The sequence below is a fragment of the Paraclostridium dentum genome, from assembly GCF_048568265.1.
GTDB classification, from domain to species: Bacteria; Bacillota; Clostridia; order Peptostreptococcales; family Peptostreptococcaceae; genus Paraclostridium; species Paraclostridium dentum.
Window position 1 is genome coordinate 346027 of record NZ_CP183813.1, and the last position, 461373, is coordinate 807399.

General features: G+C 29.0%; 396 protein-coding genes, 6 tRNA genes, 6 rRNA genes, 1 other RNA gene, 2 pseudogenes, 2 riboswitches and 2 other annotated features (2 of these 415 cut by a window edge). Of the genes and pseudogenes, 357 read left to right on the forward strand and 54 right to left on the reverse strand.

Annotated elements, in window-relative coordinates:
* The 4 genes from ACN6I1_RS01525 to ACN6I1_RS01540 form a co-directional block, all read left to right on the forward strand.
* A protein-coding gene (locus ACN6I1_RS01525) for a MalY/PatB family protein (protein ID WP_419742493.1) crosses the window boundary here: on the forward strand, positions 1 to 778 show its 3' portion. The gene continues 395 nt to the left of window position 1, outside the view; 778 of the gene's 1173 nt are visible here — the last part of the coding sequence; its start codon lies off the left edge, out of view; the stop codon is at positions 776 to 778.
* 104 nt (positions 779 to 882) lie between these two features.
* Positions 883 to 2319 (forward strand): Na+/H+ antiporter NhaC, encoded by a 1437-nt coding sequence (gene nhaC / locus ACN6I1_RS01530; RefSeq protein WP_021430281.1) that lies wholly within the window; start codon positions 883 to 885, stop codon positions 2317 to 2319.
* Between the two features lie 191 nt (positions 2320 to 2510).
* Entirely contained in the window at positions 2511 to 3011 is a 501-nt protein-coding gene (locus ACN6I1_RS01535) for a hypothetical protein (RefSeq protein WP_419742494.1), read from the forward strand.
* Between the two features lie 47 nt (positions 3012 to 3058).
* Positions 3059 to 3997 (forward strand): DUF11 domain-containing protein, encoded by a 939-nt coding sequence (locus ACN6I1_RS01540; protein WP_419742495.1) that lies wholly within the window; start codon positions 3059 to 3061, stop codon positions 3995 to 3997.
* Between the two features lie 41 nt (positions 3998 to 4038).
* Here ACN6I1_RS01540 and ACN6I1_RS01545 read toward each other — a convergent pair whose 3' ends face one another.
* Entirely contained in the window at positions 4039 to 7473 is a 3435-nt protein-coding gene (locus ACN6I1_RS01545; RefSeq protein ID WP_419742496.1) for an isopeptide-forming domain-containing fimbrial protein, read from the reverse strand.
* Positions 7474 to 7664: 191 nt separating this feature from the next.
* Between ACN6I1_RS01545 and ACN6I1_RS01550 the strand changes: the two genes are divergently transcribed.
* Positions 7665 to 15746 (forward strand): hypothetical protein, encoded by an 8082-nt coding sequence (locus tag ACN6I1_RS01550; protein ID WP_419742497.1) that lies wholly within the window; start codon positions 7665 to 7667, stop codon positions 15744 to 15746.
* Between the two features lie 123 nt (positions 15747 to 15869).
* Complete coding sequence (locus ACN6I1_RS01555) at positions 15870 to 16181, forward strand: TIGR04076 family protein (protein WP_419742498.1); 312 nt, start codon at positions 15870 to 15872, stop codon at positions 16179 to 16181.
* A gap of 34 nt (positions 16182 to 16215) precedes the next feature.
* Here the strand turns inward: ACN6I1_RS01555 and ACN6I1_RS01560 are convergent, their stop codons facing one another.
* Positions 16216 to 17682, reverse strand: coding sequence for an amino acid permease (locus ACN6I1_RS01560; protein WP_419742499.1), 1467 nt, complete (start codon positions 17680 to 17682; stop codon positions 16216 to 16218).
* Between the two features lie 151 nt (positions 17683 to 17833).
* A riboswitch (Lysine riboswitch) is annotated at positions 17834 to 18003 on the reverse strand.
* A 217-nt stretch (positions 18004 to 18220) separates the two neighbouring features.
* Entirely contained in the window at positions 18221 to 18709 is a 489-nt protein-coding gene (locus ACN6I1_RS01565; protein ID WP_419742500.1) for a spore coat protein, read from the reverse strand.
* 102 nt (positions 18710 to 18811) lie between these two features.
* Between ACN6I1_RS01565 and ACN6I1_RS01570 the strand changes: the two genes are divergently transcribed.
* From ACN6I1_RS01570 to dhaK, 3 genes are all read left to right on the forward strand, one after another.
* Positions 18812 to 19846, forward strand: coding sequence for a PocR ligand-binding domain-containing protein (locus ACN6I1_RS01570; protein ID WP_220797190.1), 1035 nt, complete (start codon positions 18812 to 18814; stop codon positions 19844 to 19846).
* A gap of 193 nt (positions 19847 to 20039) precedes the next feature.
* Positions 20040 to 21167 (forward strand): glycerol dehydrogenase, encoded by a 1128-nt coding sequence (locus tag ACN6I1_RS01575; RefSeq protein WP_021431213.1) that lies wholly within the window; start codon positions 20040 to 20042, stop codon positions 21165 to 21167.
* Between the two features lie 12 nt (positions 21168 to 21179).
* Positions 21180 to 22946 carry a dihydroxyacetone kinase subunit DhaK gene (gene dhaK / locus ACN6I1_RS01580; RefSeq protein ID WP_419742501.1) on the forward strand — a complete coding sequence of 589 codons (1767 nt, stop codon included), beginning with the start codon at positions 21180 to 21182 and terminating at the stop codon, positions 22944 to 22946.
* 93 nt (positions 22947 to 23039) lie between these two features.
* On the opposite strand, the gene adhE is transcribed toward dhaK, so the two are convergent.
* The gene (gene adhE / locus ACN6I1_RS01585; protein ID WP_419742502.1) at positions 23040 to 25712 is read right to left on the reverse strand and encodes a bifunctional acetaldehyde-CoA/alcohol dehydrogenase; all 2673 of its coding nucleotides are present in this window, start codon (positions 25710 to 25712) and stop codon (positions 23040 to 23042) included.
* A 381-nt stretch (positions 25713 to 26093) separates the two neighbouring features.
* On the opposite strand from adhE, the gene ACN6I1_RS01590 reads away from it, so the two are divergent.
* The 7 genes from ACN6I1_RS01590 to ACN6I1_RS01620 all read left to right on the forward strand — a co-directional run bounded on the left by ACN6I1_RS01590 (position 26094) and on the right by ACN6I1_RS01620 (position 35767).
* Positions 26094 to 26774 (forward strand): NAD(P)/FAD-dependent oxidoreductase, encoded by a 681-nt coding sequence (locus ACN6I1_RS01590; RefSeq protein WP_419742503.1) that lies wholly within the window; start codon positions 26094 to 26096, stop codon positions 26772 to 26774.
* 229 nt (positions 26775 to 27003) lie between these two features.
* Entirely contained in the window at positions 27004 to 28434 is a 1431-nt protein-coding gene (gene gadC / locus ACN6I1_RS01595) for a glutamate:gamma-aminobutyrate antiporter (protein WP_419742504.1), read from the forward strand.
* Between the two features lie 40 nt (positions 28435 to 28474).
* Positions 28475 to 29878 carry a glutamate decarboxylase gene (locus tag ACN6I1_RS01600; protein ID WP_419742505.1) on the forward strand — a complete coding sequence of 468 codons (1404 nt, stop codon included), beginning with the start codon at positions 28475 to 28477 and terminating at the stop codon, positions 29876 to 29878.
* Positions 29879 to 29970: 92 nt separating this feature from the next.
* Positions 29971 to 31032, forward strand: coding sequence for a DUF2776 family protein (locus ACN6I1_RS01605; RefSeq protein WP_419742506.1), 1062 nt, complete (start codon positions 29971 to 29973; stop codon positions 31030 to 31032).
* A 212-nt stretch (positions 31033 to 31244) separates the two neighbouring features.
* A complete protein-coding gene (locus ACN6I1_RS01610) occupies positions 31245 to 32648 on the forward strand; it encodes a glutamate decarboxylase (protein ID WP_419742507.1) in 1404 nt (467 codons plus the stop codon).
* Positions 32649 to 32900: 252 nt separating this feature from the next.
* Entirely contained in the window at positions 32901 to 34316 is a 1416-nt protein-coding gene (gene gadC, locus ACN6I1_RS01615; protein WP_220797184.1) for a glutamate:gamma-aminobutyrate antiporter, read from the forward strand.
* Between the two features lie 59 nt (positions 34317 to 34375).
* Positions 34376 to 35767, forward strand: a complete 1392-nt coding sequence (locus ACN6I1_RS01620) for a glutamate decarboxylase (protein WP_085283840.1) — start codon at positions 34376 to 34378, stop codon at positions 35765 to 35767.
* A 67-nt stretch (positions 35768 to 35834) separates the two neighbouring features.
* On the opposite strand, the gene ACN6I1_RS01625 is transcribed toward ACN6I1_RS01620, so the two are convergent.
* Positions 35835 to 36728 (reverse strand): C39 family peptidase, encoded by an 894-nt coding sequence (locus ACN6I1_RS01625; RefSeq protein ID WP_419742508.1) that lies wholly within the window; start codon positions 36726 to 36728, stop codon positions 35835 to 35837.
* Between the two features lie 205 nt (positions 36729 to 36933).
* Here ACN6I1_RS01625 and ACN6I1_RS01630 point away from each other — a divergent pair, with 205 nt between their 5' ends.
* From ACN6I1_RS01630 to ACN6I1_RS01685, 12 genes are all read left to right on the forward strand, one after another.
* Positions 36934 to 37827: a DUF2156 domain-containing protein gene (locus ACN6I1_RS01630; RefSeq protein WP_419743287.1), complete on the forward strand. Its 894-nt coding sequence runs from the start codon at positions 36934 to 36936 to the stop codon at positions 37825 to 37827.
* Between the two features lie 187 nt (positions 37828 to 38014).
* Entirely contained in the window at positions 38015 to 38779 is a 765-nt protein-coding gene (locus ACN6I1_RS01635; protein ID WP_419742509.1) for a GDSL-type esterase/lipase family protein, read from the forward strand.
* A gap of 15 nt (positions 38780 to 38794) precedes the next feature.
* A complete protein-coding gene (locus ACN6I1_RS01640) occupies positions 38795 to 39265 on the forward strand; it encodes a DUF4358 domain-containing protein (RefSeq protein WP_021430443.1) in 471 nt (156 codons plus the stop codon).
* A gap of 17 nt (positions 39266 to 39282) precedes the next feature.
* Entirely contained in the window at positions 39283 to 40689 is a 1407-nt protein-coding gene (locus ACN6I1_RS01645) for an MBOAT family O-acyltransferase (RefSeq protein WP_419742510.1), read from the forward strand.
* 15 nt (positions 40690 to 40704) lie between these two features.
* Entirely contained in the window at positions 40705 to 41868 is a 1164-nt protein-coding gene (locus ACN6I1_RS01650) for a DHHW family protein (protein ID WP_419742511.1), read from the forward strand.
* Positions 41869 to 42268: 400 nt separating this feature from the next.
* A complete protein-coding gene (nrdD, locus tag ACN6I1_RS01655) occupies positions 42269 to 44398 on the forward strand; it encodes an anaerobic ribonucleoside-triphosphate reductase (RefSeq protein ID WP_419742512.1) in 2130 nt (709 codons plus the stop codon).
* 16 nt (positions 44399 to 44414) lie between these two features.
* Positions 44415 to 44918: an anaerobic ribonucleoside-triphosphate reductase activating protein gene (gene nrdG, locus ACN6I1_RS01660; RefSeq protein WP_021430431.1), complete on the forward strand. Its 504-nt coding sequence runs from the start codon at positions 44415 to 44417 to the stop codon at positions 44916 to 44918.
* A 394-nt stretch (positions 44919 to 45312) separates the two neighbouring features.
* Positions 45313 to 45912, forward strand: a complete 600-nt coding sequence (gene rpsD, locus ACN6I1_RS01665) for a 30S ribosomal protein S4 (RefSeq protein WP_025161520.1) — start codon at positions 45313 to 45315, stop codon at positions 45910 to 45912.
* 205 nt (positions 45913 to 46117) lie between these two features.
* Positions 46118 to 46432: a thioredoxin gene (trxA, locus tag ACN6I1_RS01670; protein ID WP_419742513.1), complete on the forward strand. Its 315-nt coding sequence runs from the start codon at positions 46118 to 46120 to the stop codon at positions 46430 to 46432.
* A gap of 24 nt (positions 46433 to 46456) precedes the next feature.
* Positions 46457 to 47335: an NAD(P)/FAD-dependent oxidoreductase gene (locus ACN6I1_RS01675; RefSeq protein WP_419742514.1), complete on the forward strand. Its 879-nt coding sequence runs from the start codon at positions 46457 to 46459 to the stop codon at positions 47333 to 47335.
* A 202-nt stretch (positions 47336 to 47537) separates the two neighbouring features.
* On the forward strand, positions 47538 to 47870 hold the full coding sequence (locus ACN6I1_RS01680) for a winged helix-turn-helix transcriptional regulator (RefSeq protein WP_035118054.1): 333 nt from the start codon (positions 47538 to 47540) through the stop codon (positions 47868 to 47870).
* Positions 47871 to 48002: 132 nt separating this feature from the next.
* A complete protein-coding gene (locus tag ACN6I1_RS01685; protein WP_021433955.1) occupies positions 48003 to 49373 on the forward strand; it encodes a cation:dicarboxylate symporter family transporter in 1371 nt (456 codons plus the stop codon).
* Between the two features lie 28 nt (positions 49374 to 49401).
* On the opposite strand, the gene ACN6I1_RS01690 is transcribed toward ACN6I1_RS01685, so the two are convergent.
* The gene (locus ACN6I1_RS01690; protein WP_021433954.1) at positions 49402 to 50175 is read right to left on the reverse strand and encodes a CPBP family intramembrane glutamic endopeptidase; all 774 of its coding nucleotides are present in this window, start codon (positions 50173 to 50175) and stop codon (positions 49402 to 49404) included.
* Between the two features lie 99 nt (positions 50176 to 50274).
* On the reverse strand, positions 50275 to 51318 hold the full coding sequence (locus ACN6I1_RS01695) for a YdcF family protein (protein ID WP_419742515.1): 1044 nt from the start codon (positions 51316 to 51318) through the stop codon (positions 50275 to 50277).
* Positions 51319 to 51508: 190 nt separating this feature from the next.
* Here ACN6I1_RS01695 and ACN6I1_RS01700 point away from each other — a divergent pair, with 190 nt between their 5' ends.
* The 4 genes from ACN6I1_RS01700 to rrf (ACN6I1_RS01715) all read left to right on the forward strand — a co-directional run bounded on the left by ACN6I1_RS01700 (position 51509) and on the right by rrf (ACN6I1_RS01715) (position 56902).
* Positions 51509 to 51808 carry a PTS, IIB gene (locus ACN6I1_RS01700; RefSeq protein WP_021433952.1) on the forward strand — a complete coding sequence of 100 codons (300 nt, stop codon included), beginning with the start codon at positions 51509 to 51511 and terminating at the stop codon, positions 51806 to 51808.
* Positions 51809 to 52079: 271 nt separating this feature from the next.
* A 16S ribosomal RNA gene (locus ACN6I1_RS01705) occupies positions 52080 to 53581 on the forward strand.
* A gap of 163 nt (positions 53582 to 53744) precedes the next feature.
* Positions 53745 to 56659: ribosomal RNA gene (locus ACN6I1_RS01710) — 23S ribosomal RNA — on the forward strand.
* Positions 56660 to 56785: 126 nt separating this feature from the next.
* Positions 56786 to 56902 (forward strand): 5S ribosomal RNA (gene rrf, locus ACN6I1_RS01715).
* Together the 16S, 23S and 5S rRNA genes form the textbook arrangement of a ribosomal RNA operon.
* Before the next feature lie 268 nt (positions 56903 to 57170).
* Here the strand turns inward: rrf (ACN6I1_RS01715) and ACN6I1_RS01720 are convergent.
* Both ACN6I1_RS01720 and ACN6I1_RS01725 read right to left on the reverse strand, forming a co-directional pair.
* Positions 57171 to 58274, reverse strand: coding sequence for a DEAD/DEAH box helicase (locus tag ACN6I1_RS01720; protein ID WP_419742516.1), 1104 nt, complete (start codon positions 58272 to 58274; stop codon positions 57171 to 57173).
* A 273-nt stretch (positions 58275 to 58547) separates the two neighbouring features.
* Positions 58548 to 59252 carry a MurR/RpiR family transcriptional regulator gene (locus tag ACN6I1_RS01725; protein WP_419742517.1) on the reverse strand — a complete coding sequence of 235 codons (705 nt, stop codon included), beginning with the start codon at positions 59250 to 59252 and terminating at the stop codon, positions 58548 to 58550.
* Positions 59253 to 59325: 73 nt separating this feature from the next.
* Here ACN6I1_RS01725 and ACN6I1_RS01730 point away from each other — a divergent pair, with 73 nt between their 5' ends.
* Entirely contained in the window at positions 59326 to 59940 is a 615-nt protein-coding gene (locus ACN6I1_RS01730; RefSeq protein ID WP_419742518.1) for a hypothetical protein, read from the forward strand.
* A gap of 33 nt (positions 59941 to 59973) precedes the next feature.
* Positions 59974 to 61317: a PTS sugar transporter subunit IIC gene (locus tag ACN6I1_RS01735; RefSeq protein WP_419742519.1), complete on the forward strand. Its 1344-nt coding sequence runs from the start codon at positions 59974 to 59976 to the stop codon at positions 61315 to 61317.
* Between the two features lie 37 nt (positions 61318 to 61354).
* On the opposite strand, the gene ytaF is transcribed toward ACN6I1_RS01735, so the two are convergent.
* Together ytaF and ACN6I1_RS01745 are read right to left on the reverse strand one after the other, a co-directional pair.
* Positions 61355 to 61978, reverse strand: a complete 624-nt coding sequence (gene ytaF / locus ACN6I1_RS01740) for a sporulation membrane protein YtaF (protein WP_419742520.1) — start codon at positions 61976 to 61978, stop codon at positions 61355 to 61357.
* A 101-nt stretch (positions 61979 to 62079) separates the two neighbouring features.
* Positions 62080 to 62400, reverse strand: coding sequence for a DUF1540 domain-containing protein (locus ACN6I1_RS01745; protein ID WP_419742521.1), 321 nt, complete (start codon positions 62398 to 62400; stop codon positions 62080 to 62082).
* Between the two features lie 407 nt (positions 62401 to 62807).
* Here ACN6I1_RS01745 and ACN6I1_RS01750 point away from each other — a divergent pair, with 407 nt between their 5' ends.
* The 17 genes and pseudogenes from ACN6I1_RS01750 (at position 62808) to ACN6I1_RS01830 (ending at position 82139) form a co-directional block, all read left to right on the forward strand.
* A complete protein-coding gene (locus ACN6I1_RS01750; protein WP_419742522.1) occupies positions 62808 to 64316 on the forward strand; it encodes a DUF1846 domain-containing protein in 1509 nt (502 codons plus the stop codon).
* 73 nt (positions 64317 to 64389) lie between these two features.
* Entirely contained in the window at positions 64390 to 65475 is a 1086-nt protein-coding gene (gene dinB, locus ACN6I1_RS01755; RefSeq protein ID WP_419742523.1) for a DNA polymerase IV, read from the forward strand.
* A 139-nt stretch (positions 65476 to 65614) separates the two neighbouring features.
* Entirely contained in the window at positions 65615 to 67012 is a 1398-nt protein-coding gene (locus ACN6I1_RS01760; RefSeq protein WP_419742524.1) for an MATE family efflux transporter, read from the forward strand.
* A gap of 119 nt (positions 67013 to 67131) precedes the next feature.
* Positions 67132 to 67845, forward strand: coding sequence for a phosphatase (locus ACN6I1_RS01765; RefSeq protein ID WP_419742525.1), 714 nt, complete (start codon positions 67132 to 67134; stop codon positions 67843 to 67845).
* A 101-nt stretch (positions 67846 to 67946) separates the two neighbouring features.
* On the forward strand, positions 67947 to 69176 hold the full coding sequence (locus ACN6I1_RS01770; RefSeq protein WP_419742526.1) for a 30S ribosomal protein S1: 1230 nt from the start codon (positions 67947 to 67949) through the stop codon (positions 69174 to 69176).
* A 140-nt stretch (positions 69177 to 69316) separates the two neighbouring features.
* Positions 69317 to 69428, forward strand: a riboswitch (TPP riboswitch).
* A 194-nt stretch (positions 69429 to 69622) separates the two neighbouring features.
* Positions 69623 to 69817: a sulfur carrier protein ThiS gene (thiS, locus tag ACN6I1_RS01775; protein WP_419742527.1), complete on the forward strand. Its 195-nt coding sequence runs from the start codon at positions 69623 to 69625 to the stop codon at positions 69815 to 69817.
* A 1-nt stretch (position 69818) separates the two neighbouring features.
* A complete protein-coding gene (thiF, locus tag ACN6I1_RS01780) occupies positions 69819 to 70622 on the forward strand; it encodes a sulfur carrier protein ThiS adenylyltransferase ThiF (protein WP_419742528.1) in 804 nt (267 codons plus the stop codon).
* 12 nt (positions 70623 to 70634) lie between these two features.
* Entirely contained in the window at positions 70635 to 71411 is a 777-nt protein-coding gene (locus ACN6I1_RS01785; protein ID WP_419742529.1) for a thiazole synthase, read from the forward strand.
* Positions 71412 to 71413: 2 nt separating this feature from the next.
* A complete protein-coding gene (gene thiH / locus ACN6I1_RS01790; RefSeq protein ID WP_419742530.1) occupies positions 71414 to 72529 on the forward strand; it encodes a 2-iminoacetate synthase ThiH in 1116 nt (371 codons plus the stop codon).
* Complete coding sequence (locus tag ACN6I1_RS01795; protein WP_419742531.1) at positions 72517 to 73104, forward strand: thiamine phosphate synthase; 588 nt, start codon at positions 72517 to 72519, stop codon at positions 73102 to 73104. Before thiH ends, ACN6I1_RS01795 begins: the two co-directional genes overlap by 13 nt.
* A 165-nt stretch (positions 73105 to 73269) precedes the next feature.
* Complete coding sequence (locus ACN6I1_RS01800; RefSeq protein WP_419742532.1) at positions 73270 to 74583, forward strand: aminotransferase class V-fold PLP-dependent enzyme; 1314 nt, start codon at positions 73270 to 73272, stop codon at positions 74581 to 74583.
* A gap of 53 nt (positions 74584 to 74636) precedes the next feature.
* Positions 74637 to 75089 (forward strand): DUF2383 domain-containing protein, encoded by a 453-nt coding sequence (locus ACN6I1_RS01805; protein ID WP_419742533.1) that lies wholly within the window; start codon positions 74637 to 74639, stop codon positions 75087 to 75089.
* 131 nt (positions 75090 to 75220) lie between these two features.
* A pseudogene (locus ACN6I1_RS01810) lies at positions 75221 to 76621 on the forward strand (MATE family efflux transporter); the annotation flags it as partial.
* A 212-nt stretch (positions 76622 to 76833) separates the two neighbouring features.
* Positions 76834 to 78828, forward strand: coding sequence for a YgiQ family radical SAM protein (locus ACN6I1_RS01815; RefSeq protein ID WP_419742534.1), 1995 nt, complete (start codon positions 76834 to 76836; stop codon positions 78826 to 78828).
* 210 nt (positions 78829 to 79038) lie between these two features.
* Positions 79039 to 79593 (forward strand): ECF-type riboflavin transporter substrate-binding protein, encoded by a 555-nt coding sequence (locus ACN6I1_RS01820; RefSeq protein WP_021428534.1) that lies wholly within the window; start codon positions 79039 to 79041, stop codon positions 79591 to 79593.
* Between the two features lie 12 nt (positions 79594 to 79605).
* Positions 79606 to 81312 carry an ABC transporter ATP-binding protein gene (locus ACN6I1_RS01825; protein ID WP_419742535.1) on the forward strand — a complete coding sequence of 569 codons (1707 nt, stop codon included), beginning with the start codon at positions 79606 to 79608 and terminating at the stop codon, positions 81310 to 81312.
* Positions 81309 to 82139 carry an energy-coupling factor transporter transmembrane component T family protein gene (locus ACN6I1_RS01830; protein WP_419742536.1) on the forward strand — a complete coding sequence of 277 codons (831 nt, stop codon included), beginning with the start codon at positions 81309 to 81311 and terminating at the stop codon, positions 82137 to 82139. Before ACN6I1_RS01825 ends, ACN6I1_RS01830 begins: the two co-directional genes overlap by 4 nt.
* A gap of 97 nt (positions 82140 to 82236) precedes the next feature.
* Here ACN6I1_RS01830 and ACN6I1_RS01835 read toward each other — a convergent pair whose 3' ends face one another.
* The gene (locus ACN6I1_RS01835) at positions 82237 to 83415 is read right to left on the reverse strand and encodes an iron-containing alcohol dehydrogenase (protein ID WP_419742537.1); all 1179 of its coding nucleotides are present in this window, start codon (positions 83413 to 83415) and stop codon (positions 82237 to 82239) included.
* Positions 83416 to 83593: 178 nt separating this feature from the next.
* On the opposite strand from ACN6I1_RS01835, the gene ACN6I1_RS01840 reads away from it, so the two are divergent.
* The 3 genes from ACN6I1_RS01840 to ACN6I1_RS01850 are packed head-to-tail and all read left to right on the forward strand — an operon-like array spanning position 83594 to position 85144.
* Positions 83594 to 83965, forward strand: coding sequence for a MerR family transcriptional regulator (locus tag ACN6I1_RS01840; RefSeq protein WP_021428540.1), 372 nt, complete (start codon positions 83594 to 83596; stop codon positions 83963 to 83965).
* Between the two features lie 55 nt (positions 83966 to 84020).
* Positions 84021 to 84500, forward strand: coding sequence for a Cys-tRNA(Pro) deacylase (gene ybaK / locus ACN6I1_RS01845; RefSeq protein WP_021428545.1), 480 nt, complete (start codon positions 84021 to 84023; stop codon positions 84498 to 84500).
* A gap of 29 nt (positions 84501 to 84529) precedes the next feature.
* On the forward strand, positions 84530 to 85144 hold the full coding sequence (locus ACN6I1_RS01850; RefSeq protein ID WP_419742538.1) for a DNA-3-methyladenine glycosylase: 615 nt from the start codon (positions 84530 to 84532) through the stop codon (positions 85142 to 85144).
* Between the two features lie 57 nt (positions 85145 to 85201).
* Here ACN6I1_RS01850 and ACN6I1_RS01855 read toward each other — a convergent pair whose 3' ends face one another.
* A complete protein-coding gene (locus ACN6I1_RS01855; protein ID WP_021428563.1) occupies positions 85202 to 86122 on the reverse strand; it encodes an AEC family transporter in 921 nt (306 codons plus the stop codon).
* 351 nt (positions 86123 to 86473) lie between these two features.
* Between ACN6I1_RS01855 and ACN6I1_RS01860 the strand changes: the two genes are divergently transcribed.
* From ACN6I1_RS01860 to ACN6I1_RS01890, 7 genes are all read left to right on the forward strand, one after another.
* Positions 86474 to 87313 carry a fumarate hydratase gene (locus tag ACN6I1_RS01860; protein WP_419742539.1) on the forward strand — a complete coding sequence of 280 codons (840 nt, stop codon included), beginning with the start codon at positions 86474 to 86476 and terminating at the stop codon, positions 87311 to 87313.
* 12 nt (positions 87314 to 87325) lie between these two features.
* Positions 87326 to 87856, forward strand: coding sequence for a Fe-S-containing hydro-lyase (locus ACN6I1_RS01865; RefSeq protein WP_419742540.1), 531 nt, complete (start codon positions 87326 to 87328; stop codon positions 87854 to 87856).
* Between the two features lie 31 nt (positions 87857 to 87887).
* On the forward strand, positions 87888 to 89066 hold the full coding sequence (locus ACN6I1_RS01870) for an NAD(P)-dependent malic enzyme (protein WP_419742541.1): 1179 nt from the start codon (positions 87888 to 87890) through the stop codon (positions 89064 to 89066).
* A 181-nt stretch (positions 89067 to 89247) separates the two neighbouring features.
* The gene (locus tag ACN6I1_RS01875; RefSeq protein WP_419742542.1) at positions 89248 to 89952 is read left to right on the forward strand and encodes a GntR family transcriptional regulator; all 705 of its coding nucleotides are present in this window, start codon (positions 89248 to 89250) and stop codon (positions 89950 to 89952) included.
* A gap of 263 nt (positions 89953 to 90215) precedes the next feature.
* Positions 90216 to 91571 (forward strand): PTS sugar transporter subunit IIC, encoded by a 1356-nt coding sequence (locus ACN6I1_RS01880; protein ID WP_419742543.1) that lies wholly within the window; start codon positions 90216 to 90218, stop codon positions 91569 to 91571.
* 23 nt (positions 91572 to 91594) lie between these two features.
* Entirely contained in the window at positions 91595 to 92905 is a 1311-nt protein-coding gene (locus tag ACN6I1_RS01885; protein WP_419742544.1) for a 6-phospho-beta-glucosidase, read from the forward strand.
* Between the two features lie 128 nt (positions 92906 to 93033).
* Positions 93034 to 93411 (forward strand): hypothetical protein, encoded by a 378-nt coding sequence (locus ACN6I1_RS01890; protein ID WP_220797262.1) that lies wholly within the window; start codon positions 93034 to 93036, stop codon positions 93409 to 93411.
* Positions 93412 to 93443: 32 nt separating this feature from the next.
* On the opposite strand, the gene ACN6I1_RS01895 is transcribed toward ACN6I1_RS01890, so the two are convergent.
* Entirely contained in the window at positions 93444 to 94286 is an 843-nt protein-coding gene (locus ACN6I1_RS01895; protein ID WP_021428557.1) for a S1 RNA-binding domain-containing protein, read from the reverse strand.
* A 200-nt stretch (positions 94287 to 94486) separates the two neighbouring features.
* Between ACN6I1_RS01895 and ACN6I1_RS01900 the strand changes: the two genes are divergently transcribed.
* The 20 genes from ACN6I1_RS01900 (at position 94487) to addA (ending at position 121480) form a co-directional block, all read left to right on the forward strand.
* The gene (locus ACN6I1_RS01900; protein WP_419742545.1) at positions 94487 to 95221 is read left to right on the forward strand and encodes a GntR family transcriptional regulator; all 735 of its coding nucleotides are present in this window, start codon (positions 94487 to 94489) and stop codon (positions 95219 to 95221) included.
* Between the two features lie 11 nt (positions 95222 to 95232).
* On the forward strand, positions 95233 to 96366 hold the full coding sequence (gene nagA / locus ACN6I1_RS01905; RefSeq protein WP_419742546.1) for an N-acetylglucosamine-6-phosphate deacetylase: 1134 nt from the start codon (positions 95233 to 95235) through the stop codon (positions 96364 to 96366).
* 19 nt (positions 96367 to 96385) lie between these two features.
* A complete protein-coding gene (gene nagB / locus ACN6I1_RS01910; RefSeq protein ID WP_419742547.1) occupies positions 96386 to 97135 on the forward strand; it encodes a glucosamine-6-phosphate deaminase in 750 nt (249 codons plus the stop codon).
* Positions 97136 to 97442: 307 nt separating this feature from the next.
* Positions 97443 to 97982: a helix-turn-helix domain-containing protein gene (locus tag ACN6I1_RS01915; RefSeq protein WP_021428548.1), complete on the forward strand. Its 540-nt coding sequence runs from the start codon at positions 97443 to 97445 to the stop codon at positions 97980 to 97982.
* A gap of 18 nt (positions 97983 to 98000) precedes the next feature.
* On the forward strand, positions 98001 to 99044 hold the full coding sequence (potA, locus tag ACN6I1_RS01920; protein WP_035118743.1) for a spermidine/putrescine ABC transporter ATP-binding protein: 1044 nt from the start codon (positions 98001 to 98003) through the stop codon (positions 99042 to 99044).
* Between the two features lie 3 nt (positions 99045 to 99047).
* Entirely contained in the window at positions 99048 to 99887 is an 840-nt protein-coding gene (locus tag ACN6I1_RS01925; protein ID WP_021431830.1) for an ABC transporter permease, read from the forward strand.
* Between the two features lie 98 nt (positions 99888 to 99985).
* Positions 99986 to 100660 (forward strand): ABC transporter permease, encoded by a 675-nt coding sequence (locus tag ACN6I1_RS01930; protein ID WP_334292041.1) that lies wholly within the window; start codon positions 99986 to 99988, stop codon positions 100658 to 100660.
* A gap of 2 nt (positions 100661 to 100662) precedes the next feature.
* On the forward strand, positions 100663 to 101709 hold the full coding sequence (locus ACN6I1_RS01935; protein WP_021428549.1) for an ABC transporter substrate-binding protein: 1047 nt from the start codon (positions 100663 to 100665) through the stop codon (positions 101707 to 101709).
* Between the two features lie 101 nt (positions 101710 to 101810).
* Positions 101811 to 102464 (forward strand): glycoside hydrolase family 73 protein, encoded by a 654-nt coding sequence (locus ACN6I1_RS01940; protein ID WP_419742548.1) that lies wholly within the window; start codon positions 101811 to 101813, stop codon positions 102462 to 102464.
* Between the two features lie 199 nt (positions 102465 to 102663).
* Positions 102664 to 104165, forward strand: a 16S ribosomal RNA gene (locus tag ACN6I1_RS01945).
* 58 nt (positions 104166 to 104223) lie between these two features.
* Positions 104224 to 104299 (forward strand) — tRNA-Ala (locus ACN6I1_RS01950).
* 114 nt (positions 104300 to 104413) lie between these two features.
* Positions 104414 to 107328, forward strand: a 23S ribosomal RNA gene (locus tag ACN6I1_RS01955).
* Between the two features lie 126 nt (positions 107329 to 107454).
* Positions 107455 to 107571 (forward strand): 5S ribosomal RNA (gene rrf / locus ACN6I1_RS01960).
* A gap of 375 nt (positions 107572 to 107946) precedes the next feature.
* Positions 107947 to 109059, forward strand: a complete 1113-nt coding sequence (gene wecB / locus ACN6I1_RS01965; RefSeq protein ID WP_419742549.1) for a non-hydrolyzing UDP-N-acetylglucosamine 2-epimerase — start codon at positions 107947 to 107949, stop codon at positions 109057 to 109059.
* Between the two features lie 74 nt (positions 109060 to 109133).
* A complete protein-coding gene (locus ACN6I1_RS01970) occupies positions 109134 to 109316 on the forward strand; it encodes a hypothetical protein (RefSeq protein ID WP_419742550.1) in 183 nt (60 codons plus the stop codon).
* Between the two features lie 120 nt (positions 109317 to 109436).
* Entirely contained in the window at positions 109437 to 111341 is a 1905-nt protein-coding gene (locus ACN6I1_RS01975) for a hypothetical protein (RefSeq protein ID WP_419742551.1), read from the forward strand.
* Entirely contained in the window at positions 111325 to 113535 is a 2211-nt protein-coding gene (locus ACN6I1_RS01980; RefSeq protein ID WP_419742552.1) for an ATP-dependent helicase, read from the forward strand. The genes ACN6I1_RS01975 and ACN6I1_RS01980 overlap by 17 nt, the downstream gene beginning before the upstream one ends.
* Positions 113528 to 114289 carry a PD-(D/E)XK nuclease family protein gene (locus tag ACN6I1_RS01985; protein WP_419742553.1) on the forward strand — a complete coding sequence of 254 codons (762 nt, stop codon included), beginning with the start codon at positions 113528 to 113530 and terminating at the stop codon, positions 114287 to 114289. Before ACN6I1_RS01980 ends, ACN6I1_RS01985 begins: the two co-directional genes overlap by 8 nt.
* Positions 114279 to 117725 carry a helicase-exonuclease AddAB subunit AddB gene (gene addB / locus ACN6I1_RS01990; protein WP_419742554.1) on the forward strand — a complete coding sequence of 1149 codons (3447 nt, stop codon included), beginning with the start codon at positions 114279 to 114281 and terminating at the stop codon, positions 117723 to 117725. Before ACN6I1_RS01985 ends, addB begins: the two co-directional genes overlap by 11 nt.
* The gene (addA, locus tag ACN6I1_RS01995; RefSeq protein WP_419742555.1) at positions 117725 to 121480 is read left to right on the forward strand and encodes a helicase-exonuclease AddAB subunit AddA; all 3756 of its coding nucleotides are present in this window, start codon (positions 117725 to 117727) and stop codon (positions 121478 to 121480) included. The genes addB and addA overlap by 1 nt, the downstream gene beginning before the upstream one ends.
* Before the next feature lie 344 nt (positions 121481 to 121824).
* On the opposite strand, the gene ACN6I1_RS02000 is transcribed toward addA, so the two are convergent.
* Positions 121825 to 122499, reverse strand: a complete 675-nt coding sequence (locus ACN6I1_RS02000) for an NAD(P)/FAD-dependent oxidoreductase (RefSeq protein WP_021428652.1) — start codon at positions 122497 to 122499, stop codon at positions 121825 to 121827.
* A 273-nt stretch (positions 122500 to 122772) separates the two neighbouring features.
* On the opposite strand from ACN6I1_RS02000, the gene ACN6I1_RS02005 reads away from it, so the two are divergent.
* Together ACN6I1_RS02005 and pepT are read left to right on the forward strand one after the other, a co-directional pair.
* Positions 122773 to 123990: an HlyC/CorC family transporter gene (locus tag ACN6I1_RS02005; RefSeq protein WP_195417396.1), complete on the forward strand. Its 1218-nt coding sequence runs from the start codon at positions 122773 to 122775 to the stop codon at positions 123988 to 123990.
* A gap of 178 nt (positions 123991 to 124168) precedes the next feature.
* Positions 124169 to 125395: a peptidase T gene (gene pepT / locus ACN6I1_RS02010; RefSeq protein WP_278548113.1), complete on the forward strand. Its 1227-nt coding sequence runs from the start codon at positions 124169 to 124171 to the stop codon at positions 125393 to 125395.
* Positions 125396 to 125443: 48 nt separating this feature from the next.
* Here pepT and yfcE read toward each other — a convergent pair whose 3' ends face one another.
* Both yfcE and ACN6I1_RS02020 read right to left on the reverse strand, forming a co-directional pair.
* Positions 125444 to 126001 carry a phosphodiesterase gene (gene yfcE, locus ACN6I1_RS02015; protein ID WP_419742556.1) on the reverse strand — a complete coding sequence of 186 codons (558 nt, stop codon included), beginning with the start codon at positions 125999 to 126001 and terminating at the stop codon, positions 125444 to 125446.
* Positions 126002 to 126020: 19 nt separating this feature from the next.
* Positions 126021 to 126821, reverse strand: coding sequence for an NAD(+)/NADH kinase (locus ACN6I1_RS02020; protein ID WP_021428657.1), 801 nt, complete (start codon positions 126819 to 126821; stop codon positions 126021 to 126023).
* 151 nt (positions 126822 to 126972) lie between these two features.
* On the opposite strand from ACN6I1_RS02020, the gene ACN6I1_RS02025 reads away from it, so the two are divergent.
* Together ACN6I1_RS02025 and ACN6I1_RS02030 are read left to right on the forward strand one after the other, a co-directional pair.
* Positions 126973 to 127875, forward strand: coding sequence for an RluA family pseudouridine synthase (locus tag ACN6I1_RS02025; protein ID WP_419742557.1), 903 nt, complete (start codon positions 126973 to 126975; stop codon positions 127873 to 127875).
* 10 nt (positions 127876 to 127885) lie between these two features.
* Positions 127886 to 128890, forward strand: coding sequence for a nucleoid-associated protein (locus tag ACN6I1_RS02030; RefSeq protein WP_419742558.1), 1005 nt, complete (start codon positions 127886 to 127888; stop codon positions 128888 to 128890).
* A gap of 33 nt (positions 128891 to 128923) precedes the next feature.
* On the opposite strand, the gene acpP is transcribed toward ACN6I1_RS02030, so the two are convergent.
* A complete protein-coding gene (gene acpP / locus ACN6I1_RS02035; protein WP_419742559.1) occupies positions 128924 to 129151 on the reverse strand; it encodes an acyl carrier protein in 228 nt (75 codons plus the stop codon).
* Between the two features lie 146 nt (positions 129152 to 129297).
* On the opposite strand from acpP, the gene ACN6I1_RS02040 reads away from it, so the two are divergent.
* From ACN6I1_RS02040 to ACN6I1_RS02095, 12 genes are all read left to right on the forward strand, one after another.
* Complete coding sequence (locus tag ACN6I1_RS02040; RefSeq protein WP_220797177.1) at positions 129298 to 129729, forward strand: hypothetical protein; 432 nt, start codon at positions 129298 to 129300, stop codon at positions 129727 to 129729.
* 46 nt (positions 129730 to 129775) lie between these two features.
* A complete protein-coding gene (locus ACN6I1_RS02045; protein WP_021428628.1) occupies positions 129776 to 129982 on the forward strand; it encodes a hypothetical protein in 207 nt (68 codons plus the stop codon).
* A gap of 205 nt (positions 129983 to 130187) precedes the next feature.
* Complete coding sequence (locus tag ACN6I1_RS02050) at positions 130188 to 130397, forward strand: hypothetical protein (RefSeq protein ID WP_419742560.1); 210 nt, start codon at positions 130188 to 130190, stop codon at positions 130395 to 130397.
* Positions 130398 to 130562: 165 nt separating this feature from the next.
* Positions 130563 to 130736: a hypothetical protein gene (locus tag ACN6I1_RS02055; protein ID WP_021428642.1), complete on the forward strand. Its 174-nt coding sequence runs from the start codon at positions 130563 to 130565 to the stop codon at positions 130734 to 130736.
* A 53-nt stretch (positions 130737 to 130789) separates the two neighbouring features.
* Complete coding sequence (locus ACN6I1_RS02060; protein WP_021428601.1) at positions 130790 to 130960, forward strand: hypothetical protein; 171 nt, start codon at positions 130790 to 130792, stop codon at positions 130958 to 130960.
* Positions 130961 to 131110: 150 nt separating this feature from the next.
* Positions 131111 to 131314, forward strand: coding sequence for a hypothetical protein (locus ACN6I1_RS02065; protein WP_021428594.1), 204 nt, complete (start codon positions 131111 to 131113; stop codon positions 131312 to 131314).
* Between the two features lie 169 nt (positions 131315 to 131483).
* Complete coding sequence (locus ACN6I1_RS02070; protein ID WP_046822572.1) at positions 131484 to 132497, forward strand: LacI family DNA-binding transcriptional regulator; 1014 nt, start codon at positions 131484 to 131486, stop codon at positions 132495 to 132497.
* Between the two features lie 208 nt (positions 132498 to 132705).
* The gene (gene hutH, locus ACN6I1_RS02075) at positions 132706 to 134271 is read left to right on the forward strand and encodes a histidine ammonia-lyase (RefSeq protein WP_419742561.1); all 1566 of its coding nucleotides are present in this window, start codon (positions 132706 to 132708) and stop codon (positions 134269 to 134271) included.
* 23 nt (positions 134272 to 134294) lie between these two features.
* Positions 134295 to 136340, forward strand: coding sequence for a urocanate hydratase (locus tag ACN6I1_RS02080; RefSeq protein ID WP_278548102.1), 2046 nt, complete (start codon positions 134295 to 134297; stop codon positions 136338 to 136340).
* A 103-nt stretch (positions 136341 to 136443) separates the two neighbouring features.
* The gene (ftcD, locus tag ACN6I1_RS02085) at positions 136444 to 137337 is read left to right on the forward strand and encodes a glutamate formimidoyltransferase (protein ID WP_419742562.1); all 894 of its coding nucleotides are present in this window, start codon (positions 136444 to 136446) and stop codon (positions 137335 to 137337) included.
* Between the two features lie 5 nt (positions 137338 to 137342).
* On the forward strand, positions 137343 to 138629 hold the full coding sequence (hutI, locus tag ACN6I1_RS02090) for an imidazolonepropionase (RefSeq protein WP_419742563.1): 1287 nt from the start codon (positions 137343 to 137345) through the stop codon (positions 138627 to 138629).
* Between the two features lie 34 nt (positions 138630 to 138663).
* A complete protein-coding gene (locus tag ACN6I1_RS02095) occupies positions 138664 to 139317 on the forward strand; it encodes a cyclodeaminase/cyclohydrolase family protein (protein WP_419742564.1) in 654 nt (217 codons plus the stop codon).
* Between the two features lie 179 nt (positions 139318 to 139496).
* Here ACN6I1_RS02095 and ACN6I1_RS02100 read toward each other — a convergent pair whose 3' ends face one another.
* Positions 139497 to 139964: a hypothetical protein gene (locus tag ACN6I1_RS02100; RefSeq protein WP_419742565.1), complete on the reverse strand. Its 468-nt coding sequence runs from the start codon at positions 139962 to 139964 to the stop codon at positions 139497 to 139499.
* Between the two features lie 204 nt (positions 139965 to 140168).
* Here ACN6I1_RS02100 and ACN6I1_RS02105 point away from each other — a divergent pair, with 204 nt between their 5' ends.
* On the forward strand, positions 140169 to 141062 hold the full coding sequence (locus tag ACN6I1_RS02105; protein ID WP_419742566.1) for a hypothetical protein: 894 nt from the start codon (positions 140169 to 140171) through the stop codon (positions 141060 to 141062).
* 84 nt (positions 141063 to 141146) lie between these two features.
* A non-coding RNA gene (ssrS, locus tag ACN6I1_RS02110) (6S RNA) lies at positions 141147 to 141333 on the forward strand.
* 38 nt (positions 141334 to 141371) lie between these two features.
* Here the strand turns inward: ssrS and ACN6I1_RS02115 are convergent.
* Positions 141372 to 142388: a hypothetical protein gene (locus ACN6I1_RS02115; protein WP_419742567.1), complete on the reverse strand. Its 1017-nt coding sequence runs from the start codon at positions 142386 to 142388 to the stop codon at positions 141372 to 141374.
* 182 nt (positions 142389 to 142570) lie between these two features.
* Between ACN6I1_RS02115 and ACN6I1_RS02120 the strand changes: the two genes are divergently transcribed.
* A complete protein-coding gene (locus ACN6I1_RS02120) occupies positions 142571 to 143734 on the forward strand; it encodes a hypothetical protein (RefSeq protein ID WP_195945546.1) in 1164 nt (387 codons plus the stop codon).
* A gap of 675 nt (positions 143735 to 144409) precedes the next feature.
* On the opposite strand, the gene ACN6I1_RS02125 is transcribed toward ACN6I1_RS02120, so the two are convergent.
* Positions 144410 to 145741 carry an oligosaccharide flippase family protein gene (locus ACN6I1_RS02125; protein ID WP_419742568.1) on the reverse strand — a complete coding sequence of 444 codons (1332 nt, stop codon included), beginning with the start codon at positions 145739 to 145741 and terminating at the stop codon, positions 144410 to 144412.
* 105 nt (positions 145742 to 145846) lie between these two features.
* Positions 145847 to 146659, reverse strand: coding sequence for a histidinol-phosphatase HisJ family protein (locus ACN6I1_RS02130; protein ID WP_419742569.1), 813 nt, complete (start codon positions 146657 to 146659; stop codon positions 145847 to 145849).
* Between the two features lie 116 nt (positions 146660 to 146775).
* Here ACN6I1_RS02130 and ACN6I1_RS02135 point away from each other — a divergent pair, with 116 nt between their 5' ends.
* From ACN6I1_RS02135 to ACN6I1_RS02145, 3 genes are all read left to right on the forward strand, one after another.
* Positions 146776 to 148200: a PLP-dependent aminotransferase family protein gene (locus ACN6I1_RS02135; RefSeq protein ID WP_053831356.1), complete on the forward strand. Its 1425-nt coding sequence runs from the start codon at positions 146776 to 146778 to the stop codon at positions 148198 to 148200.
* A gap of 11 nt (positions 148201 to 148211) precedes the next feature.
* Entirely contained in the window at positions 148212 to 148430 is a 219-nt protein-coding gene (locus ACN6I1_RS02140) for a DUF896 domain-containing protein (protein ID WP_021428585.1), read from the forward strand.
* Between the two features lie 78 nt (positions 148431 to 148508).
* Positions 148509 to 149903, forward strand: coding sequence for an aminopeptidase (locus ACN6I1_RS02145; RefSeq protein WP_021428658.1), 1395 nt, complete (start codon positions 148509 to 148511; stop codon positions 149901 to 149903).
* Between the two features lie 22 nt (positions 149904 to 149925).
* Here ACN6I1_RS02145 and ACN6I1_RS02150 read toward each other — a convergent pair whose 3' ends face one another.
* A complete protein-coding gene (locus ACN6I1_RS02150) occupies positions 149926 to 150846 on the reverse strand; it encodes a selenium metabolism-associated LysR family transcriptional regulator (protein ID WP_419742570.1) in 921 nt (306 codons plus the stop codon).
* Positions 150847 to 151035: 189 nt separating this feature from the next.
* Here ACN6I1_RS02150 and ACN6I1_RS02155 point away from each other — a divergent pair, with 189 nt between their 5' ends.
* Positions 151036 to 151758 (forward strand): hypothetical protein, encoded by a 723-nt coding sequence (locus tag ACN6I1_RS02155; RefSeq protein ID WP_419742571.1) that lies wholly within the window; start codon positions 151036 to 151038, stop codon positions 151756 to 151758.
* Positions 151759 to 151896: 138 nt separating this feature from the next.
* Positions 151897 to 155427 carry a pyruvate:ferredoxin (flavodoxin) oxidoreductase gene (gene nifJ / locus ACN6I1_RS02160; protein WP_419742572.1) on the forward strand — a complete coding sequence of 1177 codons (3531 nt, stop codon included), beginning with the start codon at positions 151897 to 151899 and terminating at the stop codon, positions 155425 to 155427.
* A gap of 199 nt (positions 155428 to 155626) precedes the next feature.
* Here the strand turns inward: nifJ and ACN6I1_RS02165 are convergent.
* A tRNA-Leu gene (locus ACN6I1_RS02165) sits at positions 155627 to 155713 on the reverse strand.
* A 138-nt stretch (positions 155714 to 155851) separates the two neighbouring features.
* Here ACN6I1_RS02165 and polA point away from each other — a divergent pair.
* From polA to ACN6I1_RS02190, 5 genes are read left to right on the forward strand one after another with little or no spacing between them, the layout of a single operon-like run.
* A complete protein-coding gene (polA, locus tag ACN6I1_RS02170) occupies positions 155852 to 158476 on the forward strand; it encodes a DNA polymerase I (RefSeq protein WP_419742573.1) in 2625 nt (874 codons plus the stop codon).
* An 8-nt stretch (positions 158477 to 158484) separates the two neighbouring features.
* A complete protein-coding gene (gene coaE, locus ACN6I1_RS02175) occupies positions 158485 to 159087 on the forward strand; it encodes a dephospho-CoA kinase (RefSeq protein ID WP_419742574.1) in 603 nt (200 codons plus the stop codon).
* Complete coding sequence (locus tag ACN6I1_RS02180) at positions 159080 to 159649, forward strand: lytic transglycosylase domain-containing protein (protein ID WP_220797163.1); 570 nt, start codon at positions 159080 to 159082, stop codon at positions 159647 to 159649. Before coaE ends, ACN6I1_RS02180 begins: the two co-directional genes overlap by 8 nt.
* A complete protein-coding gene (locus ACN6I1_RS02185; RefSeq protein WP_419742575.1) occupies positions 159636 to 161360 on the forward strand; it encodes an ABC transporter substrate-binding protein in 1725 nt (574 codons plus the stop codon). Before ACN6I1_RS02180 ends, ACN6I1_RS02185 begins: the two co-directional genes overlap by 14 nt.
* 52 nt (positions 161361 to 161412) lie before the next feature.
* The gene (locus ACN6I1_RS02190) at positions 161413 to 161625 is read left to right on the forward strand and encodes a heavy-metal-associated domain-containing protein (protein ID WP_220797161.1); all 213 of its coding nucleotides are present in this window, start codon (positions 161413 to 161415) and stop codon (positions 161623 to 161625) included.
* Positions 161626 to 161680: 55 nt separating this feature from the next.
* Here the strand turns inward: ACN6I1_RS02190 and rocF are convergent, their stop codons facing one another.
* On the reverse strand, positions 161681 to 162583 hold the full coding sequence (gene rocF / locus ACN6I1_RS02195; RefSeq protein WP_419742576.1) for an arginase: 903 nt from the start codon (positions 162581 to 162583) through the stop codon (positions 161681 to 161683).
* Positions 162584 to 162947: 364 nt separating this feature from the next.
* Here rocF and ACN6I1_RS02200 point away from each other — a divergent pair, with 364 nt between their 5' ends.
* The 20 genes from ACN6I1_RS02200 to mgsA all read left to right on the forward strand — a co-directional run bounded on the left by ACN6I1_RS02200 (position 162948) and on the right by mgsA (position 181105).
* Positions 162948 to 163556, forward strand: coding sequence for a hypothetical protein (locus ACN6I1_RS02200; protein ID WP_419742577.1), 609 nt, complete (start codon positions 162948 to 162950; stop codon positions 163554 to 163556).
* A 69-nt stretch (positions 163557 to 163625) separates the two neighbouring features.
* Complete coding sequence (locus ACN6I1_RS02205) at positions 163626 to 164378, forward strand: endonuclease/exonuclease/phosphatase family protein (RefSeq protein ID WP_419742578.1); 753 nt, start codon at positions 163626 to 163628, stop codon at positions 164376 to 164378.
* 62 nt (positions 164379 to 164440) lie between these two features.
* Complete coding sequence (locus ACN6I1_RS02210; RefSeq protein WP_419742579.1) at positions 164441 to 165385, forward strand: SPOR domain-containing protein; 945 nt, start codon at positions 164441 to 164443, stop codon at positions 165383 to 165385.
* Positions 165386 to 165550: 165 nt separating this feature from the next.
* Positions 165551 to 166885 (forward strand): electron transport complex subunit RsxC, encoded by a 1335-nt coding sequence (gene rsxC / locus ACN6I1_RS02215; RefSeq protein WP_195945533.1) that lies wholly within the window; start codon positions 165551 to 165553, stop codon positions 166883 to 166885.
* A gap of 18 nt (positions 166886 to 166903) precedes the next feature.
* Positions 166904 to 167884 carry an RnfABCDGE type electron transport complex subunit D gene (locus ACN6I1_RS02220; RefSeq protein WP_220797156.1) on the forward strand — a complete coding sequence of 327 codons (981 nt, stop codon included), beginning with the start codon at positions 166904 to 166906 and terminating at the stop codon, positions 167882 to 167884.
* A complete protein-coding gene (locus ACN6I1_RS02225; RefSeq protein WP_290061763.1) occupies positions 167884 to 168459 on the forward strand; it encodes an RnfABCDGE type electron transport complex subunit G in 576 nt (191 codons plus the stop codon). Before ACN6I1_RS02220 ends, ACN6I1_RS02225 begins: the two co-directional genes overlap by 1 nt.
* 3 nt (positions 168460 to 168462) lie before the next feature.
* Complete coding sequence (rsxE, locus tag ACN6I1_RS02230) at positions 168463 to 169059, forward strand: electron transport complex subunit RsxE (protein ID WP_053831344.1); 597 nt, start codon at positions 168463 to 168465, stop codon at positions 169057 to 169059.
* Between the two features lie 11 nt (positions 169060 to 169070).
* Positions 169071 to 169646 (forward strand): electron transport complex subunit RsxA, encoded by a 576-nt coding sequence (gene rsxA, locus ACN6I1_RS02235; RefSeq protein ID WP_021428592.1) that lies wholly within the window; start codon positions 169071 to 169073, stop codon positions 169644 to 169646.
* A gap of 16 nt (positions 169647 to 169662) precedes the next feature.
* The gene (locus tag ACN6I1_RS02240) at positions 169663 to 170634 is read left to right on the forward strand and encodes an RnfABCDGE type electron transport complex subunit B (protein WP_419742580.1); all 972 of its coding nucleotides are present in this window, start codon (positions 169663 to 169665) and stop codon (positions 170632 to 170634) included.
* Between the two features lie 157 nt (positions 170635 to 170791).
* Positions 170792 to 171370, forward strand: coding sequence for a Maf family protein (locus ACN6I1_RS02245; protein WP_419742581.1), 579 nt, complete (start codon positions 170792 to 170794; stop codon positions 171368 to 171370).
* A 56-nt stretch (positions 171371 to 171426) separates the two neighbouring features.
* Positions 171427 to 172086, forward strand: coding sequence for a RadC family protein (gene radC / locus ACN6I1_RS02250; RefSeq protein ID WP_025161248.1), 660 nt, complete (start codon positions 171427 to 171429; stop codon positions 172084 to 172086).
* Between the two features lie 28 nt (positions 172087 to 172114).
* Positions 172115 to 173188 (forward strand): rod shape-determining protein, encoded by a 1074-nt coding sequence (locus tag ACN6I1_RS02255; protein ID WP_025161249.1) that lies wholly within the window; start codon positions 172115 to 172117, stop codon positions 173186 to 173188.
* Between the two features lie 18 nt (positions 173189 to 173206).
* Positions 173207 to 174091, forward strand: a complete 885-nt coding sequence (gene mreC / locus ACN6I1_RS02260; RefSeq protein ID WP_419742582.1) for a rod shape-determining protein MreC — start codon at positions 173207 to 173209, stop codon at positions 174089 to 174091.
* 15 nt (positions 174092 to 174106) lie between these two features.
* On the forward strand, positions 174107 to 174595 hold the full coding sequence (gene mreD, locus ACN6I1_RS02265) for a rod shape-determining protein MreD (protein ID WP_419742583.1): 489 nt from the start codon (positions 174107 to 174109) through the stop codon (positions 174593 to 174595).
* Positions 174596 to 174605: 10 nt separating this feature from the next.
* Positions 174606 to 177602: a penicillin-binding transpeptidase domain-containing protein gene (locus ACN6I1_RS02270; RefSeq protein ID WP_419742584.1), complete on the forward strand. Its 2997-nt coding sequence runs from the start codon at positions 174606 to 174608 to the stop codon at positions 177600 to 177602.
* Positions 177603 to 177661: 59 nt separating this feature from the next.
* Positions 177662 to 178339, forward strand: a complete 678-nt coding sequence (gene minC / locus ACN6I1_RS02275) for a septum site-determining protein MinC (protein ID WP_021432045.1) — start codon at positions 177662 to 177664, stop codon at positions 178337 to 178339.
* Between the two features lie 23 nt (positions 178340 to 178362).
* A complete protein-coding gene (gene minD / locus ACN6I1_RS02280; RefSeq protein ID WP_021432046.1) occupies positions 178363 to 179160 on the forward strand; it encodes a septum site-determining protein MinD in 798 nt (265 codons plus the stop codon).
* A gap of 17 nt (positions 179161 to 179177) precedes the next feature.
* Positions 179178 to 179462 (forward strand): cell division topological specificity factor MinE, encoded by a 285-nt coding sequence (gene minE, locus ACN6I1_RS02285; RefSeq protein WP_021428631.1) that lies wholly within the window; start codon positions 179178 to 179180, stop codon positions 179460 to 179462.
* Between the two features lie 93 nt (positions 179463 to 179555).
* Entirely contained in the window at positions 179556 to 180674 is a 1119-nt protein-coding gene (gene rodA, locus ACN6I1_RS02290; protein WP_419742585.1) for a rod shape-determining protein RodA, read from the forward strand.
* Positions 180675 to 180691: 17 nt separating this feature from the next.
* Positions 180692 to 181105: a methylglyoxal synthase gene (gene mgsA / locus ACN6I1_RS02295; RefSeq protein ID WP_025161253.1), complete on the forward strand. Its 414-nt coding sequence runs from the start codon at positions 180692 to 180694 to the stop codon at positions 181103 to 181105.
* Between the two features lie 52 nt (positions 181106 to 181157).
* Here the strand turns inward: mgsA and ACN6I1_RS02300 are convergent, their stop codons facing one another.
* The gene (locus tag ACN6I1_RS02300) at positions 181158 to 182351 is read right to left on the reverse strand and encodes an FprA family A-type flavoprotein (protein ID WP_025162087.1); all 1194 of its coding nucleotides are present in this window, start codon (positions 182349 to 182351) and stop codon (positions 181158 to 181160) included.
* Between the two features lie 272 nt (positions 182352 to 182623).
* On the opposite strand from ACN6I1_RS02300, the gene ACN6I1_RS02305 reads away from it, so the two are divergent.
* The 18 genes from ACN6I1_RS02305 to ACN6I1_RS02390 all read left to right on the forward strand — a co-directional run bounded on the left by ACN6I1_RS02305 (position 182624) and on the right by ACN6I1_RS02390 (position 202380).
* Positions 182624 to 184471: a TIGR03960 family B12-binding radical SAM protein gene (locus ACN6I1_RS02305; protein WP_021428656.1), complete on the forward strand. Its 1848-nt coding sequence runs from the start codon at positions 182624 to 182626 to the stop codon at positions 184469 to 184471.
* Between the two features lie 2 nt (positions 184472 to 184473).
* Positions 184474 to 185172, forward strand: coding sequence for a TIGR03936 family radical SAM-associated protein (locus ACN6I1_RS02310; protein ID WP_419742586.1), 699 nt, complete (start codon positions 184474 to 184476; stop codon positions 185170 to 185172).
* Positions 185173 to 185460: 288 nt separating this feature from the next.
* Positions 185461 to 186858: an Rne/Rng family ribonuclease gene (locus tag ACN6I1_RS02315; RefSeq protein ID WP_419742587.1), complete on the forward strand. Its 1398-nt coding sequence runs from the start codon at positions 185461 to 185463 to the stop codon at positions 186856 to 186858.
* A gap of 116 nt (positions 186859 to 186974) precedes the next feature.
* Positions 186975 to 187286: a 50S ribosomal protein L21 gene (gene rplU, locus ACN6I1_RS02320; RefSeq protein WP_021428602.1), complete on the forward strand. Its 312-nt coding sequence runs from the start codon at positions 186975 to 186977 to the stop codon at positions 187284 to 187286.
* Between the two features lie 11 nt (positions 187287 to 187297).
* Positions 187298 to 187615, forward strand: coding sequence for a ribosomal-processing cysteine protease Prp (locus ACN6I1_RS02325; protein ID WP_025162085.1), 318 nt, complete (start codon positions 187298 to 187300; stop codon positions 187613 to 187615).
* A 14-nt stretch (positions 187616 to 187629) separates the two neighbouring features.
* The gene (rpmA, locus tag ACN6I1_RS02330) at positions 187630 to 187914 is read left to right on the forward strand and encodes a 50S ribosomal protein L27 (RefSeq protein ID WP_021428632.1); all 285 of its coding nucleotides are present in this window, start codon (positions 187630 to 187632) and stop codon (positions 187912 to 187914) included.
* 129 nt (positions 187915 to 188043) lie between these two features.
* Positions 188044 to 189321 carry a GTPase ObgE gene (gene obgE / locus ACN6I1_RS02335; protein WP_419742588.1) on the forward strand — a complete coding sequence of 426 codons (1278 nt, stop codon included), beginning with the start codon at positions 188044 to 188046 and terminating at the stop codon, positions 189319 to 189321.
* Positions 189322 to 189351: 30 nt separating this feature from the next.
* Positions 189352 to 189720 carry a YhbY family RNA-binding protein gene (locus tag ACN6I1_RS02340; RefSeq protein WP_021428595.1) on the forward strand — a complete coding sequence of 123 codons (369 nt, stop codon included), beginning with the start codon at positions 189352 to 189354 and terminating at the stop codon, positions 189718 to 189720.
* 187 nt (positions 189721 to 189907) lie between these two features.
* A complete protein-coding gene (locus tag ACN6I1_RS02345) occupies positions 189908 to 191242 on the forward strand; it encodes a CoA-disulfide reductase (RefSeq protein WP_021432055.1) in 1335 nt (444 codons plus the stop codon).
* A gap of 216 nt (positions 191243 to 191458) precedes the next feature.
* Positions 191459 to 192724, forward strand: coding sequence for a cation:proton antiporter (locus ACN6I1_RS02350; RefSeq protein WP_419742589.1), 1266 nt, complete (start codon positions 191459 to 191461; stop codon positions 192722 to 192724).
* A gap of 320 nt (positions 192725 to 193044) precedes the next feature.
* Positions 193045 to 193422 carry a helix-turn-helix domain-containing protein gene (locus tag ACN6I1_RS02355; protein WP_419742590.1) on the forward strand — a complete coding sequence of 126 codons (378 nt, stop codon included), beginning with the start codon at positions 193045 to 193047 and terminating at the stop codon, positions 193420 to 193422.
* A gap of 3 nt (positions 193423 to 193425) precedes the next feature.
* Complete coding sequence (locus ACN6I1_RS02360; protein ID WP_419743288.1) at positions 193426 to 194178, forward strand: RNA-guided endonuclease InsQ/TnpB family protein; 753 nt, start codon at positions 193426 to 193428, stop codon at positions 194176 to 194178.
* A 148-nt stretch (positions 194179 to 194326) separates the two neighbouring features.
* Positions 194327 to 195088: a MerR family transcriptional regulator gene (locus tag ACN6I1_RS02365; RefSeq protein ID WP_419742591.1), complete on the forward strand. Its 762-nt coding sequence runs from the start codon at positions 194327 to 194329 to the stop codon at positions 195086 to 195088.
* A gap of 132 nt (positions 195089 to 195220) precedes the next feature.
* Positions 195221 to 195913 (forward strand): response regulator transcription factor, encoded by a 693-nt coding sequence (locus ACN6I1_RS02370; RefSeq protein WP_419742592.1) that lies wholly within the window; start codon positions 195221 to 195223, stop codon positions 195911 to 195913.
* Complete coding sequence (locus ACN6I1_RS02375; protein WP_419742593.1) at positions 195910 to 197151, forward strand: sensor histidine kinase; 1242 nt, start codon at positions 195910 to 195912, stop codon at positions 197149 to 197151. The genes ACN6I1_RS02370 and ACN6I1_RS02375 overlap by 4 nt, the downstream gene beginning before the upstream one ends.
* An 80-nt stretch (positions 197152 to 197231) precedes the next feature.
* Complete coding sequence (locus ACN6I1_RS02380; RefSeq protein ID WP_170074917.1) at positions 197232 to 197915, forward strand: ABC transporter ATP-binding protein; 684 nt, start codon at positions 197232 to 197234, stop codon at positions 197913 to 197915.
* Complete coding sequence (locus tag ACN6I1_RS02385; protein WP_419742594.1) at positions 197908 to 200292, forward strand: ABC transporter permease; 2385 nt, start codon at positions 197908 to 197910, stop codon at positions 200290 to 200292. Before ACN6I1_RS02380 ends, ACN6I1_RS02385 begins: the two co-directional genes overlap by 8 nt.
* A gap of 144 nt (positions 200293 to 200436) precedes the next feature.
* Positions 200437 to 202380, forward strand: coding sequence for a KUP/HAK/KT family potassium transporter (locus ACN6I1_RS02390; RefSeq protein ID WP_419742595.1), 1944 nt, complete (start codon positions 200437 to 200439; stop codon positions 202378 to 202380).
* Positions 202381 to 202447: 67 nt separating this feature from the next.
* Here the strand turns inward: ACN6I1_RS02390 and recX are convergent, their stop codons facing one another.
* Positions 202448 to 203089: a recombination regulator RecX gene (gene recX, locus ACN6I1_RS02395; RefSeq protein WP_419742596.1), complete on the reverse strand. Its 642-nt coding sequence runs from the start codon at positions 203087 to 203089 to the stop codon at positions 202448 to 202450.
* A 137-nt stretch (positions 203090 to 203226) separates the two neighbouring features.
* Between recX and nadD the strand changes: the two genes are divergently transcribed.
* From nadD to sdaAA, 8 genes are all read left to right on the forward strand, one after another.
* Positions 203227 to 203916 (forward strand): nicotinate-nucleotide adenylyltransferase, encoded by a 690-nt coding sequence (gene nadD / locus ACN6I1_RS02400; protein ID WP_419742597.1) that lies wholly within the window; start codon positions 203227 to 203229, stop codon positions 203914 to 203916.
* Between the two features lie 2 nt (positions 203917 to 203918).
* Positions 203919 to 204482, forward strand: a complete 564-nt coding sequence (yqeK, locus tag ACN6I1_RS02405; protein WP_419742598.1) for a bis(5'-nucleosyl)-tetraphosphatase (symmetrical) YqeK — start codon at positions 203919 to 203921, stop codon at positions 204480 to 204482.
* A gap of 182 nt (positions 204483 to 204664) precedes the next feature.
* On the forward strand, positions 204665 to 205018 hold the full coding sequence (gene rsfS, locus ACN6I1_RS02410; protein ID WP_021432065.1) for a ribosome silencing factor: 354 nt from the start codon (positions 204665 to 204667) through the stop codon (positions 205016 to 205018).
* A 30-nt stretch (positions 205019 to 205048) separates the two neighbouring features.
* Positions 205049 to 205245 (forward strand) — a binding site (T-box leader).
* 168 nt (positions 205246 to 205413) lie between these two features.
* On the forward strand, positions 205414 to 207834 hold the full coding sequence (leuS, locus tag ACN6I1_RS02415; protein ID WP_419742599.1) for a leucine--tRNA ligase: 2421 nt from the start codon (positions 205414 to 205416) through the stop codon (positions 207832 to 207834).
* 325 nt (positions 207835 to 208159) lie between these two features.
* On the forward strand, positions 208160 to 209371 hold the full coding sequence (gene ilvA / locus ACN6I1_RS02420) for a threonine ammonia-lyase (RefSeq protein WP_419742600.1): 1212 nt from the start codon (positions 208160 to 208162) through the stop codon (positions 209369 to 209371).
* A gap of 160 nt (positions 209372 to 209531) precedes the next feature.
* Positions 209532 to 209915: a RidA family protein gene (locus ACN6I1_RS02425; RefSeq protein ID WP_025162072.1), complete on the forward strand. Its 384-nt coding sequence runs from the start codon at positions 209532 to 209534 to the stop codon at positions 209913 to 209915.
* Positions 209916 to 210036: 121 nt separating this feature from the next.
* Entirely contained in the window at positions 210037 to 210711 is a 675-nt protein-coding gene (sdaAB, locus tag ACN6I1_RS02430; RefSeq protein WP_021429814.1) for an L-serine ammonia-lyase, iron-sulfur-dependent subunit beta, read from the forward strand.
* A gap of 23 nt (positions 210712 to 210734) precedes the next feature.
* Entirely contained in the window at positions 210735 to 211613 is an 879-nt protein-coding gene (sdaAA, locus tag ACN6I1_RS02435; protein WP_021432068.1) for an L-serine ammonia-lyase, iron-sulfur-dependent, subunit alpha, read from the forward strand.
* A gap of 27 nt (positions 211614 to 211640) precedes the next feature.
* Here sdaAA and ACN6I1_RS02440 read toward each other — a convergent pair whose 3' ends face one another.
* Positions 211641 to 212984, reverse strand: a complete 1344-nt coding sequence (locus ACN6I1_RS02440) for a D-alanyl-D-alanine carboxypeptidase family protein (RefSeq protein ID WP_220796755.1) — start codon at positions 212982 to 212984, stop codon at positions 211641 to 211643.
* 77 nt (positions 212985 to 213061) lie between these two features.
* Between ACN6I1_RS02440 and ACN6I1_RS02445 the strand changes: the two genes are divergently transcribed.
* From ACN6I1_RS02445 to selB, 4 genes are read left to right on the forward strand one after another with little or no spacing between them, the layout of a single operon-like run.
* A complete protein-coding gene (locus ACN6I1_RS02445) occupies positions 213062 to 213763 on the forward strand; it encodes a helix-hairpin-helix domain-containing protein (RefSeq protein WP_220796756.1) in 702 nt (233 codons plus the stop codon).
* A gap of 55 nt (positions 213764 to 213818) precedes the next feature.
* Positions 213819 to 214865, forward strand: a complete 1047-nt coding sequence (selD, locus tag ACN6I1_RS02450; RefSeq protein WP_148551250.1) for a selenide, water dikinase SelD — start codon at positions 213819 to 213821, stop codon at positions 214863 to 214865.
* A gap of 24 nt (positions 214866 to 214889) precedes the next feature.
* On the forward strand, positions 214890 to 216299 hold the full coding sequence (gene selA, locus ACN6I1_RS02455; protein WP_419742601.1) for an L-seryl-tRNA(Sec) selenium transferase: 1410 nt from the start codon (positions 214890 to 214892) through the stop codon (positions 216297 to 216299).
* 2 nt (positions 216300 to 216301) lie between these two features.
* Entirely contained in the window at positions 216302 to 218185 is a 1884-nt protein-coding gene (gene selB, locus ACN6I1_RS02460; protein ID WP_419742602.1) for a selenocysteine-specific translation elongation factor, read from the forward strand.
* A gap of 126 nt (positions 218186 to 218311) precedes the next feature.
* Here selB and ACN6I1_RS02465 read toward each other — a convergent pair whose 3' ends face one another.
* Positions 218312 to 219358, reverse strand: coding sequence for an FAD:protein FMN transferase (locus ACN6I1_RS02465; protein WP_419742603.1), 1047 nt, complete (start codon positions 219356 to 219358; stop codon positions 218312 to 218314).
* Between the two features lie 61 nt (positions 219359 to 219419).
* On the opposite strand from ACN6I1_RS02465, the gene ACN6I1_RS02470 reads away from it, so the two are divergent.
* The 3 genes from ACN6I1_RS02470 to ACN6I1_RS02480 all read left to right on the forward strand — a co-directional run bounded on the left by ACN6I1_RS02470 (position 219420) and on the right by ACN6I1_RS02480 (position 220767).
* Positions 219420 to 219785, forward strand: a complete 366-nt coding sequence (locus ACN6I1_RS02470) for a NusG domain II-containing protein (RefSeq protein ID WP_021432075.1) — start codon at positions 219420 to 219422, stop codon at positions 219783 to 219785.
* Positions 219786 to 219799: 14 nt separating this feature from the next.
* Positions 219800 to 220474 carry a uracil-DNA glycosylase gene (locus tag ACN6I1_RS02475; protein ID WP_419742604.1) on the forward strand — a complete coding sequence of 225 codons (675 nt, stop codon included), beginning with the start codon at positions 219800 to 219802 and terminating at the stop codon, positions 220472 to 220474.
* A gap of 196 nt (positions 220475 to 220670) precedes the next feature.
* Positions 220671 to 220767, forward strand: a tRNA-Sec gene (locus tag ACN6I1_RS02480).
* 51 nt (positions 220768 to 220818) lie between these two features.
* Here the strand turns inward: ACN6I1_RS02480 and ACN6I1_RS02485 are convergent.
* Positions 220819 to 221538: a hypothetical protein gene (locus ACN6I1_RS02485; RefSeq protein ID WP_419742605.1), complete on the reverse strand. Its 720-nt coding sequence runs from the start codon at positions 221536 to 221538 to the stop codon at positions 220819 to 220821.
* 80 nt (positions 221539 to 221618) lie between these two features.
* Between ACN6I1_RS02485 and ACN6I1_RS02490 the strand changes: the two genes are divergently transcribed.
* The gene (locus tag ACN6I1_RS02490; protein ID WP_035114563.1) at positions 221619 to 222323 is read left to right on the forward strand and encodes a tRNA threonylcarbamoyladenosine dehydratase; all 705 of its coding nucleotides are present in this window, start codon (positions 221619 to 221621) and stop codon (positions 222321 to 222323) included.
* Positions 222324 to 222468: 145 nt separating this feature from the next.
* Here ACN6I1_RS02490 and ACN6I1_RS02495 read toward each other — a convergent pair whose 3' ends face one another.
* A complete protein-coding gene (locus ACN6I1_RS02495) occupies positions 222469 to 223293 on the reverse strand; it encodes a ComEC/Rec2 family competence protein (RefSeq protein WP_195945503.1) in 825 nt (274 codons plus the stop codon).
* A 162-nt stretch (positions 223294 to 223455) separates the two neighbouring features.
* Between ACN6I1_RS02495 and ACN6I1_RS02500 the strand changes: the two genes are divergently transcribed.
* The 4 genes from ACN6I1_RS02500 to holA all read left to right on the forward strand — a co-directional run bounded on the left by ACN6I1_RS02500 (position 223456) and on the right by holA (position 227886).
* Positions 223456 to 224361, forward strand: a complete 906-nt coding sequence (locus ACN6I1_RS02500; RefSeq protein ID WP_220796760.1) for a DUF2156 domain-containing protein — start codon at positions 223456 to 223458, stop codon at positions 224359 to 224361.
* A 1-nt stretch (position 224362) separates the two neighbouring features.
* Positions 224363 to 225529 carry a GNAT family N-acetyltransferase gene (locus tag ACN6I1_RS02505; protein WP_419742606.1) on the forward strand — a complete coding sequence of 389 codons (1167 nt, stop codon included), beginning with the start codon at positions 224363 to 224365 and terminating at the stop codon, positions 225527 to 225529.
* 85 nt (positions 225530 to 225614) lie between these two features.
* Positions 225615 to 226901 (forward strand): ComEC/Rec2 family competence protein, encoded by a 1287-nt coding sequence (locus ACN6I1_RS02510; RefSeq protein WP_419742607.1) that lies wholly within the window; start codon positions 225615 to 225617, stop codon positions 226899 to 226901.
* Positions 226855 to 227886, forward strand: coding sequence for a DNA polymerase III subunit delta (gene holA / locus ACN6I1_RS02515; protein WP_419742608.1), 1032 nt, complete (start codon positions 226855 to 226857; stop codon positions 227884 to 227886). The genes ACN6I1_RS02510 and holA overlap by 47 nt, the downstream gene beginning before the upstream one ends.
* 230 nt (positions 227887 to 228116) lie before the next feature.
* On the opposite strand, the gene rpsT is transcribed toward holA, so the two are convergent.
* A complete protein-coding gene (gene rpsT / locus ACN6I1_RS02520; RefSeq protein ID WP_021432084.1) occupies positions 228117 to 228383 on the reverse strand; it encodes a 30S ribosomal protein S20 in 267 nt (88 codons plus the stop codon).
* A gap of 275 nt (positions 228384 to 228658) precedes the next feature.
* Between rpsT and gpr the strand changes: the two genes are divergently transcribed.
* The 20 genes and pseudogenes from gpr to ACN6I1_RS02620 all read left to right on the forward strand — a co-directional run bounded on the left by gpr (position 228659) and on the right by ACN6I1_RS02620 (position 248522).
* On the forward strand, positions 228659 to 229615 hold the full coding sequence (gpr, locus tag ACN6I1_RS02525) for a GPR endopeptidase (RefSeq protein ID WP_053831317.1): 957 nt from the start codon (positions 228659 to 228661) through the stop codon (positions 229613 to 229615).
* Between the two features lie 12 nt (positions 229616 to 229627).
* Positions 229628 to 230599 (forward strand): stage II sporulation protein P, encoded by a 972-nt coding sequence (spoIIP, locus tag ACN6I1_RS02530; RefSeq protein ID WP_419742609.1) that lies wholly within the window; start codon positions 229628 to 229630, stop codon positions 230597 to 230599.
* 9 nt (positions 230600 to 230608) lie between these two features.
* Positions 230609 to 230866, forward strand: coding sequence for a hypothetical protein (locus tag ACN6I1_RS02535; protein WP_419742610.1), 258 nt, complete (start codon positions 230609 to 230611; stop codon positions 230864 to 230866).
* A 133-nt stretch (positions 230867 to 230999) separates the two neighbouring features.
* Positions 231000 to 232805 (forward strand): translation elongation factor 4, encoded by a 1806-nt coding sequence (gene lepA, locus ACN6I1_RS02540; protein ID WP_114542742.1) that lies wholly within the window; start codon positions 231000 to 231002, stop codon positions 232803 to 232805.
* Positions 232806 to 233064: 259 nt separating this feature from the next.
* Complete coding sequence (locus ACN6I1_RS02545; protein ID WP_021432087.1) at positions 233065 to 234396, forward strand: APC family permease; 1332 nt, start codon at positions 233065 to 233067, stop codon at positions 234394 to 234396.
* 194 nt (positions 234397 to 234590) lie between these two features.
* Positions 234591 to 235721, forward strand: a complete 1131-nt coding sequence (hemW, locus tag ACN6I1_RS02550; protein ID WP_419742611.1) for a radical SAM family heme chaperone HemW — start codon at positions 234591 to 234593, stop codon at positions 235719 to 235721.
* Between the two features lie 103 nt (positions 235722 to 235824).
* On the forward strand, positions 235825 to 236844 hold the full coding sequence (gene hrcA, locus ACN6I1_RS02555; protein WP_419742612.1) for a heat-inducible transcriptional repressor HrcA: 1020 nt from the start codon (positions 235825 to 235827) through the stop codon (positions 236842 to 236844).
* A gap of 15 nt (positions 236845 to 236859) precedes the next feature.
* Complete coding sequence (grpE, locus tag ACN6I1_RS02560; protein WP_021432089.1) at positions 236860 to 237414, forward strand: nucleotide exchange factor GrpE; 555 nt, start codon at positions 236860 to 236862, stop codon at positions 237412 to 237414.
* 67 nt (positions 237415 to 237481) lie between these two features.
* A complete protein-coding gene (gene dnaK / locus ACN6I1_RS02565) occupies positions 237482 to 239320 on the forward strand; it encodes a molecular chaperone DnaK (RefSeq protein WP_085282640.1) in 1839 nt (612 codons plus the stop codon).
* Between the two features lie 104 nt (positions 239321 to 239424).
* Positions 239425 to 240576 carry a molecular chaperone DnaJ gene (gene dnaJ, locus ACN6I1_RS02570; RefSeq protein ID WP_021432091.1) on the forward strand — a complete coding sequence of 384 codons (1152 nt, stop codon included), beginning with the start codon at positions 239425 to 239427 and terminating at the stop codon, positions 240574 to 240576.
* Positions 240577 to 240732: 156 nt separating this feature from the next.
* Positions 240733 to 241923 (forward strand): dicarboxylate/amino acid:cation symporter, encoded by a 1191-nt coding sequence (locus ACN6I1_RS02575; protein ID WP_419742613.1) that lies wholly within the window; start codon positions 240733 to 240735, stop codon positions 241921 to 241923.
* 201 nt (positions 241924 to 242124) lie between these two features.
* Positions 242125 to 243393: pseudogene (locus ACN6I1_RS02580) on the forward strand (dicarboxylate/amino acid:cation symporter).
* 146 nt (positions 243394 to 243539) lie between these two features.
* Positions 243540 to 244013 (forward strand): hypothetical protein, encoded by a 474-nt coding sequence (locus ACN6I1_RS02585; protein ID WP_046822118.1) that lies wholly within the window; start codon positions 243540 to 243542, stop codon positions 244011 to 244013.
* Positions 244014 to 244140: 127 nt separating this feature from the next.
* On the forward strand, positions 244141 to 244848 hold the full coding sequence (locus tag ACN6I1_RS02590) for a YjjG family noncanonical pyrimidine nucleotidase (RefSeq protein ID WP_419742614.1): 708 nt from the start codon (positions 244141 to 244143) through the stop codon (positions 244846 to 244848).
* A 56-nt stretch (positions 244849 to 244904) separates the two neighbouring features.
* Entirely contained in the window at positions 244905 to 245144 is a 240-nt protein-coding gene (locus ACN6I1_RS02595; RefSeq protein ID WP_419742615.1) for a DUF1653 domain-containing protein, read from the forward strand.
* Positions 245145 to 245159: 15 nt separating this feature from the next.
* Entirely contained in the window at positions 245160 to 245381 is a 222-nt protein-coding gene (locus ACN6I1_RS02600; RefSeq protein ID WP_419742616.1) for a YdbC family protein, read from the forward strand.
* A gap of 314 nt (positions 245382 to 245695) precedes the next feature.
* A complete protein-coding gene (locus ACN6I1_RS02605; protein WP_419742617.1) occupies positions 245696 to 246709 on the forward strand; it encodes a TDT family transporter in 1014 nt (337 codons plus the stop codon).
* Between the two features lie 166 nt (positions 246710 to 246875).
* A complete protein-coding gene (locus ACN6I1_RS02610) occupies positions 246876 to 247325 on the forward strand; it encodes a LytTR family DNA-binding domain-containing protein (protein ID WP_419742618.1) in 450 nt (149 codons plus the stop codon).
* Between the two features lies 1 nt (position 247326).
* The gene (locus ACN6I1_RS02615) at positions 247327 to 247752 is read left to right on the forward strand and encodes a DUF3021 domain-containing protein (RefSeq protein ID WP_419742619.1); all 426 of its coding nucleotides are present in this window, start codon (positions 247327 to 247329) and stop codon (positions 247750 to 247752) included.
* Positions 247753 to 247835: 83 nt separating this feature from the next.
* Positions 247836 to 248522 carry an MgtC/SapB family protein gene (locus ACN6I1_RS02620; protein WP_419742620.1) on the forward strand — a complete coding sequence of 229 codons (687 nt, stop codon included), beginning with the start codon at positions 247836 to 247838 and terminating at the stop codon, positions 248520 to 248522.
* A gap of 32 nt (positions 248523 to 248554) precedes the next feature.
* On the opposite strand, the gene ACN6I1_RS02625 is transcribed toward ACN6I1_RS02620, so the two are convergent.
* Complete coding sequence (locus tag ACN6I1_RS02625) at positions 248555 to 249187, reverse strand: GNAT family N-acetyltransferase (RefSeq protein ID WP_419742621.1); 633 nt, start codon at positions 249185 to 249187, stop codon at positions 248555 to 248557.
* Positions 249188 to 249318: 131 nt separating this feature from the next.
* Here ACN6I1_RS02625 and ACN6I1_RS02630 point away from each other — a divergent pair, with 131 nt between their 5' ends.
* Positions 249319 to 250113, forward strand: coding sequence for a MerR family transcriptional regulator (locus tag ACN6I1_RS02630; RefSeq protein WP_419742622.1), 795 nt, complete (start codon positions 249319 to 249321; stop codon positions 250111 to 250113).
* Between the two features lie 32 nt (positions 250114 to 250145).
* Here ACN6I1_RS02630 and ACN6I1_RS02635 read toward each other — a convergent pair whose 3' ends face one another.
* Positions 250146 to 250694 (reverse strand): hypothetical protein, encoded by a 549-nt coding sequence (locus ACN6I1_RS02635; protein WP_021429806.1) that lies wholly within the window; start codon positions 250692 to 250694, stop codon positions 250146 to 250148.
* Between the two features lie 302 nt (positions 250695 to 250996).
* On the opposite strand from ACN6I1_RS02635, the gene ACN6I1_RS02640 reads away from it, so the two are divergent.
* The 46 genes from ACN6I1_RS02640 (at position 250997) to ACN6I1_RS02865 (ending at position 306029) form a co-directional block, all read left to right on the forward strand.
* On the forward strand, positions 250997 to 254128 hold the full coding sequence (locus ACN6I1_RS02640; RefSeq protein ID WP_419742623.1) for an alpha-mannosidase: 3132 nt from the start codon (positions 250997 to 250999) through the stop codon (positions 254126 to 254128).
* 171 nt (positions 254129 to 254299) lie between these two features.
* Positions 254300 to 257005 carry an alpha-mannosidase gene (locus ACN6I1_RS02645; RefSeq protein ID WP_419742624.1) on the forward strand — a complete coding sequence of 902 codons (2706 nt, stop codon included), beginning with the start codon at positions 254300 to 254302 and terminating at the stop codon, positions 257003 to 257005.
* A 72-nt stretch (positions 257006 to 257077) separates the two neighbouring features.
* On the forward strand, positions 257078 to 257683 hold the full coding sequence (locus ACN6I1_RS02650; RefSeq protein WP_021429792.1) for a YesL family protein: 606 nt from the start codon (positions 257078 to 257080) through the stop codon (positions 257681 to 257683).
* A 24-nt stretch (positions 257684 to 257707) separates the two neighbouring features.
* A complete protein-coding gene (locus ACN6I1_RS02655) occupies positions 257708 to 259411 on the forward strand; it encodes a sensor histidine kinase (RefSeq protein ID WP_419742625.1) in 1704 nt (567 codons plus the stop codon).
* Positions 259404 to 260885: a response regulator transcription factor gene (locus ACN6I1_RS02660; RefSeq protein WP_419742626.1), complete on the forward strand. Its 1482-nt coding sequence runs from the start codon at positions 259404 to 259406 to the stop codon at positions 260883 to 260885. The genes ACN6I1_RS02655 and ACN6I1_RS02660 overlap by 8 nt, the downstream gene beginning before the upstream one ends.
* A gap of 169 nt (positions 260886 to 261054) precedes the next feature.
* On the forward strand, positions 261055 to 261984 hold the full coding sequence (locus ACN6I1_RS02665; RefSeq protein WP_021432109.1) for an ABC transporter permease: 930 nt from the start codon (positions 261055 to 261057) through the stop codon (positions 261982 to 261984).
* Between the two features lie 22 nt (positions 261985 to 262006).
* Positions 262007 to 262957 carry a carbohydrate ABC transporter permease gene (locus ACN6I1_RS02670; RefSeq protein ID WP_419742627.1) on the forward strand — a complete coding sequence of 317 codons (951 nt, stop codon included), beginning with the start codon at positions 262007 to 262009 and terminating at the stop codon, positions 262955 to 262957.
* 32 nt (positions 262958 to 262989) lie between these two features.
* Entirely contained in the window at positions 262990 to 264450 is a 1461-nt protein-coding gene (locus ACN6I1_RS02675) for an ABC transporter substrate-binding protein (protein ID WP_053831296.1), read from the forward strand.
* Positions 264451 to 264522: 72 nt separating this feature from the next.
* Positions 264523 to 265797 (forward strand): glycoside hydrolase family 125 protein, encoded by a 1275-nt coding sequence (locus tag ACN6I1_RS02680; protein WP_419742628.1) that lies wholly within the window; start codon positions 264523 to 264525, stop codon positions 265795 to 265797.
* Between the two features lie 18 nt (positions 265798 to 265815).
* Positions 265816 to 267189, forward strand: coding sequence for a glycoside hydrolase family 1 protein (locus ACN6I1_RS02685; protein WP_419742629.1), 1374 nt, complete (start codon positions 265816 to 265818; stop codon positions 267187 to 267189).
* Between the two features lie 150 nt (positions 267190 to 267339).
* Positions 267340 to 268221 (forward strand): ROK family protein, encoded by an 882-nt coding sequence (locus tag ACN6I1_RS02690; RefSeq protein ID WP_419742630.1) that lies wholly within the window; start codon positions 267340 to 267342, stop codon positions 268219 to 268221.
* A gap of 30 nt (positions 268222 to 268251) precedes the next feature.
* Positions 268252 to 271254, forward strand: a complete 3003-nt coding sequence (locus ACN6I1_RS02695) for an endo-beta-N-acetylglucosaminidase (protein WP_419742631.1) — start codon at positions 268252 to 268254, stop codon at positions 271252 to 271254.
* A 57-nt stretch (positions 271255 to 271311) separates the two neighbouring features.
* On the forward strand, positions 271312 to 273681 hold the full coding sequence (locus ACN6I1_RS02700; protein WP_419742632.1) for a glycoside hydrolase family 31 protein: 2370 nt from the start codon (positions 271312 to 271314) through the stop codon (positions 273679 to 273681).
* 97 nt (positions 273682 to 273778) lie between these two features.
* On the forward strand, positions 273779 to 274297 hold the full coding sequence (locus ACN6I1_RS02705; protein WP_419742633.1) for a GNAT family N-acetyltransferase: 519 nt from the start codon (positions 273779 to 273781) through the stop codon (positions 274295 to 274297).
* Between the two features lie 23 nt (positions 274298 to 274320).
* Positions 274321 to 275292, forward strand: a complete 972-nt coding sequence (locus ACN6I1_RS02710; protein WP_419742634.1) for a DUF4003 family protein — start codon at positions 274321 to 274323, stop codon at positions 275290 to 275292.
* 192 nt (positions 275293 to 275484) lie between these two features.
* A complete protein-coding gene (gene prmA / locus ACN6I1_RS02715; protein WP_419742635.1) occupies positions 275485 to 276426 on the forward strand; it encodes a 50S ribosomal protein L11 methyltransferase in 942 nt (313 codons plus the stop codon).
* 9 nt (positions 276427 to 276435) lie between these two features.
* On the forward strand, positions 276436 to 277188 hold the full coding sequence (locus ACN6I1_RS02720) for a 16S rRNA (uracil(1498)-N(3))-methyltransferase (protein ID WP_025161641.1): 753 nt from the start codon (positions 276436 to 276438) through the stop codon (positions 277186 to 277188).
* A gap of 1 nt (position 277189) precedes the next feature.
* The gene (mtaB, locus tag ACN6I1_RS02725) at positions 277190 to 278491 is read left to right on the forward strand and encodes a tRNA (N(6)-L-threonylcarbamoyladenosine(37)-C(2))-methylthiotransferase MtaB (RefSeq protein ID WP_195336151.1); all 1302 of its coding nucleotides are present in this window, start codon (positions 277190 to 277192) and stop codon (positions 278489 to 278491) included.
* Between the two features lie 41 nt (positions 278492 to 278532).
* Positions 278533 to 278880: a histidine triad nucleotide-binding protein gene (locus ACN6I1_RS02730; RefSeq protein ID WP_021429942.1), complete on the forward strand. Its 348-nt coding sequence runs from the start codon at positions 278533 to 278535 to the stop codon at positions 278878 to 278880.
* A gap of 161 nt (positions 278881 to 279041) precedes the next feature.
* A complete protein-coding gene (rpsU, locus tag ACN6I1_RS02735) occupies positions 279042 to 279221 on the forward strand; it encodes a 30S ribosomal protein S21 (RefSeq protein ID WP_021125460.1) in 180 nt (59 codons plus the stop codon).
* A 26-nt stretch (positions 279222 to 279247) separates the two neighbouring features.
* Complete coding sequence (locus tag ACN6I1_RS02740; protein WP_021429856.1) at positions 279248 to 279691, forward strand: GatB/YqeY domain-containing protein; 444 nt, start codon at positions 279248 to 279250, stop codon at positions 279689 to 279691.
* A 129-nt stretch (positions 279692 to 279820) separates the two neighbouring features.
* Positions 279821 to 280327, forward strand: coding sequence for a TspO/MBR family protein (locus ACN6I1_RS02745; RefSeq protein ID WP_419742636.1), 507 nt, complete (start codon positions 279821 to 279823; stop codon positions 280325 to 280327).
* Positions 280328 to 280473: 146 nt separating this feature from the next.
* A complete protein-coding gene (locus ACN6I1_RS02750) occupies positions 280474 to 280710 on the forward strand; it encodes a YabP/YqfC family sporulation protein (RefSeq protein WP_419742637.1) in 237 nt (78 codons plus the stop codon).
* Between the two features lie 13 nt (positions 280711 to 280723).
* Positions 280724 to 282028, forward strand: a complete 1305-nt coding sequence (locus tag ACN6I1_RS02755) for a sporulation protein YqfD (protein WP_419742638.1) — start codon at positions 280724 to 280726, stop codon at positions 282026 to 282028.
* 12 nt (positions 282029 to 282040) lie between these two features.
* Positions 282041 to 283042 (forward strand): PhoH family protein, encoded by a 1002-nt coding sequence (locus ACN6I1_RS02760; RefSeq protein WP_021429958.1) that lies wholly within the window; start codon positions 282041 to 282043, stop codon positions 283040 to 283042.
* Positions 283043 to 283045: 3 nt separating this feature from the next.
* Entirely contained in the window at positions 283046 to 283504 is a 459-nt protein-coding gene (gene ybeY, locus ACN6I1_RS02765; RefSeq protein WP_021429834.1) for an rRNA maturation RNase YbeY, read from the forward strand.
* A 4-nt stretch (positions 283505 to 283508) separates the two neighbouring features.
* The gene (locus ACN6I1_RS02770) at positions 283509 to 284222 is read left to right on the forward strand and encodes a diacylglycerol kinase (protein ID WP_021429952.1); all 714 of its coding nucleotides are present in this window, start codon (positions 283509 to 283511) and stop codon (positions 284220 to 284222) included.
* Positions 284223 to 284357: 135 nt separating this feature from the next.
* Positions 284358 to 284759: a cytidine deaminase gene (gene cdd, locus ACN6I1_RS02775; RefSeq protein WP_021429957.1), complete on the forward strand. Its 402-nt coding sequence runs from the start codon at positions 284358 to 284360 to the stop codon at positions 284757 to 284759.
* Between the two features lie 39 nt (positions 284760 to 284798).
* On the forward strand, positions 284799 to 285689 hold the full coding sequence (era, locus tag ACN6I1_RS02780; RefSeq protein ID WP_419742639.1) for a GTPase Era: 891 nt from the start codon (positions 284799 to 284801) through the stop codon (positions 285687 to 285689).
* Positions 285690 to 285703: 14 nt separating this feature from the next.
* Positions 285704 to 287083, forward strand: coding sequence for a magnesium transporter (gene mgtE / locus ACN6I1_RS02785; protein ID WP_419742640.1), 1380 nt, complete (start codon positions 285704 to 285706; stop codon positions 287081 to 287083).
* 70 nt (positions 287084 to 287153) lie between these two features.
* Positions 287154 to 287327: a YqzL family protein gene (locus ACN6I1_RS02790; RefSeq protein WP_021429941.1), complete on the forward strand. Its 174-nt coding sequence runs from the start codon at positions 287154 to 287156 to the stop codon at positions 287325 to 287327.
* A complete protein-coding gene (gene recO, locus ACN6I1_RS02795; protein ID WP_419742641.1) occupies positions 287278 to 288051 on the forward strand; it encodes a DNA repair protein RecO in 774 nt (257 codons plus the stop codon). Before ACN6I1_RS02790 ends, recO begins: the two co-directional genes overlap by 50 nt.
* Positions 288044 to 288619, forward strand: coding sequence for a DUF4342 domain-containing protein (locus tag ACN6I1_RS02800; protein ID WP_419742642.1), 576 nt, complete (start codon positions 288044 to 288046; stop codon positions 288617 to 288619). Before recO ends, ACN6I1_RS02800 begins: the two co-directional genes overlap by 8 nt.
* Before the next feature lie 136 nt (positions 288620 to 288755).
* A complete protein-coding gene (gene glyQ, locus ACN6I1_RS02805; protein ID WP_021429889.1) occupies positions 288756 to 289634 on the forward strand; it encodes a glycine--tRNA ligase subunit alpha in 879 nt (292 codons plus the stop codon).
* Positions 289634 to 291700, forward strand: coding sequence for a glycine--tRNA ligase subunit beta (gene glyS / locus ACN6I1_RS02810; protein WP_419742643.1), 2067 nt, complete (start codon positions 289634 to 289636; stop codon positions 291698 to 291700). Before glyQ ends, glyS begins: the two co-directional genes overlap by 1 nt.
* Positions 291701 to 291940: 240 nt before the next feature.
* On the forward strand, positions 291941 to 292582 hold the full coding sequence (locus tag ACN6I1_RS02815; RefSeq protein WP_038285033.1) for a helix-turn-helix transcriptional regulator: 642 nt from the start codon (positions 291941 to 291943) through the stop codon (positions 292580 to 292582).
* 11 nt (positions 292583 to 292593) lie between these two features.
* Positions 292594 to 293430 (forward strand): pyruvate, water dikinase regulatory protein, encoded by an 837-nt coding sequence (locus ACN6I1_RS02820; RefSeq protein WP_419742644.1) that lies wholly within the window; start codon positions 292594 to 292596, stop codon positions 293428 to 293430.
* A 229-nt stretch (positions 293431 to 293659) separates the two neighbouring features.
* A complete protein-coding gene (gene ppdK, locus ACN6I1_RS02825; protein ID WP_220796792.1) occupies positions 293660 to 296281 on the forward strand; it encodes a pyruvate, phosphate dikinase in 2622 nt (873 codons plus the stop codon).
* A 261-nt stretch (positions 296282 to 296542) separates the two neighbouring features.
* Entirely contained in the window at positions 296543 to 297367 is an 825-nt protein-coding gene (locus tag ACN6I1_RS02830; protein ID WP_021429835.1) for a phosphate ABC transporter substrate-binding protein, read from the forward strand.
* A gap of 118 nt (positions 297368 to 297485) precedes the next feature.
* On the forward strand, positions 297486 to 297734 hold the full coding sequence (locus ACN6I1_RS02835) for a zinc ribbon domain-containing protein (RefSeq protein WP_021429910.1): 249 nt from the start codon (positions 297486 to 297488) through the stop codon (positions 297732 to 297734).
* Between the two features lie 67 nt (positions 297735 to 297801).
* Entirely contained in the window at positions 297802 to 298716 is a 915-nt protein-coding gene (locus ACN6I1_RS02840; protein WP_419742645.1) for a LysR family transcriptional regulator, read from the forward strand.
* A gap of 108 nt (positions 298717 to 298824) precedes the next feature.
* A complete protein-coding gene (locus ACN6I1_RS02845; protein ID WP_419742646.1) occupies positions 298825 to 300210 on the forward strand; it encodes an MATE family efflux transporter in 1386 nt (461 codons plus the stop codon).
* Between the two features lie 343 nt (positions 300211 to 300553).
* Complete coding sequence (locus tag ACN6I1_RS02850; RefSeq protein ID WP_419742647.1) at positions 300554 to 301264, forward strand: LytR/AlgR family response regulator transcription factor; 711 nt, start codon at positions 300554 to 300556, stop codon at positions 301262 to 301264.
* A complete protein-coding gene (locus tag ACN6I1_RS02855) occupies positions 301258 to 302673 on the forward strand; it encodes a GHKL domain-containing protein (protein WP_419742648.1) in 1416 nt (471 codons plus the stop codon). Before ACN6I1_RS02850 ends, ACN6I1_RS02855 begins: the two co-directional genes overlap by 7 nt.
* 159 nt (positions 302674 to 302832) lie before the next feature.
* A complete protein-coding gene (locus tag ACN6I1_RS02860) occupies positions 302833 to 303495 on the forward strand; it encodes an ABC transporter ATP-binding protein (protein WP_419742649.1) in 663 nt (220 codons plus the stop codon).
* Between the two features lie 8 nt (positions 303496 to 303503).
* Positions 303504 to 306029 carry an ABC transporter permease gene (locus ACN6I1_RS02865; RefSeq protein ID WP_419742650.1) on the forward strand — a complete coding sequence of 842 codons (2526 nt, stop codon included), beginning with the start codon at positions 303504 to 303506 and terminating at the stop codon, positions 306027 to 306029.
* Between the two features lie 37 nt (positions 306030 to 306066).
* Here the strand turns inward: ACN6I1_RS02865 and ACN6I1_RS02870 are convergent, their stop codons facing one another.
* Both ACN6I1_RS02870 and ACN6I1_RS02875 read right to left on the reverse strand, forming a co-directional pair.
* The gene (locus ACN6I1_RS02870; protein WP_419742651.1) at positions 306067 to 307677 is read right to left on the reverse strand and encodes a sensor histidine kinase; all 1611 of its coding nucleotides are present in this window, start codon (positions 307675 to 307677) and stop codon (positions 306067 to 306069) included.
* Positions 307646 to 308365, reverse strand: coding sequence for a response regulator transcription factor (locus tag ACN6I1_RS02875; protein WP_419742652.1), 720 nt, complete (start codon positions 308363 to 308365; stop codon positions 307646 to 307648). Before ACN6I1_RS02875 ends, ACN6I1_RS02870 begins: the two co-directional genes overlap by 32 nt.
* Before the next feature lie 215 nt (positions 308366 to 308580).
* On the opposite strand from ACN6I1_RS02875, the gene ACN6I1_RS02880 reads away from it, so the two are divergent.
* Both ACN6I1_RS02880 and ACN6I1_RS02885 read left to right on the forward strand, forming a co-directional pair.
* Positions 308581 to 311169, forward strand: a complete 2589-nt coding sequence (locus ACN6I1_RS02880) for an ABC transporter permease (RefSeq protein ID WP_419742653.1) — start codon at positions 308581 to 308583, stop codon at positions 311167 to 311169.
* 20 nt (positions 311170 to 311189) lie between these two features.
* Entirely contained in the window at positions 311190 to 311855 is a 666-nt protein-coding gene (locus ACN6I1_RS02885) for an ABC transporter ATP-binding protein (protein WP_419742654.1), read from the forward strand.
* A gap of 190 nt (positions 311856 to 312045) precedes the next feature.
* Here the strand turns inward: ACN6I1_RS02885 and ACN6I1_RS02890 are convergent, their stop codons facing one another.
* Entirely contained in the window at positions 312046 to 313233 is a 1188-nt protein-coding gene (locus ACN6I1_RS02890) for an SAM-dependent methyltransferase (protein WP_021429880.1), read from the reverse strand.
* Positions 313234 to 313375: 142 nt separating this feature from the next.
* Here ACN6I1_RS02890 and ACN6I1_RS02895 point away from each other — a divergent pair, with 142 nt between their 5' ends.
* The 4 genes from ACN6I1_RS02895 (at position 313376) to ACN6I1_RS02910 (ending at position 316997) form a co-directional block, all read left to right on the forward strand.
* The gene (locus ACN6I1_RS02895; protein ID WP_419742655.1) at positions 313376 to 314764 is read left to right on the forward strand and encodes an MATE family efflux transporter; all 1389 of its coding nucleotides are present in this window, start codon (positions 313376 to 313378) and stop codon (positions 314762 to 314764) included.
* A 2-nt stretch (positions 314765 to 314766) separates the two neighbouring features.
* A complete protein-coding gene (locus ACN6I1_RS02900) occupies positions 314767 to 315405 on the forward strand; it encodes a pentapeptide repeat-containing protein (protein ID WP_419742656.1) in 639 nt (212 codons plus the stop codon).
* 100 nt (positions 315406 to 315505) lie between these two features.
* Positions 315506 to 316195 carry a bacteriorhodopsin gene (locus tag ACN6I1_RS02905; RefSeq protein ID WP_419742657.1) on the forward strand — a complete coding sequence of 230 codons (690 nt, stop codon included), beginning with the start codon at positions 315506 to 315508 and terminating at the stop codon, positions 316193 to 316195.
* A 352-nt stretch (positions 316196 to 316547) separates the two neighbouring features.
* On the forward strand, positions 316548 to 316997 hold the full coding sequence (locus ACN6I1_RS02910; protein WP_025161625.1) for a YaiI/YqxD family protein: 450 nt from the start codon (positions 316548 to 316550) through the stop codon (positions 316995 to 316997).
* A gap of 131 nt (positions 316998 to 317128) precedes the next feature.
* Here the strand turns inward: ACN6I1_RS02910 and ACN6I1_RS02915 are convergent, their stop codons facing one another.
* Entirely contained in the window at positions 317129 to 319297 is a 2169-nt protein-coding gene (locus tag ACN6I1_RS02915; protein ID WP_419742658.1) for a DNA topoisomerase, read from the reverse strand.
* Between the two features lie 257 nt (positions 319298 to 319554).
* Here ACN6I1_RS02915 and ACN6I1_RS02920 point away from each other — a divergent pair, with 257 nt between their 5' ends.
* Positions 319555 to 320904 (forward strand): SH3 domain-containing protein, encoded by a 1350-nt coding sequence (locus ACN6I1_RS02920; RefSeq protein WP_419742659.1) that lies wholly within the window; start codon positions 319555 to 319557, stop codon positions 320902 to 320904.
* 115 nt (positions 320905 to 321019) lie between these two features.
* Positions 321020 to 321427, forward strand: coding sequence for a hypothetical protein (locus ACN6I1_RS02925; RefSeq protein WP_021432152.1), 408 nt, complete (start codon positions 321020 to 321022; stop codon positions 321425 to 321427).
* 48 nt (positions 321428 to 321475) lie between these two features.
* Here ACN6I1_RS02925 and ACN6I1_RS02930 read toward each other — a convergent pair whose 3' ends face one another.
* Genes ACN6I1_RS02930 through ACN6I1_RS02940 form a run of 3 tightly spaced genes read right to left on the reverse strand, consistent with a single transcriptional unit; the run spans position 321476 to position 322532 of the window.
* Complete coding sequence (locus ACN6I1_RS02930; RefSeq protein ID WP_148551190.1) at positions 321476 to 322048, reverse strand: manganese catalase family protein; 573 nt, start codon at positions 322046 to 322048, stop codon at positions 321476 to 321478.
* 17 nt (positions 322049 to 322065) lie between these two features.
* On the reverse strand, positions 322066 to 322329 hold the full coding sequence (locus tag ACN6I1_RS02935; protein WP_021429956.1) for a spore coat protein CotJB: 264 nt from the start codon (positions 322327 to 322329) through the stop codon (positions 322066 to 322068).
* The gene (locus ACN6I1_RS02940; protein WP_021429821.1) at positions 322329 to 322532 is read right to left on the reverse strand and encodes a spore coat associated protein CotJA; all 204 of its coding nucleotides are present in this window, start codon (positions 322530 to 322532) and stop codon (positions 322329 to 322331) included. The genes ACN6I1_RS02935 and ACN6I1_RS02940 overlap by 1 nt, the downstream gene beginning before the upstream one ends.
* Before the next feature lie 274 nt (positions 322533 to 322806).
* Between ACN6I1_RS02940 and ACN6I1_RS02945 the strand changes: the two genes are divergently transcribed.
* The 9 genes from ACN6I1_RS02945 (at position 322807) to ACN6I1_RS02985 (ending at position 331882) form a co-directional block, all read left to right on the forward strand.
* Positions 322807 to 323667: a tRNA 2-thiocytidine biosynthesis TtcA family protein gene (locus tag ACN6I1_RS02945; protein ID WP_419742660.1), complete on the forward strand. Its 861-nt coding sequence runs from the start codon at positions 322807 to 322809 to the stop codon at positions 323665 to 323667.
* Positions 323668 to 323794: 127 nt separating this feature from the next.
* Positions 323795 to 324811: an exonuclease domain-containing protein gene (locus tag ACN6I1_RS02950; RefSeq protein WP_419742661.1), complete on the forward strand. Its 1017-nt coding sequence runs from the start codon at positions 323795 to 323797 to the stop codon at positions 324809 to 324811.
* A gap of 152 nt (positions 324812 to 324963) precedes the next feature.
* The gene (locus tag ACN6I1_RS02955) at positions 324964 to 325977 is read left to right on the forward strand and encodes a PTS sugar transporter subunit IIC (RefSeq protein WP_021429898.1); all 1014 of its coding nucleotides are present in this window, start codon (positions 324964 to 324966) and stop codon (positions 325975 to 325977) included.
* A 330-nt stretch (positions 325978 to 326307) separates the two neighbouring features.
* The gene (locus tag ACN6I1_RS02960) at positions 326308 to 327471 is read left to right on the forward strand and encodes a hypothetical protein (protein WP_419742662.1); all 1164 of its coding nucleotides are present in this window, start codon (positions 326308 to 326310) and stop codon (positions 327469 to 327471) included.
* 85 nt (positions 327472 to 327556) lie between these two features.
* The gene (locus ACN6I1_RS02965; RefSeq protein WP_114542745.1) at positions 327557 to 327982 is read left to right on the forward strand and encodes an NfeD family protein; all 426 of its coding nucleotides are present in this window, start codon (positions 327557 to 327559) and stop codon (positions 327980 to 327982) included.
* 13 nt (positions 327983 to 327995) lie between these two features.
* Positions 327996 to 328934: an SPFH domain-containing protein gene (locus ACN6I1_RS02970; RefSeq protein WP_278547978.1), complete on the forward strand. Its 939-nt coding sequence runs from the start codon at positions 327996 to 327998 to the stop codon at positions 328932 to 328934.
* Between the two features lie 124 nt (positions 328935 to 329058).
* Positions 329059 to 329964 carry a S8 family peptidase gene (locus tag ACN6I1_RS02975; RefSeq protein WP_278547976.1) on the forward strand — a complete coding sequence of 302 codons (906 nt, stop codon included), beginning with the start codon at positions 329059 to 329061 and terminating at the stop codon, positions 329962 to 329964.
* Between the two features lie 168 nt (positions 329965 to 330132).
* A complete protein-coding gene (locus ACN6I1_RS02980; RefSeq protein WP_021429918.1) occupies positions 330133 to 330636 on the forward strand; it encodes a PolC-type DNA polymerase III in 504 nt (167 codons plus the stop codon).
* A gap of 184 nt (positions 330637 to 330820) precedes the next feature.
* Positions 330821 to 331882 carry a serine/threonine-protein kinase gene (locus tag ACN6I1_RS02985; RefSeq protein WP_419742663.1) on the forward strand — a complete coding sequence of 354 codons (1062 nt, stop codon included), beginning with the start codon at positions 330821 to 330823 and terminating at the stop codon, positions 331880 to 331882.
* A 246-nt stretch (positions 331883 to 332128) separates the two neighbouring features.
* On the opposite strand, the gene ACN6I1_RS02990 is transcribed toward ACN6I1_RS02985, so the two are convergent.
* Entirely contained in the window at positions 332129 to 332299 is a 171-nt protein-coding gene (locus tag ACN6I1_RS02990; protein WP_021429849.1) for a 4Fe-4S binding protein, read from the reverse strand.
* Between the two features lie 195 nt (positions 332300 to 332494).
* Between ACN6I1_RS02990 and ACN6I1_RS02995 the strand changes: the two genes are divergently transcribed.
* A complete protein-coding gene (locus tag ACN6I1_RS02995; protein ID WP_419742664.1) occupies positions 332495 to 333400 on the forward strand; it encodes a transglycosylase domain-containing protein in 906 nt (301 codons plus the stop codon).
* Between the two features lie 12 nt (positions 333401 to 333412).
* A complete protein-coding gene (locus tag ACN6I1_RS03000) occupies positions 333413 to 333832 on the forward strand; it encodes a DUF3785 family protein (RefSeq protein ID WP_021429894.1) in 420 nt (139 codons plus the stop codon).
* Positions 333833 to 333862: 30 nt separating this feature from the next.
* Here the strand turns inward: ACN6I1_RS03000 and ACN6I1_RS03005 are convergent, their stop codons facing one another.
* Positions 333863 to 334501: an SIMPL domain-containing protein gene (locus ACN6I1_RS03005; RefSeq protein WP_419742665.1), complete on the reverse strand. Its 639-nt coding sequence runs from the start codon at positions 334499 to 334501 to the stop codon at positions 333863 to 333865.
* A gap of 207 nt (positions 334502 to 334708) precedes the next feature.
* On the opposite strand from ACN6I1_RS03005, the gene ACN6I1_RS03010 reads away from it, so the two are divergent.
* Positions 334709 to 335986 (forward strand): replication-associated recombination protein A, encoded by a 1278-nt coding sequence (locus ACN6I1_RS03010; RefSeq protein WP_419742666.1) that lies wholly within the window; start codon positions 334709 to 334711, stop codon positions 335984 to 335986.
* 42 nt (positions 335987 to 336028) lie between these two features.
* Here the strand turns inward: ACN6I1_RS03010 and ACN6I1_RS03015 are convergent, their stop codons facing one another.
* Positions 336029 to 336586 carry a hypothetical protein gene (locus ACN6I1_RS03015; RefSeq protein ID WP_419742667.1) on the reverse strand — a complete coding sequence of 186 codons (558 nt, stop codon included), beginning with the start codon at positions 336584 to 336586 and terminating at the stop codon, positions 336029 to 336031.
* 213 nt (positions 336587 to 336799) lie between these two features.
* Here ACN6I1_RS03015 and ACN6I1_RS03020 point away from each other — a divergent pair, with 213 nt between their 5' ends.
* From ACN6I1_RS03020 to ACN6I1_RS03050, 7 genes are all read left to right on the forward strand, one after another.
* Entirely contained in the window at positions 336800 to 337570 is a 771-nt protein-coding gene (locus ACN6I1_RS03020) for a GNAT family N-acetyltransferase (RefSeq protein WP_419742668.1), read from the forward strand.
* Between the two features lie 165 nt (positions 337571 to 337735).
* Positions 337736 to 338191, forward strand: coding sequence for an RrF2 family transcriptional regulator (locus tag ACN6I1_RS03025; RefSeq protein WP_419742669.1), 456 nt, complete (start codon positions 337736 to 337738; stop codon positions 338189 to 338191).
* A gap of 18 nt (positions 338192 to 338209) precedes the next feature.
* Positions 338210 to 339397 (forward strand): cysteine desulfurase NifS, encoded by a 1188-nt coding sequence (gene nifS / locus ACN6I1_RS03030; RefSeq protein WP_419742670.1) that lies wholly within the window; start codon positions 338210 to 338212, stop codon positions 339395 to 339397.
* 1 nt (position 339398) lies between these two features.
* Complete coding sequence (gene nifU, locus ACN6I1_RS03035; protein ID WP_021429900.1) at positions 339399 to 339854, forward strand: Fe-S cluster assembly scaffold protein NifU; 456 nt, start codon at positions 339399 to 339401, stop codon at positions 339852 to 339854.
* A 388-nt stretch (positions 339855 to 340242) separates the two neighbouring features.
* A complete protein-coding gene (locus ACN6I1_RS03040) occupies positions 340243 to 340938 on the forward strand; it encodes a response regulator transcription factor (RefSeq protein ID WP_021429919.1) in 696 nt (231 codons plus the stop codon).
* Entirely contained in the window at positions 340913 to 341137 is a 225-nt protein-coding gene (locus ACN6I1_RS03045) for a hypothetical protein (protein ID WP_021429896.1), read from the forward strand. The genes ACN6I1_RS03040 and ACN6I1_RS03045 overlap by 26 nt, the downstream gene beginning before the upstream one ends.
* A 24-nt stretch (positions 341138 to 341161) precedes the next feature.
* On the forward strand, positions 341162 to 343159 hold the full coding sequence (locus ACN6I1_RS03050; RefSeq protein WP_419742671.1) for a HAMP domain-containing sensor histidine kinase: 1998 nt from the start codon (positions 341162 to 341164) through the stop codon (positions 343157 to 343159).
* 178 nt (positions 343160 to 343337) lie between these two features.
* Here ACN6I1_RS03050 and ACN6I1_RS03055 read toward each other — a convergent pair whose 3' ends face one another.
* The gene (locus ACN6I1_RS03055) at positions 343338 to 346769 is read right to left on the reverse strand and encodes a pyruvate carboxylase (RefSeq protein WP_419742672.1); all 3432 of its coding nucleotides are present in this window, start codon (positions 346767 to 346769) and stop codon (positions 343338 to 343340) included.
* A 518-nt stretch (positions 346770 to 347287) separates the two neighbouring features.
* Here ACN6I1_RS03055 and ACN6I1_RS03060 point away from each other — a divergent pair.
* A complete protein-coding gene (locus tag ACN6I1_RS03060) occupies positions 347288 to 348958 on the forward strand; it encodes an MFS transporter (RefSeq protein ID WP_419742673.1) in 1671 nt (556 codons plus the stop codon).
* A 192-nt stretch (positions 348959 to 349150) separates the two neighbouring features.
* On the forward strand, positions 349151 to 350071 hold the full coding sequence (locus ACN6I1_RS03065; RefSeq protein WP_419742674.1) for a DUF2232 domain-containing protein: 921 nt from the start codon (positions 349151 to 349153) through the stop codon (positions 350069 to 350071).
* 60 nt (positions 350072 to 350131) lie between these two features.
* Here ACN6I1_RS03065 and ACN6I1_RS03070 read toward each other — a convergent pair whose 3' ends face one another.
* The gene (locus ACN6I1_RS03070) at positions 350132 to 350548 is read right to left on the reverse strand and encodes a DUF3783 domain-containing protein (RefSeq protein WP_419742675.1); all 417 of its coding nucleotides are present in this window, start codon (positions 350546 to 350548) and stop codon (positions 350132 to 350134) included.
* Positions 350549 to 350764: 216 nt separating this feature from the next.
* Between ACN6I1_RS03070 and ACN6I1_RS03075 the strand changes: the two genes are divergently transcribed.
* From ACN6I1_RS03075 to ACN6I1_RS03120, 10 genes are all read left to right on the forward strand, one after another.
* Positions 350765 to 351184, forward strand: a complete 420-nt coding sequence (locus ACN6I1_RS03075; protein WP_419742676.1) for a hypothetical protein — start codon at positions 350765 to 350767, stop codon at positions 351182 to 351184.
* Between the two features lie 57 nt (positions 351185 to 351241).
* A complete protein-coding gene (gene mnmA / locus ACN6I1_RS03080; protein WP_021429864.1) occupies positions 351242 to 352327 on the forward strand; it encodes a tRNA 2-thiouridine(34) synthase MnmA in 1086 nt (361 codons plus the stop codon).
* A gap of 69 nt (positions 352328 to 352396) precedes the next feature.
* Positions 352397 to 352618: a binding site (T-box leader), on the forward strand.
* Positions 352619 to 352848: 230 nt separating this feature from the next.
* Positions 352849 to 355494 (forward strand): alanine--tRNA ligase, encoded by a 2646-nt coding sequence (gene alaS / locus ACN6I1_RS03085; RefSeq protein WP_419742677.1) that lies wholly within the window; start codon positions 352849 to 352851, stop codon positions 355492 to 355494.
* A gap of 38 nt (positions 355495 to 355532) precedes the next feature.
* Positions 355533 to 355793, forward strand: coding sequence for an IreB family regulatory phosphoprotein (locus ACN6I1_RS03090; protein WP_021429857.1), 261 nt, complete (start codon positions 355533 to 355535; stop codon positions 355791 to 355793).
* A gap of 9 nt (positions 355794 to 355802) precedes the next feature.
* The gene (locus ACN6I1_RS03095) at positions 355803 to 357971 is read left to right on the forward strand and encodes a hypothetical protein (RefSeq protein WP_419742678.1); all 2169 of its coding nucleotides are present in this window, start codon (positions 355803 to 355805) and stop codon (positions 357969 to 357971) included.
* Positions 357972 to 358113: 142 nt separating this feature from the next.
* Positions 358114 to 358542, forward strand: coding sequence for a Holliday junction resolvase RuvX (gene ruvX / locus ACN6I1_RS03100; RefSeq protein WP_085282558.1), 429 nt, complete (start codon positions 358114 to 358116; stop codon positions 358540 to 358542).
* A gap of 68 nt (positions 358543 to 358610) precedes the next feature.
* Positions 358611 to 358880: a DUF1292 domain-containing protein gene (locus ACN6I1_RS03105; protein ID WP_419742679.1), complete on the forward strand. Its 270-nt coding sequence runs from the start codon at positions 358611 to 358613 to the stop codon at positions 358878 to 358880.
* Between the two features lie 97 nt (positions 358881 to 358977).
* On the forward strand, positions 358978 to 359739 hold the full coding sequence (locus ACN6I1_RS03110; RefSeq protein WP_419742680.1) for a YdcF family protein: 762 nt from the start codon (positions 358978 to 358980) through the stop codon (positions 359737 to 359739).
* A gap of 85 nt (positions 359740 to 359824) precedes the next feature.
* Complete coding sequence (locus tag ACN6I1_RS03115) at positions 359825 to 360796, forward strand: LCP family protein (RefSeq protein ID WP_419742681.1); 972 nt, start codon at positions 359825 to 359827, stop codon at positions 360794 to 360796.
* 174 nt (positions 360797 to 360970) lie between these two features.
* Positions 360971 to 361405, forward strand: a complete 435-nt coding sequence (locus tag ACN6I1_RS03120) for a Fur family transcriptional regulator (RefSeq protein ID WP_025161654.1) — start codon at positions 360971 to 360973, stop codon at positions 361403 to 361405.
* Between the two features lie 21 nt (positions 361406 to 361426).
* On the opposite strand, the gene ACN6I1_RS03125 is transcribed toward ACN6I1_RS03120, so the two are convergent.
* Positions 361427 to 362164, reverse strand: coding sequence for a metal-dependent hydrolase (locus ACN6I1_RS03125; protein ID WP_035114365.1), 738 nt, complete (start codon positions 362162 to 362164; stop codon positions 361427 to 361429).
* A 225-nt stretch (positions 362165 to 362389) separates the two neighbouring features.
* On the opposite strand from ACN6I1_RS03125, the gene ACN6I1_RS03130 reads away from it, so the two are divergent.
* The 13 genes from ACN6I1_RS03130 (at position 362390) to ACN6I1_RS03190 (ending at position 373984) form a co-directional block, all read left to right on the forward strand.
* Complete coding sequence (locus ACN6I1_RS03130) at positions 362390 to 364066, forward strand: ribonuclease J (RefSeq protein WP_093430348.1); 1677 nt, start codon at positions 362390 to 362392, stop codon at positions 364064 to 364066.
* A gap of 56 nt (positions 364067 to 364122) precedes the next feature.
* On the forward strand, positions 364123 to 364458 hold the full coding sequence (locus ACN6I1_RS03135) for a YlbF family regulator (protein ID WP_419742682.1): 336 nt from the start codon (positions 364123 to 364125) through the stop codon (positions 364456 to 364458).
* A 114-nt stretch (positions 364459 to 364572) separates the two neighbouring features.
* On the forward strand, positions 364573 to 365682 hold the full coding sequence (locus ACN6I1_RS03140) for an ABC transporter ATP-binding protein (RefSeq protein ID WP_419742683.1): 1110 nt from the start codon (positions 364573 to 364575) through the stop codon (positions 365680 to 365682).
* Between the two features lie 98 nt (positions 365683 to 365780).
* Positions 365781 to 366551 carry a helix-turn-helix domain-containing protein gene (locus ACN6I1_RS03145; protein ID WP_419742684.1) on the forward strand — a complete coding sequence of 257 codons (771 nt, stop codon included), beginning with the start codon at positions 365781 to 365783 and terminating at the stop codon, positions 366549 to 366551.
* A 93-nt stretch (positions 366552 to 366644) separates the two neighbouring features.
* Positions 366645 to 367805 carry a D-alanyl-D-alanine carboxypeptidase family protein gene (locus ACN6I1_RS03150; protein WP_021429817.1) on the forward strand — a complete coding sequence of 387 codons (1161 nt, stop codon included), beginning with the start codon at positions 366645 to 366647 and terminating at the stop codon, positions 367803 to 367805.
* A 101-nt stretch (positions 367806 to 367906) separates the two neighbouring features.
* Positions 367907 to 368500 carry a site-2 protease family protein gene (locus ACN6I1_RS03155; RefSeq protein WP_021429892.1) on the forward strand — a complete coding sequence of 198 codons (594 nt, stop codon included), beginning with the start codon at positions 367907 to 367909 and terminating at the stop codon, positions 368498 to 368500.
* Positions 368501 to 368533: 33 nt separating this feature from the next.
* Positions 368534 to 369259 carry a segregation and condensation protein A gene (locus tag ACN6I1_RS03160; RefSeq protein WP_021429960.1) on the forward strand — a complete coding sequence of 242 codons (726 nt, stop codon included), beginning with the start codon at positions 368534 to 368536 and terminating at the stop codon, positions 369257 to 369259.
* A gap of 1 nt (position 369260) precedes the next feature.
* Entirely contained in the window at positions 369261 to 369788 is a 528-nt protein-coding gene (gene scpB, locus ACN6I1_RS03165; RefSeq protein WP_021429922.1) for an SMC-Scp complex subunit ScpB, read from the forward strand.
* Between the two features lie 87 nt (positions 369789 to 369875).
* Positions 369876 to 370535 carry a hypothetical protein gene (locus tag ACN6I1_RS03170; RefSeq protein WP_419742685.1) on the forward strand — a complete coding sequence of 220 codons (660 nt, stop codon included), beginning with the start codon at positions 369876 to 369878 and terminating at the stop codon, positions 370533 to 370535.
* A complete protein-coding gene (locus ACN6I1_RS03175) occupies positions 370489 to 370920 on the forward strand; it encodes a GerW family sporulation protein (RefSeq protein ID WP_419742686.1) in 432 nt (143 codons plus the stop codon). Before ACN6I1_RS03170 ends, ACN6I1_RS03175 begins: the two co-directional genes overlap by 47 nt.
* 235 nt (positions 370921 to 371155) lie before the next feature.
* Entirely contained in the window at positions 371156 to 371596 is a 441-nt protein-coding gene (locus ACN6I1_RS03180) for a MarR family winged helix-turn-helix transcriptional regulator (RefSeq protein WP_150886283.1), read from the forward strand.
* A 78-nt stretch (positions 371597 to 371674) separates the two neighbouring features.
* Complete coding sequence (locus tag ACN6I1_RS03185; protein ID WP_419742687.1) at positions 371675 to 373108, forward strand: leucyl aminopeptidase; 1434 nt, start codon at positions 371675 to 371677, stop codon at positions 373106 to 373108.
* 237 nt (positions 373109 to 373345) lie between these two features.
* Positions 373346 to 373984 carry a hypothetical protein gene (locus ACN6I1_RS03190; RefSeq protein ID WP_419742688.1) on the forward strand — a complete coding sequence of 213 codons (639 nt, stop codon included), beginning with the start codon at positions 373346 to 373348 and terminating at the stop codon, positions 373982 to 373984.
* Positions 373985 to 373989: 5 nt separating this feature from the next.
* Here ACN6I1_RS03190 and ACN6I1_RS03195 read toward each other — a convergent pair whose 3' ends face one another.
* Positions 373990 to 374661 carry a hypothetical protein gene (locus ACN6I1_RS03195; protein WP_419742689.1) on the reverse strand — a complete coding sequence of 224 codons (672 nt, stop codon included), beginning with the start codon at positions 374659 to 374661 and terminating at the stop codon, positions 373990 to 373992.
* A 206-nt stretch (positions 374662 to 374867) separates the two neighbouring features.
* Here ACN6I1_RS03195 and ACN6I1_RS03200 point away from each other — a divergent pair, with 206 nt between their 5' ends.
* The 5 genes from ACN6I1_RS03200 to ACN6I1_RS03220 all read left to right on the forward strand — a co-directional run bounded on the left by ACN6I1_RS03200 (position 374868) and on the right by ACN6I1_RS03220 (position 386010).
* Positions 374868 to 375824 (forward strand): 2Fe-2S iron-sulfur cluster-binding protein, encoded by a 957-nt coding sequence (locus tag ACN6I1_RS03200; RefSeq protein ID WP_419742690.1) that lies wholly within the window; start codon positions 374868 to 374870, stop codon positions 375822 to 375824.
* 30 nt (positions 375825 to 375854) lie between these two features.
* A complete protein-coding gene (locus ACN6I1_RS03205) occupies positions 375855 to 377138 on the forward strand; it encodes an FAD-dependent oxidoreductase (protein ID WP_419742691.1) in 1284 nt (427 codons plus the stop codon).
* Positions 377139 to 378287: 1149 nt separating this feature from the next.
* Positions 378288 to 379061: a DnaD domain protein gene (locus ACN6I1_RS03210; protein WP_419742692.1), complete on the forward strand. Its 774-nt coding sequence runs from the start codon at positions 378288 to 378290 to the stop codon at positions 379059 to 379061.
* 640 nt (positions 379062 to 379701) lie between these two features.
* Complete coding sequence (locus ACN6I1_RS03215; RefSeq protein WP_419742693.1) at positions 379702 to 385713, forward strand: hypothetical protein; 6012 nt, start codon at positions 379702 to 379704, stop codon at positions 385711 to 385713.
* Positions 385714 to 385779: 66 nt separating this feature from the next.
* The gene (locus ACN6I1_RS03220) at positions 385780 to 386010 is read left to right on the forward strand and encodes a hypothetical protein (protein ID WP_419742694.1); all 231 of its coding nucleotides are present in this window, start codon (positions 385780 to 385782) and stop codon (positions 386008 to 386010) included.
* Positions 386011 to 386514: 504 nt separating this feature from the next.
* Here the strand turns inward: ACN6I1_RS03220 and ACN6I1_RS03225 are convergent.
* Positions 386515 to 386760: a hypothetical protein gene (locus ACN6I1_RS03225; protein WP_263331894.1), complete on the reverse strand. Its 246-nt coding sequence runs from the start codon at positions 386758 to 386760 to the stop codon at positions 386515 to 386517.
* Positions 386761 to 387230: 470 nt separating this feature from the next.
* Between ACN6I1_RS03225 and ACN6I1_RS03230 the strand changes: the two genes are divergently transcribed.
* The 12 genes from ACN6I1_RS03230 (at position 387231) to dltC (ending at position 401270) form a co-directional block, all read left to right on the forward strand.
* Positions 387231 to 387764: a hypothetical protein gene (locus ACN6I1_RS03230; protein WP_419742695.1), complete on the forward strand. Its 534-nt coding sequence runs from the start codon at positions 387231 to 387233 to the stop codon at positions 387762 to 387764.
* Between the two features lie 707 nt (positions 387765 to 388471).
* A complete protein-coding gene (locus ACN6I1_RS03235) occupies positions 388472 to 389758 on the forward strand; it encodes a transcriptional regulator (protein ID WP_419742696.1) in 1287 nt (428 codons plus the stop codon).
* 200 nt (positions 389759 to 389958) lie between these two features.
* A complete protein-coding gene (locus ACN6I1_RS03240; RefSeq protein WP_394866451.1) occupies positions 389959 to 390711 on the forward strand; it encodes a DUF5058 family protein in 753 nt (250 codons plus the stop codon).
* A gap of 14 nt (positions 390712 to 390725) precedes the next feature.
* Complete coding sequence (locus ACN6I1_RS03245) at positions 390726 to 391439, forward strand: hypothetical protein (protein WP_419742697.1); 714 nt, start codon at positions 390726 to 390728, stop codon at positions 391437 to 391439.
* Between the two features lie 158 nt (positions 391440 to 391597).
* Positions 391598 to 392704 (forward strand): M20/M25/M40 family metallo-hydrolase, encoded by a 1107-nt coding sequence (locus ACN6I1_RS03250; RefSeq protein ID WP_419742698.1) that lies wholly within the window; start codon positions 391598 to 391600, stop codon positions 392702 to 392704.
* Positions 392705 to 392718: 14 nt separating this feature from the next.
* A complete protein-coding gene (locus ACN6I1_RS03255) occupies positions 392719 to 394053 on the forward strand; it encodes an amidohydrolase (RefSeq protein WP_419742699.1) in 1335 nt (444 codons plus the stop codon).
* A 740-nt stretch (positions 394054 to 394793) separates the two neighbouring features.
* Positions 394794 to 395771, forward strand: a complete 978-nt coding sequence (locus tag ACN6I1_RS03260) for a DMT family transporter (protein ID WP_419742700.1) — start codon at positions 394794 to 394796, stop codon at positions 395769 to 395771.
* 298 nt (positions 395772 to 396069) lie between these two features.
* The gene (locus tag ACN6I1_RS03265) at positions 396070 to 396651 is read left to right on the forward strand and encodes an HD domain-containing protein (protein WP_419742701.1); all 582 of its coding nucleotides are present in this window, start codon (positions 396070 to 396072) and stop codon (positions 396649 to 396651) included.
* Positions 396652 to 397047: 396 nt separating this feature from the next.
* Positions 397048 to 398238: a D-alanyl-lipoteichoic acid biosynthesis protein DltD gene (gene dltD / locus ACN6I1_RS03270; protein WP_419742702.1), complete on the forward strand. Its 1191-nt coding sequence runs from the start codon at positions 397048 to 397050 to the stop codon at positions 398236 to 398238.
* A 121-nt stretch (positions 398239 to 398359) separates the two neighbouring features.
* Positions 398360 to 399874: a D-alanine--poly(phosphoribitol) ligase gene (locus ACN6I1_RS03275; protein WP_419742703.1), complete on the forward strand. Its 1515-nt coding sequence runs from the start codon at positions 398360 to 398362 to the stop codon at positions 399872 to 399874.
* Positions 399874 to 401022 carry a D-alanyl-lipoteichoic acid biosynthesis protein DltB gene (dltB, locus tag ACN6I1_RS03280; RefSeq protein WP_278657294.1) on the forward strand — a complete coding sequence of 383 codons (1149 nt, stop codon included), beginning with the start codon at positions 399874 to 399876 and terminating at the stop codon, positions 401020 to 401022. Before ACN6I1_RS03275 ends, dltB begins: the two co-directional genes overlap by 1 nt.
* A 17-nt stretch (positions 401023 to 401039) precedes the next feature.
* A complete protein-coding gene (gene dltC, locus ACN6I1_RS03285) occupies positions 401040 to 401270 on the forward strand; it encodes a D-alanine--poly(phosphoribitol) ligase subunit 2 (protein ID WP_021428708.1) in 231 nt (76 codons plus the stop codon).
* Between the two features lie 55 nt (positions 401271 to 401325).
* Here dltC and ACN6I1_RS03290 read toward each other — a convergent pair whose 3' ends face one another.
* Complete coding sequence (locus tag ACN6I1_RS03290) at positions 401326 to 401628, reverse strand: hypothetical protein (protein ID WP_021428865.1); 303 nt, start codon at positions 401626 to 401628, stop codon at positions 401326 to 401328.
* A gap of 177 nt (positions 401629 to 401805) precedes the next feature.
* Between ACN6I1_RS03290 and murJ the strand changes: the two genes are divergently transcribed.
* The 4 genes from murJ (at position 401806) to ACN6I1_RS03310 (ending at position 404973) form a co-directional block, all read left to right on the forward strand.
* Entirely contained in the window at positions 401806 to 403353 is a 1548-nt protein-coding gene (gene murJ / locus ACN6I1_RS03295; protein WP_021432216.1) for a murein biosynthesis integral membrane protein MurJ, read from the forward strand.
* 171 nt (positions 403354 to 403524) lie between these two features.
* Positions 403525 to 404136, forward strand: a complete 612-nt coding sequence (locus ACN6I1_RS03300; protein WP_082367482.1) for a DUF3786 domain-containing protein — start codon at positions 403525 to 403527, stop codon at positions 404134 to 404136.
* A 75-nt stretch (positions 404137 to 404211) separates the two neighbouring features.
* Entirely contained in the window at positions 404212 to 404334 is a 123-nt protein-coding gene (locus tag ACN6I1_RS03305) for a hypothetical protein (RefSeq protein ID WP_264318572.1), read from the forward strand.
* Positions 404335 to 404415: 81 nt separating this feature from the next.
* Entirely contained in the window at positions 404416 to 404973 is a 558-nt protein-coding gene (locus ACN6I1_RS03310; RefSeq protein WP_419742704.1) for an NUDIX hydrolase, read from the forward strand.
* Positions 404974 to 405042: 69 nt separating this feature from the next.
* On the opposite strand, the gene ACN6I1_RS03315 is transcribed toward ACN6I1_RS03310, so the two are convergent.
* Entirely contained in the window at positions 405043 to 405780 is a 738-nt protein-coding gene (locus ACN6I1_RS03315) for a hypothetical protein (RefSeq protein ID WP_419742705.1), read from the reverse strand.
* 214 nt (positions 405781 to 405994) lie between these two features.
* Between ACN6I1_RS03315 and ACN6I1_RS03320 the strand changes: the two genes are divergently transcribed.
* Complete coding sequence (locus ACN6I1_RS03320) at positions 405995 to 406933, forward strand: dipeptidase (protein WP_419742706.1); 939 nt, start codon at positions 405995 to 405997, stop codon at positions 406931 to 406933.
* A 46-nt stretch (positions 406934 to 406979) separates the two neighbouring features.
* Here ACN6I1_RS03320 and ACN6I1_RS03325 read toward each other — a convergent pair whose 3' ends face one another.
* Entirely contained in the window at positions 406980 to 407324 is a 345-nt protein-coding gene (locus ACN6I1_RS03325; RefSeq protein WP_021432222.1) for a hypothetical protein, read from the reverse strand.
* A gap of 235 nt (positions 407325 to 407559) precedes the next feature.
* Here ACN6I1_RS03325 and ACN6I1_RS03330 point away from each other — a divergent pair, with 235 nt between their 5' ends.
* From ACN6I1_RS03330 to ACN6I1_RS03395, 14 genes are all read left to right on the forward strand, one after another.
* Positions 407560 to 409218, forward strand: a complete 1659-nt coding sequence (locus ACN6I1_RS03330; protein ID WP_029878132.1) for a sensor histidine kinase — start codon at positions 407560 to 407562, stop codon at positions 409216 to 409218.
* 12 nt (positions 409219 to 409230) lie between these two features.
* Positions 409231 to 409971 (forward strand): LytR/AlgR family response regulator transcription factor, encoded by a 741-nt coding sequence (locus ACN6I1_RS03335; protein ID WP_419742707.1) that lies wholly within the window; start codon positions 409231 to 409233, stop codon positions 409969 to 409971.
* Between the two features lie 152 nt (positions 409972 to 410123).
* Positions 410124 to 411464 (forward strand): PTS sugar transporter subunit IIC, encoded by a 1341-nt coding sequence (locus ACN6I1_RS03340; protein WP_021428731.1) that lies wholly within the window; start codon positions 410124 to 410126, stop codon positions 411462 to 411464.
* A gap of 1 nt (position 411465) precedes the next feature.
* Positions 411466 to 412218: a MurR/RpiR family transcriptional regulator gene (locus tag ACN6I1_RS03345; protein ID WP_021432225.1), complete on the forward strand. Its 753-nt coding sequence runs from the start codon at positions 411466 to 411468 to the stop codon at positions 412216 to 412218.
* Between the two features lie 2 nt (positions 412219 to 412220).
* The gene (locus tag ACN6I1_RS03350) at positions 412221 to 413411 is read left to right on the forward strand and encodes a MalY/PatB family protein (RefSeq protein WP_419742708.1); all 1191 of its coding nucleotides are present in this window, start codon (positions 412221 to 412223) and stop codon (positions 413409 to 413411) included.
* Between the two features lie 172 nt (positions 413412 to 413583).
* Positions 413584 to 414540: an ABC transporter permease gene (locus tag ACN6I1_RS03355; protein WP_025162825.1), complete on the forward strand. Its 957-nt coding sequence runs from the start codon at positions 413584 to 413586 to the stop codon at positions 414538 to 414540.
* Complete coding sequence (locus ACN6I1_RS03360) at positions 414527 to 415522, forward strand: iron chelate uptake ABC transporter family permease subunit (RefSeq protein WP_419742709.1); 996 nt, start codon at positions 414527 to 414529, stop codon at positions 415520 to 415522. Before ACN6I1_RS03355 ends, ACN6I1_RS03360 begins: the two co-directional genes overlap by 14 nt.
* Positions 415519 to 416274 (forward strand): ABC transporter ATP-binding protein, encoded by a 756-nt coding sequence (locus ACN6I1_RS03365; protein ID WP_053831199.1) that lies wholly within the window; start codon positions 415519 to 415521, stop codon positions 416272 to 416274. The genes ACN6I1_RS03360 and ACN6I1_RS03365 overlap by 4 nt, the downstream gene beginning before the upstream one ends.
* Before the next feature lie 56 nt (positions 416275 to 416330).
* Positions 416331 to 417293, forward strand: coding sequence for a siderophore ABC transporter substrate-binding protein (locus tag ACN6I1_RS03370; RefSeq protein ID WP_419742710.1), 963 nt, complete (start codon positions 416331 to 416333; stop codon positions 417291 to 417293).
* A 123-nt stretch (positions 417294 to 417416) separates the two neighbouring features.
* A complete protein-coding gene (locus ACN6I1_RS03375) occupies positions 417417 to 419117 on the forward strand; it encodes an ABC transporter ATP-binding protein (protein WP_021428775.1) in 1701 nt (566 codons plus the stop codon).
* Positions 419118 to 419258: 141 nt separating this feature from the next.
* A complete protein-coding gene (locus ACN6I1_RS03380) occupies positions 419259 to 419843 on the forward strand; it encodes a GNAT family N-acetyltransferase (RefSeq protein WP_419742711.1) in 585 nt (194 codons plus the stop codon).
* Positions 419844 to 420147: 304 nt separating this feature from the next.
* The gene (locus tag ACN6I1_RS03385) at positions 420148 to 421146 is read left to right on the forward strand and encodes a peptidylprolyl isomerase (RefSeq protein WP_419742712.1); all 999 of its coding nucleotides are present in this window, start codon (positions 420148 to 420150) and stop codon (positions 421144 to 421146) included.
* Between the two features lie 87 nt (positions 421147 to 421233).
* The gene (locus tag ACN6I1_RS03390) at positions 421234 to 421581 is read left to right on the forward strand and encodes a cupin domain-containing protein (protein ID WP_021428853.1); all 348 of its coding nucleotides are present in this window, start codon (positions 421234 to 421236) and stop codon (positions 421579 to 421581) included.
* Positions 421582 to 421933: 352 nt separating this feature from the next.
* Positions 421934 to 424639: an SH3 domain-containing protein gene (locus ACN6I1_RS03395; RefSeq protein WP_419742713.1), complete on the forward strand. Its 2706-nt coding sequence runs from the start codon at positions 421934 to 421936 to the stop codon at positions 424637 to 424639.
* 27 nt (positions 424640 to 424666) lie between these two features.
* Here ACN6I1_RS03395 and ACN6I1_RS03400 read toward each other — a convergent pair whose 3' ends face one another.
* Entirely contained in the window at positions 424667 to 425335 is a 669-nt protein-coding gene (locus tag ACN6I1_RS03400; RefSeq protein ID WP_148551109.1) for a hypothetical protein, read from the reverse strand.
* A 134-nt stretch (positions 425336 to 425469) separates the two neighbouring features.
* On the opposite strand from ACN6I1_RS03400, the gene ACN6I1_RS03405 reads away from it, so the two are divergent.
* The 33 genes from ACN6I1_RS03405 (at position 425470) to ACN6I1_RS03565 (ending at position 459943) form a co-directional block, all read left to right on the forward strand.
* On the forward strand, positions 425470 to 429777 hold the full coding sequence (locus tag ACN6I1_RS03405; RefSeq protein WP_419742714.1) for a PolC-type DNA polymerase III: 4308 nt from the start codon (positions 425470 to 425472) through the stop codon (positions 429775 to 429777).
* Positions 429778 to 429882: 105 nt separating this feature from the next.
* Complete coding sequence (locus ACN6I1_RS03410) at positions 429883 to 430542, forward strand: CPBP family intramembrane glutamic endopeptidase (protein WP_419742715.1); 660 nt, start codon at positions 429883 to 429885, stop codon at positions 430540 to 430542.
* A 93-nt stretch (positions 430543 to 430635) separates the two neighbouring features.
* A tRNA-Cys gene (locus tag ACN6I1_RS03415) sits at positions 430636 to 430709 on the forward strand.
* 9 nt (positions 430710 to 430718) lie between these two features.
* Positions 430719 to 430794: transfer RNA gene (locus ACN6I1_RS03420), tRNA-Asn, on the forward strand.
* A gap of 5 nt (positions 430795 to 430799) precedes the next feature.
* Positions 430800 to 430874, forward strand: a tRNA-Thr gene (locus ACN6I1_RS03425).
* Between the two features lie 111 nt (positions 430875 to 430985).
* Positions 430986 to 431930, forward strand: coding sequence for an alpha/beta hydrolase (locus ACN6I1_RS03430; RefSeq protein ID WP_419742716.1), 945 nt, complete (start codon positions 430986 to 430988; stop codon positions 431928 to 431930).
* A 191-nt stretch (positions 431931 to 432121) separates the two neighbouring features.
* Positions 432122 to 432583: a ribosome maturation factor RimP gene (gene rimP, locus ACN6I1_RS03435; RefSeq protein ID WP_021428857.1), complete on the forward strand. Its 462-nt coding sequence runs from the start codon at positions 432122 to 432124 to the stop codon at positions 432581 to 432583.
* Positions 432584 to 432619: 36 nt separating this feature from the next.
* Positions 432620 to 433693, forward strand: coding sequence for a transcription termination factor NusA (gene nusA, locus ACN6I1_RS03440; RefSeq protein WP_195945364.1), 1074 nt, complete (start codon positions 432620 to 432622; stop codon positions 433691 to 433693).
* An 18-nt stretch (positions 433694 to 433711) separates the two neighbouring features.
* Positions 433712 to 433984, forward strand: coding sequence for an RNase P modulator RnpM (rnpM, locus tag ACN6I1_RS03445; RefSeq protein WP_021428756.1), 273 nt, complete (start codon positions 433712 to 433714; stop codon positions 433982 to 433984).
* The gene (locus ACN6I1_RS03450; RefSeq protein WP_025162355.1) at positions 433977 to 434297 is read left to right on the forward strand and encodes a L7Ae/L30e/S12e/Gadd45 family ribosomal protein; all 321 of its coding nucleotides are present in this window, start codon (positions 433977 to 433979) and stop codon (positions 434295 to 434297) included. Before rnpM ends, ACN6I1_RS03450 begins: the two co-directional genes overlap by 8 nt.
* 14 nt (positions 434298 to 434311) lie before the next feature.
* Positions 434312 to 436249 (forward strand): translation initiation factor IF-2, encoded by a 1938-nt coding sequence (infB, locus tag ACN6I1_RS03455; RefSeq protein WP_419742717.1) that lies wholly within the window; start codon positions 434312 to 434314, stop codon positions 436247 to 436249.
* 21 nt (positions 436250 to 436270) lie between these two features.
* The gene (gene rbfA, locus ACN6I1_RS03460) at positions 436271 to 436660 is read left to right on the forward strand and encodes a 30S ribosome-binding factor RbfA (protein ID WP_419742718.1); all 390 of its coding nucleotides are present in this window, start codon (positions 436271 to 436273) and stop codon (positions 436658 to 436660) included.
* Between the two features lie 3 nt (positions 436661 to 436663).
* Positions 436664 to 437644: a DHH family phosphoesterase gene (locus ACN6I1_RS03465; RefSeq protein WP_419742719.1), complete on the forward strand. Its 981-nt coding sequence runs from the start codon at positions 436664 to 436666 to the stop codon at positions 437642 to 437644.
* An 11-nt stretch (positions 437645 to 437655) separates the two neighbouring features.
* The gene (truB, locus tag ACN6I1_RS03470; RefSeq protein ID WP_419742720.1) at positions 437656 to 438561 is read left to right on the forward strand and encodes a tRNA pseudouridine(55) synthase TruB; all 906 of its coding nucleotides are present in this window, start codon (positions 437656 to 437658) and stop codon (positions 438559 to 438561) included.
* A 24-nt stretch (positions 438562 to 438585) separates the two neighbouring features.
* Entirely contained in the window at positions 438586 to 439509 is a 924-nt protein-coding gene (locus ACN6I1_RS03475; RefSeq protein ID WP_419742721.1) for a bifunctional riboflavin kinase/FAD synthetase, read from the forward strand.
* A 107-nt stretch (positions 439510 to 439616) separates the two neighbouring features.
* Positions 439617 to 439871: a 30S ribosomal protein S15 gene (gene rpsO / locus ACN6I1_RS03480; RefSeq protein ID WP_021432243.1), complete on the forward strand. Its 255-nt coding sequence runs from the start codon at positions 439617 to 439619 to the stop codon at positions 439869 to 439871.
* Between the two features lie 176 nt (positions 439872 to 440047).
* Positions 440048 to 440881 carry a DegV family protein gene (locus ACN6I1_RS03485; RefSeq protein WP_035114141.1) on the forward strand — a complete coding sequence of 278 codons (834 nt, stop codon included), beginning with the start codon at positions 440048 to 440050 and terminating at the stop codon, positions 440879 to 440881.
* Positions 440882 to 441071: 190 nt separating this feature from the next.
* Entirely contained in the window at positions 441072 to 443201 is a 2130-nt protein-coding gene (locus ACN6I1_RS03490; protein WP_419742722.1) for a polyribonucleotide nucleotidyltransferase, read from the forward strand.
* Between the two features lie 327 nt (positions 443202 to 443528).
* Entirely contained in the window at positions 443529 to 444272 is a 744-nt protein-coding gene (locus ACN6I1_RS03495; RefSeq protein WP_419742723.1) for a polysaccharide deacetylase family protein, read from the forward strand.
* A gap of 119 nt (positions 444273 to 444391) precedes the next feature.
* Entirely contained in the window at positions 444392 to 445636 is a 1245-nt protein-coding gene (locus ACN6I1_RS03500) for a M16 family metallopeptidase (RefSeq protein WP_419742724.1), read from the forward strand.
* A 66-nt stretch (positions 445637 to 445702) separates the two neighbouring features.
* Positions 445703 to 445948: a YlmC/YmxH family sporulation protein gene (locus ACN6I1_RS03505; RefSeq protein WP_021428747.1), complete on the forward strand. Its 246-nt coding sequence runs from the start codon at positions 445703 to 445705 to the stop codon at positions 445946 to 445948.
* A 9-nt stretch (positions 445949 to 445957) separates the two neighbouring features.
* Positions 445958 to 447169 carry an aspartate kinase gene (gene dapG, locus ACN6I1_RS03510; protein WP_419742725.1) on the forward strand — a complete coding sequence of 404 codons (1212 nt, stop codon included), beginning with the start codon at positions 445958 to 445960 and terminating at the stop codon, positions 447167 to 447169.
* Between the two features lie 60 nt (positions 447170 to 447229).
* Positions 447230 to 447382, forward strand: coding sequence for a hypothetical protein (locus ACN6I1_RS03515; RefSeq protein ID WP_021428798.1), 153 nt, complete (start codon positions 447230 to 447232; stop codon positions 447380 to 447382).
* A 30-nt stretch (positions 447383 to 447412) separates the two neighbouring features.
* Complete coding sequence (locus ACN6I1_RS03520) at positions 447413 to 448168, forward strand: ClpP family protease (protein ID WP_419742726.1); 756 nt, start codon at positions 447413 to 447415, stop codon at positions 448166 to 448168.
* A 136-nt stretch (positions 448169 to 448304) separates the two neighbouring features.
* Positions 448305 to 450668: a DNA translocase FtsK gene (locus ACN6I1_RS03525; RefSeq protein WP_419742727.1), complete on the forward strand. Its 2364-nt coding sequence runs from the start codon at positions 448305 to 448307 to the stop codon at positions 450666 to 450668.
* Between the two features lie 2 nt (positions 450669 to 450670).
* Entirely contained in the window at positions 450671 to 451720 is a 1050-nt protein-coding gene (gene mnmH / locus ACN6I1_RS03530) for a tRNA 2-selenouridine(34) synthase MnmH (protein WP_419742728.1), read from the forward strand.
* Positions 451721 to 453055, forward strand: a complete 1335-nt coding sequence (gene rimO, locus ACN6I1_RS03535) for a 30S ribosomal protein S12 methylthiotransferase RimO (protein ID WP_419742729.1) — start codon at positions 451721 to 451723, stop codon at positions 453053 to 453055.
* Positions 453042 to 453584: a CDP-diacylglycerol--glycerol-3-phosphate 3-phosphatidyltransferase gene (gene pgsA, locus ACN6I1_RS03540; protein ID WP_021428714.1), complete on the forward strand. Its 543-nt coding sequence runs from the start codon at positions 453042 to 453044 to the stop codon at positions 453582 to 453584. Before rimO ends, pgsA begins: the two co-directional genes overlap by 14 nt.
* Positions 453585 to 453855: 271 nt before the next feature.
* Positions 453856 to 454908 (forward strand): recombinase RecA, encoded by a 1053-nt coding sequence (gene recA, locus ACN6I1_RS03545; RefSeq protein ID WP_419742730.1) that lies wholly within the window; start codon positions 453856 to 453858, stop codon positions 454906 to 454908.
* Between the two features lie 153 nt (positions 454909 to 455061).
* Entirely contained in the window at positions 455062 to 456585 is a 1524-nt protein-coding gene (rny, locus tag ACN6I1_RS03550) for a ribonuclease Y (RefSeq protein ID WP_207737825.1), read from the forward strand.
* A gap of 135 nt (positions 456586 to 456720) precedes the next feature.
* Positions 456721 to 457644: a DUF523 and DUF1722 domain-containing protein gene (locus tag ACN6I1_RS03555; RefSeq protein WP_419742731.1), complete on the forward strand. Its 924-nt coding sequence runs from the start codon at positions 456721 to 456723 to the stop codon at positions 457642 to 457644.
* A 64-nt stretch (positions 457645 to 457708) separates the two neighbouring features.
* Positions 457709 to 457987 (forward strand): hypothetical protein, encoded by a 279-nt coding sequence (locus ACN6I1_RS03560; RefSeq protein WP_021432255.1) that lies wholly within the window; start codon positions 457709 to 457711, stop codon positions 457985 to 457987.
* A 174-nt stretch (positions 457988 to 458161) separates the two neighbouring features.
* Positions 458162 to 459943, forward strand: a complete 1782-nt coding sequence (locus ACN6I1_RS03565; RefSeq protein ID WP_419742732.1) for a UvrD-helicase domain-containing protein — start codon at positions 458162 to 458164, stop codon at positions 459941 to 459943.
* 25 nt (positions 459944 to 459968) lie between these two features.
* Here ACN6I1_RS03565 and ACN6I1_RS03570 read toward each other — a convergent pair whose 3' ends face one another.
* Positions 459969 to 460781, reverse strand: a complete 813-nt coding sequence (locus tag ACN6I1_RS03570) for an undecaprenyl-diphosphate phosphatase (RefSeq protein ID WP_419742733.1) — start codon at positions 460779 to 460781, stop codon at positions 459969 to 459971.
* Between the two features lie 139 nt (positions 460782 to 460920).
* Between ACN6I1_RS03570 and ACN6I1_RS03575 the strand changes: the two genes are divergently transcribed.
* Positions 460921 to 461373: the 5' portion of a tyrosine-type recombinase/integrase gene (locus ACN6I1_RS03575; protein ID WP_021428859.1), read on the forward strand. Its footprint extends 456 nt past the window's final position; 453 of the gene's 909 nt are visible here — the first part of the coding sequence; the start codon lies at positions 460921 to 460923; its stop codon lies beyond the right edge, outside the window.

Here is a 461373-nt window from a genome sequence, read left to right on the forward strand (position 1 = left end):
AAGAGAATTAGTTATAAGCCCTTTAAAGAAATTAGAAGATGAAAATTATGTTATGGACTATGAAGATATCGAAGCTAAGATAAAAGATGTAAAAATATTTATACTTTGTAATCCTCATAACCCAGTGGGTAGAGTTTGGACAAAAGAAGAACTAAAGCAATTAGGGGATATATGTATTAAACACAATGTAAAAGTTATATCAGATGAGATACATAGTGATATAATTTTCAAAGGTCATAAACATATACCTTTTGCATCAATATGTAAGGAATTTGAACAAAACAGTATTACTTGTATGGCTCCTACAAAAACGTTCAATATAGCAGGACTTCAAATGTCTCAAGTTATACTTCCTAATGAAGATGATTACAAAGCACTAGACTCAGCTTTTGCAAGAATAGATATTAGAAGAAACAATGCATTTAGTTTAGTTGCAACAGAAGCCGCATATAACCATGGAGAAGAATGGTTAACAGATTTTATAGATTACTTAGAAGCTAATATGGATTTTGCTGTTAATTATATTGAGAAAAACATGCCTAAGTTAAAGGTGAGAAAACCACAAGGAACTTACTTATTATGGGTAGATTTTAGCGAACTTGGATTAAGTGATGATGAAGTTGCTAAATTTTTAGTAGAAAATGCTAAAGTTGCATTAAACAATGGACCTTCATTTGGTATAGGTGGACAAGGGTATCAAAGAATAAATTTAGCTTGCCCTAGGTCTATGGTTGAAGAAGCTTTAACAAGAATAAAAAATGCTATAGATTCATTATAAAAAACTTAGACCTCAAAATTATATAAGACTTATTTTGAGGTCTAAATTTTAAAATTCATGAAAACGATACCAAAAAACTAATTAAAGAGAAAGGAAGTTTCCCCATGTGTAAAAATGTTGAAAAAAAGAAACCTACATTTAGATTTGCAGTTTTAGTTATGCTTGCGATTATATCTTTGACTACAGTTGGAATGGTTGTATTTAAGGCATCTATAACAACTATGTTTTTATTATCATGGCTAATCGTTGTTCCAGCAGCTATGAAATTAGGTTATACGAATAGTGAAATTGAAGAATTTGGATTTTCTGTGGGAAAAGATGCATTTCAGTCTAACTTAATTATATTATCGGTTGGAGTATTAATTGCTACATGGATAGCAGCAGGAACAATCCCGACGATTGTATATAGTGGGCTTACGATAATAACACCTAAATATTTTTTACTAACAGCATTAATAGTATGTTCTCTTACATCTATAGCAACAGGTACATCATGGGGAACTTTAGGAACTTCAGGTATTGCTCTAATGAGCATAGGTACAAGTATGGGAGTTCCAGCTGGACTTACAGCAGGGGCTATTATATCAGGTGCATTCTTTGGAGATAAAATATCTCCATTATCAGATTCTACAAATTTAGCTGCAGCTGTCTGTAAGACGGATGTAATAACTCACATAAAACATATGATGTACACTACTGTACCATCATATATAATATGTATAATTTTGTACACTGTAATTGGATTTAAATATGCAAACAATACAATCGATTATAATCAAATCAACGAAGTTATAAATGTTTTAAAAGCTAATTTTAATATAGGGTTTATTGCTTTACTACCAATAATCTTTTTACTTATATTGCTTTTATTACAAAAACCACCAATAGTATCAATATTAGCTTCTGCTATTCTTGGTGGAGTTATAGCAGTTTTCCAAGAAGGAGAAAAAATAGGAGATTTACTAAACTATATGCTAAATGGATACTCTGTAGATACAGGACTTGAATATGCAGACAAACTACTAAATCGTGGTGGAATGATGAGTATGGCAGAAACTGTATTACTAGTATTTATAGTTTTTGTTATAGCAGGGATACTTCAAAAAACTGGATTCTTAGAAGTTTTACTACAACCTATGATTGAAAAAATTGGGAACTCTAGAACTAAGTTAGTAGGAGCAACATTTATAACTAGTTATTTTGCAAATGCATTTAGTTCTTCGATGATGTTCACATCTGTATTTGTAGGAACTGTTATGTCACCTTTGTATAAAGAATTTAAGTTAAAACCAGAAAATTTATCTAGAATAATAGAAGATACGGCAACTCTTGGCGGACCATTAATTCCATGGAATTCAAATGCAATATTTTGTAGTCAAACATTAGGGGTAAGCCCATTTGATTTTATACCTTATTGTTTTTTAAGTTGGATAACTCCAATCATTTCATTTACTTATGGAGTAACCGGATTTTCTATGAAAAAGTATACAGATGAAGAACTTAATGAAATTAGAGAACTTGAAGTTGCGGATAACATATAGAAATTTATAATTATCTAAATTTAAATAAAAAAAGAAGAGAAGAATATTCTCTTCTTTTTTTATTTTCAAGAGAAGTTAAATTTTATATTTTAATATGATAGTTATTTAAAGCAACAAGTTTACATATTATTTAATATATTGGATAAAAAGGATATTAAAAAATTTAATATAAATATTATGGAGAATATTATATGGAAGTAAATTTTAAAAAAATGAATTGTAAATTATCTTGTTTTGAAGAAATGCCGCCTTTAGAGTATTTTAAGCAATTAAACGTATATCAAAATTTACATTTAAGTAGTAAAAACTTAGATATTTCAAATATAGAAAACACAAATCCAAAAATAGAAATATACTCAACTAAAATAATTGATACTAAAATAACTGAAAGTATAAAAGGTACATCTCTAGAGGGTCAACATTTAAGTGGTAAAAATCTTATCGTAGTAGGTAATATAAATATGAGTTTGATATTAGAATGCAGTACTAAAGGTAAAAAAAATAAAAGTGCTAAAAAGAGAGAAATTATTAACTTTAATATGCCTTTTAGTACAGTTATTGTAATACCAGAAGATATATGTACAACAAACACAATAAATTTAAGGTATTTGATTGAAGATATAACAGTTGCTAAAATTAGTTTAAATCAAGTTTTAGTAAGTGTTACTATGTTAATACAATATATAGATTGATACAAATTTATTAAAATGTAACTATACAAAGTAGAAAAGGTGATTCAATGAGGGTTGTCAATGAATGTAGAGTTGATTTTAAATATAGATTAACTCAAGATAGTCCATTAGTGACGAGAACAAATTTTAGCAATGTAGTATCAACGGAAATAATAAAAGATATGTTGAACGTAGAAAAGTTTGTAGATAAAAAATGCACATATGCATTTGATATATTAACTTATAGTATAGTTATAACTAATACAAGTAATTTTACAATTACGAATGTATTTTTTAAAGATAAAATACCAAAAGGAACTGTTTTTATAGAAAACTCAGTAAAAGTGGACGACATCAAAAAAAGGTGTTTAAGACCTGATAATGGTTTTTATATAAATAAAATTAATTATAGAAGTAGTGTAATCATAAGATTTAAGGTTATAGTTTTACCTCAATGTTTTACACAATCAATAATTAACTTTTCAACTATCCAGCAAAATCATATATTAAATATAGAGGAAGCACCTGTTAAATTAAATATTGATAGTAACATTGTAAGTAGTGAATTTAAGTCAAAAGTATTTAAACAAATAAACATATGTGAGATCATAAGGTTAAAAAAAAATATTACTAAAATCTTAAAATATGAGGTTAATGTAAAAGTATTAGGTTCAAAAATAGTAGATAGTCCAATCAATAGAACAAATCAAAAAAATAGATCTAACATGTGCAACTTAGTTGTTATTGGAGCTATAGAGTATAAAATACATTTTTTATCTGGAAACAAAGAAAACAATAATGTTAATATAATTAGATATCAATTTGGATTTTCATCGTACTTAATGACACCTATAGGAATTGCATACATAAGAAATAAAAATATAAAAGTTAATGTGAATTATGCTTCAGCAAATTTAATAAATAAAAACTTAATAGTTACTAGCACAAACTTATATATGTATTTTGAAAATAATTTAAACAAAAATAAAAAGTTAAATCCCTTATAAAAGATTAAAAAGTAGTCTTAATATAAGGGATTTTCTTTACTTTAAAAACTTGGATCTATATTTAATACAGTTTGTTCAGGGTAAGGATTAGTAACTGATTTAGCGGTTACTATAAAATCATATCTAGTTCCAAGTGGATTATTTAAAGGAATTAAAGCATTTATTTGAATAACCTTACTTGTATTAGGGGCTAAATTTGACATTATAGGCAATGTTTGTTGGTATAGTGTATTTTTTGGAACATCAGCTATTTTAACATTATCTATATACAGTGTGTATGGTATTCCTACTTTCTGTATTATCAATGTGAAATCATCATAACCGCCACCTGTGTTTTTGAAGTAGTCTAATATAACAGCAGTATTACCAGGCTGTGTAACTACAAATGAAGTAGAATCATTTATCTTGGTTAATGGATCTGGAGTAAGTGATACACCCGGAGCTAAAGTACAAGTTATTATATTACTTTTTTCACCACTGTAAACTTTTGAAGGTGATATATCATTATAGTAAGATACAGCTGTTGCTTGAGTAGCTATAGAAGTACCAGCTCTAAGTGTTGATTGAGGAACTACCGTAAAGTATACATATCCAGTTGTAGAAGCATCTAATTGAGGGATAGATATAATAATTTTCTTTGAAGTTGAGTTGTAAGTAGCTGTACAAAATACTGCTGTATTTACTTCATAGAATAAAAAGTTTCCACTTATAGGTATATCTATAGTTCCATTTACAAGTTTAATAGAACTATTATTTTGGAATGTTAATTTAAACTGCATTACTGAGTTTATATTTATATTTGCATTTTGATTATATACTGTAGAATTTGATTTATCTGTTGCAGTTAAATTTAAAACTAAATTAGGATGATTTATAGTTACAGTTAAACTTTTACTAACACTAGAAAAACTTCCTCCTTGAATTTGTTGATATAAACATTGAACAGTATTAGATTGAGTTGATGTTGTCGCATTTAAACTTTTATTTGCATTGGTAATTTTACACACCATAGTATAATTGATTGTTTGCGAAGAGTTTCTAGCATCCACAGTGCCCTCGCTAGGGAAGGTTACTATATTAGAGGAAACTGTTGGAGTAATAGGAATATTGTTTCTTGTAGTAGGTCCTACATAAGATTGACCGCCACTTGGTAGAGTATCTTTTAGATAGAGACCATAAGCAATAGTTCCTTGAGGAACAGTTACTCCTATTAAATAAGTTATATTAGATCCAACTTTAAATAAATCTGATATATTAGTTTTTGAAAGTGATATAGATAATGAAGATAAAGTTATAGATGCAGTTTTTGTAAGGTTAGAGTACTGATAATTTGAAGAACCTTCCTCATAAACTTGCGAGTAAGGATTTGTATTAGTAGCTGTAGTTGTTATGTTAACTCCAGGAGCTAATATAGAGCTTATTGTAACCTTATAAGTTAAGGTTAAGGATTGACCAGGAGCTAACTTACTTATACTTACAACTATATTATTATTTTGTATATTTATAGAAGAATAACTTCCTGAACCACTAACTTTTAAGCTACTTGAGTCAAGTGTAAACCATGATGATAAAGTATCACTAAGTGTAAAGTTAAATGCATCTGTTTCAGTTCCTAAATTATTAGTATTAGATATAGTAACTGAGTAGGTATAAACTTCATTTGATTTGATAGCATTTTTATTAGGGCCATTTATAGATTTAGTTAGTTGTAAATTTGGAGTACCTATATTAAAGTTTACTTGAGCTCTGTTACTATAAGCATATCCATATGTGTTTATTCCTTTTAACTTCATTAGGTTTGCATTTTGTGTAGATGAACCTAGTTGAGCTATTGGAACTTTAAAGTTAATTGTAGCGGATGACAACCCTGGAATGTCACCATAATAAAAGTCTACGCCATGAGGACTTATAAGTTTAGGAGAACTAATTGGATTATATCCTGTGTATACATAATTTAAGTTATTTATAGGGTCTGCTGAAAGAGGGAAAAAATCATCAATATAAACTTCTTTTTGAATAGCTTTTAAGTTAGAAGCATTGTATGATAATAAATATTCAGCTAAATCCCCTGGAGCTAGAGTATTTATATTTTTAGGAGTTCCATTTTTATAGTAGCCTTTTACAAATTGCTTTGTTATAGAGCCTACACTGATACTAGAAGATACACTAGAACTATCGGTTACTGTAGATAATGGACCAATAAGTATACCTGATATATTGGTAGTAGCTAAAAATGGATCAGATGCAACTACTGGAAGATTTAAAGATTGACTATCTTTTTTATATCTATAGTAACTATCAACTTTTGCAGATATAGTTACAGTTTTAGTTGAATTTTGAGTAGCTAAGCTAAAGTTATAAGTTAAATTAAATCCTTTAAGTATTGGATCATCAACAACAGATGTAGGCGTTGAGGAACTAGAAATATAATATATTCCATCTGGTAAAAAATAATTAACAACTATATTTTGAATATTATAATACTGACCAACTTTATATACATAAGTATATGTTACAGTACTTTGAACATCTACTAAACTTTTACTTGTAGACGTAGTAATAATTAAATCCATAGCAGAAAATCTAGTATTACTATCTGAGCTTGAAACAACAAGTGGATCAGCTGAGTTCATATTTATAAGCATATTTAATTGGGTTCCATGAATTATAAAATTGCCTTGATTATTATTATATTGATTCCAAACAGCATAATTAAAATTTAAAGTTGTGGTACCACTTACGGATAAATTAATATTTCCATAATAAATTTGAGTATAAATTTTACCATTTATACTTATTACGCTTATAGTAGGATTTATAAATTTAGAAGAATCTGTGCCTGATACACTAATATTTCCAATATATCTAATTCCATCTTCTAATAAAATAGATATATTTACTAGTGATGTAGAAGTAGAATTATTATAAAACTTACAAGTTGCAGTATTAACTTGAGTATAATCATTTAAATAAGCTGAAGTACCTGCTCCTTTTAATACTTTACCTGCAGTAGAAATAGTGCTATAAAATCTCACTGTTTTAAACGTCATATCTATCTGTTGCGTTATAACTTCATTCCCTATATCATAAATTCCTCTTGGCATAGTATCAACTTGGCAAGAAACAGTGATTCCTGAAAATGTGTAGTCAAAAGGGATTGTTGTTCCATTTTTAAACTTAGTATTACATTTTACAGTGATAGAAAAAGTATAATCAACTTCAAGAGGTGCTAAATCCTTTAAATTAATCCAAGAGTAAGTAATACTATTATCTGCATTAGTAACACTAGATGTTTGGGTTATAGTTGAGCTAGAAAGCACCATACCATCAGGTAGTTTTAAAAATAAACCTAAATTATATAACCTTTGAGATGGGCTTAAATTTTTAATTTTTATATTAAATGTAGATGTATTGCCGACCAAGATAGGTATATTTTGGGTTTTATCAATAGTCATACTCAGTATATTTGAAGACATGAAATCACTCCTTTTAATAAAATATATTCAATCTAAATACTTTGTGATACGACAAATTATTTAAAAAAGAAAATTAAAGTTAAATATAGATAAAATATGCAACTAAAAAGGGCAATATCAATAGTATATATGAGGGTTATTTTAAAGTTATTAAACCTTACAAGTATAAAAGAAAATTAGGAGGAGATATTGTGTCGTTAACACCTAGATTTACAGCTATAGATAAAGCTGTATTAGTGGCCACAGGAAATAGCTTTGTAGTATGCGGTAGTACTACAGCTACAGGAGTAAATACATCTGATATGATAAAACCAGACGGAGGTACAACAAGAGATTGGGCAGAAGCTGGAAGTACAGCAAGTTTAAATATATTATCAAATAGTACAATATTATATGCAGAACTTTTATGGTATTCTACTGTAAAGAGTAATGTACAAGGTGCACAAGATCTTAGAAGTATACAAGACAATTCAATAACTTTTACAACATCAAAAGGAAGCTATCAAATTTCACCTCAATATACGGATACAAATACAGGTACATCAGGAACTGTAGACAGATATAGAGCGGCAGATGTAACATCATATATACAAAATTCTTTATCAGGAAATTATACCGTATCAAACGTACCAATAAGTGTTCCAGACACTGGTTTAAGTAACAGTAGAGGTGGATGGACACTTTCAGTAGTTTATAGAAATGACAGTTTACCACCTCAAAAGGTAATATACTTATCAGGAATATCAGTAGCAAAACCGGGATCTCCTTTACAAACGACTATTTCAGGATTTACAACAAGTTCAGATATTTCAAAACTTAAAGGAAGTGCATTCATATCATGTGCAAATGGGGAGCCTATAAATGGTAATGACTTTACTTACGCAGGCCCTTCTTTTGCAGAGCTTAGCAATATAGGTAATTCAGTAAACAGTCCTAATCCAAATCCTGGAACAACACCAAACAATCCTGGAAACAACTTTTTCTCAGGATTAATAAATGTAGTTGATTCATTAAATATAAATAATGGATTATTAAATATAAATGGAACTAATGGAAATAACAATCATGATGGATTTGTTCCTACTCAAAAACTAGGAGCTAGAAATAAATGGGATATAACTAATGTAGATATAACTAAAACTTTAATACCAAATCAAACATTATTAGCAGGTCAAGTAAACTCAGCAGAGACTGGAGATGGGGTACAGCTTTTAGCGGTTGGAACACAATTAAATGTTAATGCTCCTAATATGATAGCAAAATTAGATGCATATGATATAGATGGCGATGGAGAGTATAATATACAAGTTGGAGAGCCATTAGTATATGCATTAAGCATAAAAAACGACGGGGCAGTGGATGCTAACAATGTTATTATATCTGCTAATTTAGACTCAAGTACATCATTTATTCCTGGATCTGTAACTATAAATGAAGTTTCATATCCAACAGCAAATATATCAGCTGGAATAAATTTAGGAACTATACCAGCAAAGGGTGTTAAAAATGTATTATTTACAGTTAGAGTAGACTCAGTGCCAAATGGAGGTTTACTTCATCAAAATGTAAATTATAATTATCAATTTATATCAGGTGTGGATAATATAACAAATTATGCAACTACAAACACTATAGAAGTAATTGTTCAAGATGGATTATTGTCAATTTTAAAATCTTCATCAAAATCAACAGCAGTTGTTGGAGATAATATAACTTATACAGTTGATATAAAAAATATTGGAACAGAAATAGCTCAAAATTTATTTTTCCAAGATAAAATAGACTTAAATTGTTCATTTATAGATGGAAGTGTAATTATTGATGGAACAGAATATACAGAATATAACCCGATAGATGGAATAGTACTGCCAAATTTACCTGTAGGATCATCTACCAAAATAATTTTTCAATGTAGAGTAAACTCACTACCAGCTTCTACTAAAGTATATAATAATTCATGTATTTCATTTGGATATATATTTAATCAGTATGGATATTTAAGAGAAAAAACTATATTTAGCAATACTATATCTACAACGATTCAGTATGTGGAAGTAATAGGAGAAAGATGCAATAATAATAATTATCCAAAAGTAGGAGATACGGTAACTTATACATTGAGCTTAACTAATACAGGTAATATAAATGCAAATAATGTTCAAGTATTAGAGCCAACTATACCAGGAGCAACTTTTGTAAATGGAAGTGTCAAGATAAATGGAGAAATAGAGTCAACTCTGAATCCATTTAATGGATTTGATTTGCCTGATCCAATTCAACCTAAAGAAACAACTGATGTAGAATATAAAGTTTTAATAAATGAAATTAATCCAGCTAACTTAATAGAAAATATAGCACAAGTTCCATTTAAGTATCAAATATCTACTGAGACCGGTGTTATACAATCAGAGAAAGACTCTAATAAAGTAGATACAATTGCAAATTATACATGTATGAATATAGTAGAGAGTGTTGATAAAGATTATGCAACTGTAAATGATATTTTATACTACAAAGTTGTGATAACTAATAATGGCAACATAAGCTCTACAAATACAGTATTTTTATCTAATATACAATCAGAAACTTCATTTATTACAGGTTCAGTTACTATAAATGGAATAGCATATCCTTCATACAATCCAAATCAAGGATTTACATTAGGGGCTATTTGTGCGGGAGAAACTGTAGAAGTTTTATATCAAGTTAGAGTAAATTCAGTTCCTAATCCAAATATAGTTTATAATCAATCAGATTTAGTATATAGCTACAAACCTGATCCTAATGGAAATATTTTAACAAATACAATTTATAGCAACATTGTTCAAACAATAATAAATAAAGCATCATATACAGTAACAAAATCTGTGGATAAAGCATATGCACAACCTGGAGATTATGTAGTTTACACAACTGTAATTCAAAATACAGGAAATGTAGATTTAACAAATATTAAATTTGTAGATTATTTAGGAGTATATTTATCTTTCTATGAAGGAAGTTTATATGTAAATGGAATAAATTATCCAAATTATAATCCAAACACACAAATCCCAATAGATAATTTACACCCTGGAGACACTGCAACAATAGTATTTGGAGCTACTATACTTGGAAATACTCCTGTTGGATATATACCAAATACTTCAGAAGTTACACTTAGCTATAAAGAGACTCCATATAGTCCTACGGTAAGCAAAACGGTATATTCAAATACTGTGAAAACTTATGATCCATATGCTCAAATAGACATTGTAAAAATTGTAGATAAATCATATGCAGGAGTAGGTGAAAATTTAACTTATTCATTTACACTTGAGAATAATGGAAGTGCAAGTGCGAATAATGTAATTTTCTCAGATATACTTCAATCTCAAACATCTTTTGTTTCAGAATCAGTTTATGTAAATGGAGTAAACAAACCAAATTATAACCCTGAGTCTGGATTTAACTTAGGTACTATTAATATAGGTCAGGTTGTAAATATTGAGTTTAAAGTTAAGGTAGATAGTTTACCAAATCCTAATATTATTAAAAATAGCGCAACAGCATCGTATAGTTACTATGTAGACCCGAATCAACAACCAATATCCAAAACGTCAACAAGTAACACAGTAACTACTATAATAAATTCATATTCAGCAACTTTAACTAAATTAGTAAATAAATCATATGCAGTTGTAGGAGACGTACTTGATTATGAAGTTGTAGCAAGTAATACAGGAACAATACCACTAACAAATGTAACTTTAAAAGATTTAATCCCAAGTGGAGCAACGTTTGTAGATGGAACTGTATTTGTAGATGGAATTAATAAACCAAGTGCAAATCCTAATAATGGATTTACAATAAGTGATGTTTTACCTGGAGGAAATGTTGTCGTAATGTTTAAAGCAACGGTAACTAGCGTTCCTAATCCTCCTCAAATTAATAATAGTGCAAGTATTAATTTTAAATATCAATTAAGTCCAACAAGTCCATATATTGATGGAACTTTAACTAGTAATACGACAACTACAAATATAAGAAATATAAATGTAACTAACACAAAGAGTGTAGATAAAACTTATTCAACAGTAGGAGATAAATTAACTTATACTTCTGTAATAACTAATAATAGTAATATAAATATAACAGATACTATGTTTACAGATTTAGTACCAAATAATACAACATTTGTAAGTGGTTCTGTAAAAATTGGATCTACAGCATATCCAGATTATGATCCTAATGTAGGATTTACATTAGATAGTATAACACCAGGATCATCAGTTACTGTTAAATTTGATGTTACTGTTGAATCTGTTCCGAACAATGGATATGTAACTAACACATCAAACATTAACTATTCATATAATATAGACCCAAATGGAAGCAGTATAGTAAGTAACACAACTAGTAATTCTGTAACAACTTATATAAGATTGGGAAATCTAACAGTTACAAAGGCAGCAGATAGAACTGTGGTTAGATTAAACAATATAATAACTTATAGCTTTGTTATATATAATACAGGAAATACTATATTAAAGAACTTAATGTTTACAGATATGATTCAAGAAGAGTCTGTATTTAATAGTGGATCAGTATATGTAAATGGAGTAAATAAACCAAACTATAATCCAGAAACTGGATTTAGTTTAGATGATATAGATATAGGTCATCAAACTACTGTTAGCTTCAGTGTTACAACAGAGCAATTACCACTAGATAATAAATTACTGAATAAAGCTAGTGTTCAATATTCTTACTATGTAGATCCTAATGGAAGTCTTACTACTAAGTCAAAAGACTCAAACACAACTACTGTTTATGTGTATGACACTATAGTATCTGCAAATAAATCAGTTGATAAGAGTATTGCAAAATTAGGAGATACTTTAAACTTTAGTATAGATATAACTAATGATGGAAATGTTCCTGCTGAATTCATTGAATTCATAGATAACTTAGATACACATTTAAAATTTGTAAAAGACTCAGTATATATAAATGGGCAACAAAAAATTGGATATGACCCAAATAATGGGTTCTCATTAGATGATATAGAACCGGATACAACAACTACAGTAACTTTCAAAGCTACAATAGATAGTAGACCTTTAGATAATACTATTTATAACTTTGCTACTATAAATTACAAATATACAGTAGGAACTGAGTTAGTAAATGCAACCATAAATACAAATACAACAATGACATTTGTTGCAGTTGGAGAATTAACACTTACAAAATCAGTAAATACAAATTATGCTACAGTTGGAGATAATATAAGCTATTCAGTAATTATAAAAAATACTGGATCAGTTAACGCAACTAATTTAACATTTACAGATTTAATGCCAAATGCAACTTCCTTTAATAATGGAACAGTGGTAGTAGATGGAACACCTGAACCAACTTTCAATCCTGTTGATGGATTTGTATTAAGTGATTTAACACCAAATCAATATCATGTAGTATCATTTAGTATTCATGTAGATTCATTACCTCAAAGCGGAAAAGTAGAAAATACTGCAGATGTAGAATTCACTTATAAATTAACACCAACTGATAATCCAGTTACAATAACATCTACTTCTAATAAAGTTACTACTTTTATCAATTTAGGGTTATTAAACCTTACAAAATCAGTAGATAAGATGTATGCAACTATAAATGATATATTAACGTATACAATAAATATAGTAAATCAAGGAAATGCAACTTGTTCAAATGTTATATTTAAAGATTTAGTTCAAATAGATGCAAGCTTTGTAAGTGAATCTGTTTATGTAAATGGAGAAAATAAACCAGATTATGATCCTAATGTAGGATTTAGTTTAACCGATATAATCGGATATGGAAATGCAACAGTTAGTTTCAAGGTTAAAGTAAATAGTATACCTTCTGGAGACTATACTTTATACAATACTGCTACAACAAATTATAGTTATAAGATAGACCCAGATAAGACTCCAGTATCAAAACAATCAACAAGTAACACTGTAAGTACTATTATAAATGTAGGTTCATTAAATGCAACAAAATCAGTTAGTAAATCATACGCAACAATTGGAGATGTATTAACATATACAGTTAATATATTGAACAATGGAAATGTAATTGCTAATAATGTGAACTTTAGAGATGTTATACCAACAGGATTAACTTTTGTTACAGATTCTGTAACTATAAATGGAGTATCAAAACCTGGATTTAATCCATATTCAAGCTTTACTTTAGGAGATATAATATCAGGAGATACAGTGGTAGTTAAATTTGATGCAACTGTAAGCGCATTGCCTACACCTTCATTAATTAGTAATATAGCTAGCTTAACATTTGCATATAAAATAGATCCTAATGGAAGTGATTTATATGGGCAAACAAATTCTAACAAGGCAGATACTCAAATAAACTTAGGTTCACTGAATTTGACTAAGACTGTAAATAAAAACTATGCAACAACAGGAGATACAATAATATATACAGTAGTTGTAACTAATAATGGAAATGTAAATGTAACTGATGTAATTTTCACAGATAATTTACAATCAGATGTAACATTTAATACAGGATCAGTTAAAATAGATGGAGATATTTATGAAGATTATGATCCTAATCAAGGATTTAGTTTAGGAACTATAGAACCGTTGGCTAGTATAACTGTTTCATTTACTGCTACTGTAATACAACAACCGACACATGACTCAGTACTAAACTATGCAGTAGGAACATTTAATTATAAGGTTAACCCTAGTGGTCAAAATTATAGTAAATCATCAATTTCAAACACAGTGTATACCATTATAATTTATCCTAAGTTAAGTATGGCTAAGTCTGTAAATAAACTATATGCGACTTTACAGGATACATTAAATTATAATGTATTAGTTAAAAATGATGGAAATACAACTATATCTAACTTAGCATTTGCAGATACATTATCAAATGGAGCTATATTTAAGGCAGGAACAGTAACAGTAGATGGTATTAGTTACCCTGATTATGATCCAATAGCAGGATTTAACTTACCAAATAATCTTATAGCAGGAAACACATCTTTAGTGCAATTTAATGCAACTGTAAACTCTGTACCAACACCACCTCAAGTAACAAACTATGCTGCTTCAAATGGTGTTTATAAAGTAGACCCACAAGGAGGAAACTACCCTATATCAGCAACATCTAATACAGTAACAACTAATATTAATGTAGGTAGTTTATCTAATACAAAATCAGTAGATAAGTTATATGCAAAAGTAAATGATACTATAACGTATACTTCAACTATTATTAATACAGGAAATGTAAATGCAACTAGCCTAAGATTTGCCGATTTATTACAATCAGAATTAAGTTATGTATTAGGAACTGTAAGAATAAACAATGTATTATATCCAGCATTAGATCCAACTTTAGGATTTGATTTATCAGATTTAGCTCCTAATCAAACAGTAACAGTTACTTTTGATACTAAGATAAATTCTTTACCAGTGCCAGATTATGTAACAAATACTTCTCAAATACAATTTAGTTATAAGATAGATCCTAGCGGTACAGTAGCGACTAAAACTCAAACAAGTAATTTAGTAACAACTAATGTAGTTTTAGGAAAACTTAATGTAGTTAAAACTGTAGATAAAGCAATAGCTACAATAGGAGATATATTAAACTATACTATAACTCTTACAAATGTAGGAAATGTTATAGATAATGAAGTTTTATTCCAAGATACTCCATCTACAGGTGCTCAGTTTAAAACAGGTTCTGTAATTGTAAATGGAGAAAGTAAACCAGGGTATGACCCTACAGTTGGATTTAGTATAGGGGATATAGGAATAGGAAATGTTGTAATAGTTCAATTTAGTGCAACTGTGACTTCAGTTCCTGCTTCTAATAAGGTAACTAACCAGGCTGTTATACCATTTAAATATTTAGTAGATCCAAAACAGCCTCCATATAGTGATACAGCTTACTCAAATACAGTAACTACTAATATCGCTTATGGTAATTTAAATGTAACTAAGTCTGTAAATAAAAAATATGCGACTATAGGTGAAAAATTAACTTATACAATTACAATTGAAAATGTAGGAAATATAAATGCTACAGATGTAGTATTTGTAGACTATACTCCTCATAATTCTATATTTGTATTAGGAACTGTAACTGTAAATGGTGTTCCTCATCCAGATTACAACCCATCAGCAGGATTTAATTTAAATACTATGGTTCCTGGTCAAATTATAACTGTTGTATATCAAGTTCAAGTAATAGATTTATGTTAATATAAATTATTTTAATCTCGAAGTTATTAATAACTTCGAGATTTTCTTTTTATTTGTGTTTATATGAAATAAGTTTTAGTTTAGAATATAGTTATTACATAAATTTTTTATGGAGGGGAAAAAATGGAATCACAAAAGTATTCAGATATTAAAATAACTATATTAAAAAAATTAAAGGTGAATGATATTTTCGTAGAATATGCAAAAGAAAACATGCCATTAGTTTGCGCTAAGGGTGAAGTAGGAGATGAATTTATATCAAAAGATTGCGAAATGCCAGAACGTTTTTGTAAAGGTGCATGGGCAGGTTTAAAAAGCAAAGTTGAATTTTTAGCATCAGGGAATAATAGCCCTTATGTAAAACAAGAGGGAGTTGCAATACATTCTTGTAATGATGGGTTACACCCTGTTATATATAAATTAGAAAGAATATAGAAAAAAGGCTGATCTTAAAATCAGCCTTTTTTATTTAATTTAATTCACTTATTTGACTATCTATTGAACTACTATTTATATTTTCATCAAAAGTTAAATCAACTTTATCCAAAGATACAACTTTAGTTTTATGTTTAATTTTATATCCAACATATAAAGCTATGAATAAAGGTATACCTATATAAGAAGCTATTAAACTATGCCAGTCAACTCCATTTGGAGTTATACAAGAGTATCCTTGGCCTAATATTATTATCAAACACATTATAAGTGCTAATATAGGTCCGAATGGATACCATTTAGCTTTAAACTTTAATTCTTTTAAACTATGACCTTGATGGATATATGCTTTTCTAAATCTATAGTGACAAACTGCTATACCAACCCATGCTATAAATCCAGCAAGTCCAGATGCAGCAACTAACCAAACATAAACTGTACTTTCTGCAAATATACCTGTTAAGAAACATGCAGAAGCTACTAATGTAGTTAATATTAATGCATTTACAGGAACACCTCTTTTATTAGTTCTTGCAAAAACTTTAGGGGCAAGTCCTTCTTTAGCCATTGAGTGAAGCATTCTAGTTGATGCATACATACCTGAATTACCTGCAGATAAAACAGATGTAAGTATTACTGCATTCATAAGTGAAGCAGCACCAGCTATTCCTGCTTTTTCAAAAACCATAGTAAATGGACTTTCAGAAACCCCAGCTTGAGTAAAAGGTATAATAGCACCTAAAACAATTATAGTTCCTAGATAAAATATTAATATTCTCCAAAAAATTGATTTTATAGCTTTTGGTATAGTTTTTTCAGGTTGCTCACTTTCTCCGGCTGCAACTCCTATAAGTTCTGTACCTTGGAATGAAAAACCTGCAACTAAAAATATAGCAAATACAGATTTTATACCACCATGGAATGGTCCATCTGCTATAAAGTAATTATGAAACCCTATTTCATCAGAACCCATTACACCAAGTATCATTAACACACCTATTATTAAAAATATTATTACAGTTACAACTTTAATTCCTGCAAACCAATACTCAGATTCGCCATATGCCTTTGCTGATAAAAAGTTTAAACCTACAATTATAGCTAAGAAAAATATACTCCAATAAAATCCAGGTACATTAGGGAACCAATATTTCATAATCAATGATCCTGCAACCATTTCAGCAGCTATAGTTATTGCCCAGTTATACCAATAGTTCCACCCAAGTGCAAAACCAAGTGCTGGATCAATAAACTTTGTAGCATAAGAACTAAAAGAACCAGATATAGGCATATATGTTGCCATCTCACCTAAACTAGTTATTAAGAAATAAACCATTACTCCTATTAACCCATATGCTAATAAAGCACCACCAGGACCTGCTTGGTGAAGAGTATCACCCATTGCAAGGAATATACCTGTACCGATTGATCCTCCTAGAGCAATCATATTTAGATGTCTAGCTTTTAACCCTCTTTTTAAATCTTGATTTTCATTACTCATTTTACTTATCCTCCTTATGGTAGTTAGTTTTCCATAAGTAAGTAACTAAGATAATAAATCTTTATGAAAATAAAAAAAGCCATGAGACTATGCTCATGACTTTATACGAAAAAATTCATACTAACTAAGTATGATGATACCGTACGCTTTCATTGAAAATAGCACTCCACAAAATGTGACAGTCTTATATATATTTTATATAAGCCCAGTAAATAGTATTAAAGCTATTAACTATTCACTTCGGCGAAATTTCCTTTCATATTACTTCATCGAGCTTATCTCCATAATACTACTAATAAATTTCGCGCCTCTATCTCAGTTATCTACTTGTTGTATACAATTATAAAACAAATTTAAAATAAGTCAATAAAAAAAATTATATTGGTAAAGTTAACTATTTTCAGATGATTTATAAAAATGAGAAAAATTAAGTTAAATTGGTAAAGAAAATCATTGATATACCGATAATATATAAATATTTAACACTATAAAAATAGTTAAGGATGTGATCCATTAATTGATATCACATCCTATTTTTCTAGTTATACATATTATGTTGACTCATGTAATTGTAAATTTTTTCTCCGTGTTCTTGTTCTTCTTTTTGAATATGATTTAACACTTGGCGTATGTTTTTATCTGCAAACTCAAAGATAGCTGTATTATATGTAGATGATACATATTTTTCAGTACTAAGTGAGTCTTGGCATAACATTTTATCTTGTTCATTATAAGCATTCATTTGTGATGATTGTAAATTCATATTAGGCATAGTATTTGAATTTTGCATATTTGAGTTTTGATTTCCTTGGCTTTGACCTTGATTAATATTTGGAACAGTACCACTTAAAATTTGATTTATTGAAGTTAAGTGTTGTTGTTCGTGTTGAGAAAGTTCATTAAATAAACTTTTTAGCTGTGGGTCTGAAGCTTTTTTAGCATATTCTTGATATTTTTGAACACATAATTGCTCATGGCTTTTTTCGTCTTCTAATAACATTTTTTCTTTAGCAGTTAAATTTAACATAAAATCCACCTCCACTAAATAGTCTGCATAATAAACAATATATTATTCATATATGATAAAATTAGTACATGATATAAAATTGCCTTTAAAGGAGTATGAAAAGTGAGAAATGAAAATTTAAGTCTAAATAAGATAATAGATTTCAAGAAATGGGATAATTTACAAGATTATCTTTCGCTAGTTACGAAAATGGCAATAGTTATAGTGGACTATAAAGGAAATCCGATAACTAAACACAGTAGGTGCCACAAATTTTGTGAGTTAGTAAGAGGTAATTCTAAGTTATCAAAGTACTGTGAAAAATGTGATTCAAGAGGTGGGTTAGAAGCTGTAAGAATGAATAAACCATATATATATTTATGTCACTATAATATAGTTGATGTTGCTATACCTATTATAGTAGATGAAAAATATATAGGTGCAATAATGGCAGGGCAAGTTAGAATAGATGATTATGAATCAACAGATATGTTAGAACAAATATTAAAAGTTCCAGATAAAGTACTAGAACAAAATGACATCTCAAATCAACTTAATCAATATTATAATGAACTACCTGTTTTATCATATAAAGAAGTAGAAGATACATCTAATATGTTATTTTTACTATCTAATTATATAGTAGAAGAGGCATTAAATAAAAATTTGATTTTAGAGATGTATGAAAAAACTATGAAAAATGGAATAGAGATAGATAGCAAAACTTTTAATGGATATAGTATCAAAAATATAGAAAGTGTTAAAAAAGAAATTTCTAATGCTATTGTGAATAGATATATAACTTATGATCATAAAGAAGACAGCGAAGAAATTAATGTAAGCAAAACTTTAAAGCCAGCAATACAATATATATATAACAATAAAAGTGAAAATATATCAATGGAAAGTATGGCTAAGTTATGCCATGTTAGTTCAAGTTATTTTAGCAGACTATTTTCAAAAGAAATAGGTGAAAATTTTTCAACATATATATCAAAGCTTAAGATTAAATGGGCAAAAGCTCTTTTAGAAGAAACTGATATGACAATAAATGAAATCAGTGACGAACTTGGATTTAGCGAGTCTGGATACTTTATAAAGATATTTAAAAAATATGAAGGGGTAACCCCAAATTTATACAAGAAACATCTTAGGTAATAGATAAATTGAATTTGTTAAAAAAATTTCGAAAAGTACATAAATTCCAATTATATAATTTTAGTTCAAAAAATTACGGTTTTAAATCGTAATTTATTAACATCTACGTCCAATGTATTTTTAGGAAAACGGTATTATAATTAAGTTAACTTAAAAAAATAATATCACTACAAAATACAAAGGAGAGATTAATATGAGAAAAGCATTTATATGTCCTACAAAATATGTACAAGGTCAAGATGAGTTATTAAATTTAGGGTACTTCATAAAAGTATTTGGGGATTCAGCTTTATTAATCGCACATAAAGATGATATAGAACGTGTTAAAGATAAATTAGATTCAACTGCTAAAAAATTTGGGGTAACTTTTGTTGAAAGTAACTTCAAAGGAGAATGTTCAAGAGAAGAAGTAGCAAGATTACAAGAGTTAGCTAAAGAGAATAAATGTGCATGTACAATTGGTCTAGGTGGAGGTAAAGCAATAGATACTGCTAAGTGTGTAGCTCAAGGAGATAACTTAATAATAGTTCCAACTATAGCTGCAACAGATGCACCTACAAGTCATTCAGCAGTATTATATACACCAGATGGAGCATTTGATGATTATGCATATTTCAAGCAAAGTCCAAGTGTAGTTTTAGTTGATACTACAGTTATAGCTAAAGCACCAACTAGATTCTTAGTTTCAGGAATGGGAGATGCTTTATCAACTTACTTTGAAGCAAGAGCAACAGCTAGTTCATATTCAAATGTAAATGCAGGATTACCTTGTGGTTACAGAGAAGGGTTATGCGGAGAAGCTAAGGGAACTAATACAGCATTAGCTTTAGCAAAATTATGTTATGAAACTCTAATAAATGATGGAGTTAAAGCAAAAGTATCGTCAGATTGTAACTTAGTTACTCCAGCTTTAGAAAACATAATTGAGACAAATATTCTTTTATCTGGACTTGGATTTGAAAGTGGAGGATTAGCAGCAGCTCATGCTATACATGATGGACTTACTATATTAGAAGGAACACATAAATACTTCCATGGTGAAAAAGTTGCATTTGGAACAATAGCACAATTAGTTTTAGAAAATGCACCTAAAGAAGAAATCGAGGAAGTATTAGAGTTTTGCTTACAAGTAGGGCTTCCTGTTTGTCTAGAGGATATAGGGGTAGAAACTATTACTGAAGAAGAATTAAAAGAAGTGGCAGAGAAAGCATGTATTAAAGAAGAATCTATATATTCTATGCCATTCCCTATAAATGTTGATGAAGTTGCAGCTGCAATAATAACAGCTGATAGTATAGGGAAAAACTATAAAAACAGATAGAGGTGTGACATTATGAAAAAAATAATAAATAAACCAGAAACTGTAGTTATGGAAATGTGTAATGGAATAGCTATGGCACATCCAGAACTTGAGTTTTTAAAAAAATATAAAGTAATTAAGAAAAAAAATATAAATAGAAATAAAGTTAGTTTAATAAGTGGTGGTGGAAGTGGTCATGAACCAGCGCATGCAGGATTTGTAGGAAAAGGTATGTTAGATGCAGCTGTTTGTGGAGATATGTTTGCATCACCTTCTCAAATACAAATATATAATGCAATAAAAGAGACTTCAAGTAATAAAGGAACATTACTAATAATCAAAAACTATAGTGGAGATATTATGAACTTTAGAAATGCAGCACATCTTGCTATAGAAGATGGTTTAATTGTTGACTATATAAAAGTAGATGACGATATTGCTGTTGAAGATAGTTTATATACAGTAGGTAGACGTGGAGTTGCAGGAACAGTTTTAGTTCATAAAATAGCTGGAGCCGCAGCTGAACTTGGTATGAGTTTACATGAAGTAAAGGAAGTTGCACAAAAAGCTGCTAATAATGTTAGAAGTTTAGGGTTTGCACTTACATCATGTACTGTACCAGCAAAAGGAACACCTACATTCCAATTAGAAGAAGATGAAATAGAATTTGGAGTTGGAATACATGGAGAGCCAGGCGTAAGAAGAGAAAAAACATCTTCTGCAGATGAGCTGGCTAAAAAAATGGTTAATGATATATTAGCAGATATGAAAATAGAAGATTCAAATGAAGAAGAAATTGCATTGATGATTAATGGTTTTGGAGGAACTCCACTTCAAGAACTATATTTACTTAATAATTCTGTTATACGTGAATTAGCCAAGAGAAATATCAAAATATGTACAGCTTTTGTTGGAAACTATATGACTAGTATAGATATGGCAGGAGCATCTGTATCTATAATGAAATTAGATAATGAGCTAAAACATTTATTATCTCAAGTAAGTGAAGCACCTGGATTTAAGGTTTCAGGAGCTTTCGTACCAGTAGAATATACAGATATATATGAAGATGAAAATAATACAGATGATTCAAATGTATGTTTTGAAGTGCAAACTAATAAAGATTTTTCAAATATAGAAGATTATAGATTCACTTTAGAAAATATGATCTATGTAGTTGATAAAATGAGTGAAATAATAATAAAAAATGAAGTGCCATTCTGTGAATTAGATTCTTATGCTGGAGATGGAGATTTTGGAATGAGTGTTGCAAAAGGATTTAAGCAATTAAAAAGAGAATGGGCAAATATACTTTCAATAGAAGACCTAACTATTGGTAAATTTTTAAATGAATGTTCTATGGTAATAATGGAATACTGTGGAGGAGCATCAGGACCTATATGGGGAAGTGCTTTTAGAGCAGCAGGAAGATATGTAGGCGATAAAGATGAACTTACTATTTTAAACTTTGCTAATATGATGGATGCAGCAGTTAATGGTGTACAAGCTACAGGTGAAAGATCATTTGGTAGAGGAGCTGGAGTAGGAGATAAAACTTTAATAGATGCATTAGTACCATGTGCAAACTCATGGGAATTAAGCGTAAAAGAAAATGATACATTTAAAGAAGCTTTTGAAAAAGCAGCAAGAAAAGCTGTAGAAGGAGCAGAGGCAACTAAAGAAATAGTAGCTCGTATGGGTAGAGCAGGAACTGTTGGAGAAAGAAGTTTAGGATATCCAGATGCAGGAGCTCATGCACTTGGAGTAATCTTTACTGAAATATCTAATGATTTAAAATAGTCATCCCATGAATTTCATTTTATATAGATTAAGAACCTCAACTTATTAAAGTTGAGGTTCTTTTTTATAATTAATAAATATCTATTTTAAAAATTAATCTAAAGCACAATTTAACTTACCTTCTAGAACTTCTTTTGCTGCATTTTCATTTCCGTAATAAACATTTAAATACATTTGTTTAATTTCTCTCATTAATGGATATCTAGGATTAGCTCCAGTACATTGGTCATCGAATGCTTGCTCAACCATTTCATCTAAGCTTTCTAAGAATGTAGCTTCATCTACACCCCAATCTTTTATAGTTTTAGGTATTCCAACAGTAGATTTTAATTCATCTATTTTATTTAATAGTTTATTAAATTTATCTTCATTTGAATTTCCATTAATACCTATGAATGAAGCTATTTCAGCATATCTTTCTAAACATTGAGGATATTTATATTGAGGGAATATACCCATTTTTATAGGAGCAGAAGATACATTGAATTTTAAAACTTCATTTATTAAAAGTGCATTAGCAACACCATGAGGTATATGGTGGAATGAACCTAATTTATGAGCCATAGAGTGACAAACTCCTAAAAATGCATTAGCAAATGCCATACCTGCCATTGTAGAAGCGTTAGCCATTTTTTCTCTAGCTTCAGGATCAGTTGTTCCGTTTTCATAAGCTCTTGGAAGATATTCAAATATAGATTTAACAGCTTGAAGAGCTAAACCATTTGTATATTCAGTTGCCATCATAGATGCATAAGCTTCTAAAGCATGAGTTAAAGCATCTATACCAGAAGCTGCAGTTAATCCTTTAGGCATACTCATCATTAAGTCAGAATCTATTATAGCCATATTTGGCATTAATTGATAATCAGCTAAAGGGTATTTAATTCCTGTATCTTGGTCTGTTATAACTGCAAAAGGTGTAACCTCAGAACCAGTACCAGCAGAAGTTGGGATAGCTACAAAGTAAGCCTTTTCTCCCATTGTAGGGAATTCATAAACTCTTTTTCTTATATCCATAAATCTCATAGCTAAGTCGCCAAAGTCTATTTCTGGATGTTCGTACATTGTCCACATGATTTTACCTGCATCCATTGCACTACCACCACCTATGGAAATTATTACATCTGGTTTGAAGTCAGCCATAGCTTTAGCACCAGCTTTAGCAGTTTCTAATGTTGGGTCTGGCGCAACATCATAGAATGTATGGTGTTTAATATTCATTTCATCTAATAAATTAGTTATAGGTTTTGTATATCCATTTTGATAAAGGAAACCATCTGTAACTATAAAGGCTCTTTCTTTTTTTAGAACATGATTAAGCTCCTGAAGAGCAACTCCTAAACAACCTTTTTTGAAATAAACTTTTTCTGGGGCTCTAAACCAAAGCATATTTTCTCTCCTTTCAGCTACAGTTTTTATATTTATTAAATGTTTAACACCTACATTTTCAGATACAGAGTTTCCTCCCCAAGACCCACATCCAAGTGTTAAAGATGGAGCTAATTTGAAGTTATACAAATCTCCTATACCACCTTGAGAAGCAGGAGTATTAACTAAAACTCTACAAGTTTTCATAGAATTTCTAAATTTTTCAAGTTTATCAGATTGAGTTATTGTATTTAAATATATAGAAGATGTATGACCTAAACCACCATCGTATATAAGTTGATCTGCTTTAGATATTGCATCATCAAAGTTTTTAGCTTTATACATTGCAAGTACTGGAGATAATTTTTCGTGAGCAAAAGGTTCAGATATGTCTACTGACTCAACTTCACCAAGTAATATTTTAGATTCTTTAGGTATTGAAAGTCCAGCTAGTTCAGCTATTTTATATGCAGGTTGACCAACTATATCTGCATTTAGACCTCCGTTTTTATTTAATAAAATGCCTTTTACTTTTTCTATTTCAGATTTATTTAATAGGTAAGCACCACGTTTTATAAATTCAGATTTTACATTTTCATAAATACTTTTTAAGACAATAACTGATTGTTCAGACGCACATATCATACCATTATCAAATGTTTTTGAAAGTAGTATTGAATTTACAGCAGTTTCTATATCCGCACTATCATCTATTATTGCAGGGGTATTACCAGCTCCAACACCTATTGCTGGTTTACCAGAAGAGTATGCAGATTTTACCATACCAGGGCCACCAGTCGCTAATATAATATCAGCACTTTCCATTATAGTTGTTGTCATTTCAAGAGATGGTTCATCTATCCAACCAATAATTCCTTCTGGAGCACCTGCTTTTACAGCAGCTTCAAGAACTACTCTTGCGGCTTGAATAGTTGATTTTTTTGCTCTAGGATGAGGTGATATTATAATACCATTTCTAGTTTTTAGGGCAAGTAAAGTTTTAAATATTGCAGTTGAAGTTGGATTTGTAGTAGGAATTACAGCAGCAATAACACCTATAGGTTCGGCTATCTTAGTTATACCAAAAGCTGAATCTTCTTCTAAAACCCCGCAAGTTTTTACATTTTTATAAGTGTTGTATATATATTCTGAAGCAAAGTGATTTTTTATAACTTTGTCTTCTACTATACCCATATTAGTTTCTTCATGTGCAATTTTTGCTAAAGGAAGTCTTTGTTGATTTGCAGCCATTGCTGCAGCTAAAAAGATTTTATCAACTTGTTCTTGCGTATAAGTTGAAAATATTTTTTGAGCTTTTTTGATTTGATCTAGTTTGATGGCCAAAGATTCAGGTCCATCAACTATTGATTGATTAGTTTTTAACAATTCTTGTTTCATTTATGTTCCCCCTTGGTTTAATTAAGTTGTAACATTTAAAAATGTATGCAACTTTTTATTGTTTAGTGATAAAATTCATTGAAGATTTTTATACAACTATAATTATTTTTATCGGGTGATATGACTTAATGTAATTCTTGACTGAGATAAATGTACTAGCTTGTTAAAAAATTAATTTGTTCTTCAAAAACATTTTAGCAAAAAAGCAACCAGAAGGAAAGGAAAAATTTGTTAAAAATAAAACTAAATTAAAAAATAAAACTGCAAACGTTATCTAATTTTTTATATTAAGTTATAACGTATGTTACAGAATTAAATTAAATAAGTGGTTATAATAGGTATATGAATAAATTAAATTAATATTTTAAGGAGAGAGATTTTATGAGCAATTACGGAAACTTACAAAAAATTAAAGATGGAAAGCGAACTTATGCAATAACTCCACATATACCAGGAGGATTTGTTTTGCCTGAGACACTTATAAAAATAGCTGAAGTTGCAAAAAAATATAATGGTGTTCTTAAGTTAACATCTGGGCAAAGAATTTTAATAACAAATTTAAAGCAAGAAGATTTAGTAAGTATATGGAAAGATTTAGATATGGAACCAGCAGTTAAAAATCAAAACTCAGTTAAAAATGTAGAGATATGTCCAGCAAACTTTTGTAAACGTTCAAAATATCCTACTATAGGAATAGGAATGAAAATAAGTAAAAACTTTCATGGGATGATACTTCCAAATAGAACTAAAATTGGTGTTGCAGGATGTAGGAATGCTTGCACTAGTGTGTATTCTAAAGATATAGGTGTATTAGTAGATATAGATGGAAAGTTTTTTGTAACAGCTGGTGGTAGTGCAGGATTTTATCCAAGAAGTGCAGATATAATAACTAAGGGATTAAGTGAAGAAGAAGCTTACAACTTAGTAAAAACAATACTTGAATATTATAATGAGAATGGTCAAATGGGAGAAAAATTAGGTGATTTTATGGACAGAATAAGTATTGAAAGGTTTAGAAAAGATGTATTACAAAGTTTAAATTTAAAAGAGATTTTAGAGTAGCAAGTTAAACTGCTACTCTTTTTTATATGACCTATGAAACTTCAAAATATCATTATTATCTGTTAAAAATGAATTTTTAGAGTTTTACAACATTTACCAAAAATGTTTTGGTATGAAAATACCGGGTATCTAATTAATACAAACACGGGTGATACCAAAGGGTCTAGGGATAGTAATCCGGTATTATTAGGTGAACTTATAAAAAATTAAATATCAGGAGATGATTAAGATGAAAGAGGCACAAGCTGCCAAAAAAAATTCACTTAGCTTATTTGCATTCTTTGCAATGACCGCATCAATGGTTATGACAGTTTACGAATATCCTACATTTGCTACATCAGGATTCAATTTAGTATTCTTCTTATTACTAGGAGGTATATTATGGTTCTTACCAGTAGCACTATGTGCAGCAGAAATGGCTACTGTTGAAGGATGGCAAGAAGGAGGAATTTTTGCTTGGGTTGGAAATACTTTAGGTGAAAAATTCGGATTTGCAGCAATATTTTTCCAATGGTTCCAAATAACAGTTGGATTTGTAACAATGATTTATTTTATATTAGGTTGTGTTTCATACATATTCAATTGGAATGCATTAAATAATGTTCCGGTTATTAAGTTTATTGGAGTATTAGTGATATTTTGGGTGTTAACATTTTCGCAATTAGGCGGTACAAAAAACACAGCTAAAATAGCAAAAGCTGGATTTATATTTGGGATATTAATACCAGCAATAATCTTATTTGGATTATCAATAGCATACATAGTACAAGGAAATCCTATAGATGTAAAAATAGGAGCTAAATATTTTGTACCAGATTTTTCAAAAGTAGATACATTAGTTATTTTCGTATCATTTATATTAGCGTATATGGGTGTTGAAGCATCAGCATCACACGTAAACGAGCTAGATAATGCTAAAAAGAACTATCCATTAGCTATGATCATATTAGTTATATTAGCTATAGTACTTAATACAATTGGTGGATTAACAGTTGCAGCAGTAGTTCCACAAAGCCAATTAAGTTTAAGTGCAGGGGTTGTTGAAACATTTAAAGCTTTAATATTACACTTTGCTCCTCATAGTACATGGCTTGTAAAATTAATAGCTATATTATTAGCACTAGGAGTTATGGGTGAAGTTAGTGCATGGGTTGTTGGACCATCAAGGGGTATGTATGCAGCAGCTCAAAAAGGTATATTACCAAAATCACTAACTAAAACTAATGAACATGATGTTCCTGTAAACTTAGTTTTCGTACAAGGGATAATAGTTACAATATGGGCAGCAGTTCTTACTTTCGGTGGTGGAGGAAATAACGTATCTTTCCTTACAGCTATATCATTAACAGTTGTTATATACTTAGTTGGATACTTATTATTCTTCATAGCTTACTTTAAATTAGTACTTAAAAAAGATAATTTAAAACGTTCTTATCATGTACCTGGTGGTAAAACATTTAAATTAATAGTTGCAGCATGTGGATTTGCAACATCAATATTTGCATTAGTAATTTCATTTGTTCCATCAAATCAATTAAATGCAAAAAGTGCACATGAATACTTAACTATATTAATAGTAAGTTTTGTAATTACAGTTTTAATACCATTTGTAATATATGCAATTACATCTAAAAAAAGAGAAGTTAAAACAACAAAATAATAAACAAAATTGATAAAAAACATATTGGGAGGTTTTTGAAATGTTATACGGTAAAAAAAATCAATTAGGAGATAGTTACGATACTCCAATATTTGGAACAACAGAATCTGGCTCTAGCGTGCCAAAAGATGTTCTAGGGAAAGATTCTATTGCACCAAATGTAGCATATAGATTAATAAAAGATGAGTTAATGAATGAAGGGAATGCAAGACTTAACTTAGCAACATTCTGCCAAACATATATGGAAGATGAAGCAACACAGCTTATGGCAGAAACATTAGAAAAAAATGCAATAGATAAATCTGAATATCCACAAACAACAGAGATGGAAAACAGATGTGTAAATATGATAGCAAACTTATGGAATGCACCAAAAGAATTAAATTATATAGGAACATCAACAGTAGGATCATCAGAAGCATGTATGCTTGGTGGTATGGCAATGAAATTCAGATGGAGAAATAGAGCGGAGAAATTAGGAATAGATACAACAAAGAGAAAACCAAACTTAGTAGTATCATCAGGATTCCAAGTTTGTTGGGAAAAATTCTGTGTATACTGGGATATAGAAATGCGTTTAGTACCAATGGATGAAGAACATATGAGTTTAAATGTAGATAAAGTTTTAGATTATGTAGATGACTACACAATAGGTGTTGTAGCATTACAAGGTATAACATATACAGGAAAATTTGATGATATAAAAGCATTAGATGCATTACTTGAAGAATACAATAAAACAGCAAAAATAAGTGTACCAATACATGTAGATGCTGCATCAGGTGGATTATTTACACCATTTATAGACCCAGATATGGAATGGGATTTTAGATTGAAAAATGTAGTATCAATAAGTACATCAGGACATAAATACGGATTAGTATACCCAGGTATAGGATGGGTAATATGGAAAGATGAAGAGTACTTACCAAAAGAATTAATATTTGAAGTAAGTTACTTAGGAGGATCAATGCCAACAATGGCAATAAACTTCTCAAGATCAGCAAGTCAAGTAATAGGACAATATTATAATTTCTTAAGACTTGGATTTGAAGGATATAGACAAATACATCAACGTACAAAAGATGTAGCTATGTACTTATCTGATGAAATAGAAAAAACAGGATTATTCAAAATTTATAATAATGGAGAAAATTTACCAATAGTATGTTATAGATTAGTTGACAATGCTAATGTAGAGTGGACATTATATGACCTAGCAGATAGATTAGCGATGAAAGGATGGCAAATACCAGCATATCCATTACCAATCAACTTAGATAAAACAATAATACAACGTATAGTATGTAGAGCAGATTTAAGTCATGATATGGCTGAATTATTTATAAGAGATTTAAAAACAGCAATAAAAGATTTAAATGATGCAAATGTATTAGTACATGGTAAAAAAGAAGAAAACAAAGTATACGGATTCACTCATTAATATAAAAGGAAATGTTTTATTCAGCAACTAGTGTTAAATTAATTACACTAGTTGCTTTTTCTTTAAATTTATAAATTTAGGAGGTAATTAAAGTGAATTATTATATTAGCATTCTTTTTCGTGCAATACCATTAGTAATGGGAGGGATGTGTTTAGGGTATGGAATTTATGTTAAGGATTTAGGACAAGCAATAGGATTAGACTTTTTAGTAGCAGGACATGTTTTAATATATTTGACTGCTGTATGTATAGCTTTATTCACTACAGCTGCAACAATAATTTTACAGATTATAAATAAATATAATGAATTTTATAAATGGGAATTGCCTATAATAGGATATTTATCAGCAATATTTACATTAGTTTCAGGTATTATTTTATGTAGAGTAGGAACATATATACCTCCGTATTTTGTATCTGGAAATATAGTTATTGGATTAGGATTAATAACTTGTTGCGTTGCAACAGTTGCTACAGCCTCAACTAAATTCATGATGATTCCACAAAATGGAGCTAATTTAAAAGAAGGAGAAAATCCAGAAGGAGCATTTAAAGAATCTACTGTAAAAATACTTATAGGAATACCAACTATATGTATAGCGCTTGCCTTTTTTAGAGGAGCATATTTATTATTCAACTCAGTTTCAAGTGATTATTTAGTGGCGGGTCATGTTTTGATAGGAATTGGATTTGTTTGTGCTAGCTTAATTTTATTAGTAATTAGTATAGTTAGACAGATACAAAACACTTTTACAGACAAAGAACGTTATAGATGGGCGATACTTGTAGCTATATTTGGAACTATAGATATATTATGGGGAATTGCAATATTGTCTACATCTAAAGATCCGATTATGATAGCTCCAGGTTATGTTCTAATTGGATTAGGTATAGTATGCTACAGTATTTTGAGTAAAGTATTATTGATAGGAATGGTTTGGAGGAAATCAAACCCATTATCCAAAAGAGTTCCGTTAATCCCAGTATTTACAGCGCTTATATGCTTATTTATGGGAGCATTTTTATTTGAATCTGAAATATTTAACATAGCTTATTTTATTCCTGCTCGTGTAATGATTGGGCTTGGAGCAATCTGTTTCACTTTATTTTCAATAGTATCAATATTAGAAAGTGGAACATCTTCGTCAAAATAGAAAGAAAAATTGCAAAAAATGTTTAGGCATTTTTAAATGTGGTATATATATAATATAATAAAAAACTAAGTAATTTAAAGCAAAATAAAGCATTTTAAAGAATAATGTTTTAAATTAATTATATATACATTAAATTTAAATAGAACGGTTTTTTATTAACTAAAATACATACAATTTATATGACTTAGTGCATATATAAGGAGGTTTTTAAAATGTTATATGGTAGAAAAAATCAATTAGGGGATAGTTATGATACTCCAATATTTGGGACAACAGAATCTGGCTCTATCGTGCCAAAAGATGTTTTAGGGAAAGATTCTATTGCTCCAAATATAGCTTACAGATTAATAAAAGATGAGCTAATGAATGAAGGTAACGCAAGACTTAATTTAGCAACATTCTGCCAAACATATATGGAAGATGAAGCAACAAAACTTATGGCAGAAACATTAGAGAAAAATGCTATAGATAAATCTGAATATCCACAAACAACAGAGATGGAAAACAGATGTGTAAATATGATAGCAAACTTATGGAATGCTCCAAAAGAATTAAATTATATAGGAACATCAACAGTAGGATCATCAGAAGCTTGCATGCTTGGTGGTATGGCAATGAAATTCAGATGGAGAAATAGAGCGGAGAAATTAGGAATAGATACAACAAAGAGAAAACCAAACTTAGTAGTATCATCAGGATTCCAAGTTTGTTGGGAAAAATTCTGTGTATACTGGGATATAGAAATGCGTTTAGTACCAATGGATGAAGAACATATGAGTTTAAATGTAGATAAAGTTTTAGATTATGTAGATGACTACACAATAGGTGTTGTAGCACTTCAAGGTATAACATATACAGGAAAATTTGATGATATAAAAGCATTAGATACATTACTTGAAGAGTACAACAAAACCGCAAAAATAAGTGTACCAATACATGTTGATGCTGCATCAGGTGGATTATTTACGCCATTTATAGATCCAGATATGGAATGGGACTTTAGATTAAAAAATGTAGTATCAATAAGTACATCAGGACATAAATACGGGTTAGTATACCCAGGTATAGGATGGGTAATATGGAAAGATGAAGAGTACTTACCAAAAGAATTAATATTTGAAGTAAGTTACTTAGGAGGATCAATGCCAACAATGGCAATAAACTTCTCAAGATCAGCAAGTCAAGTAATAGGACAATATTACAATTTCTTAAGACTTGGATTTGAAGGATATAGACAAATACATCAACGTACAAAAGATGTAGCTATGTACTTATCTGATGAAATAGAGAAAACAGGATTATTCAAAATTTACAATAATGGGGAAAATTTACCGATTGTATGTTATAGATTAAATGATAACGCTAATGTAGAATGGACATTATATGATTTAGCAGATAGATTAGCAATGAAAGGATGGCAAATACCAGCATATCCATTACCAATCAACTTAGACAAAACAATAATACAACGTATAGTATGTAGAGCAGACTTAAGTCATGATATGGCTGAATTATTTATAAGAGATTTAAAAACAGCAATAAAAGATTTAAATGATGCAAATGTATTAGTACACGGTAAAGAACCAGAAAACAAAATTTACGGATTTACTCACTAATACAAAAAATATAGTATAGATTGAAAAAAGTCTTAGTATTATTTAAAAAATACTAAGACTTTTTTTATTGTTTGTTAAATTGAAAGCTAATGAAACTTAAATTGCAAAATGAAATAAAATGAAACTTTTTTTGCAAAAATAGTTTAATAGGATTATAATTAGGGTAAATATACAATATACAATTAAAAAATTATTTTAGGCCTATGATAATTTACATTGAGAAGAATTAAGACAAAATAGGAGATGATTGACATGAAAAAAGAAAACGCAGCTAAAGGGAATTCACTTACTTTGTTTGCATTCTTTGCAATGACTGCATCAATGGTTATGACTGTATATGAGTATCCTACATTTGCTACATCAGGATTCAATTTAGTATTTTTCCTTTTACTTGGAGGAATATTATGGTTTTTACCTGTAGCATTGTGTGCAGCAGAAATGGCCACAGTTGATGGTTGGCAAGAAGGTGGAATATTTGCTTGGGTTGGAAACACTTTAGGAGAAAGATTCGGATTTGCAGCGATATTTTTCCAATGGTTCCAAATTACAGTTGGATTTGTAACAATGATTTATTTTATATTAGGTTGTGTTTCATACATATTCAACTGGAATGCATTAAATAATGTTCCTGTTTTAAAATTTATAGCAGTTTTAGTTATATTCTGGGGATTAACATTAACACAATTAGGTGGAACAAAGAATACTGCTAAAATAGCAAAAGCTGGATTTATACTTGGAATAGCTATACCAGCAATAATATTATTTGGAATATCTATAGCTTATTTAGTACAAGGTAATCCAATAGATGTAAAGATAGGAGCTAGATATTTTGTTCCTGACTTTTCAAAAGTAAACACATTAGTTGTTTTTGTATCATTTATACTAGCATATATGGGTGTTGAAGCATCAGCATCACATGTAAATGAATTAGAAAATTCAAAACGAAATTATCCATTAGCTATGATTATACTAGTTATAGTAGCTATAGTACTTAACACAATTGGAGGATTAACAGTTGCAGCTGTGATTCCACAAGGTGATTTAAATTTAAGTTCAGGAGTAGTTGATACTTTTAAAGTTTTAATACTACATTTTATACCAAATGGAACATGGATTGTAAAATTAATAGCTTTACTATTAGCATTAGGTGTAATGGGTGAAGTTAGTGCATGGGTTGTAGGACCTTCAAGAGGTATGTATATAGCAGCTCAAAAAGGAATTTTACCAAAATCATTAACTAAAACTAATAAGCATGATGTTCCGGTAAACTTAGTTTTCGTACAAGGAATAGTAGTTACGATATGGGCAGCGGTTCTTACACTTGGCGGTGGAGGAGACAATGTTTCATTCCTTACAGCTATATCATTAACAGTAGTTATATACTTAGTTGGATATTTACTATTCTTCATAGGGTACTTTAAATTAATACTAAAAAGAGATGATTTAAAACGTTCTTATCAAGTTCCTGGTGGAAAAACATTTAAACTAATAGTTGCCGCATGCGGTTTCTTAACTTCAATATTTGCATTGATTATATCATTTTTCCCACCAAGTCAGTTAGTTGGTAAGAGTATACATGAATATTTAACTATATTAAGTGTAAGTTTTGTAGTAACAGTATTAATACCTTTTGTAATATATTCAATTACATGTAAGAAGAGTAGATAATATAAATAAAATTAATTAATAAAAAAGACAAGCATTGTAATTTAGGGAGGTTTTTCAAAATGTTATTTAAAAAAGAAGATGATTATAGTACACCAGTGTTTGGGACAATAGAGTCTGGCTCTAATATTCCAAAAGACGTAATAGGGAAAGATTCTATTGCTCCAAACATAGCGTATAGATTAATAAAAGATGAGTTAATGAATGAAGGAAACGCAAGACTTAACTTAGCGACATTCTGTCAAACATATATGGAAGATGAAGCAACACAACTTATGGCAGAAACATTAGAAAAAAATGCTATAGATAAATCTGAATATCCACAAACAACAGAAATGGAAAATAGATGTGTTGATATGATAGCAAATTTATGGAATGCACCAAAAGAGTTAAGCTATATAGGAACATCAACAGTAGGATCATCAGAAGCATGTATGCTTGGTGGTATGGCTATGAAATTTAGATGGAGAAACAGAGCAGAAAAATTAGGAATAGATACAACAAAGAAAAAACCAAACTTAGTAGTGTCTTCAGGATACCAAGTTTGTTGGGAAAAATTCTGTGTATACTGGGATATAGAGATGCGTACTGTACCAATGGATGAAGAGCATATGAGTTTAGACATAGACAAAGTTTTAGATTATGTAGATGACTATACAATTGGTATAGCAGCATTACTTGGAATAACATATACAGGAAAATTTGATGACATAAAAGCATTAGATGCATTAATAGAAGAATACAATAAAACAGCAAAAATAAGTGTACCAATACATGTAGATGCTGCATCAGGTGGATTATTTACACCATTTATAGATCCTGAGCTTGAGTGGGATTTTAGATTAAAAAATGTAGTATCAATAAGTACATCAGGACATAAATATGGATTAGTATACCCAGGTATAGGATGGGTAATATGGAAAGATGAAGAGTACTTACCAAAAGAATTAATATTTGAAGTAAGTTACTTAGGAGGATCAATGCCAACAATGGCAATAAACTTCTCAAGATCAGCAAGTCAAGTAATAGGACAATATTACAACTTCTTAAGACTTGGATTTGAAGGATATAGACAAATACATCAACGTACAAAAGATGTAGCTATGTACTTATCTAAAGAAATTGAAAATACAGGATTATTTAAGATATACAATGATGGTGAAAATTTACCAATAGTATGTTATAGATTAAGAAATGAAGATGCAGTACAATGGACATTATATGATTTAGCAGATAGATTAGCAATGAAAGGATGGCAAATACCAGCATATCCATTACCTGTTAACCTAGATAAAGTTATAATACAACGTATAGTATGTAGAGCAGATTTAAGCTATGATATGGCTGAATTATTTATAAGAGATTTAAATACAGCTATAGATGATTTAAATAAAGCAACTATATTAGTTCATGGTAAAAAAGCAGAAAATAAAAAATATGGTTTTACTCATTAATTATATAAAAAGAAGCTAATTCAATTGAATTAGCTTCTTTTTATATAAATCAATATAAGTATTAAACTTAAATGCTAAATGCCCATACATTTTTAGCTTCTTTTAAAAATACGTCAACGTCCCAAGTTTTGCTACTTCTATCTTTACTATCAGAGTCATTAACTATTATTTTTCCGTCATCAGTAACACCAGTTAAAACAATGTAATGACCTTCTGTTGTAAAATGACCAGGTCCCATAGTTGCTATAACTGGATTTCCTTTTTCAAGGTTTGAGATAATGCTTGAAGCACTTAAAGGGATAACCTTACCTTTAATACCTAATTTTTTAGCTCCATCAGTCATTAATGACCAAGCTGTACCAACACCATCTACTAAATATCCGTTTTTAACACTAAAGTTTTCAATATATTTTGGACTGAAGTTTTCATTTCCAGTAAGACCTACAGCAACCATTGATAAGGCCGTTGGGCCACAACCATTAATTGCGAAATAATCAGGACCATACTTATCATAACCCCATCTTTCATCCCATTGCATGTATAGAGGAATTTCGCCTTTTGTATAACTTCCTTCAACAGGTGTTGATACTTCAGTTTGTCCGCCTTTATGATCTACAAAATCAGCGACAAAATCTATTGTTTCAGGCTTTTTAGATGCCATGACTAAAAACTCAGGAGGATACTCACTTGGATCTTTTAGTATTTCATAAATTTTAGGATATACAGGAGCTAAGTCTATTAGTTTTTGAATTACAGGATCCTTTGACTCAAGTAATTCTTTAGACAACTCAACAGTTTGTGGGCTTGCATATCCAACCGTGTTTGAAAATGCATTTGATACCCCTTTATATCCTATAAATATACCTAATGATAAAACTATGGGTAAAGCAATAAGTTTAATTTTGTGCTTGTTTAGTTTTTGTTGCTTTTTTACGCTATGTTTTCCTTTTGCATAAGCCAATTTCTAATCCTCTCCTCTAATGTATAAAATCAAGTCTAATATAATTATACAACTTTAAATTAAATACAATATAACAAAACTGTAACAAATTTTTTTGATAAATAAATTGACAATTTCAAACATGGTTACGAAAAAGTAACTAATTAATTAAATCAACTAAATTTGATATAATATATTATATGATATATTGATTTGGAGGTAGTTTATTTTGTTTAAAGATATAGAAATAGATTGTAAAAACATATTAGATAAATATTTTGACTTAGTTGATTATGAAGCATGTGAGTATTGTTTTACTACATTATATATGTGGAAAGATTTATATAACACAAAGTATTATATTGAGGATGATTTTGCTATAGTTGCAGGGGAATATGAAAACAAAGGTTTTATAATATTGCCTTTAGCTAAAAAAGAAAATATGAATAAAGCTTTTGATTTTATAATTAAAAACTTTGAGAAACAACACAAACAAATTCATTTAAAAGCTATAAATAAAGAAGTAGTTGAATACTTACAAAGTGTTTATGGAGATAGATTCGAATATATTGAAGAACGTAACAACTTTGATTATATATATGATGGAGAAAGTCTAAGAACTTTATCAGGAAGAAAAAATCAAAAGAAAAGAAACCACCTAAATAGTTTTGTTAAAGAATATGGTGATAGAGTAGAATATAAAAAGTTAGAAGAAGCAGACTTTGATGAATGTATAAATTTATTAAAAGAGTGGTCAAAAGATAAAGAGGAAAGTATAGAACTAGATAGTGAATTTAAAGCAATAAAAAGAATATTTAAGAATTATGAAAAATTAAAAGATACATTAAAGATAAGTGGTATATATATTGACTCTAAATTAGAAGCATTTTCTATTGGAGAAATGCTAAATGATAATATGGCGGTAATACATGTTGAAAAAGCAAATGCGGATATAAGAGGACTGTACCCTTATATTAACCAAAAGTTCTTATTAAATGAATTTAGCGATGTAGAATTTGTTAATAGAGAAGAAGATTTAGGTATCGAAGGTCTTAGAAAAGCAAAGCTTTCATATCATCCAGTTAAATTTGCTGAAAAGTATACTGTAATAGAAAAATAAAATGTTAAATTATTGAAATAAAGGCATTGTCATAGAAATTGGCAATGCCTTTTGTTATTATAAAATCATGTCGAAAAAAATAGAAAAATGTAAAAAAAGATATATGCAACATTAATATACAAAGAGTATAATATTAATTGCTTAAAGTAAGAAAATCAATATTATATGTGAGAAAGAAGTGACACTTATGAGGAAAATTTTATATGTTCGTATTGTGAAAATTGCTTTGATCGGAGGCGCTATACTAATTTTATTAGGCTTTGCGAGGCATATATATAAAAGTAAATTTGGTCAAACAGAAGTAAATCCAGAAAAAGGCGTAGCTAAAATAAAAGCATTAGAATCAGAAGACATATCAAGGATAAGAAATGAAATTGAAAAAAATAGTGACGATGATTCAAATATAGATGAAAACAAAAATGATGTAAATTTTGAAAAGGTATTTGAGGATTCAGTAATAATGGGTGACTCAAGAGGAGAGGGACTAACAGAATATGGTTTTTTAAGTCCATCATCAGTTGTAGCATATAAAGGAAGAAATGTAATAGAGGCAAAAGGAGATGTATCAGAAGTTGTTAATCTTTCACCTAGTAATATATTTTTAACTTATGGGATGAATGATTTACAATTGTTTAGTAATTCTAAGGACTTTATTAATAAGTATGAAATACTTATTAAGGATATTAAACAAAAATTGCCAAGTTCTAAAATATATGTAACTTCTATCATACCAACAACACAATCAGCTATGGAAAAAGACCATAGTTTTAAGAATGTGTACAGTTTTAATAAGGCATTAGAAGATATGTGCAAGGATTTAAATGTGGAGTTTATAAATGTTAATGATAGCGTTAACTCAAAGAATAACTTGTATGAGCCAGATGGTATACATTTTAGTGCTAAATTTTATAATGGGTATTTAAACATTTTAAAGAATAAGGCTAATCTATAGATAGGAGTGAGTGTTTTGAAAAAGTTTAAAAAGTACATTTTAACTCTTAGTTTTGTATGTACTATGTTTGTTGCTAGTGGGTGTGGAATAAATAACGATAAGTCTGCTAGTAGTATAACTGAAGATATTAGCAAAACTGTTAATTTAAATAATATGGAAAAAAGTGATAGTAAATCTTTAAGAAGATTTTTTGGTTTAAACTCTAGTGAGTTTGAAGATTTTTCAATATACATACCTAAATCTACTATGGATGTAGAAGAAATGCTTGTGATAAAAGTAAAAGATAAAGGCCAAATTCAAGGAATAGAAGATGCTATAGATAGTAGAGTTAATAAGCAAATAGAAAGTTTTAGTGGATATGGACCAAAACAAGTAGCATTGCTTCAAGATTACGAAGTTAAAGATAAAGGTAACTTCGTATTTTATGCAGTTTCAAAGGATTTAGATAAACTGACTGATGCATTTAAAGAAAGTATCAAAAATTAAAAAAGAGAGGTAAACCAATGGTTTTTAGTAGTATAGTATTTTTATTCACTTTTTTACCTATAACCTTAATTCTATATTATATTTCACCTAGAAGAATGAAAAATATAGTATTACTGTTAATTAGTTTAATTTTTTATGCATGGGGAGAACCTATATATGTTTTTCTTATGATGTTTACTACTGTATTTGATTATTTGATAGGACTACTTATAAATAAATATAGAAGAAATAAGATTAAATCTAAACGAATATTTATATTTGCTGTTTTAGTGAATTTAGGTATATTAGGATTTTTTAAATATTATGGATTTGTAATTGAAAATATAAATAGCGTGTTTTCTTTAAATATTGGATATAATCAGTTGCCACTTCCGATAGGGATATCATTTTATACGTTCCAAACATTATCATACGTTATTGATGTTTATTTAGACAAGGTAAAAGTTCAAAAGAGTTTAATATCTTTTGGTCTTTATGTAACTATGTTTCCACAATTAGTTGCAGGCCCTATTGTTAGATATACAGACATAGATTATCAGTTAAAATATAGAACTCATAGTATGAACAAATTTGGAGAGGGTGTAGATAGGTTTATACAAGGGCTTTCTAAAAAAGTATTGCTTGCTAACAATATAGGTATGATATTTACCAGTATACAACAATACGATGCAAGTGAAATATCTGTATTAACGGCTTGGCTTGCTATAGCAGCATATACTTTACAATTATACTTTGACTTTAGTGGATACTCAGATATGGCAATAGGTCTTGGTAAAATGCTAGGGTTTGACTTTATAGAGAACTTTAATTATCCATACATATCTAAAAGTGTTACTGAATTTTGGAGAAGATGGCATATATCTTTAGGAAGCTGGTTTAGGGAATATGTTTATATACCTTTAGGAGGTAATAGATGTAGTACTATATTTCAACTTAGAAATCTATGCATAGTATGGTTTCTTACAGGACTATGGCATGGAGCTGATTGGAACTTTATATTATGGGGCTTATACTATGGATTCATTTTAATAATAGAGAAGTTTTTATTAAAGGATATACTAGAAAGAATGCCTGGTTTTATCCAACATATATACACAATGGTACTAGTTATGATTGGGTGGACATTTTTTGGAATTGAAAGTATACAAAAATCTTTAGAATACATAAAAGTAATGTTTTTCTTAAATGGAAATAAAATAATTGATTCAACATTTATTTATTATTTACATACGAATTTAATTCTTTTAGTAATTTTAATATTATGTTCTACACCTATAGTTAATAAGGTATTTAAAAAAATTATACAAAATGGAAGAATGGAAGGAGTTACATTGGCTGTAACGGTTCAATTTGTTTTATTATTTTTAAGCATAGCATACTTAGTAAACGAAACATATAATCCTTTCTTATACTTTAGATTCTAATAAGGGGTGAGAGCTTTGAAATTTACAAAAAAAAATACGCGTAAATATAGAAATATATATGTAAAGTTAATGGCAATAATGTTTTTAGTAACTATATTTTCATTTGTAGGTCTTAATTTACTAACTAAGGATAAACAATTCTCGGAAAATGAAAATAGGCTATTAGAACAAAAACCTAAATTTACATTAGATCGATTATTTGAAGGTAGATATACTAAAAAATATGAAAAGTATACTGTGGATCAAATAGTTGGAAGAGATAAATTTATTAAAATTAAAACTAAAACTGATGCCCTTATGGGAAAAAATAGTGAAAACGGTGTATTTAGATGTGATGATGGATATCTAATAGAAAGCTTTGGAAAACCGAATGAAGAGTATTTAAAGTCTAATATAGAAGCTATAAACAAGTTTGCAGATAAACATAAGGACATAAAGACAAGTATATTAATAGCACCAACAGCTGTTAATATATTAGAGGATAAATTACCTGCATTTGCTCCTGTTTATAATCAAGACGAGTATTTAAGTAGATTGTCAAAATCTATTAACAACAAAATAGATTTTGTAAATATATCAAGTGAAATGAAAAAACATAAAGATGAATATATATATTATAAAACGGATCACCACTGGACTACATTAGGAGCATATTATGCCTTTTTAGATTTTGCAAAGCAATCAGGGTTAAAATCTGAACCTAATAGTTATGACAAGTACAGGGTTTCAAATGACTTTTACGGAACACTATATTCAAAGAGTGGTTATAAAGTGAAGCCTGATCAAGTTGATATATACACACCTAAAAATAAAAATGATCAGGTAATAGTAGAATATAAAGAAGAAAAGAAAAAATCTCCTACTATATATGAAAGTGAAGCATTGAAGAAAAAGGATAAGTATGAAGTTTTTTTAGGTGGTAACCACCCGGTCGTAGATATAAAAACTACAAGTGAAAGTGATAAAACCTTGCTGCTAATAAAAGATTCTTATGCGAATAGTTTTGTTCAATTTTTAACTCCATATTACAAAGAGATTATAATGGTAGACCCAAGATATTATTATGAAGATATAGAAAAATTAATTAAAGAAAAGAACGTTACGGATTTACTTTACTTATATAATGCAAATACATTTTTTAATGATTCATCATTAGCTCCAGTATTAAATAACATATAAAATTCGCTTCGCTCATGTCGCCAACGACTTTGTCCGTTGCTCAAAAAGTTTTTTACTCTAAAATTATAGAATATTGGTATAACTAAGTTTTATAAATTAACAACAATGCATTAGAGAGTATAATTTTTCAAGCGTAAAAAAATTAATAAAAAAAATAAAAAAAGAAACTGTATCTAGAGTGTAGATTTAGAGCGGTTTCTTTTAAATTTTTATGATAAATTTAAAAAAATATGGGTATTAATCAACTTGAATATATACTATATATGGTATAGAATGGACTATGTGCTTACTACATATAGTATAAAAAATGCTTATATGAACAACATAAAATTATAAAAGTCAATACTTTTGTAGAATAAAATTTAATCAATCAATATGTATTAGACAAAAGGAGAGTTTTATGAATAAACAATTAAATATAATTAAAAGAGATGGCAGTGTTGTAAAATTTGATAAAACAAAAATAGAAAATGCAATACTAAAAGCTATGAAGTACGGAAGTGGAATATATGAAGAAGAAATGGCCAAAGAAATAGCCGATGAAATTGAATTAAGTTTTAATCAAACAAAAGACGTAGCAACTGTTAATAAGGTAGAAGATATGGTTTATAAAAATTTAATAAATCATAAACATGAATTAACAGCTAAAGCATATGAGGGGTATAGAGCGGTTCAATCGTTTAAAAGAGAAGTTAATACTACAGATGATAGTATTTTAGGTCTTTTAGACAATAGCAATGAAGATGTTATGAATGAAAATTCTAATAAAAATGGTTTATTAGCTTCAACTCAAAGAGATCTAATAGCTGGGGAAGTATCAAAAGATATAGCTAGAAGAAAGTTAATTCCAGCTCATATAGCACATGCTCATGATGAGGGAGTTCTTCATTACCATGATATGGATTATGCTATACAACCTATTCATAACTGTATGCTTATAAACTTAGAAGATATGCTAAATAATGGTACAGTAATAAGTAATAAGTTAGTTGAATCACCAAAGTCATTCACTACAGCTTGTACAGTTACTACACAGATAATAGCTCAAATTGCTAGTGGGCAGTATGGAGGTAACTCTATAACTATAAAACATATTGCTCCGTTTTTAAGAGTTTCATATGATAAATATTTAAACAAATATAAGGATAAGTATCCAGAAGAAATGGCTAAAGATTTAGCTGAAGATAGAATGTTAGAAGAATTAAAAAACGGAATTCAAACTATAAGATATCAACTATCTACGTTATATACAAGTAATGGTCAATCTCCATTCTCAACTATTTACTTAGAAATTGAAGAAGGTAACGAGTATGAAAGAGAAATGGCTTTAATTTGTGAGGAAATGATAGCTCAAAGATTAGAAGGAATGAAAAACTACAAAGGACAAGAAGTAGGAGAAGAATTCCCTAAGTTAGTTTATCTATTAGATGAGCATAATTGCTTAGAAGGTGGTAAATACGACTACATCACTAAATTAGCAGCTAAATGTAATACAAAGAGATTGGTACCTGATTATCAAAGTGCAAAAATAATGAAAAAAAATTACGAAGGAAACACATTCCCACCAATGGGATGTAGATCACACTTGAGTCCATGGAAGGATGAGAATGGAAATTATAAATGGTATGGAAGATTTAACCAAGGTGTAATTTCTTTAAACTTAGTTCAAGTTGCATTAACAGCAAATCAAGATATGGAAAAGTTCTGGGAGATATTAGATGAAAGATTAGAACTTTGTAGAGAAGCTCTAATGGTTAGACATGATTTATTAAAAGGCGTAATATCAGATGTATCACCTATACATTGGCAACATGGTGGTATAGCAAGACTTAAAAAAGGAGAAAAAATAGATTCATTATTAGAAAATGGATACTCAACTCTTTCTTTAGGTTATGTTGGTGTGTATGAAATGACACAAGCTATGCTTGGAATAAGTCATACTACTAAAGATGGTGAACAATTTGCACTTGAAGTAATGAATCACTTAAATAACACTTGCCAAAAATGGAAGGATGAAACTGGTCTTGGATTTGGATTATATGGAACTCCAGGAGAAAGTTTAACTTCAAGATTCTGTAGAATAGATAAACAAAAATTTGGAGAGATAAAAAATGTTACAGATAGAATGTATTACACAAATTCATATCATGTTCATGTAAGTGAAGAAATAGATGCTTTTGAAAAGTTAAAATTTGAAAGTCAGTTCCATGATATAAGTTTAGGTGGATGTATAAGTTATATAGAAGTTCCTGATATGAGTAAAAACCTACCTGCAGTAGAACAAATAATAAATTATATATACCATAATATACAATATGCTGAGATAAACACTAAACCTGATATTTGTTATTCTTGTGGTTATACAGGAGAAATAAAGTTAGATAAAGATTTAGAATGGTATTGCCCTAATTGTGGAAATAGAGATAAAAATGAAATGCAAGTTATGAGAAGAACTTGTGGATATATAGGTGCAAATATGTGGGGAAAAGGACGTACACAGGAAATAGGCGAAAGAGTTTTACATCTATAAGGTTGGAGTGATGAAAATGAGATTTTCTAAAATAAAAGATAATGATATAGCTAATGGATTAGGAATAACTATGTCTTTTTGGACTCAAGGATGCCCGCATCATTGTAAAGGATGTTTTAATAAAGAGACATGGGACTTTGATGGAGGACAAGAGTTTAAGCAAGAAAACTTAGATTATATTATAGAAAATATAAATAAAAATAATATATATAGAGATTTAGCAATATTAGGAGGAGAACCATTATGTTCTCAAAATGTTGAAGGTGTAATTAGTTTATGTAGAGAATTTAAAAGTCATTATCCAAATAAACTTATATATTTATGGACAGGATATACTGTAGAAAAATTTAATGAAAATCAAAGAGAGATTTTAAATTATATAGATATATTAATAGATGGACAATTTGACGAAGAACGAAAAAATTTATCTATAAAATTAAGAGGTTCTTCGAATCAAAGAGTTATAGATGTAAAAAAATATTTAGATAAAAATGAAATCATTTTATATGATCTTAATTAATAAAATAGACTAACCAATTATAAATTATATTGGTTAGTTTTTTTATGTCTTTAATGATAATAATTTTCATTTACAATAAATAATGCCTATGTTATACTAAAGACATAGAGAAAAGCCTTCTCTACAAAAAAATGATGCTATAAATTTATAAAGTACTCAATCCCGCAGATGTAGTTTAAGTTTAATGTCCGGAACATAAACTATTAGTACTTTTAGATTTGTGCCAAAAATTACACTCAAAAACTAAAAAACTTCTTAAAAAGAGTCATGATTGTATACATGACTCTTTTTAATGATAATGAAAGTCATTTACATAAAATAAAAATTATGATATAGTGTATACAGGCTTAAAATTATCGCGGCAAAATTTCTAATTTTATAGGAGATGATAATTATGGCAAAAATGATGGGACCTAGATTTAAACAATGTAGAAGGTTAGGACTTAATGTGTGTGGACATCCAAAAGCTATGGATAGAGCAACTAGAGGAACTTCTAGAGCAGATAAAAAACTTTCACCGTATGGATTGCAATTACTAGAGAAACAAAGATTAAGAGCTTATTACGGGGTTTTAGAAAGACAATTTTCTAACTATGTAAAAAAAGCTATGAAATCTCAAGGAGAGACAGGTACGGTATTAGTTCAATTACTAGAATGTAGGTTAGATAACTTAGTTTATAGATTAGGACTAGCGAGTTCTATAAGACAAGCTCGTCAAATGGTAGTACATGGACACATATTAGTTAATGGAAATAAAGTCGATCGACCTTCTTATGGAGTGTCAGTAGGAGAAAAGATATCTCTAAGAGAAAAATCTAAAAAGAACTCTATGTTTATTGATAGTTTTCAACAAAATGCTAATAGCCAATATTCTTACTTAAGCAAGGACCTTGATGATGTATCGGGAACTCTTACTAAAATACCTGAAAGAAACGAAGTTCCAATAGAAATAAATGATATTTTAGTTGTTGAGTACTACTCTAAACTTAAGTAGGTAATTAATTAAAATAAAGAAATGTAGAGCTTTAGTTCTACATTTTTTTTATATTAATTAATTATTTCAATTTAATATACAAAGAATTTTATTTAAAGGTAATAATAAAGTAGAAAACTAGTTACGAATAAGTAACTAATTGTTATAGATAAAAACTGATGATATATTAAAGTTATTATAAAACATAAATAAAGGAGAAATGAAAATGAGTAGAATAATAAATACAGAAGAATTTAACATAGAGGTAGAAAATGCAAGTGAAACAACAGTAGTGGACTTTTTTGCAACATGGTGTGGTCCATGTAAAATGTTAGCTCCAGTATTCGATGAATTAAGTGGAGATATAGATGAAGCTAAATTTTTAAAAGTAGATATAGATCAAAGCTTAGAATTAGCTAGAAAATTCCAAGTAACAACAGTACCAACTGTAATTGTATTTAAAGATGGAGAAGAAGCTGAAAGATTAGTTGGGTTTATACCTAAGCAAAAGTTAGAAGATATGGTAAAAGCTCATATATAATTAATATAGAGAGGAATGTTGAATATGAGATATGATATTGCAATTGTAGGAAGCGGACCAGCTGGTTTAGCAGCTGCTATAAATGCTAAGATACGTAATAAAAATATAATATTATTTGGATCTCACAATGGAAGTGATAAATTAGTTAAAGCTCCATCTATAGATAATTATCTAGGGATTTATGATGTAAGTGGAGCTGAGTTGAGTGAAAAATTTACTAATCACGTAAAAGAGATGGGAATTGAAATAACTCAAGAAAGAGTTAATAATGTATACCAAATGGGAGATTATTTTGCATTAGCTGTTGGAGATGAAATTTATGAAGCTACAACGGTAATAATAGCGACAGGTGTACAATATGGAAAAATGATTAAAGGGGAAGAAGAATATTTAGGAAAAGGTGTAGGATATTGTGCTACATGTGATGCTGGATTATATAGAGATAAAGTTGTAGCTATAATAGGATACAATCATGAAGGAGAAGAGGATGCAAACTTTTTAAGTGAAATAGCATCAAAAGTTTATTATATACCTATGTATAATTTATCTAATAAGTTAGATTCTTCTATAGAAATAATCGATAGTAAACCTATAGAAATAAAGGGAGATACATTGGTAAATAAACTTGTATTAAAAGATAGAGAGCTAGATGTGGATGGGGTTTTCGTTATAAAGGATAGCGTATCTCCAAGTTATATGGTTCCTGGGTTAGAAGTTGAAGGACCTCATATAAAAACTGATAGAGAAATGAGAACAAATATAGATGGACTTTATGCTGCAGGAGATTGTGCAGGTAAGCCATATCAATACTTAAAGTCTGCAGGGCAAGGTCAGATGGCAGTTTCTAGTGCTATATCACAGTTAGATAAATTAAGAATAAAACAAATGGGATTAGAAAAATAATATAAAGTAAATAACCTAAAATTCAAGAAAAATTAAATCTTGTTATTTTAGGTTATTTTTATTTGAATAATGTATAAGATCACTTATAGAAAAAAGCTATAATAAAACTTGGATATGCAAAATTCATAATAATCAAAATTGGACAAAATATTGGCGATATTATAACCTTGTATACACAAATAAAAATAGGAGGGCCAAATTAATGTACAATGTAAGTGATATGACATTTGACTGTCCAGTTGAAGCTCTATCTAGTATAGTTGGTAAAAAATGGGTAGCGAGAATAGTTTGGGAGATCCAAGATAGTAAAATTAGATTTGGAGAGTTGCAAAGAAAAATAGATGGATGTAGCAAGAAGATGTTAGTTCAACAACTTGATTTATTAGTAGAAAATAACATTGTTATAAATAATAAAAAAGTAGTGAAAAATAGTATAGAATCTACTTATTATTTAAGTAAATCAGGGTTGGAGTTACTACATGTTATTGCCAATATGATAAAGTGGAGCAACGAACATATAGTATGTAATGATTAAAATTTTAAAATTTCGAAAAGTAAAAAAATTAGAAGTTACCAAAAAGTTACCAGTTGATATAATTTTTAGGACTTGTTATATTATATAAAAAAGCAAAGCCTTTAACTTTGCAAAAAGTATAAGGAGGAACACATGAATTACACATTTTTCTCAGAATTCCTTATGGTAACAAATTGGTTAACTTTGTTATCGGTAGGAATATTAATAGGACTATTCTTTATAGTCAAAAAATTAACTAAAAAGCTTAATTTTACCAAATTGATGATATCATCAATTGCAATGGGAATTGGCTTAGGATTAATAATTCAATTTATAGCAGGTTTTCCAAATGACCCTACAAAAGTCACTTGGTTAACAGAAGTATCTAAATGGTATGGATTATTTGGATATGGATTTATGGATTTATTAAAAATGCTAGTAGTACCTTTAGTATTTGTTTCAATTGTAAGAGTTATAATGAACTTAAAACAAGGTGAAAATTTAGGTAAGTTGACAGGTAGAACTATTTTTATGCTACTTGGAACAACAGCTATAGCAGCAGCAGTTGGAATAATAGTTGGAAATTTATTTAAACTGGGAGTGGGACAAGAAGTAGCTAATCAAGCTACAGAACAATTAAGAGAAGTAACACCTGTAGTAGATACTTTAAGAGGGTTACTACCATCAAACCCAGTAGATGCTATGGCACAAGCAAATGTAGTAGCTATAGTTATATTTGCAGGATTTATAGGTATAGCAATAAAAAGATTGAGTAAAAAGCACGCAGATACAATTAAACCTTTTGTAGACTTAATTGAAGCGTTTTATAAGATAATAATAAGTATATCGATAACTGTTATAAAGTTAATGCCATATGCTGTAGTTGCATTAATGGCAAGTTCTATAATTGATAGAGGGATATCTTCTATAGTAGGTGTTATAGATTTCATATTAGCTTTATATGTGAGTGTTGCAATAATGTTTATAGTACACTTAATAATAATATCGATTAATGGGGTTAATCCTATTAAATACTTAAAAAATGCATCTAAACCTCTTATATTAGCATTTACTTCAAGATCTAGTTTAGGAACATTACCAGTTACTATAGAAACATTAAATGATAATTTAAAAGTAGATCAAGGTATATCTAGCTTTGTTGGAAGTTTAGGCGCTAATATGGGTATGAATGGTTGTGCAGGTATATACCCAGCATTAATGGCTGTGACTGTAGCCAATATGTCAGGAACAACTATGAACTTTAGTTTCTATGTAATGTTATTAATAGTAATAACAATAAGTTCTTTAGGAATAGCAGGAATTCCTGGTACGGCAACTATGTCTGTATCTGTTGTTATATCAGGTATGGGACTAGGAGCATACTTCCCATTATTAGGTGGAATAATTGCTATAGATCCAATATTAGATATGGGACGTACAATGCTTAATGTAAATGGAGCAATGGCATCAACTATAGCAGTTGCAAATAGTTTTGATGAGATAGATAAAAATTCTATAGAATAGAATAAATATAAAAAATAGACTAAGATAACTATCTTAGTCTATTTTTTATGCACTTAGTAGAAATAAATAAAATTATAAGCCCGACTATAGCTGTAGATATTGAAATTATTATATGAAGATCTACAGAATATTTAAATACATAGGAACATGCATTATCTAAAGCATGAAATAGTATACATAGCCAAATGCTATTTGTTTCCATATATATAAATGTTAGAACAAATGATGATGCTAAGCAGCTCAATGCAAAAGGTAAAAAGTTTAGATGTTGTTGAGGAGACCCAACAACAAACCAAAGTGGTAAATGCCAGCAAGACCAAATTAATCCTATTAATAAAGAACTTTTCAAAGGTGAATACTTGGACAATAACTTAGGGAGTAAAAAACCTCTCCAACCTATTTCTTCAAGTCCGCCACCGAAAATCATAAATGGTGCAATCCATGTTAAAAAAATTAATGGATAAGTTAATAAAATATATTTATCTCTAAAAAAGCATACAACTATAAATGGTGTTGTCCATAAAATTAAAATAGTAATTAAAACATAAAGGTATTCCTTGAAACTTCTTTTCATATCTATACAACTTTTTAAAAATCTACTAAAATCATTTTTTGAGTAGAATTTGTGAACAGTAAGTATACCTGCTATAGCTGGGGAGTATCCAGATAAAGCATAAAAAATCATAAAAATAGGAGAACCGTATGTTAATACTCCTAATTGAGTAAGTGGAATTGTAACTCCAAATCCCATTATGCAGGTTATAAATATTATGAAAAAAAAGTATTTAACTTCATTAGACATATGAACATATACCCCCAATCTAAGTAAAACTCAAATATATTAAAATATATTTGAATAATAATAATATATACCTATTTGACTAAGGTTAAACATAATTAATTAAGCTGGAAAAACAAAATAATGATTTATAAGAGTTAATAAAATTGAAAAAACAAATATTATAACTATTATAATCATATGTCTTTTTTTATTCATTACAACAAGTGCTATATACTCTCTTATTAACGCATTAGGAAGAAAGTAATAAGCAGTTTTTGATCCTAGACCATTACTTTTCAAATTAGCCATTCTTGCGTATATGCTAGCTCTAAAAACATGATAATTATTAGTTACAAATATACTTTTATAACCATTAGGCATTAAATTATCCATAATAACTTTTGAAAATTTCATATTTTGTAGCGTATTAACTGAGTTATCTTCAATAATTGTATCTTTAGATGGTATCCCTTTACTTAATGCATATTTTTGCATAGCTAGACCTTCTGGAATATCTTCATCTGGACCTTGACCTCCAGAAAAAATGATTTTAGGAGAAAAAGAAACCTTAGACTGTTCATTATAGAAAGTTATAGCTCTGTCAATTCTGCTAGCAAGTAGAGGAGGAACTTTATCGCCAAAAACTCTACTACCTAACACTATTATGAAATCTTGATCTTTCTTTGGTTTATTAAATTGAGATATTAAAGAAATCATTAAGAAATTAAAAATACTAAATAAGAAGTAAAATTCTAAAAGTAAAAAACTACCTAAAAAAACAGTTACATCTTTTGGCAAGAATTTTTCTGGATTAAAAAATGTTAAAATTAAGTGGAAAACAAGTGATAATCCTAAAAATAGAGTTAACATATTAGATAAATTTCTACTTTCCTTTTTCATAACAATTTTAGCATTTAAAAATAAACCGAAAATAAGGGCGTAAATTCCAAATATCGAAACAATCATAAATATGATAAATAAGATTAAAAATAAGACTATTAAAATTCGGTTTCCTGTAGAAAATGCTAAGTATGTAAATGAAATAGCAAAAGATATAAGAAATATATTAAAAAATAATCCGTTAACAAGTCTTCTTCTATCTTTAAAATAAGATATTAAAAAGATAGACAATGTTATTATTGGAAACAAATAAATAAAAAACATACGTTACCTCCTAAATAAAAATAAAATATATATTAAATTCATTATATATTTTTTCAATAATTAAGTTAATAGATACGTAGAAATGTAATAATAAAAGAATAGTTATATCATAAAATAAAATTTATAATGAAAATAAATTATATTTTATGATATAACTATATAACAAGAATTAAAAAAGAGAGGTATGAGTATGAATAATATAGTAGTTATATGTGAAGATATAAACTGTGGTAATAAATTACAACAATCGGCCAAAGAATTCAACTATGACGTTAAATTTGAAATACAAAATGAAGATACAATTATAAATGAAATATCTGAAAAAGATATAAAAGATGCAAGTGCTGTTTTATTTGTAATAAATAAAGGTATAGAAGAAGTCAATGAAATCGAAAGATTCATAGATGTTGAATATTATGAAGTAGAGCCTTGTATAGCATTAGAAAATCCTAAACAAGTTATAAGTGAAATAATAGCTGATTTAAACTAAAGAATAGTAAGAAGCTTTGTGATTAATCTCAAAGCTTTTTTATATTTATAAAAAAATAAAATTAAATTTAAAAAAAGTGTTGACGATGTTAAATTAAGGTGGTATAGTATTACTTGTCCTTAAGAAACGGACGAAACACAAAAGAGAAAATGAACTTTGAAAATTAAACAGTAGGTTAATTATAAAAATTCTTTTTTAAAGAATTAAACACAAACAACCAAGCCAGATATTCAGATAATGATTAGCTGAGCGATGGACAACTTTTTGAATTATATTTGAGAGTTTGATCCTGGCTCAGGATGAACGCTGGCGGCGTGCCTAACACATGCAAGTCGAGCGATCTCTTCGGAGAGAGCGGCGGACGGGTGAGTAACGCGTGGGTAACCTGCCCTGTACACACGGATAACATACCGAAAGGTATACTAATACGGGATAATATATGAAAGTCGCATGGCTTTTATATCAAAGCTCCGGCGGTACAGGATGGACCCGCGTCTGATTAGCTAGTTGGTAAGGTAATGGCTTACCAAGGCAACGATCAGTAGCCGACCTGAGAGGGTGATCGGCCACACTGGAACTGAGACACGGTCCAGACTCCTACGGGAGGCAGCAGTGGGGAATATTGCACAATGGGCGAAAGCCTGATGCAGCAACGCCGCGTGAGCGATGAAGGCCTTCGGGTCGTAAAGCTCTGTCCTCAAGGAAGATAATGACGGTACTTGAGGAGGAAGCCCCGGCTAACTACGTGCCAGCAGCCGCGGTAATACGTAGGGGGCTAGCGTTATCCGGAATTACTGGGCGTAAAGGGTGCGTAGGTGGTTTTTTAAGTCAGAAGTGAAAGGCTACGGCTCAACCGTAGTAAGCTTTTGAAACTAGAGAACTTGAGTGCAGGAGAGGAGAGTAGAATTCCTAGTGTAGCGGTGAAATGCGTAGATATTAGGAGGAATACCAGTAGCGAAGGCGGCTCTCTGGACTGTAACTGACACTGAGGCACGAAAGCGTGGGGAGCAAACAGGATTAGATACCCTGGTAGTCCACGCCGTAAACGATGAGTACTAGGTGTCGGGGGTTACCCCCCTCGGTGCCGCAGCTAACGCATTAAGTACTCCGCCTGGGAAGTACGCTCGCAAGAGTGAAACTCAAAGGAATTGACGGGGACCCGCACAAGTAGCGGAGCATGTGGTTTAATTCGAAGCAACGCGAAGAACCTTACCTAAGCTTGACATCCCACTGATCTCTCCCTAATCGGAGATTTCCCTTCGGGGACAGTGGTGACAGGTGGTGCATGGTTGTCGTCAGCTCGTGTCGTGAGATGTTGGGTTAAGTCCCGCAACGAGCGCAACCCTTACCTTTAGTTGCCAGCATTAAGTTGGGCACTCTAGAGGGACTGCCGAGGATAACTCGGAGGAAGGTGGGGATGACGTCAAATCATCATGCCCCTTATGCTTAGGGCTACACACGTGCTACAATGGGTGGTACAGAGGGTTGCCAAGCCGCGAGGTGGAGCTAATCCCTTAAAGCCATTCTCAGTTCGGATTGTAGGCTGAAACTCGCCTACATGAAGCTGGAGTTACTAGTAATCGCAGATCAGAATGCTGCGGTGAATGCGTTCCCGGGTCTTGTACACACCGCCCGTCACACCATGGAAGTTGGGGGCGCCCGAAGCCGGTTAGCTAACCTTTTAGGAAGCGGCCGTCGAAGGTGAAACCAATGACTGGGGTGAAGTCGTAACAAGGTAGCCGTATCGGAAGGTGCGGCTGGATCACCTCCTTTCTAAGGAGTAATTGCCTACTGTTTAATTTTGAGAGCTTATTGTTCTCAAAATTAGTACTTAATTGTACTTTAGTACTTTGAAAACTGCATAACATTTAGTGATGATTAAATAAACCAATTTTAAGAGAAGAAAACTCTTTAAAAAATAACACTTTTAATAACTGGTCAAGTTATTAAGGGCGCAGGGCGGATGCCTTGGCACTAAGAGCCGATGAAGGACGCGATAAGCTGCGATAAGCTTCGGGGAGTTGCACGTAAACTTTGATCCGAAGATTTCCGAATGAGGAAACTCACTTAGAGTAATGTCTAAGTATCATTAAGTGAATACATAGCTTAGTGAGGGGAACCCGGGGAACTGAAACATCTAAGTACCCGGAGGAAAAGAAAGAAATTCGATTCCGTAAGTAGCGGCGAGCGAACGCGGAATAGCCCAAACCAGTGAAGTTTTCTTCGCTGGGGTTGCGGACACATCATCAACAAAGAGGTATCGTAAACGAAGAGAGTTGGAAAGCTCCGCTATAAAGTGTAATAGCCACGTAGTTGAAACGAGAAGACTTTAGATGTGATCCAGAGTACCACGGGACACGTGAAACCCTGTGGGAAGCAGGAGGGACCATCCTCCAAGGCTAAATACTACTTAGTGACCGATAGCGCATAGTACCGTGAGGGAAAGGTGAAAAGAACCCCGGGAGGGGAGTGAAATAGAACCTGAAACCCTGCGCTTACAAGCTGTGGAAGCACTTTATATGTGTGACCGCGTACTTTTTGTAGAACGGGCCAACGAGTTACGATAGTAAGCTAGGTTAAGTACTTAAGGTATGGAGCCGTAGTGAAAGCGAGTCTTAAATGGGCGTTAAGTTTGCTGTCGTAGACCCGAAACCGAGCGACCTATCCATGAGCAGGATGAAGCGAAAGTAAAATTTCGTGGAGGTCCGAACCCACGAGCGTTGAAAAGCTCGGGGATGACTTGTGGATAGCGGTGAAATTCCAATCGAGCTCGGAGATAGCTGGTTCTCCCCGAAATAGCTTTAGGGCTAGCCTCAAGGTTGAGAAATACGGAGGTAGAGCACTGAATATCCTAGGGGGCATTGCGCTTACCGAAGATTATCAAACTCCGAATGCCGTTATTTTATACTTGGGAGTCAGACTGTGGGTAATAAGATTCATAGTCGAGAGGGCAACAGCCCAGATCGTCAGCTAAGGTCCCTAAATGTAAGTTAAGTGGTAAAGGATGTGGGATTGCATAGACAACCAGGATGTTGGCTTAGAAGCAGCCACTCATTTAAAGAGTGCGTAATAGCTCACTGGTCGAGTGATCCTGCGCCGAAGATTACCGGGGCTAAAACTTACTACCGAAGCTACGATATCATTTATGATAGGTAGGGGAGCTTCCTATGCAGGCTGAAGCATGACCGTAAGGACGTGTGGACAGTATAGGAGTGAGAATGTTGGCATGAGTAGCGAGACGTGGGTGAGAATCCCACGGGCCGTAAACCCAAGGTTTCCAGGGGAAGGTTCGTCCGCCCTGGGTTAGTCGGGACCTAAGCCGAGGCCGAAAGGCGTAGGTGATGGACAACAGGTTGAGATTCCTGTACCACCGATAATCGTTTGAGAGATGGAATGACACAGTAGGATAAGCTAACCACACTGTTGGTTATGTGTGGCTAAGTACTGAGGCAGTCAAGGCAGGCAAATCCGCCATGATAATGCTGGGGTACGATGGGGAGCGAAATTAAGTAGCGAAGTAGCTGATTTCACACTGTCGAGAAAAGTTTCTATCGAGATTAAAGGTGCCCGTACCGCAAACCGACACAGGTGGGTGAGGAGAGTATCCTAAGGCCAGCGAGAGAACTGTTGTTAAGGAACTCGGCAAAATGACCCCGTAACTTAGGGAGAAGGGGTGCCACGTTAGGGTTAACGCCCGAGGTGGCCGCAGAGAATAGGCCCAAGCGACTGTTTACCAAAAACACAGGTTTCTGCTAAGTCGCAAGACGATGTATAGGAGCTGACGCCTGCCCGGTGCTGGAAGGTTAAGGGGATCTGTTAGGATTTATCCGAAGCAGTGAACTTAAGCCCCAGTAAACGGCGGCCGTAACTATAACGGTCCTAAGGTAGCGAAATTCCTTGTCGGGTAAGTTCCGACCCGCACGAAAGGCGTAACGATTTGGGCACTGTCTCAACAACAGACTCGGTGAAATTGTAATCCCGGTGAAGATGCCGGGTACCTGCGACAGGACGGAAAGACCCCATGGAGCTTTACTGTAGCTTGACATTGAATTTTGGTGCTACATGTACAGGATAGGTGGGAGGCTATGAAATCGGGACGCCAGTCTCGGTGGAGCCATCCTTGGGATACCACCCTTGTAGTACTGAGATTCTAACCAGATACCTTGAATCAGGTATTGGGACACTGTCAGGTGGGCAGTTTGACTGGGGCGGTCGCCTCCCAAAGAGTAACGGAGGCGCTCAAAGGTTCTCTCAGCACGGTCGGAAATCGTGCGTAGAGTGTAAAGGCAGAAGAGAGCTTGATTGCAAGACATACAGGTCGAGCAAGGACGAAAGTCGGACTTAGTGATCCGGTGGTTCCGCATGGAAGGGCCATCGCTCAACGGATAAAAGCTACCCTGGGGATAACAGGCTTATCTCCCCCAAGAGTCCACATCGACGGGGAGGTTTGGCACCTCGATGTCGGCTCATCACATCCTGGGGCTGTAGTAGGTCCCAAGGGTTGGGCTGTTCGCCCATTAAAGTGGTACGCGAGCTGGGTTCAGAACGTCGTGAGACAGTTCGGTCCCTATCCGTCGCAGGCGTAGGAAATTTGAGGAGACCTGTCCTTAGTACGAGAGGACCGGGATGGACGTACCTCTGGTGTACCAGTTGTTCTGCCAAGGGCATGGCTGGGTAGCTATGTACGGAATGGATAAGCGCTGAAAGCATCTAAGCGCGAAGCCAACTTCAAGATAAGATTTCCCACCGTAAGGGTAAGATCCCAGGAAGACTACCTGGTTGATAGGTCGGAGGTGTAAGTGCAGCAATGTATGTAGCTTACCGATACTAATAGATCGAGGACTTGACCAAGATTATTTGAGCAACGGGATAAATATGAATGTATATGAATATTTAGACGTTGGCGAAATGATCACGGTGAATTTTAATCTACAAATGTTATTCAGTTTTTAGAGTACTAACTCTAAATAAAGATTATGCGGTTATTACAGCAAAGAGGATACACCTGTTCCCATTCCGAACACAGAAGTTAAGCTCTTTAGCGCCGATGGTACTTGGTGGGAAGCTGCCTGGGAGAGTAGGACGTAGCCGCGTAATCTTTTTTATTTTACGTGGATTTGTGGTGGTTAAGGTTTAGTTTGCACTTGGGTCATAAAGCTGAAAAGATGCTTTGAATGACCACGGCGTTGCAAACTAAACCTTAACCACTTTTTTGATATGTAAAATAAAGAAGAATTACGCTTATACGGTATGAGATAAAGGATAATAAAAGATGTTTTGAATGACCACGGCGTTGCAAACTAAATCCTAACCACTTTTTGTTGTGTAAAATAAAAAAGAAGTGCTTTTGCACTTCTTTTTTTTATACTTCTCTTCTTGGAATTTCCATTTCGATAGCTTCTTCTATTTCTTTTAGTGTGTTGTGATCTTTAGGATCAACGAACATACAAGTGTAACCTTCTTCACCAGCTCTTCCTGTTCTTCCTATTCTATGAATATAAGTTTCAGCATTTTCAGGAATGTCATAGTTATATACATGAGATACACCACTTATATCTAATCCTCTTGAAGCAACATCTGTTGCAATTAGATATTGTATATCTGCGTTTCTAAATGATTTCATTATTCGTTCTCTATGGGATTGTTTTATATCACTATGAAGTTTAGCACAGTTGTACTTTCTTCTATGTAGAACTTCTTCAAGTTTATCGACTCTAGCTTTAGTTCTACAGAAAATTATTCCCATGAATGGATTGTCTGAATCAAGCACAGCACATAGAGCATCTTGTTTTCCTCTATCTGTAGTTTCAACTACATTTTGCTTTATATTAGTAAGAGTTATCTCTTCCTTTTGAACACTAACTACAGAAGGATTATTCATATATTTATATGCTAATTTCTTAACAGCAGAATCCATTGTTGCAGAGAAACAAAGCATTTGACGATTTTTAGGAGTTTGTCTAAGTATTGTTTCAACTTCAATCCTAAATCCCATAAATAGCATTTGATCTGCTTCATCTAAAACTATTACTTTTAATTTACTAAGGTCAATAGTTTCTCTCTCTATATGGTCTAATAATCTACCAGGAGTAGCTATAACTAAGTGAATATTCTTTTTTAGTTTTTTTAATTGTGCGCCTATATCTTTTCCACCATACATTGCTAATAAATTTATATCAGTATCTTCACAAAGTTTTTCTGCTTCTTTTGTTATTTGTATAGCAAGTTCTCTAGTAGGAGAAACAATTAAAGCTTGTACATGTCCAAGTTCAGGCGAAATATTTTCTAATATAGGTAGTAAAAATGCTAAAGTTTTACCAGTACCTGTTTGAGCTTCAGCGATTATGTCATTACCAGATTTTATAAGTCCAATACTTTCCTCTTGAATAGGAGTAGGGTTAGTTATTCCCATTATTTTTAATTTTTCTATCGTATTATCATTAATTCCTAATTCTTTAAAATTCATATTATTTACCTCTCAAAATATTGCTAATTTAATTTAAGACAACCTATTAATAATATCATAATAAGGTTATTAATTCTAACTATATTATAAATTATGGTCATAATTTTATGAATATATATGCAAAAGTTTATTATTTGATTAAAAGTGCAAATAAAAAAGTCCTAAAATAAGAACTTTTTTAATAAAATGTTTTTTATTTGAAAACTTTTTTCTAAACACTTAAAAAATATTTAAAAAAACTAAAAAAAATATTAATATTACTTTAATACGAAATTAATCAATGTTGCTTATGATGCATTCAAATAACAATAAAACTTCAGAGAAGAATGTATTAGGTGGGTTTTTTAAATTTGGGAATTTTTCAAAGCCTTTTAAAATTATGGGAAAATCAGAAAGTTTAGCAAGTGTAGAATTTTCATTGCCAACAAAACTAATTATTTTAATATCATTATTTTTAGCTGTTTGAACTACATCTAATATGCTAGAGCTTTCACCTGAATTTGATATAGCTATTAGTAAAACATCTTTAGAGTTAGATTTATCTAAAAGTTGTAGATGAGTATTAGCTATACATTTAAATCCATTTATAACAAAACGCTCGCTCATATAATTTGCAATCATTTGAGAATATCCGACTCCTAGTAACATTATTAATTTGCTTTTAGATTCTTTTAGTGTTTTAGATAAAGGAACTAAATTTAAGTTTAGTTGGTTATATGCATTTGAAAATATATCTACATTAGTATCTGTATCATTAGATTTGCTAGAGTAAGATATATTGTAAATCATATCTGAGTAACCTTCAAAACCTAGTTTTTTACAAAGTTTATATATAATAGTTGTTGAAGTAAAGTTGTCCTGAGCAACTTTTCGTATACCTATTTTTTTCAAGTTATCAATATTATCATATAGATATTTTAAAATATTTTGTTCTATTTTAGATAGTTGGTACTTATCACGAAGATATTCAAAATTCATATTTAACCACCTCAAAGGCTATTATATATGAATTTTTAAAAAATATAAATAAAAATATATGGAGGTAGACATCATGGCTGAAAAATTTATAAAAGACCCATGGGCAAGAATAAAAACTCGTAATGGGTTAAATGGAGATGAGGTTATATCATCACTTCAAAAATCAATAAGAAGAGGGCTAGAGGAGCAAGCTTGTGAGTTTGCATATGAAATGTACATAACATCACCTCAGATGGAAGAGAAACTGTGGAGAAGGTTATTAACTATAACGGTAGAGGATATAGGTATGGGAGATCCTATGGCATGTATTATAGTAAACAATTTGTATGAAATGAGAAAGCAGTTTTCTTATGCAGATGGGGATAGACCGATATACTTTATACATGCAATAAGATATTTATGTAAATGTCAAAAAGATCGTTCGAGTGATTTATTAAAAAATATAGTTATAAAGGGATTTGCAATGGGTAAAATCCCGGAAATTCCAGATTATGCACTTGATAAGCATACTGTAAGAGGGGCAGAAATGGGAAGAGATTCATTCCACTTTTTAAATGAGGCTAGTAAAGTTATACCTCAAATGGAAGTAGATAATGACTACAAAGAGAGATATGGAAAAATATTAGAGGTATACAAACCAGAAGATGCAGTAGAAAGTGCATTCCAATATAATCCTTGGCAAGAATAAAAGCTAGAATTTATAAAAAGGGAGATTGTTTAAATGGGACAAAGTAAGCTTTTAGATAAATTAGATAAAGTATTATCTCCTATTGGAGCTAAAATTGGGAGTCAGAGACATTTAAATGCTATTTCAACAGGTATGATGATGACCTTACCACTAATAGTAGTAGGATCGTTATTTTTAATAATAGCAAATCCTCCTATAAATCCTGAGTTGGTTGATCCTAATAATAGTAATATATTTATACAGTTTTTACTATCATGGAAAGAATTTGCAGTTGAAAATTATTCCACTATAACAGCTCCATTTGATATGACAATGGGTCTTCTTGGATTAATGTCTGCATTTGCAATAGCTTATACGTTAGCTAGCAATTACAAAATGAATGCAGCTATGTCTGGACTTATATCAACATCACTATTTTTTATGATTTGTGCGCCTAGCAATGATGGAAATATACCAATGTCATTTTTAGGGGCAGATGGACTGTTTGTAGCGATTATAATAGGAATTGCATCGGTTGAAATAAGTAGGTTAGTAGATAAAATGAATTGGAAGTTTAACTTGCCTAGCTCAGTTCCTTCTGCTGTTTCATCTTTTATAAATACATTAATACCTCTTTTATTAAACATAGTTGTATTATATGGTTTAAATGTAATTATAATAGCAAATACAGGAATGAGTTTACCTCAGTCTATAATGAGCATACTTACTCCAGCTCTTAGTGTAGCTGATAATATATGGGGATATTTAATGCTTATTACCTTTGGTAATCTTTTATGGCTATTTGGAGTAAATGGGACATCTATAATATTTCCAATAGCATTTGCATTAGGGCTTAGCAATACGGGGCTAAATTCAGATTTAGTAGCGGCGGGACAAGATCCTAATGTTTTAATGAATTTACAAATGTTTAGAATTGCAATTTTAGGTGGAGCAGGAAATACATTGGGGTTAGCTATGTTAATGGCTAAAAGTAAATCTACACACTTAAAATCATTAGGTAGACTATCTATTGTACCTGGTATATGTGGAATAAATGAACCTATAATATTTGGAGGTCCTATAGTATTTAATCCTATACTTGCTATACCATTTATAATAACTCCGATTATATCAGTAGCACTTACTTATTTTGCACAAAAGATAGGATTTATAACTTGTGGGTATATAGTAGATCCATCATTTACACCATTCTTTGCACAAGCATACTTATCATCTATGGATATTAAAAATGTTATATTTGCATGTGCATTAGTATTAATAAGTGTAGTTACATATTATCCATTCTTTAAAGTATATGAAGGAAATATGATAAAGAAAGAATTAGAAGAAAATAATGAAGATGAAGATTTTAGTTTTGATGAAATAGATTTTGCATAAAAAATAAAAAGAGAAGTATAATGCTTCTCTTTTTATGTTATATAAAACGAATAAATGCTAAGACAATAAGCATTAATCCAGAAAGCCAAGAAAGATTTAAATCTACTTTCTCTATAAACTTTTTACCTATATGAACTCCTATAAAAAGGCAGCAAGTTCCTATAATAAAAGATAACACAACAACCTGTAAATGATTTATTGATACTAAACTACTACCGAATCCAACAGCTAAACTATCTAATGAAAGAGCAACTGCTAAATATACAGCTTCTTTAAGTGTAAGCGTTTTGGACTTATCATAATCTGCTTTCGTTTCATTAGCATAAATTTCTAAAACAAATTTAAAGTCAAACACTTTAAAGGTCAAAGGCGCACCTGTACTAGAAAATTTTCTAACATAGGTTTTGAAAAAAGATTCAAATAATCTAAAAAAACCAAGTGATAGTAATAATGCAAAACTTAAAACACTTGCGGTACTTGGAGATAAAAAATCTTTTAAAAATCCACCAAGAGCTAAAGCTATCCAAAGAAATAAGGAACAAACTAAATTTATTACTAAATTAGAATAAAAAGGGATTTTTATTCTATCGGTCCCATAAGCTATACTAGCTACAAAAGTATCTATACATAAAGAAGAAACTAAAATTAACGACTCTATCAACTAAATTCACCCCTAATATATAAAATGATTAATAATATATTATTAAATTAGGGACAAATTAGTGCACAAATATTAAAGGCACCCATGACAGGTGCCCTTAATTAATATTCATAATTACTATTAAAATATCTTTTTATAAATGTTTCACAAGTATTATTTAAAGAGTTGATTTGAACATCTGAAGACTTACAAGCACCATTAAAGTTGTATGTACAGTTAGAAGCACTGCAAATTATATTTTTAGAAGAAGTTTCACTTTCACATACAGAACTTGTCATTTTAGCAGAACTATCTGCTTCAACAAATGTTTTACAGTAAGTTTCTGGTGTAATGTCAGCATCGAATCCTTCTATATGAATTACAGACGCAGAGCATACTCCGCTATTATTAAAAGTACAGTTTGTAGATAAACACTTAATCAAAAAAACACCTCCCACTACAATATAAATATATTATTGAGTCAAGCTGGAAAAAATATACTGAAAATTTAAATAGAAATTAAAAAAATATATTGCAAATAGTTCTTAAATGATTTAGAATAGTAAGTCCTAAGATAAATAGATTAAACATTTAGTAGATATTTTGATTAAACTAACTCATTTGGAGTTAGTTTTTTTTTATTGATTTTAGAAAATACACTAGAAAAATATAAAAATTTATGATATTATTTTACTTTAAATTGGGTTATAGTTATATATGATATGAAATGGATACGTGAAAAATAAAGACTATAATCTATTTATATTATTTTTTTATTTATTTAATTTAATTTTAATTTATTTTTTGAAAAATATCTACTAAATTTACAATTTATCTAGGAGGAAGAACAATGAAAATAGGATTTGATCACAAAAAGTATTTAGAAGAGCAGTCTAAATATATCTTAGAGAGAGTTAATAACTATGATAAGTTATACTTAGAATTCGGTGGGAAGTTAATGTTTGATCTTCACGCTAAAAGAGTTTTACCAGGGTTTGATGAAAATGCAAAAATAAAAGTATTACAAAACTTAAAAGAGAAACTAGAAGTTGTGATATGTGTTTATGCAGGTGACATAGAAAGAAATAAAATAAGAGGAGACTTTGGTATCACTTATGATATGGAAGTTTTAAGATTAATAGATGATTTAAGAGCATATGAATTAGATGTTAACAGTGTTGTTATAACAAGATTTGAAGGACAACCTGCAACAACAGTTTTTATAAATAAATTAGAGCGTAGAGGTATAAAAGTATATAAACATGCTCCAACAAAAGGATACCCAAGTGATGTAGATACTATAGTTAGTGATGAAGGATATGGAGCTAACCCATATATAGAAACAACTAAACCTATAGTAGTAGTAACAGCACCAGGTCCAAATAGCGGAAAGTTAGGAACTTGTTTAAGTCAGTTATACCATGAAAACAAAAGAGGAAATGAAGTTGGATATTCTAAATTTGAAACATTCCCAGTTTGGAATGTGCCATTAAAACATCCTTTAAATATAGCATATGAAGCTGCAACAGTAGATTTAAAAGATGTTAACATGATAGATTCATTCCACCTTGAAAAATATGGACAAATGTCAGTTAACTATAATAGAGATTTAGAATTATTCCCTGTTTTAAAGAAAATAATAGAAAAAATAACAGGAAAAGAATCTGTTTACCAATCTCCAACAGATATGGGTGTTAACAGAGTAGGATATGGAATAGTTGATGATGAAGTAGTTCAAGAAGCTTCAAGACAAGAGATAATAAGAAGATACTTCAAAACAGCTTGTGAATATAAAAAAGGACAAGTTGATAAAGGTGCTTACGATAGAATTAAACTTATAATGGAAGAATTAAATTTAAAGCCAGAAGATAGAAAAGTTGTAATACCAGCTAGAGAATATAGTGCTAAATTAAAGGAAGTTTCAAATACTCCTAACGATATATGTCCAGTAGTTGCATTAGAACTTAATGATGGAACTATACTTACAGGAAAAGCTTCAGAAACTATGAATGCAACAGCTGCAGCAGTTTTAAATGCTATAAAACATTTTGCAAATATAAATGATGATATGCACTTAATATCACCTGTAGTTTTAGAACCAATTATAAACTTAAAAGCAAATACTTTAGGTAATAGAAATGTTGCTTTAAGTTGCGAAGAAATTCTAACAGCATTAAGTATATGTGCAGTTACAAATCCAACAGCTCAAGCAGCTATGGAAAAATTAAGTATGTTAAAAGGTGCTCAAGCACATTCAACTACTATGTTAAGTTTAAATGATGAACAAACATTTAGAAAATTAGGAGTAGATACAACTTCTGATCCAGAATATCCATCAGCTAACTTATATCAAAACTAATTACAGATATATAACCGTATTGTAAAATTACAATGCGGTTTTTTTATGAATATTTCGGCAAGGAGGTGTTTTAGTGGACAGTGAAAGAAAAATAATTCATATAGATATGGATGCATTTTATGCATCTGTAGAGCAAAGAGATAATCCTAAGTTAAAGGGAAAACCAGTTATAGTTGGAGGAAGTCCAGAAGGAAGAGGAGTAGTTGCTACATGCTCATATGAAGCAAGAATATTTGGAATACACTCAGCTATGCCATCTAGTGTAGCTTATGTACGTTGTCCTCATGCAGTTTTTGTACCTCCAAGATTTGAAGTATATCAAAAAATATCGTATCAAATAAGAGAAATATTTAAAAGATATACAGATATAATAGAGCCTTTATCTTTAGATGAGGCATACTTAGATGTAACTGTAAATAAAAAAGAAATAAAATATGCTACTACAATTGCAAAACAAATAAAAGAAGATATAAAAAATGAAATAGGAATAACAGCTTCTGCAGGTGTATCTTATAATAAATTTTTAGCCAAAATTGCATCAGATTATAAAAAACCTAATGGACTAACAGTTATAACTCCAGATAAAGCGCAGGAATTTATAGATGATTTACCTATTAATAAATTTTTTGGAATTGGGAAGGTAACTTCTAAGACTTTAAAAATGATGGGCATAAAAAAAGGATATGATCTAAGAAATATGACTTTAATTGAGCTAGAGCAGATCTTTAAGAAAAAAGGATATGATATGTATAATTTTGCTCGAGGTATAGATAATAGACCAGTTCAAATTAGTAGAGAAAGAAAATCTGTAGGATCAGAAAGTACTTTTATTTCAAATGTATACTTTGACTCAGATGAATTAAATGAACATATAAAAGATGTTGTAAAAGACGTCTGTAAGAGATTAAATTATATTAATAAATGTGGAAAGACTATAACCATTAAAATAAAATATGCAGATTTTAAACAGGTTACAAAAAGAAGAACATTAGAATCTCCAATAAATACATATAATGATATATTAAAAAATACAAATATTTTAATAGAGAAAGTAAAAAATAAAGAAAGGCAAATTAGATTAATTGGAGTAACTATATCTAATTTACTAGACTGTGAAAAAGAAGAATACCATAATATCTCATTGTTTGATAAACTGTAAAATAGGTATATATATACTTGGAAAATATTGATAAATAGCAAATCTATTAACAAACTTAAATATTTTAAAGTTAAATATTTAAGTTTGTTAATGAATATGATATTATATAAAATAATAAATTTAAAAATGGAGGTCGATTATGGGGAAACAAACAACAGATTTAGGTAAAGGTAGCGTTGGAAAATTATTATTTCAATTAGCTTTACCTGCTATAATAGCTCAGCTAGTTAATGTTTTATACAATATAGTTGATAGAATTTTCATAGGTAGAATGCCTAATGGGGAGCTAGCAATGGCTGGTGTTGGAGTAGCATTTCCAATAATAATGATTGTATCAGCATTTAGTGCATTAGTAGGTATGGGGGGAGCTCCATTAGCTGCTATAAAAATGGGGGAAAAAGATAATGATGGTGCAGAAAAAATAATGACTAACAGTTTTTCTACACTAGTAATAATAGCAATTATATTAACGATATCTCTTTTAATTTTTAAAGAAAACATACTTTGGGCTTTTGGAGCTAGTAAAGATACAATAGGATATGCAAATGATTATATTGGTATATATCTTATAGGAACCTTGTTTGTGCAAATTGGTTTAGGTCTAAATCCTTTTATAAATACTCAAGGTTTTGCTAAAACAGGTATGATAACAGTATTAATCGGAGCAATAATAAATATAGTACTGGATCCGATTTTAATCTTTGGACTTAATATGGGTGTTAAAGGAGCAGCTTTAGCAACAATAAGTGCACAGTTTGTTTCTGCAGTATGGGTTTTATTATTCTTAGTCGGAAAGAAAAGTGTTCTTAAGATAAGAAAGAAATATATAATTCCAAATTTAAAAGTTATTGGGCCTATTTTACTTTTAGGTATATCACCATTTATAATGCAAGCAACTGAAAGTTTAGTAATTATATCTATGAATAACAATCTTGCTAAATATGGTGGAGACTTAGCCATAGGTGCAATGACTATAATGAGTAGTGTTATGCAAATAATATTATTACCTATGATGGGGTTAACTCAAGGAGCACAACCGATAATAAGTTTTAACTATGGAGCGGATAAGTTAGATAGAGTTAGAAAGACATTTAAACTATTATTAGTAAGTTGTTTAGTTTATACAACTTTAATGTGGGGAGCTATAATGATATTCCCACAAGTATTTGTATCTATATTTAATAGCAACCCTCAACTTGTAGAAATAACTGTATGGAGTATGAGAATTTACTTTGCGGGAATACTACTATTTGGAGCACAAATTGCTTGTCAGCAAACATTCCTTGCTTTAGGTCAAGCAAAGATATCTATGATATTAGCTTTACTTAGAAAGATAATATTATTGATACCATTAATATTTATATTACCAATATTCTTTGAAAATAAATTACAAGGGGTATTAACAGCTGAGCCAGTTGCAGATATAACTGCAGCAATTGTAACGATAATATGCTTTAGTGTATTTTACAAAAAAACTTTATCTATAGATCATGCAATACAACCAACAGTAGAAATTGCGAAAACTAAAGATGAGTAATTTAAAAAGCTATGGTAAATAAAATTTACCATAGCTTTAAATTTATATAAATTTATTATATACATATAACTAAAGGGTATATAATAATAAGAGATAGTTAAAACATAGGAGGATTAAATATGAATGCAATTATAGATTTACACTGCCATACTATTTCAAGCGGACATGCATATAGCACACTTAAAGAGAATATAGATGAAGCCAAATTAAAAGGGCTAAAGTATGTAGGTGTATCAGACCATGCTCCTAATATGCCTGGAAGTACACATCCTTTTTATTTTGGAAATTTAGGCGTTATAAAAGAAGAAATAAATGGAGTTAAAGTGTTAAAAGGAATAGAAGCTAATATAATGGATTTTGATGGTAATATAGATATTCCAAGTGATGTAGTTGGAAAATTAGATTATGTTATTGCTAGCTTCCATCCACCGTGCATAAATCCTGGAAACATACATGAAAATACAAAAGCAATATTAAATGTAATGGAAAATAAAGAGGTAAAAATAATAGGACATTTAGACGATAGTAGGTATCCTGTTGATTATGAAAAAGTTGTATTAAAAGCTAAGGAAACTAATACTTTACTAGAGATAAACAACTCTTCATTAAGAACTAATAGCTTTAGGGTTGGAGCAATAGAGAATGCTAAAGTTTTATTAAATCTTTGCAAAAAACATGATGTTAAGGTTATTTTAGGTAGTGATGCACATATATACTATCAGGTTGGTAATTTTGAAAATTGTACAAAAACACTAGAAGAAGTAAATTTCCCAGGAAATTTAGTGGTGAATTTTAACGAAGAATATATAAAAGAATATTTTTTTGGAAAGTAAAAACAATTAATAATATCAAATAATATATCGTTAGTGATATAATAGTATATGATTAAATACAAAAATTATATAAACGTTTACATAGGAAGGGATGAAGTTTAATGGAGAACAATCAAACTATGCAAGAACTTTTAGAGCAACAAGAAAAAGAAATGAGTAGTATAAAAATAGGTCAAACAGTAAGCGGAAAAATAACTAAAGTATTATATGATGAGTTACATTTAGAATTAAATTATGGATTTGAAGGAATTATATCTATATCTGAACTTATATTAGCTAAAGATGAAACAATAGAAGATAAGTATAGTGTTGGACAAGAAATAAGTGGAGAAATAACTAAGATAAATCGTAAAGATGGAACAATGTATTTATCAGCTAAAAAAGCTGTTATTGAAGCTACTAGAAAAGAGCTAAAAGAAGCTTTAGATAACCATACTATATTAACTGTTCATGTAGAAAGAAGCATTGAAAAAGGACTATTTGCAAGTTATAAAACAGAGACTGTATTTATACCGTTATCTCAAATAGATGTTACATTTGTAAACAATACAGCTGCATATGTAGGACGTGATTTAGAAGTTTACATGATAGAAATGGATTTAAGAAGAAATAGAATAGTTGCATCTCATAGAGAAGTTGCTCATGAAAGAATAGAAGTTGAAAAGGCAGCTAAAAGAGAAAAAATGAAGGCTGATAGAGAAGCTGAAAGAGCAAGAGTTAAGCAAGCTAAAGAGGATTTATTTAACTCTCTTGAAATAGGTCAAAAAAGAAGTGGTAAAGTAAGTAAAATAATGAACTATGGAGCATTCATAGATTTAGGTGGAATAGAAGGCTTAGCACATATAAATGAATTAGCTTGGCATAGAGTAGAATCAGTTGAAGATGTAGTAAAAGAAGGACAAGAAGTAGATGTATATATTATAAAAATAGACAAAGAAAATAAAAAAGTAGGACTAGCTATAAAAGATATAAACAATGATCCGTGGAATTCTGTAAAAGAAGAAATGCAAGTTGGAGATATTGTTAATGTTAAAGTTTTAAAACTTATAGAAAGAGGAGCTTTTGTAGAGGTTAAACTTGGAGTGGAAGCATTCTTACCAATATCTCAATTAAGCGAAGATAGAGTTATGAAAGTATCTAATGTTGTTAATGTTGGAGATATAATAGACGTTATGATAATAGATATAAAAAATAAAGATAAAAGAATGGTTGTATCATTAAAAGAAGCTACAAAAGAGCCTGAAGAAGATTACTCTGAATTTTTAGAGGTAGAAGAGTCATTAGGATCATTAGGTGATTTATTTAAAGATAAATTCAAAGATTTAAAATAAAAGAAGTGATAAAAATAGTATCTAGTTTTAGCTAGATACTATTTTTATTGTCATATTATAAAAGTATGCATAAAAATATAAGTATTAACTTTTTATTGAATATAAAAAAATACTATGATATACTCAACTTGTAAAAATGAATATAAGGCTAGGGGAGCTATAATTGGATAGTTGAGAAGTAAAGCCATAACTTTCAGACCCTAAAAACCTGATCAAGGTAATTCTTGCGTAGGGAAGCTTAATATAGTAAATAAGCATTATTTTTGATGTATATGAAAGCGTTCTCTGAAAAAGAGGGCGCTTTTTTGCGCAACAGACGAAGTTGTTTGAGTAACGGGACACGAGTTTACCGAGTGGACGTTGACGACATGAAATTTGAGCTACATGAAGTGGTTCGCAGACGTAGTCGCTCAAGCAAAGCGAATTTTATATTTAAGGAGGAATATATGAAGGTAAATGGGAAAGAGATTTGTTTAAAACCTGGGACTACGATTTTAAACTTACTAGATGAATTAAAACTTAAAGTTGATAATGTTGTTGTAGAAGTTAATCTAGATATCATTGAAAATCATCAATATAGCTCATATATATTAAAGTCAGATGATATCGTAGAAGTTATAAGGTTTGTGGGAGGGGGCTAAAGTGAAGCTGTTTATAAATGAAACTTTAGAAACTTTAAATGAGACTGAAGTAAGTATTAATTTTATAAAAGAAAGATTTAAAAAGAATGCAGATGTAGTTATTCTAAATGGATATCCTATTTCAGAAAATAAATTTTTAAAAGATGGAGATAGAGTTACATTAATAAAAAAAGGAGAAAATCCTACATTTGAGGAGTTAGAAAGTTTAATGGTAGCAAGGCATACTCCAAATATACATTCTAGTTTGAAAAAAGGTAAAGTCGTTGTTTTAGGACTTGGAGGTCTTGGTTCTAATATCGCTATATCACTTGCAAGAATAGGAGTAGGACATCTGATATTAGCAGACTTTGATGTAGTTGAACCATCTAACTTAAATAGGCAACAATACTTTATAAGTGATATAGGTAAGTATAAAACAGATGCGATTAAAAATCATATAAAAAATATAAATCCATTTATAAAAATAGATACTGTAAATAAAATTATAGATTCATCAAATATAAATGAATTTGAGGATGTAGATATTATAATGGAGGCATTTGACAATCCTAGATACAAAGCTGAAATTGCAAGTTTTGTATTAAAGAATATGAAAAATAAATACCTTATTTCATCATCTGGAATGGCAGGTTTTTATGATTCTAACATAATAAAAACAAGAAAGATAAAAGATAAATTTTTTATATGTGGGGATGAAGTCAGTGAAGCAAAAGAAGGGGATGGACTTATGGCACCTAGAGTATCGATTTGTGCAAACCATATGGCTAATCTAGCTACAAAGATATTGATAGAATACATAAAATAGAGGGGGATAAAAATGGATAAATTAGTATTAGGGGGACATGAATTTAACAGCAGATTATTAATAGGAACAGGGAAGTATGGCTCAAATGAGATTTTGCCAAAAGTTATAGAATCAAGTGAAAGTGAGATTATAACTGTAGCATTAAGAAGAGTTGATTTAGATAATAAAGATGAAAATATTATAAGTCATATTCCAAAAAAAATGACTATACTACCAAATACTTCAGGTGCAACAAATCATGTTGAAGCAGTTAGAATTGCTAGGATATCTAGAAAAATGGGATGTGGAAATTTCATAAAAATAGAAGTGATAAGTGATTCTAAGTATTTATTACCAGATAACGAAGAAACTATAAAAGCTACTAAAATTTTGGCGGATGAAGGATTTATAGTATTGCCGTATATGACACCAGATTTATATGCAGGAAAAAAACTTGTAGAAGTTGGAGCAGCAGCAGTTATGCCATTAGGCGCACCAATTGGATCTAATAGAGGACTTAAGATGAAAGAAATGATAAAAATTATGATTGATGAAATAGATATACCGATAATCGTTGATGCAGGAATAGGGAAGCCTTCACAAGCTATGGAAGCTATGGAAATGGGAGCAGCTGCGGTACTAGTTAATACTGCAATATCTAGTGCTCAAGATTCAGTGAAAATGGCAAATGCATTTAAATTAGCTGTTGAAGGTGGAAGAGAAGCATATCTAGCTAAAGCTGGTAGAGTAACAAATTATGCAAATGCATCATCACCTTTAACAGGATTTTTAAGCGAGGTAGGTGTTTAGGATTGGGTTTTTATAAATTTATAGATTCATATAAAGATTTTAATATAGATTCTTATTTGAACAATGTAAGCGATGAAGATGTTTTGAGAAGTCTACAAAAGGATAGCTTAGATGAATATGACTTATTAAACTTACTATCAAAAACAGCAACTAAGTATCTTGAACTAATGGCCCAAAAGGCAAATGAAATAACAAATAGATACTTTGGAAAAACTATACTTTTATATACCCCTATGTATATTTCAAATTTTTGTGTAAACAAATGCGTATACTGTGGTTACAATATAGATTCTGATATAAAGAGAAAAAAACTAAATGTAGATGAGATATACAATGAAGGACTAGCTATATCTAAAGATGGATTTAAACATTTATTACTTTTAACAGGAGAAAGTAAAATCCATTCAGATGTAAAATATATAGGAGATGCTGTCTCTGTTTTAAATGATATTTTCCCATCTATAACAATAGAGGTTTATCCAATGGATGAGGATGAATATATATACCTATATGAGAAAGGAGTTGAAGGTATTACTATATATCAAGAAACATACAATGAAAAAATATATAAAAATGTTCACTTAAAAGGACCTAAATCTAATTATAAATATAGATTAGATGCTCCAGAGAGAGCTGCAAAATCTGGAATGAGAAGTATATCTATAGGAGCTTTATTAGGACTTAATGATTTTAGAGAAGAAACTTTTTTTACTTTAATGCATGGAAGATATATAAGAAATAAATATCCTCAAGTTGATGTATCATACTCAATACCTAGAATAAGACCTTTTAAAGGGTGTTATGAAAATCTTATAGAAGTTAGTGATAGAGATTTAGTACAAGTTATGATAGTTATGAGGTTGTTTGATAATCAAGGCGGAATAAATTTATCTACTAGAGAAAGTTTAAGTCTAAGAAAAAATTTAATTCCTCTGGGAGTTACAAAATTAAGTGCGGGAGTATCTACTAATGTAGGGGGACATTCATTAGATGGAGAGGGAACAGAACAATTTAAAATAAGTGATGAAAGTAGTATATTACAAATAAAAAAAATGCTTAATGATATAGGCTACCAACAAATATTTAAAGATTGGGAAAGATTTCAGTGTACCTTATAACTAATAGACATTTATGTAATGAGAAAAGATATTTAGAAATATTAGAAGAAGCATCTTTTAATGGTGTTGAAAATATTATATTAAGAGAAAAAGATTTGAAAAATGATAAGTTAAAAAACCTGTATTTTAAAACTAGAGAACGTGTAAATAAAGAAACGAAAATTATAATAAATAGTAATTATGAAATTTTCAACTCAGTAGATGCTGATGGGATACATATGCCGTTTGATATGTTTAAAAAATTTAAGAATAAACTTGAATATAAAGAAAAGATTATTGGAGTATCTACACATAGTATAGAAGAGATTATTGAGGTGAAAAAATATTCAGTTTCCTATTTAATATTTTCACATATATATGAAACTAAGTGTAAATTTGATTTAAAGCCAAAGGGAATAAGTTTATTAAAGCAAGCTCAAAGTGAATTAAATGGATATGATATAAAGTTAATAGCACTAGGAGGAATTTTACCAAATAATTCGAAAGAAACTTTAAATTGCTGTGATGATATCGCAGTTATGTCTAGTATTATGGAATCGGATAATGTAAAAGATACAATTAAAAGTTTTTTATAAATAGGCTATCCTAAAACCATTGAATAAATGGGTATAGGATAGTTTTTTACGTTTGAAATTTACATGTAATAGATACAATGAAAGCACATTATGAACTAATTTTGAATACTATTAATGAAGAGTTAATATAAATATTTTTAAATTTGTTTTTTAGGGGGAAAATAAATGTATAGAAAAGAAGTCAATTATAGACCTATGTTTGATGGAGTAGATTTAACCATAAAACTAGGAGATGGAGCGTATGCAACGCCTATATGCTTTGACAATGGAGCAACAACACCTCCTTTTAAATGTGTAGACAGAGAAATTTTAAAACACATGCAAATGTATGGATCTATAGGTAGAGGTAAGGGGCCGAAATCAGAGTACTCAAATAGAGTTTATGAAAAATGCAGAGATTATATGAAGGAATATTTTAACTTAAAAGATGATGATAGATATACAGTAATATTTACAAAAAATACAACAGAAGGAATAAATTTATTAGCAAATGCATTGATAAATAGCAAATATGATAAAGTTATTACTACAAGAATGGAGCATCATGCCAATGACCTCCCATGGAGGTACAATGCAAATGTTATTTATATAGATGTAGATAATCAAGGAAAATTGAAAGTAGATGATATAGAGGAACAATTAATTAAAAATAAAGGGGAAGTTAAGTTTGTAAGTGTAACTGGAGCATCTAATGTAACTGGATATGTAAATCCAATACATCATATAGCCAAGTTAGCACATAAGTATGGTGCAAAAATTATTGTTGATGCAGCTCAATTAGCTCCACATAGAGAAATCAATATGAAAGGAACTGGAAATGATGACTCTATAGATTTTTTAGTATTATCTGCACATAAAATGTATGCACCATATGGAAGTGGAGTAGTTGTTGGTCTTAAAGAAGATTTAGAAGATAAAGAACCATTTTTAAAAGGTGGAGGAGCTGTAGACTTAGTATTTGACTATGATATTTATTGGAGTGAATTACCATCAAGATTTGAAGCTGGAACTCCTAACTATTTAGGTGTTGTAGCTTTGTACACAGCTATGAATAAACTAAAGGAAATTGGATTTGATAAAATTCAAGAACATGAAGAACTTTTGAAAAATAGACTTATAAAAGGTCTTGAAGATATTGATAGAGTAGTGCTTTATGGAGACTCAAATGACAAAGATAGATTAGGCGTTATTACTTTTAATGTAGACGGTATAAATTTTGATTCAGTAGCTGATAGATTATCATATATTAGAGGGATTGCTGTAAGACAAGGGGCGTTTTGTGCACATACTTATGTAAGAAGATTACTTGGAATAGATGATGCAGAAGCTCAAAAACTATTAAATAGAGATTGTAAAGTAGCTGGTATGGTTAGAGCTAGTTTAGGGCTTTACAACACAACCGAAGAAGTGGATGAATTTTTAAATACTATGGAATTTATGATAAATAGATGCAGACACTTTGAAAATAATATATTTTAATTTATGTGAATAATATAAATCTTTGGTAGAAAACTAAGGATGAGGTGATAATTATGGATAAACATGATGAACTTATAAAAGAGCTAAATAAGTTTTTAAGAGGCGTTCATATGGGAGCAGACACATTTAGAGTTTATCAAGATAAAGCTGAAAATAAAGAATTGAGAAGTGAGCTTACAAAAAGTATGGTAATATTTAGAGAACAGGACGAAAAAGTAAGCTCGTATATAAAGCAACTTGGTGGAGAGCCTGCTACTTCACTAGGTGTAGCAGGAGAAATGGCGAGTATGTTTGAAAAATTAAAGGATATGTTTATAGATAATGACAAGGAATTAATTAAACATACTATAAATGCTATTGATATGGGAATAGAAGGTGGAAATAATTTATTACATTCATATAAAGATGAACACCTAGATAAAAGTATATTCCAACACTTAAATGAAATGGTAAGTCAATATAAGGTTATGAAAAATAAATTTGAAATAATGTACAAATCACTTTAATAAAAAGCTTGATTATATTTTATATAATCAAGCTTTTGTTATTTAAAAGAAAAAATAATATAGCAAAAAATTTAATTAATAGATATTATTATTATGTATAGCTAAATGTCAGAAAATTCTTTAAGAAAAGAGGTGTATATATGAAAGAAAGGATAGATTTAACAGATGGCAAAATTACAGAAAAGCTAATAAAGTTAGCACTTCCTATAATGGGGACTTCTTTTATACAAATGGCGTACAATATGATAGATATGATTTGGGTAGGAAAGGCTGGAAGCAGTGCTGTTGCAGCAGTAGGTACAGCAGGTTTTTTTCCATGGCTAGGAATGGCCCTTATAGCTATATCTAGAGTTGGAGGAGAGGTTCAAGTAGCTCAAAGTATGGGTAAAAATGATATTGAAAGTACTAAATCGTATATAAAAGCAGCGATAGAAGTTAATATTATATTGGCTATTTTATATACTTTAATATTGCTTATATTTAAGGATGGACTAATAGGATTTTTTAATCTTGGAGATGCAGACGTTATAAGCATGTCTAAAGAGTATCTTGTTATAGTAGCTATAGGAATGATATTTTATTTTATAAACCCAATATTTACAGCTATATTCAATGGAATGGGTAATAGTAAAACTCCATTTAGAATAAATACCATAGGACTTATAACTAATATTATATTGGATCCACTACTTATAATAGGTTTTGGACCAATACCTAAATTAGGAGTAGCAGGAGCTGCTATAGCTACAGTTTTTTCTCAAGTTGTAGTTACAGCGTGCTTTATAGGACTAATTATAAAGAGAAATGACCAATATTTTAAAATTATGTTTTTTAAGAATATTAACTTTGAATATTATAAGGCATTGGGTAAGTTAGGCATGCCAGTAGCAATACAAAGTGGTATGTTTACAATATTTTCGATGCTACTTGGAGTAATTGTAGCATCGTGGGGACCAGTAGCTATTGCAGCTCAAAAGGTTGGAGCTCAGATAGAAGCTATTTCTTGGATGACTGCAGATGGTATAGCTGTGGCGTTTAGTAGCTTTTCGGGTCAAAACTATGGAGCTAACAAATATGAAAGAATAAATAAAGGGTTCAAGATAACTCTTATAATTGCTAGTTTACTAGGGATATTAAATACATTAATTTTAATATTTGGAGGAAAATCTATATTTACTATATTTATAAATGAAACTGAAACTATAACTGAAGGTGCAAAATATTTAAAAATATTAGGTTATTCTCAGTTATTTATGTGTGTAGAGATAATAACATCAGGCGCATTTAAGGGTATAGGAAGAACATACATACCATCTATTGTAGTAACTGTATTAACGGGGGCAAGGGTTCCTATAGCATATTTTTTATCAAGTCCAGAAATTTTAGGTTTAAGTGGAGTGTGGTGGAGTATAACCATAACTAGCATAATAAAAGGAATACTTATGATAAGCGTATACTTATATTTATTGAAATCTAATAAACTGTACAGAGATAATAAACATGATATAAAAACTAAAACAATATTAAGATGATAAAGTTAAAAGTGCTAGTTAATATAATTAGCACTTTTTGTAAATTATATTAACTTGTAGAAAACCAATTTAACATAATTTTTGATGGAAATAAAAAATCATACAAATACTAGCTAAGTTAATGGTATAATAGAAACTTAGGAAGAAAATTTGATTCGAGTTAATAAAAGTAGTTAATAATAAATATAAATGACATATAAGTAGGTGATTAAATGACAAATAAATTTTTACCAATATGCAAACAAGATATGGTAGATAGAGGATGGGAACAGGTAGACTTCGTATTAGTAACAGGAGATGCTTACGTAGACCATCATAGTTTTGGTACAGCTATAATATCTAGAGTTTTAGAAAACGCAGGATTTAAAGTTGGAATAATAGCACAACCAGATTGGAAAACAACAGAAGACTTTATGAAATTAGGAGAGCCTAGACTAGGATTTTTAGTTAACTCTGGAAATATGGACTCTATGGTAAATCATTACTCAGTAAGTAAAAAACATAGAGATAAAGATATGTATTCTCCAGGAGCTAAAATGGGGCTTAGACCGGATAGAGCTGTTATAGTTTACTGTAATAAAATAAGAGAAGCATATAAAGATGCGAAAATAATAATAGGTGGAATTGAAGCTAGTTTAAGAAGATTTGCGCATTATGATTATTGGAGTGATAGAGTAAGAAAATCTATGCTTATAGATAGTCAAGCTGATTTGTTAGTTTACGGTATGAGTGAAAAACAAATCGTAGAAGTTGCAAATGCATTAAATGATGGTTTTGAACCAAAGTATATAAGACATGTAAATGGGACTTGTTATATAGCAGATAGCAAAGATGAAATATATGATGATTATGTAGAGATACCATCATTTAAAGATGTTTCTTCAAGTAAAGAAGAATATGCTAAAGCATTTAAAATTCAGTATGATGAACAAGATCCATATAGAGGTAAGGTTATAATACAAAGACATGGAGACAAGTATTTAGTTCAAAACAAACCTGAAAAACCATTAAATAGAGAAGAACTAGATGAGGTTTATGCACTTCCTTATGCTAAGGATTATCATCCTATATATAAAGCTATGGGCGGAATACCAGCAATAGAAGAAGTTAAATTTGGAATAGTAAGTTCTAGAGGATGCTTTGGGAGTTGTTCTTTCTGTGCTATAACATTCCATCAAGGAAGAGCTGTACAAAGTAGAAGCCATGAATCTATATTAGATGAGGCTAAATATATAACTGAACTAGATGATTTTAAAGGATATATACACGATGTTGGTGGACCAACAGCAAACTTTAGAGATGCAGCTTGTAAAAAGCAAATAACTAAAGGTGCTTGTAAAAATAAACAATGTCTACACCCAGAACCATGCAAAAACTTAAAGGTTGATCACACAGATTTCTTAGAACTTTTAAGAAAAGTAAGAAGTTTACCTAAAGTTAAAAAGGTGTTTGTACGTTCAGGAATAAGATATGACTATGTAATGGCAGATAAAAATGATAAGTTCTTTAAAGAACTTGTTGAACATCATGTAAGTGGACAATTAAAAGTTGCACCAGAGCATATAGCTGAAGAAGTTTTAGATCATATGCAAAAGCCAGCAGGTAACACTTATGATAAATTTAGAGATAAATTCTTTAGATTAAGTGAAAAAGTTGGGAAAAAACAATATATTATACCGTATTTAATGTCTTCGCATCCAGGTTCTACTTTGAACTCAGCAATAGAATTAGCTGAATATTTAAGAGACACTAAATATCAACCAGAACAAGTTCAAGATTTTTATCCAACACCAGGAACTTTATCAACTACAATGTTCTACACAGGTATAGACCCGTTAACTATGAAACCTGTATATGTTCCAAAGTCTAAGCATGAAAAAGCTATGCAAAGAGCATTGCTTCAATATAGAGCTCCAAGAAACTATGAATTAGTTCATGCAGCATTAGTTGAAGCTGGAAGAGAAGATTTGATAGGATTTGGTCCAAGATGTTTAATAAAACCTAGAGGCGAACATCCTAGAAATTATAACAATAAAAGCAAAAATAAAAACTCTTCATCTAAAGCTTCGTCAAGAGGAAATAAAAAAGACGATAGTCGAGGAAAACGCGGAAATAAAGACTCTAGAGAAAATAACTCTAGAAATAATAGAAATGAAAAAAACGAAAGAAACAGTAAAACTAATAAGATAAAAAGAAAGAAAAGATAAACATAAAAAGCCCATTTTTTAAATGGGCTTTTTATTATAATTTAAATTGATGCAAATTGACATTTTTCGATAAAATATTTATAATAAAAGTTATGACAAAATTTAAAATATAAGGATTTAGCAAGTCTTGTGCTTATTAAAATTTAGAATAATACTTGCTTTAAATATTTATAAATTATCCAAAATAAAATAGAAAAGGAGGAGAGATGTATGGGAAATAAGCTTACTATAAAAACTATAGTTGCTATAGGGATAGGGTCTGCAGTATTTATGATATTAGGACGTTTTGGATCTATACCAACAGGAATTCCAAATACTAATATAGAAACGGCATATGCATTTTTAGCATTAATGGCTCTTATGTATGGTCCACTTGCAGGATTTTTAATAGGTTTTATAGGGCACTGTTTAAAGGATTCTATATTTTATGGTTCACCATGGTTTAGTTGGGTTATAGCATCAGCTGTAGTTGGTTTAGTAATTGGTCTTATATCTAAAAAAATTAATATAAGTGGCGGAGAGTTTAATAAAAAAGAAATAATAATTTTTAATATTACTCAGATAATAGCAAATGCCCTTGCATGGTTTGTAGTGGCTCCAACTCTAGATATATTTATTTATGCAGAACCTGCATCTAAAGTATATTTACAAGGTGTTTTAGGAGGAATAGGCAATATAATTACAGTAGCTGTTTTAGGAACTGCCATAATAAAAAGTTATGCTAAGACTAAGATACCAACGGGAAGTTTAGATAAAGAACTATAAAAGGAGATTCGTATGAAAAAGAAAATAATAGAATTTAAAGATTTTACTTTTAAATATAGAGTTCAAGCTAAACCTACATTAAAAAATATCAATCTTACAATTTATGAAGGAGAGAAGGTATTAGTAGTAGGTCCGTCAGGTTCTGGAAAAAGTACTTTAGCTCATTGTATAAATGGTCTTACACCTTTTTATTATCAAGGAAATAGTACGGGTAGCTTGAAAATAATGGGGAAAGAAACTAAAGATATGGGAATATTTGAAATATCTAAAACAGTAGGAACTGTACTTCAAGATCCCGATAGCCAATTTATAGGATTAACAGTTGCTGAGGATATAGCATTTAAGTTAGAAAATGACTGTACTTCTCAAAGTAAAATGAAATCTATGGTACAAAAAGTTTCAAAATTAGTAGGAATAGATAAACAACTTGATTCAGCTCCTTATAGTTTATCAGGAGGACAAAAGCAGAGAGTTACATTAGCAGGAGTTACTGTTGATGATGTAGATATATTGTTATTTGATGAACCTTTAGCTAGTTTAGACCCAGCTACAGGGAAAAGTGCAATAGAACTTATAGATAGAATAAAAAGTGAAACAAATAAAACAATTCTTATAATAGAGCACAGGTTAGAAGATGTTCTTCATTGTGATGTTGATAGAATTATAGTTATGAGTGAAGGTGAAATAGTTGCAGATATGAATGCTGATGAGCTGATATCTTCAGATATTTTAATTGAAAGCGGAATAAGAGAACCATTATATGTTACAGCTCTTAAATATGCAGGAGTAGATATAAATCCTGATATGAAACCTGGACATATAAATACTATAGATATAAACAAATGCAGCAATTGTTTAAAGAAATGGGATAGTAATAGCAATATACATGAAGAACAAATCAACGATGATGTATTACTTGAATTAAAAAATGTATCATTTAAATATGAAAAAAATAAGCCTATATTAAAAGATATATCATTTAAAATAAATAAAGGTGAAATGGTTAGTATAGTAGGAAAAAATGGGGCAGGAAAATCTACTATATCTAAGTTAGTATGTGGATTTTATAAACCAACAAGTGGACAAATACTTTTAAATAATAGAGATATAATAGATGATTCTATAAAAGAGCGTGCGGAAAAAATAGGAATTGTAATGCAAAATCCTAATCAAATGATTTCTAAGACTATGATCTTTGATGAAGTTGCATTAGGGCTTAGATTTAGAGGTATTGATGAAGAAACAATAAAGGAAAAAGTATATGAAACATTAAAAGTTTGTGGATTATATGAGTATAGAAATTGGCCTATATCAGCACTTAGTTATGGACAGAAAAAACGTGTAACTATAGCTTCTATATTAGTTTTAAATCCAGAAATAATAATTTTAGATGAGCCTACAGCAGGACAAGATTTTAAACATTATAATGAGATAATGGAATTTTTAGCAGATTTAAATAGAAAAGGTGTAACTATAATAATGATAACTCATGATATGCATTTAATGCTTGAATACACAAATAGAGCGATAGTTATAGCAGATGGTATTAAACTAGATGACGATACAGCGGCTAATGTTTTAACTAATAGTGAAGTTATAAATCATGCGAACCTAAAAGAAACATCTGTTTATGAGTTAGCTATAAAATGTGGGGTAAGTGACCCAAGAAAATTTGTTAATAAATTTATTGATTATGATAGGAGGATTAGAAGAGTATGAAAACAACAATGCTATCATATATAAAAGAAGATTCGCCTATCCATAATTTAACAGGTGCTACAAAATTAATATTTTTCATGGCTTGGTCAATAGCTTCTATGATAACTTATGATACTAGAGTTCTTGTAGGAATGTTAGTATTAAGTTTAATAATATTTAAAATATCAAAAGTCAAATTTAAAGATGTAGCTTTTGTTATATATTTTATTTTATTCTTTATGGTGTTAAATAATATTGCCATATTTATATTAGGACCGTATCAAGGTGTTGAAATATATGGAACAAGAACGGACTTAATTAAATTAATAGGACCATATACAGTAACAGCTGAGCAGTTATTTTATCAATTAAATTTTAATTTAAAAATATTTGCAACTATACCTATGGCATTACTATTTATAGTTACGACTGACCCAAGTGAATTTGCAGCATCATTAAATAAGCTTGGTATAAATTATAAAATTGCATATTCTGTTGCTATAGCTTTAAGATATATACCAGATATACAAAGAGATTATCATGATATATCATATGCACAACAAGCTAGAGGAATAGATATGTCTAAAAAAGAAAAGCTAGGGAAGCGTATAAAAAATATTTCATCTATACTTATGCCATTAATATTTTCAAGTTTAGAGAGAATAGAAGTTATAAGTTGTGCTATGGAACTTAGAGGATTTGGAAATAAAAGAAAACGTACTTGGTATAATGCAAGAAAGTTTAGAACTAGTGATTACGTAGCAATACTATTAGCTATAGTAATATTATTTGGATCTTTATATATTACATTTAAAAATGGAAATAGATTCTATAATCCATTTTTATAGTAAAAACAAGTTAATAAGATTACAATAAAATGTAAATCCCCATAATAATTCTACATAGAATTATTATGGGGATTTTTAATAGAAGAATAATATATGCTTATAAAGCTAAATTATATATAGTTAGAACATCTTCCCAGTTAAGTTTTTTTAGTCCACCAATAAGAATTTCTTTCCCATCTTTAAAGTTAGTAGATTTTTTTGCCATTAACTCTAAATTAGATTCGTTGATATTAAGCTCTTTTAAACTAGTAGGTAATTCAAGTTTTTTATAGAATGATTTTAATTTTTCAATTCCCTCATTTATGATCTCTTCTTGAGATTTAGATGTACTTTCAACACCCATAACATTTATAGCGAATTGCTCAAACATAGGTGGGTTTTCTTTATATACATACTTCATCCAGGCAGGGGTTATGACAGAAAGTCCTGCTCCATGTGCAACATCATATATAGCGCTAAGCTCATGTTCTATTTTATGAGAAGCCCAATCTTGCTCTCTTCCTAAACCAAGTAACCCGTTATGAGCAATATTTCCAGATAAAGCTATTTCAGCCCAAGCATCATAGTTTTTATTATCGTTTATAATAATTGATCCATTTTTCATTATAGTTTTTAATGTGCTTTCGCATAATCCATCAATTAAATCTGTATTAGGTGTATTAGTAAAATAACGTTCCATTATATGACTCATCATATCACTAATTCCATTAGCGATTTGATTTTTTGGCAATGTGAAATATAGTTCTGGATTAATAATGCTTAATAAAGGTCTAAGTAATTCGCAACCACAAGATAATTTTAGTTGTTTTTCTTCATTAGTAATAACTGTTCCAGTACTAGATTCACTTCCGGCTGCTGGGATAGTTAGAATAGTTGCAACTGGAATAGCTTCTTTAATTTCTATATCTTTGCAGTAGAAATCCCAAACATCTCCGTTGTAAGGTATACCGATTGCTATAGCTTTGGCAGAATCTATTACACTTCCTCCACCTACAGCTAAGATAAAGTCTACTTTTTCCTTTCTGCACAGTTCAATTCCCTTGTTAACAAGAGATAAACGAGGATTTGGTTTTACTCCTCCGAGCTCAACAAAGTCTATTTGGTTTTCTAAAAGTGAATTTATTACATCTTCATATACTCCGCTTTTTTTTATGCTTTGGCCACCAAAGTGGAATAAAACTTTATTTGCATAAGGTTTTATTAACTTTCCTATATTTCTATGTTCATTTTTCCCAAAAATTATTCTAGTTCTATTTTGATAATCAAAGTTTAACAAACTCAATTCCTCCTAAATTTTTATACTTAATTTAAATCGTGTAGTTATTTAATAGAATTTTCTTAAGCTAATATTAATACTTAGAGTTAACTCTAAGTCAATAGCTTTTGTTTTAAATATTGACAATTATTTTTATAAGAAGTAATGTATAGCTAAATAAATTATAGGAGGATGAAGAATGAATTATACAATTTCAGAGGTAGCTAAAAAATTTAATTTAACTCAGCATACAATTCGCTACTATGAAAAAGAAAATATAATTTCACCTCATAGAAATAAAAATGGTATACGTTATTTTACAGATGAAGATTTAGACCAAATTGAAATGGTGTGTTGCCTTAAAGCTACGGGAATGTCCATAAAAGATATAAAATCTTATTTTAAACTTTGTTCACAAGGAGATGAAACATTAGAAGAGAGGTTGGACATTTTCAATTCGCATAGGGAACACATATTAAAAGAGTTTGAGCTATTACAAAAACATCTAGATAAAATTGATGATAAAATCAGTTGGTATAAAGGTTTTATGAAATCTAAGAGGTGTGATTGATAAGAAATATATGTTAAATTTAATATATAAGTTATTTTAGGGAGTGTGATTTTTTATGGCTAAAACAAAAGTAAAAACTAACGCAATGAGAATTTTAGATTCTAAAAAAGTAAAATATAATATGCTTTCATATGATGTTTCAGATGATCATGTGGATGGAATATCTGTAGCAAATAAGATTGGAAGAGATGTAAGTGAAGTATATAAAACTTTGGTTACACAAGGAACTAGTAAAGAGTTATATGTATATGTGATACCTGTTAATGAAAATTTAGATTTAAAAAAGGCTGCAAAAGTAGCAGGAGAAAAAAAGGTAGAGATGATACATGTAAGTGATATAAACAAACTTACTGGATATATAAGAGGTGGATGTTCTCCTGTAGGAATGAAAAAACTATATAAAACTTTTATAAATGAAACAGGAAAAGATTTAGAAAATATTATAGTGAGTGCTGGTAAAATAGGATATCAAATAGAACTAAATCCATTTGACTTACAAAAAGTTATAAATAGTAAATTTGAAGATATAATATAAGTAAGTTAAAAAAAGAAAGTTGGGATTAAATGAATGTAGATTTTTTCAGGCAAGATGCAATTGCTTTATCGAAACAATTACTTGGAAAGTATTTAGTTAGAAAATATGATGATAAAGAAATTATAGTTAAAATAGTTGAAACTGAAGCTTATATGGGAATAACGGATAAGGCTGCTCATGTATATGGGGATAGAAGGACAGATAGAACAGCTCCGTTATATGAAGACGGAGGAACCATATATGTTTATTTAATATACGGAATGTATTACTGTTTAAATATTTCTGCAAATATCAAAGATACACCTCAGTGCGTACTTATAAGAGCGGTAGAGCCTATTAAAGGAATTGATGATATTTCAATAAATAGATATGATAAAGTATATGAAGAATTAACTACATATCAAAAGAAAAACATTACCAATGGACCAGGAAAATTGTGCAAAGCTCTTAAAATTGAAAAAGATTTAAATTTTAAAAGCGTATTAGGTAATGAGCTTTCTGTAAAAGATTCTATCAATAATGGTGAGGAAGAAAATTTTGAAATTGTTGAAAGTAAACGTGTAAATATCGATTATGCTCAAGAAGCTAAAGATTATTTATGGAGATATTATATAAAAGATAATAAATATATATCTAAAAAATAGTTGTCTAAAATAATAGACAACTATTTTTGTGCTTAATAACTTAAGTGAGTAAATTTTTTAACTAAGTAAAACTATGCTTATAATAGGAATTGTAACTATAGATATTAAGGTAGTTAAAAATACAGCTTGAGATGCAAGCTGATCATTTGCATCATAGCTTTTTGCCATGATTGCTGTATTTGATGCTGCTGGCATTGCAGATATAACTACAGGCACACCTAATAATAATGGGTTTTTAATATATAAGCTTAATAGAAAATAAACAACAGATGGAACAACTAAAAGTCTTATAAAGGATACTATATATAATTTTTTATTTATAAAAGTTTCTTTAATAGGAGAATTAGCTAGTAAGCTTCCTATAACAATCATTGATAAAGGTGTTGTTATACTTCCAAGCATATTTAAAGTATTAAATATTGGAAGTGGAAGTTTAATTCTTAAAAGGAATAATGAAAGTCCAGTTAAGACACCTATAATTGGAGGACTTATAATAGATTTAATTGAAAATTTATATTCACTATTATGTTTATTTAACAAATAAGTTCCAACTGTAAATACGAAAAAATTAAAAGGAAGGTTAAAAATTGCTGTAAAAAATATAGCTTCTTTGCCTAAAACAGCTTCGATAACTGGATACCCCATGAACCCAACGTTAGAGAAAACAATTATATATTGATAAAGACCGCAATCTTTATCGCCTTTTATAAAAAATTTAAATAAAAAAGCTATCAATATAGTTGTAGAGTACATTAATATTGAAATTATTATTAAAGATATAATATCGCCTAATAAACTAGGGTTAAATTCCATTTGCATAGCGCTAATTATCATAGACGGTAAAAACAACCCCATTATTAGTTTCGTAAGTCCAGATGTGGTATGTTTATCTATTAACCCCTTAAAGCTAGATATGTATCCAACTAAAATAAGCAAAAATAAAACGGTTATTTGAATAAATATATTATTAAAGTTCAATATATCACCCCCTATAACTATTATATAGAGGATAATGAGAGAATGAATAAAGTTATTAAAAATAAATTGAAAATATTTAAATAAAATGTATATAATTCAAAAAATGGTAAATAATTAAAATATAAGAGATAATTAATCTCCCCCAAAACTTTAAGATATCTCTTACAACCATAAAACTCATATATCCCCCATTAAAGCATATACTTTCGGACAGTATGTGCTTTTGTTTTTTTTGAGTAAAATATAATGCAAAGAAAGGATTAAACGAATTTTGTTATTGTTAAAATAATTAAAAAATGATAAAGTTTTATATATAGTCGAATATTAAACTTGAAAATGGGGGATAAGTTCGTGAGAATTATAAAGTCATCACAAATTACAGAGATTGTAAGAGATATGTGTATAAAAGCAAACATATACCTAGGAGAAGATGTTGTAGAATCTTTAAAAGAGAATAAAGAAAAAGAAAATAGCGAACTAGGAAAAAATATATTAAAGATATTAATAAAAAATTGTGAAATTGCAAAAGAAAAACAAATGCCTATATGTCAAGATACTGGAATGGCTGTATTTTTTGTAAGTATCGGGCAAGATGTACACGTAGAAGGTAAAAATATAAGCGATGCAATAAATGAAGGTGTAAAGCAAGGTTATGAAGATGGCTTTTTAAGAAAATCAGTTGTAACTCCAATAGATAGAAAAAATACACAAGATAATACACCTGCAATAATTCATTACGATATAGTTGAGGGTGATAAAATAACTATAGAGTTTGCACCAAAGGGATTTGGTAGTGAAAATATGAGCAAGATGAAAATGTTAAAGCCATCTGATGGTATAAAAGGAATACAAAACTTTATTATAGATACGGTTAAAGAAGCTGGTCCAAACCCATGTCCACCTATAGTTGTTGGTGTTGGAATTGGAGGAACTATTGAAAAATGTGCACAGATAGCAAAAAAATCTTTATTAAGGGATATAGGAGAACATAATAAAGATGAAAATATAAAAAAATTAGAAATACAAATATTAAAAGAAATAAATAACCTAGGAATAGGGCCTCAAGGATTAGGTGGAAATACAACTGCGCTTGCAGTTAACATAGAGACATTTCCAACTCATATAGCTGGGCTTCCTGTAGTAGTAAATATAAACTGTCATGCGGCAAGACATAAAAAGGCTATAATATAAAGGGGGATAAATATGAAAAAAATAACTCTTCCCATAGATAATGAAACAGTAAAAGAACTAAAGTGTGGAGAAATGGTAAGTATAAGTGGTGTAATTTATACAGCTAGAGACGCAGCTCATCAAAGAATGGTTAATTCTATAAAAGAAGGTGAAAAATTGCCTTTTAACGTAGAAGGGCAAGCTATATATTATGTAGGACCAACACCTCATAAAGATGGAGAAGTAATAGGTGCTGCTGGACCTACGACAAGTTATAGAATGGATGACTTAACAGCTCCTTTATTAGATAGAGGATTAAAGTTAATGATAGGTAAAGGAAAGAGAAACGATGTAGTTATCGATTCGATGAAAAAAAATGTATGTGCATATTTAGCTGCTATAGGTGGCGCAGGTGCATATATATCAAACTCTATTAAAAAGGCTGAAGTTATAGCTTATGATGATTTAGGAGCAGAAGCTGTAAGAAGATTAGAGGTTGAGGACTTATTTGCAGTAGTTGCAATCGATTGTTATGGCAATAACATTTATGAAATGAATAAATAACTATAAATCAAAATATGAAAGAGGTTAGGTTATGACTAAAAATTACTCAGAGTTAGCATTAGAAATGCATGAAAAGAATAAAGGAAAAATAACTGTTTGTAGTAAGGTTAAAGTTGAAGATAAAGATGACTTATCTATTGCATATACTCCAGGAGTTGCAGCTCCGTGTGTGGAAATATCTAAAGATGAAGATTTAGCATATAAATATACATCAAAAGGAAATCTGGTTGGTGTAGTTAGTGATGGAAGTGCTGTATTAGGTTTAGGTAATATAGGAGCTAGTGCATCAATACCAGTAATGGAAGGAAAAGCAATACTATTTAAGGAATTCGCAAATGTAGATGCATTTCCAATATGTTTAAAGACGAACGATGTAGATGAAATAGTAAATACTGTAAAATTAATGGAACCTGTATTTGGAGGAATTAACTTAGAAGATATAAGTGCTCCAAGATGTTTTGAAATAGAAGAGAAATTAAAAAAAGAGTTAAACATACCAGTTTTTCATGATGATCAACATGGAACAGCTATAGTTTTATCTGCGGCTATAATAAATTCATTAAAATTAATAAATAAAAAAATAGAAGATCTAGAAATTGTTATAAATGGACCTGGAGCAGCTGGATTAGCAATAGCTAAAATGTTAATCAGCATGGGAGTTAAAAATATTGTGTTATGTGGATTAAATGGAGCCTTAGAAGAAGGTATGGATGATTTAAACTGGGCTCAAGAAGAAATGTTAAAGGTTACTAATATCCATAACGAAAAAGGATTATTAGCTGATGTAATAAAAAATAAAGATGTATTTATAGGAGTTTCAGGGCCTAACTGTGTAACAAAAGAAATGGTAGCTACTATGAACGAGAAATCTATAATATTAGCAATGGCAAATCCAACTCCAGAGATAATGCCAGACCAAGCAAAAGCGGGTGGAGCTTACATAGTTGGAACAGGAAGAAGTGATTTTCCAAATCAAGTAAATAATGTGCTTGCATTCCCAGGTATATTCAGAGGTGCATTAGATGTAAGGGCTACTGAAATAAATGAAGAAATGAAAATAGCAGCAGCTAATGCAATTGCAAATTCTATAAAAATAGAAGACTTAAACCCTGATAATATATTACCTAAATCTTTTGATAGAGATGTAGCTAAAAAAGTAGCAGAAGCTATAAAAGAAGCGGCTATAAAAACTGGTGTAGCTAGAATATAAAACTATTATATCAAAATAGATGAGACAAAAGGATGAATGTATAAGTGAAAGCTTATGTATTCATCCTTTTATAATTAAATATATGTAGAGATGGAAAAAAAATTTAATATAGTCTATAATTGAATGTATAAATATTAAAAGTAAATATATATACAATTTAACTACAAAAGGGGAAATAAATATGAATGAACCTATTTATAAGCAAATAGAAAGTCACATTAAAAATTTAATACAGTCAAAGACTTTAAAGCAAGGAGAATTAATACCTTCTGAAAAACAATTAAGTGAAGAATTTAATGTAACTAGAATGACTGTAAGATCGGCATTAAATAATTTAGTTAAAGATGGATATATAACTAGGCAAAGAGGCGTAGGGAGTATTGTTTTAGCAAATAAAGTATATGATAATATCTCTGCGGTAAGCGGTTTCACAGAAGAGATGGAAAATAAGGGGTACAAAGTTTCCAATATATTGGAGGAGCTTAATGTTATTGAAGCTGATGAAGAGCTTATGAATAAATTAAATCTTACTGAAAAAGAAAATGTATGGGAGATTAAAAGAATACGTTTAGCTAATGATAAGAAAATATCATATATGGAGACGTATATGCCTGTAAAATTATTTCCAAATTTAAAAAAATCTCATTGTGAAGGATCTTTATATAACTATGTTGAAGAATTTTGTGGATATAAGATAGCTATATCTGAACGAGAAGTAAGTTCAGTTTTAGCAAATGATGAGTTAGCTAATTTACTAGGCTTAACAAAACCAGAAGCTTTATTATATATAAGTCAGGTTTGTAAATTACACAATAGTGATGTTTTTGAATACTCACATACGTATCATTATGGGTATACACTAACTTTAAGCGCTGTATCTGAATAATCAGATACAGTTTTTTTTATTGAGGAAAATTACTATTTTGATTAAGTAAAGTAAATTTAAAAAAAGATGGGGAAAATGTTTTTATAAAACACTTGAAATGTATATACATTTAAAATATAATATATATAACAATAAAAAGAATATATAAACTTTATAAATCATAAGTTTATATAAATTATGTATTTATAAACATTTTTATTTAGCTAATAAGGATTAATTTAAGTTTTAAGAAAACGATTTCCAAAATTAAAGGGAGGATTATTATGGGAGCGATAATGAAGTTTATGGATAAGTATATTATCCCAGTAGCTGGAAAGCTAGGAGCACAAAGGCATTTAGTAGCTGTAAGAGATGGATTCGTAGCAATGATACCAATAACTATGATAGGAGCATTAGCAACATTAGTAAATAACTTACCTATACCAGCTTATCAAAATTTTATGAAAAATACTTTTGGGGAGACTTGGACTACATTAGGTGCAGATTTATGGTGGGGATCAATTGCAACTATGGCTTTATTCTTAGTTGTAGGAGTAGCTTATAATCTTGCAAAATCATATGATGAAGATGGTTTACAAGCAGGACTTATAGCTCTTAGTATATTCTTTGTAATGTCACCTCAAGTAGCTAACATAGTTACTGAAGCAGGAGACAAAGTTAGCGGATGGGGATTTGTCCCAAGTGGATATATTTCAAACTCTGCATTATTTACAGCGATAGTAATAGGATTACTAGCAACTGAAATATTTGTTAAGTTATCTAGGATTAAGAAAATAAATATAAAGATGCCAGATGGAGTACCACCGGCAGTAGCAAGGTCTTTTGCTAAGTTAATACCAGGTATGTTAACTATAGCTATATTTGGAGCAATTGGATTATTAATAAAAACATTATCAGGTGGATTATTCTTAAATGATTTATTAAATACTTATCTAGCAGCACCGTTAAAAGGAGCAGCAGACTCATTAGGTTCAACTATGTTAATTACTTTCTTTATACATGCATTATGGACTATAGGTCTTCATGGGGCAAATATAGCGATGCCTATAACAGAAACATTATTGATGGATTTAGGAGCAGAAAATGCAGCATTAGCTCAAGCAGGAGCTACTGAAGGATTCCATACTTTAGCAGGAGCATTCCTTGATGCATTTGTATACTTAGGTGGATCAGGTATGATTCTTGGATTAATAATAGCTTTAATAATAGCTGGAAGAAGACGTAAGGACATGATAGCTTTAGGATTAGCGCCGTCAGTATTCAATATAAGTGAACCTGTAATATTTGGATTACCAATAGTATTAAACCCAATATATATGATACCTTTCATTTTAGCTCCTGTTGTATGCTCAGCAGTTGCATATTTGGCAATAGATATGGGATTGGTAATGCCTGTAATTGCAGCTAAAATACCTTGGGTAACACCACCTATATTAGGAGGATTTTTAGCAACTGGTCACTGGACTGGAGCGGCTTTAGCAGCAGTTAATCTATTGATATCAATAGTTATATATATACCATTTGTAATAGCAGCAGAGAAAATAGACAAAAGAAAAGCTACTTTAGCTACAGATCAAGGAAATGATGACGATTTCAGTTTTGACGATTTAGAATTTTAGAAATAACGATAGGAGATATGACTATGAAAAAAGGACTAAAGATAGTAACTATAGGTGGAGGATCAAGTTATACTCCGGAACTTGTAGAAGGGTTTATAAAAAGATGCAAAGAATTACCAGTAAAAGAATTGTGGCTGGTTGATATAGAAGAAGGGAAGCACAAGTTAGAAATAGTTGGAAATCTAGCTAAAAGAATGGTTAAAAAAGCTGGAATAGATATGGAAATACATCTAACTTTAGATAGAAGAGAGGCATTAAAGGGTGCAGATTTTGTTACTACACAATTAAGGGTAGGATTATTAGAGGCTAGAATAAAAGATGAAAGTATACCTTTATCACATGGAGTAATAGGGCAAGAGACTAATGGGGCAGGAGGACTTTTCAAAGCATTAAGAACTGTACCTGTTGTTCTTGATATAATAAAAGATGTTGAAGAATTATGTCCTAACGCATGGATAATAAACTTTACAAATCCTACAGGTGTAATAACAGAAGCTGTATTTAGATATACTGATTTTAAAAACTATATAGGGTTATGTAATGTTCCTATAGGTATGAGAAACGGAATAGCTAAGTTGTTTGAAGTTGAAAATGAAAGAATTCAAATGGACTTTGCGGGGCTTAACCATATGGTTTATGGGCTTAATGTAGCTTTAGATGGAGAGGATGTTACAGATGAAGCAATAGATAAATTTGTACACTCAAAATTAACAATGCAAAATATAAAAGCTATAGAGTTTAATGCGGATTTTGTTAAAAGTTTAGGATTAGTTCCTTGTCCATACCATAGATACTATTACAAAACTAAAGAAATGCTAGATGAAGAATTAAATGAATTCGCAAAAGGGAAAGCTAGAGGGCAAGTTGTTAAAGAGCTAGAAGATCAATTATTTGAATTATATAAAGATGAAAATCTAGATATAAAACCACCTCAATTAGAAAAAAGAGGAGGAGCTTATTATAGTGATGCAGCATGTAATTTAATAAGTTCTATATACAATGATAAAAGAGATACTCAGGTAGTTAATACAATTAATAATGGAGCTATAAGAAACTTTAAAGACAATCAAGCTGTTGAAGTAAGTAGTGTTATAACAAAAAATGGGCCTAAACCATTATCTATAGGATATTTACCAGATGCTGTAGATGGATTAGTAAGCCAAATAAAATCATTTGAAATGTTGGCAGCAAAAGCTGCTGTATATGGAGATTACAATGCAGCATATTTAGCTCTATGTATAAATCCATTAATACCTTCTGATGATTTAGCTAAGACTATATTAGATGAAATGATGGAAGCTCACAAAGATTATTTACCACAATTTAATAAGTAGGACTGTTTCGGGGGGAATAGGATAAAAAAGGGCACTAAATAGTGCCCTTTTTTTATATTTAAAATATATGGTATACTATATTTTAATAAAAGTTTAAATTATATAAAAATATAGTATGGAGAATTTATATGAGTAAAAAAAATATTATAATAGGAATAATCAGCATATTAGTAGTTGGTGTGCTAGTTTCAGTTGTTTTTGTAAATAGAAAAAATCCTTTGAATTCAAAGGAAGATCAAATTGAAGTATCTGAAAATAAAGATAAAAATAAGATAGAACCAATCTCAAAAGAAAATGCACTAAAGGTATTGAAGGCTACATATGGAGATGGGGTGTCTAATACGGAAGAAGATATAAAGCAAGTGGGTAATAACTATGAAGTTAAAGTTAACGTATCTATAGAAGAAAAAGACGATGAAGGAGAGGTTCATTATCACGAACAAGATATGGGAACTCACAAAATCGATATATATACTGGTGAAATTAAAGATACAAAGGAAAAATAAAAAAAAGAGTATGGGTATCCATACTCTTTTTTTTATATTAGACGAGTTCCTTCTTCATCTTGAGATATTAACCCTTTTTTCATAAGAACTCCAAGTGTACGTTTGAAGTTTTTCTTACTACAACCAAATACTGATGCAATATCAGCTGGATCAGATTTATCATTTAAAGGCATGAACCCTCTAGAAGCATTATTTAGATGGTTTATGATTTTACTTTCTAACTCATTTAATTCTTGCTCTCTACCTTGTCTTGGAGTAAGACCTAGCTTACCGTCCTCGTATACCTTTATAACATTTAAATTTAATTTGTCTCCGATGTTAAGTTTTGTAAAGTATTCGTTATGAAGTATAACTCCTTCAAATTTATTGTCAACACAAACCATCGCACTATCGTTAGTTTGGAATCCATAAACAACACCTGTAACATTATCTCCTACTTTATACTCAGAGTCAGTAGATAAGTAACCTTCTATTCTAGTAGTAGCAGCTATTCTTTCAGTTTTATCTAAGTATATATAAAATAAATATTTATCACCTTTTTTTAGATCATAATGCTTTGAACTAAAAGGAACTAAAATATCTTTTTCAAGTCCAATATTAATAAAGTAACCTATTTTAGTAGCATCTACAACTTCAAAGTAACCTATTTCGCCAACTTTAGCTAATGGTGGGTTTAAAGTAGCAGCTAATTTATCTTTAGAATCTCTATATACGAATACATTTACTTCATCACCAGGAATTAAAGCCTCATAATTTGTAAATTTTCTATGCATGAAAATATCATCTGAAGTATTTCCTGTTTGCGCGTCTAGGAAAAAACCGAAATCAGCTTTTCTAGCTATTTTTAATTTGTTGAAATCACCTATTTTTATCAAGTACGTTCACCTCTTTAATTTTATATTAAAAATTACATATTCTATTATAATACCATATTTATGGGTATCTTATAAATAAAATATAAAATAACTAAATTAAAAAAAGAAAATGTATATTCTATTGAAGTTCTATAATAAAAATAGTATAATTGGTATATACCAAAATTGGTATATACCATATAAAAAGAGTGGTGATTTATATGAAGTTAGTAAATAAGAATATTGATATCCCTTTACATATACAACTTATGAAAATAATAAGGGAAATGATTGATTTAGGGGATCTTAAACCAGGGGATTCTATAATTCCAGAAAGAGAACTTTGTAATATTCAAAATGTAAGTAGAATGACAGTAAACAAAGCTATAGTTAATTTGGTAAATGAAGGATTTTTATATAGAGTTCAAGGAAAAGGAACTTTCGTTTCTGCCCAAAAAGAAAGAAATAGATTTTCTAGTATGCAAGGATTTACCGAGGTTATGAAGAATAAGGGAATGGATATAAAAACTGATATTTTATCATTTGAGGAAAATGAAAAGGATGAGTATATAAGACAAGTTTTAAATATAAATAATGAAGATGAAAAGGTATATAGAGTTGAAAGGTTAAGGTATATTGAAAGCGAACCTTTTGGAATTGAAATAAGTTATATACCAAAAAGTATTTGTAACAACCTGGAAAACGATTTGAAAGAAAGGAACTCTTTATACAATATAATAAATGAAGTTTATGGATATAAGATGAAAAAAGCTGAACAGATAATAGAACCAATGATTTTATCTGAAGAAGAATCAAAACTTTTAAAACAAAGCAAAAATACTTTAGCGCTTAAACTTAAAAGAACTTCGTACGCAGATGGAGATTTACCTGTAGAGTACACTATATCCATATTTAGAAGTGATAAGTACCAGTATGAAATAACATTAAATGCATAGGAGGTATAATTATGAAGGCTATAATAAATGGAAAGATTTTATTAAGAAATGAAGTACTAGAAAATAAGGTTTTAGTATTTGATAAAAAGATTATAGATATAACAGATGAAGTTCCAAGTGGATGTGAAGTTATAGATGTTAAAGGTAAGTTAGTATCTCCAGGGTTAATAGATATACATATACATGGGAATATGGGAAAAGATACGATGGAAGGTACAGATGAAGCTATAGACATTATATCTAAATCAGTAGCAAGACATGGTGTTACGTCATATTTACCTACTACTATGACAATGGACGAAGAATCAATTTTAAAAGCATTAGAATCTATAAAACGAGGTATGAATAGAAATACTGAGGGAGCTAGGGTTATAGGGGCTCATTTAGAAGGACCGTTTATAAATAAAATATACAAAGGCGCACAAAATGGAAATTATATAACTAATCCTAATTATGAATTAGTTAAAAAATATGAGGATGTAATAAAAGTTATAACTTATGCACCAGAAGAAGATTTAGATTTTACATTTACAAAATCTATAAAAAGTAATACTAATATAGTTTTATCTATAGGTCATAGTGCGGCTACATTTATAGAGGCTAGAGAAGCTATACGATTAGGTGCTAGCAATATAACTCATACATTCAATGGAATGACAGGTTTAAATCATAGGGATCCAGGTGTTGTTGGAGCTGCATTGACAACAGATGCATACTGTGAATTTATATGTGATACTATACACATAACTAAAGATCTATTCCAATTTATATTAGATAGTAAAGGTAAAGAAAGAGTGGTATTAATAACTGATTCTATGGAAGCAGGAGGATTAGAAAACGGAACATATAGTTTAGGTGGCCAGGCTGTAATAGTTAAGGATGGAGCAGCTAGATTAGAAAACGGGTCTCTTGCAGGAAGTGTTTCAAGCTTAAATAATATGGTGAATAATTTTTATAAAAATACAAATTTAAATATAAATGAAGCAATACATTTGGCTTCTTTAAATCCAGCTAGTTCACTAGGAATAAGTAATGATAAGGGAAGTTTAGATATAGGAAAAGATGCAGATATAGCTATATTTGATAATGAATTAAATTGTTACATGACTATTGTAGATGGAAATATAGTGTTTAAAAGAAATTAATTATAGGTGGAGGGTTAATATGAGAATACTAGTTTGTAAAAATTATGATGAAATGAGCAAAAAAGCTGCTCAAATAATAGCAAGTCAGGTTACTTTAAAATCAGATTCTATACTAGGGCTAGCAACAGGTAGTACGCCTATAGGAATGTATAAGAATTTAGTAGAAATGTATAAGGAAGCTACATTAGACTTTTCTGAGGTGAAATCATTCAATTTAGATGAATACTATCAGTTACCTAGAGAGAATGATCAAAGTTACTATCATTTTATGCATGAAAACTTATTCAATCATATAAATATAAAGGAAGAAAATGTAAATATACCAAATGGTATGACTAAGGATATAAAACTTGAATGTAAACAATATGATGATTCTATCAAAAATATTGGAGGAATAGATATACAGGTTTTAGGTATAGGACTTAACGCACACATAGGATTCAATGAACCATCAAATGTATTTGTAAAAGGAACAAACTTAGTTGATTTAAAAGAATCTACTATAGAGGCAAATGCAAGATTCTTTGAATCTATAGATGAAGTTCCTAAAAAAGCAGTAACTATGGGAATTGGGTCTATATTTAAATCTAAAAAGATAATTTTGTTGGCATCAGGAGAAGGTAAAGCTGAGGCTATACACAATACTGTATATGGAGACATAACTCCTCAAGTTCCATCATCTATACTTCAGCTTCACAGAGATACAATATTAATTTTAGATGAAGGTGCGGCAAGTAAGTTAAAAGAGGAAGACTATAAATTAATATAAATTGTATAAATAGCCTGCTAAACAGCAGGTTATTTGCATTTTATAAACTAAAATTAGGAATAAAATAGCAAAATATAATAAAAAAAATATAATTAGGCATACTAAACTTTATGAATATTAATATAAACTAAAATAAATGCTAAATCTACAAATCCTTAAAAACACTGGGGTTTAAAGTGAAAATTAATATAAAAAAATATTTAAAAAAGTATTGAAATTTGTAGCTTAATTTTATATAATATGTCTTGTTGTTTAGAAATTTTAAACAAAAGGTTTAGTAAAAATGATTTAAAATAGGAGGTGGACCATGGATATAGGTGAAAAAATTAAACGATTAAGAATAGAAAAACAGTTAACACAAGAAGAGCTAGCAAATAGATGTGAACTTTCTAAGGGATTTATATCTCAATTAGAAAACAATTTAACATCACCATCCATAGCTACACTTATAGATATATTAGAAATTTTGGGAACGAACTTAAAAGAATTTTTTAATGAAATGGATAATGAAAAAATTTGTTTTTCAAAAGAAGATATGTTTGAAACTGAGGATGAAGAATTAAAATATACATTTAAGTGGTTGGTTCCAAACTCTCAGAAAAATGAAATGGAGCCAATATTAATATCTTTATCTCCAGGAGGTCAATATAAAGAAGAAAAGCCTCATGAAGGAGAAGAATTTGGTTATGTATTAGCCGGTTCAATTTACTTACACATAGGAGATAAGAAGAATAAAGTTAGAAAAGGCGAGAGTTTTTACTTTAAGCCTAGAGCAAATCATTATATATCAAATGCTGGAAAGACAGAAGCTAAGGTTATATGGGTGAGTACACCACCATCATTTTAAGAGAAAGAGGTGATATATTTGTTAGAAAACATAATAGAATTAAAAAATCTATCTAAAAGATATGATGACAATCAAGTTTTAGACAACTTGAGTTTAGACATTAAGAAAAATGAATTTTTAACATTATTAGGACCAAGTGGATGTGGAAAAACTACAACGCTTAAGATAATAGCTGGATTTGAGTACGCTGATGAAGGTAAGGTATTATTTGAAGAACGTGATATCACAGATATACCACCTCACGAAAGACAAATAAATACAGTATTCCAAAAATACGCTTTATTTCCTCATATGAACATATATGAAAATATAGCTTTTGGTCTTAAAATAAAAAAACTACCTAAAGACGAAATAGATAAAAAAGTAAAAGAAATGCTTAAATTAGTTGCACTTGATGGGTTTGAAAGAAGACAAGTAGAATCGCTAAGTGGAGGACAACAGCAAAGGGTAGCTATAGCTAGAGCATTGGTAAACGAGCCTAAAGTTTTATTACTAGATGAACCTTTAGGAGCATTAGATTTAAAATTAAGAAAAGAAATGCAAATGGAATTAAAAAAAATACAAAAAAAATTAGGAATAACATTTATTTTTGTAACTCATGACCAAGAAGAGGCTTTAACTATGTCGGATAAAATAATTGTTATGAATAAAGGTAAAATTCAACAAATGGGAACTCCTCAAGATATATACAATGAGCCAGAAAATTCATTTGTTGCTAGATTTATAGGTGAAAGTAATATATTTGATGGAATTATGTTAGAAGACTATTTAGTAGAATTCTGTGGGAAGAAATTCAAGTGTGTAGATAAAGACTTTGAAAAAAATGAAAATATTGAAGTTGTAATAAGACCGGAAGATGTAAAAATGGTTGAACCAGAAAAAGGAATGTTAAAAGGAAAAGTTACATCAGTATTATTTAAAGGTGTTCACTATGAAATTGAAGTTAATGAAAACGGAAGAATGTGGATACTACATAATACACAAAGTGCACAAGTTGGAAGTGAATTAGGGTTAGATATATATCCAGAAGATATCCATATAATGAGAAAAGTGAGCGAATAGATTATGAAGAAAAATAAATCAATTCTTGCTTACCCTTATATAATCTGGAGTGCACTATTTATAGTAGTACCTTTAATTCTTGTGCTGGTTTTCAGTTTTACCGTTGAAAATGGAGATAAGCTAATATTTTCTTTAGAAAATTATAAAAGATTAATTAACCCTATATACTTAAAAGTATTTTTAAGATCTATAGTTTTAGCTGGATCATCAACAATAATATGTTTATTAGTTGGATATCCAGTTGCATATATAATTTCTAAGGCTCATATAAGCAAAAGAAATACTTTAATATTATTATTCATACTTCCAATGTGGATGAACTTCCTTTTAAGAACATATGCATGGGTTGCTATTTTAGGTAAAAATGGAATATTAAATTCATTCTTAGGATTATTTGGAATAGAGCCTGTTACATTACTTTATACTAACTTTGCAATATTACTTGGAATGGTATATAACTTTTTACCATTTATGGTACTACCAATATACACATCATTATCAAAAATGGATAATGATTTAATTAATGCAGCTAGAGACTTAGGAGCTAATAGCTTCCAAGTTTTCACTAAAGTTATATTCCCACTTAGTGTACCTGGAGTTATTTCAGGGATAACTATGGTATTTATGCCAGCTGTAACTACATTTGCTATCTCAAGATTATTAGGTGGAGGTAAATTTATGTTACTAGGAGACTTAATAGAGCAACAATTTACAGTAGTTGGAGATTGGAACTTTGGATCTGCGATATCGATATTTATGATGATTGTAATATTAATATCTATGGCAGTTATGTCAAGATTTGAAGATGACAGTGATAAGGAAGGCGGTGGGTTATTATTTTAAAGAAATTAGCATCGAATATTTACTTAACATTAGTGTTTTTATTTCTATATGCACCAATAATGGCGCTAGCAGTATTTTCATTTAATGATTCTAAATCTATGGCCCACTGGAATGGATTTACATTTAAGTGGTATAAGCAACTTATTCATAATGATAGTATAATGAATGCGTTATATTATACTTTGTTAGTAGCTATAATTTCATCTATAATAGCTACAATAGTAGGAACTATAAGTGCTATAGGAATACATAAAATGAGAGGTAAAAGAAGAAAGTTAATACTTAATATAAACTATCTTCCAGTATTAAATCCAGATATAGTTACAGCAGTAGCATTAATGAGTTTGTATGTATTTTTAAAATTAGAATTTGGATTTACGACTATGTTACTATCTCACATAATGTTTAGTATTCCTTATGTAATACTATCAGTGCTTCCTAAAATAAAGCAACTTCCTCAAAATATAGAAGAGGCTGCTATGGATTTAGGAGCAACACCTATGTATGCTTTAAGAAAAGTTGTTTTACCTCAGATAAAACCAGGTATAATATCTGGATTTTTAATTGCGTTTACAATGTCTATAGATGACTTTATAATAAGTTTCTTTAATACTGGAAATGGAGTTAGTAACTTATCTATAGAAATATATGGTATGGCAAGAAGAGGAATAAAACCTGAAATTAATGCACTATCTACAATAATGTTTACAGTTGTATTAATTTTACTTTTAATATCAAATAAGAAACAATCTATAGTAAGGAGTGATAAATAATTATGAAATTAAGAAAAATATCAATTTTAATTACTATAGGTTTAATGGTTTCAACTATGCTTACTGGATGTGGAGGTACAGATTCAAAAAAAGTTTTGAATGTATATAATGTCGGAGATTATATAGATGAAAATATAATAACTTTATTTGAAGAAAAAACTGGAATTGATGTACAGTATGAAACTTATGATACTAATGAAATGATGTATCAAAAAGTTAAAAGTGGAAGTACTAATTATGATTTAATATTCCCATCTGACTATATGGTTGAAAAAATGAAAAGTGAAGGACTTCTTCAAAAAATAGATTTTAAAAATATACCAAATATGAAGTATATAGATAAAAGCTTTTTAAATCCTATATATGACGAAACTAATGAATATAGCGTTCCATATATGTGGGGAACTTTTGGTATATTATATAATAAAAAAATGGTTAAAGAACCAGTTGATAGTTGGAACATACTTTGGAACCCTAAGTATAAAGGCAATATAATGATGTTTGACTCAGTGAGAGATACTATGGGAATATCATTAAAAAGATTAGGCTACAGCATGAATACAACTAATCCTAAAGAAATAAATGAAGCAATGAAAGAGTTAATGAAACAAAAAGATTTAGTATTAGCATATGTAAATGATGAAGGTAAAGATAGACTTCTAGGAGAAGAAGTGGCTATGGGGATTGCTTACTCAGGAGATGCAGTGACTTTAATGGAAGAAAACCCTAATTTAGCTTATGCAATACCTAAAGAAGGTACAAATAAATGGGTAGATGCAATGGCAATACCTAAAAGCGCACAAAATAAAAAGGAAGCTGAAATGTTTATAAACTTTTTATTAGATCCTGAAATTGCGAAGATGAATGCTGAATATATAGGATATTCAACTCCTAATGAAGGAGCTTTAAAGTTATTAGATAAAGATGTAACTTCAAATCCTGTTGCATATCCTCCTAAATCTGTTATGGATAAGACTGAAACATTTATTGATTTAGGGAACAAATTAAGATTATACGACGAAGCTTGGATAAAGCTGAAGTCTAAATAAAAAAAGCTCATTTGAATGAGCTTTTTTATTTTTTTGCGTAAATTAGCATATAAAAGTTTACAAGATGATATTATAATATAAATTAGAAAGTGGAGGGTAGTATGGGGATAAGAAAAAAGAGAAACTTTAGAAGAAAATTTAATATTAATAATAAAAAAAATAAAGAGTTACTTCAAAGTCTTAGTTTGATTTTAGTTTTATCATTTGTTGTTGGAGGAATATACACTGTATATGAAAATAAAAATTACGAAAAAAAAATAGCTAAAATAGAGTCATTGAAGATCGAAGAGGAAAAAATAAAGTTTATTAAAGATATTGAAAAAGAAGCTGAAAGCAGTTATAAGGAATATGGGGTATTGCCATCTATAACTATATCTCAGGCGATACTTGAATCTGGTTGGGGGCAATCAGAATTAACAAAAACCAGTAACAATTTATTTGGAATAAAAGCAGATGAAAGATGGAAAGGTGAGAATGTAGAAGTAGCAACATCAGAAAATTATAGTGATGAAGTAATGGCTAAATTCAGAAAATACAACTCATTAGATGATTCAATAAGAGATCATGCAAAGTTTTTAAAAGAAAATCCAAGATATGCAGAACATGGTTTGTTTAAAGGAAAAGACTATAAATCACAAGCTCAAGCATTAGAAGATGCAGGTTATAGCACTAAAAAAAATGAACAAGGGGAAGCTATATATGCAGATATGCTAATAGATTTAATAGAAAGATATAACTTAAATTTAATAGATTAATAAAAAAATATAAAAAAGTGTTGACTTCAAAAAAAAAGGATGATATTATTATACATGTGCTCAAGAGAGCATGGATTAAGAACTTTGAAAATTAAACAGTAGGTTAATTATAAAAATTCTTTTTTAAAGAATTAAACACAAACAACCAAGCCAGATATTCAGATAATGATTAGCTGAGCGATGGACAACTTTTTAAATTATATTTGAGAGTTTGATCCTGGCTCAGGATGAACGCTGGCGGCGTGCCTAACACATGCAAGTCGAGCGATCTCTTCGGAGAGAGCGGCGGACGGGTGAGTAACGCGTGGGTAACCTGCCCTGTACACACGGATAACATACCGAAAGGTATACTAATACGGGATAACATATGAAAGTCGCATGGCTTTTATATCAAAGCTCCGGCGGTACAGGATGGACCCGCGTCTGATTAGCTAGTTGGTAAGGTAATGGCTTACCAAGGCAACGATCAGTAGCCGACCTGAGAGGGTGATCGGCCACACTGGAACTGAGACACGGTCCAGACTCCTACGGGAGGCAGCAGTGGGGAATATTGCACAATGGGCGAAAGCCTGATGCAGCAACGCCGCGTGAGCGATGAAGGCCTTCGGGTCGTAAAGCTCTGTCCTCAAGGAAGATAATGACGGTACTTGAGGAGGAAGCCCCGGCTAACTACGTGCCAGCAGCCGCGGTAATACGTAGGGGGCTAGCGTTATCCGGAATTACTGGGCGTAAAGGGTGCGTAGGTGGTTTTTTAAGTCAGAAGTGAAAGGCTACGGCTCAACCGTAGTAAGCTTTTGAAACTAGAGAACTTGAGTGCAGGAGAGGAGAGTAGAATTCCTAGTGTAGCGGTGAAATGCGTAGATATTAGGAGGAATACCAGTAGCGAAGGCGGCTCTCTGGACTGTAACTGACACTGAGGCACGAAAGCGTGGGGAGCAAACAGGATTAGATACCCTGGTAGTCCACGCCGTAAACGATGAGTACTAGGTGTCGGGGGTTACCCCCCTCGGTGCCGCAGCTAACGCATTAAGTACTCCGCCTGGGAAGTACGCTCGCAAGAGTGAAACTCAAAGGAATTGACGGGGACCCGCACAAGTAGCGGAGCATGTGGTTTAATTCGAAGCAACGCGAAGAACCTTACCTAAGCTTGACATCCCACTGACCTCTCCCTAATCGGAGATTTCCCTTCGGGGACAGTGGTGACAGGTGGTGCATGGTTGTCGTCAGCTCGTGTCGTGAGATGTTGGGTTAAGTCCCGCAACGAGCGCAACCCTTGCCTTTAGTTGCCAGCATTAAGTTGGGCACTCTAGAGGGACTGCCGAGGATAACTCGGAGGAAGGTGGGGATGACGTCAAATCATCATGCCCCTTATGCTTAGGGCTACACACGTGCTACAATGGGTGGTACAGAGGGTTGCCAAGCCGCGAGGTGGAGCTAATCCCTTAAAGCCATTCTCAGTTCGGATTGTAGGCTGAAACTCGCCTACATGAAGCTGGAGTTACTAGTAATCGCAGATCAGAATGCTGCGGTGAATGCGTTCCCGGGTCTTGTACACACCGCCCGTCACACCATGGAAGTTGGGGGCGCCCGAAGCCGGTTAGCTAACCTTTTAGGAAGCGGCCGTCGAAGGTGAAACCAATGACTGGGGTGAAGTCGTAACAAGGTAGCCGTATCGGAAGGTGCGGCTGGATCACCTCCTTTCTAAGGAGTAATTACCTACTGTTTAATTTTGAGAGTTCTTAAATGAACTTCATATTGTGGGGGTGTAGCTCAGCTGGGAGAGCACTTGCCTTGCACGCAAGGGGTCAGGAGTTCGATCCTCCTCATCTCCACCATATTAGTACTTAATTGTACTTTAGTACTTTGAAAACTGCATAACATTTAGTGATGATTAAATAAACCAATTATAAGAGAAGAAAACTCTTTAAAAAATAACACTTTTGATAACTGGTCAAGTTATTAAGGGCGCAGGGCGGATGCCTTGGCACTAAGAGCCGATGAAGGACGCGATAAGCTGCGATAAGCTTCGGGGAGTTGCACGTAAACTTTGATCCGAAGATTTCCGAATGAGGAAACTCACTTAGAGTAATGTCTAAGTATCATTAAGTGAATACATAGCTTAGTGAGGGGAACCCGGGGAACTGAAACATCTAAGTACCCGGAGGAAAAGAAAGAAATTCGATTCCGTAAGTAGCGGCGAGCGAACGCGGAATAGCCCAAACCAGTGAAGTTTTCTTCGCTGGGGTTGCGGACACATCATCAACGAAGAGGTATCGTAAACGAAGAGAGTTGGAAAGCTCCGCTATAAAGTGTAATAGCCACGTAGTTGAAACGAGAAGACTTTAGATGTGATCCAGAGTACCACGGGACACGTGAAACCCTGTGGGAAGCAGGAGGGACCATCCTCCAAGGCTAAATACTACTTAGTGACCGATAGCGCATAGTACCGTGAGGGAAAGGTGAAAAGAACCCCGGGAGGGGAGTGAAATAGAACCTGAAACCCTGCGCTTACAAGCTGTGGAAGCACTTTATATGTGTGACCGCGTACTTTTTGTAGAACGGGCCAACGAGTTACGATAGTAAGCTAGGTTAAGTACTTAAGGTATGGAGCCGTAGTGAAAGCGAGTCTTAAATGGGCGTTAAGTTTGCTGTCGTAGACCCGAAACCGAGCGACCTATCCATGAGCAGGATGAAGCGAAAGTAAAATTTCGTGGAGGTCCGAACCCACGAGCGTTGAAAAGCTCGGGGATGACTTGTGGATAGCGGTGAAATTCCAATCGAGCTCGGAGATAGCTGGTTCTCCCCGAAATAGCTTTAGGGCTAGCCTCAAGGTTGAGAAATACGGAGGTAGAGCACTGAATATCCTAGGGGGCATTGCGCTTACCGAAGATTATCAAACTCCGAATGCCGTTATTTTATACTTGGGAGTCAGACTGTGGGTAATAAGATTCATAGTCGAGAGGGCAACAGCCCAGATCGTCAGCTAAGGTCCCTAAATGTAAGTTAAGTGGTAAAGGATGTGGGATTGCATAGACAACCAGGATGTTGGCTTAGAAGCAGCCACTCATTTAAAGAGTGCGTAATAGCTCACTGGTCGAGTGATCCTGCGCCGAAGATTACCGGGGCTAAAACTTACTACCGAAGCTACGATATCATTTATGATAGGTAGGGGAGCTTCCTATGCAGGCTGAAGCATGACCGTAAGGACGTGTGGACAGTATAGGAGTGAGAATGTTGGCATGAGTAGCGAGACGTGGGTGAGAATCCCACGGGCCGTAAACCCAAGGTTTCCAGGGGAAGGTTCGTCCGCCCTGGGTTAGTCGGGACCTAAGCCGAGGCCGAAAGGCGTAGGTGATGGACAACAGGTTGAGATTCCTGTACCACCGATAATCGTTTGAGAGATGGAATGACACAGTAGGATAAGCTAACCACACTGTTGGTTATGTGTGGCTAAGTACTGAGGCAGTCAAGGCAGGCAAATCCGCCATGATAATGCTGGGGTACGATGGGGAGCGAAATTAAGTAGCGAAGTAGCTGATTTCACACTGTCGAGAAAAGTTTCTATCGAGATTAAAGGTGCCCGTACCGCAAACCGACACAGGTGGGTGAGGAGAGTATCCTAAGGCCAGCGAGAGAACTGTTGTTAAGGAACTCGGCAAAATGACCCCGTAACTTAGGGAGAAGGGGTGCCACGTTAGGGTTAACGCCCGAGGTGGCCGCAGAGAATAGGCCCAAGCGACTGTTTACCAAAAACACAGGTTTCTGCTAAGTCGTAAGACGATGTATAGGAGCTGACGCCTGCCCGGTGCTGGAAGGTTAAGGGGATCTGTTAGGATTTATCCGAAGCAGTGAACTTAAGCCCCAGTAAACGGCGGCCGTAACTATAACGGTCCTAAGGTAGCGAAATTCCTTGTCGGGTAAGTTCCGACCCGCACGAAAGGCGTAACGATTTGGGCACTGTCTCAACAACAGACTCGGTGAAATTGTAATCCCGGTGAAGATGCCGGGTACCTGCGACAGGACGGAAAGACCCCATGGAGCTTTACTGTAGCTTGACATTGAATTTTGGTGCTACATGTACAGGATAGGTGGGAGGCTATGAAATCGGGACGCCAGTCTCGGTGGAGCCATCCTTGGGATACCACCCTTGTAGTACTGAGATTCTAACCAGATACCTTGAATCAGGTATTGGGACACTGTCAGGTGGGCAGTTTGACTGGGGCGGTCGCCTCCCAAAGAGTAACGGAGGCGCTCAAAGGTTCTCTCAGCACGGTCGGAAATCGTGCGTAGAGTGTAAAGGCAGAAGAGAGCTTGATTGCAAGACATACAGGTCGAGCAAGGACGAAAGTCGGACTTAGTGATCCGGTGGTTCCGCATGGAAGGGCCATCGCTCAACGGATAAAAGCTACCCTGGGGATAACAGGCTTATCTCCCCCAAGAGTCCACATCGACGGGGAGGTTTGGCACCTCGATGTCGGCTCATCACATCCTGGGGCTGTAGTAGGTCCCAAGGGTTGGGCTGTTCGCCCATTAAAGTGGTACGCGAGCTGGGTTCAGAACGTCGTGAGACAGTTCGGTCCCTATCCGTCGCAGGCGTAGGAAATTTGAGGAGACCTGTCCTTAGTACGAGAGGACCGGGATGGACGTACCTCTGGTGTACCAGTTGTTCTGCCAAGGGCATGGCTGGGTAGCTATGTACGGAATGGATAAGCGCTGAAAGCATCTAAGCGCGAAGCCAACTTCAAGATAAGATTTCCCACCGTAAGGGTAAGATCCCAGGAAGACTACCTGGTTGATAGGTCGGAGGTGTAAGTGCAGCAATGTATGTAGCTTACCGATACTAATAGATCGAGGACTTGACCAAGATTATTTGAGCAACGGGATAAATATGAATGTATATGAATATTTAGACGTTGGCGAAATGATCACGGTGAATTTTAATCTACAAATGTTATTCAGTTTTTAGAGTACTAACTCTAAATAAAGATTATGCGGTTATTACAGCAAAGAGGATACACCTGTTCCCATTCCGAACACAGAAGTTAAGCTCTTTAGCGCCGATGGTACTTGGTGGGAAGCTGCCTGGGAGAGTAGGACGTAGCCGCGTAATCTTTTTTATTTTACGTGGATTTGTGGTGGTTGATATTTAGTTTGCGCTTGGGTCATAAAGCTGAGAAGATGCTTTAAATGACCACTTCGCTGCAAACTAAATATCAACCACTTTTTGTTGTGCAAAATAAAGAAGAATTACGCTTGTACAGTATGAGATAAAGGATAAGAAAAGATGCTTTAAATGGCCACTTCGCTACAGACTAAATATCAACTACTCTTTGTTGTGCAAAATAAAGAATGATTACGTTTGTAGGAGATGGGATTAAAATAAAATCTAGGAAATAGGGAAAATATATTTAAAGGTATCTATATTTGGATATAACTATACTTAGTTAAGATTCGAATAATAAATTTAAAGGAGATGATAGCTTTGAATAAGATTAAGGTTATGACCGTTTTTGGAACGAGGCCAGAGGCTATAAAAATGGCACCTTTAGTAAAAGAACTCGAGAGCAGAGAAGAAATTGAAAGTATTGTATGTGTAACAGCTCAACATAGACAAATGTTAGATCAAGTTTTAGAGATATTTGATATAACTCCAGATTTTGATTTGAATTTAATGAAAAACAATCAGACGCTAACATCTATAACAGTTAGTGCACTAGAAGGAATAGATGAGGTAATAAGAAAATTAACGCCAGATATAGTTTTGGTACATGGAGATACGACAACAACATTGTCTGCTAGTTTAGCAGCATTTTATAATAAATGTGATGTTGGACATGTGGAGGCAGGACTTAGAACTTATAATAAATATTCTCCATATCCAGAAGAAATAAATAGACAAGTTACAGGCATTATAGCAGATATGCATTTTACTCCAACTAATACATCAAAAGAAAATTTAATAAAAGAAGGAAAGTGTAGTGATGATATTTATGTAACTGGAAATACGGCTATAGATGCTTTAAAAACAACTATTAAAAAAGGGTATAACAATAAAATATTAGATAAAATTAAAAGTGATAGAATGATTCTACTTACTGCTCACAGAAGAGAGAACTTGGGCGAAAATATGGAAAATATATTTAAAGCCATAAATAAGATTGTAAGCGAATTTAATGATGTTCAAGTAATATATCCTGTACATTTAAACCCTAAAGTTAAAACTATTGCTGATGAGATTTTAGGTGATAATGAGCGAATACATTTAATAGAGCCTTTAAACGTTATAGATTTTCATAATTTTATGAGTAAGTCTTATTTAATAATGACTGATAGTGGAGGTATCCAAGAAGAAGCCCCCTCTCTTGGAAGGCCAGTTTTAGTTCTTAGAGATACAACGGAAAGACCTGAAGGAGTAGAAGCGGGGACATTAAAATTAGTGGGAACAAATTCGAAAGATATATATGATACGGCAAAGGAATTATTAATAGACAAAAAAACCTATGAAAAAATGTCTAAAGCTTCAAATCCATATGGAGATGGTCTTGCAAGTAAGTACATCGTTGATAGTATAATAAAAAAATACTTGAATAAATAGGTAAAAGTGAATAAAAATAGTAAGTCCAATAAATAATTATAGTATAGACTAAATTGTTTAATTGGAGGAATTTTATGTATAGAGTTGTATTAAAGCGTATTAATACAGATTATCTAAATGAGAACATGATATTTGATTGTCAGTATATTGATTTTGATAGTTCAAAGTATAGGTTTGGAAATATAGTTATGAATAATTTTGTTATAAAAGACTTTGAAGTTAATAATGAAGATATAGCATTGATAAAAATAATGTAATAAGTGTGTAGTTATAACTACACACTTATTACATTATACGGACAATTTTAATAACAGTATTATAGCCGAAAGCATGTTTTTTTATATGGTATAATTACTTTATAAAGGAAGGGATATTTTATGAATATTATAGTAAATGATATTTTAAATGATAGAAAAATTAATGATATTAAGGACAAATATATAGAGTTTGTAAATAAAGAGTCATATAAAACAAATAATATTTTATTATTAGTACCAAACAATAAAATTAAATTTAAATATAATAAGTTAATAAACTTAAATATAAGTGAAGAAATAAATATTTCAACATACAACTCATTTGTAATAAAAGAAGTAGTGAAGTTTTGGCCAATTATACAGCAAAAATATAATAATATAATCAATCATAAAGTAAAACCATCTATTATAAATAGTAGCTTGAGTGATTATATTTTAAATAAAATAGTTAAAGAAAAAAGGACTGTAGAGGGCTTTTTTAATGATATAACGGCATCTAACAGAAATATTGCAAGTAGTATTAGCTTTAATATAAATAAGGGATGTCAAAGTTTAATAGATTTAAATGGTATAGGTAATAGAATTTATTACTCTAAATATAACCAAAGTAAGATTGATAGATTTTCATACAGTCAAATGCAAGAGATAATAAATGAGTACCTAGATTTATTATTAAAAAACTCAACTATGGATAATTCTATAGCAATTTATTTGTATAATGAATTTTTATTAAAGGATGAGGAATATGTAAATAACTTGAGAAGAAGAGTGAATTATTTAATAGTAGACAGTTTGGAAAATTGTACGGTAAGTGAAGTTGATTTTATAGATATATTGTTAGATAGTGTAAAAGAGTCATACATGTATATAAATCAGACGAAAGACTATGCTGCATTTAATAATGTAGATATGAAATATATAAAAGACAAATTATTTAATAAATGTAAATTTATTAAAAATAGTGAAACAAGTGAAGTAATAATAAATGAACTATTTAAATTAAATAAAGACATTGAATTAAATCAAAACATGCAACTATATAGTCAGATGTTAATTGAGGCCAGCAATAAAATTGTAGAATTAATTAACAAGGGGTATAGAGCAAAAGATATAGCTATTATTTCACCCATAAGCAATACTATTACAGAGTATGAAATAAAAAATACATTATTAAAAAATAACATAGGATTTTATAGCACAAAACAAGATAAAAGAATAATTGATTATCCTTATTCACATGCACTAATGGTAGCTTCATGTATATTTTATGAATGTGAAGAACTTTTAAATAGTGAAGATTATATTAGCTTTATAAGCCTTTTATTAAATACGAATAAAATTAGAGCTAAAAAAATATTAAGTAAAAAATTAGAGCCTGATAAATATAATGAAATAGTAAATTACATAACAAGTAAGAAGTTAGATGATGTAAATATATATGAGTTTTTAATTAAGTTTTATATTGATAAATTATTAGAACTTCCAAAAGGAAAAGAAAATGTGAAGATTTGCAAAAAGATAATTCAAGAAAGTGAAAATTTTACAGAGAATATAGCTTTATTAGGAATAAATAATAATAAGTCAAAGGAAAAAATATTTATAGAAGCACTAAAATCAAGCATAAAAGATTATTATACTTTACTAGAATTAGAAGATTTTAAAGATGAAGACTTAGTTGTATTGACTACTCCATATACTTACATATCCCATAATATGAAAAGTGATATACAAATTTGGTTGGATATAGGCAGCAATATGTGGAGTATGAAATCTGAAAAAGAAATAAGTAATGTACATGTTTTAAAAAAATCTTTTATTGAAGGAAATATATATACTGAAGATGTTGAAGAATTTTATAAAGAATATTATTTAAAAAATACAATATATAATCTTCTTTTAAATACTGGAAAAGTATATGCATATAAAAGTGAATATACAGTAAATGGGTACATACAAGAAGGAAGTTTGTATGGATTGATTTTAAAGTTAATAGATAAAGGTGATTTTAATGAAAATAAATTATAGAGAAGATCAAACGCCTATAATAAATTATGAAGGTGGAACTATGGCGGTACCAGCAGTACCAGGAGCTGGAAAAACTTTTATAGTTACAAATTTAGTTGCAAAACTAATAAGTCAAGGTAAGCATAGACCAGGGAAAATACTAATACTTACTTATATGAATAGTGCAGTTAATAATTTTAAAGGTAGAATAGCAAAATTATTAGATGAAAAGGATATAGATGATAAAAATTCATATGAAGTAATGACTATTCATAGTTTGGCAGTAAAAATAATAAAAGAAAAGCCCGAGATTGTAATGTTAAGTGATGAATTTAGCATAGTTGATGACTTAAAGAAAAGTATTATATTAAATGAGAGTATAAATAACTTTAAAAATAACGGAGGAGAAAAAGCTTTTAATTTTTTTGTTAAAGAACAAAGAGATGAAGAATGGAGAAATAGATGCTTAGAGTCTTGGAACCAAGGGTTTTTTGATTTAGTTGTAAACGCTATAAGTGAGTTGAAATACAAGGATATTTCACCAGAAAAACTAGAAAATATAATTTTAAATGGACATAAAGGAATATTGAAATGTATTTTACCTATATATAAAGACTATGAAAGAAAGTTAAAAAACAATGGACTGTTAGATTATGATGATATTTTGATATTAGCATACAAAGCACTCAGTAGTGATGAAGATTTAAAAATTAAATTTCAAAAGCGATATTCATATATATTTGAAGATGAGTGTCAAGATTCCAATGAACTTCAAGGAAAAATAATAAAATTATTATCCGAAGATAATAATAATTTAGTTCGTGTTGGAGATGTAAATCAAAGTATAAATGGAACATTCTCATCATCGGATCCAATGTTTTTTAAACAGTTTATGGAAGAAGCAGATAGTTGTTATAAAATGGATATGTCTAACAGAAGCTCTAAAGATATTATTGAATTATCAAATAGACTAGTAAAATTAATTACAAAAGAATTTTATTTAGAAGAGTGTAAAAGTGCCTTAGAAGATATGGAAATAAAAACAGTACCAGATGGAAGGGGATATAAAGAAAATCCTAAACCCGATAAATATTTACTGAATGCAAAATGGTATGAAACATGGGAAAAAGAAATAGTACAAACTGTAAAGTTTGTAGAATATATAAAAGCTAATACGCCAGATAAAAGTATAGGTATATTAGTTCCCTTCAATAATCAAGTAAGGGAAGTAGCTCAAGTTTTGGAAGCTCATAATTTAGAATTTGATGAACTAGGACCCAACTCATCACATAAAAGGAAGATAATAAATAACATAGGTTATATAATTGATTTTTTATCTCAGTGTGATAGTACAGAAAAATTAATTAATGTTTTAGAAAAAGTGTATATAAACTCTGATAATAAAATAGGTAAAGATGAATTTTTATGTAAATTAAAAAAATATGAAAGTGAAGATATAATATATGACACAGAAACAGTTATAGAAGACATTGTTATAGATAATAGAGATGAAATATATTTAACATTTAGAGAAGGGATAGAATCTTTAAAAAATATAATAGAATATGAATCTATAAAGGTAGATGAACTAATACTGATAATTGGTGAAAATATAGAAATATCAGATGAAGAAAAGGCTATGGTAGAGTATATAGCATTTTACGTTAGATACCTAATACTTGATAATCCAAATACAAGCTTATACGATATATCAAAAATACTTTTAGATGATAGAAATAGAGTGTTTAATTACATAAGCGAAATAATATATGAAATAAATGGATATGAACCTAAGCCAGGAGGAATTACTGTTTGTACATACCATAAGTCAAAGGGTATGGAATGGGATGTTGTATTTTTACTTGATTTAACAGAATTTAAATTTCCAGCAGATATAAAACAAAAATTCCAGGGAGAATTATGGTATTTAAAAGATAAATATAAAAATCCAGTAGCTATAGCAAAATCTGAGGTTGAGTCAATAGTAACTGGTGATGCCCCTAAGGATTTTATGTACAAGCATAAAATAGATATAATAAATGAAAAAATAAGATTATTATATGTGGGGATAACAAGGGCAAAAGAAATGTTGATGCTATCAGGACATAGTTATAAAGATAATACAACAAATAAAAAGCAACAACAAAAACCATCTTTTTATTTTAATAGCTTAGGTAGATTTATAAAAGTTAAGAGAGGTGATATTGTTGAATAAAAAATTAGAGAACTTCTTGTTTAGTCAAAACTCTATAAATACTTATAGAAGTTGCCCATTAAAATTCAAATTTAAATATATAGATAAATTAAATTGGAAACAAGATGATGAAGGAAGCAGAGATTACTATGAAAATCTTAAATTAGGTTCAGATTTCCATTTAATATGTGAGAGGTATTTTAGTAATATACCAACTGGAATAGAATTTTTAAATAATGAAGAATTCAATATATGGTTAGAAAAAATTAAAAGATTAATACCTATAAAAGATGATAAGCTATATCTTCCAGAGTATGAGGTTAGATATAGTTTGAATAATTTTAAAATACAGGCTAAATTTGATTTAGTTGTAGTAGATAAGGATAGTATAAGTATCTGGGATTGGAAAACAGAAAATAGAAAGATAGAATATAAAGATGTAGAAAATAGAGTTCAAACCTTAGTTTATTTATTTTTAGCAAGTGAAACTATTGGTAAAATACATAATTTAGATATAGATTATGAAAATATAAAATTAAGTTATTATCAGCCAGAGTATTATAATGAGCCTATAACAATTACATATAGTAATGAAAAACATAACATAAATAAAAAACAATTAGAAAACTATATAGGAAATATATTAAATACAAATTACGATGAAGAAAAAAATATAAAAAATATTAAACATTGCAAGTTTTGTGAGTTTAATAAATTATGCAATAATGAAGCTGTAAACTATAGCACATTGGAGGAAGAAATATATGAGCCTTAGATTTATATTTGGAAGAGGCGGGAGTGGGAAAACAACATATTGTTTAGAAGAAATTTCTAAGCAAGTTCTTGATGATGGAATATCCCCTATAATACTGCTAGTTCCAGAACAATATACATTTGAAAGTGAAAAAAGACTAAGTAATTATTTAAAAAAAGATCCATATCTTAGAGCTAGAGTACTTAGTTTTAAAACATTAAGTAACATAGTATTTTCTCAGGTTGGAGGATTAACAGATATAAATATAAATGCTAGTGGTAGATCTATGATGATTTATAAAGCGTTAGAAGGGGTTAGTGAAGACCTTGAAATATTTTCAAAGGCAGCATCTCAACCTGGATTTATAGGTACAATAGCTGATATGATATCAGAGCTTAAGCAATATAGTATTTCTCATGAATCTTTAGAAAATATAGCTGGAGAAGTACAAAGTGAAACACTTAAACTAAAACTTCAGGATATAAGTAAGATATATGCTAATTATGAAAACATACTACATGAAAATTATATAGATTCACAAGATTTATTAGCATCGTTAGCGGATAAGATAGAAAGTTGTAATTACTTTGACAATGCAATAATTTACATTGATGAATTTACAGGTTTTACCCCAAATCAATATACAGTAATAAAGAGTTTGCTACATAAAGCCGCAGAAGTAAATGTAACTTTGACATTAGATAACAACTTAGTTAAGACTTATAATAAGACAGATGTTTTTTCTCGTACTAAATTTACAGAAGAGAAATTAAAAAAATTATGCTTAGAATCAGGAGTTAGAATTAAGCCTGAAATAAGTTTAAATGCAAGCAAAATAAAAAGATTTGAAGGAAACAAAGAATTAGAACATCTTGAAAGGAATTACTATTCATATCCTTATAAAATATATGAAGAGGAAACAGAAAGTATAGCTATAAAAGAGTTTAGTAACTTATACTCAGAAGTAGAGCAAATAGCTAAAGAAATAGTATTTTTAGTTAGAGATAAAAAAGCAAGATATAGAGATATAACGGTAGTAACTAGAGATTTAAATAGATATGATTTTTTAGTTCAATCTATATTTAATGAATATGAAATACCTAATTTTATAGATAGTAAAAAAGAAGCTAAAAGTAATCCTATTATAGTTTTGATAATAGCAGCATTAGAAATGCAAAATCGGAGATATAACTATGAAACTATGTTTAGATATTTAAAAAGTGGTCTTTTAGGAATAAGTATAGAAGATATTAGTTTAATAGAAAATTATGTTTTAGCAAATGGAATAAAAGGTAAAAGATGGTTTGAAGAAAAGTGGAATTATAGAGTATATCATAAATTAAATGAAGACGAGAATGACTATGAAATAGATATAATAAATAGAGTTAACGAGATTAAAGATTTAATAATAAAACCTATAATTAAATTACAAGAAAAACTAAAAGGAAAAAATAAAGCAAAAGATATATGCAAATATATATATGAATTTTTATTAGATATAAATATACCTAATACCATACAAATAATGATTGATAAATTTAAAGAAAATAATGAAATAGATTTAGCTAATCAGTATGCTCAGGTTTGGGAGATTGTTGTTGATATACTAGACCAAATAGTAGAGATTATGGGAGAGGATACGATAAACTTAGATAAATTCATAAAAGTAATAAGTATTGGTTTTGATGAGTATGAATTAGCAACAGTACCCCCAAGTTTAGATCAGGTTTTAGTAAGTAGTGTAGACAGAATGAAAAACCCAAATACAAAGCATTTATATTTAATGGGAACTACAGATGGAATTTTCCCACTAATATCAAAAGATGATGGAATATTAAATGACAGTGATAGAAAAAATTTAGGGGATAATGGAGTAGAAGTTGATATTGACAGTAAAACTAAAACATTTGAAGAACAATTTTTAGTTTATAGAGCTTTAACATCAACTAAATGTTCATTAACAGTTACATACCCAATTGCTGATCATGAAGGAAAAACATTAAGACCATCGATAATCGTGTCTAGAATTAAAAAGATATTTCCGAATATAAAAAATGCAAGCTATTTAAGCGATGTAAAATATTGTTCAAGTGAAGAAATAGTAGAAAATATAACTACTAAAGCACCTGTATTTAATGAACTTATAAAAGCTATAAAAGAATTTGAAGAAGAAAAATATATAGATTCTGTGTGGCTAGATGCATATAAATACTTCATACAAAATGATGACTATTACATTAGAGCAAAAAATATAATAGAAGGTTTAAATTATACCAATCAAGTTAAGCAGATAGAAAGTGAAAAAATAAGAGCATTATATGACAATAAAATATTCAGTGTTTCTAGGCTAGAAAAATATGCTCAATGTCCATTTGCTTATTTTATACAATATGGGCTAAAAGCAAAAGAAAGAAAAGAATTTGAATTTACTCCTCCTGATTTTGGAACATTTGTCCACAATATATTAGATAAGTTTTCAAAACAGTTATCTAACGATAATTTAGACTGGAGAGAGATAACAGATGAATATATAGTAGAAAAAGTAACTATAATAGTGGATGATTTAATAGCTAAGATACCTGGATATATATTACAAAGTTCAGCAAGATATAAGTACTTGGCATATAGATTAAGAAATATGCTTGTTTCAGCTATATCTATTATAAGTAATCAAATTAAAAAAGGATCATTTGATCCTGCAGACTATGAAGTAGAGTTTGGAGGAAAGGGTAAATACCCACCTATTAAAATTGTTTTAGAAAATGGAGAAGAGATAAACTTAATAGGGCAAATAGATAGAGTAGATATGTTTGAAGATGGGCAAGAAAAATATATAAGAATTGTAGATTACAAATCTGGGAATAAAGATATGAGTCTTACGGATGTATATCATGGATTACAGCTACAGTTATTAGTTTATCTAGATGCAATATTAGAAAGTGCTAAATATAATGATGGAGATATAAATCCTGCTGCTATACTTTATTTTAAAATAGATGATCCTATTATTAAATCTAATGAAGATAAAGAAGATGATAGTATAAGAGAAGAAATACTGAAGAAGCTTAAAATGAAAGGTCTTGTATTAAAGGATAGCAATATAATTAGAAAGATGGACAATACATTACCTGAAGGAGAAAAAGCAACATCATTAGTTATACCAGCTTCTATAAACAAAGATGGAACTATTTCAAAAAACACATCAGGTGTAAATGAAGAAGAGTTTTCAATACTTAGAAAATATGTAAAACATACAATTAAAGAGTTAAGTAAAAATATGCTTGAAGGACATATTGGAATAGCTCCATATAAGACTAAAGAATCAACATCTTGTGATTTTTGTAGTTTTGCAACTATATGTTTATTTGATAGTACATTTAAAGACAATAGTTATAGAATTATAAACAAAAAAAGCCAAGATGAAATAATTAATAAAATGAGAGGAGAGGTTGAATAATGAGTTCTCCTAAGTGGACAGACGAACAACAAGCTGTAATAGATAGTAGAAATTGTAATCTTTTAGTAGCGGCGGCTGCAGGTTCAGGTAAAACAGCAGTACTAGTTGAACGTATTATACAGATAATAACAGATACTAAAAAGCCAGTAGATATAGATAAATTATTAGTAGTTACATTTACAAATGCAGCTGCTTCAGAAATGAGAGAGCGTATAGGAGATGCCATAGCTAAGGCATTAGATAAAAACCCTGAAAATAGCCATTTACAAAATCAATTAGTTTTATTAAATAGAGCAAGCATTACAACTATACATTCATTCTGTTTAGATGTAATAAAATCAAATTTTCATAAAATAAATATAGATCCTAACTTTAGAATAGGAGATCAAACAGAATGTTCTCTTTTAAAGCAAGAATGTATAGAAGAAATTTTTGAACAATACTATGAATCAAGAGATAAGGGATTTTTAAATTTAGTGGAAAGCTATGCAGAAAAAAGAGGAGATAAAGATTTACAAGATATAATATTATCTATATATAACTTCTCAATGGCATCACCATACCCTAAAAAATGGTTAGAAGATTCAGCTGAATTATTTAATATAAATGATGATTTTGATTTTTCAAATTCAATATGGTCAGAATCAATATTAAGTAATGTAAAAATAGAGATAGATGGAATAGCATCTAGTATGAAAAGTGCGATTGAATACGTAGATGGAATTGACGAATTAGAAACTTATAAGGAAAAATTAAATATAGAGTATTCTCAAATATTAAATATATTAAGTGCTTGTAATGAAGGCTGGGATAAGACATATTACTTTATGAGCAATATGCAATTTGAAAACTTCGCAAAAGGAGTTAAAAGATTAGGAAAAGATACCCCTGACTACATAAAAAAAGCAAGAGAAAATGCTAAATCTATAAGAGATAAAAATAAAAAATCATTAGAGAGTATAATAGGATCAACTTTTTATAAAAGTAATGAACAGATTTGTCATGAAATAAAGTATTTATATCCAGTTGTAACTTCTATTTCAAACCTTATAATAGCGTTTGAAGAAAAGTATCAAGAAAAGAAAAGAGAAAAAGGAATTATAGATTTTAATGATATAGAGCATTTTGCATTAGCTATATTAACAGATGAAGATGAAGATGGAAATATAATACCATCAGATGTAGCTAAGATATATGTAGAAAAATTCTCGGAGATATTTATAGATGAATATCAAGATAGTAACTTGGTTCAAGAAGTTTTATTAAGTACTATCGCTAGTATTGAAAATCCAAATAGATTTATGGTTGGAGATGTAAAACAAAGTATATACAGATTTAGACAAGCAAAACCAGAAATATTTTTAGAAAAATATGCAACTTACGATACAGAAGAAGGTACTAAAAATAGAAAGATAATGCTATATAAGAACTTTAGAAGTAGGAAAGAAGTTGTAGATTGTGCGAACTATATCTTTGAAAATATAATGAGTAAAAATATAGGGGAAATCGAATATAGCGAAAAAGAAAGATTAAATTTAGGCGCAAGCTTTAAAGAGTGTGAAGAAGAAAATGTGTTAGTAGGAGGACCTGCCCAAATACATTTAATACAAAAAAATATTAAAGCTAAAAATGAATCAGATGAATCTGAGGAGAAAGAGGAAGAACAAGAAGAAATAGATAACATACAATTAGAAGCTAGAATGTTAGGAAATATAATCAAAAACTTAATGAAACCTAATGAAGATGCTAAGGTAACCAAAGTTTATGATAAAAAAATTGATGGATATAGAAATGTAGAATTTAAAGATATAGTAATACTATTGAGAGCAACATCTAGTTGGGCACCTGTATTTGTTGAAGAGCTAATGAATATGGATATACCTACATATGCAGATACAGGTATTGGATATTTTGATACTATAGAGATAAAAACAATACTAGCATTACTTCAAATAATTGATAATCCAATGCAAGATATTCCTTTAATTGCAGTATTGAAGTCACCTATGTTTGGGTTTACACCAGAAGAGTTAATTGATATAAGAATAGAAGATAGACAGAAAAGTTTTTATGAAGCTTTACAAATAGCAGGCAGTAAAGATGGAGATTTAGGTGAAAAAATAAAATATTTCTTAGATAGATTAGATAATTTTAAAAATAAATCACTTTATATGAGTACCGATGAATTTTTATGGTACATATACATAGAAACTGGTTATTATGCATATGTAGGAGCACTACCAGCAGGAACACAAAGACAAGCTAATTTAAAGGTATTATTTGAAAGAGCTAAGCAATTTGAATCAACAAGCTTTAAAGGGATTTTCAATTTTATAAACTTTGTAAAGAAATTAAAGAGATCGAACTCTGATATGGGAAGTGCTAAAACATTAGGAGAAAATGCAAATGTAGTAAGAATCATGAGTATACATAAAAGTAAAGGGCTAGAGTTTCCTATAGTTATATGTGCAGGAATGGGTAAAAATTTCAATACTCAAGATTTTAGAAAAGACATTCTATATCACCATAGGTTAGGGTTTGGGCCTCAGCTAGTAGATTATGAGAGAAGAATATCATATCCTAGTATAGCGAAAGAAGCATTAAAAACAACTATAAATATGGAAAACTTATCAGAAGAAATGAGAGTTTTATATGTTGCATTTACACGACCTAAAGAGAAGCTAATCATAACAGGTTCGGTAAGAGATATAGAGAGCAGCATAAAAAAATGGTCTGAAGATCTAGATAATGAGGGACCTGTTTCAGAATATCAAATTTTAAAAGGAAAGAACTTTTTAGATTGGATAATGCCTGCAGTTATAAAGCATAAAGATTTAGATAAACTACGCAGCATAATTGAATTAGACGCTAATTACTTAAATAATCATGAATCAAATTGGGAAACTAGAATATGGGAAAGATCGGATATATTAATAGAAAAGACTTCTAATGATGAAGAGGAAAGCATAGATACAATTTTATCTAATTTAGATATGAGCGAAAATGAAAGTGAATTCTATGAAGATATTAAATATAAGCTAGATTATAAATATCCATTCATGGAATCTGTTAATAGAGCAGGAACTATATCTGTTACTGAAATAAAACGATTAGAAAATAAAGAAGAGATTGATTATAGTGCTCAAGAATTAATTGAAAAGCAAACTGAAATAAAAACTCCATTATTTATACAAGAAGATGTAAGTAAAAACAAATTAACTGGAGCTCAAAAAGGTACTATAATGCATTTATTCATGCAGATTGTTGATTTAACTAAAGTAAGCAATTTAAATGAAATTAATGAAGAAATTAATATAGCTGTAAAAAAGAAAGTATTAACACAAACTCAGGCAGATACTATAAACCCATATAAAGTATTAAAGTTTTTTAAATCTAATTTAGGAAAGAGAATGTTGAATTCTTATTACTTAAAAAGAGAACAAGCTTTCTATTTACAAATAAACATGAGTGATATATTCAAAAATGATGATAGAGTAGAAATTATAGAAAATGAAGATAAACTTATGGTAAGAGGGATAATAGATGCTTACTTTGAAGAAAATGATGAACTTGTTATAGTAGATTATAAAACTGACTTTGTAAATGAAGAAAATAAAGATAATATTACAGAAAAATATACTAAACAGCTTGAAATATACAGTAGGGCGTTGAGTACATTAACAGGTAAGAAAGTTAAAGAGGCATATATATACTTATTTGGAACTGAGGAAGAAGTTTTATATAAGTTTGATTAATAAAAAAGGTGCGATGGTTTTATAAAACCATCGCACCTTTTTATTAGGGGAGAGATATAAAATTATATTTTTCGTATACTATAATTATTTACAAATTTAAGATTTATATACAGAAAAAAATAAAAAAATCACCTATACAAGGGGGGTATAGGTGATAATGGGGGGATAAAAATTATTTATTTTCCGATCATATTTTAATTATTAACAACCATTTGATTATTATTCATAGTTATTAAGTTTTTTTTTATTAAGAAAGGCTATTAACTTCCTTTCTTAATTTTAATATATTCATAAAAAGAATATTTGTTACTATTTTCAACATAAATTAATAAATTTCTTATTATTTAGTTTTTATATTTAGCTAAATCAAAGTTTGCAGCAAATTCTTCAAATCCAACTCTATCTATATATGCTCCTAAACGTTCTTTGTTATTTGCATTGTCTGAATACAAGTTAACTATATCATCTACTAAATCTAAAACTTTTTCATCAGGTATACCCATGACAAGTCTATCTCCTAGTCTAGGAATTGTACCACCTTTGCCACCTACGAAAACAGTCCAGCCTTTTGGAGTACCCATTAATCCAATATCTCTAGTATGATTGTCGGCACAACTATTAGGACATCCACTCACACCTATTTTTAACTTGTTTGGTAAATTCATTCCATGATATCTATCATCTAATTTTAGACCTATACTTACTGAGTCTTTAAAACCTCTTTTACAAAAAGATGTTCCAGGACATGTTTTAATACTTCGTACACATAAGCCTATAGCAGCTCCAGGCTTCATGCCTAGATCTTGCCATGCAGAATCAATGTCATTCTCTTCAAGTCCAACTAGTGCTATACGTTGAGCAGCTGTTATTTTTATAGCTTTAGCATTATACTTATCGGCAACATCGGCAAGCTTTCTAAGTTGGTCAGAAGTTATCAAACCAGCAGGAACATGAGGAGCAATTGCATAAGTTTTTTTATCTCTTTGAAGGACTGCACCTTTATCTAATAAATCTTTCATAATTACCTCCTAAATATGTATTTAGAAATATTATATGGATATATAAAAAAAATATAAGATATATGATATTTTTTAATTTAATGAACAATATATATAAGTGAAGGTTATTATTTATATTAATAAATAAGCTTATCCTTTATGCAAGTTTTTCCAGGTGAAATTTCCAAATTTTAAAATACTATGATATAATTATTGTAATAAATAAAAAGTATAAATTTAGGAGTGTGGTAAAGATTGGATTCGACCGGTGGTAATACTATTATTCAAATAGTGATGCTAGTAATTTTACTAATAGGATCAGGTTTCTTCTCAGCATCAGAGACAGCTTTGATGTCCCTTAGTAGAATTAGAGTTAGACATATGCAAGAAGAAGGAGTAAAGGGAGCTAAATTAGTTGGAAAATTAACTGAAGATTCAGGTAAACTTTTAAGCTCAATATTAGTAGGGAACAATGTTGTTAATATAGCGGCAACATCTATATCAACATCATTATTTATAAGTATACTGGGGACACAAGGTGTTGCAGTAGCAACTGCTTTAATGACTATATTAGTTTTAATTTTTGGAGAAATAACACCAAAGACAATAGCAGCTAATAACTCAGAAAAAATAGCTATATTAGTTTCAAAACCTATAAAGGTAATCATATTAATTTTAACGCCAGTAGTATGGGTATTTAACATAATTACAAATATTATATTTAAATTATTTGGAATTAAGTCTAAATCAGGGCAACCATACATAACAGAAGAAGAATTAAGAACTATGGTTAATGTGAGTCAAGAAGAAGGCGTTTTAGAAATAGAAGAGAGACAAATAATAAATAATGTATTTCAATTTGGAGATATGCAGGCTAAGGAAGCTATGGTTCAAAGACTTGACATGGTATGTATAGATGCAGACGATGGATATAAAGAGATAATAAGCTTATTTAAAGAAGAACAATTTAGTAGAATGCCTGTATATGAAGAGTCAGCAGACGATATAATTGGAATAGTTAATATAAAAGATATTATATTTTTAGAGGAAGATGAAATAGCTAATTTTGATATAAGAAATTATGTCAGAGAGGCATTTTTTACTTACGAGTTTAAAAAGATAACAGAGTTACTTGAAGAAATGAAAAAAGATAAGAGTCAAATGGCCATAGTTGTAGATGAGTATGGTGGGACTGCAGGACTTATAACAATAGAAGACTTAGTCGAAGAAATTGTTGGTGAAATAGAAGATGAATACGACGAAGATGAATCGGATATTGAAGTGATAAAAGAAGATGAATATATAATAGATGGTGGTAAAAAAATATCAGAGGTAAATGAACTTATAGGAACAAATTTAGAATCGGAAGAATTTGACTCTATTGGTGGATTTATAATTGGTCATTTAAAAAGACTTCCAGAGGAACATGAAGTTATCGAAGTCGATGGTGTTAAACTTTGTATAGAGAGTCTAGATAAAAATAGAATAAAGAAAATAAGAGTGTTTACATAAGGTGTCATTTTGGCACCTTATTTTTTTATAAATAAAGAATTTATACACAAATTTAACAATTTATTACAAAGACTTTATTTGATAAATTTCAAAGAAAGTATTATAATTAAAACGTATTCATTTAATTACAATAGGGTGGATTAAAGAAACGAATTAGAATATATGGAGGGACTTTAAAGTGAAAGAAAAAGTACTTGAAAGATTTTTAAAATATGTGGCATTTGATACAACTGCAGATCCAAAAAACTCAAATTGTCCATCAAGCGAAGGGCAAAGAGTATTTGCTAAATATTTAGTTGAAGAATTAAAAGGATTAGGGCTTGAAGATGCAAATGTTGATGAAAATAGCTATGTAATGGCTACATTAAAAGGAAATGTAGAAGGAGTTCCTACTATAGGATTTATATCTCACTTAGATACAGCTCCAGACGTAACTGGAAAAGATGTAAAGCCTAGAATAATAGAAAACTATGATGGAAAAGATATAGTTTTAAATGAAGAATTAAATGTAGTTACATCAACTAAAGATTATCCAGAAATGAAAACTTTAGCTGGACAAGATATAATAGTTACAGATGGTACTACTTTACTAGGAGCAGATGATAAAGCTGGAATAGCTGAAATTGTAACTGCAATAGAATACTTAGTAAATAATCCAGAAATAAAACACGGGGATATAAAAATAGGATTTACTCCAGACGAAGAAGTAGGTAGAGGAGCAGATTTATTTGACGTTGAAAAATTTGGAGCAAAATATGCATACACTATAGATGGTGGTATACTTGGAGAGCTTCAATATGAAAACTTCAATGCAGCTGCGGCTACTATAACTATACAAGGAAGAAATGTACATCCAGGTAGTGCAAAAAATAAATTAGTTAACGCATTACATATAGCAGCAGAAATATCTGAGATGTTACCTGCTAGCGAAAGACCAGAAACTACTGAAGGATACGAAGGTTTCTATCATTTAAATGATATAAATGGTAATGTTGAAAGTGCTACTATGATATATATAATAAGAGATCATGATAAAGCTAAGTTCGAAGAAAGAAAAGCATTCATGATATCTGCAATAGAGAAAATAAACGAGAAGTATGAAGGAAGAGTAAAATTAGACTTAAATGATCAATACTACAATATGAAGGAAAAAGTAGAACCAGTTAAATTTGTAGTAGATATAGTTGAAGAAGCTATGAAAGAAACTGAAATAGCACCTTTAATAGTACCTATAAGAGGTGGAACTGATGGAGCTAGATTATCATTCATGGGATTACCTTGTCCAAACATATTTACTGGAGGATTAAACTTCCACAGTAAAAATGAATGTATATCAGTTCAAGCTATGGAAAAAGGAGCTAACTTAATAGTTAAGATAGCTGAAAAATACACTGAAGTAAAATAATAAATAAAAAATGAACTCTATACTAGTATAGAGTTCATTTTTTATTTATTATAAATTTATAATTTCATTTGAGTTTATATCAATTAAATTTATATCTAAATCTAATTCATGAGAACTTTCTAGCATATCTATAATTGCAACTGAATGAGAATCATCTTTTGGAATAGAAGTACTTCCAGGATTTATAACTATAAGATTTTCATCAATAAAAAGCTCTTTTACATGAGTATGGCCAAGTATTAAAATATCAGCACCCATAGATTTTGCCTTTTTTATAGTTTCTTCTTTAGAATCTACATATCCGTGATTTATTAATATTCTAGCTTCTCCAAATTGACTTAAAACATAAGGGCCTTGTATAGGATGTTTTATAACCATTTGGTCTACATCTGCATCACAATTCCCGCGAGCTATAAGTATATTATCTAATTCATTTATTTTAGATATAACACCTTTAGGGTTGTATCCATCAGGTAAATCATTTCTAGGACCATGGTATAAAACATCTCCAGCATGAAGTATAATATCACATTCAGATAAAGTATCTAAAGCTTTTTCAAAATAAAGTAAGCTACCATGTGTATCGCTCATTACACCTATTTTCATAAAATTAACCTCCTAAATATTATAAAAATTTTTCAGAGACTCTGCTCCAAAATTCATAGTTATCGAGTCTAACTAATTTAACAAATACGTCTGATGTAGTAATTGATATGCTTGTTATTCTTTCGAATCTATGCTCAACTCCATCAACGACTATTAATAAAGAATCTTCAAATCTATACTCTGGCAAAATGCCAATTAATGCATCATGAGGAAATATAATACTAGAAGTAAAGCACCTATATGCATTAGTATTTATAGGGTGTAGAGGAGTTAACTGCATAAGTTTTAAGCTAGGATCAACTATACTACCACCAGCAGCATAGTTATAAGCTGTTGAACCAGTTGGTGTAGAAATTAATAGCCCATCTCCACTAAAGTTTTGAATATCTTTATTATTGACATTTAAGTTAAGATGTATAGTTCTAGATTTATCTCCTTTTATGACAACATCATTGACCGCAAACATATCTATACAGCTTCCTTTTGTACATATAGTTGCTTGTACAAGAGGTATATCTTGTAGTATAAAGTTACCTTTTTTATAATCATCAATAAATTTATCAATAAAATTAGGATATACATCGGTAAAAAAACCTAGATGACCAGTATTTATACCTAAAATAGGTATTTCAGGAAAATCGAAGTCATGAACAGTTTTTAAAAAAGAACCATCACCGCCAATTGATATTATAAGCTCAGCCGCACCATCAAAAGTATAGCTTACGTTAAAGCCGGCACAAATTAGTTTTTCAGTTAGTACATCTCTTGTTTTAATAGATAGATCTAATGAATTTGAGTTTATTATTATCGTTCTTTTCATATCCCCACCTCTTTACATTTGTATTATAACATAATTTAAAAATTAATTGATAACTTAGTAAAATATGTAATGGATAAATAAAAAGTCTTATCTATTCTGCAAAAATAGTATAAAATAGATAATGTTATTATAATTGAAAGTAGGTGTAAATTTGTTCAAAAAAGAAGAACAAAGATATGATGTTATATCTTACACAAGTGAGGAAAATGCAACTTTAAAAGAAATATTATTAGATAAGTTGAACTTCTCAGTAAGATCTTTATCAAAAATGAAAAGAAACCAAAGTGTTTTAGTAAATGGTACGTTTAAAAAGCCAAGTACTACTATAGAAAAAGGTGACCTAATAGAGGTTAAAATAGAAGAAGATATGGCAAATTTTATGCCTCAAGATTTAAATTTGGAAGTGATTTATGATGATTTTGACTTAATAATGGTAAATAAGCCACCATTTATAGTTGTACATCCAACAAAGAGTCACAATATAAATACAATTGCAAATGGAATTACAGATTATATAATTAAACGAAATGAAAAAGTTAAAATAAGATTTGTAAACAGATTAGATATGAATACATCAGGATTAGTAATAGTAGCTAAAAATGCATATGCTCACTATACTTTATCTAAAGATATGAGTGATGACAAGGTAATAAAAAAATATATAACCATTGTAAAGGGAATTGTAAAAGATGATTTTGGGACTATAAATGAGCCTATATATAGACCTGGTGAAGATAGTATAAAAAGAGTCATTAATGATAGAGGTCAAGAATCAGTTACTCATTACAAAGTTTTAGAAAGATTAAATGATGCTACTGTACTAGAAATTAAACTAGAAACGGGTAGAACTCATCAAATAAGAGTTCATATGAGCCATATTGGTCATGGTATAATTGGAGATGAACTATATGGATATGTAGATGAAGAATTAATAAATAGACAAGCTTTACACGCTTATAGCCTAGAGTTTAATCAGCCAAGAACAAAAGAAAGTTTAAAATTCAAAGCGGAAATTCCACAAGATATGAAAGAGTTAATAGAAAAATTAAGATAGAGGTGAAATTATGATAATACATAAGTTTATAGTACATGTACTAGATAAAAATAGTGAAGTTCCTATATTAAATGATTTTGAGGGTAAAATAAGTCAAGAAGTTGATAAATTTTTCCAAAAAATAATCAAAAGGGTTAGTAAAGATGATGATTTAAGAAAAGGTATATTTAAAGATTACGAAAACAACATAGTTAAAAATTGTTGTGAGCAAATAATCTATGATGAAAATACATTTCTAGAAAACTCAAAAGAGATAGCTGCATATTTATTTGATACAATGAAAATAAATGCAGAGTTAGAGTCATGTGATTTAGCTATATGCTTATATACTGTGAAAGATGAAAAGTATGTAGGTATATTAAAATTAGATTACAAAAGATTATATACTCATTCTATAGAGTTTGTAGATGATAAATTCAATATACAAATGGTTCCAAATGAAATAGGAATACCAGAGACACAAAGACAAAAACAATGTGCGATAGTAGGATTAACAGGAATGAATGATGAATACCATTTAAAACTTTTAGATAAGGATGCAGAAAAGGCAGAGTTAGAATCTAAATTTATAAGTGAATTTTTAAATGCTGAAAAAATTGTTGATGATAAACACAAAACTAAGGTATTTAAAAATAGCGCAGAAACATGGATAACTAATGCACTAGCTAATGATATAAAACAAGCAGAAGACGTAAGAAGTGTATTAAACTATACTTTAAAAGAAAAAGAAGAAATAGATTTAAATGATTTTGTAGAAAAAACAATTGATAATACAGACTTAAAAGAAAGCTTCAAAGAGCATATGGAAGATAAAGGTTTAGAAAAATCTTTTAGTATTGATAAGCAGTGGGTAGAAAAAAAATTAAAGAAAAGAAGTATAAAGACTGATACTGGATTTGATGTAAGAGGAGAACTAAGTAATTTTGAAGATCCGATGAAGTATAGTGTAAAACAAAATCCAGATGGAAGTATTGATATAAATATAAAAAATGTTAAGTTTTATGAGGAAAAATAAATAAAAAAACCGAGTTTAAAAACTCGGCTTTTTTTATTTATGCTCTTCTATAAAAGAGCAAATATCACCTATACAAGTAAACTTTTCAGCATCTTCATCAGGAATTTCTATTCCAAATTCATCTTCTAAAGCCATTATAACTTCAACAGCATCTAAAGAATCAGCCTCCAAATCTTCAGTTAAAGATGTATTTAAAGTGATACTATCTAGATTATCAATACCTAGTTGATCAGCGATTATTTCCCTAACTCTTTCAAACATAATAAACCTCCTAATAAATAAATTCATAATTTAATTGTAGTTTAATATAAGAAGTGAAATTTTTCAATATTAAATTATATAAATTTTAGAATAATATAGTAAAACAAGCATATATATTTTATAAAGAAAACATAGGAGGAATGATTATGAAATATATAGGTTTATTAGCATCATCTGTATGCGTTGTAGTTGTGTTACTAATAAACTCATATTACAGTATCATAAACTTAGATATCCAAAAGATAAGTTCGTATGTAGTAGAAAGTAATATGATTCTAGAAGACATTATAACTAAAGAAGAGAATGTTTCAAAAGATAATAAAGAGTACATAGATAGACTTCAAAATTTAAAAAAATGTATAGAGGACACAAAGACATCTTTTTTTACAAGTAAATATAAAGATTATAGAATTAAATCAGTAGAAAGCATGATTAAAAGTATATCTAATGATAAGAAAAATAATGAACATTTAAATATGGTGAAAAAATATAATGAGCTATCAGAAAAAGAGCTGGATAGTATATTAGAGAAAAATTTTTTCGAAGTAACATACTTATATACCCTAGCATATGAATAATTAAGAGAAACTATAGGTTTCTCAACATTGAAAAGGGGGTAACCATATGTCAAAACTAGATAACCTTTTAAGAAGTTTTGGATGTGGATGCAATTCATCCTTTGGAGGTTCAAGTTTATTAATAATAGCTGTTGTTGTATTCTTATTATTATGTACTGACCTACTTGACAACTTTTTCTGCGATGATAATTCATGGATATGGATAATACTTGTAATCCTTTTATTATTCAATTTTGATGATGGATGTTGCTAAAAAAAGCTCCGATAGGAGCTTTTTTTATTACTAAATATAAAAAAATAAATTTATATAAAAATAAAATTTTATAGTAACCGTTTTTTTCAATTCCCATAGTATAAATTAAGTGCATAATACATTTGAGATAAGACTTCTGAAACTTTAATATGGGTTAGCTAATAAGGGGATAAAATTTAGCAATCCAAAAAAACAGGGGGTATATATGGGCAGTTTAAGTAGAATATTTGGATCATGTGGATTCTTCAATGGAGGAGCATGGTGGATAATAGTATTATTCTTCCTATTCTTAGCTTTTCAAGAGTGCTTTGCAGAGATATGCATAACTGACTGGATTCCATTTTTAATATTACTTCTTATTGTTTGTTCATGTGGAATGGATGGATGCGGAGAGGAATTCGACTGTGGTTGTTAATTAAAAGGGGAAGGCTACCTATATTAGGTAGCCTTTTTAGTATTTAAAGTTATTAAAAAAATACTATTAAAAAATTATAAAATTATTATCAAAAAGTAAAGGCTATGCATAGTATATGTTAAGAGCGAAAGCTCAAATAATTAATCATCAACAGGAGGTAACACAATGTTAGATAGACTATTTGGTGAAGATGGATGTTTTGGAGGAGCATGGTGGATAATCGTACTATTCTTCTTATTCTTAGCATTTGGTGACTGCTGGGAAGAACTAGATATATGTGCATGGATACCATTCTTAATAGTTTTATTAATATTATGTAGTTGTGGTGGATGCTTCTAGTTCACTATAAAAAATTAAGACAATACTAGAAATAGACAACAGGAGGTAACAAAATGTTAGATAGATTATTTGGTGGAGAAGACTTTGGATGTGGATGGATAATAATAGTATTATTCTTCTTATTCTTAGCATTTGGAGATTGTTGGGCAGAACTAGATATATGTGCATGGATACCATTCTTAATAGTACTTTTAATCTTATGTAGCTGTGGAGAATGCTTCTAACAATCGATTTAAATAACCAGTATATAAAGTATATACAGATAAAAAAATAAAAGTAACCAATATACAGATAAATTCATATTATATAAAATAGCTAGCTAATAAAAATTAACTAGCGTTATAACTAAATGAGTTCAATTAGGAGGTAAATTTATGTTAGACAGATTTTTTGGTAACGATGGATGTTTCGGCGGAGGAGCATGGTGGATAATAGTATTATTCTTCCTATTCTTAGCATTTGGAGAAACTTGGGCAGAAATAGACGTATGTGCATGGATACCATTCTTAATATTATTATTAATAGCTTGTTCATGTGGAGGATTCTTTGATGGTGACGATGGATGTGGATGCTGCTAATCACTGAATAACTAAATACAAAAATAACACGCCAGTAATTAACTGGCGTGTTATTTTTTGTCGAAATATATTTAAATTGTTTAAAAGTTATGATAAAATTAATTTTTACAAAGACTTAAGAATAGATTTCATAAAATATAGTAAAAATTAAGATAAGGAGGAATGCTAAATGAAAACTAATGTAACAATAAAAGATGTAGCTAAAAAAGCGGGCGTTTCTATATCTACAGTATCTAGAGTAATAAATGATTCAAAACCAGTTACGGATGAAGTTAAACAAAAAGTATTAGACGTAATAAAAGAGACTGGTTATGTTCCAAATCCGTTGGCTAGAAGTTTAGTGACAAAGAAAAGTCAACTAATAGGAGTTATCGTACCAGAGGTATCAGATTCTTTTGTAAGTGAACTGGTAAACGGTATAGAGGAAGTTGCTAAAATGTATGACTATGATATATTATTAGCAAATACATACTCTGATAAAGAACAAGAATTAAAGAGCTTAAATTTATTAAGAGCTAAACAGGTAGAAGGTATCGTTATGATGTCTTGGAAAGTAGATGAAGAGCATTTAGAATATATACAAAATTGTAGAATGCCTGCTGTATATGTAAGTAAAACTGCTAGAAACTACGATGTATATTCAGTAAGTATAAGTAATACTGATGCAACATATGATATGACTAAATACCTTATAGATAAGGGTCATAAAAATATATCTTTCATAATGACAAGTGAAGACGATACTGTTTTAGAAGCTGAAAGATATTTAGGATTTGAAAAAGCTATGAATGACAATAATATAGAAATAGACAAATCCCTAGTAAAGAATGCTGGAACTACATATAAGTACGGGTATGATAGCATGAAAGAAATACTAGATGAAGGTAAAAAACCTGATGCTGTATTCGTTACAGGGGATGAAGCCGCTATAGGAGCTCTTAACGCAATATGTGATGCAGGATATAAAGTACCTGAAGACATATCTGTTGCAGGATTTAATGATGCAAAAATAGCAGCTATGTATAGACCTAAATTAACTACAGTACACCAACCATTATATGATATGGGTGCTGTTGCAATAAGAATGGTAATAAAAATGATTGATAAGGAACCTTTAGAAAATAAAAAGGTTGAACTTCCATACAGAATAGTTGAAAGAGAAAGTGTAATAGACAGAAACTAATAAAAAAGCATGTTATCTAAAAGATAATATGCTTTTTTTATTTTAATGGTTTATATATTATTTTTTATTTATAAATACAAAGTAATATATAAATAAAAAATAATATATAAATAAATGAAAGGACTTTCGAAAAATATGTAGAAGCTATTAAATTACAAGACTAAAACCGTATTTCATAATTTTATTATATATATAGGGGGATTTTTGTATGAATAAAATAATTATAGACGGTAGAGACCTTACTATAGAAGATGTAGTAAATGTATCTCGAAATGGATATAAAGTTGAGTTAGGGGAAGAAGCGTTAAAAAAGGTTAAAGTAGCAAGAGATTTAGTTGATAAATTTGTAGATGAACAAAAGGTTGTATATGGAATAACTACAGGATTTGGAAAATTTTCAGATGTAACCATATCAAAAGAAGAAACTCATAACTTGCAAAGGAATCTAATTATAAGTCATGCCTGTGGAGTAGGAAAACCTTTTGAAGAAGATATAGTAAGAGCTATAATGCTTCTGAGGGTAAATAATTTATCAAAAGGATACTCTGGTGTAAGGATTGAAACTTTGAATACATTAGTAAATATGCTTAATAATAATGTCTGTCCAGTAATTCCAGAAAAAGGATCACTAGGAGCATCTGGAGACTTAGCTCCTTTATCACATATGGTACTTACTATGATAGGTGAGGGAGAGGCATTTTATGAAGGCGAGAAAGTTCCATCAGCAGAAGCTATGAAACTCGCTGGAGTAGATGTTTTACCAGAGTTATCATCAAAAGAAGGTTTAGCTCTTATAAATGGAACACAAGTTATGACTGCGGTGGGAGCACTTACAACGTATGATGCAATGAATTTATTAAAGCTTTCGGATGTTGCGTTGTCGTTAACTATGGAGTCACTAAATGGAATAACATGTGCTATGGATGAAAGAGTACATTTGGTAAGAGCTCATAGAGGTCAAATCAACACTGCAAGAAATATACTAGAAATATTAAATGGAAGTGAGATGACAACAAAACAAGGTGATTTAAGAGTTCAAGATGCATATTCGATTAGATGTTCACCTCAAATCCATGGAGCAAGCAAAGATGCAATTGAATACGTAAAAAATAAAATTAATATAGAAATCAATTCAGTAACAGACAACCCAATAATATTCCCAGAACAGGAAGATGTAATATCAGGTGGAAATTTCCATGGACAACCAATGGCTTTAAGTTTTGACTTTTTGGGAATAGCTTTATCAGAAGTAGCTAACGTATCAGAAAGAAGACTTGAAAGACTAGTAAACCCAGCTTTAAGTAATGGATTACCAGCATTTTTAACTAAAAATGGCGGAGTTAATTCAGGATTTATGATAGTTCAATATAGTGCAGCATCATTAGTTTCAGAAAATAAAGTATTAGCACATCCAGCGAGTGTAGATTCAATACCATCATCAGCAAATCAAGAAGACCATGTTTCTATGGGGACAATAGCAGCAAGAAAAGCAAAAGAAATAATGGAAAATACAAGAAATGTATTAGCTATGGAGTTATTAGCAGCAGCTCAGGCTATAGATTTAAGAGGTAAGAAAAAATTAGGCGTTGGAACAGACGCTGCATATAATGTTATAAGAAATCATACTAAATTTATAGAACAAGATTTAGTAATGTATAAAGAAATAAATAAATGTGAAGATATTATCAAAGAAAACTTAGTAGTAGAAGCTGTAGAAAAAGCTTTAAACAGTGAACTTTTGCTAAATGAAGAGGTTGCTTTAAGTGAAATATAAAACTGTATAAGGGAGTAGATGTTATGGTTACTTTAGAAAAAGTTATGAATGTTACTAATGAAGAAATTAAAGATGCAATGACTATAAAATTAGATTATGTACCAAGTGAAATACCACAATTTATAGAAGGTATAAGAAGAGCTCCAAAAAGAGAGGCGAAATTATCTCAATCAGATATAAAATTAGCATTAAATAACGCATTAAGATACATACCAGAAGAATATCATGAAAAATTAGCTCCAGAATTTTTAAACGAATTAATGACTACTGGAAGAATTTATGGATATAGATTCAGACCAGAAGGTAATATAAAAGCAAAAACAATAGATGAATATAAAGGAAAATGTACTGAAGCTAGAGCATTCCAAGTAATGATAGACAACAACTTGGATTTTGATATAGCCTTATACCCATATGAGTTAGTTACTTATGGTGAAACAGGTCAAGTTTTCCAAAACTGGATGCAGTACAATTTGATTAAAAAATATTTAGAAGTAATGAACCAAGATCAAACACTAGTAATACAATCAGGTCATCCTGTTGGATTATTTAAATCTAAGCCAGATGCGCCTAGAGTAATAATAACTAATGGTCTGATGATAGGAATGTTTGATAATCAAGAGGACTGGAAAAGAGCAGCAGCTATAGGTGTATCTAATTATGGGCAAATGACAGCTGGAGGATGGATGTATATAGGACCACAAGGTATTGTTCATGGTACTTACTCAACATTATTAAACGCTGGAAGATTAATACTTGGAATACCAGAAAAAGATGATTTAGCTGGAAAATTATTTGTAACTTCAGGACTTGGAGGAATGAGTGGAGCTCAAGGAAAAGCTGTAGAAATCGCTGGTGGAGTAGGTATAATAGCTGAAGTTGATTATTCAAGAATAGAAACTAGATACACTCAAGGTTGGGTAAGTAAAGTTGCTAAAACATGCGAAGAGGCATTTATGTTAGCTAAAGAATGCATAGATAAAAAAGAAGCTTGTGCAATAGCTTATAATGGTAACATAGTGGACTTATTAGAATATGCAGTAGAAAAAGATATACATATAGATTTATTATCAGATCAAACATCTTGTCATGCTGTTTATGATGGAGGATATTGTCCTCAAGGTATAACTTTTGAAGAAAGAACAAAACTTTTAGCTAATGATAAAGAGAAGTTTGTACAATTAGTAGATGAAACTCTAAAGGCTCACTTTAAAGTTATTCAAAAACTAACAAATAAAGGAAGTTACTTCTTTGATTATGGAAATAGTTTTATGAAAGCTATTTATGATGCTGGATGCCAAGATATATCTAAAAATGGAGTAGATGAAAAAGATGGATTTATATTCCCATCATATGTTGAAGATATATTAGGACCTCAACTATTTGACTACGGATATGGTCCATTTAGATGGGTATGTTTAAGTGGTAAAAAAGAAGATTTAATAAAAACTGATAAAGCAGCTATGGATTGTATAGATCCAAATAGAAGATATCAAGATAGAGATAACTGGATATGGATAAGAGATGCTGAGAAAAATGGTTTAGTTGTAGGATCTCAAGCTAGAATACTTTACCAAGATGCTATGGGAAGAACTAATATAGCTCTTAAGTTCAATGAAATGGTAAGAAAAGGAGAAATAGGACCTGTTATGCTAGGTAGAGACCATCATGATGTGTCAGGAACAGATTCTCCATTTAGAGAAACATCTAATATAAAAGATGGAAGTAATATAATGGCTGATATGGCTACTCATTGCTTTGCGGGTAATGCAGCTAGAGGAATGAGTTTAATAGCTCTACATAATGGTGGTGGAGTAGGAATAGGAAAATCTATAAATGGTGGATTTGGAATGGTTCTTGATGGATCTCATAGAGTAGATGAAATATTAAGAACAGCTATGCCTTGGGATGTTATGGGAGGAGTTGCTAGACGTGCTTGGGCTAGAAACGAAAATTCTATAACAACAGTTATGGAATACAACAAAATGTGTTATGGTCAAGATCATATAACACTACCATATATAGTAGATGAAGATTTAATAAATCAAGTTATAGAGGCAAGTAAATAATAAGGTTAAAATTTTAAGTTACTGCGCTTATTGCGCTAGCGTAGTAACTTAAAATTTATATATAACATAACTATTAAAATTAGAATATAGGGGGAGAATTAATATGGCTATAGTGCAATGTGTACCTAATTTTAGTGAAGGTAGGGATTTAGAAAAAATTGAAAAGATAGTATCACCACTTAGAGGAAAAGAAGGAGTTAAGCTTTTAAACTATGAAGCAGACAAGGATTATAATAGAGTTGTAGTTACTGTTATAGGTGAGCCTAAGGCAGTTAAAAACGCAGTGTTAGAGTCTATAGGGGTAGCCAAAGATTTAATAGATATGAATACTCATAAAGGACAACACTCTAGATTTGGAGCTACAGATGTTTGCCCATTTATACCTATAAAGGGCATGACAATGGATGAAGCTGTAGGGCTTGCAAAAGAGTTAGGTGAAGATGTTGCAAAATTATATAATATACCTGTATTTTTATATGAATGTGCAGCTTCAAAACCTGAAAGAGAAAATCTAGCTAAGGTAAGAAAAGGAGAGTATGAAGGATTAGATGCTAAATTTGAAGATCCTAATTGGGCACCTGATTTTGGACAAGCTAAAAAACATCCGAATGCAGGAGCTATAGCTATAGGAGCTAGAAAACCTTTGATAGCTTATAATATAAACTTGGATACTCCAAATATAGACATAGCATCAAGCATAGCAAAAACTATAAGACACTCAAGTGGAGGATATAAATTTATAAAAGCTGGTCCTGTAGAGATTCCAGAAAGAGGAATAACTCAGGTTACTATGAATTTAACTGATTATTCAAAAACTGCTATGTATAGAGCTTTTGAAGCTGTAAAAATGGAAGCAAAAAGATATGGCGTTAATGTAATGGGAAGTGAAATCGTAGGGCTTTGTCCTATGGAAGCTTTAGTTGACTGTGCTTCTTATTATTTAGGACTTGAAAATTTCTCTTTAGATAAAGTTCTAGAGACTAGTTTAATGGAGTAGAATATATGGTTGCAGATCTAATTATTAAAAATATAGGAAAACTAGCTACTATGAAAGGTGATGCACCTCTTATAGGAAAAGCGATGAATGATATAGAAATAATAGAAAATGCATATGTTGCAATAAAAGATGGTAGATTTTGCGATATAGGAGTAGATGATGGTTATAAACATTTAATAAATCATAATACAGAAATTAAAGATGCAGAAGGGAAATTGGTAACTCCAGGGCTTATAGATGCACATACACATCTAGTTCATGGAGGAAGTAGAGAGAATGAATTTGCAAAAAAACTTGCAGGAGTGCCTTATTTAGAAATATTAAGAAGTGGAGGAGGAATATTAAGTACAGTCAAAAGTACTAAAAGTTCTACGTTTAAAGAGTTATATGAAAAAGCATATAAAAGTTTAGATAGAATGTTAGAGTTTGGAGTAACAACAGTAGAAGCAAAAAGTGGATATGGATTAGAAATAGATACAGAAATAAAACAATTAGAGGTAGCTAAAGCTTTAAGCGAAAAACATCCTATAGATTTAGTAAGTACTTTTTTGGGTGCTCACGCGATTCCTGTTGAATATAAAGAAAATCCGGATGAATTTGTAGATATTTTGATAAATGAGATGATGCCAAAGGTTAAGGATCTTGATTTAGCTGAATTTTGTGATGTATTTTGCGAGGATGCAGTATTTGATATAAAACAGACTAGAAAAATATTTAAAAGAGCAAAAGAACTAGGGTACAAGTTAAAAATACACGCGGATGAAATAGTTTCTTTAGGTGGAGCTGAGCTTTCAGCTGAAATGGGATGTATATCGGCTGATCACTTAATGGCAGCTAGTGATAATGGGATAATGGCGATGGCTGATAAAGGTGTTATTGCCAATATTCTTCCAGGAACATCTTTTAACCTAAATAAAAATTACGCTGATGCTAGAAAAATGATAAACTCTGGAGTTGCAGTATCTTTATCTAGCGATTATAATCCAGGAAGTTGTCCAAGTGAAAATCTTCAGTTTGTAATGCAGTTAGGTTGTCTAGGGCTTAAAATGACTCCTTATGAAGTTTTAAGTGGTGTTACAATAAATGCTGCATGTGCAATAGATAGAGATAGTGAAATTGGATCTATTGAAATAGGAAAAAAAGCTGACTTAGTAATATTTGACGCTCCAAATGTGGAGTACTTAATGTATCATTTTGGTATAAATCACACACATTGTGTATATAAAAATGGAGAGCTTGTTGTAAATAATAAACAAATACTAAAAAAAGAAACTGAGAGTATTTTAAGTTAGTTATTATTAAAAATCTTTAAGGGAGGATTTTAATATGAAATTAGTTGAAATGACAGTAGAAGACTTTTCAAAAGAAGTAGATTCAAACTCTCCTGCACCAGGTGGAGGGTCAGTTTCAGCTCTAGCATCAAATATAGGTGTAAGCTTAGCTAGAATGATGGCCAACTTGAGTTTTGGAAAGAAAAAATATGAGAGCTTGGATGAAGATATACGAAAAGAATTTACAGAAAGATTTAATAAATTAGGAGATATAAGAGAAGAATTATTAATATTAGTAGATAAAGATACTGAATCATTTGATGCATATATGAAAGCATTAAAAATGCCTAAAGAAACAGATGAAGAAAAAATTGTTAGAAAAGAAGCTATAAAATGTGCAACTGAATTTTCTATAGAGGTGCCTTTTAAAACAGCATCTATATCTTTAGAATCTTTAAAACTATTAAGTTTTATGGCTAAGTATGGAAATCAAAATGCAATTACGGATATAGGGGTAGGAACTCTTCTTATATACACAGGTATAGAAGGGGCTATACTTAATGTTAAAGTGAATTTACTTGGATTAGATGATGAGTCTATAGTAAGTGAATATACTAAAGATTGTAATACTATATTAAATAAAGCTTGTGAGATTAAAGATGAGATACTTGGAAATATACATAATGATCTAAATCCAATTAAAGCATAAAAAATTCGCTTTGCTCATGTCGCCAACGACTCCGTCCGTTGCTCAAAATGTCATTTTTTACTTCCGCTAAAAAATTGATATCATGATGCTACATAAGTTATCAATAAAAATTAGTTAAGTATAATTTCCTTAAGCGTAAAAAATGTAACCTATATAGGTTACATTTTTTATTTATATATTTATTCATCTTGTTTTTTTACTTTTTTTACAACCTTTTTAACTTTTTTACTTGGAGTGCTTTCTTCAGTTGTTTTTTCAGATTTACCAGACTTACCAGATTTAGTTTTTTTCTTGCTATCAGATTTGTTTGAATTAGAATTCTTAGAGTTTTTAGAATCTTTACTTGGTTGATCTGAAGACTTAGACTTTTTAGCTTTTTTACTACTTATCTTATCTTTAGCTTCAGCAGAAGAAATTTTAGTCATTATACTATCTATTTTCTTTCTTTGATTTTCATCTAAAAAAGTTTTAAACTTTTCAACAACTTCTTCTTTTCCTTGAAGAGTTTTTCCTATTTTAACAAGCTCATCCATAAGTTCATCTTCTGATTTATCTTTATAGCCATCTGCTATTTCTTCGATTTTGCCTTTATCAATATTTTTTTCCTTTGCGAATTTTTCCATTGCTTCTTTATCTATTTTTTTCATAAAAGCACCTCTTTCAATAATATATATTTGATTATGTTCATATTATTTATATATAGAAGTATCTAATAAATTATGATTAATAATATGAAAAAATAAAAAATACCTATAAATAATATATATGCGAATTTATAAAAAAAGTAACAATAATAGTAAATAAAACATAGTTTATATATTAGGAGTAGTATATAGTAAGGGGTGACAAAGGTGAACAGTTTACTATTTATATTAGGGATGATAGCTTTAAGTAATGGAAACATATCATTGTTAGACAATAAAACTGGTAGTTTAGATATAAATCAAGAAATGGGAAGTATGAGGTCAAAATTAAATAAGAAAAATAATAAAATTAAGTTGAAAAACAAATTTAGACCAAAAAATAACGAAGATGAAGAAATTGATATAGAAGAAGATGAAGACGAGTTTGTTGAAGAATCTGATTATATCGACCCAGTATCTAGTTTTAACATAAATGATCTTGATAAAGGAATGAAAATGTTAGAATTAAGTGATGATGATTTAGATAGAGGTTTAGAAATAATAACCAGAACTAAAAAGTATATGGATAAAGATGAACGAAAAGTATTAATAAAAATAGAGAGCGTTTTAGATTTAGTAAGAGGTATAAAAAAGCTTAGTAGTGTTGATTTGGTAGATAACGAAGATGAATCAGATTTCTTTAGAAGCATGGAAGAAGAAGATAAAAAAAATATGATGATTAAAGAGATAATAGAGGTTTTTCCGGAAAGCAAAAAAGAATCTGTTGAGAGAGCGATAGACATGAAAAAGAAAATTGAACTATTTGCAGAACTGTTCTTGCCTGATGATATAGGAGAAGAAAATAGTTCTGGATTTAGTTTAAGTTCATTGGCTAGTATAAACAATATAGGAAGTTTAAATAACTTAAAGCTTTTAGGTAATCTTTTAAGAAGTGATAATAAACAGAGCAATTATACAAAAAATAATAAATATAATCATGTAAATAAAGAAGAAAATGAGGAAGAAGATGAAGAAAATAATTTTGAAGATATGTTAGATGAAGATGAAAACTATGAAACAGATGACTATATAGACTATGATTATGTAAGGATAGATAAATAAAAGTAGAAAAAGAACGAAAAATTTATAAATTTGCTAATTAAAAATGCTTTCAAAAATTTGAAATTTATTATATAATAAAAATATGAAATCCTGGAGCATGCGACAGTGCCTATTTAAATTCAACCGACAAAGTTTGAACGGGAGTATGAGTTTAGTGGTGGATAAAATGCCCCTTCATAATTATGGGGGACTTTAAAAACTGCTAGTAGTACACCCACCTGGGAGATTCTCGGGTATGAATTTAAAGGGCCATCGGTGTTTTGGGGTAAAAAAAGTATTGTGATTTTCACAATACTTTTTTTATTACTATCAATTGTAAAAGTTGCCTAATATTCCAAAAGGATCTTTGCTTACAAAAACATTGGTAGATACATAATCCTTATCAGACAAATAATTAGATTTAAAACAAGCTCTTATAAACTTATCATTTATGCTAAACTCATCCTCGTATGATTCACTCCAACTACAACCTAAATTATCAGAATAACAAGTATATAAAATATTTTTATGTACATAAGATATGAATATTGAAGAATTATATTTTAATATAGATGGATATAAATATAATGATCCATCTGTTATAAATTTATTTACGTTTTCATCAAATGAATTGTTATTTAGGTATCCATTTAAATATTTAATACTGTACTTAAAATCATTGCTTTCACAATATGTTATGTGATAAAAGTTAAGTTTATCTTTTAGAACAGATAGATATATTTTATTTTCTAAAGAATTAGTTATACATATAGGGTCATTCCAACTTAGGTTGCTTAAATTAAAATTTGTACAATAAACTTGTGGAAATTCGTTATTTTCCTTAAAATAAAAAATTGTTGGAACTTTTTCATTAAAATAAATTGTAAAGTTATCTAAAACAGGTAAATTTATAAAATCAACTTTATTTTCAAACCATTGTTTACCATTATTATAATGATGGAATAAGATAGTAGTAGCACAATCTTTATTAGTTAGATAATAAAATATATGTATTGTATTATTTATAAATTTTATATATGGAAATGTTATAGTATAGTTTTCAGAGTCATAATCTATTGTATGGAGAGTTAAAAATTTATTACTATCATTATTTAGTTTTAAAATGTTTATTTTAGAATCTGAAAAAATTCCATATACATTGTCATTTGAATCTATATCAAAATAATAACTAGAAAAATCAATAGGAACGAGTGTTACACTTTCAGAATGAACCATTGAATCGCTATTTTTAAAATATTTATAGCTCAGTCCATTTTCACTTTTTATAAGTATCATATCTTTATTAGATTTTCTTATAACATATGAACATTCATTAAAAAATCCCATAACTACCTCCTAAAATATATATTCTATAAATATATATTAACTCAGCAGTAAATTATTCTAATAAGAATTAATTAATAAAAGACTAATTAAGTAACAATTAGCAAAATACATGCATATTATTAATTAGGCATAAACAAGAGCCTACATTTTAATAAGACAATCAAAGGGGAGGCCAAAACTGAATGAAGGATTTAATGAGAGCCAAAAAAGTAGTTAACAAAAGAGTAATACAGCCTAATCAAAATATAGATTCAGGAAGAAGCTATATAGAAACGAATGAAATAGAAGAGGAACTAAGAGGATGTAAACCACAATGCCATCCATATATACAATGTGATTGTAATAATGATTGCAATAATGATTGCAACCATCATAATCATAATTGTGGATGTAATCCAGGATGCTGTGATTGCAAAGACGAAGATTGTACAGACAATTGCTTCCCAAACCCTTGTCCAGAAGAGTGTAGTCATCCTTTAGTACCACCTAAATTTTCAACATCACAAGCAGTATTGTATCCAATAGAAACTAATAGAATATATGACACTATAATGTTTAGAGTATTTACAGATGGTAAAATGACGAATGGAGAAGATTTAAACTTTGACTATGAATTAGGTAGTTTACGTGGACCATTACCAAACTCTACTCAAACTAATGCTACAATAGAAAAAGTTTGTATAAATTATACAAGTATAAAAATTAATCCAGGAACAACATCTTTAGAAAATTTAAGCATTGATGAAGTTGATAAACATGGTAAAAAATGCAAATCAGTTTTTGAATACAATGTTTGTGGTCAATTGAATAGATGCTGCAACGAGAAGTGTTTGGGACAAAATGTAATGTATAAACAAAAAGGGTTAAATGTACTAGTTAAAGATTTAGAAATAGAATTAATAGGTAGATTTGGATGTTCTGAGTTTACTGCTATAGCTACACCAGTTGGTAAATGCCATAAAGGCGATGAATCAAATGATGTAGTATTCTATTTTAATACTTTATCAAGTGATTTAGTAGTTCCAGCAGATGGAAGAGGATTTACGCTAAGACAAGATTTCCAAACTCAATTAACAGTTGATTGTATAGGAAAAGCAATAATAACTCAACACATAGTAAACAACAAACCTTGTTATGAGTTACAAATTCCTAATGGCATAGACTTAGTATTATGCTTACAAAATATAGTTAGTGTATTAATAGAAGAACAAATAGTAGTTTTAGGTGGACCTACAAGAATAAAACCTAGATTAGTAGACACATTTGGTAATGTTTGTGATTTCTCTCAATTTAATGGAAATTGTGAAGAAAAGCATGATCACTGCCATAATGATAATAAGTGCTAATTAAAAAATATATACACTAATACTTGAAAATAAAAAGAGCATTGATAAAATCAATGCTCTTTTTATTTTCAATATTTTATAGAATCACAGTACTTAAATAAAACATTACTGGTTTTTACATTTGAAAAGTGTGACCAGGATTTTTCAGTATCATTATAAACCATGGACTCTAAATCTATTTTATTTTTTGACTTAACATAGTAGGAGCATATAATATAGTTATTTGATACGTTAACAGTATAAAGCGGCAGCTTACTTTTAAAAGCATTTTTAATATCGAACTCTATAAGTTCATTATTATAAAAATTATAGTTTAAATGATATATATTGTGATAATGTTTGTTTAGAGACTTAGAAAAAAATATATTTATAGAATTATTCAATGAATACATAGAGAGTTTACAAATTTTTTTAGAACTAACATTTAACTTAAATGATGATATCAAATTCAAAGAGCTGTTATTATAAGTGTAATAATAAAAGTAATTTTTTAAGTCGATAAAACAAATATGAATATCATCATATTTATCGATTATTGCTGAGTACAAATAAACATTATTTGAAATGTTTTCAATTTTGTTTGTATAATTTTTTATGTATAAACAATTATTTTTATTAAAAATAGATAAAGACAAACTCGCATCTTTATTTAGAATAATCATAAAAGCAACCACCTCAGTATAATGATTTTAAAGATTTAAATAAAACATGAGAATTAAAGGCAAAAGTTATGATAGGAACTACCGTAAGAATCAATATATAGCCCCATAAGCCAACATCTGGTATTGGAAGTATAAAGTATAGGCAAAGTGTTTGTATAATCATAGAGGAGACTCCTATAACGCTAGAGATAAACTCCTTTCCAATAGAATGAAGAATACCAGAAATTACATGATTTAAACTTAAGAATAAAGGAACTAAGCACATGTATTTTAAATAAAATCCTGCAACCTTATTTTTGAAAGTATATAAGCAAATTTCTTCTCCAAATAAATAAAATATTAAAGAACATAAAAATCCCATAACAACAGTTAGAACCAAAGCAAATAATATCTTACTTTTTATAGATTTAATATTTTTTCTGCTTACATCCAATGATATGCTAGGTATTATATTTACAACCAACGCAGAAACTAGCATAAATGGAAGGTAGACAAATGGAAATACCATACCTGCAATAGTTCCATAAATTCCTAAAGCAGTTGTATATGTAATTCCGGAAAGAGCTAGCCTAGATGGAATAATCATAGAACTAATAGAATTTAAAACTATATTAGACATACGATTACAGGTAATGGGGATAGACATTTTAACTGTATCATATGAGGATTTCATAAACTCTTTTATATCTATGGTGTACTTATTGTCTATATATGGCTTTCGAGCTAATCCTAGTGTCATAAATGATAAACTTATGCATTCTCCTATTGATATACCTATTATTGCAGATAGACAGATTAAAGTTGGATTATTAAAATTTTTTACTATGAAATAAACAAAAACAATTTTTGAAATTTGTTCTAAAACTTGAGAGACAGCAGGTATATCAACTTGCTTTATTCCATAATAGTATCCTCTTACAATATTTGAAAGTGTTATAGCTATTATTGAAGGACAAAGAGCAAGTATAAAGATAGAGCTATTATTGCTATGTAATAATTTAATCGATAAAGATTCAGAGCTAACTGACACAAAAAAAGCAATAAGTGATGCTATAAAAAAGGATATATATATTGCCGATATAAAAAGAGCATTTGTACTATGTTTATCATTAAATGCCTTTTTTCTTGCAACTAAACAACTAAGAGCAGTTGGTATTCCTGTTGTGGTAAGAGCTATACAAATCATTAAAAAGTTAAACACCATGTGATATATTCCTAAGTGAACCTCTGATAAATTATTTGATAAAAATATCTTATATAAAAAACCTATTATTCTGACTATAAAATTAGATAAAAAAAGCACTAAAGTTGAATATACAAGATTAGGAATCTTCAAATATATCACCTCCTATCTTAAGTTATATTCAATAATTAATATAAAAATGAAAAAAATAACTCGTATCTAAAAAGATAGAGTTATTTTTTATGTTTGATAGTTAAAGTGAATTTTTTATTTGTTTAAAATATTTTTTATACTTATAAATTGAGGCTTCATTTTATCAAAAGTTGTTACGTATTTAAATCCAAGTTCATCAAGTCTAGTATATATATAGTCAAACTTATAAGCTACTTGAGATGGTATATGAGAATCGGAACCAGTAGTTATTATCTCCCCGCCAAGTTCTTTATACATTTTTAGTATATAGTTTGAAGGTGTTAAGTCTTTTAGCCCGTATCTAAAACATGACGTGTTTATTTCTATACCTTTTCCACTGTGAACAACTTCTTTTAAAATTGATTCTAATATATCAGAAAAAAGTTTATCATCAAGTTCTTCATTGTAATCTCCATATCTCTTAATTAAATCAAGATGTCCTAAAACAGAATAATCTTTATAATTTTTAACTATATAATATAAAAGTTCATAATACTTTTCGTAAGCTTCGTGTTGAGATTTATCATTAAAGAAAGTTCCATTGTACAAATCAATCTTATCTATTGCATGCATTGAACAAATAACAAAATCGAATGGATAGCTTTTTATATCATTTGAGCATTTTTCTATGATATGAGGTTGAACTCCCATTTCAATTCCTTTTTTTATAGAAATTTGATTTTTAAATTTATCTTTAAGATTATCAATACTTTTTAAGTAAGATATATAGTCTGTTTCAAATGGAACATCACTTATTATGTCGTAGTCAACATGATCAGTAAAACAGATTTCTTTTAAGCCTAAATCAATAGATTTTTTGACCATATCTTCCATAGGTGTTTGACTATCTCCGGAAAAGTTTGAATGCATATGATAATCGTAGTACATAATTAGTATCCCCTTTTTTTATAAATTTTGGTATTATATATACATAATAATATCAAATATAGTTATAGGCATCAATAAACACATGTACAACAATATCATTTTGAAGTGGTGATTAAATGGATAAATATAAGTTAGTAATAGAAGATAATAGTCCAAAGTATTTACAAATTTATAATCATATAAAAACAATGATTATAAATAATGAAATAGAAGTAAATAAAAAGCTTCCACCTATAAGATCTATAGCAAAGCTATTAAATGTTAATAACACTACAATAGTAAAGGCATATGAATTATTAGAAAAAGAAGGATATGTATATAAAATTATTGGTAGTGGAACATTTGTGTCAGATACTAGAGTAAAAGCAAATAGTGATGAAAACACACCTATGGAAGGAATAATTAGATTTGACAATGGGAATCCTTCAATAGATATGTTTCCAGTAGAAGAGTTTAAAAAATCCATAAATATAGCTCTTGAAAAAGAAGGAAATTCAATGTTTGAATATGATGATGGATTAGGGTTTATAAAGTTAAGGTCTAAACTCGTAGAATACTTAAAAACTCTAAATATAAATACTAATAAAGATAATATACAAATTATATCTGGAGCTCAACAAGGTATAGATATAGTTTGTAAAGGTTTAATAAATTATTCAGATTTAGTATTTGTTGAAGAACCAACTTACAGAGGAGCACTTGAGGTATTTAAAAATAGAGGGTCAAAAATTATAAGTATACCGATGTTAGAAGATGGAATAGATATAGGTATACTTAAGCTAAAACTTGAAAAAATAAGACCTAAGATACTTTATACAATGCCTAATTATCAAAATCCAACTGGAATCTCTTATTCAGAATATAAAAAGAAAAAGTTGATTGAATTAGCTGAAAAATATGATTTTTATATATTAGAGGACGATTTTATGAGCGATTTGAAATTTGAATCAACAGAACATTATCCTCTTAGAAGTTATGATGATAAGGGAAGGGTAATTTATATAAAAAGTTTCTCTAAATTACTTATGCCAGGGATTAGAATAGGATTAGTTGAAATGCCTAATGAAATTTTAAATAAAATACTATGGGCAAAATATTCCTCAGATATATCAACATCAGGTATAATTCAAAGGTCTATGTATTATTATATGGAAAACTTCAACTGGAACAACTACATAAAAAATGTAGAGGATGCTTATTATGAAAAATTTAAATTAGCACTAGAACTTATACAAAGTAAATTAGCTAATAAACTTAAAATAAAAGTACCTACAGGAGGGATAAATTTCTTTCTGGAATTACCAAGAGGATACTCAGCAAAAGCATTTAGTAAATTCTTAAGAAAAAAAGGAGTAGCTATTTTATCAGGTGGGCACTTCTTTGACACATCTATAGACGATAGATTTTTTAGAATAAATATTGCACAAACAAGCTTAGATGAAATACAAAAGGGAATAGATATAATATCGGATAATATAGATGAATTTTTAAAATGCTACAAAAATACAGAAGAATTTAAAGAAAATAAATTATTTTTTTAGGAGTGAATAATATGAATAACGAATTTGATAAAAAGAAATTAAACAGAATAAATGAATTAGCAAAAAAGCATAAAGGTGAAGGTTTAACTGAAGATGAACATAAAGAAAGAGAAGGATTAAGAAAAGAATATTTAGAACATTTTAGAGGTCATTTTAGATCAAGATTAGAAAATATAAAAGTCGTTTCACCAGAGGAATATGAAGAAGCAATGAAAAACAAAAAGAACTAGAAAAATTTAACATTTGACAAATGCAAGTGTGCTATAATTATCACGAGGGTATTTTAATAAAGAAAGGGAGTATTAAGTATGAATTTAAGACATGAATTTAAAAATGCATGGGAACAAATTAAAGAAAACAAAGAACTTGATGCTGTGATGAATTACTCAAATGAATACATGAAGTTCCTAGATGCTGGGAAAACAGAAAGAACTTCAGCAAGAGAGATAATAAGACAAGCTAAAGAACATGGTTTTATATCAATAAACGATGCGATGTCATCAGGATGTTTAACTGCAGGTACTAAAGTATATGCAGAAAATAAAGATAAAGGCGTTGCTTTATTTGTAATTGGACAAGAAGAATTACAAAAAGGAATGAGAATTGTTGGGGGACATATAGATTCTCCAAGATTAGATTTAAAACCAAATCCATTATATGAAGATGGAAATTTAGCTCTTTTCAAAACTCACTATTATGGTGGAATAAAAAAATATCAATGGACAGCATTACCACTTGCAATACATGGTGTAGTTATACTACAAGATGGAACTAAAGTTGATATATGTATAGGTGAAGATGATAATGATCCAGTATTTTGCATAACAGATCTATTAATACATTTAGCAGGAGATCAAATGCAAAAAAAATTAGCTGATGGAGTAACTGGTGAAGGCTTAAATCTTTTAGTAGGGCATATGCCATTAGAAGGTGAAGAGAAAGATGCAGTTGAAGCTAATGTACTTAAATTATTAAATGAAAAATATAACATGACTCAAAAAGATTTCTTAACAGCTGAGATAGAAATTGTTCCAGCTGGTAAAGCTAGACATTTAGGATTTGATAAAGGAATGGTTCTAGCTTATGGTCATGATGATAGAGTTTGTTCATATGCAGCTGTAAAATCTATATTTGATATTGAAAATCCAAAATATACTGCAGTAGCATTATGTGTAGATAAAGAAGAAGTTGGATCTCAAGGAAATACAGGAATGCAATCTAAATTCTTTGAAAATGCAGTAGCTGAACTTATAAACTTACAAGGAGATTATTGTGATCTTAAAGTAAGAAGAGCTATGGCAAATTCAAAAGTTTTATCAGCTGATGTTTCAGCTGGATTTGACCCAACATACCCAGATGTTTTAGATAAGAGAAATGCATGTTTTATGGGACATGGTTTAGCTTTAACTAAATACACAGGAGCAAGAGGTAAAGGTGGATGCAATGATGCTAACGCTGAGTTTGCTTCAGAAGTAAGAAGAATATTTGATAAAGCTAATGTTGTTTGGCAAATATCAGAACTTGGTAAAGTTGACCAAGGTGGCGGTGGAACTATTGCTTACATATTAGCTGAATATGGTGCAGAAGTAATAGACTGTGGAGTTGGTGTATTAAATATGCATGCTCCATATGAGATAGTATCTAAAGCAGATATATATGAAATGTATAAAGGATATAAGGCTTTCTATGAAATAGAAGCTTAATATAAAAAAGATAAGTGATTAATCACTTATCTTTTTTTATATGTTCTAAATTAAAATAGTCACATACTCCATCTAAGAATTTATACTCAAGAGGAGTAAAAGCTTTTTTCTTAGAGTATATAAAATAAAATTTTCTATCAAAACTCATATTTTTAATTTTATAGAAGTTTAACTTATTTGAGTTTATATCTTCAATAATTGAAGTGTAAGATACAAATGAAACCCCAAGTCCTAACTTAACCATTTCTTTTATTGATTCATTAGATTCAACGTAAGCAATTGTATCTAAGCTGTTAAGCGGTATTTTGTTTGATTTTAACTTATTAATCACGATACTTTGAGTCCCAGAACCGTCTTTTCTCATTATAAAATTTAAATTATAAAGTTTTTCTATATCAATAAAACCATTTTCATTTTCTATAATTAAATTTTTAGGAGCAATTAAAACTAGCTCATCATCTATTAAATCTATATATTCAATTTGTTTATTGTTTACCTTAGAACCTACAAATCCAAAACTTATACGTTCATTTAAAATTTCTAATATAGCATCTTGAGAATCATAACGACTTATACTAAATTTAACATTTGGATAATTAGTATAAAAACTTTTTAAAAAGTCAGGAAGTATATATGTTTCAGGTATAGAACTACATGCAAGATCTATGACCCCTTCTATCTTTCCGCTATATTCCTTTATATCATAAACAGCTTTTTTGCAATTATTTAAAATATAAATAGCGTGTTCATATAATATTTCGCCTGCCTTTGTAAGTGTAATTACTTTATTATTTCTATTAACTAGTACTGTATCAAGGCTTTTTTCAAGATTTTGAATATGGGCACTAACTGTAGGTTGTGTAAGAAAAAGCTCTTTAGCAGCTTTAGAAAAGCTATTATATTTAGCTACAGCTACAAAAACTTCAAGTTGTTTTAAGTCCATAAAAATATCCTCCCCCTAAATATGTCCTTACATATTATAACACACAAAAAAGTATCTAGGATAAAATAAAAATTAAATGTCAATATACGGAATAAGTCTTACAAAAATATTACAATATAACTTTTTAGGTTATTTAATGTAAATAAATAATATATAATTAGGTATAAGTAAATTTAGGAGGATTAGTGTATGAAAAAAAGTTTGCTAATTAGCATCATGCTAATAGTCATACTAATGTTCTCAGGATGCAGTATGAAAAGTGGAAAAAAAGTAGACAAAGCTACGCAACAAAAAAATATAACTAAAATTCAAAATGATGTTAGTGAAGTTATGGGGAAAAATTATGAATATGTTATGGATACTATGGGAGATCCATATATGACGACATATTATATAAATACAGAAAAATATGGGGAGTTTGAACATTTAGATAAAGAAGGAATTTTAAAAAATCTAAATATTGAAATGGTATATCCAAAAGAAGGGTATGAAAGTAGTGCTTTATATGTAGATATAAGCAAAGACAAGGTTGTTAACGTAGAAAGCGATGAATTTGTTGGATTGTCTTCTGGATTCGAAGATTTACCTCAAAATGCAAAATCGGCTAACGTAATAGTTGATTTTTATAATGATCAAGCATTTATTGATTCTAGTAAAGTTGATTTAAAATCAATAAAATCTTATATAGGTAAAAATATTGAAGAGTTAGTTAGAGATACTAGCTTAGATATGCCAAATGCGGTTGCATATAGTAAGAACAAAGAAAAAATTATAAATTATTATATTTTACAAAGTAAAAATAATAATACAGTTTTCGTTGTATCAGTAACTGAAGATAAGGGAAAAATTTTAGATATAACACAGGTTTCAGATGCTTCATTGATAAAAGAATTAATAAATATGTCAAATTAAAAAATACTCTCTATATTTTAAATATAGAGAGTATTTTGTTTGCTTACTTATAGTATATATAACAAAATAATGTAAATAATAAATTAGTGAGTATAAAACTAAATTACATAATGTAAGTATATATAGGAGGCTTAATTTATGAGTAAACAAATAATTACTATAGATGGAAATACTGCAGCGGCACATGTTGCGTATGCATTTACAGATGTTGCAGCTATATTCCCTATAACTCCATCATCAACAATGGCTGAGGTTGTAGATGAGTGGGCTGCACAAGGAAGAAAAAATATATTTGGACAAAAAGTTAGTGTTGTAGAGATGCAGTCAGAAGCAGGAGCAGCAGGAGCATTTCATGGATCACTACAGTCTGGAGCGCTAACAACAACATTTACAGCATCTCAAGGATTACTGCTTATGATTCCTAACATGTATAAGGTATCAGGAGAATTGCTTCCTGGAGTATTTCATGTAAGTGCGAGAGCTATTGCATCTCAGGCTTTATCTATATTTGGAGACCATCAAGATGTTATGGCAGCAAGACAAACTGGATGTATATTATTGGCATCAAGTTCTGTTCAAGAAGTTGCAGACATAGCTCCAGTTGCTCATTTAGCTGCTATAAAAGGAAGACTTCCGGTTATACATTTCTTTGATGGATTTAGAACATCACATGAAATACAAAAAATAGAAGTTTTAGATTATGAAGACTATGCAAAACTAATAGATCAAAAAGCACTACAAGAATTTAGAGAAAGAGCATTATCTCCAAATCATCCAGTGACAAGAGGTACGGCTCAAAATCCAGATATATATTTCCAAACTAGAGAAGCTTCTAACAAATATTATGAAAATATCGTACCTATAGTTGAAGAGTATATGAATGAAATGAATAAACTTACTGGTAGAAACCATGGTTTATTTGATTACTTTGGGCCAGAAGATGCAAAACACATAATAGTTGCAATGGGTTCAGTGACTGAAACTATAGAAGAAACTATAACTTATTTAAATGGACAAGGTGAAAAATATGGATTAGTAAAAGTTCATTTATATAGACCGTTTTCTATAAAACACTTTATGGATGTAATACCATCAAGTGTAGAAAGAATTTGTGTTTTAGATAGAACTAAAGAACCCGGATCTATAGGAGAACCATTATACTTAGATGTGAAATCAGCATTTTATGAAAATGAAAAAACACCTATGATAATAGGGGGAATATATGGACTTGGATCTAAGGATACAACTCCAGCAGATATAAAATCTGTATATGACAATTTAAAATCTAGTAATCCTAAAAATCAATTTACAGTAGGTATAGTAGATGATGTAACTAATAAATCTATAGATGTAGATAGAAACTTTAAAATAAGACAAGAAGGAACTATAAGATGTAAGTTCTGGGGATTAGGATCAGATGGTACAGTTGGAGCTAACAAACAAGCTATAAAGATAATAGGTAATAATACTGACATGTTTGCTCAAGCATATTTTGCATATGATTCTAAAAAATCTGGTGGTATAACAATGTCTCACTTAAGATTTGGTAAAACTCCTATAAAATCTACTTATCTTATAGATGAAGCTGATTATATTGCTTGTCATAACCAATCTTATGTAACAGAATATGATTTATTAAAAGGGCTTAAAAAAGGTGGAGTATTTGTACTTAACTGTATATGGGGTAAAGAAGAATTAGAAAATCATTTACCAGCTAGAATTAAAAATTATATAGCTGAAAACGATATAGAATTCTATACTGTTAATGCAACAAAAATTGCGCAAGAAATAGGTCTTGGAAATAGAATAAATATGATAATGCAATCTGCATTTTTCAAATTAGCAAAAATAATACCAGAACAAGATGCTATAAATCATTTAAAAGATTCTATTAAAAAAGCATATGGTAAAAAAGGTGAAAAAATAGTAAATATGAACTATGAAGCAGTTGAAAAAGGTATGAATTCAATAGTAAAAATAGATATACCACAAGATTGGAAAACTGCTAAAGATAGTGTTGAAGATAGAAATGAGCCAGAATTTATAACAAATATATTAAGACCAATGAATGCACAAGAAGGTGATAATTTACCAGTAAGTGCATTTAACGGAATAGAAGATGGAACATTCCCTAATGGTACAGCAGCATATGAAAAACGTGGAGTAGGAATAAATGTACCTGAATGGATATTAGAAAATTGTATTCAATGTAATCAATGTGCTTATGTTTGTCCACATGCAACTATAAGACCATTTTTATTAAATGAAGAAGAAAGTAACAAAGCGCCTAATAGTTTTGGAACGAAAAAAGCTATAGGTAAAGGATTTGAAGGATTACAATATAGAATGCAAGTCGATACTATGGATTGTACTGGATGTGGAAACTGTGCAGATATATGTCCGGCTAAAGAAAAAGCATTAGTTATGAAACCTCTTGAGTCTCAAACTGAATCAGAAATACCAAATTGGGATTTTGCAGTATCACAAGTTTCTGATAAAGGGGATATAATGAGTCCAAATAGCGTTAAGGGAAGTCAATTTAGACAACCACTTATAGAATTCTCTGGAGCATGTGCAGGTTGTGGAGAAACTCCATATATCAAGTTAGTAACTCAACTATTTGGAGATAGAATGATGATAGCAAATGCAACAGGATGTTCATCTATTTGGGGAGGATCAGCTCCATCTACTCCATATACTATAAACCATGAAGGTAAAGGTCCGGCTTGGGCAAACTCTTTATTTGAAGACAATGCTGAATTTGGATATGGGATGTATTTAGGAGTTAAACAAATAAGAAATAGAATAGAAAATTTAATGACAGAACTAGTTGGAATGAATATTGATGAAGAAAGTAAAAAAGCATTTAACTATTGGTTAGAAAGTAAAAATGATGGATTAGAATCAGCTTGTGCATCAGAAGGCGTAAAAAAAGCTATAAGTAATATTAAAGGATCAGATGAAAAAGTTTCTTGCTTAATAAATCAAATAAAAGAATTAGAAGACTACCTTGTAAAAAGATCTCAATGGATACTTGGAGGAGATGGATGGGCATATGATATCGGATATGGTGGATTAGATCATGTTCTAGCATCAGGTGAAGATGTTAATGTTTTAGTATTTGATACAGAAATTTATTCAAATACTGGAGGACAAGCTTCAAAATCAACTCCAGTTGCAGCAATGGCTAAATTTGCAGCAGCAGGTAAGAGAACAAAGAAAAAAGATTTAGGTAGAATGGCAATGACATATGGTAATGTTTATGTAGCACAAGTTTCATTAGGTGCAGATAAAAATCAATTAGTAAAAGCTATAATAGAAGCTGAAAATTACAATGGACCATCACTTATAATCTGCTATGCACCATGTATATCTCATGGATTAAAAGAAGGTATGGGCAGAACTATTGCAAATGAAGAACAAGCTGTTAAATGTGGATACTGGCATTTATATAGATTTAATCCACAATTAAAGGATGAAGGTAAAAATCCGTTTACATTAGATTCTAAAGAACCAACAGAAAGCTTTAGAGATTTCTTAATGGGACAAGTTAGATATTCAGCTATAGCTAAACAATTCCCAGATATAGCTCAAGAGTTGTTTGATATGACAGAAGAAAATGCAAAAGAAAGATATGAAATATATAAGTTATTATCACAACAAATGTAATTAAAAAATAATATTAAATTTAATTTATAGAATTTATTTAAGGTTATTTTAAGCTTTAGGATTTATAATAATATAATAATAAAAAAAGAAACTATCAACATACTTTCCCTTAAAAATCACTTACATTATGTAAGTGATTTTTTATTTGAAAAAATAAAAGAGCTTCAACAAAATAGTTGAAGCCCTTCTAAAAACTTATTGGTGCCGGTTGTGGGACTTGAACCCACACGGTATCACTACCAACGGATTTTGAGTCCGCCCCGTCTGCCGATTCCAGCAAACCGGCTCGTTACAATTCTATTATAACAGTAATAAAAACGTTTTGCAATATATTTAGCCTTAATATACATTCAATAATATGGTAATATTAAATATAATACGAATTGGCAATAATAGAGAGGATAAATAATTAGGAGTGATAAATTTGGAAAAAACGTTAATTATAATAGATGGAAATTCAATTGTTAATAGGGCATTTTATGCATTGCCTGATTTAACTAATAAAAAAGGGCTACATACAAATGCAATATTTGGTTTCACAAATATGCTATTTAAGTTGATAGATACATATAAACCTACACATATTAGTGTTGCATTTGATAAAAAAGCTCCGACTTTTAGACATTTAGAGTATAAGGAATATAAAGCTGGAAGAAAAAAAATGCCAGATGAATTAAAACAACAGTTAGAACCGTTAAAAAATTTATTAGATGCATTTAATATAAATCGTTTAGAAATTGAAGGATATGAAGCTGATGACATAATAGGTACTGTATCTTTAAAAGCAGAGCAAGATGGATATAAAGTTTATATAGTCACAGGAGACAAAGATGCAATTCAATTAGCTTCAAAGACTACAACTACGCTTATAACTAAAAAAGGAGTAGGAGAAGTTGAAGAATATGATTTCAATGAAGTTGAGGAAAAGTATGGAATGACACCTACTCAATTTATAGATTTAAAAGGGCTTATGGGAGATAAGTCAGATAATATACCTGGAGTACCTGGAATTGGAGAGGTTACAGGTATTAAACTTATAAAAGAATTCGGAAGTATTGAAAATATAATAGAAAATATTGATTCAGTAAAAGGAAGTCCTAGGAAAAAAATCGAAGAAAATAAAGAGCTTGCTATAATGAGTAAAAGGTTAGCTACAATAATTAGAGATGTTCCAATTGATTTTGATTTAGAAAAACTTGAGTTTGGAAATTATGATAAGTCAAAATTAATAGAGGTATTTAATGAACTTGATTTCAACAGCTTAATAGCTAGGTTGGATTCAAACGCAGAAGAATTAAAAGTAATAGTAAATAAACTTGAAGACGTTAAAGAATTTATAAACAAAGCAAAAAATAGTAAAAAGCTAATATTAAAAACTATTTCTAAAAGCGGAAATATTCTAGAAAAAAACATAATGCAAATTTATTTGAGTGTTGATGGAGAAGAATTATTTTGGGCTGATGAAAGTCAAATAGATGAAATAAAGGAACTATTAGTAGATGAAGATTTAAGAGTTTATGGATATAACGTAAAAGAAGATTATATAGCTCTAAGACCTTATGGAATATCTTTAAGTAATATTTACTTTGATATAGCTATAGCAGAGTATTTAATAGACTCTAGCAGCTCTAACTATACATATGATTCAATTGCGATGAACTATTTTGGACAAAAAATAAAATCATCTGAAGAATTGTTAGGGAAAGGCGTTAAAGCAAAAAAATATGAAGATCTAGAAAAAGAAGAACTAGACAATACAATTGGAAGTATTGTTTACTTAGTTGGAAAAGTAACCCCTAAAATGGAAGAAAAATTAGTTAATATGGATATGGATGGTCTGTTTTACCATGTAGAAATGCCTTTAGTAGAAGTGCTAGGATATATGGAGTATGAAGGTGTTATGGTAGATAAAGATAAATTAACAGAATTAGGTGAAGAATTTAAAATATCTATAGATAAACTAGAAAAAGACATATACAATCTTGCAGGAGAAGAATTTAACATTAATTCTCCAAAACAGTTAGGTGTTATTTTATTTGAAAAATTAGAACTTCCTGTTATTAAAAAGACTAAAACAGGATATTCAACTAATGCTGAAGTATTAGAACACTTAAGTGACAAGCATGAAATTATAGACAAGATAACTGAATATAGACAAATTGTAAAGTTAAAATCTACTTATGTAGACGGGCTTATAAATATAATAAATCCTATAAGTCACAGAATCCATTCATCATTTAATCAAACAATAACAACAACTGGAAGGATTTCATCTACAGATCCTAACTTACAAAACATACCTGTAAGGTTAGAATTAGGTAGAAATATAAGAAAAGTATTTATAGCAGATAAAGGCTTTAAATTAGTAGATGCAGACTACTCACAAATCGAATTAAGAGTTCTAGCACATATGAGTCAAGATGAGCATATGATAGATGCATTTAACCATAACGTAGATATTCATACTAAAACTGCATCACAAGTATTTGGTATTGATATAAATGATGTAACAAGTGAGCAAAGAAGTGCCGCAAAAGCAGTAAACTTTGGTATAGTATATGGTATAAGTGATTTTGGATTAGCTAAAAATTTACATATACCAGTTAAGGAAGCAAAAATCTATATTGATAGTTACTTAAATACTTATGAAGATATAAAATCTTATATGGATAGTACAATTGAAGAAGCAAAAGAAGATGGATACGTAAAAACTATTTTAAATAGAAGAAGATATATACCGGAAATAAAATCTTCTAATACAATACTTAAAAATTTAGGAAAAAGATTGGCTATGAATGCGCCGATACAAGGAAGTGCCGCTGACATAATAAAAATAGCTATGGTTAATGTGTATAAAAAATTAGAAGAAAGAGATTTGAAATCCAAATTAGTTCTTCAAGTTCACGATGAACTTATAATTGAATGCATTGAAGAGGAATTAGAAGAAGTATCTAAGATTGTAAAAGATGAAATGGAACATGCTGTATCTATGGATGTTAATTTAGATGTAGATTTAAATACCGGAGATTCTTGGTATGAAACAAAGTAGGTGATAAGATGTTGGTAATTGGACTAACAGGAAATATAGGCTGTGGAAAAAGTAGTTTGTCAAAAATTTTAGAAGAAAACTATTTTGATATAATTGATGCGGATTTAATATCTAGAGAAATTATGAATGACAGTGATTTACTAAAAGAGGTATTTGATACTTTTGGTGATAATATAAAAAGAAACGATGGAACTCTGGATAGAAAAAAACTTGGTGAAATAGTTTTTAATGATGATAAAAAGTTAATTAAATTAAACTCACTGACTCATCCAGCTATAAAAAAAGAGATAATAAAAAAAATAAATAATATAAAATCAAATAATAAAGATATTGCGATAGTTGATGCAGCTTTACTAATAGAAGGAAACTTTTTAGATTTGGTAGATAAGTTAGTTGTTATTACATGTAATGAAAATATTCAACTAGAAAGAATAATTAACAGAGACAATATTACAAAGAATGAAGCTATAAGTCGTATAAATTCACAAATGAGTCAATCTGAAAAAATTAAATTTGGAGATTATATAATTGATAATTCAGGGGATAGAGAGAGGCTAATCTATGATGCAAGTAAACTAATAACACATATAAAGGAGAAATGGTGTGAATAAAAAAAGATATATAACTATATTTATAATCTTTATGTTGTTAGTTTTAGGAGTAATATCAATAAGACAAAAATTGGTGTTAAAATTATTACATCCGAGATTATACGAGGAATATGTAGAGACATATTCTAAAGAGTTTTCAATAGATGAAAATTTAGTATATAGTATAATGAAAGTAGAAAGCAAATTTAACAAAAACGCTATATCCAATAAAAAGGCCAAAGGATTGATGCAAATAAGTGATATAACTCAAAAATGGGCACAAGATGAGCTGAAGTTAGGAAAAATTGATATATTTGATCCTGAAACTAATATAAAAATAGGTTGTTGGTATTTGAGTAAGTTATATAAGGAATTTGATGATTTAGATTTAGTTATAGCTGCTTATAATGGAGGATCAGGGAATGTGAATAAATGGTTAAATGATGAAGCTTATAGTAAAGATGGTAATAAATTACATGAAATACCATTTAATGAAACTAAAAATTACTTAGGCAAAGTTAAAGAAAACTATATTATTTACAAGTCATTGTATGGAGAGGAAGAAGCTAATGAAAAGAATTAAAGTAGTGACGGTTATTATGACCATTATGCTTGCTGTTTCTGGGTGTGGCAAAGGTGATAGTAACAAAGACAAAAATGAAAAGCAAAATGTAAGTGAAAATAATAATTTAGAATATATACATTTATCTATGGTAAATCCTGAAACAATAAATCCTATAAATAATAATAATCAATCTGTTGGATATATTTTAGATTTAGTGTATGATAGCTTATTTACAATAGATAGTAACTATAATGCCGTTCCACAATTAGTAGAGGAATACTCTATGGCATCCGACGGTAGAAGTATAAATATAAAATTAAAAGATGTTAACTGGCATAATGGTAAGCCTGTTACATCTGATGATGTGGAGTTCACAATAGACTCAATAAAGAGATCAGAAAATAGTTCGTATAAATCTTTAGTTGAAAATATATCATCAGTAACTTCTACAGATAATAAAAATTTAACTATACACTTTACTCAACCGTATGCATTTTCTATAGATAATTTAATATTTCCTATAGTTAGTAAATCAGAATTAAGTGGATTAAATGCAGCAGAGTCAAAAGATTATAAAAATAACATGGTTGGAAGTGGAGCATATAAAATATCTAAATTTAATAAAAAATCTAATATGGTATTAACGCTTAATGAAGATTACTATGATAAAGAGAAAATAAAAGATGCAAAAAAAGAGATTAATGTAATGATTGTACCAGACGAGGCAGCTCAAGTTTCTATGACTTTAGCTTTATCAAGTGATATAACTAAGGTTGGAATTAGTGATTTAAGTGAATTCCAAGAAGATGAATTTAAAATTACTAATTATGAAGGAAGAGGATATGAATATATGATATTTAATTATAGCAATCCTATAATGAATGATATCAATTTTAGAAAAGCAATTTCATATGGTATAGATAAAAAGAAAATTCTATCAGAGGCTTATTTAGGAAATGTATCAGATGTTAATTTCCCATTACATTCTAAGTCTAAATATTATGATTCAAGTATAAAACCAATAGGATATAATGTTGAAAAAGCTAAAGAAAGCTTAGGAAAAATAGACATAGATAAAGTTAATTCTAATGCTACAGGTAAAGATGATGCTTCTAAAAAAGAAGAGAACAGCAAGAAAGAAGAAGTTAACAAAAAAGAAGAAACTGATAAAAAAGAAAATGAAGCGAATAAAGAATCAAAAGAATCAAAAGAAGCTAAGAACGCAAGAGAAGAAAAAGAAAAAAGTGAGAAATTAAAAGAAGCTATTAAGAATTTAAATTTAAAAATAGTTGTAAATAAAGAAAATAGTGAAAGAGTTAAAGCTGCCCACTTAATAAGAGAAAACTTAAATGAGATGGGAATAAAATCTACTGTAGAAGAACTTGAAGGTGATGCATTAGCTCAAGCATTAGATAAAAAGGAATATGATTTAGCATTAGTTGGATGGGAATTATCATCAGTGCCAGACGCTACAGATATAATAAACTACAGTGGATACACTAATGAAAAATTAACAAATTATCTAAATTCATTAAAAAGTTCTAAGAGTGTAGATGATACGAAAAGTATATATAAATCTATTCAAAAATACGTTAATGACAATGTAGCATTTGTAAGCTTAGGTATAACTGATGATTATTTAGTAACAAATAAAAGAATAACAGGAAATTTAAAACCTAATGACTTTGATATATATGAAGGTATATACAACCTAGGTTTTAAAGAATAATATATAGGGGTATATAAGAATTAAGATTTTTAAAATACAGAGGTGACAACATATGAGAAAAAAATTATTAGTAGATGGAATGAGTTGTATGAATTGTGTGAGACATCTTAAAGAAGCTCTACAAGAAGATATAAAAGGTTTAGAAGTAATAGATGTAAGTTTAGAAAATAAATGTGCTTTAGTTGAAGTAAATGATAATGTATCTGATGAGATGATAAAAGAAGTAATAGATGATTTAGGGTATGAGTTAAAAGGAATAGAATAAATAAAAATACCAGTAGGAAACTACTGGTATTTTTTTATGATTAAGAATAATATATCTATTTTAAGTTTTTGAAAACTGTGTCTACTATATCGATGGCTATGTCAGCGGTAATATCATCTTTATCTAATGATGGATTAAGTTCAACTAAATCCATTGACTTAACTAAACCTGATTCTAAAAGTTTAGCAAGAAGATACTTAGATTCATCAACGGTAAAACCATTCTCAACTCTAGTTCCAGTACCAGGTACATATTGAGAATCTATAAAATCTAAATCAAAGCTAATATGTATTGCTTGTATATTTTTACTATGTAAACTAGATAAAATACAACTTATTATAGAATCTAACCCTTTATTAGCTAGATCTTCAGGATAGTACATATTCATATTTGTATTTTGAATAAACTCTTTTTCTCCAGAATCTATATCTCTACCGCCTATATGATAAACGTTATCTTCTGATATCTTAATATTTTCAGTATATAAGTTTTTTAATTCACTATGACCATATCCCATTAAAGAAGCCAATGGCATACCGTGTACATTTTTAGATTCGGATGTTTCAAATGTATTTATATCTCCATGAGCATCAAACCATACTACTGCAAATTTTTTATCAAAATATTCACTAACACCAGAAATACTTCCAAGAGCTATAGAGTGGTCACCACCAACTATAAGTGGAAAATATCCAGTTTTTAAAGATGTATTTACAGCGTGTGCAAGATTGGTGTTTATATCTAATAATGGTTTAAAGTACTTCATATCAGAGTGAGAAGCAAATTTTTCGCTTTCATCAACACTTTCAACATATAAATTACCAAGATCATAAACTTGGTGGTTATACTTTTTTATTGTTTGTATGATTCCTTTTTCTCTTAATTTATCAGGACCTAATTGAGGTCCTAATTTATCACAACCATAAAATGTAGGTACTCCTATAATATTTATATTCATGACTAACCCTCCTGTATATCTAATCTCTACCCGTGTTATATTTTACCATAATGCTTTTGAGAAAACCCAAATAAATAAAAATTTAGTTTTATTTATTCTATCAAATTCAATTTCATTAATCGTAAAAAAAAAGACTTCTATTGGGGGAAATAATAGAAGTCTAAATTGGGGAGATTGAGTATGTTTGATTTACATTAATATTATTTGACAAATAAGAAAAATATATACATAAATATTAAAATAAAAATTATATTAACAGATATATAATATGAGATTAATACATATATAAAACTATATAATACTTATAAAAAGAAACTTTTATTGATTGATTGAATATAATATAAGTATCAAAGGGGGGGATATCATGGAGCCTATAGAACATAATGAGGACCTAAAAAAAATTATACTTGATATGACCCAAAAAGAATTTCAAGGCTCAACCTCTAATAAAGGGGCTTTGAGGTATATTGAAGGTAAGATAAATTCGGTTATAGATGAAAGTATAAGTGAGTTTCATGATGAAGATTTAAATGTACAAACATATATAAAAACTTTAAAAAGAGGAGCATATCAACAAAATATAAGTGAGATTGCAAAAATAATTAAAGGCGAAGAAATTTTCAAATCAAAAGCAGAGTTAATAAAATTTGCTAGACATTTAGGAATGAATGTAAATGCGAAGCAATCATATAAGATACTGTTAAAAAAAGTATCGACTAATATATATGAAAATAAAGGTTATTACAATAAAAAATATATATACTATACAAAGAAAAACAGCACTTATATATTAGAGCCAGAAAAAATTAAAAATTATCTAATTGAAAATTATAAGTCAAGGGCAAGAAATGATATGAAGTCTATTGCAAAAATCCTAAATATAGATACTAAAGAAGAAGAAGGTGCAGAAGATATAAGAAAAAAAGTTATAAACTGCATAATAAAGGATAAACTAAGTAAAATTAAAAACTAAGGCGCTATATATTAGCGTCTTAAGTTTTTTAACAACTAGAATCAATTAGATTTAGGGGATGATTACAAAATGATAAAAAAGCTATGGGCTATAATCTTTATAATTATAATAGTTATTGGAAGTTGCTTTTTAGAAGTGAATAAATTTACACCAAAAAAGGAAGTGAAAATAGTTAGTTATAATATACATAGTGGTTTAAATAAAGATATGTTTCCCAGTTTATTTGATATAATTGATTTTTTAAGAATAGAAAATGCAGACATTATATGTTTACAAGAAGTAAATGAATCAGCAAAAGCAGGATTTCAAGTAAGCAGTTTAAAAGAAGATTTGGATATGTATTCTCATTTTGGAGCAAATGTAGTTAAATTAGGTGCAAATTATGGACTTGCAACATACTCTAAATACAAAATAATAAGCCAAAACCATATATATTTAAGCAGCAAAACGGAGCAAAGGGGAATGCTACACACCGTGGTTAAATTAGGATTTGGAAGAAAATTAAATATCATAAATTTACACTTAGGGCTAAATGATACAGAGAGAGAGAAACAACTAAAAGAAGTAGAAGCTTTTGTTAAAAGCTTAGAGGATCCATACATAGTTGTGGGAGATTTTAATGATGGCAATATGAATATAAATGAAGACATTTTTAAAGATGCAGCAACAAAAGTGAATAAAGATAACACGTTAACATTTTCAACTGCATTAGATAGAATTGACTATATTTTAGTTTCACCAGATATTGAAGTTATAGATTACGATGTATTAATGAAAAATATGTCAGATCATTATCCTATAGTATCAAAGTTTAAAATTTAGGAATAAATCATTTTTTTGTTGAATATATATTAGTAAATATATTTAAACGGGGGGACAAACTAATGAATAAGAGAAGAAATATCTATAGAGGTATGAATAGAAGAAGAAACCATATATCAAAAGGTATAACTGTAGGACTAGTTGTAGTTGTATTAGCAGGAGGAGCATTTTTTATAAAAAAATCTGATTTTAGTTTTACAGAAAAGATAAGCAGTTTAAATATTTTCAATAAAAAAGAGTTAGGATTTAAAGAATTTTCATATAAAGACTTGTTAGAAAAAAGTGATGATTCGAAAACAGAAGCAAAAACAGAAGATAAAAGTAAGGATAAAGAAGTGAAAAAAGAACAAGAAGTATCAAATGTTAGTAATGAAAATGCAAAAGTAGCAACTGTTAAAGACTGGGGAATATATTCAATTCAAATAGCTGCAATAGATAATGAAGAAGAGTTAAAGCAAATACAAAATAAATTAAGTGAATTAAAAGTACCATTTTCTACTGTTGAAGTAGACAAAGTTCAAAAGGTTCAAACATATCCTTCATTTAAAGAAGAAGAAAGCAGAAAGAATTTAGAGACATTAAAAAAAGATTTTCCAGATGCTTTCGTAACTAAATTAGAAATACCTATGCTTAGCTTGCAGTATACAGAAAAGTATTCTTATGTAGAAAGTATCTGTGGGGAGTTAAATAATTTAATAACTAACTTTGAAGAAGAATCTAAAGTATGGGATAAAAATGAAAGTAATATAGATAAAGAAAACTATAAAAATATAATTAATAATAGGATATCTATTTTAGATAAAATAGAAAAAAATGCAAAAGATATTGATTATGATGGAATGAAAGGATTTAAGGAAAATCTACTAAAGTATACAGAGTCTGTAAAAGATAAATCAAAAAATAGCATGGAAATGGTAGAAAAAGACCAATTTAATATAAGTGAAAGTTTACTAATGTCATCTATGCAAGGATATTATAGCTTTATAAATTCTATTAAATCTATTTAAAAGTTGTTTAAAAAACAACTTTTTTTATTTTGAAAAGATTCTAGAAAAAAGTAATTTTTTAGATTAAAAGTAAGATAATATTTTAACGATTGTTAAAATATTACTATGGATATAGTATACTTATAATAGAAAAAAGTTTAAATTAAGCCATAAGGGGGTAGAAGTATGAAGCTCTTAACTTTCAAAGGAGGGATACATCCTCCATACAGAAAAGAGTATACCAACAACAAACCGCTAGAAAAAGCTAAAGATCCTAAAGTTGTATACATTTCAATGCAACAACATATAGGAGCACCAGCAAAACCTATAGTAAAATTAGGTGATGTGGTTTGTGTAGGTCAAAAGATTGGTGAAATGCAAGGTTTTGTATCTGCAAACATTCATTCATCAGTGTCAGGAACAGTAATAGGAATAAAAGATATTGACGTTCCTGGGGGAGTAAGCACATGTGTAATAATAGAAAACGATTTCAAAAATACTGTACACGAAAGCGTGAAGCCTAAAGGAAGTTTAGAAAGTTTAACAAAAGAAGAAATAATAGAAAGTATCAAAGAAGCAGGCATTGTTGGAATGGGAGGAGCTACATTCCCAACACATGTAAAAATTTCTCCACCTCCAGATAAAAAGATAGATTTTGTCATATTAAATGGAGCAGAATGTGAGCCATATTTAACGGCAGATCACAGATTAATGATTGAAAATCCAGAAGATGTTGTATTTGGATTACAAGTTCTTATGAAGGCATTAAACGTAGATAAGGGTTACATAGGAATAGAAGTAAATAAGCCAGATGCAATAGAGGCTATTACAAAAGTGGCAAGCCAAATAAATAATATAGAAGTTGTAGGTCTTGAAGTTAAATACCCTCAAGGGGCAGAAAAACAACTTATATATGCTTGCACAAATAGAGAAGTACCATCAGGTGGACTTCCAATGGATGCAGGAGCTGTTGTAAACAATGTAGGTACAGCTGCACAAATAGCAAAAACTATAAAAACAGGTATGCCTCTTGTAGAAAGGATAACAACTATAACTGGAAATTGTATACAAGAACCAAAAAATCTTGTAACTAAAGTAGGTACACTTTTCTCTGAAATTATAGAAGAGTGTGGAGGACTTAAAACTGATAAAAAAGTTGGAAAAATAATAATGGGTGGACCTATGATGGGGATAGCTCAATACACTACAAACATACCTACTAATAAGGGTACATCAGGAATATTATGTCTAGATGAAGCTGAAGCGACTATTCCTAAACCTAATAACTGTTTAAGATGTGGTAAGTGTCTAGATGTCTGTCCAGCATTTTTACAACCGTTATACATAAGTGCGTATAGCTTAAAAGGAGATTTTGAATCATCTGAAAAATTTAGAGCGCTAGATTGTATAGAGTGTGGATCATGTTCATTTATATGTCCAGCAAGAAGACCTCTACTTCAATCAATTAGAGTAGCTAAAAAAGAAATAATTGCATTAAAAAGAAAGCAATCAAATAAGTAAAAGTTAGGGGGAAATATGATGGATAATAAACTAATAGTGTCATCTTCTCCACATGTGAGAAGTAATGAAGATACATCATATATAATGAAACAAGTTATAATAGCTCTTTTACCTGCAGCGTTAGCTGGGATATATTTCTTTAGATTGAGTGCTATTAACGTAATGTTTTGGTGCATATTAGGAGCTGTAGGCTTTGAATGGATATGCCAAAAAATAAGCAAAAAAGAATCTACTATTGGCGACTACTCAGCAGTCGTAACAGGATTATTATTGGCATTCAACGTTCCTGCATCTCTTCCATGGTGGATGTGTTTAGCAGGTTCAGCATTTGCAATAATAATTGTAAAAGTGGTATTTGGTGGAATAGGAAATAACTTTATAAACCCTGCATTAGGGGCAAGAGCATTCTTACTAGCATCATTTCCAGTAGCTATGACTACATGGACAAAAACTGGAGTAAACTGGGTTAATTCAGGTAATTTAGACGCAGTTACAACAGCAACACCGTTAGCTGCATTAAAAGCAGGAGCTGAAGGTATAAATGTATTAAACAGTGGTGGAGTAAGCCTTTTTGATATGTTTGTAGGTAATATAGGTGGATGTATAGGTGAAACATCTGCGATATTACTTATATTAGGGGGATTATACTTAATGTACAAAGGTATAATCAATTACGTAATTCCTGTGTTTTATATAGCTACAGTAGCAATATTAATGTTTATATTAGGTGGATTTAATTTTGAGTTTGTAATGTATCAAATGGTAGCTGGAGGACTTATGTTAGGAGCATTCTTTATGCTTACAGACTATACAACTTCTCCTATGACTAAAAAAGGTCAAATTATATATGCAATAGTAGCAGGAGTTATAACTACAGTAATAAGACTTTATGGAGGTTATCCAGAAGGAGTATCTTACTCTATACTATTTGTAAACGTAATGACTCCTCTTATTGATAAATACACTAGACCAAGAGTATTTGGGGAGGTGGCTAAATAATGAAGGATATATTTAGATTAGGGGCTATATTATTTGTAATATGTGCGGTAGCATCACTTATGCTAAGCTTAACAAATAATATAACTGCACCAGTTATAGAACAAAGAAATATTCAAGCTAATAATGAATCTAGACAAGAAGTTCTTCAAGTAGCTGAAGAATTTAATGAAGTAAAAGATGTAAAGGGTGATTTAATAGAAGAAGTTTACCAAGGTACAAAAGGTGGAGAAGTAGTTGGATATACTATAAAGACAACACCTAAAGGTTATGGAGGTAAAGTTGAAGTTATGGTTGGAATTTCTAATGATGGTAAAATCTCAGGAGTAAAAATAGGTAACCATTCAGAAACACCAGGACTTGGATCAAAGTCAGCAGATCCTTCATTTAAAGATCAATATAATGGTAAAAGCACTAAAACTCCATTAAACATAGTAAAGGGAAATGCTAGCAATGAAAATGATATAGTGGCTATATCTGGAGCAACTATAACTTCTAAAGCTGTAACAGCTGGTGTAAATGCAGCTATGGATGTATATGAACAAAAACTTATATCAATTAATGGAACGGGGGAATAAAACATGGGTTTAGGAAAAATAATTAAAAATGGATTAATAGATGAAAACCCAACGCTTGTTCAAGTAATAGGTATGTGTCCTACATTAGCAGTTACAACTTCAGCTATAAATGGATTAGGAATGGGTCTTTCTACTACAGCAGTGCTAATTTGTTCAAACGTGGCTATATCGATGATGAGAAAAGTTGTGCCATCTAAGATAAGAATACCAGCTTTCGTAGTAGTAATCGCAACATTTGTTACTATGGTTGGAATGTTGCTTAAAGCATATATTCCAGCACTTGATAAGGCACTAGGGTTATTTATACCATTAATAGTTGTTAACTGTATAATATTAGCTCGTGCAGAAAGTTTTGCATCTAAAAATAAACCAGTTGAGTCAGCGGCTGACGGATTAGGTATGGGTCTTGGATTTGCGTTATCATTAACAGCATTAGGAGCAATAAGAGAAATACTTGGAAATGGTAGTTTATTTGGATTTGCACTATTTGGAGCATCTTTCCAACCAGCTTTATTATTTATATTACCGCCAGGAGCTTTCCTAACATTAGGATTTTTACTTGCAGGGTTTAATAAATTAAAAGATAAGAAAGCTAATTAGGAGGGATATATATGAATTTAATACTTTTATTTTTAAGTGTTGTATTAGTTAACAATGTTATAACATCTCAGTTTTTAGGTATTTGTCCATTCTTGGGAGTTTCTAAAAAAGTAGATACAGCAGTAGGAATGGGTGTTGCAGTTACATTTGTTTTAACTCTAGCATCTTTTATAACATATTTCGTACAAAAAATATTAGAAATAACTAATAATCAATTTTTACAAACAATAGCGTTTATATTAGTAATAGCATCTATAGTTCAGTTTGTTGAAATGGTAATACAAAAAATGAGTCCATCTTTATACCAAGCACTAGGAGTATTTTTACCCCTTATAACTACAAACTGTGCAGTTTTAGGTATAGCTTTAGTTAATGTTCAAAATGGATATAACTTAGTTGAAACTATGGTAAATGGATTTGGAGCAGGTGTAGGATTTACTTTAGCTATAGTTTTATTTGCAGGGATAAGAGAAAGATTAGAATTAGCAGATATTCCTGAAAGCTTTAAAGGATTTCCAATAACACTAATATCAGCAAGTTTAATGTCTATAGCATTTTTAGGCTTTGCAGGGCTTATAAAGCTATAAGTTAGGGGTGAGATAATTGGCTATAATTAATTCAATTTTAGTTTTAGGTGTAATGGGGTTAATATTTGGAGCAATTTTAGCGTATGCTTCTAAGAAGTTTGCGGTTGAAGTTGATGAAAGAGTAGAATCAATACTTGAAGTATTACCTGGAGCAAACTGTGGAGGATGTGGATTCCCAGGATGTGGAGGTTTAGCAAGTGCTATAGTTGAAGGAAATGCACCTGTAAATGGTTGTCCTGTTGGAGGTAGCGAATGTGCAGCTAAAATAGGAGAGATAATGGGTGTATCATCAGAAGCAGGGGAAAAGAAAGTAGCTAATATTATATGTAGCGGAAATTGCTCTGTTTCAAAAGAAAAATATTTATATGAAGGCATAAATGATTGTAGAGCAGCAAGTGCTTTAAATGGAGGTTCTAAAGATTGTAAATATGGATGTTTAGGACTTGGAACATGTGTAAGTGTTTGTCAGTTTGATGCAATTAAATTGATAGATGGAGTAGCTGTTATAGATGAAGAAAAATGTGTGCTTTGTGGTAAGTGTATGGATATTTGTCCTAAGGGATTAATAACTGAAAAACCTGTTAAAAACAAAGTATTTGTATCTTGTAACAGTAAAGATTTTGGGAAAACAGTAAAAGATAAGTGTAGTGTAGGATGTATAGGTTGTGGAATATGTGCAAAATCATGTCCATTTGATGCTATACATGTAGAAGATAAAATAGCTAAAATAGATTATAGTAAATGCGTACAATGTATGATTTGCGTTGAGAAATGTCCAACCAAAGCTATAAAGGGTAATTTAAATGATAGAAAAAAAGTTACAATTGAAGAAGATAAGTGTGTAGGTTGTACTATATGTAAAAAACAATGTAAGTTTGATGCAATTTCAGGAGAGTTAAAAGAAAAGCATAAGGTAGATACAGACAAATGTGTAGGATGTCACCTATGTGTTCAAAAATGTCCTAAAAAGGCTATTAAAATTTTATAATGTGGATATTATAGAGATATGGATATTTTCCATATCTCCTATTTTTTTAGAAAAAATAAAAATTGTAACTAGAGTGTAACAAAAACGTTCGACATTAACGTTGAATTTTTTACAATATAATGATAAACTAAATAAGTATCAAAAAAGAGGTGAATTAATGAATATAATATTGGCATCAGGATCGCCTAGAAGAAAAGAAATTTTAGAAAATACAAATCTTCAATTTTCTGTCATAACTAGCGATATAGATGAAAGAATATTTGAAAATGAGGAGCCTATACAACTAGTTTTAAGACTAGCATTTGAAAAATGTATGAGTGTTGCTCAAAATAATCTAAGTGATTTAGTTATTGGAGCTGACACTATTGTTGTTTTAGACAATGAAATTTTAGGGAAACCTAAAAATGAAGAAGAAGCTTTTAATACGTTAAGCAAATTATCAAATAGAGAACATCAAGTAATAACAGGAATGAGCATAGTAAACTTAGAAAATGAAAAAAAGATAGTGGACTATGCTATAAGTAATGTTAAATTTAAAAAATTAACTGACCAAGATATAAAGGATTACATAAGTACTAAAGAGTGTTTAGATAAAGCTGGATCTTACGGGATACAGGGATATGGAGCTCTACTAGTTGAAGAAATAAAGGGAGATTATTTTAATATAGTTGGGTTACCAATATCAAAGTTAAGTGATATCCTTAAAATAAATTTCAATATAAATCTTTTTAAATAAATCTAGGGAGGTAATTTTTTATGGGGTCATCAAGTTTATGTATTAGTGTAAAGGAGATGGCATTAGAAGAAAGACCTAGAGAAAAAATGCTTACACAAGGAGAAAAAAGCTTATCTAATGCTGAATTATTAGCAATCATTTTGAGGACAGGAACTAAAAAACAAAGTGTTTTAGAATTAGCAAATTATATAATAAATAAAGATCGACAAGGAATAAGATGGTTAAAAGACATAACTATACAAGAGTTATGTGAAATTGATGGCATAGGGCTATCTAAAGCAGCGCAAATAAAAGCATCTTTAGAATTAGGTATAAGAATAGCGAGTGCAAAACCTACAAAATATAAAATCACAAACCCATGGGATATTTATAAATATTACATGGATAGTTTACGGTATTTAAATAAAGAGGTTTTTAAAACGATTCTTTTGAATACAAAAAACGAAATAATATGTGATATTGATGTTTCTATAGGGACTCTTAACATGTCAGTGGTTCATCCGAGAGAAGTGTTTAGAGAAGCTATAAAAAGAAGTAGTAATAAAATTATTCTTATGCATAACCATCCATCAGGAAGTATAGAACCATCTCGTGAAGATAAGAATGTAACGTCTAGATTAGTAAAATGTGGCGAATTAATAGGTATTGAAGTCATAGACCATATAATAATAGGTGATGGGCTTTATTACAGTTTTAAGGAAAATATGATAATTTGATGGATATATGTGAAAGGAGCTTGAAATTATGGCAAAGAAAGAAAAGAAAGAGAAAAAAGGATTCAAATCTTTATTTGGATTTAATAAAATGTCTAAGGACATGGGAATAGATTTAGGAACAGCAAATACATTAGTTTATATAAAAGGACAAGGTATCGTAGTTAGAGAACCATCTGTTGTAGCTATAAGAGATGACAGCAAATCTGTCTTAGCAGTAGGAGAAGAAGCTAAGAAAATGATAGGTAGAACACCTGGAAATATAGTAGCTATAAGACCTATGAAAGACGGAGTTATAGCAGATTTTGATGTTACTCAAGCGATGTTAAGTTACTTTATTAAAAAAGCAGCATCTAATAAAGGTGTAGTTAGCCCAAGAATAGCAATCTGTGTACCTTTCGGTGTAACAGAAGTAGAAAAAAGAGCTATAGAAGAAGCTGCTAGACAAGCAGGAGCAAGAGATGCATATCTTATAGAAGAGCCTATGGCAGCTGCAATAGGAGCTGGACTTAGAGTTGAAGAACCAGAAGGAAACATGGTCGTAGATATAGGTGGAGGTACTACAGAGATAGCTGTAATATCTTTAGGTGGTATAGTTACTGCTAAATCTATAAGAATAGGTGGAGACGAGTTTGACGAGTCTATAGTTAACTACGTTAAGAAAGAATACAACTTAATGATAGGTGAAAGAACTGCAGAAGATGTAAAAATACAAATCGGATCAACATTTAAAGATGACTCAGAAGAAACTATGCAAATAAGAGGTAGAGATTTAATATCTGGACTTCCTAAGACTGAGCACATATCATCATCTCAAGTTAGAGAAGCTTTAAAAGAGCCTATAACATCAATAGTAGATGCAATTAAATCAACTTTAGAAAAAACTCCACCAGAATTATCTTCAGATATAATGGAAAACGGAATAATGCTAACTGGAGGTGGAGCTTTACTTAGAGGGCTTGACAAGTTAGTAAAAGAGCAAACTGGAATGCCTGTCCATATAGCTGAAAATCCTTTAGACTGCGTTGCGTTAGGTACTGGAAAATCTGTAGAAGATCAAGAAATATTTGAAAAAGTATTAATGATGAATAACAGTAGAAGATAATTTAAAGTTGGTGATAGGGTGAAACTAAATAATAATAAGAAAAAAAATAATAGAAAATATAACGTTAAAGTGGTAGCAACTATAGGGGTTGCTATCACTTTAATTGGAATTGTAGGAATATCAATAGGCAGATATTCTAAAGGTGGAATCAAAGGAAGTGGCGTTGTATTAAGTTCGATATCAGCAATTGAGAGCAACTTAAACAAAGGGTTTAGTTTTATTAAAGACGGTACAAGTAACATATTTAAATTTAAAGAAAACGCAAATAAAGTTGATAAGTTAGAAAAAGAAAATGAAAAATTAAAACAAGAAATAATTAATTTAAAAGAAGAATCATCAAGTGCTCAATCTCTACAAAGTTTAAAAAAATCACTAAACTTTATAGATGAAAAATACAAAAAAAATATGATAAGTGCACAAGTAGTAGGTAAAAATGACGGAAATTGGTATAAGTCATTTGTAATAGGTGCAGGAAAGAATGACGGAGTTAAAAAAGATAGTGTTGTAGTTGGAGGAAATGGATTGGTCGGTGTTGTTTACGAAGTTTCTGATAACTATAGTAAAGCTATTTCTTTATTAGATACAAAATCATCAGTAAGCTTTCAATTACTAAAAGATCCTAAAAGCAAAGGTGTAATAAGTCAGGAAGCAAATGAAAACAAAAATTATAAAGCAGAAGGTTTATTAGAAGGTTATATGTTCTCAACTTCATATGATGTACTTCCAGGAGATGTTGTTGTGACATCTGGGCTAGGTCTATATCCACAATCAATACCTATTGGAACAGTGGAAAAAGTTATTGATGACAAGAACAAAGGTTTAAAAAATATAATAGTAAAACCATATGCTGACTTCAAAAACATTGATGATGTTGTAGTTATCGAACCAAGAAATATAAATTAGAAGGAGAAACTACAAATGAAAAGAATATTACTTTTTCTTATTGGTGTTTTGATAGTTATAGTAGAGGGCAGTATTACTAATTATGTTGATATACTTGGAGTTAGCGTAAACTTTCTTCTAATATATATTACTATAATATCATTGTACTTAGATGATATAGAAGCTGTTACAATAGCTGTTTTATTAGGGTTTGTAAAAGATATAGCTTTAGGCAGTATATTTGGGGTTAATGCTTTAATTTTAGCTATAATAGCATATGGAATAAGCAATTTAAACGATAAGATATATAAAAATAGCTATATAACTGTTTTTGCATTAGTTTTTATAACTAGTTTAATAGATTCTATTGTAAATATAGTTCTTTTAGGGACAGTATACCAAACTTATGATATTTTACATATCTTCATTAAAGGGATATGTACAGTACCACTTGTAAATAGTATAGGAAGCTTAATTTTTTATTATATTTTCAAGGGGTCAATCCTTAAATTGAAAAAAGATTAGTGGTGATTAAATGGATGAAAATAAAAGATTTGATAGGCTTGATATAATAAAGTATATAATTATTGTAGTTCTTTGTATTATACTTGCAAAAATTATATACATGACGACATTTAAGCATGAGCATTATAATGAATTAGCTAGTAATAAAACATATAAAGAAATTCCAATAAAAGCTCCGAGAGGAGAAATAAAAGATAGATATGGTCGTACATTAGCTTCTAACAGAAACTCTTTCACAATTCACATATCAAATGATGGAGTTAACAAAAAAGATAAAAGTGGAAAAACTAAAGCTAATGAAATTTCATTGGAACTAATCAATTTATTAGAAAAAAATAAAGAGGAATTTATAGATGAATTTCCTATATACGTAGAAAATGGAAAGTACTTCTATACATTTGATAAGAAAATAAGAGATTATAAATTGGAAAATGAAGTTCCATTGGAATTAAACGCTAAAGAGACTTTTTACTATATAGTTGATAAAGCTATAAAGGAAAATAAAATAGAATCATCTGTAAGAAATTTAGAACCAGCTGAAATTCAAAAAAAGTTAAACTCTGTAGGAATATATCCTCCAATTTTAGTTAAAGACTGGAAGTTTACGGAGCAAAGAAATAAAGAAGACTGGTTAAAAGCATACAAGATAGATAATATAAACATTAATGCAAAAAATGCATTCAAAGAAATTAGAAAATATTATGAAATACCTGGCAGCTTATCTAATACAGATGCTAGGAAAATTATGATTGTTAGAGATGCACTTAAATCTCAAGGGTTTGTTCAATATAAACCTGTAACAATAGCAAAAGATGTAAATGAAAAAACTATATCTGAAATAGAAGAAAGAGCTATAGAATTCCCGGGAGTATCGGTAGCGAAAGAACCAGTTAGGGAGTACCCTGAGAAGAGCCTAGCATCTCATACTCTAGGTACTATGGGTAAAATTTCAGAAGATGAACTTGCTAAAAAGCAAGAAGATGGAGACACAAGATATAGCAAAAGTGACATAGTAGGAAAAACAGGTATCGAAAGATACTATGAAGATAAGTTAAAAGGTGAAGATGGATACAAAAAGGTTGAGGTTGACTCTGTTGGTAGAGTTAGTAAAGAGTTAGACGTAAAAGAACCAAAATCTGGAGACACTGTATATCTTAGTATAGATAAAGATTTACAAAAGGTATCTGATGATTCATTAGAAAAAATAATAAAAGCAGCAAGAGCTGGTGGAACATTTACAAGTGTATTTGGAAACTATAGTACATCAGGAAAAACAGCTCCATATTTAGACTCTGGAGCAATGCTAGTAATTGATGTTAAAACTGGAGACATTTTAGCTTCATCTAGTTATCCTAATTACGATCCAAATTTATTCGCAACAGGAATATCATCTGAGGAATATGAAAAATTACAACCTAAGAATCCTAATGATGTTTTATCGGCGAATCCTTTAAATAACTTGGTTACAAATGGAGCATTCCAACCAGGATCTACATTTAAGATGGTAACAGGTATGGCAGCATTAGAAGGTGGTTTAAGTCCAACTTATGCTATAAATGACCCTGGGGTAATTTATCTTGGAAATAGACCATTTGCCGATTATGTATGGCATCACGGTAGATCAAACCATGGATATACAAATTTATATAAAGCTATACAAGAATCTTGTAACATTTATTTCTATACTGTAGGGACTGGATATAATTGGCAGTCAAAAGAAAAACTTGGCATAGATACAGGACCTGAGAAAATATTAGAATATGCAAAATTATTTGGATTAAATGATAATACTGGTCTTCAATCTGAAGTAGGAGAAAGTAAAGGACAAGTTCCAAATAAAGAAGATAAACTTAGAAACACAGAAAACTCTCTAAGAGTAGAATTAGACAAAAAAATGAGAGATGCTTTTACAGATATAACAAAAGCTAAAAATCCAGATGAGTACAATGAAAGAATTAATGAAATTGTAAGCTGGACTAAAGATAATCCTTCAAGAAATGAAATTATGAAGAGACTTGAAAAGCTTCATGTTAAAGAAGATAAAATAACAGAAATTACTGACTTTGCTAAATTTAACTACTTTAACTTTGGAAATTGGTCAGATGCAGATACATTCAACTTAGCTATAGGGCAAGGGGAAAATGCATATACTCCAGCGCAAATAGCTAGATACGTTGCAGCAATAGCTAATGGAGGAAACTTAGTAGAAGCTTCTGTAGTTGATAAAACTGTTTCTAGTGATTTTAAAGATGTTAAAGTAGATACGAATAAAGTTGAAAAAATACCTTTTAAAGATCCTAATAATTTAAAGGAATTAACTCAAGGTATGAAACAAGTTGCTAAAATAGGTGGAGGAAAAAGTGTATTTGCTAATTTCCCTATTGAGACAGCTGTAAAAACTGGTACAGCTGAAAGAAGTGGTAAGATACCTACAGAGAATGAATATGATTATTTAATTAGTCATATGGGATCATACGGGGTATCTAAAGATGAAGCTGTTAAAGAAGCAAATAAACTTTTAAAAGAAGCAAATGAAAAAGCTAAAGTAGAGTTTGAGAAAGAACAAAAAGCTGAAAAACAAAAAGAAGAAAAAGAAAGTAAGTCTTTATTTGGTAAAAAAGAAGAAAAGACAGATACAAAGACAGAAGCTGAATTTGTTCCAGATAATAGTGAGGCTACAAAAGCTAGATACTTAAGAAAAGCAATAAAAGAATTAAATCCTAAATTAACAGATGATCAAATAGATGCATATAAACAAGATTATCCATCATTTGCTTGGTCAGTAGGTTTTGCTCCAGCTAATGATCCTGAGATAGCTGTTGTAACAGTTTTACCTAAAGGTAATTCAAGTAGTCTTGCGCTACCTCCTATGAGAGAAGTTATGGGACAATATTTCGGATTAATAGATGAAAAGAAAAATAAAGAAGAAAAATCAAATAAAGAAGCAGAAGCTGCAAAAGAACAAGATGGTAATGCAATGAATTTTGCATCTCAGTTAAAAAAATAGAAGGATTTGAAAAAAAATTGGAGAATATATAAAGTGAGATATAGCTTTGGAGGTATAAAATGTCTTTTAAAGCAACAAATGAGGAATTAGTGGAATTTAAAGGAAATAAAAGAGGCATAGTTATCAATGTAAAAAGGAAGGCATCGTTTGAAGAAATTAGACAATGCATAATAGATAAAATAGAAACATCTATAGGTTTTTTCAATGGAGCTAAAATTTATTCTATAAATTATAATCATTTGAGTGATGTGGAATTACTTCGATTAAAGGAAGATATAACTTCAAGATTTGATATTGAGTTTATAGAAGATGAAATTAAAATACCATATGCTTATCATGATACTAAGTATGTAAATAATATGCGCTCTGGAGAAAATGTAGAGTTCGAAGGCGATGTGGTTGTAATGGGTGATATGAAACCAGGTTGTCAAGTTATAGCTACTGGAAGTGCTGTTGTAATGGGCAATATAAGCCCAGGAGCTAAAGTCATTGCATATGGAAATGTAGTTGTAATGGGTAAAGTTGAAGGATTTATACATGCAGGGTCAAAGGGTAATAAAAATGCTTATATAGTAGCTAATAATTTAAATCCTATGGTTTTAAAAATAGCAAACTATATAGCTGAAGCGCCTGAAGAAGAATATTCGCCACGTGATGATATAAATCCTGAAATAGCATTTACAAATAATGAAACAATAGTTATAGAAAATTATTTACCCAAAAAAATAAATAGATAGTTAATGTAGGAGGGGGTAGTATTATGAGTGAAGTTATAGTTATAACATCAGGAAAAGGTGGAGTTGGAAAAACTACAACAACTGCAAACTTAGGAACTGCTTTAAGTTTAGAAAATAAAAAGACGGTTGTAGTTGATGCTGATATAGGCCTTAGAAATTTAGATGTTGTAATGGGTCTTGAAAATAGAATAGTGTACGATATCGTTGATGTTGTTGAGGGGACTTGTAGATTAAAGCAAGCTCTTATAAAAGATAAGAGATTTGATAATTTATACTTACTTCCAGCAGCTCAAACTAGAGATAAAAATGCTCTATCTATAGAACAAATGAAAGATTTATGTGACAAGTTAAGAGAGTCATTTGATTTTATAATCATAGATTGTCCAGCGGGAATAGAACAAGGATTTAAAAATGCTATAGCTGGAGCAGATAGAGCTATAGTTGTAACTAACCCTGAAATATCTGCAGTTAGAGATGCAGATAGAATAATAGGACTTTTAGAAGCAAATGAAGTGAAAGACATACGCTTAGTTATAAATAGAATTAGAAATGAAATGGTTAAGCGTGGAGACATGATGGATAAACAAGATATAGTTGAAATTCTTGCTATAGACTTAATTGGGTTAGTTCCTGACGATGAAACTATAATAGTTTCTACTAACAAAGGTGAGCCTGCAATATTAGATTCAAGATCTAATGCAGGACAAGCATATAAAAATGTTGCAAAGAGAATCTTGGGAGAAGATATACCTCTTATGCAAGTAGAAGAAGAAACTAATATACTAACTAAAATTAAGAAGATGTTTGGAATGGCTAAGTAGTGAAGGGGGATAAATTCATGTTAGATTTATTTAAGATGTTTTCTAATGAATCTAAAACTAGTAAGAATGTAGCAAAAGAAAGGCTTAAACTAGTTTTAGTGCATGATAGAATAGACTGTTCTCCACAGCTTCTAGACCTTATTAAGTCAGATATACTTAAAGTTATTGCAAATTATGCTGAGATAGAAGAAGACGGATTAGAAATAAAAATGGCTAAATCTAGAAGTGATGAAGAAGATGGTCCTATATCAGCATTAGTTGCTAACATACCATTAAAGAATATAAAAGAACGAAGTAGATAGAAAAATGGGGGGAGCGTATTAGCAAACCCCTTTTTGCATTAACATAAATGATACTGCGTAGGTATTGTCACAAATAAGAAAGATGGTGATAACATGTTTGATTTTAGATCAATGTTTAAATTAATGAAAGAGCTTGATTGGAAGCTAATTGCGGTAGTTGTTTGCATATTTGGTTTTGGGCTTGTTATATTAAGTAGTGCAACTCATGCAACTACTACAGGAAATTATGCTCAGATAACTAAACAAGGAATAGCATTTTTACTTGGTATGGGGCTTATATTTGTAATATTATTATTTGACTATAACCTTTTAGGAAAATATTACAAAGCATTATATATAGTTAGTGTAATACTATTAGTATTAGTATGGATACCAGGAATAGGAAAGGCTAATGCAGGGGCTAGATCTTGGCTACATGTAGGGCCTTTAGATTTTCAAACATCAGAATTAGTTAAATTAACTTTTATACTAAGTTATGCAAAGATAGTTGAAGAAAAGAAAGGTAAATTAAAGACAATAAAAGATATAGTGCCTCTTGCATTATATGCTGCACCTATAATATTACTTTTACTTGTACAGCCAGACTTAGGAACGGCGATAGTATTTTGTTGTATAATAGGAGGTATGTTGTTTACTGCCGGACTTAATGATAAAATAATTAAAAGAGGTCTTATAGCAATAGTTATAGCTATGCCTCTTATGTATATGGTAATGGCGCCACATCAAAGAATAAGAATAGATGCTTTCTTACACCCAGAGAATGTTGCTTTACCTGGTAACTACCAAGTTATGCAGTCAATGATAGCTATAGGTTCAGGTGGAACTACAGGTAAAGGGCTATATGAAGGAACTCAAAATCAAAATGATTTCTTACCAGTTCAAGATAGTGACTTTATATTTGCTGTTATAGGTGAAGAATTAGGTCTTATTGGAATGTTTGTAATAATTTTACTATACGGATTATTCTTAATAAGGATGATTGTTATTGCAAAAGAAGCCAAGGATTTTTATGGAACCTTAATAGTTATTGGGGTAGCGAGCATGTTTGCTTATCAAGTTATACAGAATATAGGAATGACGGTTGCTGTAATACCTGTTACAGGAGTAACATTGCCATTTGTTAGTTATGGAGGAAGTTCTCTTATGACATCTTTAGCTAACTTAGGTCTTGTACTAAATGTAGGTATGAGAAGAAAGAAAATAAATTTCTAATATATTAGGGGTGACGTATGAATATAGCATTAATAGCACATGATGAAATGAAAAACACTATGGTTGGATTTTGTATAGGATATGAATCTATTTTATGTAATTATGGATTATATGCTACAGGAACTACAGGAAAAAGAATAGAAGATGAAACTAAGTTAAAGATAAAAAGATTAGCTTCAGGACCTCTTGGAGGAGATCAACAAATAGGGTCATTAGTAGTTTCTCAAGATATTGATTTAGTAATATTTTTAAGAGACCCAATGACAGCACAAGCTCATGAGCCAGATATACAAGCTTTAATTAGACTTTGTGATGTTTACCATGTACCTATTGCTACTAATCTTGCTTCAGCTGAAATATTTATTAAAGCATTAGATAGAGGGGAACTTTCTTGGAGAGAAGTTAGAAAGACAAATACTCAGCGTATGTAAATATATAAATAAAAAAGCTATCTCAGTTGAGATAGCTTTTTTATTTATATATTTATTTAATTGCTTCAGCGAACTTAACACCGAAATCAAAACATTCTTGTAAAGTTTCATCACTTGGGAAGAATTTCTTCTTAAGTGTTTCAACAGGCATCTTGAATCCCATATTTTTAACAAGTAGCTCAGCCATAGTTATACCTTCACCACTCCATCCATAAGATCCGAATACTCCAGCAAATTTACCTTGGTTAGCCATAGGATCTATTAGAGAGAAAGCATCCCACATAGGTTTAACCATAGTTCTATTTATTGTTGGAGAACCAAATAATATACCTTTAGACATTACCATAACATCATGAAGTTCTGCTAAATCCATATTTTCTATATCGTATAAAGTAGCATCTTCACCTGTTGATTTTATACCTTCGTATATTTTTTCAGCCATTACTTTTGTATTAGTATAAGCTGATAAGTATAATACAGCTACTTGGTCTTGATTAGTTGTATTAACAGTTTCAGTTGACCATTCTACATATCTTTTAACTTGAGCCATAGGGTCTTTACTTAATATAGGACCATGAGAAGTTAATATAGTATCAAAATCTAATCCTAACTCAACAACCTTATTTACAGCTTTTAAAACATGCTTAGAGAATGGTTTAACTATACAATCAAAGTAGTGTTTAGCTGATTTTAAGTAATCTTCACTATCTATTACATCTGGATCTACGCTTGCAAAGTGGCATCCAAAAGCATCACAAGTAAGTAATGTTTTATCTTCTTCTATATAAGTAAACATTGTGTCTGCCCAGTGTAAGAATGGTGCAGATATGAATTTTAAAGTTCTTTTACCTATGTTTAAAGTTTCCCCATCTTTTATAACATGACACTTAAATGGTCTGTTAACTTGTTCAGCTAAGTACATTTTAGCTGCATTTGTACATATAACTTCTACATCTGGATTTATATCAAGTATATATTTTAAACTACCAGCATGATCTGGCTCAGTATGATGTATAACAACATAATCTAATTCTTCTATTTTTGTTAAAGATGATAATTTTTCGATAAACTCACCTTTAAAGTTTGGTTTTACAGTATCAAATAACACTTTTTTTTCATCGTCTATAAAATAAGCATTATAAGTTGTCCCAAATTCAGTCTCCATTATGATGTCAAAGATTTTTAAGTCTTTATCTATAACACCAGTCCAATAAATATCTTTTTTAATTTCAAAAGCTTCCTTCATAAAAAATTCCTCCTAAACCGTGATTAATAAAATACGTAATTATATTTAAAATATACCCATTAATAAAACTTTAAAACATATTGTATACAAAAAACTTGAAAAATTCTCAAAACTTTTGCACTCAATACTATATTAACAAAAAATAGTAAAGTTTTGTATATAATAAACTACAAATTGCAAATATATAAGTAATTATATTTTGATACATCTTAGTATATCGTGTATAATAATATTTATGTTTATATACTGAAATAAACTTACGGAGGATTTTTATGAATAAAAAAGTAGACTTGAAGAGGATTCTTAAAAAGGTTGAAAAACCTGCTAGATATTTAGGAAATGAAGTAAATTCGATACATAAAGATACAACAAATGAAAATCTTATAAGATATGCTCATTGTTTCCCTGATCTTTATGAAGTAGGAATGAGCCATTTAGGTAGTCATATATTATATGACGTTATAAATAGAGATGAAGATGTATTTTGTGAAAGAGTATATGCTCCAAGTGTAGATATGGAAGAAAAAATGCGCGAAAATAATATTCCTTTATTTGCACTAGAGTCAAGAGAAGCTATAACTAATTTTGACTTTTTAGCTTTTACACTTCAATATGAATTATCATATACTAATATTTTAAATATGATGGATTTAGCAAAAGTTGAAATACTTGCTAAAGATAGAAAGCTAGATGATCCATTTATATTAGTTGGAGGACCTTGTGCTTATAATCCAGAACCTATGGCAGATTTTGTTGATATAGTTGTTTTAGGAGAAGGGGAAGAAGTTAACTTAGAAATAGTTAATAGATATAAAGAATGGAAGAAAAATAAGACTACTAGAGATGAGTTCTTATTAGATATAGCTAACATAGAGGGTGTATATATACCTAAATTCTATGATGTATCTTACAATGAAGATAACACTATAAAAGAAGTTAAAGCTAATAGAGAGGGAGTACCACAAAACCCTCATAAAAGAATAATTAAAGATATGGATTTAGTAGAGTATCCAGAAAAACTTATAGTACCATTTATAGATACTGTACATGATAGAATAGTTTTAGAATTATTTAGAGGATGTACAAGAGGATGTAGATTCTGTCAGGCGGGTATGATATATAGACCTATAAGAGAAAAGAGCTTAGACAGATTAAAAGAAATTTTAGAAAAATTAGTTAAGAATACTGGATATGATGAAATATCATTATCTTCATTGAGTACAAGTGATTACAGCAATTTATCAGAACTTACAGATTACTTAGTAGAAGAATATGCGTCTAAAAATATAGGAATATCTTTACCTTCTCTTAGATTAGATAATTTCTCTATGGAAATAGCTGAGAAGATACAACAAGTAAGAAAATCAGGACTTACTTTTGCTCCAGAAGCTGGAACTCAAAGAATGAGAGACGTTATAAATAAAGGGGTAACAGAAGAAGACCTAGAGAATGCTACAAGAAAAGCATTTGAAATGGGATGGAATAGTGTAAAATTATACTTTATGATAGGACTTCCAACTGAAACATATGATGATTTAGATGGAATAGCAAATCTTGCTTATAAAGTTATAGATATATACAGAGACGTTAATGGTGGTAAATTAAGAAGAGCATTTGGAGTAACTGTTAGTACTTCAACATTTGTTCCTAAGCCTTTTACACCATTCCAATGGCATGGACAAGATACTACAGAGCAAGTTAGAGAAAAGCAAAGACATTTAGTTAAAAAATTAAAAAATGGAAATATAAAATACAACTATCATGATTCAAAAACTAGTTTAATGGAAGCAGTTATTGCTAGAGGAGATAGAAAACTAGGTAAGGTTATATACGATGCGTATAAAGCTGGTGCTAAGTTTGATGGATGGGCTGAACACTTTAAGCTAGAAATATGGGAAGAAGCAATGAAAAATAATAATCTTGAAATAGCTTTCTATGCAAATAGAGAAAGAGATTATGAAGAAGTATTCCCTTGGGATCATTTAGATGTTGGGGTTAATAAAAAGTTCTTAATTAGAGAAAATGAGCAATCAAAGCAAGAAAAAGTAACAGTTGATTGTAGACATAAATGTAATGGATGTGGAATAAACACTCATACTATAGGAAAGGGGATGTGCTAATTATGAGTAAAATAATAAGATGTAAATTTAAAAAAGAAAATGACATGATATATATATCTCACCTTGATTTACAAAGATTATTACAAAGAGCTTTTAGAAGAGCTGAAATACAATTATCATATTCTCAAGGATTTAACCCACACCCTAAGATGAGTTATGGACATGCACTAGCACTTGGTACAGAAAGTCAAGGGGAGTACTTAGACGTTGAAATAGAAGAAGATTTAACTGCTACTGAGTTTATGGAAAAAATAAACACTGCTATGTCGGATGGTATAAAATTTATAAATGCAAAGGAAATAACTAAAGAAGTTCCATCGTTAGCATCTACTATAGAATATGGTGAATATATGTTTACGATAGAAGTAGATAAAGAACTATCTAAAGCGTTTATAAAAACTAAAGTAGCAGAATTAATGAATAAAGAAGAAATTATAATAAGTAAGAAAAATAAAAAAGGAAAAACTGTAGAAGTTAATATCAGACCTATGATAAAGAACTTTGATGTTATAGATGTTGAAGATAGAGTTATAACTTTAGAATCAACTATGGCTACAGGATCTAAGGCAAATTTAAATACTAATATATTTATACCTAAAATGTTAGAAGTATTTGAACTAGATATTGATCCATTAGATGTAGATATATTAAGAAGAGAATTATATATAGTTAAAGATGGAGAGTTAGTAACTCCAATGTAGAAAAGAGGTGGATATCCACCTCTTTTCTGATATCGAGAGTGGGTGCTCGATTGTGGTATGTGTGTTTACTTCACACGACGTGTTTTGCACGTAAAGTGTTACATAAACACACATAGCACAATCTTCGCATTTTGATAGTAAATGTGTTTCCTTCACACGACGTGCTTTCCACGTAAAGTCTTACGTCAATACATATAGCACAATCTTCGCATTTTATTAAAATGGATATAAGAAAAGATTGTGGATATTGGATGAAGGTGAATTAAGGAAAGGATAGGAAGTGAGCTTTTGAAAAATATTGTTATAGAGTCATTGGTTAATTCTCAAAAGGTAGCTGTTTTAGAAGATGGAAAGTTAAGTGAACTTTTTATAGAGAGTAATTCAAGTAAAAATGTTTCTAATATTTATAGAGGTGTTGTAAAAAAGGCATTGAAGGGTATAGAAGCTTATTTTGTTGATATTGGAAGTGATAAGCTTGCATATTTAAGCATGAAGAAAAATGAAGAGGTCAAATGTGGACAAGATATTTTGGTTCAAGTAAATAAAGAAGCTATAGGGACAAAAGGTGCAAAACTTAATACTGAAATAAGTTTTGCAGGAAGATACTTAGTTTATATACCGTCAAATGATAGGCTTACTATATCAAATAAAATAAAATTAGAAAAAGAGAGATTTAGATTAAAAAAGATAGTTCAAGGCGTTGATGAAGAGTTTACAGGGATTATAAGAACTGAAGCGGTCGGATGTTCAAAAGAGGAAATTGAACAAGATATATTTGATTTAAAAGAAAAATACAACAGAGTTTTAAAAGAATACAAGTTAGGCATAGGGCCTAAACTTTTATACAAGGATCTTGATTTTGCATCTAAGTATGTAAAAGATAATGTAAATGACAGTGTTTTAAAAATTATTGTGAATAATAATGATAAGTACGAAGAACTAAAAAACATACTAGGACATATAGATAAGAATTATAAAGATAAATTATTATTAGAAAACAATAAGGATGTATTTGACCTACATTCAGTACAATCTCAGATAGATAAATGCTTAAATAGAAAAGTGTGGCTGAAAAGTGGTGGATATTTAATAATAGATAAGACTGAAGCTTTGACAGTAATAGATGTTAACACAGGAAAATTTACTGGGAATTCCAATTTAGAAGAAACAATATATCAAACTAACTTAGAAGCAGCTATAGAAATTTCTAAACTTCTAAGGGTTAGAGATATAGCAGGAATAATTATTGTAGATTTTATAGATATGCAAAAAAATGAATACAAAAAAAATCTATTAGAAGTTTTAAGCAAAGAAACGGATAAAGATAGAAGAAAAACAAATGTTATGGGGATGACAAAACTTGGATTAGTTGAAATTGCTAGAAGAAGAGAAAAAGATTCCATAGATAATTACTATCTTAGCCAATGTTTTGTATGTAAAACTGGAGAAAGTATAAAGTCGATTAATAGAATTTTAGACGAAATAGAAAAGGAAGTAATGAGAATAAAAGAACATACTTCGTATAGACAAGTTAAAATAGAATTAAATCCTTATGTTTCAGATGAAATAGATAAAAATTATAAAGATAAAATTGATAATATAAGCAATAAATACAATGTAAAAATAAATATAGATAAAAAAGCTGAAATTCAGCATGAAAATATGAATATTATTTTTAATAGTTAGTTGACAGTTTATATAAATTATAGTATTATTTATAAATGTAGTGCCGCTCAATAAAGGTTTGGAAATCTCTTATGAGTACCTTGTATTGGCGAGTTTGAGACCGAGGAGGTGTATTTATGTACGCTATAGTTAAAACTGGAGGAAAGCAATACAAAGTTGCTGAAGGTGATGTAATCTTCGTAGAGAAGTTAAACGCTAACGAAGGTGATGTAGTTACTTTAAACGAAGTATTAGCTTGTTCTAAAGATGGAAACTTAGTAGTTGGAGCTCCAACTGTTGATGGTGCATCTGTAACTGCTAAAGTTGTAGAGCAAGGTAAAGCTAAGAAAGTTATAGTTTTCAAATATAAAGCTAAAAAAGACTACAGAAGAAAGAACGGACATCGTCAAGCTTACACTAAGTTAGTAGTTGAAAAAATAAACGCTTAATTGTAATTGCCATGATAAAAGTTAAATATTATCAAAACGACGATTTCATGCTTAAAGGTTTTTGTCTTAATGGACATGCTGACTATGCAGAACTTGGTTCTGATATTGTATGTGCTGCGGTTACATCCAATGCATTATCAGTTATAAATTCTTTAAGTAAATTGCAGAAAATTGAATTTGATAAAGTTATAGGCCAAGAAGGTCACATTGAATGCATTGTTAAAGATGAATATCTAGACAAAGCTCAATTGTTGCTGCAACATTTTCAATTAGCTATTAGTGAAATTAAAAGGGAATACCCAAAAAATATAAAAATTCTAAAAAAGTAGGAGGTGACTCCAGAATGTTAAAAATGAACTTACAATTACTTGCATCTAAAAAAGGGGTAGGATCTTCTAAGAACGGTAGAGATTCTGTTTCTAAAAGATTAGGTGTTAAGAGATTCGATGGACAAGTTGTAACTGCTGGAAGTATAATAGTTAGACAAAGAGGAACTAAGATACATCCAGGAACTAACGTAGGTAAAGGTGGAGATGACACTTTATTCGCATTAGTTGACGGTGCTGTTAAATTCGAAAGAAAAGACAAGAAAAGAAAAAAAGTAAGTGTATACCCAGTTGCTGAGTAATACGCTAAAAAAAGGAGTGTTCATACACTCCTTTTTTAAATATAATGATTAAAATAGCTCGGAGAGAATTTATATTATAGATTGTGGCAAATATAAATAAAAAAGCTTTAAAAAAGAAGGTGAATTAATATGTTTATAGATAAGGCTAGGATATTTGTAAAAGCTGGAAACGGTGGTAACGGATCAGTATCTTTTAGAAAAGAAAAATACGTTCCAGCAGGAGGACCAGACGGAGGAGACGGAGGTCGTGGAGCTAGTATAATATTTAAAGTTGATTCAGGATTAAGAACATTAATGGATTTTAAATATCAAACTAAGTATTCTGCACAAGCTGGTGGAGATGGAACTAAAAAAAGACAAGCTGGTAAAAACGGTGAAGATTTAGTTTTATTAGTCCCTCCAGGAACAATAATAAGAGACGAAGCAACAGGTCTTATAATAGCTGACTTAAAAGAAGAAGGCGATGAAGCAGTAGTTGCAAAAGGTGGAAGAGGTGGAAGAGGAAATCAACACTTCGCCAATGCAATAAGACAGGCTCCTGCATTTGCTAAATCAGGAACTGATGGAGAAGAAAAGTGGATAATATTAGAGTTAAAAATGATAGCTGATGTTGGTTTATTAGGATTCCCAAATGTAGGTAAATCAACATTTTTATCAGTAGTAACTAAAGCTAAGCCAAAAATAGCTAACTATCATTTCACAACTTTAACACCAAATTTAGGAGTTGTACAAACTAAGTTTGGCGAAAGTTTTGTACTTGCTGATATACCAGGACTTATAGAAGGTGCTGCAGAAGGTATAGGATTAGGTCATGATTTCTTAAGACACGTTGAAAGAACTAAGGCATTAATCCATATAGTTGATATATCAGGAATAGAAGGCAGAGATGCTTTAGAAGATTTTGATAAAATAAATGATGAGTTAAAGTTATATAATGAAAAGTTATCTACTAGACCTCAAGTTGTTGTTGCTAACAAAATAGACATAATGGAAGATGAAAGTAACTTTGAAAACTTTAAGAATGAATTAGAGTCAAGAGGATATAAAGTATTTAAAATGTCTGCAGCAACAAGACAAGGAATTGATGATGTTATAGCTTACGTTGCTCAATTATTAAATGAAGTTGAAGACGTTGAGTTAGTAACTGAAGAAGAAATGTATAGACCAGAATTAGTTCAAGAAACTGAAGATGGACTAGAAGTTGAAATAGAAGATGGAGTATATGTTGTTACAGGTAAAGCTTTAAGAAGAATAATGTACTCTGTTAACTTTGAAGATATGGAATCTGTTCAGTTCTTCCAAAAATCTATGGAATCTCAAGGTGTATTTGATAAACTAAGAGAAATGGGCATAGAAGATGGAGATACTGTTAAGATATACGATATAGAATTCGAATTCTATAATTAAAATTAATTAAAGACGTAAAGAGGTGGACACATGTTAAAAGGTAAGCAAAGAGCATACTTAAGATCTGTTGCTAACACTTTAAAACCTATAACTCAAATAGGTAAAGAAGGAGTTACAGAAAGCTTTTTAGATCAATTAGAAGATATGTTAAAAGCTAGAGAAATAGTTAAAGTTTCTATATTAGAAAATGCTGGATTAGATGCTAAAGAAACTGCAAATGCTATATGCGAAGCTATAAGAGCAGAATTTGTTCAAGCTATAGGATTTAAGTTTACTATATATAAAAGAAATGAAGAAGATCCAAAGATAATATTCCCAGGACACGAGCAAGCAAAAGCTAAAAAAGTTGATAATACAGTGTCTAAAAAAGGAAGACCAACTAAAAAATCTAGAAGATAATTTATGAGATACCCAATTTAACTGGGTATCTTTTTTTATAAATTTTAAAATTCAAAAAAGTAGAAAAAATGATTGAAATGTGTTAATATATCATAAATAATGGGTAACTGCTATATTATAATTTAAAACTAGATATAAGAAATTAAGAAATTTATTTAAAATACATTATTTTTTAAGGAGAAAAGAGATGAGAGTTGTAATTATTGGTGGAGTAGCAGCTGGAATGAGTGCTGCTGCAAAATTAAAAAGAATGAAACCTGATTATGAAGTAGTTGTATATGAAAAAACAGATGTTGTATCATTTGGAGCATGTGGGCTTCCATATTTTGTTGGCGGTTTTTTCGATGATCCTCAAAATATGATAGCAAGAGCGCCTGAAAAGTTTGTTGAAAGTGGAATAGATTTAAAAATATTCCATGAAGTAACTTCAATTGATACTGATTCAAAAAAATTGAAAGTTCAAGATGTAAAAAATGGAGAAATATTTGAAGATTCATATGATAAATTAATGATAGCAACAGGGGCTAGCAGCATAATACCTCCTATAAAAAATGTTAAACTTGAAAATGTGTCAACATTAAAGAGTTTAGATGATGGTATAAAAGTTAAAGAACTAATGAATAGAGATGAAATAAAAAAAGTTGCTATAATTGGTGCAGGATTTATAGGTCTTGAAGCAGTTGAAGCAGCTAAAAAATTAGGGAAAGAAGTAGTGGTATTCCAACTAGAAGATAGAATTTTACCTCAAGTATTTGACAAAGAACTTACTGATATATTAGAAGAAGAAATTAAAAATCATAATGTTGATTTAAGATTACAGGAAATAGTTAGCGAGTTAGTTGGAGAAGAAAAAGTTAAAAAGGTTATAACAAATAAAGGTGAATATGATGCAGATTTAGTTATAATAGCAACTGGAGTAAGACCGAACACAGCATTTTTAAAAGATAGTAAAGTTAATATGCTACCAAATGGGGCAATTATTGTTGATGAGTTTGGAAAAACTTCAGTAGAAGACATATATGCAGCGGGTGACTGTGCAACTATAAAAAATATAGTAACAGGACAAGATTCATATGTTCCACTTGCAACAGGTGCTAATAAATTAGGAAGAATAGTTGGAGAAAATTTAGCTGGAGCTAATAATAGTTTCCAAGGGTCTTTAGGATCTAGTTGTATAAAAATTATGGATATGGAAGCTGCATGTACAGGATTAACAGAAGTACAAGCGGAAAAGTTAGGAATAAAGGTTAAATCTAAGTTTATATCAGATTTTAACCAAACTAATTATTATCCAGGAAGAAATAAAATGTATGTAAAGCTTGTATATGATGCTGATACAAAAGTTATATTAGGAGGACAAGTTGCCGGATATAAAGATGCTGTTCAAAGATGTAATGTGATAGCTGCATCTATATTTGGGAAATTAACAACTAGTCAATTAGGTATGCTAGATTTATGTTATGCACCACCATTTGCAAGAACATGGGATATACTTAATGTAGCAGGTAATGTATCTAAATAATTAAAATATAAAACTGGTAGTAATACTTATTAAAGCATTACTATCAGTTTTTTACGTTGAAGGAAGATATGTTTAACAGAAAGTTTTAAATAATCATTAAAAATTTAAATAATAACCACTTATAATATTTATTTTACTTATGATAAAAGCAGTAGTAAAATAATACTTGGAATTGATAAGATAAATTAATTTATATCATAGATGGAGGTTATATATATGGAAAATACAGTAGAAGCTATTGCTACCAATAATTTATTAATAATATTTTCAGCAATAGTTGTAATAGGAGTCATATTAGGTAAATTAAGTGAAAAGCTTAAATTACCAGATGTAATACTATATTTAATAGCAGGAATCATAATAGGGCCGGCAGTTTTAAACTTAATAAGTGTAGATTCATTTCCTATAGAAAATAATCTTATATTAACTTTTGGATCAGCATTTATTCTTTATGAAGGTGGCCGAGAAGTTAACTTAAAAGTTTTAAATAAAGTAAAGGTTAGTGTAGGGCTATTAGCAACATTAGGAGTTGTAATATCAACTATAGTAGTAGGATTTGCTACTAATAAAATTTTTGGACTTCCAATAATGACATCTTTACTTGTAGGAGGAATAATAGCATCAACAGACCCTGCAGCACTTATACCAGTATTTAAGCAAGTTACTATAAAAGATAAAATAAAGCAAACAGTAGTAAGTGAGTCGGCATTTAACGATGCAGTAGGAGCTATAATTGTAAGCACACTTCTTGCGATAGTTACATCAGGAAGTTTTTCAGCAGGAGAAAGTGTAAAAGAGCTATTAGTAGCAGTTGTTGTAGGAGTTATAGTGGGAATTATTATTGGATATGTTTTCTCAGTTCTTATATGTGATAATAAATGGGGAATATTCCATTCATATGCACCTATAATATCTATACTTAAAGTTATATTAGCTTATGAAATAGCAACATATTTACATGGAAGTGGATATATGGCGGTATTTATAGTTGGACTTATAGCTGGAAATAAAAAATTATTTGGATTATGGGTTCCTGAGGAATCTTTCCAATCTGAACATCACTTTAGAGATAGTGTAGCATCTTTATGTCGTATGTCAATATTTGTGGTATTAGGTACTCATGTTGATTTAGGAGCACTAGCTCAATATTGGTTACCTTCTTTGATAGTAGTATTAGTTTTAATGTTTATTGCAAGACCACTAGTAGTATTAATTTGTACAGTATTTGATATTAAAGCTAAATGGAAAATAAACGATAAATTATTTATGATGTGGGTTAGAGAAACTGGAGTTATACCAGCTGCATTATCTGGTATAGTTGTATCGATGAAAGTTCCAGGATACGAGATAATATCTTCGATAGTATTTATGACAATACTAATAACTTTAATAGTTCAAGCTAGTACTACTAAGCTAGTAGCTAAAAAGTTAGATGTATTAGAGTTTAAAGAAGAGAACTTAGAGCAAGAAAAAGCTGCATAAAAATCAAATTAGGGTGTCTTTTTAGGCATCCTATTTTTTATGCTTAAGGAAATTATACTTAACTAATATTTGAGGATAACTTATGGAGTATAATAATACTAATGTTTTTGTGAAATTAAAAAATAGGTTAAAATTATTATTGACTCTAACACTATGTAATACCTTAATATATTTTTAAGGAGGTTAGCAACAGTTAAACAAAAGTTATAAAGCTTTATAAATCGCTTTTGAGTTTCATATGGTAATTACTTGTAACACCTTGCAAATACTAATGTTAAACTATTTATAGGATATAATATTAGTATAGGTGAGGTGATAAAATGAAAGGTTTTACTCTAAGGGTATACCCTACAAAAGAACAAGAAATTCTTATGAGAAAGCATATAGGGTGTCAAAGATATATTTATAACTGGGGACTTAACTTAAATAACAAGTTATATGAAAAAGAACAAAAGAAATATAGTGCAACCGAATTAGGTAAAATGCTAACTCAATATAAAAAAGAAGTTATATGGCTTAATGAGGTATCTAATGCAACCTTAAAAGAAGGACTTAGGAATTTAGACAAGGCGTACAATAACTTTTACAAAGGTAGAGCAAAACTACCTAAGTTTAAAAGTAAGAAAAAATCCAATGATACTTTTTATAGTAGATATGACAAGATAAAGTTTTATGAAAATCAAACAGTAAACTTATAAAAGATAGGTAAGGTTAAATATAAATCAAGTTACGATATAGATTTAACCCAAATAACTAAACTCTCTAATCCTAACGTAGCCTTCAATGGTAGATGTTGGGTGTTAAGATTTGGAATTGAAATAGAACATAATCATATTGAGCTTACAGATAAAGTATTAGGTATAGATTTAGGGATAAAACAACTAGCAATAGTTAATGAAGAAGGACTAGATACACATAATATAAACAAGACTAGAATAGTTAAAAAATTAGAAAAAAAGCTAAAAAAACTTCAAAGACAATGTTCAAGAAGATATGAAAATAATAGAGAGGGGGTACGTTACCATAAAACTAAGAACATTGCAAAACTTGAATTAAAGATTAACAAACTTCATAGAAAACTTAAAAATATTAGATTAAATCATATGCATCAAGCTACATCTAAAATGGTGAAATCCAAGCCTAAGATGATAGTTATGGAAACGCTTAAAATATCCAATATGATGAAAAATAGACATTTAGCTAAATCTATACAACAGCAATGTTTTTATAAATTTATAGAGCAAATTAAATATAAATGTGAATGGAATAATATAGAATTTGTTCAAGTGCCGACATTCTATCCTTCAAGCAAAATGTGTAGTTGTTGTGGTAGTATTAAAAAAGATTTAAAACTATCAGATAGAGTTTACAAATGTAAATGTGGTTTTATATGTGATAGAGATAAAAATGCTACTTATAATTTAGCTAATTATGGATTAGAAATATCACTTTAAAGATATTCTAATTTGGGGATTCGTTATACCCCACACCTGTAGGTGCAAAGTCTATGGAGTGTTATATCAAACGAAAGTAGCTTAGGCAAAATCGGACACTATGAAGTAGAAAATAAACAATCTTTATAAAGTTTTGGTAACGGTAAATATGTATAAAGTAAATGAAGTTTCGAAACTAAGTGGAGTAAGTATTAGGATGCTTCACCATTATGATAAAATTGGAGTTTTAATTCCTAGTAAAAAAACTGAAAAGAATTATAGGCTATATAGCGATCAAGATATAAAAAGATTATATCAAATCTTAACACTTAAAGAATTGGATTTTTCATTGAATGAAATTAAAAAAATTTTAGATGATAAAAATTTAAATAAGAAAGAAGTTTTATCATTTCAAAAAAATTTGATATTAGAAAAAAGAAATAGATTAAATAATATAATTCAGTCTATTGATGAACAAATAAATGATTTAGGAGGAAATAAGAGTATGAGTAAAAAAGATTTTAAGGTATTTGATTATGAAAAAATTAAACAGCACGAGGAAAAATATAAAGATGAAACAAAGAGAAAGTATGGGGATAGTGATGCTTATAGTGAATGTAAACAAAAAACTAGTTCATATGGCGAAAACGATTGGAAGAAAATAAGCGATGAAGCTAATAAAATTTATGAAGAATTGGCACAATTGATGGATAAATCTCCTGCAGATGAAGAAGTGCAAATTGTGATTGAAAAATGGAGAAATCATATAAGTGAAAATTTTTATGATTGTACAATAGAGATTTTTAGAGGTCTAGGAATAATGTATGTAGCAGATGAGAGATTTACAAAAAATATAGATAAGTATAAATCAGGATTAGCTCAATTTTTAAGTGATGGAATTAATGTATACTGTGATAATCATATTAATTAAAAATATATAGCAACTGAACAAATAGAAAGTGGTATGAGGTTAAATAAAAATTAATTTTATACCACTTTCTATTTGTTTTAAAAGACCTTCATAGTAAAATATATGTAAAAGGATAATATAAAGGAGCGTTTTATGGGAGATATTTTATTATTAGAGGATGATAGGTCTTTAAATAGGGGGATAAGCTTTAAATTAAAAAGAGAAGGATATAAAGTATTTACAACATTTAGTATAAGTGAAGCTAAAGATATATTTTTAAGTGAAGAGATTGATTTGATTATATCTGACATTGGACTTCCTGATGGAGATGGTTTTGAATTTTGTGAATATATAAGAAGTATAAGTGATGTTCATATAATAATGCTAACTGCATTAGACCAAGAAGTTGATATAGTTACTGGGTATGATGTTGGAGCAGATGATTACATTACAAAACCATTTAGTTTAATTATTTTAATATCTAAAGTAAATGCAATCATGAATAGAATTGTAAACTCTAGCAATGAAACATGTATAAGTTGTGAGGGGATAACTTTTAACTATGTAGATAGCAAGCTTACAAAAGAAGAAAATGAAATAATTCTTAGTAAAAATGAAAGTAAATTACTTAAGTACTTAATGGAAAACTCATGTCAAACTGTAACTAAAGAACAATTGATGGAAGCTTTGTGGGATATTGATGGGAATTATGTAGATGAAAATACTGTAGCAGTGAATATAAGAAGACTTAGACAAAAGGTGGAAGATAACCCATCTACTCCTAAATTTATAAAAAATATAAGAGGGATTGGATACACTTTTGAAAAGAGGTGTATTAAAAAATGATAGATTTATTAAGAAGAGAGCCAATTGTGAAGCGTATATCTATATATATGGGGATAGGATTAATAACGATTTTATTTATATTTAGCATTAATCAATATAACAATTTAAAAAACATATATTTAGAACAACTAAATATAAATAAAAAAATTGTGGGGTCTATAGTAAGTGAACACCCAGAGCTTGAGGCAGACATAGTAAATAGTATATATATTAATGATAAAGACTACAGTGATTTAGGCGATAAGGTATTGAAAAAATATGGATATGATAAAAATTATAAAATGATAGAAAATATAAATTTTCAACAACATATAAAGTATTTCCTGGTAAATAATTTAATTGTTTTTGTAGGAATCATAATATTAATAATGTTAATAATGTGCAATTTGATGAAATATGTATTTAATAAATTAGATAAAGTAAGTAAAAATGTAGAATGTATAATTCATGGGAAATACAATATAAAAGATGATTTTAAAGAAGAAGGTATATTCAATATAATTCATTCAGATTTAAATAAATTATCAAAAAGTATAAATGTTAAAATTAAAGATTTAGATAAAGAAAAAGAAAATATAAAAGAGCTAGTAACTGATATATCACATCAACTTAAAACGCCATTAGCGTCTTTGAAATTATATAATTCATTGTTATTAGAAGAAGATTTAGATGAGGAAGATAGAACTGAGTTTTTGAAAACAAGTAGTATGTCTATAAATAAATTGCACAGTCTTATTGAGTCTTTAGTAAACATATCAAGATTAGAAACAAGTATGATAAGTATAAAAAAAGAAAATAAAAACATAAAATCCACAATTATTAAGGCTATAGAAAGTGTAAAGCCAAAAGCTATTAATAAATGTATATCTATAAATTTAAATGATTTTGATGATAAAATAGTACCTCATGATTCTAAGTGGACAGAAGAATGTATATTTAATATTTTAGATAATGCAGTTAAATATACTAACTTAAAAGGGAAAATAGATATATATGCTCAAGATGCTATAAATTTTATGAGGATTGATATAAAAGATAATGGAATTGGAATTGATAAAAATGAATTTAATAATATTTTTAAAAGATTTTATAGAAGTGAAGAAGTTCAAGAGTTAGAAGGTTCAGGGGTTGGACTTTATTTAAGTAGAAAAATACTTGAAAGCCAAGGTGGAAATATAATTGTATCATCTCAAAAAGGTGAAGGTAGTAAATTTTCTTTGTTTCTTACGAAAGTGTAAGACTTTATGAAAGTGTTATGTAAGATTTAAAGCTTAATATTAAAGTATAAAAAGTAAGAAAAAGAGAAGGAGTAAATTATATGAGTATATTAAAAACTAGGGGCTTGAAAAAATATTATGGAAATGGAGAAAACTTAGTAAAAGCAATTGATGACAATAACATAGAAATAATTGAAGGGGAATTTGTAGCTATAGTAGGAAAATCAGGTTCAGGGAAAAGTACATTATTACATATGATAGGCGGGCTAGATAGACCGACAGATGGAAAAGTATTTATAGATGGTAAGGATATATTTTCATTAAAGGACGAATCTTTAGCTATTTTTAGAAGAAGAAAAATAGGATTTATATTCCAATATTATAACTTGATACCATCGCTAAATGTTTGGGAAAATATAGTACTTCCTATAGGTCTTGATAATAAGACTGTAGATGAAGAATTTATAAATGATATAATAAATGCTTTAGGATTAAGTGATAAAAAAGAGTCACTTCCAAATACTTTATCAGGAGGGCAACAACAAAGAGTTGCCATTGCTCGTGCATTAGCAACTAGACCGTCTATAATATTAGCTGATGAACCAACTGGAAACTTAGATTCAAAAACATCAGATGAGGTAATGAGTTTACTAAAATCTATGATAAAAAAATATAATCAGACATTAGTTATGATAACTCATGATGAAACTATAGCACAAATGGCAGATAGGGTTATATATATTGAAGATGGAAAGGTCTTAAAAGGTGGTGTTATAAATGATTAACACTACTAAAATAGCAAAAAGCAATTTAAAACAAAATAAGTCAAAATCTACACTAATTATTATTACTATAATTCTAGCAACTACACTTTTAGCTTCTGTTGGATTGACTTGTGCAGATTGGGATTTTCTAAATAAAGAAAATGTTAGGAAGTACTCAGGAACTCAACATGGAGTTTATAGAAAGATAGATGAGCAAAAACTAAAACAAATTAAAGCTCATTCACAAATTGAAAAAGTTGGAATTATAAATGGTATAGGAAGTAAGGATTATGAAGATGAAACTAAAATAGGTATAGCTTATATGGATAATAATGCTACAGAATTTAATAACAAAATTTTTATAGATGGAAAACTTCCAACTAAAAAAAATGAAATTGTTTTAGATGATTTAGCTTTAGAGAAAATGGGATATGAAAAAAAATTAGGTCAAAAGATTAATTTAGAATACGAGGATTCTACAAAAAAGGGGATTACTAAATCAGAGTTCATATTAACTGGAATTACAAAAGTAAATGAAATTTCTAAACTTAAAAAATCTTATGCAGGCATAGTATCGAAAGAGTATATGGAATCAACTAGAGATATGGACAAAGAAATTTCAAGCGTACTTGTAACTATAAAAGGTGAAAATAAATTGTCTGGTGAAGAACTTATATCAAAAGTAGAAAAAATAGGTAAGGACTTAGATATACCAAAAGGTAGTATAAAAGTGAATGAAGACTATATAAATACCTTAAAGCCAGATACTCAGGTTATAATGTGGGGAGCTACAATAGCAATAATAGTTATATTATCTAGCATATTAGTAATTTATAATATATTTTATCTATCAATAACAAGTAAAGTTCAGGAGTTTGGAAAACTTAGAGCTATAGGAGCTACTAAAAAACAAATAAAAACAATTGTTTTAAAAGAGGGAATATTTTTATCTATAATAGCTGTACCACTAGGAATTGTATTAGGATATGTAATAAATAAATTTGTATTAGTAAATTTATTTTTTCACGGAGCAGATGTACAAAAACTTCCAATAATAATAGGTGTGATGGCTGTAAGTTTCTTAACCGTGTTTATATCTTTGTTAAAGCCTATGAAGGTTGCATCAAAAGTATCTATTATTGATGCTGTAAGATATAGTGGAGATATAAAAACAAAATCTAAAACTAGAAAAGGATATAAATATATAAATATAAAAAGACTTTCGAATGCAAATTTAAAAAGAAATAAAAAACGCACTTATGTAACTATAATATCACTTTCATTAAGTGGAATAATATTTGTAGTTATGGCTAGCATTTTAAATTGTATAGATGCTGAAAAAATGGCAAAAAGACATTTTCCTTATGATATAAGTATAAATTTATCAGGATATACTTTTGGAGAAGAAGATAGTCCAAATACTGAATTTAATATTTTACAAACTAAAAACCCATTAGGTAAAGATTTTAGAGGCGAACTTTTAAATATGGATGGAGTTGTGAGTTTAGAAAGTGGAAACAGTTCTAAAGTTCAAGTTAAAAGTTTTGGAAATGAGTATAAATATGAGCAGTTATCGGGAATAGATGAGAAAGATTTAGAGGATTTAGAATTTTATCTTGAAGATGGAAAAATAGATATTGAAAAGTTGAAAAATGGTGATGAGATACTTTTCACATACCCAGAACTAGCAAAAGAGTTTGGGATAAAAGCAGGAGATAACATAACTTTAACATTATATGATGGAAAAGATGAATTCGATAAAACATTTAAAATTCAAGCTATAACATCAGGGCCGGGTATTTTTACAATTCACGATGATGCATTTAAAAAGTTGTTTAAAACAGACACAACTGACAACTTAGGTATACATGTTGCTGAAGGTAGTTACGACGATGTAAAAGAATTTATTAAAAACTTAGATAAGTCAAACGAGTATATAGACGCTAGATATATAGATGATGAAATAGAATCCAATAATATGATTATAGGAATGACTAAAGCTGTAGGATATAGTTTGGTTATAATAATAGGGGTTATAGGCTTTATGAATTTAATAAACTCTATGATAACTAGTATTATAACTAGAAAAAAAGAATTAGGAATGTTACAAGCTATAGGTTTAACAGACAAACAACTTATAAAAATGTTAAATATCGAAGCTATGTTTTACACAGGGACTATGCTTTTAAGTTCCTTAACACTAGGAAGTGGGTTAGGATATATTGCTGTTTGTGTTTTTAGGAAAACTGGAGCTTCTTATGCATCGTACGCATTCCCAATTATTCCTATTTTAACTATGGTTTTATGTATAGTTATTGCACAGTTAACATTGACTTATATAATAAGTAAGAATTTTAATAAAGAATCTTTAATTGATAGAGTTAGATACAACGAATAAAACAAAAAATGTTTTATGTTAATTATGTTAAATATGTTAAGTAATAGTTAAATTGCTAGACTTATATAAAAATAAATACTAATATACATACAATATAGTTGCTTGGAACTATAATTATCTAAAGTGAAGGAAGGAATAATATTTATGAGCACCAGGAAGAAGATAAGTATAGCATCATTATTAATAGCATTGGGGATTGTATATGGAGATATCGGAACATCTCCGCTATATGTTATGAAAGCTATACTAGGGACTAACGGAGGATATATTTCTGAGGAATTAGTATTAGGTGGAGTATCTTTAGTATTTTGGACATTAACTTTACAAACAACAATAAAGTATGTTGTTTTAACTCTTAAAGCAGATAATAATGGTGAAGGTGGTATATTTTCATTATACACACTAGTTAGAAAAAGGGCTAAGTGGCTAGTTGTTCCTGCTGTTATAGGGGGAGCAGCTCTCTTAGCTGATGGAATGATTACACCAGCTATGACGGTAACTTCAGCTATTGAAGGTTTAAATTTAATATATAAGTTAAATACTGATACTATAGTAATAATAGTTATTTGTATATTGGCATTTTTATTTTCATTCCAAAAATTTGGAACAAATAAGATTGGAAAGCTGTTTGGACCTGTGATGTTTACTTGGTTTTTAATGCTAGCACTATTAGGTATATCGCAAATTATAAAATATCCACAAGTAGTAAAAGCAATAAATCCATACTATGGAATAAAACTATTGATTAATAGTCCTAGTATAACCTATATATTAGGAGCTGTTTTCTTATGTACAACAGGAGCAGAAGCACTTTATTCGGATTTAGGTCATTGTGGAAGAAAAAACATCTATTATAGTTGGGTTTTTGCAAAAATATGTTTAGTGTTAAATTATTTAGGTCAAGGAGCATGGCTTATTTTAAATAATGGAAATGTAGTTAAAGATAATCCATTTTTCTTAATAATGCCAAGTTGGTTTATTATACCAGGAGTAATAATAGCTACACTAGCAGCTATTATAGCTAGCCAAGCTCTTATAACAGGAGCGTTTACACTAATATCAGAAGCTATAAAATTGAATTTATTCCCAAGACTTAGTGTTAGATATCCAAATGAAGAAAAGGGTCAAATATATATACCTTCAGTAAATTATTTAATAGGGATAGGATGTATATTACTAGTTTTACATTTTAAAAAGTCAGAACATATGGAAGCTGCATATGGACTTGCGATAACAGTTACTATGTTGATGACAACTATATTACTGTCTCAATATGAAAAATATAATAAAAAAAGACGTGTATTAAGTTTATTTGTTTTAGTTGTATTTGGAGGAATAGAAATAAGCTTCTTATTTGCCAACTTATCGAAATTCTTCAAAGGTGGATATATAACATTAATAATAGGGTTAATTATAATACTTATTATGTATGTGTGGATTCATGGGTCAACTATAAAAAGAAAGCACAATAGATTTAGTAAAATACTTGATCATTTAGATAAATTTGATGCAATAAAGAAAGATACAGATATACCTATATATTCAACTCATACAGTATATCTAACTCAGTCTCAAAATAGAAATTATGTAGAGAATAAAATCCTACATTCGATATTTAATAAGAGGCCAAAACGTTCAAGATACTATTGGTTCTTACATGTAAAGGTAACAGATGAGCCGTACACAATGAATTATAGGGTTCATACAATACAACCAAACCAGATATTTAGTATAGAGTTTGAAGTAGGATTTAGAGTTGAGCAGAGAGTAAATGTATTTTTACGTGAAGTAATACAGGATTTAATTGCTTCGGGAGAACTATCATTTGATGTTAAAGATTATATGATAAATAATGATGAAGATAAAAATGTAGGTGATTTCAAATTTATAATTTTAGAAGAAGTAATTTCTAAGGAAAGTCAATTATCAAATTGGGATAATTTAATAATGAGTTTTAAAATATTTATAAAGAAAATCACTGTATCTCCTGAAAAATGGTTCGGTATAGATACAAGTATTGTTGAAGTAGAAAAAGTACCTATAACTATAGGTAGGATTAAAAAGATTAAACTTAAACGAGTAAATTAGAATATATAAGTATTAAAAAATTATGGAGTCCTCAAAATGTAATTATTTTGAAGACTCCCTAATTTATTTAACAATAATCTGACTCATCATAATTAAGAAGTTTATTTAAAACCCTTTTTATAATGTCATAACTAAATCCTTTATAAGCTAAGTGTTGAGAAATTTTTTGATATATTTTATTTCTATCTTCATTTTTCACACGTTCGTATCTTTTTTTAGCTAAATGCATTGCATTTTCAAACTCTACATCACTATCTATATCAGACATAACAGAATCTATCGTATTTCTATCAATACCTTTATTATATAAGTTTTGTTTTATTCTGTTTTTACCACACTTATTAACTTTTAAGTTTGTATTTGTTATTCTCTGAGCAAGATCTTCATCGTTTACGAAATTATACTTTCTTAAAAAGACTAGAACTTCATCTATAATATCCTCATCAAAGTCATTTGATAATTTGCTTATTATATTCTTTTCTGATTGAGGTGCTTTAGAAAGTATTGATAAAGCCTTGTTTTTAGCTTTTATATACATTTCATCATGTAGTAAACCTTTTAATACATTTTCATCGATTTCCATTCCTTTTTTTAAGTTTAACGCAAAAACTAGTTCTTTGTAAATTCCCATAAAAAACTGTTCATTTAAATATATGTTAACTCTATCTTCATTTTTTTTCTGAGCTTCTATTTTTGTTATTATAGACATAACTACCTCCTTAAAAAAACTTAACTTAATGCATTTTAATCATGTACAAAATTATACCGTAAAATATAGAATAATTGTATCAAAGAAGCTAAAATTAATGATACAATAAAAGTATAAAGGACAAAAGGAGATTTTTAATGAGAATTGATGAATTAGTATTAAAGGCGAAAAATTTTAACAACCTAAAGTCAAATTTTCATAAAATGGGAAATGAGAATGTAAATATAGGTATAATGGGAGGAACTTTTGACCCTATACATTATGCACATTTAGCAACAGCAGAATATGTAAGAGAAACGTACAATCTTGATAAAATACTTTTTATACCAACTGGTAACCCACCTCATAAATCAAAACTAAGAACGGATAAAAAAGATAGATATAATATGGTTTTATTGGCTACAATGAATAATGATGATTTTGTTGTTTCGGATATGGAGATAAATAGAAATACTAGAACTTATACAATAGATACTTTAAAAGAATTACATAAAATTTATCCAAATGCTAATATATACTTTATAACTGGAGCTGATACTATTTGCGATATGGAAAGTTGGAAAGATGTTGGGGAAAATTTTGAATTAGCAACTTTTATAGCAGCAAATAGACCGGGAATAAATTCTAATGAAGCTAAAATGAAAATAGAAAGATTAAAATCTAGATATGATGCTAATATAAGGTCAGTAAATGTTCCTTCGCTGGATATATCGTCAACTTATATAAGAAGCCATATAAAAAATGGGAAATCTATTAAATATTTAATACCTGAATGTGTGGAATCTTATATTTATGAAAAAAAAATATATACAAATGGAGTTGAATAATTTTGGATTCGCAAAATTTAATAATTAAATTAAATGAAATGCTACCTAAAAATAGAATGTTACATTCTGAAGGTGTTGCTAAGTGCGCAGTAAATTTAAGTAAGATATATGGATATGATGAAGAAAAGGCATACCTATCAGGTATACTTCATGATTGTGCAAAATATTTAAGCCAAGAACAAGTTGAGTATTATGTAAAAAAATATGAAATATACTTAGATGATTATGAAAAAGAAAACTTAGCATTGTCTCATAGTATAATAGGATCAGTTTTAGTTAGACATGAATTTTTTATAGATGACTTAGATATAGTAACTGCTGTTAGGTATCATACTACAGGAAGATCTAATATGGACATGCTAGAAAAAATTATATACATAGCGGATATAATTGAAGAAAATAGAAATTATCCTGGAGTAGAAGAACTAAGAGAGCTAGCTTATAATGGGCAAATGGATAAGGCGTTATTACAATCTTTCGATAATACTATAAAGTTAGTAATAGATAGAAAACAAATAATACATCCTAGAACAATAGAAGCTAGAAATTTTATTTTAGAAAAATAAATAATTTTTATAAAATAAATCACAATAAGTATAAATTAATAATAATATAGAATTAATAAATTGAAGAAGTGTAAATAATAGCGATAACAGGTCAACACTAAGAATATAAATTTAGTATTATGAAGTTAGTTTTTTGTGGTATAATATAAAAACGCAAAAAATAAGGAAGGTAGGAATTTAATATGACGACAGTAGAACAAATGGTTAAAGTTATATATGATGCTATTGATGATAAACTAGGTAAAGATATATCTATAATAAAAGTAGGAGAAGTATCAAGTTTATGTGATTATTTCGTAATAGCTACTGCAGGATCTACAAGACAGGTAAAAGCTGTAGCTGATAATGTAGAAGATGAACTTACTAAGTTAGGTATAGAATCAAGAGGTAAAGAAGGATACGAAACACAAGAGTGGATACTATTAGACTTTGGAGATATAATGGTTCACGTATTTAATGAAGAAAATAGAGCATACTATAACCTAGAGAAAATGTGGAAAGATGCTCCATATGTTGATGTTGACACATTAGCTTAATAATTATATAATAATAAGATATAATTAAAAATTAAAATAGACTAGAGTAGTAAAATTAAATTTAGATTTCAGAGAGCTAGTGGATGGTGTGAACTAGTATTAAATTGATTTGAACTTGCTAGATACAATCTATTTAACCGTAGTTGGTATAAAGACTAGTACGAGAGGATTATTTTTTAAAAATAATCAATTAGGGTGGTACCGCGAGTAATATCCTCGTCCCTAAACATTAATTTGTTTAGTGACGGGGATTTTTTTATACGTGTATATTGGTCAGCGAAGATGTTAGATTAGTTGATGACGAAACACTTAAAGTCCAAATGACTTTGTGTGAAGGAAACAACTAATCTAACAACGAGCGACCCACACGAAACAAAAAAATAGGAGGTAAAAAAATGAACGTTTATAAACCAAATGAAGTTGAAGCTAAATGGCAAAAAACTTGGGATCAAAATGATCAATACAAAACTGATACTAATGATACAACAAAACCAAAATACTACACATTAGAAATGTTACCATACCCATCAGGTAAAATACACATGGGGCACGTTAGAAACTACTCTATAGGTGATGTTATAGCTAGATTTAAAAAGATGCAAGGTTACAATGTTCTTCATCCAATGGGATGGGATTCATTCGGACTTCCAGCTGAAAATGCGGCTATAAAGCATGGAATACATCCTCATAAGTGGACTATGGAAAATATAGAAGACATGAAGGGTCAATTAAAATTATTAGGACTTAGCTATGATTGGGATAGAGAAATAGCAACATCTACTCCAGAGTACTACAAGTTCACTCAAGAAATATTCTTAAAGTTCTTAGAGCATGGATTAGCATACAAGAAAAAATCTTTTGTTAACTGGTGTCCATCTTGTGAAACAGTTTTAGCTAATGAGCAAGTTGTTCAAGGAGCTTGTGAAAGATGTGATTCAGTAGTAGTTAAAAAAGACTTAGAACAATGGTATTTTAAAACTACTCACTTTGCAGAAGAGTTACTTCAAGATTTAGATACTTTAGGTGGATGGCCAGAAAAAGTTAAAACAATGCAAAGAAACTGGATAGGAAAAAGTACTGGAGCTGAAATAACTTTCGATATAGATGGAAGTGATAAATCAGTAACAGTATTTACAACTAGACCAGATACAGTACACGGAGTTTCTTATATGGTTTTAGCTCCAGAGCATGATTTAGTTAAAGAGTTAGTTGCTGGAACTGAGTATGAAGAAGGTGTAGAAAAGTTTATAACTAAAATGTACACTATGACTGAAATAGAAAGAACTTCAAGCGACTTAGAAAAAGAAGGAATGTTCATAGGTAAACATGTTATAAATCCATTAAACGGACAAAAAGTTGAGTTATGGATAGCAAACTATGTATTAGTTGACTATGGAACAGGTGCAGTTATGGCAGTTCCAGCTCATGATGAAAGAGATGCTGAATTTGCAGCTAAATATAACTTAAACGTAGTTGAGGTTATAAATGAAGATAACGTAATGGTAAACTCTGGTGAGTTTGATGGAATGGAAGCTTCAAAAGCATTTGATGCAATAATAGAAAAAATAGAAGAAATGGGAATAGGAAAGAAAACAGTTAACTATAGATTAAGAGACTGGTTACTTTCTAGACAAAGATATTGGGGATGTCCAATACCTGTAGTGTACTGTGATGAGTGTGGATTAGTACCTGAGAAGAAAGAAAACTTACCTGTATTATTACCAACAGATATAGAATTTACAGGTAAAGGTGAATCACCACTTACTACATCAAAAGAATTTATGAATGCTACTTGCCCATGTTGTGGAAAGCCAGCTAGAAGAGAAGTAGATACAATGGATACTTTTGTTGATTCTTCTTGGTATTTCTTAAGATATATAGATGCCCAAAATACTAATGAGCCATTTAGTAAGGATGCAGTTAACAATTGGATGCCAGTTGATCAATATATAGGTGGAGTAGAACATGCTATAATGCATTTACTTTACGCAAGATTCTTTGTTAAAGCATTTAATGAAATGGGAATGTTAGACTTCAAAGAACCATTTAAAAACTTATTAACTCAAGGTATGGTTTTAAAAGATGGAACTAAGATGAGTAAGTCTAAAGGAAATGTTGTATCTCCACTTGAAATAATAGACGAGTACGGAGCTGATACTGCTAGATTATTCGTATTATTTGCAGCACCACCAGAAAGAGATTTAGAATGGTCAGAACAAGGTGTTGAAGGATGCTTTAGATTCTTAAATAGAGTTTATAGATTAGTTGATGAATTAGCTGATAAAGCTAAATGTGATGCTAATATGGGTGAATTAACTAAAGAAGATAAGGCTATGAGATTCACTATAAATGCTACATTAAAGAAAGTAACTGAAGACTTAAATGAGAAGTTTGGTTTCAATACTGCAATATCTGCATTAATGGAATTAATAAACGAAATGTACAAATATAAAGAGTTAGAAACTAGAAATGATGCAGTTATAAAAGAAGCTATAGAAACTATAGTTACAATAATAGCTCCATTTGCTCCTCATATAGGTGAAGAATTATGGACTATGATAGGTAAAGAAGGAAGTATATTTGATATATCTTGGCCAAAATATGATGAATCTGCTTTAGTTAAAGATGAAGTTGAAGTTGTAGTTCAAATAAACGGTAAAGTAAGAGGTAAATTAAGTGTTGCTGCTAATATATCAAGAGAAGATATGCAAGAAGCTGCAATGAATGATGAAAAGATAAAAGCTTTAGTAGAAGGAAAAACAATAGTAAAAGTAGTAGCTGTTCCTAAAAAGCTTGTTAATATAGTTGTAAAATAATAAATAAGTTATATAGAATAAAAAAGGTCTTTTTAAAAAAGACCTTTTTTTATTTACATAAGTAAGCAATCTAACTAAAAAAATAAGGTGATTTTAAAATTTAAAATGAAAAAATCATTAAAAATAAAATTAAATTAAAAAAAATAAAAAATTTTTTTAGGGGAAAAATAACAGGAAAACAGAGGAATCAACATGTTTGTAAATTTTTTGACAAATTGAAAAATTCCCAAAAAATGTTTTCCTGTTGATTTTTGATGGGAAAGTATATACAATAAAGATGTCAAACAATTATAAATTAAATCTAAACATTATGGGAGTGAGTAAAATGACAAGAGTTACATTACAAGATGTTAAAGATGCTAGAGAAACTATAAAAGACATAGTTAAAACAACTGATTTGTTAGAAAGCGTTAAGCTAAGTGAAAAGACTGGGGCAAACGTATATTATAAATGTGAAAACTTACAAAAGACTGGATCTTTTAAAGTAAGAGGGGCTTGCAACAAAATAGCAAGTTTAACTGATCAAGAGAAGGCAAACGGTGTTATAGCATCAAGTGCTGGAAACCATGCACAAGGTGTTGCACTTGGAGCTAAACTAAGCGGAATAAAAGCTACAATAGTAATGCCAGCTACTGCACCACTTGCAAAAGTTACTGCAACTAAAGGATATGGAGCAGAAGTAGTTCAAGAAGGTTTAGTATATGATGATGCATATGCAAAAGCTGTTGAAATACAAAAAGAAACTGGAGCAACTTTCTTACATCCATTCAATGACAAATATGTTATGGCTGGACAAGGAACAATAGCTCTTGAAATATTTGAACAATTAAATTCAAATGTTGACACTATATTATGCCCAATCGGTGGAGGGGGAATAATAGCTGGTATAGCAACTGCTGCTAAAGCTTTAAACCCAAATGTTAAAATAATAGGTGTTCAAACTGCTAACATACCATCAATGAAAGAATCTATAGAACAAGGACATGTTACAACTGCATTTAAAGCTACTACAATAGCTGACGGTATAGCAGTTAAAACTCCTGGAGATCATACTTTTGAAATAATAAAAGAGTTAGTTGATGAAGTAATAGTTGTTGAAGAAACTGAAATAGCACAAGCTATGTTATTCTTATTAGAAAACCAAAAATTAGTATCAGAAGGTTCAGGGGCAGTATCAACAGCTGCATTATTAAGCGGAAAATACAAACCAGCTAAAGGTGAAAACGTTGTATGTGTAATATCTGGAGGTAACGTAGATGTTAACACATTATACAGAGTTATAGGAACTGCATTAGCTTCAGAAGGTAGAAGATATGCATTCAAAACTAAAATACAAGATAAGCCAGGCGGATTAGCTGAGTTAACTCAAATAATAAGTGGATTAAATGCAAACATATTAAATGCAAATATGACAAGACCACCAAAAGAAACTCTTGGAAGTTTATATCTTGAAATAGAATTAGAAACATTCGACCAAGCTCATATAGATAAAATAAAATCAGCAGTAGAGTCTGCAGGGTTTGCAATAGAAGATTAATTTATGATATAATGGGTATATAATAAAAAAGTGAAATTATGCTTGCATAATTTCCACTTTTTTACTATATTCTGTATACAATATATACAATTTAGTAGTATAATATTACTGAAAAAAGTATAATATAAAAACAAAACCTATATAAAAGAAGGAGAGATTGATTATGAAACAAGTAATACATACAGAAAAGGCTCCTAAAGCAATAGGACCATACTCTCAAGCTATAAAAAATGGAAACATGGTATTCGTATCAGGACAAGTTCCATTTAACCCAGAAACTATGGAAATAGTTGAAGGTGGAGCAAAAGAGCAAGCTGCTAGATCATTAGAAAGCTTAAAAGAAATATTAGCTGCATCAGGAGCAACTTTTGCAGATGTAGTTAAGACTACAGTATTCATAAGTGATATGAATGATTTTGCTGAAATAAATGAAGTATACGCTTCTTTCTTCGGTGAAAACAAACCAGCTAGATCTTGTGTAGAAGTAGCTAGATTACCAAGAGATGTTAAAGTTGAAATAGAAGCTATAGCTATAGTAAAATAATAATAGACTTTAAAATGGCCATACCTCTTTATAGGATGGTCATTTTATGAGTTAAGCGACTATTGGAAATCATTTACAAAACAAAAGAAAAAAGACAATTTGATGAAAAGAGGTATTATTAATGGCTAAAGATTATAGTGTATTTGATGTCGTAGGACCAAATATGATAGGTCCATCAAGCTCGCACACTGCAGGTGCTGCAAGATTAGGGAAAATGGCATTAAAAATAGCAGGTAAACCTGTTAAAGATGTTAAGTTCTACTTACATGGATCATTCGCAGAAACATACAAAGGACATGGAACAGATAAAGCATTAGTTGGTGGTATATTAGGATTCCAACCAGACGACGCTAGAATAAGAAATTCTTTCGACTTAGCTAAAGAATTAGGTGTAAGCTTTGAATTCATTAAAGCTAACTTAGGAGAAAACGAACATCCTAACACAGTTAAAATGGAAATGACTTTAGAAGATGGGTCTAAGGCAGAAGTTAAAGGAGCATCTATAGGTGGTGGAAACATTAAACTTACTGAAATGGACGGATTACCACTTGACTTTAACGGTTCTAGACCAGCAGTTATACTTGAAATAAAAGACATACCTGGGGCTGTATCTTTCGTAACTGGACTTCTTGCTCATAACAACAAGAATATAGCAAATATGTCTACTAATAAGCCAGCTGGAGCTGAGTATACATTCGTTACAATAGAAACAGATGAAGCTTTAGATGTTGATGTATTAGATCAATTAAGAAAATTTGAAGTTATAGCGAAAGCTGTAGTTTTAGACAAATTCTAATGAGTAAGGAAGGGTGACAGAATATGAAATACAACTTTACAAGCGGAGCAGAATTAATAGAAAAATGTAAAGAATTTAACATGACTATAGGTCAATTATGTTTAGAAAGAGAAGCTGAATTAAGCGGACTTTCTAAAGAAGAAGTAAGAGAAAAAATGGCTGTTAGTTTAGATATAATGAAAAAAGCTACTGAAAGAGCTGTAACAGAAGATATAAAATCTGTTGGAGGTTTAATAGGTGGAGAAGCTAAAAAATTAGAAAATCACAGAAATACTCAAAAAACAGTTTGTGGTGGATTAATGAATAAAGCTTTAGCTGCTGCAATGGGAACAATGGAAGTAAATGCTTCTATGGGGCTTATAGTTGCTGCACCTACAGCTGGTTCTTGTGGTATATTACCAGGAGCTATAGTTACTATAGGTAAAGAATATGGATTCAGTGATGATGAAATGTTAGATGCATTATTTACAGCATCAGCTATAGGAGCTATAATAACTAGAAATGCAACTGTTGCAGGAGCTGAAGGTGGATGCCAAGCTGAAACTGGTGCTGCAGCTGCAATGAGTGCTGCTGGTATAGTTGAGTTAATGGGTGGAAGTGTAGAAGCTGCTGTTGCTGCTGCATCTCACTGTTTACAAAATGTAATGGGATTAGTTTGTGATCCAATAGCAGGTCTTGTTGAAGTTCCTTGTCAAGGAAGAAATGCTATAGGTGTTGCTAATGCTTTAATATCTGCAGAACTTTGTTTAGCTGGAATATTAAATATAATACCATTTGATGAAACTGTTGAAGCTATGTATAAAGTTGGTAGAGGTCTTCCAATGGAGTTAAGAGAAACTGCATTAGGTGGAGTTGCTGCTACTTGTACAGGAAACTGCTTAACTAAAAAAATATTCGGATAATAAAAAAGAGGCTATCAGCCTCTTTTTTTAATGTCTTTTCCTACGATTTTTTTTATTTGAATACATATTGCTTTTTTTCTTCGCATATATATTTTTTCTTCTTTTCTTTCTTCTTACCTTTTTCTTAACTAAAACTAACACAATGAAAATTACAACTATTAAAATTGCACCAATTATAATTGATTGGAAGCTTTTTACTATTGGATTGTTTAATATTGATGAAAATACATTTGTAACATCATTTTGAGCTATTAGAGGAATGTTTGCAACGGGATTTTTACCTTTATCCTTATAAACCTCTAATGTACCTACAGTATCACCTTTTTTTATTGGAAGCTTTATATCATTTAAATTAGCCTTAGCTTCAAATGTAGGTGTAGTTTCACCTTTATTAATAACTGTATAATAACTATACTTAGGTTCGTATTCTAATTTTCTTCCCTTTGCATACCATATAAACTTAGAGTCTACAAAATCATTTTTCTCAATCGCTTTTTGAGATTTGAAATTATCAAATCCATAATCTAAAAGAGTTCTACTATCTGTATATAAGTTAGGCTCACCATCTGCTTTAAATACAGCAGCAACTAATCTCATATCATCTTTTTTGGCGCTAGAAAGTAGACATTTACCAGCGTCATCTGTATATCCAGTTTTTATACCATCTACTATGTCATACTTAATATCTGTATTTTGTCCTTTATAAGGAATTGTAGTAGTTCCTGTTAAAAATTTGTTTGTGTTAATTAATGTTCTTTCTGGTGATAAATTTGTAGCTGGTACTTTTATTGTTTTTTTATTTACTATGTTTCTAAAATCTTCATTATTCATTGCTTCTCTTGCCATTAAAGCCATATCATAAGCTGATGTGTAATGTTCAGGGTCAGGTAATCCATTTGGATTATGGAAATGAGTATTCTTAGCACCTATCTTTTTAGCTTCTTCGTTCATTAAATTTGCAAATTCTGGAATAGATCCACTAATATGTTGAGCTAAAACAACAGCTGCATCATTTCCAGAAACTAAAAGTAAACCTTCTAATAGTTGCCTAACTGTAACTTGCTCCCCTGGAACTAAATACATACTTGTTCCACCTACATTTCCTATATTACCAACAGTTACAACCTCATCTAGGTTTTTGGCGTATTTTAACGTAAGGTAGGCAGTCCACATCTTAGTTGTAGATGCTGGGTATAAATTTGCATTAGAATTTTTTTCATATAAAACTTTTCCACTTGTGTAATCCATTAAAACTGCATATTGAGCAGATATATTAGGAGGTGGTGTTTCTGCGAATGAAATGTTACCAAATGCAAATAAATTAACAAAAGTTATTATGAATGATAATAATACTGATACTTTTTTTAACATTTTTTGTCCTCCGATTGTAAACTTATATTTTAGTATAACATATTTATGTCAATAATCAAATTTGAAGGAGTGATAAAATGAAGCAGAAGAAAAATTTTATTATTATAATTGTGATTATTGCCATAAGTTCAGTTTTTTTAATTAAAAATAATAAATTTATAGAAAAAAATGATTCTTATGTTGTAAGTGGTGCAGAAAGTGAAAAATCTAATTTAGAAAATAATGATATTGAAAAAAATGATAATAATCAAGGGGATTTCTCAAAAATAGAAAATATTGAAGATGTAAAAACTGTTGATAAAACTGAAAATATGACTAAAAAAATTAGTATTTATATAAGTGGAGCTGTAAATTCTCCTGGAGTTGTAGAACTAAAAAGTAATGAAAGGTTAATGGAAGGTGTAAAGCTTTGTGATGGACTTACTGATGAAGCTGACACAAATAGAATTAATTTAGCTATGAAAGTTAAGGATGAGGGCCATTATATAATACCTAAAGAAGGTGAAGAAATAGCACTTAATGATTCAAATGAAAATGCTGAAAATAACAACAATGATGGTAATGATAGCACTGAGGGTGACAATAAAAAAATAAATATAAATGGTGCATCTAAAGAAGAATTAGATTCATTACCTGGAGTTGGAGAGGTTACAGCACAAAAAATAATAGATTACAGAGAAGAAAATAAGGAGTTTAAATCAATTGACGAAATAAAAAATGTAAAAGGGATAGGTGAAAATAAATTTAATGATTTGAAGGATTATATCTGTATTCAATAAATGCTAATTATGATATTATTAGTTATGTAATGCTTTAAAGAAAGGAGACATAATTATGGAAATGATGAAAAGACTTACAGATATGACAACTTCAGGAGGATGAGCCGCTAAAATAGGGCCAGAGGTACTGGCATCGGTATTATCTCAATTACCTAAAAATACATCGGATAAAAAAGAAAATTTATTAGTTGGACTTGAAACTTCAGATGATGCGGCTGTTTATAAATTAAATGATGAAACAGCTTTAATTCAAACTTTAGATTTTTTCACTCCAATGATAGATGATCCGTACATATTTGGACAAATAGCAGCATCTAACTCATTATCAGATGTTTATGCTATGGGAGGAAAGCCTTTAGTTGCCATGAACATAGTATGTTTCCCAGCATGTCATGATATGAATGTACTAGCAGAAATATTAAAAGGTGGAATGGATAAGGTAAAAGAAAGTGGAGCTTTATTAGTTGGAGGACACACTGTTGATGATAAAGAACCTAAATATGGGTTATCAGTATCAGGAACAGTACATCCTGATAAAGTTTTATCTAATGCAACTGCAAAAGTAGGGGATAAACTAGTTATAACTAAGCCTATAGGAGTAGGGATATTAAATACTGCTATGAAAGAAGGTTTAGTAGATGAAGAAACTTCTAAAATCGTAGTTGAAACTATGGTTCATTTAAATAAATATGCAGCTATGAGCTTTGATAATATAAAGGTAAACTCAGTTACAGATATAACAGGATTTGGACTTTTAGGACATGCATTAGAGATGGCAAAAGCATCAGAAGTTAGTATAGAACTAAATGCTAATGAGATTCCTATATTAAATGGTGCTATTGACATGGCTAAAATGGGAATAATACCAGCTGGTATGTATAGAAATAAACAATATATATCAAGTGATGTTAAATTAGAAAACATAGAAGAAGCTATGGAAGATATATTATATGACCCTCAAACATCAGGAGGATTACTTATTTCTGTAGAAAGTAATCTAGCAGATATATTAGTAGAAGATATGAAGAAGAATGGGTCTATAGAAGCTAAAATAATAGGAACTGTTGTAGATAAAGAAGAAAAGTATATAACAGTAAAGTAATGACTTAAGGGGAGAGGAACTTTAATGAATAAAAGAGAATTATTTGCTCAATTACCTTCAGTAGATGAGATGTTAAACCAAGAAATGATAATAAATGCGTTAAATGAATATCCAAGAAATATTTTACTTGAAGGTATAAGAGAATCTATAGAAGAAAAAAGAAGAGAAATAGTAGAATTAAAAGAGGAAAATTTTGATAAGTTTGATATAACTATAGATGAAGTAGTGAGAAATACAATTAATAAATGTAATTTAAAATACTCATTATCATTAAAGAAAGTGATAAATGCTACAGGAACAGTACTTCATACAAATCTAGGAAGATCACTTCTTAGTGAAAGTATAAAAGGTGAGCTTTGGGAAGCGGCATCTAGATATTCAAACTTGGAATATGATATAGATAAAGGACAAAGGGGTTCAAGATATACCCATTTAACAGATACTATAAAACGATTAACAGGGGCTGAAGATGTATTAGTAGTTAACAATAATGCAGCGGCTGTACTACTGGTATTAAGCACTATGGCAAAAGGTGGGGAAGCTATAGTATCTAGAGGTGAGTTAGTTGAAGTTGGTGGTTCTTTTAGAATACCTAGTATAATGGCGTTAAGTGGAGCTGACCTAGTTGAAGTTGGTTCAACTAATAAAACTCATTTAAAAGATTATGAAGAAGCAATAAACGAAAATACTAAAGTTCTTATGAAAGTTCACACAAGTAATTATAGAATACTTGGATTTACACAAAGTGTGGATGTAGATGAATTATGTGAACTAGGCAAAAAACATGATTTACCTATAATTGAGGACTTAGGTAGTGGTGTTTTCTTAGATATATCTAAGTATGGATTAAGTTATGAGCCAACAGTATTAGATTCTATTAGAAAAGGTGCAGATGTAGTTACTTTTAGTGGAGATAAGATGTTAGGTGGGCCTCAAGCAGGTATTATAGTTGGTAAAAAAGAATATATTGAAAAAATGAAAAAGAATCAACTTACAAGAGCTTTAAGAGTAGATAAACTAACTATATGTGCGTTAGAAGCTACATTAAGAATGTACTTAGACGAAGAAAAAGCAAGAAAAGAAATTCCAACATTAAAAATGTTAACTTATACAATGGATGAATTAGAAGAAAAAGCTAACAACTTATATGAAAAAATAAAACATTTAGATAAATATGCAAATATAACAATTGAAGATGGGTTATCTCAAGTTGGAGGGGGATCTATGCCTTTAGAGACTATAGATTCTAAAGTTATATCTATAACTCCTAAAAATATAAATGTTTCAACATTAGAAAAGAAACTTAGATTAAGTGATGCTCATATTATAGCTAGAGTTTATGATGATAAGTATGTATTAGATTCAAGAACTATATTTGAAGATGAATTTGAAATTGTAAAAAATGAATTAGAAAAAGCTTTAATAGGAGGTTAAACATGAAAAACGTAATAATAGGAACGGCTGGACATATAGACCACGGTAAAACCACTCTTATAAAAGCACTTACAGGAAGAGAAACAGACACATTAGCTGAAGAAAAGAAAAGAGGTATATCTATAAATTTAGGATTTACTTACTTTGACTTACCAAGTAATAAAAGAGCAGGGATTGTAGATGTTCCAGGACATGAAAAGTTTATAAAAAACATGTTAGCAGGAGCATCTGGACTTGATATGGTTTTATTAGTTGTTGCAGCTGATGAGGGAGTTATGCCTCAAACTGTAGAACATATGGATATTTTAACATTTTTAAATATAAAAAAAGGAATGATAGTATTAACTAAAAGTGACACTGTGGAAGAAGACTTCAGAGAGTTAGTAAAAGAGGATATAAGAGAAAAAGTTAAGGGAACATTTTTAGAAGATGCAGAAATTATAGAAGTAGACTCTATATCTAAAAAAGGTTTAGATAATCTTATCAATAAAATTGATAAAATGACTGATGAAATAGAAGATAAAAACCTAGACACTCCAGCTAGACTTAATATAGATAGAGTATTTTCTATAAAAGGATTTGGTACAGTTGTAACAGGGACTTTAATAGAAGGTAAAATAAGTATAGATGATGATCTAGTAATATACCCAAAAGAGCTTAAAACAAAGATAAGAAGCATACAAGTTCATGGAGAGGGTGTTGAAACAGCTTATGCTGGGCAAAGAACAGCTATAAACATATCTAATGTAAAGGTTGAAGAGATTAACAGGGGAGATGTGTTAGCATCACCTCATTCACTAGAAGAAGCAATGATGTTAGATGTTAGATTAAGCGTTGTTAAACATACAGATGCAGGACTTAAACACTGGGATAGATTAAGACTTTACCATGGTACTAGAGAAATACTTTGTAGAGCAGTACCGTTAGAGGTAGAAGAAATAATGCCAGGAGAAAGTGGTTTAGTTCAACTTAGACTGGAAGAAAGTATAGTTGCAAAAAAAGGAGATAAGTTTGTCGTTAGAAGATATTCTCCTATGGAAACAATAGGTGGAGGTATAGTTATAGATACTAACCCAAGAAAACATAAGAGATTTGATACTAACGTAATAGAGGCTCTTAAAATAAAGGAAAAAGGAGAGCTTTCAGATATATTAGAAGCTTACTTAAAAAATAACTCTAGAAACTATCCTAATATAAAAGAAATTATGAGTTATAGTGGTGAGAGTGAAGATAATATAAAAAAATCATTAGAAAAGCTTATTGGACAAGACAAAGTTATATGTATAAACAATATGTACATGCATATAAACCAATATAATGCATTAAAAGAAAAGGCAGAAAGTGAACTTCAAGCATATCATAAAAAGTTTAGATTAAGAGAAGGTATGTTAAAAGAAGAAGTTAGATCTAAAGTTGAAAGTAAATTTAAAACAAGAGATTTTGATGTTTTACTAGATTTATTTATAAATGATGATCTTATAAAAGTTAATGGAAATTTTGTTTCGCTAAAGAAATTTAATGTTGTATTTAACGAAAAGCAAACAAAAATAAAAAATGAGATAGAAAAAATATTAAACAATGCAGGACTAAATAATATTTATGCAATTGAAGATATAACTAACAATAAAAAAGAATATGAAGAAGTATTAGAATCTTTAATAGGAAATACTGTTGTAAGAATTGAAGATAGTTATTTAATGTCTTCAAAAGTATATAACGATGCTAAAGAAAAGCTTATAAAGTATTTAGAAGAAAATAAAGAAATAACTTTAGGTGATTATAGAGATTTAGTTAATTCAAGTAGAAAAAACTGTATGATAATATTAGAAGATTTTGATAGAAATAAGATTACAAAAAGAGTTGAAAATAAAAGAGTATTATTTTAAAAAAAGTAAGTAGTGGTGGCTTGCTTGATATGTAGTTGTTTTCTTTGCACAAAGACCTAAAAATCTCGGTCTTTAAGTGCTTCTAAAACAATTACATATTAAGCTTTGCCTGACTACTTACTTTTTTTAATTTTGGATGGTGAAGGTTGAGTCTTTAAGATTAAATGAATCTTTAAGACCTGGAGTTAGGTATATTTTTTTATCTTTTGTTATAAATATTGCTTCTGTGTTTGGTAAAGATTCTATTAATTTAATACCTTCTTTAGTTCCAAGTGAAAAAGCTGTAGTAGATAGTGCGTCGCAATTCATTGAATTATTTGAGACTATAGTTACACTACTAAGTTCATTTTCAACAGGGTACCCAGTTTTAGGGCTTAATATATGGTGATAAATTTTCCCGTCTTTTTCTATATATCTTTCATAAATTCCTGATGTAACTACTGAGTTATCTGTTGTTGATATACTTCCTATAGCATTTCCTCTAGGCTTAGTTGGATCTTGAACTCCTATATTAAATTTATTTTTACCATCCTTAGACCCAATTGTAAAAATATTTCCTCCTAGGTTTACTATAGATCCTTCGATTTTTTGTTTTTTAAGATATTCAACTACTTTGTCAGCAGCATAACCTTTAGCAATTCCTCCTAAGTCTAACTTTGTACCTTTGTGTTTTAGCATTACGCTATTATTTTTCTCATCTAAAATTATGTTTTTATAATTTATCGTAGGTAAAACTGAATTTATTTCATCTTGACTAGGAACTCTAGCTTTTTCATTACCTATACTCCATAGTTGAACTAATGACCCAACTGAAACATCAAAATGCCCATCTGATAAATCTGAAAAGTGAAGAGCTGTTTTTATAACTTTAAAAGTATCTGGTGATACTTTAGTATAAGATATACCAGCATTTTCATTAATTTTGTAAATATCACTAGATAATGTAGATGGATTCATTTTATTATCTATGTCTTTTATTATATTTTCACAATTACTTAAAATAGCATTAGCTTCGTTTTCATTAGATTTAGTGTATAGTGTAACTTCATTAACAGTACCTAGGTAGTACATAGTTTTTGAATATGTATTAATTTTTTGCCTAAAGATTAAAAATGAAAATATAGCTAAAATTGATAAAATTGCTATATAAAGTATAAGTTTTTTATTTTTCATGCTGTTTCCCCTTTATATTTATGATATATTTAATTATATTATAAATGCTTGGAGGATAAAAATGAAGAAAAACGATTTTTTTCTTATTTTATCAGTTTTAATCATAATAGGAATTTGGATAAGTTTTAGTTTTTTCAAAAACCAAGATAAAAGTGAAAAAATAGTTATATATTTAGATAATAAAGTATATAAAGAAATTCCTATTGATGCAACTGAAGACATAACTATAAAAACAGATTCTGGATTTAACAAGATTAAAATTCATGATAAAGGTGTTGAAGTCGTAGATGCATCATGTCCAGACAAAGTATGCGTGAAAACTGGATTTATAGATAAGTCTAATAAAAATATAGTATGTATACCTAATAAGGTAAGTATAAAAATAATCAGTAATGAAAAAAATGATATAGACACAATAGCAAATTAAAAGTAGGTGAAGAGATGGTTAACATAGGAAACGATTGGGATGAAATATTAAAAGGTGAATTTGAAAAATCATATTATTTGAAATTAAGAGAATTTTTAAAAGAGGAATATAAAAATAATATTATATATCCTGATATGCATGACATATTTAATGCATTGAAATATACCTCATACAAAGATACTAAAGTACTAATTTTAGGTCAAGATCCTTATCATGGAGAAAATCAAGCTCATGGGCTTGCATTTTCGGTAAAGCCTGGAGTAAAAACACCTCCGTCTTTATTAAATATGTACAAAGAATTAAACTCAGAATTTGAATGTTTTATACCTAATAATGGATTTTTAGTTCCTTGGACAAAACAAGGTATATTACTATTAAATACAGCGCTTACAGTTAGAGCTCATGAAGCAAACTCTCATAAAGGAAAAGGATGGGAGACTTTCACAGATCATATAATAGAGACGTTAAACTTAAGAGAAGATCCTGTAATATTTGTCCTATGGGGAAATAATGCAAGAAGTAAGAAAAAATTAATAGATACAAATAGACATTACATAATAGAATCTGCACATCCAAGTCCACTATCAGCTAGTAGAGGGTTTTTTGGATCTAAACCATTTTCTCAGGTTAATGATATCTTAATTAAATTAGGAAAAGAGCCTATAGACTGGCAAATTCCAAATATATAAAATATATAATAAAAATAAAATCCTTTTAATATGTGAAAGGATTTTATTTTTTTAAGGTTAAAAAAATAAAAATTTACAAAAATTAAAGTTAAATTATATAGAAAATTGTAAAAATATGAAAATGTTTGCTAAAAACAGTTGCATCAAAAAAAAATATATGGTAATATAAGTTTGTAAGTGAGAGGACATCCCATATGGGGGTGGATGGGTGCTGGTGTGCCCTCTAGTCTTCAAAACTAGTATGAGGGGTTAAGAGCTTCTTGGGTGGGTTCGATTCCCACGCACTCCCGCCAATTAAATGAAAAGAACTTCTGTATAGAAGTTCTTTTTTTGCTTTTAATAACTTAATTATCTGCAAGGTTTTCTTTTTGGCTCATTGTAAATTGTTTAAGGGCATTATCCCACATATATAATTCTTTTGAAACGTCTTTAGAAAAGGAATTATCATTTGATGAGATTGTTGAGACATATAGTATTTGGGGAGGGTAGTCGTCTAGAAAGTCCATACTTCCAGATACTTTAATTTTATCATTGCTTTTTAAATCTATTTTTTCGAAATATAGATCTTTTTTTAGTTTAGATGAATACTTAAGTCCTTCTTGATAAAATATCTCTATAAATTTTTTATCATTTGAGTATGTAGTTTCATCTTCACAATTTTGCTCAACTACTAAAAAATCTTTATAAAAATAAAATTCATTTATGTCGTCTAAATTATCTACAATTGAATCAAATGAGTAAGTATTATTTTTATTTTTTACATAAAATGATATAAAAGATTTATTTTGAGGTAATCTTATAGAGAATGCTATATAGTTATTTGGACCATTTTCTAAATTTTTATGAATATCGAGTTGCATATAATCTATATATCTTATAAAATCTTCTTTATTAGTATCTTTTAAAATCTGAACAATTAAATTATAATTATCGTTATTAGATAGGGATTCTATAATATCTGAATGGATATTATTTTTAGAAGAACTTACGTCGAGTATTAAAAGCAGTGAAACTAATACATTTATTATAAGTATATAAAATAGAAAGTTAATTAATTTTTTCAAAGCATCACCCCTATTTGTATAATCGATATTAAATTATATTCTTGCACATGAAAAAAATTACACAAGGAGATATTTAAAGCATGAACAAAAATTTTAAAACTAGAACAGGTCTTATAATCGGAAATGAAGGAATTGAAAAATTACAAAATTCAAATGTAATTGTATTTGGAGTTGGAGGAGTAGGAAGTTTTGCTGCAGAGGCTATAGCTAGAGCTGGTGTAGGCAAGATGACTATTGTAGACTTTGATGATGTAGACATAACTAATATAAATAGACAAATACCAGCACTTCACTCAACTGTAGGAAAATATAAGGTTGATGTTATGAAAGATAGAATTTTAGATATAAACCCAAATATAGATATAAAAGCAATAAGAGCAAAATATACAGCTGAAAATAGTGAAGAAATATTATGTGAAGAATATGATTATGTTATAGATGCTATAGACATGGTTACTTCTAAAATTCATTTGATAGAAACTTGTGTTAAAAAGAATTTAAATATAATAAGTTCTATGGGTATGGGAAATAAGCTAGATCCTACAAAAATAGTAGTTACGGATATATATAAAACTCAAATGTGCCCACTTGCTAAAGTTATGAGAAAAGAATTAAGAGATAGAAAGATAAAAAAATTAAAGGTTGTTTATTCAACAGAGCAACCTGTAGAGTTAAAAGAAAAAATTATGAATGGAAAGAAAATAACGCCAGGAAGTATATCATTTGTACCTTCAGTAGGGGGACTTACAATAGCGTCTGTAGTAGTAAATGATTTAATAAAGTAAACTAAGTAAAAAAGTGATTTTGGCTAGTGCTCCATGTTAATGAATAAATTATCTCCATACAGGCTTTAAAACACCGCCTGTAAATGTCGATTAAATTATTCATTAACATTTCGCTAAGGCTCAATCACTTTTTTTATTTACTTTACTATTTAGGTGGTGATGAGGTGGTTATGGTGTTTCCGTCACTGTAAAAGGATAGATGACCTTGTTTATCAGTTCTGTAGACTTTTGTGTTTGTTTTTGATAAATTAAGTAAAGTTTCTTTATGTGGATGTCCATATTCGTTATCATACCCACAAGATATAACTGCGACATCAGGAGTTATAGTGTTTATAAAATTTTCACCTGAAGAATTTTTACTACCATGATGAGCAACTTTTAAAAAATTTACATTACTTAAGTTAAAACTATTTAATATTTCTTGTTCATTTTCTAATGTGCAGTCACCTGTAAATAAAAATGATTTTTTACCATAGTCTAATTTGAAGACGATAGAGTTTGAATTATTATCTAAATGGGTATAAGAAGGATTTAAGACGGTTAATTTTATGTTATTGTCTAAACTTATGACATTTCCCTTTTCGAGGAATTGAGGATGAATATTTTTCATACTACAAGATTGAATTAGATTGTAATATGAATCACTATTTACTTCTTTATTTGGAAGATAAACTTTGGAAATTTCAAATTTATCAATAACAGCATCTAAACTTCCTATATGGTCAGTATCTGGATGAGTAGCTATAACGAAATCTATATTTTTAACTTTTTTAGATTTTAAAAACTTTTTTATAATAAGAGAGCTATCTTCATCTCCTCCATCAACTAATATGTTAGTTTTATTTGGAGTTTGAATTAAGATACTGTCACCTTGACCTACATCTATTATATGGACTGATAGGAGCGTTTTTTTGCCACAACCAACCAAAAGTGTTATTATAATAAATGTTAAACATATGATTTTTTTCATTAAATACTCCAATCATTACCTGTTTATATTAAATAAATAAAGATAATATTAATAAATAAAAACATTATTTATTAGTTTAGACTTTAAACTTAAAATTAATTCAAATGAACGGTAAAGTTGGGTATATAAATTAATATATAAGCATCAAAAGGAGAGTTATTTATGATTTTTAAAGAAATTGATATAAATGCATATGAAGAATTAAAACCTTTTTTCCATCATGTTGATTATGAAGCATGTGAATATTGTTTTACTACTTTATATATGTGGAGACATGTTTATAAAACTAGTTATTATGTAAATGATGATTTTGCTTTAATTGTTGGAGAATACGAAGGAGATAGATTTTCTGTACTTCCATTAGCAAAAAAAGATAAAATACATGAAGCTTTAGAATTTATGGTTAATTACTTCAAGCATGAAGATCATCAAATTTACTTAAGAGCTGTTACGAAAGATGTTGTTGAGTTGCTTCAAAAAGATTATCCAGGTAAGTTTAAATATATAGAAGAAAGAGACTATTTTGACTATGTATATGATGCTGAGGCTCTAAGAACATTAAAGGGAAGAAAAAATCAAAAGAAAAGAAATCATCTGAATTATTTCTTAAAAGAATACGAAGGAAGATTTGAATATAAGAAATTAGGTAAAAAAGAGTTTGCTGATTGTATAGAACTTTTAAGAGCTTGGGCTAGCAATAAAGCTGAACAAGGAGATGTAGATGATGGAATAGATGATGAATTTATAGGAATTAAAAAAATATTTGATAATTATGATGTATTAGAAGAAGAAGTTAAAGTAGCTGGAGTATATATAGACAATAAGTTAGAAGCATTTACTATAGGTGAATATATAAATGAAGATATGGCACTTATTCATATTGAAAAAGCTAATCCAGAAATCAGAGGGTTATATCAATATATAAATCAACAATTTTTAGTACATGAATTTGAAAATGTAGAGTTTGTAAATAGAGAAGAAGACCTAGGGATTGAAGGACTTAGAAAAGCTAAGCTTTCATATCATCCATGTAAATTTGTAGAAAAGTATACGGTTATGGAGGCATAAAATGGATATAAGATATGCTAAGGGTGAAGATTTAGAGGATTTAAAAGATATTTGGAATTATTGCTTTGGAGACGAAGAATCATTTGTTGATTATTACTTTAACAACAAGTACAATCCGGAAAACACCGTTATTGTTAAAGAAGACAATGAACTTAAATCTTCTCTTCAATTAAATCAATACAAAATAAAGTTAAATGAAAAAGTTTACGATACGTCATATGTAGTAGGCGTTTCTACGTTTCCAAATGCAAGAGGCAAAGGATACATGAAGGATATGATGGACTTTTCATTAAATGAACTTTATAAAAAAGGACAAGTAGTTTCGTTACTTATGCCTATAGACTATAGATTATATAAAAAGTATGGATATGAGCATTGTTATGATCAATTAGAATATAAACTTGATATAGATGGTTTAAAACAATTTAAAATAAATGGAGATTTTGAAAAAATAAATGAAAGTCATATAGCTTATATGATTGATATTTATAACGAGTTTGTATCTAAATGTAATGGATATGTTGTTAGAGATAAATTTTATTATGAAAATTTGTTTAAAGAAATAAAATGTGAAAATGGTCATATTTACATACATAAAGATAATGACTATGATGGATATATAATATATTTCCTTATGGGAGATACTATGTTTGTAAGAGAAATGTGTTATAAGAATATAAATTCTTTGAAGTCTATTTTAAAGTTTATTTTCAACCACAACACTCAATGCAAAAATATAAAAGTAATGTCTCCTATAACAGATAGTATAAGATTTATATTATCAAATTTAAAGGATAATGAGATAAGTTTAAAACCGTTTATGATGGGAAGAGTTGTAAATGTTGAAGACTTTTTAAATGACATTTATATAAAACATAAGGATTTAGATAGTGTATATATAAAAATTGATGATAATCAAATAAAAGAAAATGATAATGTTTTTGAAGTTAAGATTTTAAATAATAAAATAGTAGCTAAAAAAAGCAATAGTGAAGCTAACTTTAAATTGAGTATAAATAATTTAAGTCAAATGGCTTTTGAGTATACTGATATAAATCAAATTTTATTTATAGAAAATATTGAGGTAACAGATAAAAATAAAAAGGCAATAGACTTACTAAACTCTATATTTAATAAAAAAGAAAATTATATAAATGAATATGTATAAGGAAAAAGTGTTTACTTTTTCCTTTTTTTGATTTAAAAAATCTTATATGTACATAATTTAGAAAAGTATGTCTAGGAGATTTTTTATGAGAAGGCCAATATTTATAGCGTTTTGTATAATGATAAGTATAAGCTTTATTGTTACAAGTTTTTACCCAAATGAAGATTATAAAAATAATAAAAATTGTAATGTAGAGATAGCAGGACTAGTTAAAAATAAAGTAAAGAAAAATAATTATGTCCAATACCAAATTGAAGATTATTTAATAAATGATTATTCTAACAAAATAGAGATAAAGCCAGGTCAAATTATAAGTTTTAAAGGGATGTTAAAAAAACATGAAAACTTTAAGGATGAAAAATTTGATTATAGTAGGTATCTAAAGAGCAAAGGGTATAAAGGGATTGTAGAAATAAATGATTATAAAATTATTGGAGATAATTTTATTTATATCAAATTGTTTAACATAAAAGATAAAATAAGTAAAACAATAAAGTATTTATATAAAGACAAATCTAAATTTTTAAATTCGATAATTTTAGGTGAAAAAGAAGGTATAGATTCAGAAGTAACTGAAATTTTTTCTAAAACTGGAGTAAGTCACATTTTAGCTTTATCAGGACTTCATGTAAGCATACTTATAACTATAATTGGGTTTAGCCTTGGCAAAATAAACAATTTACTTAAATTTGCTTTTTTAGGTTTTATACTTTGGGGCTACAGTATTATGGTTGGACAATCCCCATCTATAATAAGAGCTATAGTTTGTAGCTTAATATCTTATTTGGCAGTTTTTGTAGAAAAAAGGTCAGATAGTATAAATAACCTGTCTATTGTAGGTATTTCCTTAATAATAAATAATCCTTATGTGATTTATAATATAAGTTTCCAATTGTCTTTTCTTGCAACATTGTCTATAATATACTTCTATGGTTATATAAATGAAAAAATAAAAGTTAAGACCGTATCTCTTACTTTAGCGGCTAATATATTAACATCTCCAATAGTATATTTATATTTTAAAAATATATCTATTGTATGTATAGTTAGTAATATAGTAGTTGTACCACTTTTAAGTATAATTATATACATTAGCATTTTAAGTGCTATAGTATTGCCGTTTAGTTTAATTTTAACTAAAATAATGGTTGAGATTAACACAAGTATAATTGATTTTATATATATGACATTAGAATTTTTATATAATATAAATGGAAGCTTTATTGAATTTGAAAATTCTAATAAAATTTTAGTTATTGTATATTACATTTTAGTAGGAATTTTTATGATATATAAAGAAATAAAAACGATAAAGGAGCAAAGAAATGAATTACAAGGATATCATCAAGAGCATGAACAACAACGAATTTAAAAATGTATATCTTTTTTATGGAAGAGAGTTTTATTTAATAGAAAATGTAATTAAAACTTGTAAAAAAAGTTTGAATGAAAGTATGATAGATTTTAACCTAGATATCCTTGATGGAAAAGAACTGACATTAGATCAAATTTTAAGCAATGCAGAAACACTTCCATTTATGGATGAGAGGAAAATTTTAATAATAAAAGATTTTGAATTACTAAAGGGAAAGAAAAAAAACTTTTCAGATAGTGATGAAAGTGAGCTTATAGAATATATTGAAAAAGTACCCAACACAACGGTTATAGTTTTCTTAGTATATGGAGATGTAGACAAACGAAAAAGTTTAGTTAAAAAAATTAACAAAGTTGGAATAGTTAATCACTGTGATAAGTTAAGTGATATGGATTTATTCAAATGGGTAAAGAATAGATTCAAGCAAAATGAAGTATATATAAATGATTCTGAAATCATGTATTTTATAGAGCAAGAAGGATATAGAGATAAAAACAGTGAAAAGACATTATCTGATTTAGAAAATGAAATAAATAAAATAGCTTCATTTGTAGGTAAAGGAAATAATGTAACTAAAGTTATTATTGATAAATTATCTCAAAAGAAAGTTGAAAATGATATATTTAAACTGATTGATGAGATTGGAAATAAAAATTCATCACATGCAATGAAAATAGTAACGGATATGATTTTAGAAGGTGAATCTGTTCTTGGTATATTTGCTATGGTTTCAAAGCAATTTAAATTAGTCATGCAGGCAAGGCAATTACAAAATCAAGGGTATTCATCTAAAGTTATAGCTGAAAAATTATCAGCACATCCATTTGTAGTTACGAAGGCATTAAAGCAAGGTAGACTATTTGCTGATGAAGCTGTAGTTGATATGTTGAATTTTATATTAGAAAGTGATTTTAAAATAAAGAATGGACTAATGAAAGATAATTTAGCGGTAGAGATACTTGTAAGCAAGTATTGTCAGTAAGGAATTGTTCAAATAGATTTAATATGTAGTTAGTTTTAGTATTATTTAAAAATTTATCCATATGAAACTTTGAAGATAATTAAAGTATAGGGTAAATTCTTAAATAATACTTAGCTATTTTACTATTAATCTAGAATTTGGATAATTCCTTATTTTTATGCGTAGTTTTAAATTAAATAGAAAAAGACCCTTGATTAAAATCAAGGGTCAATATCTATTTTAAACGGGAATTAAGCGTTCATTCCGTTTAACTTTTGAGCTAACTTAGCTACTTTTCTAGCTGCAGCGTTCTTGTGTATAGTTCCTTTAGAAGCTACTTGAGATATTCTCTTTTGAGCGTATTGGAATCTAGCAGCAGCCTCTTCTCTGTTTCCTGCAGTAACAGCCTCTTCGAACTTTCTTATTGCAGTTTTTATTTGAGATTTTCTAGCTCTGTTTAAAGCAGTTTTCTTCTCGATAACTTTTATTCTTTTCTTTGCTGATTTTATGTTTGCCATCTGGTTCACCCCCTCGTGAGTAGTTTATATTATTCATCGTCAACATATTAGATTTTAACAGAAATAAATCTAAAAATCAAGGATAATTATTATTAACTTTTTTAATATCTTTCCATTTGACTTTTTAGATTATAACCCAAATCAAAATATTTTACAACCTACAAATTAATTATTCTAAAAAAAATTAAATTAAATTTATTTGGTTATAAAATTATAAAATTTGTTAACAATGTTTAGTATGATTAAATTTAAACTTTTAAAATGGAGGAAGTTTTATGATAAGTTTAAGAACTGATTTAGCTCTAGAAGCTAGAGAAATATATGAACAAGGTAATGATGGAAGTAATATACCTGGAGTTAAAATAGATACAAAAGAATTAGATGATTGTATTGTAACTAAAGTTGAAGTATTAGATGAGCAAGGATCTCAAATTATGAACAAGGGGATAGGGATTTACACGACTATAGAAAGTAAGTTAATGAAATATGATGATGATGAATCTAGAGAGCAGGTAACTGAATATTTAAAAGATGAACTAATAGATATACTTGGAACTGATAAAACTAAAAAGACGTTAGTTATAGGGCTTGGTAACTGGAATATAACATCAGATGCATTAGGACCGAAAGCTGTTTCTAAAACTCTAGTAACTAGACATATATTTAAAAACTACAACAAAGAATATGATGATGATTTTACAGAAGTTGCAGGTCTTAGTCCCGGAGTAATGGGAATTACAGGTATAGAGACAAGCGAGATAGTAAAATCAATAGTTGATATGATAAAGCCTGATAGAGTTATAGCAATAGATGCCCTAGCTTCAAGAAAAATGGAAAGAGTAAACTCTACGATACAAATTTCAACAGCTGGAATTTCACCTGGAGGAGGGGTTGGTAATAAACGAAAAGCATTAAATAAAGACTATTTAGGGGTAGATGTAATAGCGATAGGAGTGCCAACAGTAGTTGATGCGGCAACATTAACTAGTGATGTACTTGACCTTGCAATTGATAATCTTATGGAACAATCCAAAGAAAGCAAAGATTTTTACAACATGTTAAAAGAGTTAAAAGAAGAAGAAAAATATCATTTTATAAGAGAATCACTAGAACCATATGATAAGAATTTAATAGTTACACCAAAAGATATAGATGATACGATTGAAAATCTAGCAGTAATAATAAGCGAAGGCTTAAATAGATCGCTTCATCCTGGGAGAATTGTAAATTAAGGAGGATATAATATGAGAAGAAAAATTGCTAGTTTGAGCATTTTAACCTGTGTTATATGTGGGTTATGTTTTAAGACATCGTATGCACTAAATGAAGATGAGTTTTTAAAATTTCTTATAAATACAAGTTATCCAGAGACTAAGGTAGATACACCTAAATCTGAAAATGAAAAGGAAGCAAGTAAAGCACAAAATAAATCAGAAAAAAAATCTACAAATAAAGAAGATGAATTCGTAAAGATGTATGTAGGAGAAGATAATGTTCCTAAAGTTGAGGATTCATCGAAAAAAGAAAAAACTACAGAGACAGCATCTACAAGTAGCAAATATGTAGATAATGTATTAGCGACAAAAGATCAGCCTCAAATTCTTATATATCATACTCATGGAGGAGAAACGTATGTAAATTCTCCAACTGGAAACTATCACTCTTATGATAAAGAAAATGCTACCCTTGAAATTGGAGCACTTTTAACTCAAGAATTAGATAAAAGAGGAAGATCTGTAGTTCACAATACGACTTACCATGATATGCCAGAGTTTACAGGGGCATATAGTAGAAGCTTAAAAACTATAGAAACAATGCAGGCAAAATATAAAAGCATTGATGTAATAATAGATTTACATAGAGATGGTAGAGATATAGCAAGTGAAAAAGCTAAAAAAGATTTCCATGATGCATGTACAACTAAAATAAATGGAGAAAATGTTGCTAAATTTTTATTTGTTGTAGGTGAAAAAAGTGAGAACTATTCTAAAAATTTACAATTAGCAAAAGAAATTACAGCATTTGCTGAAAGTAAATACCCAGGAATAACAAGACCAGTAGTTAAAAAGCCAAAAGCCAAATTCAATCAATATAAGTCAGACAAGCCATTGTTACTAGAAGTAGGAGGAAATGCAAATACTATAGAAGAAGCTCAAGCATCAGTTAAGTATATTGCAGAAGTAATAGATGAATTTTTAAAAGAAAAAGGTATGTAGGATAGAACTATGAGCCGAGCAGAACGTAAAAAAGAGGAAAAGATTAAAAAGCTATCTAGAAGGCCTATATATAGAGGGATATTTATATTAACTATGGTTTGTGTAATAAGTGGATGCATGTTTTTAATAGATAAAGAGGCTACACTTATGATAGGAAAGATAGAGAAGTACAACATAGAAGTGTTTATAGAAAACTTAAATGGTTCATTTATGAAAACTGTAAAAGATGTAGAAGAAAAAATAAGCAAACTTAATAATTTAAGATAAATTAGGGTTATCGATACGATAGCCCTAATATTATTTTAAGAACCTTTGTTTAAATTGTTGTATCAATATTTACATAATTGCGGATATATTATAAAATAAAAGTTATGATAATAATAAAAAGGAGGAATAAAAGGTGGACAGCAAACAAAGTAGAACGAGAAATTTTAGTATAATAGCGCATATAGACCATGGAAAGTCTACCTTAGCAGATAGATTAATTCAACATACAGGACTTGTTAGTGAAAGAGAGATGAAAGATCAGTTACTAGATAACATGGATCTTGAAAGAGAAAGAGGAATCACTATAAAGCTTCAAAATATTAGATTAGTTTATAAGGCTAAGGACGGACAAGAGTATTACTTAAACTTAATAGATACTCCAGGACATGTAGACTTCAACTATGAGGTTTCAAGAAGTTTAGCAGCTTGTGAAGGGGCATTACTTGTAGTAGATGCAGCTCAAGGTGTTGAAGCTCAGACATTAGCAAATGTCTATCTAGCAATAGATCAAGATTTAGAAATATTACCAGTTATAAATAAAATAGATTTACCAAGTGCAAGACCAGATGAAATAAAAACAGAAATAGAAGATATAATAGGGCTTGATGCAAGTGAAGCTCCACTTATATCAGCTAAAAGTGGATTAAACATAGAAGATGTACTAGAAGCTATAGTTAAAAATGTTCCAGCACCACAAGGTGATAAAGAAGCTCCTTTAAAAGCATTAATATTTGACTCATATTATGATGCATATAAAGGGGTTGTAGCATACGTTAGAGTATATGAGGGAACAGTTAAAAAAGGTATGACTATAAAAATGATGAACACTAATAAAAAGTTTGAAGTAACTGAAGTTGGTGTTATGGCTCCAGGACAAAGAGAGTTAGATGAGTTAAGTGCTGGAGATGTTGGATACATTGCAGCTAGTATAAAAGATATAAGAAGTTGTTGTGTCGGAGATACAATAACTGATGCTAACAACCCAACTGAAAATCCAATGCCAGGATATAAAAAGGCTACTCCAATGGTTTATTGTGGTATATACCCAGGTGAAGGAGAAAAGTACGAAAACGTAAGAGATGCTTTAGAGAAGCTACAAGTTAATGATGCAGCTCTTGAATTTGAAGCTGAAAGTTCAGCAGCATTAGGATTTGGATTTAGATGTGGATTCTTAGGACTATTACATATGGAGATAATCCAGGAGAGATTAGAAAGAGAATTCGATTTAGACATAATAACTACAGCACCATCTGTTATATATAAAGTAACAAAAACTGATGGGGAATTAGTTATGGTACAAAATCCAGCTAACTTACCAGAACGTGATGAGATACAAATGATAGAAGAGCCTATGGTAAAAGGTGATATAATAGTTCCTAAAGACTATGTAGGTACAGTTATGGAACTTTGCCAAGAGAGACGTGGAGATATGATAAATATGGAATACATAGATGAAAAAAGAGTAATGCTTCACTATGATCTTCCACTTAATGAAGTTGTTTATGATTTCTTTGATGCTCTAAAGTCTAGAACAAGAGGATATGGATCATTAGATTACGAGTTAAAGGATTATGTTCCTTCTAAGCTTGTAAAATTAGATATATTAATAAACAAAGAACAAGTTGACGCACTTAGCTTTATAGTTCATGAAAGTAAAGCTTACTCAAGAGGGAAGTCAATGTGTGAAAAATTAAAAGGTGAAATACCTAGACATCAATTCCCAGTACCTATACAAGCTGCAGTTGGTAATAAGGTAATGGCTAGAGAAACTATAAGTGCACTTAGAAAAGACGTTCTTGCTAAGTGTTACGGTGGAGATATATCACGTAAAAAGAAACTTCTTGAAAAACAAAAAGAAGGTAAGAAACGTATGAGACAAATTGGATCTGTAGAAGTTCCACAAAAAGCGTTCATGTCTGTACTAAAATTAGATAGCTAATTATTATAAAATGAAGGGAATTTTCCCTTCATTTTTTTTGTAGAAATAATCAAAAAATGTAGAAAATTTAGTATAAAAACTAATTAAAATTTAATAAAATAATGAGGTAATGGTTATCCTAAATTATAAAATAAATGAATTTATTTAAAGTACTATAAAAAAAAAAATAAAAGTGTCGAAATGTATTGTTATTTATAAAAAAATGTAGTAATATTCATATTGGACATTTTAATAAAGCAGAAATATAAGGAGGAAAACGATGAGCAACAAAGGACTTCAAAAAACTTTAGGTTTTTCGGCAGCGCTTTCTACAGTTGTTGGTATGGTTATAGGTGGAGGGGTATTCTTTAAACCTCAAGCTATATATTCAGCAACAGGTGGAGCACCAGGATTAGGTATGTTAGCATGGGTTATAGCTGGGGTTATAACAATAGCAGCTGGACTTACAGCAGCAGAGGTATCTGCAGCAATACCAAAAACTGGTGGTATGATGATATATATCAAAGAGATATATGGAGACAGATTAGGATTTTTAACAGGGTGGATGCAAGCGGTATTATTCTTCCCGGCGACAGCAGCAGCATTAGGTGTAATATTTGCTCAACAAGCAGCTACTTTAATAGGTCAAAGTGAGACTAATATGGCAGTTGTATTACCAATAGCATTAGGAATTATATTATTTTTAGCAGTTTTAAACACAGTAGGATCTAAATTAGGTGGAACAATACAAACTGTAGCAACTATATGTAAATTAATACCATTAGCTGTTATAATAGTATTCGGATTTATAAATGGATCAGGAGATAACTCAATAACAACTCCATTCATAGGTGAAAACTTATCTATGGGAGCTGTTTTAGGTCAAGTTTTAATAGCAGCATTATTCGCATATGATGGATGGATAAATGTTGGATCTATAGCAGGAGAAATGAAAAACCCAGGTAAAGATTTACCAAAAGCTATAGTTGGTGGTTTATCAATAGTTATGGCTGTTTATGTAGTTATAAACTTAGCTTACTTATGGGTTGTACCAGCTAGTGAAATGGCAACAGTAAGTGCCCCAGCATCATTAGTTGCAGAAAGAATATTTGGACCAATGGGTGGTAAAATAGTAACAGTTGGTATATTAATATCTGTATTCGGTGGATTAAATGGATACTTATTAACTGGACCTAGAGTATCTTACGCATTAGCTTGTGAAGGTACATTACCAGGAAGTAAAGCATTATGTAAGTTAAATAAAGGTGGAGTTCCAGCAAATGCAATATTCTTAATGGCAATACTTGCTTGTTTATATGCATTATCAGGACAATTCAACTTATTAACAGATTTAACAATATTCATAATATGGGTATTCTATGTATTAACTTTCATAGGAGTAATGAAGTTAAGAAAAGATCAACCAAACTTAGAAAGACCATACAGAGTGCCTTTATACCCAATAATACCATTAATAGCAATAGCTGGTGGATTATTCGTTATAGTTAACCAATTAATGAATAATACTTTAGTAGCTGCTGGTGGATTAATAGTTACGGCTATAGGGTTACCAGTTTATTCAGTAATGTCAAAAAAACAAAAAAATAATTAATTAATTATTTAAAAATAGATAAAAAAGAGATAGTAATTTTACTATCTCTTTTTTGTGCTTAAGAAAATTATTACGTGGTTTATATAGAAGTTCAATAAAGTAATATTTTATTTGAATTTTAGATTAATAAGATTAGAATAGTTATGTTTTGAGGTATAATATATATAATTATATTTAAATATTAAGGAGTAATTATGTTAGGACTATATATACATGTGCCGTTTTGCGCGCAAAAATGTTATTACTGTGATTTTAACTCGTATAAAATTAATAGTAATCAAAAGAAAGAATATCTAATAAATATAGAAAGAGAAATGAAATTTTATAAAGGTGAATTTAAGGACAAGTGTTTTGATACAGTATTCTTTGGAGGAGGAACTCCAAGTATTTTAACTGTAGATGAACTGAAAGAACTTGTTAATCATATAAATGAGAATTTTAATATAAAAAAAGACGCAGAAATAACTATTGAATGTAATCCAGGAACAATAAATAGAGAAAAGCTTGAAGCTATGAAAAAAATGGGTATAAATAGATTGAGTATAGGACTTCAAGCTACTCAAAATTATCATTTAAAATCTATAGGAAGAATACATACATATGAAGAATTTGAGAAAAACTATTACGATGCATTAGATATAGGATTTAAAAATATAAATATAGATTTAATGTATGCGCTTCCAAACCAAAAAACTCAAGAATGGAAAGATACATTGGATAAAATTATAAAGTTAAATCCGTCACACATATCTGCGTATTCACTTATATTGGAAGAGGGAACGAAGTTATATGATATGTATCAAAATAAGGAATTTGAATTACTAGATGAAGATACAGATATAAATATGTATAACTATACAATAGATATTTTAAAAAGACATGGATATAACCAGTATGAAATATCTAATTATTCAAAAGAAGATTTAGAATGTAAACATAATATTATATATTGGAAGTGTGACAACTATTTAGGGTTAGGGCCAGGAGCGTCAGGATTTATAGGGGATACTAGATATTCAAATATAGAAGACATATGTGAATACAATAAGTGTATTACGCAAAATATAAGGCCTGTTAGTGAAGAAATAGAATTAACAAAAAAAGATAAGATAGAGGAATTTATATTTATGGGACTTAGAATGAATGAAGGGATAAATATAGATGTATTTAAAGAAAGATTTGATACAGATTTTTATGATATATATCAAGAAGTCATGGATAAGCTTATAAAAAGAGAGCTTGTTAGATTTGACGGAAAAAACATTTCTCTAACTCAAAAAGGAAGAGAAATTTCTAATAGTGTGTTCATAGAATTTTTAAATTAATCAAAAAGTGTTGACAAAGCAAATTTAAAGTGATATAAAATATATATAATCTTTTAGCACTCCAACTAAATGAGTGCTAACAAAAGAGGAGGCTTTGGATTATATGGAATTAAATGAAAGAAAACTAAATATCCTTAAAGCTATTGTTAAAGATTATATAGAAACTGCAGAAGCTGTAGGGTCTAGAACTCTTTCTAAAAAGTATGAGTTAGGAGTTAGTGCAGCCACTATAAGAAATGAAATGGCTGACCTAGAAGAATTAGGATATTTGATTCAACCTCATACCTCCTCAGGGAGAATTCCTTCAGAAAAAGGATATAAGTTATATGTTGACTCTTTAATGAGTACATGTGAATTAAATGATATTGAAAAACATTTAATAGAAGAGTCAATAAACCAAAACATGAATTATATGAAAGATTTGATACATGAAACATCTAAGTTGATATCTAGGTTAACTAATTATACAACTATAGCTGTTACTAAAAATACATCAAATATTCAAGTTATAAAACATGTTCAATTGGTTGGATTAGATGAAAAAAGTATGGTTTTAATAATAGTTACAGAAAAAGGGCAAATAAAAAATACTATTATATCAACCAATATACAGATTGATCAATCTAAACTTAATTTAATTTCTGATAATCTTACTAAGAAGCTTTCAGGAAAAAATATAACTGAAATTGATGAAGATTTTCTAAATTATATAAAATATGAAATAACAGAAAACTCTTTATTTATTGATAAGCTTATTGATGCTCTAAACTTCGATTTTGAAGAAAGCAATACAGCAATATCTTTAAGCGGGGCAACTAATATATTCAATTTCCCAGAATTTAGTGATGTTGTTAGAGCTAAAACATTTCTAAATATGCTGGAAGAGAAAGATAATATATCTAGTATGCTTAAATCTAAAGGAATACAAAAAGAAAACCTAAATATAATTATCGGAAGCGATAATGAATGTGAGGTAGCTCAAGATTGTAGTATTATAACTGCAACTTACAATATAGATAAAAATGTAGTAGGTAAAATAAGCTTGATAGGTCCAACAAGGATGGATTATTCAAAAGTATACTCTATATTAAATTACATGGGACTACTACTAAACAAAAAATAGTTAGGGGTGTAAGTTTTGGAAAACAATATACAAGAAGAATTACAAGAAGATATAAAAGATAATGCATCAGAGGAAGTAGAAGAAGTTATCGAAGAAGCTATAGAAGAGGCTACTGAAGCTAAAGAAGTAGATGAAGCTGATGAGAAAGATAGCAAGATAGAAGAACTTACAGATACTCTTCAAAGACTTCAAGCAGAGTACGCAAACTATAGAAGAAGAACTCAACAAGAGAAAGAAACTATGGGTGTATTTGCTAATGAGAAAATATTAAATGAATTAATACCTGTTATGGATAACATGGAAAGAGCTATGGATGCTTGTACAGATAAAGAAGATAACATGTATAAAGGCATAGATATGGTGCAAAAACAATTAAAAGCTACATTTGAAAAATTCGGACTAGAAGAAATAGAAGCTGAAGGTCAAGAATTTGATCCAAACCTACACTTAGCAGTTATGCAAGAATCAGTAGATGGAACACCAGCAAACCAAGTGGTTATGGTTTTACAAAAAGGGTATAAATTAAGTACAAAGGTGCTAAGACCATCAATGGTTAAAGTATCTTGCTAACATAGAATAAAAAAATAAAATTGAATTAATATCAATTAACATATAAATTTTTAAGGAGGATATTAAAATGGGAAAAATAATAGGAATTGACTTAGGAACAACAAACTCTTGTGTTGCAGTATTAGAAGGTGGAGAACCTCAAATAATAGCAAATAGCGAAGGAATGAGAACTACACCATCAGTAGTTGCATTTACAAAAGATGGAGAAAGAATAGTAGGAGAGCCTGCTAAAAGACAAGCAGTTACTAATGCAGATAGAACAATAATATCTATAAAAACTCACATGGGAACTGATTACAAAGTTAATATAGATGGAAAAGATTATAGTCCACAAGAAATATCAGCTATAACATTACAAAAATTAAAATCAGATGCTGAAAGCTACTTAGGGCAACCTGTAACTGAAGCTGTTATAACAGTTCCAGCATACTTTACAGATGCTCAAAGACAAGCAACTAAAGATGCAGGTAGAATAGCAGGACTTGATGTTAAGAGAATAATAAATGAGCCAACTGCAGCTGCACTTGCTTACGGTATGGATAAATTAGATCAAGAAAAGAAAATATTAGTATTTGACTTAGGTGGAGGAACATTTGACGTATCTGTACTAGAAATAGGAGATGGAACTTTTGAAGTTTTAGCTACTGCTGGTAACAACAGATTAGGTGGAGATGACTTTGACCAAGTTATAATAGATTACTTAGCTGAAGAATTCAAAAAATCTGAAGGTGTAGATTTAAGAAATGATAAAATGGCTCTTCAAAGATTAAAAGAAGCTGCTGAGAAAGCTAAAAAAGAATTATCTTCAACAATGAGTACAAATATAAACTTACCTTTCATAACAGCTACAGCTGAAGGACCAAAACATCTTAACATAGATTTATCAAGAGCTAAGTTTGATGAGTTAACAGCAAGCTTAGTAGAAAAAACTATGGAACCAACTAGAAGAGCATTACAAGATGCTGGACTTTCAACTTCTGATATAGATGATGTATTATTAGTAGGAGGATCTACAAGAATACCAGCTGTTCAAGAAGCTGTTAAGAAATTCATAGGAAAAGAACCTCACAAAGGTATAAACCCAGATGAATGTGTTGCTGCAGGTGCTGCTATACAAGGTGGAGTTTTAGCTGGAGATGTTAAAGATTTATTACTTCTAGACGTTACTCCATTATCTTTAGGAATAGAAACTATGGGTAATGTAATGACTAAGATAATAGAAAGAAATACAACAATACCAACTAAAAAATCTCAAGTATTCTCAACTGCTGCAGATAACCAAACTGCTGTTGATATACATGTTTTACAAGGTGAAAGAAGTATGTCTTTCGACAACACTACTTTAGGTAGATTCCAATTAACTGATATACCACCAGCTCCAAGAGGGATACCTCAAATAGAAGTTACTTTTGATATAGATGCTAACGGTATAGTACACGTTACAGCTAAAGATTTAGGAACAGGAAAAGAGCAAAAGGTAACTATAACTTCAGGAACTAACTTAAGTGAAGAAGAAATACAAGCAAAAGTTAAAGAAGCTGAGATGAATGCTGAAGCAGATAAACAAAAGAAAGAAAAAATAGAAGCATTAAATCAAACTGAAGCTACTATATACCAAATGGAAAAAACTTTAGCTGATGCTGGAGATAAAGTTGATGCTAATGCTAAATCTGAAGTTGAAGCAGAAATAGCTAAATTAAAAGAATTAAAAGCTAAAGAAGACGTTACAGCTGAAGAATTAAATAAAGCTTTAGAAGAATTAAACAAAAAGTTCCACAAAATAGCTGAGCAAATGTACCAACAAACTGCTCAAGATCAACAAGCACAAGGTGGAGCTGAAGAAGAAGCTAAACAAGATGACAATGTAGTAGATGCTGATTTCAGAGAAGTAGATGATCAAAAATAGTATTTGAAAATCAACGTTACTTGTATATAATAAATATATAAAATTAATAATAGCTTGTAGACGTCTACAAGCTATTGTTATGTGATACGAAGGTGGTGGCAAGCGTGGCTAAAAGAGACTATTATGAAGTATTAGGTGTCGACAAAGGTGCTGATGCACAAACGTTAAAAAAAGCATACAGAAAACTTGCAATGAAATATCATCCAGATAGAAACCCAGATGATAAAGAAGCAGAAGCAAAGTTTAAAGAAGTAAACGAAGCATATGAAGTATTATCAGATGATACAAAAAGATCTAATTATGATCAATTTGGTCATGATGGTGTAAATGGAGGCTTCGGAGGACAAGGCGGATTTGGAGGCTTTAACGGTGGAGCTGGAGGCTTTGAAGATATATTCGGAGATATATTTGGTGATATGTTCGGAGGCGGTTTTGGCGGAGGAAGACCTAGAAGAAGAGGTCCTGAACGTGGAGCTGACATAAAACAAACTGTAACTATTACATTTGAAGAAGCTGCATTTGGAGTTAAAAAATCTATAAAGATAAATAGAACTGAAGAGTGTAGTGAATGTCACGGAAGCGGCGCAAAAGATGGAACATCTAAAAAAACTTGTCCAACATGTAACGGTTCTGGAGAGGTTAGAACAGCTCAAAGAACACCATTTGGAAATATAATGAGTACTAGAACTTGTTCTACATGTAACGGAGAAGGAGAAGTTTTAGAATCACCATGTCCTAAATGTAGTGGAAATGGAAAGATTAGAAAAACTAAAACTATAGAAGTTGATATACCAGCAGGTATAGATAATGATCAAATAATTAAGTTAAGTGGTCAAGGTGACTTAGGATCAAAAGGTGGACCTAGGGGAGACTTATATATAATAGTAAATGTTAAGCCTCATACATTATTTACAAGAGATGGATATGATGTATACTTTGAATTACCTATAACATTTGTTCAAGCTGCACTTGGAGACGAAATAGAAGTTCCTACTTTAGATGGTAAAGTAATGTATAATGTTCCAGCAGGAACTCAAACAGGAACAGTATTTAGATTAAGAGAAAAAGGTATATCAAAAATGAGAGGGAATGCAAGAGGTGATCAATATGTTAAGGTTACAGTTGAAATTCCTAAAAAATTAAATGATAATCAAAAAGAACTTCTAAAAGCATTTGCAGAGTCTTGTGGAGATGAAGTTCATGAAAAAAAGAAGACTTTCGGACAAAAGATAGAAGACTTTTTTAAAGGAAAATAAAAGTATAAGATAAAATGAACTCTAATTAGAGTTCATTTTTTGATGTATAAAAAAACTCTATACAGTTAAATAGATTTTATTGAAAATATCTATAAAGTGAAGAGTTAGTTGACTATGTTATTTTGTTTATATAACATTTAAAGAGGGGGGATTTTTATGAAAAAATTATTTGATAGCTTAATATTCAAACTCATATTAGCTGTCTTTTTAGGTCTATTAATTGGACTTTATTCACCAAAATCTTTTATGAATGTTATAGTAACATTAAAGTATATTTTAGGTCAGGTAATTTTCTTTGCAGTTCCTTTAATAATAATAGGATTTATAGCTCCATCTATTGCAAAACTTAAAACCAATGCTTCTAAACTCTTAGGATATGCTATAACTTTTGCTTACATATCTTCTATCGGAGCAGCTACATTTTCTGCTATTTTCGGATATATGTTAATTCCAAAATTATCAATACAATCAACTACAGACACCTTAAGAGAATTACCATCTCTTATATTTCAATTAGACATTCCTCAAATTATGCCTGTTATGAGTGCTTTATTTTTATCAATAATATTAGGTCTTGCAACTGCTTGGACAAAGGCAGATTTATTTGAAAAATTACTAGATCAATTTCAAGATATAGTTCTTAGTTTAGTAAAAAAAATAGTAATTCCATTGCTTCCAATTTTTATTGCAACTACATTTGCAACATTAGCTTATGAAGGGTCTATAACAAATCAATTACCAGTATTTATGAAAGTAATCATTATAGTTCTTATAGGGCATTTTATATGGCTTGCATTTTTATATGCTTTAAGTGGGTTTATGTCGGGGAAAAATCCTATGGAAGTATTAAAACACTATGGACCTGCATACTTAACTGCTGTAGGAAGTATGTCTTCAGCGGCAACTTTGCCTGTTTCAATTGAATGTGCGAAAAAATCCAAAGTTTTAAGAAAAGATATTTTAAATTTCTCAATACCATTATTTTCAAATATACATTTATGTGGATCAGTTTTAACAGAAGTATTTTTCGTTATGGTAGTTTCACAAATTCTTTATGGTAAGTTGCCAGATGTATCATCGATGATATTATTCATAGTTTTACTTGGTATATTTGCTATAGGTGCTCCAGGAGTTCCAGGAGGAACAGTTATGGCATCACTTGGATTAATAACTAGTGTATTAGGATTTAATGAGACAGGAACGGCTCTTATTTTAACTATATTTGCTCTTCAAGATAGCTTTGGAACAGCTTGTAATGTAACTGCTGATGGGGCATTAACGCTTATGCTTACTGGAGTAGCAAGTAAGAAAAATATAAAAGAGGAAATCGAAGAAAAATCAATATAAGGTTAATATATAAGGCTATGAACATTAAATTTATAGCCTTATTTTTGTGTTATTTTCCAATATATAGAAAAAAGCTATAAATAAAGTGTGAAATATTGTAAAAAACTATACTTTATCGAATTCATTGACTTAAAAAAATGTTTTGTATACAATGTTCTTCGGGAGCGACAAATATACTCATATCAGGAAAGGGGTTTACACATGAAAGACTTTTTAAAAACATATAAGTCTTCATTTGTGTTACTAGGTTGTACAATAATTGGAGCCATAGTAGGACTTATACTAGGGCCAAAAGCTACAGTTCTTAAACCATTTGGAGATTTATTCATCAATTTAATCATGATGATAGTAGTCCCACTTGTGTTCTTCAGCGTTGCATCGGGGGTTGCAAACGTCAATAGCATGCAAAGATTCGGGAAAATAATGAAAAATGTAATTATTGTTTTCACATTAACTACATTAGTTATGGCAGTCGTAGGTATTATAGGTACTATAATTTTCAATCCATCAAAAGGAATCGATATTCACTCAGTAAAAGAAATGATGGTTGCTCCAGACCAAGAGAAAATAGCATCAAAAGGAAATTTACTAACTCAAATAGTAAATTCAGTTACAGTTTCTGATTTTAGTGAATTGTTCTCAAGCGGTAACTTATTACAATTAGTAGTATTTGCAGTACTAATAGGAAGTTCAATTGCCGTTTTAGGAGAAAAAGCAAAGACTATAAAGAACATACTTAATGAAGGAACAAATGTAATATTAAATGTAGTAGGAATTATAATGAAGTTGGGGCCTATAGGTTTAGGATGTTATACAGCATCGATTATAGGTGAACTAGGTCAAGAAATAATAGCAGGTTATATAAGAGTATTTTTAACTTATTGTGTATTAGCTGCAATATACTTTGCAGTATGTTATACATTATATGCATACTTATCAGGTGGTAAAAAAGGAGTTAAGAAATTCTATGAAAACTCTATAAGTCCAATAGCTACAGCTCTTGCGACATCTTCAAGCTCTGCTTGTATACCATCTAACTTAGAAGCAAGTAAAAAAATAGGGGTACCAGATGATATAGCTGAAACAGTTATACCTTTAGGAATTAATATACATAAAGATGGTTCGGTATTATCCGTTATAGTAAAAGTTGCATTTTTAACTGGAATACTAGGTGGAAATATGGCAGATCCATCGAACATATTAAACTTATTAGTTACAGTACTTGTTGTTGGAGTATTTATGGCTCCTGTAGCAGGTGGCTGACTTATAGGTGAGATGCTCGTGGTAAGCATCTTCGGATTCCCTGTTGAAGCAATTCCTTTATTAACAGTAATAACTACAATAACAGATATACCTAACACGGTACTTAACACAACTGGAAATACAGTAAGTTCTATGCTAGTTGCAAGACTAGTTGAAGGTAAAAATTGGTTAAAAGAAGAAGTTGAAACTTTTAAAAAGGCAAGCTAACAGGGAAAAGTAGTAATCTTAGGTTAAGATTACTACTTTTTTTATTCTATATGTAAAAATTAAGACTCTATTTTAGTATGAACAACTTTCAAGACTTAAACATAATATATAGTATTCTTTAAAATTATTATGAGGTGGGAGGGTTTATGAGTAAATTCAATTTTATGATAGATGGAAAACACATAACGAATGAAGAAGAACTTCATCAGTTTATACTAGATAAAATAAATTTTGATAATGAAGAACTTGTATTAGATGATAGCTATAGGGGAAGAAAGAAAAAGAAACCAGAATGTAAGCCTCATGGTCCAAGACCTGTTTGCCTTAAGTTAATGTTTCCGTATAAGGTTGAGGTTATGTGCGGTTGTAAGCAAATGATATTTGGAATATTAGTAGATGAGCATGGCCACCCTGTAAAGAATCCTCTTATTGAATTTGAACTATCTGATTACAGTATAGGAAACCTTAGCTTTAGTCCAGCTCTTAGTTTTGGAGATGGGTGTTTTTGCACAACATTTGTAGGTGAAAGGGTAGGTTGCGGATTTTTAAAAATGTGTTGTAAGGGAACTGATTTAGATAGAGTGATACCTGTAGAAGTTACCCCTAATTGTGGATGTTAGAGAAGAGTACTTTTAAGCTCTTCTCTATTTTTACTTTAAATAGGACAAGCTAATTTAGGTTCAAAATTTAATTAAATCCATATTATTTTTAATTAAAATAGAGTATTATATAAAAAGAGGTGAAGACATGAAACAATATAAACATTTAATATTTGACTTAGATGATACTTTATTAGACTTTCAAGATAACGAAAGAAACTCTTTAAAGGTTATTTTTAAAAAGTATAATATTCCTTTTAATGAAAAATCATTTAATCAGTATAAGTCTATAAATAGAGGATTTTGGAGTCAGATAGAACAAGGAACTATAGAAAAAGAAGAGGCACTAACTAAAAGATTCGAAGAATTTTTTGCTTTGTATGGATATAATGTTAAAGGTGAAATAGTAGAAAAAGAATATCAAAATTGCTTAACTAAAGGACATAAAACAATTCCCAAAGCTATGGAAACTTTAATGGAATTAAAAAATAGAGGATACAAAATATTTGCAGGAACAAATGGGATAGGAAAGACTCAAAAACAAAGACTTAAAGATTCTAAAATGGTGTATTTATTTGATGATATATTTATTTCTGAAGAAATGGGAGTTGAAAAACCAAACTCTAAGTTTTTTGAAATAATTTTTAATAAGTACGATTTTATGAAAAAAGAAGATACTCTTATGATAGGAGATAGTTTAGCTTCTGATATAAAGGGTTCTAAGAATTTTGGTATTGATTGTGTATGGTTTAATCCTTTAGATAAAAAATCTAACGATATAAAACCTACATACGAAATTTCTGATATATCTGAACTATTATCAATGTTAAATAAAGAAGCTAGTGTAGCTGTTTAAAAGTATAAATAAAAAATTTCAAACTGGGTATATAAGGGTAAAAAGAGGTGAAAATTATGAGTAATGAAATAAAGGTTCAAAGACCATACAGACATTTTAAAGGGAAGTTATATTATGTACATAGTATAGTTAAACATTCAGAAACGGGAGAGGAATTAGTATCATATCAAATGCTTTATCCTCCTTATGATATGTATGTTAGACCACTTAAAATGTTTCAAGAGAAGGTAGAAGAAGGAAGAGAAGATAATATAACTAATCAAGTTTATAGATTTGAACTATATACAGGAAAATAATTAAGAGGTGATGATATGGCAGGTATAAAATTTGATATACAAGAAAACTTTGGTGTTATTTCGGAAACTTCAAATGGATGGAAAAAAGAATTGAATTTAGTAAGTTGGAATGATAGAGCACCTAAATTTGATATAAGAGATTGGGATTCAAATCATGATAAAATGGGAAAAGGGTTGACTTTAAGTACCGATGAATTAAGAGAACTTAAAAGAATTCTTAATGAAATAGACTTATAAAATTTAATAATTATACTTTTATGTATCCTATATATAAAACATTGATAAAAATGTTTGTTTATATAGGATATTTTTATGCAAAAAAACTATAAAATTTTCAAATTAAAAAATAGCTAAAGATAAGTTAAATTAATGGATGCATAGATAACCATTAAAAAAATAAATGATAAGTATGAAAAACTTGAATTAGTAAAATTGCTTAAAACTGTGTAAAATCAATACTTGAGAGGTATATATATATATGTAATTAAAAATTAAATCAGACTTAAAAAAATAATTTATAAATACAAAATATCATAATAGAGGGTGGTTAAATGAATAAATATATAAATAAACTTGAGAATATGCACATAGGTATAAGTGGAACGTGCTTAGCATTTATAACACTTAGCAATAGTTGGCAAATTAAAAATATCGGATATTTAAAACCAATTGCTATAGCTATAGCATTAGGAATGCTTACTCTTATGCTTATAAGATTAATAAAATTTCCAAAGGTAATGTATAAAGAGCTAAAAGATCCAGTTGTAGGAACATTTTATCCAACTCTTGGTATGGTAACTTGGTTAGTTTGTGGATACTTCTATCCTAAGTTTCCAACTGTATGTAGTACATTATGGATAGGGGCAGCTATATATCATTATGCAATAATTATTTTTTATACAGTAATAAGAATTAAAGAAAAGAAATTTAGCAATATAATGCCAACTTGTTTTATCGTATATACAGGTATGATAACAGGTAGTGTTGCGAGTAAAGGTATGGGAGGTATAATACCTGAAATAGCTCAGTTCATGTTAATGTTTGGATTTGTATTCTACACAATACTTTTACCAGTAGTTCTTTATATAGTATTTAAAAGTGAGATACTAGATGATAAAAAATTACCTACTGTTGGTATAGTTTGTTCACCTGCACCACTTGGAGTAGTAGGTATATTAACAATAGATCCAAATCCTAATATATATATGTTAACTTGGTTAATAGTAACAGGATTAATTCTTTTAGTAGTTGTATATGGATATATATTAAAATTATTTAAAGAAGGATTTAAACCAACATATGCATCATTTACATTCCCATTAGCAATAGCTACTTTAGCAGCGTATAAGTTAGCTGTATACTTTACATCTATAGGACATGCAAAATTAGGCCAAATGTTTAATTTATTAGGTAATATAGAAATATTTATAGCAACATATGTAGTATTCTTTATATTATTAAACTTCTTAAATATGTTCTTTAAAGCAATAAACCCAAGAGTTGGAGAATACTTAGAAAAAGAAGAAGAGTTAATAGGTGGAACTCTTTACTCTCATGAAAAATAAAATTAAATAAATTTTTATTATAAGAAAAGAAACTATATTAAATAATATAGTTTTTTTTTATGTTCAAAAAAATACCGCTTATACAACTAAAAATACCTTTTATATATAATTTATAGAATTAAAAAATTGATGATGTATAATTAAACTCAGATAGGGGGTCAAATATATGAAAATAGATATAGACATAGACAAAAGGTATGAAGAAATTCAAGTTATACTAAGGTCAAATGAGATGAATGATGAGGCTATAGAAATTTTAGAAAAACTAAAAACTACAAAAAACAAATACATTTTAGGTAAATCAGATAAAAAGGTATATATATTAGATATAAAAGACATATATTTTTTCTACAGTGAAAATCAAAAAGTATTTGTTGAAACTGAGGATTTTAGATATGAAGTAGACGAAAGACTATATGAAATAGAAGAAAATTTTAAAAATACATCATTTATTAGAGTTTCGAAATTTTCTATTGTAAATTTAAAGAAAGTTAAAAATATAGATATGAGTTTTAGTGGAAATTTAACTATTAATTTTATAGATGGTAAAAAAGAAAGTATATCTAGAAGATACATATCAAAAATAAAAGATTATTTAAAAAATGGAGGTTTTTAGAATGAGTAAATATATAAAAACATTTATACATAGAGGAATTTTTCAGGGAATACCAGTGGGGGTGTTCATAGGTCAATTAGTGTTTTTTATAATTTTATTAACTAACGATGTAAGTAGTTTTGAAACAACTAGAGAACAGTTTTTTATGCAATTTGTAGCTTCAGCATTTATTGGGTTTTATTGTACAGGGCTAAGTGTTGTATACTCCATAGAAGAATGGAGTTTATTAAAACAGACGTCTATAAATTTAATACTTATTACAATTGTATATTTTCCAATTTCATATTTAACAGGATGGATGCCTAAGAACTTTTTTGGAATAGCTTCATTTATTTTGACATTTATAGTTTTTTATATTGTGGTATGGAATATATTCAGTCATAGAATAAGAAGTATTAACGAAAAACTAGGAAAATTGAATAAGTAGATATTTCAACTTATATCTTGATAAATTTAATTTATATAGGGTATATATCTTACTAAAAAAGATTTATAAGTAGGAGTAATCTTATGAAAATACAAGATATAGTTATAAGAATTTTACTATCTATTTTTATAGGTGGTATAATTGGTTTTAATAGAGAACGAGAAAATGTATCAGCAGGATTTAGAACTCATGCATTAGTTTGTTTAGGAGCAACAATAGCTGCATTAATACAAGTAGAGTTAGCGAGTTTAGCACTAAGCCAAGTAACAAGTGAGCCAGCACTTTCAGGAATAGTAAAGGTGAATGATGGAAGATTTATTGGACAAGTAGTTTCTGGAATAGGTTTTTTAGGAGCTGGAACTATAATAAAAACTAAAGGTTCTGTTAAAGGCCTAACTACAGCAGCTTCTATTTGGACAGTTGCATGTATTGGAATAGCTACAGGAATGGGGTTTTATGAAGTGAGTATTTTAGGTGGTATTAGTACAATAATAGTCCTTGTAGTTTTAAAGAAGATAGAAGGTAAGTATATAAATAAATCTACAAAGATAAAAATTATTATAAAATACAAATCTAAAAAGGAAGCTATAAAAGAATTAAAAAATTCAATTGAAGACTTACAGTTACAAATTGAATCTATAGAATTTGTTGATGAGTTTAATGTTATATATACATTAAAAGATTTAAGGCTTATATGTACAAATGATTTGATAAGTTTACTATCAGAAAATGAAAGTATATTAAAGGTAAGTAAAATCGATAATTTTTAAATAAGGAGTGTACCAAAAGGTACCTCCTATATTTAGTTGAAATTATATCCATATAAAAAAATATTTAAACTAGATGGAATTGAGTCAAAATAAATTTCTTTTTCATTTAGACGATTAAAGTTTTGGCTATCATAAAATCCATAGTTACATCTAGTATCTGTGTATAAATAGATACTATTAACTTTCATGTTAATCATATAATCTGATAGATATTTAATTAAAGTTTTTCCAACTCCAAGCCCTCTAGACTCTTCAGAAACAATAAATAACTGAATACAACCTTGGAAGTCATCTTCTTTACCTTGAATAATTTCTTTATAAGTTTGTGATACTTTAGAAAACTCCTTTATAGCATTTTTATTTTCCTTACTGCAAAAAGCTAATTTTGCACCACTAGAACCCCAACTTAAAATATTAGAAAATTTTCTTAAATGTTTTTTATCATTTTTTGCATTTCCTAATATTATTCCAATAACAACATTATCTTTTACAGCAACCTTACTAAATGAACTATCTAAAAGACATCCCTGCAAGTAAATATTTAATATCGATTCTAATAAATTACTATCTTTTATAAATTCACTAAACCCAAATGCATTATTAATCAATTCTTTAATACGATTATAATCTTTTTTCTCTAAATTTCTATAAACTACATTTTTCATATAAACACACTATCCTTTCTAACTAATAAATTAAAAGTAAAATTTCTGTTGAAAATACCTTATAATGATAGTAATGTATACCCTAAAGGGAGAGTCAATGCGAAAAAATTAAAATTAGGGGATGAAAATTTATGAAAAATTTATACTCTATAGGAGAGGTTTCAAAAATAAAAAAAGTAACTGTAAAAGCATTAAGGTATTATCATAAAGTGGGAATTTTAATTCCTAAATATATAGATGATAATACGGGGTATAGATATTACTCGATAGATCAATTCATAGATATTGATATAATAAAGGGATGTAGAGCACTAGGAACTAGCATAGCTGAGCTTCAAGAAATTTTTAAGGATTGTGAAACAGAAAAACTTTTGAAGTTTTTGCATATAAAAAGATTACAAGCTGAAGAAAATATAATAAAAATGAAAGAAATAATAACTAACATTGACACTTTAAATAATAGTGTTGAATATTCAAAGGCATTAATAAAAGATGGAGAAATCAGGATTAAACATTTTGATGACAGATATATAGTAATAGCACCGTGTAAAGAAGTAGGAAGTTTAAAAGAGCTTATTTCGTACTCAGAATTAGAAAAAATTATTAAAAATAAAAATTTAAATATGTCTATAGAAAGAGGAATTGGATATGATTTTAATTCTGAGGGAGAAGTAGAACCATTTTATGTATTTAATGAAATAATTAAAGATGAAAATATCAAAATAGATAAACATATAGATTTATTGCCTAAAGGTGATTATTTAACATTAGCATACACAAAAGAAAACGAGGAAGAATGTATAAATAAAATTGTAAAATACATAAAAGAAAATAACTTAGAAGTAAAAAAATTTATTGAAATTGAGTTATTTAATGATTTTTTTAATACTAAAACATATAGTTGCCAAATTCAGATACTTATATAAAAAGGTTGTAAAAGTTTTACAACCTTTTGGTTTTATAAAGATACAAGAGCTACTGACTGAATTTGAGCAAGGACTAATTGAGATAAAGCATCTATTAAGTTTTTATTTATAGACATATCTTTTAAAGCTAAAAAGTTCATAAAGCTATTTATTGATATTTTTTCATATATGTATAAATAAGTATGCTTATCTTTTAAGAAATCTTTATTCTTTATAGAGTTATTAATTAAAGAAAGCTCATCTACAGTTGACCCTATTACTGCATGCACACATGTATGTTCTCTATCTAAATCGTAATTTTTTATATAATCACATTTAGAGCTAACTAAGTTGTTCAAACTAATTATAGTATTATAAACATTTTTAGAAGAGTAGTAATTAGATTGATCTTTAACTTGTTTTGATATAAAATCGTATCTATTTTTTATTTGAGGTAGTTGTGATTTATAACTAATTAAAAGATTTTGTAACTGAGTGTTATATTCAATTTCTGTATCTTTGTTTTTAAATTCTAAATCTCTATATTTTAAAGAAGCTTCTTCTAAATCTCTAAATAGCTTAATATCTTCAAGTTTTTTCATGTTAAACCTCCATAATGACTAATTAATTTAAGTTAATTATATTATATAAAATAGAATAATTTAAGAAAATGTTTTCAAAGTAGGGCTGTATACTAATTTTATATAAGAATAATGAATATAAACTTAAGTTTGTACACTTCTTATAATTGATAAAAATAAAGAACTGATTAACAAAAAATAAGCTAAAACTACACTTATATTATAAAAGCTATACTAAGTAAATATAGATGTTTATATCAAATTGACAGTGAAAACGTTTCTAAATATAATGAGACTATATTAGCGAAGGGGGAGAAAAAAGCATGAAAGATATGTTTTATACAATAGATAAACTTAGAAATAGAATACATGAATTAGATAATTATAGATATAGAGATAAAGTAGAACTTGAGTATTTCAACACGAAGTTAAATGGGGACAGAGATATAGCGCCTAATATTCCAACTGAGTATGATGGAGTTATAAAAATTGGTGAGACATGGAAAGGAAGAGATTTATACCTTTGGATGCAAAAGGAAGTTGATATACCATCAAACTGGGAGAATAAAACTGTTGTTGGTATATTTGATTTTGGAGAAACTGGAGCTGGGAACAACTCTGGTTTTGAATCATTATTTTATCTAAATAATAAGCCTTACCAAGGGGTTGATAGCAATCACAAAGAAGTATTTTTACCGAAAGATATTAATGGAACTAGGGTGGAATTAATATTTAGACTATGGACTGGGCTTGAAGGAGGAGGAATTCCAAGAGAACAAGAACACCGTATAAATAGAGCTCAATTAGCGTGGTTAGATGAAAAAGTAGATGATTTATTCTATAATGCAAGTGTAATTTTAGAAACTATAGGAGAACTAGATGAGTATTCTCCAGATAAAGTTCACTTAACAAAAATACTAAATAATGCATTTAAATTAATTGACTGGGCATATCCAGGTAATGAAGATTTTTATAATTCACTACATGAAGCCTCAGATTACTTAAATAAAGAAATAGATAAAATTGATAAACATTCAGTGGTTAATGTAACTTGCATTGGACACACTCATATAGATGTTGCTTGGCTTTGGAGATTAAAACATACTAGAGAGAAATGCGCAAGGTCATTTTCAACAGTATTAAGATTAATGGAAAGATATCCTGAGTACATATTTTTACAAACACAACCTCAGTTATATGAATATGTAAAAAATGATTACCCAGAATTATATGAAGCTATAAAACAAAAGGTTAAAGATGGTAACTGGGAAGTTGATGGTGGAATGTGGTTAGAAGCAGACTGTAATATACCATCAGGAGAATCTTTAGTAAGACAAATTTTAGTAGGTTCGAGATTCATAAAAGAAGAATTCAATAAAGATGTTGAATATTTATGGTTACCAGATGTTTTTGGATACTCATGGGCGTTACCTCAAATATTAAAAAAATCTGGAATAGATATGTTTATGACAACTAAGATAAGTTGGAATCAATATAATAGAATGCCGCATGATACATTTAAGTGGAGAGGAATAGATGGTTCAGAAATACTAACTCACTTTATAACAACTCCAGAACCATGGAGTCAACCTGGATCTTGGTTCTATACATACAATGGAAGACTTACACCTAAAACAGTAAAAGGGGTATGGGATGCATATACAGATAAAGGAATAACTAATGATTTATTAGTATCTTATGGTTTTGGAGACGGTGGCGGTGGAGTAAACCGTGAAATGTTAGAGTATAGAAAAAGATTAGATAAAATGCCAGGATTACCTAATGTAAAGACTGGAAAAGCTAGTGAATACTTTAGATGTTTAAAAGAAAAGGTAGAAAAAACTGATGAATATGTTCATACATGGGATGGAGAATTATATTTAGAGTATCATAGAGGTACATATACAAGTCAGGCATACACTAAAATGATGAATAGAAAACTAGAACTTTTATATAGAGAAACAGAGTGGTTATCAACTGTAGCTTGCTTAACTAACAATGATTGGTCATTATATGCGAATAATGAAATAACTAAAGGATGGAAGACTATACTTAGAAACCAATTCCATGACATAATACCTGGTTCGTCTATAACGGAAGTTTATGAAGATGCAAAACAAGAGTATAAAGAAGCAGAAGACATCGCATTAGATATACAAAATAAACTTGAAGAAATATATATAAATAAAGATGAACATACTTGGACAATAGTAAATAACTCTAATTGGGATAGAAATGAATCTATAAATATAAAATGCGATGAAGATGGAAGTTTTTATGATGAAGATGGAAATAAACTAAAATATCAAAGAAATAAAGATGAATATACAGTAGAAATTAAAGGTATTCCAGCACTTGGATATAAAAGAATAATATTAAAAGTAGATGATGTACAAGATGATAACAACTCAGTATTTGAATACTGTGATGGTAAAATTTCAACTCCTAAATATGATATAGAGTGGAATGAATATGGACAATTAACATTTATATATGATAAAGAAAACAAAAGAGAAGTATTGGCTAAGGGTGAAAGAGGAAATGTTCTTCAAATGTTTGAAGACAAGCCAATGGCACATGAAGCATGGGATATTGATATATTCTACCAAGAGAAGATGAGAGAAGTAAAAGATTTACAAAGTGTTGAATTAATAGAAGACGGAAATCTAAAAGCTGTTATAAGATTTAAATATAAGTATATGAATACGACAATAAGCCAAGACATGATAGTATACGCTAATAGTAGTAGAATAGATTTTAAAACAAATGTTGATTGGAGAGAGAAAAAGCAATTACTTAAAGTAGCATTTGTAGTAGATATAAGAAGTACTATGGCTACATACGATGTTCAGTTTGGAAATGTAAAAAGACCAACTCACTGGAATACTAGCTGGGATAGAGCTAGATTTGAAAGTGTTGCGCAAGAATGGGTTGATTTATCTGAAAGAAATTATGGGGTGAGTTTATTAAATAATTGCAAATATGGCCATGACATAAAAGACAATGTAATGAGATTAACATTGTTAAAATCAGCGACACACCCTGATCCAGTACAAGATCAAGGAGAACAAAACTTTACTTATTCACTATTACCTCATAGTGGAGATTTTATAGATGGAAACACAGTAAAGCATGCATATGAACTTAATCAACCGTTAAGAGCTATAAAAGGAATGTTAAAGAGTGAAGTTAAAAAGCAATTATTTAAATTTAATGATGCAAACATATTAGTTGATGCTATAAAGAAAGCTGAAGATGAAGATATGATAATAATCCGTTTCCATGATTATTCAGGAAGTAGACAAAATGTAAGTATAGATAGTGATTATGAAATTACTGGATGGATGGAGACAAACTTAATGGAAAAACCAATAGAGAATTTAAGAAATGAAAACTCTATAAATATTGTTGTAAATCCATATGAAATTAAAACACTTATGATAAAAATGAAGTAATGTAAGTCCCTTAGGGGCAGGCTTGTGGTATAAACAGTTGGTTTCTTCACACAAAGCACTAAGAGCATGTGCTTTAAGTGTTCCGAAAACAACTATTTATACCACTTTGCCTTATAATAATAGGACTTCAACACTTTGGTGGTGGAGAGAATAAGTATTGGGGGATCGATTATGAAAAAGACTGCACATATAATATCTCACACTCATTGGGATAGAGAGTGGTATTTACCATATGAAACACATCATATGATGCTTATAAAAACTATGGATACTTTACTTGATACATTTGAGAAAGATCCAGAATTTAAATATTATCATCTAGATGGACAAACAGTTTTACTAGAAGATTATTTGGAAGTTAGACCTGATAGAAAAGAACTTTTAGAAAAGGTTATTAAAGAAGGAAGACTTAAAATTGGACCGTGGTATGTTCTTCAAGATGAGTTTTTAACAAGTAGCGAATCAAATGTTAGAAATTTACAATATGGTCATAAAGATGCAAATAATTATGGAGTTAAAGCATGTAAAATAGGGTACTTTCCAGATTCTTTTGGGAACATGGGTCAAGCCCCTCAAATATTAAAGCAAGCAGGAATAGATGCTGCAGCTTTTGGAAGAGGAGTCAAACCAACTGGTTTTAACAATGAAGTAAGTGCTGATGATAAATTTGAATCTCCATATTCTGAAATGTATTGGGAAAGTCCAGATGGATCAAAGGTATTAGGAATACTATTTGCTAACTGGTATTGTAATGGAATGGAAATACCTACTGATGAAAATGGAGCTAAAAATTATTGGAGTAAGAGAATAGATGATGCTGGAAAATTTGCATCAACAAATCATTTGTTATTTTTAAATGGATGTGATCATCAACCTATTCAAACTGATTTATCAGAAGCTATAAAAATGGCTAAGAACATATATAGTGATATAGATTTTATACACTCTAACTTTGAAGATTATGTAAATGATTTAAAAATCAATATAGATAAGGATTTACAAATTATAAAGGGAGAATTAAGAAGCCAACAAACTGATGGATGGTATACACTTGCGAATACAGCTTCATCTAGAGTTTACTTAAAGCAATGGAACCAACTTTGCCAGACTTTATTTGAAAAAGTAGCTGAACCAATAGCGACTATGGCTAGCCAATATGGTTTTGAATATCCTCATCACTTATTTGAGTATGGATGGAAATCTTTAATGAAGAATCATCCTCATGATAGTATTTGTGGATGTAGTGTAGATGAAGTCCACAGAGAAATGGTGGCTAGATTTGATAAAGCTAAGGACGTAGCTAAGTATATTGTAAATGAAAGTTTAACTTATATATCTAGTAAAATAAATACGCTGAAATTTAAAGATTTAGGAGAAAATGTATATCCATTTTTAGTTTTAAATACATCAGGGTATGATAGAAAAGGCTTAGTTAAAGTTGAGGTTGATATAGTAAGGAAATATTTCAAAGAAGGACATCCAAATGAAATAGCAAAAGAAATGAGAAATATAAAGCTTCCTAAGTTTAAAGTAGTTGATATAAATGGAAATAAAATAGATTCAAATATAAACGATTTAGGAATAAAATTTGGATATGATTTGCCAGATGATAAATTTAGACAACCTTATTATTCAAGGTTAGTAAGTGTAGAGATTGAAACTAATAATATTAAGTCTTTTGGATGGGATACATATGCTTTAGTAGAGGATGACTCAAATAGCATTGAAAATAGTATTAATAGCTTAATAAATGAAAATATATTAGAAAATGAAAATTTAAGAGTTGAAATAAATGAAAATGGAAGTATCAATATATTAGATAAAAATACTAGTAAAGTTTTCAAAGATTTATGTGTATATGAAAATACAGGTGACATAGGTAATGAATATATTTATAAAATGCCAGAGGGCGAAACACCATTAACTACTAAGGAAATAAAAGCTAATATAAATATAAAAGAAGATTTACCATATAAGGCTGTTGTGGAAGTTATTCATAAGTGGGATATTCCCAAAAGTGCAGATTTCTTGTTAGATAAAGAAATTGAAGAAGTATTAGAATTTAAGCATAGAAAGGCACAAAGAGTTAGTGAAACGTTACAGATGGAAATAAAAACTACCTTAACTTTAGAAAAAAGTGCTAAGGGATTAAAGGTTGAATCTGAATTTAACAATATATGTAAAGATCATAGAATGAGGATGTTATTTAATACAGATATAGAAAGTAATGTTCATTATGCAGAATCAATATTTGAGGTAGCAAAGAGAAATAATATTCCACATACATATTGGGAAAATCCATGCAACTGCCAACATCAGCACACATTTGTAAATATACATGACGATAACTATGGACTTACAATTGCAAATAAAGGGTTAAATGAATATGAAATTTTGAATAATGATAGAAATACAATTGCAGTTACATTATTAAGAAGTGTTAGGGAACTAGGTGATTGGGGCGTTTTTGAAACTCCAGAAGCTCAGTGTTTAGGAAATCATAAAGTAGAGCTTGAAATAATACCTCATGGTGAAAAGGTATTTGATTCTTATAAAGAAGCTCACTTATTCCAAATACCTATAATTTCTAAACAAATGTCTATACAAAGTGGCGAAATACCTTGTGCAAACGGTTTACTAAATGCAGATGGGTATGGTATAATGTGGTCAACATTAAAAAGGGAATGTAAAAATGGAAATAATATATTAAGAGTATACAATTTAAATAAAAAAGAAACTATTTTGAATTTAAGTAGTTGTAGCTTATTAGGGGATAAGTATAGAGCGAATATATTAGAAGATAAAATCCAAAAAATTACAGAAAATAAAATCCACTTAAGACAATCAGAAATAGTAACTGTAAGCATAGGGAAGTAAATTAACGTAAAAAGGTTATCTGATTGGATGACCTTTTTATTTTTTTAAATATTAATATTGAGGTGATATGTTATGAAAATGGAATCTGTTATATTTAATTTTTGCAGTTGGATATGGAAGTTTGCAGTACTAAATCTTTTTTGGTCTGTAGGAACTTTACTTGGAGGGGTTGTATTAGGGATAATGCCATCAACTGTTGCAACTTTTTATGTTTTAAGAAAATGGGTTCAAGGGGATTTAGAAATTAATATTTTTGAGTCATTTAAAGGAGCTTATAAAAAAGAGTTTTTAAACTCTAATAAGTGTGGAGCTGTATTTTTAGGTATATTTTTATTTTTAGCATTTGATTTGTGGATTTTATACCAAATAGATGCTATATATGCAACTGTAATTTATATATTAGTAAATGCAACTTTGTTTTTTTCTGTTATTGCATTTATATACTTTTTCCCAACTTATGTGCACTTTGAATTATCGACTAAGGATTATATAAAAAATTCCTTTATGTTATCAATGGGAAGTCCAAAAGAGACTATTTTAATATTAATTGGAATAGCACTACTTGCATACTTTGTAAAAAGTAGTCCTGGATTATTAATATACTTTGCTGTAGTTGTACCAGGGTATTGGGTGATGAATATTTTATATAAAAAGTTTTTAAAGCTTCAAAGGGCATAAAATTTACATGGGGAGAGGGGTAACTTGAAAAAACTATATAATTTATACACATCTAAAAACCTATTTAGCAAGATGCTACTTATATATTCAGCAATAACCATTGTATCTATTTGCTTACTATCTAATATATTTTTAAAGTATTATTTAGAGAGTGAACTACAAAACGAGTTAAACATACATTCAGAGATGATATTTAATATAGAAAAAAGATTCGAAGAACAAGATATAGTAAGTACCTCTCTTATAAATGGAATAAATACACAAAAAAAGATTACTGATGAAATTCAGATGCTAATAAACTCAACATATGAAGATTATATAAGCTACAAATTAGATAAATTTTCAAGTACAAATGTAAAAGAAGCAGACTTAGACTATGTAGTAAAAACTATATTATCAGGTAGAAGTGATGCACTAGCTATTATAATAAATGATAAAAATAAAGAATATGTAAGCGAGCTTGTTTTTAAACACAGTGATTGGTATAAGTTGAAAAATAAGTTAAAAAGCAAATATATTAGGAAAATAACTAAGCCTATAAAAAATATAGATTCTACTTATGTAATAGGGTATGTTGATATATATTTTGATTTGACAAATATAAATAACTTAATTGATGGATCAAATTTAAAAGGTAGACTTTTAATAGCAGATAATTCTAATGATATAATACTAGATTCTTATAGGGAAAAAAGCATATGGAATGTAGAAAAAGTTGAAGAAAAATATTTAGATAAGAATAGCAAATTGGCAAGTGTAAAACAAGATGTACAAACCAAGTATAAATATATTAGCGTAATAAAAAATGAAGATCTAGGAATTGGAAGCATGATTTTTAAAATATCTTTAATTTCATTGTTATGTATTGCACTAATACTTTTTATTACTTACCTTGTAATAAAAAATTTCTCTGATAAATTAAGTAATATGATGCAAGGGATAGAAAATATAAAAAGAGGAGATTTAAGTGTACGATTTAATGTTGAAAAAGAAGAAGATGAATTAGATATGATTGCAAGTGAAATTGATAGAATGTGTGAGAGTTTGCAAGAAAATATAGAGAAAACATATAAGTCTGAAGTAAAGCAAAAAGAAGCGGAATTAAATGCACTTCAAGCTCAAATAAAACCACACTTTTTATACAATACATTAGAGGTTATTAGGATGTGTGCTTTAGCAAGTAAAAATAAAGAAGTTGCGAACATGATATATAATTTAGCTAGTATGTTCAAGTACTCTACATATAATAATGCTTCAGATGTTAAATTGTCAGAAATGATTAATTACTGTGAAATGTATTTAAATTTATGTTGTACAAGATATAAAGGGATAATTGATTACAAAGTAGATATTAATGAAGAACTATTAGATTTTAAAGTTCCAAAATTTATATTGCAACCAGTAATAGAAAATAGTATAAATCATGGGATGGCAAAAGATAGAAATGATAATTTCATATCTATAAAGGCAAATATAATTGAAGAAGATATAGAACTTATAGTTGAGGATAACGGAGTTGGAATAAGTAGTGAAAGAATGAATGTGATTGAAGAAAACTTAAATCAAAATTTACAGAAGAAAAGCTCAATAGGATTAATGAATATAAACAGCAGGCTTAAAATTAGGTTTGGTGATAAATATGGAATACATATAAACAGCGAAGAAAATAGAGGAACTACAGTTAAATTTAAAATACCTATTTTAAAGGATGGAGTTAAAAATGTATAAGTTATATTTATTAGACGATGAACCATTTATTTTAGAAGGTCTTAAATATATTATAGATTGGGAAGAATATGGATTTGATGTAGTAGGAACTTCAAGTAACGGAGAAGATGGATTTAACTTTATAAAAAATGAGGATGTAGATTTAATAATAACTGATATAATGATGCCTAAAATGACTGGGCTAGAACTAATTAGCAATTTAAAAAAAATTAACCATAATGCTAAGTTTATAGTACTAAGTGCATTTCAAGAATTTCAATATGCAAAAGAAGCTATTAGTATGGGGGCTGAAAATTACTTAACTAAACCTATAGATGAAGATGAATTGATACAGACGATAGAAGAAGTTAAGAAAAAAATTGAAAAAATAAAGTTAGAAAAAGTAGATACAAAAATATTTAAAAATGATCTTATATTAAAATTAATATGTAATAAAAATAATGATGAAGTATTGGATAGATTAAAATTAGAAGGTGTAAATTTTAATTATAAAAATTTATGTGTAGTAATATTAGAGTTTACAGAAGGTGGTAATATAAATAAGCATATATTAAATCATATTGATAATTTAAATTATGAATACTGTGTAAATCTTCAAAATCAAATTTTAATTATAATGGATAAAGAATCTGTAAATAAAGATGCTTTAAGAAATTTAAAAGATGATCTTAGTAGTATAACAAATGAACAAATATATATAAGTAGAGGTAAATACGTTGACTCAATAGATAATTTAAATTGTAGTTATCAAAGTGCTAAGGATATTCATGAATATAAGTTGGTTTACCCAAATATATCTTGGATTAGAGAGTACAAAGAAAAGTCATATAACCTTGAGAATATAGACTATATAGATTTCGATCATTTAAAAAAGCTTCTGTTAAATAAAGATAATAAAGAATCTTTAAATTACATTGAATCTATATTTAGTAAATTAAAAAAGGATGAGAATCTTACAGTAAAGCAAATTAAAACAAAGTCTATTGAAGTATTTTTAAATGTATATAATTATTTTAATGACTCTAAGATTATAAAAGGTTTAGATTTATATCTTGAAAAAGTTATAAACTCGGTTAACTTAGATCAAATACAGATTGAGTTAAATAATATGATTAAGCATAGACAGTCAAAATTAGAAGAAACGGACGATAGTATAAGCCCTATAATATTAAAACTCTTAAGAAACATAGAAAAAAATTACAGCAAGGATTTAAACTTAAAGGAAGTAAGTGAAACTTATAATATAAATTCTATATATTTAGGGCAATTATTTCAAAAAGAAACAGGTATATTGTTTTCAGACTATCTGAATAATTTTAGGGTTAATAAAGCAAAAAAATTACTGGTAGAAACAAGTTTAAAAGCTGCAGAAATTGGAGAACTAGTAGGTTATGCAAATAAGAATTATTTTTATAGAAAGTTTAAAGATATAGTTGGAATTACACCTAGTGAATGGAGAAAAATAAACTTATAAAGAAATGCCTCTAATTAAGAGGCATTTTTTTACGCAACGGAAAGTGTATTTTGATAAAAATAGGAAAACGTATCCATAAACTAAGGAAAGTGTAGCGAATCTAAAGATAGTAAACTTTAGAAAGGCTTTTCCTAATGATAAAATATAATTAGGAAAAGGGGTGACGCTGATGAAGAAATTCATGAAAGATTTATGGAAAAATAGAGCTTGGTTGTTGATGGTATTACCAGGAACTATATGGTTACTAGTATTCTCATACTTGCCTATGTTTGGGACAGTATTAGCGTTTAAAAATTATAAAATGCACCCAGGCGGATTTGTACAAAGTTTAATAAATAGTGAATGGGTTGGATTTGATAACTTTAAATTTTTATTTACAAGTGGAGATGCATTTCGTATAACACGAAATACTATTTTGTATAACTTGGTGTTTATAGTGTTAGGACTTATATTTGCTGTATTTGTTGCTATAACATTAAGTGAAATAGCGAATAAAAAATTAGCTAAAGTATATCAAACAGGGATGCTATTCCCACATTTCTTATCTTGGGTAATTGTAAGTTACTTTGTATTTAGTTTCTTAAGTACAGATAAAGGTATGGTTAACTCTATTCTATCTACATTTGGGGCAGAACCAGTAGCTTGGTATAGTGAACCGAAACATTGGCCTTTCATACTAATATTTATGAATATATGGAAGGGTGTAGGATATGGAAGTATAGTTTACTTAGCTGCAATAGTAGGAATAGATAGAACATACTATGAAGCTGCTACTATAGATGGAGCTAGTAAATGGCAACAAATAAAGAATATAACAATACCTCTAATAGTACCACTTATGATTATACTTACGATAATGGCTATAGGTAGAATATTTAACTCAGATTTCGGATTATTCTACAATATACCGAGAAACTCAGCTGTATTATATCCAGTAACAGATGTTATAGACACATATATATACAAAGGTCTTATGAATATGGGTAATATAGGTATGAGTACAGCAGCTGGTTTATATCAAGCAGCAGTTGGATTTATATTAATAATGACAACTAATAAGCTAGTTAAGAAGGTAGATCCAGAATATGGTTTATTCTAAAAAAGAAAGGAGATAGGCAATCGTGGAAAGTGTAGTATCTAAAGAACAAGAAAAAAAGCCTAATCTTTTAGGGAAGAAAAAGAAGAAAGCATATAATGAAGGGTTTACAGGAATTACTAATATAATTTCAAATATTATACTAGCTATAATGGCTATAGCATGTGTATTCCCATTTGTATTTGTAATAATAATATCTTTAACATCAGAACAATCATTATTACAAAATGGATATTCAATATTCCCAGAAGAGTGGAGCTTAGATGCTTATAAATATTTACTTACATCAGGTAAACAGTTAATGCATTCTTACTTAGTTACTATAGTAATAACTGTTGTAGGAACAATAATAAATGTAAGTATGGTATCAACTTATGCTTATGCAATATCTAGACAAAACTTTAAATATAGAAAACAATTCACATTTTTAGTGTTTTTCACAATGTTATTTGGCGGAGGGATGGTTCCTTCATACATAGTAATGACTCAGGTATTAGGTCTTAAAAATACTATATGGGCATTAATATTACCATTAGCATTTAATGCATTTAACATAATAGTTATGAAGACATTTTTCCAAAGGTCTGTTCCAGAATCTATAATAGAATCTGCAAGAATAGATGGAGCAAGTGAATTTAAAATATTTATAAAAATGGTTATACCTTTGGCATTACCAGGTATCGCAACGATTGCGTTATTTAGTACATTAGCATATTGGAACGATTGGTTTAACGCGATGTTATATATAGACCATCAAAATTTAATACCACTTCAACATATGCTTATGAAAATAGAAAAGAACTTAGAGTTTATAAGACAAAATGCAATGTTAAGTGGAGAAGTAATGCAAAACTTACCACAAGAATCAGTTAGAATGGCTATGGTAGTTATATCTACATTGCCAATAGCATGTAGCTATCCGTTCTTCCAAAAATACTTTATAAGTGGATTAACAGTTGGAGGAGTAAAAGAATAATAACTTACTAATAAAATTGGGGAGGAAGTAAAATGAAATTTAAAAAGATATCGAGCCTATTTTTAGCAGCGACTTTAGGGGCAACAGTTCTGACGGGATGTAGTAGTTCAAATGATGACAAGGGTGCAGCAAAAGACTCAAATGGAAACACAGAATTAGTATGGTATATGATAGGAACTCCACAACCAGATCAAGCTAAGGTTATGGAGGAAGTTAATAAATATACAAAGGAAAAGATAGGTGTAACTATAGATTTAAGAATGGTAGATTGGGGAGATTATGGTCAAAAAATGCAAGTTATAACTTCATCAGGGGAGCCATATGATTTAGCATTTGCAAGTGATTATGCAATAAATGCACAAAAGGGAGCGTATTTAGAAATAACAGATGAAATGTTAGATAAAAATGCTAAAGAATTAAAAGAAGCTATAAACCCATTATTCTTAGAAGGGGCATCTATAAACGGAAAATTATATGGAATACCTGCAAATAAAGAAGTTGGACAACAAATGGGATGGGCATATAATGTTGAAATGGCTAAGAAAGCTGGAGTAGATATGTCAAATGTTAAAACTCTAGAAGATTTAGGTCCGGTATTAGAAAAGGTTAAGGCTAAAAACCCAGACTTAAAAATGCCAATGGCGGCAGGAGCAAATTTCATGCCATACATGCCATATGACTTATTATTAGGTGATAACTTACCATTTGCAATATCTTTAGAAGGAGATACTAAAAAAATTGTAAATCTATATGAACAAGAAGATGTAAAGAAAACTTTAAATACACTAAGAGATTTCTATAAAAAAGGATATATACATTCTCAAGCTGCAACAGATACTGATCCACATGAGATGAGTGTTCAAAACTGGTTCGTAAGAAAAGAACAATATGCACCAGGAGCTAAGGAAATGTGGTCATCTAATGCAGGGTATGAAATTGGATATACACCAATGCATGATCCTTTAACTATAAATAACTCGGTTACTGGATCTGTAATGTCAATATCTGCAACATCTCAACATCCAGATGAGGCTCTTAAGTTCTTAAACTTATTAAATACAGATGAATATTTAAGAAACTTAATAGATAGAGGTATAGAGGGTGTACACTATAAAACAAACGAAGATAAGACTATAACTAAAACTGAAGAAGCTAAGGGATATAATATGCCATCTTGGGCTTTAGGAAATGTACTTATAACTAAATCATTTGATACTGATCCAAAAGATAGAATCGAACAATATGAAGAGTTTAATAAGTCAGCAGTTGCTTCTCCAACATTAGGATTCTATGTAGATACTACAGAGATAAGCAATGAAGTAGCTAATATATCAAACATAGTTCAAGAATTTAAATCGCCATTATTTACAGGATCTGTAGATACAGATAAGTATTTAAATGAGTTAAATAAAAAGTTAGATGCAGCGGGAATAGATAAAGTTATGGAAAACATACAAGCTCAATATGATAAATGGATGGCAGATAAAAAATAATAAAATTATATTTAAATTATATTAAGAGGCTATCAATATGGTAGCCTCTTATGTAAATTATGGGAGGAAATTATGTACAGTTCAATAGATAAGTTAATAATAACAGTTAAGGAAAAATTTAAAGATGATAAAAAAATAGCAGAGATGTTTGAAAAGTGTATCTTAAATACTATAAACACTACTGTTAAGAGAATGGAGGATGATACTACATATGTACTAACTGGAGATATACCAGCTATGTGGCTTAGAGACTCTGTTTGTCAAATTAGACCATATTTAGTTTTAGCTAATGAAGATAATGAAATAGCAGACATGATAGAGGGGTTAGTAGAAAGACAATTTAGATATATATTAGTAGACCCATATGCAAATGCATTTAATGAAAGCGCAAATAAGGCGGGGCATCAAACTGATTTAACAGATATGAAACCAGAAGTTTGGGAACGAAAGTATGAAATAGATTCTTTATGCTTTCCTATACAGTTGAGTTACTTATTATATAAAAATACAGGTAGAACTTCTCAGTTTAATGAAACATTTGTAAAGGCTGCAAACTCAATAATAGAATTATGGAAAGTTGAGCAAAACCACGAAGAAAAATCACCGTATTTATTTGAGAGATTAGATTGCAGACAACTAGATACCCTAGCAAGAAGTGGAAAAGGACCAGTTCACAAACAAACTGGAATGACTTGGTGCGGATTTAGACCAAGTGATGATGCTTGTACATATAGTTATTTAGTTCCATCTAATATGTTTGCGGTAGTGGTATTAGGCTATATAAACGAAATAGCGACGAATATAATAAATGATGATGTATTAGCTAAAAAAGCTGAGATGTTAAGAAATGAAATAAATGAAGGAATAGAAAAATATGCAGTTTATAATCACCCAAGATGTGGAGAAATATACGCTTATGAAGTTGATGGATTAGGAAATTATAATTTAATGGATGATGCAAATTTACCAAGTTTATTAGCAATACCTTATTTAGGATATGCTGACTTAAATGATGAAAGGTACATAAATACAAGAAAATTTATACTTAGCACTGAAAATTCAGAGTTTCATATAGGAAAATATGCTAGTGGAGTTGGAAGTCCACATACTCCAGAAGGATATATATGGCATATATCTCTTGCAATGCAAGGATTAACTACAGATGATGAAAATAAAAAAAGAGAGCTAATAGAAATAATGAAAAATACTGATGCAGGGACTTACTTAATGCACGAAGGGTTTAATCCAAATGACCCAAATATGTTTACTAGAGATTGGTTCTCTTGGGCTAACATGATGTTTTGCGAGTTAGTATTAGACTACTGTGGGATAAAAGTAAAAAAATAATTTATATGGAGGTCTACTATGGATTATATATTTCCAAAGGATTTTTGGTGGGGGAGTGCTTCTTCTGCAACTCAGATGGAAGGTGCATTTGATATTGAAGGAAAAGAAAAAAATATATGGGACTATTGGTTTGAGATAGCACCAGAGAAATTTCATAATGAAATAGGGCCAAGCAATACTAGCCAATTTTATTATAAATATAAAGAAGATATAAAATTAATGAAAGAGTTAGGACATAATTCATTTAGATTTTCAATAAGCTGGTCTAGACTTATAAAATCAGATGGAAGTACAAATGAAATAGCTGTAGATTTTTACAATGATGTAATTAATACTCTTTTAGAAAATGATATAGAACCTTTTATAAATTTATTTCATTTTGATATGCCGATGTATTTACAAAAACTAGGAGGGTGGGAAAATCGTGATGTTGTAAATAGATATCAAAACTTTGCAAAGCTATGTTTTGAATTATTTGGAGATAGGGTTAAAAATTGGTTTACTCATAATGAACCTATAGTACCTGTAGAATGTGGATACCTAGGTGAATACCACTATCCAGCTGTAGTAGATTTTAAGAGAGCTATACAAGTTGGATACCATATAATGCTATCAAGTGCTTTAGCTATTATGGAGTATAAAAAATTAAACCTAGAAGGGCAAATAGGGATAATAATAAACCTAACGCCTTCATATCCTAGAAGCAATTCAGAAGAAGATTTAAACGCATCTAATATTGCAGATTTAATATTAAATAGATCGTTTTTAGATCCATCTGTACATGGAGAGTTTCCTAATGAGTTAGTAGAATTTTTAAAAAGCCATGATTTAATTCCTGTTTACAAAAACGAGGACTTAGAAATTATAAAAAATAACACTGTGGATTTATTAGGTGTTAATTATTATCAGCCTAGAAGAGTGAAGGCAAAGGAAAGTGCAAAAGGAGATATCCTAACACCAGAGAGCTTTTTTGATTTCTATGATATGCCAGGTAAAAAAATTAATCCTCATAGAGGATGGGAAATCTATGAAAAAGGTATTTATGATTTAGCTATTAACATAAGAGACAATTACAATAATATATCTTTTTATATATCTGAAAATGGCATGGGGGTAGAAGGTGAAGAAAAGTTTAAAATAGATGGACAAATAAATGATGACTATCGTATTGAGTTTATAAAAGAGCACTTAAAATATGTTCATAAGGCTATTGAAGAAGGATGTAATGTTAGAGGGTATCATTTATGGACATTTATGGATAACTGGTCTTGGTTAAACTCATATAAAAATAGATATGGATTTGTAGAAGTTAATATAAATGATGAATATAAAAGAACTCCTAAGAAGAGTGCTTATTGGTTTAAAAAATTAATTGAGAATAATGGATTTTAAATATGGCTAGTAGCATTATTGGTTATTTCCTTCACACGAAGTGCAAGAGGCGCACTTTGAGTGTTTCGTCAATAACCAATAATACTACTTTGAAGATTAACAATGGAAAAATTTAAAAGTACATTATTTCTTGAGGAGGGGGATTTGAGGATGAAGTATGTTGTTTTTGATATAGGTGGAACTAATATTAAATATAGTTTGATGAATAAAGATGGTGAAATGTTAGATTCTAATTTAGTTCCTACACCTCAGCAGGGGGAAGGAAAAACTTTGGAGCTTTTAGTTGATATTATAAAAAGCTATCAATTAGAAAATGAAATTGATGGAGTTGCTATGAGTGTGCCTGGGGGAATAGATGATGATGGATATATACATTTCATGGGATCTGTATTTGATTTGCAGGATATGTATTTAAATAAGTATATAAAGAAGAACACAGGACTTGAATGTGTATATGACAATGATGTTAATTGTGTTGCTATGGCTGAAAAGTATAAAGGTAATGCGATGGATAATAAAAACTTTGTATGTATAACTATAGGAACTGGAATCGGTGGAGGAGTGTTTATAAACAACCAACTATATAGGGGACATAGAGGTATGGCTGGAGAGTTTGGAATAAATATATTAGAACACAGAAAGTCGGAACTTCAAAGTTTAAACTATAAAACATTTAGTAGAGTCGGATCTACCTATAATTTGATTGATAGAGTTAATAAACTAAAAAAATTAAATTTAGATGGGAAAAAAGTATTTGAGCTAGCTGAAAGTGGAGATTTAGAAGTTCAAAAGGAAATAGAAGAGTTTTACTTTAGTTTAGCTGTAGGAATTTACAACATTGCTTACAGTTTTGCTCCAGAGAAGATTTTAATTGGAGGAGGAGTAAGTGGGAGGTCAGATTTAATAGAAAATGTTAAAAAAAACTTAGAATTATTAAATCCAGAAGTGATTGATATGGTAGATATTGATGTTTGTAAATTTCAAAATGACTCAGGTAAAATAGGAGCACTTTATAAATATTTAAATAGGTAGTAAATATTTTATAAATGGAAGGGGATCTACATGAAATATAAAAAGACTATTACATCAACTATTGTAGCGTTAAGTTTATTTGGGGCAACGCCTATAATAGGACATGCGCTTCTTGAATCAGACCAAAAAATTCAAGAAGAGACAGGGCAGCCATTTTCATCATATTGGTATCCAAAAGAACTTTTAGCATGGAGTCCAAATAATGACAAAGATGCTAAGTTTAATATTGGAACAGTTCCACTACAAGCAAGGACAAAAGGAGATGTTATTAAAAACTCACAAAATGATGAAGCCAAGGTTATATCATTAGCTATAGCCAATAAAACAACCAGCTCTAATCCATCTCAAGGTAAAACTGAATTTGAAGGATACAATTTTAGCTATTGGCAATATATTGATACATTAGTTGCTTGGGGAGGTTCAGCAGGTGAAGGGCTAATAGTTCCACCGAGTGCAGATATAATAGATTCAGCACATACAAATGGGGTTCCGGTTTTAGGTACTGTATTTTTTCCTCCAGAAGATTATGGAGGTAAATTCGAATGGATGAATGAATTTTTAGTTAAAGATAAAGATGGAAATTTTCCAATGGCACATAAATTAGTAGAAGTGGCACAATATTATAATTTTGATGGATGGTTTATAAATCAAGAAACTGGAAATAGAGGATCAGATTATATAAATCCAGAACTTGCAGATTTAATGAAAGAGTTCTTAGAATATTTACAAAAGATAAAGCCAAAAAATATGGAAATCGTATGGTATGATTCTATGATTGATGATGGTAGAGTATTTTGGCAAAATAGGTTAAATCAATATAATAAAAATTTTTTAGGTGAAAAGGGAAAAGAGTTATCTGATAGTATGTTTTTAAATTTTTGGTGGACTGAGGATAGATATTCAGTAGTAGATCCAAATAATGATGATAATAGACTTATATATAATGTAACAGGGAATGAGCTTAAAGAGTCTGGTGATTTAGCAAAAAAAATGGGGAGAGATAAATACGATTTATATGCAGGGGTTGATGTTCAAGCTAATGGATATAATACGCCTATAAAATGGAATTACTTATTCCCTAAAAATCAAGAAGCTAACACATCTTTAGGCTTATACTGTCCATCTTGGACTTATGATTCATCAAAAACAGTAGATGAATTTTTACAAAAAGAAAGTAGATTTTGGGTTAATGAAAAAGGAGATCCAAGAAGTCAGAGTAGTGAAGAATGGAAAGGTATTTCTAATACTATAGTTGAAAAAAGTCCAATAACACAGTTACCATTTGTAACTAACTTCTCTATGGGTAATGGTGAATTTTTCAATGTTGATGGAGTACAAGTATCAGAAAAGGACTGGAATCATAGAGGAATGATGGATATACTTCCTACATACAGGTGGATAATTGATAATAACAAAAATAATTTAACTGCTAATATTGATTATAAAAATGCTTATTATGGAGGTAATTCTATAGGTATAAATGGAAGTTTAGCAAATGGAGGAACAACTAAGGTAAAATTATTTGCAACTGATTTAGAGCTAACTAATAACAGTGAGGTTAGTATAAAGTATAAAGAAAGTGGAGGAAAGTCTAATATTAAATTAGAATTTGAACTAGATAATGGTGAGAATAAAATAATTAACTTAGAATCTAAACAAAGTGGGGAATGGATAGATGCAAAAGCATCTCTAAGCCAATTTAAAAAGTCAAAAATAAAAGAAATTTCTTTAATTATAGAAGGAAAAGAATCGTCTAGTTCATACAACTTAAATTTAGGGCAGATATCTGTAACTAATAAAAATACTAAAGACAAAGTGTCCAAGATAAAAAATTTAAAGGTGGAAGATTTTAAAGTAATAGATAATTATTATGGTAATGCAAGGCTAACTTGGGATAAATCAGAAAAGAATATTAGCCATTATGAAATATATTTAGAGCATAATGATGGGCATAGAGAACTAGTAGGGGCTACACCAACCAATGCTTTTTATGTAAAAGATATTGAGAGAGACCTTAAATTAGACTCTAAAACTAATTTTATAGTTAAACCTATAAGTAATTTGTTTAAAAGTGAAGAAAAAAATGAAGCAAAAATTACTGTGAAATGGCCAAATCTAGAAGCTCCAAAAGCTGACTTTGAAGTTAGTTCACCGATAGTTTTACCTGGGCAGTCTGTGAATTTTAAAGATAAATCTTTAGCAGGAGAAACTGTTAAATGGAAAATAGAAGGGCTGAATAAAAATGAAGAAGTAACAGGAAATGAAGTTAGTATCAAGTTTGATAAACCAGGAGTGTACTCTGTAACACAGACAGTATCAAATCCAGCGGGAGATACTGTGAATAAAAAAGATGATTATATAGTTGTAAGCAGCCAAGCTAAAGATGGATTAAAGAATTTAGCTTTAAACAAAGAAGCAATTGCAAATGCAAAAACTAATGAAAATGAAGATGCTAAGTTTGCTTTTGATGGTAAATTAAATAGTAAATGGTGTGCACTTGGAGAAAGTGGAAACTATATACAAGTAGATTTAGGGAAAGAAAATATTATAAAACAATTAAGAATTAGTCATGCTGAAGCAGGTGGAGAGGCTAAAAGTATGAATACATCTCAGTATAATATAGAAGTTAGTAATGATGGTCAAAGTTGGAGAAAAATAAAAGATGTTTCAAATAACTCAAGTTCAATATCTAATGATGACTTAAATTATGAACTAGCTAGGTACATAAAAGTTAATATAAAAAAATCAGAACAAGGCTCTGGTGGAGCAACTAGGATTTATGAAATAGAAGCTTTGGGGTTAGATACTAATAAAATAACTGTTATAGATAATAAAGAAGCTTTAATTAATTTTATTAATAAAGTCAATGAATTAGAATCTTCATATAAAGATTTAGGTACAACTGATGAAAATTTTGAAAAAATACTATATAGAGCAAAACAAATTATAGAAATAGTTGAAGTTGATAAAGAAGAAATATTAAATGTACAAAATGATTTAGAAGGTGCTTTTAATGAAATAAAAAGTATATAAAATGAAATTACAAGCTGATGTAAAATACATCAGCTTATATAATATAAAGGAGAAAAAATGTTTGGGAAAATATTAGATTACAATATAAAAAACAATGTTATAAATATACAATATGAAAAAATAGAAACAAAGGTAAGTGTAGTAAACTCTAATATAATAAATTTTTTCGCACCAATATTTAAAAAAAATCAAACTTCATATGCTGTAGAAAATTTAAAATTTGGAGATTGTGACTTTGAAGTGGTTGAGATAAATGACTACATACAAATCAAGACAAGTGAACTGACTGTAAACATATATGATGAATTTAAGATAGATATATATAATAACCTTGGAGAGTTGCTATGTGAGGATTATAGAGGTAAAAGAGAGCCATTTATAAAAAACTGTGCAGGAAGATTAGATATAGCGATTCAAGAAGGACATAAGCCTAATGAGCATATGGACTTTAAAGTGTTTATACCAAAGAAGCTAGAAAACGATATGTATTTTTATGGATTTGGAGAAAAAACAGGGCATTTAAACAAAAGGAATTGCCATTATTTAAACTGGAATACAGATGATCCAAGCCCACATGGAGAAACTTACGAGAAACTATATAAATCTATACCATTTTTTATAAATCTTAAAAAAGAAAATGCTTTTGGTATTTTCTTTGATAATACATTTGAAACTCATTTTGATTTAGGTAAGGAAAATTCAAAATATTACTATTTTGCATCAGTAGATGGAAATATAGATTACTATTTTATATATGGACCATCGGTACAAAATGTATTAAAAGGATATACTCACTTAACTGGAACTACACCGCTTCCTCAAATGTGGACGTTAGGATATCAACAATGTAGATGGGCTTATTGTCCTGAAGAAAATGTTATGGAAATTTCTAAAAAATTTAGAGAAAAAGAAATTCCATGTGATTGCATATATTTGGACATAGAGTACATGAATGGATTTAGGGTATTTACATGGGATGATAAAAAATTCCCAGATCCTAAGAGAATGATAAAAAAACTAAATGAATATGGATTTAAGCTAGTTACAATTATAGATCCAGGCGTGAAAGTTGATAAAGATTATAAAATTTTTAATGAAGGACTTAAAAAAGGGTATTTTGCAACGAATAAAGATGGAATTGTACATACGGGATGGGTTTGGCCAGGACACTCTGTATTTCCAGACTTTATAAATTCAGAAGTTAGAAATTGGTGGGCAGAAAATCAAAAGATTCTAACAGATATAGGGGTTTCAGGAATTTGGAATGATATGAATGAGCCTGCAAATTTAGGAGTTGAATTACCTTTAGATTTAAAGTTTAACAATGATGGAGTAATTGTAGAACACAAAGAAGTTCATAATGTGTATGGGCATATGATGGATAAGGCTACTTATGAAGGTATTAAAAAAAATACAAATAAAAGACCATTCGTAGTTACTAGAGCATGTTATGCAGGTACACAAAAGTACTCAACTGCATGGACTGGAGATAATCAAAGTACATGGGAACATTTAAGGATGAGCGTACCTATGCTTATGAATTTAGGGATTAGTGGTATGGCGTTTTGTGGAACAGATGTAGGTGGATTTGGATATGACACTACTCCAGAACTTTTAAGTAGATGGGTACAAGTTGGAACATTTACACCATTATTTAGAAATCACACAACTATATACTCTAGAGATCAAGAGCCTTGGGCATTTGATAAGACTACAGAAGAGATAAATAAAAAATATATCAAATTAAGATATAAATTAATTCCATATATCTATGATTTATTTAAAGAGTGTGAAGACAATGGACTTCCTATTATAAGACCATTATTACTTCATTATCAAAATGATATTGATACATATGAAATAAACGACCAATTCATGTTTGGTGAAAAAATTATGGTAGCTCCAATTTTAGAACAAGGTAAAAAAGCTAGAATGGTATACTTACCTAAAGAAAGCAATTGGGTTGATTATTGGAATAAAAAGAAATTTAAAGGAGGGCAATATATAATAAAAGAAACTCCTTTAGATGTGTGTCCTATATATATCAAGGAAGGGTCTATAATACCAAACTATCCAAGTATAAACTATATAGGAGAAAAGGAAATTGATGAACTCACTTTAGATATATATCCATACGAAAGTAATTTCAAGTATACTCACTATCAAGATAATGGGGAAGACTTCAAGTACAAAGATGGAGAATATAACTTATATGAGTTTTGTATAAGTTCAGGTGAGAATATAGAATTTAAAAGTTCGGTTTTAAATAATGGGTACGAAAATACTTATAAAAGTTTAGAACTTATATTTAACGGAGTAAAAGCTGAAAATGTATATCAAGGAGATAAAAGTATAGACTTTAAAATTTTAAATGAAAATACTATTATAAAGGTTAAAAGTTTAGACTTTAGCATAAAAATAATATAACAAATAAAGAGGTAATGAAAAATTACCTCTTTATTTATTACATGATTAAATAAAGTATATTACAATTAATATTATAATAGTAAGGAGGTGAGAAATATTGGAATTAACGATAAGACCAGTTGAAGTTGAAGATTCAAAAGATATAAATGAAATAAGACGAATGAAGGGCGTTATGGAAAATATGCTAGCAATAAGTAGCGAAAGGTTAGATAGAACAAAGAGGCATACTGAGAGATTAGATTTAAATACACATATTTTCGTAGCTGAATTGAAAGAAAGTGAAAATAAAAAAGTAGTTGGAATTGTATCTTTGAACGTGAACTCATCCCCGAGGTTAAGACATAGTGGTAGTTTAGGAATAAGTGTACACGCAGAGTATCAAAGTATGGGAATAGGAAGAAAATTAATGGAAGAAATACTAGATTTAGCAGATAATTGGCTTATGTTAACAAGAATTGAATTGGGTGTATACCCAGATAATAATAAAGCTATAAAGTTGTATGAAAATTTTGGTTTTAAAAAAGAAGGTATAAAAAAATACGCAGCTATAAAAAATGGAATTTATGTAGATGAAATTATAATGGGGAGATATAATGAGAAAATAATTAAAAATTAAATTAAAAAGTGTAGAGGTGATTTATGGAAAAAAGGTTAGACCTTTTGATAGACAACTATGAGTCATTGAAAAAAGTGAATGCATCATCTTGGATGGGATTAATAATACATGGATGTGCACTTGAGTATACACTAAAAGATAAAAAAATAAATACAAATCTAGTAAACGAGAGTATGGAAATTATAAGAGAAAACACCTCTATATTCTCTGACTTTAGAGGTAAAAGTTCAATAAACACAGCAATAATACTATCATTTCAAGCAAATCCCAAGTCTAGCTTCGATGAAATTTTAAATATCCATAAAAAGTTGAAATTAAATAAATTTTGCTCAGGAGATTGTTTAGCATTAGTATCAAATGTAATATTTGAAAATAAGAATAAAATAAATATAGATGAGTGTATAGAAAAAATGAGATATGTATACAGATCTATGATACAAAATCATCCATTTTCAATAGGTGTAGAAGAATACATGATAACATGTATAATTGCAATAAGCGCAAGGGATATTGAAGAGGAACTAAATAATATGGAAATAGCATATGAGTATTTAATGAAAAATGGGTTTCATAATCGTAGAACTCTTCAAAGTTTATCGCATGTTCTTTCTTTTAACAAAAACAAGGAAACACTTAATAGATGTATAGAAATAAAAAAGGAATTAGAAAAAAATAAATGTAAGATGCATGAGTTTGGATATCCACTAATAGGGGTTATGGCTCTTATAGATATAAAAGATGTAAAACATTTAATAGAAAAAATTAAATATATATCAGATATTTTAAAAGATCATCAAGGGTATGGAAACTTTATTTTAGGAGAAAGATACAGAAATATGATTAGTGCAGTTATTGCATTATCTAAATATATTGATGATATAGAAATTAATAGTATAATAATGGATAAAATTATATCAAATATTAACCAAGCAATGAATATAGCGACAAATGCGGCAACAACAAGTTCCATAGTTATATACAATTCATCTACATAGCCATAAAAATAAGAAAATAAACTTAAGAGCTATAAGACTTAGGTTTATTTTCTTATTTTTATGAATTTATTTTAAAACTTATAAAAGTATAAATATGTTTTAAAGTATAAAAGATTATTTTAAAAGACAATAATAAATATGATATAATAAAGGTTACGAAAAACAGGAATTTTAAAAGGAGCGTGTACATAAATGAAATGGGCAGAAATAACTATTAAAACAACAACGGAAGCAGTTGAAGCTATAACTAATATATTATATGAACAAAATGTAGGTGGAGTATCAATAGAAGATCCTAAGGATTTTAAATTCCAAAAGAAACATGAATATGATTGGGATTTTGTTGAAGAAGAAATATTTAACAGCGGATATGATGGAGTTATAATAAAGACTTATATAACAGAAGAAAGAGATGTATCTGATGATATAAAATTAATAAAAGAAAAAATAGAGGGACTTAAAGAATTCGGAATAGATGTAGGAGAAGCTATAGTTGAACTTTCTCAAGTAGATGAAGAAGATTGGGCAAATGAATGGAAAAACTACTACAAACCAGCTAAAATAGGTGAGAAAATAGTAGTAAAGCCAACTTGGGAAGATTATGAAGCGAAAGATACTGATTTAATAATAGAGTTAGATCCAGGAATGGCATTTGGAACGGGTACACATGAAACTACAAGTATGTGTATAAGAGAATTAGAAAAGTATGTTAAACCAGAATCTAAAGTTTTTGATATAGGTTGTGGAAGTGGGATACTTGCAATAGCAGCGGCAAAATTAGGAGCTAAAGACGTATTAGCTGTTGATTTAGATGAGGTTGCTGTAAAAGTTTCAAAAGAAAATATAGAGTTAAACAAAGTAGAAGGTAGTGTTAATGCACTTCACGGAAACTTAATGGAAGTTGTTAAGGATAAAGCAGATATAGTTGTAGCAAATATAATAGCGGATATAATAAAAATACTAGCAAAAGATATAAAACAATTTATGAAAGATGATGCTGTATTTATATCTTCAGGAATAATACATGCTAAAGTAGATGAAGTTAAAGAAGCTTTAACTCAAAACGGACTTGAAATAGTACATGTAGAGTCTTTAGGCGAGTGGAACGCTATAGTATCTAAAATAGCAAAGTAGGTGAATTGCATGGATAGATTTTTTGTAGGAAAGAATAACATAAACCTTGAAAATAAGACATGTATTATAGAAGGTGAAGATGTAAAACATATTTCTAAAGTTTTAAGATGTAGAATTGGAGAAGAATTAGAAATATGCGATAATGACAATAATGAATACATATGTGAAATAACTAATATAGATAAGTCTCAAGTTGAACTTAATATAGTAGAAGTTGTAGACATAAAAAGAGAGTCTGATTTAAAAATAAAAGTATATCAAGGTCTTCCCAAAGGACCTAAGATGGAAATGATACTTCAAAAGTTAACTGAAGTTGGAGTAGACGAGATAATTCTAGTTCAGACAAAGAGAACTGTAGTTAAAGTTGATGATAAAAAAGAAGACAAGAAAATCGAAAGATGGGAAAGAATAATATATGAAGCTGCAAAGCAAAGTAAGCGTGGAAAAATTCCAAAATTAAGAGGAGTTTTAAGCTTTAAGGAAGCACTAGCTGACATGAAAGAAAATGACTTTAATATAGCTCCATATGAAAATGAAAGAACAAAATCGATTAAACAAGCTATAAAAGGTGTAGATATAAAAAATATAGGTATTTTCGTAGGACCAGAAGGCGGATTTGAAGATACTGAAATTAAAGCTATAGAAGAAATAGGTGGACAATCAGTGTCTCTTGGGCCTAGAATTCTAAGAACTGAAACAGCATCGCTTGTTGCATCATCTATAGTATTATACGAATTAAGTGACTTAGGAGGAAATGATTAGAGTGAAAAAAGTAGCTTTTTATACTTTAGGATGTAAAGTAAATCAATACGAAACAGAAGCTATGCTTGAGATGTTTAAAAAAGATGGATATACTCAAGTTGATAGCGAAGAATTTGCTGATGTTTATGTTATAAATACATGCACAGTAACACACATGAGTGATAGAAAATCACGTCAATATATAAGAAGAATGAAAAAGAAAAATCCAGATGCTATAATAGCTGTTGTTGGATGCTACTCTCAAGTTTCTCCGGAAGAAATTTTAGAGATAGAAGAAGTAAATTTAGTTATGGGAACTAATGAAAGAAGACAAATAGTTGAAGAAATAAAAAAACTAGATGCATCTAAAAAAGCTAGTACAGTTGACGATATAATGAAAGTAAGAGCTTTTGAAGAAATTGAAATAAATCAAGCTAATGGAAGAACTAGAGCATTTATGAAAATTCAAGATGGATGTGATAGATTCTGTTCTTACTGTATAATACCTTACGCAAGAGGTGGAAAGGTAAGAAGTAGAGATTTAGAGAGTGTAGTAAATGAAGCTAAGAAGTTAGCACATAATGGATACACAGAAATAGTTTTAACTGGAATACATGTTGCATCTTATGGAAAAGATGTTAGCGAAGCTGAAGTTAATTTATTAAGTGTTATAAAGGCTATAAATGAAATTGATGGAGTTAAGAGAATAAGATTAAGTTCAGTAGAGCCTATATTAATGACTGATGAATTTATAGACACAGTTTCTAAAATGCCAAAAGTATGTCCTCATTTCCATTTATCATTACAAAGTGGATGTGATGAAACTTTAAAAAGAATGAACAGAAGATACACTACAGAAGAATACAAGGAAATAGTTGATAAATTAAGAGAAAAGATGCCTGAAGTGGCAATAACTACAGATGTAATAGTTGGATTCCCAGGAGAAACTAATGATGAATTTAATCAAACATATAAGTTTTTAAGTGATATAAAACTTTCACAAATGCATGTATTTAAGTACTCTCCAAGAAAAGGAACACCAGCAGCAACTATGGAAAATCAAATAGATCCTCAAATGAAACAACTAAGAAGTGATAAGTTAATAGCATTAAACAAAAAGAATTTTAATGAGTTTGCAGAAAACTTTATAGGAGAAGAGTTTGAAGTACTATTTGAACAGAACATAGAAGGCAAAAAATATGAAGGTTTAACACCTAACTATATAAGAGTAGTAGTTGAAAGTGATGAAGATATACATGGTAAGATATTAAATACTAAAATATTACATGTAAAAGATGAATATGTAGAAGGAATTTTAGTATAATATGTAGAAATAATAACTCTTAATAGATAGGAGGTGTAAATATGAGCTGTATATTTTGTAAAATTATAAATGGAGAAATACCATCAAACAAAGTTTATGAAGATGATAAAGTCTTAGCTTTTAATGATATAAATCCTGTTGCACCATTACATGTTTTAGTTATACCTAAAGAGCATTATGAATCAATAATAGACATAGGCGAAGAAAATATGGAAATAATTGCACACATTCATAAGGTTATTAATAAAATAGTTAAAGAAAAAGGATATGACAAAACGGGATTTAGAATAATAAATAACTGTGGAGATGATGGATGCCAAGAGGTTAAGCATATCCATTATCATGTATTAGCAGGAAAGAAATTAGATTGGTATGATGCTGAGAAGTAATATATAAATTAAACTTTTAGACGTATTATTCATAAAAATACTTGAAAAAAAAATAAGATTAGTTTATAATAAACAAAGTGTGAGGTTGTAATGCATATTATGCAGATATAATCGAGTTACAGTCCCAGCATAATTTGCGCTATCGGAGGGAGGGAAAAAGAATGTCAGAAGTAAGAGTAAGAGAAAATGAAACATTAGACAGCGCCTTAAGAAGATTTAAGCGTTCATGTGCTATGTCTGGCATAATGTCTGAAGTAAGAAAAAGAGAACACTATGATAAGCCAAGCGTAAGACGTAAGAAAAAAGCTGAAGCTGCAAGAAGAAAAAACGCTAAGAAATAATTTTTGTAGATAAGAGGTGAAGGGATATGTCCCTTAAAGCAAAGTTACAAGAAGACTTAAAACTTGCTATGAAAAACAAAGATACAGTAAAAAAATCTGTTGTTACATTAATAAGAGCTGAAATCAAGCAGCGTGAAGTTGACACTAGAACAGAACTTGGTGATGACGAAATTATAGACGTAATAACAAAACAGTTAAAGCAACGTAGAGATGCAAAAACTGAATTTGCAAAAGCATCAAGAGACGATTTAGTTCAAGAGGCCGAAGCTGAGATTGAAGTATTAATGGAATACCTACCTCGACAGCTGAGCAAAGAAGAATTAAATGAGATAGTCAAAGATACTATATCTGAAGTAGGAGCTACTTCTATGAAAGATATGGGAAAAATCATGGCAGCTATAAAGCCGAAAACAAAAGGTGTAGCTGACGGAAAAATGATAAATGAGTTAGTTAAATCTAACTTACAATAGATAGAAAAACCTAGAGCGAATGCTCTAGGTTTTTTGCTTTTTATTTTACTTTATAATCTTTGTCCAAAAAAATGGAATAATATTATTTAAACTAACATATTTATAAATTAAATAGAGGATAAAGAGAGGGTGAATTCATTGATCATATCTACAAAAGAAATAAAAAAGTTTATAACAAGTGTTTTTATACCTATTATAGTTGGGTTTTCGAGTAGTTTTATATCTGAATTCTTAAGTCAAACAAATACAAGTACATATTATTCAAATTTAATAAAACCAGGTTTTTTCCCTCCGGGGTATATATTTCCGATAGTATGGACTGTTTTGTATGTACTTATGGGGATATCAGCTTATTTAATTTCTAAAAAAGGATTGAATACCCTTAAAGTAAGAGATGCTATGTTTTACTATTACTTACAATTAGGATTGAACTTTATATGGCCTATTTTATTCTTTGGATTAGGGCTTAGATTCACAGCTTTGATAGTTATAGGACTTATGATAATAATTGTATTAATTATGATAATTAAATTTGCTAAAATTGACAAAAGAGCAGCTTATATAAATTTACCATATTTAGCTTGGTTATTTTATGCATTCTTTTTAAATTACGTTATATGGTCAATAAATAGATAAAATAAAAGCCGGCTTGGCTTTATTTTTTTTTGAAATAAAAGTCTCAAAATGTATTAAAGGAACATACTATTATATTAAGGCTTCGAAACTAATACAAGTAATTAAAATAAAAAAAGGACATAGAATATATTAAGGGGGTCATGAGTATGATAGAAGTTCCTACTGATTTACAGGTAAATCAACCTACAGTTACTGTTTTGGGGAATACATTTATGAGTATAGAAAACTACAAATCCATACTAGAATACGATGTAAATTTAATTAAAATAAAAACAAAGTTAAATACTATAAAAATATGTGGTGAAAAGTTATATTTAAAACATATTACTGATACGGAGATAGGAATAAAAGGAATTATATATAGTGTAGAATACACTACATAGGGGGGAGTTACATTTGATAAGTTATATTAGAGGTTACTATGTAGTAACTATAGAGGGGATAAATACAGAAAAATTTTTAAACACATTAATAAGAAATAAAGTTAATGTTTATGATGTAAAACGAATTTCAAACACCAAAATTGAGCTTAAGGTTGATAGGAAAAGCATTAGGGCATTTAAAAGTATTTATAGAGGAAGTAAGTTTGAGGTTAAAATAAAGCAAAAAACAGGATTACCTTTTTTGGCTAGACGTATATATAGATACAAAGGAATGTGGATATGTGCTATGCTTTCCTTGGTTTTATTAATGAGTACATCGTTATTTGTAACAGATGTATATATAAAAGCTCCAGAGGGAATTGATAAAGTGCTTGTAAGGAAGGAGCTTGAAAAAGCGGGTGTAAGGGCAGGTGTGTATAAAAAGGGCATAGATAGAAAGGAAGTAAGAGACCAAATTATGGGAGAGTTTGGTGATATTGCTTATGTATCTATAAATGTAAAAGGAACTAATATCTTTGTTACAATAACAAAGAAAGATGAATCATTACAAGAGAAAAAAGAAACTAATTATTGTAATATAATTGCTAAGAAAAATGGTATAATAGAAAAGGTAATACCAAGAAGTGGTAAACAAGTAGCTAATGTAGGTGATATAGTAAGAAAAGGGGACGTCTTAGTATCGGGATCGAATACTAAATCTCTACCAGAAGTATGGGCAACTACATTTTATGAGTCAAAACAAAGTACAAATTACATAGACAAGGTTAAAACAAGAACTGGTAATAAAAAAACAGTATATACATTTAGCTTCTATGATAAAAAATATACATTAAGAAGAAATATAGACTTTAAAAATTATGAAATTGAAAATAAAGAACATGTTTTAAATATTGGAGACTATACTTTTCCTTTAAAAATAAAGTCTAGTATTTTCCATGAAGTAAATGTAAAAGAAGTTGAGAAAAATAAAGAAGAAGTAAAAGAAGATTTAAAACAAAAGGCTCTTAAAGAACTTGAATACACTATTCCTGTGGATTCAAGATATAAAGATGTTAAGCATCAATATAAAGTTAAAAAAGATAAATTAGAGTACATAGTAACTGTTACAACTTTAGAAAATATAGCGAAGGTACACTCTTTAAGCAAATCGGAAGCTGAAGAATTAATTAGACAAGAAAGTAAGCCTAAAGAAGGTGGAGAAGAAGTTCCTTCAAATCCGGATAAAAGACCTATTAATGATATAAGAAATGAATTTAAGGATATAAATAAAGATAAAGATGCAAAAGATAAAGAGGAAGTTCAAACAAGGGATAACTAAGGAGGATAAACGTTGATAGTACAAAAGAGTTTTGAAATAACAGATGATAAATTTGAAAGAGAACTATTTGGAAACTTTGACGAAAATATAAAAATAATAGAGAAGAGTTTAAATGTAGATGTACTGTTAAGGGAAGGAAATATAGTTTTAATAGGCCAAAATAAAAATGTAGAAAAAGCTATAGAATTTATAAATGAATTATATAAAAATTTTAAAATAGGTAAAACTTTAGATAAACAGAGTATTACTTATGCTATAGAGTTATTAAATGAAGGAAATAAAGAGCAAATAGAAGAATTAGAAGATACTATAGCTGTAACAAAAAAAGGTAGAGAAGTTAAACCAAAAACAATAGGACAAAAACATTATATAAATCTTATTAGAAACAATGATATAACACTTGGAGTTGGGCCAGCAGGGACAGGTAAAACATATCTTGCAGTAGCTATGGCAGTTAGAGCTTTTAAAAAAGAGGAAATAAGCAGAATTATATTAACTAGACCAGCTGTTGAGGCAGGAGAGAGCTTAGGTTTTTTACCAGGAGATATGAAAGATAAAGTAGATCCTTATTTACGCCCTCTTTACGATGCATTATTTGATATGTTAGGCGATGAAAAATGTGCTAAATATATTGAAAGAGGTATAATAGAAGTGGCTCCGTTAGCTTTTATGAGAGGAAGAACTCTAGATAATGCATTTATAATTTTAGATGAAGCTCAAAATACAACTCCAGAGCAAATGAAGATGTTTTTAACTAGATTAGGTTTTGGATCAAAAGCTGTAGTTACGGGAGATTTAACACAAATAGATTTACCAAATAAATATAAAAGTGGATTAATTCAAGCTATGGATGTTTTAAAAGATGTAGATGGAGTTGGTATAAATAAATTTACAGAAAAAGATGTCGTTAGACATGAATTAGTACAAAGAATAATTAAAGCTTATGAAAAATTTGATGAAGAACAAGAGTTAAATAAATTTAATGATGATAGAAACAAAAGAAATAGGAGATAAATTATGGAAATTATATTAGACAATAGACAAGATAAAATAAAAGTAAGTGAAGACCTTTTAGGAAAAATCAATGATATAATCGTTGAGACATTATACTATGAAGGTTATGATGACAATTATGAAGTAAGTTTATCTTTTGTTGACAATGAAGAAATACATGAATTAAATAGAGAATATAGAGGGGTAGATAGAGCTACAGATGTTTTATCTTTTCCACTTTTAACAGATGAGTTTGATGTTGAAATAGAAGAAGAATCTTTAGGAGATATTGTCATATCTCTAGAAAGAGCTTTAGAACAAAGTGAAGAATATGATCATAGTTTTGAAAGAGAAGTATGTTTTTTAGTATGTCATAGTATGTTCCACTTATTAGGTTATGATCATGATACTGAAGAAAATACAAAGGATATGAGAAAACGAGAAGAGGATGTACTAAACAAGCTTAATATAACAAGGGAGTAAACTTATGGGTAAAAAGAAAGGTAAGCAAGGGATAATAAATGCCTTTAATGCAGCTATTGCTGGGATTTTATATACTTTCAAGCATGAAAGAAATATGAAAATACACTACTTTGTTGCAGCATTAGTTCTTACAATTAGTTTGTTTTGTGAATTTAATAAATTCGAAATGATGCTATTATTATTTACAATAAGCTTAGTTGTAATATCAGAAATGTTTAATACAGCTATAGAAAAAACTGTAGACATGATAACAGATACATATCACCCATTAGCTAAAATAGCAAAAGATGTTGCTGCTGGAGGAGTACTAATAGCAAGTTTAAATGCTTGTATAATTGGTTATTTACTATTTTATGATAAACTAGAAACTGTAGGAGCATCTGTATTTTTTACAATAAGAAAATCACCAATTCATGTTACTCTTATATGTATAGTTTTAGTTTTAATAGCAGTAGTAGTAGTGAAATCATTAACATCTACAGGAACTCCTCTACAAGGAGGAATGCCAAGTGGTCACTCGGCGCTTGCTTTTGCACTTGCTACACTTGTAACATTTATGACAGAAAGAGTGGTAGCATCGACACTTGCTTATTTAATGGCAGTTTTAGTTGCACAAAGTAGAATAGAAGGTAAAATACATACTTTTTGGGAAACTGTAGCGGGGGCATTACTTGGAGTTTTGGTAGCTATGTTAGTTTTACAAATAGCTCAATATTAAAAGGTGGGAAAAATATTCCCGCTTTTTTTGCTTAAGAAAATATAAATATACTTTTTTCTTTTTTTCTATTTTGGTATAATGTAATGTACTACTTAAAATAAAAAGTATAGGTGGTCTTTAATGGAGGTTAATATAATGGATAATAGAGAATTATTAGAAATAGCAGAAAAAGCAAGAGAGCACTCTTATTCACCATATTCTAATTTTAAAGTTGGTGCAGCACTTTTAACTAAGAGTGGTAAAGTTTTTACAGGTTGTAATGTAGAATGTGCATCTTTTGGAGGGACAAATTGCGCGGAAAGAACTGCGCTATTTAAAGCTATCTCTGAAGGGTATAAAGATATAGAGGCAATAGCTGTAGCTAGTACTAATTCAGAAAAAAATGAACCTACATATCCGTGTGCTATATGTAGACAGGTAATAATTGAGTTTGGGCCACATATAAGAATAATAACTGGATACTCAAAAGGAGATATACAGGAACAAACTATCGCAGAATTAGTTCCACATTATTTCTCAGGTAGTGACTTCAAATAAATTAAAACAACAAAAGACAAATTGAAAAGAGGAATTAATATGTTTAAATCAGGATTTGTTAGTATAGTAGGAAGACCAAATGTTGGAAAATCTACTCTTATGAATAGCGTAGTTGGAGAAAAAATAGCTATAATGAGTGATAAACCACAAACAACAAGAAACACTATACAAGCAGTTTACACAGACAAAGAATGTCAAATGGTATTTCTAGATACACCAGGTATTCATAAACCTAAAAATAAATTAGGAGAATTTATGGTGAAATCAGCTACAGATGCATTTAAAAATGTCGATGTAGTATTATATGTAGTTGATGAGTCAAAAAAAATTGGACCAGGAGACAGAATGATAATCGAAAATTTAAGAGGAATAAAAACTTCTAAAATTTTGGTTCTAAACAAAATTGACATGTTAAGTGAAGAAGAATTATTCGACTTAATGAAAATGTACGATGCGGAAAATATGTTTGATGAGATTGTTCCAATATCAGCACTAAAAGGTAAGAATACTGATAGATTACTAAAAGTAATAGAAAGATACTTAGAGGAAGGACCTCAATATTTCCCAGAGTATATGATAACAGATCAACCTGAAAGAGTTTTAGTATCTGAACTTATAAGAGAAAAAGTTCTACACTATGTACATGATGAGATACCTCATGGGGTTGCTGTAGAAATAGAAAGAATGAAAAAAAGACCAGATAAAGATATAATAGATATATCTGCTGTTATATACTGTGAAAGAGATTCGCATAAAGGTATAATAATAGGTAAAAATGGTAGAAAGTTAAAAGGAATAGGAAAATCAGCAAGAGAAGAGATTGAATTATTACTAGGATCTCAAATTAACCTTCAAGTTTGGGTTAAAGTTAAAGAAAATTGGAGAAACCTACAAAGTTTTATAAATAACTTTGGGTATACTGATAAATAATAAAGGTGGGTTTTATGGATAGGAAAGATGAACATTCCAAGCTGTTGTTAAATCAAGTTGAGGATTTAATAGACAACAATAAAATTTTAGAATTAAGAGAATTAATGGAAGAATATCATAACAGGGATATTTTTGACATACTAGAAAATTTAGACGAAGACAAACAAATAAAGCTTTTTGAAATATTACCTATAGATATGGCAGCTTCCATACTTGATGAAACTGATTCAGAATTTTTTAGGCATATACTTTCTAAGTTAAACATAGAGCATAAAGCTAATATTTTAGAAATGATGTCTTTAGATGACATGGCAGATATCTTAGGCGAGTTAGAAGAAAATGAGAGAGAAGAAATTATAAACCTTCTAAATCAAGAAGATGCCGAAGATGTAAAAGAACTTCTTATATATGAAGAAGAATCTGCTGGAGGTATAATGACAACTGGCTACATATCTATAAATAAAGATATGACAGCAAAAGAGGCCATAGATTATATGAGAGAGAATGCTATAGATGCAGAAACAATCTATTATATGTATGTGGTTGATAATTTTGATAAGCTAGTTGGAGTATTATCATTAAGAGAGCTCATAATATCGAGAGATGATAGCATAATAGAAGATTTGATGAGTGAAAATATAATTTCTGTATATGTAGATGAAGATCGAGAAGAAGCTGTTAAACTTGTATCTAAATACGATTTAATTGCTATCCCTGTAATAGATAGAAATCGCATTTTAAAAGGAATTATAACAGTAGATGATGTAATAGATGTAATTGAAGAAGAAGCTAGTGAAGATATGTATAAATTCGCTGGTACATCAGAACAAGAAAGAGATACTATCGAACAAACTAATGTAGATCCAAAAGATAAGGTATTGTCGTCTTTTAAAGCTAGAATACCTTGGCTTATAGTAACTTTAGTTGGTGGTTTTATAGCTACATTGATATTATCGAGTTTTGATTATGTAATAGATTCAAAGTATTTTCCTTTGATATACTTTGTTCCGGTTGTTACAGGTATGGCTGGGAATATAGGGACTCAAGCATCAGCACTTACTGTGATGGCACTGTCTAATAAAAAGTTAGATTTTAAAAATGTATTATTAGAAGGAATGGTAGGTGTATTTACAGGAATTATATGTAGTTTAATTATAGGAATAGCTACGTATGTTTTTGTAAAGGACATAAATATAGTTTTAATAGTATCTGTATCATTGCTTATAAATATGATAATAGGAGCGATGATTGGGTCATTTATACCTATGATGTTTAAAAAAATGGATGTAGATCCGTCAATTGTTTCTGCTCCATTAATAGCTACATCCCTTGATATAATTGGGATGGTTATCTATTTTTTAATAACAACAATTACATTGTCAAAAATTGTCTAACAACTTAATGCATTTTTTTCCCCTTTCTTACTAAAAATATAGTATAAGCGTAAGAAGGGGGTTTTTAAAAATGAACAATCTGTGTTGGGAAGTTTTTAAAAAAACAGGAAGTATAGAAGCCTATCTATACTTAAAAAATAGCATAAATACAAACAATGGCGAAGTTAATATGAATAGGGAGATAGAAAACGACCATGATAATTGTGAACACCCAGGGGATAGTACTAAGATCAGCAAGATATAAAGAAAATGATTTGATTTTAACAATATTTACACGAAAACTTGGGAAGATATCAGCTATAGCAAAAGGCGCAAAACGAAATAAAAGTTCGTTACTATCTTCTTCTCAGGTTTTCTCCTACTCTAACTTTACTTTAAAAAAACAAGGTAACATGTATAGAGTGAGTCAAAGTGAGACCATTAAAAACTTTTATGATATTGCATATGATATAGAAGCCTTTTCCTATGCTACATATATAACAAGTTTAGTAGATGGATCTATATATGAAAATCAAACTAATAACAGGCTTTTTGTTTTACTAGCACAAACTCTTTATCTATATACTCAAAATGAGGTTGATAAAGAATACATAACTAGAGCATTTGAACTAAAGTTTTTAGACTATACAGGCTTTAAACCAATAGTAAATAGATGTGTCAACTGTAATACTACAAATCTTAAAAGTAGTGTATTTAATGTTGATGAAGGTGGAATACTATGTGAAAAGTGTAAAAAAAACCATGTGTATAATTTTAAAATTGATAGTACTACTATAAAATTAATGGATTATATTTTTAGAAATGATATATTAACTTGTAGTAAAGCTAAAGTATCAAAATACTTAGTAAATGAACTAACAAAAATTTTAAAAGTATACGTTCAGGTTTACGTTGACAATGCAAACACAAAATCATTACACTTATTACAAGGAATAGAAAATAATAAAGGAGCTGATATTGATGACTGATATAACATTAGAAAAGATAGATCAAGTACTAGAGAGAGTTCCAAGTGCAAGTTATGCAGAAGCTAAAGAAGCATTAGTGATTAGCGATGGAAATGTATTAGATGCAATAATATATTTAGAGCAAAACAAAAAAACTGCAAAAGTAAAAAATAAGGCAAAAGAAAAAATGGAAACTGCTTTAGGAAAAGATGCAGAAGAAATAAAAAATCAATTAAAAGAAATGCTAAAAAGAAGTAACGTTATAAGAGTAATAGTTGAAAAAGACAATAAAATTATAATGAATATTCCTTTAACAGTTGGAGTTGTTGGGTTAGCACTAGGACCTTTAGTTACATTAGTGGGACTTTCAGCAGCTGTAATAGGCAAATTCAATATAAAAGTTCAAAATGAAGAAGACAAAACAGTTGTTGATTTAGGAGAACTAAATGAAGAGACATTAAATATGCTAAAAAATATGTTAACAAGTACTGCAAAAGAAGTTACTGATGTAGTTAAACATAATAAAAAAGATGATAAAGATATAACTGAAGAATTAATAAAAGAGGATGACGATATAACTAAATACTAAAAAAGTGTTGACAAAACTAATATTTAAGCATATTGACAAATACTCTATACTTTGATATTCTAAAAGTTAGAAAATAACCATTTAATGGCCTTTCGTGTAGACGAAAGGCTTTGTTTTTAATACAGGAGGTATTCGTATGAATTTTCAAAATATGATACTAACATTACAAGATTATTGGGCTAAGCAAGGATGTATAATGATGCAACCTTATGACGTAGAAAAAGGTGCAGGAACAATGAACCCAAATACATTCTTAAGATCTTTAGGACCAGAACCTTGGAAAGTATGTTATGTAGAACCATCTAGAAGACCGGCAGATGGAAGATACGGTGAGAATCCAAATAGATTATATCAACATCACCAATTCCAAGTTATCTTAAAACCATCTCCAGATAATATACAAGAGTTATACTTAGGAAGTTTAGAGGCTATAGGAATAGATACAAAAGCACACGATATAAGATTTGTTGAAGATAACTGGGAAGCAACTGCTGTTGGAGCATGGGGTCTTGGTTGGGAAGTTTGGTTAGACGGTATGGAAATAACACAGTTTACTTACTTCCAACAAGTTGGTGGAATCGAGTGTGAGCTTGAAACAGGAGAAATTACATATGGTTTAGAAAGACTAGCTATGTACCTTCAAGAAGTTGAAAGTGTATACGATTTAAAATGGAATGATGAAATAACATATGGAGAAGTATTCAATAGAGCTGAATATGAAAACTCTGTATACGCATTTGAAGAGTGTGATGCAGATATGTTATTTAACTTATTTGATGTATATGAAAAAGAAGCATTAAGACTTATGGAAAAAGGATTAATAACTCCAGCATATGATTATGTGTTAAAATGTTCGCACACATTCAATACTCTAGATGCAAGAGGAGCTATAGGTGTAAGTCAAAGAGCTTCATTTATAAGTAGAGTTAGAAATATGGCTAGAACAGTAGCTAAGGCTTATGTAGAGTTAAGAAAAGAAATGGGATATCCACTTTTAAAGGAAGGTGACAAATAATGAAAAATTACCTTTTATTTGAAATAGGTGTTGAGGAATTACCTGCAAGATATGTAAATTCAGCAATGGACCAATTAAAAACTAACATAGTTAAATCTTTTAATGAAAATAGAATAACTTTTGATGAAGTTAATGTATATTCTACACCAAGAAGATTAACTGTTATAGTTAATAATATATGTGAAAAACAATCAGATTTAGAAGAAGAAGTAAAAGGACCAGCTAAGAGAATAGCGGTTGATGCTGAAGGCAACTATACTAAACCTCTTTTAGGATTTATGAAGAGTAAAGGTATAAAAGAAGAAGACTTACACTTTAAGCAAGTTGGAAAAGAAGAATATGCTTTCGGTAAAATAAAGCAAGATGGACAGTTAACTAGTGAAGTTTTAAAAAGTATACTTCCAGAAGCTATAAAATCTATGACGTTCCCTAAGGCTATGCGTTGGGGTGGAAAGAACATGAGATTTATAAGACCAATAAGATGGATGGTTTGTATATTAAATGATTCTGTACTTGATATAGAATTAGAAGGAATAGTATCATCTAATACTACTAAAGGACATAGATTCTTAGGAGAAAGTGAATTTGAAGTAAATACTTTAAATGAATACTTAACTAAATTAGAAGAGAACTTTGTAATATTAAATCAAGACGAAAGAAAAGAATTAATAAAGAAACAATGTGACGATGTTGCAAAATCTTTAGGTGGAGAAATAGAATTTGATGAAGAATTACTTGAAGAAGTAACTCATTTAGTAGAGTATCCAACTGCATTCTATGGAGAATTTGATGAAGATTATGCTAAACTTCCAAAAGAAGTTGTAATAACACCAATGAAACAACATCAAAGATATTTCCCTGTTTTAAAGGATGGGAAATTACTTCCAAACTTTATAGCTGTTAGAAATGGAGATAGCCATAGAATTGATAATGTTAAAAAAGGTAATGAAAAAGTATTAGAAGCTAGACTTGCAGATGCATTATTCTTCTATAAAGAAGATACTAAGAAGTCTTTAGAAAGCTACATAGAAAAATTAAAAACTGTTGTATTCCAAGCTAAACTTGGTACAGTTTATGATAAATCTTTAAGAATAGAAAAATTAGCTAATGATATATTAGAAAAATTAAATGAAGCAGATATAAAAGAAGATACACTTCGTGCAGCTAAATTATGCAAGGCAGACTTAGTTACAGGTATGGTATTTGAATTCACTGAACTTCAAGGTGTAATGGGAAGAGAATATGCAAAAGTAAGTGGTGAAAATGAAAATGTAGCAGAAGCTATATTTGAACATTATTTACCTAGATTTGCAGGAGATATACTTCCAGCTACTAAATCTGGAATAGTTTTATCTATAGCAGATAAATTAGATTCTATAGCAGGATTCTTTGCTATAGGAATACAACCAACAGGATCACAAGATCCATATGCTTTAAGAAGACAAGCATTAGGTATAATAAATATATTAATGGATAACAACTTAGATATAAGTTTAAGAGAACTTGTATCATTAACTCTTGATAATTATTCATTTATAGAGTTTGATAAAGATGAAGTTTTAAATCAAATAATGGAATTCTTCAAAGATAGAATAAAGAATTTATTTAGAGATTTAGGCATAAGATATGATGTTATAGACGCTATATTAAGTTCTAATATAGATGATATAGCTGATATGTATGCTAGAGCTAAGGCTTTAAACTCTTGGATAGATAAAGGTGAGTTAGTTGAAATGTTAACAGCATTCAACAGAGTTGCTACTTTAGCAGAAAAAGCTGAAACTAATGAAGTTAATATAAACTTAATGAGAGAAGAAGCAGAATTTAATTTATATCAACAATTCCAAGAAATAAGTTCAAATGTTGAGCGCTTATTAGCTAATAAAGAATATACAAAAGCTCTTGATGCATTCGCATCGTTAAGACCAGCGATAGATAATATGTTTGACTCAGTAATGATAATGGACAAGGACGAGGCTATAAAGAACAACAGATTAGCCATATTAAAACAAATATATGACATAATGTTAAATATTTGTGACCTATCAAAGATAGTGTACAAATAGTCTGTTAAAATAACCGAGGGAATTTTTCCTCGGTTATTTAAATCTTTAATAAAAGTAGATTATAGGGTAAATTTTACCTAAAGTGGGATAAAAAAGGACCCTATGGTTAAAACTGTAATTAAATAAATAAGAAATTAAATATATAAATTTAATTTCTGTATTTACAACACAATATAAAATATATATAATATACTATATAAGATAAAAACGGATAAACAGTGTATCACAATAAAGAGGAGTGTGATTATTATTCAACTTAATAATAGACAACTAAAGATAATCGATATCGTTAAAGAAAGTGAACCTATAACAAGTGAATGCATAGCAGCTAAACTTAATGTGACTAGAGCTACATTAAGGTCTGATTTAGCTATACTTACTATGACTGGAGTATTAGATGCTAGACCTAAGGTTGGGTATTTTTATTCAGGAATAGATAAAGTTAACTTACTAGGAGATAAAATAAAAAACAAAACTGTAGCGGACATAATGAGTATGCCTATAATGGTAACACAAGATACAAATGTTTATGATACTATAGTAAATATATTCTTATCAGATGTTGGAAGTGTATTTATAATAGATGATGAAAAAGAATTATGTGGAATAGTATCAAGAAAAGATTTATTAAAAGCAACTATAGGTGGGGGAGACATAAACAAGATACCTGTAGGTATGATAATGACAAGAACACCTAATGTTGTAACTGTTACAAGTGAAGATACTGTTGTACTAGCAGCAAAGAGAATAATAGAACACGAAGTAGATTCAATACCTGTTGTAGAAGAAATAAAAAGGGATAATACAATAATAAATAAGGTTGTTGGTAGAATTTCTAAAACTAACATAACAAAACTATTTTTAGAGATAGCGGATAATTAAAGGAGGAGTATATGGATAATTTAGTCATATATGTAATATCAGACTCAGTAGGGGAAACAGCTCAGCAAGTTACTAAAGCTGCAATATCTCAATTTCAATTAAAGGATGACTATGAAATAAGAAGATTTCCATATGTTGTAGAAGTTAATTTTTTAGAAGAAATATTAAGAAGTGCTAAAGAAGAAAATGCAATAGTTATATATACATTAGTTGAAAATGAACTTTTAACATTTACTGAAGATTACTGTAGCAAGGAAAATTTAAGTTGTGTAGACTTAATGACTCCAATATTAAAGCAAATTGCTAGTAAAATAGGAGTTAAGCCAAGAAGAGAACCAGGAATTATAAGAAAGTTAGATGAAAGTTACTTCAAAAGAGTAGAAGCTATAGAATTTGCGGTTAAATATGATGATGGAAAAGATCCTAGAGGCATATTACAAGCTGATATAATATTACTTGGAATATCAAGAACATCTAAGACACCACTAAGTATGTACTTAGCAAATAAGAATATAAAGGTAGCTAATGTTCCTTTAGTTCCAGAAATACCAATACCTAAGGAAGTATTTGAAATAAATCAAAAGAAAATAATAGGTCTTACTAATACACCTGAAAAGTTAAATCAAATAAGACAAGAAAGATTAAAAGCTTTAGGATTATCAAGTAATGCTAATTATGCTAAATTTGATAGAATACTTCAAGAGTTAGATTACTCAGATAAAATAATGAAAAAAGTTGGATGCCCAGTTATAGATGTATCTAGCAAAGCAATAGAAGAAACAGCTGGAATCATAATGGATGTAATGAAAGAAAATGGATTAAAAGTATTTAGAGATAACGATAAATAGGATTTTAGTGCACATCGGAATCACTTTCGGTGTGTAGTATAAATCTTATTTATTAAGATTTTTAAGGAATGGGTTAGGTGACAAAAAAACGTTTAACCGAGTACTTTGAAAATAATAACTAAGAAATTTAGTTATTACTTTAATAATAAATTTTAGGATAACAAATTAATCATGCTTGAATACAATGTACAGTATATCTGTATAAAAAACATACTAGGAGGAGTTTTAGATGAGTAAGTTTGTTTATAGTTTTGCTGAGGGGTCAAAGGAAATGAAGAGTCTTTTAGGTGGTAAGGGTGCTAACTTAGCCGAGATGACTAAGATAGGCTTACCAGTGCCTCCAGGTTTTACAATATCAACAGAGGCTTGTAATGACTATTACGTAAATAATGAAAGTATAAGAGAAGATATAGTTTTACAGATAGAAGAAAAATTAGTAGAGCTAGAGAAATCTTTAAATAAAAAATTAGGATGTAATGAAAATCCATTATTATTATCTGTTCGTTCTGGTGCAGTTTTCTCAATGCCAGGTATGATGGATACTATATTAAACTTAGGTCTTAATGATACTTCAGTTAAGGCAATAGCTAAGAATACTAACAATGAAAGATTTGCATATGACAGTTATAGAAGATTTATACAAATGTTCTCAGATGTTGCAATGGGAGTTCCAAAGTATAAATTTGAAAATGCTTTAGATAAAATAAAAGAAGAAAAAGGATACAAATTCGATACAGATCTTACAAGTGAAGATTTAAAAGTATTAGTTGAAGAATACAAGAAGATATACAAAAAAGAATTAAGACAAATATTCCCAGAAGATCCAAAAGAGCAATTAATGTTAGCTATAAAAGCAGTATTTAAATCATGGAACAATCCAAGAGCAAATATTTACCGTAAGTTAAATGATATTCCTCATAACTTAGGAACTGCAGTTAATATACAATCAATGGTATTTGGAAACATGGGAGATACTAGTGGAACAGGAGTTGCATTTACAAGAAACCCATCTACTGGAGAAAATAAACTATTTGGAGAATACTTAATAAATGCACAAGGTGAAGATGTTGTTGCAGGAATTAGAACTCCAAAAGACATAGATACATTAAAAGAAGCTATGCCAGCTATATATGATGAATTTGTAAAAATAACTAATATACTTGAAAACCACTATAAAGATATGCAAGATATAGAGTTTACTATAGAAAATGAAAAATTATATATACTTCAAACTAGAAATGGAAAAAGAACTGCAAAAGCAGCTATAAATATTGCAGTTGAATTAGTTGAAGAAAAAATAATAGATGAAAAAGAAGCTATAATGAGAATTGAACCTAATCAATTAGATCAATTACTACATCCAAACTTTGAAGAGAAATCTTTAAAAAATGCTAAGCTTATAGCTAAAGGATTACCAGCTTCTCCAGGAGCTAGTTGCGGTAAAGTATACTTTAATGCAAATGATGTTGTAAAGGCAGCTGAAAAAGGAGAAGAAGTTATACTTGTAAGATTAGAGACATCACCAGAAGATATAGAAGGTATGGTTGTAGCACAAGGAATACTTACAGCTAGAGGTGGTATGACATCTCATGCGGCAGTTGTAGCTAGAGGTATGGGTAAATGTTGTGTTGCAGGATGTGGAGAAATAAAAGTAGATGAGTACTATAAAGAAATAACTGTAGATGGATTAGTTATAAAAGAAGGAGATTATATATCTCTAGATGGATCAACAGGATGTGTTTATTTAGGAGAAATAGAAAAGACAGATGTTGCTCTTACAGGAAACTTTGAGGTACTTATGAACTGGGTTGATAAGTATAAAACATTACAAGTAAGAACTAATGCAGATACTCCAAGAGATGCAAGTGTTGCTATAAGTTTTGGAGCAGAAGGAATAGGATTATGTAGAACTGAGCATATGTTCTTTGATGAAGATAGAATACCAGCTGTTAGAGAAATGATTTTATCAAGAACATTAGATCAAAGATTAGTTGCTCTTGAAAAATTATTACCTATGCAAAGAGAAGACTTTACTGAAATATTCAAAGTTATGGATGGAAGACATGTTAATATAAGATTACTAGATCCACCACTACATGAGTTCTTACCTCATGATGATGAAGCTATAGAAGCTTTAGCAAAAACTATGGGACTTGAAGTTAAAGAAATAAGAAAGAGAATAGTAGATTTACAAGAACTAAATCCAATGCTTGGACACAGAGGTTGTAGATTAGCAATAACTTATCCTGAAATAGCTATGATGCAAGCAAAAGCTATAATACAAGGAGCTATAGAAGCTAAAAATAGTGGAGTAGAAGTTAATCCAGAAATAATGATACCTTTAGTAGGAGAAGTTAAGGAATTAAAAACTATAAAAGAAAATGTAGTTTCTGTAATAAATGAAGAACTTGATAAGTCAGAAGTTAAAGTAGACTATACAGTTGGAACTATGATAGAGGTTCCAAGAGCATGCTTAACTGCAGATGAAATAGCAACTGAAGCTGATTTCTTTAGCTTTGGAACAAATGACTTAACTCAAATGACATTTGGATACTCAAGAGATGATGCAAATAAGTTCTTAGGTGACTATATAAATAGTGAAATACTTGAAAAAGATCCATTCCAAGTATTAGACCAAAATGGAGTTGGTAAACTAGTTCAAATGGCAGCTAAATTAGGTAGAGGGGTTAAGCCAAACCTTAAATTAGGTATATGTGGAGAGCATGGAGGAGAACCATCTTCTATAGAGTTCTGCTACAAAACAGGATTGAACTATGTATCTTGTTCACCATATAGAGTACCTATTGCTAGACTTGCAGCAGCGCAAGCAGCTATAAAAAATAATAAATAGTAAATTAAAGGAATTGGGATACCCCAATTCCTTTGTTATTTTACATAAATTATGTTAATCTAAATATTTTTTATTTAAGTAATATTCATTTTTACATTCTCTTAATGTTGTTTACCAATAGTTAACATATCTCTAATTTGGATTTAACATAGTTACTTTATTATAAAAATGTAAAGAAAATTCAAATAAAGGAATAAACGACAATAAAGTCGGAAAAATAATAAAGTAATTATAAAAATTATAACTTTGTGGAGGTTACCTATGTTTAAAAAGAAAATTGGAGTTTTACTAATGAGTACTATAATGGTAGGAACGTTAGCTGTAGGATGTGGATCGAAGGATTCTGGTGGTGGAAGTAAAGTATCTGTATCAGGATCAACTTCAGTAGGGCCACTTATGGAAAAAGAAGCAGAAGCTTATAAATCAGTAGACTCTAAAGTATCTATAGAAATAAATCAATTAGGATCATCAGCAGGGATAAAAGATGCAATAAATGGGGTAGCAGAAATAGGGATGTCATCTAGAGATTTAAAAGGTGAAGAAAAGCAAGCAGGTCTTAAAGAAGATAAAATAGCAGTTGATGGAATAGGGATAATAACTCACAAAAACAATGAAGTTAAGTCTCTTACAATGGATCAATTAAAAGGAATATATACTGGGAAAATAACTAACTGGAAAGAACTTGGAGGAAAAGATGCTCCTATAGTTGTTGTTTCAAGAGAAGATGGATCAGGAACTAGAGATGCATTCCAAGAAATAGTTGGATTTGAATCTACTCATTTAACAAAAGAAGCTCAAATAAGTGATGGAAACGGAAATATAAAATCAACAGTAGCTGGAAATGAAAATGCCATAGGATATACTTCATTTAGTTATTTAGATGACAGCATACATACACTTCAATTAGATGGAGTAGATGCTACAGCAGAAAATGCTAAGAGTGGAAAATATAAATTATCAAGACCATTCTTACTAGTATACAAAGAAGATAAATTAAGTGAAAATGGTAAAAAGTTTATGGAATATATAACTAGTGAAGATGGACAAAAAGTAGTAGAAGAAGAAGGTTTAATAACACTTAAATAATATAAAAAAACTCTTTCTAAAAAATTTAGAAAGAGTTTTTTATTTGAATCTATAACATAAACAAGCTTATTACCATACTATATATTATTAACTTTTTATTTTTATAGGAGGGATAATAATGATCAAGTGTCCAAGATGTGGTAAGGAAGTATCAAATAGACCAGGTACAGTTTGCCCAAGATGTGGTCTTGATGTAGGTAAAGTAACTGAGAAAGTAAGATGTCCTGAGGCTAGTTGTAGAGCTTTAGTTTCTAAAAAATTAGAATATTGTCCAAAGTGTGGATGTAAGTTAAAAGGGTATAATTTAAATGAAATATTAAAAATAGCAAAAATGAGATTTAGTAATAATTTTCCAGATGAGGAATAAGAGCTTTTTAAAAGCTCTTTTTTTGTTTAAAATAGTATATATAAATAATATTTACGGAGGTAATATATTGCAAATAAACCAACTAAGATATTTTATAGAAGTAGCTAGAACGGGATCTATGAATCAAGCTGCAAGTAACTTATTCATATCTCAACCTAATTTAAGTAAAGCAATAGTAAATTTAGAGGAAGAATTTAAAATAAAAGTATTTGATAGAACTAATAGAGGTGTAAAACTAACAAAAGAAGGTAAAGATTTTTTGACTTATGCAACTTATATAATAAATCAAATTGATAATTTAGAAAAAATATACTCAGACTTATCTCAAGAAAATGGGTTTAAGTTAGAAGTTTCGAGTATGAAGTTGTATACTTTAGGAATTGTATTGAGCGAGGTTTATAAAAAAGTTAATAATAAAAAAATTAAAATTTCACTGAAAGAAACATATAAAGAAAAGATAATAGAAGATGTATCAACAATGAAGTCTGAAATAGGTATAATAGCACTTTCTAATATGCAAGAGAGAGTATTTAAAGGAGTTTTAGAAAATAGAGACTTGGAATTTAACCCAATATGTAAAGACAAAATATATATTTACATAGGTAAGAACAATCCTTTATATAATAATGATGTTATAAAGCCAGAGGAGCTAAATGAATTTATATGTGTACACTTAGTAGAAGAGCCTATAAACGCGCTTACATATAGTGTAGAGCTAGATTTATTAGGTTTTTCTCATAAGGATAGAGCAATATATTTAAATGATAAAGAAACTATAACACAGTTTGTTTTAGAAACGAATGCTTATGTAATAGCATCTGGATTTAATAAAATAGAAAATGTTAGTGGAATAAGGGCTATACCACTTGAAGATGATAGTGTTCACTTTACAGTTGGATGGATTAAGAGAAGAAAAGAAGAACTATCAGATGAAGCAAAGTTATTTTTAGAAATACTTTTAGAAAATATGAGAAATATGTAGTTGTTATAAATTTTAGTTATAACGAGTAATAGTATATATATATTAACGATAAATCTCTAGATTTGATAGTATATTAATATAGCTTTATCAAAGGAGGAGATTTATAAAATGGATACAGTTATAGATAAATCGAAGATAATGGAAGATGATAATATAGGTAGATTAATATGGAAATTTGCGATACCAGGAATTATAGCCAGCTTAATAAGTGCTATATATAATATAGTAGATACAGCATTTATAGGTATGTTAAATGACACATTAGCAATGGCTGCGGTATCAGTTATATTTCCTTTATTTATACTAATTAATGCAGTAGGTCAATTAATAGGAGTAGGAGCTTCATCTTATATAGCAAGACTTCTAGGGGCTAAGAACAAAGACGGTGCAGATGATGTAGCATCAACTGCTATAATATCATCAGTAATAGTAGGAATTATATTTACTATTTTAATATTGATATTTCTAGAGCCGATTTTAAGATTGCTAGGAGCAACAGACAGTGTAATGCCATATGCAATGGATTATGCAAAACCTATTGCAATAGGAGCTAGTTTACCGATAATGATGCCAACACTTGCAAACATTATAAGGTCAGAGGGAAATACAAAACTTAGTGCAGTAGCGGTGGCATTAGGGGCTATAATAAATATAATTTTAGACCCAATACTAATGTTCACATTTAACATGGGAGTAGTAGGAGCGTCTTTAGCTACAGTAATAGGGCAACTTGCATCAGTAGTTTTGTTATTATCATATTATATAACAAATAAAAGTTATCTAAAGTTAAGTATAAAAAACTTTAAATTTTCAAAGAGCATATATGGAGAAATTATCTCTGTTGGAACTGCGACTTTTTTAATTCAAGCTTTAATAAGTATATCGATGGGACTTTTAAATATAGCATCAAAACCATATGGAAATGAGTTAATAGCATCATTTGGAATAGCTTTAAAACTATCTTCATTAGTTATGTTTGTTGTTATAGGATATAATCAAGGATTCCAACCTATTGCAAGTTATAATTATGGAGCAGGAAATTATGAAAAATTAAGAAAAGCAATAAACATATCTATTAAGAGAACAACTATATTTTCAACATTAGCAACTATAGTTTTAATGATATTTGCACCAACTGCTATTAATTTATTTAGTAATGACCCAGCAGTTATCGAGGTAGGTGCTAAAACATTAAGATATACACTTTTACTATACCCACTATTAGGATTTACACAATTATATGCAGTGTTATATCAATCATTAGGTATGCCAAAAGAAGCTTTAATTGTAGGAACAGCTAGACAAGGTATATTTTTCTTACCAGCAATTATAATATTACCAAAATTAATTGGTGTTGATGGAGTACTACTTACTCAGGCAGTAGCAGATTTGTTTACGGTAATATTAACTGCATTTTATGCTCACAAGACAAATAAAGACTTAAAAAACATGGTATCAGGGAAAACAAGTGAAAATACATGTTTATCTAATTAAACTTTAAATAATAAGAAACAAATGACGTAATTTTATATTATCTCATTTGTTTTTTTGCGCTTAAATAAATTACATTTACGAAAAATTTATGGATAACCTCTGAGACTTAGTTATATCAATATTGCATGTTTTGAGCGTAAAAAAAGTTTTTGAGCAACGGACGAAGTCGTTTGAGTAACGGGACACGAGTTTATCGAGTGGACGTTGACGACATGAAATTTGAGCGACATGAGCGAAGCGAATTTTTGCGCTTAAGTAAATTATCTTGAATATAAGTTATGTAAAAATATGGTAATATATATATGGGTTAATTGAAAAGATATATAAGATAGGGGAGATTTTATTGTATAGAATAGTTATTTGTGAAGATGATGAGTCACAAAGAAGTAATTTATATAATTCGATATTTAATATATTCGATGAAATTTCGAATAAGGTTGAGATATTTGAATTTAAATCAGGGGAAGAACTTTTAAGCTCTGGAATTGAAGATATAGATATATTTTTTCTAGATATACAAATGGATGAAATAACAGGTATGGATGTTGCAAAAAAAATTAGAGAAAAAAATAGTGTTTCAGAAATAATTTTTATAACTTCACTAATTGAGTATATACAAGAGGGGTATAAGGTAAGAGCATACAGATACTTATTAAAGCCAATAGAACATGAAGACCTAAAAGAAAATATTTTAAGCTGCATATCAGATATTATAAGCAAAAGAGATAACTTTATGATTGTAGAGGAAAATGGAAGCAAGCATAAAGTATCTATTAAAAATATTACATACATAGAAATTATAAAAAAAGATATAACAATTCACACCTTAGATAGAGATTACAATATTAAGAATAGGATTAAAAATTTAGAAAAAGAGTTATTAGTACATAATTTTTTTAGATGTCATAAGAGTTATTTAATAAATATGGAGCATGTTGATTTTATAGGAAAAGATAATGTTATGATAAAAAATGAAGAGATACCTGTTAGTAAACATAGAATGAGCAATTTAAAAACTAAGTTAACAAACATGTTGGGGTCAATAATATGTTAGAGAATAATTTTATTTACATATTAATTATATTTATATCTTCTGCTATAGAATTAACAACTTTAAGTGTATTATTAAATGAATTTGTAGAGTTAAAAAGTAATAAAAAAAATATAATAAACAGCTTAATTATTTGTAGTATATTAACTTCTATATGTGAAATTATTGCAATGATTATAATATTGAAATCTAATTGGACAATTGAAGAATCAAGTTTTTGGATGTTAGTAGTTAAATTTGCTAAATCAATAGTATCTACAACTTTAATAAGTATATTTATAAAAATTAACTATAAAATAGAGATTAAAAAAATAGTTCTTATAAGCATAAGTTATATATTGTTTTTAGGTTTACTCAATGAAATAATATATGCCTTTTTATCTTTACTATGTAATAGATTAATAGATATGCAATATGGATGGTATTACACATTAAGATATGAAAAGTTAATTTTCTTAGAAGTGAATATACTAACGAAATTATTGCTTATATACATTGTAACAATAATTAAAACTGTAAAGTTAAAAGTTAACTTAAATAATAAACAATATAAATATATATTTTTCTCAATAATATTAAATCTACTTAGTGCTATATTAATATTTGCAACTATATATAAAACAACACAATCAGTAACAGATTTTGCTTTAGATTTTGTTATTGCATTAATTTCAAGTAGCATACTTATTTTAAACATATTTTTCATGTGGCTAATAATAAGAGTTTCAAAAGATAGTAACTTAAGGGCAGAAAATAAATGTATAAAAGAAAATATACAATTACAGCATCAGTATTATTTGAATATGCAAGAGTCTCAAATGAAAGTTAAAAAATTATATCATGATATGAAAAACCATATGATATGTATAGAAAATCTGTATGGTAAAAATGAATATGTAGAAAGTATAAACAACCAACTTAAAGAGTGTAATTCTATATTTAATACAAATAATATGATTTTAGATATTATATTAAATGATAAAAAACGTATTTGTGAAAGTAAAGGAATAGATTTGATAGCTAATATAAACTTTAAAGAATGTAATTTTATAGACTCAGCAGATGTATGTAGTATATTTTCAAATATGATAGATAATGCCATAGAAGCTTGCGAAAATATAGAAGATAACAGTATTTCCAAGAAAATTAACATAAAAGGAACTATAGTTAAAAGCTTATATATTATAAAATGTGAAAATCCAAAAAATAATATAATTAAATTAAAAAGTGGTAAGATTTTAACCAATAAAAAAGATAAGTTTTTACATGGTATAGGTATAAGTAGTATGAAAAATTCTATAGAAAAATACAATGGAAATTTAGAAGTAAATGATTTAAATACTAGATTTTTGATAAATATTTGTATACCCTTAAAACTTAATGAAAATAATTTATACATAAAAAATGCATAGTGATAAAAGTAAGGAAAAAAGAACATCTAAACAATTAGATGTTCTTTTTTTGCCCAGTTATATCTAAAAAATACCCAGTTGTGTCTTTTATATTGTTAAAAGATTAAATAAAATATATATTTTTTATGAAAATACTTATGGGGATTTTAGGAGGTAAATATGTCAATTTTAAAAATTAAAAATTTGAGTAAGGTGTATGGAGAAAATGAAACTGAGGTAAATGCATTAAGCCATATAAACTTAGAAATAAACAAAGGTGAGTTTGTTGTAATAGTAGGTAAAAGTGGGAGTGGGAAAAGTACGCTTCTTCATATAATGGCAGGACTTGAAACACCTACATATGGAGATGTAATTATAGAAAATACAAATCTTTCTTCTTTAAATGAAAAAGAAAGATCATTGCTTCGTAAAGAAAAAATAGGATTAATATTTCAATCATACAACTTGATACCAGTTTTAACAGTGGAAGAAAATATAAAATTACCAACTATAAATACAAGTAATAAAGATGATGGATACGTAAATGAATTGATGGAGTTACTTAATATAAAAGAAAGAAAAAATCATTTACCAAATCAATTGTCAGGAGGGCAACAACAGAGGGTTGCAATAGGAAGAGCTCTTGTAAATAAGCCTGCTATTATATTTGCAGACGAACCTACGGGAAATTTAGATACAAAAACAGAAAGTGAAGTATTAAATCTTTTAAAAGAATCTCAGAAAAAATATAATCAGACGATAATAATGATAACTCATAATATGGATATTGCTAAATATGCAGATAAAATTATTAAAATAGAAGATGGATTTATTAGGGAGTAGGTGAGATTATGAAACTTATAGATATAGTTAAAAGTTATATTATGAAAAATAAGAAAAATTCATTATTAATAATTGTAAGTATTATAATTTCAACTGCGCTTTTTTTAGTAATGAATATAATAAGTGAAGATGCAAGAAATATAATGATAAATCAAGCAAAACAAAATTTAGGAACAAAACATGCTCAGTATGGACTTAGAAATGATAAAGAAATTAAATATTTTGAAAAAAATTCAAGTATAGATAAATTAGGAAAATCAATGTTACTAGGGTTTAATGAAATGGGACATGGTCAAACTTTACAAATAGTAAATGATGATAAAGTTGTACAAGAATTAGATAATAGTTATTCTTTAAAAGAAGGGAATTTTCCTATTAAAGAAAATGAAATAGCAATAGACTCTTGGTATATAGAACAAAAAGGAATAGAAAATCCAATAGGAAAAAGTATAAAATTAAAATATACCGGTTACGATTCGACTGGCAAGCATGTTTTATACCAAGGAGAAAAAGAATTTGAAATAGTTGGAATTCTAAAATGTAATCCAATATTAAAGGCTCAAGGAACTTGTATAGGAGTTATAAGTGAAGAATGTGCTAAAAAAAATATAACTGTTGAAAATAAATATAATCAAGTATTTTTTAAATTTAAAAAAGAAAAAGATATAACTAAGCAAGTTGAAAAAATTGCACAAGAAAATAATTTAAGTAAAGATGATTTCATGATAAATAAAGATTTAATATTAGCAATTTCAGATAGTATGAGCTTAAAAATACCATATATTATAATTAATGTAATACTTTCTTTAGCAACTATATTATTAATTTACAACATTTTCTATATATTACTGGCCAGTAGAAGAAAAGATTTTGGAATATTAAGAGCAATAGGATTTACACCTTCAGAGATATCAAAAACTATGATGTTTGAAGTGTTTATATATGCAATAATAAGTATACCATTAGGATTGATATTAGGGGGATTAATAGCAAATTTAAGTAGGGAATATATAATAGGTGTAATATATGATATGAACTATGCAAATTCAATAAAAAGTCAAAGTTACATGAGTTTATATATTATTTCAACATTGCTAAGTGTATTAACAATCATAATAGCAGTTTATAAACCACTTAGAGAATGTTCTAAAGTAGATCCTATGGTTTGTATGAAAAAGAGTGATGAAAAAATAAAGATAAACCAAAAGTCAATAGTAAGTAAGCTTATGACTAAGTTTTTTAAAGATTATGGAAATATAGCATCTAAAAATATACAAAGAAATAAAAAACGTACAAATTTAGCAATAGCATCTATGGTAATAATATTTTTTTTAATGTCAACATTATATACTAAATCTACTAGTAACTTCCTAGATGATAACGGATTAAGGCACTGGATTCCTGGAGATTATTTGCTTCATAATATTGATTATAGTTCTGCTGAGGATAATAAGATGTCATATGATAAAGTTACATTGCAAGCTATAAAAAATATAGATGGAGTAACTAAAGTAAGTCCATCTAGAGATAAGATATTAGATATAGATATAGATATTGATAAAATAGATAAAAAATCTAGCTATTGGAAACAAGAACAAAATAATATTGAATCAAAAGCGGATTCTATAGAGTTTAGAGAAGGGAAAAAAGCTTACAGAGAACGATTTGAAGTTATGGGTATTGAGGATCATAGCATACTAGATGATAGTATTATAGATGGAAAATCAAATTTAAAAGACATAGATAATAAACCATATATATACATAGATAAATATTCAAGTGAAACATTAAAAATAAAAGTTGGAGATTATATAAAAGCAAATCTTGATGTATCAGATAGTAAAACTGGCGATTATAAAGAAACTATATCAAAGGACTTAATAGTAGCAGGAATAATAGACTATATACCATTAACTTCACAAGGAGTAGGATGTACATTTGGAGCTGTTATGTCAGTTAATCAAATGAATAAATTTACAGGTATTTCTACATATGAAAGGTTTGATATATGGACAAATAAGCTTTCAAATCAAAAAAATATTGAAAGTGAATTAAATAAAATAATCGAAAATAGTGATAAGGGAATTTTAATTCCATATAAAAGTGAAGCTGCTGGAATTGAAAAAAGTGACAATCAAAAAGCTATGATTATGACTTTGGTTGTTGGAGTTATAGTTTTACTATCATTATTCAACTGTTGTAATACTATAGTTACTAGCATAAATAGTAGAAGTAGAGAATTTGCATTATTTAGAGGTATAGGAATATCTAAAGATGAAGTGAAAAAGATTGTTGTACTAGAAAGTTGTATATACATTGTAGTAGGTTTTATTATTTCTATAATACCTACATTGATAGTAAGGTACATAATAATAAAACCTTTTGAAACTATCCAATTAATCAACTTGAAGTTTATAATAGCTGTAATTTTAATATTACTAGTTATAAGTGCGATAATTATAATAACTACATTGAAAACATTAAAAAATGTTCAAGGTGAAGATTTTATAGAACAGATAAAAACTTTAGAATAAATTATAATAAGTAAGGGTAGCATTATGCTACCCTTACTTATATATTGCTACATTCTTCAAGTTGAACACCATCATTAATTAATTCAAACTTTAAAGTAACTTTGAACAAATCCCCATCAATATCTAGGTCAAGAGATCCATCTTGCATTTCAACTAAATTTCTAGCAATTGAAAGTCCAAGTCCACTTCCGTTTGTATTTCTTGAAACATCTCCACGAACAAATCTTTCAAGTAGCTCATTAGGTGATATGTTTAATTTATGATTAGATATATTTTTCATAGATATAAAAACATATCCGTAATTCGTATAAACATCAATATATACTCTTGTATTTGGCAAAGAGTATTTTGTTATATTAGTAATCAAGTTATCAAATACCCTGAACATTCTTTTTCCATCAATATTACTAAATACAGGGAAGTCAGGGGTATTAATTATAAAATCAAGATTAGAAGCTTCAATCTTATCGTCAAGCTCAACAATACTTTGTATTAAAAGTTCTTTTATATCTGTTTTTTCAAAATGAAGTTCTATATCACCACTACTTATTTTAGACGCTTCGAATATATCTTCGACAAGGGTTTTAAGTTTAGCAGCTTTTTTATCTAGTATATTTATATAAGTTTTAGTTGTTTGCTCATCTAGTTCATTATTTTTTAAAATATCTATATAGCTAATAATTGAAGTTAATGGAGTTTTTAAGTCATGACTAACATTTGTTATAAGTTCTGTTTTTGTTCTTTCTCCTTTTAATTGACTTTCAAGAGCCTTATCTAACCCATCGCTTATATTATTTACACTTTTTGCAATAGAGGCTAACTCATCATTACCTATAACATCAAGTTCATGTTCTAAATTACATTTTTCAATATCTTTAATATTTCGTTCTATATATTCTATATAATCAACTTTATTTAATAGTATCTTATATACATATGAATAACATATAGAGCTTATAAAAGATATTAATAAAGTTTCAATCAATGCAGACGAAGTAGAATAGTAAATTAAATTAAGTAATAAAAATATTAGTATAAATTGGCCAATTATAGCTATTGTAAAAAATAATCCAAGCTTTTTAAGTAAAGGATTTTGATTGTAGTTTTTATTTAAGCTGTTAATAAGAGGAATCGTAAGTATTCTTGATTTAATAGAACCATTATAAGTTTTAAAACTTATAGAGGTACAATAAAACATCCATAAAATTATACTATCACAATAAACTAAATCACTATCATAAAATGGCATAGTATGCTTCCATTCATCAAAACGTGAGAGAAAAATAAATGCTATTATAAGTAAAATAAACTCCAATGGAGTTTTAGATAATATGTAAACTATAAAATCAATTAATTTATTTGATGATTTTTTATTTAACATATAAATAAAAATACATAATAAAGATACAATAGATGCAATAAATATTATATTTTTTTGTATTATTAAAAGTTCAGGTTTAGTGTGTTCATAAACAGGTCCAAATAAATAATACTTAGGAATAAAGTCCTTAGGGGTTTCACCTAAAAAATTAAAGATTAGATTGAAATAACATTCAAATAATATCGATAAAGATATAAAAAGTATAAATAACGATAAAAACTTTAAAAGTGGATTGTTAATAAGCAATTTTTTCGATTTTGTAACCAATTCCCCACACCACCTTTAAATATTTTGGATCTTTTGAGTTAATTTCTATCTTTTCTCTAATCCTTCTAATATGCACAGCTACAGTTTTTTCACAATTATAAGCTATTTCCTCCCACACATGTTCATAAATATCCTTAGAAGAAAAAACAATTCCTTTATTCTCAAGCAAAAACTCTAAAATTTTAAATTCAATAGGAGTAACCTTAATATTTTCCCCATCTAAAGTAACTACTTTTGTATCTTTATTAAGGCAAAGCCCACCACTAGTTAATATTGAATTAGTACAACTAGAAATATGGGTATTTTCACTCATTGTATTTAAGTTTATAAATCTTCTGAGTTGAGATTTAACACGAGCTATAAGTTCTAATGGATTAAATGGTTTAGTTATATAATCATCAGCACCCATGTTTAATCCTAAGATTTTATCCATATCTTGATCTTTTGCAGATAAAAGTATTATAGGAATATTGTTATTTTCTCTAATTTTAAGAGTAGCCTTAAGTCCGTCCATGTTTGGCATCATAACATCCATAATAACTAAATCTATATTACTATCTATTAAATTTTCAATAGCTTCCAATCCATCATATGCTTTTAAAATATTAAACCCCTCTGGTTTTAGATAAAATTCAATAGCATCAACTATTTCCTTATCATCATCAACTATTAATATATTTTCACCCATAAAATCACTCCTTCAGAAGTTATTATAACATAGAGTTTTATGCATTAAATCTATAAACACAAGATTAAATTATTAAGAATTTATTACGAAAAGTTGTAATTATTACAATTGAATAAAGAAGTTTATACAATGAACATAAATTACGTTTTTGATAAAAAATTTAATGTAGAATTCTTTTGTAGCGATAAAGTAGTTTAATAGAAAGGGGAAGAATTATGAAAAAAAATTTAAACTTAGGAGTTCGATATATGAAAGCCTATAAGGCTAGGTCATTTGCAATTATACTAAGTATCATTTTATCAGTAGGTATGATAGTTGGAGTATTAACTTTAACAAAAACAGAAAAAATGAATGAATTACAAACAATGAAATACAATACGGGAATATATCATATAACATTTAAAGACTTAGATTACAATCAGTTAGAAAAAATTGAAAAGTCTAGTGATGTAGAAAATGTAGGTGCTTTTAATTTTCATGGAATTACAACAGATAAAGAAAAACAATCTGTAATAATGATAAATTGCAATGAAGATTATATAATATCAAATTCAAAGCTTGAAAAGGGAAGACTTCCAAAAGAAAAAAATGAAATAGTAGCTGAAGAATGGGTTTTAAAAAACTTAGGAATACAGCCTACATTAAACCAAAATATAAAGCTTAATGTTGAAGATATAAACAAGAATGTAAAAGATGAAGAATTTAAATTAGTAGGAATTATAAAAGATAGACCTACTGAAAAGCAAGTAGCCAAAATGCAAATGTACTTACCTCTTCAAAAGGGAAGTGAACATTTAGAAGTTGGAGTAGCTTTTAATGAGAAAATAGATATACAGGATTATTCTTTAGAACTTGCAAAAAAAGCTAATATAAATAAAGACAATATAGGGATTCAAGAAGACTTTATATCAATTTCAAATGATGCAAACAATATTAGTTTAGATAATATATTGAGTATATTAGTTATAAGTTTAATATGCGGAATAGTTATATACAGTATTTTTAATATATCTATGTATAAAAGATTTAGAGAATATGGAGTATTAAGGGCAATAGGAGCTAGAAATTCAAAGGTATTTAAATTGATATTAAATGAGTTAATGACTTTAGGTGTTATAGGTATGCCTATAGGGCTTGTAGGAGGATTAGGAGCATCTTTAATAGCTTATAAAAAATCGAGTGAATTAAAAACAAGTATAGCTTTAGATGGAAAAATTATAAGTTCACATATGGTGTATCCCTTATTTGAAATAATACTAGCTATATTATTTATGGTTTTAATATTACTTTTAATATCATTTTTTACATATAGAAAGATAAATAAGTTATCTATTATAGACTCTATAAAAGGTAACAGAAAAGAAAATAGCATAAAAAGAAATAGGGTAAGTGTTAAAGATTTAAGTAAATATATGAAAACATATAAAGCTATATCTTTTAAAAACATATTAAGAAATAAAAAACGATTTATAATGATAGTTTTATCAATGAGTATTTGCGGGATTTTATTTATAAACTCAAACTATCGTTCACATTTGTCTCAATCAGATGACTTTATTACAGATAGGGGACTGTTTAATAACTCTGATATGAGAATAGATATTTATGGGGCTGATAATCAAAGAAATGGCTTAAGTAAAGAAGATATAAAACAAATTGAAAATATAGATGGGGTAAAAGAAGTAGTAAAATCTCAAATAATGAATGGAAGAATGGTTATAAATAAAGGGAATATAGCTAATGAGGGTTATTTTGATTCTATAAATAAATCTATCAGGGGAAGTAACCTTTTTAAAGGATATCTTGTAAAAGATAAAATAAATGATGAGTTGATATTAAAACAAAATCTTAGAGGATATGATGAAAAAGCTTTAAAAGAATTAAATAAATTTTTAGTACAAGGAAACATAGATAATGAAAAAATGAAAAAAGAAGATTTAGCAGTAGTTTATGTTCCTATGGTTACCGAAGAAAAGTTTGATGGAGGTGTAACTTACTATAATGTTGATAATGGTAAGCCAGTTGCAAATATAAAGGTAGGAGATACTGTTAAAGTTAAATTTAGAGAAGATGGGAAAAGACCTATAGAGTTTATAAGGTTAGAAGACACTGATGGTAAGTATATAGAAAAAGAATTTAAGGTAGGGGCAGTAGTTAGCTATCCATTTATGGCAGAAGATACGTATACAAGCGATCATTGCGTAGATGTAATAGTGAGCGAAGATACATTTTCTAAAGCAACAAATAGTACAGCTTATCAAGCTATAAATATAAATTTAAAAGAAGGTGCAAATGACAAAAAGGTTTATGATGAAATACTAAAAACTACTATAAAAGTTAAAGGGGCTATGGCTAGAAATATAATTGAAGAAAAGAGAAATTCTGATGCAATGTATGAAAAATCTAGAGTTTTTAATGCTGCTATAGTAGTAGTGCTATTTGTAATTGCAGTTGTGAATGTAGTAAATAATATAAGCCAAAGCATAGTAGATAGAACTAATGAATTTGGAATGTTAAGAGCAGTAGGACTTAATAATAAAGACTTTAGAAAAATGATAATATTTGAAGGAATTATATATACAGCAATATCTAGTTTAATAATTATATTTGTTTCTTTAATTTTAAATAAAACAACATATGACTCGTTTGGAGTATCGAAGTTTGGGATTGAATTTAGTATAAGATATATAGATTATATATCGATAATAGTAATAAATGCATTAATTGGAGTACTTGCAACTTACTTACCTGCTAAAAAATTAGAAAAAGTAAGTGTAGTTGAAATGATAAATATAAATGAATAAGGATATTGGGAGGATTTAATATGTCAATTTTAGAAACTATAAATTTATCAAAAACTTATGGGAATAAAGAGAGTAAAGTAAACGCATTAAACAATGTTAATATAAATATAGGAAAGGGAGAATTTGTTGCAATAATAGGGCCTAGTGGAAGTGGTAAAAGTACACTTCTTCACTTATTAGGAGGGCTTGAGAAGATAAGTAGTGGAAGTATAAATGTAAATGGAAAAGATATTAGTAAGTTAAAAGATATGGAACTAGCAGAATATAGAAGAAAAGAAGTGGGGTTTGTATTTCAACAATACAATTTAATTCCTGTATTAAATGTAGAAGAAAATATAGAACTTCCACTAATGTTAGGAAATGATGATATAGATGAAATATATATAAATGAACTAATAGATGTTTTAGGTCTTAAAGATAGAAAAAATCATCTTCCTAGCCAACTATCAGGAGGACAACAACAAAGAGTTGCAATAGGAAGAGCATTATCAACAAAGCCAAGTATAATTCTTGCAGATGAGCCTACGGGAAACTTAGATAGTAAGGCAACAGATGAAGTAATGGAGTTATTAAAGAAATCTATAAGAAAGTTCAAGCAAACATTAATAGTTATAACTCATGATATAAATATAGCTAAGAAAGCAGATAGAATAATTAATATAGTAGATGGAACTATAAAAATGTAAATAAAAAGCTGTCTCAAAATTAATAACAATGAAAGTATAAATTTATCATAAGCTATATATTTGAGACAGCTTTTATAGTATGTAATTAATTATAAATATTTATGTTCTTATGTAATATTTAAAAATGTACACATTTCCCACCACAATTGGTTTAAATTATAACAAGAAATTTACTCATTTTTAAATTTAATTAATCTTCGTACATATAAGCTCTAGTCATTTTAATGTCGTTGTTAACACCTTTGCTTATTAAAATTTGATGTAAGTCTATTACTCCATTATTGAAGCAAGCAGCACAAGAAGTAAGGTATAAATCCCACATTCTCACAAACTCTTCTCCAAACATTCCTTTTACAGTATCTCTTTCTTTATCAAAGTTTTTATACCACTCAATTAGAGTTCTTGTATAATGTCTTCTTAAACTTTCTACATCCAAAGTATAGAAATCGTATTTAGGGAATATGTCTATAATTTCGCGTAAAGAAGGAATAACTCCACCAGGGAATATATATTTTTTTATCCAAGCATCACCAGGAGATTCTGTAAGACCACTTATGTAATGTAATAAGAAAAGACCTTTTGGTTTTAAAACACTATTAACATTTTTTAAGTATAAATCATAATGTTCACGCCCTACATGTTCAAGCATCCCAACACTAACTATTTTATCAAAAGACATTCCAGAATGTTCAAGATCTCTATAGTCCATTAATTTAACTTCTAAATAATCCTCAAGACCTTCTTCTTTTATTCTTTCTTGGAATTTTTTTTGTTGTTCTTCACTTAAAGTAATACCAGTACCTTTTATTTTATATTTTTTTGCAGCTTCTATAAGAAGATAACCCCATCCACATCCTATATCAAGTAGAGTTTCGCCTTCAGATAACTGTAGTTTCTTTAATATATGATGTATTTTATTCATTTGAGCTTCATAAAGTGTATCAGTTTCATTTTTGAAATAAGCGCAAGAGTAGCTAAGTGTTTTGTCTAACCAAAGACTGTAAAAGTTATTACCTAGATTGTAATGATAGCAAACTTCAGATTTTTGCTTCTTTTCATTACCAGCTTTTGAAAATATTTTACCAAGCTTAGCAAAGTTAGTGTGGAAATGATCTTTTTGACAACCAAATAAAGTATCGAGAGTAAGTAATAGGTCTCCATCAATGGTAATGTCACCACGCATGTAAGCTTCACCTAGAGTTAATGATGTGCTAGTAAGTAAATCTTTTTTACTTAGTGGGTTATTGAAACAAACTTTAAAAGAAGGGTTTCCTTCTCCGACTAAAAATTCTTCTCCATCCCAAAGCTTAACCTCAAATGGATTAGTATCAAGCTTTGAGAGAAATTCTTTAATAAATATTTTATCTAGATTATTCATATTAATGTCACCTCTTTAATTTCAATACCCCTAAAATTTGAGAATAAACAAAAAATTTCAAATAAAATTTTAAAATACGACTTGACTGTGGAGTAACTACATACTTTATATTATTATGAGAGAAAGTTTTTAGGAGGTTAATATGGAAAATTCATTAGCAAAAAGTTTTAAATTTTCATCACTTATAAAGTTCACTATACCATCTATTGTTATGTTGGTGTTTATATCTTTATATACAATTGTTGATGGAGTATTTGTATCTAGATTTGTAAATACAGATGCATTGTCAGCAGTTAACATAGTATATCCGTTTTTAAATATCGTAATAGCTGTTGCGGTAATGTTAGCTACAGGCGGAAGTGCAGTTATAGCCAAAAAATTAGGAGAAAATAAAAGTAGAGAAGCTAAAGAAAACTTTACATTAATTGTATTAATAGGATTTATTTTAGGAATCTTAATATCTTTAATAGGATTTATATTTTCTAATAAAATTTTAAATTTATTAGGATCTACAGATGAGTTGTATAAGTATTGTATAGACTATTTTTCTGCGCTTCTTATATTTGCTCCAGCATTTATAGTCAACTTATTATTTCAATATCTAACAATAACAGCAGGAAAGCCAAAAGTGGGGCTTGCCTTGACTATAATTGGTGGTCTTACTAATATGATTTTAGATTATATATTTATAGTTCCAATGAATATGGGAATATCTGGAGCAGCTATTGCAACTGGTATGGGAAATTTAATACCATCAGTACTTGGAACTATATATTTTATGAAAAAGAAATCTATTATTCATTTTGTAAAACCAAGATTGGATTTAAAAGTAATATTAAAAGCGTGTTCTAATGGTTCTTCAGAGATGGTTACAAATCTTTCAACTGGAGTAACTACTATGTTATTTAATTTAGCAATGATGAAATTATTAGGAGCAGATGGAGTAGCAGCTATAACTATAGTTTTATATGGAGAATTTTTAATAAATTCTGCATATATAGGATTTTCTTCTGGAGTTGCGCCAATTATAAGTTATAATTATGGTAATGATAATAAATCAGAACTTAAAAAAATAATTAAGTACAGTATAAGATTTATATTAATGAGTTCAGTTACCTTATTTATAATTTCAATATTATTTGCTCCAAATATAGTAGGAATATTCTCGCCTAAAGGAACTACTGTGTTTGATATAGGATATAAAGGTTTTTCACTTTTCTCACTAAGTTTTTTATTTACGGGAATAAATATTTTCTCATCATCTATGTTTACAGCATTTTCAAATGGGAAAATATCAGCAGCTGTATCATTCTTAAGAACATTTGTGTTTATAATATCAGGAATATTAATATTACCTAGATTTTTAGGTGTAAATGGAGTATGGCTTGCAGTACCAATAGCAGAAGTTTTATCTATGATAATTTCTGTGACGTTTATATATAGATATAGAAATGTTTATGGATATGGAAAAGAAACTGAAACTCATAAAGAAGATAAAGAAAAGTCATATAAAGATATAAAGGAGTTTTAGATATGAAAAATAAAATACAAGAGCCAAAAATAAGCAATAATTTGGAGATACCAACGAATGTGATTGATGAAATTTTTGAAGAGGAATACTTAGAAAATAAAATAATTGAAAATACTACAATATCAGGTATTTATGAAGTTAGGCTTAGTTTGAATTCTTGTATATTTAAAAATGTAGAATTTGAAAGTTGCGATTTTAGAAAAATTGATATAACTGATGTGATATTTGAAAATTGTAATTTATCGAATATTAATTTTGATGATAGTGGTATTTATCGAACTAAATTTGTAAATTGCAAGTTGACCGGAACGTTGTTTGAAGATGCGATTTTAAAAGATGTTGAATTTAAAGATTGTTTAGGTAGATATTCTAATTTTTCATTTTCAAAATTTAAGGGAGTTTTAATTACAGATTCAGATTTTCAAAATGCAGTTTTCCAAGAAGTACAAAATAATAAACTAATATTAAATTCTTCAGATTTAAATAGTTCTATATTTAGTGGAACACCATTGAATGGGGTTGACTTCACGACTTCTAGTATAGACGGTTGTGAGGTTAAACTAAATGATCTAAGGGGAGCTACATTTTCGGTTGCACAAACTTTAGAGTTAGCTAAACTAATGGGGATAATAATAAAATAGATAAAATAGGCTGGTTATAAATATTTAGTAAACTTAATCAGTCTATTTTTTGTTAATTTGGTAAAGATAGGATTATAAGTAAAAATGAAAGGATATTAAAATGAAGCAGGAAATTATATTGATAAATTGGGCATGTATATTCCTTATGTTAGTAGGAATGCTTATGATAATATTTATGAGAAAAAAGATAGATTATGTTCCTAAGAAATTTTATAATTTAAGTTTTTATGCGTTACTAATCTCAACATCTTTATATATTATTAAAGCGATTTTTATGACTATACATCCAATCAGGAGTTTTTACATGATAATTATATATTTAGATTGGTTGATTATAACCCCTATGCTAATTAATATATTAGGATCAATTGGAATGTATTATGATCATAAAAACAAGAAGCTAGTATTAGGTATAATTTTTGTATATTTGATTATGACAATTAGCTTTATAACTTCAAACAATACAACTGGATTTACAAGTGGTATTACACTTTTGATTAGTTGTGTGTTTTTTATTATAAATTTCTGGCTAATTTGGGGACCTTTAGAAAATATATCTAGTCTTCAAGGATGTTACGAATATAAATTATATAAACTATTAGCTTTGTTTACAACTATAGTTTGGATAGGATATCCTGCATTATGGGGAATAGGGCCTAGAGTTTTAGATATAATAGATCATAAATTATATATATATTTTAGAATAATAATTCCTACTATATATAAGTTAGGATTTATATTTATAGCATTATATGGAGTAAAAAAGGTAAATAAAATTAAACAACATTAAAAAATTATAATTTAAATTTAACGTTTCATTTTAATTTGTCATAAAATAAAATTTTTATAAAAAATATTTTTTTTAATATGGAATTTGATAAAAATGTGTAGTACTATGTATACATAGACAACAAGATTAGACAAAAAACAACTAGAAAACAATAGGAATTGACATAAATATTAAAGCGGGTGTTCATTCTCCCAATGGCACCCTTATAACCTTTAGATGAAATACTATCCCCCCATAAATAGTATTTTAAACCTAATACCCACCCATTTAAAAGACTGTATCGGAAACAGTCTTTTTTTTTTCGATTATTTTAGTTTATAATTAAGTAAAGTCAAATGATTAGGAGAACGGTATGAAAATTTTAATAGATGCAGATGGATGCCCTGTTGTTGATATAACCATAGAAGTTGCGAAAAAACTTGGAATAGAAGTAATACTAATGTGTGATACTTCTCATATATTTAATAAGCAAGGTATAGAAACTATAATTTTATCTAAAGGGGCAGACTCAGTAGATTTTGCATTGGTAAACAAGGTTAAGAAAGATGATATAGTAGTAACTCAAGATTATGGGCTTGCGGCTATGGTTTTAGCAAAATCAGGTAATCCAATAAATCAAAATGGTAAGCTTTATACAAGTGAAAATATTGATCAATTATTATTTACAAGACATATATCTAAAAAAGCTAGAAATGCAGGTTCCAGAATGAAAGGACCTAAAAAAAGACAAAAAGAAGATGATATAAACTTTAAAGATAACTTAATTAAATTAATCAACAATCTTAACAATTCATCCATGTAAAAAAAAGAGAAGTAAATTATTTCTGAATAAGCGAAGTATACAACATATGTATTGACGAAACACTTCCGTACAAAGTACGTCGTGTAAAGGAAATACATATGTTGTATACGAAGCCAATAAACAGAGTTAATTTACTTCTCTTTTTCTTTTTCTTTCTCTTTCTCAAATTCCATATCCCAAGAGAAATACCCATTATCTTTTTTAGTATATTTTAAAATAGCATCAAATTTATTTCCACTTTTGCTAGTCAAACCTTTAACTTTAGCAGAGCCACTTTTTAAAATGCTTTTTACCATAGTTTTATTAGGTTTTTTCTTTAAAGCTAATAAGAATTTATCACTATTCCAAATTCCAAATTTACATTCTTTATAATTAGTGCAAATATAACCTTTAGAACATTCAACCACATCATTTTGACAGACTGGACATTTTCCAAAGCTTTCTTGCTTTGCTCCATCATTAGAGAAAGTTCCCTTAGAATATCTTTTAGTTTTAGGGTTATAGCTATAAACTTCAGTACTAATATTTTTATTACTATCATTTTTTATAGCCTCAACTCCATTTACTATGAAGTTCATTATATTTGTAAGGTACTCACTTCTAGTGAACTCTCCTCTTTGAATATCACTTAAGCTTTTTTCAAGTTTACCAGTGTAATCAACATCTAGTAAATCCTTTAAAGGGAATATTTCAACTAAGTTTTTACCTAAATCAGTAATATAATAAGATTTACCTTTTTTATTTACATAGCCTACTTCTGAAATTTTCTTTAAAACTTCAGCACGAGTAGCAGAAGTACCTATTGAGTAACCTGATAAAACTGCTGTATCCTCATCAGATACATTTTTACCGCAGTTTTTCATAGCTTTAAGCAGTGTATCTTCTGTATAAGATTTAGGAGGTGTAGTTTGTTTTGTTAATATATCCATTTTAACAACATCTACAACTTCATCTTTGTTAACAAACGGCAATAAATCATCTTTTTCTTCCTTATTATATACTTCTAAGTATCCTTTAACTTTAAGAACTTTACCTTTTGTTAAAAATTTATGGTCATCCACGAAAGTATGAATTTCAGTATTTTCATATTCAGCAGGAGGCATGAAGTTAGCTACAAATCTATCTTTTATAGCATTATATACAATTTCTTCATCAGGAGTTAGCTTAGTAGGAATTATATAAGTTGGCATAATGGCACTATGGCTATCAACTTTTGAAGAATCAAAAACTCTTTTACTTTTAGTAAATTTAATTTTATCTGCATAAGGAAGTCCAACTTTAAGTTTTTCTAAAGTTTGAGATGCCTTACCAGCTAAGCTTTCCTCTAAGTATATAGAATCGGTTCTTGGATATGTTATATATCCACCTTTTCCCTTACCTTCATATAAAGACTGACAAACTTTTAAAACTTTATCAGAAGTAAAGCTAGAGTATTTAGAAGTTATGTAACCTTGAAGAGATGTTAAACTAAATAATTTAGGAGCATACTCTTTAGATGTTGTAACTTTCTTGTCTTTAACAATACCAGTACTGGATGTTATACTATCGATTACTTTGTTAGCATCATCTATACTATCAAATTTTGATTCTTTTCCTTTTATATACTTACCTTTATATTTACCATTAGTACAACTGAAGTTTCCTTCTATTTCATAATATGTTTTAGGAATAAAATTAGCTATTTCCATATCTCTATCGTAAACTAACTTTACAGTTGGAAGTATAACTCTACCAATATTTAATAGTTTTCCATTTCCGTATTTTAAAGTAGTCATTGATGTAAAATTAATTCCAATTAGCCAATCAGTTACTAGTCTTGTATAGCCTGCAGCTTGTAGATTTCTCATCTGTTCATCTGTTTTTAAAGTTGAAAGGCCTCTTTTAATATCTTCAGGAGTCCATTCATTTACTAGTATTCTTTTTATAGGCTTTTTATTTTTAGCTGTTAGAAAAATCAAAAAAGCTATCAGTTCACCTTCACGGTCATTATCTGTAGCATTTATAATTTCTTCAACATCGTCTCTATGAATTAACGATTTTACTATATTAAATTGCTTAGATTTAGACCCGTCAACTTTGAATCTAAATTTATCAGGGATAAAAGGAAAGTTTTCACTTTTCCAAGATCCTGCATAAGACTTATCGTAATCTTTAACATCATATAAAGATACTAAATGACCTACAGCATAAGTAACTATATAGCCATTTCCTTCAAAATATCCATCACGTTTAGTTTTAGCACCTAAAAATGAGGCTATTGTTTTAGCAACAGAGGGTTTTTCTGCTAATATCAGTTTCATATTTAAAACCTCCTTAATAAAACCTATTAAATATATTAGCACATAAAAAGAAGTAACTTCAAGAAAACTATAAAAATTATATGTATAAAGAATAAAGTAAAAAATCCGTATATAATGAATTGACATATAACTAGGTAATAATTGGGAAGTCGTTACAAATGTAGACAAAATGTTACAATTTTGTAATAATAACTATAGTATAAAAATATATTATTGAAATTATCGAATATTTATAGGGAGAGGAGCAAAGCAAATATATGAATTTAAAGAAAAAAAGCATGATAGCTGGATTAATTTCAGCGGCGATAATAATTCCGGCTTCTACTGGGGTATCGTTTGCTAATACGAATGAACAAACTAAAAGTGTTGATTATAGAACTATAAAAGGGAATTCTGTAAACTTTAGACAAGGGCCAGGGACTAATTACTCATCTATTGGAAAGTTAAACACAGGAGATAAAGTTGAATATATAGAAACTGTAGGTTCTTGGACAAAAATTAAGTACAATGGAACAGAAGGATTTGTACATAGTGATTATGTATCAGGATCTACAGGAAATGAAGAAGATAATACGGTAAAAGGGAACAAGCAAGTTACAGGAAACAGCGTAAACTTTAGACAAGGGCCGGGAACAAGTTACTCAGTTATAAAAACTTTAAATAAAGGAACACAAGTAGGCGTAATATCAGAAAGTAATGGATGGTCAAAAATAAGCTGTAATGGAACAGTGGGATATATATCATCTCAATACCTAGGAGATATAAATTCAGGTGGCGGACAAGAAGATAATACAGTAAAAGAAAATAAGCAAGTGACAGGAAGTAGTGTTAACTTTAGAAAAGGACCAGGAACTAATTACTCAGTAATATCAGCTTTAAGCAAAGGAACGAAAGTAGGAGTAATATCAGAAAGCAATGGATGGTCAAAAATAAGCTATAATGGAACAATAGGATATATATCATCTCAATATTTAGGAGATATAAATTCAGGTGGCGGACAAGAAGATAATACAGTAAAAGAAAATAAACAAGTTACTGCTAGCAGTGTAAACTTTAGACAGGGGCCAGGAACTAATTACTCAGTTATAAGATCATTAAGCAGAGGAACGCAAGTAGGAGTAATATCAGAAAGTAATGGATGGTCAAAAATAAATTATAATGGAACAATAGGATATGTATCATCTCAATATTTAGGAACTGTAGACTCAGGTGGTGGAGAAAATCCAGGACAATCATCTAGTGCAGATAAAGTTATAAATATTGCTAAACAACAATTAGGAAAGAAATATGTATGGGGAGCTGAAGGTCCAAATACTTTTGACTGTTCAGGATTCACTTTATATTCATTTAAAAATGGAGCAGGAGTAAACCTTCCTAGAGTTTCTAAAGAGCAAAGTAAATATGGAACATCTGTAAGTAAAAGCAATCTTCAAAAAGGAGATTTAGTTTTCTTTGATACAGATGGAGACGGTGTAGTAAACCATGTTGGTATATATATTGGAAATAATGAATTTATACATGCTTCATCAGGAGCTGGAAAAGTTGTAATATCACAGTTCAATAGTTACTATAATTCTAAATTTACAAATGCAAGAAGAGTTTTATAAAAATAAAAAGCGTAAGCTTTTTATTTTTTTTTACTTTATGTGTATAAATATGATTGTAAATTGAAAATACTAATAAAGTCATCATAATTATAGTATTAAGTGAAGGAGTGTAGTCATGTGCTTAATAACTGATTTTTACCAATTTAAATACAGTAAGAATAATTGCTATATAGAATTTTATATGGATAGAGATGCTGTTTTAAACATAGAGAACGCTCTAGATGAAAGATTAAGTAACTGTGTAACTAATAGAGATTCAGAATGTGCATATATGAGGTTAAAAGAGCTATTTGAAAATGCAAGGTTATCAAGTAACTCACAATATGTAGAAATCAGAATGAATAAGTGTTATATGATTTATATATCTAATTTGCAGTTATATTTTAGAAACCAAGGGCAATATGCAGTTTTAGATGTGTTATATAAATATTTACAGACATCTATGGTTGAAGAATATGAAAGTTTAAAAGTATTTAATATATTAGATGAAGAGACGAAGATAAGAGTTTTATCTAATGTTTAATAAAAATAAAGCAGGTTCTATTAAATAATAGAACCTGCTTTATTTTTATTAAAATGTTTTTTTACTTTCTTGATAATCATATACATCCATTAAAGCTTCTCCGAATCTTTGATAATGAACGATTTCTCTTTCACCTAGGAAACGAAGAACATTTTTAAGATCTACATCATCAGTTAAATTAGTAAGTTGGTAATAAGTTGCTAAAGCTTTTTGCTCTGCAGCCATATCTTCATGCAAATCTGTAACTGGATTTCCCATAACAGCTATTGTAGATGCTGAAAAAGGAACGCCGTGAGCATCTGACGGGAATATTCCAAATCCATTTTGCGCGTAGTTTTCACCAAGGCCAGCTTTTCTAAGTTCCTCTGGAGTTGCATCTTGAGTAAGTTGATAAACCATACTAGCAATCATTTCAACGTGAGCTAGTTCTTCTGTACCAATATCAGTTAAAAGTCCTTTAGATTTACTTGTAGGCATAGTAAATCTTTGAGATAAATATCTTAAAGCAGCACCTAATTCACCATTAGGCCCTCCAAATTGAGTTATTAAGTATTTAGCCATTTGCAAATCCTTAGATTTAAGATTTACAGGATGTTGTAAAGTTTTTTGATATATCCACATAAAAATTATCCCCCTATTTACATTTCATAAAATTTATTTTCCCAAGGCCATGGACCTTCTACCCATTGAAAGGGACTTTTACTTGGAGAGTATCCAAAGTTATTTAATGGTCCATATTTTTTTTCGTAGTTAATTCTAGCTTTAGCAAGCTCTGAACATAGTTTATTGTAAGTTGCTAATGCTCTTTCGTCTTCATTATGATTGTCTAGGTATAAGTTCATATCTAAACATGCAAAACAAAGTTCTTCTATATCTGTTAACATATCAGCACGTGTAGCCATTATCTTTTACCTCCATTGATTTTTTTCATATATCTATATAAATCTTTATTGTACATAGCAGATTCCCATAAATTTAATTCAGGAAATATAGTCCCATATTGAAGTGCTTTTGACAAATTATACATTTTGCCAAATACTTGGTCATTTACATATGGTCTAGCTAATGCATCGCCACAATTTTTATTAACATTTCTAGTATTCACCAAAATTCCTCCAGTTCAAATGATGTATTTTGAAAATTATATCTAAATAACAGTTAAATTAACTGTATCTAATAGCATAATATTCATATGTAGCTAAAAAGTTACACAAAATTTATAAATTAAAAAACATATATAATAAGTAGAAATTTGAAGATAATAATAAAAGTAAATGATTTTCTGGGAAATAATTAGATATAAGGTAGGAATATCTTGAACTAATATTGGCCTTTATGATAAAATAAGTTGCATGTTCACAAAAAGATGAGGTGATTGAATGAGCGAATTAGCAGGAAAAGGCTGTGAAATTATAGTTCCTTTTGATGAAAGACAGCCACTTAAAGATATCGAAAGAAGTATTGTAAAAAGATATAGAAAAAACTTATGGTCTAAGTTTATAAAGGCTATAAGAGCATATAATTTAGTTGAAGAAGGCGACAAAATTGCAGTAGCTATATCTGGAGGAAAAGATAGTTTGCTTATGGCAAAGATGTTCCAAGAGTTAAAAAGACATAGTCAAGTAAACTTTGACGTTGAATTTATAGCTATGGACCCTGGATATCATAAAGATATAAGACAATTATTAGTAGATAACTGTGAATACTTAGATATACCTATACATTTATTTGATTCGAAAATATTTGAAATTGCAGATGAAATAGCAAAAGATTATCCTTGTTATATGTGTGCAAGAATGAGAAGAGGAGCATTATATTCTAAAGCAGAAGAGTTAGGATGTAATAAATTAGCTTTAGGACATCACTATGATGATGTAATAGAAACGACAATGCTTAATTTATTATGCGCAGGTAACTTTAAAACAATGCTTCCAAAGTTAAAATCTACAAACTTTGATGGAATTGAAATAATAAGACCTTTATACTATATAAGAGAAGAACATATAGTTAGATTTATACAAAATAGTGGTATATGGCCTTTAAACTGTGCTTGTATGGTAGCGGCTAAAAAGACAGGTAATAAGAGATATGAAATAAAAGATCTTATTAAGAACTTAGGCGATAACTTCAAAGATGTAGAGAAATCTATTTTTAAATCTGCAGAAAATGTAAATATTGATTCAGTTTTAGGATGGCAACAGGATGGAGAAAAACATTCTTTCCTAGAAAGATTTGAGTAGGGTGTACTTAGTACATCCTTTTTCTTTTAGATTGATATTAATAAAAATGTATTATAAAATTATATTATGATAAATTTAATTAAGTGGTAAAATGTATAGGTTTTATGCTTTAGAGAGGATGAAGGGGATGAAAAAAATATATATAGATTTTGAGATGAATATGTCAAATTCTAAATATGGAAGAGATATAAATAATGCTGATATTATTGCTATTGGAGCTGTAAAATACGATATGGCTACAAAGGACATTTCAAATTTTAAATCGTTGATAAAACCAGTAAGCGAGATTGATATATATCCTCACATAGAAGAACTTACTAAAATAACCAATGAAGAAATTGCTGATGCACCTACTTATGAAGAGGTAATGAGAGATTTCAAAAAATGGCTAGGTGAGTTTTCAGAAATAGAAGGTATTTATACTTTTGGAAATCTAGATTTAACATGTTTTGCAAATACAGATCGAAGAAGTTCTAAAAAAAATAACCATCCAAGGTTTGTTAATAATATAAAAGATTTATTTATTGACATAAAAAAAGAATACTTAAATAAAGGTATTAGATGTATAAATTATATATCTTTAAAGAATTTACTTGAATATTCAAATGTTGAGTTTGACGGAGAAGCACACGATCCTTTAGCAGATGCATACAATTTGCTTATATTAGACATGACATTATCTAATAAAAAATGTATAAGAGAATTATTGATTATAAAAGATTTAATAAAAAACCCTTTTGTCGAAATTAATACAAATTTAGAATTTGTTTTTGAAGAATATAAACATAGAGTGCATGTTGATGAAGAAAATGTAAATTTAGATGATATTTCTATAGAGATTTTAAAAACTTTAAGATTATATCTAAAGTCTATAATTGATTTAGATATATACAATATAGAATATATAAAAGATGTTAGTAAAAAATTACTTACATTTAAGAACCTTATTGATATAAGCGAGGGATACTTTTATCTATTAGAAAATGTATACCTAGATATGATGGAATTAATGGAAGACTTATCGTATTATAAGTTAGGTCAAGACCAATATAAACAAGAATTGACTCAAATATTAGAACTATTTGAACAAGATTTAGAAGAGGAAAAATTGAATTTAGAAGAAGTTTTACAAGCCAGCTACTAAGCGCATTTTAGCAGTAGTTGGTTTGTTTTTGTGTGTATAAAAAATATTATATATAATGGAAATATTTTGAAAATTATTGCAAGATGATTAGGTTTTAGATTATAATATAGGAAAAGGTTAACATTTTTTGGACAAAAGAGGGGGCTTTAAAAATGGAAGTTATAAAAGGAACAGTATTATTATTAGCAGTACTGACCGCGTTCTCAGTATTTAGTTACAAGGCGCCGCATGGTATGAAGGCTATGGGTGCACTAGCTAGTGCAGCGTGTGCTACATTTTTAGTGGAAGCTATACAGTTTTCATTACTAGGAAATACTCTTGGAATTCCATTTCTTAGTGAACTAGGATCAATAAATGGAGGACTTGGAGGTTTAGTTGCAGCATCATTAGTTATGTTAGCATTAGGAGTTTCTCCGGTATATTCAATGTTACTAGGAATAACTTGTTCAGGATTAGGAATACTACCAGGATTTATAGCTGGATATTTAATGTCATTTGCAGTTAAATATTTAGAAGAAAAAGTTCCTCCAGGACTTGATTTATTAGTCATGGTAATTGTAATGGCACCAATAACTAGATTAATAGGTGTGTCATTAGAACCTGTAGTAAATAGTACATTATTAACAATAGGAGAAGTAATAGCAGGATCTACAAATTCAAGTCCAATAGTAATGGGATTAATAATAGGAGGATTCTTCACATTAATATCAACATCTCCATTAAGTTCTATGGCGCTTACAGCTATGCTAGGTTTAACAGGAGTACCTATGGCCATAGCATCACTACCTATATCAGCAACATCTTTTGCAAACTTTATATTATTTAAAAAATTAAAATTTGGAGATACAAGAGACACTATATCTGTTGTAATTGAACCATTAACACAAGCAGATATAATATCAGCAAATCCAATACCTATATATGTAACAAACTTTATAAGTGGGGCGCTTGGAGGAGTAGTAGTTTCAGCTATGGGGCTTGTAAATAATGCACCAGGTACAGCTGCACCATCTGCTGGACTTCCAGTTATGTTTGCATTTAACCCAGCTAAAGAAGTTTTAATATGTATGGCTATATGTGCTGTAATAAGTTCTATTGTAGGCTTTGCAGGAAGTTATGTATTTAGAAATCATAAGATAGTTACAGCTGCAGAAATAAGAGGATAATATTTTTTACATAAACTAAATAAGAATATACAGACTGTCTTACAGTAAATTTGTATAAGTTTAATACTTAGTTGCAGATTTTACTTTGGGGCAGTCTTTTTTACGATTCATAAAATTATATTAGACAAGACCTCATGGATTAATATATATACATTAAATTGGATTAAACTTAGAGTAAAAAAGCTTTTTAAGCAACGGACGTAGTCGTTGGCGATATGAACGAAGTGAATTTTTGTTAAAAAATTCATTATCTTCTGTCGTATAAATAAAATCATTTTTTTGGACTTGTATATATAAACTTATATTATAAGAATATAAGGAGGACTATGTATGGAAGGTATAAAAAGTTATTTTGAAATGGTATTTGTTATATTTATTACTTTATCAATGGCATTTATGGGAATTAAGTTATTATTGTTTATTTTAGAAATTAGAAAGAATAAACAAAGAAAAAGTATCAACGGATATAGTGAAAAAACAAATAATTTGAGAGGTGGATATAGAGGTATTAAAAGAAATCAAACTGACGAGAGTAAGAACTCAGTTAAAAGTACCAAAATAAGTAATAAAGATGATAAATATGAAATTTTAAAATATGATAATGGAGATACATATAAAGGAGAATTAGTGGACGGAAAAAGAAGTGGATTTGGAATTTGCATCTTTGCAAATAAGGATAGATATGAAGGTTTATGGAAAGAAGATTTGATGCATAGTATAGGGAAGTATATTTATAGTGATGGTTCTGTTTATAGTGGGGATTTTAAATTTGGAGTTATAGAGGGCATAGGAATGTATACTTTTGTAAATAAGGATATTTACAAAGGTGAGTTTAGAAATGGGAAAAGAGAAGGGAAAGGACTTGTTATATATAATAATGGAGATAAATTTTCGGGTACTTTTAGCGATGGATTAAGAGAAGGAAAAGGCAAGTATGTATGTAATAATGGAGGCGTATTTGAAGGTGAATATAAAGAAGACAAATTAAATGGGAAAGGAAGTTACTTATATGCTGATGGAAGTAAATATATAGGTGAATTTAAAAATAATGTATATCATGGAAAAGGTGTACATACTAATGAATCTGGAGACATATATGAAGGTGAATTTAAATATGGATATAAAAAAGGCTATGGGATATTAAAGTATAGAAATGGAGAAAGCTATAAAGGTTATTTTAAAGATGATAAATTTGATGAAAAAGGGTTATATGTATATAAAGATAATTCAGTTTACGAAGGCGAATATAAAGATGGAAAAAAATCCGGAGTAGGAACTTACACATGTGAAAGTTATAGATATATAGGGGAATGGAAAGATGATAAGAAAAGTGGAATAGGAACATATTATTTATTAAATGGAACAAAGATTGAAGTTTGTATAAAAGATGAAATGATAATCAAGGGCGAGCGAATAATAGAAGGTAAAGAAAACAAAGAGATAAAAAATATAGATATAAGCAAAAATGAAAAAGAGGTAATAAAAAACATTTAAGTAGTTACAATAATGCTACAAAGCATATACTATAATTACAAAGGTAATTAAAATAGGGTATAGTATACTTAAGGAGGGAGATTTAATGTTTTTAATATGGATTATAATAGGGATAGTATTACTTATAATTGAAGCTGTTACAGTAAGCTTTCTATCTATATTTTTCGCCATAGGCTGCCTTATAGCAGGGCTAGCATCATTTATAATACCTTCTTGGGGTGCACAAATCGTAATAATGTGTATTGTTTCAGGGATAGGAATTATATTTGGTAGAAGTGTACTTCAGAGATATTTTGAGGTAAATAAAGAAATAAAACCATCTACCATAGATGCTTTAATAGGAAAAACTGGTGTAGTAGTAAAAGATATTAGCTCAGACGAACCTGGATTAGTAAAATTAAATGGAGAAGTTTGGACTGCAACATCAGTTAATTCAATAGAAATACCCAAAGATGCCAATGTAGTTGTTGAAAAAATAGATGGGGTAAAATTAATTGTAAAAATTGCATAAGGGAGGGTTTTAAATGTTTACATCAATATTCTTTACAGTTTTAATAGTATTAGTTATAGTTTTAGCTTTTTCTACTATTAAAATAGTAAAACAATCAGAAGTTATTATAGTAGAAAGATTAGGTAAGTATTGGAAAACATGTGAATCAGGATTAAATATAGTGATTCCTATATTAGATAGAGTTGTTAAAAAAATAGATCTTAGAACTCAAGTTATAGATTCTCCACCACAACCTGTTATAACTAAAGACAACGTTACGATGTCAATTGATACGGTTGTGTACTATCAAATTACAGATTCTTTTAAGGCAACTTATGAAATAGCTAATTTAGTTCAAGCTATAAGATATTTAACAACTACTACATTAAGGGATGTAATAGGAACTATGGAACTAGATAGAACGCTATCTTCAAGAGATGATGTAAATAATAAACTTAGAATAATACTTGATGAAGCTACTGATAAATGGGGAGTAAGAGTAGAAAGAGTTGAAATTAAAAACATAGATCTTCCAGCGGATATAAAAGAAGCCATGGAAAAACAAATGAGAGCAGAGAGAGAAAAACGTGCAGTTATACTTCAAGCAGAAGGTACAAAACAATCTGCTATAACTCAGGCACAAGGACATAAAGAGTCTCAAATATTAAAGGCAGAAGGAGAAAAGCAAACTGCTATACTTCATGCAGAAGCTAAGAGGGAATCTCAAATTAGAATTGCAGAAGGGGAAGCAGAAGCAATCAATAAAATTGCAGAAGCAGAAGCAAATAGAGTTAGAATGGTATATGAAGCTCTTAAAAATGCTAATGTTGATGAGGCAATGTTATCTGTTAAATATGTAGAAGCATTAAGCGAAATGGCTAAAGGTGAAAATAAAGTATTCATTCCATATGAATCACAAGGATTACTTGGAAGCATAGGAGCTATAAAAGAATTAATAGCTGATAAAAAATAAATTTAAAGAATAAAAATGTCTTAAGGATTAATCCTTAAGACATTTTTTGCATTTTTGTATTATCACAATATAACTTTAAATTGTATATAATTCAGTATGAATGTTATCAAAGGAGTTGTATTAGATGAGCAAAATGAAATTGCTTCCATATAAAGTAAATGAAGTTAGTAGAGAGACCAAAATAGTTTCCTATGGGGTAAAAATGATTAGAGCTGATAAATTTTGGGCTAAATCAAACCGCGGAAAAGGAATTACGGTAGCTATTATAGATACGGGTTGTGATGTTGATCATAAAGCACTAAAAAATAATATAGCACACACAAGGAACTTTACAAAAGATGATAACTCAAACAAAGATATAGCTAATGATTATGTAGGCCATGGAACTCATGTTGCTGGAATTGTTCTTAGTGTTGCGCCTGAATGCAGTCTTATGATTTTAAAGGCTTTAAATGGAGATGGAGAAGGCGAGTATAAGTGGATAATAAATGCTATTAATTATGCTACAAGTAAGAATGTAGATGTTATAAGTATGTCATTAGGTGGATATATTGACGATGAAAATCTTCATAAAGCTATAAGAAAAGCTGCAAGCAATAATATATTAGTGGTTTGTGCCGCAGGAAATGATGGAGATAATAACTCATCTACAAATGAATATTCTTATCCAGCTGCATACAGTGAAGTTATTTCAGTTGGAGCTGTAGATGAGAATGCTAAACCTGCATATTTTTCAAATAGTAATAATTATCTAGATGTAATGGCACCAGGGGTAGGTATTTTGTCCACTTATAAAAATAACTCGTATGCAATTTTAGATGGAACAAGTATGGCAGCCCCTCATGTTAGTGGAGCACTAGCTCTTATAAAGAACTACTCAGATGGAGCGTTTGAAAGAGAACTAAGCGAGTCAGAAATATATGCACAACTTATTAAGTTTACTTTAGATTTAAGTTATGATAAAAAGGTTCAAGGAAATGGATTAGTATTTCTGGAAAGTCCTAAAATTCCTAAAAAAGGATTTAAATAAATGATAAAACTAATTTTTGATATTAAAAATATAAAAAAGGACAAGAATTAATTTATAAATATGAAAAGAAAAAGTATTAACATAATTTGTTATTGCTTTTTCTTTTTTAATATATGCTAAAATTTGATATAATTATACATATAACTATATGAAGGTGAGAGGTTTTATATGAAAAAAGAATTTATTGTAGTAGATTTAGAAACTACTGGTTTAGATCCATACAAAGGTTGCGAGATTATAGAGATTGGTGTAACTGAAATTATAGATAATAAAATAGGTAGAAATTATTCAAGATTAATAAAACCTAATGGAATAATTCCTACATTTATAAGTGATATAACTAATATAAGTAATGAAATGGTAGAAAATGAAAAAAGTTTAGAAGAAGTTTTACCTAAGTTTAGAGAATATGTAGGGGAAAAAACAATAATTGCGCATAACGCTAAATTTGATTTAAAGTTCTTGAATTTTTATTTAGATAAAATGGGTCTAGAGCCTATTAATAATCATATATGTACTTTAGAACTTTTAAAGCAGAACAAAGAATATAAAGGAAAAAATAAAAAATTAGAAACTGCGTGTGAGTACTATAATATAGAAAATAAAAATGCACATAGAGCAGATAGTGATACACTAGCTACTGCAAAATTATTTCTTGAACTAAATAAGTAACAAAAAACCCTTATACTTACTAAAATAAGTATAAGGGTTTTTTAAGTATACAAAATTGAATTTGCTTTTTTAGTGTTTATTTATACTTAAAAATCATAGTATATATAAGTCATAAAAATGCAGAGTTAGGAGTGACAGTAATGGGGGTTATGATAGGAGTGTTTTTAGGTGGTGATACTATATTATGGATATAATTACTAATATAGACTTAAAAATAATAAAACCTTTAAAATCTGAAGGGGTTAATTCAAAGTTATATTTAGTTGAAGATAGTCAAATGGGGAGACAATTCATATTAAAGAAAATAAAAAAATCATCTTTTAAAAATCCAGAAAAATGTTTTGAAGAACCGAAAAAAATATGTAAAGCAAATCATCCGAATATAATAAAAATAAATCATGTATCATATGATGATGAAAATATATATATAACAATGCCTTATTATAAAAATGGATCACTATATCATTTATTAGAAACAAGGAATTTAACTATACGAGAAATAAAGAACTATGCACTAGATTTTTTATATGCTGTTGAGTATATACACAATATAGGAATTGCACACTGTGACATAAAACCAAATAATATACTTATAAGTAATGAAAATAAAGCTGTATTAACTGATTTTGGTTCAGCTGTATATTTGAATAAAAATGGAGTTGGTAAATTAAGAAATGTTTACTATAAACACATAGCTCCAGAACAATGCAAGAGTACTGTTATAGATAGAAGAGTTGATATATATCAAATAGGTACAACTTTGTATCGAATGTGTAATGGAAACTTAGAATATAATAATCAATTAAAAAAATATAAAGATATAAACATGGTTAAAGTGGCATCAGCATGTGGAAAATTTCCTAAAAGAAATAAATATTTACCACATGTACCTAAAGACATGATAAGTATAATTGAAAAATGTATAAATGTAAGTCCACAAGATAGATATGAAAATGTATCAGAGATAATCAATGATATTAAGCGTGTAAATGAAAACTTAGATTGGAAATACGAAGGTAGTGATGAAAATCATTACTTTACAAGAAGGAACAATGATAATACTACTATACAAATTATAGTTAGTGAGGATTCAGGTTATTGGAATATAAAAACTATAAGAGTTAATAAGGAAAGTAGAAAATATAATATATATAAAGGTTATTGTTATGAATATATAGAGAAAAAATCTGAGGCTTTTAAGGAAGTAAACAAAATAATAGCCTTACTTTCATACCGATCAAAGTAAGGCTTTTAAAGGGGTAAAATATATTATAAAAAGGGGTTTATTAGGGAATATATTTTATTTGGGGAGTAAAAATTTTAAGGTTATCAGGGGAATAACCTTCTGAAATAATAATAACAAGATTCGACAAATATGTCAACAATATTCGACAAAAAAGTATAAAATAAATCAAATTGAATTTTTAATTTAAAAATAGACAAAAAAAGAAAAGCCAAGAGCTTTTCTTTTTTTGTCTATTTCATTTATGTATTATTCTGGTTGAGGAGCGTCAACAGGACATACGCTGTTACAAGTTCCACATTCTATACATACATCAGGATCTATAACGTATTTGTCATCTCCTGCAGATATACAACTAACTGGACATTCTGGTTCACATGCTCCACAACTTATGCAAGCATCATTTATTTTGTAAGCCATAATAAATACCTCCTAAAATTTTGTTCAGATTTATTATACCCTAAAAAATCAAGTTTACACAAAAATTTCAAAATTTATATAAAATAATTTTAAATAATAAGTACAAAAAAACATAAAACTATATACAATTAAAGTTTTGATTTATTTGGCATAAAAAGGTATAATTACTCATATATTTAAAAAGGAGAGAAAAAAATGAGTTATTATGATGATGGAAATAACAAAATAAGGCGTAAAAAAATTAGCTCACATAATGTAAACTCAAAAACTCAAGTTATTAAAAAAAATAACATAAATAGAGCTGAGAATAGTATTAATTATGATAATAGAAAAGAATATACAAGTAGTGGGAAAAGAGTTGAAAAAGTAAGAGCTAAAAAGAAATTAAGAAATAAAAAGTTTTTAGGAGTATTAAAAAAATCCTTAATATTTTTACTTATAATATCATTTGTAGGAGCTATAGCTGGAAATGCATTAATGAATGTAATGTTTAGAAATACTCCTGAACTTACATACTCATATATGAAGGATAAGTCAATAAGTAGCGACTATGTGAGTATAAGTAAAATTCCTGTGAATTTACAAAATGCGATAGTTTCTATAGAAGATGAACGATTTTATGATAATAAAGGTGTAGATTATATGGCTTTAGCGAGGTCGGTTGTACACAATGCTATAAGTAAATCTACACAAGGTGGAAGTACACTTGAAATGCAACTTTCAAAAAATCTTTTAACTACTACAGATCAAACTATAAAAAGAAAACTTAAAGACATGTATAACGCTAAGCAAATGAATAAACATATGAACAAACGAGAAATATTAGAACTTTATTTAAATAATATATATTTAGGAAAAAGTTCATATGGAGTCGAAAAAGGAGCTAAAATCTATTTTGGCAAAAATGTAAGTGAACTTAATTTAGGTGAATGTGCGTTATTGGCTGGGATAACAAATAATCCAGGACTATACTCCACAGATTATGAAGCAGCTAAAAAAAGACGAGATATAATTTTATATAAAATGCAAGAATTAGGATATATAACTAAAGATGAATATGAAACAACTAAAAAGCAAGAAACTCCAATGAATATAAAGTAAAAGAGGTGTATCATGAGTAATTTTAAATTTAAATTTAGAGAAAAAGAGTATGAACTAAATGAAAGCAACTGTAGTGGGCTAATAAATGATGAAGAAAAGCCAGTATCTAATATAGATTTAGATGAGGTTTTAAGATTATTAAATCAAGATGAAAATATTGATTTTGATTTAGAATACTACCAAGAAGCTTGTCCAGAGTGTTTAGCTGGAGTTAAAGAAAAACAAAAATTCTTTGGATTCTTAGAATATCATTTTTATGTATTTTCAAAAGATGGCAAATATGTAATTAGTGATATAGATAAAGAATATGAAGGAATGTCATTTAATAAGTTAAGTAGAGCTGGAAAAGTAGATGATAGTTATATAGTAAGTATAATAATATGTGAACATTGTAGTGATTATATAGTTCAAATAGAAAATTGTATAGTATAAAAAGCTGCTTTTATAGCAGCTTTTTTATTTTTATATATAAGTATTGAAGACAACAGTTACTTGAGCTGTAACTACTAAATCACCTGATGATAGATAAGGAGAGCTTGAATATCCAACATCTCTTTTACTTACAGAATAAATTGAAGTACTATTTTCAAAAATACTTTCAGGTAAAGGTCTTAATTTTATACCAAGGTTTTTAGCTAATAATGCACCTTTATCCAATGCATCTTGAGTTGCAGCTAAAAGTGCATCTTTATAATGAGGAGCTGTATCTGATATAGTAAATGAAATATTAATATTACTATTAGCCCCGTTTTCTATAGCTAAAGAATAAATATCACCTAAATTATTTAGATTAGTAATTTCAATTCTTAAAGTAGTAGTAATTTCATAAGCGACAAGTTCATTTGTTATATTGTCATATTTTTTATTAATAGAAACATCATAAGCATTTATATTTTCTTTTGGAATACCATAGTCAGTTAGACTAATTATTATAGCATTTACAGTATTTGAATTCTCTACTTGAGCTACTTGAACATCAGGATTAGATGTAGTTACACCTACTGTCAATAAAGCTAAGTCAGCCTTAACTCTAACAGTTCCAACTCCGTTTATAGAGAGTTGCCCTTTCTCTCTAATTGCATTCATATTCATATATTGCATAAAATATCCCCTTTCAATAATCACATATACTATAAATATACTAATTTAAAATAAAATTTATTCCTAAGATAAGGCTTGACTAGAAATAATGATATAGTAAAACTACTATAGATGAAATAAAATTTGAAAGGTAGTATAATAATGTAAGTAAAAAATAACTAGATTTTTATTTATATACAATTTTACATATAAAGTTAGGAGGTAAAAATGCAACCATTAGCTGATAGATTAAGACCTCAACAAATAGATGACATGATAGGGCAAACTCACATAATAGGAAAAGGAAAAATTATAAATAAACTTATTGAGAATAAAACTATTCCAAATATGATTTTATATGGTCCTCCTGGTACGGGAAAAACTACATTAGCCAATATAATAGCTAATGTAACAGGTAAAAAATATATAAAGTTGAACGCAGTTAACTGTGGAACTAAAGAAATTAAAGATGCTATAGATAGCAGTAAGAGAGATTTATTTTCGTATAACGGAATAATTTTAATGCTAGATGAGATACAAGCTTTAAATAGAAAGCAACAACAATCACTTCTTGAAGTTATAGAGGATGGATCAGTTACATTAATAGCAAGTACAGCTGACAATCCATATTTTGTAGTATATAAAGCTATATTAAGTAGAAGTACTATATTCGAATTTAAGCCAATAAATAAAAATGATATATTTGGAGGTCTAAAAAAGTCTGTAGAAAAAATTAAAAAATTTAATACATATGAGATTTTAAATGTTGACGAAAATGCATTAGAGTATATTTCTCAAACTTGCAATGGCGATATGAGAAGTGCATTGAATAAGCTAGAGTTAGTTATAAATTTAGGAACAGATATAACATCTAATAGTGTAAATATAACACTAGAAAATGTTATGGATTGTTCAACTGTAAAAATGATGAATTTTGATAGAGGTGGAGATGATGGATACTCTATACTATCTGCATTTCATAAATCTCTTAGAGGCTCAGATGCAGATGCAGCTATACATTACTTAGCAAGGCTTGTAAAAGCAGGAGATATACAAGGAATAACAAGAAGATTATTGTGTGTTGCAAGTGAGGATGTAGGGCTTGCGGTTCCTCAAGCTATAACAATAACTGAAGCTTGTGTTTCAGCAGCTCTTCAATTAGGGTTTCCAGAAGCGAGAATTCCTCTTGCGCAAGCTACAATATACTTAGCACAGTGTCCAAAATCAAATTCAGTAATAAGTGCTATAGATTTAGCACTAGCTGATTTAGATAGCATAGAAACAGGGGATATACCTATGCATTTAAAAGATGCTCATTACTCAGGGGCAGCTAAGCTCGGTAGAGGTCTTGAATATAAATATCCTCATGATTATGAAAATAATTATGTAGATCAACAGTATTTACCTGACCCTATAAAAGATAGAAAGTATTATAATCATGGGTTAAATAAAAATGAAAAATCATTTGAGCAGTATTGGAAAGTTTTGAAGAATAAAAGTGAGTAGTTAAAATTAAGAAAGGTACAGCTTTGATGCTGTACCTTTTTATTATATTCTTTTATATATTAGTGGATCTACAAATCCAAAAGTTATTTTATCGTTTTTATAAAAAACTTCGCTTACATATAATGCAGAGTCTTCTATTCTTTCTTTTAGTTCAAATTTAGTTACAGGTGAAAAATGACTGATACTTTCTCCCGTAAATACTCCGTTGGACTCATCATAGACCATAGGAGTAAACTTTTCAGATACAATTAAATCATTATAATCCATTGTTAATGATTCGTTATCATTTCTAAAATCTTCTTTTTTAACTCCTTCAGGTAATTCATATGATGTTAATACAACCTTATTATCTTCATTTAGTGTAAATAAAAATAAATGAGGCAATATGTTGCTGAAATTGCCTTGTTTATAGTAGCTTTCTTCTATAACAAAGTAACCTTTAAAATCTTTAGGTAAATTTTTTATTTTATCATTACATATACCATTTATATGTTTTGCACAAGGGTGTTTTACCTCGCCTTTTTTTAATTCAGATTCTATTTGCTCATCGTTATTAAATGTTCCACATAAATTTTTAACAAAGACATCTAATACAGTCATAATTAACCCTTCTTTCTGAAATTATTAAAACTAATATATCACTATGAAAATACATTTTCAAGTAATTTGACTATAAAAATAAAATTTTGTTTTAATTTGATATAATTATAAAATAATAACTAATTCAATAAAGGAAAAAAGCATTATAAAAAAGAATAAATAAATAACTAATAACATATTATTTAGCATTAAACTTATATGTCGGAGGATAAAATGATTCTAAAGTTAGATGAATATTACCATAATCAAATTATTGAATACTTAAGAAGAGAAGAAGATTTTAATTTATTTGTAATAGGAGACATTGAAAGATATGGATATGATAATCAATTTTTTAATATATGGGGAGATTTAAATACCGTTGGGGATATAAATGGATTACTTATACAATACTTTGATCTATTAACGTTGTATTCTTATGATAATAGCGACTTGACTTGCTTTATTGATTATATAAATAGCCTACCATTTAGTAACATAAATGGGAAAATAGAAACTTTAAAATACATAGAGCCATATATTGATTATAATAGAAAAAGAATTGTGAACTTTTGTATACTGAAAAATAGAAGTTATTTAAAAGAATATAAATTAGATAGTGATGTTAAAAAAATAAGATTTGGAAAGATAGGTAAAATACTAAGTTTATATGAAGATATAAATGAATTTCAAAAACCTACAATACAAAGTATAAGAGAAAATTTAAGAACTGGAAGAGGTTATTACATTGAAAAAAATAAAAAAATTGTATCTATGGCAAAATCTACATCAGAAAATGCTACACATGCAATGATAGTTGGAGTAGGTACACACCCTATGTATAGGAATAAGGGGTATGCAACAAAATGTATAGTTAAGCTATGTAATAGTTTATTAGATGAAAAAAAGAAGCCATGCCTATTTTATGATAATGAAGATGCCGGAAAAATTTATAAAAAATTAGGGTTTAAAGAAGTTGGTCAGTGGGTAATTTATTATAGGTAAAGAATAAAAAGAGTTGAAAACACAAGGTTTTAACTCTTTTTTTAATTCCTACAAAAATAGTATGAATTTAATGTTGACAAGATCACTAGGATATAATAAAATAATCTTGAAGATAAAACCTAGTAAGTTAGTCGGGAATACCTATTTGAAAAGAAGGTGTATAAAATGAAGCTATCAACTAAAGGTAGATACGGACTAAAAGCAATGTTTGAGCTTTCGTTGACACAGAAAAATGGACCAGTTCCATTAAGACAAATAGCTCAAAAGCAAAATATATCAGAGCAATATTTAGAGCAAATATTTTCAGCACTTAAAAAAGCTGGATTGATTAAAAGTGTAAGGGGTGCTCAAGGAGGATATTTATTAGTTAAAGAACCTAAAGATATAACTGTAGGAGATATACTAATAGTACTTGAAGGTCCTGTTTCAATATCAGATTGTGTAGTAGATGAAGATATATGTGAAAATTCCGACATATGTGTTACCAAAATTGTTTGGGAAAGACTTAAAAAAGGTATTGAAGATGTTATAAATTCAATAACACTTCAAAACATGATAGATGATTACAATAAAAATAAAAACAAAAACATAAATGATATAACAGATTTAATTATAAAATAGATTTAGGAGATGAATGAAATGGAAAAAAGAAAAATATATATGGATTATTCGGCTACAACTCCTGTAAAACAAGAAGTATTAGATGCTATGATGCCTTACTTCACTGAAACTTTCGGAAATGCATCAAGTTTTCATTCTTTCGGGAGAGATGCAAAGAATGTTTTAGATAAATCAAGAGAAACTGTAGCTAATCTTATAAATGCAAAACCAAATGAAATATACTTTACAGCTGGTGGAACAGAAAGTGACAACTGGGCAATAGAAGGAGTTGCTTTTGCAAACAAGTCTAAAGGAAATCATATAATAACTTCTAAAGTAGAACATCATGGTATATTACATGTTTGTGAATATTTAGAAAAGCATCACGGATTTGAAGTAACATACTTAGATGTAGATGCTGATGGTAGAGTAAATGCTGAAGATGTTGAACAAGCAATAACAGATAAAACTATATTAATAAGTATAATGTTTGCTAACAACGAAGTAGGTACTATACAACCTATAAAAGAAATAGGAGAAATAGCTAAAAAACATAATGTTATATTCCACACAGATGCTGTTCAGGCTGCTGGAAATATACCAATAGATGTTAAAGAGTTAAATATAGATTTAATGAGTATGTCATCTCATAAGATTTATGGACCAAAAGGTATAGGTGCTTTATACATAAGAACTGGTGTTAAATTACACACATTCGTTCATGGTGGAGCACAAGAGAGAAGAAGAAGAGCAGGTACAGAAAATATACCAGGTATAGTTGGATATGCAAAAGCATGTGAACTTGCAAAAGCTAACATGGAAGAGCATATAGAAAGACTAACAGCATTAAGAGCTAAACTTATAGATGGTATACTAGAAAGAATACCTCATACAAAAGTTAATGGAAGCTTAGAGTACAGACTTCCAGGAAATGTAAACTTCTCATTTGAGTTTATAGAAGGAGAAGGAATACTATTAATGCTAGACATGTTAGGTATAGGAGCATCAAGTGGATCAGCTTGTACTTCTGGATCACTAGATCCATCTCACGTTCTTATGGCTATGGGGCTACCTCATGAGATAGCTCATGGATCATTAAGACTTAGTATAGGAGATTTTACAACAGAAGAAGATATAGATTATATAATAGATAACTTACCAAAAATAATAGAGAGACTAAGAAGTATGTCACCATTATACAACAAGTTAGAAAAGGGAGGTAATTAATATGCAATACAGTGAAAAAGTTATGGATCATTTCATGAACCCAAGAAATGTTGGAGAAATAGAGGATGCTAGTGGAATAGGAGAAGTTGGAAACGTTAAATGTGGAGATATAATGAGAATATATCTTGATATAGATAATGATACTAAAATAATAAACGATGTTAAGTTTATGACTTTCGGATGTGGATCAGCTATAGCAAGTTCTTCTATGGCTACAGAATTAATAAAGGGTAAAACTATAGAAGAAGCTTTAGAAATAACAAATAAAGCTGTTGCAGAAGCATTAGATGGATTACCACCAGTAAAAATGCACTGTTCAGTATTAGCAGAACAAGCTATAAAAGCTGCTTTAATAGATTACTCTAAAAAGAATAATATACACATAGCTGCTTTAGATGGTGTTGTTATAGAAGATGATCACGATCATCACCATGATTTAGAAGAAGATTTAGTTTAAATTTAAAATATAAATAGGAGAGTAATATGTATTTCCTTCACACGACGTACTGCGTACGTAAGTGTTGCGTCAATACATATTACTCTCTATTTGTTATTAAGAAATTTAAAATATTTGTGAGTAAGGAAAAGAGGACATTTATAACTATAAGTTATAAATGTCTTTTTTTATGGGAATTTTTATAAAAAATGAAACTTTTTTGAATAATTTATCGTCTAATATATGAAGATATTTTTAGAAGGAAATAAAATTGTAAGAAAATCTTAAGATTTATGTTAAGAAATTCTTAAGATTTATAGTTTATTATATAAATATAGAAAAAATAAAGATAGAAAGGTGGGGATATTGTATAATCAAAGCTGATGATTAAATGAAGTGAGGTAAGTATATGAGCAATATTTTAGTTGTTGATGATGATAAAGAGATAGTAGACTCGATTGAGATTTACTTAAGAAATGAAGGATTTAATATATTTAAAGCTTATGATGGTATGGAGGCATTAGAAATTTTAGTATCAGAAAATATTCATCTGATAATTATGGATATAATGATGCCTAAATTAGATGGAATAAAAGCTACCATAAAAATTAGAGAAGAAAAAAATATACCAATAATATTAGTATCTGCAAAAAGTGAGGATAGTGATAAAATTATTGGATTAAATATTGGAGCAGATGACTATATAACAAAACCATTCAATCCATTAGAACTTATAGCAAGGACTAAATCGCAACTCAGAAGATACATAAATTTAGGAAATTACGAATCTGTAGAAAATAAAGATATTTTACAAAGTGGAGATCTTAAATTAAATATTAATAGTAAAGAAGTATTTGTTGATGAAGAATTAGTTAAACTTACGCCTATAGAATTTAAGATTTTAAATCTTTTAATATCTAATAAAGGTAGAGTTTTTTCAATAGATGAAATTTATGAAAGAGTTTGGGAAGAAGAGAGTTTTAACTCAGAAAATACAGTCAGTGTTCATATTAGGAGAATTAGAGAAAAAATCGAAATTAATCCTAAAGAACCAAGATACTTAAAGGTGGTGTGGGGCGTTGGATACAAAATCGAGAAGTTATAATATTTTAAAAATAAAAAGATGGAATATACAGTTAGTAATGCATTTTGCACTTTTACTTATATTTTTCTTTATGGCGCAAGTTGGAGCTGTTTTAATAGGGTTTACATATTTAGAAGGACAGTTAGGGCTACAATTTTTAGTTTTAGCAGTTTCAAATTTTATTTTTTACAAAACTATGAGAGCTATGAATTTATTATAGGTAAGATAAGAAATGGGTGAATAAATGAAAAAGACAAACAAAAAAATATTAAAGTTTATAACTTTAATCATATTATTAATTTCAACAGCAATATTTGGAGCAATAGCTGGGGACTTATTTTTTGGGTATACATACAGACAGATAAAACCAAGTAATGTAATTAACAATTCAAATATACCACACGCAAGTAATTTTTTTGAAAGTGATGTATTTGAAAGTAGTGTTCTTCCAAATATATTAACAAGCATGGAGATATCAACATCAAGTAAATATCAAAAGGAAGAGATAGTAGATGCTAGAAGTAGATTAGCTGAAATTAAAGGTATGAAATTTTTTATTGAAAATAATTCTACGGGAGAAGTTTATAGCAATACTAACTTTATAAATAACGAAGAGTTTAGAAAGTACCAAAAAGATTATTATAACTTAGATATTGATTTTCAAGATAATTTAGTTACATATACTAAAATTATAAATAACAAACGAAATGTATATAAGCTAAATAGAGAAAATAATTATTGGGGGACGGAAGATAATCTTAAAATCAGCATGTCATTCCCGAAGCAAATTAACTATAAATTAGACTATTATGATAGTCTGGGGTTTAAATGGAATTACAATCAGTTTGAGCATTATAAAAATTTATCAAAAGACTTAATTAAAGTTTTAATAATATCAGCTATAATATCAATTATTTCATTGATTGCACTTATAAAAAATAAAGAAAAACTTATAGATAAAGATAGTTTAATATTAAAAATATATAAAAAAATACCTTTAGAAATATATACTTTTATATTTTTAGTATTAGGAATGGTTGCAGTTTTAGATGTAAGTTCTAGGTGGTCTGTAATTTTAAAATTTATATTTTTAAGCTTCACATTTATATGGATAAGTTATTTTATAAATTTAGATGTCAAGGGTGAACTTTTAAAAAATAGCATAACCTATAGATTTGGAAAGTTTTTTATAAATGTAATAACAAATACAATTAATTATGGAAAGAAAATACCTTTAATAAAAAGGTTGATCTTACTAGATTTATTAATATTAATGAGTACAACCTTTATACTTATGTTTTTTAATATACAATTTTATTCAATTTCATTTAGAGTAGTTATGTTTATTTTAACTCTACTATCATCAGTTTTATTTATTGTAACTGGATACACAATAAACAGATTAGCTTATATTGATGAAATTATAGAAGGTACAGAAAAAATAAAGAATGGAGATATAAATCATAAAATAAAATTAAGAGATAACAATAGCTTAACTATTCTTGCAGAAAATATAAACAATTTAAGTGATGGGCTAGAAAATGCAATAGAAGAAACCTTAAAAAGTGAAAGAATGAAAACTGAGCTTATAACAAATGTAAGTCATGATTTAAAAACGCCTTTAACATCAATAATAAACTATGTTGATTTAATAAAAAAAGAAGAAAATGTACAGCCTGAGTACTTAAATGATTATATAAATATATTAGACAATAAGTCAAAACGTTTAAAAAATCTTATAGAAGATTTGTTTGAGGCTAGTAAAGCAAGTAGTGGAAATATTGATCTTAATATTGAAAAATTGGATTTAAATCAACTATTAAGACAAAGTATAGGCGAAAATGAAGAAAAATTAATAGAATCTAATTTGAGTTTAAAATTAAATATCCCAAAAGAACCTGTTTATATAAATTGTGATGGAAGACGAATGTATAGAGTATTTGAAAATTTATTAGTAAATATATCTAAATACTCTCATGAAAATACAAGAGTGTATGTAGATATGGTAGTGAATGAAAATCAAGTATTTGTTTCTATGAAAAATATATCGGCATACGAATTAAACTTTGAAGCAAGTGAAATACTTGAAAGATTTAAAAGGGGAGACTTAGCTAGAAATACAGAGGGAAGTGGACTTGGACTAGCTATTGCTAGAGACTTAGTACAACTTCAAGGTGGTAAATTAGGGGTTCAAATAGATGGAGACTTATTTAAGGTAGAACTCTCATTCAACACAATATAAAATAAAAAAGCTATATCAAATAAATCAGCATAGTATAAATAGATAAGTTTTAGCGACCTTTCAAATCGTATTTTGAGCGACCACGTTCGGAGATATGAGCGTAGCGAATTTTTGATTTGGGGAGCAAAACTTATCTATTTATACGGAGTTGCAGTCAACTTGATATAGCTTTTTATTTTTATTTCATATCTATTAGTAATTGTTTATCTTTTACCATTTCATCTTGACTTACATAAATAGATTTAACACATCCACTTGTTTTAGCTACTATAACAGTTTCCATTTTCATAGCTTCAATAACTATAAGTGGTTGATTTTCTTTAACTTCTTCGTTTTCTTGAACTAATATGTTTACAACTTTTCCAGGAATGCTAGCGCCTATTTGTAGAGGGTTGTTCATATCAGCTTTTAAGATATCTTTTATATTTGAACTATAGTGAGTATCACTAACTTCTATATCTCGCATCATTCCATTTAGTTCAAATGATAAAGTTCTATTTCCGTCCTCTTTTATATCCCCGATTTCTATTAACTTTATAGTTAATACTTTTCCTTCTTCAATCTCTACTTCACATTCTTCCCCTATTGATAAACCATAAAAATATACGTGACTTTCAAGTTTTGAAATATCATTATATAACTGTAGATGTTTTAAATAATCTTCATAAACATTAGGATAAAGTGTGTAACTTAATATATTTCGTACATTAGAATCCATACTAAATTTTTCATCCAGATGTTTTTTAACAGATTCAAAATCTTCACTTGGAATTAATTCTCCAGGTCTTACTGTTATAGGAGTCTCTCCTTTTAGTACTACCTTTTGAATATTCTTAGGTATTCCTCCCTCAGGTTGGCCTATCATACCCCTACAATAGTCAACAACTGAGTCTGGGAATGAAAGATTGTTCCCTTCTGAAACTATATTATCTTTATCTAATTTATTTTTTACCATAAATATTGCTAAATCTCCTACAACTTTAGATGATGGAGTAACTTTAATGATATCACCTAATATTTCATTAGATTCTTTATATTTTTCTTTTACTTGATCAAACTTATCAGATAAACCTAAACTGTCAGCTTGAGGTTTTAAGTTTGTATATTGACCACCTGGAATTTCATATTTATAAATTTCAGCAGATGGATTCTTTAAATCACTTTCAAATTTTGAGTATACATTACGTAAATCTTTATAGTAATTGCCTAATTCTTCAAATCCATATAAATCTATTTTAGTATCTCTTTCTGTATTTTTAAGAGCTTCTACGATTGAATTTAATGAAGGCTGACTAGTAAGTCCTGCCATTGTTTCAAGTGCACCATCAACAATATCAACACCAGCTTCAGAAGCCATTAAGCATGTAGCAACTCCATTACCGCTTGTGTCATGAGTGTGTAGGTGAATAGGAGTATTAACATTTTCTTTTAATGCTTTTATAAGAGTATAGGCAGCATATGGTTTTAAAAGGCCTGCCATATCTTTGATACATATAATATCAGAGCCTAATTCTTCTAATTGTCTAGCCATATTAATGTAATACTCTAAATTATATTTAGTCTTATTTGGATCTAAAATATCTCCTGTATAACATATTGTAGATTCAACAATTTTACCAGTCTCAAGAGCTGTATATATAGAAGGTTTCATATTTTCAACCCAGTTAAGAGAGTCAAATATTCTAAAAACATCAATTCCTTTGTTTGCAGATTCTTTTATGAATTCCTTTATAACGTTATCTGGATAGTTTTTATAACCAACTCCATTAGATGCTCTAAATAACATCTGAAACATTATGTTAGGAATTTCTTCTCTTAGTTTTTCAAGTCTTACCCATGGAGATTCTTTTAAGAATCTGTATGCTACGTCGTAAGTTGCTCCTCCCCACATTTCAAGAGAGAATAAATCTTTCATATGCTCACTTGTTGGTTTTGCAACTTTTAATAAGTCATAACTTCTAAGTCTTGTTGCTAAAAGAGACTGATGTGCATCTCTCATAGTTGTATCCGTTAGAAGTAGTTTTTTCTCTTTTTTTATAGACTCTAAATAATCTTTTTTACCTAGTTTATCAAATAAAACTTTACTTCCTTCGTTTGGAGAAAATGCATTGCTTGATTTAGGGTTATATATAGTTTGAAACTCAGGTTTTTCAGAACATTTATTTTCATTTACTATAGTATTTCCTATAAATTGAAGTAGTTTAGTTCCTCTATCTTTGCTTTCCTTTATTTCGAATAAATCTGGATTTTCATCTATAAATTTTGTACTACAGTTTCCTTGTGAGAAAATTGGGTTATTTAATACATTAACTAAGAAACCTATATTTGTTTTAACACCTCTAATTCTAAGTTCCTTAATTGAACGAACTGTTTTGTTTATAGCTCCTTTAAAAGTTCTATCCCAAGATATTGTCTTAACTAACAAACTATCATAGTAAGGGCTTATTGTAGATCCTGTGAACCCGTTTCCTCCATCTAGTCTTATACCGAAACCTGAACCAGTTCTATAAACTTGTATTTTGCCAGTATCAGGCATGAAGTTATTTTTAGGATCTTCTGTAGTTATTCTACATTGGATAGAGTATCCTCTTACTTGTATGTCTTCTTGTGATTTTATGTTTATAGGTTCATCTTCTAATTTATATCCTTGAGCTATTAATATTTGACTTTGAACTATATCTATACCTGTAATCATTTCTGTTACAGTATGTTCAACTTGAACTCTTGGATTCATTTCAATAAAGTAGAAATTTTCATTTTCATCAACTAAAAATTCTAATGTACCTGCATTTACATAGCCAACATGTTTAGCTATTTTCACAGCATTAGTACATATTTGTTCTCTAAGTTTATCAGATAGAGAAAATGCTGGAGCATATTCTATTATTTTTTGATGTCTTCTTTGAACTGAACAATCTCTTTCATACAAATGAACTATATTTCCAAACTTATCTCCAAGTATTTGAACTTCTATATGTTTTGGATTAGGTATATATTTTTCTATAAATATAATATCCTCACCAAAGGCTTTTCTTGATTCACTACATGCAGTTTCGTATTCTATATTTAAGTTATCTTCCCTGTATACAATTCTCATACCTCGTCCGCCACCGCCATTAGAAGCTTTAAGCATTATAGGATAACCAATTATATTAGCTATTTCTTTAGCTCTTTCTATGCTTTTAATTGACTCATCTATACCTGGAATAGTGGGAACATTAGCTTCTTTAGCTATTTGTTTTGAGTTGATTTTATCTCCCATCATATTCATTATTTCAGCCGATGGGCCTATAAAAATTATTCCGTTTTCTTCACATTTTTTTACAAACTCTGGATTCTCAGATAAAAATCCGTAACCAGGATGAATTGCATCTACATTTTTACTTTTGGCCAATTCAATTATGCCATCTATATCTAAATAAGCATCAATAGGACCTTTATCCTCTCCTATTAAATATGATTCATCAGCTTTAGTTCTAAATAAAGAATATTTATCTTCTTTGCTATATATCCCAACGCTTTTTATACCCAATTCAGAGCAAGCCCTAAATATTCTAATCGCAATTTCACCACGATTGGCTACTAAAATCTTATTAATTTTTTTAAGCATAAGTGAAAAAATCCCCCTTAATTCTTTTGATATTAAAGATTATAGACTAATTTGCTTTAATTTTAAATATAGTTATAAAAACTCCTTAATAAATAAGAAATATTTATCGAATCATGCAACTTATATAATTTAAAAGTACATAACTATCTTATTAAACACGTGTAAAAAAGGTGAAACCACTTAAAAAGTATATTTTCCGAATAAATATAAAGTAAGCTTTTTAAAATACTTTATATTAAAAAGAAATAATTAATTATACAAACATATATTTAAGAAAATTCAACATAATTTCACCAAATTTGCTTTCATTAATAATGTGAATAATTTTAACTAATGTGGGTATATGAACATTATTGAGATAATTGAGTGTTGTAAAAAGCAAAAATTTATATTTACTTTAGAATATAATATTAAACTTATTATATTTTAAAATGAGTATAAGTTAAAAATAGGAACAAAAACTCTTCAATTATCTTAAGTTAATAAATAAATAGATTTAAGTAGAGGAGTGTTTTTTTATGAATGAGAAATCAAATAAAAATACTACAGCTATAGCTATGATAGTATTTTTACTTGGAATTTTTATGGGGGCTATGGATTCAGGTATAGTATCTCCGGCAAGAAATGTAATAGCAAATGGTCTAGGGGTATCACAATCAGCAAGTGTATGGATGATAACTATATATACATTAGCTTATGCAGTATCTATGCCAATAACAGGTAAAATGGCTGATATTTATGGGCGTAAGAAAGTATATATAATTTGTGTTTCATTATTTGCAATAGGGTCTTTGCTTTGTGGAATATCTGATATAGTTGGAAGTTATGAATTTTTACTAGTATCAAGAGTTATTCAAGCTATAGGTGGAGGCGGTATAATGCCAATAGCTACTGCTTATATAGGAGCATCATTTCCAGAAGAAAAAAGAGGTTCAGCCCTTGGTATGGTAGGTGGAATATATGGGATAGCAACAGTTCTTGGACCTACTTTAGGAAGTCTTGTTCTTTCAATTGCAGGAGATAGCAGATGGGGATATTTATTTTTAATAAACGTGCCTATAAGTATAATAATTTTATTTACATCTTTTAAATTAGAAGAAAATAAACAATCTTCTAAGGTGAAAAAAATGGATGTATGGGGATGTGTAGCATTAAGTATAGTTGTAGCATCTTTAATGTATGGATTAACTAATTTAAAATTCTATGATTTTGCAAATTCAGTTAAATCAATAGATGTATGGCCTTATTTATTAACAACTATAGTTTTTATACCTATAGTAATATATATAGAAAAAAGAGCAGAAGATCCTGTTTTAAACTTAGGATTTTTTACAAACAAGCAAACTGCATTAACTTTATTTTTAAGTTTTATAGTTGGTTGTGGTCTTATGGGAACTGTATTTCTACCTCAATTCTCCGAGAACGTATTAAAACTAAAAAGGGGTAGTGGGGGCTATATAGTGACTTTATTTGCTGTATTTACAGGAATAGCTGCACCTGTTGGTGGGAAATTTATTGATAAATATGGTGTTAAAAAGCTTTTATTATTGGGATTTAGCTCAAGTATAATAGGGGTTTTATACCAAGCGTTTATTACAGCAAATCATCCTAATTTTACAAACTTAACAGTAGGTTTAGTATTTATGGGAATTGGTATGGGATTTACGATGGGAACTCCTATAAATTATTTAATGATGAGTTTAGTTAAACCAGAGGAGATATCTATGGGGCAATCTACTGTATCCTTACTTAGATCTATAGGGGTTGCGGTATCACCTAATTTACTTATAAACTTTGTTTCTGACGCCGGTAGAAATGTACCAGCGGCTATTCAAAAAGTAATGCCTCCAATACCAGGAGCTTCTTTTGGTGGAGGAAATATGTCAGCTGAGATGCTAAATAAGTTCCAAAATGCAGATGTAACAAATATATTTGAGGTTGTTAAATCTTTTGTAAATTCTATGTTTAATGGATTACAACATACGATGGGATCTAATCCTAATATGAATTTTGATATGTTGAAAAGTAATTATTTAATTAGTTTAGATAAAGCGAAACCTAGTATAGTTCATGCTTATCAATACACAATGAATCAAGGATATGCACATTTATTTATAGGAACTGCAGTAATAGCTTTATGCGGATTAATAGCATCTTTATTTTTAAAAAAACATAAAAAAGAAGCTTAACTAAAATAACTACAATCTAGGTTTAGAACTAGATTGTAGTTATTTTAATGTATAAAGAATTTTATTAACGTCTATGTTATAATGTATCAATATGTATATTTTAAATCACTTATAAACTTGATCAACATATATGGTTTGTAATGTCGTTGGCAAAATTATATAAGTGAATTTTGTATAGAAAGAAGGCTGTATATGGAAATAAAAAAGATGACTGAGGCAGCTATAATGTCTTCACTTTTCATAGTTTGTAGTATATTTGCAATATCTACAGGACTTTTATATGGACTTTACATAGACATAATAGTTCCGATTTTTATAGCAATTATATACTTAAGATGCGATTTTAAATTTACAATACTTGCAATGGTAACTTGTTTGTTAATTGTGGGATTAGTAATGGGTAATATAGGATCGGCAATTTGTATGAGTCAAAGTATGATCATTGGAATTATGTGTGGTTATGTTATAACTAAAAAAACTAAAATCTTTGATGATTTATTTTATTTGAGTATAGTATCTTGCTTTATAATGGTTATGATAGATGTGTGGTTTTCTAAATTAATTGGATTTAGCTTCATAAAAGATTATAAAACTATGTTAGCACCTTGGCCTGTAAGTGATGGGTTTAAAGAGGTTTTATTTTATATGTTTATAGCTACACTTCCTCTTGGAACTATTATAATGACTTATTTTGCAAGTTTATTTATTGGAGATAGAATTAAGTCTTTGAATGAAGAAGGTAAACGAAAATTATACATTTTGAAAAATATTAGACAGTATGCAAATTACATATATTGTTCTAAATCTACTGTATATTTTGGATTAGCATATTTGTTTGTAATTCAGTTGAAAAATATATTAGGTGTTGATATAAAATTTGTATATTTACTTACTATAACTGAAACTATAAAGTATATTGTTTATTATTTTTTAATAAGAGATGCATATGCATATTTAAGACTTTATACTTATCAAAAAACAAAGTCTATAATGGCATTGAATATAATGGGAATGACATTTTTAGCTTCGTTAATTATAAAGTTTAATATTAGCTTTTGGATAATTTCAGCACTCGCATTTTTCTATGCACCGATGAAACTAAAGATGGCTTAGGACAATTTTAAATAAAACAAAAAGCACCCTGTAGCATTTGTTGCGGGGCGCTTTTTAAATTTAGTGATTAAGAGTTTTTCCTGATTTTAAGGCTTCTCTTTCTTCAATTAAGTTTTGTATTACAGTATTTAATTCCCAGTCAATGGAAGTTTCAGTAACTACAGCAATTAAAGGTCTTTGTATCCTAAATTTTTTAAGAGCTTCCATAAAAGAGTGAATTTTAACATGGTCTACATTATTAAATATAACAGCGTTATGCTTTAATCCATCTTCGCAACTTTCATCTATATTATTATTTAAAATATCTTTTACTAAAGTTGTAGCATTCTTAGGCATAAGAATTATTTGATCTTTTAGTCCAATTAGATTGCATATATTTTTTAACATACCTAAATCTTTTGTATTAAAGTTATAAAGTAAGACACAAACTCTATCGTCACTATAAGTAGGCAAAGTATTTATATTTTTAAAATCCATAGTAATTTAAGCACCTCCTTTTTAAAATAAGTTTACTATTATTGATACCAAATTAAGAAAATTTTAAACATAAATACGAACTTTGTTAAAGAAAAAATTGAAAATGTTACAATAGATACCAAATATAAGAAGTATGTTTTATTTGGAGACATGAATATGTTTTTGTGATATACTATTGTGTAAAACATAGTAGTACTTTTTAAAAGGAGAAATGAAATGGATAAAACTCAATTTTTAAATTACATAAATAAAAAACTTAAAAATCATGTTAATATAAGTAAAAACTGGGCATTAAGAAAAGTACTAGAGAAACCTTTGGAAATAATTTCAAAAGTACTTATAGTTCCGCCAATTGTTTTTACGGGTATAATGATATTTGGAATGTTAATTTTAAGTTCAATGAGCTGGTTTAGTATAAGTTACTTGCCAGATTTTATTCAAATAATGGATACAAGAATAATAATAGGTACGCTTGGATTTATAATTAGTATTATATTTGCAGGGATAAGTATAGTGGCTTGGCCTATATATATAGTAGTTTTAGTATTTGGAATTTGGTTTATAAAAACTTATAGAAGGTTTATAAAAAATCATAATTTATATAAAAAAGCAAATGATTTAATGGATAACCTATAAGTTAATACTTTAAAAAATATATCAAAGTATATATAATATAAAGAACGAGGTGATAATATGAAAAAAAGAGTAATGATCGGTATGAGTGGTGGAGTAGATAGTTCTGTTGCAGCGTATCTTTTAAAAGAGCAAGGATATGATGTAATAGGTGTTACTATGAAATTATGGCAAGACGATGATGATGAACTTATAGAAAATGAGGGTGGATGTTGTTCATTAGCAGCAGTTGAAGATGCGAGAAAAGTTGCTGATAGAATAGGGATACCTTTTTATGTATTAAACTTTAGCGAGGTATTTAAAGAGAAGGTAATCGAACCATTTATAGATGAATATTTAAACGGAAGAACTCCAAATCCTTGTATAGCTTGTAATAAGCATATAAAATTTGATGATTTCTTTAATAAAGCTCGCCAAATAGGATGTGATTATGTAGCTACAGGACATTACGCTAAAATAGAAAAAGATGAAGAGACAGGTAGATATTTACTTAAAAAGTCTGTTACGGATAAAAAAGACCAAACTTACGCATTATACAATTTAACTCAAGAGCAATTAGAACATACTTTACTTCCTATAGGCGAGTATGAAAAAGATAAAGTTAGAGAGATTGCAAAAGAGATAGGTATAGAAGTTCACAATAAACCAGATAGTCAAGAAATATGTTTTGTAAAAGATAATGACTATGCAGGCTATGTACAGAAACATTCTAAAAAGAGAATTGATCCAGGATTTTTCGTAGATACTAATGGTAATGTATTAGGAAAGCATAAGGGAATAATAAATTACACTATAGGTCAAAGAAAAGGGTTAGGAATTGCATTTGGAAAGCCTATGTTTGTTGTTGATATAGACCCAGTTAAAAATACAGTTGTATTAGGTGATAATGAAGATATATTCTCAAATGCATTAATAGCTAGGGATGTAAATTTAATCTCAATAGATGATATAAATGAACCTATAAGAGTACAAGCTAAAGTTAGATATTCAGCAAAAGCATCAGATGCTACAGTAACTAAAGTTGGAGAAAATACATTTAAAATAGTATTTGACCAACCACAAAGAGCTATAACTAAAGGTCAATCAGTTGTTATGTATGATGGAGAAAAAGTTGTAGGTGGAGGCGTAATAGAAAAAAGCCTATAATAAAAAACTATTGATTATTTTCATAAAATTTAGTAATATAACTATTAATCATATAGAAATAAAATAATTTTAAATACAGTGAAAAGAAATAGTAAATTAATTGATGCATTACAGAGAGAGGGAATAGGTGAAAGCCCTTATGATAGATTAGTTGAAGCAGTCTTGGAGTATCAACTTTGAAACTAAGTAGGAGTTGACGGTAGTTCCGTTATAACTTAAGGTTTTCCGAAGATACTGTAGATTTTTTACAGTAATTAGGGTGGTACCGCGAGATATATCCTCGCCCCTATAGTATTATAGAGGCGGGGATTTTTTACGCTTAAGGAAATTATGCTTGCTAAAAAATTATGAACGACCTATGAAACTTAGTTATATAAATTTACTATGTTTTGGGCGTAAAAAAGATTTTGAGCAACGGACGAAGTCGTTGGCGAAATAAAGTGGTTCGCAGACGTAGTCGCTCAAGCAAAGCGAATTTTTTAATTCATAGAAAAGTAGCAAATTTAAGGAGGAAATTTAAAATGCAAAAAATGGGATTAAACGAAATAAGAAGTAAATTTTTAAAATTCTTTGAATCAAAAGGACACTTAGTTCAACCAAGTTATTCATTAGTGCCACATAATGATAAAAGTTTATTATTAATAAATGCAGGTATGGCACCTCTTAAAAATTATTTTTCAGGAACAGAGATTCCACCAAGTAAGAGAATGACTACTTGTCAAAAGTGTGTAAGAACAGGAGATATAGAAAATGTAGGGGTTACAGCTAGACATGCTACATTATTCGAAATGCTTGGAAACTTCTCTTTTGGAGATTACTTTAAAGAAGAAACTTTAAAATGGGGATGGGAGTTTGTTACAGAACATTTAAACATACCTCAAGATAAAGTATGGGTAAGTGTATACTTTGAAGATGACGAAGCTTTTGAAATATGGGAAAAAGAAATAGGTATACCAAAAGAAAGAATAGTAAGACTAGGAAAAGAAGATAACTTCTGGGAAATAGGAACTGGTGCTTGTGGACCTTGTTCAGAAATTCACTTTGATAGAGGTGAAGAGTATGGATGTGATAATCCAGATTGTAAACCAGGATGTGATTGTGATAGATACTTAGAATTCTGGAACCATGTTTTCTCTCAATTTAACAAAGATGAAGAAGGAAATTACAATCCATTAGAGAACAAAAACATAGATACAGGTATGGGTCTTGAAAGAATTGCATGTATAATGCAAGGAGTTGACACTATATTTGATGTAGATACTATAAAGCAAATATTAAATGCTGTTGAGAAAATGACAAATTCAACATATGGAAAAGATTACAAAACTGATAAATCTATAAGAATAATAACTGATCATATAAGAAGTGTAAGTTTCTTAGTTGCGGATGGAGTTTTACCATCAAATGAAGGTAGAGGATACGTATTAAGAAGATTATTAAGAAGAGCTGCTCGTAATGGTAAATTACTTGGGATGAAAGATCCATTCTTATACAACTTAGTTGATGAAGTTATATCTGTAAGTGGAGAAGCTTACCCAGAGTTAGTTGAAAAAGCTGACTACATTAAAAAAGTTATAAGAATAGAAGAAGAAAAGTTTAATGAAACTATAGATAAAGGTAATGAAATATTATCTTCATATATAGAAGAGTTAAAAGCTAAAAATGAGAAAACTTTAAGTGGAGAGAATGCATTTAGATTATATGATACTTATGGATTCCCTGTTGACTTAACAAAAGAGATATTAGAAGAAGAACATTTAGAAATAGATGAAGAAGGCTTCAAGTCTGAAATGGAAAAACAAAGACAAACAGCTAGAGATGCAAGAGGAAATATGGATGCAGAAGCATGGAAAGAAGATGCTATAGCTAAATTAGATAAAGATATAGTTACAAATTTTGAAGGATATGATATTCTATCTATAGAATCAACTGTTAAGGGAATAGCTAAAAATAATGAATTAGTAGACTCAGCAAGTGTTGGTGATGAAGTTATAATAGTTCTTGATAAAACTGCATTTTATGCAGAAGGTGGAGGACAAGTTGGAGACAAAGGTCTTTTAGTTAATAAAAACGAAGATTTAGTAGTAGAAGTTTTAGATACTAAAAAAGGTCCAAATAACACTATAAAGCATGTATGTATAGTTAAATCAGGAATTATAAAACTTGAAGATGTAGTATATACTAAGGTTGATAAAGAAGTTAGATTAGCTTCAGCAAGAAACCACAGTGCTACACATGTTCTTCATAAAGTATTAAAAGAAGTTTTAGGAGATCACGTAAACCAAGCTGGATCACTTGTTACTCCAGAAAGATTAAGATTTGACGTAACTCACTTTGAATCTATATCAAAAGATGAGTTAAAGCTTATTGAAGAAAAAGTAAACAATATTATATTTGAGTCGTTAGATATAACTTGTGAAACTATGAGTATGACAGAAGCTGGTCAAAAAGGTGCAACAGCATTATTCGGAGAAAAATATGGTGATGAAGTAAGAGTTGTTTCAATGGGAGAATTCTCTATGGAATTATGTGGAGGTACTCACTTAACAAACACTTCTCAAATAGGTATGTTTAAGATACTTTCTGAAGGTGGAGTTGCAGCAGGAGTAAGAAGAATAGAAGCTATAACTGGTAAAGAAGTATATTACTTCTTAAATAACAAGCAAGATTTAATAAATGAAGTGTGCACATCTGTTAAAGCTAAAGAAGATAATTTAGTAGCAAGAGTAACTAACTTATTAGATGAAAACAAGTCATTAGCTAAAGAATTAAATGAAGTAAAAGCAAAAATGAGCTTACAATCTGCAGACTCTATATTAGACTCTAAGACAGATATAAATGGAGTAAATATAGTAACAGCTAAGTTTGAAAATATGGATATGGATACACTTAGAAATACTGCAGATACTTTAAGAGACAAGTTAGCTTCTGGAGTAGTAGTATTAGGAAATGTAGCAGGAGAAAAAATAAACTTTGTTGCTACAGCTACTAAAGATGTACTTGAAAAAGGTGTTCACGCTGGAAATATAGTTAGAGAAGTAGCTCAAGTAGCAGGAGGAAAAGGTGGAGGAAGACCTAATATGGCACAAGCTGGAGCTCCAGATGTAGCTAAGGTTGACGAAGCTTTAAATCATGCAAAAGAGGTTTTAAAAACTCAAGTGAAATAATAATTTTAAATAAATATTAAAGATAGGGGTGTTGTAGTATGAATGAAAATATGGATTATACAATGAAATTCGAAGGTATAACATCTGAACAAATGAGTGTTAGTGAGGCTATCGATTTAGTTTATGATTCACTTCAAGAGAAAGGATATAACCCAATAAATCAAATTATAGGATATATACTTTCAGGAGATTCTAGTTATATAACAAGTCACAATAATGCTAGAGGGATAATGAAGAAATTTGAAAGAGATGAAATATTAGAAGAGGTTATCACTTATTATTTGAACAATAGAAAGTAGGTCAATCTTATGAAAAAAAAGATTGTATCCTTATTAACAATTTTAATGATACTTATAAGTTCTGTTCCTAGCATCTGTTTTGCTGATGATAAAGGCAAGGCGATAGTGATTGATTTAAATAGGACTGGCCTTGAAGACATGCTAAGTATAGATTCTCTATCTAAAAAGATGGAAAAAGAAGGCTATATAGGGCTTATGAATATTAGAGGTGATAGAGGAACAGATGACAGAAGGTCATATGCAGCTGTAGGTGCTGGAGGAAAAGTTACCTTGCCAGACCAGAGCCTAATTAACTTTGAAGAAGTTAACAAAGGTAATGCGAAGGCGTATAAAGCTGAAACAGGACACAATCCCAAGAAAATAAATGATATGACAATAAACCATTCTCTAAGTGAGAACTTAGAGAATGGTTCTTATGGTTCTGTGCTTGGATCGTTAGGACAGACTTTATCAAATCATAAATTAAGGGCATCTGTTATAGGTAACGCCGATAGAGTTAATAATGGAGAACTAATAAAAAATAGAAATATAGCTTTAATGGCTATGGATAACATAGGTAGAGTTGACGATGGTAATGTAGATAATATAAATATCAAAGACAACACTATGCCCTATGGAATAAGAACAGATTACAACAAACTAAAAAGTGAAACTAAAAAGTTTTATGATAATAGTGATGTTTTATTTGTTGAACTTGGAGATACGTATAGATTAGATGATTACAAAAACCATTTAAATGAAAAAACTTACAATAATATGAAAAAAAATATTTATAAAAATATAGATGATTATTTACAAGAAGTTTTCAAAATGGTTGATGAAAATGATACAATTTATATAATGTCAGCTTTTCCAAGTAAAGCAGATTATAAAAATCAAAAAAGGTTATCTCCTGTAATTAAATTTGAAGGATCTCAAAAGGGAGTTTTAAAATCTGCTACAACAAGAAGAGAAGGTGTAGTTGGAAACTTAGATATAGGAGTAGATATACTTTCTAAGTTTGGCTTGAAAAATGAAAAAATGGTAGGAAGAGAATTTGAGGAAGTTAATAAAGAAGATAATATAAGTTTTATCAATCATGAATTTGATAAAATGGTATCTATGTTAGGAGTGAGAACTCCTATTGTAAATACTACTGTGGGAATAGTTGCAGCAGCATGGATTATATGTACAGTATTATTAATTTTCTTTAGAAAAAAACTACCTAAAAAAGAATTAGTTTTTAGCATATTAAAAGAATTTATAAAACTAGGGGTGGTAATACCTTTAGCGTTTATAGTTTCGCCTATTTTTAATTTTGCAACTCCAACTAGTATAACATTAGGGATATTTGGAACCTTATTGGTGTTATATTTAATAGGAAAAATTTTCTTTAAAGATGATATTAAGTATATGACATTCTTCTCTATACTTACTATTATAGTAATAGTGGTTGATTCTATATTTGGAACTCACTTAATGCAAAATAACATAATGAGTTATGATGCAATAATAGGTGCTAGATACTATGGTGTTGGAAATGAATATGAAGGTATAACTATAGGATGCGCTATATTTGCAATGTCAGTATTAGTGAACTATAAAAAAATACCTAAATGGGTTTTAGTTGTTACATCTTTAATTATACTTATAACTAGTGCTTATCCATCAATGGGAGCAAATGTTGGAGGAGCGATATCAGAATCAGTGGCATATACATTATTTTTATTACTTGCATTTGATGTTAAGATGGATCTTAAAAAGAGCATATTACTATCACTTGTGCCAGTAATGATTGTTTGTATATTTGCAGCACTAGATGTAGTTTCTAAAAGTCAGTCTCATTTATCTGGATTTGTAAACCAGATATCTGCAAATGGGCCAATTGCTATAGTTCAAACATTTACTAGAAAAATACAAATGAATGTAGATATTGCAACTAGCAATATATTAATTGTTGTAGCTTTAGTAGTTGCTGGATATATGACTAAGTTTATTTTTAAACCTGCTAATCATTTTAAGAAGTTGTCAGAAAAATATCCTTATATATTTAAGGGATTTGTAGCAACAACAGTAGGGTGTATAGTTACTTTAATTTTTAATGATTCAGGAATAGTTGCGGCTGGAACAGCATCTATTTATATATTAGTACCGATATTGGTTATGAGTGTAAATATGATGATTTTTGATAAAGAGTAATATAATGTTAACCTAGATATTAAAAAAATAGTATCTAGGTTAATTTTTTCTGTACATAATGTGTTGAAATTAGAGTACAATAAGAATATAGTATATACATATAATGAATAATTATTAAATTTGGTTGACCAAGGAGAATTAAATGATATTAGACGGAAGAATAATGGGTCTTGATGTAGGAGATAAAACTATAGGAGTTGCAGTTAGCGACCTTATGGGAATTACGGCACAAGGAGTTAAGACTGTAAGAAGAGTTGGAAAGAAAAAAGATATAGAGGAATTAAAAGCTATTATAAAAGAAAGACAAGTTAATAAGATAGTTTCAGGACTTCCTAAAAATATGAATGGAACATTAGGACCACAAGGAGAAAAAGTTATAAAATTTTGTGAGTTATTAGAACAAGAAACGGGTATAAAAATAGAATACTGGGATGAAAGATTATCTACAGTTGCGGCAGAAAGATCTTTAATAGAAGCTGACGTTAGAAGAGAAAAAAGAAAAAAAGTAATTGATATGCTTGCGGCAGTAATAATTTTACAAGGTTATTTAGATAGTAAAAGAATTTTCTAAAATCTATGTAAAATAACATTGATATAAGTTATAATATATTTAAATAATTAAAATTTGAGGTGGTATACATGCAAGAAAATATAGTAAACTTAATAGACCAAGATGGAAATGAAATACAATTTGAAATAATATTAACTTTAGAAGCAGAAGGAAAAGAGTATGCAATACTTATGCCTTTAGAAGATAATGATGCTGAAGAAGCTTTAATATTTAGAATTGACACAGATGAAGAGGGAGATATATTAACTCCACTTGAAAGTGACGAAGAGTATGAGACAGTTGTAGCTGTATACAATACTTTAATGGAAGAAGAAGGATTAAACTTCGACGAAGAATAGTTAATATTAAAATTGTATAGTTTATAAATGGGAGTATCCTTTAAGGTGCTCCCTTTTTACGATTAAAACGAAGTGAATTTTACATAGGAGGAGTTAGATGATTAAATATTTAGATATATTAGTAGGGATATTAGGGGTATGTTACTTTAGCTATCTAGAATTATTTTATGGAGGAATGGCCTTTGGAAGCTTCTTTTTAGTTATAGGTGTTTTACTTATAATATATCATTTTGTAAAAAACAAAATACATGTTAATGAAAAATTAAAGAATGTATTTAAAATATTTTTAACTATAATTCTATCTATATTTTTGATAGTAGAAGCTGCATTAATATTTTTCCCGAAAAACAATGTAGAAGATAAGTGTGATTATTTGATTGTACTAGGTGCATCAGTTAAAAATACTACACCAAGTTTAACATTAAGAGGAAGACTTGATAAAGCTATTCAATATTTAGATGATAGTAAAGATGATTGTTATATTGTTGTATCTGGAGGAAAAGGAAGTGATGAAAAACTTTCAGAGGCAAAAGCTATGGAAAATTATTTAGTAGAACATGGTGTAAACAAAAATAAAATAATACTAGAAGATAAGTCTACAAATACATATGAAAACTTTAAATACAGTAAAGAAAAAATAGAAAAAAATAGTAATAAAGATATAAAAAATCTTAATGTAAAGGTTGTTACTACTGATTTTCACAGTTTTAGGAGCTTTATATTAGCCAAAGTAAATGGATATGGAAATGTTAATTTTTACACTAGCAAATCTATAAGTAAGTTTGTACCAGTTTATTATGCAAGAGAGTTTTTTGCAACTATAAAAACTATGATATTTGATGTATTACCTAATTTATAAGATAATCTAAAATTTTATAAATTAAGATTTAAATTTATTTATATGGATAAAATAAAGTTAATGAAAGTATAAGGGGCAATGAAATATGAATAAATTTAAAAAGTATTGTGTAGTATTGAGTGCTATTGTTGTAATTACATCTACTTTAAGCAATATATATGCGTTAAATAATTATAGTAAATCTATAGAACAAGCTACTGTCAACAATAGTAAAAGTAGTGTACAGCAAGAGAAGTTAGATAAAAATACTAAAGAAAAAAATAAAAATGTATCTAATATATTGCTAATAGGAAGTGATTCAAGTGGTTTTGATAAGGTAGGAAGATCAGATTCTATGATAATTCTTACTATAGATAAAGATAATAAAAATTTAAAACTAACTTCATTAGCAAGAGATACGTTAGTAAACATTCCTGGACATGGGTATGAAAAGTTAACTCATGCATATGCATATGGAAAATCTAAGTTATTACTAGAGACTATAGAAAAAAATTTGAATATAGATTTAGATGGATATGTAGCTGTAAACTTTAATTCTTTTATAGATTTAGTTGATACCTTGGGTGGCGTTGAAGTGGATATTCAAAAAAATGAAATAGAGCATTTAAATGATATAATAGTAAACTCTTTTAAAGTAGCAAAAGATAAAGGTGAAGAGCCGCAATTTATAAGATTTGAAGGTAAACAACTATTAAATGGATACCAAGCATTAGCTTATGCTAGAATAAGACAAATTGATAGTATATATGAAAGAGATAAAAGACAAAGAGATGTATTAAAAAGTATAGCTAATAAATTAGTAGAACTTCCTGTAAGTAGTTATCCAAAGGTTATAAAAGAAATGATGCCTTATGTAGATGTAAATTTACCTATATCTAAACTTCTTACAATAGCTATGACATCTAAAGAATTATATAATTATGAATTAAATCAAATGGAATTTCCGGTTGCAGAATATAGAGAGTCTGGAAGACTTAAAAAAGACAATAGCTTTGTTGTTAAGTGGGATAAGACAGAAAATTTAAAAGTTTTAAATAATTTTATTTATAATAAATAAAATTTATTTAAAACCCATCAACTTTGGGTATTATTATAAAAGTAAAGGTTAAAAGCCTTTACTTTTATTTAATTAATCTAAGTGTAAATTTGTAGGTATATTGACAAAAGGAGAACAATGGAGTACAATAATTAATAAAGATTATCATTTGAAAATGAAGGCGGTAAATGTAAAATGAATCAAATGGATATATTAAAGGAAAAGTTAAAGGAAACGGGATTTAAAATAACTCCTCAAAGAAGAGCTATTGTAGAGACGTTACTAAAGCATAAGGATGAACATTTAAGTAGTGAAGAAATATATGACCTAGTAAGAGTTGATTGTCCAGAAATAGGACTTGCTACAGTTTATAGAACAATGCAATTACTAGATGAAGTTGGTGCAATTTCTAAATTAAACTTAGATGATGGATGCATAAGATATGAAATCGATTTAGATGACTCTGATGCACACAATCATCATCATTTAATATGTAAAAACTGTGGGAAGATAATAGAGGTAAAAGAAGATTTACTAGATTCTATAGAACTGGAAATACAAAAATTATATAATTTTAGCATAATAGACCACGATCTTAAATTTTATGGTTTATGCGAATCCTGTAAGTAAAGATGGGCCCCTTATTGGGGCTTAAAATTTTGATAGAGTTAACAAAATACATAATATTAGTATTAATATAAATAGAATTTCTAATATATTGCTTAAACGCCCTCCAACTCTTAAAAATCCAAGAGAAAATTTCTTTTCACTGATAGGATAAAAAAGTGGTATTCCTGATTTTGTAAATAAATCTCCTAAAAATAAATGAGATGCATATCCGATAGTTCCAAAAAAGCATAAATTTGATATATTAGTTAATAACTCAATTTGTTTAAGTAAAAAACTTATGATTAAGATTGCTAAAATACTATGTGATAATTTCCTGTGTTTTAACCAAGGGAAAGAAGCTAAAACAATATTAAATAGAATAAAATAGAATTTACCATTAGCTAAATATATGCAAATTGCTAAAAGTAAAAATATTAGAGATAAAAATAGCTTTCTTAAAAAGCCATGATTAATTTTAGCTTCTAATATTATTATTGCTATAAATGTTATTACTGAACTTATGAAAAAATTTTCATTTATTTTTAAAGATATTAAAAAAATTAATATATCTAATGTATAAACAATAATCTTATAAATCTTTTTAGATGTATTATGATTTAAAAGTGTATTAGATATAACGGAGTTTGACGTGTCTAAATCAGGTAATATTGAAAATAATGAACATATTCCAATATTCATTAGAGAAATTGGCTTATTAAATAGGATAGAAGCTTGCAGTGAAGCTAATATACCTATAGTGAAATGAGTTTTACCACGCATTATAACCTCCCCCAAATATTATATTTTGAGAATAGCAAAATAATTATAGTTTGTCAAAACAATACGGTAAATGTATTTTAAATATATCTTAAAATATACTTCAACTTGTGATACAATTATAATAACTGGTAAAGAGTGCGTGATTTGATATTATTTGTATGTTCGTTAAGGAACGTTTAAAGAGTGAGATTTAAAAAGTGCGAAAAGTTAGGACAAAAGGAGATGATGCAATTGTTCAAAAAGAGTTTGAATAAAATTAAAGTTATGGCTCTGGGTGGGCTAAACGAAATCGGAAAAAACATGACTGTCATTGAATATAAAGATGAAATTATCGTTATAGATTCAGGGTTAAGTTTTCCAGAAGAAGAGATGCTAGGGGTAGATATAGTTATACCAGATGTAACTTACTTAGTGAAGAATAAGGACAGAGTTAAGGGAATATTTATAACTCATGGTCATGAGGACCATATCGGAGCATTACCATATGTATTAAAAAAGATAAATGTTCCAGTATATGCTTCTAAGTTAACGGTTGGACTTATACAAGTAAAATTAAAAGAACACAAATTAAATAATGTAAATTTAAATGTTATAACTCCAGGTCAAGCTATAAATCTTAAAAACTTTGAAGTAGAGTTTTTAAAAGTAAATCATAGTATACCAGATGCTTGTGCAATAGCAGTTCACACTGACCAAGGGATAATATTCCATACAGGGGACTTTAAAATAGACCTAACTCCTATAGATGGAGAAGTAATGGATTTTCAAAGAATATGTGAATTAAGCAAAAAAGGCGTATTATTAATGCTTGCTGATAGTACAAACATTGAAAGACCAGGATACAACCCATCAGAAAGAACTGTAGGAACAGGTCTGGATGGATTATTTGCAAAGGCTAACAACAGCAGAATAATAGTTGCAACATTTGCTTCTAATATACACAGATTACAACAAATTGTTAATGCTGCTCAAAAATTTGGAAGAAAAGTTGCTGTATCAGGAAGATCTATGGTTAATGTTATGGCTGTAGCAAGAGAATTAGGCTATATAGACATAGATGATGAAATGATAATAGATTTAAATGATATTCATAGATATGAAGACAATGAATTAGTTATAATAACAACTGGATCTCAAGGAGAGCCTATGTCAGCACTTGCTAGAATGGCATCAGCTGAACATAAAAAAGTAGAAATAAGACAAGGTGATTTAGTAATAATATCAGCACATCCAATACCAGGGAATGAAAAACTTATTTCTAAAGTTGTAAACTGTTTATTTGAAAAAGGTGCAGAAGTTGTTTATGATGATGCAGCGGATATACACGTTTCAGGTCATGCTAGACAAGAAGAATTAAAATTAATGCACAGATTAGTAGCTCCTAAGTTCTTCATGCCTGCTCATGGTGAGTTCAGAATGTTAAAGAAACATGCAGAGGTAGCAGAAGATTTAGGGATGCCAAGTCAAAATATATTTGTAATGAAAACAGGTGAAGTTTTAGAATTAGATAAAACTTCAGCAAAAGTTGCATCACATGTACCAACTGGAAATGTATTAGTTGATGGACTTGGAGTTGGAGATGTAGGAAATATAGTTTTAAGAGATAGAAAGCATCTATCAGAAGATGGATTAATGATAGTTGTAGTTACAATATCTAAAGAAGATGGAAAAGTTTTAGCAGGGCCAGATATAATATCTAGAGGATTTGTATATGTAAGAGAGTCTGAGGACTTAATGGATGGAGCTAAGACTGTTATAAAGAATGTTTTAATAGCTTGTGAGCAAAGTCATATAAAAGAATGGGCTTACTTAAAAAATAATATAAAGGATAACTTAAAAGAGTACTTATATCAAAGAACTAAGAGAAATCCTATGATACTTCCTATTATAATGGAGGTATAAAACAGAAAGATTGAATATAATATATTATATTCAATCTTTTTTTTAGGAGGAAAAGCATGGGGGTATATGAAAGTACTACAAAACTTGCAAGTGATATAAAGGACAGTAAAGAGTATAAAGAGTTTAGAAAGCATATGAAAGTCGTAAGATCTAATCCAAACTATGAATTAATTTTAAATAATCATAAAAAAATTGAAATGGATATAAGATCGAAAAAATTAAGAGGAGTAAAATTAGATAGTAAAACATTAAAGATGTCACAGGATTTAAAGAAGCAAATATCTGCTAATAAAGATTTAAAAATTTATTTAGAATGTGAACAAAAATTTACAACAATGATGGATAAAATAAATAAAATTTTAGCATCGGCAGTATATGAAGATTACAAATAAACAAGACTTCTTGTACAAATTGAATGAAATTATTTAGACAATATGACTATATATGTGAAAACGTTTTTAATATATACTTAAACTATATTAAATATGGTTTGGGGGAGATTAAAAATGGCAGAGGTAATTTTAAAAAATATAGGGAAGTCGTACGATAATGGTTATGAAGCTGTAAAAGATGTAAATATAGATATAGACGATAAAGAATTTGTTGTTTTAGTAGGGCCATCTGGTTGTGGAAAGTCTACAACACTTAGAATGATAGCTGGTCTTGAGGAAATATCATCAGGGGAGTTATATATAGGAAATAAAATAGTAAACGATGTAGCACCAAAAGATAGAGATATAGCTATGGTTTTCCAAAACTATGCATTATATCCGCATCTAAGCGTATATGAAAATATGGCATTTGCACTTAAACTAAGAAAGATGCCAAAAGCTGAAATAGACTCTAAAGTTAGAGAAGCTGCAAGAATACTAGACTTAGAAAAAGTCTTAGATAGAAAACCAAAGGCATTATCAGGTGGACAAAGACAAAGGGTTGCGCTAGGAAGAGCGATAGTAAGAAATCCTAAGGTGTTCTTAATGGATGAACCACTATCAAACTTAGATGCTAAGCTTAGAACTGCAATGAGAACAGAAATTACAAAATTACACAAAAAGCTTGGAACAACATTCATATATGTAACACATGACCAAGTAGAAGCTATGACTATGGCTGATAGAATAGTTATAATGAAAGACGGAGTTATTCAACAAATAGATACTCCACAACATGTATATGATAATCCAGATAATATGTTCGTTGCAGGATTTATAGGAGCTCCTCAAATGAACTTAATAGATTGCAATATATCTGAAGAAAATGATGTTGTTTTTGCAAATGCTAAAGAGTTTAAAGTAGCGTTAGACAAAACAAAAGCAGATATATTAAAGAAAAATGGTTATATAGGTAAAGAAGTTGTATTAGGAATAAGACCAGAAGACATTCATATAGAAGATATATTTATAGATAACAGCCAAGATACAATATTTAATGCTACAGTAGAAATAAGTGAGCTTATGGGGGCAGAAGTATATGCATACTTAACTGTTGGAGGTAAGAGTATAACTTCAAGATTTGATTCAAGATACAATGTTAAATACGGTCAGAACTTAAAATTAGCTCTAGATAAAAATAAAGTTCATCTATTTGATAAAGAAACTACTAATGCAATAAGATAGTAAACTATTTAAAAGCTGAGAAACTAAGAGTATATTTTGGTTTCTCAGCTTTTGTTTTATAATAGATATAAGTAAACTAAAAAATAAGAGGTGGGATGGTGAAGGATTTAATAGAGTTTTTTGAAAGTCAATTGGGGAAAAAGATTAATTTATACAAATATAATAAAAATGATATTTTAAAAGAAAATCATCAAGTTGTAGTTTGGGACAATCGAAAGTATGTTATTGAACTTATAGAAGAGAATAATATTAATAATTTAAAAGGCAATTTTTATTTGATATATCAAAAGAATGTAAATAAGACTTTATTAAATGAGATTTTAACTACTCTATATGAAGATGTTAATATAGTAAACTATAAAGGGAATTTTATATTAAATACAAATAATATAGACTTAATAAATAAGGATACTCCTCAAATCATAGAGACTGAATCCTATGAAAAGACATACATAATAAATTTAGGGCAAATTAAAAGTAAAGATGAGTTTGATATTAAGCTAGATTTGACTAAAAAATTAAAAAAATACATAGCAATTGAAAATAGTGATAGAAAATATTTTGATATATTTGATTTAGCTTTATACAACATGATTGAGCTATGTGGAACTGATATTATATATAAAAATTTATTTGATTATAATTTAATTGATAAGATAGATAATTTAGTTTTAGAAACGGGAATAGCTTTTATAGAAAATGGATTTAACATATCCAAGACATCTAACAATATATATTTGCATAGAAATACGTTAATATATAGACTAGAAAAAATTAAAGATATATTGGGGATGGATATAAAAAACTTTAATGAAGCTTGCATATACTATATAATTGTAAAGAATTATTTGGTAAACAAAACCATATAAAAACCATATAATTGATGTTTATTAAAATACTCGCATAAATTTAGGCAAAATGTGAAAAAATAGTATCAAATAAAACATCAAGAGGTGAAATTAATGAGACGATTTACTAGTGTAGTTTTAGCTATTATGATGGTTTTTATGTCTTTTAGCTTTACAGCTTTTGCAGATGATAAAAAAGCTAATACATCTATGGAATTATCATCTAAATCAGCTATACTAATGGATGTAGGAAGTGGACAAATATTATTTGAAAAAAATTCACATGAGAAACTTCCTCCAGCAAGTGTTACAAAAGTAATGACAATGTTACTTGCAGTTGAAGCTTTAGATAGTGGAAAGATAAAGTTAGATGACCAGGTTCAAATAAGTGAAAGAGCATCGGAAATGGGTGGAAGTCAGATTTTCTTAGAACCAGGAGAAACTCAAAAGGTTGATGATTTACTAAAAGGTATCGCAGTTGCTTCTGCAAACGATGCATGTGTAGCTATGGCTGAGTTCATAGGAGGAAGTGAAGAAGAGTTTGTTGGTATGATGAATGATAAAGCAAAAGAATTGGGAATGAAAGATACTCATTTTGCTAACACTAATGGATTACCAGTAGACAATCACTACACATCAGCACATGATATAGCTTTAATGTCTAAAGAATTATTAAAGCATGAAAAAATAACTAAATATTTGACAACTTGGATGGACAAAATAGTTGTTGGTAAAAAGCAAGTATCTATAGGTCTTGCTAATACTAATAAAATGATTAAACACTATCAAGGAGCAACTGGTGTAAAAACAGGATTTACTCAAGAAGCAAAATACTGTTTATCTGCATCAGCTAAAAGAGGAGAGACACATTTAGTAGCAGCAACTTTAGGAGCACCTACAACACAAGAAAGATTTAAAGATGCATCATCTCTTTTAAGTTATGGATTTGCAAACTATGAAAGTGTTAAATTATGTTCTAGAGGAGATGCTATAGCTACACTAAAATTAGATAAAGCTGAAGAAAACAAAGTTAACTTAGTTGCAAAAGAAGATTTAACAGCTCTTATCAAAAAAGGTGAAAGCAAAGATTTTACTAAAAAGATACAAGTTTGTGAAAATATAAAAATGCCAGTTAAAAAAGGTACTAAATTAGGAACTATAAACATTTATAAAGGAAACAATCAAGTAGGTAAAGTTGATCTTGTAAATGAAAAAGATATAAATAAAGCAAGTTACTTTAGAATGTTTGAAAGAGTAATAGATAACATGTTTTAAAAGGCCTAGATAAACTAGGTCTTTTTTTATTAATCTAATTTGATTATAAACATAGATATTGTTATAATAATATTAAAACTTAAAAAATAGGAGAAAATTGAATGAATATGTTAAGTCAGTTTTTGGTAACTGCAGTAGGAATAGCAGTTGCTATATCTGTTCATGAATTTGGACATGCATATGTAGCTCATCTTTTAGGAGATGATACTGCAAAAATGAGCGGAAGAATGACGTTAGATCCATTAAAACATCTGGATCCATTAGGACTTATAATGCTTATAATTGCAAGATTTGGGTGGGCAAAGCCAGTTCCTGTAAATCCAAATAATTTTAAAAATTATAAGGTTGGGAATTTAATAGTTTCTTTAGCAGGGCCAGCATTTAACCTGTTGACTGCTATAATATTTGCAAACCTTATGAGATTTGCTAATATTGAAGCAATATTAATTATATTTAATGCTATAGTTTCGTATTGTATAGGATTTGCAGCATTTAACCTATTACCATTGCCACCACTTGATGGATGGGGAATAATATCTACATTTATACCACTTAAATATTATGATGTTGCTTATAAGTATGAAAGTATGAGTACATTTATATTTATACTTTTAATATTAACTAATTTCCATTTAATAATATTAAATCCTATAGTAAATGTATTATATAGTATAGTGGCTACATTTATAATTTAAATGGTAAATTTATACTAAAAACCGAGGTAATTTATGAAATATAGTGTACAACTTAAGGTATATGAAGGACCTCTAGATCTTTTATATGATCTTATAGCAAAGCATAAAATAGATATAAAGGATATATCTATAATAGAGATAACTAAACAATATTTAGCATACTTAGATATGCTTGAAGAATTTGATTTAGAAATAGCAAGTGAATTTATAATAATGGCATCGAAGCTTTTACAAATAAAATCTAAATACTTACTATACAAGCAAAGAAATGATGAAGAAGAGGAAGATCCTAGACTTGAACTTATGGAAAAGCTTGTGGAGTATAAAAAGTTTAAAAATGCTACAGAAGATTTAAAAAGTAATGTTACTTACATAGAAGATGTATTTTATAGAAAGAAAGAAGAGGTAGTAGTTGAAGAAAATTTAGATTTAGAAACTATATCTCTAGACTCTATAGTAAAAATACTTCCTCATATATTGAAAGTAAAAAAAGATGAATTAGAAGAAGTAAAAGATGAAAAGTTAAACAAAATTGTTAGAACTCGTATTATATCTGTAGAAGAAAAGATGCACTATGTTAGAGATATCATGAAAGAAAAAGAAAATATAAGGTTTACAAATCTTATAGATACATATGAAAAAGATGAAATAATAGCAACTTTTTTATCGGTTTTAGAACTTATAAAAACAAATGAAATAATGGTTGTTCAAGACTTATTCTTTGAAGATATCTTAATAAAGAGGAATATGGAGAGTTAATATGAGACGTGATGAAATAAAAAATATTATAGAAGCTATAATGTTTGCATATAGCGAACCTATAAGCATAAAGGATTTAAATAATGCTATAAATGAAGAACTTTCTTCTAAAGAAATTGAGATAATGTTAAATAGCTTAATTGAAGATTATAAAGAAAACAACAGGGGTATTCAAATTATTAAATTACAAGATAAATATCAAATGTGTACAAATAAAGATTACGCAGAGTTTGTAAAAAATATATTAGAACCAAAAAGAAAGAAAACTTTAAGTCAAGCAACTTTAGAAACTTTAACAATTATCGCATATAAGCAACCTATAACAAAGGTTGAAATAGAAGAAATAAGAGGTGTTAAAAGTGATAAGGTCGTACAAACACTTCTTGAAAATGACCTTATATATGAAGCGGGAAGACTAGATAGAATTGGTAAGCCTATAATTTATAAAACTACTAATGAGTTTTTAAAATTACTAAATATAGAAAAGTTAGAGGATTTACCATCTATAGAAAAATATGAAAACGAATAAATCTTAAAATAGTAGATGAGATAAAATATTTATTTATCATCTACTATTTTTTTGCATACTTTTGAAAAAATGGAAAATAATATAAATATGAACTATAAAGATTTAATGAGTATTTTATTTATTTCTATTGTAGTAGGAATACCAATTCTATTTTTTATTTTAAATAGTAGGATTCATGTAATCGTAACAGCTGATATAGATAATAAAAATACAGAGATAAGGGTATCACTTAGATACTTTTTTAATTTAATCAATATAACAAAAACAGTCTATCCTATAAGTAAACCGAAAGAAGAAAAGAAAAATAAAAAAAATAAGGAGAGTAAAAGTAAATCTAAAAAAGTTAAATTACAAATGATTCAATTAGAAAATTTACTAGCTTTATATAGAATTGTTAGAAAGGTTGAAGTAAGCGAAGTATATTCTAATTTATCATATGGAAGTGAAAATATAAATTTTACTTCTTTTATATATGTCTTAATAAATATTTTATATGGAAATGTAAGTAATTATTTTGATTCAGAAAAAATGTATTTAAAAGTAACACCCTGCTATACTCAAAACTTCATAAAGTATAAAGGTGTTTTACATATAAGACCTACCATGAAGGATATAGTAGTTTTAATTAAGGGAGTTTATAAAATATATATTGATATAAAAATATATAAAAAAGTAAAATATAATGAGGAGTGTGAAGTGGATGAGATCGGCAAGTTCAATAAAGAGTATAATGGATACAACTCTTGATTCAATTAGGACAACTATTGACGCAAATACTATTATTGGAGATCCAATTAGAACAGAAACAACTGTAGTAGTTCCTATATCTAAAGTAACAATAGGATTTGGTATAGGTGGAGGAGAGTATTCAAGAGGGCAATGTGAAAAACAAAGTGAAAAAAAAGAAGTACAAAATACAGATGATTCAAACTTTGCAGGAGGAAGTGCAGGTGCGATATCACTTCAACCAGTAGCATTTGTAGTAGTTGAAAATGGAGAAACAAGACTTATGAGTTTAGATCATAATATAAATATGGTTGACAATATATTAAGTGTTACACCTAAAATACTAGAAAAAATTCAAAAACTAAAAAATAATGATTGTGAAAACAAGGATAATAAAGAATGTTAAAATAAAGAATAAAAGCTATAGAAAAAGGTTAATTAATTTCTATAGCTTTTATTTTTGAGCAACGGACAAAGTCGTTGGCGACATGAATGAAGTGAATTTTTTTAAAAATATTTTACAATTTAATCATTTGTTACTTAAAAAATTAGAAAAACAATAGTATAATACATATAAGGCAAGTTAATTTTTAGGGTTAAATTAAACTGGCAGGGTTTTAAACTATAGGAGAGGTGAGCATATGGAAAATAAAGAAATATCAAAATTATTGATACATAGTATGAATAATTATCAAAATTTAATTAAAGCAACAAATACTGATAGATACAAAAAAGGTAAAGTATTAACAAAGAAACAATTTTTTACTTTAGTTGAAATTCAAAAGCGTGAAAAAATAGAATTAAAGAATTTAAGTAAAGAGTTATATGTTTCAACATCTAGCTTATGTATACTTTTAAACAAGTTAGTAGAGTTAGGATATGTTTATAGAGAAGAAGATTCTAAAGATAGAAGAAACACTTTCTACGGTATAACAGAAGAAGGTGAAGTTGTAGTTAATACAGAAATAGAAAAGTTTATGCAGATAGTAAATGATAAAATAGATAAGTTAGATTTACAAAAGAAAAAAGAACTTGAAGAAAGTTTACAAAAAACTATTAATATAATGAAAGAAATAATATAGCCTATGTAGAATAAATTTATAGTGTAGATATTTATAAAGTGGGTAAGTATCTATTATAAATTTATTTGGAGGTATATTATGAGTATAAAGATTGCAAATGAAAAAAATTTGATACAAGAAAATGATTTAAGTATATTTTTTATAGGCAGCAATAAAAGAGTTGTATTTAAAGAAAAGGCTTTAGAAGCTTTAAAAGAAGAGTTTGAGCCTACTTGTTGTAATATAGAATTAAATAAAATATATACAGAAGATAAATTTTTAAACGTAATGTTTGTTGGATTAGGAAATGATGAAAACTTATCTATGGATGAAATAAGAAACATTGGTGGAGATATATCAAGAAAATTGAAAAAAATGAAATCTAAAAAGGTAAGTTTTTTAAATATAGAAGAGTACTTAAATAAAGATCATGTAAAAGCTTTAGTAGAAGGTCTTGAATTAGGGGCATATGATTTTACTAAGTATATTAAAAGTAATGGAACTGATAAAGAAATAGTAATAAATTTAGGCTTAAATGAAAGCTTCAGAGATAGTATAAATGAAGGTGAATTACTTGCACAAATGACATTAGTATCAAGAAGCCTAGTGAATGAACCAGCAAATGTTATATACCCAGCAACTCTAGGTTATGAAGTTGTAGAATTAGGCAAAACGTTTGGCTTTGAAACAGAGATATATGGTAAGCAAGAAATTGAAAATTTAGGAATGGATGCATTCTTAGCAGTAGCTAAGGGTTCTGATAAAGAGCCTAAACTTATAGTTATGAGATACTTTGGAGATAAAAATAGTGAAGATGTATTAGGTTTAGTTGGAAAAGGATTAACATACGATTCAGGTGGATACTCTATAAAACCTACAAACTCTATGGTTGATATGAAAACAGACATGGGTGGAGCAGGAGCTGTAATTGGAGCTATGTGTGGTATCGCAAAAGCTAAACTTAATAAAAATGTTATAGCTGTAGTAGCTGCTTGTGAGAATTTAATTTCTGGAAATGCATATAAGCCAGGAGATATAATAAATTCAATGGGCAAAAAGACAATAGAAATTTTAAACACAGATGCAGAAGGTAGATTAACTTTAATAGATGCTGTTTATTATGCTATAAACAAAGAAAAAGCTAATAAAGTTGTAGACATAGCTACATTAACAGGAGCCGCTGTAGTAGCCCTTGGAGATGTTGCAACACCTGTATTAACTAATAATGAAGAGTTCTATACTTTATTAGATGAAGCAGCAAAAACATCAGGTGAAAAAATCTGGAGAATGCCAGTGTTTGATGAATATAAAAAAGTTTTAAAAGGGAAGCAAGCTGATTTAAACAATAGTCCTGGTAGAGATGGCGGGTGTATAACTGCTGGATTATTTATAGGTGAATTTGTAGGAGATACTCCTTGGATTCATATGGATATAGCAGGAACTAGTGTTAGTTCTAAAGAAAGTGGATATAAATCTAAAGGAGCTACAGGAGAAGGAGCAAGAACTTTATATAATTTAACAAAATTAATTTAAAAGATTTCTTAAGTTAGTACAATCTAGGTAAATTGTGGTATAATTAAATTAACCTAAGATTTTAAATTTTCTTCTTACATACTAAAGTATATATTTACTCGCCTAGTGGCGAGTTTTTTTTTAAAAATGTAAGAAGTAAGTTTTTTGTTTATTAATCTGAAAATTAAGAAAAAAGATAGTTTATATGTGATATAATTAATATATATATAAATATTTTAAATTCAGTGGGGTGAATTTATGGGGGATAAAGAAAAGAGTTTTAAAGATGAAAATTTTATTATTTACACTGGTATGGTAAAGTATATAAGAAATTTAAAGATGCTTGAAATTCATAAAAGAGATATAAGTCAAAAGGTTTATAATTTGTATATAAACTTAAGTAACAAAAATACTAGCTTAGAGAAATATATAGTTAATCCTAGGGAGTTTTGTGATACTATATGTCAAGATTATATAATAAATACACCTGTTTATGCTGTGTACTTAGAAACTATCAAAAAGCTTTCATTAGTAATAGCAATAATGGCATTGTTTTGCGACTTGATCTTAGACAAACCATTAGTTAGCAAATATTTTGTATATATATTAATTGGGGCTTTTTTTATTTCAATTGTATTAACATATCTAAAGCTTTATAGATCAGAAAAGTATGGTTTAGAAGAAGAGCCACTTAAATATAAAGTTTTATATAATATTAGTGCATTGATTTTAATAATTCCAATTTTTATATGGAAAAACAAAATCTTAGAAAATGGGAAAATTAGTATGATTTTTATAGGATTAATTTTCATAGGAATGTTTTTTATAAGTTCTTATATAGTAAAAAAAAATAAAAAGAATATAGATAAAAAAATAAGTTATAAGAGTACTATTTAATACTCTTATAACTTATTTTTTCGTTTAAATTTAAAATCAATACTATTGTTATCTTTAATTAACGTAGGTAAATAAATTAAAGATGTAATAAATGTGAATAATAATATGCTATAAAAATTAGCATTTGAAAAACTATAATCATAATGAGCATTAGTGAAGTGATTTAATAAAAAAGTAAATAAGAAAAATAAAGAACATGCTTTTATATTATCTACTATGCACCTAGAATTTACATAAAATTTTCTGACTCCAACTAAATAAACTAAAGAATATAAAAGTAATAATCTAGATGCTATATAAAAGAAATAAAGAATATGTGGAAACTCAAAATATAAATCTTTAAAAAATATTAAGTCGCCTATAGAACAAACTATACTCCATGAGAAAAATACATTAAATAGATGATATTTTTTTAAAAGTAAAATAGCGATACACAAATATATTGTTATGCTTGTTATGTTTATTGGAAGTGTGTAAAAAACATTATAACTTCCTAAAGAAATTAAACATATTTGTTCTAATATAATTATGAATACAAATGATAGGCATATAATTTTTTCTACTAAATAGCTGTATGGAAGTAAGTTTTTGGTTAGCTTAGGCAATAAGAATAAGAATATAGCTACAAAAAGTAGAATGATTAAATGTTCATTAGAAAAAACAAAATTAGAATTCATAAACTCCCCCCTAACTATTTATAAGCAAGTTTAAATATGTAATCATGTCCTTTTATACATTATATTCCAAAGTAGTAGTTATGATATATAGTTTTTAAAAATTTATATAAATATTTAATTGTAACAAAATAAAAATTAGATAATAAATTAATATTATAGCAGTTAAAAATTAGACATTTAAAAAATCATCCAAAGGAAGTGGTCTTTTGAAAAGAATAAGCATACAACCATGTGCTGACTGCGGAAGCAAATATTGTCCGTGTCATTTAGCATATTCAGGAGATTGTATTCAATGTAGTTTAATACAAGGCAGTAAAACGTGTGATTGTATTTGGCAGGGGGTTTGTGTATACAATGAATTGCAACATAATCGAAATGTAGCTTGCAATGAAAAGCAAGATGTTTTGTGTGATGTTATAACAAAAAAAGAATTAAAAGAGGATATATACTTACTAGAGATAAGAACGCCTAAAATTTTATTAGAAGAACTATTAAATCCTGGTTCTTATATATTATTAAGATGCAAAGACCAAATTGACTCAAGATACAATGTACCTATATCTGTTATGGATATAGATGTTGAAAATGAAATTTTAAAAGTAATAATTAAAGAGGTTGGACATAAGACTAAATCGTTATTAAGTTTTGATAAAGTATGGGTAAGAGGTCCATACTTAAATGGGGTATTAGGACTTAAGGAGTTTAAACTTACAACAAATAGTAATGTAGCGGTAATATTAAGTGGGTTATCTCAAGTAAATGCACCTAAAATAATTAAGTATATCTTAAAAAATAATAATCATGTAGAAGTATTTGTAGACACTAGAAGAACTATTTTAGATGAAGTTATAGACAAAATAAAAGAGTTAAATGTTAATATTCACTTCATAAATATAAAAGAAGATGAAGAGCTAATTAAAGACTATATAAGAAGAAATAATGTAGAACTTGTATATAGTGGCGGATTTAATTCTTTTAATAAGGAAATCATGAAACTAGTTGATAGTGTTGACGAAAATATTAGATTCTCAATAGCAAATAATAATTTAATTGTATGTGGAGAAGGAATATGTGGCGGATGTACGGTTGTAATTAATGGCAAGAGAACGAAATCTTGTAAAGCTCAAATTAATGGAAGAGATTATCTAAAAAGTTTAAAATAAATTTGTTTTAGGTTTAAGGGGGAATTTAAAGTGGCAAAAGTAGTAGTTATAGGCGGCGGATGGGCTGGTTGTGCAGCTGCAATATCTGCAAGGAAAGCAGGAGCAGAGGTTACTATATTAGAAAGAACAGATCTTTTACTAGGGCTTGGGAATGTTGGAGGAATAATGAGAAATAATGGTAGATATACTGCAACAGAAGAAGCTATAGCCTTAGGAGCAAGTGAGTTATTTGAATTAACAGATAAATATAGTACACACAAAGACATGGATTTTCCAGGTCACAAACATTCAACTATATACAATGTAACAGAAATTGAAAAGCCTGTAAGAGAAAAGATATTAAGTATGGGTATAGAAGTAAGATTTTTCTCTAGAGTTATAGATGTAAAATTAGATGGTAAGAAAATAAAAGCTGTTGTTTTAGAAGATGGAGAGATTATAAGTGGAGATTCATTTGTAGAAACAACAGGATCTTCAGGACCTATGGGAAATTGCACTAAGTACGGTAATGGATGTGCTATGTGTGTTTTAAGATGTCCTTCATTTGGAGGAAGAGTTAGTATAACTAGTAAGTGTGGAATAGAAGATATGTATGGAAGAAGAAATACAGGGGAGTTAGGGGCTTTTAGTGGTTCTATGAAGTTATTAAAAGAAAGTTTAAGTGAAGAAATTCAAAAAGATTTAAATGAAAAAGGTTGTGCTGTAATCCCTTTACCAGAAGAACTTATAAATACAGAAAAACTTGATATAAAAGTTTGTCAACAGTACTCACTACCTGAGTTTGCTAAGAATTTAATTCTAATAGATACAGGTCATGCAAAACTAATGGCACCATTTTATCCACTTGAAAAATTAAGAAAAATTCCAGGATTTGAGGGAGCTATAATAGTAGACCCATACTCAGGAGGAAAGGGAAATTCAGTAAGATATTTTTCAGTTGCTCCAAGAGATAACTATATGAGAGTAACAGGACTTGAAAACTTATTTGTAGGTGGAGAAAAAAGTGGATTCTTTGTAGGTCATACAGAAGCTATATGTACTGGATCTTTAGCTGGGCACAATGCAGCTAGAAATGCTATAGGTATGTATTTACTTCAATTACCAACTAATATTGCAATTGGAGACTTTATATCTTATGCTAATCAAGAATTAAAAGAAGAACATGCGGATAGATTAAAATTTACTTTTGCAGGAAGTATTTACTTTAATAGAATGAAAGATTTAGGTTTTTACACAATAGATAAAAAAGAAATAGAAACTAGAGTTAAAAATGCAGGATTAGAAGGGGTTTTCAATAAAAAAATAATCAAATAAATAAAAGGAGATAACTTTTGTTATCTCCTTTTATTTATTTTAAAGATTTAAGCTTAAAGCATATAAAAAATATCTAATGCAGCAATAGTAAAACTCACTACTGTATTAAATAAAGAAAAGAACTGTATTATACTATAAAGCTTATAGTTATGTATCGTATCATATAAGCTGATACATCCAATAGTCAATAAGCCTATAATACTTAAAATAATAATATCAGCAAATATATCAATGCAAATTAAGATTAAAGCAATGATTGATAACATAGAAGATAATGAAAAACGTTTAGATAAAGTATAAGTATTTGTTGCACTTTTCAATATAAATCACCTCTATATACTTATATGAAATTATATAAGATTTAAAACTAAATAAAATATATTGAAAAATGGACAAGCACTATAGTAATTAGAAAACTAGGAGTTAAAAGTAAGAATCAAAATAATAAAGAAGTCTCAAACACAAAAGGCACGGGGGTGGCGAGAATTTTCTTACGAGTTAGAGAAGTAGCAAATAAATTCATAGACGAAACGTTAAAGCTCGAGATCTTTAGAGGTTTCCAGTGAAGATAATAAAAAATATAGATCTTTTGAACACACAAAAAAGGCGTGGGGCGGCATAACTTTTCTTAAGAAATAGCGAAGTAGTATATAAAATTATTGACGAAACGTTAAAGTCCGAGTACTTTAGTGAAGGATAAAAAATAATAAATAAGTATTCAATCAAAAAAGGCACGGGGTGGCGAGAACTTTCTTACGAGTTAGAGAAGTAGCAAATAAATTCATAGACGAAACGTTAAAGCTCGAGATCTTTAGAGGTTTCCAGTGAAGATAATAAAAAATATAGATCTTTTGAACACACAAAAAAGGCGTGGGGCGGCATAACTTTTCTTAAGAAATAGCGAAGTAGTATATAAAATTATTGACGAAACGTTAAAGTCCGAGTACTTTAGTGAAGGATAAAAAATAATAAATAAGTATTCAATCAAAAAAGGCACGGGGTGGCGAGAACTTTCTTATGAGTTAGTGAAGTAGTAAGTAAATTCATAGACGAAACGTTAAAATCCGAGTTACTTAGGATTTTACAGTGAAGGAAATGAATCTACTTACTACGAACGCCCACCTCACTAAGAAAACAGGGGGATATATTATGGCAGTTTTCAGACAAGTACACATAGATTTTTGGCAAGATGGTTTTGTATTAGATTTAACACCAGAAGAAAAATACTTCTACTTATATCTAATGACTAACAGCAAAACTACTCAATGTGGAGTTTATGAACTCCCAAGAAGAATAATAGAAACTGAAACAGGATACAACAGAGAAACAGTTGAAAAACTTTTAGATAGATTTGAAGGTTATAAAAAGATAGTCTATGATAAATCTTCAAATGAGATATTTATAAATAACTGGGTTAAATACAATAAGATAGTTAGCCCAAAAGTTAAAAAATGCGTAGAAAAAGAGTTAAAAGAAATTAAAAGTCAAACTTTAATAAATCTATTTTTAAATGAATGTAATAAGTATGGATACAGTATCGATACCCCTATAAAAAAAGTGGACAAATATTTAAATACAGTATCTATACCCATGACTAAAACTGAAAGCAACTTAGATAACCACTATGGGGAAGAAAAAGAAAAACAAAAAGAAAAAGAAGAAGAAAAATACATAAATAAAGATGTAGGTATGGATATGTGTGTAAAAGAAGATGTATCTAAATATGCAAAACTATATGAGCAAAATATAGGACTTATTAATGGAATTGTAGCAGAGTGGTTAATTGAAATTAGTGAAACTATAGATATTAGATTATTTAAAAGAGCTATAGAAATAGCAACAGATAATGGAAGATGCAATAAAGGGTATGTTAATGGAATTATAAAACAATGGATAGAAAAAAATATAAACAACTTTTTGTAAATATCTTGCAATAGATATTAATAATTTGCTTATGGGGAGATTAGGTGTAATTGTTGAATGGATGTTTTACAAAATAGAAAACTATATTTAATTATGATTTATGGATAAAAATGATAATGGTAAAGTTTTAGATTCTATATAGTTTCAAAATTGCAAAAGTCAATTACTAATGTATAGTATATCGTATTAAGTTTTACATTAAGGAAACAATAGGAATATTTTATATTATTTATAAAATTTGGTTTAGTTTATTAATCTTCGTTATAATTATTGATAACATTTGTTGTTTTATTATCCTTTTCTTGGCCAACCTCTAATAATGGATTTTCCTTAAACTTCATGGTTTAATTTCCATATTATATAAATTTTATTTTATCTAGATTCTCTTGATTTTTATTTTTAAGACACTATTTAACTTTAGATTTATAATATGTAAACTTAATATTATTATGTAATATATATTATAAATCTATATCTTTTACTACATCACGCACTATAATCTTGTAGCATTGTAAACCGAATTTTTTAGGTTCTAGCTCTGAACAAAGCATATTCAATGAAATTAATTGATAATTGCATCAAATGGTAAAAAATGGTATTCTAGATTAGAAATTAAAATAATTAGAAATAGGAGTAAATTATGCATAAAAAAGTTTTAGGTATATTAGGGACTACAGTCTTATCTTTATCGGTATCGACTCAAGTATCGTTGGCTCATGAGGAACAAGATTCAGAAAATTTAAAAGCAAGTACTCAAGTTATACATGAATCTAATGCAAATGGTTGGAAGAATGTTGATGGAAAATTGTATTACTTTGATGAAAATGGAGTAATGATAAAAGGGTGGAAAGAAATAGAGGGAAAGAAATATTATCTTGATGAAAATGGAGTAATGTCAAGAGGATGGCAAGAAATAGAGGGAAAATGGTATTACTTTGATGAAAATGGAGCAATGTCAAAAGGCTGGCAAGAAATAGAGGGATCTTCGTATTGCTTTGATGAAAGTGGAGTAATGCTAAAAGGCTGGAAACAGATAGAGGGAAAGAAATATTATCTTGATGAAAATGGAGTAATGTCAAAAGGATGGAAACAAATAGATAGAAAATGTTATTACTTTGATGGAAATGGAGTAATGCTAAAAGGGTGGAAAGAAATAGAGGGATTTTCGTATTACTTTGATGAAAGTGGAGTAATGATAAAAGGATGGAAACAGATAGAAGGAAAGAGATATCACTTTGATGGAAGTGGTGCAATGTCAAAGGGATGGAAAGAAATAGAGGAATCTACGTATTACTTTGATGAAAGTGGAGTAATGATAAAAGGATGGAAAGAAATAGAGGGATCTACATATTACTTTGATGAAAGTGGAGTAATGCTAAAAGGCTGGAAACAGATAGAAGAAAAGAGATATTACTTTGATAACAGTGGAGTAATGCTAAAAGGGTGGAAAGAAATAGAAGGAAAATCGTATTACTTTGATGAAAGTGGAGTAATGCTAAAAGGCTGGAAAGAAATAGAAGGAAAATCGTATTACTTTAATGAAAATGGAGTAATGACAAAGGGATGGAAACAAATAGAGGCTAAATGGTATTATTATGAAAATGAAGCAATGATAAAGGGATGGAAACAAATAGAAGGAAAATCGTATTACTTTGATGGAAATGGAGTAATGACAAAAGGATTTAGACAAATAGAGGGAAAATCGTATTACTTTGATGAAAGTGGCGCAATGCTAAAAGGATGGCAAGAAATAGAGGGAAAATCGTATTACTTTGATGAAAGTGGAGTAATGACAAAAGGAACGAAATGCATAGATGGGAAATGGTATCACTTTGATGAAAGTGGAGTAATGACAAAAGGATGGAAAGAAATAGAGGGATCTACGTATTACTTTGATGAAAGTGGAGTAATGATAAAAGGATGGAAAGAAATAGAGGGATCTACATATTACTTTGATGAAAGTGGTTCAATGTCAAAAGGAACAAAATGCATAGATGGGAAATGGTATCATTTTGATGAAAAGGGAGAAATGATAAAAGGCTGGCAACAAATAGGAGAAAAGAAGTATTGCTTTGATGAAAAGGGAGTAATGCTAAAAGGCTGGCAACAAATAGATGAAAAATGGTATTGCTTTGATGAAAGTGGTGCAATGTCAAAAGGAACAAAATGCATAGATGGGAAATGGTATCACTTTGATGAAAGTGGAGTAATGCTAAAAGGATGGAAAAAAATAGATGAAAAATGGTATTACTTTGATGAAAAGGGGGTAATGCTAAAAGGATTGAAACAGATAGATGAAAAATGGTATTACTTTGATGAAAAAGGAGTAATGTTAAAAGGAAAGGATGTAATGCTAAAAGGATGGGAACAAATAGATGAATCTACGTATTACTTTGATGAAAAGGGAGAAATGATAAAAGACTGGCAAGAAATAGAGGGAAAATGGTATTACTTTGATGATAATGGTGTAATGTCAAAAGGATGGAAAGAAATAGATAGAAAATGGTATTACTTTGATGAAAAGGATACACTGATAAAAGGATGGAAAGACATAGAGGGAAAGAGGTATTATTTTGATGAAAATGGAGTAATGATAAAAGGATGGAAAGGCATAGAGGGATCTGAGTATTATCTTGATGATAATGGAGTAATGACAAAGGGATGGAAACAAATAGATAGAAAATGGTATTACTTTGATGACAAGGGAGTAATGTCAAAAAGATGGAAACAGATAGATGGAAAATGGTATTACTTTGATGACAAGGGAGTAATGATAAAAGGATGGAAGGAAATAGAGGGGTCTTCGTATTACTTTGATGAAAGTGGTGCAATGTCAAATGGTTGGAAAGAAATAGATGGAAAATGGTATTACTTTGATAAAAATGGAGTAATGATAAAAGAATCTCTAAAAGAATTGATAAAAGGCTGGCAACAAATAGAAGGATATTCATATTACTTTAATGAAAAAGGAGTAATGCTAAAAGGCTGGATACAAATAGAGGGATCTACGTATTACTTTGATGAAAGTGGAGTAATGATAAAAGGCTGGAAACAGATAGAAGGAAAATGGTATTATTTTGATGACAAGGGAGTAATGATAAAAGGCTGGATACAAATAGAGGGATCTTCGTATTATCTTGATGAAAAGGGAGTAATGTCAAAAGGCTGGCAAGGAATAGAAGGCAAGCTGTATTACTTTAATGAAAAGGGAGTAATGATAAAAGGATGGAAAGAAATAGAGGAAAAGGCGTATTACTTTAATGGAAATGGAGTAATGTCAAAAGGCTGGCAAGGAATAGAAGGCAAGCTGTATTACTTTAATGAAAAGGGAGTAATGATAAAAGTATGGCAACAAATACAAGGATGGAAAGAGTTAGAAGGAAAGTTGTATTACTTTAATGAATCTGGAAACATGAAAAAATACGATAACATAATAGAAGGAAGAGCCTGTTACTTTGATGAAAATGGAGTACTGATAAAAGGATGGAGACAGATAGAAGGTAAATGGTACTATTATGAAAATGATGTAACATTAAAAGGATGGAAACAAATAGAGGGATCTACATATTACTTTGATGAAAGTGGAGTAATGCTAAAAGGATGGAAAGAAATAGAGGAAAAGACGTATTATTTTAATGGAAATGGAGTAATGTCAAAAGGCTGGCAAGGAATAGAAGGCAAGCTGTATTACTTTAATGAAAAGGGAGTAATGATAAAAGTATGGCAACAAATACAAGGATGGAAAGAGTTAGAAGGAAAGTTGTATTACTTTAATGAATCTGGAAACATGAAAAAATACGATAACATAATAGAAGGAAGAGCCTGTTACTTTGATGAAAATGGAGTACTGATAAAAGGATGGAGACAGATAGAAGGTAAATGGTACTATTATGAAAATGATGTAACATTAAAAGGATGGAAACAAATAGAGGGATCTACATATTACTTTGATGAAAGTGGAGTAATGCTAAAAGGATGGAAAGAAATAGAGGAAAAGGCGTATTACTTTAATGGAAATGGAGTAATGTCAAAAGGCTGGCAAGGAATAGAAGGCAAGCTGTATTACTTTAATGAAAAGGGAGTAATGATAAAAGTATGGCAACAAATACAAGGATGGAAAGAGTTAGAAGGAAAGTTGTATTACTTTAATGAATCTGGAAACATGAAAAAATACGATAACATAATAGAAGGAAGAGCCTGTTACTTTGATGAAAATGGAGTACTGATAAAAGGATGGAGACAGATAGAAGGTAAATGGTACTATTATGAAAATGATGTAACATTAAAAGGATGGAAACAAATAGAGGGATCTACATATTACTTTGATGAAAGTGGAGTAATGCTAAAAGGATGGAAAGAAATAGAGGAAAAGGCGTATTACTTTAATGGAAATGGAGTAATGTCAAAAGGCTGGCAAGGAATAGAAGGCAAGCTGTATTACTTTAATGAAAAGGGAGTAATGATAAAAGTATGGCAACAAATACAAGGATGGAAAGAGTTAGAAGGAAAGTTGTATTACTTTAATGAATCTGGAAACATGAAAAAATACGATAACATAATAGAAGGAAGAGCCTGTTACTTTGATGAAAATGGAGTACTGATAAAAGGATGGAGACAGATAGAAGGTAAATGGTACTATTATGAAAATGATGTAACATTAAAAGGATGGAAACAAATAGAGGGATCTACATATTACTTTGATGAAAGTGGAGTAATGCTAAAAGGATGGAAAGAAATAGAGGAAAAGGCGTATTACTTTAATGGAAATGGAGTAATGTCAAAAGGCTGGCAAGGAATAGAAGGCAAGCTGTATTACTTTAATGAAAAGGGAGTAATGATAAAAGTATGGCAACAAATACAAGGATGGAAAGAGTTAGAAGGAAAGTTGTATTACTTTAATGAATCTGGAAACATGAAAAAATACGATAACATAATAGAAGGAAGAGCCTGTTACTTTGATGAAAATGGAGTACTGATAAAAGGATGGAGACAGATAGAAGGTAAATGGTACTATTATGAAAATGATGTAACATTAAAAGGATGGAAACAAATAGAGGGATCTACATATTACTTTGATGAAAGTGGAGTAATGCTAAAAGGATGGAAAGAAATAGAGGAAAAGGCGTATTACTTTAATGGAAATGGAGTAATGTCAAAAGGCTGGCAAGGAATAGAAGGCAAGCTGTATTACTTTAATGAAAAGGGAGTAATGATAAAAGTATGGCAACAAATACAAGGATGGAAAGAGTTAGAAGGAAAGTTGTATTACTTTAATGAATCTGGAAACATGAAAAAATACGATAACATAATAGAAGGAAGAGCCTGTTACTTTGATGAAAATGGAGTACTGATAAAAGGATGGAGACAGATAGAAGGTAAATGGTACTATTATGAAAATGATGTAACATTAAAAGGATGGAAACAAATAGAGGGATCTACATATTACTTTGATGAAAGTGGTAAAATGCTAAAAGGATGGAAAGAAATAGAGGAAAAGGCGTATTACTTTAATGGAAATGGAGTAATGTCAAAAGGCTGGCAAGGAATAGAAGGCAAGCTGTATTACTTTAATGAAAAGGGAGTAATGATAAAAGTATGGCAACAAATACAAGGATGGAAAGAGTTAGAAGGAAAGTTGTATTACTTTAATGAATCTGGAAACATGAAAAAATACGATAACATAATAGAAGGAAGAGCCTGTTACTTTGATGAAAATGGAGTACTGATAAAAGGATGGAGACAGATAGAAGGTAAATGGTACTATTATGAAAATGATGTAACATTAAAAGGATGGAAACAAATAGAGGGATCTACATATTACTTTGATGAAAGTGGAGTAATGCTAAAAGGATGGAAAGAAATAGAGGAAAAGACGTATTATTTTAATGGAAATGGAGTAATGTCAAAAGGCTGGCAAGGAATAGAAGGCAAGCTGTATTACTTTAATGAAAAGGGAGTAATGATAAAAGTATGGCAACAAATACAAGGATGGAAAGAGTTAGAAGGAAAGTTGTATTACTTTAATGAATCTGGAAACATGAAAAAATACGATAACATAATAGAAGGAAGAGCCTGTTACTTTGATGAAAATGGAGTACTGATAAAAGGATGGAGACAGATAGAAGGTAAATGGTACTATTATGAAAATGATGTAACATTAAAAGGATGGAAACAAATAGAGGGATCTACATATTACTTTGATGAAAGTGGAGTAATGCTAAAAGGATGGAAAGAAATAGAGGAAAAGGCGTATTACTTTAATGGAAATGGAGTAATGTCAAAAGGCTGGCAAGGAATAGAAGGCAAGCTGTATTACTTTAATGAAAAGGGAGTAATGATAAAAGTATGGCAACAAATACAAGGATGGAAAGAGTTAGAAGGAAAGTTGTATTACTTTAATGAATCTGGAAACATGAAAAAATACGATAACATAATAGAAGGAAGAGCCTGTTACTTTGATGAAAATGGAGTACTGATAAAAGGATGGAGACAGATAGAAGGTAAATGGTACTATTATGAAAATGATGTAACATTAAAAGGATGGAAACAAATAGAGGGATCTACATATTACTTTGATGAAAGTGGTAAAATGCTAACTAATACAGATATTGATGGCTATCATATAGATAGTAATGGTGTTGCAAATAGATAGTATAGCTTATATATAATAATATAGTCGAGTCTGTAAAATAAAAATTCAGCTAGAAATGCTATAGGTATGTATTTACTTCAATTACCAACTAATATTGCAATTGGAGACTTTATATCTTATGCTAATCAAGAATTAAAAGAAGAACATGCAGATAGGTTAAAATTTACTTTTGCAGGAAGTGTTTACTTTAATAGAATGAAAGACTTAGGATTTTATACAATAGATAAAAAGGAAATAGAAACTAGAGTTAAAAAGGCAGGGTTAGAAGGGGTTTTCAATAAAAAAATAATCAAATAAATAAAAGGAGATAACTTTTGTTATCTCCTTTTATTTATTGTAAAGGTTGAAGCTTAAAGCATATAAAAAATATCTAATGCAGCAATAGTAAAACTCACTACTGTATTAAATAAAGAAAAGAACTGTATTATACTATAAAGCTTATAGTTATGTATCGTATCATATAAGCTGATACATCCAATAGTCAATAAGCCTACAATACTTAAAATAATAATATCAGCAAATATATCAATGAAAATTAAGATTAAAGCAATGATTGATAACATAGAAGATAATGAAAAACGTTTAGATAAAGTATAAGTATTTGTTGCACTTTTCAATATAAATCACCTCTATATACTTATATGAAATTATATAAGATTTAAAACTAAATAAAATATATTGAAAAATGGACAAGCAATTAACTTTAAGAAACAAAAAATAAGATGATACAAAAGTTAGTAGTTTACTAAAATTTACATCACCTTAATTTTAATTACAGACTCTCAAAATCTAAAGAAAGATTTATGAAAAGCAAATTAGAGAGAAACCTATAAGTAAGCCCATAACAGCAAAAACTATAGATAAGAAGTTTAAGGTATTAAAAGTTTTATAGTGGATATATGAATCATATGAATTTATCAATCCAGCAATAAAAAGACCTATACCACCTGAAATAGCAGAACTATGTATTATAGAGAAATAAATAAACACAAAAAATAATACATATAAGAAGCTTCTTAATGGACTTAACTTAGTAATAGTATTCAAATAATCACCTCCTTAGAGCTTTCAAGTTAATACTAGCTAAGTTTGCTTTAAATAGCAACGAAATCAGTAATATACTAGACTGTATACTTACTCTCGCTAGTAAACTAATTAGAGTTGGTAGGTAGATATAACTAGATACCTTATAAATATCTAAAAGATAGGGCCTTGAGATATATTTATAATTTTAAATTTAATTTATTTAGATAGATTATAATAATTTATGACTAGCAAAACATATATAAAAATATAGTTTTCAAACTACTAAATTTTACAAAAATCCACAGGGTAAAAATGTATAATATATTGTGATGTTTATATATGTTACTTCAGAGAATAAAGCAAGCCGACGATAGGGATAAAATTCATGTATAAAATAGGAGATATAGTACAAATAAGGAAGTTTTAAAGGTGTAAAAAATTTATTTGATTTAGTTTTGAGAAAAAAGATAAACATAAAGGGGGACATAATTATGAAAAAAATACTTGCATTAGCGATATGTATGTTATTAACCACAGGGTGTGCAGGAAGTAAAGAGACATCAAAAGAAGAGGATAAAACTCAAGATAAAACTCAAGCTTTAGTTGAAAAAAATAAATTAAAAGAAGAGTTAAAAAAAGAGTTAAAGCAGGAACAAGAAGAAGAAAAACAAGATAAACAAGAACATAAGGAGCAAACTACAGAAATTAACAGTTCGCCTAAGGTGGATGCTAGGCCTAAAAATGAATCTTTACATGGATCTGTAAGTGAAGAAATAAAACAACAATGGTATGATAAATTATACGAAGCATCACATACTGGAGATTTTGATGTAGCATACGATAAAGCAGATTATGTTTTAAATGAGGCTTGGAAAGCTATCAAAGAAAACTCTAATAATTATACATATAAGCAACTTTTGGCAAAACAAAAAGAATGGATAGCAAACAAAGAAAGCATGTCATTTTACGATCAGGTTAATGAAACTATAAATAGATGCTATTATTTAATTGATACATATTTATAAAAATTAGGAGGATGCTGAGTATAGGAAATAAATAGTTATATTAGATACATATTTTATACTCGTATTCATAAAGTTATTACAATCACGTGTGCAAATAATACTTAAAAAGAATAATATAATAAGAATTTAAACAAACAAATTAAGAAATATATTAATTTTAAAACTAAAACAAATATATTATAAAATTTGTAGAAGAATATTGAATAAACAGTAAACACATAACTCATTAAATTTAATGGAGATTATAGAGTGTTAGCTAGAAAGTATGATATAAGTGAAGCTCAAGTTAGAAATATAGTTGGAGAGGTTCATTAGATAATATTTAAAATTCAAAAGTTAAAACGATATATAATTAAGGATGCTATCCTTTTATTGAAAAAACAATTGAGTCTATAGGTATAGTAAATGATTTCTTAAAAGAATAACATTTATAATAATTAAATAAATAAAAGGAGATAACTTTTGTTATCTCCTTTTTATGATGAAGTATAACTCTTATGCTATGTATCATATAAGCTTATATATTCAATAGTTAAAATAATAATATTAGCAACTGTATCAATGAAAATTAAGATTAAAGCAATAATTGATAACATAGAAGAGAATATCATTCCCAATGAATAATAAATTGTATTATTTATTTGAAATAGTATAATATTTATAGTATAAAATATTTTGAAAATAAATATAGATTAAGGGGGGATTCTGTGATAATAGGAATTCTTGGACCGCTAGATTCAGCACTTAGAATACAAAAGTATTTACAAGAGATAGATAGTGGTTTAGAAATAAGATTATATACTAAAGAAAAAATAGCTGAAGCTATTGATTTAATAGAACAGTGTGAATCTGAATGTAACGGAATCATATTAACTGGTTGTGGGATTCATGAAGTAATAATAAAAAATTATGAAATAAAAAAGCCTCACTCTTTTGTAGAAAGAAGTGATACTAGTATACTTAAAGCATTTTGGGAGATGCACGACTTAAATATAGATATAGATAAATTTAGTATAGATGTAGTTGAAAAAGATATGGTGGAAACTATAATAGATGAATTTGAGATTAAACATGATAAAATGTATTGCTTTCCATTTTCAACTAATATAAATGAAGATAGTTATCTAGATTGGCATATGGACTTATATATAAGTGGAAAAACAAAAATAATGATTACAGGCTTTATGAATATATATAATCAACTAAAAGAAAAAGACTATCCTATATTTTTACTAAAGCCTACAAGATCTTTAGTAAAAGCAGCTTATGATGAAGTTATGGGACAATATGCTATTAACAAAGCAGAGAATTCTCAAATAGCAGTAGAAATATTTAACTTTGGAAATAGTGGCAGTAATATTGAAAACTATTACTCTAATATGTTAAAAAAAGCTGATATGGACAAGTATATAGCTACATATGTTAGAAGCATAAATGGAGCAGTATTCCCATTTGGACGTAATGAATACATAATATTTAGTAATAAAGGAGCTGTAAATAAAAATAGAAACTATGAAAAATTATTACAGCTACAAAAAGAAATTAAAACACTAGGATTTTCACTTAGCATTGGAATAGGTTTTGGGTCAAATGCATTTAAAGCAGAGATAAATGCATCAAAAGCACTTGAAAGAGGAATTGATTCTAAAGAAAACTATATATATTCTATTGATGAAGAGGAAAATCTTACAGGACCATTAGGACTAGAAAATGAAATGAGTTACTGTATTGTGCCTGATGACAAAAGCATATTAGAACTATCAGAAAAAAGTGGACTAAGTTGTGAGACTATATCTAAAATAATGGGAATAAATGAAATTAGGGGAAGTAAAATTTATGACTCAAAAGAACTAGCTGGATATTTAGATATAAGTGATAGGAGTGCTAGACGTATACTTCAAAAGATAACAACAGCAGATTTAGGAAAAGTTCATTCTAAAGAAAGTAGTAAAGGCGCAGGTAGACCTAAAAACTTAATAGAAATACTATTTTAAATATAAAAAGTATCTTGAAATTAAAACTTAATTTTAAGGTGCTTTTTTAGTTTTAATAATAAATTTAAAAAAACAGGAAAATGTTTCTTTTAAATATTGACAACATTCTACATATAATATATTATTCAATTAAGGACATATTACGGACTTGTCAAAAATAAAAAGGGATAAAATTGTTTTATAAAAAGGAGGAATTATAAATGGATAATTTAAGAAGTGTATTTGAAGCAGATTATTTAAAAATGGCAAACCATCCTTTGATGTGGCTTGCAGCAGGACTAGCGGTAACAGTTGTTATAGTTCAGTCTATAGTGTTTTTTAGAAAGTCGACAGTTGCAGCTAAAGAAATGGGTATAAAAGATTCTCAAGTTAAAGCAGCTATAAAAAGTAGTGCTATATCATCGATAGGACCATCAATAGTTATATTAGTCGGAATGATATCTTTATTAGTTTCAATGGGTGGACCTATATCTTGGATGAGGCTTTCATTTATAGGATCAGTAAACTATGAGTTAATGGCAGCTGGATTTGGAGCAGAGGCTATGGGTGCAAAACTTGGAGCAGGTATGGATCCAATGGTATTTGCTTGTGCTGTATGGGTAATGGTTTTAGGTTCTTTAGGTTGGTTAATTTTCACTTTCTTATTCACTGATAAGATGGATAAAGTTAATCATTTATTATCAAGTGGAAATGAAAAATTAGTTCCAATAATATCAGCTTGTGCAATGCTTGGAGCATTTGCTTACTTAGCATCAGGAAACTTTATAACTGGAGAAGGTTCAGTAACTTTCACATCACCAGCAGCAGTAGCTACAATAATAGGATGTGTGGTTATGATGGGACTTTCAAAAATTGCAAAAGATAAAAATATTCAATGGATAAAAGAATGGGCTTTATCAATATCAATGTTCTCAGGAATGATAATAGGAACATTATTAATTAACTTAGCTTAAGGAGGGGAAGATATATGAGTAACAACAATTACTATTCAAAAAAATACATACCGAGCATAACTAAATGGGGAAAAGGTACTTTATTATTAGGGATTATATTATGTTTTGCACCACTTGTAGTAGTGTCAGGAATATTTGGATATATGCCTCCAATAGCAGCTATAATAGCTGGGACAATATCACAAATAAGTGTTAGTGGAGCATTTTATGTAGTTGAGCCAATAGCTTATTTCCCAATACTTGGAATACCAGGTACATATATGACATTTATATCAGGAAATACATCAAATATGAGAGTTCCATGTGCAATGGTAGCTCAGGAAGCGGCAGATGTAGAGCCAGGAACAGAGAAAGGGTCAGTAATTTCAACAATAGGGATAGCGGTATCTATAATAGTAAATATAGTTATATTATCAGTTGGGGTTGTATTTGGACAAGCAATATTATCTATATTACCTCCACAAGTAACAGCAGCATTTGATTTAATATTACCAGCACTATTCGGAGCAGTGTTTGGACAGTTTGCTATAATGAAGCCTAAGTTTGCAGCAGTAGCAGCTTTAATAGCTGTACCTATGAACTTCTTATTAAAGAACGGTGTGTTTGATTTTATGCCAGGAAGTGGAAGTCCTTCGTACTTAGTTATATTAACTGCGGTATTTGGAACTATACTAATTGGTAAAAAAATAAACGAGAAGGAAGAAATGCAAAATAATAAGGCAGCTTAGTTGGTGGGGGCTCGGCTATATTTGTAAGTTTTGCTCCATACAGGCGGTAGAGCATGCTTGTAAATGGCGCTGCAACTTACAAATATAGCCTTCGCACGGCCAACGTTAAGCGATTTTTATTTTGCTGGAGGAAGAATATAAAAATAGGGGGAAATGTTATGTTATCTAAAGATAGACTAGTAAATAATTTTATAAATATGGTGAAGGTTGATAGCCCATCTAATCAGGAGATAGAGATGGCTAAGTGGTTGGTTAATTATTTAACTGAGAGAGGCATCGGGGTTAGGATGGATGATGCTGGTGATAAGTTTGGTGGAAATGCAGGTAATATAGTTGCTTATATAGAGGGTGAGGATAGTGAGAACCCTATATGTTTTGCAGCTCATATGGATCAGGTTGCACCTTGTTTGGGAGTTAAGCCAGTTATTAATGGGAATATAATTGAAACGGATAAGACTACTACTTTAGGCGCTGATGATAAGGCTGGTATAGCAGCTATCTTAGAAGCTTTAGAGTGGGTTATGGAAGATAAGATACCTCATAGAGATATATATTTATTGTTTACTGTTTGTGAAGAGGCAGGTATGTTAGGGGCTAAGAATTTTAATCCTGAAAATCTTCCATGTAAGGATGTAGTTATATTAGATGCAGGTGGAGCTACAGGAGTAATAGCTTATAAGGCACCAGCACAGGAAAATATAAAGGTAACTTTCTATGGTAAGAAGGCACATGCTGGAATTGAGCCAGAGAAAGGTATAAATGCAATAGTGGCAGCATCTAATGCTATAAGCAATATGCATATAGGTAGAATAGATGAGATGACAACTTCCAATATAGGTAGAATAGAAGGTGGAGGAGCTACTAATATAGTAACTGATGAAGTTATGTTTACTGCTGAAATAAGAAGTCATATACCAGAAAGATTGGAAGAAGAAATAGCTCATATGAAAAATTGTTGTGAAGAAGTAGCTAAGAATATGAATACAACTTGTGATTTTGAACATGTAAATGCATATCCAAGTTTTGAGTTAAGCTTAGATAGCAATGTGTTTAAGTTGGTTGAAGAAGCTACTAAAAAAGTTGGTATAGAGCCAAAGCCTATGGTAATAGGTGGTGGAAGTGATGCTAATATAATGGCTAACTTAGGATATCAAAGTGCAATAATAAGTTTAGGTATGTATGATGTTCATACTGTAAATGAATATGTAAATATAGATGAGCTATATGATGCAACTAAGATAGTTTATAACATAATGGCTTTATAGAGTAAGGAGACCAAATGGACGTTAGAGAATTAAAAAAATTAGTACTAGACGAGATAGATAAAAATAAAGATAAGATAATAGAAGCTGGAAGAAGTATTTATGAGACTCCAGAGTTAGGATATAAGGAAGTAAAATCTACTAAAACTGCTTCTGACTTTCTAAAGAGTTTAGGGGTAGAGGTAGTTGATAATATAGCTGTTACAGGATGTATGACATCTTTGAATAAGGATAAAGAGGGGCCTAAGATAGCTGTTATGGGAGAGTTAGATTCTGTAGTTTGTCCAGATCATAAAGATGCAGATGAGTTAGGGAATATTCATTGTTGCGGACATAATATACAGGTAGCAGGTATGTTAGGTTGTGCAGTAGGTATTATAAATTCAGGAGTTTTAGAGCATTTAGATGGAAAGATTGATTTTATGGCAGTTCCATCTGAGGAGTGTATAGATCTTGAGTTTAGAAAAGGGCTACAAGAAAAGAATGAGATAAAGTATGTTGGTGGTAAGCAAGAGTTATTATATAGAGGTACTTTGGATGGTGTAGATATGGCTATGCAGTTCCATGCTTTAAATTTTGAAGATGGTAAAAATTGTGTAGTAAAGTCTTATACAAATGGATTTATAAGTAAGCATGTAACATTTTTAGGGGTAGCTTCTCATGCTGGGATAGCTCCACATGAGGGTGTTAATGCTTTAAATATGGCTACTTTAGCTACTAATAATATAAATGCTCAAAGAGAGACTTTTAAAGATGAAGATAAAGTTAGGATAAGTACTATAATAAACCATGGTGGGGATATAGTTAATGTTGTTCCTTCAAAGGTTACTATAGAGGCTATGGTAAGAGCGGCAACTGTTGAAGCTATGATGGATGCTAATGAGAAGGTTAATAGATCAATTCATGCAGCAGCTATAGCTTTAGGTGGAGAGGTTATAATTGAGGATACTATTGGATATCTTCCACTAGATTCTGATAATAATATGGATGCTGTTTTTAAGAGAAATTATTTAGATTTAGTTGGTGGAAATGAAGATTGTATAGTTGATGTTATAAAGTCTGCTGGGTCAACTGATTTTGGTGATATTTCTCAGATAATTCCTTGTATCCATCCTTGGATAGGTGGGGTTAGTGGTAGTCTTCATACTAAGGATTATTATATAAGTGATGAGGAGTTGGCTTATATTATCCCAGCTAAGGCTATGGCTATGACTTTGATAGATTTACTTGTGGATGATGCAAAGGTTGCTAAGGATGTTATTGCAAACTTTAAGCCTACGTTTAGTAAGGAGAGCTATTTAGAGTTCATGGAGAAAAATAATAATACATACAAGTATAATTATAAGAAGTAATATTTAAATAAAAAATGTCCAAGTTTAGGCGAATAGGTAATTTATGAGTTTGGGTGATATGTACAAAATATTTCAAGTTTGTATGAATCGAAACTTATATATAATCTATTCGCTATTTGCGTTGTACAAGTCTTTTTGTAAATAAGTATTTATGAAGTTGGTTGAATTACTAGGAGGAAGTTCTTTATATATACCTGAAAGAAGCTTCTTTGACTAGACCAATTAGAAATAGAGTTATTATATAGAAGTTTAATGAAGATTATAGAGTGTTAGCTAGAAAGCATGAAGAATAAAGAAAGTTCTAATAAACTAGAAGATTTAGTATTAGATGGAGTGGAAAAAGTAACTACATCACTTTAATGGCATAAAAGCATTGATAAACTATGCCCCTAAGCTTATAAGGGAAAGGTCATACATTAGGATATTAGCTTTTATACTAAAGGGTATTTTGGTATTGGGTTGGAAACCTATTAGAACTGCTTATATATATTCCAATGTAAATTAAATATTATGATTGATATAGTGTTTAAAATGAGCGATGTTTTTATTATCTATTAACATATTTATTTTTAAAATTTAAATAAACTACAATTAATAAATATTCATATATAATATAATAAACCTAGTATTTTTTCATTAAAATGAAAAAAATTTATAACAAGAAAATGAAAGCTTTTAAATTATAAAAAATTAAGTTATAATAATTTGGAATTATAATTATATAGAATGGGGATAGTTAAATGAACTCACAAAGAAAAGGGATATTACTTGCTATAATAGGAGCAGTTATGTGGGGAATTATGGGGATTTTTGTAAGAGGGCTTTCGGCAGAAAATTTATCTTCATATGAGGTTTCCTTTGTACGATGCTTGCTAGCAGGAGGAGTTTTTTTATTGATAAAATCAATAAAAGAGCCATCTATTTTACGAATTGATTTTAAGGGACTTATTATTTGCTTTATTTATGGGATTGTTGCTTATGCAGCAAGTTTTACTTTTTATGGGGTAGCAGTAGAAAGAACACCTGTAGCAGTTGCTACTGTATTAATGTTTATGAGCCCTATATGGGTTGCACTTTTAGGTGTGATAGTCTTTAAGGAAAAGTTAAATTTACAAACAGTTGTTACAATTGGAATTTGTATTTTTGGAGCAATATTAGTTGCAAACTTGACAGGAGCAAGTGGAACTAGCATGGATATGATTGGTATATTAGCAGGACTTGCAAATGGATTTGGAGTTGCACTACAAATTATGATTCCTAGATACTTTGCAGATAAATATGAAAGAGATACAATGCTTTTATATGGATTTTTAGGTGCAGCAATTGCTCTATCTTTTGTAACAGATTTTTCTTTTATAGCAAATAAGATTGCCTCAGGAAATATAAAATTAATATTTGATTTATTTGGAGTAGGTATATTATGCACAATGGTAGCTAACGTATGTTTTGTTAAATCAACTTTATATATAGATACTACTACATGTAGTATACTATCTGCTTTAGAAGTAGTTGTTGGTGCAATAGTCGGAATAATAATTTTTAAAGAAACTATGACAGGGCTTCAAGTTTTAGGTGCAATTATAGTTGTATTAGCATCATTAGGCTCAACAGTTTTAGGCTATATCCAAAATGTAGCATCTGTGTTAGTTGGATATCTACCACCTACATTAGCAAATCATATTCGTTTCAAGGAAAAAGCAACATCTGAAGAAAAATAATACATTTAAAAGCTGAGGATATTGAACAATAATTCAATATCTTTTTTTAAGGCCAATTTTATTGAAGTATCAATTAGAAGATATATGTATATCACTAAGTTTAGCGGATAATAGATTGTTTATTAAAAAGGAATAATTTTATCTAATCCTTTGATTTATAAGGTTGTTGAAATGAGGATGGATTAAGAAATTATTGATACAACTTAGGTCTCAGACTATAAACAGCAACTATGATATAATATTAAATATATTTTATATTAAGATACTTATAAATATAAGCTTGGGGGAGGAGGTTCGTATGAACACATCAACATTTTTAGAAATATTATCGGTAGCAGAAAAACTAAAATGCAACACTAGGCATTCATGGACATCAAGTGGACGCCATGAGAGTGTAGCGGAACATAGCTGGCGTATTGCATTAATGGCATTATTAATGCGAGATGAATTTCCAAATATTGATATGGATAAGGTAATTCGTATGTGTTTGATTCATGATTTAGGGGAGGCCTTTACTGGTGATATTCCAGCTTTTGATAAGAAGGAAGCAGATAGCAAAAAAGAGGATGAAATATTTTTACAATGGGTTGAAACTTTCCCTGCTCATTATAAAGAGGAATTTATAGAACTTTTAGCTGAAATGAATGAACGTAAAACAGAGGAAGCGAAGCTTTACAAAGCATTAGATAACTTAGAAGCAGTGATTCAACATAATGAGGCTGATATCAGTACTTGGATTCCGTTAGAATACGATTTACAGTTTACTTACGGTTCAGATAAGGTGGAATTCTCACCATACTTAAAAGAATTAAAGAAAGAAATAGATAAAAGAACGACAGACAAAATAGCTCAAAATAGTGAAGCGATTACAAATAAGTAAAGGATCATTAATTATTAATGGTCCTTTACTTATTTGTAAGATTAAATATTGATAAATGATTAAATTAAGCAAATTTTACTAGTGCATTGATAAGTTGGATTTATTAATTTTAGAAAAATTACAATGTAATATATGAAAAAGTGAAATTATAAAATAAATTAAAAATATGTTTTATGATAAAGATTTTTTCAAAACTAGCTTAAATGAGTAAAAACGCAAGAAAATAGTTGAAAAATGGTATAAAATGGGAGATGACACAAAAAATTAACTGGAATTTATATAAAAAAAAGAATATAATGACAAAGTGTGACATTTGATTACAATATTGTTATTGAATATATTTAGGCAAAGTACTAATATATTTATAGATTATGAACATTTTAGAGGAGAGTAAGTATGAAAAAATTAATTTATTTCATTATACCATTAGTAGTGGGCGGTATATTTTTATTCGGACTAAATAAATTCCTTGATTCTAAAATTGACTACATGCTTGAAGAAAAAGATTTAAAACCAATAATGAACAATTCTTTAAGTAATATAAAAGATAAAGGCGTTATTGCTAATAACCATTTTTTACAGAAAAAAGATATAATGATGCTAGGATCATCAGAGTTAGGGCATTCAACAAAGCAACACCCTACTTACTATTTTAATACAAACAGAAGTAAAAATGGAGTTATTACGATCGGGAGAGCATATACTCAGAACTTACAAGATACTACTATTTTAGGTAGTTTTGATCCAAGTATAAAGGATAAAAAGGTTGTTTTATTAGTTTCAATGCAGTGGTTTATGGATAAAGAAGGGGTTACTTCTCATCACTATCAGACGAGATTTTCTCCAACTCAATTTTATGCATTTTTAAATAACCCAGATATTTCTAAGGAGAATAAGATTAAATTTGCAAATAGAGCAAGTAAATTATTAATTGGATCAGAAGAATACAAGTCTGAGGCTGTATATGCTAAGTTATATAGTTCTGATACATTTGTATCAAAAGTTGAAAAAGTGCTATTAGCACCTTATTTCGAGTTTAGAGAAGATACAGTAAAACTTAAAGAAAAAGGTATGTTATATGAAAGATTAGTGAATTTACCTGATAAAAAAGCTTTAGCACCTGGGAAGCCTATTAATTGGGACAAAGAAATGGACCAAGCTATAGTAGATGCTAAAAAAAGAGTAGGTAAAAACAATCTATGTATAGATAAAATATACTATAAAAAGAATTTTGGAAAGAACTTAGATAAAGTAAGAGGTAAATATAAGGATGTGAACCTTGTAGATTCAAAAGAGTTTGATGATTACCAACTTACTCTAGACGTGTGCAACGATTTAGGAATAAAACCTGTAATTGTGCTTATACCTGGAATGGATAAGTTTTACAATGTAACGGGTATATCAAAAGATGAAAGATATGAATTCTATAATAAAGCAGGGAATCTTGCAAAACAACATGGTTTTGATGTTATTGATTTAAGATCAAAAGAAAATGAAAAGTATTATTTACGTGATGTAATGCATCTTGGAACGAAAGGTTGGGTAGATGTTTGTGAAAAGTTATTTAAAGAATTTAACCAGCAATAAGTACTTAATGATGAGTATTTGTTTTACGATAATAATAATTGCAGCAATATTGATATTAACATTTACTCCATTTAAAGAATTGCCATTCATATACAATGAGTTTTAATGAGGAGGATTAGACATGAAAATTATTGAAGGTATAAAAAAGTATTCAAATACAGATAGAATAGCATTAAAATGCAATGACGAAAATCTTTCATACAAAGATTTAGATAAGTACTCAGAAGCTATTGCTTTATACTTAAAAGACATTTATGGAGATGAGGATACTCCTATAGTTATATATGGAAATAAAGAAAATAAGATAATGGCATGTATGATAGGGGCTTTAAAATCAGGAAGAGCTTATGTACCGTTAGACATAAGCTTTCCAATAGATAGAGTATTTGAAGTAACAAAAGAAGTTAAACCAAAGGTAGTTTTCAATTTTAGTGAAGAAACTAACTTTGGAGATTTAAATATTGTAAATGAAGAAAAACTTAATGAGATAATAAAAACTTATGAAGGTAAGTCAATATCTAAAGAAAACTGGGTAAAAGATGATGAAAATGCATACATTTTATTTACATCAGGAAGTACAGGAAAGCCAAAAGGGGTACAAATAAGTTCGAATAACCTAGACAGCTTTGTTGATTGGATAAGTCCATACTTAAAAATTGATGGAAGTGAGAAAGTTATAATGAACCAAGCTGCATACTCATTTGATCTTTCAGTAACATCTATATATCCAGGATTAGTTCATGGTGCTACATTATTTTCTTTATCAAAGAAAGTTTTAGCAGATTATAAAGAATTGTTTAATCAATTTGGTAAGTCAGATATGGCTGTTTGGGTTTCTACTCCATCATTTGCAGGTGTTTGTGTAACAGAAAATAGTTTTAATAGTGAAATGTTACCAAAATTAGAGTCTATGATATTCATAGGTGAAGCTCTTCCAAAACCTTTAACTAAAGAGTTATTAGAGAGATTCCCAAACACTAGAGTTATAAATGGATATGGACCAACAGAAGCAACAGTAGGTGTCAGTGTAAATGATATGTCAGAAGAACTTATAAATGATGAAAAAAGTTTACCAGTTGGGTATCCTATGAAAAACTGTAAAATAAAAATATTAGATGAAAATGGAAATGAAGTTAAAGAAGGCGAAAAAGGTGAAATTATAATAATTGGACCTTCTGTTTCAAAAGGTTATTTTAATAACAAGGAAAAAACTGATGAAGTATTCTTCTATGATGAAATCGATGGAGTTAAATATAGAGCTTACAGAACAGGGGACATGGGATACCTATTAGGTGGAAATATTTACTACTGTGGAAGAAGAGATTTCCAAATAAAATTAAATGGATTTAGAATAGAAATTGAAGATATAGAGAGCAACTTAAGAAAAGTTGAAAATGTTAAAAATGCAATAGTTTTACCAGTTTATAAAAATGAAAAAATTGCTTACTTAAAAGGAATTGTAGAATTAAAAGAAAGTAATTCATTAAGTGATATAAAAAATGGAGTGGTAATAAAAAAAGAATTAGGTAAATATATCCCTTCATATATGATACCTAGAACTATAAAAATTATAGATGAGTTCCCTACAAATATTAATGGGAAAATAGATAGAAAGAAACTTATGGAGGAAAATTAATGACTTTTTCACAATATGGAGATTATTTTTATCTTTATATATTACTATTAACAGCAATACCAGCAGTGATTTTAGGTTTAAGAGAAAAAAATATAAAGTATTATGGTATGATAGCAACTGCATTCATGATACTTTTAATAGTTGGTGTAAATGTTAGACTTTCATTTTTAATAGCATTTATGGCGTTAGAAATAATAGTAGTTAAAGGATATGAATATGTAAGAAAAAAAACGGATAGCAAATTGGTTTATAGACTATTTTTGCTAGCTTCTATGTCTCCTATTATAATAAATAAAATTTCACCGCTTACATCATTTGGAGCAATAGGGTTTATAGGTATATCATACTTAAACTTTAGAACTATACAAATGGTAATTGAAATTTATGATGGAGCAATTAAAGAAGTTAAAATTTCAACAATGCTTTATTTTGTATTGTTTTTCCCAACATTAAGTTCTGGGCCGATCGATAGATCAAGAAGATTTGAAAAAGACTTAGAAAAGAAGATACCTAAAGAGGAATATATAGATGATTATTTAATACCAGGTATTAAAAAAATATTCATGGGTGTTGGATATAAATTTGTAATAGCATTTTTAGTAAACACATATTGGATGTCAAAAATACCTTCAGAGATAAACTTTGTAAATGCTATGAGTTATATGTATGCATATAGCTTATATTTATTCTTTGACTTTGGAGGATATAGTTTATTTGCTGTAGGAACAAGTTATATATTTGGTATAAAAGCACCAGATAACTTCGATAAGCCGTTCTTAAGTAAGGATATGAAAGAATTCTGGACAAGATGGCATATAAGTCTTTCAAGATGGTTTGGGGATTACATTTTCTCTAGATTTGTAATTGCATCTATGAGAAAGAAAAGATTTAAGAAAAGAGCTACAGCATCGCATGTTGCACAAATGATTACAATGATAACTATGGGATTTTGGCATGGTTTAACATGGTTTTACATTGTGTACGGGATATACCAAGGGGTAGTGCTTGTACTTACAGACATGTATCAAAAGAAATCAAAGTTTTACAAAAAACATAAAAAAGATAAGTGGTTTGAGATTGTACAAATTGTTATAACATTCCATATAGCATGCTTTGGATTGTTAATTTTCTCAGGTTACTTTGCTTAATTTAAGGAGGATATAAAATGCAAGAGACAGTTATAGGAATTTTTGAAGATGTTTTAGGTTGTGACGAAATAAGAGAGGATTTAAATTTAAATTTATTTGAAGCAGAGCTTTTAGATTCATTAGCTATAATAGAAGTTTTACTTGAAATTGAAGAAAGATTAGGAATAACACTTCAACCAACAGACTTAGAAAGAAGTGATATGGCAACAGTAAATAACTTAGTTAAGTTCTTAGAAGGTAGAAAATAATAAAATTTAATAATAAATAAAATTAAGGAGGAAATTTATTTCCTCCTTGGTTTATTTATAAAACATCGATATAATCCATATATTCAACTATATCATTATAAATTTCAAATACAGGACTTATATTTTTCATAGTATTATCAAAGTATAATTTTATAACATCGTCAGTTTTATAAAGAACTAAATCTTTATTATCTTGATTTGTAAAAGATATAGTTTTTTCACTGTTATACTCATCAACATCAATAGTTTTTACAACACAATTATGTTTGCTTATTTTTGTAGCAATGTTGAAAAGTAAATCGTCAGTGCAGTTTTCTAGTCTTAAAACTAGACAATGATATGTAGTTTTAAAATTCATGGGAAACCTCCTTGGATAAAGTCAAAATTTGGCATATTATAATGCCATATAAAAATTTTAACACATTTATATAAAAAAACAAATTTGCAAAATATAAAAATAAATATATAATATATAAAATAGACTAGTTAAGGAAATAATTAAATTAAACTTAAGATTCAGAGGAGACGAAGTTTTATGTCAAAAGTAGCAAAAGCAGCTGTCGGTTTAATGGCTGCAACATTAATAGCCAAGATACTAGGATTTGGTCGTGAACTAGCACTAGCATCAGCGTATGGAGCATCAGGTACTAGTGATGCATTCTTAGTAGCTATGAATATACCTGCAGTTATATTCTCGGCAATAGGAACATCTTTAGGAACTGCATTTATACCTCTATATTGTGACTTAGAGGCTAAACAAGGAAAAAAAGCTTCCCTTAGATTTTCGAATAACGTACTTAATATAGTTGTTTTGTTATGTTTAATAACTTCTTTAGTAGGAGTTGTTTTTACAGAACCAATTGTTAAGTTGTTTGCGGTTGGATTTAAAGGAGAAACATTAACTCAAGCTATATATTTTACAAGAGTACTAATTCTTGGAATGGCATTTTTAGGAATGAGTTACATAATGATGGCATTTTTACAAGTTAAAGAAAACTTTGTAATACCAGGGCTTATGTCTGTACCATATAATATGCTTATTATAATTTCTATATTTTTAAGTGTAACAATTAATCCAAACTTATTACCTTGGGGTACTTTAATTGGATTATCTTTACAATTTATATTCCAATATCCATTTGCTCGTAAAAAAGGATTTAAGTACAGACCATATATAAATTTAAAAGATGAATACTTAAAGAGAATGTTATGGCTAATAGGACCTGTTTTAATAGGTGTAGCGGTAACTCAAGTTAATAGTATAGTAGATAGAACAATAGCTTCTACATTGGTAGAAGGAAGTATTTCTGCGCTTAATTATGCAACAAAATTAAATCAGTTTGTAATGGGTATGTTTATAGTTTCTATATCTTCGGTTATATACCCAATGCTTTCTAAATTATCTACAGAGAATAATAAAAAGAAATTTAAAGAATCAATAGTAACAGCTATAAATGTAGTAACATTAATAATAATACCTATTTCTGTAGGAGCTATAATACTTGCTGAGCCTATAGTTAAATTATTATTCCAAAGAGGAGAGTTTGATGCTAGAGCTACACAAATGACAGCTATAGCACTTATATTCTATTCAATTGGTATGTTAGGATTTGGACTAAGAGATATTTTAGGAAAAATATTCTATTCATTACAAGATACTAAAACACCAATGATAAATGGTATTATTGCAATGGTATTAAATATTGTATTAAACTTAGCTTTTGTAAAATATACTAATATGGGATTAGGTGGACTTGCATTTGCTACAAGTATTTCTTCTTTAGTAACTATAGCCTTACTATCTGTAAGTTTAAGAAGAAAAATAGGTGCGTTCGGTGGTAAGAAAATTATCTCAGTTCTTATAAAGTCGATAATAGCTGCACTTTTAATGGCGCTTGTAACTAAATTTACGTATAATGTTATAGATGCATTTTTAAGTGCTGGATTTATACAAGATGCAATTAAATTAGCTATATCTGTAGGCTTAGGTGCTATAGTATATGCAGTTTCGATAATTGTATTAAGAGTAGATGAAGTTAAATTAATATTTAAAATGATAAATAAAAAAGTAAAACGTAAATAAATAAAATATAGAGAAAAAAGCTACAGATTAATCTGTAGCTTTTTTGTTTTAAAATTATTAATATATAAAATAGTTAGAAAATAAAATTTATTTAACGATAAAAAGGAAATATATGTTAACTTGTAGAAATATAATATAAAGTAAGAAAAAATAAAATAAATAGGTGATGTAATGAGCAATAAATTAAATGAAGGTAATTATGAGCTTGTTTTAAAACATACAATAAAAAACTTTCAACAATCCAATATTGATCAAATATTACAAATGTCAAATTCTACATACAATCATGATGAGAAATACTTCAAAATTAAATTCCTAAACACATTTTTAAAAGTACAATATCCATCTGGAAAAATCTTAAAAGAATCTAATGAAATTATAACTGACACAGCTACAAATATATTAATATTAAGGTTTTTAACTAATGCAAAGGGAATAAAAGAAACTAAAAAATACTTAACTTACAAAGAAATTGAAGGTGGATATGTTTATTATCCAAATTTTAAATCAAGAACTATTAAGAAATTAATTGATAGTTATGGTAAGGAAATAGAAAAATTTAAATTACATATGGAAAACATAGGGGCTGAAAAATTAGAAATAGGGGATATTTCATATAAGGTAAGATTTATAAATGATACTTATGTGGTGTTTGTATTGTGGGAAGGCGATGAAGAGTTAGAGCCATCTGGAAATATATTATTTGACGCTAATATAAGCTATTATTTTAATGCTGAGGATTTAGCAGTTGTTCCAGAGATAATATTACTAAATTTAAAATAAATATTGAATTAGAATGTCATAAATTGTTAATTATCATAATATATACTATTAATAGATTATAGGGGGTACCTAATTATGAATATAGCTAGAAGTATAAGAAGTGTGAAGAAAAAACAAAGTAAAGCATACACATTAGTTGCAATAGCTGATGTATTAGTACTAGCTGCTTCATTTGGAATTATAATGATAAATTATTAGAAGTAAAAGGCTGTTTCATTTGAGACAGCCTTTTTAATTTACATTATAATAGTATATATAATAAAAACTTGGGAGGATACTATGGAATATATAGAGCAAATAAAAAACTATAAACCTATAAATGAGCAGGAAAAAAATGATAGAGAATTAATATTAGAGTGTATAGAAAAGCACGACGATATATTAACTAGAGAGAATAAGATTTGTCATATAACAAGTTCAGGATTTATTGTTAATAAAAATAGAGATAAAGTACTTATGATACATCACAATATATATAACTCATGGGGATGGACAGGTGGTCATGCAGATGGGGATAGTGATTTATTAAATGTAGCTATAAAAGAAGCCAAAGAAGAAACTGGAATTAAAAGTGTTAAACCGATAACTAATGAAATTTGTTCGATAGAAATTTTAACAGTTAATTCTCATATAAAGAGAGGAAAGTTTGTATCGGCACATCTACATTTATCAGTAGCTTATGTTTTAGAAGCTGATGAAAATGAAGAACTTTTTATTAAGGAAGATGAAAATAGTGGAGTAAGATGGATACCAATAGATGAAATTGAGGACAATGTAAATGAGGAGCATATGATAAGTATTTACAATAAACTTATACAAAAAGCTAAAAATATTTAAAAAATTAAGCTAAGCTAGAACTTAGGAATTTTGAGATAAGTTCTAGCTTAGCTTTTATCATGTTAAGACTTAAGAAGTGAGTCTATAATTATTCTTACATGAATCTAACATTTTTTCTAATTTAATTTTTGGATCTTTATTATTATGACGAGGATTTGAAGCTTGCTTTAAATAATTCTTATATTCTTTAGATTCTTTTTTGAAAAATTTGTAGATAGAAAGATTAAATAGATTTTCACTTTCTTTGAAATTAATATAGGTTAGATAAGAGTCTTTGATATTATGATTAGAGCTTAATAAATTATATATTTTAGATTTTATTATATCTAAATTGTTTATTAGATTTTCTGTATTTATATCGAGTTCATTGTTAACAAATGAACAGTTTTTAGAGCTATTAGTGAGAATAGATAATACGTCATACTGAGCTAATTTTATTTCTTTTACAAAATAATTATATAAGAAGAATAAATCTCCGAGTTCTTTTTCAGATTGAAATTCTCCTTTTGAAATTAATTTAATTGACTTTAATTCTTTATCTGATGATACAGTAATTTGAGTTCCATTATTAAAAACTATGGTATTAGGAAATGAAATGTCTTTAAAATCAATGGGACCAACTAAAATTTTATCTTTAACTTTAAAAAAACTTTCTCCTTGATATATTATAAAATCATTACCATAATTGTAATAAATAGTCTTGGTTGGAACTATATCACCAAATTTAAATTCATTTAACTTATCATAAGATTTTATTACGTTACCACTATTGCCTAGTATTGGATAATAGAAACATTCAAATAACATATAAATCCTCCTATTTTTATATTATAATTTGTTAAAAAATTATTTATCTTATACTTTAAATATAGCTAAAGCTCCTATATATAGCAACTATAATATTAAAAGAAAATAATATTAAAAACATCAATCATTGACATTTATATTTATTATAGATATTTAAAGGAACTAAACCTATAATATTAGTATATGAATAAAATAATATTTGGGGGTATTTTAAGTGAAATTTATAGATTTACATTGCGATACGATAGATTTATTAATGTTAGGAAAAGGTGGAAGTAATTTAAGTCAAAATGAACACTGCATAGATATAAAAAAACTAAAAGAAGGTAACTGTTTAGCTCAGACATTTGCATTATATGTTGATATTGATGAACATAAAAATGCATATAAGCACTGTATGAATATGGCAAATAAATTCCATGAAGAGATAAAATTAAATAATGAATTTATAGGCTTAGCTACTAACTATACAGAAATAATAAAAAATGAAAAAGAAGGTAAAATGAGCGCACTTTTAGCAATAGAGGAAGGTGCTGTTTTAGAGGGAAATATAGAAAATTTGAAAAAATTCTATGACCTTGGCGTTAGAATGATTACATTAACATGGAACCATGAGAATGAAATTGGGTATCCACATATAAAGCCAGAAAATGCAACTAAGGGATTAAAACCATTTGGAATTGAAGTTGTTGAAAATATGAATGATTTAGGTATGGTTGTAGATGTATCACATTTATCTGATGCAGGCTTTTATGATGTAGCAAAGATATCTAAAAAACCATTTATTGCAACTCACTCAAATTCAAGAGAAATGACTAAACATAGTAGAAACTTAACTGATGAAATGATTAAGATATTAGCAAATGCAGGAGGTATAACTGGAATAAACTTCTGTAGTGCATTTATAGGTGAAACTCCTATGACTATGATCAGTGATATGGTAAGACATATAAAACATATGAGAAATGTAGGGGGAATAGATGTAATAGCACTTGGTTCAGATTTTGATGGAATAGAGTCTCCTGTTGAAATTAAAAATTCAAGTGAAATGAATAAGCTTGCAATACAGTTGGAAAAAGAAGGTTTTAAAGTTGATGAGATAGAAAAGATTTTTTATAAAAATGCACTTAGAGTAATTAAAGATGTAATGTAAAAAACAGGCTCATTCTATTTAATAGAATGAGCCTGTTTTTGAGTGTCTATTTTATTAACTCTAAATATCCACTTGGGTGGAAATAGTAAATATGACTAGTATCTTGGTCAACGAAATATCCCATATCAGTTTCAACATCTGGTAAGAATACGTATCCTTTTAAACCTTTGTCTTGTAAAGCTTTAAAATTATCTGAAGTTCCTTGGAATATGTAATTTACTTTGTCATTATTATTTATTAAAAGCTGTTGTGCATCAGCTTGAGTTAATGTATGTTGTTTTTGAACAGTTGCTTGATTATTATTTTCTTGAGCAAAAGTTATTTCATGAGTAGGATTTACTAAAAATAGTCCTCCAACTAATATTGATAAAACTAAGATTGATTTTTTCATATGTAAAACCCCTTTTCTTTATATAATATTTATTTAAGTATAATTGCTTATGTCTTTCTATATTTAAATATTACCATAGAAAAAATATAGATAACAGTTACACCGTTGTTACTTACGGTTACGAAATTGTAATTAAAAATGTGTTTAAAATACAAGTTAATAAATGTGAATATATACTCTTTTTAATTCCTATTATATAATTAATATGTATGAAATTTTATTGAGAGAGGTTTTTATGGCAGGAGAAGGAATCGTACTTAATTTACTAGAAAAAACTAGTTTTCTAATAGTGATTTTAATTTTAATGAGTAAAATTAAAATCTTAAAGAATATATTAAAAAGTGAGCAAAATAATAAAAGAAATTTAATTATAATTTCAGGTGTATTTAGCTTTCTTGCTATTGTAGGAACGTACCTTGGAATAGATGTGGATGGCTCTATGGCAAATGTACGAAATATTGCGATAGTTTCAGGAGGAATGTTGTTTGGACCTATAGTAGGGGTTACAGCAGGCATTATTGCAGGAGTTCATAGGTTTTTAATTGATATAAACGGGATAACAGCAATACCTTGCTTTTTAACGAGTGTGTTGGCAGGTGTTTTATCAGGATATTTATGCAATAGAGTAGATAGTGATAAAAAATGGGTGGTTGGAATAATATGCGGAATGTTTGTTGAAAGCATGAGTATGGAAATAATTTTAATATTATCAAGACCTTATGATATCGCAGTATCTATTGTTAGGCACATATATATACCTATGATGATAGGGCAGGTTGGAATAGGTTTTTTAATATCTATTTTGCAGAGTTTAAGAAGAGAAAAAGAAGAAATTGCAGCGCAACAAGCAAAGTTATCACTTGATATAGCAAACAAAACACTTCCATATTTTAGGAATATGAATAAAAACTCATTAAATAAAGTTTGTGAAATAATAAAAAATGATATAGATGCTGATGCTGTATCGATTACAGATAGGAAGGTTGTATTGTCTTATGTTGGAATAGGAGAAGACTATTTTAAAAATAACAATAAGACTTTAAGCAATATAACTAAAGAATGTATTATTAAAGGTGAAATTATATATATAAAAGAAGAACAAGAAGAATATTTAGTCGATAAAAAGACTCCTTTAAAAACAGCTATGATAATTCCCTTAAAAGAAAATGATGAAACTGTAGGAACGTTAAAAATATACTACTCAAAGCAACGTGAAATAACAGAATCTAGACAAGCATTAGCTATTGGGTTATCTCAAATGATATCTACATTGATGGAAATATCTAAGGTTGAGCAAATGAAAGAGGCAGCAAATAAAGCTGAAATAAAGGCATTACAAACTCAAATAAATCCACATTTTTTATTTAATGCATTAAACACAATAACTTCATTTATACGAATAAATCCAGATATAGCTAGAAATTTAATTATAAATTTAGCTACTTTTCTAAGATATAATTTAGAGTTTAGTGACACGACTATAGATATAAAAAAAGAATTAGAGCAAGTGAAAGCATATGTTGAAATCGAAAAAGCAAGATTTGGAGATAAGTTAAATGTAATTTATGATATAGATGAAGATGTTAATATAAAAATACCGAGTTTAATAATTCAACCATTAGTTGAAAATGCAATTATACATGGAATAAGAGCTAATGGAGGTCATGGAACTGTTAAAATTAGTGTTAAAAATAAAACTAATAAAATATATATAAGTGTAGAAAATGATGGAGTAACGATAGATGAAGATATAATAAAAAAAGTTAAAAATGGAAATATGCCAGAAAATAAAATTGGACTTTATAATGTACATTTAAGAATGAAACTTATGTATGGCAAAGGCTTAAGTATAAAAAGACTAAATCCAGGTACAAAAATAGAATTTTCAATATAGGAGGATTTAATAATGAAGTGTATTATCGTAGAAGATGAATTTCCAGCAAGAGAAGAACTAAAATATTTTATTAAAAATCATAGTAATATTGAAATTGTAAGTGAATTTGATAATGGAATAGATGTTTTAAAATTTATACAAGAAAATAGCATAGATGTTATATTTTTAGATATAAATATACCTATGTTAGATGGTATATTGCTAGCTAAGACTATAAATCAGTTCAAGTATAAACCTAAAATCGTGTTTATAACAGCTTATAAAGAACATGCAGTGGAGGCATTTGAATTAGAAGCATTTGATTATGTCTTAAAGCCTTATTCGGATCAGAGAATAATAAATACATTAAATAAGCTAAAAGACTGTGAAGAAAATGAAAAGGTTTTAAAAAGAGAACAAAATTTAGAAGAAAAAAGCGATATGCAAGATACAATAACGATGTGGAAAAATGATAAAATTATAGTTTTAAAATTTGATGATATATATTACTGCGAAGCAAACGAAAGAGAAACAATAGTTTATACAAAAGAAAATGAATATATAGTTAAAAGCTCTATTTCTGAGTTTTTCAAAAGTTTACCGAGTAATCAATTTTTTAAAACGCATAGATCTTACATTGTTAATATAAATAAGATTAAAGAAATTATACCTTGGTTTAATAGTACATATATACTGAAGTTAAATGATATAAAAAAAGAAATTCCAGTTAGCAGAAGCAATATAAAAGAATTTAGAAATACTATGCACATATAAGAGGTACTAAAGAAATTTAGTATCTTTTTTTATATGATTTTATATCTGAATTTATGGAAAATATTCCGGAAAAAGAAATGTACAATTAGAAAAAATTCCAGTAAAATAAATTTAAAGAAAACGTTAACAAAATTCGACAGGAGGATATAACCATGGAAAAAGTAACACAATTTATAGAAGAAAAAATGGTACCAAAAGTAGCTAAATTTTCAAATTTACGTTATATAAAAGCATTACGTTCAGGATTCTTTGCTATAATGCCTCTTACAATAATAGGGTCTATATTTTTATTAATAGCAGATTTTCCTGTAAGTGGATATGCAGAATTTATGGCTAACATATTTGGGGCAAACTGGGGAGCTTATTTAGAGCCAGGTTATAGAGCTACATTTGATTTGATGGGAGTCATGTTAGCTGGAACGTTATCATATAAACTGGCTGAAGATTATAAGTTAGATAGTTTATCTGTAATGATAATATCTTTAGTAGCTTATATGATAGTAACTCCTAAATCTATGACAACAGATGCCGGAGAATTTGTGAATAAAGTTATTCCTATGGTTTGGTTAGGTGCTAGAGGAGTTATAACTGCAATTATAATGAGTATATTATCTACAGAAATTTATAGATTTGCAATTGATAAGAAAATAGTGATTAAGCTTCCAAGTAATGTCCCAGAAATGGTAAGTAAGTCATTTACAGCTTTAGTACCAGGGACTATAGTAGTTTTAATTTCACTAATATTAAATGGAATATTCTTATTTATGGGAACTACAATGCATGACTTTATATACACTGTATTACAAGTTCCATTACAAGGGTTAACTTCATCAGTAGAAGCTATAACTGTAGTGGCAGGATTAAATGGATTATTATGGTGGTTTGGAATACATCCTACTGTAGTTAACTCAATAGTTAATCCTTTATTAAATGCTAATGCTATAGAGAATTTAGAACTATTTAAAGCTGGACATCTTACATTTGAAAATGCAAATGTAGGAACAATACAAATGATAGATCAATTTGCTACAATAGGTGGAGCAGGTATGACTATAGGGCTAGTAGTTGCTATGCTTATAGTTGCAAGATCTCAAAGATTAAAGATGATGTCAAAATTAGGGGCAGTTCCATCTTTATTTAATATAAATGAGCCACTTATATTTGGTACTCCGATTATATTAAATCCATTAATGTTAGTACCGGTTACTTTAGCACCTATAGTATCAGTATTGATAGCTTACTTAGCTATGAAATTACAATTCATGCTACCGTTTAATGGAGTTATAGCACCTTGGACGACACCACCTATAATAAGTGGGTTATTAGTTAGTGGATGGCAAGGAGCATTGATTCAATTGATAGCTATAGTTGCATCTACTTTAATATACTTACCATTTGTAAAAGCACTAGATAATCAATATAGAAAAGAAGAACTAGAAGTTGAAGAAAATAATTCAGAATCAGATTCTGAAGATGATGAATGGGCGTTATAACATGAATTTAAATAAAAAGATTTCACTAAATGCTAGAAATTTAAGCAAATTAGAAAAAGACTTATTACATGATTTATTAGAAAATAAAAGCAAATTTACTTATAAAAAGTTTACTATAGCGAACATTGCAAATGAGTTTTCAGTTAGTAATACAAGTGTCCATAGACTATCAGAAAAATTAGGATATGATAGTTTCATCCAATTTAAAGATGATTATTTTAAAAGAAATGAAAAAAGTTCAAATGAAAATACTGTTTTGAATAATGATTTTGTAAACCTTATGATAGATACATATAGTTTAGTATCAGAATCTATAAGTGATGAGATAATTGACAAAATGAATAGCTGCAAAAAAATTAATATTTACGGTATGGGAATGAGCAATTATCTAGGAAAGATCTTTCAAATAAAGTTACAACTTTTAGGTATTCCAGCTGAACAGCACGATGACTCAAGATTTATGAGACTATCAAGCCGCATATTAAAAAAAGAAGAAGATTTAGTTATAATACTTTCAAGAAGTGGAGAAACACCTGAGTTACTTGAAGTTTTGGTCGAAGCTAATTTGAAAGAAATAGATGTTGTATTGATAACGGAAACAAGGGGTTCTACTTTTGAAAGAATGTGTAAATATAAAATTTACACAGGGTGCACTCAAGATTCTGACACAGACATTGATACAAGACTTAACTTTCATATAGCTATGGATATGCTTATAAAAAGGTTTATAGAAAAATACAAGAAGAAGGTATAGCCATGTATGATTTTGAAGATATATTATGTAGAAAAGAAAATGGATCTAAAAAGTGGAATGAGGATTATATAAATAGAAGGTTTCCAGGATTTAAAAGTCCATTTTATCCACTATTTATAGCTGATATGGACTATAAATTGCCAATTGAAATAACTAATAATTTTATGGGATTTATACAAAAAGGTGATTTTGGATATTTTGATGTTTTAGAAAAATTTAATGAATCTATAGTTAATTGGTATAAAAAAATAAATGATATAGAGATTGATAAAAATATAATATTACCTGGAATAGGGACTTTGGCATCTATGAATTTAGTAGCTAAAACTTTACTAAATAAAAATGATAGTGTTTTGATTTTTACTCCAGTGTATGGACCGTTTAGAGATATAGTGGAAAACAATGAACTAAATCTTATTAAGCAACCATTAAAAAATATAAAAAACAGATACTATATTGATTTTGATGAACTTGAATCCAATATAATTAAGAATGACATAAAATGTGTATTGATGTGTAATCCACATAATCCATCTGGAAGGGTATGGAATTACGATGAACTAAATAAGTTAGTATATATATGCAAAAAATATAATGTTTTTTTATTATCAGATGAAGTTCATAGCGACTTGGTATTAAATGATAAAAAATTTATTTCTTTAATAAATTTTGAAAAAGATTATGAAAATATAATAATTAGTTCATCTCCAAACAAGACTTTTAATTTAGCTGGAGTGTGTGGTTCGTATTTACTAATAAAAAATAAAATACTTAATGATAAAATAAAAAATACATTTCTTAAAAACAAATTAGAAATAAACAGAGTGGGATACGAATTTTTAGTAGCTTGTTATGAATATGGACATAATTGGGTAGATTCATTGAGAGAAAATATAAAAGAAAACTTAAAAATTGTAGAACTTTTATTAGACAACGAAGGAATAGAAGTAATGACTCCAGAATCTGGATATTTAGTTTGGGTTAGATTGAATAAAGTTAATGATAGTTTAGAGTTTGTTGAAAAGCTTGCTAGAGAAAGTGGAGTATTAATAGAAAGTGGAACAAGGTTTGTTGATAGTGAAAATGGATATATACGTATAAATATAGCAACTAGTAAAACTATAATTGAAAAATCAATGAGAGAACTTAATAAATTTTATGATGAGTTTGTAAAAAAAGAAGTTGTAACTTAGTTATGGCTTCTTTTTTTATGTGAAACTACTAAATGAATTTTAAAAAAATTAAAAATTATACATAAATTTTAAAAATAATATTGACAGTGATAACTATTATCAGTAAAATATAAAACAAGTAATGAAAACTATTATCAATAATTAACTAGTTTCAGAAAGAGAGAGTAAACTAATGAAAAAAAGATACTTATTAATTATATTAATATTATTGTCAATAACCTCTTTGTTTATAGGAGTTAACGATATAACTTTAATGGATATTGTAAGTTACAATAAAGAAAAAGTTGATATATTTTTTATAAGCAGAGTTCCTAGACTTGTGAGTATACTGTTGGCGGGATTAGGGATGAGTATATGCGGATTAATAATGCAACAGGTAAGTCGAAATAAATTTGTTTCACCTACAACGGGTGCAACAATTGATTCAGCTCAATTGGGATTGGTATTTGCAATGTTGATTATACCAAGCACAGGATTAGCTGGAAAAATGATAGCATCATTTGCTTTTGCACTTGCAGGAACTTTTATTTTTATGAAGATTTTAAAAAGTTTAAAGTTTAAAAATGCTGTATTTGTTCCATTGATAGGTATAATGTTTGGAAACATTATAGGTTCTGCAACTACTTTTATAGCGTATAAATACAATCTTATGCAAGATATAACTGCTTGGATGCAAGGTAACTTTTCTATGATAATAAAAGGAAATTATGAAATGCTATACATAACAATACCATGCATAATAATGGCTTACATATATGCAAATAAATTTACAATAGCAGGAATGGGTGAAGATTTTGCTACTAATTTAGGTCTTAATTACAATAAAGTTGTTAACTTAGGTCTTATGATAGTAGCAATTGTAACAGTTTGTGTAGTTATAACAGCGGGAAGTATACCTTTTATAGGCTTGATAGTACCAAATATAGTATCTATGTACAAAGGTGATAACTTAAAGGATAGCATATGGCATACTGGGTTATTTGGAGCAATATTTGTTTTAGTATGTGATATATTTTCAAGGACTGTCATATATCCATATGAAATTCCGATAGGGCTTACGGTTGGAGCTATTGGAAGTATAATATTCCTTTTTATGATTTTAAGGAGGGGAAATCATGCAACAGCTTAGCACTTTAGAAAAAGAGATAAATATAAAGATAAACTTAAAAAGTAAACTATACATATTAGGGGTTCTAATCGTAATTTTTTCAGCATTATTTTTAACTGTAGGAGTTAATTTTGATCATATAGATTATGCTATGAGCCAAAGGATACCTAAACTTATAGCAATTGTTATAACTGGGGGATGTATAGCTTTTTCATCAATCATATTTCAAACTATAACAAATAATAATATACTAACGCCAAGTGTACTAGGATTAGACTCATTATATGTTTTAATTCAAACGGTAATAGTATTTTTATTAGGAGTGGAAAGCTCATTTATAACTAACAAAAGTTCTAATTTTTTATTATCATCATCACTAATGATTTTAGCATCTTTTGTTCTTTACAAAAAACTATTTGAAAGATCTAACAATAATGTGTTTTTCTTACTACTTGTTGGTATGATATTTGGAACCTTATTTAAAAGTATGTCTACATTTATGCAAGTAGTGATAGATCCAAATGAATATGCTGCGCTTCAAAATAGTTTATATGCTAGTTTTAGTAATGTAAATACCGAAATCTTGATGATGTCAGTAATAATGATTATAGCTATTATACCATTTATATATGATGAACTTAAAATGTTAGATGTAATATCCTTGGGAAAAGATCATGCAATAAATTTAGGTGTAAATTATGATAAAGCTGTAAAAAAATTAATAATAGTTGTGGCTATGTTAGTTTCAATATCAACTGCTTTAGTTGGACCTATAACCTTTTTAGGACTTTTGGTTGTAAATGTAGCAAAGCAGTTATTTAAAACATACAAGCACACATACTTGATAAGTGCATCAATTTTAATAAGTATATTAACTTTAGTAGTAGGTCAGTTTTTAGTAGAAAGAGTATTCACATTTACAACTACTATAAGTGTAATTATCAATTTTATAGGTGGGTTATACTTTATATACTTGTTATTAAAGGAGAGTAAAAATCAATGATACAAGTAGAGAACTTAATAAAAAAATATTCAAATAAAAATGTTGTTGATAAGGTATCTATAAATATAGAAAAAGGCAAGATAACTTCATTTATAGGTCCAAATGGAGCTGGAAAGAGTACAGTTTTATCGATGATAACTAGGCTAATGAAAAAGGATAACGGAGAAGTTCTAATAGATGGCAAGAGATTAGAAGAGTGGGATAACAAAGAGTTGTCTAAAAAAATAGCTATATTAAAACAATCAAATAATATAAATTTAAAACTTACAATTAGAGAGCTAGTTAGCTTTGGAAGATACCCTCATAGCGAAGGCAGATTAACAAAAGAAGATGAAAAATATATAGATGAAGCTATAGATTTTATGAAATTAAAAGATATTCAAAACAAATATTTAGATGAATTAAGTGGAGGTCAAAGACAAAGGGCCTACATAGCGATGGTAATAGCACAAAACACTGAATATGTATTTCTAGATGAACCACTTAATAACTTAGATATGAAACATTCTGTTGAAATGATGAAAGTTCTTAGAAACTTATGTGATGAATTAGGGAAAACTGTTGTATTAGTTATGCATGACATAAATTACACATCTTGTTATTCTGACTATATAGTAGCATTGAAAGATGGTAAAATTGCTAATCACGGGAAAACACAAGATATAATCAATAAAGAAGTTTTAGAAGGTATATATGATATGGAATTTGATATTAGAGAAATAAATGGAGATAGGATTTGTGTTTATTTCTAAAAAAATTTAAATATTAACTGATAAAGATAATCATTATAAAAAAGGAGAAAAGAAAAATGAACAAAAAAGTGGCGTTAATATCAGGAATTGTTATAGTTGGTTTAATAGGAGGAACATTATTATTTGGATCTAAGAAAAATGATAAAACTAGCGAACAAAACAATCATGTTATAAAAATTGAACATGCACTTGGAACAACAGAGGTAAAAGAAAACCCTAAAAAGGTAGTAGTATTTGACTATGCAGCATTAGATGCTATAAAAACTTTAGGAGTAGAAGGTGTAGTAGGAACGGCTCAAAGTTCATCTATGCCACCTTACTTAAGTCAATATGAATCTAGTGAATACGCAAATGTAGGCGGACTTAAAGATCCAGATTTAGAAAAAATAAACGAACTTAAACCAGATTTAATAATAATAAATGGAAGACAACATAGTTTCTATGATAAGTTAAGTGAAATAGCTCCAACGATATCTTTAGCTAAAGAAGATGGAAAATATATGGAATCTTTTACACATAACATGAAAGTATTAGGAGACATATTTAATAAAGAGGACCAAGTAGATTCAGAATTAAAGAAAATAAATGAAAAAATAGAAGATATAAATAAAGAAGTTACTAAAAATGGATACAAAGCAACAACATTAATGGTAAGTGATGGAAATTTAAGTGCTTTCGGATCTGATTCAAGATTTGGAATGATTTATAATAATCTTGGATTCAAAAATACGGATAGTAATTTAAAATCTGCAGACCATGGTCAAGATATATCATTTGAGTACGTATCAAGTCAAGATGCTGATTATATATTTGTTATAGATAAATCAGTTATAGCAAGTGATAAAAATCAAAAGCCAGCTAAAGAGATATTAAATAATGATTTAGTAAATAAAACTAATGCTGCTAAAAATGGCAACATAGTATACTTAGATACTCATTCTTGGTACTTAAGTGATGGTGGATTTATATCTACAAATACTATGTTAGATGAAGTAGATAAAGCGATAGATAATAAATAATATAAAAAAGTTGTATGTAAACTATGCAGTTTTCATACAACTTTTAAATTTCTATTAATATTAATTTTTGTAATTACATATACTCAAATTGGGTATATAATAGTATAGACAAGGAGGGATGGTATGTTAAAAGAATTTATAAAATATTACAAGCCATATAAAAAATTATTCATACTTGATTTAATAGCTGCATTTGCTGTAGCTTTATGTGACCTAGTTTATCCAATGATAACTAGAAATATAATGAATGAAGTTGTACCAAATAAGGATTCAAGGATGTTAATTGTATTTGCAGTTACATTACTATTAATATTTATAGTAAAAGCAGGATTAAATTATTTTATGCAGTACTGGGGACACGTTGTAGGTGTTAGAATGCAAGCTGATATGAGAAGTTATGTATTTACTCATTTACAAAAGCTTCCTAATTCATATTTCAATGATAATAAATCTGGGGTTATAATGTCTAGAATCATAAATGACCTTATGGAAGTTTCAGAATTAGCACATCATGGACCGGAAGATTTATTTGTGTCATTAGTTATGTTAATAGGTTCATTCTTAATATTATTAGGAATAAATGTACCTCTTACATTAATCATTTTTGCGATATTGCCATTTATAATTTTGTATGCTGTAACTCAAAGAAAAAGAATGTCAAAAGCATTTATGGACACAAGAGTTAAAACAGGAGATGTAAATGCTACATTAGAAAATAGTATAGCAGGTATGAGAGTTACTAAATCATTCTGTACAGAAAAAGAGGAGTTAGAAAAGTTTAATGAGTCTAATGATATATTTAGACATGCTAGAGAAGGCGCATACAAAGTTATGGCAGAGTACTTCTCAGGAATGTTCTTATTTATAGATATATTAAACCTAGTTGTTTTAATAGTGGCTGGATACTTTACTTATATGAACTATATAAACTTAGGAGATTTTGCAGCATATCTTCTTTATGTAAATTTATTTATACAACCAATTAGAAAATTAATAAACTTTACAGAGCAATACCAAAATGGTATGACAGGATTTGAAAGATTTTCAGAAATTATAAATGAAGAAACTGAAAAAGAAGCTAAAAATCCTATAGAACTTAAAGATGTTAAAGGAAATATAGAAATAGAAAATGTTTCGTTTACTTATGAAGATGACAATGAAGTATTTAAGAACTTAAGCTTATCTGTAGAAGCTGGTAAGACTGTAGCATTAGTTGGTCCATCTGGTGGAGGGAAAACTACTTTATGTAATCTTATACCTAGATTCTTTGATTTTGAAGAAGGAGATATAAAAATTGATGGAATTAGTGTAAAAGATGTTAGCTTAAATTCATTAAGAACAAATATAGGTGTAGTAGCTCAAGATGTATTTTTATTTACAGGTACAATAAAAGAAAATATAATAATCGGAAAGTCAGGTGCAACTGACAAAGAAGTTATAGATGCATGTAAAAAAGCTAGAATACATGACTTTATAATGACACTTCCAAACGGATATGATACTTACGTAGGGGAGAGAGGAATTAAGCTTTCAGGTGGCCAAAAGCAAAGAATATCTATAGCTAGAATATTCCTTAAAAATCCACCTATAATGATATTAGATGAAGCTACATCAGCTCTTGATAATGTAACAGAACAAGAAATACAAAAATCTTTAGAAGAATTAGGAAAAGATAGAACGAATTTAGTTGTAGCTCATAGGTTATCAACTATACAAAGTGCAGATGAAATAATAGTCTTAACTCAAAATGGAATAGAAGAAAGAGGAACTCATAAAGAATTAATTGAAAAAGGCGGAGTATACTCAAAACTTCATAGAAAATAAAAAATACTTAAGCATAAGGTAAATATAATTTATCTTATGCTTTTTTGCGTTTAAAGAACGTGAAATTTTATGAATAGATTAACATCTAAAAACATATATGCATATAAAAGAGTATTAATTATTTTAAGGAGGGAACTATTAATGAAAGATTCTATATATCCTCAAATGAAAATAATAGAAACTGATAAATATATATTAAGACCTATATGTGTAGAAGATGCAATAAGTATGTTTGAGTATTACAGCCAGGAAAAAGTAGTTAAATATTTACCTATAAAAACTCATAAATCAATAGTTGAGACAAAAAGATTTATAAGAAATTATTTTATAAATAGTTATAAAAAAGGAAATGTAAATCACTGGGCTATAATAGATAAAAAAAACAATAAATTAATTGGGAATATAGGTCTTAACAATGTGTCTGACAAAGATAAAGAGGCTGAGATTGGTATATGTATAAACCCTATTTACTGGGGAAATGATATAGCAACAGATTTGACTAAGTATTCCCTAATGTATGGATTTAAGGTTTTAAATTTAGAAAAAATAACAGCAACTACATATGAAGAAAATCCTAGAACAAGAAAATCTTTAGAAAGCTTAGGCTTTAGATATGTAAGCACTTTAGATAAAAAGATGAAAATTTCAAATACTATAAAAATGATAAAATGTGACAAGTATGAATTGTATAGAAAAAATTATATATTATCTAGGTATTTAGATTAATTAAAATTAAAAATAGACATAAAAAAAGTATGAATTAAATTCATACTTTTTTTAAGGGCATTTTAATAATTAAAATATAAACGGGGATTTATATTAATCATTTAATTACAATAAATATTCTGAATATTATTATAGTTTAAAAAATAAAAAATGTAAATATAATTTTAAAAAAAATTATATTTAATATTGAGAAAACTTGTCTATAATACAATATGAATTGGAAAATTATGGTCATTCATATGGAATTCACATTTATACTATAAAATATAGTTGAAGATAAATTTTAGGAGGTACATAAAAAAATATGGATAAAGAAAAAAAACATATAAGTAACAAAGTATGGATAATTACAGGCGTTTTAGCAGTTGGCATAGGGATAGCAGGATTTTATCTTGGAAAAGAAAAAGGAAGAGATTTACCGGCAACTAGTAGGCATTATAGCGAAAATAAAGTGATAGCAACTATTGGAGACACAAAAATAAAGGAAAAAGAATTGAAAAATGTAATGGAACCTTTATTTTATATGAATGGCAAGACTAAAATGACTGATGAAGAAATAGATTATTATGAACAAAATATGATAGACCACATAGTGACGACAGAAACGCTGTATAAAGATGCAGTTAAAAATAAATTTAAGTTAGACAAAAAAACAATTGATGCTCAGTACAGTAATTATATGGCTACTATATCTAAAACATTTGGTTTGGATGAGGAAGCTTATTTAAAACAGTTTGGAATAACTAAAGATGAAATGAGAAAGTCTATAGAAAAAGAAGCTGTAGCTGCTAAATATATAGAAGAAAAAAGCCAGGTAACAGATAAACAGGTTGAAGATTATTACAACAAAAACAAAAAAGATTTTAACCAGATAAGTGCATCTCATATATTAATAAAGAATACTGATGAAAATGGAAAAAAACTAGATGATGCTAAGTTAAAAGAAAATAAAAAGTTAGCTGAAGATATATTAAAACAAGCTTTAGAGGGAGGAGACTTTGCTCAATTAGCTAAGAAGTACTCTGAAGATGGAAGTGCTCAAAGTGGAGGTGACTTAGGTTACTTTGGAAAAGGTGACATGGTAGCTGAATTTGAAAAAGCTGCATTTACTTTAAATAATGGTGAAATATATCCGAAGATTGTTGAAACTCAATATGGATACCATATAATAAAGAAAACTGGAGAAAAAGAAATGTCTTTTGACGATGTTAAAGAAAAGCTTAAAGAACAACTAGTAGGAGAGAAACAAAACTCTTTAATTGATAAGTTAACAAAAGAATATAAAGTAGATGTTAAAAAATAAAATTTATTAAAAATGTATCTTCCTATATGACTATGATTTATAAATGTGATAAAATTATAGTAAGCATATACGGGGGGGCGATTTTAAATGATAAAAAGACCACAGGAACTAACTGAAAAAAAAGTTAAAAACCTAAGGGATGGTAGAGGAACTACTACTATGTATCATTTGATTGAAGGAAAAGAATTAAAAAATAAGGCTAAGTTAATTTCAAGATTAGTTTTAGCACCAGGTTCATCTATAGGAGTTCATGATCATACAGATGATTTTGAAGTATATTATATAATTAAAGGTGAAGGTAGAGTATTAGATGATGGATTTATGCAGCCAATTGGATCTGGAGATGTTGTTTACACAGCAGATGGAGAGTCACATTATCTAGAAAATACTGGTGATGAAGAATTAGAATTAATAGCAATAGTTATAAATGATTAAAAAAGATGGGATAACCCATCTTTTTTTATGCTTAAAAAATATATTTATTAGAAATTACTGATATTATATGAAACTTGGTTATATAAATTAAATATGTTTTGAACATAAAAAATTTTTTGTTAAAGTAAAAATTTAACATATTTTAAATATTAAATGTTAGAAAACTGATTTTTTGTTGTATATATAATTTGTAAAGAAAAATATGAAAATCACCAAAAATGGTTTTTTTTCGTATACAATAAAAAATAATAGGAAAAGTTACAGGATTTTAACTATTTATGTTTAATATACAATTAAACTGTCGTATATAAAACGTAAGTATAAAATCAACTTAAAACAGGGGGGATATTTATTGAATAAAAAAATAGCAATAGCTACGCTTGCATTCATGCCATTGACAGCTACAAATGTATTTGCATCTGGGCAGGAAGGTATTGTAACGGCTCCATCATTAAATGTAAGAAGTGAACCTTCAACAGGAAGTTCTTTTCTTTTTTCTATTAAGCAAAATGAAAAAGTAACTATATTAGAAAGCCAAGATGGATGGTATAAAATAAAAGCAGGAAATGGAAATTCTGGCTGGGCTTCTAGTGAGTATATAAAAACAGATATTAATCAAAATAACCAATCAGAATCCAAAAGAACAGTTACAGCAGATGTGCTTAATATGAGAAGCGGAGCATCTACAAGCTATAGAACAATAGCGAAAATAAAAAAAGGAACAGAAGTCGAATTAATATCAGAGAGTAATGGCTGGTCAAAGATTAAGTATGAGGGAAGAATCGGATATGCATCAAGTGAGTTTTTATCAAATGAGAATAATATAAAACCAAGTGAAAAACCAAGTACTAATCAAAATACAGGTGCAAATTCTAATAATAATACAAATGAAACTAAAACAATAGGAAAAACAAAAGTAGTAACAGCAACATCATTAAATGTAAGAAGTGGACCATCAACAAGTAGTGGTGTAATAGGGTCATTAAAACAAAATGATAAAGTAGAAGTAATATCAGAAAGTAATGGCTGGTCGAAAGTTAAGTTCAGCGGAAAAGAAGGATATGTATCGAGTGCATATTTAAAAGACTCTAATGGTGGAAATACTGGCGGAGGAAGTGAAAATCCAAATCCAACACCAGGAAAAACAAAAGTAGTAACAGCAACATCACTAAATGTGAGAAGTGGACCATCAACAAGTAGTGGTGTAATAGGATCATTAAAACAAAATGATAAAGTAGAAGTAATATCAGAAAGTAATGGCTGGTCGAAAGTTAAGTTCAGCGGAAAAGAAGGATATGTATCAAGTACATATTTAAAAGACTCTAATGGTGGAAATACTGGCGGAGGAAGTGAAAATCCAAATCCAACACCAGGAAAAACAAAAGTAGTAACAGCAACATCGTTAAATGTGAGAAGTGGACCATCAACAAGTAATGGTGTAATAGGATCATTAAAACAAAATGATAAAGTAGAAGTAATATCAGAAAGTAACGGCTGGTCGAAAGTTAAGTTCAGCGGAAAAGAAGGATATGTATCGAGTGCATATTTAAAAGACTCTAATGGTGAAAATACTGGTGGAGGAAGTGAAAATCCAAATCCAACACCAGGAAAAACAAAAGTAGTAACAGCAACATCGTTAAATGTGAGAAGTGGACCATCAACAAGTAATAGTGTAATAGGGTCATTAAAACAAAATGATAAAGTAGAAGTAATATCAGAAAGTAATGGCTGGTCAAAAGTTAAGTTCAGCGGAAAAGAAGGATATGTATCAAGTACATATTTAAAAGACTCTGATGGTGGAAATACTGGTGGAGGAAGTGAAAATCCAAATCCAAGTAAAAATAAAATAGTAACAGCAACATCGTTAAATGTGAGAAGTGGACCATCAACAAGTAATAGTGTAATAGGGTCATTAAAACAAAATGATAAAGTAGAAGTAATATCAGAAAGTAATGGCTGGTCAAAGATTAAATTTAATGGAAAAGAAGGATATGTATCAAGTACATATTTAAAAGACTCTGATGGTGGAAATACTGGTGGAGGAAGTGAAAATCCAAATCCAAGTAAAAATAAAATAGTAACAGCAACATCGTTAAATGTGAGAAGTGGACCATCAACAAGTAGTAGTAAAATAGGATCTCTAAGACAAAATGAAGTAGTAGAAGTAATATCAGAAAGTAATGGATGGTCAAAAATTAAATTCAATGGAAAAGAAGGTTACGTATCAAGTGACTACTTAAAAGACTATAGTGGAGGAAGCACAGGTGGAGGAGGTAGCTCTGAGGTTGTAGATGGAGCTACAGTTAATAATACGCCTGTAAGCTATACTTTAACACAACATATTAACCAACAAGTTACGAAAGGTAATGGAAATATGATCGCATCACGTGGGTTTGTACAAGCTAGTAGATCTGATATAGAACACTATATAAACCCAAGTAACTTTACAGGTAGCAAGAGTAGTATGCTACAATTTTTAAGATTAGATAGCTATAAAGGTGGAATAACTGCAAGTGAATTAAATGGATATTTAAATAGTTTAAGTCCTACATCAGGAGGCTCTAATGTTTTCTATAATCAAGGACAAGCATTTATAAATGCTGCGCAAAAACATAATATAGATTTAGTATACTTAGTAGGACATTCTATGCTAGAAACAGGTTATGGAAGATCTACTCTTGCACAAGGACAAGTTTTAACATCTTATCAAGGTAAACCACTACCTCAGCCTGTAAAAGTTTATAACTTCTTTGGAATTGGAGCATTCGATGGAACTGCAAATCTTTCAGGGGCTGAAGCTGCATATAAAAATGGATGGACAACAGTTGAAAAAACTATAGATGGTTCAGCTAAGTGGTTATCTTCAAATTACATACATAGTAGTAAATACGGACAAAACACTTTATATAAAATGAGATGGAGCTATGAAAATTTATGGCATCAATATGCTACAGATGTAAACTGGGCAAATGCTATATCAGGAGTAATGAATAAATTGGTAGGAATGTATGACACAACTAGCAATTTAGTTTATGAAGTTCCAGTTCATAAAAAATAAAAAAATGAGGGCAATCCCCTCATTTTTTTACGCAATTCTTTTATACTTTAAAAAAACATCTATGTTGTTTTCACTAATAATATTTTTTATATTACCAAAATTATAAGTAGCTAATGCATACTCTCTCATATTATCAAAAATAAACTCTTCATTTTTATCCTCAAAGTCTATAAGTCTATGAGCTATAGACCAAGCTATAGACTCTCTATTTATAAGATTTTTCTTTAGATTTATAACACATTCCTCTAAATCAACCGGCAAGCTTTTTTTGTGAAGATTTTCTATATCTATATCTATATCATATTCAACAAGTTTATTTATAAAGATTTTGATTAATTGACTGTATTCAGCCCTGCTAGCATCTATGCTTGAATCCAGTATATGGCCAATCTCATGATATATAACAAATTTAGCTATAGAAAAAATGTTTTTACTAGATATGTTTAAAAAAATGTTCTTAGAATGTAAGAATGAAAAAAAGTTATAACAAAAAGATACAAATCCCTGCTTTGAAACTAGTATAAGTCTTAACCTAGGTAGGGTACATATAGGTATGAATCTTTTTTTAAAATAAAGCATATATAATTTTTTATTAACATTTACACTTTTTACAATTTCTTTTATTATTTTTTTTTCGCCTAAATCTTCATAAGAAAGTAAAATTTTATTTATTAAAACGCTATCAACGTTATCCATGAAATCACCACCTTAAATGTGTCGTCTAACTTACTTACTAATATATTATTAAAAAATATATATTTTGTAGCTAATCCTAATAAAAAAAGTAGTATATATGATATAATGATTTGATGGAGAGGAGGGAACTTCTTATGGAAACTATTAAAGATTATTTAGAAAAACTTGAAATAGAAAATAATATTTTAAACAAACAATTAGCAGATGTAGATGTAACAAAAGTAATATATTTTAAGGAAGAAAAAATAATATATATATATTTATCTTCAAAAAATATAATAAGTTATATATACACAGATATGCTAAGGGAAGAAATTAAGGAAAAGCTTGACTACTTTAGTGATGTGAAAATTAAAGTAAGATATGTTAAATTAGAAAAACAGAAAACAAAAGATATCATAAAAAAATATTGGTCAAATATACTACATATATTAATTAATTTATGTCCATCGCTAAGTGGTTGGGTGAAAAAAGTTGAGTATATGTGTATAGATGATACGTTAAAAATAAAGTTACCATCAGATTTATTTTATAGGAGACTTACAAATCAAAATGCTATACAGGTTTTAAAAAATGTATTAGCAGAAGAGGCTGGAATCGAAATAGACATAGTTTTTGAAAAATCTGTTAATCGAGGACCTGATGTAGAAAAGTTAATTATGAAAAATGATAATTTAGTTGAACAAATGGTAAAAGAAAGAATAGCAGAATCATTAGAATTAGATGATGAAAATGAAGCTGAAATGGAAGGAAATGAAGCTATAGCAGCTCTATCAAAAGAAGAATATATTTATGGAGAAAATGTAAATGCTCCAGTTGAAAAAATAAATAGATTAAACCCTAACTCAGGAACTGTTTGTGTAATAGGTGAAGTTTTTGATGTTGAATTAAAAGAGTTAAGAAATGGTAAAGTTCTTTTAATAGCAGCAGTAACAGACTACACAAGTTCAATAAGTTGTAAGCTGTTCTTAAATGATATGAATAAAGATAAAGTTATAGATTCAGTAACTAAAGGTGCTTACCTAAAAATAAAAGGTGACGCACTTTATGATAACTATCAGAGAGAACTAACTATGACGATAAGTGGGATAAAACAAGAAGTTAAAGAAGAACGTATAGATAAGTCAGATGTTAAAAGAGTTGAGCTTCATGCTCATACTCAAATGTCATCAATGGATGCTATATGTCCAACAAAAAAATTAGTTGAGAGAGCTGCAAAATGGGGTCATCCTGCAATAGCTATAACAGATCATGGAGTGGTACAAGCATTTCCAGAGGCTATGGACGCGGCTAAAAAACATGGTATAAAGGCTATTTATGGTGTTGAAGGATATTTAGCGGAAGATGAAGTTCCTATAATAAAAGATCCAAATGATAAAGAACTATCTCAAAGTTTTGTAGTATTTGATATAGAAACCACTGGATTTTCTAATACAAATGATAAGATAACGGAGATTGGTGCTGTTAAAATAGAAAACTTTAAAGTTGTAGATAGATTTAGTGAGTTGGTAAATCCTGAAACAGACATATCGTATAAAATACAGGAATTAACAGGAATTACTAATGACTTAGTAGCAGATAAACCAACGATAGATGCTATACTACCTAAGTTTTTAGAATTTGTAGGTGACGATGTTTTAGTTGCACATAATGCTGATTTTGATATGGGATTTATATCTCAAAAAAGTAGAGAACAAGGTCTAGAGTTTAAAAATAAGAGTGTGGATACTTTGACTTTAGCTAGGGTTTTATTACCACAATTAAAAAGACATAGATTGAACCTTATTGCTAAAGCATTAGGAATACCTCTTTTGAATCACCATAGAGCAGTAGACGATGCAGAGGCTACAGCTCATATATTTATAAAATTTTTAGAAATGCTTAAAAAAGAAGGTGTTGAAAAGTTAAGTGATGTAAATGAAAAACTTGGAGGTCTTGATTACACAAAGATTGCAACAAACCATATAACTTTACTTGCTAAAAATTACACTGGATTAAAAAACTTATATAGGATTGTATCGGATGCACATGTAAATCATTTTTACAGAGCTCCTAGGATATTAAGGAGTGTATTAGAAAAGCATAAAGAAGGTTTGATAATAGGGTCTGCATGTGAAGCAGGACAAGTATTCGCTGCTGTTAAGAAAAATTTACCAGACGAAGAAATAGAAAAGATAATAGATTTATATGATTATATAGAAGTTATGCCAATTGATAATAATAGATTCATGATTGAAAAAGGTGAAGTTAAAGACGAAGAAGAATTAAGGGAGTTAAACAGAAAATTAATCAATGTAGCTAAGAAGTTTAATAAAATACCAGTAGCTACAGGAGATGTACATTTCTTAGATAAGCATGAAGCTGTTCTTAGAAAAGTTTTGAAAAATTCTCAAGGGTTTAAAGTAGATGAGGAAGAAACATATCTTCATTTTAGGACTACAGATGAGATGCTAGAAGAATTCAGCTATTTAGATCCAGTAGAAGCATACGAAGTAGTTGTAGCAAATACTAATAAAATAGCAGATATGATTGAGGATATAAAACCAATTCCGGATGATACATATCCACCTGTAATAGAAGGCTCTGATGTAGAACTTAGGGAAATGTGCTATGAAAAGGCAAAAAGAATTTATGGAGATCCTATGCCAGAAGTAGTTGAATCAAGATTAGATAGAGAATTAAACTCTATAATTGGAAATGGGTATGCGGTTATGTACATCATTTCTCAAAAACTTGTTACTAAATCATTAAGAGATGGATATCTAGTTGGATCTAGGGGATCGGTTGGGTCATCTTTTGCGGCTACTATGAGTGATATAACAGAAGTTAATCCATTACCTGCTCACTATATATGCGAAAATGAAGAATGTAAATATTCTTATTTTTATGAAATAGGAGAGTGGGGATCAGGAGCGGACTTACCAGATAAAGATTGTCCAAAATGTGGAAGACCTCTAAAAAAAGATGGTCATGATATACCGTTTGAAGTTTTCTTAGGATTTGAAGGAGATAAAGAACCGGATATAGACTTAAACTTCTCTGGTGATTATCAGCCAATAATTCATAAATATACAGAGGAACTATTTGGTGAAGGGTATGTTTATAGAGCTGGAACTATAGGTACAGTAGCAGAAAAAACCGCATTTGGATATGCTAAAAAATATATAGAGGAAAATAATATAAACACTACTTCAGCGGAAGCATTAAGGTTAGCAAATGGATGTACAGGAGTAAAAAGAACATCAGGTCAACATCCTGGTGGAGTTATGGTTGTTCCTCATTATAAAGATGTGTATGATTTTACACCTATACAATATCCTGCAAATGATACTTCATGTGGAGTAATAACTACTCATTTTGACTATCACTCTATAAGTGGTAGAATACTTAAATTAGATATACTAGGGCACGATGTGCCTACCATAATAAGAATGCTTGAAGATATAACAGGAATAGATGCTACAACAATACCATTAGATGATAAAGAAACTATGTCATTATTTACATCAACAGATGCATTAGGAGTAACACCAGAAGAAATAAATTGTCCAATAGGGTCTCTAGCAATACCAGAGTTTGGAACTAAGTTTGTTAGACAAATGTTACTTGATACCAAGCCAACTACATTTGCAGAGCTTGTTCGTATATCTGGGCTTTCTCATGGTACTGACGTTTGGCTAAATAATGCGCAAGAGTTAGTTCAAAAGGAAATAGTAGGTCTTAAGGATGTTATATCTACTCGTGACGATATAATGAACTACCTTATATTTAAAGGATTACCTCCTAAAATGGCCTTTACAATAATGGAAAGTGTTAGAAAAGGTAGAGGGTTAAAACCTGAGCATATAGAAGAAATGGAGAAAAATGATGTCCCAGAGTGGTATATATGGTCATGCCAGCAAATTAAATACATGTTCCCTAAAGCGCATGCTGTTGCATATGTAATGATGTCATTTAGGCTTGCATATTGCAAGGTTCATTATCCAGAAGCTTTTTATGCAACTTATTTTACAACTAAGGCAGAAGATTTTGACGCAGATTTAATTGTAAAAGGATTAGGGGCGATAAAATCAAAGATAAGAGAAATTGAAGAATTAGGAAATGAAGCAACTACTAAAGAAAAAAATATGCTAACAGTTTTAGAAGTTGCTCTTGAAATGTATGCAAGAGGTATAAATATAATACCAGTTGATATATATAAATCGGATGCTAAAAATTTCCAAGTTGTAGGTGAAAAAACTTTATTACCACCTATGATAGCTCTACAAGGGGTGGGAGAGAATGCAGCAATAAATATTCAAAATGAAAGGGATAATGGAGAATTTATATCTAAAGAAGATCTTAGAAAGAGAACTAAAATTTCAAAAACTGTAATTGAAACTTTAACAAATCATGGATCTTTAGAAAATATGAGTGATAAGAATCAATTATCATTATTCTAATAAATAGGATTATAACTTATGGAAACTTGTGAGTTATAATCCTATTTGTACATATGAGGACTTTGAGTATATAATTAAAATGAATATAAAAAAGGGGGAATTATTATGAATACAAACTTAATTTCGTTGATTATAGGGATTTGTGATGTTTTAATAATTTTTATTTGCTTAAAAATATCGAAAAAAATATTTCCGGGGAAAAATAAGGAGTTTAATAAAAGTAAAAGTGGGTTTTTAGTAAAAAAAAGTATGGTGAGTTGTATATGCATGATTTTAGGATTTGTTTTAGTGAAAAGTGTTATAATATCAAATTGGATTTTATATTTACATATAGTTCCATCAAAAAATATTTTTAATACATATATGCAAAATGCTACTATCATAAATACGATAGTAATTAGTATTCAAGTTATTATAATAGGTCCTATAATTGAAGAATTAATCTTTAGAAAAATTTTACTTGGAAAGCTATTAGAAAAATTTATTAATAGACCTATAAAAGCTATAGTATATTCAGCTTTAATATTTGGAATTGTTCATTTAAATATTATACAAGGTGTAGCTGCATTTGGAGGAGGAATAATATTAGGTTTAATTTATTATTATACTAAATCTATTAAAGCAACTATATTTGCCCATATATTAAATAATTTTTTAATTATAATACCAAATCCAATAGGCTTATGGATGAATGTAATATATTTAATAGTAGGATTTTATCTAATTAAAAAAGCAAATGATAAACTGAAATTATGTACATGTTAAGTGTCGAAAAAAATCGAAAGAAAAAGTGAAAAAATTAATAAAAAAGGTTAACAAAATTTAAAAAACATAATATAATAATACTGTAAGAAATGAGGCGACATAGCCAAGTGGTAAGGCAGTGGACTGCAACTCCTTGATCCCCAGTTCGAATCTGGGTGTCGCCTCCAAAATAAAATGGGAATATAGCTCAGTTGGTAGAGCAATTGACTGTTAATCAATGGGTCACAGGTTCGAGTCCTGTTATTCCCGCCATATATGCTAGTGTGGCTCAACGGTAGAGCAGCTGACTTGTAATCAGCAGGTTGTAGGTTCGATTCCTATCACTAGCTCCAATTATAGACAAGCTAATAATAGCTTGTTTTTTTTGTGTTAAAAAAGTAGAAAATAGTTGGATTTTATTATATACTAAGTATTAGCACCAAGTGATAAAATGGGAGGAATTAATGAAAAAATCAATTATAGTAGTATTTTTAATCAGTTTAGTTTTATTAATAGGGTCTTGTGTAGTAGGGTATTTAGTGTATGATGGGTCTGTTGGATCTAGTCAAAAAATAAAAAATGAAGATATAGTAGAAGTTTTTTCACATAGAGAAAGTAAGCCTTTAGATAAGTTAAAAAAATATAAGTACGAAGATGTTTTTATAAACTCACCTGAAAATGGATACAAAATAGAAGGCAAATTTATAAAGTCAAATACACCTACCGATAAAAGTATAATCTTAGTTCATGGAATTGAAAGTAATTATTATGAATATCTAGAAAAAGCATATGAATATCTAGAGCATGGTTATAATGTAATGCTATATAACCAAAGACATACAGGCCATACTGGTGGAAATGATTATACGTTTGGACTTTATGAAAGATATGATTTGGAAAATGTAGCCAAGTTTGTGAAACAAAAATACCCAAATGGACTATTAGGGGCTCATGGACATTCAATGGGGGCTGCAACTGTTGTTATGCATTCAGAAATCAATGAAAAAAATAAGTATGTAGATTTTTATATAGCGGATTCTCCTTATCATGAGATGCAAGATGCGATAAGGCTAGGGATTGAAGATGAAAATATACCTCTATTACCTGTTGGGTATGCTAAATTTATGGGGAATTTATATACAAAAGTTAAATCTGGGTTTAGCTATGAAGACGTAAAGCCATATAAAGCTGTTCAGTATATTACAACTCCTATGTTTTTAATACATGGAAAAGAGGATAAAGTATGTTCTCCAAATAGTAGTAAAATAATTTATGACAATATACCTCATAACAAGAAAGAGTTATGGTTAATCGATGGAGTTCAACATGTTAATGGATATGATATATTAGGAAAAGAATATTTTGATAGAATATATAAATTTATTGATAATGAAGTTCAAAAAAATTAAATTTTAAGCTATTAAAAATAGGATAAAACATTGAATAATACTAGAAAGTTTGCAAATAAAAACAATGTATGGTATTATAGTATATAAAATAGTATAAAATGTAAAAACTAAGAGTGAGACGGAAAGTTCTCACTCTTTTATTTATAGTGCTTATAGACTATAAAATAACAACTGAATAGGAGGTAAGTCGAATGAAAAAAAGTACAGAAGCAATGATAGAAGAATTAGTACTTCCAATAACTAATGAAAATAACATCGAAATCGTTGATGTTGAATATGTTAAAGAAGCGGGCGAATATTACTTAAGAATATTTATAGATAAAGATGGGGGTGTATCTTTAAACGACTGTGAAGTTGTAACTAGAGCTATAAACCCTATATTAGATGAAAAAGATCCGATAAAAGAAAACTACTTCTTAGAAGTATCTTCACCAGGACTTGATAGACCACTTAAAAAAGAAAAAGACTTTGTAAGATATGCTGGTAGAGATGTAGAAGTTAAATTATATAAACCTATAAATGGATTAAAACATTTTGAAGCGGAATTAGTTGAACTAGCTGAAAATAAAGTAGTTAAATTAATAGTAGACGGTGAAGAGATGGAATTTGATAAAAAAGATATAGCACTTATAAGACTTGCTGTAAAATTCTAATTAAAACTTAATATAGAAAAATAGGAGGATAAAGAAATGAACCACGAGTTTGTAGACGCATTAGAAGAATTAGAAAAAGATAGAGGAATAGATAAAGAAATACTTATAGATACTATAGAACAAGCATTATTAACTGCTTATAAAAAGAACTTTGGATCGGCTCAAAATGTTAGAGTATATTTTGATAGAGAAAAAGGAGATGTAAAGGTTTACTCTCAAAGGATAGTTGTTGACTCAGAAGATATATATGATACTTTCTTAGAAATTGAAATAGATGAGGCTAGAGAAATAAGCCCTAACTATGAAATTGGTGATATAATAGAAAATGAGATAACTACTACAGAATTCGGAAGAATAGCAGCTCAAACTGCAAAGCAAGTAGTTGTTCAAAGAATAAGAGAAGCTGAAAGAGATATAGTGTATAATGAGTTTATAGACAAACAAGATGAAATAGTTACTGGAGAGGTTGCTAGAGTAAACAAAAACATAGTGCATGTAAATCTTGGAAGAATAGAAGCTATAATGACTCAAGCGGAGCAAATACCAGGAGAGCATTATCAAGCAGGACAAAAAATAAAGGTTTATATATTAGAAGTGAAGAAAACTAATAAAGGACCTCAAATAAGTGTTTCAAGAAGTCATCCAGGTTTAGTTAAGAGACTATTTGAAATGGAAGTTCCAGAAATATTTGAAGGAACTGTTCAAGTTAAAAGTATTGCAAGAGAAGCTGGATCTAGAACTAAGATGGCAGTTAGCTCAGTAGATGAAAATATAGATCCAATAGGAGCATGTGTTGGACCTAAAGGATCAAGAGTTAAAAATATAGTTGATGAACTAGGCGATGAAAAGATAGATATAATCAAGTACAGTGAAAACCCAGTTGAATTTATATCAGCAGCTCTAAGCCCATCAAAAGTTATGTCTGTAGATGTAAATGAAGAAGAAAAGAGCGCTTTAGTTATAGTTCCAGATTATCAATTATCACTTGCTATAGGTAAAGAAGGTCAAAATGCTAGACTTGCAGCTAAGTTAACTAACTGGAAAATCGATATAAAAAGTGAAACTCAAGCAGCTAAAGAAGCAGCAAATCAAGATGAACTAGATGCTTAGATATAAGGAGTGATACATTTGCAAAAGGTAAAAAAAGTTCCTCAGAGAAAGTGTATAGCTTGTCAAGATAGAGACAATAAAAAAGAGTTAATAAGAATTGTTAAAAATAAAGAAGGACATATATTTTTAGATAAAACAGGAAAAGCAAACGGTAGAGGTGCATATATTTGTAACTGTAGCGAATGTTTAAAAAAAGCTATTAAAAGCAATGCCCTAAGTAGAGCTTTCAAAATGGAAATTCCTGAAGAAGTGTATGAATCACTAATTAAGGAGATTGAAGATAATGAATAATAATGAAGCAAAAATTTATTCTTTTCTAGGTCTCGCACAGCGCGCAGGTAAACTAGTATCGGGTGATGATTCAACTATGCTTGAAATTAAAAAAAATAGGGTAAAACTAGTTATAGTAGCAGATGATGCTTCGAATAACACGAAAAAGTTATTTAAAGATAAAACATCTTTTAGAAATATAAACTGTGTTACATATTCAACTAAATTGCAATTAGGGTTAGCTATAGGAAAAGCTCCTAGAGCAGTTGTTGGAATTAAGGACGCAAGTTTTGCAAATAAGGTTTTAGAACTTATTGAAAATACAAAAATATAATAGGGGGTGGTCTTGTGTCAACAAGAGTATACCAATTAGCAGAAAATTTAGGAATTACTAGTGAAGAACTTATAGCTAAACTAGGAGAATTAGATATAAACGTAAATGATAAGAATGATGAGTTAAGTCAAGAAGATGCAGATATGGCTATGGAATTATTAGAAGAAGCTAAAGGAAGTGGACTTCCAACAGTATCTGTGGAAGGTAGTTTAACTGTTCAAGAATTAGCTAACAGTTTAGAAAAACCAGTTACAGAAATAATAATGAAGCTTATGAAAATGGGAACTATGGCAACAATAAACCAAGAGTTAAATTTTGAAATAGCTTCTTTAGTAGCTAAAGACTATGGATTTGAATTAGTAGAAAAAGATACATCAGAACAAGAAGCAGCAGAAATAGACGCATTAATGGAAATAGAAGAAGATAAAGAAGAAGATTTAGTAAAGAGATCTCCTATCGTTACAGTTATGGGACATGTTGACCACGGGAAAACATCTTTATTAGATGCTATAAGATCAACAAGTGTAACAAACAAAGAAGCGGGTGGAATAACTCAACATATAGGGGCATCTGAAGTTACTATAAATGGAGAAAAAATAGTATTCTTAGATACACCAGGACATGAGGCTTTCACATCTATGAGAGCTAGAGGAGCACAAGTAACAGATATGGCTATATTAGTTGTTGCTGCAGATGATGGTATAATGCCTCAAACAATAGAAGCTATAAACCATGCTAAAGCAGCAGAGGTACCAATAATAGTTGCTATAAACAAAATAGATAAGCCAGATGCTAATGTAGACAGAGTTAAACAAGAATTAGCAGATCAAGGATTATTAGTTGAAGACTGGGGTGGAGATGTTATATCAGTTCCTGTATCAGCTAGACAACAAACTAATATAGACACATTACTTGAAATGATATTATTAGTTGCAGAAATAGAAGAATTAAAAGCTAATCCAAATAAAAGAGCAGTAGGTACAGTTATAGAAGCTCAACTTGATAAAGGAAGAGGACCTGTTGCAACTGTACTTGTTCAAGGAGGAACTTTAAAAGTTGGAGATCCTATAGTTGCAGGTGCTGCTTGTGGAAAAGTTAGAGCAATGATAAACGATAAAGGTAGAAGAGTTAAAGTTGCTGGACCATCTACTGCAGTTGAAATATTAGGATTATCAGAAGTTCCACAAGGTGGAGATCAATTCGTTGCAGTTGCTACTGAAAAAATAGCAAGAAACGTAGCTGAAAAGAGACAACATATAGCAAGAGAAGAAATGTTAAAATCTAATCAAAGAATAAGTCTTGATGAATTCTTTAGCCAAATGTCAGATGCTGAAGTTAAAGAGTTAAACGTAGTTGTTAAGGCTGACGTTCAAGGATCTGTTCAAGCTGTTAAGCAATCATTAGAAAAATTATCTACAGAAGAAGTTGCTGTTAGAGTTATACACTGTGGTGTTGGAGCAATAACTGAGTCTGACGTTATGCTAGCTAGAGCATCTAATGCTATAATAATAGGATTTAGCGTAAGACCAGTAGCTACAGCTGAAGTAATGGCTAAAAAAGAAGAAGTAGATATAAGAACATATACAATAATATATAAGGCTATAGAAGACGTACAAGCTGCTATGACAGGTATGTTAGATCCTGAGTATGTAGATGAAGAAACAGGTAAAGCAGAAGTAAGAAATACATTTAAAATATCTGGAGTTGGTACAGTAGCAGGATCTTATGTATTAAGCGGTAAGATATTTAGAAATGGTAAAGTAAGAATTGTTAGAGATGGAATAATAATCCATGAAGGTGAAATAGCAGCATTAAAGAGATTTAAAGATGATGCAAAAGAAGTAAACCATGGATATGAGTGTGGTATAACATTTACTAACTTCAATGATATAAAAGAAGGCGACATAGTAGAAGCTTATATAACTAAAGAAGTAGAAAGAAAACTAAAATAGTAAGTAAAAGAGGTCGATATTATGGCATCATATAGCAGAACGCAAAGAATAGGCGAAGAAATAAGAAAAGTTGTAAGTACAATGCTTATAAGTGGAATAAAAGACTATAGAATAAATTCTCTTATAAGTGTTACAGATGTTGAGGTAACTAGTGATTTAAGTTATGCTTATGTTTATGTAAGTATATTAGGTGGAAATAAAGAATCAAGCATGGCAGGTCTAAAGAGTGCTTGTGGATATATAAGAAAAGAAGTAGGAAAAAATGTAAAACTTAGACATACTCCAGAAATTATCTTTAAGATTGATGATTCTATTGAAAAGGGAATGTATATGGAGAGTCTTATAAAGAAAGTAAATAAAGACAACAGCAAAAACAAAAAAGATTTTTCAGATGATTCTCAAGGAGAATAATTAATGAAAAAAAATATGAAAAATATTATAAATGCTATACAAGAGGGTAACAATTTTATTGTTACCTCTCATTATAGCCCAGATGGGGACAACATAGGATCAACATTATCTATGTACTATGTTTTAAAAAAATTAGGAAAAAATGTATTATATGTACTTGATGATAGTATACCTGTTAATTTAAGATTTTTAGTTGAAAATGTAAACATACTAAAATCAGAAGAAATAGATGTTAATTTAAGCGATTACACTTTAATATCTCTTGATTGTGGAGATATTAATAGAATTTGTGTAAGTGACAAAATAAAAACATCTGTTAGTAAATTAATATGCATAGATCATCATGCAAGTAATGATAATTTCGGAGATTTAAATTATATAAATCCAAATGAATCATCTACGTGTGAATTAGTCTACAATTTACTTAAAGAGTATTCTGATACTATTAATGATCAATTGATAGATGAGAATATAGCTACATATCTGTATACAGGACTTTTAACTGATACAGGTAATTTTTCTTACTCAAATACTAATCCAAGCAGTTATTTAATGGCATATGATCTAGTTACTATAGGAGCTAAAAAGGATCTTATAATTCAAAAAATATTCCAAAGTAATCCATATAATTATTATAAATTACTAGGAGAATCATTGGATACATTAGATATTGTAGATGGTAAAATAGCTAGTATGATGTTAACTACAGATATGCTAAATAGAAATGATATTTCATTTAATGACGCAGATGGAGTTACATCGTATACTAGAGATATAGATGGAGTAGAAGTAGGACTTTTATTCAAAGAAAAAGCAGAAAATGAAATTAAAGTAAGCTTTAGATCTAAAAACTATGTGAATGTTAGTTCTATTGCACAGAAATTTGGAGGAGGAGGCCACGTTAGAGCCTCAGGATGTACTATAAATGATAGTATAGAAAATGCAAAAAAAATGGTGATTGACGAAGTCTTAAAACATATTTAAGGATGATTGATATGAACAAAATAGTAAATATACTAAAACCTACGGGAATGACATCTCATGACGTCGTAGGTAGGGTTAGAAAAACATTAAATATAAAAAAAGTTGGTCACACAGGTACCCTTGATCCAGATGCATCAGGGGTACTACCTATATGTATAGGAAAAGCTACAAAGGTTAGTGAACTTATTCTTAATAAGGATAAGTCATACATCTGTGAACTGACTTTAGGAATAACTACAGATACTTATGACTCATCAGGTGAAATTGTAGAAAGATCTGAAGTTAAAGATATAAATATTGAAAAACTTGAAAAAGCATTTGATACTCAAAGGGGAGAAATTAAACAACTTCCTCCTATTTATTCGGCTTTAAAAGTAAATGGAAAAAGAATGTGTGATTTAGTTAGAGCTGGAAGAGCTGAAGAAATTACTCTTAAATATAGAGATGTTAACATAAAGGAGCTTAATATCTTATCATTTAAAGAAAATAAAGTGATGTTTTATGTTAAGTGTTCTAAAGGAACTTATGTAAGAAGTATATGCTACGATATAGGTAAAGAGTTAGGTTGTGGTGGTCATATGTCATTCTTACTTAGAACTTCATCAGGAAAATTTAATATAGACAATGCTATAACTTTAGAGCAATTAGAAGAACTTTATAAAGAAAATATGTTAGATGAACATTTATATGATATCGATTATGTTTTATCAAATTTTAATAGTATACATATAAATCCGCTTGCAGTTAAGTCTTATGTAAATGGAGCTATAGTCTACAATAAAGGTTTTTTAAAAGGTGATTTTAAAGAAACTGATGAATTTGTAAGAGTATATAGTGAAGGAAAATTTTTAGGAGTAGGTAAATTCTTAAAAGTTGATGGGACATTATGCTTAAAAAGTGATAAACTATTTGTATAGAATATAAGTAGTGGGGAATTTATTATGACTATTATAAAATCATTAGATGAAGTAATAAATGTTGAAAATACTGTTGTAACTATTGGGAATTTTGATGGTATTCATAAAGGCCATATAAAGCTTATTAAAGAAGCTGTAAAAGAAGCAAAAACAAAGAATTATAAAAGTGTAGTATTTACATTTGAAAATCACCCTATGAGGTATTTTAGAGCTGATTCTATAAAGCATATTATTACAAATGAAGAGAAAGTTAAGATATTTGAAGATCTAGGTGTGGACATAGTTTTTATGATTCCATTTGATGAATATATGACAAAAATATCTGCGACTGATTTTGTAAAAACTATTTTGCATGAAAAACTAAAGTGTAAAATGGTTATAGTTGGGCATGATTTCACTTTTGCTAGAAATAAAGAAGGAAATGCCAGCTTGCTTGAAAGTCTTGGAAAAAATTATAATATGAAGGTTAAAGTAATACAACCGATAAAAATAAAAGGCAGAAGAGTCAGCAGTAGTTATATAAGAAATCTTATAAATGATGGTAATGTAAGTGAAATTAAAGATTTTTTAGGTAGAAATTATTTTTTAGAAGGCGAAGTTATACATGCAAGAAAAATTGGAAGAACAATTGGATTTCCAACTGCCAACTTAAAGGCTGAAGATAAGTTGATTATACCTAAAAATGGCATATATGCAGTTAAAGTATATATTAAAAATAAAGTTTACTATGGAGCAACCAATATAGGATATAATCCTACTGTAAATGGAAAAGCATTATCTATAGAAACAAATATAATTGACTTTGATGAAGAGATATATGGTGAGATAATAAAAGTTGAATTTTTAGATAGGATACGAGATGAAAAAAAGTTTAACTCTTTAGATGAATTAAAATCGCAATTGAGAAAAGACGTAAATTTTGTATACAAAAAGTATGTTTACAAATAGACATGCTTTATGGTAAAATAAAATTCGTGAACCATTACTCGGCATTCGAATACTCCAATCAATGCTTAGTAATAGGGGATTTAATAAAACAATGGAGGTAATCACAAATGAACAAAACTGAAATAATAAAAGAATTCGGAAGATTTGAAGGAGATACTGGTTCTCCAGAAGTACAAATAGCTTTATTAACAGCTAGAATAAATGAATTAAACGGTCACTTAAAGACTCATAAAAAAGACCACCACTCAAGAAGAGGTCTTTTAAAGATGGTTGGTAAGAGAAGAAACTTATTAGCTTACTTAAAAGAGAAAGACTTAGAAGGATACAGAGCTTTAATAGCTAAATTAGGATTAAGAAAATAATTAGATTATTTAGATAAAGAAAGAAGGTTAAAGCCTTCTTTTTTTGTTTAGATACTTTAATAAAGTTAAGTTTCAAATATAGACAAAAAAATTACAAATTGTCTAAAATTAGTTTAAAATATATAAAGGAATAGTATAATTTATATAGAAATTTTTCTTTTAGGAGGGGATTTGCTATGAAAATAAAATTAATATGCGATAGTTTATGTGATATTCCTATGGAGTTAGCAGAAAAACATGAAATAGAAATAATTCCATTAACTATAATTATAGAAGACAATGAATTTAAAGACGGTATAGATATGACAAATGAAGAATTTTATAATACTATGAGGAAAATACATACCGTACCAAAAACATCTCAAGCGACATATATGCAATTTAAAGAGGTATTTGATAAATATAAGGATGAATATTCAATAATTTGTATAAATGGATCATCAAAATCTTCTGGAACGTATCAAAGTGCTATGATGGCGAAAAATGATACAGAAGGAGAAATACACATATTTGACACATTAAATCTATCCCTAGGAAGCGGTCAGTTTGTAATAAAAGCTTGTGAGCTTATAGAGCAAAATATGGACGCTAAGAGCATCATAAATGAGTTAGAGGCATTAAGAGAAAGTGTTAATCTATTCTTTGTGCCAGATAGCTTAGAATACTTAAAAAGAAGTGGAAGAGTTTCTGTAACTACAGCTGCAATAGGTAACATGTTAAGTCTTAAGCCTGTATTTTCGATGAAAGATGGAAATATAGCATTAGTTACAAAGGTAAGAGGTAAAAAGCATGTAGTACATACACTAATAGATTTATTAAAATCTCAATATGACAATTTTGAAGATAAAAATGTAATGATTGGGTGCGGAGCTAATGTAGGGGATTTTGAAGTACTACAAAAAGAAGTAGAAGAAAGTTTAAAAGTTAAAAAACTTTACTTTACTAGAGGAGGAGCTTGTATTTGTTCACATACAGGACCGGATATAATTGCTATTAGTTGTTCAAATTAAATGTATTAAATTTTACATAATAAGCAAATAATAGATAAAAACAAATATTTGCTAATTACGTTTTGTATCTCTAAATTATATCGATGAAAGCTAGTAATTTACTTTTATGTTGTTAAATTATAGTATTTTTGATAAGATAGTACATAGGATACTAAACGCGGTTTTTAATAAAGAGGAGGTACAAGCATTAATGTTTGAACATAAAGTTTTTAAAATGGATTTTGCAGGAAGAGAGCTTTCTGTTGAAATAGGAAAAATTGCCGAACTAGCTAGTGGAAGTGCCATACTTCAGTATGGTGAGACTATGGTTATGGTTAATACTTCAAAGTCAGCGCAACCAAGAGATGGAATAGATTTCTTCCCTTTAAGTGTTGATTATGAAGAAAAATTATATTCAGTAGGAAAGATACCTGGAGGATTCTTAAAAAGAGAAGGAAAACCTTCAGAAAAAGCTATACTTACATCAAGGCTTATAGATAGACCTATAAGACCTTTATTCCCGAAAGGATTTAGAAATGATGTACAAGTAGTAGCAACAGTTTTATCAGTTGATCAAGATTGTACACCTGATATAGTAGCAATGATAGGTTCATCTATAGCATTATCTATATCTGATATACCATTTAATGGACCTACAGGATCTGTATCAGTAGGATTAGTAGATGGTGCATTTGTTATAAATCCAACTGCTGAGCAAAGAGAAAAGAGTTCTCTACATCTTGTAGTATCAGGAACGAAAGATGCTATAATGATGGTTGAAGCAGGTGCAGAAGAAATACCAGATGAATTAATGTTAGAAGCTATATTATTTGCTCATAAAGAAATTAAAAAAGTTGTTGAGTTTATAGAGACTATAGTTGCTGAAGTCGGAAAAGAAAAAATAGAAGTTACTCTTTTTGAAATAAATGCAGACGTAGAAAAAGCTGTTCGTGAATTTGCTACAGATAAAATGAAAGAAGCGGTTAAAACTGTAGAAAAGCTTGAAAGAATGGAAAAAATGGATGCAGTAAAAGAAGCTACTTTTGAAAACTTTGAAGATATAGTAGAAGAATTTGGTCAAGATATAGAAGAAACATTACATGCTATAATAAAAGAGCAAGTAAGAAAGCTTATAGTACATGAAAATGTAAGACCAGATAATAGAAAACCAGATGAAATAAGACCTATATGGTGTGATAATGGATTTATACCAAGAGCTCATGGATCTGGATTATTTACAAGAGGACAAACTCAAGTAATGTCTATAGCAACTTTAGGAGCTTTAGGTGATGTTCAAATACTTGATGGACTTGATGAAGAAGAAAGTAAAAGATATATGCATCATTACAACTTCCCAGCATACAGTGTTGGAGAAGCTAGACCTTCAAGAGGTCCAGGTAGAAGAGAGATAGGACATGGAGCATTAGCTGAAAGAGCATTACTTCCTGTTATACCTTCTAAAGAAGATTTCCCATATGCAATAAGAGTTGTTTCTGAAGTTTTAAGTTCTAATGGATCAACATCTCAAGGTAGTGTATGTGGATCAACATTATCTCTTTTAGATGCAGGTGTTCCATTAAAAGATATGGTAGCAGGTATAGCTATGGGACTTATAAAACATGATGATAAAGTTGCCGTACTTTCAGATATACAAGGTATGGAAGACCACTTAGGAGACATGGACTTTAAAGTTGCAGGTACTGAGCACGGTATAACTGCTATACAAATGGATATAAAAATAGCTGGTATAGATGAAGAAGTTTTAAGAACTGCTTTAAAGCAAGCTAAAGTAGGTAGAATTCATATATTAAATGAAATGAGAAAAACTATAGCTGAGCCTAAACCAGAGCTTTCTAAATATGCACCTAAGATAGTAACAATGAACATAAATCCAGATAAGATAAGAGACGTTATAGGACCTGGTGGAAAAATAATAACTAAGATTATAGATGAAACTGGAGTTAAAATAGATATAGAACAAACTGGAGAAGTATTTATAAGTGGAATAGATGCTGAAATGATAGCTAAAGCTCAAGAACTTATAAATAATATAGTTGCAGAAGCTGAAGTAGGTGAAACTTACACAGGTAAAGTAACAAGAATAATGAATTTCGGAGCATTCGTTGAAGTACTTCCAGGAAAAGAAGGATTACTTCATATATCTCATATAGCTCATGAAAGAGTAAATAAGGTTGAGGATGTTTTAAACATAGGTGATGAAGTAACAGTCAAGGTAACTGAAATCGATGAAAAAGGTAGAGTTAACTTATCTAGAAAAGCACTTTTACCAAAACCAGAGAAAAAAGAAGTAAAAGAAGTAAAAGAAAATAAAGAAAAATAAATTATAGTCTGTTTAGATTATATATAAATAAAAAAGGAGACATATCTAAGTATTAGATATGTCTCCTTTTTTTATTTACACCTCATAAAAGAAGCGAAGATTAAAAACTGTATATTGACGAAACACTTAAAAGCTTAGCTTGTCGTGTGAAGGAAATATACAGCTTTTAATCAAGCGCCCCCACAATAAGCATTTTTTGCAATAATAAAAGCAATTTAAGTTATAGGGAAGTTTGAATATATAATATATAATAAAAATGCATAAAAGAGAAACTGTCCTAATACAATTTAATGAATAAATAAATTGTACATATTGGGAGGAACTTTTATGATAATGATGGTGCTTAATAAAAAAAAGTTGAAAAAGATTTTCATAATAGCATTAGTTATAATATTAGCAATTATAGGCGTTGTATTTATGACAAAAGATAAAGCTAAGCCTACGTTTAACATGTTTTATAGAGCTGGTGAGCCATATTACAATGGAACAAAAGAAAAAAGCGGATACGTTGCAATAAGTTGCAACGTAGACCTTGGTTGGGAAACTGAATACTTAGAAAAAATTTTAAAGGTATTAGATGAAAAAAAGGCTAAAATAACTTTTGCTGTAACAGGTAGATGGGCAGAAGAAAACCCTGAACTTTTATTAGAAATTCAAAAAAAGGGACATGAAATTGCAAATCACGGATACAAACATCTAGATTATGGAACTTTAGACTATGATAAAAACTACGAACAAATAAAGACATCAAAAGAAATAATTGAAAATATAACAAAAACAGAAACTAAGTTTTTTCAAGCTCCGGGAGGGTCATTTAATAAAGAAACAGTAAAAGCGTGTAATGATTTAGGTTATATACCTTATAAATGGGATATAGACACAATAGATTGGAAAAATAGACAAGAACCTGATGTTATTATACAAAGGGTTAAATCTAAAGATATGAAAGATTCTAGCATAATACTTATGCATCCTACATATGCAAGTGCAGAGGGAATTGATGATATAATAAAAATCATAGAAGAAAAGGAATTAAAGCCAGGTAAACTTAGTGATGTATTTAATTTATAAAATTATTTTGATATTGAATAATTGACTTTACTAACTTATAATTTAAAAGACATTGATTAAGATAAAAAGCTTATATGATTATCATAAATATTTTAATGCACAAAAATTGGAGGATGAGTATGTATAAAACGCACACATTGAGTAATGGACTAACAATAATAGGGGAAGAGATACCTTATCTAAAATCTATAACATTAGGTGTTTGGGTAAATGCAGGGTCTAGAATAGAGAATGAAGAGCTAGGTGGGATATCGCACTTTATAGAACATATGCTTTTTAAAGGTACTAAAAATAGAACTTCTAAAGAAATCGCAAGCACTATAGATAACTTAGGAGGTCAAATAAATGCTTTTACGAGTAAGGAATGTACTTGTTATTATGTAAAATTATTAGATGAACATATAGACATTGGAATTGATATATTAAGTGATATGTTTTTAAATCCTTTGTTTGATGAAAAGGATATAGATAAGGAAAGACAAGTTATAATAGAAGAATTAAAAATGTATGAAGATTCTCCTGAGGACTTAGTATACGATCTTCTTATGGAAGGAATATACAAAACTGATGCCTTAGGTATGAATATAATAGGGACGGAAGAATCGTTATATAATATAAATAGAAATACTATAAAAGATTATTTCAATAAGTATTATGTAGCAAGTAACTCTGTAATATCTATAAGTGGAAACTTTAAATTTGAAGAAATGGTAAAGTTAATAGAATCAAAGTTTAAAGACTTAGCTATGGGAAATGTAGATATCAAAATAACTGAACCTGAGTTTCATCCGTGTTTTATAGCTAGAAATAAAGATACAGAACAAGTTAATTTAGCTATAAGTTTAAAAGCTATTCCTCTAGAGTGTAGAGAAGATGCCTATGCATTATCTATAATAAATAATATTTTCGGAGGAAGTATAAGCTCAAGATTATTTCAAAATATAAGGGAAAATAAAGGACTAGTATACTCAATATACTCTGCGCCTAGCCTTTATAGGAAAAGCGGAGAACTTGGAATTTATGCTAGTATGAGTAACGAAAATCTAAAAAAAGTATATAATTTAGTATTAGAAGAAATTGACAACCTAAGACAGAATCATCTTACAGATAAAGAGATAAAAGAAAGTAAGGAACAGTTAAAAGGAAGTTATATTCTTGGATTAGAGAGTACTAGCAGTAGAATGATGTCAATTGGTAAAGCAATGGTATTAACAAAAAAGGTGAAAAATCCTAATGATATTATAGAAAGTATAAATAATATTGACAAGGCTAGAATAGACTTAATTATAGACAAGGTATTTAATAGAGAAAATATTGGAGTCTGTATTGTAGGAAGAGATGTAGAGGGTATAACTTTAGACTAACTAGACTAGACATATAATCAAGGTTATCTATATTGGATACATATTAGTTTATATGGGGGGATACTTATGAATTTATCTGAAGTAGCAGGTAAAGAGATTGTAAACTTAGTTACAGGAGAAAGATTAGGAGTTGTTGGAGAGTGCGACCTTATAATTGAAGACACTACAGGAAAAATACTAGCTTTATTAATCCCTAGGGAAAGAGGATTTTTAGGATTTAGAAAAGATAAATCGGTACTAGAAGTACCATGGAGAAATGTGAAAAAAATTGGTAATGACATGATTATAATAGAATACGAAGGAGTTTACTAGGAGGATAATATGACGATAGTAGTTCAAAAATTTGGTGGGACATCTGTGGAATCTTATGAAAAAATGCAACAAGTTTGCAATATAATAAAAAACTACAAAGAAAAAGGATTAGACTTAGTAGTAGTAGTTTCTGCTATGGGAAGAAAAGGAGCTCCATATGCAACTGATACATTGATAAATCTGTGTAAAAATGTAAATGAAAATTCTTCTAAAAGAGAATTAGATTTAATAATGTCTTGTGGAGAGATAATATCAGGAACTATACTTACTAATATGCTAAAAGGAAATGGGATAGATGCAGTATTTTTAACTGGTAGTCAAGCTGGTATATATACAGATGGGAAATTTTCTGATTCAAGAATATTAGATATAAAACCAGAAAGAATATATAAAGAATTAGATGAAGGTAAAGTTGTTATTGTAGCCGGGTTCCAAGGAACTACAGAAAGTGGAGAAGTAACAACACTTGGTAGAGGGGGAAGCGATACATCTGCTGTTGCTATAGGTAAAGCTTTAGAATGTGAAACTGTTGAAATTTATACAGATGTTGATGGAATCATGACGGCAGACCCTAGAGTAGAACCTGAAGCTAAAGTTTTAGATTATATAAATTATGAAGAAGTTTTTCAAATGGCAGATAAAGGTGCAAAGGTAATTCATCCAAGAGCTGTTGAAATTGCAAAAAGCGGATCTATAGCTTTAAATATAAAAAATACTTTAAATCCATCTCATCCAGGTACTAGAATAAGCGGTATGAGTCCTAAATTTGAAGTAAACAAAGAAGCAAAATCTTTACACACTATGACTGCAGTAGCACATAAAAATGGAATTACTCAAATAAAAGTCAAATCTAAAGAAGATATATTTACAGATATAATGAATGAAATTGAATCAAATGAAATTAGTCTAGATATGATAAACTTCTTTGTGGAAGAAAAAGCTTTTGTAATAGGCCATGAAAAATTAAATATATTAAAAGATATACTTAATAATCATGATCTTGAGTATACTGTTAAAGAAAACTGTGCAAAAGTAACTCTTATAGGTACAAAAATGACAGGTATTCCTGGAGTTATGGCAAAGATTGTAAGAGCTTTATCTAAAGCTAAAATAAACTTATTACAAACATCGGATTCAAACATGACTATATCTTGTTTAGTTGAAGAAAAAGATATGAAATCAGCTGTTCATGCTATACATGATGAATTTAAATTAAATTAATAAAATCCTCCTTTTTTGGTTAACTTATATGTAAAGTTAAACAAATAGGAGGATTTTTTTATGTCTAATAAAAAAACAAAAAATAAACAGCCAAATACTAAATTAGAATTTGCAGAAGAATTAAATTTACCAGCTAACTCTAGACCTAGAAAAAGTGGATCAGTAGCTCAAAATACATCAAGACCTATAAGTAAACATCCAAAAGAAAAGTAGATAAAAATAAGTCTTAGAAGGAGGCTACATATGAATCTTTTCAATGATGAAAAAAATAGAAAAATACAGTTAAAGTCAGAAGAAGATGATGAAAGAGAAGACGAAAGTGAAGATATACAAAATATAAAACAAATGGGTGTTCCTAATATGCCTAACCAAAACATAAAGGACATACAATGTATAACCATAATTGGTGAAATTGAAGGTCACTTTGCAGGAAACCCACAAAAAAAATCTACAAAATATGAGCATATAATACCTATGTTATTTGAAATAGAGGAAAATCAAAATATAAAAGGGGTATTAGTAATTTTAAACACTGTTGGAGGAGATGTTGAAGCTGGACTTGCTATGGCAGAACTTATGAACAGTGTATCTAAAAAAGTAGTAACATTAGTATTAGGAGGTAGTCATAGTATAGGAGTTCCACTTGCAACTGCAGGTGATTATTCATTTATAGCCCCAACTGCAACTATGATTGTTCACCCTATAAGAACAAATGGACTTGTTATTGGAGTTAATGAAACATTTGAATACTTTAAAAAAATGCAAGAGCGTATAACTAGATTTATAATTAGAACTTCAGATATAGAAAAAGAAGAATTAGAAAAGCTTATGCACTCAAAAGAGGAATTAGTAAGTGATGTAGGTAGTGTTTTAATAGGTAAAGAGGCAGTTGATTGTGGTCTTATTGATGAAGTCGGTGGATTAAAAGAGGCAATGGCTAAATTAAGAGAATTAATTAATGAAGATGATAATGATAGTAACAACAATGTAATTAAATAAAATTTGTTTAAATAACATAAAATATGATATAATTAAAAGATATAAAAGTGTTAGTGTTTAAATACATTAGCACTTTTTGCTATGATTTTGGAATTTATTAATTCTTGTATAAATTTATTTTTAAGAGGTGAGATTGGTGGCTAAGAAAAAATCTAAAAAGAAAAAGAAGATAGAATCAAGTTTTTCAGCTGAGTACAATAACCTTATAACTATATTTATTGGTATATTTTTATTATATAGTTTAAACTCTAGTTCAATGGGGTTATTAGGTACGGTTATTCAAAATATATTTAAAGGATTATTTGGAGGATTAGCAGTAGCAATTCCGTTTATAATCATTATTAGTGGTATCTTAGGATTTTTCGAGAAGAATGAATATATATACAGAATTAAAAATGCTAAAATATACTATTTAGGTGTATTTTTTATATTCATATTCTACGGACTTTTAAATGCGAAAAATTTACCTATAGATAGTCCGACTAATTCATATGTAATTAAAGAAGTAAGTAAAGCTGCGGTTCAAGGTGAAGGGTGTGGACTTATAGCTACATTTATCACATATTATGTTACAAAGATTTTAGGTGTAACAGGAGCATGGCTAATAAGTATATTTGCATTATTAATAACAGGTCTATTTACTTTTAATATATCTTTAAAAGACTTAATTTATACTATAAAAGCAAAAGCTAAAAATAGTAAAGATAGTAATCTTACTTTTAAAGAAAAAGCTAAAGGTTTAAAAAATGCTATGGTTAACATGGTAACTGAAGAAGTTGATGAAAATACTATGGTAACAAAGAATGACTTAAAAAATAAGTCAAATAAATCTAAGGATAAAGAAAAAAGTATTGAAGAATACGACAATGATAAAACAATAAAAATTGTTGGATTTAATAAAGCTGAAGATGATTACTTAGAAATATTAGAGGGCACTCAAAGTATGCCTGAATTAGAAGTTTTAAAAGAATTACAAAAGGCTAAACCTACGCAAAAAACAGAGGTTACAAGTGTAAAAGCAAGTGTAAAAGAAAGCAATATAGAAAGTACACAGCCTATTGGGATTCAAACAAATTCTAAATATGAAAATTATACAAAACCTAGTATTGAGCTATTAAATAAAATAGACTCAAAGACTGATGACAAAAGCAAGAAAAAAGTTTTAAAAAATGCCTCATTATTAGAAAAAACTCTATCTGACTTTGGGGTTGAAGCAAAAGTAAATCAAGTTACTGTTGGGCCTACTATAACTAGATATGAAATTCAACCAAGTCCAGGTGTTAAAGTTAGTAAAATTGTTAACTTAACAGATGATATAGCACTTAGTTTAGCGGCAAAAAGTATAAGAATAGAAGCTCCTATACCAGGTAAAAGTGCTATTGGTATAGAGGTTCCAAATGAAGAAGCTCAAATGGTAACTTTAAGAGAAGTTCTTGAAAGTGAAGAATTTAATAATTTTAAATCACCATTAGCTATGGGACTTGGAAAAGATATAGCTGGGAAACCTATAATAGCTGATATTGGGAAAATGCCTCATTTACTTATAGCAGGATCTACAGGATCTGGTAAAAGTGTGTGTGTAAATACTTTAATAAACAGTATTTTATACAAAGCAAACCCAGATGAAGTTAAATTTTTACTTATAGATCCAAAAGTTGTTGAACTTGCAAATTACAATGGAATACCACATTTATTAATACCAGTTGTAACAGATCCTAAAAAAGCTGCTAATGCTTTAAACTGGGCAGTTACTGAAATGAATAGAAGATACAAATTATTTGCAGAATCAAGTGTAAAAGACATAACAAGTTATAATGAAAAAAGTGAAGAAAAACTTCCTAAGATAGTAATAATAATAGACGAGCTTGCAGACCTTATGATGGTTAGTGCTAGTGATGTTGAAGATTATATATGTAGATTAGCTCAGATGGCAAGAGCTGCAGGAATGCATTTAATAGTTGCTACACAAAGACCTTCAGTAGATGTTATAACTGGGGTTATAAAAGCTAATATTCCATCTAGAATTGCGTTTGCAGTTTCATCTCAAACGGACTCTAGAACTATACTTGATATGGGTGGAGCAGAAAAACTTCTAGGAAAAGGCGATATGTTATTCTATCCTTTAGGAGCAGCTAAACCAGTTAGATTACAAGGTGCGTTTATATCAGAATCAGAATCAGAAAGAGTAGTAGATTATGTAAAGAGTCAAGTTAATGAAGAAGTTAAATATGAAGAATGCATAGTAGATAGTATAGCTAAAATATCTAAAGAGCAAGATAGCGATGCTGATGAACTTTTAGGAGATGCAATAGAATTTGTAGTTGAAAGTGGGCAAGCTTCAGCTTCTATGCTTCAAAGAAAATTTAAAATTGGATTTAATAGAGCGGCAAGACTTATAGATTCTATGGAAGAGAGATCTATAGTTGGTCAAAGTGAAGGAAGTAAACCTAGAAAGGTTTTAGTAAGTAAACAAGACTTAGAAAATTTAGAGGGTGAATAAATTTGAAGACAATAGACATAAAGAGTGCGTTAGATCTACCAAATACTATATTTATAGATGTTAGAACGCAAGCGGAATTTGAAGAAGACCACATACGTGATGCTTTTCATATGCCATTGTTTAATGATGATGAGCATAAAGATATAGGAACTATATATAAGATGCAAGGAAAACAAGAAGCTGTACAAAAGGGATTTGACTATGTAAAAGATAAGTTAAAACATATGTACATGGAAGTTTTAAGTTTAGCTAATGAATATGAAAATATAGTTATATACTGTGCAAGAGGCGGCATGAGAAGTGGAAGTTTAGTAAATATGATTTCAACATTAGGTGTAAATGTATATCAATTACAAGGTGGATATAAAGCATACAGAAACTTTGTATTAGATTACTTTAAAACAGTTATGGATACAAAAGAATTTATAGTTCTTCATGGGTTAACTGGTGTTGGAAAAACAGATGCATTACTTATGTTAGAAAAAAATGGGATAGATATTATAGACTTAGAAGGTTTAGCTAAAAATAGTGGATCTACATTTGGATTTATAATGTTTAACGAAAAACCTCCTACACAAAAGAATTTTGAAACTAATATTTTTGAAAAACTATATTTTTCAAAAAGTAACTATATATTTATAGAAAGTGAAAGTAAAAGAGTCGGACATGTTAACGTACCTCATGAAATATATGAAGGCATAGTAAGGGACGGATACCATATATTATTAGAATGTAGTGTAAAGTCTAGAGTAGATAGATTATGTAGAGACTACATATATACAGATAATAAGAACTTTGAAGCATTAATACAGTGTATTAATAAATTTAGAAAAAGATTAGGAAATCAAAAAGTTGATTATTATATTGAATTATTTAATGAAGGTAAATACGATCAAGTTGTAGAACATTATTTAGTAGATTATTACGATGCATTATATGGGCATTCAGTTCAAAAATATGAGTACAATAGAGTTCTTAATTGTGATAACATGAAAGAAGCAGTTTTAGAGTTAATAGATTTTCATAAGGCAGCGAAGGAAGGAGCAAATTAAATGTTAAAAATAGCATTAGAGTCATTAGGATGTTCTAAAAACTTAGTAGATGCAGAAATAATGATGGGGATTTTAAATAGAAAAGGATATAAATTAGTAGGTGAGTTTGAGGAAGCTGATATAATTTTAGTAAATACTTGTGGATTTATAGAATCAGCAAAACAAGAATCTATAGATACTATATTAGACTTAGCTCAATTAAAAGAAAATGGAAATTTAAAGTTACTTATAGTTACAGGATGCTTAGCTCAAAGATATGCTAAGGAATTACAAGCAGAAATTCCAGAAATAGATGCTATAGTTGGAACAGGAAGTTACCAACAAATAGATGAAATAATAGCAAATCTTGAAAAGGAAAATAACATAGTAAGTTTAAATGATATTGAATTTGCTTACAATGAAGATCTTCCAAGATACGTGACAACTCCAGAATATATGGCATATTTAAAAATAGGTGAAGGTTGTGACAATCACTGTACTTACTGTATAATACCAAAATTAAGAGGTAGATATAGAAGTAGAAAAATGGAAGATATAATAAAAGAAGCTAAAGATCTTGCTTCTAAAGGAGTAAAAGAATTAGTAGTTATAGCTCAAGACACTACAAAGTATGGTTTAGATTTATATGGAGAAGTTAAACTTCCACAATTATTAGAAGAACTTGCACAAATATATGGAATAAAATGGATAAGAATAATGTACTCATATCCTGAATCAATAACTGACGAGCTTGTAAAAGTAATTAAAAAATATGATAACATATGTAATTATTTTGATATGCCTATACAACATGCAAGTAATAAAGTTTTAAAATTAATGAATAGACACACGACTAAAGAAGACATTAAATCTAAAGTTGAAATGATAAGAAAATATATACCTGATGCTACATTAAGAACAACTATAATAGTTGGATTCCCGGGAGAAACTGATGAAGATTTTAATGAATTAGTTGAATTTGCAAAAGATATGAAGTTTGATAGACTAGGAGCTTTTGCATACTCTAGAGAAGAAGATACTCCAGCTGATAAACTTCCTAATCATTTAGATGAAGATGTAAAATTACAAAGAAGAGATCAACTTATGTTAATTCAACAAGAAATATCACAAAATCTAAATGCACAAAAAATTGATAATGAATATGAAGTTTTAATTGAAGAGCAAATTGAAGATAAGGTATATATAGGAAGAACTCAAGGAGATGCAGAAGAAATAGACAGTATAGTTTATGTTAAGTCTGAAAATCAACTTGAAATAGGATCATTTGTAAAAGTAAAAATAAATAATGCCTTAGAGTATGATTTGATGGGAGATGTAGTTAATGAACTTGCCTAATAAATTAACTTTATTTAGGATATTTTTAATACCAGTTTTTATAATAGTAATGATGTTAAATTTACCAAGTAAATTTTTAATAGCTTGTATGATATTTATAGTAGCATCTGTAACTGATGCTATGGATGGTCATATAGCCAGAAAATACAATTTAGTAACTGACTTTGGTAAATTTATGGATCCTCTTGCTGATAAGCTGCTTGTAATATCAGCTCTTACAACAATGATAGAGTATGATTTAGTGGCTGCTTGGATGGTTATTATAATTGTTGCTAGAGAACTTACAGTTAGTATATTAAGAGCAATTGCAGCTGCAGACGGAAAAGTAATAGCTGCAAGTTCTGGAGGAAAATTAAAAACTATTTCACAAATGGTAGCTATAGTAATTCTTTTACTAGGTGCGCATACAGGTAATCCTGTATTTTTAAACATAGGTAAATTTACTATATTAATAGCTACATTACTTACTCTTTACTCAGGATGGGAGTATGTTTATAAAAATAAAAATTTATTTATGGAAAGTAAATAATAATATAAAAAATGGATAACTAATAGTTATCCATTTTTTTAGCTTAAATTATAATTATTAAAAACTTATAGCAAGTTTGTAAAATTAATATAATTTAAACTTATGGAAAAATATGTATAAATTGATATAATTAAAGTTAATACTAATAAGGTATTATTTAATTGACTTTGAGTCATAAAAAATATATAATAAATATAGAACAAGTGTTTGATGAATGTTTTACTTTAAGTAAAATTTTAATAAATGATTTTTAGAAGGGAAGGTAACATAAATGGCAGGAATACAAGATGAAAAATTAAAAGCGCTGAACTCAGCGTTATCTCAGATAGAAAAAGATTTTGGTAAAGGATCTGTAATGAAACTTGGAGAAGCTAAGGGTATGGCTATAGATGTTATACCAACAGGTTCTATTGGACTTGATATAGCTATAGGTATAGGAGGTCTTCCGAAGGGTAGAATAGTTGAAATATATGGACCAGAATCTTCTGGTAAGACTACAGTTACTTTACATGCAGTAGCAGAAGCTCAAAAACAAGGTGGAATAGCAGCATTTATAGATGCTGAACATGCATTAGATCCAGTATATGCAAAAGCATTAGGCGTAGATGTTGATAACTTAATAGTTTCACAACCAGATACAGGAGAACAAGCGTTAGAAATAGCAGAAGCACTTATAAGAAGTGGTGCTATAGATATAATAGTAGTTGACTCAGTAGCAGCATTAGTTCCAAAAGCGGAAATAGAAGGGGACATGGGAGATTCTCATATTGGTCTTCAAGCAAGACTTATGTCGCAAGCTTTAAGAAAGCTAACAGGATCTATAAAAAAATCTAATTGTGTAGCAATATTTATAAACCAGTTAAGAGAGAAAGTTGGAGTTATGTTTGGTAGCCCAGAAACTACAACAGGTGGTCGTGCTCTTAAATTCTACTCTTCAGTAAGACTAGATGTTAGAAAAATAGACACTATAAAACAAGGCGATAAAGTTATGGGAAGTAGAACAAGAGTAAAAGTTGTTAAAAACAAGGTTGCACCTCCATTTAAACAATGTGAATTTGACATAATGTATGGAGAAGGTATATCAAAGGTTGGGGACCTATTAGATATAGCTGCAGATTTAGACATAATTAAAAAATCAGGAGCTTGGTATAGTTATAACGAGACTAGATTAGGACAAGGTAGAGAAAATGTTAAAAAGTTCTTAGAAGATAATAAGGATTTAACAGAAGAAGTAGAAGGTTTAGTAAGAAAATATTACAAATTAGATGAAAATAGAGACAGCGCAGAGAAAAATGAAGATTCAGTAGAAAATATTGGAGAATAATCGCTTGTATACCTCCTATTAACTTGACACCAGATTGAAAAAATTATAAAATTAAATAAGAATAAAATATTCTTATTTAGTTTATAAAAATAGATGTTATAAATACTGTAGTTGACGGTTTATTTAACAAAGGAGGTGGATGTCATAGAGGCAATGATAAGCGCTTTATTGGGAATATTTGTGGGTATTATAGTTGGTTATTTTGTAAGAAAAAACATATCTGAAGCTAAAATTGGTCAAGCTGAAAAGATGGCCGATGATATAATAGATAAGGCAAAAAAAGATGCAGAAACTTTACAAAAAGAAAAACTATTAGAAGCAAAAGAAGAGATCCATAAGTGGAGAAATGAAGCAGAGAAAGAGAACAAAGAAAGAAGAATCGAAGTTCAAAAGTTTGAAAGAAGAATAATTCAAAAGGAAGAGGTTTTAGATAAAAAACTTCAAGCTCTAGAGAATAAAGAAACAGTTCTTAATGATAAAATTAAAAAAATTGAGAAAAAAGAAGAAAACGTTGAAGCGATTAAAGTTCAACAATTAGAAAAATTAGAAAGCATATCTGGAATAACTTCAGACCAAGCAAAAGAAATTATATTAACTAATGCTGAAAGAGAAGTAAGAAGAGAGATGTCTATAATGATTAAAGAAATAGAATCTCAAGCTAAAGATGAAGCAGATAAGAAGTCTAGAGAAATAATAGGATATGCTATACAAAAATGCGCAGCCGATCATGTGGCAGAAACTACTGTAACAGTGGTTAACCTTCCTAACGATGAAATGAAGGGAAGAATTATAGGTAGAGAAGGTAGAAATATTAGAACATTAGAGACTCTTACTGGAATAGATTTAATAATAGATGACACTCCAGAAGCAGTAATATTATCTGGATTTGATCCTATAAGAAGAGAAGTTGCAAGAATTGCGCTTGAAAAGCTTATCGCAGATGGAAGAATACATCCTGCAAGAATTGAAGAAATGGTTGAGAAAGCTAGAAAAGAAGTTGACAATATAATAAAAGAGTTTGGAGAACAAGCTACTTTTGAAACAGGGGTTCATGGATTACATCCAGAATTAGTAAGACTTCTAGGTAGACTTAACTATAGAACAAGTTATGGACAAAATGTTTTAAGACATTCTATAGAAGTAGCTCATATAGCTGGTATAATGGCTGCCGAAATAGGAGCAGACGTGAAATTAGCTAAGAGAGCTGGATTACTTCATGATATAGGTAAGGCAGTTGACCATGAAATGGAAGGAACTCATGTTGAGATAGGTATGGACTTACTTAGAAGATACAAAGAATCTAAAGATGTTATACATGCTATGAGCACTCACCATGGAGATTATGAGCCACAAACTATAGAAGCTGTATTAGTTACAGCTGCAGATGCTATATCAGCTGCAAGACCTGGAGCTAGACGTGAAACACTAGAAGCATATATCAAACGTTTAGAGAAATTAGAAGAAATAGCTAATTCATATGATGGCGTAGATAAATCGTTTGCAATACAAGCTGGTAGAGAAATCAGAATAATGGTTAAGCCAGAAAATGTAAATGATGAAGACATACATTTATTAGCAAGAGATATGACTAAGAGAATAGAGGATGAATTAGAGTATCCTGGACAAATCAAAGTTAGCATAATAAGAGAAACAAGAGCAATAGAATACGCTAAATAAGAAAATAATTTAAGCGAATATATCAAATGATATATTCGCTTTTTTGATTTTTGAATTAAATAAAAAGAATAATTTATTTTAAATAAGATTAAAATACTAATATTAAAATTTATAAACATAATAGGAGATATAATTATGAGACGTCCAAAGTTATTAATCAGTAAATGTTTAGGATTTGAAAATTGTAGATACAATGGACAAGGATCAAGTAGTAAGTTCATTGACTCTTTAAAAGATTATGTTGAGTTTCGTACAGTATGTCCTGAAGTTGAAATAGGACTTTCTACACCTAGAGAAGCTATAAGAATTGTTGACTATAATAATGAAAAAAAACTTATTCAACCTAAAAGTAATAAAGATTATACTAACCAGATGAAAAATTTTTCTCAAAATTACATTTCTAAATTGGATGATATTGACGGATGTATATTAAAAAGCAAATCACCTTCATGTGGTGTAAGAGATGTTAAAGTTTATCATAAAAGTGGGCAATCAACTTTAACTAATGGGAGCAATGGCTTTTTCGCAGATGAAATATTAAATTCACATGGTTATTTACCTATAGAAAATGAAGGTAGACTTAAAAACTATTCAATAAGAGATGAGTTTTTGACAAAATTATTTATGATAAATAACTTTAAAAATGAAAAAAGTAATATAAAAAAATTTCACCAAAATAATGAATTGCTACTAAAAAATTATGATGTTAAAATTTTTAGCCATTTAAACAATATGTGTAAAAATGAAGAATATGAAAATTACCAAAAAACATTGTTTCAACTTTTGAATAAAAACAGAAATACCAAAAAAAATATTCAAACTATTTTAGATATATATAATAAATATGAAGAATACTTATCTTTAAAAGAAAAAGAAGTATTTGTTGATAATATAATTAAGTATAGCAAAGGGAAAATACCACTTAGTACAGCTTTAAATAATGTGAAAATATATGCAGCTAGATTTGAAGACGAAAAAATTTTAAGTCAAACTATATTTAATCCATATCCAGAGAGCTTAATAAATCTAATGGACTCCGGTAAAGGAAGAAGTTTATAAATCTATATAATAAAAAATTATAAAATGATAATAATAATAAAGAAAAAATGAAAGGAGAAATGATATGTTAAATACTCTTGCTAAAAATCAATATGTAAAAATATCAAATTGCAATAAAAATGAAGATGTTGAATATGGAGTTGTTGTAAATAAAAATGAAGATAATTACGATATAATGAGTATTGGATTTGAAAATAAAAATGGAAATTTCTTAGAATATCCTCCTAATGTGGATAAATTAGTTCAAAGTTACAGTATAAGTGATGCTGATTTTGAAGAAGTAAAGAAAAATGAAATAAGAAGAAAAATGAATATATGGTTAGAAAGCCATTACAAATCATAAAAAATAGGTACTTTAAATAGTACCTATTTTTTACGCTTAAGCAAATTTTTATAAAAAAAGAGTAATAAGGATGTTTCATGGAAATAATAAATGGAAATAATATATTAAATATATCAAATATAGCAAAAAACTATTTAAAATGATATAATTATATAAAATGAGGGGGATGAGAAATTGAGCCAGTACATAAATATAAATTCCGAGCTAGATGCATTAAAGATAAAAGCGTTTGAAAAGGTTTTTTATCAAAGTATGAAAGAGGAAGCTAATGTAGTGCCAAAGGTGACTCCTTTTAAAGGAATAAATACAGATCTTCTATATATAAAAGATAAGAGAGTTTTATTTATAAAATTTATGGATACAACAGAAGATTTATTTATGCTCTTAGAAGATGAATTGTTAGAGGTAATGGAAGAGGAATATGATCTTTTAAGAAAGCAAATGAGCAAAATAGGTAATGATATTGAATATAACTACATATTTATAATGCCGCATGTATCTATATATGATAATGGAGAGTATAATGACTTTGTAGAAAATAATATAATAGATAAAGATAAATTATACAAAATAATGAATTATGAAATTAGCATAGATGAATTTTTAGGGAATCCAAATGATGAAATTTTACTTAATTTATTTATGCTACAAATTTGTCCTGAATATTACGTGATAAATAATAATCTTAACTTGAATAAAAGTTTAAAAAAAATATCTTTTTCAAATGAAGATTATAATTATACAGCTACTATGCTAGAAAGAAATCAAATTGAAAAAGTAGCCTCAGTTAAATATGGAGATACCTTATACAAAGGAGCATCTGGGTGTGGGAAGACAACTATATTATTATCTAGAGCCATTAAATTAGCTAGAATATATCCACACCATAAATTTGTAATATTTACTTATACAAAACAGCTTAGAAATGAGCTGAAAGAAAGATTAGATATTTTATATAAAGATAACAACAATATAGAAATTCATACATTTACTTCTTTCTTATTTAAATTAGCAAAAGCATACAACTTGGTGTTTGATTATAATATGCTAAAAAATACTCCTGATAAGGTATATAAAAATCTTGTTTTACAAGCTAAAAATACTATAAAAAATAAAAGTATGTTCAAAGGAATCTTTATAGATGAAATTGAATGTTTCGAGCCAGATCAGATTGACTTTATAAGAAGTTTCTTATATAAGTCTAAGTATATATTTAATGCATTTGAGTGCAAAGGATTAAATATATTTAGCAATTTAAGTATATTTAAAAACTCTTGGGACAATATAGAGTTCAATAATGTAATAGAATTAAATGATAACTATAGGCAGAGCAATAATTTAGTTGAATTTGTAAATAATTTTGATAAAAATTCAAATGATTATATAAAGAGCATAAGACCTAATGTTACAAATGATATGTATTATTTATCAAACTACATTAGAAAGAGTAATAAGGCTGTAGATATAATAAAAGTTTCTGATATAGAAGAACAAATAAGTTCTGTAATATGGGAAATTGAATATTTAACTACACAAAAGGGACTTAGTTATTCTGATATAGCAATTGTATATCCATTTAATAAGAAAAAATTAAAAAATGGGAAAACTATATATTTCCAATATATGTTGAAGAAAGACTTGGAAGAAAATGAAATACCATATATATATGGGGATGATGAATTAACTAATGTAGCAAAAAAAGCTGGAGTTACAATAGCGAATATATATACTATAAAAAACTTAGAATATAAAGCTGTTATATTTTGTGAATTAGAAATGCTATATAACCATAGTATTAATGATATAAGTCAAGACTATCAAGTTAATGACTTTGTAGGAGATTTAAATAAAGTATATCTTGCTATAAATAGAGCTACAGATTACTTAAGCATTATAACTACTTTTAATGAAGGTGCAAGTGACATCATAAGGTTATTGGTAGAGTCAAAAAAATAAAAGAAGCACATAGTGCTTCTTTTATTTATATTAAAAATGTAAAGTATGCAAATACTATTATACCAAGTACTATTCTATAATAACCAAATGCCTTGAAGTCATGTTTCTTGATATAATCCATTAAGAATTTAATAGCAAATACAGAAACTATAAATGCTGTTACAAATCCTGCACCTAATACTAACCACTCAAATCCAGAGAAGGCAGCACCAGTTTTTACAAGTTTAAGTGCACTTGCACCAAACATTGTAGGTATTGCTAAGAAGAATGAAAACTCAGCAGCTACATATCTAGATGTACCTAATAATGCAGCACCTATAATAGTTGCTCCAGATCTTGAAGTACCTGGAATTAAAGCTAAACATTGGAATAGTCCTATTCCTAAAGCTAATTTATATGTAAGCTGTGAAAAATCATTAACCTTAGGTTTTTTGTTTCTGCTCTCAATTAATATCATTATAACCCCATAAACTATAAGCGTTATTGAAACTGTTGTAGGGTTGAAAAATAATGAGTCTATAGCATCATCAAATAAAACTCCTAGTATTCCAGATGGAATTACTGCTATAATAACCTTAATCCATAAGTTGATTGTATCCTTTTTCTCTTTTTCTGTTTTAGAAGAATCTAAAGGATTTAATTTTTTAAAATATAGTGTTAAAACAGCAAGTATAGAACCTAATTGGATTACAACCATAAATGTGCTTACAAACACCTGCGATAAATCAAATTTAACGAATTGTTCAACTAATATAAGATGACCTGTACTACTTACAGGTAGCCACTCAGTTATACCTTGAACTATACCAAGTATAATGGCTTTAAAAATTTCTAACAATTTTAACTACCTCCTAATTTAAACTAATTTAACCATACGTTAAAGTATACCAATATTAATAAATATATTCAATATTTTAAAAAGGTATTTGAAAATAAGTTAGAAATTTAATAATTATAAAAAGACAGGGGGACTACACATGGAAGAAAATGCAATTTTAAATGAATATGAATATGAAATCTTTAAAGGATTTTCAAAAAAGCATAATCCAGCAACCAAGCATGACTACTTAAGCAAAGTTATATTATTTAAAGAATACGTAAATAATAAAGACTTAGTAAGTGTAACTAAAGAAGATTGTAGTGGGTTTATAGAATTTGTAAAAGATAACTATGCAAAATCTACATCAGAAAAAATATATAGTTACTTACATAGTTTTTACAATTATATGAAAAATGAAGAGTACATAGAAATTAACCCTTTTAAGCTAGTTAAAAAACCAAAAGTAAGTAGAATAAAAACTAAGGATGATGTTCTTAGTATTCAAGAAATAAACCAAATTATAGATACGTTGCCTAGATTAAATATGAGAGATAGATTAATAATGGTATTTCTTATAACGACTGGGTGCTTACTAAATGAATTAGTAAAT

Excerpts from the sequence above, each read along its gene's own strand:
- ACN6I1_RS03150 (WP_021429817.1), top strand. The coding sequence starts at position 366,645 with ATGAGACGATTTACTAGTGTAGTTTTAGCTATTATGATGGTTTTTATG.
- ACN6I1_RS01870 (WP_419742541.1), top strand. The coding sequence starts at position 87,888 with ATGACTAAAAATTACTCAGAGTTAGCATTAGAAATGCATGAAAAGAAT.
- ACN6I1_RS02495 (WP_195945503.1), bottom strand. The coding sequence starts at position 223,293 with ATGAAAAAAATCATATGTTTAACATTTATTATAATAACACTTTTGGTT.
- ACN6I1_RS02595 (WP_419742615.1), top strand. The coding sequence starts at position 244,905 with ATGAGTAATGAAATAAAGGTTCAAAGACCATACAGACATTTTAAAGGG.
- ACN6I1_RS03275 (WP_419742703.1), top strand. The coding sequence starts at position 398,360 with ATGAAAATTATTGAAGGTATAAAAAAGTATTCAAATACAGATAGAATA.
- ACN6I1_RS03155 (WP_021429892.1), top strand. The coding sequence starts at position 367,907 with ATGAATATGTTAAGTCAGTTTTTGGTAACTGCAGTAGGAATAGCAGTT.
- ACN6I1_RS03355 (WP_025162825.1), top strand. The coding sequence starts at position 413,584 with ATGAAAAAAAGATACTTATTAATTATATTAATATTATTGTCAATAACC.
- ACN6I1_RS02700 (WP_419742632.1), top strand. The coding sequence starts at position 271,312 with ATGTTTGGGAAAATATTAGATTACAATATAAAAAACAATGTTATAAAT.
- ACN6I1_RS02955 (WP_021429898.1), top strand. The coding sequence starts at position 324,964 with ATGGAAGTTATAAAAGGAACAGTATTATTATTAGCAGTACTGACCGCG.
- pgsA (WP_021428714.1), top strand. The coding sequence starts at position 453,042 with ATGAACTTGCCTAATAAATTAACTTTATTTAGGATATTTTTAATACCA.
- ACN6I1_RS02220 (WP_220797156.1), top strand. The coding sequence starts at position 166,904 with ATGGATAATAAACTAATAGTGTCATCTTCTCCACATGTGAGAAGTAAT.
- ACN6I1_RS03290 (WP_021428865.1), bottom strand. The coding sequence starts at position 401,628 with ATGAATTTTAAAACTACATATCATTGTCTAGTTTTAAGACTAGAAAAC.
- ACN6I1_RS03170 (WP_419742685.1), top strand. The coding sequence starts at position 369,876 with ATGAACTATAAAGATTTAATGAGTATTTTATTTATTTCTATTGTAGTA.
- ACN6I1_RS02390 (WP_419742595.1), top strand. The coding sequence starts at position 200,437 with ATGAGCACCAGGAAGAAGATAAGTATAGCATCATTATTAATAGCATTG.
- ACN6I1_RS03330 (WP_029878132.1), top strand. The coding sequence starts at position 407,560 with ATGGCAGGAGAAGGAATCGTACTTAATTTACTAGAAAAAACTAGTTTT.
- rsxA (WP_021428592.1), top strand. The coding sequence starts at position 169,071 with ATGAATTTAATACTTTTATTTTTAAGTGTTGTATTAGTTAACAATGTT.
- nifS (WP_419742670.1), top strand. The coding sequence starts at position 338,210 with ATGGAAAAAAGAAAAATATATATGGATTATTCGGCTACAACTCCTGTA.
- ACN6I1_RS02615 (WP_419742619.1), top strand. The coding sequence starts at position 247,327 with ATGAGTAAATATATAAAAACATTTATACATAGAGGAATTTTTCAGGGA.
- ppdK (WP_220796792.1), top strand. The coding sequence starts at position 293,660 with ATGAGTAAGTTTGTTTATAGTTTTGCTGAGGGGTCAAAGGAAATGAAG.
- ACN6I1_RS02005 (WP_195417396.1), top strand. The coding sequence starts at position 122,773 with ATGCTAGTAATTTTACTAATAGGATCAGGTTTCTTCTCAGCATCAGAG.
- ACN6I1_RS02945 (WP_419742660.1), top strand. The coding sequence starts at position 322,807 with ATGAGCGAATTAGCAGGAAAAGGCTGTGAAATTATAGTTCCTTTTGAT.
- ACN6I1_RS02305 (WP_021428656.1), top strand. The coding sequence starts at position 182,624 with ATGAATAAAAAAGTAGACTTGAAGAGGATTCTTAAAAAGGTTGAAAAA.
- ACN6I1_RS02665 (WP_021432109.1), top strand. The coding sequence starts at position 261,055 with ATGAAGAAATTCATGAAAGATTTATGGAAAAATAGAGCTTGGTTGTTG.
- ACN6I1_RS02905 (WP_419742657.1), top strand. The coding sequence starts at position 315,506 with ATGAAGCAGGAAATTATATTGATAAATTGGGCATGTATATTCCTTATG.
- ACN6I1_RS02965 (WP_114542745.1), top strand. The coding sequence starts at position 327,557 with ATGTTTTTAATATGGATTATAATAGGGATAGTATTACTTATAATTGAA.
- radC (WP_025161248.1), top strand. The coding sequence starts at position 171,427 with ATGGCATTAGAAGAAAGACCTAGAGAAAAAATGCTTACACAAGGAGAA.
- rpsO (WP_021432243.1), top strand. The coding sequence starts at position 439,617 with ATGAACAAAACTGAAATAATAAAAGAATTCGGAAGATTTGAAGGAGAT.
- ACN6I1_RS02345 (WP_021432055.1), top strand. The coding sequence starts at position 189,908 with ATGAGAGTTGTAATTATTGGTGGAGTAGCAGCTGGAATGAGTGCTGCT.
- ACN6I1_RS02860 (WP_419742649.1), top strand. The coding sequence starts at position 302,833 with ATGTCAATTTTAAAAATTAAAAATTTGAGTAAGGTGTATGGAGAAAAT.
- ACN6I1_RS02505 (WP_419742606.1), top strand. The coding sequence starts at position 224,363 with ATGGATATAAGATATGCTAAGGGTGAAGATTTAGAGGATTTAAAAGAT.
- ACN6I1_RS02350 (WP_419742589.1), top strand. The coding sequence starts at position 191,459 with ATGGAAAATACAGTAGAAGCTATTGCTACCAATAATTTATTAATAATA.
- ACN6I1_RS03125 (WP_035114365.1), bottom strand. The coding sequence starts at position 362,164 with ATGCGTGGTAAAACTCATTTCACTATAGGTATATTAGCTTCACTGCAA.
- ACN6I1_RS03365 (WP_053831199.1), top strand. The coding sequence starts at position 415,519 with ATGATACAAGTAGAGAACTTAATAAAAAAATATTCAAATAAAAATGTT.
- ACN6I1_RS02985 (WP_419742663.1), top strand. The coding sequence starts at position 330,821 with ATGGATATAATTACTAATATAGACTTAAAAATAATAAAACCTTTAAAA.
- ACN6I1_RS01900 (WP_419742545.1), top strand. The coding sequence starts at position 94,487 with ATGAAGTTAGTAAATAAGAATATTGATATCCCTTTACATATACAACTT.
- ACN6I1_RS01750 (WP_419742522.1), top strand. The coding sequence starts at position 62,808 with ATGAAAATAGGATTTGATCACAAAAAGTATTTAGAAGAGCAGTCTAAA.
- ACN6I1_RS02255 (WP_025161249.1), top strand. The coding sequence starts at position 172,115 with ATGGCAAAGAAAGAAAAGAAAGAGAAAAAAGGATTCAAATCTTTATTT.
- ACN6I1_RS01560 (WP_419742499.1), bottom strand. The coding sequence starts at position 17,682 with ATGAGTAATGAAAATCAAGATTTAAAAAGAGGGTTAAAAGCTAGACAT.
- ruvX (WP_085282558.1), top strand. The coding sequence starts at position 358,114 with ATGATATTAGACGGAAGAATAATGGGTCTTGATGTAGGAGATAAAACT.
- nagB (WP_419742547.1), top strand. The coding sequence starts at position 96,386 with ATGAGAATACTAGTTTGTAAAAATTATGATGAAATGAGCAAAAAAGCT.
- ACN6I1_RS01620 (WP_085283840.1), top strand. The coding sequence starts at position 34,376 with ATGTTATTTAAAAAAGAAGATGATTATAGTACACCAGTGTTTGGGACA.
- ACN6I1_RS02925 (WP_021432152.1), top strand. The coding sequence starts at position 321,020 with ATGTGCTTAATAACTGATTTTTACCAATTTAAATACAGTAAGAATAAT.
- truB (WP_419742720.1), top strand. The coding sequence starts at position 437,656 with ATGAACAAAATAGTAAATATACTAAAACCTACGGGAATGACATCTCAT.
- ACN6I1_RS03140 (WP_419742683.1), top strand. The coding sequence starts at position 364,573 with ATGGCAGAGGTAATTTTAAAAAATATAGGGAAGTCGTACGATAATGGT.
- ACN6I1_RS03175 (WP_419742686.1), top strand. The coding sequence starts at position 370,489 with ATGAGATCGGCAAGTTCAATAAAGAGTATAATGGATACAACTCTTGAT.
- ACN6I1_RS02040 (WP_220797177.1), top strand. The coding sequence starts at position 129,298 with ATGAAATATATAGGTTTATTAGCATCATCTGTATGCGTTGTAGTTGTG.
- ACN6I1_RS02620 (WP_419742620.1), top strand. The coding sequence starts at position 247,836 with ATGAAAATACAAGATATAGTTATAAGAATTTTACTATCTATTTTTATA.
- ACN6I1_RS03105 (WP_419742679.1), top strand. The coding sequence starts at position 358,611 with ATGCAAGAAAATATAGTAAACTTAATAGACCAAGATGGAAATGAAATA.
- leuS (WP_419742599.1), top strand. The coding sequence starts at position 205,414 with ATGAACGTTTATAAACCAAATGAAGTTGAAGCTAAATGGCAAAAAACT.
- dltB (WP_278657294.1), top strand. The coding sequence starts at position 399,874 with ATGACTTTTTCACAATATGGAGATTATTTTTATCTTTATATATTACTA.
- ACN6I1_RS03195 (WP_419742689.1), bottom strand. The coding sequence starts at position 374,661 with ATGAATTCTAATTTTGTTTTTTCTAATGAACATTTAATCATTCTACTT.
- ACN6I1_RS02470 (WP_021432075.1), top strand. The coding sequence starts at position 219,420 with ATGAAGAAAAACGATTTTTTTCTTATTTTATCAGTTTTAATCATAATA.
- ACN6I1_RS02770 (WP_021429952.1), top strand. The coding sequence starts at position 283,509 with ATGGGTAAAAAGAAAGGTAAGCAAGGGATAATAAATGCCTTTAATGCA.
- ACN6I1_RS03020 (WP_419742668.1), top strand. The coding sequence starts at position 336,800 with ATGATTCTAAAGTTAGATGAATATTACCATAATCAAATTATTGAATAC.
- nusA (WP_195945364.1), top strand. The coding sequence starts at position 432,620 with ATGAACCACGAGTTTGTAGACGCATTAGAAGAATTAGAAAAAGATAGA.
- ACN6I1_RS03185 (WP_419742687.1), top strand. The coding sequence starts at position 371,675 with ATGAGTATAAAGATTGCAAATGAAAAAAATTTGATACAAGAAAATGAT.
- ACN6I1_RS02155 (WP_419742571.1), top strand. The coding sequence starts at position 151,036 with ATGAAAAAAAGTTTGCTAATTAGCATCATGCTAATAGTCATACTAATG.
- ACN6I1_RS01830 (WP_419742536.1), top strand. The coding sequence starts at position 81,309 with ATGAAAACAACAATGCTATCATATATAAAAGAAGATTCGCCTATCCAT.
- ACN6I1_RS02650 (WP_021429792.1), top strand. The coding sequence starts at position 257,078 with ATGAAAATGGAATCTGTTATATTTAATTTTTGCAGTTGGATATGGAAG.
- addA (WP_419742555.1), top strand. The coding sequence starts at position 117,725 with ATGAGTTCTCCTAAGTGGACAGACGAACAACAAGCTGTAATAGATAGT.
- mreD (WP_419742583.1), top strand. The coding sequence starts at position 174,107 with ATGAAAAGAATATTACTTTTTCTTATTGGTGTTTTGATAGTTATAGTA.
- ACN6I1_RS02440 (WP_220796755.1), bottom strand. The coding sequence starts at position 212,984 with ATGTTAAAAAAAGTATCAGTATTATTATCATTCATAATAACTTTTGTT.
- ACN6I1_RS02115 (WP_419742567.1), bottom strand. The coding sequence starts at position 142,388 with ATGGGATTTTTTAATGAATGTTCATATGTTATAAGAAAATCTAATAAA.
- ACN6I1_RS02270 (WP_419742584.1), top strand. The coding sequence starts at position 174,606 with ATGGATGAAAATAAAAGATTTGATAGGCTTGATATAATAAAGTATATA.
- ACN6I1_RS01700 (WP_021433952.1), top strand. The coding sequence starts at position 51,509 with ATGAATAATATAGTAGTTATATGTGAAGATATAAACTGTGGTAATAAA.
- ACN6I1_RS02960 (WP_419742662.1), top strand. The coding sequence starts at position 326,308 with ATGGAAGGTATAAAAAGTTATTTTGAAATGGTATTTGTTATATTTATT.
- ACN6I1_RS03210 (WP_419742692.1), top strand. The coding sequence starts at position 378,288 with ATGGCAGTTTTCAGACAAGTACACATAGATTTTTGGCAAGATGGTTTT.
- ACN6I1_RS02545 (WP_021432087.1), top strand. The coding sequence starts at position 233,065 with ATGAGCAACAAAGGACTTCAAAAAACTTTAGGTTTTTCGGCAGCGCTT.
- ACN6I1_RS01880 (WP_419742543.1), top strand. The coding sequence starts at position 90,216 with ATGGGAGCGATAATGAAGTTTATGGATAAGTATATTATCCCAGTAGCT.
- ACN6I1_RS02030 (WP_419742558.1), top strand. The coding sequence starts at position 127,886 with ATGATAATACATAAGTTTATAGTACATGTACTAGATAAAAATAGTGAA.
- ACN6I1_RS03520 (WP_419742726.1), top strand. The coding sequence starts at position 447,413 with ATGAATCTTTTCAATGATGAAAAAAATAGAAAAATACAGTTAAAGTCA.
- ACN6I1_RS01915 (WP_021428548.1), top strand. The coding sequence starts at position 97,443 with ATGGATATAGGTGAAAAAATTAAACGATTAAGAATAGAAAAACAGTTA.
- ACN6I1_RS02625 (WP_419742621.1), bottom strand. The coding sequence starts at position 249,187 with ATGAAAAATGTAGTTTATAGAAATTTAGAGAAAAAAGATTATAATCGT.
- dhaK (WP_419742501.1), top strand. The coding sequence starts at position 21,180 with ATGAAAAAAATAATAAATAAACCAGAAACTGTAGTTATGGAAATGTGT.
- ACN6I1_RS02135 (WP_053831356.1), top strand. The coding sequence starts at position 146,776 with ATGGATAAATATAAGTTAGTAATAGAAGATAATAGTCCAAAGTATTTA.
- ACN6I1_RS03095 (WP_419742678.1), top strand. The coding sequence starts at position 355,803 with ATGAAAAAAAAGATTGTATCCTTATTAACAATTTTAATGATACTTATA.
- ACN6I1_RS03485 (WP_035114141.1), top strand. The coding sequence starts at position 440,048 with ATGAAAATAAAATTAATATGCGATAGTTTATGTGATATTCCTATGGAG.
- ACN6I1_RS02510 (WP_419742607.1), top strand. The coding sequence starts at position 225,615 with ATGAGAAGGCCAATATTTATAGCGTTTTGTATAATGATAAGTATAAGC.
- ACN6I1_RS01930 (WP_334292041.1), top strand. The coding sequence starts at position 99,986 with ATGGCCCACTGGAATGGATTTACATTTAAGTGGTATAAGCAACTTATT.
- ACN6I1_RS02590 (WP_419742614.1), top strand. The coding sequence starts at position 244,141 with ATGAAACAATATAAACATTTAATATTTGACTTAGATGATACTTTATTA.
- ACN6I1_RS01865 (WP_419742540.1), top strand. The coding sequence starts at position 87,326 with ATGAAAAAAATAACTCTTCCCATAGATAATGAAACAGTAAAAGAACTA.
- ACN6I1_RS02465 (WP_419742603.1), bottom strand. The coding sequence starts at position 219,358 with ATGAAAAATAAAAAACTTATACTTTATATAGCAATTTTATCAATTTTA.
- ACN6I1_RS03090 (WP_021429857.1), top strand. The coding sequence starts at position 355,533 with ATGAATGAAAATATGGATTATACAATGAAATTCGAAGGTATAACATCT.
- ACN6I1_RS02875 (WP_419742652.1), bottom strand. The coding sequence starts at position 308,365 with ATGGGTGAAAATATATTAATAGTTGATGATGATAAGGAAATAGTTGAT.
- ACN6I1_RS03180 (WP_150886283.1), top strand. The coding sequence starts at position 371,156 with ATGGAAAATAAAGAAATATCAAAATTATTGATACATAGTATGAATAAT.
- ACN6I1_RS03050 (WP_419742671.1), top strand. The coding sequence starts at position 341,162 with ATGAAAAAGACAAACAAAAAAATATTAAAGTTTATAACTTTAATCATA.
- ACN6I1_RS02980 (WP_021429918.1), top strand. The coding sequence starts at position 330,133 with ATGAAAAAAGAATTTATTGTAGTAGATTTAGAAACTACTGGTTTAGAT.
- hutI (WP_419742563.1), top strand. The coding sequence starts at position 137,343 with ATGGTTGCAGATCTAATTATTAAAAATATAGGAAAACTAGCTACTATG.
- ACN6I1_RS02975 (WP_278547976.1), top strand. The coding sequence starts at position 329,059 with ATGAGCAAAATGAAATTGCTTCCATATAAAGTAAATGAAGTTAGTAGA.
- ACN6I1_RS01885 (WP_419742544.1), top strand. The coding sequence starts at position 91,595 with ATGAAAAAAGGACTAAAGATAGTAACTATAGGTGGAGGATCAAGTTAT.
- ACN6I1_RS01675 (WP_419742514.1), top strand. The coding sequence starts at position 46,457 with ATGAGATATGATATTGCAATTGTAGGAAGCGGACCAGCTGGTTTAGCA.
- ACN6I1_RS01555 (WP_419742498.1), top strand. The coding sequence starts at position 15,870 with ATGGAATCACAAAAGTATTCAGATATTAAAATAACTATATTAAAAAAA.
- glyQ (WP_021429889.1), top strand. The coding sequence starts at position 288,756 with ATGAATTTTCAAAATATGATACTAACATTACAAGATTATTGGGCTAAG.
- ACN6I1_RS02645 (WP_419742624.1), top strand. The coding sequence starts at position 254,300 with ATGAAAAAGACTGCACATATAATATCTCACACTCATTGGGATAGAGAG.
- ACN6I1_RS01840 (WP_021428540.1), top strand. The coding sequence starts at position 83,594 with ATGAATTATACAATTTCAGAGGTAGCTAAAAAATTTAATTTAACTCAG.
- ACN6I1_RS02050 (WP_419742560.1), top strand. The coding sequence starts at position 130,188 with ATGGGCAGTTTAAGTAGAATATTTGGATCATGTGGATTCTTCAATGGA.
- ACN6I1_RS03380 (WP_419742711.1), top strand. The coding sequence starts at position 419,259 with ATGAAAGATTCTATATATCCTCAAATGAAAATAATAGAAACTGATAAA.
- ACN6I1_RS02325 (WP_025162085.1), top strand. The coding sequence starts at position 187,298 with ATGATAAAAGTTAAATATTATCAAAACGACGATTTCATGCTTAAAGGT.
- ACN6I1_RS03220 (WP_419742694.1), top strand. The coding sequence starts at position 385,780 with ATGTATTTACTTCAATTACCAACTAATATTGCAATTGGAGACTTTATA.
- cdd (WP_021429957.1), top strand. The coding sequence starts at position 284,358 with ATGGATAATAGAGAATTATTAGAAATAGCAGAAAAAGCAAGAGAGCAC.
- ACN6I1_RS03500 (WP_419742724.1), top strand. The coding sequence starts at position 444,392 with ATGTATAAAACGCACACATTGAGTAATGGACTAACAATAATAGGGGAA.
- dapG (WP_419742725.1), top strand. The coding sequence starts at position 445,958 with ATGACGATAGTAGTTCAAAAATTTGGTGGGACATCTGTGGAATCTTAT.
- ACN6I1_RS02080 (WP_278548102.1), top strand. The coding sequence starts at position 134,295 with ATGGTTACTTTAGAAAAAGTTATGAATGTTACTAATGAAGAAATTAAA.
- ACN6I1_RS03010 (WP_419742666.1), top strand. The coding sequence starts at position 334,709 with ATGCAACCATTAGCTGATAGATTAAGACCTCAACAAATAGATGACATG.
- ACN6I1_RS02710 (WP_419742634.1), top strand. The coding sequence starts at position 274,321 with ATGGAAAAAAGGTTAGACCTTTTGATAGACAACTATGAGTCATTGAAA.
- ACN6I1_RS02800 (WP_419742642.1), top strand. The coding sequence starts at position 288,044 with ATGACTGATATAACATTAGAAAAGATAGATCAAGTACTAGAGAGAGTT.
- selA (WP_419742601.1), top strand. The coding sequence starts at position 214,890 with ATGAATAAAAGAGAATTATTTGCTCAATTACCTTCAGTAGATGAGATG.
- ACN6I1_RS01690 (WP_021433954.1), bottom strand. The coding sequence starts at position 50,175 with ATGTCTAATGAAGTTAAATACTTTTTTTTCATAATATTTATAACCTGC.
- ACN6I1_RS02890 (WP_021429880.1), bottom strand. The coding sequence starts at position 313,233 with ATGAATAATCTAGATAAAATATTTATTAAAGAATTTCTCTCAAAGCTT.
- ACN6I1_RS02245 (WP_419742581.1), top strand. The coding sequence starts at position 170,792 with ATGAATATAATATTGGCATCAGGATCGCCTAGAAGAAAAGAAATTTTA.
- nifJ (WP_419742572.1), top strand. The coding sequence starts at position 151,897 with ATGAGTAAACAAATAATTACTATAGATGGAAATACTGCAGCGGCACAT.
- recX (WP_419742596.1), bottom strand. The coding sequence starts at position 203,089 with ATGTCTATAATAACAAAAATAGAAGCTCAGAAAAAAAATGAAGATAGA.
- ACN6I1_RS02225 (WP_290061763.1), top strand. The coding sequence starts at position 167,884 with ATGAAGGATATATTTAGATTAGGGGCTATATTATTTGTAATATGTGCG.
- ACN6I1_RS02920 (WP_419742659.1), top strand. The coding sequence starts at position 319,555 with ATGAATTTAAAGAAAAAAAGCATGATAGCTGGATTAATTTCAGCGGCG.
- ACN6I1_RS01590 (WP_419742503.1), top strand. The coding sequence starts at position 26,094 with ATGAGCAATTACGGAAACTTACAAAAAATTAAAGATGGAAAGCGAACT.
- ACN6I1_RS02695 (WP_419742631.1), top strand. The coding sequence starts at position 268,252 with ATGAAATATAAAAAGACTATTACATCAACTATTGTAGCGTTAAGTTTA.
- glyS (WP_419742643.1), top strand. The coding sequence starts at position 289,634 with ATGAAAAATTACCTTTTATTTGAAATAGGTGTTGAGGAATTACCTGCA.
- rpmA (WP_021428632.1), top strand. The coding sequence starts at position 187,630 with ATGTTAAAAATGAACTTACAATTACTTGCATCTAAAAAAGGGGTAGGA.
- ACN6I1_RS03430 (WP_419742716.1), top strand. The coding sequence starts at position 430,986 with ATGAAAAAATCAATTATAGTAGTATTTTTAATCAGTTTAGTTTTATTA.
- ACN6I1_RS02095 (WP_419742564.1), top strand. The coding sequence starts at position 138,664 with ATGAAATTAGTTGAAATGACAGTAGAAGACTTTTCAAAAGAAGTAGAT.
- ACN6I1_RS03555 (WP_419742731.1), top strand. The coding sequence starts at position 456,721 with ATGAGACGTCCAAAGTTATTAATCAGTAAATGTTTAGGATTTGAAAAT.
- ACN6I1_RS02000 (WP_021428652.1), bottom strand. The coding sequence starts at position 122,499 with ATGAAAGATTTATTAGATAAAGGTGCAGTCCTTCAAAGAGATAAAAAA.
- ACN6I1_RS03245 (WP_419742697.1), top strand. The coding sequence starts at position 390,726 with ATGAGTAACAACAATTACTATTCAAAAAAATACATACCGAGCATAACT.
- rbfA (WP_419742718.1), top strand. The coding sequence starts at position 436,271 with ATGGCATCATATAGCAGAACGCAAAGAATAGGCGAAGAAATAAGAAAA.
- rimP (WP_021428857.1), top strand. The coding sequence starts at position 432,122 with ATGAAAAAAAGTACAGAAGCAATGATAGAAGAATTAGTACTTCCAATA.
- ACN6I1_RS02675 (WP_053831296.1), top strand. The coding sequence starts at position 262,990 with ATGAAATTTAAAAAGATATCGAGCCTATTTTTAGCAGCGACTTTAGGG.
- ACN6I1_RS02740 (WP_021429856.1), top strand. The coding sequence starts at position 279,248 with ATGTCCCTTAAAGCAAAGTTACAAGAAGACTTAAAACTTGCTATGAAA.
- ACN6I1_RS03040 (WP_021429919.1), top strand. The coding sequence starts at position 340,243 with ATGAGCAATATTTTAGTTGTTGATGATGATAAAGAGATAGTAGACTCG.
- ACN6I1_RS01890 (WP_220797262.1), top strand. The coding sequence starts at position 93,034 with ATGAGTAAAAAAAATATTATAATAGGAATAATCAGCATATTAGTAGTT.
- ACN6I1_RS03000 (WP_021429894.1), top strand. The coding sequence starts at position 333,413 with ATGAGTAATTTTAAATTTAAATTTAGAGAAAAAGAGTATGAACTAAAT.
- ACN6I1_RS02535 (WP_419742610.1), top strand. The coding sequence starts at position 230,609 with ATGAGCCGAGCAGAACGTAAAAAAGAGGAAAAGATTAAAAAGCTATCT.
- murJ (WP_021432216.1), top strand. The coding sequence starts at position 401,806 with ATGTCAAAAGTAGCAAAAGCAGCTGTCGGTTTAATGGCTGCAACATTA.
- ACN6I1_RS02045 (WP_021428628.1), top strand. The coding sequence starts at position 129,776 with ATGTCAAAACTAGATAACCTTTTAAGAAGTTTTGGATGTGGATGCAAT.
- ACN6I1_RS02880 (WP_419742653.1), top strand. The coding sequence starts at position 308,581 with ATGAAAAAAAATTTAAACTTAGGAGTTCGATATATGAAAGCCTATAAG.
- ACN6I1_RS02855 (WP_419742648.1), top strand. The coding sequence starts at position 301,258 with ATGTTAGAGAATAATTTTATTTACATATTAATTATATTTATATCTTCT.
- mgtE (WP_419742640.1), top strand. The coding sequence starts at position 285,704 with ATGGATAGGAAAGATGAACATTCCAAGCTGTTGTTAAATCAAGTTGAG.
- ACN6I1_RS02610 (WP_419742618.1), top strand. The coding sequence starts at position 246,876 with ATGAAAATAGATATAGACATAGACAAAAGGTATGAAGAAATTCAAGTT.
- ACN6I1_RS02205 (WP_419742578.1), top strand. The coding sequence starts at position 163,626 with ATGATAAAAAAGCTATGGGCTATAATCTTTATAATTATAATAGTTATT.
- ACN6I1_RS03070 (WP_419742675.1), bottom strand. The coding sequence starts at position 350,548 with ATGGATTTTAAAAATATAAATACTTTGCCTACTTATAGTGACGATAGA.
- ACN6I1_RS03515 (WP_021428798.1), top strand. The coding sequence starts at position 447,230 with ATGTCTAATAAAAAAACAAAAAATAAACAGCCAAATACTAAATTAGAA.
- addB (WP_419742554.1), top strand. The coding sequence starts at position 114,279 with ATGAGCCTTAGATTTATATTTGGAAGAGGCGGGAGTGGGAAAACAACA.
- ACN6I1_RS03075 (WP_419742676.1), top strand. The coding sequence starts at position 350,765 with ATGGATAAAACTCAATTTTTAAATTACATAAATAAAAAACTTAAAAAT.
- ACN6I1_RS01565 (WP_419742500.1), bottom strand. The coding sequence starts at position 18,709 with ATGTTAAATTTAACTGCTAAAGAAAAAATGTTATTAGAAGACGAAAAA.
- ACN6I1_RS01685 (WP_021433955.1), top strand. The coding sequence starts at position 48,003 with ATGAATTACACATTTTTCTCAGAATTCCTTATGGTAACAAATTGGTTA.
- ACN6I1_RS01925 (WP_021431830.1), top strand. The coding sequence starts at position 99,048 with ATGAAGAAAAATAAATCAATTCTTGCTTACCCTTATATAATCTGGAGT.
- ACN6I1_RS02630 (WP_419742622.1), top strand. The coding sequence starts at position 249,319 with ATGAAAAATTTATACTCTATAGGAGAGGTTTCAAAAATAAAAAAAGTA.
- gpr (WP_053831317.1), top strand. The coding sequence starts at position 228,659 with ATGATAAGTTTAAGAACTGATTTAGCTCTAGAAGCTAGAGAAATATAT.
- ACN6I1_RS03450 (WP_025162355.1), top strand. The coding sequence starts at position 433,977 with ATGAATAATAATGAAGCAAAAATTTATTCTTTTCTAGGTCTCGCACAG.
- ACN6I1_RS03120 (WP_025161654.1), top strand. The coding sequence starts at position 360,971 with ATGAATCAAATGGATATATTAAAGGAAAAGTTAAAGGAAACGGGATTT.
- ACN6I1_RS02140 (WP_021428585.1), top strand. The coding sequence starts at position 148,212 with ATGAATAACGAATTTGATAAAAAGAAATTAAACAGAATAAATGAATTA.
- ACN6I1_RS02310 (WP_419742586.1), top strand. The coding sequence starts at position 184,474 with ATGAGTAAAATAATAAGATGTAAATTTAAAAAAGAAAATGACATGATA.
- ACN6I1_RS02660 (WP_419742626.1), top strand. The coding sequence starts at position 259,404 with ATGTATAAGTTATATTTATTAGACGATGAACCATTTATTTTAGAAGGT.
- minD (WP_021432046.1), top strand. The coding sequence starts at position 178,363 with ATGAGTGAAGTTATAGTTATAACATCAGGAAAAGGTGGAGTTGGAAAA.
- ACN6I1_RS02685 (WP_419742629.1), top strand. The coding sequence starts at position 265,816 with ATGGATTATATATTTCCAAAGGATTTTTGGTGGGGGAGTGCTTCTTCT.
- mgsA (WP_025161253.1), top strand. The coding sequence starts at position 180,692 with ATGAATATAGCATTAATAGCACATGATGAAATGAAAAACACTATGGTT.
- ACN6I1_RS01535 (WP_419742494.1), top strand. The coding sequence starts at position 2,511 with ATGGAAGTAAATTTTAAAAAAATGAATTGTAAATTATCTTGTTTTGAA.
- ACN6I1_RS01785 (WP_419742529.1), top strand. The coding sequence starts at position 70,635 with ATGGATAAATTAGTATTAGGGGGACATGAATTTAACAGCAGATTATTA.
- dltC (WP_021428708.1), top strand. The coding sequence starts at position 401,040 with ATGCAAGAGACAGTTATAGGAATTTTTGAAGATGTTTTAGGTTGTGAC.
- ACN6I1_RS03230 (WP_419742695.1), top strand. The coding sequence starts at position 387,231 with ATGAAAAAAATACTTGCATTAGCGATATGTATGTTATTAACCACAGGG.
- ACN6I1_RS03190 (WP_419742688.1), top strand. The coding sequence starts at position 373,346 with ATGGGGGATAAAGAAAAGAGTTTTAAAGATGAAAATTTTATTATTTAC.
- dltD (WP_419742702.1), top strand. The coding sequence starts at position 397,048 with ATGAAAAAATTAATTTATTTCATTATACCATTAGTAGTGGGCGGTATA.
- ACN6I1_RS01970 (WP_419742550.1), top strand. The coding sequence starts at position 109,134 with ATGTATAGAGTTGTATTAAAGCGTATTAATACAGATTATCTAAATGAG.
- ACN6I1_RS02845 (WP_419742646.1), top strand. The coding sequence starts at position 298,825 with ATGGATACAGTTATAGATAAATCGAAGATAATGGAAGATGATAATATA.
- ACN6I1_RS03495 (WP_419742723.1), top strand. The coding sequence starts at position 443,529 with ATGATAATGATGGTGCTTAATAAAAAAAAGTTGAAAAAGATTTTCATA.
- obgE (WP_419742588.1), top strand. The coding sequence starts at position 188,044 with ATGTTTATAGATAAGGCTAGGATATTTGTAAAAGCTGGAAACGGTGGT.
- ACN6I1_RS01680 (WP_035118054.1), top strand. The coding sequence starts at position 47,538 with ATGTACAATGTAAGTGATATGACATTTGACTGTCCAGTTGAAGCTCTA.
- ACN6I1_RS01730 (WP_419742518.1), top strand. The coding sequence starts at position 59,326 with ATGGCTGAAAAATTTATAAAAGACCCATGGGCAAGAATAAAAACTCGT.
- ACN6I1_RS03005 (WP_419742665.1), bottom strand. The coding sequence starts at position 334,501 with ATGCAATATATGAATATGAATGCAATTAGAGAGAAAGGGCAACTCTCT.
- ACN6I1_RS02380 (WP_170074917.1), top strand. The coding sequence starts at position 197,232 with ATGAGTATATTAAAAACTAGGGGCTTGAAAAAATATTATGGAAATGGA.
- ACN6I1_RS01825 (WP_419742535.1), top strand. The coding sequence starts at position 79,606 with ATGAAAAAGAAAATAATAGAATTTAAAGATTTTACTTTTAAATATAGA.
- ACN6I1_RS01575 (WP_021431213.1), top strand. The coding sequence starts at position 20,040 with ATGAGAAAAGCATTTATATGTCCTACAAAATATGTACAAGGTCAAGAT.
- ACN6I1_RS02385 (WP_419742594.1), top strand. The coding sequence starts at position 197,908 with ATGATTAACACTACTAAAATAGCAAAAAGCAATTTAAAACAAAATAAG.
- ACN6I1_RS02370 (WP_419742592.1), top strand. The coding sequence starts at position 195,221 with ATGGGAGATATTTTATTATTAGAGGATGATAGGTCTTTAAATAGGGGG.
- yfcE (WP_419742556.1), bottom strand. The coding sequence starts at position 126,001 with ATGAAAATAGGTGTAATGAGCGATACACATGGTAGCTTACTTTATTTT.
- ACN6I1_RS02130 (WP_419742569.1), bottom strand. The coding sequence starts at position 146,659 with ATGTACTACGATTATCATATGCATTCAAACTTTTCCGGAGATAGTCAA.
- ybaK (WP_021428545.1), top strand. The coding sequence starts at position 84,021 with ATGGCTAAAACAAAAGTAAAAACTAACGCAATGAGAATTTTAGATTCT.
- nrdG (WP_021430431.1), top strand. The coding sequence starts at position 44,415 with ATGAGATTTTCTAAAATAAAAGATAATGATATAGCTAATGGATTAGGA.
- ACN6I1_RS02200 (WP_419742577.1), top strand. The coding sequence starts at position 162,948 with ATGGAGCCTATAGAACATAATGAGGACCTAAAAAAAATTATACTTGAT.
- ACN6I1_RS03130 (WP_093430348.1), top strand. The coding sequence starts at position 362,390 with ATGCAATTGTTCAAAAAGAGTTTGAATAAAATTAAAGTTATGGCTCTG.
- ACN6I1_RS02730 (WP_021429942.1), top strand. The coding sequence starts at position 278,533 with ATGAGCTGTATATTTTGTAAAATTATAAATGGAGAAATACCATCAAAC.
- ACN6I1_RS03325 (WP_021432222.1), bottom strand. The coding sequence starts at position 407,324 with ATGAAAAAATCAATCTTAGTTTTATCAATATTAGTTGGAGGACTATTT.
- rsxC (WP_195945533.1), top strand. The coding sequence starts at position 165,551 with ATGAAGCTCTTAACTTTCAAAGGAGGGATACATCCTCCATACAGAAAA.
- ACN6I1_RS02210 (WP_419742579.1), top strand. The coding sequence starts at position 164,441 with ATGAATAAGAGAAGAAATATCTATAGAGGTATGAATAGAAGAAGAAAC.
- ACN6I1_RS03305 (WP_264318572.1), top strand. The coding sequence starts at position 404,212 with ATGAATATAGCTAGAAGTATAAGAAGTGTGAAGAAAAAACAAAGTAAA.
- ACN6I1_RS02065 (WP_021428594.1), top strand. The coding sequence starts at position 131,111 with ATGTTAGACAGATTTTTTGGTAACGATGGATGTTTCGGCGGAGGAGCA.
- rpsT (WP_021432084.1), bottom strand. The coding sequence starts at position 228,383 with ATGGCAAACATAAAATCAGCAAAGAAAAGAATAAAAGTTATCGAGAAG.
- ACN6I1_RS01940 (WP_419742548.1), top strand. The coding sequence starts at position 101,811 with ATGGGGATAAGAAAAAAGAGAAACTTTAGAAGAAAATTTAATATTAAT.
- ACN6I1_RS02910 (WP_025161625.1), top strand. The coding sequence starts at position 316,548 with ATGAAAATTTTAATAGATGCAGATGGATGCCCTGTTGTTGATATAACC.
- ACN6I1_RS03560 (WP_021432255.1), top strand. The coding sequence starts at position 457,709 with ATGTTAAATACTCTTGCTAAAAATCAATATGTAAAAATATCAAATTGC.
- holA (WP_419742608.1), top strand. The coding sequence starts at position 226,855 with ATGAATTACAAGGATATCATCAAGAGCATGAACAACAACGAATTTAAA.
- ACN6I1_RS03465 (WP_419742719.1), top strand. The coding sequence starts at position 436,664 with ATGAAAAAAAATATGAAAAATATTATAAATGCTATACAAGAGGGTAAC.
- alaS (WP_419742677.1), top strand. The coding sequence starts at position 352,849 with ATGCAAAAAATGGGATTAAACGAAATAAGAAGTAAATTTTTAAAATTC.
- ACN6I1_RS03300 (WP_082367482.1), top strand. The coding sequence starts at position 403,525 with ATGAGCAATAAATTAAATGAAGGTAATTATGAGCTTGTTTTAAAACAT.
- ACN6I1_RS02750 (WP_419742637.1), top strand. The coding sequence starts at position 280,474 with ATGATAGAAGTTCCTACTGATTTACAGGTAAATCAACCTACAGTTACT.
- ACN6I1_RS01735 (WP_419742519.1), top strand. The coding sequence starts at position 59,974 with ATGGGACAAAGTAAGCTTTTAGATAAATTAGATAAAGTATTATCTCCT.
- ACN6I1_RS01610 (WP_419742507.1), top strand. The coding sequence starts at position 31,245 with ATGTTATATGGTAGAAAAAATCAATTAGGGGATAGTTATGATACTCCA.
- rocF (WP_419742576.1), bottom strand. The coding sequence starts at position 162,583 with ATGAATATAAATATTATAGGAGTACCTACATTTTATGGTTGTGATAAA.
- ACN6I1_RS02355 (WP_419742590.1), top strand. The coding sequence starts at position 193,045 with ATGAAAGGTTTTACTCTAAGGGTATACCCTACAAAAGAACAAGAAATT.
- nhaC (WP_021430281.1), top strand. The coding sequence starts at position 883 with ATGTGTAAAAATGTTGAAAAAAAGAAACCTACATTTAGATTTGCAGTT.
- ACN6I1_RS01645 (WP_419742510.1), top strand. The coding sequence starts at position 39,283 with ATGGTTTTTAGTAGTATAGTATTTTTATTCACTTTTTTACCTATAACC.
- ACN6I1_RS02790 (WP_021429941.1), top strand. The coding sequence starts at position 287,154 with ATGAACAATCTGTGTTGGGAAGTTTTTAAAAAAACAGGAAGTATAGAA.
- ACN6I1_RS02100 (WP_419742565.1), bottom strand. The coding sequence starts at position 139,964 with ATGAAAAAAATAGATAAAGAAGCAATGGAAAAATTCGCAAAGGAAAAA.
- ACN6I1_RS01815 (WP_419742534.1), top strand. The coding sequence starts at position 76,834 with ATGACAAATAAATTTTTACCAATATGCAAACAAGATATGGTAGATAGA.
- ybeY (WP_021429834.1), top strand. The coding sequence starts at position 283,046 with ATGGAAATTATATTAGACAATAGACAAGATAAAATAAAAGTAAGTGAA.
- ACN6I1_RS01600 (WP_419742505.1), top strand. The coding sequence starts at position 28,475 with ATGTTATACGGTAAAAAAAATCAATTAGGAGATAGTTACGATACTCCA.
- ACN6I1_RS02300 (WP_025162087.1), bottom strand. The coding sequence starts at position 182,351 with ATGAAGGAAGCTTTTGAAATTAAAAAAGATATTTATTGGACTGGTGTT.
- ACN6I1_RS02930 (WP_148551190.1), bottom strand. The coding sequence starts at position 322,048 with ATGTGGATATATCAAAAAACTTTACAACATCCTGTAAATCTTAAATCT.
- ACN6I1_RS03475 (WP_419742721.1), top strand. The coding sequence starts at position 438,586 with ATGACTATTATAAAATCATTAGATGAAGTAATAAATGTTGAAAATACT.
- ACN6I1_RS03265 (WP_419742701.1), top strand. The coding sequence starts at position 396,070 with ATGAACACATCAACATTTTTAGAAATATTATCGGTAGCAGAAAAACTA.
- trxA (WP_419742513.1), top strand. The coding sequence starts at position 46,118 with ATGAGTAGAATAATAAATACAGAAGAATTTAACATAGAGGTAGAAAAT.
- minE (WP_021428631.1), top strand. The coding sequence starts at position 179,178 with ATGTTAGATTTATTTAAGATGTTTTCTAATGAATCTAAAACTAGTAAG.
- ACN6I1_RS02605 (WP_419742617.1), top strand. The coding sequence starts at position 245,696 with ATGAATAAATATATAAATAAACTTGAGAATATGCACATAGGTATAAGT.
- ACN6I1_RS03385 (WP_419742712.1), top strand. The coding sequence starts at position 420,148 with ATGGATAAAGAAAAAAAACATATAAGTAACAAAGTATGGATAATTACA.
- nrdD (WP_419742512.1), top strand. The coding sequence starts at position 42,269 with ATGAATAAACAATTAAATATAATTAAAAGAGATGGCAGTGTTGTAAAA.
- ACN6I1_RS03060 (WP_419742673.1), top strand. The coding sequence starts at position 347,288 with ATGAATGAGAAATCAAATAAAAATACTACAGCTATAGCTATGATAGTA.
- ACN6I1_RS02150 (WP_419742570.1), bottom strand. The coding sequence starts at position 150,846 with ATGGACTTAAAACAACTTGAAGTTTTTGTAGCTGTAGCTAAATATAAT.
- ACN6I1_RS02935 (WP_021429956.1), bottom strand. The coding sequence starts at position 322,329 with ATGGCTACACGTGCTGATATGTTAACAGATATAGAAGAACTTTGTTTT.
- ACN6I1_RS01850 (WP_419742538.1), top strand. The coding sequence starts at position 84,530 with ATGAATGTAGATTTTTTCAGGCAAGATGCAATTGCTTTATCGAAACAA.
- ACN6I1_RS03370 (WP_419742710.1), top strand. The coding sequence starts at position 416,331 with ATGAACAAAAAAGTGGCGTTAATATCAGGAATTGTTATAGTTGGTTTA.
- ACN6I1_RS03340 (WP_021428731.1), top strand. The coding sequence starts at position 410,124 with ATGGAAAAAGTAACACAATTTATAGAAGAAAAAATGGTACCAAAAGTA.
- acpP (WP_419742559.1), bottom strand. The coding sequence starts at position 129,151 with ATGTTTGAAAGAGTTAGGGAAATAATCGCTGATCAACTAGGTATTGAT.
- ilvA (WP_419742600.1), top strand. The coding sequence starts at position 208,160 with ATGACAAGAGTTACATTACAAGATGTTAAAGATGCTAGAGAAACTATA.
- ACN6I1_RS02690 (WP_419742630.1), top strand. The coding sequence starts at position 267,340 with ATGAAGTATGTTGTTTTTGATATAGGTGGAACTAATATTAAATATAGT.
- ACN6I1_RS01800 (WP_419742532.1), top strand. The coding sequence starts at position 73,270 with ATGTATAGAAAAGAAGTCAATTATAGACCTATGTTTGATGGAGTAGAT.
- ACN6I1_RS02720 (WP_025161641.1), top strand. The coding sequence starts at position 276,436 with ATGGATAGATTTTTTGTAGGAAAGAATAACATAAACCTTGAAAATAAG.
- ACN6I1_RS02830 (WP_021429835.1), top strand. The coding sequence starts at position 296,543 with ATGTTTAAAAAGAAAATTGGAGTTTTACTAATGAGTACTATAATGGTA.
- ACN6I1_RS02915 (WP_419742658.1), bottom strand. The coding sequence starts at position 319,297 with ATGAAACTGATATTAGCAGAAAAACCCTCTGTTGCTAAAACAATAGCC.
- ACN6I1_RS03015 (WP_419742667.1), bottom strand. The coding sequence starts at position 336,586 with ATGACTGTATTAGATGTCTTTGTTAAAAATTTATGTGGAACATTTAAT.
- ftcD (WP_419742562.1), top strand. The coding sequence starts at position 136,444 with ATGGCTATAGTGCAATGTGTACCTAATTTTAGTGAAGGTAGGGATTTA.
- spoIIP (WP_419742609.1), top strand. The coding sequence starts at position 229,628 with ATGAGAAGAAAAATTGCTAGTTTGAGCATTTTAACCTGTGTTATATGT.
- hutH (WP_419742561.1), top strand. The coding sequence starts at position 132,706 with ATGAATAAAATAATTATAGACGGTAGAGACCTTACTATAGAAGATGTA.
- ACN6I1_RS01545 (WP_419742496.1), bottom strand. The coding sequence starts at position 7,473 with ATGTCTTCAAATATACTGAGTATGACTATTGATAAAACCCAAAATATA.
- ACN6I1_RS01820 (WP_021428534.1), top strand. The coding sequence starts at position 79,039 with ATGGGAAATAAGCTTACTATAAAAACTATAGTTGCTATAGGGATAGGG.
- ACN6I1_RS01805 (WP_419742533.1), top strand. The coding sequence starts at position 74,637 with ATGGATAAACATGATGAACTTATAAAAGAGCTAAATAAGTTTTTAAGA.
- ACN6I1_RS03065 (WP_419742674.1), top strand. The coding sequence starts at position 349,151 with ATGGAAATAAAAAAGATGACTGAGGCAGCTATAATGTCTTCACTTTTC.
- ACN6I1_RS03250 (WP_419742698.1), top strand. The coding sequence starts at position 391,598 with ATGTTATCTAAAGATAGACTAGTAAATAATTTTATAAATATGGTGAAG.
- ACN6I1_RS02500 (WP_220796760.1), top strand. The coding sequence starts at position 223,456 with ATGATTTTTAAAGAAATTGATATAAATGCATATGAAGAATTAAAACCT.
- prmA (WP_419742635.1), top strand. The coding sequence starts at position 275,485 with ATGAAATGGGCAGAAATAACTATTAAAACAACAACGGAAGCAGTTGAA.
- era (WP_419742639.1), top strand. The coding sequence starts at position 284,799 with ATGTTTAAATCAGGATTTGTTAGTATAGTAGGAAGACCAAATGTTGGA.
- ACN6I1_RS02820 (WP_419742644.1), top strand. The coding sequence starts at position 292,594 with ATGGATAATTTAGTCATATATGTAATATCAGACTCAGTAGGGGAAACA.
- ACN6I1_RS02190 (WP_220797161.1), top strand. The coding sequence starts at position 161,413 with ATGAGAAAAAAATTATTAGTAGATGGAATGAGTTGTATGAATTGTGTG.
- rsxE (WP_053831344.1), top strand. The coding sequence starts at position 168,463 with ATGGGTTTAGGAAAAATAATTAAAAATGGATTAATAGATGAAAACCCA.
- ACN6I1_RS03240 (WP_394866451.1), top strand. The coding sequence starts at position 389,959 with ATGGATAATTTAAGAAGTGTATTTGAAGCAGATTATTTAAAAATGGCA.
- ACN6I1_RS02640 (WP_419742623.1), top strand. The coding sequence starts at position 250,997 with ATGAAAGATATGTTTTATACAATAGATAAACTTAGAAATAGAATACAT.
- ACN6I1_RS03310 (WP_419742704.1), top strand. The coding sequence starts at position 404,416 with ATGGAATATATAGAGCAAATAAAAAACTATAAACCTATAAATGAGCAG.
- rodA (WP_419742585.1), top strand. The coding sequence starts at position 179,556 with ATGTTTGATTTTAGATCAATGTTTAAATTAATGAAAGAGCTTGATTGG.
- ACN6I1_RS01765 (WP_419742525.1), top strand. The coding sequence starts at position 67,132 with ATGAATGCAATTATAGATTTACACTGCCATACTATTTCAAGCGGACAT.
- ACN6I1_RS02950 (WP_419742661.1), top strand. The coding sequence starts at position 323,795 with ATGAAAAAAATATATATAGATTTTGAGATGAATATGTCAAATTCTAAA.
- ACN6I1_RS01635 (WP_419742509.1), top strand. The coding sequence starts at position 38,015 with ATGAGGAAAATTTTATATGTTCGTATTGTGAAAATTGCTTTGATCGGA.
- ACN6I1_RS01980 (WP_419742552.1), top strand. The coding sequence starts at position 111,325 with ATGAAAATAAATTATAGAGAAGATCAAACGCCTATAATAAATTATGAA.
- ACN6I1_RS03505 (WP_021428747.1), top strand. The coding sequence starts at position 445,703 with ATGAATTTATCTGAAGTAGCAGGTAAAGAGATTGTAAACTTAGTTACA.
- ACN6I1_RS01760 (WP_419742524.1), top strand. The coding sequence starts at position 65,615 with ATGGGGAAACAAACAACAGATTTAGGTAAAGGTAGCGTTGGAAAATTA.
- ACN6I1_RS03345 (WP_021432225.1), top strand. The coding sequence starts at position 411,466 with ATGAATTTAAATAAAAAGATTTCACTAAATGCTAGAAATTTAAGCAAA.
- ACN6I1_RS02575 (WP_419742613.1), top strand. The coding sequence starts at position 240,733 with ATGAAAAAATTATTTGATAGCTTAATATTCAAACTCATATTAGCTGTC.
- ACN6I1_RS02990 (WP_021429849.1), bottom strand. The coding sequence starts at position 332,299 with ATGGCTTACAAAATAAATGATGCTTGCATAAGTTGTGGAGCATGTGAA.
- rny (WP_207737825.1), top strand. The coding sequence starts at position 455,062 with ATGATAAGCGCTTTATTGGGAATATTTGTGGGTATTATAGTTGGTTAT.
- nadD (WP_419742597.1), top strand. The coding sequence starts at position 203,227 with ATGAGAATTGATGAATTAGTATTAAAGGCGAAAAATTTTAACAACCTA.
- ACN6I1_RS02145 (WP_021428658.1), top strand. The coding sequence starts at position 148,509 with ATGAATTTAAGACATGAATTTAAAAATGCATGGGAACAAATTAAAGAA.
- hemW (WP_419742611.1), top strand. The coding sequence starts at position 234,591 with ATGTTAGGACTATATATACATGTGCCGTTTTGCGCGCAAAAATGTTAT.
- recO (WP_419742641.1), top strand. The coding sequence starts at position 287,278 with ATGATAATTGTGAACACCCAGGGGATAGTACTAAGATCAGCAAGATAT.
- ACN6I1_RS02835 (WP_021429910.1), top strand. The coding sequence starts at position 297,486 with ATGATCAAGTGTCCAAGATGTGGTAAGGAAGTATCAAATAGACCAGGT.
- ACN6I1_RS02020 (WP_021428657.1), bottom strand. The coding sequence starts at position 126,821 with ATGAAAAGAACGATAATAATAAACTCAAATTCATTAGATCTATCTATT.
- rsfS (WP_021432065.1), top strand. The coding sequence starts at position 204,665 with ATGACGACAGTAGAACAAATGGTTAAAGTTATATATGATGCTATTGAT.
- mnmA (WP_021429864.1), top strand. The coding sequence starts at position 351,242 with ATGAAAAAAAGAGTAATGATCGGTATGAGTGGTGGAGTAGATAGTTCT.
- ACN6I1_RS02895 (WP_419742655.1), top strand. The coding sequence starts at position 313,376 with ATGGAAAATTCATTAGCAAAAAGTTTTAAATTTTCATCACTTATAAAG.
- ACN6I1_RS02055 (WP_021428642.1), top strand. The coding sequence starts at position 130,563 with ATGTTAGATAGACTATTTGGTGAAGATGGATGTTTTGGAGGAGCATGG.
- ACN6I1_RS02970 (WP_278547978.1), top strand. The coding sequence starts at position 327,996 with ATGTTTACATCAATATTCTTTACAGTTTTAATAGTATTAGTTATAGTT.
- ACN6I1_RS03315 (WP_419742705.1), bottom strand. The coding sequence starts at position 405,780 with ATGTTATTTGAATGTTTCTATTATCCAATACTAGGCAATAGTGGTAAC.
- ACN6I1_RS01935 (WP_021428549.1), top strand. The coding sequence starts at position 100,663 with ATGAAATTAAGAAAAATATCAATTTTAATTACTATAGGTTTAATGGTT.
- ACN6I1_RS01720 (WP_419742516.1), bottom strand. The coding sequence starts at position 58,274 with ATGAATTTTAAAGAATTAGGAATTAATGATAATACGATAGAAAAATTA.
- ACN6I1_RS02365 (WP_419742591.1), top strand. The coding sequence starts at position 194,327 with ATGTATAAAGTAAATGAAGTTTCGAAACTAAGTGGAGTAAGTATTAGG.
- sdaAB (WP_021429814.1), top strand. The coding sequence starts at position 210,037 with ATGGCTAAAGATTATAGTGTATTTGATGTCGTAGGACCAAATATGATA.
- ACN6I1_RS01875 (WP_419742542.1), top strand. The coding sequence starts at position 89,248 with ATGAATGAACCTATTTATAAGCAAATAGAAAGTCACATTAAAAATTTA.
- ACN6I1_RS01770 (WP_419742526.1), top strand. The coding sequence starts at position 67,947 with ATGGAGAACAATCAAACTATGCAAGAACTTTTAGAGCAACAAGAAAAA.
- ACN6I1_RS02445 (WP_220796756.1), top strand. The coding sequence starts at position 213,062 with ATGAAGCAGAAGAAAAATTTTATTATTATAATTGTGATTATTGCCATA.
- selB (WP_419742602.1), top strand. The coding sequence starts at position 216,302 with ATGAAAAACGTAATAATAGGAACGGCTGGACATATAGACCACGGTAAA.
- ACN6I1_RS02120 (WP_195945546.1), top strand. The coding sequence starts at position 142,571 with ATGAAGGATTTAATGAGAGCCAAAAAAGTAGTTAACAAAAGAGTAATA.
- rpsU (WP_021125460.1), top strand. The coding sequence starts at position 279,042 with ATGTCAGAAGTAAGAGTAAGAGAAAATGAAACATTAGACAGCGCCTTA.
- ACN6I1_RS03410 (WP_419742715.1), top strand. The coding sequence starts at position 429,883 with ATGAATACAAACTTAATTTCGTTGATTATAGGGATTTGTGATGTTTTA.
- ACN6I1_RS02865 (WP_419742650.1), top strand. The coding sequence starts at position 303,504 with ATGAAACTTATAGATATAGTTAAAAGTTATATTATGAAAAATAAGAAA.
- ACN6I1_RS02340 (WP_021428595.1), top strand. The coding sequence starts at position 189,352 with ATGTTAAAAGGTAAGCAAAGAGCATACTTAAGATCTGTTGCTAACACT.
- ACN6I1_RS03110 (WP_419742680.1), top strand. The coding sequence starts at position 358,978 with ATGATTAAATATTTAGATATATTAGTAGGGATATTAGGGGTATGTTAC.
- sdaAA (WP_021432068.1), top strand. The coding sequence starts at position 210,735 with ATGAAATACAACTTTACAAGCGGAGCAGAATTAATAGAAAAATGTAAA.
- rimO (WP_419742729.1), top strand. The coding sequence starts at position 451,721 with ATGTTAAAAATAGCATTAGAGTCATTAGGATGTTCTAAAAACTTAGTA.
- ACN6I1_RS03255 (WP_419742699.1), top strand. The coding sequence starts at position 392,719 with ATGGACGTTAGAGAATTAAAAAAATTAGTACTAGACGAGATAGATAAA.
- ACN6I1_RS02995 (WP_419742664.1), top strand. The coding sequence starts at position 332,495 with ATGAGTTATTATGATGATGGAAATAACAAAATAAGGCGTAAAAAAATT.
- ACN6I1_RS03400 (WP_148551109.1), bottom strand. The coding sequence starts at position 425,335 with ATGGATAACGTTGATAGCGTTTTAATAAATAAAATTTTACTTTCTTAT.
- hrcA (WP_419742612.1), top strand. The coding sequence starts at position 235,825 with ATGGAATTAAATGAAAGAAAACTAAATATCCTTAAAGCTATTGTTAAA.
- ACN6I1_RS03390 (WP_021428853.1), top strand. The coding sequence starts at position 421,234 with ATGATAAAAAGACCACAGGAACTAACTGAAAAAAAAGTTAAAAACCTA.
- nagA (WP_419742546.1), top strand. The coding sequence starts at position 95,233 with ATGAAGGCTATAATAAATGGAAAGATTTTATTAAGAAATGAAGTACTA.
- ACN6I1_RS03160 (WP_021429960.1), top strand. The coding sequence starts at position 368,534 with ATGAAATATAGTGTACAACTTAAGGTATATGAAGGACCTCTAGATCTT.
- ACN6I1_RS02490 (WP_035114563.1), top strand. The coding sequence starts at position 221,619 with ATGAACAAAAATTTTAAAACTAGAACAGGTCTTATAATCGGAAATGAA.
- adhE (WP_419742502.1), bottom strand. The coding sequence starts at position 25,712 with ATGAAACAAGAATTGTTAAAAACTAATCAATCAATAGTTGATGGACCT.
- ACN6I1_RS03335 (WP_419742707.1), top strand. The coding sequence starts at position 409,231 with ATGAAGTGTATTATCGTAGAAGATGAATTTCCAGCAAGAGAAGAACTA.
- ACN6I1_RS03360 (WP_419742709.1), top strand. The coding sequence starts at position 414,527 with ATGCAACAGCTTAGCACTTTAGAAAAAGAGATAAATATAAAGATAAAC.
- ACN6I1_RS01695 (WP_419742515.1), bottom strand. The coding sequence starts at position 51,318 with ATGTTTTTTATTTATTTGTTTCCAATAATAACATTGTCTATCTTTTTA.
- ACN6I1_RS02070 (WP_046822572.1), top strand. The coding sequence starts at position 131,484 with ATGAAAACTAATGTAACAATAAAAGATGTAGCTAAAAAAGCGGGCGTT.
- ACN6I1_RS02585 (WP_046822118.1), top strand. The coding sequence starts at position 243,540 with ATGAGTAAATTCAATTTTATGATAGATGGAAAACACATAACGAATGAA.
- ACN6I1_RS02680 (WP_419742628.1), top strand. The coding sequence starts at position 264,523 with ATGTACAGTTCAATAGATAAGTTAATAATAACAGTTAAGGAAAAATTT.
- ACN6I1_RS02185 (WP_419742575.1), top strand. The coding sequence starts at position 159,636 with ATGAAAAGAATTAAAGTAGTGACGGTTATTATGACCATTATGCTTGCT.
- nifU (WP_021429900.1), top strand. The coding sequence starts at position 339,399 with ATGCAATACAGTGAAAAAGTTATGGATCATTTCATGAACCCAAGAAAT.
- ACN6I1_RS01725 (WP_419742517.1), bottom strand. The coding sequence starts at position 59,252 with ATGAATTTTGAATATCTTCGTGATAAGTACCAACTATCTAAAATAGAA.
- minC (WP_021432045.1), top strand. The coding sequence starts at position 177,662 with ATGTCTTTTAAAGCAACAAATGAGGAATTAGTGGAATTTAAAGGAAAT.
- ACN6I1_RS03025 (WP_419742669.1), top strand. The coding sequence starts at position 337,736 with ATGAAGCTATCAACTAAAGGTAGATACGGACTAAAAGCAATGTTTGAG.
- ACN6I1_RS02885 (WP_419742654.1), top strand. The coding sequence starts at position 311,190 with ATGTCAATTTTAGAAACTATAAATTTATCAAAAACTTATGGGAATAAA.
- rpsD (WP_025161520.1), top strand. The coding sequence starts at position 45,313 with ATGGCAAAAATGATGGGACCTAGATTTAAACAATGTAGAAGGTTAGGA.
- ACN6I1_RS02635 (WP_021429806.1), bottom strand. The coding sequence starts at position 250,694 with ATGAAAAAACTTGAAGATATTAAGCTATTTAGAGATTTAGAAGAAGCT.
- ACN6I1_RS02600 (WP_419742616.1), top strand. The coding sequence starts at position 245,160 with ATGGCAGGTATAAAATTTGATATACAAGAAAACTTTGGTGTTATTTCG.
- ACN6I1_RS03490 (WP_419742722.1), top strand. The coding sequence starts at position 441,072 with ATGTTTGAACATAAAGTTTTTAAAATGGATTTTGCAGGAAGAGAGCTT.
- ACN6I1_RS03115 (WP_419742681.1), top strand. The coding sequence starts at position 359,825 with ATGAATAAATTTAAAAAGTATTGTGTAGTATTGAGTGCTATTGTTGTA.
- ACN6I1_RS02060 (WP_021428601.1), top strand. The coding sequence starts at position 130,790 with ATGTTAGATAGATTATTTGGTGGAGAAGACTTTGGATGTGGATGGATA.
- ACN6I1_RS02375 (WP_419742593.1), top strand. The coding sequence starts at position 195,910 with ATGATAGATTTATTAAGAAGAGAGCCAATTGTGAAGCGTATATCTATA.
- scpB (WP_021429922.1), top strand. The coding sequence starts at position 369,261 with ATGAGACGTGATGAAATAAAAAATATTATAGAAGCTATAATGTTTGCA.
- gadC (WP_419742504.1), top strand. The coding sequence starts at position 27,004 with ATGAAAGAGGCACAAGCTGCCAAAAAAAATTCACTTAGCTTATTTGCA.
- coaE (WP_419742574.1), top strand. The coding sequence starts at position 158,485 with ATGTTGGTAATTGGACTAACAGGAAATATAGGCTGTGGAAAAAGTAGT.
- ACN6I1_RS03215 (WP_419742693.1), top strand. The coding sequence starts at position 379,702 with ATGCATAAAAAAGTTTTAGGTATATTAGGGACTACAGTCTTATCTTTA.
- thiS (WP_419742527.1), top strand. The coding sequence starts at position 69,623 with ATGAAGGTAAATGGGAAAGAGATTTGTTTAAAACCTGGGACTACGATT.
- ACN6I1_RS03350 (WP_419742708.1), top strand. The coding sequence starts at position 412,221 with ATGTATGATTTTGAAGATATATTATGTAGAAAAGAAAATGGATCTAAA.
- ACN6I1_RS03055 (WP_419742672.1), bottom strand. The coding sequence starts at position 346,769 with ATGCTTAAAAAAATTAATAAGATTTTAGTAGCCAATCGTGGTGAAATT.
- rplU (WP_021428602.1), top strand. The coding sequence starts at position 186,975 with ATGTACGCTATAGTTAAAACTGGAGGAAAGCAATACAAAGTTGCTGAA.
- gadC (WP_220797184.1), top strand. The coding sequence starts at position 32,901 with ATGAAAAAAGAAAACGCAGCTAAAGGGAATTCACTTACTTTGTTTGCA.
- ACN6I1_RS03405 (WP_419742714.1), top strand. The coding sequence starts at position 425,470 with ATGGAAACTATTAAAGATTATTTAGAAAAACTTGAAATAGAAAATAAT.
- ACN6I1_RS03260 (WP_419742700.1), top strand. The coding sequence starts at position 394,794 with ATGAACTCACAAAGAAAAGGGATATTACTTGCTATAATAGGAGCAGTT.
- ACN6I1_RS03135 (WP_419742682.1), top strand. The coding sequence starts at position 364,123 with ATGGGGGTATATGAAAGTACTACAAAACTTGCAAGTGATATAAAGGAC.
- ACN6I1_RS01975 (WP_419742551.1), top strand. The coding sequence starts at position 109,437 with ATGAATATTATAGTAAATGATATTTTAAATGATAGAAAAATTAATGAT.
- dnaK (WP_085282640.1), top strand. The coding sequence starts at position 237,482 with ATGGGAAAAATAATAGGAATTGACTTAGGAACAACAAACTCTTGTGTT.
- ACN6I1_RS02475 (WP_419742604.1), top strand. The coding sequence starts at position 219,800 with ATGGTTAACATAGGAAACGATTGGGATGAAATATTAAAAGGTGAATTT.
- recA (WP_419742730.1), top strand. The coding sequence starts at position 453,856 with ATGGCAGGAATACAAGATGAAAAATTAAAAGCGCTGAACTCAGCGTTA.
- ACN6I1_RS01540 (WP_419742495.1), top strand. The coding sequence starts at position 3,059 with ATGAGGGTTGTCAATGAATGTAGAGTTGATTTTAAATATAGATTAACT.
- ACN6I1_RS03375 (WP_021428775.1), top strand. The coding sequence starts at position 417,417 with ATGTTAAAAGAATTTATAAAATATTACAAGCCATATAAAAAATTATTC.
- ACN6I1_RS02900 (WP_419742656.1), top strand. The coding sequence starts at position 314,767 with ATGAAAAATAAAATACAAGAGCCAAAAATAAGCAATAATTTGGAGATA.